Raw genomic sequence first — 387,385 nt, forward strand, 5'->3', positions numbered from 1 at the left:
CGTTAGAAGTTAACGGCAAGCAAAAAGCCCTGATGCAAATGCACCAAGGCCTCCTGAAATAAACGATTTAATCGTCGGTTACTATCTGAAATTATGACGCTTTCTCTTCGCCTTCGAAGGTGATCTTGATTGACTTGGTCAAAAGATCTGCGTAACTGTAAGAGACACGCTCGAACGCATTCTCACTTTGGTCAAGATCGACCACAAAAATAGCCGGATAGGTTTCCTTCAAGGTCCCCCGCCGCCGCGTCACTTTCTTGCGTCCAGCTTGTGCAACGACCGTTAAGTTCTCACCGATTTTCCCATCGAGCTTCCGTTTGATGCTTGCTAGTGTGATTGGCATGCACTTCACCTCTTAAATAGAATTCTAACACGAAAGCAAGAAATTTGCAATTATACCACGCACTCTTATTAATCGCAAGCAATAATAAACGCGTAGCAAATGCGTCACGTCAGGCGTCAGCGCGCACGCCGAGCCCTTCTCCTCGCAACGCCGTATCCAGCCGGGCAAAGTCGGCAATTGCCAACTGTTCGGCGCGCGTTTCCGGCGCAATGTTTGCGGCTGCTAGTGCTGTGCGAATCGCTGGCTTGTTTTCCTTACCAAATAACGCAACAAGGTTGTTCCAAAGCGTTTTCCGTCGGGATGCAAAGGCGCCGCGTACCAAGCGATCGAAACTGTCTGGGTTTGTGACGTCTGCTAATGGCTCGGATCGTTGGGTTAACGTCACAATCGCCGAATCGACATTGGGGGCCGGAACAAAGGCATGGCGGCTGACCGTAAAGGCTGTCGTCACATCTGCCACCAACTGCACCGCAATGCTCAAGCTGCCGTAATCTTTTGACCCCGGGGCCGCACTCAGCCGCGCTGCTACTTCTTTTTGCATCATCACAGTCATGCTGTGCAGCGGCAACCGTGCCCGTAGCAGGTGCAACAAAATCGGCGTCGTGATGTAGTACGGCAAATTGGCAACCACCTTCAGGGTATGCTTCCCGTCAAAATGTTCAGCCACCAGCGCGCCTAAATCGGTTTTCAAAACATCTTCATTCACCACTGCGGTATTAGGATAATCAGCTAGCGTTTCGGCCAAAATCGGCAGCAGGCGCTCGTCAATTTCCAACGCCACCACCTGATGGGCGCTTTCGGCAAGAAACTGGGTCAGAGCACCAATGCCTGGTCCGATTTCGATCACATCATCCTGTGACGACAAATTGGCAGCTGCAACAATTTTTTGCAAAATCTGCGGATCGGTCAGAAAGTTCTGGCCTAAGCCTTTGCGCATGCGAAACCCGTGGCGCTTTAAAATGGCATTGGTCACTGCCGGCTGTGCGACTTTTTCATGCATGGTCATCTTGACCTCCATTCACCTGATCCAGTGCCGCAAAAAAGGCAGCCCGACTGATGCGGAACTCAGTCAAGCGGCGTAATAGCTGTTTGCCATTTGTGTAGCCGATGTGCAACAACTCGCCCAGCTGCTCACGCCGCTGCCGCGAGTCTGTGCCGCCGATCAAATGCGCAGCTAACAGGTCCTGCTGGCTGATGATTTGTGGCGCATCCGACACTTCGGTAAATAAATGCTGAAGCGCTGCCCGCAATGCTGCCGGCGTTGCATGTTTGATGCCCAGCGACCCTTTATGTGCCGGGACGCCTTCTGCCCGCGGCAAAAAAGCGTGAGTCACGCCAGGAACGGCCCGGGAAATTGTTTTGCGGATCTTCTCACCGGGGAAATCCGGATCGGTAAGGACAATCACCCCGCGTTTGGCCTGAGCCTGGCGAATGCGCGCCAAAGTGGCGTCATCAATTGCACTGCCGCGAGTTTCAATGGTATCAATATCGCCAAAAGTTTCTTTTAATCTTTTCGTATCATCGCGGCCTTCTACGACCACAATTTGTTTAATGGTTGTCATGCGTCTTCCTTTAATCTGAAAATTCGGTGGGCATTGTCCCAAGTCTGTTGGGCAATCACGACTGAGGTGGTGTCCCGTAATTTTGCCAAAGCTTCAACTACATACCGTGTGTAGCCCGGTTGATTCTGCCGGCCGCGGTACGGTGTCGGCGTCAAGTATGGCGCATCGGTTTCTACCAATAAGCGGTCACTGGGAATGATTTTGGCACTGGCATGCTCTTCCGGCGCATTTTTGAAGCTGACAATGCCGGAATAAGAGATGTACAGGCCCAAATCCAAAAAGCGTCGCGCCCATTCGGCATCACCGGTGAAACTATGCATGATCGCACCAAATTGCTCGACATGCGCTGCTTTTAAAATATCGTAAGTATCTTCAAACGCATCACGGCTATGAATCGACACCGGCATGTGCAGGGAACGAGCCAATTCTAGCTGACGGCGAAAAACGCGGCGTTGGATCTCGCGCGGGGAGGTGTCCCAGTGATAATCCAGCCCGATTTCCCCTAACGCCACCACTTTGGGATCCGCCAACTGCTTTAGCAGCAACGCCTCTTTTGCTGCATCGTAATCCTGACTCGACTCGGGATGCCAGCCGACAATGGCGTATAAGTTGGGATACTCATGGGCTAACTTCAAAGCGCCAGCATTCAACGCCGTGTCGGAGCCAACAATCGCCATCTTTTTCACGCCTAATTGCCGCGCCGCTTCAATGTAGTCAGCTTCCTTGCCGCGATAAGGGGTGTCATTTAAGTGGGTATGCGAATCGAAAATATTCATGCAATCACTGCTTTCTTTCTGCTTCTGCCATTAATGGCGGCAACAAACGGACCACCTGACTCGGCTTCTTAGCGGCAAACAAGTGCTGCAACTGCGCCACTGGTGACTGGGTCAACGCGCGGATCAACTGGGCGATTCGCATTGGCTGCTCCTTAGCGACGGGATTCATCAACATAAACGCCCACTCAACCGGCAATATGCGGCTAACGTCTGCCAGATCCTTAAACGCAATGGGAATCTCAAAGTGAACCACGACCAATCGTCCTTGCTGCACTAAATCGCCTTCCAGATGCGGAATCGCAATATTAGGCAGCCGATCGGCAATCTGGTTCAGCTGCATACCGGATGGAAACGTCTGCTCCCGGGCGATCAGCGCCGCTTTGCCTGCTGGCAGCATCACCTTTTGGGCCACGAGCTCGTGACTGATGACATTAAAAAAATCTTCTTGCGTCGGCGTGTTTAAAAAATAAACCAACGGGGTTGTGCTAAATTCAGCCAAGCTTTTCACCTATCTTTTCATAAACTCGTTATGGTTAGAGTATAGCACGCCGCTTGCTGTCCCTCATGATCGGTTCCGCTTTTGGTTAAAGCTTCTATTATTCACCCATTTTCTTTGAGTTTCATGAAAATCCCCGCGAAAAATGTCTATTGTTGTCATTTTGTTCTATACTGATTTTGTACTGAACATTTAAGGATTACCTAGGAGGTATTTTTACATGTCTGTTAAACTTACTGCTGGTCAGTTAGCACATTTGAAGCAATTGTCCAATGATGACAATGTGATCTCAGCATTGGCCATCGACCAACGCGGTTCCCTGAAGAAGATGCTTGCAGCCGCTGCCAACAAGCCGGCTGATGAAACCACCATCGTTGATTTCAAAAAGGCTGTTTCTGAAGAATTAACCAAATACGCCAGTGCCATTCTGCTTGATCCAGAATATGGCTTACCGGCTGCCAAGGTGCGCGATCCTAAGTCCGGTCTATTACTTTCTTATGAAAAGACTGGTTACGATGCCACCGAACCTGGCCGCTTCCCTGATTTGATCGACAACCAGAGTGCATTGCGCATTAAGAATGAAGGCGGCGACGCGGTTAAGTTCTTGCTGTACATTGATCCGGATGAACCAGACTCAATCAACGATCGCAAGTACGCCTTTGTTGAACGTGTCGGTGCCGAAGCTAAGGCCAACGACCTGCCGTTGTTCCTTGAATTGGTTTCTTACGATGGTAAGACCAACGAAACCGGCACCGCTGCATGGGCCAAGGCTAAGCCAGAAAAGGTTATCAAGATCACCAAGGAATTCAGCAAGCCGCAATACAACGTTTCCGTTTTGAAGCTTGAAGTTCCGGTTGACCAGAAGTTTGTTGAAGGCTATACCGACGAAGGTGTGACCCCGGTTTACAGCAAAGAAGAAGCTGCTAAGTACTACAAGGCACAATCCGATGCAACGGATCTGCCATTCATCTTCTTGTCTGCCGGTGTTTCCAACGAATTGTTCCTTGAAGAACTCAAATTCGCCAAGGAAGCAGGTTCAACCTTTAACGGTGTCCTTTGCGGCCGGGCAACCTGGAAGCCAGGTGTTAAGCCATTTGCTGCTGAAGGCGAAGCTGCCGGCAAGAAGTGGCTGGAAACCGAAGGCAAAGCTAACATCGATCGTTTGAACAAGGTTTTGGCTGAAACCGCCACCCCTTGGACCAACAAGGTTGAAGGTTAGTTCTGATAAATAAGTAAATAGGAGAACTGGCCGAACCAAACAGGCCAGTTCTTTTTTATTTGGTGAATGCGTGCTGATCAATAGCGCCATGCATAAATCCGCGCCAACCATTGCAGCCAATCGACACAGTGGTAGACTGGTAATGAATGCGGTTTCTTATACTAGGAGGTAATATGGTTTGATCACAATTGAAAATAATCAATTCAAAGCAGGCATTGCCGAGCGCGGTGCCGAGTTGCAGTCATTAGTCAACAAAAGTGACAATCACGAGTACATCTGGAATGGTGATAAAACATTTTGGAATCGCCATGCCCCGATTCTTTTCCCTGCGATTGGTAAATCGAATGAGGATCAGTATCGCCTAGGAGCCAAAACATTCCCGATGAGCCAACATGGCTTTGCCCGGGATTACGATTTTGACGTTAGCGATAAAAGTGATTCAGCGGTGACGTTCACGCAACATCAAAACGCCGAGACGTTGAAAAAGTTCCCGTTTAAATATACGTTAACCGTGACCTACATGTTGACTAAAGACGGACTCAGTATTCATTACACCGTGACCAATGACGACAAGAATTCAATGCCGTTTGCGCTAGGCTTCCATCCGGCATTCAATGTGGCGTTAAAGGCTGATGGCAGCTTTGATGATTATGATCTCACGGTTGAACCGCTGAATAGTCCCTTGCAGCGGTTTGGTATCGGGCCGGTGCCATTTCGTAATGGCGACGTTGAGGACATCCCCAGCGCAGAAGGCAATAAACTGCCATTGACGCACGAGTTGCTAGATGGGGGCTTGGTCATCCTCGCCAACAGTGAGATCATGAAAGCGACCCTATCATCTCCGCACCACGATCACAGCGTCACGCTTGATATCAATGACTTCCCTTACCTCACCATTTGGAGTCCTGAACATAAAAAGACACCATTCATTGCCGTTGAGCCATTTGACGGTCTGCCTGACCAAGCCGGCGAACCATCCGACTGGTACACCAAGCTTGGTAACACCACCTTGTCAGCAGGTGCCAATAAGCATCTGGCGTTGAAGATTGCTTTGCATTAAGCGGGTGCCTTCTCTGAAACTGAGTCTCAGCCTCATTCAGAAAATAATTAGGCTAAAATTTCCATGCCGTGCCAAACTCCGCAATCTCCGGCCAGCTGGGGCTGGAACGTGGTGGGCACGACTTTGAGCCTCAGCAAAACCGGCTGAGGCTCAAAGCTCGGCCTTGTACTACGCTGGGAAGACCGCCCAGCTAGTACAATTTCACCACTGAGCCCCATCTGGCCTACGATTGCTCCGCCTTGGCACTAAATTTCAAGGCTCCTAACAAATTATCTATATTAACGAAAAAAAGTGAACCCATTTTCAAAATTAAAGTGGATTCACTTTTATTTTGCAGTCGAAAATTATTTCCAAACTTTTTTCTTTGTGGGATTTCGATTTTTCTACCGACCCACATTCTCCGAAAATCAGCCAAATAACTCGAACACGCACATCATTGCGGTAAAATAAAAGCATATTGGCGAAAGGGATGATTCCAGATGCACATTGCACTTATTGACGATCAAGCAGCGACCCGCGAGGCAACCGTTAAATTGATTCAACAACTGGCTCAGCCGTCGCAGCCGTTGCAAGTGGCGGCTTATGCAAGTGCGGAACAGTTCCTTTTCGCCGAACAGACGCCGGATCTTCTTCTGCTGGACATCAAGCTCGGATCGGGGATGGACGGCATGACGCTTGCTAAAAAAATCCGCCAACACGATCCCGACACCGCCATCGCTTTTGTCAGTAACTACGACGAATTCGTTTTTGACGGCTATGATGTCAACGCCATTGACTACATCATCAAACCGCTCACCAAAGAGAAGCTGCAGCATCTGATCAACAAAACTGCGGCTCGGACACAGCCTAAGTTGTTGCCATTGCAAACGTCCACCGGCCTCACTCGTGTGCCGCTTTACGACATTAGCGCCATCGAAGTGACCGACCATCGGCTGCAGGTCCATACCCAGAAAACAACGTACACCGTGAGTGGTCAATTAAAAGACTTATTGCCGCGCTTAGATGACAACTTCATTCAAATCTACCGGTCCATCGTCATCAACCTTAACTTTTTATCCCAGCTCGATCACCACACCGTTGTAATGGCGGACGGGACGACTTATCCCGTTTCCCGACAACAGGCACCGGTGGTTAAGCAAGCCTTTTTCAAACATTTCCGGGGGCTGACAGATGACAGTGAATGATTGGATTGGCCTCATCGCGTTTTTGTTACTGACAGTGGGCTGTTGCTGGCAGTTATGGTGGATCTTTCGCCGCCAGCAAAATTGGCCCGTCCGCTGGTTGAATCTCGCCATCGTCGCGGTTGCACTTGGCAGCTGGTGGCTTTGGCCGCAACCGATCGTGCGCATCTTACTTTTCGTCGGCACGGTTCTGGCAGGCAGCTTGGAATTTGTCTTGATTCGCCAGTTTCTCAGCGATCAGGACGCGGTGTTTGCGCGCAGCCTGGATAAAATGATGGCTCAGTACTCGCAGGAAGTGCAGGAGCTGTACGCGAACATGCGCGGCTGGCGGCACGATTATCATGACCACCTGCAGGCTTTAAAAGCTTACCTAGACAACCAAGACACGACCGGCGCGCGCCAATATTTGGATGAACTGGAAGATAAACTGGACGCCGTTGATCCGCTCGTCCACTCCGGCAATGCCATGCTCGACGCCATCGTTAACGCGAAACTCACATTAGCCGAACGCCTACAGATTCCGGTTAACGAAAAAGCGATCGTAGGGAACACGCCGCTTATCAAAGATGTGGACTTGGTGGTCATTTTAGTCAACTTGCTGGACAACGCCATTGAAGCCATCAGTGAACAACCGGCTGATGAAAAGCGACAGCTGCGACTTTATATCGGCATTGTGAAGCAACAATTTTACATCTCTGTCACCAATACCCGTCCGGCTGACCAGGTGATTGACTATCAATATGCCTCCACCAAAAGTGACAAACGCGGCCTTGGGATTCGGCGGGTAAATAAACTCGTCGCTAAGTACGACGGGATGATCAACCGCCAGTATGAGGATGAGGTATTCGTCACTGAAATTGCGATTCCCATTCACGCAGTCAAACCGACCACTCACGCATAATTTGCGTCAGCGGGTCGGTTTTTTGGTAGGTTAAGATCAACGAGGTGAGTGGGATGAAAAAATATAGCTTATGGAACAACCTGTGCTGGTACATCAAGTATCTGCGTAAAGACAAGCCTTCCTTAGCCTGGACAGCAAGCGGTCTGGCCATTGATAAGGCCGCGGCCGCTTTGTTGGGCGTTTTTACGCCGGCACTGTTGGTCGGGGCAATTACCGGGCACGCGACGTTAGGCCAATTTGCTTGGCTGGCAACTTTAACCGGACTGGGACTCGCCCTGACCAGTGAAATCGAGTACCTGTTGCTGACCCATGACAGCGTCGCGAGTTCCGCCTTACGAACCGCTATCGAACTGGATTTTCATCAAAAGCAATGGGATCTCGACTACGACCAGATCAGCAGTGGCGAGCTTCAGGGGCTAGCCCACACTGCGTTCAAGAAAGGGCTGAGCAACACATATGCCGGCGCCGAAGCTATCTATCTGTATGGCCGCGGTACGCTAGTAGACCTCACAACGCTGATCGTATTCCTAGCGACGTTGTCATTTGCGGTTCCGTGGGTCTTTGCACTGGTTCTGGTCAGTGCCGCCATCAGTTATGCCGGCATGAGTTGGTACCGCCACTGGTATCTGCAAAACAATGTCAAGTGGAACAAGTTAGGCCGTCAGGAAGATTACATCACCCGCAATGCCTACGCTTTGGACAACGGCAAAGACATTCGCATGTTTGGCATGGCGAACTGGTACCAACGCCACCTTGATCGCTTAATTCATTTACAAGATGCCTGGCAGCGGCGTAACTCGCTGCGTCGCTTTCTAGGAGAACAAATCGGTCAACTTGCCGGTTTGTTACGCGACGCCATTGTCAATGGCACCTTGATTGTGGCAATCATGCGCGGCAGTCTTTCCATCGCCCAGTTCACTTTAATGTTTGGGATGACTAATAGTTTCATCACCTTATTGGATCAACTTTTAGACGACTTCGGCAAGTTGCAAAATGCCAGCCTCGACTTACAGGAACTCCGTGATTTTATGAAACTGCAACCGCAAACGCCAATCCGCACGCTCACGGAGGCAGAGCAGAAGCAGTTAGCAAAACGTCCTGTCACCATCACCTTTTCACATGTGACTTATCAATATCCGGGAGCCAAAAGTGCCAGTCTTAAAGACGTCAGCTTCACACTTCAGGCCGAACAGAAATTGGCGATCGTCGGCATTAACGGCGCAGGCAAATCAACGCTCGCCCGCCTCATGATGGGCTTGTTGCATCCGACAAGCGGCACCATCACCATCAACGGGCTAAACGCTAACCTTCTACCGCTAGCAGAACGTTTTGCTTTATTCGCCCCTGTCTTTCAGGAAACCATTATTCTTGCCCAGAGTTTAGCCAACAACGTCGCAATGACCGAGCATCCCGATTTGAACCGGGTCACAACCGCATTAGCCGAGGCCGGCTTGGGAACCTTCGTCAAAACGCTACCGCAAACAACTGCCACGCCGATGACCCGTTACACCAGAGATGACGGCGTTGAATTATCCGGCGGCCAGGCGCAGAAGCTCATGCTGGCAAGGGCACTGTATAAAGATGCGCCCGTCCTGATTTTGGACGAACCAACTGCCGCACTGGATGCGATTGCCGAAAATGAGATTTACCAAGACTATGCGCAACTAGCGGCCGGTAAAACTTCTCTGTTCATCTCCCATCGATTAGCATCAACCCGCTTTTGTGACAGCATCCTGTTTATGGATCATGGCCAGGTACTCGAATCTGGGACTCATGAGCAGCTCATGGCAAAGGGCGGCCGTTATGCCCAAATGTATCAAATCCAAAGTAAGTACTATCAACCGGATACAAAGGAGGTCGCAGTCAATGACAACTTCTAAAGATTCAGAAAAAACCATGCCAAAACAAACTGTTCATCGGGCCTTGCGGGTGGTTCACGTGATTCAAAGTCTCGATCCACTTGCGATTCCGGTCGAATTTGTCCGTGCATTGACGACTGTCGGCATTCCTTACCTCAACATCGCTTTCCTTGGCTTGGTGCTTAATCAGTTACAACAACGTGCAACGCTCCAGCAGATGGCGCTCCTTGTCGGTCTGTTCCTTGCCACCCGGTACCTGCTTCAGTTATCGAGTCAATGGTTTGCTAAATTAGCCGAAGATCATGAAAGCGGCGTAAACAGGCGGCTCACCCGCGCAACAACCGAGAAATTATTGACGGTGAGTTATACCACCCTTCAGGATCCAGATATGCGTAAACAGTATGCTGGTGCTCAAGCCGGGCAAACTTTTAATGGCGGTATGACAGCGCTCATGAAAAATGGCATGCAAGATTTCTTTTCACTAATCATTGCGATTGGCTTCGCTATTGCCACTTTGATCAGTCTGGCACGGGCAACTAACCACGCAACAACATGGCTGAACGACTTGCGCTATCCACTATTGATTTTGGCGCTACTCATCTTCCCGATTGTCGTTGGCAGCTGGAGTATTCACCGCAGTAATCAGATTCAACAAGAACTGATCAGAAAAATTATCCCAAGCAATCGCCGATTTACGTACTTTTACCACTTCACGGAAAATATGGATAATCATGAAGTGATTCGCCTTTATCAAGCAAGCCACTTAGTCATGAACAATGAACGCAATGACAACAACGAATTCTTTGGCCAACTCAGCCACGGTTATTGGCAAATGGCCAAGTTCGGTCACTGGCCTAACCTAGCCATTGCGTTGTCGGTCATTGGCTTGTACATCCTGGTTGGCGTCAAAGCGTTGATGGGTGTCATCGCCATTGGCAGCGTGATGATCGCCGTTGGGTACTTTCAGCAACTGATGACCGCTGCCTATCAATTTCTACAGCAAGTCGGCATGTACATCAACATGGTCGATTACCTTCAATTTTACGCTGACTTTCTCGCCTTGCCGGATCACAATAAATCAGGCACACTTCCAGTTGAAAAGCGCAACGACAACGAATTTGCCATCCAATTTCACGATGTTAGTTTCAAGTATCCCGGCAGCGACCAGTGGGCCTTGCGTCATGTCAGCCTAACCCTGAACATCGGTGAACGGCTCGCATTGGTCGGCCGCAACGGCAGCGGCAAGACGACGTTGATCAAACTGCTCGTGCGCCTGTTTAAACCCACTGAAGGCACCATCACGTTAAACGACATTGACATCCAGAAATACGACGAAGACGAGTACCGCAGTCTGTTAGGCGTCGTTTTCCAGGACTTCCGCCTTTTTGCTTACAGCATTGCGGAAAATGTGGCCGCCACGACAGATCCAGATCGGGCGCGCGTTTGGGAAGCCTTGAAGGTTGCGGATGTCGCCGATCGCGTCAAGAGGATGCCGAAAACTATCGACACGCCGATCACCACAGCCTTAAGCGATGATGGTGTGACCGTTTCCGGCGGCGAAGCGCAGAAAATCGCCATCGCCCGCGCTTGGTACAAAGATGCGCCGATCATGATTCTGGATGAGCCCACGGCAGCGCTTGACCCGATTTCCGAATATGAAATCTACCAGCGCTTTGACGAACTCATCGAAGGCAAAACCGCCATCTATGTCTCACACCGGATGAGCTCCACCCCCTTCTCACAACGCATCGTGGTCCTTGATCACGGTCAAATCGTCCAAGACGGCACCCACGCCAGCCTCATGGCGCATCCGGGCATTTACCGGGACCTATTCAACGCCCAGGCACAGTATTACACGGAAGACCGCATCAAAGCGGCTCGGAAAAAGGTCGCGGCTACCACGACAGCGGTGGCGGATTAGCGGTTTACGTTTGGCATTACTTTTTCTGCCACTGAAAAAAGAGGCGAGTGAGCTTCCCAGTTACTCGCCTCTTTTGATATGCACCTTTCGAATTAGACCTTAATATCGGTATTAAAACTACAAAGAGCGTGTAAAGTTTACTTGACATTTCGCAAAAATGCTAATATGATCACCATGTAAAGTAGGCTTTACAAAAACGGGGTGATATTTCTGAAAAACCGAATTGAAGCACTGCGAAACCAGCATCAATTAACTCAGCAAGACCTAGCTGATCTTTTAGACGTATCACGCCAAACCGTCAGTTCCTTGGAAAACGGCAGATACAATCCTTCATTGGGACTTGCGTTTAAAATTTCGCGCGTTTTTGACTTACCTATTGAACGTATCTTCTCAGATGAACGCACTGACCGACAGTAATCTTCCGTAGACTGCCACTCATCCCACTTATTTCCCTGTTAAAAGAGGCGACTTTATTATGAAAAAAATCGTAAACGCAGTTCCCAAAAGTGGTTGGCTTGCTTGGCTAGGCGCTTTCGCATTTGCAATATTGTATCGTTACGTCAAAACGTCTGTTCCGGAAAATATTGGCAAAATTATTTTGGTTTTAATAGCACTATTGGTTAGTTACGCCATGTTCGCGACTCAACGCCAATCTGAACAGCGAAAACTACAGAGATTTCAGCAAGGTTCGCCTTCAGACAAACGGCTTGCAAATGAAATGACTGACGAACGAAATCAAATGGTCATTGGAAAAGCAGCGGTCATTGCGACCAAATTGCTGGTGTATTTGAACATAGCTGGCTTGTTTGTTCTGGCTGGTCTGAACGCCTCCTCCACTGCCATGTTTGCTTTGGCTGCGTATACCTTTATGATTCCAATCCTCAACCTGTTGATTCAAGCACATTTGAACCGCGTGCTATAGCCGTTAGCAAAGCATGCAAAAAGGACACCGGCAAAAAACTTGCCGCGTGCCCTTTTTAAATTATCTTGTTTAACCAACCAAGCTGCCGTTTTGTAGATTCTCGGAAACTTCAAGTAAGGTAATCTTCTTACCATCCAAGCTTTCGGCTGATAGCAACATACCCTCGGAAATCTCGCCCTTCATTTTCCGCGGCTTGAGGTTCACCACCGCCATGACTTTCTTGCCCTTCAACTTCTCGTAATCAGGGTAGAATTCACGAATGCCTGACAAGATCTGGCGTGTCCCTTTATCGCCGGCATCGAGTGTGAACTTCAGCAACTTGTCCGCACCCTTGACCGGTTCGACATCGAGGATTTCTGCAACTCGGATTTCACTCTTATCGAATTGTTTGAACTCGATTTCCGACTTGCGGCTCTTTTCATCGACTGCTGCCTTCGCCGTGCCTGGGGTCATTTGGCTCTTGATATAGGCAACTTCTTCTTCGGCATCAAGCCGTGGGAAGATCGGTGTACCTTGTTCAACCACTTTGGCGCCAGCAGGCAGTGCACCCCACTTGACGATTTTATGATCATCGTTTTCGTGATCTAAGCCCAATTGGCCAAAAATCTGCAGTGGTGCATGGGTCATGACCGGCTGAATCAATAAGGCAATCAACCGCAAGCTTTCGGCCAGGTGTGCCATGACGGAATCAAGTTGATCCTTTTTAGCCGGATCCTTGGCCAATTTCCACGGTTCGGTTTCATCGATGTACTTGTTGGCGCGGGAAACGATCTTCCAGACCTGATCCAACGCATCCGAGAAGCGCAGTTCGTCCATCAGCTTGTGATACTCGGTCAAAGCCGCTTCGGCCACATCGCCAAGCTCTTTGTCGAATGGCGTCACATCCGGCTTGAAGGTTGGCAAAATGCCATCTTCATACTTATTGATCATCGCAATGGTGCGATTCAGCAAGTTGCCAAGGTCATTGGCCAAATCATAGTTGATGCGGTCAATGAAGTCTTCAGGCGTGAACAAGCCATCATTGCCAAACGGAATCGCCCGCATCAGGTAATACCGCAAAGCATCCAGACCGTACCGTTCCACGATCATATCCGGATAAACGGCATTGCCTTTTGACTTGCTCATTTTCCCGTCGCGCATGACCAGCCAGCCATGGGCGTAAATTTTCTTCGGCAATGGCAGACCCAAGGCCATCAAAATGATCGGCCAGTAAATGATGTGGAAGCGAACGATTTCCTTACCGATCAGCTGCACATTGGCCGGCCAATACTTGTCAAACAAGGCGTGGTCGTTGCTACCATAGCCAAGTGCCGTGATATAGTTCAGCAAGGCATCGACCCAAACGTAAACCACATGCTTCGGATCAGACGGAATCTGAACGCCCCAGTTGAAGCTCGTACGGCTCATCGCCAGATCTTCAAGCCCCGGTTTAATGAAGTTGTTGATCATTTCCGTTTTACGCGAAGCCGGTTGCACAAAATCAGGATGCTCGTCACAATACTTCAACAGGCGATCCGTGTATTTGCTCATTTTGAAGAAGTAGCTCGGCTCATGAACCAGCTGAACCTCATGACCGGATGGTGCCTTCCCGCCGAGAACATTGCCATCTTTATCCCGATAGACTTCTGACAATTGCGATTCGGTGAAATATTCCTCGTCTTCAACCGAGTACCAGCCCGTATATTCGCCAAGGTAAACGTCGCCCTGCTTGATGAGCCGTTCGACAATTGCCTGAACCGCCTCAACGTGCGCTTTATCCGTCGTCCGAATGAATTTGTCATTGGTGATCTCAAGGGTCTTCCACAACTGTTTGATCTGCGCCGCCATGCCATCGACATAAGCTTGCGGTGTCACACCCAGCTTATCGGCTTTTTGCTCAATCTTGAGGCCATGCTCATCCGTCCCGGTGAGGAAGAAAACATCATAACCCATCAATCGCTTATAACGCGCCAAAACGTCCGCCGCAATCGTGGTATAGGCATTGCCGATATGTAGTTTGCCAGATGGATAATAAATCGGTGTCGTCACATAAAAAGTTGGTTTGCTTGCCATGCAAGGTGCCTCCCGTACTTTAATTCAGAATGAGTCCAGTATAACAGAGTATGAGCAGACTTGCTCAAAAATGGCGAATAAGTGGCTGTCTCACAACCACCATCAATCATTCGCCGCCAGCCAATGATCCAGCACATCAATAAATTCATCGTGTTGATCCAGCAGCGCCAAATGCCGGCTGTTCGCAAACAGATGCCACTTTGCCCCCGGAATGTGATCCACCACGGTTTTTGCAATCAACGGTGTGCAAAGATCGTCCGTGCCGCTGGTGACCAAGACCGGAACGTGAATTTTGTGAAGCTGATCAGTGACATCAAAATCGCTAATCGTCCCGTTTTCGGTAAATTCATTCGGCCCTTCCGCAATCAGGCTGGCCCGCTTGCCGTTGGTTGGGCGCCGCAGCGGTTCAGGCGAGTTCTCGTCAGGATCATCCCAGCAATACTTTTCCATGTAGCGGTCATTGGCCGCCAGATACTTGACGTTGTTAAAATCCCCGGTCCGTTCAGCTTCGGCAATCGCTTCCCGGTCTTCATAACTCAGATACTTGATCAGCCGATGCTGCTCCTGCACCCACAGCTTAATCGAAGCCGGCGACCCGTCAATCATGACACTCTTAATGCCTTGCGGGTCAAAGCTTGTCAGATAGTATATCTCTAACATGCCGCCCCATGACTGCCCCAACATATGAATCTCGTCCAAGTGCAAATATTTGCGCAACGCAATGAGTTCTTCAGCCCATGTTTCTTTGACGTAAACTGCCGGATCCTCTGGTAGCGATGACTTACCGCAACCGACTTGATCATACATAATCAGTTGTCTTCCGGTCGCAGCGTAGTCGTCCATGAGTTCAAAATAATTATGCGAAGAACCGGGCCCGCCATGAATTAACAACAACGGCGCCTTATCCGCACTGGGTTCACCCACAATCCGATAATACGTTTTGTACTCATGAAATGGCATGTAGCCTTCTTTAATCTTCATAGCAATCCGCCTTTCGAAACAACGATGCACCAAAGTCAGCGATTAAAAACTGCTGAACTTTTTTGGTGAAAACAATGTGTTTACCGTGATTGTACTACACCAGTACCAGACTGTCAGACCGAATTCGGCGCTGCCACACAAAATCTAAAACAAATCCAGTTGCCGCGGCGCCAATCCGGGAAAATCCAATCCCAGCATGTCAATGAATGCCTGCGCATTTGCGGCAGCATCATGTCCGCCATTATTGTTGAAAATAACGGTGACGTTTTTACTTTTGAGATGGTGCACAATGGTGGCAAACTGTTGCAATTCTGCTTGGCTATAGCGATAATTCGTCCGTTCTGTGGTTTTGGCGCCGCTCTGGCCCCAAGCCTGATTACGGCCATGCAGGCGCAAAATCGTTAAGTCGGGATTCGTGGCAATTGGCACCAGCGGAACGGAACCGCTTGTTGTCTGAGCTTCATCCACAACGACATGAATATCGCCTGCCGCCTGCAATAACCCAATCGTGGCATCACGATAGGCCGGCAGATACCAGCTGGCATGCCGGAATTCAACCGCAACCGGTAAATCCGGCAGCCACTGATTGAGATTTTGCAGATACCGGACGTTTTCCGCCGTCACGCCAAAATAAGGCGGAAACTGGCACAACACCGCCTGCAGCTGATGTGCGGCAACCAGCGGCGCGACCATGTCATTAAACCGCGAAAATTCCGCAACCAAATCCTGTGTGGCTTCGTGCTTGGTCATGAGCTTGCTGGCCTTCACAATAAACTGAAAGCTCGCCGGCACCTGCGCCTGCCACCGCCGAATTTGATCCACAGTTTTCAACCCGTAGAAGGTCGTGTCCAACTCAATCACCGGAAAATACTGTGCATAATCCGCAAAGGTACTGCGCTTGCCATTTGCTGCAATGCTAGGATGATCGGCCACACTGGTTAAGCCGACGTTAATCATGGCGCTCACCGTCCGTGATCTGAAATTTCTGTAGCACATCACCGGTAAAATACGATGCATAATCATGCTTCTCGCCATTCAAAGCGTATCGCAACAGCGGCTGCAGATCCGGTACCAATCCCGGATTATCCGCCAGCAACCACTCCTTGGAAAAGGTCGCCAGAATCCCTTCACGAGTCGCTTGCGGCATCTGAAGCCGATCGGACGTTTTCCCGAGAAAAGCATAGAGCTCACCGCGAAGATCGCCATCGACATGCCAAAAAACACGCCCCACACTGCGCAATTCGTGCGCCGGGATGATAATGTGGCTCTCTTCCTGCAATTCACGCGCCGCACAGACAGCCGGCGTCTCGTCAGGCAGAAACTTACCACCGAGCGTATTCCACATGCCACGATAAGGCGGATTCGTGCGGTTAATCAACAGCCAGCCAGTGGGTGTCTCAACCGTCACCAATGTATATTTCTTGACCATGTGCATCCCCTTTTCAAAAACAAGCCAATTAAAACGCTTGAAGCAAAAAGGCGCCAGGTCGGCGTCTTTTAAAAGACTTCGGTATTGCTACCGTAGTTGATTATTTCATTTTTTCGAGTGTGTCCTTGATGATGCCTGCCGAATGGACGTACTTCGCCCGCTCGTCATCGGTCAATTTCAATTCCGGTGTGTTGACGACACCGAGCTTGCCGATGGTTGCCGGATGGCCGATCGCAATGCCGAATTCGGGATCGTAATTGGCGCATGGGAAAATCCGCTTGGCATCGCTGATGATCGCCTGGGTCATTTCGGTTGCGATGGTTGCAATGCCATAACTGGTATAGTGCTTCGCATTGTAAATCTTCCAACCGCCAGCCCGCGCTGCATCAGCCAGCTGATCGTAATCCACTTTGGCGTACTCTGCGATCGGTTCATTATTGACCCGAACCGTTGACCACGCCGTGAACTGAGACTCACCGTGTTCGCCCATGTTATAGCCACGAACATCCGCAACATTCACATGCAGCGTCTCGGCAACCGCGCGCCGCATCCGATAAGTATCCAACGATGTGCCAGTGCCGATAATCTGGGACTTCGGCAAATCAAGCAAGTACTGCCAGTAGCTGGTCACCGCATCGCAGGGATTCGTAATATCCAGCAAGACGCCATGGAAGCCAGACGCCTTCAGCTTCGGCGCGACATCATCCAACGCCGCCTTGGACGTTTTAGTCTCGCCGATCCGATCACCATTTGAAATCGCGCCGATATTGCCGACTGCCGAAATCACCACATCAGCGTCTTTCAACGCATCATAGTCGTTGACCACAATGTCGGTATACGTCGGCAACCCGCCTAACGCATCCTTCAAGTCATAACTTTCGCCTTCAGCCAATTCGGCTTTCTGGTCAATTAACACCAGTTTATCTGCAATACCTTTGCTGACCAAATTGAATGCCGTCGTCACACCGACATGGCCAATACCAATGATACCAATCGTTCTTGCCATATTAAAAATCTCCTTTCATCATAACGCGTTCGCAGTCGCAGAAATCTACGTGTAAGGACCTTGAAGCCTCAATGGCCACTTACACTCCGATTTCTAAGCGCTCCTGCTCACGCTCACTCACTCTTTTGGACCACGTAATAGATGTCGCTCAACACGCTGGTCTGGGATTGCCCACAACAATAACATTAACAAGTCCAGTATGATCGTTAATGGTGGCCAAAGCAAAGCCAAAATCATCGCGATAAATGCCATGACAATCGAACCGACCGCTTTCCAGTCATGCTGATGACCGTATAGCTTCACCAACTCCGAGGTCGGGCCGTTGACATGTCGCAGCGTGACGACCAAAAGAAGGTAACTGACATTCGACATGAACACAACAAAGCCATAAATCAGCTCCGGTCCGAATGCATCCACATGCCCTTCACCGACCCAGCTGGTGGCAAACGGAAACATCGAAATGGCCAGCATAAAAAACGAATTCGCCCACATCACGCGCCAGTCGATCCGATTCACCAACTGGAACAAATGGTGGTGATTGTTCCAATAAACAATCAGCGTCAGAAATGAAACTAAATAAATCCCAAACCTTCCTCTTAATGCCCAAAGCGACGCCAGTGAGCCACTGTGAGGTGGATTTAATTCCAACACCAAGATCGTTAAAATAATCGCGATGACCGCATCGGTAAATGCCTCCAAGCGTCCTTTACTCACCGTCAAATCCCCTTTTCGTCATGATTGTCCGTGACTAGACGTGCAACTTGGCAAAAACGTCAACCGCATCTCCCAGAACCATCTGCGCCCCTTCCGGCAAAGCAATCCGTTCGCGGTTGACGGCCACAATCGTTGCATCCGGTTGTGCATAGCCAATTAACCCGGCAAATGGATACACGACAAAACTTGTTCCCACAACGATCAGCAAGTCCGCCTGGGCAATGGCATTAATCGCCGCACTCACCGTATCCGGATTAATCGGCTCACCGTATAAGACAATATCCGGCCGTAAGATACCACCGTCTGCCGCATGTACGTCATTTTTCAAATACGTCCGATAGTCAAATTGCTTGCGACAGATTTGACAGTAAATCCGATAAAGATTGCCATGGAACTCAACCACATGCTTGGCGCCAGCTTTGCGATCGAGTCCGTCAACATTTTGTGTGACAATCGTGCCTTTTTGGTTGGTAATCGCCGCCATTTTTTCATGAATGACATTCGGCTTGGCATCGGGATAATACATGTTCTCGACGACAAATTTATGAAAGTCCTCGTGATGGGCCTGCAGATTATCAATCGATAACGCATACTCTGGGTCAACCTTGTCGGCATATAAGCCGCCTTTTGATCGATAATCCGGAATTCCCGAAGCTGTCGAAACGCCTGCGCCGGTCATAAACGTGACCCGTTTTGCTTGATCAATCGCGGTTTGCAAATCAAACATCGTTTCCATCTCCTAACACGCTGAACAGCGCAACATCCTTAACGAAAAATTCACCTCACACCAGGCAAAACGTTTAGCTTGCCCGCCAGTCACCAATCAGTGACACGGCCACTGTCGCGCTGGCTGATTCGTAACAAGTTGATCACCCCGCGCGTAAAAGGTGTAATATTATTTATAAGAAACATTGTAGAAAGGGGTCTTAATACCATGAAGTCCTTTCGGTGGTCGCACTTTTTTAGTTATTTGTTTATGATCCTAGTCCTCATTTTCTTCCTCTTCGTCTTCTACCAGGTTGTGATGCTTGGTATTCAGTCCGTGACTAACGGCTTCTTCATTAATTTTGGCCGGCATTAACGGATGGTAAAATCGAGACCATACTTCGTCAGAACGCTGTCTAGCGGCTGTTGATACAGCTGTTGGAAAGCTTCTGGCGTTGTTTCTTTTTCAGGCAGTGGCAGCACAAACGCATTTTGGTCATCGCTGCGCCCCATTGCGACATAGGCAGGTTGTTTCGTGTCCCGATCGCGGTAGCTGCTGTGTTTGATGAAGTAAACCTGATCTAGTGTGAGCCGCAGTTGTCGCTTCGACAAAACCGGCGACACCGTGGCAAATTCATGGTCATTGGTCGGCTGGTAGCCTAACTTCTCAATTTGGGCATCGAAACGCTCAAACAGGTGCACAATCGCCCGGCGCAAGCCAAATGGTGTGACAAGTTTCTGTTCGTCTAGTAATCCGAACAGTTCTTGGGCATACGGCAACGCTTGTGGATACGCGCTTGCCAGCTCATCGGGTAGCTGCCCGTCCAAAAAGCCTAAAAGATCCAGCAACGACAGAATACGGTAAATCACCAGCTGATCATCAGCTTCGGCTGGCACATTCTGCTTGAAGCCTGCCAACACCTGCGCAACCACCTTGTCTGTCAGCAAGCCATGTTCCCGCTGCCAAGCAACCACCAGCATATGCACCGCAGCGTTATACAAGGCTGTACTGGTGGCATAAAGCTGGTCATCCACTTGCGGATCACCGCTCAATAAATGAAATTGCAACTGAGGATACCCTTTCATCTGAAACAATAAGTGAAGGAGTTCGTGACTTAACGTGTACGCCACATTCGTTGTATCGGTCACAACCACCTCTAGCGTACCATCTTTTTTCAGGCGCTGATGGCTTTGATCATGGGTCAGCACGTCGCTTGCTTCACCGTTAATCGCCACTTCCAGTGGGTGATCGTAGTGATTTTTAACTTCATCAAGTAATGCCTGGACATCTTTTTGCATGTTTATTCAAAGCTCCTTGTTATGGCTCAATTCGATCTGCTTGATCTGCTTGTGGCAATAAAAATATTTTTAATCCGAAATTGGCTTTCGTAATTTCAATCTACTATCATAAAGGTAGCGATAAAAGGGAGGAAATTCAAATGAAACTATCCGTTCCGCTTGTCAATGGGATGCTGGCTGATCGTTATGGCAAGTATGCCACTGGCGCCGATGTCAAAAATGGCTATCCGATCACGAGCTTTCCATTTACCATTGAAGATGCTCCGGAAGGCACTGTCAGTTTCGCACTTTGGCTCCTCGACTATGACGCGGTTCCAGTCGGCGGACTGCCGTGGATTCACTGGAATGCGGCAAACATTCCTGCCAATGTCACGTCGATCCCGGTTGGCGCGAGTCACAGCGATCAGATTCCAATGGTTGAAGGCAAAAATGCTTCTGCAGGCCACTTGGTTGGTAACACTGATCCATTTACCCAGCAGGGCTATGTAGGGCCACAGCCGCCAGACAAGAATCATGATTATACGTTGATGATTTTTGCTTTAGACACCAAGTTACCACTGCAACCCGGCTTCTGGTTGAATGAAGCCCGCCATGCGATGAAAGGTCATGTTTTGGCCAAAGCCGAAATTGACTTGCCGTCACGGGTTTAATTGCAACATTAAGACAGATACCAAAAGAGACTGGGTCATAATTTTGTGCGAACGTTCATAGGTTAGTAAATCCCGAACCATCAAAAAATTTAGGGCAATAAGTTCCTTGTTGTGCCAAACTCCGCAATCTCCGGCGGGCTCGGGGGCTGGCGACCGCGAAGCTAGAGTGGTGGGCACGACTTTGAGCCTCTGCAAACCCGGCTGAGTCTCAAAGCTCGGCCTTGTACTACGCTGGGAAGACCGCCCAGCTAGTACAATTTCACCACTGAGCCCCATCTGGCCTACGATTGCTCCGCTTTGGCACTCAGAGCTTAAATAACTCTAGCGCATTACCCTAGGGAAACAAAAAGCGAACATACACTCCAATTATTGAAGGATATGTTCGCTTTTTATTATAGCTATGAATTATGATTCAGCCTCTTAACGAGTGAATACTAGCAAATTACGCCATTTTCACCCGCCGTCACCAGTATTCATCCACAACGCACCGGCGCCGACTGCCGCCAGCAGACCGATGCCGATGATGCCGACTAACGCAAATTTGAAAATGGCAAAGCCGCCGAGTGCAAAGAGTGCCAGGCTGATAAATGGATGGCGCAAACTCGCACCTAACAGTTTAATTACTAAGAACAAGATAATGATCACCGCGACAATGGCACCAATTGTGATGGCGCCTGTCAACGTGTGGCTGCTTTGGCCAGTTTGATCACTGACCAAGATATTAGGCAACATGAGGCCACCTCGTTTCTAACTTACCAAGTTGCGGTTATTAAAACTGACTCCGAATCCACTGGGCAATACCGTTAAAGAAACTAACGATGCCATCCCAGATTTTCTGCAGGAAATTCCGGTTTTCTTCAGTGTTTAGGCTTTTATTGAGCTTATCAAACAGCCCTTTTGCCGAATTTTGAATTGAATTGGCTAATTTGCTTGCCTGTGCCTTGAAATCGGTATTCTTTAAGGAACCGGCTTTTTGCACATTCACCAGCAAGTTAATAATCAATTGACGTTGGTTATTGTTGATGATGGTCGTTAAATTATTCTGCTTAAGCTGGCTGTCCACAATATTGCCGATTTGGTTCTGGGACAAAGTTTGCTGGCCATTGTTACTTTGGGTCGCCATTTGCTGCTTGGCACCGGCAACGGCATTATTGAGCTGCTTGTCCGAATAGCCGTCTTTGTCTTTGTTGGCTTGGGTAATCGAACTAAGCGTGTTGACTTCCTGCTGGGCAGCGTTGATTTGCTGATTGTTGAGGTTGTCACCGTTTTGGGCAAACGCTGCGTAGACCCCGGCTAACGCACCGGAACCGTCGATTTTGACGGCACTGGTGATGTACAGATTGGCGTTGCTGACACCAGCTGTTAACGCGGCATTGCGATATTGGTCAGCCGTAATGGTCGTAATGTTATTTGTACCGTTATACGGCACAATAGTGACATTGATCCCGCCATTATTGGTTTTTTGCACCAACGCACTCGACCAAACGCCGGAATTCTCGGTGAACGAGCTGCCCGAAGGATTGAGATACTTCACTAAGGTTGCGCCATTGACCGTTAGTTGACTGGCGTTGGAAACACCCGCGGCATTTTGCAGCGTGCTGAGCGTCCCACTTTTTTGATCGCTTGTCAGTGAGGCGCCAAGCGTGGCCACCGGTTGCGACCAGGTATCCGCCCGCACCACACGCGGCGCGGTTGTTAGTAATGCCAAAGCGGCTGCCGCCAACCCCAGCCATTTGATCAATTTTTTCATAGCTCAAAACCATCCTTTAGATTGGTACTTTCATTATCGCTGTTTGGACGCATTCCGTTAGCAAATCAGCATGCTTTTTAAGCAATGATTAACTAATGCTCCCGCTGCGCCACGGCCCGGCTGTTGAGGTGACCATAAAGCGCACCTTCACGTAGCCCAAACTGGGAAAAGGTCAGCCGATCGGAATCAAGATACCGGATCATGGAAATCACCGGCACCAAGCCGCCCACAATAATGTCCGCCCGATACTTCGCTAATCCTGGAATGGCTTCCCGGGTCGCCAGATCAGAACTCAGAATCTCTTTAAAAATATTGTTCGCTTGCTGGGTTGGCATCCGATAACCATGAATCGCTTCGAAATCCGCAAGTTTTTCTTTGCGGCGTTCGATTTTGGCTAATGTCCGGTTACTCCCACCCAGTGCCACAATTGGCAGATTCTGGGCTCGCCGCAGCCACCAAACGCTATTGAAAGTTTGGTGAATGAACGTACTCAGGGAAAAATACTCCGCTGCCGAAATAACATCCGGGCTCAAAAAGCGTTCGGACAAATTGACCGACCCGAATGGAATCGATACCAGATGCTGAAGCTTACGATTCTGCACCAAAACCAGTTCAGTCGATGCGCCGCCAGTATCCATGATTAAGGCGTTTTGAATCGGCAGCGTATTGACCACCCCTAAAAAGTCATACTCGGCTTCACGCATGCCGGGAATCACGCTAATCGTCAAGCCAGCCTCGTTTTTGACCCGCTTAAGAAAGGCCTTTTGGTTCTTGGCTTGGCGAACCGCTGCCGTGGCAACGGCTTTTAAGGAAATATCTTCATACTTATCCAGTTCGGCTTTGAACCCTTGTAACGCCTTCAATGTTCGGTCCATGGCTGCTGGCTGAAGGGTTCGCGACGTCCCCATATCTTCAGACAAGCGCACCATTTCCTTGAGTCGCTTGACCGGTTTCACGACTTCCTGATCAATCGACCAGATCGTCATCCGGGCAGAATTACTGCCAAGGTCAATTACTGCGAAGTGATGCGTCATGCATCATCATCCTCCTTTGGTGCCGTCATGGGAATAAATGCGTGCGTTGCGTGCAAATCCTCAGGTGCCTGATCAATTTCTTCACGCCGCAATGCTTCACCCATGGCGACTGCATGTTTAATGAAATAAGCCTGTGCATTAAGCTTGGTCACGCCGCGCAATTGCACGCGGGTCCAAGTGCTATCCGGCTGGAGAACGCGGGTTTTAACATTATCGTCCCACATAATCCCGAAGATCTTGATGATGCGCTCGCGAATATCGTCTTGTAGAATCGGGAAAAGCAGCTCCACGCGTCGACTTAAATTGCGATTCATCAAATCAGCTGAGGAAAGATAGACGTTTTCCTGACCATCGGCGTAAAAGTAATAAATTCGGCTGTGTTCCAGCAACTGACCGACAATCGAATGAACGGTGATGTTATCCGAAACGCCGGGAATCCCGACTTTCAAGTTGCAAATGCCGCGAACCAGTAGATGGATTTCGACCCCGCCATGCGAGGCTTCATAAAGCTTCTCGATCATGGCAGTGTCGGACAGCGAATTCATCTTCATCTGAATTAAGGCTTTGCGACCGGCTTTGGCCGCGGCGATTTCTTCGTCGATCCGATCCATCAAATAATCGCGAATGCCAAGCGGCGCGATGACCAGCTTGTGGAAATACGGTGGCTCCGAAAAGCCGGACAGCATGTTGAAAATGTTCGAAGCATCTTCACCAATTTCGTTGTTGCAGGTGAACAATCCCATATCGGTGTAAAGTCGGGCGGTGACGTCGTTGTAATTCCCGGTCGCCATGTGCATGTAACGTTTGATCCCTTCTTCTTCGCGCCGAACAACAAGCGCCAACTTACAATGGGTTTTGAGGCCAACCAAACCATAAATGACGTGGCAGCCAGCATGTTCAAGTTCTTGCGCCCAATGCACGTTGTTTTCTTCGTCGAATCGAGCTTTCAATTCGACTAAGACAGTGACCTGCTTACCATTTTCAGCGGCCTGCTTCAGGTAACGGATAATCGGCGATTTGCTCGACACGCGATACAGGGTCATTTTCACCGCTAAGACTTGCGGATCCTGGGCAGCTTCACGGATAAAATCAATGACTGGCTGAAAACTGTCATAGGGATGTTGCATGAACACATCGCGTTCCTTGATGACGTCAAAGATCGATTCGCGCTCAAACGCCGGATCCATATAAGGCGTGAATGGTTTAAACAAAAGCTCTTTATGGCCGTGAACCTGCTTCACAAGCTTGCTGAGAAAATTCAGATCGATCGGCCCATGAATTTCGTAAATGTCTTCGTCTTTGACATTCATCGCCTTGGTCAGCCGCTTCCGCAGGTGTTTGCCCATGCCTGCCTCAATTTCCAGGCGCATGACCTTGCCGCGCTGACGTTTTTTAAGTTGTGACTGAATCTCTTTCATCAGGTCGGAAGCATCTTCTTCAGCCACGTCCATATCCATATCGCGGGTCACGCGGAACGTTGCCGTTTCCTTGATATCGGCGCCGACGAACAACTCACCGACGAACATCCGGATGACTTCTTCAAGTAAAATAAACACGTTGTCACCGCCGGGCAGCCGCAAAACGCGCGGGAACACATCCGGCACCTGAACCATGGCAAATGAACGCGACTTATCATCTTCGCTATCTTCTGGCCGAACCAGGCGAATCGCCAAGTTCAGGCTGTTGTTGCCCAGAAACGGGAACGGCCGAGTCGGGTCGACTCCCATCGGCGTCAGAACCGGATAAAGTTCATAGTGAAAATAGTCTGACACAAAATCCCGCTGCTTCTGATTCAAATCGCTAGGATGCAGTAACTGAATATCCACTGCCGCCAATTTTGGCGTCAACGATCGCACCAATGTGTTGTATTGCTTTTCCACCATGGCGTGCGCCGTCTTGGAAATCGCATCAAGTTGTTCCTGCGGTTTCATGCCGGCTGCATCCGGTTTGTCATAATTAACCGTCACCATTTTCTTTAACGAAGCAACCCGAATGTTGAAGAACTCGTCCAGATTACTTTGGGTGATGCCCAGAAAACGGACGCGTTCCAGAAGCGGATTATTTTTATCCCGGGCTTCTTCTAATACCCGGTCATTAAACGCAAGCCAACTTAGCTCGCGGTTATTAAAATAGCGTGGTTTGGAAAAATCAAGCTTCTTCATAGCGTGTTTCGTCCTTTCAACTCAAGCCCTACTCCGAAAACCTCCGAGAAAAATTTTCCTTTTCGTGCCAACGTCCACCGTTCCAGCTCGATATCATCATTTGCTTTAGCCGACAACAAGACTTTGTTTGGCTTCACTGAGACGCGCAGTTGTTGAATTTTCTGTTGGCGGGAGGCATCGAGGCTGTCGGCCACGCGTAAAATGGCGGATAGTTTGGCGACAACTAAGCGGTTTTCGGTTGACATCATCGGAAAATTCTTCAAGTCTGACTGTGGCGTCACCGAGCTGTGGAAGCGGGTAATCGTTGCTACCATGGTCACTTCCAACTCGTTCAAGCCCATAATTTCCGAAGCCATAATAATGTAGTTCGAGTGAGCATAATGCTTGTGGGTTTCAATGTAGCTGCCAATATCGCTGACAGTTGCCGCCACTTCCAGCAACAGGCGTTCACGTTTGCCCATCCCATGCAGTTTCTTGAGCCGATCAAAAAGTTGCAAAGCAAACGTGCGCGTTGCCTCCATGTGTTTGTCGTCGACCTGATAACGTTTGGCTAAATTATTAGCGCTGATGACAATTTCTTCATCAGGATCGAAGCCGAGTTTTTTAAACCCGCCAGCGTGCGCCGCGTGGACTTCGAGGCCATCAATCGCTTTGAGATCCGAAATCCAGATTGATTGGCTATTCAGTGTTTCGATCAGACGATATACAAGCAAAACCGTTGGCAACACCAGCGATGTTTGACTTGAGGTCAGATCATAAGTATCGGCAAGGTACTGGTCGGACGCTTTCGTCACTTCATCGTAAAGCATGTCAAAGCCTGGCCGATCGGTTTCGACCTGCCGTTTGCCTTCTGGAATCAAATTTTGAAAAATCGACAAACTGCTGCCCATCAAAATCATGTTGGTATACTCAACCCCTTGCGGCAGCAAACGCATGAAATCCAGTAAGCGGCTGTCGATGTAATCGCGCATGACTTCAACATAGTTCGTCACCGAACGCTGAACATCGCTCATAATCTCATACACCCGCATCGGCCCTAGCGACAAGTTTCGGGAAAAGCCAAAGGTCCCTTGGCAAAAGGTCGTCAGCTCCACCGAACCGGAGCTGATATCGATCAACACCGTTCCTTTTTGGGTGATCGAGGCAAACTGTGGAAATTTAACCATAATGGCCTGCGTACGGAAAAAGGCCTCTTCCGACAATGAAGTTGTCCGGATCAGCCAACCGGTGCGGGTATAAAGTTGGTCCCGAACAAACTCGGCATTGTCCGCCTCAGCCCAGCTAGTACTGGCGTAAACGTTAACCGTCGTCACGCCATAGTCCTTAAAAATCTGATTAATGGCATCAAACGCCTGCACAATGGTATCAACGGTTTCAGGGAGGATTTCGTGTTCAGCATAAAAATCATCCCCGATGGCAACTGGATATTTACCGCGTTCAATTGTTTTAAGTGTCCTTAAATTCGTGATGCTAAAAACGATGGATTGTGCACCGATCATCGCGAATCCCTGTATATTATTTGCCATGTCCGTTCCGTCCATTCTTTTTAAATTCACCAAAACCGAACCGTTCATCCTAATGCCATCATAGCACGGCATATTTTGGTTGCATGAGTTTTTAGCCAAGCCTTATTTATCTGCTCAGCCACTCCAATTCAAGTTTACCAAATATTTAGCCGATACTTCGCCGAATTTGGCGTAGATTCACAACTTCTTCCAATTATTTCGCTATCATATGGAGGCTAGGCCAATGTGACCCAGTATGACCACGGTTTATATAAAAATATGCGATTGTCGCCATCTTTTTGCGCAATCGCCAATATTTTTGTGATAATCTTAGACCATCATGAAACGACGCTGAAGGAAGTCTCACTTTTGACGCTGATCAACCTTCGTCACTCTGGAAAAGGCGATATCGGCTGTACTTTTTCCTTATAAAAAGAGACTGACTGCATCGTCCACATTTAACTTTACATAAAGGGAGTCTCTCATGAAGAATCACCTTGATGACATCACCAAACTTATGGCGCTTGAACCTACCGCTGATAGTTATGCCGTTCAACGTCGCCAAACTGCTCATCGCATTGCCATTGCCGACACATGGCAAGTTCAAGCCGGTGAAAATATTCTGGAAATCGGTTGCGGCCAAGGCGACTTGAGTGCGGTTTTGGCCGATAGCGTCGGTCCCAGCGGCCACGTTACCGGTATCGATATTGCCTCGCGCGATTATGGAGCACCATTGACATTGGGACAGGCTTGGGATCACTTGTTGAATGGTCCGCTCGCCAGTCGGTTAACGGTGCATTTTAATACGGATCTTACGAATAGTCTCGGCACGCTGGCGGATCAGCATTTTGACCGGATCGTTATGGCTCATAGCCTTTGGTATTTTGAATCGGCCAATGCTTTGGCGCTGCTGTTAAACAATTTGCGTGCGATTGGTGATTTTGTGGATGTTGCCGAATGGTCGCTTCAGCCCACGGCGCTTAATCAAATCGGTCACTTGCAGGCGGCGATGGTTCAGGGACTACTTTATGCGATTGCCCCCAGTGATGTCGCCAATATTCGCACGTTGATCACGCCTGACACTTTGATCCAAATAGCCCACGATCACACTTGGACTTATACCGCCGGCCGCCTCCTCGAAGATCCGGATTTAGATGATGCCCGGTGGGAAATCGCGACTACCAATGCCTTGCTGACAGAGCTGAAGTTAAGTACCAATTTGCGTGATCGCGTCAAGCCACAGCTGGAAGCAATGCACCACAATGGGACCGCTACCCTGCCAACTTTTACTGGCCGCATCACATTTTAATTGCCAAGAAAGTCGATGACGAACGATGATCGAATTTAAACCGGCAACTGCCGCCGACTTGCCAAAAATAGTCGCGATTTACAACGAAACCATTCCGACGCATCGTGCAACCGCGGATTTACAGCCACAAACCGTCGCCCAAAAATCCGCGTGGTTCGCCGCGCACAATGCCCATTTTCCGGCGTGGGTGATCCAAAACCACCACGAGACGGTCGGCTGGCTTTCGTTGATCACGAAGCCCCTGCCCACGGCCTGACCACCGTTATTGCCCGCATCTTCGGCCACAACCAAGCAAGCCGCCACTTATTTCAAAAATTTGGCTACGAACACTGGGGTCACTTACCGGCGATCGCAACCTTGCCAGAAGGCCACGCGGATCTAGAGGTTTATGGTAAGCATTTTGGGATATAGGCCCGTATATAGAAACAGACAAATGAGTTTCCGCCACAGTATTTGCGAAACTCATTTGTCTGTTTTTTTGTAACCTTGAATAGCGGCAACTCACTCTTGCTCACCGGCAAGGGTGTCTTCCTGTTGCCTGATACGCCGCATGGTGCGGACGTATGAGCTGACCAGCACTAACACGCTGCCGAACCATGCCAAGGGATTGGCGGCGGATGCGCCGGCAAAACCGAATGGGACGACCAGGAAAATTGCCGCAAACGCCCGCATGCCGAGTTCAAAGAAGCCGGCAACAGTTGGTACCAGCGTCTGGCCTAAACCTTGCAACAAATTGCGAATCGTGAACAGAATCGCCAATAACCAATACATGCTGGCGTTGTAATGGAAGTATGTCTGGGCTAACGCCGTGACCGCTGGCTGATTCGGGCCAAGGAACAAGTTAACGAGCGGTTTACTGAAAATAATAATCAAGGCCCCTAAAACCAGCGATAAGCCAACGTTAACAACCAGCGTTTGGTAAACGCCGCGGCGGATGCGGCCATAGGCTTTTGCACCCAGGTTCTGGGCTGCAAACGTGGCCATGGCCACTCCGAAAGAAGCGGAAGGCAACGTTGCCAGCTGATCAATCCGTCCAGCCGCCGTGTACGCTGCGACCGCGTTGGTGCCAAGTGTGTTGAGCATGACCTGTAAAATCACTGCCCCAATAGCAATGATGGACATTTGAAAGCCCATCGGCAGGCCCACTTTTAGATGGCGCAAAATGTCCTGCCAATCGATTCGTAAGTCCCGACGCCGGATCACCAATAGCGGAATTCGCATGCGGATATATACCCAGCACAGCAATGCCGCGATCACTTGCGCACTGACAGTTGCGTAACCGGCACCGGCAACCCCGGAATGAAAACCAAGGATGAACCAGAAGTCCAACGCAATATTGATGATGGTCGCAATAATCAGGAAGATCAGCGGTGTGCGCGAATCACCTAATGCCCGTAACATATTGCTCAGCAAATTAAACACCATTGACGCAATGATGCCAAAGTAAATGACCCGTACGAAGGCAATCGAATCGTCCATGATGTCCGGCGGCGTCTGCATCACCGCAAGTAACGGCCGGGTCATAGTGACCGCGCCGACCGTCAGAATCAGGGAAATACCAAGCGTAATCCAGACACTCGTTCCAAAACTCCGGCGCACCCGCCGATAATCGTGAGCACCATAAGCTTGCGCCGTTAAGATCGACAATCCTGCCGTTGTGCCTTGGGCAAAGCCGATAATTAAAAAAACAATACTAGATGTTGCACCGACAGCTGCCAAAGCATCTTTGCCAATCGTCCGGCCAACAATCAGCGCATCCATAAAACTGTAAAGTTGTTGAAAAAGATTCCCGATTAACAGTGGGATCGTAAACAGCACGATGAGTTTTAATGGTTTGCCAATTGTTAAATTGCGCATATCTAACCTCCAAAATTTGTAATGTTTATGTGACTGCGGGTGGGGAAAGGCAAAGCTTCTTTCTTTCTCCCATAACGCGCTCACCGGCGCAGGAGCCTGCGTGTAAGGACCTTGGTCGCAATGGCCAAGACCAGGCCATCACGCCCAAGGCCACTTACACTCCGATTCCTAAAAGCGCCAGCTCACGCTCAACTTTCCATAACGCGTTCGCCAGCCCAGAAACCTGCACATAAGGACCTCGAGCCTAAATGGCCAAAGACCAGCCATTTAGGCTCGAGGCCACTTATGCTCCGTTTTCTAACCGGGCTGGCTCACGCTCACTCTTTTAAAATCCAATTTCACCACCATAGCACAAAAAACCAGGCAGCTGAATAACTGTCTGGTAAATGAAACATATTTGCAATCAAACGTCGGCACCGCCACCACCGGAGCTGCCGCCGCCCCAGCTTGAGCCGCCTCCGGATCCGCCGCCAAAGCCACCGCCGAAACCGCCTCCGCCGCCTCTCCGGCCTGCGGAGAGCAAGGCGTCAATGATCAGCCATAGCCAGAAACCGCTATCGCCATCACGGCGGCGGCCACCGCGGCCACCACCGCCACGGCCGCCGAAGATAACCGCAACGACGACAACCGCCAGGAAGATTAAAATAATTTTTCCTAAAAGACTACCGCCCTGGTTACGACCCGAACTGCGGTACTGATTCATGGTGTCATCTGACACTGTGTTCTGGTCTTTAGGAAATTTGTATTTCTTATCAATCACAGTCGCAACGGCATTAAACACCTTGCGCAACGCTCGGTTTAAATCCGCCTTGTTGTGTGACTTAATCGATTTCAGATTGCTGTCTAGAATCTGTCCGGCCAAAGCATCCGGCAAATCGCCTTCAAGACCATAACCCACTTCGATTCGCAGATTTTGTTTGCCGTTATTGTCGGCGTACAGAATCAGGACGCCATTATCGGTGCCTTTTTTACCAATGCCCCACTTTTGAAATAAATCCGGAGCATAGTCTGACAACGGATCGCCGTGGGTGGACTTCAAAGCAGCGACCGCAATTTGCGGCTGCTGCTTGGTTCCTTGATAGTAGCGATTCTTTTGGTCGACTAATTGCTTGGTAGCATCGTCAAGGTATTGATCCTGATCCAGGTAGTAATGGTCAGTCGGTCGTGCCGGCAGATCCTCGGCCGCTGCCACCGGATGGGCTGCACCGGCAAACAGCAGCAAGCCCGTCAGCGCGGCGAATAACCACGCTAAATGCCTGCGCATGGCGCCACCTACTTCCCGGAGCTGGAGCTATTACTTGAAAAATCAACGCTTGGTACTGTCTGGGCTGACGGGGTGGCTTTAAAGGTATCCTTCTTGCCCAAGCCCATCATACTGGCAAAAATGTTCTTCGGGAACGTCACAACGCTTTGATTGTAATCACGCACTTGGTCAATATAGCGCTTGCGTTCAACCGCAATCCGATTTTCACTGCCTTCAAGCTGCGTCATCAATGTGTTCACCTGATTGCTGCTTTGCAAACTCGGATAGTTTTCCTTGATGACGTTAATCAAGGTACCCACACTCTTATTCAACTGATCATCGGCTTTAGCCTTGCCAGTCGTTGTGTTCGCGTTCGCATAGGACTTGCGGGCTTCGGCAATTTCACCAAAAACCTTTTGTTCCTGACCCATCTGGCCTTTAACGGCATTGACCAGGTTAGGTACCAAATCAGCCCGGCGCTGCATGACGTTTTCAACCTGGCTCCATTGTGCTTCGACTGCCTGATTCTGCTTCGCTAATGAGTTATAGGTGCCAATGCCAAAAATCAGGCAGATCGCCACAATCACGCCGAGCACAATGCTTGTAACTGCAACTGGACTTAGTCGTTTCGTTTTCATCATCAATTCTCCTCTGGGACGCACCTCGGCAGCAAAAATCGTTGCTAGGCCAATTCGCGTCCGTAATCAAGTTTTTCACTTCCTTTTTATTTTACCATGCCGGTACCAATCAGCATCCGGCTAAAGACGGATCTGATTATTTGAAGTAGTTGAACCCGATGGCATCGCGAACTTCCTGCAGGGTTTGATTGGCGACCACATTGGCTTTTGCCGAACCCTGTTTGAGCATTTCCGCAACCGCACCCATATCTTCCGCATAATGGGCCCGCCGCGTACGAATCGGTTCAAGCACAGCATCCATAACATCGATCAGGTAACGTTTGATTTTGACATCCCCTAAGCCGCCGTGTTGATACTGCTCCTTCAACTTGGCTACCTGCGCCTTATCCGGATCAAAAATGTCCAGATAAGTAAACACGACATTGCCTTCAACTTTGCCGGGATCCTCCACATGAATGTGGTTAGGATCGGTATACATCGACATGATCTTCTTCTTAACGGTATCGGCATCATCCGCCAAATAAATACCGTTATTGAGACTCTTACTCATTTTCGCATTACCGTCAATACCAGGAAGACGCCCTAAACCTTTTGGCGGAAAATAGCCTTCTGGTTCGACTAACACCTCTTTGTGATAAGTACGGTTAAACGTACGCACAATTTCGCGGGTCTGTTCCAGCATCGGTTCCTGGTCATCCCCGACCGGAACGGTTGTCGCCTTGAACGCCGTGATATCGGCTGCCTGACTGACCGGATAAATGAAAAAGCCGGCCGGAACACTGTCACCGAATGCCTTTTGTTTAATTTCTGCCTTCACGGTCGGATTGCGTTCCAAACGATTGACGGTCACCAAGTCGAGATAGTAAGCGGTCAACTCAAACAGTGCTGGAATCTGGCTCTGGACCAAGATCGTTGTTTTTTCTGGATCAATCCCGACAGCCAGATAATCCAACGCGACTTCCAGCAGCGAATGCCGGATCTTCTCCGGATCATTCGCGTTGTCGGTCAATGCCTGTGTATCCGCAATCATCACAAAAGTCTCGTAATCGCCTGAGTTCTGCAATTCAACCCGATTCTTCAATGAGCCAATGTAATGGCCAATGTGTAAACGTCCAGTTGGCCGATCACCAGTTAAAATCACTTTTTTTGCCATGTCAGCTACCTCCTTCAATTAAAAAAGACGTCCTATGTCATTGCAACATAGGACGCCTGCGCGCGGTACCACCTAATTTGTCCGAATTTCGAACCACTCTTGGCTTAAGGCGCACCCACCGAACATAACCCAAACGACCCAACTTCACCTATCCCGGCCACCGGCTTCACAGCACCACCGACTCTCTTGAGACCGCTTGGATAGACTACTCATCACTTGGGTGAATATGAGTTTAGGTTAGCCAACTCGGGTAACGATGTCAATAGTAAGAGCGTGAACTGGCGCGCTTAGAAGTCGGAGTATAAGTGGCCTTAAGCGTGATGGCCCGGGCTTGGCCATTGCGATTAAGGTCCTTATACTCCGACTTCTGCGCCAGAGAACGCGTTTGCGCAAGAGCGTGATCTGGTGCCATGCAACTCAACTAACTTAAAACAAATACTGCAAATCACTCTGTGCACTCGGATAAGCATAGATCTGATTAAGCTCGGCTGGCTTTTTACCTGCGTCAATGGCTGCGGCGAAAGTATTGATCAGGTCTTCTGCCAAACTGGCAAGGACGACCGCACCAGCGAGTTTGCCGGTTGTTTTGTCGACAATCGTCCACACCTGCGCGTCCGGATCCTGCAGACGGTGATACGTGTACCATTGAGTGATATCGTTATGGACCACCTTGTAGCGATCAGGCGCAGCTTCTGCGTCTTCCAGTGCCACGCCGACTTTGGCAAGCTCGGTAGGTCCAAAGACAATCGTTGGGATCGCAGGATAATGAATCGGCTCCTGATCGCCCAGAATCTGGCTGGCCACATAGCGTCCTTCAAATCCAGCAACTGGTGTCAGTTTCGGTTGCGGCTTCAAATTCACATCGCCGAGCGCGTAGATATTTGGAACGACCGTGCACAAATGATCATCCACCGGAATCCCGCGGGTGTCCGCCTTAATCCCGGCATTAGCAAGACCGAGGTCAGCAACGTTGGCAATGCGCCCCATGGCCGTAATCGCCATATCGACATTCATGTCAAAATCATCCGCATGCAGATGCGTCATCGTGCCGAGCGGACTGATTTTCGTGAGTTCAACATTAGGGTGAAAATGAATGCCGGACTTAATCAACAGCTGCTTCAACGCTTCGGTGGCGACTTTTGGGAAAGCCCGCAGTAAGCGATCAGAGTGCCCGATGATATGCACTTCCGCACCGGCAGCGGCCGCAATATTGGCGAGCTCGACACTGACGTACCCGGCACCGATAAACGCGATGCTGGTCGGCAGCTCATCTAAATCCAGAAAATCGCGGCTTGTTTTCAACAAATTGGCACCGGGAATATCCGGAAAGCGCGGCGTGTGGCCCGTCGCGATGACAATATGTTCACCTGTGACATTTTGCGAACCGACTTTAACGGCGTGTTCACCGAGCAACTGTGCCCGGCCATATAATGTTTTAATGCCGGTGCGGGTTAAGCCGTTCAAGGTCCCAGCCGGAATGCCACTCGTATAACCACGCTTAAACGCCATCAAGGACGGCCAATCAATTTTAGCCGTTCCGCTAATCCCAAAACCGTTCATCCGCAAGGCGGCATTTTTCACTTCGACACCGCTATACAGCATCTTTTTCGGATCACAGCCGTAGTTGGGGCAGGTGCCGCCCCACAGATCGCCTTCAATGACCAATACCTTCTGTTGCGCCGCGAGACCATAAGCAGCAGCTAAGCCACCGGGGCCGCCACCGATCACAATCGTGTCATAATCATATGCCATCACGATCACTCCGTTTCTGTATTTTGATCAACAAATGCACTTGCCAGATAAGCAACCACACTATGAGTATTAACCACAAACGTGCCATGGTCACTATTCACCTGCAACGTTTCATGTGCGTCTAACAGCGGCAATGCTTCCGCCAGCGTCAAGTTGCCGCCCACCGCATGCCGCGCTGACTCGGTGACCGCAAACGGCGCCAGCTGACTTAAGGTCACCTGCAACCCTTGATTGGCCTGTGCGCCCTTGAAAAGATCAGCCACAAAATCATTCGCCGGCCGGGTCGCAATCGCTTCCGGTGTGTCAACCTGCAAAAGCTTTCCACTGTGCATCACGCCGATCCGATCGCCTAGCTTCATTGCCTCCGCCATGTCATGCGTGACAAAAATCACAGTTGTTTTCATAGCACGATGCAGTTGCAGCAACATATCCTGCAGTTGGGTTCGCGAAATCGGATCAAGGGCGGAAAAAGGCTCATCCATCAACACGACTTTAGGCCGTGATGCCAACGCACGTAAAATGCCGATCCGCTGCTGCTGGCCGCCTGAAAGTTCACTAGGCATGCGATCACGGTATTCGGCCGGCGGTAAATCAACCATTGTCAACATCTCATCGGTTGCCTGGCGAATCTTTTGGCGCGACCAGCCTTTCATCTCCGGAATCACGGCAATGTTTTGCGCAACGGTCATGGTTGGAAATAACGCAATTTGTTGCAACACATAGCCTAGATTCCACCGCAAATCGCGAACCTGATAATCCGTGAGTGGTTTACCGGCAAATTTAATGGTGCCGCTTGTCGGCTCAACTAGGCGATTGATCATTTTCAAAGTGGTCGTTTTGCCGCTGCCGGATGTCCCAACTAAAACAAAAAGTTCGCCTTGCTCCACATTCAGGCTCAAGTCATCAACCACCGGCTTGCCATCATAGGCTTTGGTCACATTTTCCAAGCTAATCAGTGCCATCAGCGCACCTCCTTTAGCAGACCATGCCGGACAAGGTAGCGATGCGCCACCGTTGCCGCTTTCTCGCGGCGGACACTGACCGCATAGTTCATATCCTGCATCTGCTTTTCGGTGATGTGATTCGCCAACTTATTTAACGCCGTGACCAAATGCGGATGGTGCTTGGCAAAACTGCTGCGCATGAGCGGCGCGCCGCGATAAATCGGGAACAAACCTCTGTCATCCTTCAAAGCGACAAGGTGATACTGGCGCAACTGGGCATCGGTCGTGTAGCCGTCAGTTAGATTAATCTGCCCGCGATCCAGTGCCTGGTACCGCAACGACGGATCCATTGAATTAACCTTGAACTGCAAGCCATATTTCTGCTTAATGCCTTTATACCCATCCTGGCGATCAATGAATTCCAAGTCGAAGCCAGCGCGAATCGACGGGGCAATTTTGGCCAAATCACTAATTGTCTTCAACTGGTAGCGCTTGGCGAAACTGGCTTTGACAACCAGCGCGTAAGTATTGTTGTACGCCATGGGTTTCAGATAACGCAGTCCTTGCTTCGCCAGTAGTTGCTGGGCCAGCGGATAGTTGTTTTTGCCTGCCGCCACTTGTTTCTGTTGGGCGGCAGTTGGCTTCGTCAAGCTTTCCAGCACGGTTCCGGAAAACTCAGGGTATATGTTGATCTTATCGGTTCGCAGCGCATTGTACAAGAAGCTCGTCTGGCCAAAATTCGGTTTCAGCGTCACCTTCACATCAGGGTCGGCTTTTTGGATTAATTCCTTATACATGCTAATTAAAATGTCCGGCTCACTGCCTAATTTACCGGCAATCGTGATCGTTTCTTTAGGTGCCGTCGCCCAGTTATAAACCTGGGTGCCAGCAAAGCCCAGTAATACAATACCAACCACGCTGACACTCAGCTTCCAATTGACTTTTTGCAGTAAATTCAGTAGCCACGAAAAGACAATCGCCAACAACGCCGCCGCCAGCGCACCCATCAAGGTCAATGAAGCATCGTTGCGATCAATGCCCAGCAGGATAAACGGCCCCAGTCCGCCGGCGCCAATCAACGCTGCCAAGGTGGCGGTGCCGATAATCAAAACCATCGCGGTGCGCACGCCGGATAAAATGACCGGCAACGCAATCGGCAACTCGACTTTGAACAATTTGCGCAGGCGACTCATCCCAAATGCATCGGCTGCTTCTTCATACGACGGATCGATATCCTGCAGTCCGATATAAGTATTTTGAAAAATCGGCAGCAGTGCGTAAACGACCAACGCAATGATCGCCGGTACCGTGCCGATACCGACGAATGGAATCAACAACCCTAACAAGGCTAATGAAGGAATTGTTTGCAAAACGCCGGTTACCTGAAGTAAAACTGCCGCTACTTTGGGATGCGTCTGTACCCAAACAGCGAGCGGAATGGCAATGATGACTGCCAAAACAAGCGCAATCAGCGATATTTCAATATGTTGTCCTAAGGCATTGAGCAATTCAACGTGGCGCTCGGAAACCGTCCGCCATAAATCAGCCATGTCAAACCTCCATTTACTTTAATTATTCATAAGTGTACCACCTTGATTTCCGATGCAACAACAAGCGTTATGTCGCATTACTTTACTTTTCAGGCCGCTGGGCTTAAGATTGTTGACACTATTTTAAACACGAGAGGAGCGCCGCTATTATGGAGAATGCAACCAAAGCAGAAGAACAAGCACGCGTCACGGCGGTTATCGAGAAGCTGAAGGCAAGGTTAGCGGCTATTCATGAGCAAATCGAAGCGGCGCACCGCGAAACCAGCCGCATTGAACGGGCTTACGGTGAAAACACGAAAGTCAACGTCACCGAAGTCGATGACCAAATGGAAACCAACGCCGCTGTTCAGCAGCAAAAAGTCATGGTCGCGCGGGCCGTTGAAAACGAAACGATCCTCAAACACGAAGGTGATCGCCTGACGCTACTGGCGGACAATCCTTATTTTGGCCGTATTGACATCGATGAAGATGGTGAGCCAGATACCCTTTATATCGGGACGGCGACGTTCATTGATGAAAATGGCGATTTTCTGGTGTATGACTGGCGCGCGCCGATTAGTTCCATTTACTACAATGGCACGCTGGGTGATGTCACCTATGAGACGCCGGCCGGAGAACAACACGCGGTTTTGAAAAATAAGCGCCAATTCCAAATTGAACATGGTCATATCAAAACCATGTTTGATACCAACGAAACCGTCGGCGATGAAATTCTGCAGTCGGTTCTTGGCGATCAATCCGACGAATACATGAAAAACATCGTCGCGACGATTCAGCGGGAACAAAACGACATTATCCGTGACACGTCCAGTGATTTGCTGGTGGTGCAAGGGGTCGCCGGTTCCGGTAAAACTAGCGCCGTGCTTCAGCGTGTTGCCTACTTGCTGTACCACAGCCGCAGCGATCTAGATGCCGATCAGATGGTGCTCTTTTCGCCAAATAGACTTTTTGCCAATTACATTTCCCAAGTGTTGCCAAGCCTTGGTGAAAAGAACATGCGGCAGGCCACGTTATTTGAATTTTTGGCCAACCGCTTCACTGGCCTCCACGTAGAAACCCTGTTCGAACGCTATGAACACGACGCGGCAGGTTTGCCAAAAGCTGCCGAAACCATTCGCCGGTTCAAAGAAGCCCCAAGTTACTTGGAAGCCATCTATGACTTTGCCAAAAACCCGGACCGCACGCCGCATTTCATCGATGTTGAGTTTAATGGTGAAACCTTCTTTTCCGCCGCTAATATCGCCAAGATCTATCAATCGCAACCAGCGCTGATGCAGCCAGTCGACAAGTTTACGGCCACTAAAAACGCCTTGATCAAACGCTTGAATGCCCGCATTCATATGGAAGCCAAGCAGGATTGGGCGCAATTGCAGGTTTCGGATTTATCGCAAAGTGAATTGGAAACCCTGACCGCCGATCATGAATTTGCGACGGGTGAAGACGAGCAGCAATTCGTGTCGGAAGCCATTGTCTCCAAGGCGTTTGCCCCGATTTACGATGCGCTTTACAATGATCACTTCTATGATGTGTTCCAGGATTACCAACACTTCATGGCCCAGGTCGATGCGCCGGTCAGTGACTCGATTTGGCAGACCATGATCACGGCCTTTTCCAATGGGATTGAATCGCATCACTTGCGTCTGGAGGATGCCGCGCCACTGCTGTATCTGCGCGATCTGAGTACGGGCAGCGGCCAAAACAGCCTGATTCAGTATGTCTTTGTCGATGAAATGCAGGATTTCAGTATGGCGCAATTGCTGTATCTGAAGCACGCGTTCCCTAAAGCAAAGTTGACGTTGCTCGGGGATGCCAAGCAGGACGTCTTTACCAGCAACTACCAGCCTAGTGACTTCATTCATGAAATCAAAGATGTTTTTGCGGGGTACAAAATTCGGCTCATTACGTTAAACAAGAGCTATCGTTCGACCCAGCCGATTACGAATTTTGCCAAAGCCTTGTTGCCTGAACACGACCATATCCAAGCCTTCAATCGCGCTGGTGACAAGCCGGAAGTTCTAACGGTTCCGCGCGCGGATGGGGCCGCGGCCTTGTCCAAGTTGGTCACGCGGCTGTTGACGGCTGATGGCACGGTGGCGATTTTAACTAAAGACGCCCAGACTGCGGATCAACTTTACGCGACGCTCAAGCTCGACACCCCGGTCACGTTATTGTCCGCGAACGATCACAGCCTCAAAAGTGGTTGTGTCATTCTGCCAGTTTACCTGGCCAAGGGCCTTGAATTCGATGCGGTCGTGGGTTGGGATGTCTCCGCGTCAACCTACCAAAATGAAGCCGATCGCGATATCCTCTATACCCTGTGCTCCCGCGCGTTGCACCATTTGGATCTGGTCGCACTGGACGAGCCTAGTCCATTGATCACGGCGTTGCCGACTGATCTCTATCGGCACGCTGGCGATGCTTCGGAGGCAAGGGTTTAGTTGTTTCGATTGTCCAGGGACGGGCTCAGAGTTTTATGCCGTGCCAAACTCCGTAATCTCCGGCCAGGAAGGGGCTGGCGACCGCGAAGCTAGAGGGGTGGACACAGCTGAGCCCCATCTGGCCTACGATTGCTCCGCTTTGGCACTAACGTCTTATTTCACCAACTCTGTAATATTCAGAAAAATCGGCACTAACGATGACTGATCCTGATCGTTAGCGCCGATTTGATTTTGCAGCTAGTATTATGCTAGCTTATTAATAGAAATTTTTAATCAACTTTCTAAATAAAAGTCCCGGAGGCAACGTCTTGTTCAATCTGCTTCGAACCTTCATGGCGGTTTATGAAACCCGCAGTTTCTCATTGGCCGCCGAGCAACTATTTTCCAGTCAGCCGACTGTTTCGCATCATATTCACCAGTTGGAACATGAGCTGAATGTTTCCCTTTTTGAGCGGAACAAACGCAGTGCCACCATTCCGACAGCGGCTGCCGATATCCTCTATGAATTTAGCAGCAACATGCTCGCTGACTGGGATAAAGCCAAGCAAGCGATGCAAAACACCGCTGCAACTGCTTCGGTCGAACTGAATATCGGCATTTCGCAAAGTGTCGCCGTTGTCCTGTTCCCGAGTTTGGCACGCGGTTTGAAAACAGCCTTCCCTTTTCTGGAATTCAATGTTGCCGTTTTGAATTCGCTCCAAGTGGTGAAGCAGATGGAGGCGCGGCGGCTTGATCTGGGATTTATCGAACAACCGTTAACGCTAAAAGGTGCGGTTAGAACCACGCTTTGTGCCGATCAATTGGTGGTGGCAGGCTGGCCTACCGGTACTTGGCTCACGCGCGAGGAAGGCTCCGGCATGCGCTACTACACAACTGCCTATCTACAAGAAGCCGGCGTCACACCAGATCACCTCATGACCGTGAATAACAACAGCATGCTCCGAGCGCTGGTGCAAAACAAGGTCGGTCAGGCGTTGCTGTCGGATCGGATCGTCCCCCAAGAAGTGCCGCAGCAAACCATCGGCGCAAAGTTTCGCCGGCATTTTTACCTGTTGCAAAATCCCGATGTTCACTGGCCGCACAAGCAAGCCATGCTGGATACAATCCAGCATTTAGCCAACAAGGTCGACTAAATTACCGCCATCGCCATCAGCTAATTAATCAGTCGTATCACGCGGCGCTTGCTGAGTCTGCCAGGCGGCGCGAATATTTAAGTGCAAAAAGCGCAGGTAATGACCCGTGACAAATACCAGCATCAACGTCGCAACCAGCCATTCGCTCCACTGCACCACGCTTAACAGGTTATGGGCAACACCGGTTTTTGCGAAAATGCCGATGAAACGCGTTAACGCCGTTGCGGAAATGACCAGCGGAAACGTAAACGCCGCAAAGCTTGGGTAAAACGACAACCGCGTGTACTGGCGGATGCTGAACAGCGTGCCAAAATATAAGCCCTGGGCGAAGACCAACATGCCGAGCGCAAACCAGAAATTAGGCTGATTAAAGCTGGCGAGATAACCGGTCAAACACAGTGAGGCCGGTGCCGCCATGATGGTCAGCAGTGGCTGGGTTGCCTCTGGTAATGGCACCACCCGCACGCGATGCACGACTACGGGAAACAACGCGGCATACAGGACAAATGCGATCCAGAAAAGCGGTTGCCCCAAAGCAGGCACAAATTGGGCACTGGTCACCGGAATAACGCCTAATCCGACAAACGTGACGAACCAACTCGGGTAAATCATGTGCCAGGCTTTTTGCTGCGTGAGCAAGTGCCGAGACAGGAAGAATGCCATCAGACCGAAGTGAATGAGCACCGCCATCACCCACACAACAGTCGCCACTTGGATAGGCATCCCCCAAGCGGTAAAGTAGGTGCACAAAATCATGAGCGTCATCGAAAATGTCGGCGACACCGAGGCGATGATCGGATCCTGTAAACTTTTGGCAGCATGAAGCGGGGTCAGGCAAAGCTTCAGTAAAATCACCGCAAACAGCAAAAGCGCCACAATGCCGGTGACATCCCCTGCTAGTTGCCATCCGGCTAATTTATATAAGTTCCCTAACGATGCTAGGCCCAGCGTCAAGCCGGCCATTGGTAACGGGACTTTTTTCAAAAATGTTGTCATGTCAGCCTCCTTCGCATGCCATTGAGTCTAACAAGAATGACTGGTGGAAGCTAAATGAATCTATTGCATCGTTAATATTCAGAAACTGAATAAGACTTAAAAAACGTTGACAGTCAGCCGCAAAGCCGACCGTCAACGTTTTTCAGTCCGCACACGATCTAAACTAACAGGATCGTGGCATTATTAAGCATGTGTAACCCAATCGAATAACGCATGTCGCGGGTTCGCAGATAAGTCCATGCCAAGACGCCACCAAGCGCGGCGTAAATGAAGAGGTTGTAATCAATCCGTGACCCGACAACGTGGGCAAAGCCGAACGTAAAGGCGCTGACTAGAATGCTAACCCATTGCCACTTGCGCTGTCGTAATGAGCCAAAACTGTTCATCAATAAGCCGCGAAAAAGGTACTCTTCAACAATTGGACCGCCGACCACGGCCAATAATTTAATGCCCCAAGGATAAGTTTTCACCAGATGAAGTAAATTGCTCTGATTCGCTGCTTGCGGGGTATGTAACAAATGCATCAGTAGCGAATTCGTTAGTTGAATGACGAAGAGCAAGCCGATTCCCTGCCAAATGACAGCAGCCGGATGCTTCACTGTCAAGGGACCTTGCTGCCGATACCACCGGCGATAGACCAGCATTAACAGCCCGATCAATACCCCAAACGAAATGACAAACGCGCCAATCGCGCCATAAGCACCCCAAGCCGCTTCCCCACGAACCAGTGCCAACTCAGCAAACGAGTATAAGATAAACCCAATGCCGACGCCTAATACCTGTAAAAAAGAATGGAATATTTTCAAAGTTAACGTCCTTTCAAGGGAGAGTCGTTACTGTTTCATCATACCAATAATTTCTCGAGCACCAAAATCTTGGGCTTTCGTTGGTCACGCAGATCGTGATAAGGTTCGTTCGCGTTCCACCCTTTTAACTGCAGAAAAAAAGCCCAACAGATCAACTGACCTGTCAGGCAACGTCATTTGCAGCCGTCTATCGGGCTTGAACCGACGACCTCATCCTTACCATGGATGCGCTCTACCGACTGAGCTAAGACGGCAAATGTTTCGGTTGTTTAAAAACAACTGCCTAATTAATGTACACTAAATCTCCAGCACTCGCAAGCTTTTTTTGGAAAAAGTCGCCTGGATGTCGACTAAGAATGGGCTGACTGCGCTATTGGATCCTGAAAGAAATATCAATGAGAATGGAAAGTCTGATACTAGTACCTAAAAGCAGGAAAGCGCTTTTGTTGCAGTCGGGAATCAGGTAATCTCCATATTGAAATTAAACAAACGGAGGTCCACCGATATGGAGAGAAAAATTGTTGCTGTGACGGCTTGCGCAGCGGGAATCGCCCATACTTATATGGCTGCGGAGTCGCTTGAAAAAGCAGCTAGGAAAATGGGATATGAGATCAAGGTCGAGACGAATGGAGCGATTGGTGCCGAAAACGTCTTGACCACTAAGGATATTGAACAGGTCGATGTGGTCATTGTCGCATCGGATATCAAGATTGACCCAATCCGATTTACCGGCAAGCGGCTTCTGGTCACAAAGTCGAAACAGGCAATCGAGGATTCGGAAGGATTAATCAATCAGGCGTTTTCAGAGGCAAAGGTTTTTGGAAAGAAAGGTGCGAAAATTGGCCGGATCCAAGTAGGTAGCGATAAAGAGAAAGTCAATTTTTTTACCCACATTATGAGCGGCATTTCTTACATGGTACCCATGGTTATCGCCGCGGGGTTGATTTTGACAATTGCCAATTTATACGCCTTTCAAAAAGATGACTTAGGTCGAATCGTCAAGTGGGGTTTTGATAATAAAACTCAGATGGGCTTCCTAATGGAGAAGCTGTTCTACGTGGGTCAAGTTGGCTTTAAGTTGATGATCCCGTTGTTTGCGGGCTTTGTTGCGAACTCGATTGCAGACAAACCCGCGATTGCGCCGGCCATAATCGGAGCTTATCTCGTTAATGACCCCGAGTTTCTTAACACCAAAGCAGGTGGCGGTTTTATCGGTGCGATCATTGTCGCCTTTATCGTTGGTTACATGGTTAAGGGCTTGAAGAAAATCAAATGGCCAAAATTGCTTGTTCCAATTGTGCCAATCATGATCATTCCATTCATTGCAACGGCAGTGATTACATTGATTGTCCTTTACATCATTGGTAGTCCGATCGCCATTGGCATGGATGAGATGTATAAAGGCTTGACGAACCTGAATAACAACTATGCAGGCGCTCCGATTTTGATTGGTGCCATTTGCGGCGCAATGATCGGTTTTGATCTGGGTGGTCCGATCAATAAAACGGCCTTGGTTTTTGGTACCGCAATTTTTACAGATACATTAACCAAATACGGTATTGATGGTGCAAACTTTGTGCCCGGAACAGCGACTCAGGCCGCCATTTCCGTTGCGCCATTGGGAGTTTGGTTAGCAACCATCCTCTTCAAAAATAAATTCTCTAAAGATGAGAAAGTGGCTGCCAGTGCCGCTTTTGGCATGGGAATTGTCGGCGTTACGGAAGGTGCCATTCCATTCGTTGCGGCGGACCCGGTCAGAATGATTTTCTCTAACGTGGTCGGATCAGCTGTTGCTGGCGGTTTAGTAGCGGCAACCGGGTGCAAGTTTTACGGGGGAATCGGTTCGCCCTTAGGAACATTTATTGGTTATATTGAACAACCACTACCTTTTATTACATGGATTTTATGTGTCAGTGCGGGCATCTTGACCGTAGCGCTATTGATCGGTTTTACTCGCAAACAAACCGGACAAGTGATCGTTGTTGATCAGGACAAGCAAGACTAATCGGATGAACTCATTAAACGAAAAGGCAGGTAGAGATTATGAATCGAGAAGTATTTAATCGCAGCCATATTTTATTTGACGAATCGGCAGCGACGCAAGAACAGGCTTTCAAAAGCCTTGCAAAGTTTGCCTATGCTTCAGGCTTTATATCCGATGAGGCTGCCTATTTTGAAGGCTTGAAAGCACGGGAGCAGGAAGCAACAACCGGGTTTAAAGACCATATCGCAATCCCCATTGCAAAAGCAGCATCAATAAGAAGCCCGGCTTATTTCTGATCAAGTTCAAGCATGCGATTCCCTGGCAGGCCTTGGATCAGAAACCAGTTAAGGTCGCGCTTGGTTTGACCATTCCGGAAGATGTGGCAACCGAACACTTGAAGTTGTTGAGTTTGATTGCCAGAAAAATGATCGACCAAAATTTCAGAGCAGGACTTTTACAACAAGACGATCCGGAACAGTTGACGGCGATCATTGATCAAATCGAGTTTAGGGGTTAATTCAAAAAGTGAAAAGAAAAGTTCATGTTATCCATCATACACATTGGGATTTTGAATGGTATTTCACCACCAACGAATCCTTTGTTCAACTGGCTTATCATCTGGATGAAGTCATGCAGGCATTGGAGAATCAGCAAATTGATTACTATCTGCTAGATGGGCAGATGAGCATCTTGGACGATTATTTAACCAGTTTTCCAACCCAAAAAGCGCGTTTAACGGCATTAGTCAAAAACGGAAAACTCGCGATTGGCCCTTGGTATACACAAACCGATGAATTGATCGTTCGCGGTGAATCAATTGTCAGAAACCTGAATCTAGGTATGACTTTAGCGGAGTCGTTGGGAGGTTATATGAATATCGGCTATTTGCCAGATTCTTTTGGGCAAAGTAAGGATATGCCCAAAATTTATAATGGCGTTGGTATTCAGCAAGCAGTTTTCTGGCGTGGGGTACCCAGCGATGTCACGACTAAACGTGAATTTCATTGGCAAGCGGAAGATGGCTCGTCTGTTTTAGCGGCAAATATCAAAGACGGTTATTTTGTGGGAGTCGGCTTGATTTACTCAGACGATGCGCCTGCACTCATAAACACGATTGCTAATGGTGCCACTGGAGATGATCTGGTTTTACCCGTGGGCGGTGATCAACGATATGTTGACTTTAATCTACGTGAACGAATTGGCTTATACCAGCAAGCACTTCCGGATACCGAGTTGAAAGAAAGCCATTATGCAGCTTTTTTTGAGGCGATTAAAGACAATAAATTGCCAACGGTCACAGGTGAATTTACTGCTAGCACGGTTTCTAAAATCCATCGCTCGATTTACTCTTCCCGTTATGATCATAAGTATTTGAATGACAAAGTCGAGCGCCGCATGATTTACCAAGCGGAGCCCTTAATGGTGATGGCTGAAAAATGCGGGATCCCTTATAAAAAGGACTTGTTAGATCGGATTTGGAAACTATTGAATAAAAATCATGCCCACGATTCTGCTGGCGGATGCAATAGCGATAAAACGAATCAAATCATTACAGAACGCTTTAACGAGGCGGATCAGCTCTCCTATTCGTTAGTTGATTACCTGACTAGGAAGATTTCCGAGTCGCGTTTGCAGGCAGTCGATGGTGAACTGGTGATTTTCAACACATTACCATGGAAAACTAAAAAAGTAATCAAATGCGCTATTTCGACACCGTTTGCGGCGATTTCGCTTGAAAAAGACGGCATCACAATTCCTTTTGAGCCTAGCCATACGCGAAAGGAATCCAATGCCTCGATTCGCCGGGAAACAAAAACGGACTCCCCCACTAGTGTTTATTTTGTCCATGAAGGCTTAGTCGAGGTGGAACTGCCGCCGCTGAGTTTCGCGACGTATCAGGTCGTTGAGCGACACCAGGCATCGGCAGTGGCATCGCCAACCCAAGCTGTCTGTGCTTCAATTGCGAACGACGACTATCAAGTGACACTTGAAGCCGGCGAGTTGACTTTGATGGATCGCAAGGAAAAAACAAGCTATAAGCACTTTCTGGCGTTTGAAGACAGCGGAGATGAAGGCGACACCTACGATTATTCGCCGCCGTACGCAGATCATCGGTATCGTTTGAATTTATCCGATGCAATTTGTAAGACAACCAAGAATCAGTTAATGGAAAAGTTCATTTTTACCGGTACATGGCAGGTTGCGAAAAATCTTCAGGAGCGTGAAGCCCAAAAAAGAACTCAAAAGTTGCCGTATCAATTAACGATTGCGCTACTGAAAGGAAGCCATCAGATCCAATTTCACTTGGAAGTCGATAATCGTGCCTGTGACCATCGTATGCGAGTACTCATCAACACGCCAAATTAGAATGCGTTTTCTTATACAGACACCCCTTTCGGTACGATCGAGCGGCCTGTGGAGGATCCCCATATCAATGATTGGCAAGCGCAAGGATGGCGGGAAGAGCCAACCGCGATCTTCCCGATGCTGACGTATGTTAACAGTCATGGTCCGGGCTCTAGCTGGACAGTAATCAGTAAAGGGATGAAAGAGTATCAATTGATCGGCGATAAATTTCAAACGATCGCATTGACGTTATTCCGTTCGGTGGGTTATCTTGGGCGCCCGGATTTGCTGAGACGTCCAGGCGTCGCTTCAGGGAATGAATTCAAAGCCATCCCCACGCCAGATAGCCAGTTACAAGAAAAAATGCATTTCAAATTCGCGCTTCAATTAGACCATGACTTTAAGCCGGCGCAGTTGGCCAAAGATTACCTCGATTATGCGATTAGCAACCCCTATTATCAGATCCAAGAAATGAATCGCTTTACGACCACGCTTAAATATTTTGTGTCGAATCCTTTACCCCACAAAGTGACCGTCCCAGAAAGCATTACTCTTGACAGTGATACTCTTGTTCTCAGTGCATTAGTCAAAAGCACGGATGAGCCGGGTTTTGATATTCGGGTCTATAATCCGGACTGCCACCAAGAAGTTAATGGCGGAAATATTAAGGGCGTCTGTGGACTGCGTTATACCTTTGTAGATTTAAGAGGTCATGCTGTTTCTGTGACAAGGGAAAATGATACGATTCCTCTAGGAACCTTTAAACCGGGTGAAATAAAGACGATTCATATCGTTGATTGAGGGGAAAACGAATGCAAGAAGATATCTTTATTTTAATAGAGTCCTGTCGGTTGAATTTTACCTCTGTTGAGCAGGTGATCGCAGACTACCATTTAAGTAAGCAGCCGACGATGACTATTGATAAATTATCTGAGCATCTAGCCGTATCAAAATCTTCGATCACAAGATTTTGCAAGAAAATCGGCCTGGCAAATTACAAAGAATTGGTTTTTCTATACAAGCTTTCTTTAAACAATGACAGCACTAATTTGTCGGTATCATCAAAGATAACGGCAGCTTACCATTCACTTGCAACCCGCAGTGATAGCAATTACTCGCAAGCGGTCATTGATGCTTTCTGTGAACGACTCCATCAGCATAAAATTATTCATTTTTTTGGCAAAGGCTTCAATTCTTATGCGGCTGCTGATTTTCAGTTTAAGTTTTCCCGAGTCGGCAAGTATATCCGTGTGATCGCCGATGAGAACTCGCTTCTGATGTCGGCGAACTTCGCCAACGAAGATGAATTGATCGTTGTTGCCAGTTTACGAGGCGATGACGAGGATTTGCTGGAAGCGATGAAGATTGCTAAACAAAAGAACATTTCGGTCTTATTGATCACGTCTAATCGATATTCGCATCTGATACCGCATTCAGATGTAACGTTGCTCGCTGCCAGCCTTACCAAAGAAGAAGCCTTAGGCAATATCTCACCCCAAATTCCGATCCTCATTCAGCTGGATATGGTTTACGAAAGATATATTCACTTATATGCAGATTCCCTTTCTCAGTGGCTGGTATCGGAACAAATCTTGCACAAGTAAGCGGAGGAAACATGAAGAATTTTCCAGATAACTTTTTGTGGGGTGCTGCAATGTCGGCACCGCAAACAGAAGGTCAAAGTTCAAATTTCGGCAAAACTGCCACGATCTGGGACCATTGGTTTCAAACAGCACCGGAAAAATTTTACCACCATCAAGGGCCTGAAATTACATCTGATGTGTATGACCATTACTTAGAAGACTGTGAGAACATGCAAGCGATTGGCTTAAACTCACTTAGAACATCTATTTCCTGGGCGCGTTTATTGCCGGATGGGAAGACCGTCAATCCAGAAGCCGTGACCTTTTATCGGCGATACTTTTCAGCGATGCGCGATCATGGGATTGAACCAATCATCAATCTTTTCCATTTTGATACACCGATGTGGTTAATGACCCGCGGCGGATGGGAAAATCAGGAATCCATTGACGCCTTTGCTTTTTACGCACGGACGGCATTTGAATTGTTCGGCGATCTTGTCAATAAATGGACAACATTCAATGAGCCGCTTGTCCATGTTGAGTGTGGATATCTTTATCAATATCATTATCCGGCTGTAGTTGATTTCAAACGAGCCGTTCAAGTTGGTTATCATACTTTGCTGGCGCATAAGGCTGCGGTCAAAGCGTTTAAAGAAGTGACCCAGACAGGTGAAATCGGGATTATTTTGAACATCTCACCCACGTATCCCAAAAGTGACACGGAAGCAGATGTGTTGGCTGCCAGGTACTCGGATCTATTGAATACTCGCAGCTTTTTAGATCCTGCTGTTTTAGGCACCATTCCTGATGAGTTGCTGACACTATTAAAAGAAAACGAACTCATGCCGGCGACAAGGCCTGAAGACCACGCGCTGATTAAGGGCAATATTGTGGACTTCATCGGCTTAAATTATTACCAACCGCGTCGAGTTCAAGCTCCGGAAAAATCCAAAACTCCTGCGCAAATGCCAGACGATTTCTATCAGCCGTATGATTGGCCCGGTAAAAAGATCAATCCTCATCGCGGTTGGGAAATCTATGGCTCTGCGTCAACTGGTGTTGAAGAATAAATTTATCATTTGAGGCGGTTCTCCATTTGGGGAGCCGTCTTTGTCATGTTATGCCGTGATTTGGTAGATTCGTTTGAAGAAGTTCAGCTGATTCTTGAAGCCAAAACAGGATCGTTTGAGTGACTTGATGAGGCGGTTAACCCCTTCGATCGGACCGTTGGAATAAGGGCTGGTGACAGCGGCGAGAACAGCGACTTTGTGTCGCTTAAGCGTCGCGATCGTCATGTCCATTGCCGTACCGTTTGGCTCGTAAGTAGCTAACAGGTTTGCCAGTTCCGCGGGATGTTTCTTCACCATCAAAGCATCATGAAGCGCTAAGTAGGTCTCGTAGGTTTGCTTGAGCTTGGGCTCAGTATCAAGTGCGATATCGATGGCCTCCTGTTGCGTGACGTCTTCATTCAAACCAAACAGGAACTGTTTGTGTTTAGCGTCAGGCGCAGTTTGATGAAAAAGCCGCCAGTTTGTCTTCATGATCTTATAAGGACGGCTGTGCTTGTCATCAAGCTGTTTGAGCGCTTGGACGCGTACCTGATCAAGGGCACGAGCCGCAAGTTGAATGATATGGAACCGATCAATGACGACTTGGGCCTTGGGGAAAACCTCATGAATAATCGTCTGATAAGCTGCATTCATGTCCATGGTGACCGTCTGGACCCGAGTGCGTTCAGCGAGTGAATAATGAGCGATGAAGAAGTTTTTAATCGTGCGGTTGAATCGGTCACCAAGCAAGGCAATCAGACGATTTGAATCGGCATCAAGACAGATAAACGACATCATGCCATGAGTGGAACGGAACTCATCAAAGCAGAGTCGCGTGGGTAGCCGGCGAGCCGGTCGGAGTTTGAGATTTTGGTCAATGATCCGTTGAACCGAGGAGGCTGAGATTCCGATAATACGGGCGATGGTTTTGACCGGCAACCGTTCATGCGCTAACTTCATGATTCGTTCTGTCATGTGAGCGGCGATCGTGTGGTTGGGTTGCACGAGTGGCGTCTTGGCACTGACTGTGTGGTAACAGTTATGACAGCGCCATCGTTGCTTGTGCAAGTCAATGACTGTCGGCATTTCAACCCCGTTGGGGACGCGCACGTGGGCCGTGTAAAACCCGTTAGGGTGCAAGGCCTCAAAGCCACACAGTGGGCACCGGGTTAACCGGTAAGTCAGCTCGGCATCAATCACATGATACTGGCGGCGACGTACCCCGTTGCCGCGATATTCATGACGAACAAAGGCTACTTTGATATTATGGTCTGGTATTCCAAGGACGGACAGTGTAGGATCGTATTGGGACATTTACTCATAACCTCGCTTGCTTTTGGTTTCGACGCTAACAAGCATAGCATGGACACTGAGTAGGTGTCTTTTTGCGTTATCCAAAAAGGGCCTATACGTTCAGTGTTGATTATTTCTCAACACCAGAAAGTGTAGACCCAAATCTATCCAGAAGCCCTTTATGATGTCGCGATGATGATGAAAAACGACTACCACAACAAACCTTGGTATGTCAGTGAAAATGGCATGGGCGTGGCAGAGGAAGAAGCTTTCATGAATGCCAATGGCGAAATCGAAGACGATTATCGCATCGCTTTTATGAAAGAACATCTGAGTTATCTACATCAGGGTATCCGCGAAGGTAGCAGTTGTTTTGGCTATCATGCCTGGACGTTTGTTGACTGCTGGTCGTGGTTGAACGGTTACAAAAATCGTTATGGCTTTTATCGACTGGACTTGGCAACGCGTATACGGTCAGTAAAGAAGAGTGGCCGATGGATGAAGCAGGTCAGTGAAAACAATGGATTTTAGGTGATGAGAAATGAGTCTTGCCGTATTTGATATTGGCGGAACAACCGTAAAGTATGGTACTTGGGAGCAACAACACTTAAGCGCGGTCGCCGCTTTTCCAACACCAGCCACATTTAACGAATTATTAGATAATATGGCGGCTATCATGGATGGCGCCAAGCGTGAGTTCACAGGAATTGCCATCAGTGCACCGGGAGCAGTTGACCAAGACCGGCGCAAAATACTCGGCATCAGTGCCGTACCGTACATCCATCAACGACCGATCTTTAATGAACTCGAACAACATTTTAACTTGCCCGTGACGATCGAAAACGACGCTAACTGTGCTGGGATTGCTGAAGTAGAACTAGGCGTCGGCAAAGCCGCACAAAATATTGCCTTCGTGGTCTTAGGCACAGGCGTAGGCGGCGCCCTATTTGTTAATCGCGAATTATACAAGGGGAGTCATCTGTTTGGCGGCGAACTCGGTCTGTTGAAAAGTCAAAGCGCACAAATCTTCAGTCAAAAAGGTACCTTAGTCAAAACTGCAAATGCTTATTCCGAGCAAACCAATGATTGTATTGACGGAAAAGCACTTTACACATTAGCAGCGAATGGTGACACACTCGCAGAAGTACTGCTAGACGAAATGTATCAGATCATGGCGAAGAATCTCTACAATGTACAAGTCATGTTTGATCCGGAATTGATCGTTCTAGGCGGCGGCATTTCCCAGCGCCCAGCGTTAGCAGATGAGCTTTCAAAACGATTATTTGAGCAACTAAAAAAAGAAGGCGTTGAAGAGATCATGCCTTCTGTCAAATGTTGCTATTTTCATAATGATGCCAACCTAATCGGAGCGGCATTGAACTTCCAGAAACATCGTCAGGTTCGTTTCGAAGCCAAGCAATCTTAGGGGGACTAATTACCCTAAAGTCATCTGAAACACATTGAGGCCATTGGGACACATCCCCGTGGTCTCTTTTTGGATCTCAGTTTTACACATATTAACAAGACATCAATGCATCAACAATCTAAATCATCTTGCAAAACCCATGGCGTTTCCAAGTGCAGACAACGACTCGAACTTCCCACAGTGGAAACTAATTACCACCCCGATACACTCACCTCAAACCGTAATCACGCGGTCAAGTTGATCTTTAATTTCACGACGCAGATTATGGGTCACCATGATCAACGTGGTTTTCGGCAGTGATACCAGCAGCTTTTCAATGGAAAGCCCAGCTTTGGCGTCTAGTGCTGCGGTGCCTTCATCGCTGATGATGAGCCGGCTTTGTCTGATCAGTCCCCGCGCCAAGGCAATGCGCTGTTTCTGCCCGCCTGACAAATCACCGCCATTATGTTCCAGCACCGTATCTAACCCTTGCGCTTGCTGCTTCATAAATTCAGTCAATTGCGCTCCTTCGATGGCCTGTTGTAGCACGCTGTCATCCACTTGTCGTCCCAGGGTTAAATTAAACCGCAGCGTGTCGTTAAAAATGTACGGAGCCTGCTCGATGTAAGTAATCTGATCCCGTAAAGAACGCGGATCAAGCTGCCGGTAATCGTGCCCATCCCAGGTGATCTCACCGCGATAATCGGCCAACACATCGCTAATAAGTCGCAACAAGGTCGTTTTCCCGCGCCCAGATGGCCCGACAAGCGCCACTTTTTGATTGGCCTGCAACGTCATGTTTAGCTTGTTGATGACTGGTTCTTTTTTATGCGGGTATGTAAAGGTCACATTTTGCAGCTTGATTGCGTCGGTCAACGGTGTTACAGGTACTTTCGCCTTTTGTGGAGCCGGCGCTGCCTTGGCAAACTTATCGAAAATTGGGGCAACCGACTTGACGGTGGTCAGAGCAAAGCTCATTAACGTCAAGCCGCTAAATGTCGTTCCCGCGACAGAATGAATCGTCACCACCGCGCCAACCGGAATGATGTGATTGTAAGCAAGTAACCCGGCCTGAATCAGTAAAAATAGCTGGCTCCCCAAGTTAACCAAATTGATCAAAAACTGAGTGGCCATATTGAACTGAATGTAACCGACCTGCGCATGGCCCGCGTCATCCGAAGCCTGCTGCACCCGCTCCACCATGACGTGACGCCGATTAGCCATGAAGAGCGTATTGAACCCTTCGAGGATGTCGGTCAATCGATTGGTTGACTTCTCGTTTTCCTGACTCCATGTTGCCGCGGCGGCGCTTAGCTTTTTGCGATAAATCATCGGTACCGTGATTAAGAGCGCGGCGCAAACCAGTGTCGTGATAAACAGCGAAGCATGATACGTTAACAAAACGAAAATACTGAGAACCACCTGCCAACTGGCCTGAATGAGATACGCGACATTGCGTAGCCCCTGCGTGTTAATGGTGTTGACATCATTGGTCATCCACGAAGTATAAACCGCGTCAGATCGAGAATGGTACTGTTCAAACGGCATCGTCGCAATGCTCCTGGTGATCTCCGTGCGAATGTCATTGTTCAACCGGCGTTGGAGCGAGATCTGATAAATGTTGACCAACGTCTGCACGACCAATTGCAAAATCGTCGCTACGACCATCACGATTGCCGCAGTCACGAACGCATTGACCTTAAATTGCGTCAATGCCGTAATCATGTTCCCGGTAAAAACCGATACCGCCGTCATTGCAGCAATCATGACGCCATACATTAAGATAAACAAACCAAACCGCCATTTTAGTCGGAAAAGATACTGTCGAAAAGTCACTGAAAAGGCCTCTTTTCACAAAGGGGCACTATCCGTCTATGTCAAAAATGCAAATTGGCACGCCGAGCAGTGCCGTAATCAACTCATCGGAATATTAGAATAAGCAAATAATAGCATCGAATTCTCATAATAACAATCGCTGCTCATTATTTCCGTGTGTTAGTGTGTTTTTCCATTTGCCTCACGTGGAACTTCAGAAAGATGGACCAATTTTAAAAAATGTTGGGTTTTTAGATACATATCATGGTTCGACTGTTGTGGATTTGACATGGACGTAACCATGCCTTTGTATATTTTTGGTCGACTCAACCATGCGACGTGGAGCAGCTTGTGTTTGTTTTTATACCAAAGAATCCCGATGTTTGGGGATTTTAGGTGCATATCCTGCTTTCATGCTTTAGTTTATATGTAAAAATCTCACCTTGACCTATACCTGAACGAGGTACATAATGCCATTATTGTCGTTCAACAACGATCGTTATTAAGGTTTAGGTTCCCTTTTGTCAGTACTAGCAGCTAATTAGGTGGTTTCACCATAATTCCGAGTTTAAGTCTGCATTCCCCCTCTCTTACATACAATGAAAGCCATCTTATAAGCCTAATCGTTTCAACTAGCATTTCACTGTTGTTAATTGTTTTGGTATTCATTCAGCAACTACATAGCATTCGGGGATGGGCAACACGGCTAAAAATGGAACTAGTACATGTGTGCAATGGTGACCAGTTACAGTGGCATTTCTTGTCATTGTACCGTTCATGGTGATATTCAGATCATGTTACCAAAGGAGGAAAATCTGTTGAGAAAATATCAAGTCACTGGCTTTATCATTTTAGTGGTGAACATCCTTTTACTTGGGTTGGATCTACTTAATGGCAGTAATAAACTGTTTGCTCTGTTATCTGCTCTTTTTTCTCTGTCAACCGTTGTTTGGTTCATTTATTACAACAAAAAAGCCAGAGAGTTCAGTAATAAATAGGTGTGTATGCGTGCTTTTTCGTAAAAAGGCCGGTCAATGTTCGTTTGGAATGGTGGATCTTTTGGCTGAAATGGAAAAGGACTAAGAACTTAAAATAACAAAAAAACTCCTTCAAATATAATTCTTCATTATGTTTGAGGGAGTTTTTATATGCTGTGGCATGAAGGTCGATTTTCTTAGTCCTTTGCACCCACGTTTTTGTCTCTTGTTAACTTATCATTTGCTTGTTCACACTACTCGGACCTGCAAGGATCCTTTGTCGCCAACGCCGGAAATTCACGTTGGCCTCATCGGAATAATCAAGCTAGCTTTTGCTCTAAGCCTGCTACTTTCCTAGCGATAATGAAAGCCTTTTTGTTCGTGTGCAATGCTCTAAGAGTTCACTCTCATTGAAGTCCTTTTTTTACAAAAAATATAATCAATAATTGAAGGCCAATTAGCAATAAGCTTAAAAGTAAGGGCTTCAAGATCCTATGTGTCTTATAAATCAACAATCCGCAAAAAATCAAAAAGGCAACAATATAAGCAATTGGAACACCGTTGCCCAAAAAAGGAATTTTAATTGCACTTATAGCGGGCTGAACACTAGAAATCATCATAAATATAAGGAAAATACGCTGAAAGTCATACTTGAAATCCTCATCTTCGAAGAACTTAACACCTAAAAAGCCGAACGCGGATACCAGAAGAGTCGAGACTATTATACCTGCTATAAAGATGAACAAGACTAGGATTGTGATATCCAATCGCATTGTGTTATTAGTTGCAACCTGATGTATCATTGAAGCAAACTCTTTCGGATCATTTATTCTGTACGCAACAGCAAACATCGCTACTTGTAACAGTGATAGGGCAAGAATCATAGTTGTTATCACGTTTTTTTCAGATTTCAGCATCAGACGCATCTCCTTTTTATGGGGGATCTTCTTATCAGTTAGCAGATTAACGTATCCAGTAACCACCTCTTCGGCTATTATTGTTGAACGAGCACACAAATATTAGCTTATTCGATTTCTTGACAGTTTTACGCTAGAGAGTAACGACCTTTGATCTAAGGCCGGGAACGGCTGATCAAATCGATACAAAAGGTCGGCCCACAATAAGTTGAAATAAAGTTGTCTGTGTCTTTTCTCGTACTTCCAACGAGTATTGAGAGTCGGCCGTTTTAAAATCGAAAAATCAAGTCCAGATGATTTAGCTGTGCTTACGATGTCTTCACTCTCAAACTTTATGTCTATGTTATATAAGATGAAATGAAAGTTGCCCAGCAATGCACCTTGGACCGCAGTTAGCTTACCTCGCCAACTTAACTACCGCAATTATTTTGGTCAGTTCTTTGCCATTCGCCAGTAATAAAGTTCGATTACCATTGATGTGACTACCTCTTTGCTCATCGCTCGCCACGCCACTCAGCCTTAAATTCCGCCAAAAAATCTTCCATCACCCGCTGCCGATGCTCAGCAAGTTGCTTGGCAGCTGGGGTATTCAATTGATCTTTTAGCTTCAGCAACTTTTCATAAAAATGATCGATAACCGTACTATCCTTGTCTCGATAATTGCTTGGCGTTAAGTCAGTTCGCGGTGCCAGTTCCGGATCATACATGCGACCACCATGTGCGCCACCGTACATAAAGGCGCGGCCGATGCCGATTGCCCCAATAGCATCTAATCGGTCCGCGTCCTGTACCAGCTGACCTTCCAGGGACAAAGGCTGGTGCTTACCTAAATTGGCTTTAAAGGACATGTGGTCAATAATTTCAATAACCGCTTCAATCTGTTCGTCCGTCAAACCGGCCGCAGATAGAGCATGACGCGCCGCTGATTTTGCCGCGGCGACATCGTTAACCAGTTTGTCGTCATAAGTGTCATGCATCGTTGCTGCCGCGACAACGACGGCCGAATCAACGCTTGGAGTTTCGGCGACTATCCGCTTTGCCATCGCGATCACCCGCTCAATATGGTCGAATCCGTGACCACTGTGATCCTGTGTGGAAACGGAGCGCGCATAGGCTGTCAACGCCTGCCAATCAATCATGTAACGTACCTTCCAATCTTTCAAATGTGATTACCTGAACTAATTAACCGATAAGCTACCCTATTTGTTGCATGGCTTAACCTCGAGAGTTCATACTTAAAGTATAAAGAGGTTATGTAAAAGGGGGAACTTTAAAATGAAAAAGCATTGTTTGTCGGCGAGTCAATCGGTTAACCAATTCCATCGACTTTTCTCACCGGTGTCATCTTCGGACATCCCGTTGAATCAGCAAAATCTGCTATTCTGGATGGCCACGGATCTGACACCAAAAACGCCGACGAGTCTTGCCAAAGAGATGCATGTCACCAAAGCTGCCATCACCAAAGCCAGCGGGCCGTTGCTTGACCGCGAGTTGCTTGACAAGCAGCCTGACCCGGACGACTACCGCAGCTTCAAACTCGTCCTCAGCGAAGCGGGACAAGCCGCTGTCGAGGATCTGGGGCCCGAATACATGGGAAATCTCGAGCGCCTGTACAACGAATTGGGTGAAAAGAAATACCTTAAACTCATCAAACTGCTCAGCCAGGCCACCGGCGTCGCAGTCGAAGAATAAGCCAATCGGTCATGTTCGGCAATCCGCCTTACGCAGTGCTTGCGTGAGGCCTTTTTCGTATTTTCTCAACTGCGTTACAATAAACCCATAGTGACATATCACTCAACATTAAACAGTTTACTAATTCCGGCAAAGGAGTTCGATTCGATGGCAATTCCAGATCATATCAGTGTTCGCGGTGCTTATGTCAATAATTTGAAACACCTTAACGTGGATATCCCCTTAAACAAACTCGTGGCGATTACCGGTCGTTCAGGCTCCGGTAAAAGTTCGCTGGCGATGGGCGTTTTGTACGCGGAAGGCATGCGGCGGTATATGAGTGCCTTGTCGACTTATACGCGCCGACGGTTAGGGCAGACGAGTCCGGCGGCGGCTGATTCGGTCAAGCATATTCCCAGTGCGATCGCCCTCAGACAGCGGCCGGTTGTGCCTGGCATTCGCTCAACCGTTGGCACCGCCACGGAAGCCTTAAATGTGATCCGCCTGATGTTTTCTCGTCTCGGCTCACCGGTTTGTCCAAATGGTCACCGCGTTCCGCCGACACTTGATATTGCCAAGGCCATGGATCTGCCAAATGACGGCGAAAGCGGGATGGGCATGATCACCTGTCCGACTTGCGGGGTTCACTTTATGGCCTTTGCGGCAGAGGATTTTGCCTTCAATTCGACTGGCGCATGCCCAACCTGTGGCGGCACGGGTCAAGCGCGGACGCTGGCGGCCAATCGACTCATCCCCGACCAAACGCTAACCATTCGCCAAGGCGCCGTTGCCTCATGGCGGCTGCCCGGACGCAACTTCATGCCTTACGTAGCCCAGGCAATCGGCATTGACATCGATACCCCTTTCCAGGATCTGCCCAAAGACCAACAGGAACAGGTTTGGCATGGTCAACGAAAAAAATACGCCATCAACATCCCCAGCAAAACCGGCAGAGTTTTCCACATGGACCACGCACAATACGAAAATGCCTTCAATGCGGTCGAAGACTCTTTAGCCACCACCAAGAATGAACGCGCGATCCAGCGTCTGAATCGGTTCTATGAGTTCGGCGTTTGCCCGACTTGTCATGGCAGCCGGTTTGCGCCGAAACTGTTGTCACAACTTTTGGTTGATCAAAATATCGCGCAAGTCAGCGACATGACCCTGACGCAGCTTTCCGCTTTTATCCCGAAAATCTACCAGTGGCTGCCGGAAAATATGCAGGCATTGGCGCACGACATCATTAAAGAATTGACGCAGTTGCTTAAGCCGATCATGGATTTGGGCTTGAGCTACCTGACCTTAAGCCGGGCTGCTGCATCGTTGTCCACCGGTGAATTGCAGCGCATCCAGCTCAGTCGAACGCTACGCACCGAAACAACCGGCGTCCTGTACGTCCTCGACGAACCTTCTATCGGATTGCATGCCGCCAATGTTGCCGGTTTATTGGAAGTGATGCACGGCTTGGTTGATCAAGGCAACTCGCTGGTGGTCGTGGATCACAACACGGCGATCATCAACGCCGCCGATCAAATTGTCGAAATCGGCCCGGGTGCCGGTGTTGATGGGGGCCGCATTCTCGATCAGGGAGATCCCGCCACCGTTAGCCGCAATCCGCATTCGTTAATTGCCCCATTTTTAACCGGCAAAACCAAGCTCATCGTCCGCCCGCAAGCTGGTGCCGAAGCAGTTGGCAAGGCCAAGCAATTGCAGCTGACTGTGACGGATCGCTTCAACCTGCACAACTTGCATGTCGCCTTCCCGATTAATTGCTTCTCTGTTGTATCTGGCTTCTCCGGCGCTGGCAAGTCGACACTCATTTTCGACGCGTTAGTCCCGGCATTGTCAGCAACGAAAGATCAGCCGGGCCCGACTTTTGTCCGCGATCTCAAAAGCGGCGGCATTCGGCATGTGGTCGCCATTGACGCGACGCCGGTTGGCAAAAATGTGCGTTCAACTGTTGCCACTTATACTGACATTCTCGATCACCTGCGCCATCTGTTCGCCGCTTTGCCAGACGCCAAAGCCAAGCATTATACCAGCAGTCACTTCTCCTATAACGTCAAGGCAGGTGCTTGCCCGACTTGTGGCGGTACCGGTGTGATCAATCTGGACATTCAGTATTTGCCGGATATGCAACAAACTTGCCCTACCTGTCATGGTCGTCGCTATAATCCCGAAGTGTTGAAAATCAAATGGCACGACCGCAGCATTGCCGACCTGCTGGATCTCGACGTGGATACCGCACTCAACGTTTTCAAGGACGAATCGGCAATTGCCCATACCTTGCAAACACTCCACGACATGGGACTTGGCTATCTGCATTTAGGCGAAAGCACACCAACGCTATCCGGTGGTGAGGCCCAACGACTCAAGCTGGTTGCACACATGGGCCGTTCCCAAAAAGACACGCTATTCGTCTTCGATGAACCTTCCGTTGGGCTGCATCCCCTTGATGTTCAAACATTAGTGGCAGTTTTCCAGCGCCTTTTAAAAACCGGCGCAACCGTCATTGCCATTGAACACGACCTAGATGTTATTGCCAACGCCGATTACGTCTTGGACTTAGGACCAAAAGGCGGCGCTGAAGGCGGCCAAGTCATGGCAGCCGGCACGCCACAAGCCATCGCCCGTCAAGGCCACGGCGAAACCGCCAAATACTTAGCGGCACATCTGGCGGCTTTTCAGGTTAAATGAGAACAAACAAAAACGGCTCCGGAGATCATCTCTAGAGCCGTTTTTTTATATCCAGCGCGAAACGATTGCGCCTTATGCGTTCAAAATATCATCAATTTGCTGAACCTCTTCGGCCGTGAATGTCAGATGCTCCGTCGCTTTGAGGTTATCTTCCAAATGCTCAACCGATGTCGTGCCGATGATAACGCTGGTGACGACCGGATCACGCAAAAGCCATGCCAACGCCATCTGGGACAATGTCTGGCCACGTCCTTGGGCAATTTTGTTCAAGTCATTGAGCTTCTTAACCACGGCATCCTTACCTTTTGCAAAAGTGCCTTTGTTGGTGCGATGGATCTGGAAGCTATCCGGAATGCCATTCAGATACCGATCGGACAACAACCCTTCTGACAATGGGCCATACGCAATCAACCCGGCGCCATTCGCCTTAAGGGCATCTGTCAGGCCGGAAGTTTCTGCCTCGCGATTGAACATGTTGTAACTGAACTGGTTCAAGACAAACGGGGTATGCAGGTCTTTAAACATCGCAATGGCCTCTTTGGTCTGCTCCGTATCATAATTGGAAATGCCGATATACAAAGCCTTGCCATCCCGTACGGTTTGATCAAGCGCATTGACGGTCTCTTCCAACGCCACCGTGTCATCAAAACGATGTGCATAATAAATGTCGACATAATCCAGACGCAACCGTTTGAGGGAATCATTCAGTCCTTGAATGACGGCTTTGCGTGAAGTGCCGATGCCATATGGGCCTGGGTGGATTTCATAGCCGACCTTCGTGCTAATCACCAATTCATCACGATAATCCTTCAAATCAGTTGCCAGAATCTGTCCCAACAGCGTTTCGCTCGAACCGTATCCCGGATCAACATCGCCGTTACCATAATGATTGGCCACATCAAAATGAAAAACACCATGATCAAACGCATCCAGAATCACCGAACGCCGCGAATTAAACGGATCCAGATTACCATAATGCTGCCACAATCCTAAAGAAATTGCCGGCAACATCAACCCTGTCTTACCGGCATGACGAACCGGCATCTTCGCATAACGATCTGTTGCTGCATGATACATGAACAAAGCCCCCTTAGTTGTCAGTGAGCGTGAGCCAGCCCGGTTAGAAACCGGAGTGTAAGTGGCCTTGGGCGTGATGGTCGGGCTTTGACCATTGCGACCAAGGTCCTTACACGCAGGTTTCTGGGCTGGCGAACGCGTTATAGTGAGCGTAAGCCGACTTCTGCGCCGGCGAACGCGCTAATGGCAGACAGTTACAAAATAAAAACGTTACAACATTTACCATCTCTATCGTGGCAAACGTTCAACAAACAAGCAACTGGAAACCCTGTTTTCTCCATAAAAATTTATTTTTCAAAAAAATCCGTCAAAAAGTGCGCCACGCCGTCATCGACATTGGTATCAGTCACATATCGGGCAACACGCTTGACTTCGGGCACGGCATTGCCCATGGCCACACTCACACCAGCGGCCTGCAACATTCCTAAATCATTAAGGCCGTCGCCAAAAGCAATCGTGTGGTCCGGCCCAATGCCGGTCTTTTCCTGTAGTTCGCGCACAGCATTGGCTTTGTCGACATGCTTGGGAATTAATTCCAAGTTAGTATGCTCAGAAGCCGAGACATGCAAAACATCACGCGCCTCCAAGGCCGTTTTTCCGGCATCCAAAGCTTTCGTATCATTGGGGCCAAAAATAATGCCATTCGTAATCACCGCGGCGTGGTTCAACAGTTCCTTTATCGATGGCACACCGACCACCTTAATTTCAACCGATTTAGGCGCAAACTTGCGGGCGGCTGCTTCGATGGCAGGTGGCAGTGTTCCGGTGAAATAAACGGTATCATCGCTAAAGTACAAGGCGTTAAGATTCAAATCGGCACTGACTTCTTCAACTGCCGTCAATGCGTCTTCACCAAGTGTGTGATGCACCCGCTCACCGGAAAAATCATACACAGCGCCATTAGAAGCGATAATGCTGGCATCCGGCTGAAACTGTTTGGCGACAACTTCCGCCAGCGCATGCATGCGCCCGGTCGCAACATAAAAAGCTGCGCCCGCCGCCACCGCATTTCCCAATGCCTGAGCTGTGTTTGCTGTGACATCATGATGATTGGCCGTTAACGTCCCGTCAATATCACTTACGATTAAGTATTTGGCCATAATCGATCCTTTCTTTTGAGTGAGCGTGAACCGGCGCGCTTAGGAGTCGAAGTGTAAGCGGCCTTGGGCGTGATGGTCGGGCTTTGACCATTGCGACCAAGGTCCTTACACGCAGGCTCCTGCGCCGGTGAACGCGTTATAGTGAACAAACCCTTATATGAAATCGGCCATAGAAACATCACAAGTTTCTATGACCGATTCTCTTTAACACTCATCAATACAATCATTTCAAATACGTTTCCGATAACCGCTTAAACCAAACGCTTATCGCAATCGCTGCTTAAAGTCCCTGCGGCAGCTTATCAATCTGCGCAGCATACCATTCTTGCCATGGTGTTTCCGGAGCGCCTTGTGCATTGTACTTAACCTTAACCTGCTTCAGAAGATCCAGCAGATTACCTGACCGATGCGTCAACAAGCCGCTCGTCAATTCCTCCCGCGTTAAAGTACGGTTGTCGAGGAGATAATGGTTAATATCGGCCAAATCTCCTTGCTTATCAAGCTGGGAGAAAACGTCTAACCCCGCTCCAAAGAACCGGTTAAGGTAAAATTTTGCAAAAGTTTCCCGTGCGGTCTGTTGTGCCGCTTCATTCAATTGATCGATCGTTGTGTTGCTAGCTGCCATGACTAAATTCGTCCTTTCTATTTTATTCCATTATAACCACTTTTAGGCCGTTTTTGAAAAGCCCTCTGCCGGCAACGTCGCCGTTTTCAAAAAATAAAGAAATATTTTTAGGATTTTGAAACTTTCCGCCTTTAGTACCTTGATATTGGAGAACGAATGTTATAATATGCCACTTATGTTGGGAATTTTTGAAAGGCTGGAGGCATTATGGAAAAAGAAAAATTACATCTCGGGGACGCTGTGGTTTGTCAGGTTAAGGAAGACATGGAAGCGCCTTTTACCGGGAAAATCGAGAAAGTTTACGAAAACTCTGCATTGCTCACCATTACTGACTATGCAGAACAAGACCGACAGAATGCTTCAGAGCTGAATTTTAAGATTGTAACAAATTTCCACGCCATGACCAAAAACCTTGGCGGCGGCACTGTCTTGGCATTCCCCCCAGAATCAGCCGAGGATCAGAAAAAATAATCATCCGATAACGATCAGCCAAGCATGACTTACTAACGCTGTGGCCATGCCGGTTGTTATTGTTTACTTAGTCGCATCCCAATAGAACAAACTACCCCCGGCAGCCCGCAAACTAGGCTATCCGGGGTTTTTAGTAGCTAAAACTTAACTTAGGTGTTTAAACGACTTGTAGCTATCTTGACTGCCAAGGCATTTTCGTTGTCAAGATGGCGAATTTGGGTACAATAAGTGGCGCGGTTCACACATTATCATTAAAAGGCGGCAATCCATATGCAAATCAAAGATCAGCCCATCCACGAAAGTCTATTAATCGGCACGTTGCTTACCGGCGCTGCTGGTAGCTTTGATGCGTTTACCTACTTGCTGCACGGTGAAGTCTTCGCTGGCTTGCAAACCGGGAATGTTATCCTATTAGGTGTGCATCTTAGTCAGGCACAATGGTATACGGCGATTCGTTATATCGTACCGATTCTGGCCTTCATGTTCGGCACGATGGCGGCACGGGCCATTCAACTGCAAGCCGATAAACGTCAACATCCCTTGAGTGAACAACGCTGGATCGTTCAGTACGAAATTGGGTTAATTTTGCTTGTCAGTCTGCTGGGTCGCTGGCTGCCTGACTTAGTCGCCAGCGCCATGGTCTCGCTCATTGCTGCCGCCCAACTTCAGGAGTTCCGCCGGTTACGCGGGGGCCCGTTTACTTCATTAATGATGACCGGCAATCTCCGGACAGCTGCTCAGAATCTCTATGATGGCTTCATTCGCGGCCAGCAAAAAAGCCGCGAATCCGCAGCTGTGATCGGTACCATTATCCTGAGTTTTGCGGCTGGCGCTGGTATCACCAGCATCCTCACCCACTATATCGGCACCTATGCTTTGGCCGGCGCGGCACTATGCCTAATCGCCATTGACGGCATTTTCTGGCAAGACCAGATTAAACTGCATTAAGCGCTGGCTTCCCCAGCCACTTTCTGCCCCTGATGCAGGAAGCCTAAGTCATTAAAATCGGTGACCCGAAAACGCTCATTAGTCCACGATAATTTGGTCACACTGGCATTGTCGAGCATTTCCCGTCCATCAATGTTGTAGTGGATGTAATTCAACCACATCAACGCAGCGGTTCCGTGGGTCACCACCAAAACGCGCTGCCAATCTTTTGTCTCGGCTTCCACGGCAATTGCGCGCAAAGTCCGATTGAGCCGTTCCTGAACCATGCGATTCGTCTCGGCAGTATTCGGATGCTGATCCATATTAGCCGCAAACGCCGCATCAGCCGTTTGCGCCAAAGTGATTTCGCGATTGGCCAAGGCTTTGTGAAAATTGGCAACACCCATGGTCGCTAATGAAAAATCATTCGCCAGCTGCCCTTCAAACTTGCCATAATTTTCTTCACGTAAGCCCATCAGCGTTGTGACCGGCAACGGTTCATCTAGCCCGCTTAAAATAAAATGCGCCGTGTCGATTGCGCGGGTCAAATCACTCGCAAATGCCGCATCAAATCGAATGCCTGCTGTCTTAAACCCTAATCCCAATGCTTTGGCATCCGCAATGCCTTTGGCGGTTAAGGCAGAATCAACCATTCCCTGAACCCGTTTTTGAACATTAAATTCGGTTTGCCCGTGACGGACAAGATAAAGCGTTGTCATGATAATAATCCCCTAATTCCATTTCTCTTGCTGACTTGTCCCTAAGCCAGTTTCAGGTAATCCGCTAAATAATCCGCAACGCCATCGTGTTCGTTATCACTTGGCGTATGCGCGTCCGCCGCTGCAAGAATGGCTGGGCGCGCATTTTTCATGGCCACCCCATGACCAGCAAATTGCAGCATATCCAAATCATTCATATCGTCGCCAAACGCAATGATATGCGACTGATCAATGCCGTAACATCCCGCCACATAAGCCAATGCCCGGGATTTACTCGTATTGCGGCTGGTGACTTCCAATGCCGTGTACTCCCCGCTCCAGGCGCCCCAGGTCTTGGCCGCCAGATGCGGATACAACGCCGCAACCTGCGCGGCAACCGGTTTAAAGATCTTGGCTTCCATAAACATGGTGACCGAAATCGGCGCCTGCCGCAACCCCTGCTCATCCAACAACGCATCAGGATGCAGGCGATCCGGTAAAAACGGGATGTTGGCGTATGGCCGATCCGCCACCAACAAGCGCTTGCCTTCTGCCACCATGACCTTAAACGCAAACTCTTGCTTCAACTGGCGCAAAGACAAGGCAACCGGAATCGGAATTGTGACTTCCTTTTCATACTGCCAGTGGCGGTGCGGCATGTGAATCAAGGCACCGTTAAAATTGATCATCGGCCTTTGCAGCTTCAAAGCATCATAAAATTGTTCGGAAATCGCATCCGGGCGGCCAGTGGCAATGACCACCAAATGACCTGCTGCCTGCGCCGCCTGCAAAACAGCGATCGTGCCAGCGCTCAACTGGCCATCAGCGTTCAAGGTCGTACCATCCAAATCCAGTGCGATAAGATAACGATTCATGCAGCAGCCTCTTTTCAATCTTTTTTCGAAAATGATCAAGGATAGCCATCTGCAACCCGTTCCCCTACAATAGGTAGTTAGAAAGCGAGGACAAGATGGCTGAATCAATTGTACTTTATACAGACGGCGGCAATCGCAACACCGGCAATCACGCAGGTGGCTCAGTCCGTCCCACCGATAAAAGCGCGTGGGCGGCGTTACTGATCTATGGGAAGCATGAGAAAATGCTCTCTGAAGGCGATTACGGCCGAACCAATAATTATATGGAAATTATGGCGGTGATTCAAGGATTAAAAGCGATCAAGCGCACCGATATTCCGGTCGACGTTTACTCCGATTCCGCATACGTGATCAACACCATGCAACAGCGCTGGTGGGTCAAGTGGCAGCAAAACGGCTGGCGCAATCACGGCAAGCCGGTTAAAAACGCGGAGCTATGGCAGGCACTGCTGCATCAAATCAATCGCTTCGATCACGTGACATTTCATAAAGTGAAGGGCCATGCGACCAATCATAACAACAATCGCGTTGATGAGGCATTAAACCAAACCATGGATCGGCTCGATGATCGCTCCTGACTATTTTACCCTTGATGGCCTAAAAAAGCTTCTCCATAGGTCTCCGCTAAGAATCCGTTAATCACCTGCTGCATCTTTTGGACAGAAGGTGATTTTTTAATGGTCGGATTAATCACCAAACATAACGTCCGGGAAAATGGTTCAGAAAACGGATAAACATTAACATCCCCCACCAACTTCTGCAAGGCCAGTTTGGGTAAAATGCCAAGCCCCAAGCCCGACTCAACCATTGATAAAATACTTTGGTCATCAATTGAGTAGTTGATGGTGTTTGTCGACACATGATAACGGTCCAAAGCGCGCTTGGTATCGCGGTCGTAGTCGATTTGTTGAAGAATAAAGTTCCGCTTTTCGACATCCGCCTGCGTCACTGTTTTACCATTCTTGGGTTTGAAGCTTTTCGGCGTGATACAGTAAATCGGATCTTTCAACAACGGCTCCACGACCACCCCCGGGCCAACCGGCAGTGATGAAAATCCCAGATCAGCCGTCCCCAATCGAACGGCATCCACAATGCGATTGAAGGTCCCTTGAACCACGCTGATTTCAATGTGCGGATACCGCTTTTTAAACCGCTGAATAATCGTGGGCAGCCAATTCGTGGACACCGACGAAAACGCGCCGATGCGAATGCGCCCGGTATTGACGCCATTGATGTTATCGGCAACCTGTGACAGTTGCTCCTCAAGATTTTGAATACTTTGAATAATCGGCAACACCTGCGCACCGTCTTCGGTTAGGGTCACGCCGGTGCGATTGCGAATCAGCAGCGGAAAGCCTAGCTCGCTTTCCAGTTGGCTGATGCTGTGGCTGACCGCACTCGGTGTGACATTTAATTCCGCCGCCGCTTGCGCCAGTGTGCCGCGTTCAACGACCTTGCTAAAAACCTCATACGAAAAATTACCCGTGATATTTTTTCTTCCCTTTCACCGCGAAGCTGAAGTGACAGCGCTTGTCACTTCAGCAAGACAAATCCCGTCACATCAATCGCCAAGCGTGTTCGTTCTTTTTAGCATGAACAATATTCAACTTAACCTGAAATAGTTGAGCTTTACTCAATCATACGAGCCGTTTTACACTAGTGTCAATAAGAAAGCGTTGATCGGATTTTTGAACCAGCGCGACGAAGGTATCGCGCCGCTTCTTGCATCGATACCAAAGGGGGATTTTCATCATGAAATTCGCAAAACGTACACAAAAAACCGGTAAATCAGGCTTAGAGGATCTGTTCGCGGCTTCCGGCCCGAATGTGATTTCCTTTGCCGGCGGTTATCCGGATCGCAGCCTGTTCCCGACTCAGCAGCTCAACCGCGCTTTTAAGCACAGTTTTACCAGCGGCGATACCGAATTGCTGCAATACGCCAGCACTCAAGGCTACCTGCCATTACAGGAAAAGATTGCGGCGCGGCTGCGAGCCACCGGTATGCGGACACGTGCTGCCGATATCATGATGACGCAAGGTGCCCAGCAAGGCATCGATCTGGTCGCGCGGTTAATGCTTGATCCTGGCGACGGTCTGGTGGTTGAAGCGCCAACCTACTTAGGCGCCTTGGCTGCGTTTAATGCTTATCAGCCAACTTATTACGAAGTGCCGATGCAGGACGATGGCATTGACATCAACGCTTTGCAACGAGTCTTGATGAGCCGTTCCGTCAAGTTCATCTACACGGTACCGGATTTTCAAAATCCAACCGGCATCGTGATGTCGCTTGCCAAGCGGAAGGCCATGATTCGCCTTGCCAATCAATACGACGTAATGATCCTCGAAGACAATCCTTACCGTGATCTTCGCTATGATGGCAAGCCACTGCCTACCATCAAATCAATGGATACAGAAGGCCGCGTCATCTATCTCGGCAGCTTCAGCAAGATCCTCTCACCTAGCTTGCGAATGGGCTGGTTAGTTGCTGCACCGGAACTTTTGAAAGAGCTGATCGCATTAAAAGGCGGCAGCGACCTGGAATCCAGCAACCTGACCATGCACGGCATCAATGATTACATGGAAGAAAACGATCTGGATGCGCACATCAAGCAGATTCAGGATCGCTACCGGGAGAAGAAGGATGCGATGGTCGCCGCCATGACCCGCTACATGCCGGCTGAAGCCCACTTCAACAATCCTGACGGTGGCTTCTTCCTATGGCTCACCATGCCGGCTGGTTTTGACATGGGTGCCTTCATGAAGCAGCATCTATTGCCGGAAAACAACATCTCCTATGTGCCATCGGCCAATCTATATGCGACCTCCGCGCAAGTCAACGGCGCCCGGCTCAACTTCACCGGCCCGACCTTAGATCAAATTGACACCGGTATCAAGGCATTAGGCGATGCTTTGAAAATGGCATTGCACCAGCCTACTTTGGTTGCCGAGCGGGCTTAGTTCCCTGACGAATCGTGTTGCTTAGGCGGTAAACTTTACAAAATGACAAAGTAACCATCACATTTTCGTCATACTTTGCCAGTAGTATTGGCACCATAGAAATGAGCCACCCACTCATTCCTAAACCCCAACCTAATTTTCATTTTTCTCCTCCAAAGAAAAAGATGATTGGCCCCCATCCGATCATCACCCCAAAAAAGGCTCGCTGCGTTTTGGCAGCGAGCCTTTTGTTGTGGACCGATAACTTTTCGAAAATAATCAACGTGATGCTTAAACTAACCGATCAACGCCAAAGCTTGATGGATCATCTTTCTTGTCATCCTGCTTTTCATCGGCCTCAGCTGGCTTTTCAGTCTTGGCTTCGTCAGTTGACTTGACGTCTTTTTTAGCATCCTTCTTGTCGTCGTCCGTTTCTTCAGGCTTCTTAGGTGCGGCCTGTTCACGGATTTTGGCTTCGATTTCCTTAGAAATTTCCGGATGTTCATCCAGATAATGGGAGGCGTTCACAAGTCCTTGGCCTAAACGCTCTTTGCCGTAGTTATACCAGGATCCTGACTTGGTGATGACATCAAACTTACTGTCTTTTTCCGTCACTAAGTTGATCATGTCGGTGTTGTGCTCAATCCCATGGCCAAATGACATCGTGGTTTCAACCGTCTTAAATGGTGGTGCCACCTTGTTTTTGGTAACCTTCAGCTTGCTGGCAAAACCGATCACATCTTTGCCATCTTTGACTTGCTGGCCTTTTTTAACCTCAATACGAACCGAGGCATAGAACTTCAAAGCGCGTCCACCCGGTGTGACTTCCGGATTGCCAAACATCACGCCGACTTTTTCCCGCAACTGATTGATAAAGATGACCAATGTATTGGTATTGTTAATCGACCCGGCCATTTTACGCAGTGCTTGCGACATTAACCGCGCTTGTAAGCCGACATGACTGTCACCAATGGCGCCTTCGATTTCAGCCTTGGGAACCAAAGCGGCAACTGAATCAATCACGACAATTTCCACGGCGGCAGATTCGATCAGCATTTCGGCAATTTCCAATCCCTGTTCGCCCGAGTTTGGCTGGGATAACAGAAGGTCGTCAATGTTAACCCCCAATTCAGCCGCATACTTTGGATCCATCGCGTTTTCGGCATCAATATAAGCTGCCTTGCCGCCGGACTTTTGCAACTCTGCGATCGTCTGCAGTGCAATCGTGGTTTTCCCGGTACTTTCAGGACCATAGATTTCCACAATCCGGCCGCGTGGCAACCCGCCGACACCAAGCGCCAGGTCCAGTGAAAGAATGCCGGTCGAAACAACATCAACCTTCAGTTCCGGCCGATCACCCATTTTCATCACGGCGCCTTCACCAAACGCCTTCTTGATTTTCTGCAGCGCCTTTTCTAATTCGGTTTCGCGATCTGTGGTATCAGATTTTGTATTTGCATTCTTTGTGGTCGTTTTCTTCGCCATACTTGTCTCCTTAATTACGCGTCTATAACGCTTAAAATACACTAGTTACATTATCGAACATGCGTTTGTTTTTTGCAAGCTTTTCGTTCAACAAAACGGATTTTTCTGCGTGCCAAATTGGTTTCCCTTCTATTTTACCTGAAGCAACCGGGCGATTGGGAAAAATCTGCTGTTATTGATGGGCTGAAAAGCGTTTGCTGGGGCAGGAGTCTGCGTGTAAGGGCCTCAAGACACAAATGGCCAAAGCCTGGCCATTTGAGTTTAGCGGCCACGAGTTCTCTGCTGCGTCTCGGAAACGCGCTCACCGGCGCAGAAACCTGCGTGTAAGGACCTTGGGCGCAATGGCAAAAACCGCCATCACGCCCAAGGCCACTTACACTCCGGTTTCTGAACGCGCCAGTTCGCGCTCTGTTGAAAACATGCTATGATGGTTCGGTCAGTGATGGCAATCATACACACAAGGTGGAGAAAAATAATGATGTTCATGGGTTCCTTTGTCAACGGCTTAACCATTATCGGCGGCGGTCTGCTTGGGCTGGTTTTGCACAATATTAGCGACAACGCCAAGGACACGATTACCAAAAGTCTGGGACTTGGCACGTTTGCGCTAGGCATTCAGATGGCGTTGCAGACCAAGAGCTTCATTGTCATCATCATTAGCCTGTTTCTTGGTGGCCTGCTGGGTGAGTGGCTGCATATTGAAGACGGCATGAATCATCTTGGTCTCAAGTTGCAGGAGCGCTTTGCAAAAGGCAACAGTCACTTTGCAGAAGGTTTCGTCACTGCTACTTTAATCGCCGTCATCGGTGCCATGAGTATTCTCGGTGCGATTCAGGCCGGCGTGTCCGGTGATAACGCAACACTTTACACAAAAGCGGTCATGGACGGTTTCATGGCCATCATGATGACCGCTTCACTTGGCATCGGCGTTATGTTTTCCGCTATCCCCGTGGTCTTGTATCAAGGTACGATCACGCTGTTAGCCAGTTTCTTAGTCCAGTTCATCCCCAAAACCTTGTTGGCGACGTCCTTGCGCGAAATCGGCGCAATTGGCGGTTTGATGATTCTAGGAATTGGTTTGAACCTCATGGACATCACCAAGATTCGAATCTCCAATCTTTTACCGGGATTACTCGTTCTCCTGGCGATTCTAACAGGTCAGTATTTTTTATAAATTAGGTATCTAAAAAGCAGGCCGCGCCTTGACCTGCTTTTTAATAGTCTGTTACCTATTACTATTTTTGCGGCTCCGATCAGAAATTAGGAATCAATCCTTGCCGGCCGCTTTGAAAACGCCGATAAACCACTTTACAATGCCAATCACGGATTTTGGTCAAAATGCGCGAATTCGCATCGTGATACCAATAGCGCAGATCGTCTTTAATGTACAAACGATTCAACCATGCATGATCATGCCGCAAGAATGTGAAGCTCTCAAGTAAATCCTGCTCGCGCCAGACATCTGGCAACAGAAACTGGCTTCGCGTAAAGCGTTTTAACTGCCTTCCCGAATAATAAACCCGTTCAATCCGGCCGATGAAAAATGCGGTATGCCCTTTACCGACGTATGGCGCCATTGGTGCGACAATCAGTCCACCGCGCAGCCGCTCAAACCAGTCAGTTTGCGGACTTACCTTAATTGCATGCGTAACATCTTTGGGTAACCGGAAGTCCAAAACCAACCCATCCGGACGGCGAACCCGTACAACGATATGTTGCTTCTTCATGTTACCACCCCACTTACCTTGGCCCCTAAGGCGACTTGTACTGCTGAAAAAAGTTTAACACGAAATGTTCGGATTTGCATAAAGAACGTTTGTTTCGTTAATTAACCCTCCGCCAAACTAACCAACCTCGGCGACGCAAGCGGTGAATTCAAATGTGAACACAATCACCACAAAGATATAATAGAATATTGCATTTGCCTTCACATTTCATTCACACCCTGTCTGTAGTATAAGAAACATAGAAATGAGCTACCCACTCATTCCTAAAACCCCAACCCAACTTTTTCATTTTTACTCCTCCAAAGTAGAAATCGTCGATCGTCCCCCAAACGATCAGACACCCCCAGCAGGCCGCCCACCCAGCGGTCTGCTTTTTTGGTGTGAGCGTGAGCTGGCGCGGTTAGAAGCCGGAGTGTAAGTGGCCTCGAAACCAAATGGCTGGGTTTTGGCCATTTGGTTTCGAGGTCCTTACATGTAGGCTTCTGCGCCAGCGAACGCGTTATAGAAAGCGGAAATAAATTGGCTCTTTGCCTCCAATAGAACGATCTTCAGCCAAGGCTGGCGAACGCGTTATAGAACACGAAAGCCCTCCCCTCACATTTGCCTCAAATAGAACATCCTCTAACGCAAAAAAAGCCCCCACACCGGGAGACTTCTCACGCCTACAAACATACCCTAGCGTTTAAACAACGCATACAAAGCATCCGGCGTCCGTGCCGCCTGAAACGCCTTGACAAAATCCTCATGCGTCAGCAACTTTGCCGTATTCGACAAATACTTCAAATGACCACCGCTGTCATGTTCCGGAATCAAAAACGAAATCACAGCTGTCACCGGTTTACCATCAAACGTCTTCCAATCAACCGGCTGTGCCAAATGCAACACCAGCATTGCTGATTGCTTAATCGTGGCATCCTGTGCATGCGGAATGGCGATACCTTTTTCCATGCCTGTCGAACCTTCTTCTTCGCGGGCAACATACTTTTTAAAAATCGCATCGGCATCCGTGGCAAGGCCATTTTTAACCGCCATGTCCGCCAAGTAGTGTAAGACATCGTCACGCGTTTTAGCAGGCACATCAACTTCGATGTTTTCCTTACTCAAAATGTCACTCGGGTCAAAGGTTTCGTTGGCCTGATCATCGACCGGTGCCGGCTGGTTGCGCACCGGGTCAACCTTCACTGGTGCCGCGGTCGCATCGTCTGCAGCTCCTTCCGCTGCCACAGCCGCTTCAACCACGCCGGTTTTCACGCCGCGTTTTCTAGCAGAGCGCCCGGCAATCATGGCTAAAAGAACGCCTGATGCAGCCGCACCAACCAAAATCCATGCGACCCAGAGAAACGGTTTGTTCACCAGTGGCAAAACGATGAACCCACCATGGGGTGCCGGCACTTGAATGCGCGACATGTATGTCAGCACTGCCGCAATCGCTGAGCCAACCATAAAGGCAGGAATGTTCATCAGTGGATTTTTGGCTGCGAACGGGATCGCGCCTTCGGTAATATGTGTCGACCCTAGCAAAGCATTGACGTAACCGGCACTGCGCTCGTCACGATTGTAAGCTTTAGGATTCAGCAAAACCGAAATCGTGGTCGCCAGTGGCGGCGCAATGCAGGCGGCTGACACACCGGCCATGAAAAAGTAATTACCTTGTGCGAGTAATGCGGTACCTGTCAGATACGCAGCTTTGTTAATCGGACCACCAAAGTCGGCAGCACACATGACGCCAACCACAACGCCTAAAATAATCGGGCTGGACCTTTCAAGTCCTTTTAACCACGCCATCAAGCCGAGATTCATCGCCTTCATGGGCGTGTTGATCAGATACATAATCGAACCGGCAATGAAAACCCCTAATACCGGATAAAGGAAAATCGCTTTTAAGCCACGAAATTCCTTGTCAGGCATAAAGGCAAACGCTTTTTGTAACATTAGAATAACCAGTCCGGCCATGTAGCCACCGACAATTGCGCCTAGGAATCCGGACCCGTTGCCGCCGTTGTAAGCGATCATCCCGACTGCCATGCCCACAATTAAGCCGGATCGCTTCGCCACGGCTTCACCGATGTATGCTGCTAAGACCGGCACCATCAAGCCCATCGCTGCACTGCCGACCGCATTGAGCATGGCCGCGAATTGGTTGTATTCGGCATTCTTCGGGTCAGCCGAGTAAATCCCCCAGAAAAATGAAACAGCGATCAACACCCCGCCGGCAACCACTAGCGGCAGCATGTGCGAAACCCCGTTCATTAAACTGGTATAAATCTTGTTGCCAATGCCGGCAGTGCTGGTTTCAACGTTTTCATCGGCACTAGCCTTGGCTGTCCCGCCTTTTGGCATATAAACCGGCGTACTGTCACTTAAAGCTTCCTTGATGAGTTTGTCCGGCTCGCGGATACCCGCTGCCACCGGAACATTGACCAGCGGCTTACCGGCAAACCGATCGGCGTCCACATCAATGTCCGAAGCGATGACAACCCCTTTGGCCCCTGAGATCTCAGCCTGCGTCAATGGGTCATCCACACCGGTCTGGCCGTGCGTTTCCACTTTGATCGTTAGGCCCATCTTTTTGGCGGCCTGTTCCAACGCTTCTTGCGCCATATAAGTATGCGCGATGCCGGTCGCACAGCCGGTTGCCGCAATCAAATCATATTTTGCCATTATCTAACCCTCCAATTGCTTGATCTCAATTTGCGTCAGTAATTCATCTGTCCGGGTAAAATCCGTGATCCATGCGCGCCGGGCCGTGTCACTGCCGGCCGCAATCGCTAATTTCAATGTGGCGGCCAAATCTTGCTTTTGATACAACCCGGCTAAAAAGGTGCCGAGCATGGTGTCACCTGCGCCTGCCGTGTTGAGCACGTCAATTTTAGGGGCGTTGCCAACCAGCGTAACTTCATGATTCATGAACAACGCTCCCTCAGCGCCCAGTGAAACCAGAACATTCTGCGCCCCGGCGTCCAGTGCCCGATGCCCTAAAGCCACCATGGTCGCCAGATCAGCCGCGCCGGATTGATCAAACCAGCTCATCAACTCCGCATCATTTGGCTTCACTAACAGTGGCCGATACGCCAAGGCTTCGACGGCTTCAGGATAAGCACTATCGATGATCAACTGAAAACCTCGCTCCTGACTCAAGGCGCCCAGCTTCAACAAAAAACTCGGCTCAATGCCCTGCGCAAAACTACCCGAGACGCAGAGCCAATCTTCAGCACCCAGCGTGGTCAGTTGTTGATATAATTGTTTTAATGTTGCTGGGCTAATTTCGGGGCCGGGATTGACCAGTTTGTATTCCGTGTTGTCACTCACGACCCGCGTAAACACATTAATCCGGGTAAACCCGGCATCTTTATAAAAATGATTGCGAATGCCCTGCTGCGTCAAAAAGTCGGCAATATAATCCAGTGTAAAGCCACCGCCCACGCCAAGCGCGACATTATCTACTCCGCGCCGCTTCAAGATACAGCTGACATTGACGCCTTTCCCATTCGCCTGAATATCATAGCTATCTGTCCGATTCACCGTATTGGGGGCCATTGTCTGAGTTTTAATAAAAAGATCAATTGCCGGATTTAACGTCAGCGTATAAATCAAATTAACCGCTCCTTCATGTCATTCGTTTTTGCTTATTTCTATGTTAACCGCTTTCATGCGAAAAGAGTTTTCTGCTTTCAGCGATTTTGGTACCGGATCGAAAATGTTTTTCAGGAGGTTGTTTATGGCCACACTTAGTCCAACAGAAGCATATCTTTGGGATTACATCGAAAACCACCAGCAGACAGTCGTCAACGCCTCGATCACACAGTTAAGCGCCGCTGCCAACGTGTCGCCTGCCACCATTGTCCGAACCATGAAGAAAAAAGGCTTCAACGGCTACACCGAATTTCGGCATAACTTGTTGAAACGCATTGGGGATGCTGAACCTTTTGGGATTCTTGATCAGGTCGATGATCAGATTAAAAAAGTGATCATGCAAAATCAAATTGAGGTTCATAACACCCTCGACAACTTAAAAGTTTCCGTCATTGAAGATTCGGTGCAATTGCTCGCCAAAGCCGAGATCGTCCTGGTACTCGCCCGCGGCTTGTCAGAATCGATCGCTTCTGAGATCACGCTAAAACTTCAGCTGCTTGGCAAGTATGCCGAATTTTTCAGTGATCCCAACATTATTCAAACCATTGCCGGACAGATCAGTCCAAAAGCAGTCGCCCTCACGATTACTTTGAACGGTGAAACGCCTGAACTCGTCGCCGCCGCCAAAACGCTGGCAGCACGCGACATCCCGCAAATCATTTTGACGACCAACGCCGAAGCGCCCATTGTCCAATATGCTGATGAATTATTTGTGGGCTATAAATCAAAGGCCGCCTATTTCGACAAATATGAAGTGGCTTCGCGTTTGCCATTGCAAGTGATGAGTCGGATTTTACTAGATAGTTATGTGGTGCGGAAGCGGAAGCAGGCGCGTTGATCACGTTCTGTTGTTTTTAAAGACTGAACATTCAACATACTAAAAATTCAGTCGAGCTACTTTTTATACCAGACATGCAGCTATTTTTAAATAACATAAGTTTGTTAACCAACAAGTCTCAACCAATTGCAAAAATTGTCTTGTTCAATTGGTAATATATGCTATGCTAGTTGCTAAATCAGGTTGTAACGCAAAAATGTGTCAGACCTAATACCATTCAGGAGAAACAAAATTGGACTCGAAAGTACATTACAAACGCTACAAAAGCGGTAAGTTCTGGATAACCGCACTGATCTCAGTCTCGTTTGGCATCATCGGCAGCTTAGCCGTTCCACAGCTTTGCGAAGCCGTTCCCGTTTACGCAACTTCAATAACAGATGTTTCAATTAAGGTTGGACCTAATGAGTTTTCCCAGTATTTTAAACTCAGCGGTTCAGCCTCTTTTTATCCCAAAGATTCAAAGACGCAAGTGCAACTCACGCCTAACTTACCCGATCGAACAGGGAGTGTTGCCTTAAACACCAAGATCGATATGAGCCAGAGTTTCACACTCAAGGGCCGGTTGTATCTGGGCGATGACCCAGACGGTGCTGATGGGGTGGCTTTTCGATTCGCCGATACGAAACCCGGTGTGCTTGGTGATGCCGGAAATGCTTTTGGCTTAGGCGGGCTAAAAAACGCTTTTGGGGTTAAATTCGATGTGTATTATAACGGCGTTCGGACAGAGGGAGCTTTGCCAGATGTTTATCGCGCCAACCAAATGAACGTTATCTACACTGACGACGCAAAAGGTAACCAAGTAGCTGGCGTTGACGGTGGCGAAGGCGTGAGTCACGCTAAAATTCAGGGCGCAAACGGCCAGTACTCCGAGTTGATCGTCAATTACGATGGTGACAACCGGATCATGACCGTCACCGGAAGCGGTGCAACGATCAAATTCAATGCGGCACCCTATATCAAAAACGATCAACTGTCAATGTTCATCTCCGGGTCAACCGGCGGCAAAATGAATCAACATGCGTTCGACTTTGAATCGTTTAGCTTTACCCCGGGATTAGACACGGTGAAAGAAAACTTGAAAAACAATCTGACCCCCACGATCACCGCACCTAAAAACGCTATTAATCAAGATCCCACATTGACGAATGCGCAACGCAAGCAATTGTGCGATGCGATTGATCAGGCGCTTCAGAACGGAAAATCCGCGATTGACCAAGCAACTAAAACCGGTGATGCCATTGCGGCTTTCGATACAGCAAAAGCCAAAATTGACGACATTCACAAATCCGGTCCGCCACTGGCCGATCAAAAGGCGACACAAAAGCAGGCGTTAAAAGCAAAACGCGATCAGATTGCCGATGTGAGTTATAAAGATTATGCCTTAACGATGGCTGAAACGAAGCAACAAACGCTCGCTGCTGATCAGGCCTTGGCAGATGCAACGGCGGCGGTTGATGCGGCCAGTGATGCAAACGGCATTAGTCAGGCTGCCGAAAACGGCTTGAAAAAGATTGCTGCGGCCTACCAACCAGGCGTGCCTTTAGCTGACCAAAAAGCCGCCCAAAAGAACGCACTCGCCAATGCAGCAACCAGTGCTAAGCAAACCATTCAAAAAGACCCGACTTTGACAACTGCACAGAGGAAAAAGCAATTCGGCCTCGTTGACAATGCCGTGACAGATGGGGAAACCGCCATTGATGCAGCCAATACTGCTGATAAAATCAACAAGGTTCTTGCAGCTGGTAAAATCAGCGTCAATCAAGTGCATCAACCCGGAGTTCCCTTAGCTGACCAAAAAGCCGCAAAGAAGCAAGCATTGAAAACCAAGCGTGATGAAATTGCCGACACTAGCACCAAAGATCTGACACTAACAATGCAAGAAACGAACGATCAAATTGCCCAAGCCGACAAGGCACTATCAGGGGCTAATGCAGCCATTGATGCAGCAGCCGAGGCAGATATCGTCAATCAAGCGGCAGCAGACGGGCTACAAAAGATTACCGACGCTTATCAACCGGGAGCTTCTTTAGCTGACCAAAAAGCGGCACAGAAAAAGGCATTGAAAGCCGAACGCGACCGAATTGCGGACGTGAGTTATAGGGATTATGCGCTAACGCTTGCTGAAACGAAGCAACAAACCAGCATTGCCGATCAGGCGCTAGCCAATGCCAGTGCGGCCGTTGATGCAGCAGCAAGCGCAGATGCGATCAACAAAGCGGCCGCAAGTGGTTTGAAGCAAATCGCCGCTGCCTATCAACCCGGAGTTCCCTTAGCTGACCAAAAAGTTGCGAAAAAGCAAGCCTTGGCAAATACAGCTGACAAAGCTAAGCAATTCATTCAAAGTGATCGAACTTTGACAACTGCTGAAAAGAAGATCCAACTTGCTAGCGTTGATACAGTGTTAAAAGATGGCGAAGCTGCCATTGATACAGCCATTACTGCTGACAAAATCAACAAAGCTGAAGCAACTAGTGCGTCTGCCATTTTAAATGTTCATCAACGCGGAACCGACCTCGCCGATCAAAAGGCCGCTCAGAAACAAGCATTGAAAACCGAGCGCGATAAGATTGCGGACATCAGTTTTAAAGATTTGACGTTAACGATGGCTGAAACCACTCACCAAACGGATACGGCCGATCAGGCGTTAGCAGCTGCCGAAACGGCCATTGATGCTGCCACTGATGCGGATGGCATCGTGCAAGCAGCCGATGATGGCCTACAAAAAATCACGGCCGCCTACCAACCCGGCATCCCGTTAGCTGATCAAAGAGCCGCACAGAAAAAAATGCTGGCAACCGAAGCCGCCAACGCTAAGCAAACGATTCAAGCCGATCCGACTTTGACAACCGCAGAAAAGCAAACGCAACTTGCGAGCGTTGATACCGCTTTGACAGATGGCGAAGCGAGCATTGACGCTGTTGGCAATGCCGACAAGATCAACAAAGCTGCGGCAGCCGCCAAAGACAAGATCAACAAGATCCCGCAATCCGGGGTCGCCGTTGCCGATCAAAAAGCAGCGCAGAAAAAGGCGTTGCAAGCCAAGCACGATAAAATCACTGATGTCATTAATCAGGATCTGACACTGACAAGTGAGGCCCAGAAGCACCAGATTAGCCAAGCTGATCAGGCTTTTTCTGATGCCACGGCGGCTATCGATACGGCTGCCGATGCAGATACCATCAACCAAGCTACCGAAGATGGTTTAAAAGCAATTGCTGCGACTTATCACCCGGGAACGCCATTAGCTGACCAAAAAGTTGCGCAGAAACAAGCACTTAAAGCTGAACGCGATCGAATCGCCGAGGTCAGCAACAAGGACCTCTCACTAACCATGACTGAAACGAATCACCAAATCGGTATCGCCGATCAAGCATTGACCGATGCCAGTACAATCGTTGATGCCGCGGCGAGTGCAGACGCAATCAACCAAGCAACCGCAGACGGCCTCAAAAAAATTGCCGCCGCATATCAACCCGGCGTTCCGTTAACCGACCAAAAAGCCGCGCAAAAAAAGGCCTTGGCAAATGATGCCGCCAATATTAAGCAAGCCATTCAAGACGATCCAACGTTGACAACCACGCAAAAGGCCCAGCAAGTCGCCAACGTTGACACCGCCTTGGCTGATAGTGAAACTGCGGTTGATACAGCGAAAACAGCTGATGCCATCAACAAGGCCGTGGCCGCTGGCAAAACGTCTATCAGCAACGCGCACCAACTCGGCATCGCCATCGCCGATCAAAAAGCTGCGCAGAAGCAGGCGTTGACTTCCAAACACGCTGAAATCACTGATGTTATCAACAAAGATCTCACGTTAACGAACAAAGAAATGAAGCGGCAAATAAGCCAAGCTGATCAGATGCTAACGGATGCCAAAGCAGCAATTGATGCTGCTGCCGATGCAGATGCCATTAACCAAGCGGCTGATAACGGGCTCAAAAAGATCACTTCAACTCATCAATCAGGCACACCGCTGGCTGATCAAAAAGTCGCGCAAAAGAAAGTGTAGGCCGATGCAGCCGATAAGACCAAACAAAGCCTTCAAGGTGATCCGACCTTGACAACGGCGCAAAAGCAACAACAACTTACTAGCCTCGACGCTGCCCTAGCTACTGGCGAAGCCAACATTGACGCAGCAACTAGCGCTGACGCCATCAACACAGCTGCAGCGGCGGGTCAGGCCAACATCACCAACGCCCACCAATCCGGAGCTGCCATTGCCGCTCAGCAAGCCCGCCAAAAACAGGCCGTACAAGCCAAACAAGCTGCCGTGATCGATCGCATCATCCATTACCCAACATTGCCGGCCACGGAAAAGAAAACTCAGACTGCGCTTGTTGATCAGGCTCTTTTAACTGGTAAACAAGCCATTGATGCGGCGGTGACCGCTGATGCGATTCAGCAAGCCGCCACCGTCAGTCAAGACAACATCGACAAAGCCCATCAATCCGGAATGGCAATCGATGATCAGAAGGCGGCGCAAAAGGCCCAGCTCACTGCGCAATCCAAGCAAGTTGAACAAGCCATCAAAGATACGCCTACTTTGACCACTGCCGAAAAATCTACCCAACTTGACGCAGTCGCCAAAGCCTTGACGACCGGGCTGAACAATATCGATGCTGCTTCCACCGCCGACCAGATCAACGCCGCGACCGCGACTGGCAAAACCAACATCGCAGCAGCGTATCAAGTCGGCCTTCCTTTGAATACCCAAAAAGGCAACAAAAAGAAACAGCTTAACAACGCCGTCACCCAAGCCGAGCAAACCATCCAAGGTGACGTGACTTTGACGTCCGCTGAAAAGCAACACCAGCTCGATAAGGTTGCCCGTACCTTCAAAACGGTTAGCGATGCAATCGATAACGCTAAGACCGCGGATGCTATCAATGCGGCGTTTGATGCCGGTAAAGTCGATATTGGAAAAGTCCACCAACTCGGCACACCTTTAGCTGATCAAAAAGATGCCCAAAAACAGGCACTGGCCAATGAGCTCGCTAAGATTCAGCAAAATATTCAAGCCGACCCAACCTTAACCACTACCGACAAGCAGCAGCAAAGCGATCATGCAGAGGCAGCCAAAACGGCAGCTGCAAATGCCATTAACAATGCCAAGTCAGCCGACACCATCAACGCCGCGTTTGACGCTGGCAAAGCCAACCTGGCCACTGCTCACCAACCCGGCGCCGCAATTGCCGCTCAGCAAGCAGCCAAAAAGCAGGCACTGAATCAGGAACTCGCCAAGATCAAGCAAGCTATTCAGCACGACGCGTCCTTGACTACTGCCGAAAAGCAGCAGCAAGCCGCCGCAGCTGATAACGCAGGTCAAACGGCGGCAACAACGCTCGATACTGCCAAAACAGCTGACGCAATCAGTGCCGCGTTCAACGCTGGCCAAGCCGCCATTAAAAAGACGTATCACCCGGGCAAAGCTATGGCTGATCAGAAAACAGCGCAAAAGCAGGCGTTAGATAACGTAACCGCTAAAATCATCCAAGCGATCCAAGGCGACGCCACATTAACGACTGCCCAAAAACAACGACAAGTCGATGCCGCGACCAAGGCAGCACAAACAACGGTCGCAGCCATTGACACGGCGAAATCCGCTGATGATATCAAGGCAGCGCTCGTCGCAGGCCAAGTCACCGTCGCCAACGTTCATCAACCCGGCAGTCCTATCGCAGCGCAACAGACTACTCGGAAACAAGCGCTTGACCATGAAGCCGCCACCACCCATCAAGCCATTCAGCATGATGCCACACTAACGGCTGCTGAAAAGAACCGGCAATTCGCTGCAGTTACCACGGCCAATAAAACTGCCCAAGTCGCCATTGATGCTGCCAAAACCGCTGACGACATTAACGCCGCGTTTAACACTGGCAAGACAGCCATTCACCAAGCGCATCAAGCCGGCAAACCTATCGCTGACCAGAAAACCACCCGCAAGCACTCACTAGCCAGTGAGGTTCTTAAAGTTACCCAAACCATTCAAAGCGACCCAACCTTAACGGCGACCGAGAAAAGCCAGCAAGCCAATGCCGCTGCCAAAGCCGGAGAAACGGCCAAAACGACCGTTGAGGCGGCCAAAACTGCTGATGACATCAATACCGCATTTGCTGCTGGCAAAATGGCCATCGCCAAGACTCATCAACCTGGCACCGCCATCGCCGATCAACAAGCCGCGCAAATTCAAGCGCTGGCTCAGGCAGCCGCCAAAACTGCGCAGCCCATTCAAGCAGATCCTACTTTGACAACTGCCGAAAAACAGCAGCAAGCCACCGCAGTCACCAATGCTCAGAAAACGGCGCAAACCGCCATCATGGCGGCTAAAACTGCCGATGCGATCAATGCAGCAACCGCTGCCGGCCGCATCGCCATCAACAATAATTATCAAGTCGCCACCGCGATTGTTCAGCAGCAAATCACCCAGATCCAGGCAGTCGCTGATAAAGCTAAAACTGTCAAACAAGCCATTCAGGTGGACGCAACCCTCACAGCTGCGGAAAAACGCCAGCAAATAACTGCAGTCAACCAGATTGAAAAAACAACTCAGACCGCTATCAAGGCAGCGACTACCGCTGATGCAATCAACGCTGCCGCTGCAACCGGAACAACTGCCGCAGCCAACGCCCATCAAAACGGGCCATCCCTTGCCGACCAAAAAACCGCTCAAAAGAAGGCCATTAGCTCCGTATTTGCTAAAGTCAAAAAGACTATCCAAGCTGATCCAACGCTAACCACACCGGAGAAACAACAGCAACTCATGGCTATCACCAAAGCAGAAGCAACTGCTCTTGCCAACATCGATATGGCCACATCGGCAGATACCATCAACGCCGCGTTTGATGCCGGCAAGGTTGCGATCACCAATAGTTACCAGACTGGTACCCCGCTCGCCGATCAGAAAACGGCCATGAAGCGATTGCTGGTTTCAAAAGTGGACCGCACCAAGCGAAGCATCAAAAACGCCCCCACGTTAACGATAGCGGACAAGCGGCAACAAACCGCGGCCGTTGACAATATTGATCACACCATCCAGGCCATTCTCACCACTGCTGCTACAGCTGATGCCGTGCACACAGCAACTACTGCAGGTATGACCAACTGCACCAACGCCTATCAAGCCGGCCTCTCTATTACCGATCAAAAAGTACAACGTAAGCGAGAGCTAAACGCTGTGACTGCTAAAGCCGTTCAGACCATTCAAACCGACGTCACCTTAACCGCAAAGGAGAAAAAAGCACAAGCCGACGACGTTCATAAGGTTAATCAAATAGCCGTAGTGGCCGTCAATGCGGCAATGAAAGCCGACGCCATCAACGCCGCGTTTGCGATCGGTAAAATTGGCATTAACAGTGTGCACCGAGTTGGCCAGTCGTTGGAAATCCAAAAGACGCACCAAAAGCAAGCAGTAGCAAATGCCGCGAATAACGCTGAACAAACCATTCAAAGCGATCCAACGCTCACGGCTGCAGATAAAACGCAACAAATTGCGGCTGTTGGCGAGGCAGCGACACTTGCTGCAAATGCGATCGACAAGGCCTCCTCCGCCGACACGATCAAAATTGCAGCCACTAACGGCATCATCGCCATTAACAATGTCCACCAAGCCGGCACATCGATCGCTGAGCAAAAAGCGATCCAACAACCGGCGCCTGATGTGGCAACGATTGCCACAGACAATCAGGTCGTTGACGATAACACTACGCAAATGGTCATAGAGAAGTCAGAACAGCCTAGTACTGTTGATCAAACCGTCCAACAAGCTGAAGTCGCTATCGACGTAACACCGACAGCCGATGCCACCAACAAAGCACTAGCAGTCAGCGAAGCGACACCGGATCAGCCGCATCAGCCAATTGCGTCCTCAACTCCCCAAAAAGCTGCTGAAGAAAAGGTAACACAGTCCGAACACGATCAAGTCACTGAACGGATCACAGGTGATATGGTTTTGGTCCGCGAGTCCCAAGATTCTGCCAAAATCACGCTCACTAATCAGCAGCCATCAGACAAGGTCTTAGCTGATAAACAACGCGAACTTATAGAAATAGCTGATATTGAAACCGAGGATGAACAGGAGCAACTCGAATACGATCCGTTGTTAGCAGGGGTACAAAAGGATACAGAAGAATCCCAAACAATTCGCGAACAGCCAGACCAGGAAACGGACATCACAAAAAGCACCGAGCGCCATGAAACCGAGATTGTCACCCGCAATACGCCTACTATTCCGAAACCTGAGCAGCTCCCTGTCCAGGAAACACCAAAAGTCATTAACCTCGCCAAACGAGCAAACCAAGTCGCTTCTTTACCACAGACTGGTGACAACAAGGCCCATGGGTTAGCGGTTTTAGGTGCGCTAATCTTAGGCATTGCTGGCCTGACAACCTCCGGCAAAAAGCGCAAACGTATGTGAGGTCAAACTATTGTAATCGTATAGGTCGGTATCTTCACCCAAACAAGCCCTCAATCGGAACTGGCAACAGTTCGCGATTGAGGGCTTGTTTGTTTGCAATATTCATCCTATTCATAGCAGATGCCGTGATCCTTCTTGGTGTTACCGTTGTCGGGGCCTTAATCCCCACTGTCGTCTCTGCCAACGTACCGTTTGTTTTCAAAACCGGCAAAGTCGTTTTGAAGGCGCAACCCGTTCTTAATCAAATCATGCCGTCGCTGGTTCCGGTGGCGTTGGTTGCGTTAAGTTACTGGCTGCTTGGCAAGAAAAAGATGAATTCAACACGCCTCATTGTTCTGGTGTTGATTCTCGGCATTGTTTTAGGTGCTTTTGGGATTATCGGTAAAGCTTAAATTCTCGAATATTAGCCGAAAATCATCAAATTTATAAAAACGATTCTACGCATTTTGCACGATTAGCCAAAATTCGTAGAATCGTTTTTATGTGTCAATGTCAAGCTTTCTAACAATGAACGCTCTTGTTTTTATAGTTAACTAATAATATGATGAGTTTTTGAAATAATTAGGCTGCTGTATTATTAACAATTGTACCTTTGATTAACCGAAGATACCAATTCGTTTCTGTATAGTACTATTTTAGATCGTTTATGATGCAAATTACTTTACCCAAAAGAACTAAACATGCCTAGATTGCAATAATAAAGTTACCACCTAGAAAGAGGCTTGCTCACTGCTTGAACTGGGGTTTGCCAACGGAGACATTTTCTAGGTTTGTTATTGATAAGCGCTGTGGCTTGTTGAATATCGGTCTCTGAAACCTGATCAAAGTGTGTTCCCTTCGGGAAATAGTAGCGAAGTTCTCGATTGAACCGTTCATTTGTGCCCCGTTCATTCGGGTGATAGGCGTGGCAAAAGTAAACCGGTATCCGATAGCGCTTTGTAAGCGCCTGATCGCAGGAAAACTCTTTACCGTGATCAACCGTCACTGATCGAACCGGACCCGGAAAGTCCACCATCAGTCTTGCAAATCCCTTGAGAACAGCATTTTGTGATAAGTTTTCAAGCTTAGTTGTCGCCATTAAACGTGTCACCCGATCGACAATGGTCAAAACAGCAGCCTTTGACCCGCGACCACCGCGAACTGTATCCATCTCTAAATGTCCTTTTTCGGTTCGCCGATTAGCTGACTCACTGCGAATCTCAATTGAGGTGCCTACTGCTTGGTTATAGCGCGACCGAAGGTCTTGTCTTCTTTTATGACGTTTACCGTGATCAAAGAGTTGGCTTGGCTGAAAATCGACTTGTCTTTGATAAATCCAGTGGTAAATCGTGTGTGGCGCACAGTGAACGGCATAACCGACCATTTCAGGGGACCAACCCAGGTTTAGCTTCTCAGTTACCATCCGCTTCAACTTAGGCGTTAAAATCGAGTGCCGACCACAACGATGCCGACAAGTATCGGCATGATCCTGAGCTATAATGGCGCAGTAATCACCTTCAGGGCAACGGTGAAGCTCATGCCTAATAGAAATACGAGAGCGGCCTAAGGTCGCGGCGATGTATTGAATCGTGTGGTGTTGCATCAGTTCTATCTGAGATCGTTCAATTAAGGTTATAATGGCCATGGGACCTGTCCTTCTCTCTAGATGGTATGTTATGCAAACACCATTTTAGCAAGAACGGACAGGTCTTTTTTCACATTTTCTGGGTGGTAACTTTAATTATGCAATCTAGGCATGATACTCTTCTTGTTAGAAAGTGAATAGATGAACATTGTCCCTCGCTTTAAACAAGGAGAAGAAAAATGGAAAGAAAAGTACACTATAAAAGCTACAAGAGCGGCAAGTTTTGGGTTGCCGCCCTCATTTCAGTGTCGCTCGGAACGGTTGGGGTTATCACCATTCCACAGATTTTTGAGGCCGTACCGGTCTATGCGGATGCCAGCCTGACTGACGTCACTGCCACGGTTGACCATAATGACTTCTTAAATTATTTCAAATTGGGCGGACCTACAACACCGGGCAAACAGCCAGCAATTCCCTATCCAGCCGGGCAACAAGGTTATCAGGTTCAGCTTACCGCTGATGCCCAAGGACAAGCGGGAAACGTTGCCTTAAAAACAAAAATCGATATGACGCAAAGTTTCACGCTTACGGGTCGGCTTTATCTTGGCAAAAACGCTAGCGGTGGCGATGGCGTTGCTTTTGGCTTTGCCGATGCCAATCCTGGTGATATCGGTCAACCAGGTAATGCGTTCGGTATTGGCGGATTGCCGAGAGCGTTTGGGGTTAAATTCGACGAATATTACAACGGCGGTGGCGACGAATATGCTGCAGCAGATTTGGACCCAGGTGACTACCCTCAAATGCGAGTGGTTCATACGGGTCCAGGTGACAATCCAACACAGGTCGTGGGAGTCAAAGGTGCAAAAGGAGTGTTCTACAACAACATCCCCGCGCCAAATGGACAACATGTAGACCTGGTGATCACCTATGATGGCCAAACTAAACAGATGACCGTGAAGTATGGCACCGTGGGAATTACTTTCGATGCAGGCCCGTATATTAAAAACGAACAATTAGCCATGTTTCTCACTGGCTCAACTGGTGGCGTCACTAACCAGCATTTGTTCGATTTTCTAAAGTTCACATACACCCCAGGACTAAAAGCAGTTCAAGCCGATCTTAAAAATAGATTGCTCACTGAAGCAAACACTCAAAAAGCAGCAGTTAACGCTGATCCAACGTTAACAACTGGCGATCGTAAGATTCAAACAGACAAAATTGATGTTGCTCTCAAAACAGGACAAGATGCGATCGACACCGCGGCCACAACACCTGATGCGATTACGGCATTCGATAACAATAAGCCCGAAATTATCAAGGTACACACGCCGGGTCAACCGCTAGCAGATCGAAAAGCGGACAGAAAGACAAAATTGCAGGCTGAGCACGACAAAATCGTAGCTGACATCAACAAAGATCCAACTTTGACCTCCGCGGAAAAGACTCAGCAAATCACTAATGCTGATACAGCACTAACTAAAGCTAATTTAGCAGTCGATGCTGCGACCGATGCAGATCATGTAGACTCAGCATTTTCGAATGGAAAAACTTCGATTGATGCCGCCCATCAGCCCGGTGCCACGCTTGATGCCCAACGAGCTGCTAAAAAGGCAGCATTAGATACCGAGGCAGCGACAGTAAAAAAAGCCATTCAAGACGACGCCACCCTAACCTCAGCCGAAAAGAAAACACAGTCAGACGCCGTTGATAAAGCCTTAACCGATGCCAAATCCGCCATCGACAATGCCACAACAGCTGACACGATCAACGCCGCTGCGGATACTGGTTTAGCCAATATTAGAAATGCCCACCAATCGGGTCCGTCCTTGGCTGACCAACGCGCCACCCAAAAGCAGGCGTTAAAAGATAAGCACGATCAGGTTGTCAATGATATTAATCTGGATCCAACATTGACGGCCGTCGAGAAGAAAACGCAAATCACTAATGCGGATCAGGCACTCACCGATGGCAATGCTGCCATTGACACTGCCGCCACAGCTGATGCGATCAACCAGGCAGCGACCGTTAGCCAAGCAAACATCGACAATGCGCATAAAGTCGGAAAACCGCTCGAGGATCAGAAAAACGCGCAGAGGCAACGGCTGACCAATGAAGCCACTGCGGTTAAGAAAAAGATTCAGGATGATGTCACGTTGACAACAGCGGAAAAGACCCAACAAACCGCTAACGTTGATAAAGCACTGACAGACGGTTTAGACGCCGTCAACGCCGCAACCACCGCTGACGGCATCATTGCAGCCGGAGATGACGGCATTACTGCCATTGATAAGGTCTATCAAACCGGCACACCCCTTGATGACCAAAAAACCGCCAAGAAAACGGCGATTGATAACGCGGCCGCCATTGCCAAGAAAGCCATTCAAGACGACCCAACTTTAACAACGGCTGAAAAGCAACAACAACTGGCCGTGGTAGATAAGGCGGTCACAGACGGCAAAAAGGCTATCGACGCCGCTACCAATGCGGATGACGTCAACAAAGCTGCCGATACGGCGATCACCACGATCAATCAGGCCCATCAACCAGGAAAATCAATCGCCGACCAAAAAGAAGCCCAAAAACCGCCATCGACAATGCCGCAACTGCTGCCAAAAAAAGCCATTCAAGACGACCCAACCCTAACGAAGGCTGAAAAGAAGCAGCAAACTGACGCCGTTGATAACGCTGCCGACGCCGGCAAGAAGGCTGTCGATGCCGCTACCAACGCGGATGATATCAACAATGCAGCTAACACCGCCATCACCGCCATCAGTAAAATCCATCAGCCGGGAAAGCCCCTTGCTGACCAAAAGGACGCCAAGAAAACAGAACTTGACAATGAAGCTGCCAAAATCAAAACCGCGATTCAAGGTGACCCGACTTTGACCACCGATGAAAAGAACAAGCAACTAGATGCAGTTGACAAGGCCCTTGACGCCGGTAAGAAAGCCATTGACGCCGCAGCTAACGCCGATGACATCAACACGGCTACTGATGCTGCTAAAACCAACATTGACAATGCCCATCAACCTGGCACTTCGATTGACGACCAGAAAAAGGCACAGAAAGAAGCACTCGAAAAGGAAGCCCAGACCGTCAAAGGGGCCATTCAAAATGACCCGACTTTGACGACGGCCGAAAAGCAACAGCAGACCGATAACGTCGATAAAGCGCTAAAAGACGCCGAAGCTGCCATTGATAAAGCCACGACCGCTGACGAAATCAACACCGCCACGGCCACTGGCAAAACCAACATCGACAACGCCCACAAGCCTGGCACCTCGCTTGACGACCAAAAGGCTGATCAAAAGAAGAAACTCGAGGACGAAGCTGCTGCAGTCAAAAAAGCGATTCAGGATGACCCAACGCTAACGACTGCCGAAAAACAACAGCAGACAGCGAACGTTGACAAGGCGTTAAAGGATGCCGAAGATGCGATTGACGCCGCAACAAACGCGGATGGCGTCAATCAGGCATTTTCTGATGGTAAGCCAAGATTGACGCGGCACACCAACCTGGCAAAACGCTCGACGATCAAAAAGCGACCCAAAAGAAGGCTCTCGAAGACGAAGCCGCCACAGTCAAAAAAGCCATTCAAGATGACCCAACACTGACAACGGTAGAGAAACAACAGCAAACAGCCAATGTTGACAAAGCGTTACAAGATGCTAAAAACGCGATTGACGCCGCAACAAATGCTGATGGCGTCAACCAGGCATTTTCTGATGGTAAAGCCAAGATCGACGCGGCGCACCAACCCGGCAAAACGCTCGATGATCAAAAAGCTGCCCAAAAGAAGGCTCTCGAAGACGAAGCTGCCGCCGTTAAAAAGGCCATTCAAGACGACCCAACGCTGACAACCACCGAGAAGCAGCAACAAACTGCCGATGTCGATAAAGCGTTGAAAGATGGAACAGCGGCCATTACCAATGCCACGAATGCTGACGAAATCAATCAAGCCTTCGACACCGGCAAAACCAACATCGACAACGCCCACCAGCCGGGCACCGCAGTCGATGATCAAAAAGCTAATCAAAAGAAGGCACTGGATGATATTGCTGCCAACGTCAAAAAAGCCATTCAAGACGACCCAACTTTGACGACGGCTGAGAAGCAGCAACAAACCGCCAACGTTGACAAAGCACTCAAAGATGCTAAAGACGCGATTGATGCGGCCAAAGATGCCGACAGCATCAACCAGGCATTTTCTGACGGCAAGACAAACATCGAAAAAGCCCATCAGCCTGGGCAAACACTTGATGACCAAAAAAATAATCAAAAGAAAGCCCTTGATGACAAAGCTATCAAGATTAAGCAAGCCATTCAAGGCGACCCAACCCTGACGACTGCTGAGAAAAACCAGCAAATTGCCGAGGTCGATAAAGCGGTCAAGGATGGCAAAGACGCGATTGACGCCGGGACCAACGCTGACGAGATCAACAAGGCATTCACGGATGCCAAGAATAACGTTGACCAAGCCCACAAACCTGGCACGGCTGTCGATGATCAAAAGGATGCCCAGAAGAAGTTACTCGATGAAGAAGCGGCCAAAGTTAAACAAGACATCAAGGACGATCCAACCTTAACCACTGCCGAAAAGCAGCAGCAAAGTGAAAACGTTGACAAGGTGCGCAAAGATGGCCAAGCTGCCATTGATGCCGCGACCAATGCCGACGACATCAACAAAGCGTTTGAAACCGGCAAAGTGAACATCGATAACGCCCATCAACCGGGTAAAACGCTCGATGAGCAAAAAGCCGCTCAGAAAAAGTCACTTGATGAAGAAGCGGCCAAAGTTAAGCAGGACATCCAAAATGACCCAACCCTGACGACAACCGAAAAGCAACAACAAGCCGAAAACGTTGACAAGGCGCGCAAAGACGGCCAGGCCGCGATTGACGCTGCCACGACCCCGGATGAAGTCAATCAGGCTTTTGAAACTGGCAAAGTGAACATTGACAACGCTCACCAGCCGGGCACGTCCCTTGACGATCAAAAGGCTGCACAGAAGAAGTCACTGGCCGATGAAGCCACGAAGGTTAAGCAAGCGATCCAAGACGACCCGACGCTGACAACTGCCGAAAAGCAGCAGCAGAGCGAAAACGTTGACAAAGCCTTCCTGGACGGCCAAAAAGCAATCGATCAAGCGCAAGATGCCGACAGCGTCAACACGGCATTTGCAACCGGCAAAGCTAACATTGACGCCCAGCACCAACCTGGTAAATCTCTAGCCGATCAACGCTTGACTGCCACTACCGAAATTGACAAAGAAACGGCTAAAGTCAAGCAGCAGATCGACAACGACCCTCTGCTGACTGATGCTGAAAAAGCCGATCAAAAGGCTAAGGTGGATCACGAAGCAGCTCTGGCTAAGGAAGCCCTAGCAAAAGCTATGGATGCTGACGCCTTAAATGCCGCGCTTGCTGACGGCATCAAGAAAATTGACGCCCAGTACGTGCCGGGCACAGCCAAAACGCCAACTCCTGATCAAGGACCAAAACCGCTGACCGTCGATCCGCAACCGACGACAACGCGGCCACTATCAACCACGCAAACGCCAACCTCCCCATTGCCGCGAACCGGTGACAAACCAGCAACCGGCTTAGCTGCCCTGGGTGCCTTCATCCTAAGCATGTTCGGCTTCGCGCTGACCGGTAAAAAACGCAAACGTTCTTAAAGTAAAAATCAATCTGGATGATGTAATTAGAAAGTAGCGCCCGCAATTCCTCCATGAGTAAAACATCAAGTCCCGCGATCGAGAAGTCCGAAAAGACACTCGCTCGCGGGGCTTGTTTTATTGATTATAAAGAAGTTACCTAAGACATGTTGTTTGTTATTCGAGAAAGGGAGGCTTTGAGACATATGAGATACGCTTAACATATTGGCCTTTGTGCTGGATGGATGCAAATTTCCGCGTTGTATCATAACCTTGAACAAACTTTAAAGTGTATGAAAGTTTTTGCCCATTTTTCGAGTAAATTTCAATGTTCCGATAAGTTCGTGTCCTCAAGGGAACTTTGGCATAGCTTGTTTCTTCGCTGATAAAAGGATTGACGCGGTCAGTCAATTCGTTGTGGATTGAGAGCAACGCTACCACACTTACAATGACAAGTACACTAACGCCTACTAATATCTTTTTTCCTCGAGTCATTGCTTGTTTACCTCCTTGTTCTGTAAATCTCCATCAAGAATTTGAATGACGTAATCACACTTTTGCCAAACTTCCTGCGAATGAGTCGCGATTATGATAGTAGCTTCTGGCCCAAAGCTATTGAATAAGACACGAAGTACAATATCGGTGTTTTCTGGGTCAAGAGAGCCGGTCGGTTCATCAGCTAAAATTACATCTGGCTTTTTAAGAAGTGCCCGAGCAAGCGCAATCCGTTGCTGTTCGCCGCCGCTCAGCGTAAACACTCTTTGATTAAGAGGTAGATTTTCCAATTCTACTTGAGCCAAAGCTTGTTTCATAGCTGACCTAGAGCCACTTTTGTTTAATCTTCGATTTGCAAAACCAATTTTCAAATTGGCCTCAACCGTGCCATTCTCTATTAAGCCGAAGTTCTGAAAGATAAAGCCTAAGTGATCACGCCACATCTTTTGCACATTTGCTTTCGAAACTGCGAGTCCATTCAACTCCACCAATCCTGAAGAAGGTTCCTCAAGGCCACCCAGTATATTTAACAAGGTCGTCTTGCCCGAACCACTTTTTCCAATAATCGCATAGCTTTTCCCGTTTTCAAACTGATAACTAACTTTATTTAGAATCATTTTTTCCCCAAAACTTTTGGATATTTTCCTAGCGTTAATCATATCAAAGCCACCTAATTTCCATGATTAAGAGTATCCACCAAGCCTGATTCAGCTCGAGATGCCGTGAATAGAATAATCAAAATTTCAAACATGAGGTAGAAGAATCCATAAGGCAAGATATTAATCGCACTCTTAACTGTTAGCACTCCAACTATAAGCAGGGCATCAAGCAAACCGTTTAATACCATAAATCGCATTAAAATTGATTGATTAGATAATCCAAACACCTTTCGGATTGCCATTCTTTGGCGTTGATCTTTTAAGAAAGTAACGCTCATAAAAGATACAGCGAATAAAAGCTGAAGTAAAGAAAGTGATGTGATTGCAACCAAAATGAATATCTGACGAACCATAAATGTGTTGAAATCAGATAGGCGAGTCTTGGCATTGGTAATGCCCGTAATATTGCTTTCCAGACCGAGTTTTTTAATGTCACTCTTTAATGGTTTTAGTTCGGAGAATTGAACCATCCCCTGTGTCATCGTTGCCCAATAAAAATTGTCGGAGAATACTTTTTTGTCTATAATCACAACAATAGCATTTCTCGAAACTGAATCTTCAATCGCCTTGCCAACAGTGTAATTAAATAAGCTTTGATTATTCTTAGTCTTGACCACCGTAAATTCGGTAACTCTAGGAACATCAAAAGAATTTGGCAGTCTCCGCTGAAACACAATTAGCTTATTCAACTTTTTTAAAAAGTTATTTGTTTGATCTACGCGGTTACTCGGAATTAAAACCATTAGTCTCCCTTGTTGAGGCGCAGAGTATGAAATTTGCGTACCATCATAAGCAAGAATAGGGTTATATTTCAAGTAAGTTCCATTTACAAACATAACATTTCCGCTCATTGGTTCATCATCTCTAACATTTGGATGAAATTCCTGGAAATTCCTAGATATGATCACATTTGAATCATCATCAATCATCTGGTGAGATTTCCTGCTTATAAAATTCATTTGATTGTCATTTGTTTCATTGATTTGACCAAACTGGACTGTATAACCGCTGTGTCTAGTAATCCAATGATTCATTGTCTTGCTATCTTGCGAGTACCTCAAAAAATTGTTGTATAAGGATACCCCGTTAATGGATACAAGTATTACTAGCGAGATTTTAATCATGTATCCAAAAATCATGAAAGAGCGCGACTGTCTAGATCCTTTGATGGAGGTATATATATCTATTAACCAAAGAGTTGCATAAGACAGAACATCCAGTACGAAAAAGCCAGAAACCAAAATCAACAGCAAAATTAAAATATATAATGCGAACAATTTTAAACCAAGAAACGTTAGCGATGAAGCTCCTACGGCAAAGATAATAATCACAGCCGCAGCCTCTGAACTAACAAATACAGGTAATCCAGCCCACCAATCATGTTTAATGATTCTACTCTTAGTCATGCCATTAACTTCCATTATGGCATAGGATTTAAAACGGTATATTTTTTCCAATAACATGATAATGAACATCATACTAATGATTCCAATGGCAACTAACAAAAAATTGGCCGAAACCATATCCGCTACCGAAGCATTAATCAACGATGGGCTATAGATATGAGCTGGTAAACCGGCATCAGAAAATGCAGTTGCAAGGGTCTTTAGCTGTTTCCCCTTCGCATCGGTGTAATACATGCCATTAACATCTTCAAGCTGAAGTGATCGTTGATTTAAAAGTCCAACATTCATACCCTTTTTAATTGAATATTGCCTTTTGTTCTTAGGGTTAAAGTCATACACAATTTTGTTTTGATGTTCATTGATGGTATTCAGCCGTGCCTTAATCAAAACAAGATCTTTTTCTGTTGCTTTTTTCTTCAGCAATTCAAAAACAGAATTCTTGCTCCGTTTACCATCCCAACTCTCTACAGATATTGCGCTTGTTGTGTTTGGAATTGTGTTATTGTCGTATGCCTTGATTGTTTCCAAGAACAAAAGTGCCACCACCACTGTCGTCATTGCAAATAATAAACTCTTGATAACTCGTAACATACAAGCCACCACCCTAACTATGAATAAAAACCCACAGCGCAAGATTGACGTTGTGGGTCATAGGTCTTTAATCATCCGGACAACCGATTTTTCCATGTGAAATATGCACCATTATCAGGAACTATTTAACGTTATAGAAACTTTGGTTTCCGAAATATGACTTTTGAGCAGACGCGCGCGCCTCTGTACCCGGAGAAATCCAACCACTTGATGCGCTGTATGCTCCCTTAACAGCTGCACTGTGTGTCCTGCTATTATGGGAATAATACGACCAAACGTAGGTCGAACCAACGCCGTAGTTCCAAGTCCCACCTTGCACATCAACTGTATAAGCAAGAACTGGAACTGCGGAAACTCCTATAGTCGCAGCAGCAAGGGCACTGACAATAACTGACTTTATCCTCATGACCATATCCTCCTCAAGATTTAAGTTGAGTGACAATAATTCAACAAATACTGGGTATCTTCAAATTAACATTTTGCGACCTTTCTGCTCGCATATTCGAAAATCGAAGTGTACATTTAAGAAAACGAACAGAGCTCCGCAAAAATGGGGTCGTGCTTTTAATTCACTTCAACCACAGTCATGATGAGCTACCCTTTTGAAGACTCCAGATATACTAACGTCATCACCATAAAGCTGTTTAGAGCTATCCCTCCTCCCGTTTATGCAGAAATCATATGACGCCCCTTTAAAAAAACAATTTTTTTGACACTTTGATTGCATATATGAAATTTTGGAAGGGTGAACCCCCGTGACATATACATTCTCGAATTTCGGATTTTTACTCGCGGCTATGCGTAAGCGGCGACGACTAAGAATGACAGACATTGCGGACAATACAAGTTTGAGTACAATCTCAAGATTTGAACGAGGCAACCAGAATATTTCTCTGAGCCTTGCAAGAGAATTGTTTGAACGTGTACACGCCTCACTGCCTGAAACCGCCGCTCTTGTGGATAACTCAACCCCAGTTTCTGACATGTGGCGGAGATTGAATGAGGCTGCACTCACCGAAGACGTACTTATGCTTGAAAAAGAAATCACAGCGTTCGAAACAATGCATGACACGGTCAGTTCAATGATTGTCATCGTTCTCAAAACTTATCGAAGTATGTTCAATCATGAAGATCTGGATTGGGGTCATTCGATTTCCCCTGTTATTCGATATCTGCTCGGCAATGGTCGCTGGTTCCTGTTCGAATTCCAACTATTTGCTGCTTCAATTTATTTGGCCAGCCCTAAAGACAGCAAGCGCTGTTTGATTAGAGCTATTCATGAAATTGGATACACTAATTCCAATATCTTTCAAGAGCCATTTACCACTGGTCTGTTTTATGCAGCAGTATCGGCAATTGAAAAAAGTGACTTATCCTCTGCTAACGTTTTGCTAGGCAACTTACGCGGCCTTGCTCCCACAACAGACACAATTTTTCTTAAGTATCGCATCAGAATGGTTGAAGCAGCATTGAGGTACTCGCTTCGTGACGATCCTCGTGAATACAGAAATATTGTGGATATGCTTACATTTCTGCACACAATTGGCGCTGATAATTACTGCGAGGCCGACCAGCGTTGGTTAAAAAGAATGGGCATTGAGATTGACTTGAATCTTGATTAGATAACCCGCAAAAATTCTTTGAACGCTCGAATGAATAATAATTATTTGCATTTAAGAGCATATAAAAGTTAAAAGCGTTGTGAATAGACTCGTAAAAATGGCCATTTACCCATTTACCTCCGCTAATTTTCTCGCCATCACATTCTTCAGTTGCTCTAGCGCCGTCATCACGACATCCGCATTCTCACCCAAAGCTTCCCGCAAAAAAGCATCATTCTGTTGAAAGTACGCACGAATATGCGCCGCATCATGTTGCGCCTTAGGGGTTAGCTGAATCGCTTTATACCGGGCGTCCTCTTTTGATGGCGTTCGAACAATCAGCGCTTTACGTTCCATAAGCTGTAACAGTGCCGTGGCCGATGACTTTTGAATATTGAATTCCCGCTCAACATCGGTTTGGTAAAGACTGCGGTGCGAATCGTTGCGTGCCAAAAAATCGATGATGCTCATCTGTACCTGCGTCAATCCCATTTGCTTGGCCTCGCGATCTGCATATCGTTGCAGATCGTTATTCAGTTTCTTGACCAAGATACCTATCGAATCAGTCATTATATCCTCCATTATCTGAATTACTGCTGGTCCAAAACCAGCCATCTGCTTAAATAACTTGCTTTCAGAAAAATAAGTCGCTATAGTAGCATATAGTTCTATATAGAACTATACACAACGGAGGTTTTTATGACAAGAAAAGTATCAGCTAAATTGTATCTCTCGATTCTCGCCACTGGCCTCATGGCGTTTTGCGGTGTCCTCATCGAAACCGCCATGAATGTCACCTTCCCGACTTTAATGAAACAATTTCAGGTCAATACAGGCACGATTCAATGGCTAACCACTGGGTATTTGTTAGTCGTGTCAATCATCGTCCCTATTTCCGGATTCTTAAAACGCCGCTTCACCACCATGCAGCTTTTCTTAACCGCAACGGCTTTTTTCATCCTCGGCTTAGCCATTTGTAGTGTTGCAAATGATTTTGCGCTTTTACTGATTGGTCGGCTGATTCAAGGCTGCGGCACCGGGATTGCCTTACCTCTAATGTTCAATATTATTCTGGAACAGGCACCGCTGGATAAAATCGGGTTTTTGATGGGTATTGGCACGTTGGTAACGGCTATTGCGCCAGCACTCGGGCCGACTTATGGCGGGGTTTTGGTGGATCTAAATTGGCATCTCATCTTTATTTTCCTGTTAGTCGTCATGGTGATTGCCTTGTTTCTCGGGCTGTTTTCGATTACGCAAGTCACCAAGCCCGTACACGTTCATCTAGACGTTATCGCATGGCTCTTGATCGCGATCTTTTTTGCTGGCGCCATTTTAGGCCTTAATCGCATCGAAAACGCGCCCGGCCAAGCTGCAATTTACGGTGTGGTTGCCATCTTGGGGCTCGTTGGCTATGCATGGCGGTCACTGCATGTCAAAGAGCCTTTAATCAATCTGCGTTTGTTGAAAAACTGGTCATTTGACTGGCATGTTGTCACCTTCCTTATCATTCAGATCATTAACGTCGGCTTTGCCTTTGTCTTGCCGAACTATCTGCAACTCGTCAACCATACGAGTTCATTTACGGCAGGCTTGCTACTGCTACCCGGTGCGGCATTAGGCGCTTGCATGGCACCGATGAGCGGCAATTTGTATGACAATCTAGGCCCCGGCAAGCCGATTTTTATTGGCTTAGCCTTACAACTGGTCGGTATTCTGTTGTTACTGGCCACCGCCTTAACCGCAACGCCGGTCATCTTGATGTTAGGTTATGCAGCGGTAATGCTAGGCACTGGCTTTGCCATGGGGAACATCATGACAAGCGGCCAAGCCCAGCTAACCCAAACGGAAACAACCGATGGCAATGCAATTTTCAATACCATGCAGCAATTTGCCGGTGCCTTGGGAACCGCGTGTGTATCTTTGATTGTTGCCTTGGCGCAAGTGCCTAAGACCACGGCACACACAACTGCGGTTGGAGCGTTACACGCCTTTTGGTTCTTATTAATCCTGGCGATCATCGGTGATCTTGCGATTGCGATCGGCTTAAAAACCAGACATGCCCAAAACCAGGCCGCAAGTCACGATGCTTAATCGTCATATCGGCTAATCTCGAAACCTAAAAAGGCTGAGATGAAAAGTCTCCCTGTTGAAACTGAACAGGTGTGACTTTTTATCTCAGCTTTTTCTTTTGCTATCATTTGCTGATGCTTAGTTGCACAAATGCCGGCTTTAAGCTTCTGTTTTACCCGCCTTCACATCTTCCATCCGCAGCCCGAGTTGTTCGGCAATGCGACTGCCGTATTCAGGGTCGGCTTGGTAAAAATTATGCGCGGCCAGGATGCGGACTTCCAGACTGGTCACTTGCTTGAGGTTGGTGACAATCGTGGTGACTAGGCGGGTGCGCTCGTCTTCACTCATGAACCGATAAAGGCGGCCGGCTGCTGAGAAGTTATCCTCGTCGTAAGGCTTATAGTTGCCGATGTTGCCATTGACAGCATCTTGATGGATTCGGGCGCTGTGGTCTTCTTCAGGACCGCCGTGTGCATTAGGCTCGTAGTTAACCGACCGATCCTGCTTGGCAGCCATGAAACCATCACGCGCATAATTGTGCACCGGGTTCAACGGCCGATTGACCGGCAACTGCTCGTAATTGGCCCCGAGTCGATAGCGCTCCGCATCCTTGTAACCAAAGAGCCGTCCTTGCAGCAGCTTATCCGGAGATGCTTCAATCCCCGGAACAAAGTTAGCTGGCGAAAAGGCCGCTTCTTCGACATCAGTAAAATAGTTTTCCGGATTTTCATTCAGGGTAAATTCGCCAACTTCAATCAGCGGATAATCGTGGTGAGAAACCACTTTGGTGACATCGAAAATGTCGTACTTATAATCCAATCCCTCCTGATACGGCAAAATCTGGACATAGACTGTCCACTTTGGGAAGTTCCCTGTTTCAATGGCACTAAACAAGTCATTTTGCAGATAATCAGTATCGGTCCCGGCTATTTTGACAGCTACTTCATCCGTCATATTCTGGACGCCTTGTTGGCTGATGAAGTGATACTTAACCCAGTAAGCCTCGCCTTGTGCGTTGACCCACTTAAAGGTGTGACTGCCATAACCGTTCATGGTGCGATAGCTCGCGGGATTGCCACGGTCGCCCATCAGATAAGTCACTTGATGGGTGCTTTCCGGTGAATGCGCCCAGAAATCCCACTGCATGTTGTTATCGCGCCGATGCGTGCGCGGATCCCGCTTTTGCGAATGAATAAAATCAGGAAACTTCAACGGATCATTGACGAAAAAGACCGGCGTGTTGTTGCCGACGATGTCATAATTACCGGCTTGCGTGTAAAACTTCAGCGCAAACCCGCGAACATCGCGAATCGTGTCGGGATACCCGCTTTCACCAGCAACCTGCGAGAACCGCAATAAAATCGGCGTTTCTTTGCCAACGCCATTAAACAGATCCGCCTTTGTGTACGCCTTCATGTCATGCGTCAACTTGAACACACCTTTGGCACCTGCGCCTTTCGCATGCACAACACGTTCCGGAATACGTTCCCGGTTAAAATGTGCCAATTTCTCCAGCAATTGATAATCCTGCAACAACACCGGCCCACGTTCGCCAGCGGTCAAACTATGATTATTATCCGCCCACGCCTGACCTTCGCCTGTGGTTAGTTTATCTGTCATTAAAAATCCCTCCTGAGCGTGAACCGGCGCGGTTAGAAGTCGAAGTGTAAGTGGCCTTGAGCGTGATGGCCCGGTCTTGGCCATTGCGATCAAGGTCCTTACACGCAGACTTCTGCGCCGGTGAACGCGTTAATGTGTGAGCGTGAACCGGCGCGGTTAGAAACCGGCTAGACGCTATTATTCAGTTATTAGATTGTGCACAACCATTGTTATTCAATGATAAGGATTATTCAAGCAATCGGCTCGCATGGCAGGTATTTTAACGCGCCTTTAAACCAACACCTCAACGCCCGCTTTTTCCAAACTCGTCGCCAGTGGTTGATCCGGTCGTGCGTCCGAGACGACGGCTTCCAGCTCATCTTCATGGCACAGGCGGTAATAACTTTTCACATTGTATTTTGAGTGATCGCACAGCAGGATCGTTTTTTCCGCATGTTGCATCATGGCACGCTTAACGCTGGACTGCTCCTGACTGGACATGAAGACGCCATCGTTGGTTAAGCCGACACAGGACATAAAGAACAGGTTCGCCCGAAAATTATTGAGAAACCCGATTGCATCATCCCCGATAATCGAACCCGCGCCGTTGCGCAATCGGCCACCAGTGACAAAGGTCTTGATGCTCGGCAACCCATCAAGTTCAACCGCAATCCGCAACCCATTGGTAATCACGATGACATGGTTCAGCTTAGCAAGGAATGGTGCCAGAAAAGACGCCGTTGAACTTGAATCAATGAAAATAGCCTGATTATCCCCGAGAAACACGCTCGCCGTGGCGGCAATTTGATGCTTCTCCGGCGCCCGCTCCTGGCCTCGGAACAGATACGGCAATTCCAGATTGTCTGCTTTCACCAATTCAACATAACCAAAACTGCGATGCACCTTATCCAATCGCTCTAAAGTCATTAAATCCCGGCGTAATGTGGAATTGCTGACAAATAAGGTTTTCTCCAAATCAGTCGTGCTGACCACTTTTTTATGCTCTAGAATCGTCATGATCCGATTGAGTCTTTCATTTTTAAACACAATATCGTCCCCCTATTCACCCTTAATCAGTTTAAAGGGCCGAGAAAGCGGTTGCAAGAAATGACGCTTTGTGGCGAATTATGAAGCTTCTTCGACGCGTTTCCCGCGCTTTAGCCAGAATGTTCGCCAAGTGCCACTACGACAGCGTTTTCAACTATAATGACGGTAATCAATCATGGAAGGAAGTTATTCAAAATGGAAATGATGTTTCAGGCGGAACGTGACGATCTTGCCCATACAGTCAAAGTCATGTTCGATCGCAAAGATACCAACGTCGCAGGCGGCAACATGTCGGTCAAGGTTTTTGACGAACAGGAACATCCCTACATCCTCATGACCCCGACGTTTATGTCCGAAACCTACTACTCCGAACTACATCCGGCGCAGATTCTGGTCATCGATGCCGAGACCGGACAAAAAATCGATGGTGTCGGCGACGTGACGCGCGAAGTCAACATGCACGAGAAAGCCTACAACGCACATCCGGGCATTCGTTGCGTCTATCACTCGCACGCAGAAGAGTCCATGTTCTGGGCCACTGCCGGACTTGATATGCCCAACGTCACCGAAGCCACCCGCGAGCTAGGCCGCATCCGCGTGCTGCCATTTGCCCCGGCAACGTCCATGGAACTCGCCAACACCGTCTACACGGCTTTAAAAGAAATCGGCGACAAGGCAATGGAAAATGTCTTCCTATTAGACAGCCACGGCATCCTCATCACCAGCACCGACCTTCACATTGCGGCGCGCATCATGGAAACCTTGGAATGGAACGCCCGCATCGCCTATCAGCAAGCCATCTTCATCAAATTGGGCTTACTCGACGACTACCACTCATGCGGCCAAAATTATCAAAAACCCTACAAAGAAGTCCCACCCATCGCCGTCCCCGGCATCCCAATCAAAGCCAAGCAAGTTCCACTACCCAAAAATCCCCAACGCCCAGCCAGCGAAATGCAGCCAGGCGAAGTCGCACCAACCAGCACCGTCAAATAGGATATGATTCAGATCCACGGTCGCTTTATCCCGGTTGTGTCAAAAGACAACTAGGATGAAGCGGCTTTTTTAATTCAGCGGTGACAACTCAATAATGCCAAGCCGTAAAAAGACCGAACACTCCCAGTTGGAAATGTTCGGCTATTTTTGGTTATCAAAAGTTTCATTTAATAATTCAATATGCTGGAAAGGCCTACCAGTGCCAAGGCGTAGCGATCGGAGGCCAGAGGAAGCTCAGCTGTGGAAACAACACAGCGACGTTTTTTGTCGCTGATGTTGTTAGGCGACTTTGAGACAGCGATTTTCTGGCTCAAAGCGCCGTCACAGCGTTCCAGCCCCCTCTGGCCGGAGATCGCGAAGTTTGGCACGACAACCAATCCACAGCCTACACTTTTAGTCTCACTATGCAATGACACCCTTTTTCAAAATCAAATTCCCGTACAGCGCCTGCTCACCAGTTTGCACAATGGCAAAGCACTGCTTGGAATGATCGTAAAAATCAAACCGCTCCAGCGACTTCAGGTGAAAGCCCGGAAACGCCTTGGCGAGCTCGGCGCGATAGTCGTGCCAGACCGGCGGCTCACCTTCCGGGACGTTCTTGTCACCCGGCACAACCGCTTGCACCACCGCCTGATAATCCGCGTACGGATCCAGCGGCATCAGCGTCAGAATGCCTTGCAACAACGTCGGAATCGTCAGCCCATCAGCCCGAATCACCCGCGCATTATTCGTTCGCGCCGGATAATTAGCATCCGCCAACAAAATCTCGTCGCCATGCCCCATCTCCATCAGCGCCTCAACCAGCGCCGGTGACAACTGTTTTGGAATATGCTTCAGCATCACTTCACCCTCTCACGCATGCTTCGTTTCCCAATAATGTTCGATATCTTCCAACGTCCGCCCCTTAGTCTCCAAGACGTTCCGGTGAATATAAACCACCGCCAGCGCCGACAACGCCGCAAAAATGTAAAAGACGTTAATGCCCATCGCTTCCAGCATCATCGGGAAAATCAACGACAGTAGGCCATTAAACAGATACTGCGTAAACGTAATGACGCCCATCCCCAACGCCCGCGCTTTTAGTGGAAGAATCTCCGGCACATATGACCAAAAGACCGGTCCTAATCCAAACTCGAAAGCAAAGACATACACGAAGATCGCAATGATCGCAATCGTGGCATCGTTAGACCACAGACATAGCACAATAGCAGGCGGCACTTGACCGGCGAGACTGATTTCCAGTAACTTTTTCCGCCCCAACCGATCAATAAACGGCAGCGACATCAAGGTTGAAATCACCAAGGCGCTACCGACTGCGAAATCGGCGATGATACTGGCATTGGCCATCCCTAAGTTGTGGAAAATCTCGGGTGCATAATACACCGCGGCGTTGATACCGGTAAACACCTGGAAAAAGGTCAAGGTAAACAGCAACAACATCGCCGGTCTAAAGGCGCCAAACAGCTCACGCATCCCGGCTTCTTGGGACTTCAAACTGTCTTGAATGTCCTGAATTTCCGATTCGACTTCATCGTCAGTGGCGCGCACCCGTTTTAAAACCTTACGCGCCTTGTCAACTTTCTGATCACGAATCAACCAACGCGGACTTTGCGGCGATAACATCATGCCAATCGCAAAAACCGCTGCTGGCACTGCCCCGAGACCCAGCGTCCACCGCCAACTATCAGTCGGCAGGTTATAGGCACCAACAGCATAAGCCGCCAGAATCCCGACATTGACACTCAATTGGTAAAGCGACGACATTAACCCGCGAATATGCGCTGGCGCCAATTCAGAAAGATAGATCAGGCCATACATATTGGCGATCCCCGCCGCAACCCCGAGGACAAAGCGGGCAATCATCAACATCACCGTATCCGTTGATAACGCGCTGAAAATACTGCCGGCGATAAAAATGATCCCGCCGAGGACTAAAACATTACGTCGTTCAATTTTCTTTTCCATCGCGGTAAAAACAACGATAGACGGCAACGCGCCGAACAGCAGAAACGAAACAACTAGGCCTTTTTCTGCTGAATTTAAGCCGAATGCGGTGGTAATCGATGGCAAGGCCAGCGAAATGGCGCCTGAATCGTAGCCATATAACAGCCCGGCAAAACCGCCCAGAATGGCAAACAGGTACACAATCGGTTTCGTTGCCGGTTTGGTGACAGGTTGCTTCGATGTCGTCCCCATATCACTTCGCCTCCATTTTTGGTGGTAACTCAGCCGCTACTGCCTTGCCTCGTTCGACAATCTGTTGAAACACCTTGAAGTGCGCGTCAAGATCCGCACTGCCTTCCGGCTGGATCGTCGCAACGGTGTATGACCGCTTCATGGTTGCGGACACGTCTTCCGGCGCTAATTTTTTCAGCACCAGCAGCTGCGACACAATGTTCCCAGTCACACTGGCTTCGATCGGCCCAGCGCTGACCGGCATTTGGGTCAGATCCGCCGTTAGCTGCACTAACAACTGATTCTGGATCCCGCCGCCGAACATATGAATCTTCGTCAGCGGTTTTTCCGCAGCCTGTTCCAAGTTGAAAAGGGTTTGCCGATACGTCATGGCTAGACTTTCCAAAACGGTACGCATCAGCTGACCGCGACTTTGCGGCAACGGCTGACCGGTTTGGTGCAGGAAGGCTTCAATCTTTTCTTCCATCCGACTCGGACCGGTGAACAACGGATGATTCGGGTCAATGTAGCTGTGCAGGGATTCAGCCGCCTGCGCTTCTGCGGTCATTTTGCCAAAATCAACCATCTCGCCTTGATCGACCATTCCCGTTGTAACTCCTGCACGATCCACAAGCCGGTCACGTTTTGTAATAGGCGATTGCTACCGTCAAAGCAGCCCTCATTGGTCAAGCCGGCATCGGCTGCCGCCAGCGACACGATCGGCTTGACGGTTTTGCGGCCGATGATGGACCAGGTACCGCAACTGATAAACGCGGTTTGTTGCCAATCTTCCGACGTCAGCGGCAGCGCCAACACCGCCGCGGCGGTATCATGCCCGACACCATTGATGACCTGCATATCATCATTTAGCTGCAACTCCGCCTGAATCTCCGGCCGCAATGGTCCCAGCACGGCGCCGCCTGTCACCAGCTGACCAAACCAGCTCCGCGGAATGCCTAGCTTGTGCAAAACCGCTTCATCCCAGTCACGATTGGCAACATCAAGCAAACCACTTGTGCTGGCAATCGTAAAATCGGTCTGTTTGACCCCGGTGAAGAAATACCCAATCAGATTCGGCATCATCAACACATCCGCGCCTTCCGTCAGCAAAAATGGATAACGGGTCACATCGGCAAAAAGCTGCACATTGGTGTTGATCATGGCCGCCTGATTACCGGTTTCCAGAAACAGCTTGCACGGACTCATGCGCTGATAAAATGCCTTTTTGACGGCGTCGGTTCGCGAATCTCGGTAACTGTGCGGGGCAAATAACAGCTCACCGCGTTGACTCAGGATGCCATAATCAACGCCCCAAGTATCAATACTCATGCCGTCGATCCGCCCAAGATCCCGCCGCGCAATGGCCAGGCCATACTTGATTTCCTGGAAAATTTTCAGATAATCCCAGTACAGATGGCCATTCACCGCCACTGGCTGGTTGGAAAAGCGAAACTGCTCTTTTAAGTGAATTTGGTCACCATCAAACTGGCCGGAAATCAAGCGACCGGAACTCGCGCCCAGATCGACGGCAATTAAATTTGTTATTGCCATGGTTATCACTCATTTCCCAGCTATTTGTATAACGGACCAAAGTTCTTGCAGGCATTGAAGTCTGCCGCTTCGAGATTCTCCGTTCCTAGTGACGACCATGCCCGCGGCCGAAAAATGTCGGCTTCAGGAACATTGTGCATATTCACCGGAATCCGCAAAATCGAAGCTAAGGTAATCAAATCAGCACCGATATGCCCATAGCTAATGGCCCCGTGGTTGGCTCCCCAGTTGTCCATCACGTCATAAACCGACTTAAAGGCACCATGACCGGTTAAAATCGGTACAAAGAACGTTGATGGCCAACCCGGATCGGTCCGCTTGTTAATGATGTCGAAAACATTTTCCGGTAAATCAACGGCATAGCCTTCTGCCACTTGTAATTCCGGACCCACACCCTTGACCAGATTCAGGCGGGCCATGGTGACTGGCATGCCCTTTTCACCGCCGCGGGTGACATAGTTAGATGAAAAGCCACTGCCACGGAAGTAGCCAATGTTCGCTGGAATCCAGCGAGTGTGGTCAAGATTGGCCTGCGCTTCTTCTTCGCTCAAGTCATAGAACGGCTTGATCGCCGGCTGGCCGTCAATTGTCTCCTGACCGGTTGCATCAAGCGTTTGGGCACCGGAGTTAGAAAGATGCAAGAATCCATTCTTGGCTAATCCTTCAAGTTTGGTGCCAGTGACACGCTCAACGGCTTCAGGGCTCCAGTACGTCCGCACATCGGCAAAAATCTGCGGCGTATTGGTCAACAGGTAGTTGAACAACATGGATGTCGCATTCAACGAATCGTTTTCGGTCGCAAAAACATGCGGCTGATGAATGCCATTCCAGTCATACTGGGAATTCATGAAGGCTTCCATGTAGTCGCCATTAGGAAAATGATCCGTCCACTGCCGTTGCCCTTGGAAGCCGGCCGCAATCACGTTGTGCCCTTCTGCTTCTTCCTTGAAGCCCATGTCGGCAAGTTTCTTATTGCCATCCATGAGGTCACGAGCAATCATGGTCATTTTTACACAGGCAACAAGTTGCTCATGTTTTTGTTCGTCAGTAAATTTGTTCGGATCGTCTTCGTTGTAAATGTCTGGGCCAATCGGGGTATTCTTTTCGGCCCAGGCCAAGGCCTTTTCGAATTCTTCCTTATCATAAATGCCTTCGTCCCAGCGGCGAACAATTTCCGTCATGTCCACATATTCGTTACGCATGCCTAAGTATTCCTGGAAGAAATCAGGGTCAACGGTCGAGCCGGCAATTCCCATCGCAACACTACCGATCGACAGGTAACTCTTGTTGCGCATGATGCCGGTCGCCAGCGCACCTTTGGCAAACCGAATCAGTTTGGTTTTGACATCGTCAGGAATGCTGGTATCGTCGGCGTCTTGCACATCATGACCATAAATGCCGAACGCCGGAATCCCTTTCTGAGCATGCGCCGCTAACACGGCCGCCAGATAAACGGCGCCGGGACGCTCGGTACCATTGAAGCCCCAAATCGCGTGCGGCAGGTCCGGTGACATATCCATCGTTTCGCTGCCGTAGCACCAGCATGGGGTCACCGTAATCGTGCCACAAACTCCGGCGCGATCGAATTTTTCTTTCGACATTGCGGCTTCTTTAACGCCGCCAATGGTCGTGTCGGAAATCACCGTCTGCACCGGCGAGCCATCCGGATATTTAAGCGTCGCCGCCAAAAGATCCGCCACCGAATGCGCCATCTTCATCGTCTGATCTTCCAATGATTCACGAATGCCACGCCGCCGACCATCAATCGTCGGACGAATACCAATCTTCGGGAATGTCATGTTTGTCATTTGTTTTGCCTCCACATGTGCTGCTTGTCTAGTTACCATCTCGTTAATTTCATCAGCTGACTACGGCTTTTATGATAAGCGCTTTCATTCCACGCGCCAAGGGTTGGCAAAATGATTGAAACTTCGTCAAAAAAAGCGCCAATTTTCGTCATAGTTCATCAAGCTTGTGAACTTTTCTTCGCTAGGGTGGGTATACCAAAAGAAAATGGTTGGGGGGGTGACTCAATCAGAAGCGTGCTGCTGGGGTGTTCATGCTTGTAAAACTGATGGCACTTCACTGTATCTTATACAGGCGATTTCTTGATGTGAATTTGCTGATAGTATCAGGAATGTTTGTAGCACTTCAAAATAAATTATTTAATATAAATTCTTCTGAGTGTTAGTAGGATGCTAGTTAAGCAACACTTACCAGCAGGAAAATATACGTGAAGAATAAACCAATTCTTTTTTAGTGGTATCATAACTGTTGTTAACATTGCAGATACAGATGGTCGCCAACGTCGAAGCTATATTGTCAAAGGTGGTAGACATATTGAAACATCAAAAGAACGCTCAAATAAACGAAGATATGCTAAACAAGCTATACGATTTTGTCCTCGATCCCGATATCAAAGACCGTGAGCGAAAAATCGGGCTCATGGCAAAAGCCGATATAGAAAAAGGTAGATACAACGTCGCGGTTCTTCATCAGACGCTCGTTAGTTTACAGAGAGAGTCAATGCGTTTTGGTCTATCACGTGATGCAGGTAAATTTTATGATGATTTTGAAGTTCTCTATGATCAAAACCTGCCTTTTGGTACCAATCGCGGAGCATTAGGGACGTTGAGCAGTTATCTGGATTCGTGAGAGTGTAACAGGCAGTTGTGTTGCTTGCTACTGATGAGTTTGGTGCCTTCCGCACGCCACTAAATGAAAGCAAAAAGCGCTAATGCGTTGGAAAACAAACAATTATGAGAGACTGTGATAACCCGTGACGATTCAAAGAGATCCTTTGATCAAAAGAATCGCTTATATGGCACTGATGTACTTCGTGTCGCCGCTCCCGCAGTGCTTTTTATTGCTGATGGCTGATGGCAAAAGCACCTTGGCTTTAGTTGAACTTACGAACGCTTTTGTTTTCGCAGAGGCAGTCGTTATTTTCGCTGCGTATAGATTCGTCCGAAAAAACACAGGTACTGGCATTCTGCAAAAAGCCAGTCTTCACGACCTTAAATATATTTTCGGTGGCTATGCAGTTGTCCTGATGAGTAATTCCGTTTCCTAGATTGCATAATTAAAGTTACCACCCAGAAAATGTGAAAAAAGACCTGTCCGTTCTTGCTAAAATGGTGTTTGCATAACATACCATCTAGAGAGAAGGACAGGTCCCATGGCCATTATAACCTTAATTGAACGATCTCAGATAGAACTGATGCAACACCACACGATTCAATACATCGCCGCGACCTTAGGCCGCTCTCGTATTTCTATTAGGCATGAGCTTCACCGTTGCCCTGAAGGTGATTACTGCGCCATTATAGCTCAGGATCATGCCGATACTTGTCGGCATCGTTGTGGTCGGCACTCGATTTTAACGCCTAAGTTGAAGCGGATGGTAACTGAGAAGCTAAACCTGGGTTGGTCCCCTGAAATGGTCGGTTATGCCGTTCACTGTGCGCCACACACGATTTACCACTGGATTTATCAAAGACAAGTCGATTTTCAGCCAAGCCAACTCTTTGATCACGGTAAACGTCATAAAAGAAGACAAGACCTTCGGTCGCGCTATAACCAAGCAGTAGGCACCTCAATTGAGATTCGCAGTGAGTCAGCTAATCGGCGAACCGAAAAAGGACATTTAGAGATGGATACAGTTCGCGGTGGTCGCGGGTCAAAGGCTGCTGTTTTGACCATTGTCGATCGAGTGACACGTTTAATGGCGACAACTAAGCTTGAAAACTTATCACAAAATGCTGTTCTCAAGGGATTTGCAAGACTGATGGTGGACTTTCCGGGTCCGGTTCGATCAGTGACGGTTGATCACGGTAAAGAGTTTTCCTGCGATCAGGCGCTTACAAAGCGCTATCGGATACCGGTTTACTTTTGCCACGCCTATCACCCGAATGAACGGGGCACAAATGAACGGTTCAATCGAGAACTTCGCTACTATTTCCCGAAGGGAACACAGTTTGATCAGGTTTCAGAGACCGATATTCAACAAGCCACAGCGCTTATCAATAACAAACCTAGAAAATGTCTCCGTTGGCAAACCCCAGTTCAAGCAGTGAGCAAGCCTCTTTCTAGGTGGTAACTTTATTATTGCAATCTAGGGTTTTTACTTATCTAAACCACATAACAGGCAATCAAACGCAAACACCAAATAACCAAATCATCGTAAGATCCTTGTTCGACCATCACCAGCTGATGGTTAGTCTGTTTATCATTAGCATGGTGATCGTAACGCCAATCGTCGAAGAGTTGGTTTTTCGAGGAATGGTGTTTAGCCTATTTTTCAATTCAAATCAAGCTTGGATTAAAATCATGCTAAGTGCCCTTTTGTTCTCATCCGGGCATGAAAGCAACACAATTTTTGGATTCTTGATGTACGCCTTCACAGGAATCGTACTTGGATTTGTCTATTGGAAAAGTGGTAAGTTGCAAAACTCGATTGCGCTGCATGCCGTCATAAATATGGTTGCAGTGCTAGCCATATTTTTCCTTTAAGAGACACTTAAGAGACACTAAAACTAGGCTGAACTTCAAACTGGCCTTTAAATCCTTGCATTGAGTCTGTTAAACAATTTTGTTAATTGTGACGCTCGCAACGTGCTAATCTTTAAGCCAGAGTCAAACAAAGAGGCGCATGAATTTTCAAAACGGAAAATTCATGCGCCTCTTTGTTTGACAGCCCCATTGTCCGGCAATGTTCCAACCCACTAATCAAAACTCAAATGAACCTCAATCCCCATCTCTCGCAACCAATGGCGATCGGCCACACAATAGTTGTCGGCGCCGATGGTATGTAGAAAGGTGAGCATCTCCACAATATGCTGATACTCGTGCGGTTCGTTGCGGAGTGAATACCGCAATGCTGCCTCTATCATCCTGATGCGATATTTGAGGAAAATCGTGTCGGCGGTGGCAACCAGTCCGCGCAAGTTACCTAACAAGATGTTTGCCGTTGGTACGTCATGCTTTTCAATGGCTGCAACTGCCGCGTAGAACAGGCCGCTGGTGAATGGTTCCAGAAAAATATGGGCATGGGCGTGTTCGATTTCATGAATGGCTCTGATCAGACAATGCCTGCTATCTTCCGGATTGGCTAAGTAAATTGAAGCCGCAAACAGTTGGAACTCCAACAAAAACCAGCGGCCATTGCCAAGCAAATAGTGAATTACCGGCGCAATTGCGTGACCGCGATCCAACTTTTCGTGTTTGAACATGCTGCGATAAGTTTTGAGACCAGTGACAATCATTGCATTGATAGTGTCTGGCTTTCCTTCAAACGCATCAATTGTCTTGTCTAATTCACGCGTGTCTTCGGTAAGCGCAGCCTCAGCTAATGTTTGCCACATCTCGGGAATTTCGGTTGAGCCATCCACGAGTTCGGCAGTTTCCGGCAATGAAGCATGAACGCGCCGGAACAAGTCGCTGGCAAGCTCAATCGAAATCGTCTGACTGCCTCGTTCAAATCGCGAAATCGTGCTCAAACTGGTGCTGCCGGCAATGTCCGCCATCCGCAGCTGTCGCCGTTTGCGCATAGATGCCAGCAACAACCCAAAATTTGCAAATGTATCTGTCACGGCATTCACCTCTTCAGATTTTCATATATGCAAGTGAAGCTCCAAAAAAATTGTCATCGTCAATGTCCCATCGTATGCTTTTAGCATCGCGGACGTGTTGATGATAAGTGAAAATTTACCCGTTTCACAATAAACGTACGCTTCAATGAAGAAATTTGCGAGCAGAAAGACCGCGACAAGTGAATCTAAAACCTAGGCAAATGGCACTCGGACAAGATCTCATCAAAATGTTCGGCCGAGCGTTGTTTGCTTCTAACGAGGTGTTTATACATTGGCGTTTTTATGGCTGCGTTTACCGAAGAAACGAGTTGCTTTAGCCGGTGTCATTGCTTTATCGATCTGTGGGTTACAAATGGTTCAACTGCTAAAACCGATCCCGGTCGGCAGCTCTCCCTATACCCGTTGGCTGTCGATTGACCCTTTCAGTTTTTTACCAGTTATCTTTTTTATTTTGCTGCCTTTGATCGCCAGCATCCCCGCCGGAGCCTTGTTAAAAACGATGTTGATTCTGTCTTATTTGCAAAGGTTAAATTGCAATCCTCATTGCAAAAGGTCATGTGGTCCTATATCGGCATTGCCTTTTTAACCGGTTTTGCCATCATTGCATTGGCATTGTTGCTTAATTTTGCGTTCTACTTTACCGTTTTACCCAACATAAAACCAGACAACCTGTTGAACAGTAACATCCTGTTAATTAACCAAAACACGATATTGGTCAGTCTTTACTATGCCCACCCATTATTGCACGCTGCCATTTCCATCCTTTTTGCAAGCACTTGGGCGGGTCTGTTTTCTGTCTTTGTGACGGTGACGGCGATTTGGATCAAAAATGCCTTTGTTGTCATGAGCCTAGGACTGGTTGCGCAAATTGTTGTGCTGATGCTCAATAGCTTCATCAAATTACCTAATTCTGTCAGTTATTCACCAGCTGACTTTCTCCATGAAATGTCACCCACGGCCAATGTCAATCTCGCGGTCACTGGCATCGTCACTTTGCTGATGCTGATCTATTGCATTGTCTTTTCCCAAATCGGGGTGAAGCATCTTGTACCGTAATGTCATCCGTCAACAGAATCTACTCACGCATGCATTTCTCAAAATTTATGTCGTCTGTGCGGTGATCACGCTCATCATCAGTTTAATCGGCGGCAACAGCTTAAAACAAGAACTCATGTCACCGGAAAATCTGATCGTAATTATTTTCCCTCGCTACTTAATCTTTTGCGGACTGATTCCGACTTACCTGCTCGCATTACTTGCCACCACTCAGATTCGTTCGCAAGATATTCTGATTTATCAATCGCGAAAAGTGGTCGTTCTTCAAGTACTTTATCGGCTTTGCTTAATCACCATCATCATGGCTGGCGTTTGGACTGTTGGCACCTTTTTGACAATTACCATCAACCACCACTTTTATTTTTTAGCGGCAACCTGGTTCACAATTTTGGTACGCGCAGTTTGTTTGTGGACAGCGTGTTTTTTACTGGGAATGATTGCGATCACACTCACCTTTGCCGCCAAAAGCAAGCTAATCGCATTTCTCATTAGCTTTTCCATCAGCGCGTTATCTTTTTACCTTGCCACCGCCCATATACCTTCTTTGCTCTTCGACTTTGGCAGTGCAGATACAAACATCATCTTGATTGGCAAAGAAACCGTCATGTTAGGCGCTATTTTAGTGTTCGTTGCGATTATGACGCAGATTATCGGGAGGAGGGATCTATAGTGTGGCGACTGTTCCAAAATCACTTTCTCTTTTACTGGCACATCATTCGGATTCGTTTGCTTTTCTGGCTAATCTTTATGAACCTCGCCATCATCATTCTCACTTTCCAAATCGCTGGCAATCCCCACACATCCGTCATCAACCTGTTTTTTGATGGTACCAGTTACGCCATGGTTGAAACCCATCATGTTGTCTTGCCGATCTTGTGGTTTGTTTATTTCTTTGCCCCGCTTTTAATTTCGCTCAACAGCTTCAAACAGCTGTGGCAGGCACGCACGATGCACCTGCGTGGATTACAAATACCTCCGCGGCAGTTTGCCAATGTCAATTTGCTATTGCTGGGTTTCATCACAACGATCTATTGTGCGTCGACAATGACCTCAACGTTCCTAGCCTCAATCGCCACATCGCGAGCGGGGCTTTCCACCACTCCAGGGACCTTCAGCGAACTTCTTTGCCTTACTTGGCTAGGCGTTTTCACGCTCCTGTTGATTCAAACCATTGGCAATCGATTCAATCCGCCACTTGCCTTGATCGTTCCTGCCACCATCTTAATCGCGACAGCCTATACAGAAAATCGGTTTAACCCATTCAGTTTCTTGATGCTCAGCCGACTCCCAACCACAGGAACTTGGAACGCTATCCTAATTTGGCTCGGCATCGCCATCGCAATGACGCTGGGTTACGTCATCATTGACCGCAACATCAAAGTTAGCTTGAGGAGGACTTCATGACATTTATCGAATTACATCAGGTAGCTAAAGTCATCAAGCGTCGGCAACTCTTGCACCAAGTCAATGCCAAAATTGACCGCGGCAACATCGCAACACTTGAAGGCATCAACGGCTCTGGAAAAACGTTGATTTTAAAAGCGTTGCTGGGGCTCATCGCCGTCACTGGCAATGTAACAGTCGCCGGTAAAATCGTGCGGACGCAAGATGCTTACCCGATCAAAGCCGGTATTTTAATCGAAAACCCAAGCTTGATCGAGGACTTTACAGCAGCTAAAAATCTGGAACTGCTGGCTAGACTGGACCCTAATATCCAGTCATCGCAAATTCAGGAACTGTTGACTTATTTTGACCTCACAAGATTTCCCAAGCAAAAAGTTCGCAAGTTTTCTCTAGGCATGAAGCAGAAGCTGGGCATTGCAGAGGCGTTTTTAGGCGGCTATCCACTGATCGTCTTGGACGAGCCCACCAATGCGTTAGATCATGACGCTATCGGCAAGTTGGTCCAACTCATTCAAGATTATCATGCCAAAGGCGCCACTTTCATCATCGCCTCGCACGACCACGATTTTGTGGAGGAGGTGGCGACGCAAAAGCTATTGGTGAAGGAAGGGACGATCAGTGATGCGCACTAAACATAAACTTTGGCTGATTATTTTTCTGATCCTAATCATAGTGATGTCGATCGGTATTTTCCGTTACCACGAAGTCAATGCAAACCCCAAGTCACTCGGCGTCACCAAAGAAGTCTTCATTCAACAAAATCAACTCATTCATGCCAAGAATGTCGACTTCATGATTCGCAGCGCCCATGTCTCAAGAAGCAAAGACCAAATCTTGGTACCGGTTGAACTGACAATCAAACAAACCGGCCCGGCCGATTATGGGTATAAGAAAAATAACCCCAATTTTTTGGAAAACATGTGGCTGAACATCCCCTATAGCATCAGCACTGCAACGGCTGATGTCACGGATAAAGACAACCAGCGCATTCACAAAACCAAGCACCTTTTAGCTGCTAAGCAACCCATCACGCTGCATTTCATGACAACGCAAGCAAATTATGCGTTACGCAATCAGAAGATGAGATTCAGTTTTTTAGTGCCGGTGTCGAATCATTATGTGAAATATTCGCTGTTGCTAGAATAATTTGAGCTTACTTCTGCGAATCGATTCTCATACTATCCAACAATCCTCATCGCAATACACAAAAAGCCCCGATCGCTCGGGACTTTCTTTGTTTATTCAACCTTTACGCGTTACCTCAGACCGCCGCTCCCGTTCCTGCCACGGCAGTCGGTTTCGCTGTGGCCGATTACGGATCGCGGCCAACATGTCTGCCTGACGCTGGCGATCATCTTGAGCGTCACGGTTTTCCAACGTGGCCCATTCTTCTGCAGTTAACAGCGCAACGTTTTGCGGCAGGTTTTCCTTGAAGAACTGGCGGATATCGGCCTCGGGGTGATCAAACATCAAGGAGTAGCTGCCGCCTTTTTTAGACCAAAAGGTGACCATGGTACCTTGCTTGATGGTTTCAGTGATAACCCGATCATAGCGCCGGTAGTCACTTGCATGCGCGACCGAGCCATACGTGATCACTTTGGTTTTGCCTAACCCTTGGCAATACAGCCCGACGCTGGCCACCAGAATCGCCAGAATCACGAGACGGAGGTTGCTGATGGTGTTTGCCGACCAGAACAACGCAATGATTAATAGTGCTGCAACGATGGCGACCACGACTTTAAGCCAAGAGGACTTGGTTTTGATTTGCAGCTGTCGTTGCTGCTGCCACTCGAGATAAAGCAATCCGCCTAACAAGAGTGCCGTTGCTGTTACATCTGTCATCTCACTTGCCCCCTAGCTTTCAATCCGCGACTTTTACCATTCGGCAATTGTGCCGTCATAGTTCTTCCAAGATGGGTTGTTCCATACCAAGCCTTCCTGGGCAACTTCTTTAATCTTGTCTTCGTCCATATCAATACCGAGACCCGGGCCTTTTGGTAGTTGAACATAACTGTCTTTGTATTGGAAAATTTCTTTATTTTTCACAAAGTCGAGCAGGTCAAAGCCTTGATTGTAGTGAATGCCCAGGCTTTGTTCCTGAATAAACACATTTGGCGTGCAGGCGTCAACTTGCAGGGTTGCTGCGAGTGATACCGGTCCATACGGTGCATGCGGGGCAACGCCCATGTCAAAGGCTTCAGCCATAGCCGCAATTTTGCGGGTTTCCAAAATACCGCCACACAGCGCTACATCCGGCTGCACGATATCAATGGCCCCTTGACGGAATAAATTCTTGAAGTCCCAGCGCGTGTAAAGCCGTTCGCCGGTTGCCAGCGGAATGGAAACCTCGCGAGCAATGTCATCAAATGAATCCCAGTTTTCCGGTAACACGACTTCTTCCAGAAACATCGGATGATATGGTTCCAGCGCATGCGCCAGTACTTTTGCCATTGGCCGGTGAACCCGTCCGTGGAAGTCAATGCCGATTTCCAGCTTGTCGCCGACCTGATCACGGATGGAAGCAACGCGATCAACAACGGCCTGCACCTTGTTGTAGGAATCAATATAGTGCAGTTCTGAGGTGGCATTCATTTTAATCGCGGTGAAGCCTTTGTCGACCCGCGCTTGCGCCTGTTCGGCAACATCGGACGGGCGATCGCCGCCGATCCAGGAGTACACCCGAATGCGATCACGCGCTGCCCCGCCAAGTAGTTCGTACACCGGTAGATTAAGCGCTTTGCCTTTGATATCCCAAAGCGCCATCTCCAGACCGGAAATAATGGTGCCGTTAATCGGACCGCCGCGGAAGAAGGAGCGGTGCATCTCCTGCCACAGCCGTTCAATCTCGAACGGATCGCGGCCGATTAACTTTTTCCCCATTTCATAGGCGCCAGCGACAACGGTTTCCGTTTTGGTCCCGGAGATCATTTCACCCCAGCCCGTAATGCCTTCATCGGTTGACAATTTAACAAAAATCCATCGTGGCTTAACTTTGTAAACTTTAATATCTGAAAGTTTCAATTCAAAAATGCTCCCTTCAAAACAGTTTCAACGACGTTAACGATTAAGCTTGGGCACTTTTCTGGTTCTGGGCATCCATCGCCGCATTGACATGTTTGATCCCGTCAAAGAAGTACCAGACACCGGCGAAAATAATTAATAATACCGGAATCGAAATCAACGGATGCCAAGTGAAAGCGAAGTAAACCGCAAAGCTTTGAATCATCGAAGTAGCCGCAAATGATGAAATATACAGCGAGTTGGCACCAAGTTTAATGCCGACTGATTTGGCAATTTCCGTCAAAACCGGCGCTGTCGAAGTCCCGCACCACAGAAGCGAAGCGGTGACGACCAAGCCGATGATGATGTTCTTCAGCAAATTGCCGTTTGTCAGTGCCACAACCAAGGCCACCCGGAATGGCACAACCGCCAAATCAGCAAATGGCAAGACTTGGTTGCCCGGTAAGACCAATGCCATCAAAATCGTCAATGGAATGATGATCAAAGCGGTCGTGATAACATCGGCATTCCCGACAACCACGGCGGCGTCCAAGCCGATAAACAGCTTGCGGCCTTTGAACCGTTTTTCTGACCATTTTTGTGCGGAGTCGGAAATTGGCATTAAGCCTTCCATGAACAGTGACGTCATTTTAGGAATCAGGACCAAAACCGCCGCCATTGACACACCTAATTGCATAATCTTCATAAGGTTATAACCGGCGAAAAAGCCAATAGCCATCCCGATTAACAGCCCCATGATCATCGAATCACCGAAGAAGCCTAAATACTTCTGGGCATCGCGAATGGAGAACTTGTTGCGCCGCATAAACGGAATGCGATCCAGCAACCAATTCAACGGCCAAGCAATCACCAATGACGACAGCGCCGAGACAGTTGGCAAGGATACCCCAGGCATGCCGAAAAATTTTTCGGTCATCGGCTGTGACCAGTCGGCCAGCTTGAAGGTGACCAGCGCCATAACAATCGATGAACCTACGCCAAGTGCGATGTTCTTCGTGACGAAGTAAACCATGACGCCGACAATGGCCATGTGGTGATAGTTCCAAATATCCACGTCAAGCGTATGCGTGCGCTTGATAATCAAAAGCACAATGTTGACGGCCAAAATAGCAAAAATCAGAATCGCGATAATCGGTGATGCCCAAGTCACAGCGGCAATGGAGCCCCAGCCGACATCAAGTGCGATCAGATGGGCACCGGTTCGCTCAACCATGGCTTTGGCAGCCGGTCCGACATTGGTAGTCATGAAGTCCAGAATCAATTTGATCCCGGCAAAACCAATTCCCAACGTCAGCCCGGATTTAAACGCTTTGTCGATGCGCAGGCCAAAAATCATGCCGATAATCGTGATGATAACTGGCAGTAACACCGTTGGACCGGCGGCAATCAACCAGTTAAAGACGTCCATTACGATATTCATAAAACGTTTTCCCTCCAATTCCGTCAGGGGAGCCTGACCTTGTTGACGCACCTGCTTACTTGTCTTTAACCGTCTCGTAAATTTTGTTGAGAGTCTCTTGCGCCCCAACGCCGGTTAACAATGGCAGACCATGAATATATGGAACCCCGTGTGTTTGCCCTTCAAACTGGCCAGTCGTTACCAGCAAATCGTAGTTTTCGACTTTGCCGGGAACTTCCATTAACTTCGTCTGGGTCGTCTCAACATCGACCCCTTTTTCTGCCAAAAAACTCTTAATCTTCGACGCAACCACAGTTGACGTCGCGATACCATTACCACATGCAACTAAAATATGAGCAGCCATAATTTCCGTACCTCCATTTTTATTCAAACGTTTTCGCCAACAATTGATACAACCCATCCACATCCGCTGCATCCGCAATGGCGTGGCGTAACTGATCGTCTTGAATGACATCGACGATTTTCTGCAGCATCTCGACTTGGCCATGCGGTTCACCAATGGCCATCATAATGATGACATCCACGTCCAAGACGTTGTTGACATCCCCCATATCGTGAAACTTAACCGGATGCGCCAAGGTGGCGACCGAAATGGTGGTCTTTTTCACCAGCTGATAATTTGCATGGGGAATCGCTACGGTCGGTCGCGGTGATGGCAGGCCGGTCGGATACGTGGCTTCCCGATCAAGAATCGCCTGTTTATACCCTTCCTTGACGTAGCCTTGCGCAAACAAGTTGTCGGCAATCTGGCTCAACGCGTCCAGATTGTCCTTTGCCTCCAAGTGAGGCAGTAATAATTTTTTATCAATGACTAAATCAACCGCCACAGATCCAAGCCCCTTTCTATAGTGCGTATTTGATATCGACAAAGGCCTGCATAGAAGCCGCCAACCCGTCCACATTCCGGTTAGCCAAATCTTCAGCGTTGAACATTTTGGAACCGATGCCCAAGTAACTGGTCCCATGCGTCAACAGGTCTTTGGCATTTGCCAGCGACACGCCGCCAACTGCCATTAATGGCAACTTGCCGAGTGGGGCCTGAATCTCTTTAAAGAAGTCTGACCCGACCGTGGTTGCCGGGAAAATTTTGACAATGTCGGCGCCTTTTTCAAACATGTCGTGCACTTCAGTCGGCGTCATCGCTGCCGGCACCGTGATGACGTCATGCGCCTTAGCATAAGCGAAAATGTCGTCCGTGAATTCGATCGGACTCAGCATGAACTTGGCACCTTTGGCAATCGCTGCCTTTGCTTCGTCCAGCGTCGTGACGGTTCCGGTCCCGATGTGGATACGATCGCCATATTGGGCATTGCCATTCTCAATAATGTCGAGCGCATGTGGCGTATTCATCGTGACTTCAACACCGAACTGATTTTCAAAACCGGCCATGGCCTGCATGATCGCATCGGCCTGCTCCGGCGTGTAACCGCGCATAATCACGGTAAAAGTTGGATATTCAGATAATTCCATGGTGCCCTCCTTGTATTTCGTAACGTGTTGCTTAATTTTTTATTTCAGGTTTGCACCTGATTTGCTTTCGTAATGTTGCAAGATTTCGTAAGCCTGTTGGCCACTTTTGGCAGCGAACAACTGCTTCAAAGTGGTGGTGTCGGCAATGATCTCCGCTAGTTCCTGAATCGCTTGCAGATGCTGATCAGTGTCTTTAACGGCAATCGGCACGATCATGCGAATGTGAAACCCGTTTGGATAAATCACCGGCTGTTTCAGAATATAAAAGGCAAAGCCATTGTTGAGCACCCCGTTTTCCGGAACTGTGTGGGGAATGGCAACCTCCGTTCCAATGAAGCTGTAATTATCCGCAGCTGCTGTCTCGTCGATCAACGTTTGGCGAAACGGATCGGTCACATAATCCAACCGTTCCAACGGTTCAATTGCCTGCTGTAAGGCGTTTTGCCAATCGCGGCTTTGACCGATCTGAATCAGATTCGGCGCCGTCAACGCTGACAAGCGCGGCTGGTGAACTTCCGGGAGTTCCTCAACCCCTTGATCGGCTAAAAACCGGCGCAAGGCATGATCCAGCCCCGCGGAATCCGTAATTTTGGCGTGTTTGCGCACAATCGCCGTCAATGCCGAAATGCCTGTTTGGATATTTTTCACGCCAATATCATTCAACACGCGGTACCGCAATTGAACTTGCTCATCTTCGCTTAACAACGGGTGAATGATATATTGCCGCGCTGACGTTTTTAACGGTACCGTGGTGAAAACCAGATCGTAGTCACCGGAAAAGTGTTCGAATTCACGCGCCGAGGTGGCGGATAAAAAGCTGATTTCCGGAAATAACCGGCGCAGATTCTGAATCATCAGTTTGGAAACGATCAGGCCGTTGGTACAAACCACTGCTGCGCGTTCCTTACTGACGTGTAAGTCGGCTGACTTTTCCAATTCACCGTCGAAATAAAAGGCAATGAGGTTGCGCTCATCTTCGGGAATGGTTTTATCCGTCAGCTTCTCGAGCGGTTCGATAATCGCGTCAATGGTGTCGACCATAAACCGATGACGGGGATCGGCGGCCATCACCTGCCCGATGCCGATGTCGCGCAGATGCAAGCCATAGCGAACACGGAAGATCGCCGGTCGCAAGTGGGCGAGGAGCCGTTTCACAAAGTCATCCTGATCCGCCACTTTGATGAACGTCTGTTGTTCAAATTTGGCAACCATGGTACGAATCGCCGCAACCAACGCTTGATCGGCGACCCCAACATCCCCGCGAATCGTGTTGGCCGATAACAGCAGAATCACCAACCACTCCGCATCCGAATCACTCGTTAGCCACGACTGCGGAATCAGCGGTTTTAGCTGTGAAAACTCCTGCGTATCGCTGATCTGATGCTCAAAGTAGGGTGTATCTTTGGCGCGATGCGATAGATTGCGCGTCACGTTCATCAGCACCGCCAGCATTAAAAAGCTAAACGATTCATCGGAGTACGTGACATTCCGGACATTTTCGATTTTGTGAATAAAATGAATGACTTGCTCTGTGGGCACCTTGCCTAACTGCTCGATTGAGCTGCGACCATCGTCATACGTCAACAGCTGGGTGACCAGATAATTCAACAGGTTACGCATCACCTGTTCGGAACCGGCGATAAAATAGCCTGCCTGCCGCGTGTACTTCAGCGTCAATTGGCGCTCGTCGAGGAATCGGGCAACTGCTTTTAAATCAGCTGACGTGGTTGTCCGACTCACGCCGCTGAAATCATAGATGTGCACCAGTGATAACAACTCGTCGCTGACCAGTAAATACAGGCAAATGAGCAAGATGCGCTCGTCTTCTTCGCGATATACATAAGGTTGCGGCGCTTCGGTTGCCTGGACATTGAAAAAGTCAGCTACTTCGCTCGGGGTGACAAACTCACCTCGCGGGGTCCGGGTAATTTTGGGCAGCTGATGATCCACCAGTTCCTGATTGATTTGGGCCAAAGCGTAAGCAAGTTGGCGCCGCGTAATTTTAAATTGTTTTTCCAAATCACCACTTTTCAAATTAGGATGCCGAATAATTTCTGAAAGGATTTGCAGATTGCGTTTCTTCACTCAACCCTCACCTCCAGGTCCAATATCAATTGTACGGGACAAACTGCCCGTATGACGGCGCTTTCATTCCGGCTTTTGTCCACCCCATTCGGATCCGGAATGTTCAAGGTGAACTTATGTCTGCCTCAAGCGCGTGGTTATGGGTTTTTGCTTGGGTGGAAAAAATACTGAAGATCTAACGTAATGTGTCCCTTGCCGTGCCAAACTCCGCAATCTCCGGCGGGGACTGGGCTGGAACGTGGTGGGCACGACTTAGAGCCTCTGCAAAACCGGCAGAGTCTCTAAGCTCGGCCTTGTACTACGCCGGGAAGACCGCCCGGCTAGTACAATCTCACCACTGAGCCCGCCCCCGCCTCCGATTGCTCCGCCTTGGCACTTACTCATTTAAAAAAGGTTGACTGACTACCCTCTGAGACAACAAAAGACGAGTGAATTTTCTGTAGATCGGAAAATTCACTCGTCTTATTAAGCTAATGTGAAGGTTACGCCAATCTCAGCAATAACTCGACACCGTTAAAAATGTAATCTTGGATACAACTGTCTGCGCATTCACCTATCCATCTGAATCTGGTTAACAGCATCAAAGGTAGGATCAATCGCACCGTTAAAGTCATCTCTTATGAAGACGCTGTTGACTTCAAAAGCATTGGTTGCTTGGTTAATTTGACGGTAAAGCAATTGATATTGTATCGGTGATATCCGTGGCGCTATCTTTTTCAAGTGGCGATATGCCGCTACCTTAATCTCATTTAATGGATAACCCTTTGTTTCTAGAATCGCGGTTTTCGTCCAGCGATAGGTTGTCTTGCGAATGTGACTGAAATCCGGCTCATCATAAGTCCGGCCATCGCGATCAACGGCATAGACAAACATGCCGCCTAAATTTTCACGCGAAAACGTTGCAACCGTATGCATGTTCGAGCGTAAAAAATGATTGGGATCGGTGTCATACCAGCGATTATGATCGCCCTCTTCCGGAAAGCTTAATCCAGCCAGCAACCGAGCTTGCGGAAAGCCAGCCGCCGTATAAGTTTGGCGCATTTTCTCGGTTCGATTTGGCCCACTGCCATATTGTTGATACCCGAGCTTGGAAAAGTAGCCCATGACATTTTCAAACGGGGCAAGGTAACTGCCATTGGTATCATAAATCAATAAGGTGCCATTTCCCCGCTTTGGGGCCTAGATACTGTCCCATTGTCTGAATAATACGATCTGACAACGCAACTTTTTCGGCATCTGGGTACTGTTCCATATCAATATCGATGCCGTCCAGTCCCCATTGACCGGACAATTCATAGATCAATGTCTGCACATATTCATCAATCTCGCTTGCGGTTGGATTTTTGCCATATTGCTGAATTAAGCCATCGACCATAAGACCATAATCCAAAGCACGAACCAGTTTTGCGCCCCGGCGATGCATTTCCGGTGCATAGACGGTTTTTAACTTATCGAAAAATGGTTGCGCCTTGGCCTCTTGACCGGCTGGAACGTAGCTGAACACGTTGATAATATCAATCCCGTATGGCAAGTCCAGCATACTTTGCGGATTCGGATCCAAAATTGTTGTATTAACCCCGTGCATGGCTTGGTCCCGCCACGCGCGATAATAAACCATAAACGTCTTTTGCGGCGTTTCCGCTGACGCACTCACTGACTGCGGCTTCATCATCAGACTTAAAAAGATCCCGCTGGCGATGATCAGCCAGCTTACCCACCGTATCTTAAAACCCTTTTTCATTGTCATGACCCTCCCAATCAAGCAAAATCAGCTGTCTGCCTTCTCACCCAACCGCTCGTACAACGCCACGATTTCCTCAGCCAAGTCGCGAAACGTAATGGCAGTCATGACGTGATCTTGGCCGTGAACCATCAAAAGTGACACAGCTTGATGCTGCCCGTTTGCTTCCGCGGTCAACATGCTGGTCTGAGCTTGATGTGCATCGGCTAAGAAGTGATCGGCTTCTTTGAGTTTGGCTTTTGCCTGTTTAAAGTCGCCAACTTTTGCTGCTCGAATGGCTTCAAATGCGGCATTCTTCGCATTGCCGCCAGCCATAATGAGCTGCATCACGACCAGTTGTTGTTGTTCGTCCATGAGCCTCGTCCCCCCTTAAGCCTTTAAATCAAGCGCGGTCTGTAAAACCCGGTCGCCTTTCATCAAGCCGTAATCGGACATATTGATAACAGCGACCGGTATCGACAAGGCTGCTTTAAAGTCGCCTTCCAAATAGCGTACCTGGGGACCGAGCAGTAAAACGTCAGGATGCTCGGCTGCCAACTTGTCTTTTGCATCTGCTGCCTAAGCTGCAAAGATTTTGACGTTAGCCTTGATTTGTTCAGCAGCATCCATCATTTTTCTAACCAACATACTGGTCGACATTCCTGCCGCACAAACCAGCATGATTGTTTTCGGATTTTCAGCCATAATGAAGTTCCTCTTTTCTATTGGGTCGATTTTTCAACGCGCGCTGGTTGGGAATCGGCGTCCGGCACATAACCGGTCGCCGCAACTTGGTGGAACCAGTAACCGGATTTCTTCAGCGACTTCGTTTGATTGCGCAAATTGTTGCGGATCAGGCCGTATCGATTTTTATAGGCATTCAGCCACGACCAGCAATCAATGCCAGTCCAGACAAAGTACCCATGGCAATTGGCGCCGGCTTCAATCGCCTGATGCAGGAAGCGCAGGTGATCGGTCATAAATTGAATCCGGTAATCGTCCTGCACCACCTCGTCTTGCAAAAAGCGCTCCTCGTCAGCAACGCCGATGCCATTTTCCGCCACAAACCAGTCGATATTGCCGTAACGTTTTTTGATGGTCATCGCAATGTCATATAGCGCGTCGGGATAAATTTCCCAGCCTTTGTCGAGATTCATTTTGCGTCCGGGCATATCGTATTCGTCAAAATAAATGTCCGGCAACCACGGTTGCAGACTGTCAGGTGCCACGTCCGGCGTCTGCACGCGATAAGGATGGTAATAATTCACGCCTAATACATCAATGTGATTGGCTGCAATGATCGCTAATTCTTCAGGCGTTGACGCCCACAAAACGTGATCCTGTCTCAGTCGTTCGACCAGCGCTTCCGGGAAACGCCCATGAATGGCCGGTTCCAAGTACAGATCATTCGCCCACAGCTCCGCGAATCGCGCCGCTGCCCGATCACCATCAGACTGGGAGGCCGGATAAACCGGTGTCAAATTGATGATGGTGCCGATGGTCGCATCCGGATGCTGGTTGACCTCACGAAATGCCGCCACCGCCTTGGCACTAGCCAAATTGAGGTTATACGCAACCTGAACTGCCGCCTTACCGTCAACCAGATTGGGATAGTGAAATTGATATAAGTACTGCCCGTCCACAATCACCTTGGGCTCATTAAACGTAAACCAGTGCGTCACTTGATCCCCGTAAAGTTCAAAACACCGCCGCGCAAATTTCACATACAGATCGACAACGTGTTTGGACTGCCAGCCGCCATAACGCTGCTGCAAGGCAATAGGCAGATCGAAATGATGCAGGTTCACATACGGCGTGATCCCCAGCGCATGCATCGCGTCAAACACGCGTCGATAATAATCCGCCCCTGCCGGATCCACCGTGGCCGCTTCAAGATCATCAATCAAGCGTGTCCATTGAATCGAAATCCGCAGCGCCTGAACCCCCGCCTGCTTCAACAGTTTCAGATCCTGTTCATAATCGTTGTAAAAGTTTGACGCCACATCAGGACCGACATTGTGATAAAAATCCTGTGGCCGCGTATGGTAATGATAATCAAAGATATTTTCATGCTTTTTGTGAAAGGTGCCCTCTGCTTGGGGACCGCTTGTGGCCGCACCCCAGGTAAAATCAGCTGCAAATTGGATGGCCATCACTTCCTTTCTAAGCGGCTCAAACCGGCTTGACTTTGTTGAAAATGAACCGCCGCGCCATACAGATTGGGATCGGCTTGAAACTTGGCAATCCGAATAACCGGCCGCACCGGTGCCAGTTCGGTTTGCGCCATGACCGCATCCAGCGCCGCTTCCAAATCGGCCAATAAATGTGGATTTTGGGAAATCCCGCCACCAATGACGAAACAGTCTGGATCAAAACTATATTGCAAATTGAAAATGGTCGTGGCCAGAACATGGAACATGCGCTGAACGGCTTTTTTGGCTTCCTGACCACCTTTGTGTGCCTGCTCATATAGCGTTTTGCCATCCAGGTGAGTACCGTGGCGCCGATTGTAACGTGCCACCGTGTTAACCAGCGTGCCAAGATGGCTGACGGAATCGTCATCGCCGTGCCACATATAGCCAAATTCGCCACCCATCATATGGCGGCCCCGATGCAGCTGACCATTAAGAATCACCGCCCCGCCAACGCCGGTTCCAAGCACCAGAAAAATCGCATCGCGCACATCAACAGCCGCACCCGCTTGCACTTCAGCCAGCGCCGTGCAGTTCGCATCATTTTCGATTGTGACCGGCAGCTCCAAGCGGTTGGTTAACTCGGTCACGATCGGAAAATGATGAATATAAGGCACCGCACTGGCACCCCGAATGATGCCCGCCGTTTGATCAACAACGCCGGGACTACTGATCGCCACGCCAGTCACCTCGGTCGTCTGCCGCAACGCCGTCACCTGTTGTTGCAGGCACTGATAAAAGGCTGCCAACGTTTTCGGCGTTGCAACCTTGTTTTGCTGAAAAAGGCCGGTTTCGGCAGCATAGCCACCAAACTTAATCGTAGTGCCGCCAATATCGATCACCGCTAAACTCATCGCAATCCTTCCTGTTCCTGTTGCTGAATCACATCAAGTGCCAACTGGCAAAAGGTCATATTCGCCCATGAAAACCACGTGCGGGTATATTGCAGCGGATCATCCTTTTGAACGCCTTCGTGACATTGACCGGTTCCGCCGGTTGTCGCCACCAGCAACAACAATTTCGCCATTTTATCCGCGGCGGTCGTTGCGACCAAGCCTTCCATTGCCACCGCAATCGGCCAGACATATTCTGGCGGCGTGTGCTCGCTACCGATACCGGTCAACATTTTTCCCTCAGAGTAATAAGGATTCTGCGGGCTGAGGATAAATGCCTTTGTGGCCAGATAAAGTGGGTCATCCGCGGCGATGGCGCCTAAAAACGGCAGACTCAACAAGCTTGGGACATTGGCATCATCCATCAGGCGGACGTGCCCAAGGCCATCGACTTCATAGGCCAAGCCTTGTTCCCCACTCGGCAACATTTGAATCGCGTATGTCATGACGCCTTGCTCAATCGCTGCCACCAACGTCTGTGTCCGCTTGGCCAGTAACCGCTCATCAACCGGCATCAATGGCAATAAGTGGGTCAAAACCGTTTTGGCTAACAGGTTGGCCGGAATATGAAAACCATATTCACACCGATTATCACTGGGTCGAAAACCGTCCCAGATCAAGCCGGTCTCGCCAATTGGATTGCCTAATCCGTTGTTGGGAAGCGTATCGTTTTCATCCGTGTCCGACCGCCGAAAGAAATATGGCGACCGCTCATGATGCTGCTCCTGTTCAAAAATCGTCAGAATCAGCGTGAACGTGGCCCAAAAGTCGATGTCAAAAATGCTGGCATCCCCGGTTTCGGCGTAAAGATTCACCGCCAACAGCAATGGCGCACACAGAGTATCGATTTCAAATTTTCGTTCCCAAACTTGCGGCGACATCGGCCGATCGCTTTCGTCATCTGCCCGCCAATGCGCGCCACTAGCCGTTTCATTAAGGGCGTTCGCGTAAGGATCAAGCCGCACAAAAGCCAGTTCACGACGCAGCACCCCTTCAAGTATCGGCTTCAAGTCAGGAATGTCCTTGATGAGTTGCACATATGGCAACACCTGAAACGTCGCATCCCGCAACCACATTGCCGGAATATCACCAGTCGCGACAAAATACGTACCATCAGGCTGACGGCGGGTCGCTTTAACCAGCGCGTCGGGTAATAATGTCCGAAACATTGTCTGGGTCGCTGTATCCGGCAGTGGATGGGCTTCAGCATATTCCGTTAAGGCTGCTGCCAACGCTGACTTTTCTTCCATATTATGCGTGCTCCTTTTCTGCCACTGCTGGCGATTGGCGCGGATAGATGCCATAAGTCCGAATCTCACCCGGCTTAAAGGCAGGCAGTTTGAATACCGTCATATCCGTTGCGACTGTTTGCCGAACCTCATTATTGAGATTTAACAAGCGAACACTGGCGGGTTGGGCAAAATGAAGCGTCGTTGCTTCCGTGTCAGTTTGATCGTTTGGATTGTACAGCCGGACGAGATACCCGGTCCCATCCGCAGTGGCGCTCACGCTGGACACGACCAATCCCGAACCGCTTAGCTCAATCGCAGAGTGATGTTGCAATGGCGTTTGATTTGCGTTAATCGGGAAGTATTGCAACGGGGTGGTAAAGCGATCAATTGTCTGGTTTTGGTAACCCAGACTGCCAATCGCCAGTGCCTGCACCCGGCGCTGTAATTCAACCGGATCAAAGGTGGCATCCAAACAAATACCGCCGCGCATGTGCCGTGTTCCCAACAGCTGACTGTCAGGAGTCGGCACATACCGAGTCTGTAAGCCAGACGCATCCCCCGGCCGGCGCTTCAAATCTGGCCGACCGAGGTAACCGACACCACGAAACATCGTCACTGCTAACTGATCAAACTGCTCGCCGACAATTTGCCACTCTTTTTCACCTAAACCAAGGAATGTCCAACTGGTCTTTTGATCGTGACTGTTGGCAAAATGAATCAGTGGCCGCAGCGCAGTGGGCTCCTCGTGATAACCGATGGCTTGCCAGTCCTTCAGATGCGGATCGATGACCGGACGCGCTGCCACGCCAAAGGGAGTATCGGCATAGCTATCTTTTGCCTTGATTGGCGTCTTAAGCACCAGCCGCAGTCGGTGATCGCGCACCGTATTCTCGACCGTCAAATCAAATCGGATCACGGGATCATCAGCGGCCAGTTGCAACACCAGCGTATATGGCATCACAACGTCAGCCTTTTGCACCTTGCGATCGGCCAACTTGCCTGGTAACTGCCAGCTCCCCCGGAAAATCAGGTCACTTACCAACTTACCCTGATGGCCGGTCACCTCGGCCTGCGCAAGCGACAAGTCAAGCAGCCAGTCCTGATCAGGCGGCGAGTAATCGTACGTATCGCCCGCGTCGCCGCCATCCTCGAAGTGAAGCGGATCGACAAAGGTTTGCCGCGTGCGGTGATCCGTCAACAAGAGCTTGCCACCTTCAAAAGTCAGCGTGTAAACACCGTTGCTAATCGTGGTGCTTTTGGTTCGCAACGGCATCGCTTGGTGCGCCGGCTCAAGCGTCAAGCCCACCCAATCCAGCGCATCAATGACTACTGGCACCACAATGGTCGTGCGATAATAGATGTCCGGCGTCTCTTGAGCGGGATCACCACGCAAAACGGCATTATCGACTTGTTCTTGCTTCAACACCTCAAACGCCACCGGTTCGCCGGTTTCATCTTTCAGGTTAAAATGTGGTTCGCGCGTTGCCACCGTGATCTGGCCGGTTTGGTGAACTGGTTGAATCGTCGGGTTCCAAAAGAAAACGTTCAACGAATCCGGGGCATTGCTGGCCAACTTGCGTAATATATAGTCACGAAGCGATTCCGCCAACTGTAAGGCATCGGTGCCGCGCTGGGCGATGTCGCGATTCGTCTCATCCGAATTACAGCCTCCGGAAGAATCATGCGCCTGACCGCGGGCAATGCTTTTCCAAATGGTTTCAACGATGCCGGACTGGGCTTCAATGCCCTGGTGTGTCGCCACGGCCATCAGCGGTTCAACAACATCGACCATCAGATGTTCGAGCCGATCATACAGTGCCTTCAAGTCAGCGCGTGACGAATAAATACCGCGATGAATTTTCGAGGCAGACGGATCCACAAACTCGCCTTGGTAAGTTGGTAAGTCCGGCGTTGTCGCCAAGTCTTTGAAAAAATCCGGATAATTGTCTTCCACCAAGTCAAATTCATCTTGTTGCGCATTGGCGATTTGCAGCCGATCCTTCAAATTGAAATCAACCGCGCGCTGATCACCGCCCACCGGCAAAACCAAATCATGCGCCTGCGTATCGGTGGCAATGCGGTGAAGTAAACTCGCCACATCGTCATTTTCAATCAGCTCAACGCCGGCGTAATAACCATTTTTAATATTTGCGGCCAACACTTTGGAGCCGTCATTGGCGGTCCAGTAAAAGTAACGCGCGTTCTTCTCATGCGGCATCCCCCGCCAAAAGACGGTCGAGCTGATGTCAAAGCCGTGATAAATCTTCGGCATGTCCTGCCCATGCCCGAACGAATCTGGCAGATAGCCGACTTTCATAACACCGCCTAAATCAGCAGCCAGTTTGTGGCCAAGTTGCAGGTTCCGCACAATGGATTCGCCACTGGTGCCCATCTCGTCAATTTGCGTATACCACGGCCCGACGAACAGCCGCCGCGCCTGAATAAATTTGCGCATCTGATCGCGTTGTTCGGGATTGGTCTGCAAATAATCATCGACAATTGCCATCTGACCATCCAGTAAATACGCATCCAGTTGATTCGTCTCAAGCGCCTGCAACACTTCCGCCATATGGTACGCAAACTGAACCCGGGCTTGCTGACGCGTGAAGTACCATTCAAAATCCCAATGTGTATGGGCAATCACGTGAACTTTTTGCATTAATCAAATTCTTCTTTCTGTCTTCATGCCGTGTCTACCAACTATGCCGTGGCCAGTCGCCGTTCACTGCGTTGATTCATAATGACAAACGGTGCGTAGAGGAAAACATCGATGACAACCAAGACGGCCGTCAAAATCACCGGACTCATATGCAACCCACCAAGGATCCAGGTGCTGACAAAAATCGGCTCATTGCCCGAATTTAAGACGACAAGCGGTACCACCCAGCCAATCGAAGTCACCACATACGCCACAATCGCGTTAAACAGCGGTACGAAAATCCACGGAATGAACATGATCGGATTCAAGACAATCGGCAAGCCAAAGATAACCGGTTCGTTGATGCCAAAGCACCCCGGCACTAAGGCCAATTTAGCCACTTCCCGTTCTTTCTCACCTTTTTTGGTAAAAATCAGCATGGCGATGATGAGGCCAAATGTTGCCCCTGAACCGCCGATCATCGCGTAAACGTTGGTCATCGTGTTAGGTGCAATCGAGATGCCGGCAAAACTTTTGGTTTCCGCAAACTTAGCCACATTCTGCAGGAATAACGGCAGCCAGAACGCGGAAACGATCCCCCAAACAATGTTGAAACCGTGCAACCCAAGGAACCACAGAATCTGTTCTAATAAAATGACAACAATAATAGCTGGTAATCCGGTACCGACAGTCAGTAACGGCTTAATGATGACCGTTGAAATCAGCTGAATTAAACTGGTGTAGCCCATGGCCTGAAGACCGATCCGCGCCAGTCCGAACAACAGCAACACTTCGGTCATCGGAATTAAGGCAAAAAACGAGTCAAATACATTTTGTGGGACACTCCCTGGCATCCTAATGGTGAACTTGGACCGGCTGAAGGAAGCAAACAGCGCAACGGCTAACATCCCGACAATCAAGCCGGTAAACATCCCTTCATAACTGAACAGCGACGCCGCAAACCCTTCAATCACTTTTGCCTTAGGGTCGGCAAAGTTAACATTGTTCGGCACCATGACAAAATAGGCGGAAAAGGCCAACAAGGTGGCAATAATGACATTCATACCTTTGTTCTCATCACGCCGCTTTAACTCAACCGCGTAGGAATAGGCGCTTGAAACCACCACAATCAAGCCAACAATGCCAAGCGTGGCGACGCCGAGATAACCAAAAAGTTGACTCAGACTCGCCAACCAACCCCAATTTAAATGTTGCGACTTAATCAACGCATCCAGTTGCATCTTGATCAGGTTCGAAAACGATCCAATCACCGTAAATGGAATCGTCCGAACAAAAGCATTCTTAACAGCTTGGAGAATCGTGTTGTTCTGCACCCACATCGATGCCTTCAGCAACGGCTCCTGAAGCTTATCCACATTGAACTTCATCATGCATCACCCCTAAGTAGTTTTGAAAAGAAAACGTTTTCCAGCATCGTCAGTTTACCGGTTTCCCTAATTTTTGTAAATCCTTATTTATATTTTGTATATACAAATTATGTGATGCTGCCGGATAACACTGGCTTAATCTTGATCAACTTGAAAATATGGCTTATCAAATCATTCGCTTATGTTATAATCGCTTAACAAGTAAGCCATTGAGGTGACGGTGTTGTATCTTTATTCGGAAATTTATTCAGACATTAAAAAAGACATTTTAACGAACCACTATCGCGCCGGTAAGCCGCTGCCCACACAAAAAAAGCTGGCGGAAACTTACCACACCAGCCGTTTAACCATTAAAAAAGCGCTAAAACTCTTACAAGATGAAGGCCTGATTTACAGTCAGCAAGGATCAGGTAGTTTTGTGCGCGCCCGAGCAACTGAAGACGACAAGGAACTGCTACCGCTCGATGCGCCAATTGGAGCGACCTATTCCCACCGCGATCAAAACATCTCCAGCAAACTGCTGTATTTTGATGCGCGCTTGCCCAATGAAACCGAGCAAAAAAATCTTGCCATTAAAAGTAATGAACCCGTCTATGACATCAAACGGGTTCGCCTCATCAATGACCGCTATTACAGCCTTGAACACACGATCATGCCCACTAGCATCGCGCCGTTAGACAAGGACATTCTAAAGGGTTCCATTTACGATTACGTCGGCAACCGTGGCATTCAGCTAACCGACGCCCGCCGCATTTTATACGCAACCGGAGCCGACGCCGAAACCGCCGACGCCCTTGATATCAAAAAAGGCAGCCCGGTACTCGTCATTGAACAAACAGCATACGACCAAAAAGGCCACGCATTCGAATACTCGGTTTCGCGGTTCATTCATGATCACTCCCGGTTTGTTTTGAATATTCATCGAAAATTGCCGGATTTTTTGGGGTGATACTGTTGTTTGAGATTACAAGTTGTCGGATCGGCGTCCCCTCATGACGCCACTTCAAAGAAGCCAAAAACAATCTGAGCCATAATTCGGTAATAACGCTCATATACTAGTAAATTCCGAATGATAAAAAAGCTTAGGCAATTAGTTCCAAGCCGTTCCAAACCCAGCTGGCCTACGATTGCTCCGCTTTGGCACTATCATCTTAATAATCCTAGCCAATTTTTCTAGGAAAACTAAAAACGGACGTACTCCATTTGTTAGAGAGTATGTCCGCTTCTGTATCGTGGCCGTGAATTATGACCGCGCTTTTTTTAATTTATCCACTTTATTTTAAAATTCTAAGCCTTTAACGGCTGCTTCAACATCCCATCAGTTGGCTTGCCGCATGATTGGTAGCTGTCCAGCAAGCCCAACTTCATGAAAACGGTTTGTTGATACGCAATCTTCGCGTTCCATTCAACGGTCTCCAAGATTTCGGTGGCGTGGTGCAAGTCTTCAGAGGTAATCAGGACGCCATGACTATTTAGCAAGAAAATATGCTCTTTTGCCACGTCCCCAACCTCTTTGAGTCCATTGTAGACGGTATCGGCAAGTTCCTTGGAGCAGGCCGGCGCGTATGGCAGCACGCGGATCGGCCCGACTTCTCCGGTGACCTCGGTAACGTTCGGCATGTCCAATCCAGCCGTTGCCCAGAACATCGACTCTTCGGCGTGTGAATGATACACGCAGCGGATTTTGTCATTAGCCCGATAAGCTTCTTCATGCATATTGATTTCGCGGGTTAAGCGACCAACGCCATCAATTTGCTGGCCGGTTTCAAGATCTACCACCAAAATCTGAGTCGGTTGAAGCTTTGCGTACCAAGCTTCTGACATCATTGTTGGCGTCATGATCAGATAATCTTTGCCTGCTTTAATATGAATTGAACCATAGTCAAAATCCTTGTCAGCGGTAATCCGGACACTAATATTACCGCCAGCTACATTGGTGTTCTTGCGGACAAACATCTCCCGCGCAACTGCTGCTAAATCCTTCCGTTCTTCTTCAAAAACATATTGTTCCGTCATTTTGTATTTCCTCCGTTATTTGCACGTTGCGCCAGCAAAACTTTGCGACGCTGTGCCAACCGTTTTTCCCGTTTTCGATCATAATCACCAAACAGGATTGGATTGACTTTTCTGTACAGAATCAAAGTAATGAGGCCCATCAAGAGACATAACACGGTATTGCCGCCTAACAAGGCAATTGAGACGCCAAGAGTATCGATGAAAACCAGTAACGAAGCCCAGGTTTTACTCATGCTTATCATCCTTATTCTTCTCGTGACTGGTTTGACTGAAATCCAAACCGCTAAGATCATTTAAATCAACATCGTCTACTTCATTATTTTGCGACGATGACGTTTTCTTGCTTTCGTTAGAAGCTTTGGCATCGCTGAAGTCCAAGCCGCTCAAGTCATTCAAATCAACGTCATCGGCAGTGTCATTCGTATCTGACGCGGCTGGCGCGGCCGCTGCAGTAGCAGGGGCCAAGGTGCCATAACGTTGACTAGGCAATTTGATTTTATTTTGATCGCGGTACAACCAGATGAAACCGAGCGTCCACAGAATTGCCAATGCGATCGCCCACCATTTGCCATTAAAGGCTTGGGCAAAGAAGAGCCGGAAATCAGGTCCTTCAAAAGTCGACCATGACAACTGCTGTCCAGCTTGAACCTTGACCGTTCCGGTTGTCTTCGCCAGATTAGTGATGACCGGGGCAAAATAGGTGGCGCCATACAGGAAAATCGGTGTTGTAATGATGCCCAGCGTAATCATGCGTAACAGATTCGCCCCTGTCAGTAACAGCGCCGCATTGACAAAGGATAGATTGATGATGCCGGCAAATGGTAACACTGTGTTATGCGGTAAGATCATGGCGAAAATCAACATAATCGGTACCAAGATAATCACGGTAACCCATAACTCATTACGCCCGGCAAGAATCGGCCAATCAAGCCCGATATAAACTTCACGGCCTTTAAAGTGTTTTTGCATAAAGCCGCTCATCGCATCGGCAATGGGTTGCAACGCCGTCATGAAAAGTTTGGAAATCATTGGAAACAGCGTCATGGCTGTCGCCGCTTTAACCGCTAAGTTGAGTGAGCCGGAAATGGAATACCCTGCACCAAAGCCAAGCAGCACCCCGATCAATGCACCCATCACGGTGTTGTCACCCCAGACGCCGATTCTCTTCTGCAAAGCATCAGCATCAAACGGCTTGTTCATGATCGGAATAAAATCAAGCAATTTATTCAGCGGCTGTAAGATCACCGCAAACAGCGTGATGAAATGTGGCACCGTGACTCCCGGCATCCCTGTCAGATCCTCGATATGCCGATGCCACATGTCGCCGGCTTTCAATTCAAATACGATCTGAATCCCGGCAACCAAGAAACCAAAGAAGGCATTATGCGTAAAGTACAATACAACAACGTAAGTGAAAATTTTGTTCCAGACATTCCACATATCAACGTTTAACGTTTTGGTCCAGTTAAAGGTCAACATGACAAAATTAATGGCTAATAATAACGGGAAAAACAGAAAAGCTGATTTATACGACCATGTGATTGCCGCTACGCCTGTCCACCCTGCATCAATCGCATTAAGACTCAGGTGGAATAGCTTAGACATGGATTTGGCGGCTGGTGAAATGGCATCCATCATGTAGTTCACAACCAAGGTCATCCCGGAAAAGGCAACCCCTAATGTCAACGCAGCCACAATCGATTTTTTGAACTTCAACCCAGCAACCAATCCCAGAATCAGCATGATTAAGGGAACAAACACCGGTCCCCCGAGATTCAGGATATAATTAACGACGTCTTTTAGAATCGTCACGATTTTTACCTCCTCACAACTTAACAACCCGCGATGCAGGTAACTGTTTCACTTAAAAGGCCAAAACCTGCTGCATCGGTGCGCGTGACATAAGACGTCACTTGCCGGCATTCTGCATATTCTTCAAAGCCTGAATGATTTGTTTGTACGACTTTTCCGGATTCATATTCATAAAGATCGGCATGCCATTAACCACCGCAATATGGTTTTCTTTAGCTAAGTCCTCTAATTGCTGATTCGGCTTGGCGATCCAAACGTAAACGTCATAGTTGTGCAATACTTCAGGTAACTGCTTAAAATCGGTTGCATCCACCGACACACCTTTGACATTATGCGATTCAAAGAAATCCTTGATTCGACTGGCCGTAGCCTCACTTGATGCAACGCCTGATCCACATGCAACAACAATCTTTGCCATAATAATTACGCTCCTTTTTTTAAATTATTTTCCTGCGCGCATTTTAGAATCAAGTTAGCCACTGTCTCAAAATTTTTTGGACAATAAAAAACATCAAGAACAGATATCCTGTATCATTGAAGTTCCTACACAAACAATGGAAGAGGATATTGTCTTGATGCAGAAACAGGATAGCACACACCGCCAAAAAGGTCAGCACTTAACATCACTCGAGCGCGGAAAAGTGGCCGGATTCCGCCAAGCTGGGAAGTCCAATCGTTGGATTGCTGCTGAAATTGGCGTCTGCCCGCAGACCATTAATAATGAAATCAAGCGAGGTACAGTAGATCAGGTCAAGAAGAGTAATGGCAAGCGCGTCTACCATCGACAATACCTGCCAGAGGCTGCTCAGGTACGTTACGAGACTGCACGCTTGAGCTGTCATCGTCCTGACAAGTTCGCCAGCGTACAGGTCTTCTTAGCCTGGTACGTACAGCGAGCTAAGCAGGACAAATGGTCGCCGGATGCTTCAATCGGCTATGCCAAGCGACACAAGCTGTTTACTCCTGAAGAGCTTGTTTGTGCCTCGACTTTGTACCAGTACATTGACGACCAACGCCTAGAGATTCGAAATATCGACCTGTTGGAGAAGACTAAGCGGAAGACCTCTCACCAGCACCACACCAAGGCTAAGCGCCTGGCTGGCCGCAGTATCGAGGAACGGCCTAAGGTCGTTGAACGACGCAGGCAGTTCGGTCACTGGGAGATGGATACCATTGTCGGTAAACGCAATGGCAAGGAGAGCGTCATCTTGACTCTGATTGAGCGCAAGACCCGTTGCCAACTTCTCCGCTTGATCGAAGGACGAGATGCAGACTCTGTGAGCTATGCATTGCGTGGAATCAAGCGCGAATGGGGAGCTTGCATCAAGACCATCACAGCCGACAACGGACCCGAGTTCACCGCCTTAAATACTGCTTTTGCTGGGACGGAAACTGAGATCTTCTACGCCCATCCTTACACGTCCTGCGACCGTGGCACCAACGAGGCACATAACCGGATGATCCGCCAGGACTTCCCTAAGGGCATGTCCCTAGATGACATTAGCCCTAGTCAAGTGCAGGCCACGCAAGACCGCTTGAATCAGTTGCCTCGCAAACAACAGGGCTACTGCACACCCCAGCAAAACTTTGAGGCCGAAGCTCGGCGCGTTCGCCGCATGGCCCAGTAGTCTCTCTAGCGCCACAACTTCTATTTGATAACGGCCTGTTCTGGGATTGTCCTCAACGACTGGCTAACTTGTTCTTGCAATTTACGAATTATTTTCCTGCGACTTGTGCTTTAAACATGTTAACAAAAAACTCGTACATTGCTTCCGGATCATTGATCGCCTTGAACTTGGCGACAAATTTTCCGTTCTGTAACAAATCCATGAAGATCTGTAAAAGTCCGACTTGCTGGCTTGAATCCGTGATACCTAGAAAGAACATCGCGGTCGCATCTTCCGGCTTGTTATAGCCCATCTGTAAAACCCGCACCGGCTGGGCATTTTTGACAATCGCCATAAATGGTCGGTTGACGTTGACAGGATCGGCATGTGGCAACATCACGGATATTTCCGGAAAAACAATGCCGGTCGGAAAAGCGTCCTCTCGCCGGTTCAGTGCCGCCTCATACGTATCCTTAACGTACCCAGCGGCCTGAATCTTTTTTGCCACATCCCTGAACAATCTTTTGCGATCAGCAGCATCCTCATTCAAAAAAATCAAGTCTTTGTGAATCATTGTGCTATAATCCATAACTAGCTCCCCTCAATATGAAAAGTTGAATCAATTGTTTTGAACCTTCTTGAATCTTTCCCCTCATCACATTATTAATGCTAAATCGCTTACAGGCCTATGTCTACGGTATTTAACAAGGTTCATTGAGGTTGAGAATCGTTCACGAAACTCAGCCAAACTGGTCCAAAATGATTCAACAAAAATCAATTGAGGGAAGCGTTTACCATGTCACAAAGTCCAGCTAAATTTGAGCGGTTAAACGAAATTATTCAAATTTTGCGTGATACGCCGCAAATTAGCATTGCTGATCTCAGCAAGCAAATGTTCACCAGCAAATCAACACTGCGCCGCGATCTGATCGAGCTTGAAAGAAGCAACATCATTCGCCGGCAGTATGGGATGATTCAGCTGCTGCAAGGCAATAACCTTGAATTTACGTATGAAAAAAGACGCAACGAAAACGCGCGTCTTAAACGATTGATTAGTCGGCAGATTGCTGCCAGAATCCCCAGCAATGCCGCTTTTTTCATTGATGGCAGTTCAACCTTTTTCAGTCTGCCCGAGTTACTCCATGAACAAGTCGGGCTGCATGTCATCACCAACAACGTCAACATGGGCCTCCAATTCAATTCGCTGAACAATGTCGAAACCATCATTGCTGGCGGCAAAATGGTGCCACGAACGGCTACAACACTTGGCTCGACCACTGTTCGCGAAATTCAAAGTTTTCACCCTGATTTTGCCCTGCTATCAACCAGTTCAATTGATGCTGACGGCATTTACGTCGCCGATCCGGAACAGGCAGCAGTCAAAGAAGCCATGATTGATGCTGCTAAGTGTGTGATTTTTGGCATCGATTCAACCAAATTCGACCAAAGTGATTACATCCGCATTACCAACATGGATCAAATCAACGAAATCGTCACCGACAAGCAGCCGTCTTCAGCCTATCAACCTTTGTTTGAAAACTACCATATTCAGCTCACGTATCCGCATCAAAATTATTAGAAAAGCACAAAAAGCACCTCGTTGCAGCGAACGAGGTGCTTTTCTTAAATTCATGGGAGGTATCGCAAACAAACTTGTTGGTTCAGACTTTGAGTGTCACCTTGCTGATCAAGGTATCACCATGGAGGAATTCCGGATTTGGTGTTAGGTCAAAACGTTTGGCTAACTGTTCCAGATTTTCATCCGTGATTTCGTTGATGATGCGGCCGCCTTGCGCCTGAATGGCGGTGTAGATGGTTGCCGCTTTTTCAACGGTTTCGATCAGGCCATAGGTTTCGTCGATAGAGTCGCCAGCACCGAAGATGCCGTGCTGCGGCCACATCACGAGGCGGAATTTGGCCATTTTATCAGCCGTGGCCTGCCCGATTTCATTGGTTCCCGGGGTCATGTATGGCAAGACGCCAATGCCTTCGGGGAACACAACGATGGATTCGGCTTGCATCTTCCACAGAATGCGGGAGAACAGTTTCTCTTCTAGCGGCAGGGTAAAGGACATGGCAACAAGATTGGTTGGGTGGCAGTGCATGACGATGCGCTGGTTAGGATCAACCTTGAGGCGCTGAATATGGGTCATTAAATGTGCCGGGAACTCACTGGTTGGTTGCCCGCCGTCGTTGAAACCCCACAACAGATTAACGCTGTGACCATCTTGGGCGATCTGAACGAGTCCGGTATCACGTGCCGGAAAGTCCTTCACGTTCTTGAAGTAGCGCCCGGTTCCGGTGACCAGAAAATACTGACCGGCAAGTTTGCTGGCATCAAACTTGATCGGAATGTTGCGCTTGACCTCGTGAACATCACCATAAGGAGCAATTTCAGCTTCGGTCAGCCGATAGCTGACGTTACCGCCATTGCGTTCGTCCCAGCCGTGTTGGTAAAGATTCCAAGTCACTTTACGCATCTGCGTCACATAAGGGGATTCTGTAAAACTTTGGGTATATTCCGGATTCAGAAATTGTTTCTTGTTATCCATTAGAGGTATTCCTTTCAGAATCTGCTGAATTAGTGAACCAACTTGGTGTCACGCTTGAACTGAACGTCCTTTTCATACTGATGAATGTTGTTCATCCAGTCGAAGCCAACCGGGGTGTTGTGATCCTGGCAGAACTTGTCCCAAACAGCACCGAATGGGAAGGACTTCAATTCTTCGGTTTCAATCAAACGAGTAGTGAAGTCAGCGTTCAATTCGCTCTTCTTCAACTGGTCGATCGGTGCCAACATTGCCTGCAGCAAGCTCTTTTGCGTTGCGCGAGCGCCGACAACCCAAGCAGCAACCCGGTTGATCGTTGCGTCAAAGAAGTAAAGGCCGATGTGGGTGCGATCAAGATAACCGTCACGAACCAAGGAACGGGTGATCCGAATCAAAGCATCGTCCATGATGACAACGTGGTCAGAGTCCCAACGAACCGGACGAGAAACGTGCATGAACAAACCTTTGCCGAATGGGAAGAATGCACTGAACTTGTCAGATACATCTTCTGTTGGGTGGAAGTGTCCGGCGTCAATAGTCCAGAGTTTGTTGCGGCTGATCGCGTAGTTTTGATAGAACTCGTGTGAACCGGTGGTGTAGGATTCAATCCCGGTACCAAACAGCTTACCTTCGAAGGATTCAATCGTATTCTTTTCCGGAAGTGGATCCTTGATGATTTCGTCCAAAGCCTTCAACAAGCGCAGACGAGGGGTCTTCTTGTCAATTGGGTTGTCTTTGAAGCCATCTGGGAACCAGAAGTTGTTGACAACCTGGCTGCCTAATTTTTCACCGATGTAGTTGGAAATTTCCCGGCTGATCTTCCCGTGACGGATCCAGAAATCGCGAACCTTTGGATCCGGTGATGAAACGGTCATGTTGTCTTTAACCATTGGGTGGGAGAAGAAGGTGCCGTTAAAGTCAAGGCCGATGCCTTCTTGCTTTGCCCAATCAATCCAATAATCGAAGTCTTCAGGCTCCAAAGTATCCAAGTCACGCTTCTTGTCGGTAACGGCATAGATAGCGTGCAGCTGAACCCGGTGCTTGCCTGGGATCAGGCTCAAAGCTTCGTGTAAGTCGCCGGACAGTTCATCCGGGGTGCGGGCGATGCCAGGATAGTTACCGGAAACTCCGATGCCACCTGTCAATGCCTGGTTCGGGAACAAGAAACCATGAATATCATCGCCCTGCCAGCAATGGACTGACAAAGGTACCTTTTCCAATTCCTTCATAGCGGCGTCTGTGTCGACACCGATTTCTGCGTAACGTTGCTTGGCAACTTCATATGCCTTATCGACTTCTTCTGGTTTAACCATGTGATAAACGCTCCTTTTTTGAAAATAATTTGAAACTACTTGTTACCAAAATGAAAAACCGAGTTAATCCAAGTGGAAAACTTCATGCAGATCAACGGCTACCGGACTGTTATCCGGATTGGTCTTCATGAGTGGCTTCATGTAGGCCCACCACTTTTTGCAAATATCGGTGTTGGCAATCTGGTTGTACTTGTCAACATCCGGTACTTCCAGATAAGCAAACAATTCACCGTTTGCTTTGTTCAGGTAGATGGAATAGTTGGTGGCGCCGTATTCCTTGAGTGCTGCCTTCATTTCCGGCCACAACTCATGGTGCCGCTTTTCGTATTCATCGTACTTGTCAGGATAGACATACATGACTTGGCCAATGCGTGCCATGATCAAACCGCCTCCTTAGATTTTGCAGCTGCCTTGGTCGGCTTTGCTGTCTTCATAAATGCTTTGTACTTCGTCAACACATCAGGATAGGCTGTCGCATTCGGTTGATAAGTCTTCAAGTCGAAGGATTCCCTGATTAACTTGCGACCTGCGACCACGTCCTTAACCGCACCGGTTGTAATCATTTAAACTAGCAAGTTACCGATCGCGGTTGCTTCACTAGGGCCAGCGACCACTTTGATGCCGGCAAGATCAGCTGTCAGTTGATTCATCAACGTGACGTTTGAGCCACCGCCGACAATGTTAAGAGTGTCGATCGGATCAGCAATGATAGTGCTGAGTTTCTGAATCTCGTTGGCATAGTACAATGCCAGGTTTTCATAAACCGCCCGGGTGAGTTCGCCCGGAGTTTCAAGTTTGGCTTGACCGGTCTCCGCAACATATTGCTGCAGTTCTTTGATCATGCTCTTCGGGTTCTCAAAACGCTTGTCGTTGACATCAATGAAGACCCGGAATGGTGCGACTTTATCAGCCATTTCTGCCAATTCATTGAAGCTGTATTGATCCTTGAGTTCGCGCTTGATGCATTGCACGATCCACAAGCCCATGATGTTCTTCAAGAACCGGTACGTCCCATAGGCGCCCCATTCGTTGGTGTAATTTTCTTTGAAGGCATCCTGACCGTTTTCCGGGGTGTTTAGTTCCGCCCCGAGTAAGGACCAAGTACCGGAACTCAAGAATGCCCAGTGATCACCAAGACCTGGCGTACCAACGACGGCACTGGCGGTGTCATGGGCGGCAACCGTAATAACAGCCGTGTCTGGAATGTCATACTTCATGTGCCACTTATGACTGATCTTGCCCAGCGGCGTGCCGGATTCGACCAATTCAGGGAACTGATCTTGCGCGACGTTGACTTCTTTGAGCAAATCCTTGTCGAACAGGCCTTGGCGCAAATTGAGCATCTGCGTGGTTGACGCATTCGTGACTTCAGTGACCGCATTACCGGTTAACACGTACCCGATATAATCCGGAATCATCAAAATCTTATCGGCTTTAGCCAGATCGTCACGTTCTTCGGTGTACAGCTGATAAAGCGTGTTGAAGTTCTGGAACTGAATGCCGGTTTTTTCGTAAATATACGACTTCGGCAACTCTGACGTGAGCTTACTGATGGCAGTGTTGGTGCGCATATCCCGATAGCTCACCGGATCGTGCATTTTCTTGCCATCAGCGCCAACCAAGACGTAATCGACGGCCCAGGTATCAATGCCCATGTCAATCAACTTATAACCCATCTTTTTAACTTTTTCCAAGCCAGTGAAGATTTCATCGATAATGTGATCAATTTGCCACCGGTCGTGACCGTCTTCACAATGATGAAAATCGTCTGCCGCGGTGACGCCTTGAAAATCTTATCGATCGTCTCTTGAAGTGAAAAGAAACGAATACCCACCGATTCCGGCATTAACGAGGACATCAACTGTTGCTGAATATGGCTTTTCGCGACCTCATCGTTGGCAACAATCACCAAGTTGACGCCAAGGTTGGAAATCCACAATCGCCCTTGCCCATGAATCAACCGCTCATCCAGACGTACTGCTTTAATATTTGGTTCCGTCATTTTAAAAGCCCCCTACCAATATAGTTGCCAATCTTTATAAAACCTGATCAATGCTTCCATGTAGAAATAGTCGCCCCACAGATTGCCTTCATCCACGCCATGACCGGAATGCCAGGAATAGACCCCGTGAAGCAATAGCGGTTCGGCGGTTTGGCCATCCACCGGCGTCGCATAATGTTGAATCAGCGATTTCAGCTGGGCATGCATGGCCGCGCGATAAACCGGCTTATCCGGATCCGCTTCCGGCAAATATTTCAGCATCTCATGCAACCCGCACACCGCGATCGCTGCTGAAGATGAATCACGACTCTGATCACTGCCTTCTTGGAAGATCAGATCCCAATACGGCACGTCATCTTGCGGCAACCGATTCAGGAAAAAGTTGGTCACGGCTTTGAAACTGTCAAAAGCGGTCGCATCATGCGTGTCATAGTAATGCAAGGCCGTCCCGTAGATCGCCCATGCCTGCCCGCGCGCCCAGTCGGAATCGTCGGCGTACCCTTGCTTTGTCGCCCCACGCAATGGTTTGCCGGTATCGTCAAAGAAATAAGTATGAAAAGTGGAGCCATCCGGACGAAACACCGTCTTCAATGCCGTTTGATAATGCTGATCGGCAATTTGCCGATACTTAGCATCCCCAGTCACCGACGTTGCCCAATACAACAGCGGAATGTTCAGCAACGCGTCAATAATGAGCCGGTTTTCATCTTTAGCGCCTTTTGCACCCCAAGCTTGGATAAAGCCGCCTTTTTCATGGAAGCGGGTTAACAATTGATCCGCCGCTTTGATCCCGGTGTCTTTCGCCAGCTGGCTGTTCGTTAGTCGATACGCGCTAACCACTGACGGCGAATACAGAAAGCCTAAATCGTGATGATCAACGGAAATCTTGCGGTCAATCCGATCAGCAAAACTGGCGACATTCTTTTCGGCCAGGGCACGATACTTTTGCTCGCCCGTGTATTCATAAGCTAGCCACAGCATCCCCGTCCAAAAGCCATCGGTCCATTCCGTGTTTTTCATCGGTGCATAGTGATTGTTGACCGTTGACGGCTCGGGAAAATTCTCGCCGAACACCTTGATGTTTAAATCAAGATGCGCAACGGCATTATCCAACGCTGTAGTCACCATGCGCTTGCCGACAATCCCGGCGTTGAAAAATCGCTGGGCACTCGTTAAATTTTCAATTTTCAATGTTTGCCTCCTTGGTGCTTTGTTACGAATCGTTTGGAATCGATAGGTATGTATACTTTTTGGAAATAATGTTTCCATCTTGTGACATTCTAGGCAAAAAGGCTTTCTAAAAAATCCAATTGTTGCACTTGTGCCCCGTCATATAGGGAAACTTAACTATTTTCATAAAGCCGTTAAAAACAAAGGACATTGTTGAACTGCTCATTTATTTCTTTATAATAAACGTCCTTTCTTTTTATTTTCAAAAAGACTATAACATGCAAGCGCTTTAATGTAAATCATTTACGAACAATTTTCCCCAAATTAACGGCTTCCAAAACCAATAAGCGCTTGTAAACGCTATTTTTATAGGGATTTACAAGCGACAAATATAAACATTCATAATCACTTTTAAGTCAGTTATCGATGTTCGCCCTTTAGACATCTGATGAGGCCAGAAAAAAACGCCAACGCAAAACCCTCAAAGTCAGGTTGCAACTTTGAGGGTTTTGCGTTGACGCTATTTGGATTATTCAACTTGTCAGCTTTTCACTTTAGCTAATAATCAGCCGCGGTGCGCATCCAGAATCTCCGGACCATGCGTAGTGCCGACTACCACGGTTTTAACGAGATCGAGGAACAAACCATGTTCAACCACGCCCACCTGCTTGTTAAGCCATTCCGCCAACAAATGCGGATGCTCGATCCGGCCAAGATGCAGGTCGATAATGTAGTTCTTTGAATCCGTCAACGCCTTGGTGCCATCGTCATTTAGGCGATACACCGGCTTCAGTCCTTCATCCTTTAGCCGTTGCAACAACTTGCCGCTGCCGAACGGAATGACTTCAAGCGGCAACGGGAACTTGCCCAGCGTATCCACCAACTTAGACTCGTCCACAATCCAAATATTCCGCGCAGAATTAATCGCCACAATCTTTTCGATCAAATGTGCGCGTCCGCCGCCTTTAATGCCTTGAAAATGCTTATCCACTTCATCGGCGCCGTCAATCGTTAAATCGATTTGCGCAACTTCATCCAGATCCTTCATAGGAATGCCGAGCGACTCAGCTTGCTTGCGTGTCCGCACGCTGGTCGCAACGCCGGTCAGATTCAGGTGCTCTTCTTTGACCCGCTGCGCAATCGCTTCAACCAGGTAATATACTGTTGAACCGGTGCCCAAGCCAATCGTCATGCCATCTTCAACAAACTCAGCTGCCTTTTGAGCAGCCTCCTGCTTCAACTTGTTCTGATCCATGGCCAACCATCCTTTTCGCTTAATAACTCTATTATATCTGATTCCCCGGAAGATGAGCGGGTTGTCACAAGACTTGTCGGCAAATTGACAAGTTGTTTTCTGATTATCACGGGACCTTTTTCCTATAACAGTCTATCAATTTCCAAAAATGAAACAAAATATTTTAAAAAGTCTCGTGGTTTTGTTAACTTATCATGTAAGCGCCAGCATATCAGCGATTGCGGGTTACACCTTTACACAATTTCACCTGAGCTAAGCCGAACCAAAACTGGACAAACCCTTTTCACCATTGTATATTTCTATATAATAAACTTCGCAAAACTTCGTTTGGAGGCCTTCCATTGGAACAAGTAAAACCAAAACAACAAAAACCGTATGGCACGGTGCTTATCAAAGCCAAAGACATCTTAGACTATCTTATGAAAGCCGATGATCCGCCGTCACTGGCAGACATGAGTGCGGCGTTAAGTTCGTCGAAGCCCACGATTTTGAAAATTCTCAACACGCTTGACATGATTGGCTTCGTTCGCCGCGATGAAAGCACCAAACGCTATTACCTCGGTACCGAACTGATCCCGTATGCGCAAAAAGCGCTCGACAGTTTTGATATTGCCAAAGTCGCTCGCCCTTTCCTTGAGAATCTGCGCGACGAAACCAACGAGACCATTAATCTCGGCATTGTGCGCAATGACAAAATCGTCTTGGTTGAAAAACTTGAGAGTCCTAACAGCATCAAGCTGGAATCCCTCATCGGTGGCACCATGAACATGTACTCCTCCGCGATGGGCAAGGCACTGCTGGCCAACTATTCGCGCAAACATTTAGATGACTACCTCGAAACGCATAAACTCAAACCGCTAACCCCCAACACGATCACCAGCTTGCCGAAACTCCGTCAAAATCTGAAAACTATTCAGGAAATGGGCGTGTCCATCGACAACGAGGAGAATCAGCCGGAAGTCCTTTGCCTCGGCGCCTCGATCATGAAAGCCGGTCGCATTTATGGTGCTTTCAGCATCAGCTCACCTAAATATCGGGTTAACAAAGAACGCCAATCCAATTTCATTCGATTGTTGCTGAATACGCAGCATGCAATTGAACAAACGCTTTAAATTTCAGCTAAGAACTTTAAAGATGCAAAAATGGCAGCCGCCTTGCTTATCACCATAAGCAAAGCGACTGCCATTTTTCATGCCGAATATTCTGGATCGCCACTATTTTGCGAACGCCTCTTTACCCCAAGCCTCCAACTCAGTAAGCGCCGGAAAAGTCGAACTATCCTGATCCTTCACCAAGTGCGTGAGGTTCAGCCACGTCACTTTACGCGGCATGATGTCAAATTGCTGCGGTGCTGCCGTCTTCTTAAGCTCAAGCTTTTCGCTGCTGCCATCGGAAAATTCGACGGTAACTTCCTGCCAATAACTATCATGCGGATAATCAGCCCGCAAAATCAGCACAAGGCGATTCACCAAAACTTCCCGGCCAAAGTCCAATGTCAATTCAGCGTCAGGGCACTCGGCAATTCCCCGCGACTGAAACGGATAACTGCCATGCTTTTCGTTAGCAATCACCCCATCAATGACATTCTTGGCATAAAATACGAGTTCATCCCGCGTCTCCGCATTGGCGGATGCATGGGGATAGGCACCGCTTGCTTCATGCTGGTCATGGGTGTTCAGCGCCAAATTGCGTGAAACAGTTAGCTCATCTTCATTAGCCACCCGCACCCAGGCATAGTGATTGGTTCCTAAAAATGCTCCATCCGGATATGGCCATTCCTTCTGCAAGTTAAACGGAATCCGAAAATCCCACGTGGTTTGTTTCAGATACACCAGCGATGGTGCCACACTCGCATCCAATTGCACCCACACATAAGCGGGCGCGTCACTGACTCGAACCTGATAGTAATCGCCCAACGCATACTGCTTGTGATAAGCCAAATAGGTTCTCGCCTCACTCGTCGCGGTTTTAAGCGTTTGATCTTCATGTCTTAATTGCAAGGTTATTTCAGTCATCATGCGCCTCCTCAAAGTCATTAACTGCTAACTCGGTAGCCGAATGTTAAGCCCGGCAAACCGTGTCCTTTTGCCATCTTGAAATTTCTAATTAAGAAAGACCGTTTTTAACAAAAGACAACTGTATCGTATGGCAAGTAAATACATACTGTCAAACGTTGGCTGAAATTTCATAATAGCGCTTGCATTTTTGACTAGTAATGCTATATTGGACTTGTGCAAAATAATAAACATTGTTTCTTTAAAAGAAATGGAGGCTTTTTCATTGTCATTCAATATGGTCACGCGTTACGCGCATAGCCCTGAAGACATTAAACATTACGATACCGATAAGCTGCGTGAGGAATTCTTGATGCCAAAGATCTTTGCGCCTGGCGATATTTTACTCACCTATACTTACAACGATCGGATGATTTTTGGCGGGGTAACCCCAACTGATCAGCCACTGGAAATTGCGCTATCAAAAGAATTAGGCGTTGATTTCTTCTTACAGCGTCGCGAACTGGGCCTTATCAACATTGGCGGCGAAGGTAGTATCACGATTGACGGAACAGAAGAGCCGATGACGACTCACGACGGTTACTATGTGGGCATGGGCACCAAGCATGTTATTTTCAAATCAAATGATCCGGCGAACCCAGCTAAGTTCTATGTCGTTTCGACGCCGGCACACAAAACCTATCCGAATAAAAAGTTACCGTTTGCCGACGCTTTAGCAAAACCGATGGGCGATCAGGCGCATATGAATAAGCGCACGATCTACAAATACATTGACGCTTCACAGATGGACACCTGCCAGTTGCAGATGGGCTACACTGTCCTCGAACCCGGCTCTTCCTGGAACACGATGCCGGCACATACCCATGCACGGCGGATGGAAACTTATATGTATTTTGAATTCGCCGAACCCGATACCCGCGTCTTCCACTTCCTGGGCGAGCCTGATGAAACCCGGCACATCGCACTATTTAACGAACAAGCAGTGGTCAACCCAAGCTGGTCCATTCATTGCGGCGTCGGCACCACCAACTATGCCTTCATCTGGGCAATGTGCGGTGAAAACCAAACCTACGATGATATGGATCAGGTACCAATGTCTGAATTACGTTAAAATTCAAACCCCAAATTGCAAGAACAAGTTAGCCGGGGTGTTGAGACACTCCCAAGAACAGCCTGTTATCTTATGAGTGGTTCATTGTTTAGCTTACGTGTTGTGCTGAACGCCGAGTCCGGCGCACTTCGGTCTCAAAACACTCCTGGGGGCCACGGTAGTCTAGCTTTCTCCGGGGAAGCCCGTTAAGACGGTCTTGGGTAGCCAGCACCTGGCTGGGACTAACATCATCCAGCGACTCGCCTTTTGGGTAGTCACGTCTAATCATGCGATTGTGGGCCTCGTTGGAGCCGCGATCGCATGAGGTGTATGAATGCGCGTAGAAGATGTCTGTATCTGTGTCCTCAAAGGCCTTATCCAGAGTCGAGAACTCCGGGCCATTGTCTGCGGTAATCGTGCGCAGACAGTCACCCCACTCAAGCTTGATTTCTCGTAACGCAAACTCCACAGAGTCCGAGTCTCGGCCGTCGATCAGTCGGAGAAGTTGGCAACGAGTCTTCCGCTCAATCAGGCTAAGGATGACGCTCTCACGGCCATTGCGTTTCCCGACAACGGTATCCATCTCCCAATGTCCGAACTGCTTGCGGCGTTCGACAGCCTTAGGACGCTCCTCAATACTGCGGCCGGCTAGGCGCTTATGCTTAGTGCTCTTGTGTTGCTTGGTCCGCCGATTTGCCTTCTCCACGAGATCGATGTTCCGAATTTCTAAGCGTTGATCATCGATGTAGCGATATAAAGTGGTTGTGCACACCATCTCCTCAGGGGTGAATAGCTTGGCTCGCCGTGCGGCGCCAACGGCTGCATCAGGCGACCAGTGTTCAGTCTTGGCCTGATTAACGTACCAGGCCAGGAAGTGGCTTGTAGCGGCGAATTTATCCGGCCTATGACAATTCAGACGTGCGGTCTCATAGCGCGTCTGAGCAGCTTCAGGACTATATTCCGTATGATAGATCAGTTTGCCATTAATGCGCTTAGCCTGCTTGACAGTCCCTCGGTCAATCTCATTATTGATGGTTTGATGGCAGACGCCAATTTTGGCAGCAATTTCGCGTTTGGAGGTGCCGGTGGCGTAAAGTTCTGCAATTCTACCGCGTTCCATTTGAGACAAATGATGACCTGGTTGACGACGTGTGATATCCTGTTCATGCATCAGGACAATACCTCTTTCATTGTTTGTGTTGGAACTTCAATGATACAGGATATCTGTTCTTGATGTTTTTTATTGTCCCAAATTTGTAATAAAAGTGGCTAACTTGATTTTAAAACGCGCGATTTGTTTTTATTGTTCTAATTTCGGTGACTGTTTTATTGGCGGTCGTGCTCACGTATGTCTGGCCTTTCATCCAGATGGGCATTTCCGGATTAGGTGGCGTTATCAATAAGACTGGCAACTTTGGACTGTTCCTCTATGGCTCGTTGGAACGTTTACTAATCCCAACCGGCTTGCATCATTTAATTTATACACCATTCCCTAGATTGCATAATTAAAGTTACCACCCAGAAAATGTGAAAAAAGACCTGTCCGTTCTTGCTAAAATGGTGTTTGCATAACATACCATCTAGAGAGAAGGACAGGTCCCATGGCCATTATAACCTTAATTGAACGATCTCAGATAGAACTGATGCAACACCACACGATTCAATACATCGCCGCGACCTTAGGCCGCTCTCGTATTTCTATTAGGCATGAGCTTCACCGTTGCCCTGAAGGTGATTACTGCGCCATTATAGCTCAGGATCATGCCGATACTTGTCGGCATCGTTGTGGTCGGCACTCGATTTTAACGCCTAAGTTGAAGCGGATGGTAACTGAGAAGCTAAACCTGGGTTGGTCCCCTGAAATGGTCGGTTATGCCGTTCACTGTGCGCCACACACGATTTACCACTGGATTTATCAAAGACAAGTCGATTTTCAGCCAAGCCAACTCTTTGATCACGGTAAACGTCATAAAAGAAGACAAGACCTTCGGTCGCGCTATAACCAAGCAGTAGGCACCTCAATTGAGATTCGCAGTGAGTCAGCTAATCGGCGAACCGAAAAAGGACATTTAGAGATGGATACAGTTCGCGGTGGTCGCGGGTCAAAGGCTGCTGTTTTGACCATTGTCGATCGGGTGACACGTTTAATGGCGACAACTAAGCTTGAAAACTTATCACAAAATGCTGTTCTCAAGGGATTTGCAAGACTGATGGTGGACTTTCCGGGTCCGGTTCGATCAGTGACGGTTGATCACGGTAAAGAGTTTTCCTGCGATCAGGCGCTTACAAAGCGCTATCGGATACCGGTTTACTTTTGCCACGCCTATCACCCGAATGAACGGGGCACAAATGAACGGTTCAATCGAGAACTTCGCTACTATTTCCCGAAGGGAACACACTTTGATCAGGTTTCAGAGACCGATATTCAACAAGCCACAGCGCTTATCAATAACAAACCTAGAAAATGTCTCCGTTGGCAAACCCCAGTTCAAGCAGTGAGCAAGCCTCTTTCTAGGTGGTAACTTTATTATTGCAATCTAGGATTCTTATATACCTCACTTGGTGGCGTTCAAGAAATCGGTGGACATATTTTTGAAGGAGCAAGAAATATTTATTATGCCGAAATGGCGGATCCGAGCATTCACTTGCTGTCCCGTTCCGTTATATGGGACGCTCGGGGGATCTCAAAAATGTTTGGTTTGATTGGTGCATGTTTAGCAATGTATCAGATGGCTAAACCAGAAAATAAGAATAAAGTAAAAGCCGCGCGTTTTAAAATCAAGTTAGCCACTTTTATTACAAATTTGGGACAATAAAAAACATCAAGAACAGATATCCTGTATCATTGAAGTTCCAACACAAACAATGAAAGAGGTATTGTCCTGATGCATGAACAGGATATCACACGTCGTCAACCAGGTCATCATTTGTCTCAAATGGAACGCGGTAGAATTGCAGAACTTTACGCCACCGGCACCTCCAAACGCGAAATTGCTGCCAAAATTGGCGTCTGCCATCAAACCATCAATAATGAGATTGACCGAGGGACTGTCAAGCAGGCTAAGCGCATTAATGGCAAACTGATCTATCATACGGAATATAGTCCTGAAGCTGCTCAGACGCGCTATGAGACCGCACGTCTGAATTGTCATAGGCCGGATAAATTCGCCGCTACAAGCCACTTCCTGGCCTGGTACGTTAATCAGGCCAAGACTGAACACTGGTCGCCTGATGCAGCCGTTGGCGCCGCACGGCGAGCCAAGCTATTCACCCCTGAGGAGATGGTGTGCACAACCACTTTATATCGCTACATCGATGATCAACGCTTAGAAATTCGGAACATCGATCTCGTGGAGAAGGCAAATCGGCGGACCAAGCAACACAAGAGCACTAAGCATAAGCGCCTAGCCGGCCGCAGTATTGAGGAGCGTCCTAAGGCTGTCGAACGCCGCAAGCAGTTCGGACATTGGGAGATGGATACCGTTGTCGGGAAACGCAATGGCCGTGAGAGCGTCATCCTTAGCCTGATTGAGCGGAAGACTCGTTGCCAACTTCTCCGACTGATCGACGGCCGAGACTCGGACTCTGTGGAGTTTGCGTTACGAGAAATCAAGCTTGAGTGGGGTGACTGTCTGCGCACGATTACCGCAGACAATGGCCCGGAGTTCTCGACTCTGGATAAGGCCTTTGAGGACACAGATACAGACATCTTCTACGCGCATTCATACACCTCATGCGATCGCGGCTCCAACGAGGCCCACAATCGCATGATTAGACGTGACTACCCAAAAGGCGAGTCGCTGGATGATGTTAGTCCCAGCCAGGTGCTGGCTACCCAAGACCGTCTTAACGGGCTTCCCCGGAGAAAGCTAGACTACCGTGGCCCCCAGGAGTGTTTTGAGACCGAAGTGCGCCGGACTCGGCGTTCAGCACAACACGTAAGCTAAACAATGAACCACTCATAAGATAACAGGCTGTTCTTGGGAGTGTCTCAACACCCCGGCTAACTTGTTCTTGCAATTTGGGAATAAAAACAAATCGACTCCCACCGTATATTTGAAACGCACTGCGGAACTCTGTATCGACAAACCTGCTATGGATGTAACCCACGGTGATACCAAGTATGATGCCTAGGAAAACACCCATATCTAAAATTTGAACACCGAGTACTGATGCTTGACCTGTTCCTTGAAGATTTTCTGCCTTAGAAAGAATACCGCGTAATTCCATAAATTTGTTCATCGCATTGATGAAAACAAGGAACGTCAATAAAGCGGTAAAACCAGCTTCAGCTTTCTTTTTCTTTGCCAAGCCAACTGCCAACCCCACACAGAAAATCACCCCAAGGTTCGTCAGAATTGATACCAACGAACCTGATAGAATTAGCCCAAATCCTTTGGTCACCGGATTATTCATAAAGGGTGCAATTTCGAGCAGTTTCTGATTCGTGAAGATATTACCGATTGCTATCAAAATACCAGCAATCGGTAATATCAATACAGGAACAAACATCGCTTTCGAAAATCGGGCTCTGCGTCAACTGGTGTTGAAGAATAAATTTATCATTTGAGGCGGTTCTCCATTTGGGGAGCCGTCTTTGTCATGTTATGCCGTGATTTGGTAGATTCGTTTGAAGAAGTTCAGCTGATTCTTGAAGCCAAAACAGGATCGTTTGAGTGACTTGATGAGGCGGTTAACCCCTTCGATCGGACCGTTGGAATAAGGGCTGGTGACAGCGGCGAGAACAGCGACTTTGTGTCGCTTAAGCGTCGCGATCGTCATGTCCATTGCCGTACCGTTTGGCTCGTAAGTAGCTAACAGGTTTGCCAGTTCCGCGGGATGTTTCTTCACCATCAAAGCATCATGAAGCGCTAAGTAGGTCTCGTAGGTTTGCTTGAGCTTGGGCTCAGTATCAAGTGCGATATCGATGGCCTCCTGTTGCGTGACGTCTTCATTCAAACCAAACAGGAACTGTTTGTGTTTAGCGTCAGGCGCAGTTTGATGAAAAAGCCGCCAGTTTGTCTTCATGATCTTATAAGGACGGCTGTGCTTGTCATCAAGCTGTTTGAGCGCTTGGACGCGTACCTGATCAAGGGCACGAGCCGCAAGTTGAATGATATGGAACCGATCAATGACGACTTGGGCCTTGGGGAAAACCTCATGAATAATCGTCTGATAAGCTGCATTCATGTCCATGGTGACCGTCTGGACCCGAGTGCGTTCAGCGAGTGAATAATGAGCGATGAAGAAGTTTTTAATCGTGCGGTTGAATCGGTCACCAAGCAAGGCAATCAGACGATTTGAATCGGCATCAAGACAGATAAACGACATCATGCCATGAGTGGAACGGAACTCATCAAAGCAGAGTCGCGTGGGTAGCCGGCGAGCCGGTCGGAGTTTGAGATTTTGGTCAATGATCCGTTGAACCGAGGAGGCTGAGATTCCGATAATACGGGCGATGGTTTTGACCGGCAACCGTTCATGCGCTAACTTCATGATTCGTTCTGTCATGTGAGCGGCGATCGTGTGGTTGGGTTGCACGAGTGGCGTCTTGGCACTGACTGTGTGGTAACAGTTATGACAGCGCCATCGTTGCTTGTGCAAGTCAATGACTGTCGGCATTTCAACCCCGTTGGGGACGCGCACGTGGGCCGTGTAAAACCCATTAGGGTGCAAGGCCTCAAAGCCACACAGTGGGCACCGGGTTAACCGGTAAGTCAGCTCGGCATCAATCACATGATACTGGCAGCGACGTACCCCGTTGCCGCGATATTCATGACGAACAAAGGCTACTTTGATATTATGGTCTGGTATTCCAAGGACGGACAGTGTAGGATCGTATTGGGACATTTACTCATAACCTCGCTTGCTTTTGGTTTCGACGCTAACAAGCATAGCATGGACACTGAGTAGGTGTCTTTTTGCGTTATCCAAAAAGGGCCTATACGTTCAGTGTTGATTATTTCTCAACACCAGAAAGTGTAGACCCTAAAGACCTTTATGGGTTTTTCTGTCCACTAATATGTTCAACTTAAATTTTACAATCTATCTTTAGTATTCGCCCCAATATTTAGACATTGTTTGTTTACCAACGCCAGGGTTGAAACTATTAGTTGGATCATTTTTCTTATAGTGCTTGATTAAGGCCGGTGCTGCCAAATATAGATGCCCAACATTGTGTTCGGCTGGATAAACAGCGTGACGCTCATCCAAAATTTTAAGCATTTCTTTTTTAAGTTCATGCGCATCGACGCCAGGTTTTAGAATATAATCCTGGTGCATAACGTGATCAAGTAAGTGACCATAATAAATTTTGTGTTCTATTTTGTCTTCAATCTCTTTAGGCAAATGCTCGAACCACTTATAATCATTACTTGCCAACGCGATATCTAGTGGCAAAATGTCAATACTATCCTGTTTTAATTCTTGATATCGAATCGCAACCCCAGCTGTTACATAGCGGTGAGTTGCCGCTTTACTGGTCTCATTGGCATCGGCTTCAAAGTAGTCGCCACTGGCTTTGTCAAAATAAGATTTGAGATACTCTCGCGCTTCTTCAATACCATTACCAGCCATTTTCAATTGTAGGTAATGGTCGTACTTTTCGTAATAATCATCTAACCGCTTTGGCATTTGATTAGGAAATAAATTACTTAATGTTTGAAGCAAACGATCTGGGAAATAAGGTTTGAAAAACGGAATGTGCTTCAAAAAGCGTTCGCCCCATGCTTTTAGCGCAAACATTTGGGGCAAATGACCCGTACCAATTTTTTCAATCACAATTAGTGAGTCTTTACCATATTTCTTGGCCAATTTATAAGCATTTTTATGCATATATTCACCAGAAACAGGCAATTCTTTGAATGTCGTCATAATATGGCGACGAATATCTTCCAACTCATCGGGATTATTCGTTCCAATGTAAAACATTTGTGTTTTTTTATCCATTGGGAATGTATCTAAGCGGACAGCCAATGCCGCAACGTGACCGGACGATCCAGATACTTCATACAATTCTTTAGGATTTGCATTGTATCGAATAGGCTTATCAGATTCAACGTCACGCACAACCTGTTCATGATGGAACATTGAAGCATGATGTTCAGTAGCTGGTACTTGATTCAAATCAAAATTGCGGTTCTGCAAATTAGTAATAATCTCTTCGGGCGTTTTGCCCAAATCAATGCCTAAATGGTTAACTAAGTGCATTTCGTCATGTTCATCGATCCAAACATACAATGATAGCTCTGTATAAGCTGGACCTCTTCTGATCAAAGCACCACCAGAATTGTTGTTAATACCACCAATGACCGATGCACCCAAATTAGATGAGCCAATGACTGAATGTGGTTCACGTTTAAGTGGTCGCAATTCATTTTCTAAGTGAAACAGTGTCGTACCGGGGAATGCTAGTACTTGTTCCCCATTATTGATTAACTGTAAATCTTTAATTTTCATGCCGTTCACAACAACTGCAGAACGGTCATAACCTGGGGCTGGTACGGATCCCTCAGTCAAACTAGTGTTGGCTGCTTGCATAATAATGATAATATTGTTATCATGCAAAACATTAAGCACACGCCACATTGCCATTAAAGTGGTTGGAAATACGACTGCAACTGCATCGCCCTTACCTGAGCGGTACCCTTTCCTAAAACGTAAAGATTTTGCTTTGTTAGTAATAACATTTTTTTTACCAACAACATTGACTAGTTCTTCGACTAAGTCCATATTAACTTCTCCCCTCTATAACGTTTGTAAAAAACGTTTTAATCATTACGCTTTCAATGATACGCTTTTTTTGATGCGTATCTGGATTGAAGTCAATATTTGAGACAGATTTTAAGAGACATTCAGAACCGCGTTTACCTTCCACAGCTCAAATAAATCATTAATTGCGATTAATAACTTATTTGAACCCTGGAAAGCATTAAGTCAGGCGGCCATTTGGCTCGTAAGTGTTGCAATTTCAACTTGTAAGGGGGTCTGGTAGCCCAGTGAACTATGAATTCTCTTCCTATTGTAAAAAGCATGCACATATTCAAAAAGGACGGCAGCGGCAGTTTCATAATCTTCAAAGACCGGCACTGGATAAACACATTCCTTTTTGAGGGAAGCGTGAAAGGATTCCATTGGCGCATTATCATACGGACAACCCTTACGGCTGTATGAGTGGCGGATATGTAGCTCAGTTAAACGTTGATTGTAATCATCGCTGGTATACTGTGATCCTAAATCCGTATGGATAATCAGGTCCCCAGTAATGGTTCGATTTTTAACCGCGCTTTCAAGGGTCTTTAAGACTAAATCAGTATCCATCTTTTTTGAGAAGCTGTCCAAGATCTATGATTTTTGATATACTTCTATGTAAAAAGCGAGTTTAAGCTATGAAAAATTATCCCAGCAATATTACTCGGCAACAATTTGAATTAATTCGACCAGCTTTAGAAAATTTTCGTAAGCGAACTAAACCTCGAAAATATGACCTCTACGATGTCTTCTGTGCGGTCCTATATGTCTTGAAAACCGGTTGCCAATGGCGTCAAGTCCCCGGTGATTTCCCAGAATGGCGGTCAGTTTACAACTAATACAAAATTTGGTCAACTAAAGCTGAGCCTACGGCTGATTCTTTATTGGAACAAGTTTTAAAAAAATTGTCATTGCTCGGCGAACTTACCAAGGACGTTCAGCTTTAACTTCCTTTATTATCGTTGACGCTCAGAGCGTCAAAAACACCGCTACTGCTGAAAACAAAGGTTACGACGCTGGTAAGAAAATCTCGGGGATTAAGCGCCATCTGGCAGTTGATATCAATGGCTTTCCGCAGGCCATTCACATGACGCGAGCGAACGTCTCTGATCGAGACGGGGCCGGTGCAATGATCGCTTTACATGCCATGCATTTACGCCAGGTTCAAAATGTCTTAGTTGATGGTGGTTATTCAGGCGTTAATTTTCAGCTCGATGTAGCCAGTAATTTAAACGCAACCGTGCAGGTTGCGAAGCGCAATGAGTTGCATCGATTCGAAGTCATGCCCCAACGTTGGGTAGTCGAACGATCTTTTAGTTGGCTAGAGAATTGTCGGCGACTTTGGAAAAACTGTGAACGTGCCCTTAACAGCAGTCTTCAAATGGTTGTATTTGCCTTCCTGAAGATAGTTCTTAAAAGATACTAGACAGGTTCTAAGAGATTTTAGACAGCTTCTTATAAAATTGCGCAACTCGAATATTCTTCTGGTAAACCGTCAATCTCAGTTTGGAATATGTCGCTTGTAACTTAGCCATCAAAGCTGTACCAACGCCACGTCCACGGTGTTTTTCATCAACAAAAAAAGCCGGCGATGAAGTCTTGTTGCAAGCCACAAAAAGCAATCACCGTTGCTCCTTCGCGCACAACCCACAATGTTGATTGCTGAATTAAAGGGCGCACCAGAGGAGCATTACTTTTCCAATATTCAGCGTGAATAAACTGGTGGGCCTGTAAATTCCCCTGCCACCATAACCGCATAATTTGATCCAATTGTTCGCGACTGGGCGCGCTTATTTATTCAATCGTGTATGGTGCCATACCGTCCCTCTTTTCTAATATCAAACTCTTGTTCTTTCTATCAATCATCATACTGGTTCAACTGGCAAAAATCAGCTTGAACTCGTCACTTGATTTTACCGAATCCTAACTTTCTTAAACAAAGATACTTTTCTTTTTCTCCGCGCATTTTAGAATCAAGTTAGCCACTGTCTCAAAATTTTTTGGACAATAAAAAACATCAAGAACAGATATCCTGTATCATTGAAGTTCCTACACAAACAATGGAAGAGGATATTGTCTTGATGCAGAAACAGGATAGCACACACCGCCAAAAAGGTCAGCACTTAACATCACTCGAGCGCGGAAAAGTGGCCGGATTCCGCCAAGCTGGGAAGTCCAATCGTTGGATTGCTGCTGAAATTGGCGTCTGCCCGCAGACCATTAATAATGAAATCAAGCGAGGTACAGTAGATCAGGTCAAGAAGAGTAATGGCAAGCGCGTCTACCATCGACAATACCTGCCAGAGGCTGCTCAGGCACGTTACGAGACTGCACGCTTGAGCTGTCATCGTCCTGACAAGTTCGCCAGCGTACAGGTCTTCTTAGCCTGGTACGTACAGCGAGCTAAGCAGGACAAATGGTCGCCGGATGCTTCAATCGGCTATGCCAAGCGACACAAGCTGTTTACTCCTGAAGAGCTTGTTTGTGCCTCGACTTTGTACCAGTACATTGACGACCAACGCCTAGAGATTCGAAATATCGACCTGTTGGAGAAGACTAAGCGGAAGACCTCTCACCAGCACCACACCAAGGCTAAGCGCCTGGCTGGCCGCAGTATCGAGGAACGGCCTAAGGTCGTTGAACGACGCAGGCAGTTCGGTCACTGGGAGATGGATACCATTGTCGGTAAACGCAATGGCAAGGAGAGCGTCATCTTGACTCTGATTGAGCGCAAGACCCGTTGCCAACTTCTCCGCTTGATCGAAGGACGAGATGCAGACTCTGTGAGCTATGCATTGCGTGGAATCAAGCGCGAATGGGGAGCTTGCATCAAGACCATCACAGCCGACAACGGACCCGAGTTCACCGCCTTAAATACTGCTTTTGCTGGGACGGAAACTGAGATCTTCTACGCCCATCCTTACACGTCCTGCGACCGTGGCACCAACGAGGCACATAACCGGATGATTCGCCAGGACTTCCCTAAGGGCATGTCCCTAGATGACATTAGCCCTAGTCAAGTGCAGGCCACGCAAGACCGCTTGAATCAGTTGCCTCGCAAACAACAGGGCTACTGCACACCCCAGCAAAACTTTGAGGCCGAAGCTCGGCGCGTTCGCCGCATGGCCCAGTAGTCTCTCTAGCGCCACAACTTCTATTTGATAACGGCCTGTTCTGGGATTGTCCTCAACGACTGGCTAACTTGTTCTTGCAATTTACGTTTTCTTTTTCTCAATGTACTGCGCCGTATAACTGGATATTATCATCAATTTCCGCGAAATTTTTTAGGCCATTTTTTGGGCATGATCTACATTTTGTAGATTGCATGCTTCAATCGGTAGGCGTATATTCGTACTTTGGAACATAGATTAGCTTTAAGGAGGCTTGCATGACAACCAAACATCAGATTTTACATCGGGAAATTGTTTTAGATGCTGCAAGAACGATGGTCGCCCAAGACGGTATTCGGGACTTGACCTTTCAGACGCTGGCCAAGGAACTGAATATCTGTTCTCAGTCGCTATATAACTACTTTCCGAATCTACCGGCAGTCATTGAAGCGTTGGGGACCGAATTTATGCATAACCTTTACCAAGAGTTGATAGAGAACGTCAGCGGTATCTCAGGCAAAGAGGCGATCCGTGCTTTTGCAGAAGTCGCTCATCGCTATTTTGAACGTCAACAGTCGTTAGATGAAATTATTTATTTTGTCCATCAATTCCCAGAAAGCAGTCCATTTGTGCAAGGCACCGGCGATGTTATTAACTTGCTGAAGCGTCTGATTGTGCACACGGAGCTGAAGCAAATGGCAAAAGAAAGTTTTGTCCAGGATTTCATTAGTAGTGTGCTTGGTTTTACCGTTTTGGAAGTCATGGGATTTTTACCTGACAATAAAGCCAGCCGCGACACATCTTTTGAATCTCTGCTGGACATGTATCTAAACGAAATAAAGGAGTAAAGTGCTTATGATCAAAGATGAATTTAAGTTCATCGGCAAAAATAAATTGATCTTAGTTTCGGTGCTTGTCATCATTTTAATTCCTTTTCTTTACAGCATTTTCTTCTTAAAGTCTGTTTGGGACCCTTATGGTGATACCCAGAATCTACCCGTAGCCGTGGTGAACTTAGATCAGCCGGTTACTTACCAAGGTAAAAAACTTAACGTTGGTGAGCAGACGGTCAATAAACTCAAGAATAACAAAAAGCTTGGCTGGCATTTTGTTTCTAAAGCCCAAGCTGATAAGGGAATGAAAGCCAACAAGTATTACACGGTCATTACCCTACCTAAAGATTTTTCGAAAAATGCTGCCACCATTCTGGACGAGCATCCCCGAAAAATGGATCTTAAATATCAAACTAATGATTCGCTAAATTACATCGGCCAAGTCATCTCAGGAATCGGTCTGAATGCCTTAAACAGCGAGATTCGGGCAAATGTGACCAATGCTTACGCCAGTGCGGTTTTTGATCAAATCAAAACCATTGGCAAAGGCATGAAAAATGCCGCTGATGCCGCCACGCAAATCGACGAAGGTCAAGTCAAGCTTGACGATGGGATTGATCAGTATACCGTTGCCGTTTCACAGGTAAATGACGGGATTCAGACCATGAAAGTTAAAGTCTCGCCGATGTCTTCACAGATTCCCCAACTCGCAAGCGGCGCCAATCAAGTTGCAAGCGGCTTGCAAACACTCAATGGCAGCACCACCCAATTAGCTAGTGGTGTGGGTCAATTAGCCAATGGGTCAAACCAGGTAACCAATGGCTTGGGAACCTTACAATCCAAAACCGGAACCCTTAGCTCCGGCGTCGGTCAGTTAGCATCCGGATCCAACCAAGTGACGAGTGGATTGGGAACCTTGCAGTCGAAAACCGGAACCCTTAGCTCCGGCGTCGGTCAGTTAGCATCCGGATCCAACCAAGTGACGAGTGGATTGGGAACCTTGCAGTCGAAAACCGGAACCCTTAGCTCTGGTGTCGGTCAGTTAGCAACCGGCTCTAATCAGGTAACGAATGGACTGGGAACCCTGCAAACCGAATCAGGCCAACTGGCTAACGGGATCACCCAGCTCCAGACTGGTTCGGCAAGCTTAACAACAGGGGTAAAGAACTATACAGACGGTGTGACATCGCTCTCTAAAGGAATTGATCAGCTTGCAGGTAGCACCGGCTCTTTAGCAACAGACACTAACTCGTTGGCAACCGGTTCATCGGATTTAACCAACGGTCTTCAACAATTGAGTGGCTCTGTCGATAGCCAAAATAAGCAAGCAGTCGAATCAGCAGCCAAGCTTCAAGAAAGCCTCACAAAGTATGAAGCCACCTTAAAAGCCAAAACCAATCAAGATCCGGATTTGGTTGCCGGTTTTGAACAACTCGAGACAAATATCAATGCTTTAATGACTCAGACCGAAAGCAGTGGCACGTCGCTGTCGACGACTCTTAATCAGAAACTGATTCCTGGCTCAAAAAAGGTTTCAGATGGTCTGACGACACTTAACCAGCGGGTTCCGACATTAACAGCTGCTATTACTGGTCTTCAAAACGGTGCTACGAAAATCATCTCTAACAATGATCAACTTGTGACCGGGACGAATAGCTTGAACAGTGGCATCAACCAGCTAGCAACAAAAGCACCTTCACTGGTTGATGGCGTCAGTCAACTCTATTCCGGCTCTGGCAAAGTTTCTGGCGGCTTAAGCACCTTAAACGGTCAAATCCCAACGCTCACCAATGGCGTCAGCCAACTCTATTCCGGCTCTGGACAGGTTTCTGGCGGCTTAAATACCTTAAACGGTCAAATCCCAACGCTCACCAATGGCGTCAGCCAACTCTACTCCGGTTCTAGCCAGGTTTCTGGCGGGCTAACCAGCTTGAACGGTCAAATCCCGACGCTCACAAACGGGGTCAGTCAACTCTATTCCGGCTCCAGTCAAGTCTCTGGTGGCTTAAGTACCCTGAACGGTCAAGTACCGACCCTCACGAACGGAGTCAGCCAGCTGGCCAATGGTGCCGGTCAGGTTGCCAATGGCGTTGGTCAATTGAATGCCAATGTTCCAACGCTTGTATCCGGTGTCAATCAACTCGCGGATGGCACTAGCCAAATCACCGCCCAGAGTGGCACCCTTAAATCCGGTTCCACTCAGCTTAAAAATGGCGATAAAAAGTTTGCCAAAACGCTCTCTAGCAGTGCCAAAAAAGTCAACGGCATCACCGTCACCAGTGATACCAAGAAAATGTTTGCCGCACCAACCAAGATGTCGCATAAACATTATTCATATGTTCCTAATTATGGACATGCCCTTGCACCATACGTCTTGAGTCTTGCCCTCTACGTCGGTGCCTTGGTCTTTAACTTTGCTTATCCAATCCGTAAAGTTTCTAAAGCCGATGGCACTGCGACCCAGTGGTTCTTCAGCAAAATCACCATTGGCGCAGTTGTCGCCGTTGCAACCGCCATTGTTGAAGCAACACTGATTATGGCAGTCGGTCTGAACGTCGATCATGTCGGGCAATTTTATCTCACTGCGATTCTTTTCTCGCTAACCTCGATGTATCTCATTATGTTCCTTTCAATGGCATTTGATAATCCTGGCCGATTTCTTGCGATGGTCGGGTTAATGTTACAACTGGGCGGCTCTGGCGGGACCTTCCCAATGGAGCTTACCAACCAGTTTTATAACATCATTCACCCATTCTTACCGATGTCGTATTCGATTATGAACTTCCGGAATGCGATTACGAGTGGCATTGCGTCCAACACGGTTACCTTGGGTTACATCGTCATCATCGCCTTCGCACTTGGCTCATTGTTGTTGCTCTGGATCACGATGATCTTGCTACAACGCTATCACAAAATGGGCATTTCACAGCTTGATGACAATCAAAAGCTTCAGGCAGTTGAAAAATAAGTTAACGTTGTCGACCTCTTATCACGAATAGGCGCCTTGATTGCGAGACCTTAACATCCCGCGATCAAGGCGCCTATTTATTTACGGTTCTTATTTGTCGTTCTCCCGTCGTGTCGTCAAGGCTTTCCGCCGCTGCTCAATGCGTTCTTCACGTCGACGGTCATAGTCGCCAAATAAGATTGGATTCACTTTAACATACAAAATAATGGTCATAATGCCCATCAGGAGACACAACATCATATTGCCACCTAACAAAGCGATGGCGACACCGATCGTATCGATGAATACCAAAAAGGAGGCCATGATTTTACTCATCCGAATCATCCTTCTTCTTTTCATGACTGGTTTGACTAAAGTCTAATCCGCTCAGATCATTCAAATCAATATCATCCGCTGATTCATCCTGCTTTTTAGCCGGTGTCTTTTTGGCTTCATTAGAACCTGTCTAGTATCTTTTAAGAACTATCTTCAGGAAGGCAAATAGAACCATTTGAAGACTGCTGTTAAGGGCACGTTCACAGTTTTTCCAAAGTCGCCGACATTTGTCTAGCCAACGCCATGAACGTTCAACGATCCATCGTTGCGGTAACACCGTGAACATATGCAACTCGTTGCGTTTAGCTACCGTCGTCTTAGCATTCAAAATGAGCTTCACCTGATCCGCAAAGTCATTGCCAGTGTAGCCACCATCAACCATGACATGCTGAACCAGCTCTAAATTTTGGCTAGCCAAACTAAACATAGCCAATGCACCTGAACGATCTGATACATTAGCTCGTGTCACGAGAATGGCTTGTGGTAAACCATTAATATCAACCGCCATATGACGCTTAATCCCTGAAATCTTTTTGCCGCCATCGTAGCCACTATTTTTCGTTAAATCAGTGGTTTTAACACTTTGAGCATCAACAATCACAAACGACGTTCGGGCCGATCGGCCCTGTGCAAAGCGATAGGAAGCAACAGTTTTTTTAAAAGCCTTTCTAATAGCGAATCAGCTGTCGGGTCTGGTTTATCTCGCCACATATTGTAATAGCGGTAGACAGTGTGCCATTCCGGGAAATAGTGCGGTAATTCACGCCATTGACACCCTGTAGTAAGCGAGTAAAGGATGGCATTGAATACGTCATAAAGATCATAACGACGCGGTCTTGTATGCTTACGGAAGTTTTCTAAATCAGGTTGTATTAACGCAAATTGCGCTCGAGAAATATTGCTTGGATAATCTGGCATGACAAACTCCTCAGTCGGTTTTCCACAATTCTACCAGATTCAGCAGATACTAGACAGGTTCTTAGACTTCTTGTCTAACAATTGTAGGGCACTTCATATTCCTCAAAGCGGTGATCGAATTGATGACAATTTAGCAACGCCTATGAACCAAATGCTATCCAGAATTCATACGTTAACAACTAATGAAGCTATACGCAATAGCAACAGTGGTAAGAACAGAGCGTATGATGAACAGAATGTCCAGTATGTGATGTGGCTAACCGAGGAAGATGACCGTGTTTGTGATATTTGTGAACCACTTGATAGACAAACATTTGCCTATGGACAAGCACCGATTCCAGTCACGGATACTCATCCAAGGTGTCGTTGCCAGCTGGTAGCCTGTGATGAAGATGGGAATCTGCTGTCTGGTGAACTTGATAGGGTATTTAAGGAACAAAAAAAGCCCACTTAGTTTAAAACTAAGTGGGTCAGGAATATTAGTAATTGGCTTCGCTCACAACAAAGTCGAGGGGTGCTAACTAAGTTAGCATCTGTAATTTAGTATAAGAACCTTAAATGAAGCTTAAAAACTAATTCTTTGATTTACCGACAAAGAAAGAAACTACAGCAACAACAATTACTGCTCCAATAATTGAAGGAATAATTGCCATTCCGGCTAATTGAGGGCCCCAAGATCCGAGTATAGCTTCTCCAATAGAGGAACCAACTAATCCGGCAACAATGTTAGCAATCCACCCCATTGATTTTCCTTTGCTAGTAATTGCTCCAGCAATAGCACCAATGATGGCACCAATAATTAAAACCCATAACCAATGCATAAAACATCATCCTTTCTTATTTTTCGAAGGATGTTTTTTAGATTCGTTATAGTTTTGAATTTCTTTAAAAATGGCTAATAAAAGTTGAAATATAGAAATGATAATTGATATTTTTGACCAAAATCCAAGTCTTTTCATATGAAATCCTCCATTATCTAAATTGCATCCTTCTAAATCTAATTATAGGCAATTGAATATTTGCATACAAGTTATTCGATTGTGCCATTCTTTTTAAAATAGGAATTTTTGATTTGCCTTTTTCTCAATTACAGGCGTTAAAGAATAATTGATTTAGTTATTGCACTTACAAACAATTTAGTCTACGGACTTAAAAAGGAGTTTTGATGACCTAGATTGCATAATTAAAGTTACCACCCAGAAAATGTGAAAAAAGACCTGTCCGTTCTTGCTAAAATGGTGTTTGCATAACATACCATCTAGAGAGAAGGACAGGTCCCATGGCCATTATAACCTTAATTGAACGATCTCAGATAGAACTGATGCAACACCACACGATTCAATACATCGCCGCGACCTTAGGCCGCTCTCGTATTTCTATTAGGCATGAGCTTCACCGTTGCCCTGAAGGTGATTACTGCGCCATTATAGCTCAGGATCATGCCGATACTTGTCGGCATCGTTGTGGTCGGCACTCGATTTTAACGCCTAAGTTGAAGCGGATGGTAACTGAGAAGCTAAACCTGGGTTGGTCCCCTGAAATGGTCGGTTATGCCGTTCACTGTGCGCCACACACGATTTACCACTGGATTTATCAAAGACAAGTCGATTTTCAGCCAAGCCAACTCTTTGATCACGGTAAACGTCATAAAAGAAGACAAGACCTTCGGTCGCGCTATAACCAAGCAGTAGGCACCTCAATTGAGATTCGCAGTGAGTCAGCTAATCGGCGAACCGAAAAAGGACATTTAGAGATGGATACAGTTCGCGGTGGTCGCGGGTCAAAGACTGCTGTTTTGACCATTGTCGATCGGGTGACACGTTTAATGGCGACAACTAAGCTTGAAAACTTATCACAAAATGCTGTTCTCAAGGGATTTGCAAGACTGATGGTGGACTTTCCGGGTCCGGTTCGATCAGTGACGGTTGATCACGGTAAAGAGTTTTCCTGCGATCAGGCGCTTACAAAGCGCTATCGGATACCGGTTTACTTTTGCCACGCCTATCACCCGAATGAACGGGGCACAAATGAACGGTTCAATCGAGAACTTCGCTACTATTTCCCGAAGGGAACACAGTTTGATCAGGTTTCAGAGACCGATATTCAACAAGCCACAGCGCTTATCAATAACAAACCTAGAAAATGTCTCCGTTGGCAAACCCCAGTTCAAGCAGTGAGCAAGCCTCTTTCTAGGTGGTAACTTTATTATTGCAATCTAGGCTAGCACACCCATGCAATTAAAGTTTGATTGGTTGGATCAGTACGAACCGATATACCTTTTTTGGAGTGGGATAATTCTGGCGGCGGTGTTAATTGTTTTATTGCTTATCACACTTTTTTGGCCACGGTCACAGTCGTTATATCTTCATCAAAAGTCTGATGGTCAAGTTACCATCAGTAAGAAAGCTATTGAGCATTTTGCTCTTTCAGCACTTCAACATGAACCCTTTATTGGTAACCCCAAGGTATCAGCTAAGTTATCACGAAAAAGGATCACACTTAAAATATCGGGTGATCTACTAAATTCAGTCAATGCCAAGAAACAGACTGCAAATTTTCTCAATCAATTAAAAAAAGATTTGCGTATTTGTCTTGGAATTTCTGAACAGAAAAAAATAAAAATCCGACTCGTTGATTTCAATGAGTCGGACGCTAATGTGCATCAATCTCGAGTTGTCTAGGAGGTGATAACGTGACCGAACTCATTAAAGCCTATTTTTGGCCACTAATTGGTGGAATTATAGGATTGCTCTTAGCGGTCCTTATCATCACTTTTGGATTTTTCAAGACGCTTTTTGTTTTGATTTTTATGGCAATCGGGATTACCGCGGGTTATTATATTCAAAAAACTGGTATCTTAACAAATGTTTTTAAATAACTGTTTGAATTATAAGGAGGAAAAATTATGCAGAATGGAACGCCAAGTGAAAAAACAACAACTAACGAAAAGCCTGGTGTTAAAGGCAATTTAACATTTGATGATAAGGTTATTCAAAAAATCATTGGTATCGCACTTTCTGAAGTAGATGGCTTATTAACCGTAGATGGCGGCTTTTTCGCAAATGTTGCTGAAAAACTAGTTAATACTTCCGATGTCACATCAGGAATTGATGTAGAGGTTGGAAAAAAGCAGGTTGCAGTGGATCTCGACATTGTTGCTGAATACGGCATTGATATTTCTAAACTGTATGACAAGATCAAAAATGTTATCGTTCGGGAAGTAAAGAATATGACCGAATTAGAAGTAATTGAAGTAAATGTGAATGTTGTTGATGTCAAGACAAAGGAGCAACATGAAAAAGATTCGACTTCTCTGCAAGATCGCGTGAGCGATGCCGTCAGTAAGGGCGCAAAGAAATCGAAGGAAACATTAAGTGACAGCGTTGATAAAGTAACGTCTGACAATAAATCTAGTCGTGTTAACTAAGGGAGTGAGTAAATATGGGGCTTATTTGGTCATTAATCGTCGGGGCAATCATTGGTGCCATTGCTGGCGCAATCACTAACCGTGGTGCTGCTATGGGCTGGATTGCAAACATCGTAGCTGGTTTGATTGGTGCATGGATTGGCCAAGGGCTCCTTGGCACTTGGGGCCCTTCATTAGCTGGCATGGCATTGATACCATCGATCATCGGGGCAATTATTTTAGTTCTGATTGTTTCATTAGTTTTTGGTCGAACCAGTAAAAAGTAAGGGCGAATTTTATGGACGTCTTGAAAAGTGTATTTAAGTTTATGATTGCTTCTACGCTCATTGTAGGTGGTGTTCTCATCGGTGGCACCGTCTTGGCTGCTAAGAAGGTAAATGGCATTGGTGATACGTTGCAACAAAAATTACATGGATAATTAGCCAAATTATCTATATTAGTTATCTTAGAACGTAAATAATTTGACAATTGAAGGTCAGTTAATCAATATTTCAATTGTTATGATAACCTTTTATAAATATAGATGGTAATTTCTTTGATAATTAATAAAAGCAGGCACTTTTTTACGGCTCTGCGTCAACTGGTGTTGAAGAATAAATTTATCATTTGAGGCGGTTCTCCATTTGGGGAGCCGTCTTTGTCATGTTATGCCGTGATTTGGTAGATTCGTTTGAAGAAGTTCAGCTGATTCTTGAAGCCAAAACAGGATCGTTTGAGTGACTTGATGAGGCGGTTAACCCCTTCGATCGGACCGTTGGAATAAGGGCTGGTGACGGCGGCGAGAACAGCGACTTTGTGTCGCTTAAGCGTCGCGATCGTCATGTCCATTGCCGTACCGTTTGGCTCGTAAGTAGCTAACAGGTTTGCCAGTTCCGCGGGATGTTTCTTCACCATCAAAGCATCATGAAGCGCTAAGTAGGTCTCGTAGGTTTGCTTGAGCTTGGGCTCAGTATCAAGTGCGATATCGATGGCCTCCTGTTGCGTGACGTCTTCATTCAAACCAAACAGGAACTGTTTGTGTTTAGCGTCAGGCGCGGTTTGATGAAAAAGCCGCCAGTTTGTCTTCATGATCTTATAAGGACGGCTGTGCTTGTCATCAAGCTGTTTGAGCGCTTGGACGCGTACCTGATCAAAAGCACGAGCCGCAAGTTGAATGATATGGAACCGATCAATGACGACTTGGGCCTTGGGGAAAACCTCATGAATAATCGTCTGATAAGCTGCATTCATGTCCATGGTGACCGTCTGGACCCGAGTGCGTTCAGCGAGTGAATAATGAGCGATGAAGAAGTTTTTAATCGTGCGGTTGAATCGGTCACCAAGCAAGGCAATCAGACGATGTGAATCGGCATCAAGACAGATAAACGACATCATGCCATGAGTGGAACGGAACTCATCAAAGCAGAGTCGCGTGGGTAGCCGGCGAGCCGGTCGGAGTTTGAGATTTTGGTCAATGATCCGTTGAACCGAGGAGGCTGAGATTCCGATAATACGGGCGATGGTTTTGACTGGCAACCGTTCATGCGCTAACTTCATGATTCGTTCTGTCATGTGAGCGGCGATCGTGTGGTTGGGTTGCACGAGTGGCGTCTTGGCACTGACTGTGTGGTAACAGTTATGACAGCGCCATCGTTGCTTGTGCAAGTCAATGACTGTCGGCATTTCAACCCCGTTGAGGACGCGCACGTGGGCCGTGTAAAACCCGTTAGGGTGCAAGGCCTTAAAGCCACGCAGTGGGCACCGGGTTAACCGGTAAGTCAGCTCGGCATCAATCACATGATACTGGCGGCGACGTACCCCGTTGCCGCGATATTCATGACGAACAAAGGCTACTTTGATATTATGGTCTGGTATTCCAAGGACGGACAGTGTAGGATCGTGTCGGGACATTTACTCATAACCTCGCTTGCTTTTGGTTTCGACGCTAACAAGCATAGCATGCACACTGAGTAGGTGTCTTTTTGCGTTATCCAAAAAGGGCCTATACGTTCAGTGTTGATTATTTCTCAACACCAGAAAGTGTAGACCCATTGTTTTTGCGCCTGCGTTACCATGTTCACTTCATTCACGTGGCGGGAACGATCGCCATCCGGATCGATTTCCTGATAAAAGGCAATGTCCGGATTTTGCGCCTGCGTGGTTTTAATGACACCATTGATACTTTTTCGCACCGCTTGTTGACTATAAGCCCGCGAATATTTGCCGCCGTCCATGAAAAAACTATAACTCGGCGGATAAGAGCCGTACCCGATGTTATAGGTCATGGCCGTATACGTCTGGCCTGGCTTGAATTGGGCATCTTGCTGATTTTTGACTTTCAACGCCTGATTATCCGGCAGCCGGTAATAAGTCGTGAAAAGATAAATCAGGTAACCGCCTGCGACCAGCACGACGGCGCCAACGACAATGGCAATCCATTTCAATAAGCGTTTCACCAATATTCCCCCATTAAGTTTAAGTTTGGTTTCAATCATTATAACAGTTGTCTTTTCACCAGAGACCGGTACGATTAAGTATGTGTACACGCCTGCCATTTTCGCAAGCGGGATGCACAACTTTACATAACCTAGAATTGAAAGGAACCTGTTATGTCAGCCGAAATCGAGCGCATTTTAGCCGCTTTTGATCAATTCGATACCATCATCATTCACCGCCACATCAACCCTGATCCAGACGCGATCGGTTCACAAACCGGACTAGCGTTGCTGTTGCGGGCAGCTTATCCGCAAAAGACAGTCTACACTGCCGGCCCGGCCGCGCCCGACTTAGCTTGGATCGGGCCGCAGCAAGATGTGCCAGCAGCTGCTTATAAGGACGCACTGGTGGTGGTGATTGATACCGCCAATCGCTCGCGCATCGCCGGGACGTATTTTGGCCAAAGCGCCATGCTGATTAAAATCGATCACCATCTGAATGAAGACCAACTCGGCGCCATCAGTTGGGTCGACACCAACGCGTCAAGTGCTTCGGAAATGGTTTGGGAGCTGGTGCAACACAGCAAGCGCCTGACGCTCAATCAACCGGCTGCGGCGGCGCTTTACGCGGGGATGATCGGTGACACCGGTCGCTTCCTCTACGACTTAACCACGGCCCGCACGCATCTGGCAGCTGCCGACTTGCTTGCGACCGGCATTGACGCACCGGCGATCGGCCGCCGCGAAGACCAGTTTCCGGAAAAAGTCGGGCGACTCATCGGCTGGGCGCTGGAACATGTTAAAATTACGGCAAACGGTGCCGGATCACTGCTCATCACGCAAAAAGTGTTGCAGCAATTCGGCTTAGCTTACGGCGAAGAACAGCGCGCAGTCGGTAATATCGGCAAACTCGCTAGCATCGACCGCTGGGTGGTGTTCACAGAACGGCAGGATGGCAAATATCGCGTCGAACTGCGGGGCAAAACCAAGGAAATCAATACCTTAGCCGTGCGCCATGGCGGCGGTGGGCATCCCTTAGCAAGCGGCGCCGTGGCAGATGACCTTGCTGAAGTACAGGCAATTACGCAAGAGTTAGCGCAACAATAACTTTCATGGGAGACGAGAAAACTCTAAAAGTACTCGTTAACAAAAAGAATAAGGCATTTCTTATCGAGTTGATGAAGCAACCGGTTGTTGAAGCAAATGTCTTTAAAACATTCCAGCTCGTGTTTGAGACTAACCCGCTTGATAAGTGAAAGAAGGCTTTAAGGTCCGAAACTAGATCGGATTTTAAAGCCTTCTTCACTTATTACTTGCATACTGCGACTGGTGCTAATCGCAAGTCGCCGTTTCTACCTCAGTCTTCATCCTTCTTAGCCACAATGATAAAGCGATCTTCAAAAGTAGTAATATCACCAACGCTTGCAATAATGTCCTGTAATTGATGAAGTTTCGGCATGGCTCGGTTAACGTCAAAGTTAGGAAACTCCCAAGGAATGACCGTCGCATAGTACACAATGGCACCAACATCCGTAAAGCGCATTTTAACAAAAGAAGCATCTGCCTTTAGAATCTGGAAGCCGCTGTTCTGTAATTGCGTTATAACCTGTAACAGATTGTTGTCAGGGAACGCGGGAGCGTACTTCTCATTCAAGAATCGCGATAACGAGTAATTATTAGTTGCCCCCACTTGTTGTGAAATGAAAATACCGCCAGGACGTAAGACACGCGCAATTGCAGCAATTGGCAATCCACCATGACTATTCGTCACCACTTCGAAATGACCACTAGGCACCTGCGCCATTTGACCTTCCGGATCGGCATACAGTGTTATCCCTTGTGGTACCTGTGTCCGCTTCAACAAATCAATATTCGGCTGCCAGCCTTCTGTGACCGAAGTCTTTTTAACGGGATGATTAAATGAGCTCATCAGTTCCCCGCCGCCAGTGTCCATGTCCAGCCATTCATCAGCCGGTTGTAAATATTGCCTCACCAAATCTCGATAATTCCATGGCAAAGTAGCAGTCTCACAGCGACCCTTTAAGTGGCTAAAATCCCAGCCATGCATCGCTTGGTGACTTTCTTCAATCCAAGCCTCTTCATTTTGACTCATTGTCTTTTTACCCCATCGCTTTCAGCCGATTCGATTGCATTACCAAACTTCTCCGCAAAAGGCGTTATATATGACTCCGCCAATTCACGATTAACAATAACTTGCCACCATTCCGGCGGTATCACATCGCGTCCGCTGGCAGCCATTAATGAAGCCGCGATGGTCGCAATTGTGTCTGTGTCATGGCCTAAAGCAGCAGCGCTCATGATCCCATTTTTCAAATCACGAGCATTGGCCGCCACCCAGACTGCTGCCTCCAGTGTATCAACGACATAACCGCTTGATTTAATCGCTGACACAGGCAGCTTCTTAAAGTTGGCCGCGAACAACCGGTGATAAACCGGTATTTCTGCTTGTTCTGCTGTCGGCAACGCTTCAAACGACAGGTTCACTGCTGCCAGCGCTTGCGATAGTGTTTTTCCATGCAGTAATTGCCACAATATTTCCAGATAAATGATGCTGCCAAGCACGGCTTGTGGATGCCGATGTGTCAGTTGGGTGTATGTGCGATACTTTTTAGCCCGCTGATTGAATGCCGGCTCATCATATAACGCAATCGCCAAGGGAGCCAATCGCATCAAGGCACCATTGCCGTTTGCAAATTCAGAGGGATCGCCACACGTTGTCGGTTCAGCCTGCTCAATGACATAAGTGCGAATCGCTTTGGCACAGGTATTGCCAATATCAAACAGCTGCCCGGTTGGCGTATAAGCGCCGCGCTCCATGTACGCCACAAACTTATCCATAAGATCCGCGTAACTGCCGTCTTGAGTCAGATTGTCAATGAGTGCAAGCGTAAAAGCCGTATCATCCGACCACGTACCAGCCGCTTGCTCCCAGAATCCGCCACCGATCATCTCAGCTTCTACGGTATAAGACTTACGCTCCTTAAATTCATATGGCACGCCAAAAGCATCGCCAACAACAGCTGCCTGAAGCACTCGCATGATGCGATCCGGTAACATTCGCACACCTCCCCGTTGATGACTTAAGTTTATCATTTCATAAGGTTCATTTGGTGACTAATCGCCACTGGTCACTTTAATACCAACAATTCCGATGACCAATAAAGCGATAAAAAGCCAAGTTGCTGGCTGCAGCTGATCTTTAAACAAAACCACACCAACAATGATCGAACCAACCGCACCGACCCCGGTCCAGACCGGATATGCCAGACTTAACGGAAGATGCTTGACCGCCAACGCAAGAAAGCCAAAGCTTAAAATCATCCCTGCCAACGTAGCTAACGTAAAACCTAATCGTGAAAAACCGTGCGACAACTTCATAAACGTTGCCCAAACGACTTCAAAACCGCCTGCTAAAACTAAATAAAACCACTGCATGTTCTTTTCCTCCTGTGATTAAATGCCAGTCATCAACCATCACAGCCAAACAAAAAAGGGTGACAGTACCCGCAACCGCTACATTGACCTAATGCGGTTGCGATACTGTCACCCGGTAGTGACTAGTTATTTAAATTGCTGTTGTTAGTTATCTTTTCACATATTTACGGTGATGTCAAATTAGACAAGTAAAAGATATGTGTCAATTTGGGCAACTGCTGATTAACGCTTTTTACGACGCTTTTTACTTTTCCGCTTGCCCCGTTTATAGTCAGATAGCGAGATAGCTCTGCCTTTTGGTTTTGGCTTGGGTAAAATTGTGCCCCGCGCGCAAACATCGCAAGCAGTTCATCACCATGCTCTCTTTCGATCTTGTCATTGAAAATTAAATACAAAAGTAGATGCATCCATCTGGCAATGAGTGCCTGCGATTTCTCTAACGGCTGTGTATGAATGGTGTTGGTGATGTAGTCAAGAAAATGTTCCGGTTCCCACGTCTGTATGGTTTCTAAATATTGGGCATAAAGCGAATCACCCATCTGGACAACCGCATCAATGACCACTGATTGAGGATAAGCATCACGCAGATCCTGACTGTCTTCGGCTGCCCATGCCAATCTTATGTACTTAAGCAATTGATCGTGAACACTTGTTGCAGTGGCCAATGCCATTGCTGATCACCAATTTTGTCGACGTGTGGTTCGATACGATAGAATTAGTCAGGCTGATAACGCTCGTCTTGCGACTGATCAGCTATCTCGTCTTCTTCTATGAACGCAGCATCTGCGTCCTGTTCATCGTCTGACTCATTAAGCTCGTCAATTCCGAGGGCAGCATCAATACGATCGGTAAGACCAGTCTTGATGGGATCCATCACTTGCCAAATGTCAAATTCCCGTAAGTGAAGCGCATTAATCGCCGACAGCCAATCCAAAAAAGTTTCGATAATCCGCAAAGTATTTAGTAGCGTCATTATCTCATCAAAGTCATCTGTTTTCTCGTTAGCAAAACGCTCTAGGGATCGACGAATGTCTCCGATGGTCCACTCAGCCGGTTTTAAGCCAGAAATTTCAGCCATATCACTAAGGTACACCTGGATGACACTTGGTGCATTATCATCGAAACCCAGTGCTGAATCTGAATCCCGATACAATTTGCTGTTTTCGAATCTTGGCCAGTACTGTTTGAATTTCGCCATAACTTGAGGTGAAATCGGCTTATCGGACATGATATTTTCCCCTTTCAATGACACTACATAAACTCTGGCATTCCCAGCGCTTGCGCATCATATAGTTCCAACACCAGATTAACATTTCCCGATCATTAATTCTGTCCATCCAAGTACAAATCCTGCTCGAATCGCGACATTCATTGACTGAACATGTGAAAACTGTGTGCCATAGACGGGCAAAATATCCGGCCGCCGACTCTGAATAGTAGCGGTCAGCTGTTTAACCAATTGGACGGCAATGCCACGATGTCGATATTGCGGATCAAGAATTTCGACACTGATCTCCCAGCAGGCACCCCCGTTCTGGCTCGCACCGGCTTATGGCTTTTAATTCGCCATCAACATGATAAGCAACGCCCAATTGATCCGGGTAAAGGCGATCATAGTCGAACGCCATTGTGATTGCCTTGTTTGCTCGATAAGCGGGAATTTCATCCGCTTCAATCAGATGTATCTCCGGCATGAGATTTGACACAAACCGCTGACTCGGCACGAAAAAGGGGGCCATATTGCTCACCCTCAGACCAAAACTGCTTAATATCGTTGCTAATTTAGTTAAATTAGCCATCGACAAAAACCACGCGCCATCCTCTTCGCCAAACGCCCGCTTCAAAGCTATTAAGGCTTCTGGATTTGTCACACGCACCAACAAGCGGTTGTCCCGAATCACAATGTCCCCTTCATCGCGTGCCCAAAAACGTGCCGCGGGCTGGGGCGGTTTTGCCATAAAAAGGTTACGTGAACCTTTCAGTTCTGCCATCGACAATTGAAAATCAAGTCCTAACTGGGTGGTGATCAATGACATACTATGTCCTCACTAATAAATTCTACCCTTCCCGAATCATCATCAATTCGCGAATCGTGCCAAATCTGGTCACATCTTCCAGCACCGTATCGTTTTTCTTAAAACCAAACTGCAGGTAAAACTTCTGCGCCGCAAGATTATTGTTCAGCACCCGCACATAATTGTTTTCATAGGTTTGGCTAAGTCGTTTCAACGCATGCTCAATCAGCTGACTGCCGACGTGCTGCCGCTGGAATTGCGGTAAAACATACAACGAATATAATTCACCCCAGCCTGCATAATCTGCCATGCGCGCACGACCAAAGCTGCAAACGCCGACAATCTCTTCGGATCCAGTGATTGCCAAAAAAGTGTTCTGCCACCGTTTTTCAGGATGCCGCGATAATGGTGTGAGTTGCTTTAAAAAATCTGCTGGAATCAGATGGCGATAAGCCGACTGCCAAGTGTCGTAATAAACCCGGCTGACGGCAGTAAAATCGGTGTTGGGCGTTGCTTTAACAATGCGAATGCTCACCATGCCTAGTCACCTTCTTTTTCCAGTTGATTATGTCGTAAGATCCAATCTGCCGCAGCGGCTAAATCTGCACATTCAACCCATGTACCGCTAACATCAGCTCGGCCTGCAGCTCCGCGACCGGTTGCAACATGGATGCCCACAATGCCGGCACGACTAGCACACTGCATATCAGCCCGATAGCTGTCTCCAACAATCACAGCTTCCTCATTGGAAAAATGATACTTTAAGTGAGCCTGAGTCACGAGTCCGGTTTTCGGTTTGCGGCAATCACAGTTGGCATTTTCAGCGTGCGGACAGATAAAGGCATCCGAGCATCCCAGTTCAAGGAGCGAGCGCCGCAATTCCCCCTCGTCCAGCTCACCGGCCGCAATCCGCGTTTGATTGGTCAAGGCAAAAACCTGAAGTCCCGCTGCACGCAAAGAATGAATGCCTTCCACACTGCCTGCATATGGCACAAATTCGGCTATAGGCGTAAAGTGTCCATCCCCGCCAATCGTCCCGTCACGATCAACGAAAACAATATTTTTCGGCATTAAGTAGCGCCCCTTCATAAATAAAAACACCGAATAAGAAGCGAAAGATCGGCCTGTTAACCCTGCAAATACAACCCCCGGAACGTATCCACATCCGCATCTGTCAACTGCAAGCCCTGCCGCAAGTAATGGTCAAAACTGCCAAACTTCGTATCAATCACCTGAAAATAGTGCGCCAGATACGCAGCATCCACCTTCAGCGCCACCGCAATGGTCTGCAGTTGCGCTGCGGGAACGCCTTGCTTTTTCAAATCAGCCAGAATCACCTGATTCGCAGTCTTGCGCTCTTGATTGGTCAATAAATAATCCGCCATGATCGTTTCATTGGAAACTGCCAACAACTTCAGGATGATCGCGGCGCCAACGCCGGTGCGGTCCTTTCCCGCAAAACAGTGAAAAGCAGTGGGCTCTGGTGCCGCCAGCAAGTCGTGGATAAACGCGTGGTAGCCCGCCTGCGCCGAGTCGCTCATCGCCAGCTGTTCATAAGTCGCCAGCATGTTTTCGCGCACATCGCCTTGTTCGGTTATCATATGACCCAAGCTGGCGTCGTTGGTAGTGGCATCTTTCAAAATGTCTAACACAGTGTAGGCGGCATCTGGCAGGGTCGTGTCAGGAAACTGCGTGCGTTCGTCTGCACTGCGCATGTCAATAATATGCCGAATGCCCACTGTCGCGGTTAGATAATGTTTCTGAGCATCATCCAGTTCAAAAAGCTGCCCAGAACGATACAACAACCCCTTTTTGACCATCTGCTTATTCTTGTTGCGATAACCGCCAAGTTCGCGAAAATTTGTGATTTTTTCCAAGTCCACATCCCCTTGTGCCAAAAACGTCACTGCCTTGAATCAGGATTTCTTGCTGCATTGCGATCGCCTTTTTCAAAATAAGATGACCGGCATCACGCCTGATCCTGCTGCTGTTCAGTCGATGACCCAACCGCTGGCAAGTTCAAGTTGCGCCAATTCACTTGCTCATAATCTTCCATAAATTGTGCTATATACTGACCGGCATGTAAGTCCAAAAGCCGCCGACCGTCTTCAGAAAGATAAACCAGCAACGATTGCTGATTAGAAAAGCTGCCGATCAAATCCGACGCATAAAGCTTGGCAAGCGCATGATTCAGATCCTCCGGCAAGGCATTCATCATCACCTGCTGCCGCCTGCCTAAATGGATAAGCTGATAGAAAATCATAGCCTGCGATTCTTCGGAAAAGGTCGCGTAACTATCATCAATTTGAAACGTTGTCCCATGATGGTGCCCGTATTTAATCAGTGACAGCACAAAGAAATCCTGATAATCAAACTTTAGCCAAGTCGCCGTTTTTAAAAATTCTGTCAGCTCTTCAGTCAGCTGTGCTTGTGAACGCAAGAAAAATGTCGGCACTTTTTGAAACCCGCTGAAAGCACGGTGGTTACTGATTCGGATGGCCAAATACTGGCTCATAGGACGACCAAGAATCACATAGATTGACTGACTTTTCCGTGCACAATAGAAGCTGATGATACAGTCTTCAGCGTCTAAAGCACCAGCAATGGCCGCTTTGACTTGCAATTCGCGTTTTTCATTCATCCGATTCACCTCGATCCGCCTTCAACATCAGGGTTTGCTACTAATTTAACACAATGAAGCGCGTGTTATACCGCATTTTACTTGCCACCTCCGAAAAAGTTGGAGTCCATTGGCACAAGATTGGCATCTCATTAAAGCTCAACGATTTGCCATAAGGTTCCTTTTGTTGTACTTTAATCGCGGGAGTACTTCCATGGATTTTGTTCGCTCTAAAACCGAATCCATAGAAGTGCTCTTTGTTGTCTCGAGCCAAAACAAACGCGGCGACAGTAAAAACTGCTCGATGCAACGACTCGACCACATTCAATTTTTAAGAATGGAGCGATTATTTTGGAAAAAGATCTAGCGCCGATCACCCTTATCTCTGCCGGCCAGTCCAACATGGATGGGCGGGTACCCGTGACGGAACTACCCGCCGACATTCAGCTGCCGCTGGCGGATTGCCACTATTGCAGCAACTACACCCCTGATCACGATAAAGGCGTCTTTCAGCCCAGTTTGAAAACCAGCGATTTATCTCAGGATCGCTGGGGCTTCGACTTGGTGACCTACCACAACATTTTGCAGCGGACGCCTTATCAAGGTCTATACGTCATCAAATGTTCCGAAGGCGGGACATCGATCGACCCAACCGGTGATGGTGATCGCCACTGGACCACGCATTTTGACGAACTCGCTTCGCCTGATGACTCTTTGCTGCTGGCATTCACCCACCTCATCAAACAGTGTCTCGCGGCGAGTCAGCAACACCTCGACATCAAGGCCATGCTGTGGCATCAAGGTGAAGCCGACCGCGGATCCTATTCGCAAGCTGCCGCCGATCACTACTATGACAATCTCAAAGCTGTCTTCACTTACTGCCGCCAGTTAGTCGGCAACGCTACCTTACCCATCATCTGCGGCACCGTCAGCCATCACTCCGAACAATACGACCCGCAAGTCGAAAAGAGCATGAGCCAACTAGCATCGGAAGACCCTAACATCCACATGATCGACATGCAAAACGGCACTTTGCTGGACGCCTATCATTTTGACGCCAAAAGCGCCGAGTTCTTTGGTAACCAAGTCTTCAACTGTTTAATTGACCAGAAGATCATCGAGGGCAAAAAGTTAGATCTGCCCGCAGTTAAGATTTATTGACTTCCGAATATTTACTTACAGAAAAAGCCTCCCATACCGGAGACTTTTTTGATGATGTCAAAATGTTGTTGAGTACTAATCGTCAAACCGGATACACAACATGAAACGATTCGAGAACGATTCGCGCTGTCGCTGGGTCAAAGGGTTTACCTGCTTCCACATACTCGCCTTTAAAAAATGCTTCGTGAACCTGTCGCCAATAGGCTAAACTGCGATCTCCCTCACCTTCACGAAACGCATGGTCGGCCGTCACCGCTAAAAATGGCTGGACTTCGACAGCATCCGTGTAAGTCACGCAAACAGGTTCGTTGGATGCATTTAAAATCACATCATACGCGCCTGTTTGTGGCAATGGTTCATCGACAGCATATACATCTCGTGCACTTGCTGTTGCCATCTTTTTGCCAGCAAGCACGAGTGCTTCCAATTTATCTGCTTCAGCGCCAAACTGATACGCGCTTTGTAACGGTGTGGATCTCGACAGACCCAACGCCTGCTTTGCCTGGGTGAAATAGGTTTCTGGTGTCATTATTTTGCTCCTTACTTAGATGGTTCAATCGAACGAATACCTGCCGATTTTGGTCAATATATCTCGAAGATTTGAAGAAACAGCCGCCTTCAAAAATATATCTCCTAGAAATGGCCAAAATGAAGAGATATATTTTTAAGTGGGGTAAGCATTGTGATTCTTTTCACTTCCAATGCCCACGCTCACTTGTGATACGGACTACCAATATTAATCATAAAAGCGCGGTAGATCTGCTCCATCAACACCAAGCGCATCAGCTGGTGCGGCATGGTTAATTTCCCGAAGCTTAAGGTGTCGTTGGCGCGCTTCATGACGGCCGGTGACAGGCCAAGCGAGCCGCCGATCACAAAGGTAATATCCGAGTGGCCATATGTACCGAGATCGGCAATTTCTTTCGCGAAAACCTCGGAGGCGCGCTGTTTGCCTTCAATCGCTAGGGCAATCACCCATTCCTTATCCTTGATTTTGGCCAAAATACGTTTACCTTCTTTGTCCTTAACCTCCGCCATTTCGGCTTCGGAAAGATTCTCCGGTGCTTTTTCATCCGCCACTTCAACAATTTTGACTTTGGCGAACTTGTCCATCCGTTTTAAATACTCCGCGATACCTTCACGAAAATACTTTTCTTTCAACTTACCGACACCAATGATTTTAATATTCACGTTACTTGCCGCTCCCGTCATCATGCTCACGCCACAATCTTGTCTTAATTCAAGTATACCAGACGTTCTGTTGGGTTTAGCTATTGTCATCGTTCGGTTTTTAGCGCAAAATGTACAGGTTGAGTTTTTTTCAAATGAGGTAAATTGATGATTGTTATTCGGCGTCTGATCAGAGATCGGGTCCTGCAGATCACCGGCTTGTTGGTCGTCATAAGTCTATTCATAGGCCGGCCTAAAATAAGCGACATAAGTTTTGCCACATTATGGTCCATCCTTGCCATGATGACGGTGATTCAAATCTTCGAACACCTACATATTCTTGATTACTGGGCATATCGGTTAACGTCCCGGGCGAACAACACGCGCCAGTTAACGTGGTGGTTTATTTTCCTTGCCATTTTTGCCAGTATGTTTCTTTCCAACGATGTCACAGTTTTAACGCTGATACCGTTATATCTGCGCGTGGCCAAGAAATATCAGCTGCCGGAAATTCTCCCAGTAACCTTGATCGGAATGGCTGCTAACTTTGGTAGCGCCTTCACCCCGTTCGGTAACACCCACAATATTTTCCTGATGCATCAATTCCAGATTAATCTAAAAGAATTTTTCAGCTGGTCAATCCCGTTGCTGGCCTGCAGTTTCCTGGTATTGGTGTTGCTTAGCCTGTTTTTGCGCAACGTCCCGGTACCCAACGTGCCCACCGAACATATTCATATCCAGATACGGCCAACGATTTTTGCCGTCATCGTTGCGTGCGTCGTTTTCGCCGGGGTGATTGGCCTCGTCCCAGCTTGGGTCGGCGCGGTATTAGCAATTCTCCTTTCAGTCGCCCTTGATCCAAAAGATATGAAAGATGTGGATTATGCGGTCGTTTTGACCTTCGCCGGTTTTTTCGTGATTGTCAGCGTGGTCGGACAGATTCCATGGGTCACCCATTTTATTGCCAGTCTTGAAAATTCAGAGGATTCAGTTTACTTAAGTGGGGTTCTGACCAGTCAGGTTATTTCCAACGTTCCGTCCACCGTTCTGTTGGCCCGATTTACCGGCTATGTTGAAGCGTTGTTTTATGGTTCCAACATTGGCGGCGTGGGCACTTTGGTCGGTTCGATGGCTAACTTGCTGGTTTTCAAACAATATTTGGTTTATGGCAGTCGCCCACACGCGCGTTTCTTTGTCGGGTTCACCGTGTTCAATTTAGTCGCGCTGGTCATTTTGGGATGTGCCGGCTATTGGTTAACCGTCCGCTAATCGTCGTATAATGAAAAGCAAACGGAGGTGGCGCGATTGAAATTCACCATCACAGATGTGGCGCAAAAAGCCGGTGTGTCCAAGGCAACGATTTCCCGCTATTTGAATGGACGGTTTGAACATATGTCGGACGCCACCAAGGCACACATTGCTGCGGTGATTGCGGAGCTCAACTATACCCCCAGCCGCCAAGCCAGTTCGCTGAAAACCCACCGCAGTCATTTAATCGGTGTGGTGGTAGCCGATATTTCCAACATTTATTCGACTTTACTCATCAGTGGCATCAACAAAGTCACGCAGCAGTCGATGGATCAGATCCTGATCAATGACGCGGCCAATGACCTGAAACGCGAAGAAAAAGCGTTGAAAATGTTACTGAATATGAATGTTGACGGGATTATCATGCAGCCGTTAAGCGCCGTGGCCCATCATTATGACCTGATTCGTGACAGTCAGACGCCTATGGTTCTGGTTGACCGATTAACTCGACCGCTCGCATGGCCAACTGTCACTGCCGACGACTACCGCTCGACCACTAAACTGGCACAAGCCATCCGCAACAGTCATTACCGGGATATCCTGATCCTCATCAATCCGATCGCCCAAATTTCCACGCGTCAATCGCGTTACCAAGCCTTTTTGGACACGTTTAAAAATACGACGACCACAGTAACCTTATTGGAAACCGAAAACGATAGCGTCGCACCGCTGGCCACCTGGCTCGAAGCGCATCCCCAGTCGCATCCGCTGGTTTTTGCCGCAAACGGCCGGTTGTTAATGGCAACGCTGCGTTGGCTGCATGCAAAAGGCCTGCACATCCCTCAAGATATTGCCATCAGCGGCTATGATGACTGGGATTGGGCCGAGTTGGTCACGCCGGGCATCTCCGCGGTGTCGCAACACCCCGACGTCATCGGCACAACGGCAGCTCAATTACTGGCGCAACAAATCGCCGGTGAACCGGTTGCGGTCCAGCGTCTGGAAATTCCCGCGGATGTGCGCATTCGCTCATCCTTCTGATTCCGAAAATTGATCCCAAAGCAAATCGCTTCTAGAGATGAATAAAATCTCTAGGAGCGATTTTTGCGTTCTTAAGCCGTGCTACCTCGGCCGCACATTTTAATCAAAACAAAACGGGCGTTTTACTTGACCGTGATTGTAAGCGCTTGTATAGTAACGATGTGCTCTTTAAGGAAACCGGTTTCCCATTCGAATCAAGTTAACTTTTTGTTCGACGTAACACGCTTCCCCTTAGCGCAGAGGGGCGGCTCGCGCTCACTTTTAGGAGGTTGTAATCATGCCAGCACCAATCGTTGCCAATCTTTTATTGCTCGCTTCTGAATGGCAGGCAGGCCAATCACAGGCTGACCTCGTGTCAGAGTTGGTCAACTTAGGCTTTTCGACCATTGAAGTCAGACGGGAATATTTTCGCGATATTTCCCGGGAACTGCCGCAAGTGGCTGAACTTGCCAAGGATCACCAGCTGACGCTTTTCTACAGTGTTCCAGACGAAATTTTCGTTGCTGAGGGTCAGGTCAACCCAAAGCTTCAAGGTTACTTGGATGAGGCAAAAGCCATGGGCGTGACCAAGATCAAGTGGAACATTGGCGCTTTTGCCGAGTTTTCCGGTGATTTGGCCAGCGCCTTGCTTCCGCTGACCCAGCAAGGGATCGAAATCAATATTGAAAATGATCAAACCACCACAAGCGGTCGCCTGCAGCCGGTTTTGACGTTTCTTCAGGCGGTCGCGGCGGCGAATATTCCGATCGGCTATGTTTACGATTTAGGCAACTGGCCGTTCGTCGGCGAGGATCCGTTGAAGGCCGCGACCGCACTTCGGCAATATACGCGGTACATCCACGTGAAAGACGACCTAACCGGTGGCGAAAAGCCAGTCATCGTTCCGTTAGATCAAGGCGATCTGCCGTGGCGCGATATTTTGGCGATCTTGCCAGACACAGTGCCCATCGCCTTGGAATATCCGACCGCACATCACGGCATTATCTTGGAAGGCAAAAAACTGCTGCAAGATGAGCAAGCTAGGGGGTCACGTACATGAATAACCAACGTTTGCAAATTGATCCGGAACAATTCGCCTTGAATTTTATCAAGTCTTTGAATATTCAGATGTCACCGGAAAAAGTGGATATTGAGGCAGCCAGTAAAGAAGCTTTAGCTGCGTATTTGTCGGCATTTTATCTCGCTGAGCGATTTAACTCGACTGAGAACAAGTTCTTTGAGGATCCTGATCAAAGCGGCATCCGTTCTAGTTACCAACGCATTTTAAGCGAGTTGAACAAGTATTAAGGGGGCGCTTCACATGGGGAGTCTAATAACCGGTATTTTACTTGTTTTGACTTTCGTTTTATTCATTACGTTTGCGATGCGGGGTGGCAACTTGACGGTCGGGTTCTTCGTCATGGCGATTGTGTGGACCATCATCGGACTGATACCGCTCAACGTCGCGATTAAAGAAATTTTCACCGATCCCGTGCTGAATTACGGCAAAACCGCTTTGTATATCATTCTCGGTTCCTGGTTTGGCCGTGTGCTGGTGGATACCGGCATTGCCGGGTCGATCAGCCGGCGCACCCAAAGCGTCGGCAGCAAGGCACCGGTGATTGCCACCATTTTAATTGCCATTATCACCGCCTTGATCTTCTCAAGTGCCTATGGCGTGGGCTCGGCGATTGCAGTCGGAGTCATTCTTTTCCCGATTATGTTTTCAATGGGTGTCCCCAAAAATATTGCGGTCTCGATTTTCACGTTGTCGATCGGCGCCGCCATGTATATTAATCCAGTTTTGTTTAACCAATTCACCGTTTTCTTCAAAGGCGTTGTCTGGGGTGATCATTATCTGCGGTTCGGCTTTGTCGCCATGGCTGTTCAGATGCTGGTTGTCATCGCCATGATCCTTTTCTATGCCCGTAAAATCAGGAACGGCAAGCCTTTCGTTGTCGAGTCAGAGACACCGGAAACCAGCGTGCCACCTGACGTGAATCCGATCACGTATCTGTTGCCGGTGTTGCCCGTGGCCATGAGCATTTTCTTCAAATGGGATGCGATTCCGGCATTGTTGCTGGCCACGCTCCTGGCGTTTGCAATGACCGGCAATATGAAGTCTTACGTGCATTTTGTCCAGATGATGAACACCACGACCAAAACGGCCATTGGCGATATTGCCGGCTTGCTGATCATGTTGCTGGTCTTGACCATGTTTCAAAGCGCGGCAGTCCACACCATGGGCCAGTTCACCGCAGTTTTCAAACACATCATCCCTGATAGCCGCTTGTTGATGGTGTTCATCATGATCGTCATCGCACCACTGTCCTACTTCCGCGGCCCGTTGATGCTTTATGGAGCAGGCGCGGCAACTGCGGCGATTTTTACCGCCACCGGCTTATTCCCGCCTTACTTCTTATACGGGTTGCTCGTTGTCCCGACCATGATGGCGGTGTCGGCCGACATCACCCAGTCCTGGAATCTCTGGTCGGTTGAATATGCCAAGCTTGATACCAAAACGTTTCTGTTAACCGGATTGCCTTGGGCTTGGATTGCCACCATTTTGAATTTATTGGCGGCTTATGTGTTGTTGTAACACTTCACTATCACGCGTTTGCTACCCGAAAAATCGGGCTAGCTCGCGCACACATTAACGCGCTCGCCAGCGCAGAAGCCTGCGTGTAAGGACCTTGGTCGCAATGGCCTAAGCCCAGGCCATCACGCCCAAGGCCACTTACACTCCGGCTTCTAACCGCGCTGGCTCACGCTCACTTTCTAGGAGGAGATCATCAATGTCTGAATTTCTTACCATCGGGGAACCAATTGCACCTTTCGCTTCGCAGGATACGGATCAATCGCTTAAGGATGCCTTGAACTTCCGGAAGTATCTGGCAGGAGCCGAGGTCAATGTGGCTGTCGGGGTTTCACGTCTAGGTCACTCCGCGCAATATATCACGCGGCTAGGCGAAGATCCGTTTGGCGATTTCATCAAGGACCAGTTGCGTGAAAATCATGTCCAAACCGATTATATTGATAGTACGCCTGATTATTGGACCGCGTTCCAGCTTAAAAATAAGGTTTCAACCGGCGATCCGGATATTTTCTATTTCCGGCGGGGTTCTGCGGCTGCCCACTTCGATGCCAAAACGCTCGACCGCATTGATTTTTCTGAGGTGAAATTCGCCCATCTTTCCGGTATTTTCCCAGCAATTTCGGAACAGGCACTGGCTGCTTTTCGCCACTTGATTGACCTGCTGCACGAACACAATATTCGGACGACCTTCGACCCGAACTTGCGCCCGCAGTTATGGTCCAGCCCGCAAAAAATGGCGGCAACACTCAATGAGCTGGCAAAAGAAGCCGAGATTATTTTGCCCGGCGACAACGAAGGGGAACTTTTGGTAGGCTCGCGTGATCCGGAAACGATTGTTGATTTTTATCTTAATCAAAGCGAACGCACGCAAACGGTGGTCGTCAAAGTCGGTCCTAAAGGCGCGTATGTTAAAAATAAGGGTGAAGCAGGTTATTGGGTGAAAGGCTTTAAGGTGGCGCAGGTCGTTGATACGGTTGGTGCCGGTGACGGTTTTGCCTTGGGGCTGATTACCGCCTTGATGGAAGGCAAGTCCCAACGTGATGCAGTCGTCCGCGCAAACGCAATTGGCGCTTTTGCGGTTCAGGCGCCTGGCGATAATGATGGTTATCCGACACCTGAGCAACTACAAGCATTTTTGGACAAAAACCTGGCTGTGACAGGAGATGAGTTTTAATGAAATTACAGGTGGCCATTGATCGGGTACCACTAGCCTATGCGGTTGCATTAGCGCAACAATTGGATGGCAAAGTAGCGATTATCGAAATGGGCACCAGCCTGGTGAAGGATGAGGGGCTCGCCGGTTTTCGCGCAATGCGGGCGGCGATTCGTTCATCACAGTTGCTCATTGATCTAAAAACGATTGACGAGGGTGGTTACGAATTCAAACAAGGGTTTGCAGCTGGTGCCGACATTTTAACCGTGATGGGTGCTGCGTCACTGGCGACTTTACAAACAACAGCAGCGGCAACGGATGCAGCGAAGAAAGAAATGATGATCGACTTGATGGAGGTCGATGCGACCAAACAGCAAGCCATCAGCATTTTCCCAAATGCAATTTATGCACTGCACCACAGCACTGACCGCCAAGATCACCTGGACCCGACCGCAACGGTGGCCGATTTTCATGCCGCCTTTCCGCAACTCAAGCGACTGGCGATTGCCGGCGGGATTGATTTAGCAGGGGCGACGGGGCTGGCCGCACAAGGATTAACCGAAATCGCGATTGTCGGAAGCGCCATCACCAAGGCAGCCGATCCAGTCGCAACGGCACAACAATTTATGGAGGCAATCAACGCATGAAAGTCATTCCGGATATTATGACAGAAATCAACCAAGTCATGGCACTCGTCGATGAAGATCAATTAGACGCGGCCATGCCATACTTGACCAAGGACAAACGCATCTTCGTCATCGGCGCCGGTCGCAGCGGTTTTCAGGCAAAAGGCTTTGCCATGCGCCTCATGCACATTGGCTACACCGACTATGTGATGGGCGAAACCATTACCCCATCCATTCAAAAAGGCGATACCTGGGTGGCAGTTTCCGGCTCGGGCACCACAAAAAGCATCGTTGCCGATACTGAAGCAGCCAAGAAACTTGGCCTCAACATTGTGGCCTTTACCAGTGCGGTTGACTCGCCACTGGCCAAGCTCGCCGATGCGGTCGTGATCGTTCCCGGTGCAACCAAAACCGGCGCCGGCGTCAAATCAATCCAGCTGCTCTCGACTTTGTTCGACCAAACCGTCCACATCACCTTGGATGCCCTCACGTTGAAATTAGCTAACCGTGATGACACCAGTAATGCCGACGCTTTGCACGAACACGTTAATGTTGAATAAATCATGATTGTTCTAGATTTCAAGCTTTGTTTTTCCTAGCTTTCTAAAAAGTGCCCTTAAATTGCGCGGTTTGTTTGCCAATTTGAGGGTCTTTTTGGGCTTGTGAATCCCGCAATGGCAATTATGTATCCGTTTTCATTGCTTTTCTTACGGAACGTGCTAGAATTAAGCTTTGCTAAAGAGATTACGTATTTTTAAACAAAACTTTTGTAACTGGACAGCTGTTGTTCGATGATACTTGGTTTTCATGATCATGTGTCTTGGACGCGGCGACTGCCAGTTGAATTTTTTATCGTGCACATTAACGCGTTCCCCGGCGCAGAAGTCGGCTCACGTTCAGGAGGAATTTATTTATGAAGCGCAGGACGTTGTTTTCGATCATCGTCGTCACGCTAGTCGCAGGTTGTTTCACGCTTTTTTATGGCGTGCACAGCACCTGGACCGACACCCAATCAGCACACGCCGTTCAAGCGGCTACCAATCAAGTCGATACTTTATTCAAAGACTCATCGCATCAACTGCCTGCCGCGCAACTTAGTCAGGAAAAAATTGACGCTGCCGAAGCTAGTTTACAAGCAGCACGCCGCAAACTCACGGAGCCAGATCAGGCTAACCAGCTCGCCAGCGCCCAGGCGGACGTAGACGCCGCCAAGCAAATGTTAACTGTCAAAAACGCAGTGGCGCAAAAACCAACCAAATTGACTGAGTTGAAGACATTGACAAGCGAATCGCAGCAAGCGCTAGCCAAACTGGCCAAACAAAAGCCAACGTTCGTTCAGACTTATCAAAAACAGGTTGCCCAGCTGTCCGATCAAGAAGCGGCCGTGGCTAAAGTTGCCAGCTTATTTACTGACGCTGATTTTAAAGAACCCAAATCCGGCCTGAGTACCAGCGAGATTCAAGCCGCCTTGGCAGCACTCAAACATATTGATAACCAACAACTGACCGATCAGATGCTGCCGGCGATCGCCACCGCGCAGCAAGCGGCTTCGGATGACACTTCAAGTGCTGAAGCAAGTGTTTCGTCCTCGACTGTGCCAAGTTCCTCAGCAAGTGGCTCCGAGTCATCTACCACGAACAGTCAGTCAATATCTTCCGGTTCAAGTACCAGCAATGAATCTAATCAAAGCCAGCAGGAGTCCAGCAACTCATCGTCGGCAAGTTCTGCTAGTTCTTCGAGTTCGCAAGGTTAAAGTGTTCCAAAAGAAAGAGGCTACGCGTAAAATAGCGTGCGACCTCTTTCTTTTTGCTTTGCGTTTGGAATTGCTGAATCTCTTAAACTATTAAGCATAATGAAAGATAAGAAGAATACCCACAACAAACAAAACAACTTCGATAATTATGGAAAACCTAACAATCATATCAGCATCATGATTGTTTTTGTCTATCATAATCTTCTTTTGAAAGGATAGATCTCCTTTTATCAATTCATCTAAGGTTAGTCCCAATTCATCACTAATCATGATGAGCTGTTTTATGTTGGGATATTTGCGGCCAGATTCCCAGATTGCAACTTGAGTCACCGTCGTATGAACTGATTTCGCTAACTGATATCTGCTTAAGGCCATTGCTTCACGTTTTTGTTTAATTGAGTTCCCCAAAGACATATCATTTCCACCTTTCGCAGGTATGATTCGCATTATCTTCGGCATATGTTACCAAGATTTTGGTCAAAAAGCAGAGGACTATGCATTATGGCGATGTTTTTTGATCTCTGAAGCTATAACGCGTCTTTCTATGAACTACCTTAATTTAGTGAACTACATATGTATACCAGATGTGGTAATAGTGTACAGGTCCAAAAGTTTTCCAGTCAACACTTTTTTGAAACGTTTGTTATAGAATAACAGCGACAATCAAAAAATCTTTTCCGACATTTGGAAAAGATTTTAAGAATTCCGGTTCAAATGTACATACTTCATCGCCGCCATAAACTGATATATCAGATCTTTGAGCTTTGTCGTCTCAAGATCACTTAGGATATCTAGCTATGCCTGTTCACTTTAGGGGGAGGCTTTTTATAACTTCCAGTTTTAAGCAAAATTGTCCCAACTTTAGCGTCCTCTGGTAGGCCAACTCAATATGCATGGCTGTTTGTTGATTTTTCTGTCTTACGCCGCCAACGCACCCACCAGTTGCGTCAGATAATCAATAAAACTCAAGTAATCCGCAATCGCCACATTCTCATTCGGCCCGTGCGCTGCCGAGTTGGCATTGCCGATGCCGCAGAAATAATCGGGGCGTGATTGATGTCGTAAAAATACTTCATCGGACCGCTACCTGGCGAGTTTAATTCGACTTGAACCTCGTCATCCCCATAAGTCGCCTTGGCCAGCGCCACCGCTTCTTGCACGCGCGGGTCGTCCGGATCGGTTCGGAAAGGCGGTTCACCGAGAAAATCCGATACAATGACGTCATCATAACCGCCGGCTGTCAGTGCCGCTTTGATTAAGCGCACGGTCTCGGCTGGCGTTTGGTCCGGAACCAGCCGCAAATCGATTTTGGACAGTGCTGTATGCGGCAGAATCGTTTTGCCGATCCCCGGGCCTTCATACCCGCTCGAAAAACCGTTGATCGTCATACTCGGCCGATTATACAAAGCTTCTTTAATATCGTCAGCTGGCACGATCGCCGGACGTGTGATGCCATAGTTCTTGGCAAAAGCCGCATAATCAAAGACTGCACTGTCGATCAGTTGCTTTTGGGTGGTGGTCAAGGGTTTCACGGCATCGAGAAAATGGGGGATCGTGATCTCGTCTTTGGCATTCTTCAAGGTCGCCAGCGCCTGCACCAAGCGCCATGCCGGATTTTCGGTGATTGCACCTAAGCTGGAGTGAAGATCAAAATCAGCCGTCTTGACACTGAGCTGAAACGCCACGCCGCCTTTGACGCCGAGAGAAATCTGAAACTTGCCTTGCTCATTGCGGCCGCCGGATTCCCACAAACAAAAGTCCGCCGCCAACAAATCAGCATATTGCTTCAACAAGTCTTCCAAGTGCGGACTGCCTTGTTCTTCCCCACCTTCAACAAGAAACTTAATCGTACAAGGCAAGCCACCTTGCGCTTGTAACCGTTGGATGGCAGCCAACCGCGCGGCTAATTCGCCTTTGTCGTCATTAATCCCGCGAGCATACAGGTGGGTGTTCGTCATTTTTAATTGGAATGGATCACTTTTCCATAAATCTAAGGGTTCCGCTGGTTGGACGTCATAGTGATTATAGAAAAGTAACGTCGGCGCATCCGCGGATTGACCCTGGAAAACCGCGTAAACTGCTGGATTGGCTGCATTTGTGGTTAAAAGCCGACTAGTGGTCGCGCCAAATTTGGTAAATTGTTCCTTTAAAAAGGCACCTGTTTCGGCAATTTCATTGTCAGTTGCTAACGAAACCGAACGCAGCTGTAAATACTGAGATAAAAATGCTTGCATAGGAACTGTCATTTTCGAGCCTGCTTTCTTATAACCTTATTTGAAATACGCATAGCGATATTCGGCTGGTTGCAACATGCTGTAGTGCAAGCCGCCGACTTTGGTGTTGATCAGGCGACTATTGGCACTTTGAAAGACCGGAATGTAGCCCGCCACGTCAATCACGCGGGCATTAGCGGCAAGTTCTTGCTGATAGCGGGCGGTGGCGCTTTGACCAGTGGTGGTGTTGACTTTTTTCATCAACGCAGTGAACTGCTCATCGCTAAACTTCGAACAGTTCGAAATGTTGTCTGCCGTTGCCGTGTTCAGATAATCTGACGGATCCTGAATCGTTGAGTTCCAACTCATCAAGACCGCGTCAAACTTGCCGTCAAGCGATCGCTGGATCCGCGTCATTTTTGGCAGGCTGCTGACTGTGACCTTCAGCTGTGGCAGCACCTTGGTTAGCTGACTCTGGATGTATTCGCCGACTTGCTTGTCAGTATCGACATCGGAAGTGAGAATCGAAAAACTGATGCTATCGGTGTTGAGCTCCTTCAACGCCGTCTTAAGATATGCTTTGGCTTTGGTTGGCGAATATGTCAGCGGCGTCTTGGCATCTTCAGTAAAGTCTTTTCCGGTCGTCGGATTGGTTTTAAGGCCCTTAGGTACAAATGCCTTGGCCGGCTGGGAGCCATCCTGCAGAACTTTACTTGTGAGCGCCTGCCGATCGAGTGCGGCTGAAATGGCACGGCGCAAGTTGACGTTATTAAGCTGCGGATTCTTGGTATTGAGTTGCAGGTAGTTCATATTGGCAGCCGGTGTTTTCGTCAAGGCCGGGTTTTGCGCTTCTTTTTGAATCAAGTTGCCGGATAGCGGCGCATTATCTAGCTTGCCTGTCGCAAAAAGGTTATCGACCGTGCTGGAATCTTTCAAAACGTTGACGTGAACGTGATTGATCTTGACGGTTTTAGCTGCGTAGAAGTTCGGATCTTTCACATAGTCCCAGCTATCACTAGTGGTGCTGAAATTTTTAATTTTATACGCGCCGTTCGTCTCAATTTTGTCGGCGCTTGAACCGAATTTCTTGCCATAACGCTTGACCGCTGCTTCATTGGTCGGGTAATAACCGGTCATCTGACTGGAAAAATAGGGGGTTGGCTGACTGAGTTGGATTTTGAGCACATATTTGCTTGGGGCGGAAACGCCAAGGGTATCGGGTGACTTTTTACCGTCGACGATATCCTGATAATTGGCAATGGCATCATATTGGTACGCGAATTCGGTTTTGGTTTTCGGATCCACAATCCGCTTGAGTGAGTAAACAAAATCCTTGGCCGTTACCGGAGTGCCGTCACTCCATTTGACATCTTTGCGTAACGTAAGGGTGTAGGTTTTCCCATTGTCAGTTGGTTTCACAACCTTGGTGGCCATGGCCGGAATGATTTTGCCGGATTTGTCGTGGTCATACAACGGCGTCATGATTTGCTGCAGGATGGCGCCGCTGGTCGCATCAACTGCGTGGGCCGGATCAAGGGAACTGGCTTCGTTGCTGACGGCAACGTTTAGGGTACGTTGGTTGGTTGCTGCTTTGGTTGATTGGCCGCATGCGGCTAGAAGTAGGGTTAGGGTGATGCAGGTTAGTCCCAGGGAGTTATACTTTTTCATTTTGTGCCACCTCGTGGAAGTATTTTGGGTTGGCGCGCTTGGCGTTGGAGGGGGGAGTTCTCCGATGCTGTTGCACGCCATAACGCGCTCGCAGTCGCAGAAATCTACGTGTAAGGACCTTGAAGCCCAAATGGCCAAAGCCCAGCCATTTGGGCTTCAAGGCCACTTACACTCCGGCTCCTAAGCGCGCCAGTTCACGCTCAGCGTTCCATAACGCGCTCGCCAGCCCAGAAACCTGCGTGTAAGGACCTTGAAGCCTAAATGGCCAAAGCCCAGCCATTTAGGCTTCAAGGCCACTTACACTCCGGTTTCTAACCGGGCTGGCTCGCGCTCACACAAAAAAACCGTCCATAACAAACATTCTTGTTAAGGACGGTTTCCCGCGGTGCCACCTTAGTTTGATCATGAGACTGCGCCTAGGGTTTTTGCCCTTGGCAGTTGATGATCACGCTTAGCCCGGGGCCAACACCCCGGCGACAACTGACGTATGCCAACACGTTTCCCCGTACTCGATGATCTTTCGGGGGAACCCTCAGTGGTCCATTTACTGACTTGCGTTCGGCCGGGCTCTCAGCAACGCCGGCTCTCTGTGCGTGCACCATCAGCTTGATCTCCACTTCAAAGGTTTACATGAACGGTTTATTTGATTGACACCAACGTTAACCGACTGCTCGGTTATTTGTCAAGCATCTCGTCATTAAATAACCAAACAGGCAAAAATAATCTTAATCGGCGCTCATTGTTGCTGTTATCGTCACCGCGGCGTCTTTTCGGTTTGGCAGGGGTTGCATTCATTTAGTAAACCCCTTATATTACGAATATATTAATGTGTAACAAAAAAGATTCAATTCGTGACCTGTTTGCAATGGTCCTGTTAAGTCCAGCCCGTACCATTAGGTTATTGGAGGTGGGATCAATGAAACAGAAACATATTTTCCAAATCCTGGTCGGCACCTTGATCGCTGGGTACCTGACCGTTTTCTACGGGATGCGGAGCACGATCGATACCTCATTTGCGCAACACGCGGTTCAAGCGGCAACGCAACAAACCAATCAACTATACACATCCGCAAAGCGAACTTTCCCAGCTAAACATTTGTCTAGAGCCTCGGTAACTTCAACTCAGGAAAAGTTGAAGCAACTGGCCAACAATGTTGATGATCGCAAGCAAAAGAAAACGATTCTGAAAGATAAACAAGACGCTGATGCAGCCAGTTACATGTTAACGATTGAAGAAACCACGAAGGCTCAGAGCAGCAATCTGGCTCAACTTGCCGAAGATGGTTTGCAGGCCAATAAGGCTTATAAGGCCATTGCGTCGACTAAGCCTGAATTTGCCGCTGATTACCAACAATCAGTCAGCCAACTTTACAGAAAGTCGCTGGCAATTTCCCAGATTCAGAAACTCTATAAGGATCAAAACCTGCAGCATCCCAAGTCCGATCTCAGCAGCAGTGTCGATTTAGCCGTTAACGCTGTTGAAAATGTCGAGAACCAGGACTTTGCCAAAAATGTTTTACCACTGGTCCAAGTTGCCCGTAAGTCACAGGAAAGCAGCGACTCAAACGTTGCGATGGGTAACACGACATCAAGCGGTCAAAGCACGCAAAAGCAAGACGCGACTGCCAACAGTTCAGAACCGGCTAGTGGCGTTGGCAAAAAGGATAACTCATCTAGTCAGGCACCGACCAGCAGCGCCAGTCAGTCAAATCAGACCAGTCAGTCCTCCTCCACTGCGACAAGTAGCAGTTCTTCAAGCAAGTCAGACAATCAGACGCAACCGTCATCTGACCCGACTGCTTCAAGTAGTTTAGAGCCAATGACAACGGTTCTCAGTGGCGGCCTTTACAAGACTTACGATGACGCTGTTGCAGCCATCAAAGTTCAAGGCAAGTCCGTTGATGATATGACGGTGAAATCCGTGACGATGAGTGATGGTTCTTATCAGTGGACATGGGGCCCAACTGGTGACAGTGGAAGCAGCAGCAACAAAACAAAGCTCTTCCTCAAGCACCAGCAGCTCTGCACCGACCACAGGTTCTGACGATGCTCAATCATCTAGCCAAGACAATTAACTTTGATGCAATCTACTAAAAAACTCACTCACATCCGCAGTCATTAACGGGTTTGAGTGGGTTTTTTAATTTTAAGCGCTAATCATATCTTACTAAGTTCTTTTTAGATCACTCTCAAGCCCGAGCTTCTGCCCGAACCGGATCGACCAAAGCCTGACGATGCAAGCCATTCCGAGCACGCAGCGCGTACAAAATGGTCACCGTATCAACGACTTCCTGCAGCATCGCGCCAATAATCGTCGGGATAACCCCGAAACTGGCGATGACCATCAACCCGGTACAAATCGCAATCCCGATGAGCACGGACTGTTTGGCGATCACCATAGTTTCCTTGGCAATCAAGGTTGCCGCAGCGACCTTAGCCAAATCGTCACGTAACACAACGGCATCGGCTGATTCACTGGCCGCCGTTGCGCCGTGTGCCCCCATGGCAATCCCAACATCGGCAATCGCCAATGAAGGCGCATCGTTAACACCATCGCCAACCATGACAACTGGCCGGCCATTTTTTGGCAACTTGTCCAAAACTTCAATTTTTTGTTGTGGCAACTGTTCTGCATAAACCTGGTCGATACCGACTTCTTCAGCAACTTTATCAGCAATCGACTGCTGGTCACCGGAAATCATGATCAAGTTAGCATCATTCAGTTCGTGCAGCTTGGACATCGTTTCTTTTGCTTCTGGCCGAATCTGATCGGAGAAGGTAATGGCACCGGCATATTTACCGTCAACGTTGACATAAACCGCCGTCGTATTGATGGTATCCGTTGTCCCGGCAAACTCTGCTTTACCGACTTTAACCTTATGACCATCAACCGTCGCATTGACCCCGAAACTGGTAGCTTCGGAAACATCGGTCGCTGGCAGACGATCCGCAACCGGCACAGCATCGGTCAGGGACCGGGCCAAAATGTGGGTTGACTGGCCTTCTGCACTAGCCGCCAAGTTCAACAATTCATCTTGTGAGAAACCTGCTTGTGGCAAGATCGCCGCCACTTTTAAAATACCGCGCGTCACCGTACCGGTTTTATCAAACGCAAACGTCCGAGCATCGCTTAGCTTTTCAAGTGTGGTACCTGACTTGACGATAATCCCGTTACGACTGTTGCGGCTCATGCCGGAAACCATCGCAATCGGTGCCGCCAAAATCAGCGGACATGGGGAAGCAACAACGAGCACTTGGGCAAACCGAACCGGATCGCCTGACAAGTACCAACCCAGACCGGCAATCACATAAGCAATCAAAGTGAACGGTACCGCATAGCGATCGGCCATCCGGACAAAATGCGCCGGCCGTGCTTCTGATTCCTTAACTAATTTGATAATCCCTTGATACTGACTATCTTCGGCACGCTGGGTAACTTTAACGGTTAACGCAGCATCACCGTTAATTGTCCCGGACATGATATCAGTACCTGCGTTTTTGGCAACTGGTTTAGACTCACCGGTTAAACTGGCTTCATCGACCAAACTCTCGCCTGCCAAAACCGTACCATCGACTGGAACAACTTCCCGCGGCTTAACCAAAATCGTTTCACCGACTTGGACCGCATCAACATCAACGTCTTCAACGTGACCATCAACCATGCGATGAGCCGTTGTCGGTGCATTTTCCAACAACTGTTTCAATTCGCTGCTGGCTTTTGTCGCAGCAAAATCTTCCAACGCATCGCCACCGGTTAACATGAGCAACACAATCATCGATGCCCAGTACTGACCGACTGCCAACGTTGCGACGACCGCCGTAATGGCTAATAAGTCCACCCCAAAGTTACCGGAACGAATTGTTTTCACCATGCCCCCGAACATAATCAAGGCGATAATCGACCCCATCACCGTGATTAGCCCCTGAGCAATCAATGGCTGTTTTAATACGAACGCAAAGACCAGCGCAACGGCACTTACAGCGAGCACCATCATTAACTGCCAGTTCTTCTTCATTGTTGCCACTCCCTTTTCCTAAGTGCCTTAATTATAACCATTACAATCTGAAAAAGCAATCCTTTTTAGAACGAATATAATCTGGCTTGGAAAATGTTTTTCACGCAACGCCCAATTCAGCTTGGGCTAACTTACTGGGAAAGATCCCGTTAACACCGCGCCCTTTTGCCGCTTTAACGGTAATGATGTACCCGGTTTATTTTTTTGCATCCCTAATATTTACCCTCCATTATACGCCTTTGCAGGTAAAAGATTCGCGGATTGAAGCTTATTTGTGCGTCAATTTCACATGGGATTGGGAATGGTTCGAAAGAATCCGCTGCCAAGATGGTCTCTGAATCTTATACGTGATACTTCTGCTTTAACGCGCTCCCCGGCTCACGCTCACACGAAAAAAAGATTCCCACCGGTTTCCCGATGAGAATCTTTGTCATGACTTGTGTTGCTAGGCAAACAGATCCGAATTAGTCAATCGTGATCTGATGGTTGCCTTCCTGATCACCTGTCAACTTAGGCAGATCAATCGTCAAGACACCATCAGTGACTTTAGCGCTGATCTTGCCCTCATCAACATTTGGCAACCGATAGCTGCGGCTCATCCGACCATAGCTGCGTTCAGACATCAGCATGTTGCCTTCGTTGTCTGAATGATCGGCTTGCTCTTCATGCTTAACCGCAACACTCAGAATGCCATGATCGTAACTCAGATTAATGTTTGGCTTCTCGATACCGGGAACATCTACCTTCACAACATATGACTTGTCATTTTCCTGAATGTCCGTTTTCAGCAGGCGACTGCTATCACCGCCACGACTCGGCGTGAAGCTGTCAAAAATATGCCGCCCTAAATCATTGAAGAATGGATCATCCAACCAATCATTGCGCCGCATAAGATCATTAGCCATCATCGAAAACTTCCTTTCTTAGTAAAGGTGAGCGTGAGCAGGGGCGCTGAGAAATCGGAGTGTAAGTGGCTTCAGACGTAAATGGCTGAACTTTGGCCATTTACGTCTGAAGTCCTTACACGGAGATTTCTGCGACTGCGAACGCGTTATGGACATTGACGTCATTACTGTTCCCTTAGAACACCTAAAGTATAACACAAAAATTAGCTCTCGTCATGTCCGAGTGCTAATTTTGCTCTTCTAACTTTTTGTCAACTCACAGTTTCTGTCCCCGAAACTGGCAATAGCGATCCGCTATTTAGCAAATCTTGCCGCCCAGGGATTTCATTTCTTCACGCCGCTTGTCATCGGATTGCGGTTTTGCCGTCACGTGGTTCAGTGTCACCGCGCCGTCTAAAATGCCGCTATCATCGCGCAAAGCTAACGAAGCATTCTTGAAATCAAGCGTTAGCCCGCTGCCGAAATAATCTGTCTCCGGATCGCCGGTCGTTAAGTTAAAACCGGCGTCGTTTTCTAGCGGCAGTGCATAATCCTGATCGTCCGTATCCGTCACGACAATTTGGTACTTATTGCCAATGGCACAGGAACCGCCTAATTTGGAATACTTACTCGAACCATCATCCAATGCCAGGAACAAATGTTGATCCTTGGCAACATGGTTGTTCAAATAAGTCACCGCAGCTGGTTTGATCGTGATCTTCATGTTGGACCATCCTTTCAAATACATTGTGCACAACTTATTTACCATCTTTATGGTATCCAGGTTGTCCCCAGAAGTCAAATTCCGAGTTTTTCGCAATCAACAACAGGTTGTCCACACGGGTTATCCACATGTGCGTAACTTGACACCCAAAATATAGTATGAAGAACTGGAATTGACACCAAATAGACGATTCGAAAAATTCAAGTAAAAAATTTTCCGAAAGCAGTCATCCACAGTTTTTAATCGTTCGATTTCACAAACTTCAGCGCACCAATCCCGCTCCCACGGCTGGGAACAAACGTTTTGTCACAAGCCAAAAAAGTTTATCCACAAGTTATCCCCAGATCGGTGGCCAACTTAATCACACCCGAAAATCTTAGTTATGAACAGTATCCACAGAGTTATCCACAGGTCAATGAGCACTTTTACCAAAAAGTTACCCACTCTTGACAAAACTTTTTCTTGAACTTTTCCACAGGTTATTCGCTAAACTTTCGTTAAAATTTTGGGAAACCGCTTCCGACTAACTACGCGATTGAATCGAAAAAATTCCCGATCAAGAACCGAACATTCTCGATCGGGGATCTTCTAATTTAATTCTTTAAATCGCTGGTCGTCTGAGTCAGTTTAAATGAAACGGTTTGTTGCTGACCTTCGCGATACACAGTGAGCTTAATCGTATCGCCAACCTTGTGCTTATACAGTTGTGTGTGTAACTCAGCTGTGTTGGTAACATTGACACCATCCAGTGCGGTAATGACATCATACTTCTTCATCCCCGCCGTCTTGGCGCTGCTGCCACTGGTAAAGCCGGCAACCACGACGCCACCGGTGATGCTAGATGGCAATTTCAGGACTGACTTTTGCTGTGTGGCAGAAACGGTGGATAAGTCGCGAACCTCAACGCCAAGCGCTGGCCGAACGACTTTGCCGTTTTGTACAAGCTGGTTGATGATCGAAACCACTTCGTCACTTGGAATTGCGAAGCCCATGCCTTCGATTGTGGCACTGTCAGAACTGCTGCTGGAACTGCCGGATAGCTTCATCGAGTTAATCCCGACGACCTGCCCGGCTAAGTTAATCAGCGGGCCACCGGAATTTCCTGGGTTAATCGCGGCATCAGTCTGAATAACCGTTGCCTGGCCAGTTGTATTGCCGTTGCTGTCCGTGACATCAATCGTTCGGCTCTTGGCACTGACAATCCCCTGGGTCACGCTGGTCGCGTATTGTGAACCCAGCGGCGAGCCAATCGCTAAGACAGTCTGCGCAGCTGCAATCTTACTTGAATCGCCAAAACTTGCGACGGTGGTGACCTTGCTGCCATCAATTGTCAGAACTGCTAAATCAGAGGTCGAATCGGTTCCGACTAAGCTAGCCGTCAACTTGGTGCCATCGCTTAAAATGACTTCAAGTTTATCCGAACCGCTAACCACGTGATTATTCGTGACAATATAGGCTTTGCCGTCTTTCTTTTGGTAAATCACACCAGAACCTTCGCTGGCTTCTTCAAGGCTTGAAGAGCTGTTACTCGAACTGCTGCTACTTTGTTGGTTACCTTGACCAAAAATACCTTCAAGGCCGCCAAAAGTGTCAAGGCCATCGCTGTTACTTTCGGCTTTTTGCATATTCACAACGGAAACAACGGCACCTTTGACTTTAGCAAAAGCCTGCTCCGATGCACTGCTTTGGTTGACTGAGACATTAGAGATTTTTGTCGTCCCAGCCTTGCCGGAAGTATCGGTCACGCCAAGACTGGCATTGTGGTTCATCGCCCAGTAGGCGGTCCCGCCACCAACACCGCCACCGATCAAAGCAGCAACCACCGCCACAATCGCAATCAGTTTCCAGCCGCTATTCTTCGGCTTCTTCGACCCCCGTTGCGGTTGCTGATCTTGTGGTGTCTCTTGAAAATTATGACTTCCATTATCCATAACTTGATCCTCCTTGTGGGCAATTCTAACTCACCCTGTTTACAATCATTATTGTAAGTGGCAATTTTGACAAAATTATGAACAACATAGGGCTTTTTTTAATGAGCGTGAGCCGGCGCGCTTAGAAACCGGAGTGTAAGTGGCCTCGGGCGTGATGGCCCGAACTTAGGCCATTGCGACCGACGTCCTTACACGCAGGTTTCTGCGCCGGCGAACGCGTTATGGCACACATAACACACGTCAAAAAGAAAAAAAGCGGCCAACCCGCAATCTTTTTATGCACAAGTCGTCTGCTTTTTCCTACCAACTGCTATCCGAAACAGTGCACCAATCATCTCACACAACAAACAATGGATCGGCAATGGCCGGATCAGTATCATAAAGATGAAAATCGTGATCGACCGCGAGCCCTTGTTGTGCCAATAACGAGGCAACGGTTAAATGAGCCAGCGGTTTATTATTATTATGCGGCGATAGATGCCCAAGATAAATCCGCTTGGTGCGCAAGCCAATCACATCCATCAGCGCATCGGCACCGTCCTCATTGGACAAATGCCCTTGATCGCTCAAAATTCGTTGCTTCAACGGCCATGGATAGGGACCGGTCCGCAACATTTCAAGGTCATGATTGCACTCCATCACATAAGCATCGGCATTACGAATTGTCCCGGCTACTCGATCCGACACATAACCGGTGTCAGTCAGGATCGTGAAGGTTTTGCCATCATGATGAAATTGATAAAACTGTGGCGCTGCAGCATCATGCGAAACGCCAAAGCTTTCAACATCCAGATCGCCTAAAGTCAGCGTTGCGCCCATATCAAAAAGCCGCAACTGATCTTCTGGAATCTTACCGACACTTTTTGGTAGCGCCGCAAACGTCTTGGCATTGGCGTACACACTAATTTGCGGATAACGTCGCGCCAAAACGCCGACACCGCGCACATGATCGCTATGTTCGTGCGTGATGAAAACACTGTCCACATCGGTCAGATCCCGCCCGATGCTTTGCATGAGCTTTTCAATTTTCTTACCGGACAAGCCGGCATCAACCAACACCTTGTGACCAGGCGTTTCAATATAGGTTGCGTTACCGGAACTGCTGCTGGCAAGGACACTGACACGCATCCCAAAATCTTCGCCCGCGATCAACATCTCCCAACTTTACCATTCGGCCGACTGTCCATTTTGGCAACCAGCCGTTATCGCTTTACATTCTAACACTAATTGTCACTGCGATTCTTCATAACCGTTCGCGTAATCGCATTGACACGTTTAACCGTCACATTTCCGGTTGCCCGATTTTTAACGCCAATGTACCAGGCGGGCACATAAACCGTGCTGCCTTTTGCGTCAAGTAGGTAACTATAGGCTAATTTAGTCGAAACAATCGCCGAATTGTTTGGAATGTCATTGTCCCGATACAGGGCAATCACGGCGTCCTGCTCACTCATTAAATTCAAGCGATCCCGTAACACGCTCAACTTGGACAGGTAGGTCTGTGTGTAGCTTACCAGGCGATTATCGTTAACATGTAAAGTGACCGCTGCACGCCGATCATAAATTAACCCGGCTTTAGGATGCTGAGCAAAGACGATTCGCTCATCGTTAGAAAGCGCCGGCGCATATTCGTACTCTTTGCCGTGATAGACGTTGTTTTTAACAAACGTGGCCAGCTGCTGTTGTTCCTGGTTTTTCTTCAAGGTAATCGGTTCATCCAAGCTTGCCTGCAGCTCTTGATAGTCACCTTCGCTAATCGTCACCTGCTGCTTCACAAGCAGACTCCGCGCCGCTGACAAGGCGGTGTTAGCTTGGCTGGCAAGGTAATCGCCTTGAGGTGTCTTTTTGCTCAAATGCGGCAACTTAATCTGATCGCGGGTAATGTCAGTAATCGTCGCCAGATCGACTTGCTGCACCTGAAAATAGCTGATGCCCAGAAAAATATTCAAGCCAACGAAGACAACCAGAAAGATCCATTCAATTCGTCGAAAATCCACAGTACTCGCCTCCTAAGCTGAGCGTGAACCAGCCCGGTTAGAAACCGGAGTGTAGGGCTCCAGTCACTGCGACGCCCCCGAATCACTCGAACTGCCGGCTGTCGCATCATTGCTTGGGGTTGCCGTTTGGCTGCTAGCAGCACTGGCAGAAGATGCGCTGCTATGATTCAACCAACTTTGATAGTCGCGATACTCACCTTTCATCTCGACATAATAAGTCGGCTGCAGATCAACCACCTGCTGATCATTACTGCTGCCGATCCACTGATAGCCAATCAGAATATCCGTAATCTGACTCGCCCGGTAACCTGCCGCCACCAACTGATCCACGATAGTAGCAGTTGCCGGCAAGGTTTGCGCCGGCTGGTTCGTTGGAATCGGCACCGTCAAATTGGTATTGGAAAAATTAATCTCCTCGGACGTTTGGGTGTACCGAACTCTCACGTCGCCTTTTTGATCGGCATTAAAAATCGGGAACCCTTGCGCATACGTTTTATAAATGACAGAACCGCGACTCGCATCATACTGGAAATACCGCATGCTGGACAGATTCGTCATCTGCAAGGCACTAAGCCCTTTGAATGTTGCATGGAAGAAATTAGCTAGGCCATTATTGGGAAAGGCTGCCGCATAATTTTCAAACTCAATGGCCCCGGTCGTCGAATCAGCGGTCATCCGGCGGGTCGATCCGGCCGTATACAGCGTACTATCACCAATTTCACGGGCATCCACATTGCTGGCTGTCTTAGACGGCATCAACAAGGAAACATAATAATTGGCACTTTGTTGATCCATCAAATACGCATACGGCTGCAACTTAATCGGCTGGGTGAAAAAGGCAACCTCATTACCGCTCAACCGTTTTTCTTCAATTGGGAAAGCCTTGGTGGAGCGCTTTTTAACAAGATTTTCTAACTGCCCTGTCGTCACATTCGTTAGCTTCGCTTCATAAACCGTGCGCGTTGCGTCATTAATGAACGTCAGACGATTAGCACCGGTCTCCAGATTCAACAGGATGCGATTAAAATGAAAGTCTGATGACTTGAGGTTTGGCTGTTTGTTGAAATACCACTGTTCAAACTGCTTAAAGCTCATCACATCTTGGTAAATCAGCTGTAAACTGTCGTCCTGCTGCAAATAATTGTCATAGTTAGTCGAAGAAACCTTGCCAATCGTTTTGATTTTCGTCATGTGCCAATCAGCCATAGTTTGGCGTACCTGGCGACTCATATTGGCATTGGCTTCCATCAGCAACTGCTTCTGCCCGCCATGCGTGTAGTAAACCTGATTCGGCAGATAAATAGTGCCTTCCAGTTTTTTAACGTTCGGATCGTTCTCAGTCGTCACCTGCACATTCGATGTGTTCCGCCGCTCCTGCCGTGAAGGGTTCCGCCAAATTAGCGACGTGAAGACGAAGCTCAAGATGACCATGGCAATCAGGCTAACCCGCAAAATCCAATTACTAAGCTTCATCCCAGTCATCCCCTCCGTCTGTGATCGGTTCGTAAGGCAATGAAATATAGAAGGTACTGCCGCGACCCTCTTGGGAATCAACCCAGATGCGGCCATGCAAGGCTTCAACAACTTCCTTGGAAATCGCCAAACCTAAGCCGGTACCGCCTTGTTTGCGTGAGCGCGCCTTGTCGACCCGATAGAAGCGGTCGAAAATTTTGCCCAGATCCTGGCGCGGAATACCCAGACCCTGGTCGCTGATGGACAAAATCACGTGGTCATGCGTCTGGAACAGCCGAGCCGTGATCACACCGCCATCCGGACTGTACTTAATCGCGTTATTCATAATGTTATCGATCACTTGCATGAACTTATCGGTATCAATTTCAACCCAAAGATCTTCATTGGTAATTTCCCGTTTAATCGAATAGCGTTTCTTATGGCCATCAGGCTGCGGCAACGGCTGGGCAGTTCGCGCCTCACCAGTGTGTTCGTTGTCGGTCTTGAGCATCATGTCAAAGCGATCCAGTACATAATTGAAGAATTCGTTGAGATTAACGGTCTCCAGATTAAATTTACTGGTGCCGGAATCCAGTCGGGACAGGCTCAGCAAGTCGTTAATCATCCGAATCATGCGATCTGTTTCCTCTTGGGTCACGTTCAGAAAACGCGGTGCCAACTTCGGATCTTTCCAGGCCCCATCACTCAGAGCTTCAATGTAACTGCGTACCGACGTCAGCGGCGTCCGCAACTCGTGCGAGACATTCGAGACAAATTCCTTCCGATCGCGATCAATCTTTTGCTGCTCGGTAACATCATGCAAAACCGCAACTAAGCCGGAAATAAAGCCAGTTTCGCGTTGAATCAGGCTAAAATCCACCCGCAAAATCAGGTCATGATCCATTTTTTCTGAAAAATCGAGTAACAACTCGGTTTGGTGTTCCAGTAAATCACGTAAGGTGTAATCCTTGGCAATATTGAGCAGTTTCAAAATCGAGACGCCGATGACATCCTCATTTTTGGTGTTGAGGAAGTTTAAGGCCGTCTGGTTGATGATAATGACGTTACCACGGCGATCCGTCGCAATCACGCCATCGGTCATATGCGCCAGCACACTGTCCAAGCGCCGGCGCTCCGCCTCAGATGCTTCCTGGGCTTCTTCAACCCGGACACTCAGATTATTGACCGCAACTGCCAACTGACCGAGTTCATCCTGCCCATAAATCCGTACTTGCCCGGAATAGTCACCGCGGGCCATGCGAATCGCCTGCTTCTTCATTTCGTCGATCGGCCGGGTAATCGCCCGGCTAATGACAATCGAAAGCAGTGTACCCAGTAAACCGGCAACCAAACTGGAGATCAGGAAAATGCCGACAATCTTATTGATGCTGTCATAGGCCTGTTCCATGGATGCCGAAATCGCAATCGCGCCGATGACCGAGTTGTTGTCACCGGTGGCATTCGGATTCTTAATTGGAATCACTTTGTAATAAGTCGAACCGGTTCGATCGCGATACTCATAACCTTCATACTGTTGGCCTGAGTACAGCGTATTTTTAATGTTGGAATTAGCCGACTTCTGGCCTACATTGGTCTGGGCATTAATGTCACTGTCGCCGCGAATCGTCCCTTTTGAATCCACCACTTGTAAATCAGCTGAGTTGGCAATATCTGCTTGGCTCAGCGTGCTTTTGATATCATCATTGGCATTATCCGTATCAGTGCGCAACAAATCCGCGGCCAGTTTATCCTGAATATAGCTGTCCACGTTCACGCTTGTTTTAAACTGATCGATGTTTTGTTGCTCCAGGGTCTTCACAAAATAGGCCCCGATCATTTCCAGCGTCACGACCAGCAAAAGAATAAAGACGATCGCGATTTTAAAATGAATCGACTGAAAGAAGCGAATCTTTTTATTCAACAGTGCTGTTCCTAATTATTCAGCATCCGGATTCCGCAAATAATAGCCAACGCCGCGCCGGGTCACCAGCCATTCCGGATGGGACGGATTATCCTCGATTTTTTCGCGCAACCGCCGAACGGTCACGTCAACTGTCCGGACATCACCAAAATAATCGTAACCCCAGACGGTTTGCAGTAAATGTTCCCGGGTCATGACCTGACCCAAATGGCGCGCTAAATAGTGCAGCAATTCAAACTCGCGGTGCGTCAGTTCGATATTTTCGCCACGTTTCGAAACCGCATAGGCATCCGGATGAATCGTCAGATCGCCGACTTGCAGTTCACGATTGGCCTCATCCTCTTCGTTATTGGCGGCACTTGATGCTGAGGTTCGCCGCAAATTGGCTTTCACGCGCGCAACCAGCTCACGGTTGGAAAATGGTTTGGTGACATAATCATCCGCACCAAGTTCCAGTCCCAAGACCTTATCAATTTCGGAATCTTTTGCAGTCAGCATAATAATCGGTGTGTCATGTTCTTTACGAATTTGTCGGGCGACTTCAAGCCCATCGATTTTCGGTAACATCAGGTCAAGTAAAATCAAATCGGGTGATTCTGATTCAACTTTCTTTAAGGCTTCTTCGCCATCATAAGCGGTTACGACATCGTAACCTTCTTTATCCAAATTAAACTTGACGATATCTGAGATCGGCTTCTCATCGTCAACGACCAAGATTTTTTTCGCCATCATCGGCCCTCCTTGGTTTAATATACTCTTCTATAGTATAACGGTTTTGTAAGACGAGTGCGACCCGCCTGCTGTGAGGCAGCGGCAACTCGCGTCAAAGCCGCTTCTGTCGCTTGTTTTGCCCTATTTTTAAATTTCGCAAAAGTTGACGTCTGCCCCTTGTTTCGGGCGGTATGCGCCGCCTCACGCTCACCATAACGCGTTCCCTCGGCGCAGAAGTCTGCGTGTAAGGACCTTGGTCGCAATGGCCTAAGCCCGGACCATCACGCCCAAGGCCACTTACACTCCGGTTTCTAACCAGGCTGGCTCACGCTCACTTTCTTTAACGCGTTCCCCAGCGCAGAAGTCTGCGTGTAAGGACCTTGGTCGCAATGGCCTAAGCCCGGGCCATCACGCCCAAGGCCGCTTACACTCCGACTTCTAACCGCGCCGGCTCACGCTCACTTTCTTTAGGAGGTTCCCTATGTTCTTCTATCACAACGATCTAAAACTCTACTATCACAAAAGCGGGCACGGGCCGGCGATTGTTCTATTGCATGGCAATGGTGAGGATCACACGATTTTTAGCGACTTGATCACTTACCTTGCGCCGCATTATACCGTGATTGCGCTTGATAGTCGTGACCACGGCCAGAGCGCCCGCACGGATCAGCTTAGTTATGATGCCATGACCGAAGATGTCGCCGCGTTGATCAGCGAGTTGGCGCTGCAACGGCCGATCATTCTTGGGTTTTCGGATGGCGGCATTGTCGCGTTGCTGTTGGCGATTCGCCATCCGAAGTTAGTGGGTGCCTTGATTGTAGCCGGTGCCAACCTGACGCCTCAAGGGTTGCGGTGGTATTCCCGGATTCTTTTTCGGATTGCTGCCGGGCACCGACCTTCGCCTAAGCTTGCCATGATGCTTCACGAACCGCAAATTACGCCAGCTATGCTGCACACCATCACCGTGCCGACGCTGGTGCTGGCCGGCAGTCGCGACCTGATTGCCCGCAAAGAGACTTTCACGATTGCGACGCATATTCAAAATGCCGAATTGCACATTCTTCCAGGTGAAACCCACAACTCCTACATTCGCGATAATACCAAGCTTTGGCACCTCATTTCCCCGTTCCTGGCTGGGCTCGGGCAACTGACTAAAAATGAATTAATTTTGCATATTTAACATTTTCCTTGCATATTCATTTAAATGAGTATATATTCATTCCATAATCATTAGCGAGGAGTGAGTCATATGCGGGGAATCAAACATTGGGCAGTTGCCATCATTGCACTTTTAGCCATGCTCATTGGCTTCACCGTTCAGCAACCGACACCAACCGTAGCTGCCGGCGATGATCTGGCAGCGATCCAAAAGCGCGGCTATCTGATCGTTGGCCTGTCTGCCGATTATGCCCCCTTGGAGTTCCATGCGACATTGAATGGGGCCGATACCATTGTCGGCGCGGATATTTCCATGTCCAAACAGATCGCCAAGGATATGGGCGTGAAACTGCAAATCAAAGAAATGAACTTCACCGCCCTGATTGGTGCGCTGAAAACCGGCAAAATCGATTTGATTGTCTCCGGTATGTCCAAAACGCCGGAACGGGAAAAAGAAGTTAGTTTCTCGCAACCATACCTATACGAAACTCAGGTTATGGTGATTCGCAAAGCCGACAAAGCCAAGTACAAATCAATCGCCGACTTTTCCGGCAAACGGGTTGGCGCGCAGAAACAAACCACGCAGGAGCAATTAGCCAAAACCCAACTGCCTGGTGCAAAGGTCACAAGTCTCGACAAGGCCAATGACGTCATCGCCCAGATTTCTTACAACAAACTGGACGCCGGCGTCATGGCAAGCACCATTGCCGATTCATATGTGGCCCGTACGCCGAGCCTAATGATGTTGGATCCGCATTTTGCCACTGACAAAGCGCCGACTGCTATTGCGGTTAACAAGCAGTCGCCGGCACTCCTTGCGCAGGTCAACAAGACCATCAGCAAGGTCAAAGGTACCAAGTATAAGCAGTATTTGCAGGCGGCTTACAAACTGCAGGATCAGAACCAGGGTTTTTGGGCTAAATACGGAAACTACTTCATCCGCGGCGCGATTTATACCTTGATTTTCGCGGCGTTAACCGTCTTCTTCGGCACCATCATCGGTACCTTGCTGGCGTTGATAAAGCTTAGCCGCAACTGGCTCGCCAAAGCCGTTGCCAATGTTTACATTGAATTCATTCGGGGCACGCCATTACTGGTCCAAGCGTTCATTGTTTTCTTCGGCACCCAGATTCTCGGTCTTGACCTCAGCGCCTTCATTGCCGGTGCCATCGCCATGGCCATCAACTCCGGCGCGTATGTTGCCGAGATCATCCGGGGCGGGATCAACTCTGTCCCGGTTGGCCAAACCGAAGCGGCCCGTTCGCTGGGGCTGCACCAACGCCAGGCGATGCGCTACGTGATTTTGCCGCAAGCCATGAAGAACATCTGGCCCGCCCTCGGGAACGAATTTGTCACCGATATCAAGGAAAGTTCAGTGCTGTCCGTCATCGGCGCAACCGAATTAATGTTTGAAGGCACGGTCGTTCAAGGCGCTTCGTTCAAGCCGTTCCTACCGCTGGTGGTCGTCGCCATCTTCTACTTCATCATGACCTTCACCTTGTCGCGTTTGTTACGTTTAATCGAAAAACGGTTTAACTAAAATAAAAAAGGAGATATTCACACATGACAGAAAAAATTGTATTAGCTTACTCAGGCGGTCTTGACACATCCGTTGCGATTCCTTGGTTGATGGATAAAGGATACGAGGTCATCGCCGTGGTTTTAAACGTCGGCCAGCCGGATGCCGATTTTGACGCGATTCAGCAAAAGGCGCTTAAAGTCGGGGCGATTGATTCAATCGTCGTTGATGCACAAGACGAATTTGCCGATCACTATGTCGCGCCGGTCATCAAGGCTAATGCATTATATGAAGGTGACTATCCCCTTGTCTCAGCGTTATCCCGTCCGCTGATCATCGAGCATCTAGTTAAAATTGCCCACCAGCAAAACGCCACGGCCATCGCCCACGGTTCAACCGGCAAAGGCAATGATCAGGTCCGTTTTGAAGCGGCAATTCACGCCTTGGATCCCGATATGAAAATCGAAGCACCGATTCGCGATTTTCACTGGTCACGCGAAGAAGAAATCGACTACGCAAAAGAGCACAACGTTCCGGTACCGATCGGCAAAGCATCCCCCTATTCCATTGATGCCAATCTCTGGGGTCGCGCCAATGAAGCCGGTATTCTCGAGAATCCTTGGAATCAGGCGCCTGATGATGCTTGGGGCATGACCGTCGCTCCAGAAGAAGCCCCTGACGAACCAACTTTTCTTGATCTGACCTTCGAACAGGGTGTGCCGGTCGCCTTAAATGACGAGCACATGCCGCTGGCCGCTATGATCAAAAAACTTAATCAAATTGCCGGCGCAAACGGCATCGGTCGGATTGACAAAATCGAAAACCGGCTTGTGGGCATCAAGTCCCGCGAAGTTTACGAAGCCCCGGCCGCTGCCGTCATCATGGCCGCCCACCACGACTTAGAAAACCTGACGCTTGAACGCGATGTGCAACACTTCAAGCCAACGATCGAAAACAAACTCACGAACATGATTTACGAAGCCCAATGGATTTCACCTTTGTTCGACGCCTTAATGGCCTTCATCGATCAGACGCAAGCGGTTGTCAACGGAACGGTCAAAATGAAACTCTACAAAGGCAATGCTGTCGCTGTTGCCCGCAAGTCCGCACATAACTCACTCTATGACGAAGATCTGGCCACCTACACCAGCGCCGACTCCTTCGATCAGGAAGCAGCAGCCGGCTTCATCAAACTCTGGACTTTGCCGACCACCGTTTTCGAGCAGGTCAACCACGTTCACTCCGAGGAAAAGCAACATGACTGATAAGCTATGGGGCGGGCGTTTCACCGAAAAAGCCGCGCACTGGGTCGATGCTTTCGGCGCCTCCATCGGTTTTGACCAACAAATGGCCAAAGAAGATCTGGAAGGTTCCTTGGCCCACGTCAAAATGTTAGGGAAAACCGGCATCATCCCGCAAACCGATGCAGACAAAATTACTGCCGGCCTGCACCATCTGAAAAAAGAACTGGCCGCCGGGAAGTTGCATTTTACCGTGGAAAATGAAGACATCCACCTCAATATGGAGGCTTTGCTCACAGCCGAAATCGGCCCGGTTGCCGGCAAGCTGCACACGGCACGTTCACGCAATGACCAGGTTGCCACCGATTTGCACCTCTGGCTCAAGCATCGCCTGCCGGAAATCAAAGAAGCCTTGACCAATTTACAAACGGTTTTGGTCGGTCAAGCCAAAGTCCACGCCGCCACGATCATGCCCGGCTACACCCACATGCAGCACGCTCAGCCGATCACCTATGGCCATTATTTGTTGGCGTATTTCGAAATGTTCCAGCGTGACTGGGAACGTTTTGACTTTACCCAAAAGCACACCGACATTTTGCCATTAGGTGCGGCCGCGCTCGCTGGCACCACCTTTCTGATTGATCGCACGTTGGTCGCCAAGGAACTTGGCTTTGATCAGCTGTACCACAACAGTCTGGACGCCGTATCCGACCGGGACTTCGCGCTTGAATTCCTCAGCAACAGTGCCATTTTGATGCAACATCTAAGTAGGATGGCCGAAGAACTGATCTTGTGGTCCACATTTGAGTTTAACTACATCGAACTCGGCGATGATTTTTCCACTGGCAGTTCGATTATGCCGCAAAAGAAAAACCCGGACTTTGCCGAACTTATTCGCGGCAAAACCGGGCGGGTGTATGGTGCTCTAATGGGACTGCTCACCACTATGAAGGCGATCCCACTGGCCTATAACAAGGACATGCAGGAAGACAAGGAGCCGATTTTTGACACCTACAACACCATTCTCGGTTCGCTGCATATTTTCACCGGCATGCTAAGCGATCTCACCGTGCACGAAAAGCGCATGGCCGAAGCCACCACGCATGACTTCAGCAACGCGACCGAACTCGCCGACTATCTGGCCACAAAAGGCGTTCCTTTCCGCCAGGCACATGCCATCGTCGGCGAACTCGTGCTAAAAGGCATCAAATCCGGCACCGCCCTGCAGGAAATGCCACTAAGCGAGCTCCAGCAGGCCGCACCGCAAATCGAAAACGACGTCTACGCCGAGCTCACCTCCAAAGCCGCCGTCAATCGCCGCACGTCACTAGGCGGCACCGCCGTCAGCAACGTCTTGAAAGAGGTGGCCCGGGATGAAAAAATCATTGCGGCACATGAGGAGGAGCAAGCGGCGCAATGAGTTGTCACATGACTTTTATTTTTAAATAAGCACGATACAGCGGGCTCAGGCAATTAACTCTCTGCCGCGCCAAACTCCGCAATCTCCGGCGGGGACTGGGCTGGAACGTGGTGGGCACGACTTTGAGCCTCTGCAAAACCGGCAGAGTCTCAAAGCTCGGCCTTGTACTACGCCGGGAAGACCGCCCGGCTAGTACAATCTCACCACTGAGCCCGTCCCCGCCTACGATTGCTCCGCTTTGGCACTAAAATCTTAAGACTTCTGACGAATTGTCCATGACGAAACAAATGGCGAGCAAAAAATTCCTCCATTGGAATTGATGTTCGCCATTTTCTTATGGTTGTGGATTAGGTCACATCCTCATTTTTATACTGTTGCCGCAAGTTATGACTAAAAGCCTTTGCTTCAATCACTCAGTTCATGCTTCTCCAACACAAACGTCGACCAAGGTTTAACCAAATCCAAAAAGCCGAGGTCGTCCGCACAGATGCGGCCGATCCGATTCCGCTGGCCGTCATCCTTAAATGGAGCCAAAACGATTTGCAGCTCGCCTTTGTACCGGCCATAAGCCGAATTCACCACCAGGATATCCCCGCGCTCGAATGCTTGATCGTTGTCATGAGCGGAGATGTCTACCGCACTGTACGTGATGCGCGGCTGGGTATCCCGCAGCAGATAGGCTGAAGCATCCCCGCGATAAAGATGCGGCGCAGCAAAGGCAATTTTCCCCTCAGTTGGCGTCATGCTAGCCAGCATATCGGCATGCAGCACCGGATACGGCGTCAAAAAGTTTGCGGCGACTGCTTTAAGTTCCGCCTCACTGGCAAAGGCGTTGCCGATGATCACATCGTCAATTTGACCCGTCAACACCAAATGGCTGGTTTGACCGGCAATATCCCGATGCCGATCACTTTCCATCGTCGGCAGGCCGTCATGAATCGGCCACGGCCCGATTTTTCCGTCAGCCGAGGACACAAATGCCGCTGTGTGCAGCCCGTAATGGCGGTATTGCTGCGAATATTCGGTGAAAATGGCATCGCTCAATCCGGTGAAGGCTTGCGGATAAAAGTTATGGCAGCCGATTAGGTTTTCGCGATCGGGATCATAGGACATGATACTCGCCAGATAATTGGTCCCCCGGCTCATATTCAGTTCGATTTTTAAGCCATAAGGATTGTGCGTCATCCGTGCTTCTTCTGCCCCAGTGAAGCCTTCATCCAGCCGCAGTCCCCAAACATGGAGGTTATCGAAAAAATTTAGATCATCATAACTGATCTTCAGTTCCTTGAACAATGCCGGATTGATATCCACGATCGTCTTAAACCCAAGCTGGTTAGCATAATCAATCGTTTGGCTAAACTTCGCCAACAAATCCTCCCCGTCTTCGCCCAAAAGCTGCAAGAGCGAGGTGAATAGACGACTATAACCATAATGATGGGCCAGATCGAGATAAGCTTTGTTCGCCTCGAAACTGCTTTGATCCGGATAAAGCGAGATGCCTAATCGTCTCATTTCACAAAAATCCCTTCTTAGCTAAAATATTGTGCAGCCATTTGGCGCGACATCTTTTTAAAGCGATGCTTACGTTGCCAGTTTAATAAAAACCCGGCTGTGCGATTATTAGCTTTGCCTTTAGCGGTTTTACCCTCAATTGTTTCAGTATAGTGCAGCATTGTCTTGTGATCACCGAGATCGCGTAATTGATAATCCACCTGATAATGATCGCGATCGGTGTCAAGCTCATACGCGTAACGCTGATTGGCGATGGCATGTGTGATCGTCAGCTTCCCGGTCATGCCATTGGCCCACTTTTTCTGGTACGTGAAGCCATCCAGACTGCCTGGCAGAACTTCATGGCCGGTGTGCGTCTTGATATCCGCCTGCACGGACCGAATCAGCTGGCCGTACATGAACGACGCCGGCACTTTGAACATCATTTGAATTTCCAATTAAAAATCACCTCTCTGAGCACCGTGACGTGTCTGTTAAATCAATCATCAATTTGCGCGGGTTTGATACGGTTGGCGGCTTTGACAAATGGCACGTAGATTAAGAAGCCGACCACCATGTTAACCAGCTGCAAGACTACTGACCGCCAGTCCATGGTTGCCACTAAAGCATTTATAAATGGCGGCAAGGACCAAACAATTTGCGCTTTAATTGGTGAGACGAGCCCATTGACAACAGCACCATAAGCGATTGAGACCATCACGACCGGCGCCAAAATGAACGGAATGAAGTAAATCGGATCAAGCACGATTGGCATCCCGAACATGACCGGCTCGTTAACGTTAAAGAAGCCCGGCGCAATGGACAACTTAGCCACTGCCCGCTGATCGTCACGTTTTGAAAACATCAGGATGGCGATTAACAGCAGCAATGTTGAACCGGCGCCACCAATCCAAGCATACAGATCAAAGGAGTTACGGGTCTATAAATATGGTAGATCTTGCCCTTTTGAGAATGCGTTGATGTTGGCAATTTGAGCCGTCAACCAGATACTATCAAGCACCGGCCCCAACACATTGGTACCGTGAATCCCGAAGAACCAGAAAACCTGAACCAAAATGGTCATCAGTAACACGGCACCATAGCCTTGGCTCAAGCCCAACAACGGTTCCTGCAAGACTTTAGCAATAAATTCGATCACCGTGGTACCAAACTGGGTGAACAGATAGTTGATGATACCAACGGCGTAAAGCGCAACTGCGGCAGGTACAATACCGGTGAAAGCATTGGCGACAGCCGGGGAAACCGAATCCGGCATTTTAATCGTGATGTGCTTTTTCATCAACCAGATATAAATCGTTGCCGCAATGGCGCCCATCAGCATGACGGTGAAGAAACCGTATGCGCCAAAGAATTTACCAAAGTTGAAGAAGCCCCACATGCTGACATCTTTACCGGAAACAACGGCGCCAGCATCGGTCAGAGTTTTAACAGCCCCTTTTGCCAAGCCGGCTTTCAACGTCAGGGTAAAGTTTTGCGGCAAGCTCATAATGAACGTGCCCAGCGTCACGATCCCTGCCGTCACCGGTTCGACCTTATATTGAACCGCCAGTTGGTAACCAAACGTAAACGAGAAAATCAACCCGAGAATTGCCAACGTTCCTGTCCAAACAACCGCGTTAATCCCGATCAGCCACTGCATCGAATTAACGAATCCGGTCCAGCCGAATTGCGTCGGAATATCCCGAATCAATGCATTCAACACAGTAGAAATCGCTCCAGCCATCATCGCCGGCATGATGGCAATAAAAGCATCACGCAAAGCGACAAGCCAGCGAATCGACCCGATCCGCGCCGCGATTGGAACAACATGTTTATTGAGCCAATTGATAAGCTTATTCATTATTTACACCCCTCAAATTTTTTGAGCGTGAGCCAGTCCCGGCCCTACCGCTCCAAATCGATATTTGTCGTGTGGTAATACAGCGTCAGACCCTGATAAACAAAATAAGTTCGTGAAAAGTTGAAAACTTTGCCGCTTGCCAAATAGTTAATCCCATCAAGACAAAGATGATTGGTTTCTACCGGCAACCCCATCAAGTCAGCATAGTCAGCGGGCAGTGGCAATGTTTGAATGTAGTTCTCGGTCGTACTGCCGACCATGTGATACGTGTTGCGCAAGTATGCGAAGATCGATCCTTGCGCAACTTCGGCCGAAAGATGCGGCACAATCGCTTGCGGGAAATACGATTCTTCCAAGTCATACAGCTGCTTCTTTAAGTACCGCAGTCGCACGACTTGGTAAACCGGATCGCCGCGGGTGACATTACCGCGCTGAGCCAACGCAGCCGTTGCGGGAATCAGCGCAAACTTAACGACTTTAGATGTCAGCGGGCCACCTTTTACCATGGCCGTCTGATCAAAACCGATTGACATATTAAGCACCGCGTCCGACTGCGCCGAATGATCAATGACGTAATAGCCGCTGCCCTGAACCCGGCGCACCAGTCCGTGGGCAAACACCACGTCCAATGCTTTACGGATTGTGTTGCGACTGGCTTGATAACGATCCATCAACACCTGCTCGGTTGGCAGCTTGACCGGATACTGTCCTGCCAGAATATCTTGAATCAGTTGCTCTGCAATATCGTGATACATCGACAACCTCCCCCAATTTCAAATTCTGAAAACGCTTGTAAAATTTGTACCTACGAATTATAATAGCACAAGAAACAGAAAACGGTTACATTTTTTAAAAAAGGAGTCCGAAAAATGACAGAGAAAAAGATTATGTTGATCTGCGCCGCCGGTATGTCAACAAGTATGCTGGTTGCACGCATGCAAAAAGCCGCCGAAAAAGACGGCATCACCGTTAATATTTTTGCCACTTCGGCTTCCGATGCCGACAACAAACTTGCGGCAGAGAAGCCAGACGTTTTAATGCTCGGCCCACAAGTTCGCTACCTTGAAGGCCAGTTCAAGAAAGATTTAGACATCCCCGTCAGTGTCATTAATATGCAGGACTATGGCTTAATGAACGGCGAAAAGGTATTGAAGGCCTCGTTAAAGGCGATTGATGACGGCAAAGGAGCAGCCTCATGAGCGAAGAAGATCAGAGCCTCGAAACCGTCATGGGCTTGATTATCAATGGCGGGAATGCAAAAAGTTCAGCTTTTGAAGCCATTCACGCAGCTAAGGATGGCGATTTCAAACTGGCTGATGAGAAACTTAAAGAAGCCGATCATTTCTTAACCCAAGCCCACAATGTCCAAAGCAGCATGCTGACGGCGGAAGCGCAAGGCGACCACGCCAAGGTCACCTTATTGATGGTGCATAGTCAGGATCACTTGATGAACGCCATCACCTTTCGCGATCTAGCCGGCGAAATGGTGGCACTTTATAAGCGATTAAGTGCCCAAGAAGCCAAATAAATAAACCCTTGCCAGTCATGTGAACCGGCAAAGGCGTATTTGTGGCGAAAAATGCGACTCCTTATGCTGCAATGACGCTTTCTTTGTTCAGCCTCCCTCTACACTACAGACACACTTAAAACCCAAAAAGACCAACAAAAAAAGCGACTTGACTAAGCCGCCTCTTTTGTTGGTCTTTAACTTATGGCTGTTGTCGCAGCGCTTGCCATTCCTCGCGCAAGATGCCGTACTTAATCGAATCCCAGTAGCGATCCTGGTAATACCGAACTTGGCGCACGCGGGCTTCTTGCTTCATCCCCACTGCCTTGGCCAAACCGATCATCCGCTCGTTCCCGGACCAAGTCGTGATGCCCAGATGCGGCAAGTCAATTAGGCCGAAGATCCGATCAATCCACTGATCCAGCGCCTGCTTGCCAATGCCTTTACCCCAGTAGCTCTCATCGTAAATCACGATGCCCAAGTCCAGCCACCGTTGCAAATCCCCGTCTTCATAATGCGCGGAGACGTCGCCGATTAAGATACCATCATCCCAAATGCCGTTAACAAAAGGATTAGCAACCCATTGATAGCCGGTCTGATTGGCCTGATCATCCTGCATTTCTTTCAGTGTGGGAATTTCGTCATTAAAGTAAGGCCCATTCCACTTGTGCCATTCTGCATTGGGATCGGAAAAGGCAACCTTCCACAATGTCTCAAGATCTTCCGTTTGAAAATGTTTTAACGTTACTGTCATGTTCGGGTACGCTCTCTTTCTTCATTTGATTACAGGATTTGAGGAGCTTTAAGTAAAAGGTCTCATTATGTTTCCTAAACGCGGTTACTGGCCACTGATTCACCAATTTCTAAACGCTCCTGCTTGCATTTTATGTTTGTCTAAAACATACCACAATTATTACCCAGGAAATAATCCAAGTCGCAACTATGTTAACCTAAATCATAGCATGACTCCGCACTGGTTTGTTGGAGTAGACTCAATTTTCGGGAGGGATTTTTTTGGCAGACTATATTAAGCAGGTTCGCGCAAAAGTCGGGCATATGCCGCTGATTATGGCGGGGACGATTGGCATTTTAACGGATGACGCTGGCCGCGTTTTACTTCAGCAACGCAGCGATTTTACCGGTGAATGGGGGCTCATCAGCGGCACGATTGAATATGGGGAAACGCCGGCGCAGACAATGGTTCGTGAGTTCAAAGAAGAAACTAACTTAACGGTCACGGTTGTCTCCTTGCTCGGCGTCAATGATAATCTGACCCTCACCTATCCAAACGGCGATGTCGCCCAGTGGCTATGCCCAGTGTTTCTCGTGAAACAATTAGGCGGCGAACTGAATAGCGATAATGATGAGACCGAGGCACTAAAGTTCTTCGATCCCGCAGCTGCTCCACGTTTGTTTAACCAGCAACACCGTGAGGCCCTCGCCCATTTCATCGCTGGGGAAAGAGGGTATTTCGACTAATGCATCAACTCGTCATTCTTCGCGGCAATTCAGGCAGTGGCAAAACAACCACGGCTAAAGTCTTGCGCGAACACCTCACTGAAACACTTCTGATCTCCCAGGATGTCATCCGCCGCGACATGTTAGCGGAAAAAGATAAACCTGACAGTCCGAATATTGCCTTAATTGAACTCATCGCCCGCTTCGGCCTGCAACATGAAAAAGTGGTCATCGTTGAAGGCATACTGAATGCGGCACGTTACGGCCAGATGTTGCAAGGATTAATTGCCGCAGCTGATCGTAGTTTTAGCTACTACTATGATCTGTCATTTGAAGAAACCCTTCATCGTCATGCCGGACGCGCCAAAGCTAACGAGTTTGGCGCCGATAGCATGCGCCGCTGGTTCCAGCCGCATGATTTTTTGGGTGTTCCGGGCGAGCAGACGATTCCTGCAAGTTGGTCACAGGATGACGTGGTTGGGCATATTTTGGCTGATCTCAATAGTTGAAAGTGTTTGAGGCCACTTACGCTCCGGTTTCTAACTGGCTACGCTCACGCTCTGGGCAAATTATTACTGCTTTTATCAAGATCGGATTAGAATGATCTGGTAGGGATACTTTCAGTTTCGTCATTCACTAAAACTAGGAGAGTGGTTTTTAATGACAAGTTATCCACGGCGTGATCCTGTAACAGATCAGCTATTGACACCAGAAAATTCAGCTTTGATTTTGATTGACTATCAGCCAACGCAGGTCGAATCTATCGGCTCTATGAACCACCATGCGCTTATTCAGAACGTGGTGATGACCGCTAAATTGGCTAAAATTTATCAAGTCCCGATTGTGCTTTCGACAGTTAATGTCAAAAGTGGCCGGAATAAGGACACGATTCCTGATCTGAAAAAAGTTCTCGGCGACCAACCAAGCATTGACCGAACTTCAATTAATGCCTGGCAGGATCAGAATTTTGTTGAAGCAGTCAAAGCTACCGGACGGAAAAAGCTCGTCATGGCCGCATTATGGACCGAAGCCTGTCTCACCTTCCCGACGCTTGATGCGTTAGCGGAAGGCTTCCAGGTTTATCCGGTCGTCGATGCCGTTGGCGGTACCTCAAAGATTGCCCACGAAACGGCCCTGCGACGGGTTGAACAGGCAGGCGCGCAGCTGATTACCAATGCGCAGTTAGCTTGCGAGTGGCAGCGTGACTGGAACCGGACCGATACTGTGCCGGATTTCGTTAAAATTTTGCTCGAAAACGGTGACTTCATCAACTTAGGCGCTTAATCCTTTTTAAACGATACGGTTAACGTCAACAACAGTTGATGTCTTTTAAAATCGAATATCAATGTCCTTAGGGGCAATGGCGTGCTTAGCCATTGCCCCTAAGATTTTCAAGAGCGTGAACTGGCGCGTTTAGAAGTCGGAGTATAAGTGGCCTTAGGCGTGATGGCCCGGTTTTGGCCATTGCGCCTAAGGTCCTTATACGCAGACTTCTGCGCCAGAGAACGCGTTTGGGGGAATTTATATGCAGCGTTTTGCAACTGGATCCAAACGTTGGTGGCTACTGATAGCATTAGGCTTTTTCGCTTTTATGACAAATCTTGATGGCTCGATCGTCAATATTGCGATTCCGATTATGGCGAAGAACCTGGACGTTTCGGCGAGCCGCATGGAGTGGACGGTCTCTCTATACCTGATCGTTCTAAGTGCCCTACTGCTGCCATTTGGTAAACTTGGCGACCGGATTGGCAAACGCCGAATTTTCAAGTGGGGCACCGGTACCTTCGTGGTTGGGTCATTGATGGCTGGCATTAATCTTGGCTTTAATTTTCTGATGGTGGGCCGCATGGTTCAAGCCATTGGTGGGGCGATGACCTTGGCAAACACTTATGGGATTGTGATATCGACGTTTGCACTAGCTGAACGCGGCCGTGCTATGGGCGTTGTCAGCACGTTTGTGGCGCTTGGTGGCGTGGCCGGTCCTAGTCTTGGCGGTCTCATTTTGGCGCATTTTAGCTGGCCGATGATTTTTCTGATCAATGTACCGATCGGCGTGGTCGCATTGGGCATCTCACTGTGGTCAATGGATAACGGGGAACCGCAACCTGGCACGTATGACAAGTGGGGGATGCTGCTGCAGGCCACGGCCATCGCCAGCGGTTTCTGGGGACTGAATTTGGCTCAGCAAAGCGGCTTCGGCGATCCAGTTGTGCTTGCTACCTTCGCTTTGGCCATCATCAGTCTGGCGGCATTCCTGATCTTTGAAAATCATCAAGAGACGCCGTTGTTGCCAATGAGTATTTTTCGAGTCCGCATTTTCACTTTAGGGGTCCTGACCGTCTTCTTCATTTTCATGGTTCAGTTTTTCAGCACCGTTTTAATGCCCTTCTACCTTGAAGATGCGCGCGGTTTAACGCCAGGCGCTGCTGGCACCTTGCTGTCACTCTATCCATTGATGATGGTCTTCTTTGCACCATTCGGCGGCTGGTTGGCCGATAAGTGGCAGGTACCGGCTGTTGCATTGCTGGGCAGCCTGCTCATTGCGGCCGGCAGCATTGTCGGTGCATTTTTAAAATTGGATGCGCCACTCATGGTTTATATCATCAGCACCCTTTTGATCGGCATCGGGAGTGGGCTCTTCCAATCTCCCATCGGCGACGTGGTCATGTCAGTGGTGCCAAAAGATCAGCTGGGCATCGCCGGCAGTTTCAACGCGCTTGCCCGTAACCTTGGCATGGTCAGCGGTACCGCAGTGGCAACAACGGTTTTGTTTGGAACAATGAGCCAGCTTGCCGGCAGTCGGGTCACCACTTATCCGACGAACCATCCGGAATACTTTATCACCGGCCTTCAGATCGCCATGCTGGTTGCTGCAGGACTGGCATTGTTGGGTGCCATTGCTATTGGGTTGACGATCAAGCCGTGGCAAGTGCATGAGAAGAATTGATTGTTGAGTTTTTACAACGCGTTTGTCTCCAATTTCTAACCGCGCCAGTTCACGCTCTTTCGGAAAAGTGCTAGCATTAGACTGCTAGTCACTTTTCGAGGAGGACATGACACATGGAGAAGCATCATTCGACCACCTTGCTTACATGGGGCATTCTTTTGGTGGGGGCTAATTTGCGCCTGCCGATTACCATGATTCCACCGCTGTTGCCGACGATTGAGCATACGCTTGGGTTACCGGCTTCTATGGCTGGTTTATTAACGACGATTCCGCTGCTGATGTTTGCCTTGGCATCGCCTGTTATCGCCAAAATGGGAAATCGCCGCGGTAACGAGTGGAGTTTGCTGATTGCGCTCGTGATCTTATTACTCGGCAGTTTGTTGCGGATTATTCCCAGTTTGATCGCCTTAATCGTTGGCACATTGCTGATCGGCTTTGGGATCTCTGGTGGAAATGTCTTATTACCGGCGATTATCAAAGATCAGTTTCCGCAGTCAATCGGCGCTAAAACCAGCTTGTATACCGTGACTATGGGATTGGTCGCTTCACTGGGGACCGGCTTGGCTGGCCTCTTGAACCAGCAATTTCATATGAAGCTGACCATGGCGGCTTTTTCACTCGTTGGCGTGGCCGGTTTGGTGATTTGGACATTGGCGTTGCGCACCTTGCCACCCGTCAAAACCTGGCAAGGCAGTGCCCGCAAAAACGTGGCCGTCTCTCATTCGCTGTTGGCTTGGTGGATTGCGTTATTTTTCGGCCTACAGAGCTTTCTCTATTACTCCCTCCTGACCTGGTTGCCGAGTCTGTGGCAGGCTGCCGGCTTCTCGCAACTAACCGCGGGTAATCTGGCTACGATTTTTCAGTTGAGCGGCATGCCGGCGACATTATCCATTCCATTTATTGCCGAACGGCGCCACGGCCTTGCGTACAGCGTCTGGGGCATCATGCTGGGCTTTGCACTAGGCGCCTTGGGCATTCTTATTCCCGGTGCCAACTTCGGCTTAAACGTGATTTTCTCCCTGCTGATGGGCGTTGCGTCCGGGGCAGCATTTGCTATCTGCATCGTCTTCTTCCAAAAGAAAACGGCCGATGCATACGAAACTGCCAGTTTATCCGGCTTCGCCCAAAGCTTGGGATACTTATTCGCGGCAGTTGGTCCGATGCTTTATGGCTTTATTCAGACACTCACCGGATCATGGAATCTACTTTTGTGGGTCACAGTGATCTTAACCCTGATCATGTTTGCGGTTGGGCTGGTCATCAACGCAACTCCCAGCATTTTCAGTGCATCGGATCGAAAATAGCGTTTGCACATTAAGCTTACTTTTTCTAAACTGGCATTATGTTAGGCTCACACCATAACGCGTTCGCACCGCAGAAGTCTACGTGTAAGGACCTTGGTCGCAATGGTCAAAGACCGACCATCACGCCCAAGGCCACTTACACTCCGACTTCTACCCGCGGTGGCTCACGCTCACTCAAAATAAGGAGATTACCAAATGGCACTTACAACAACGATCGGAAAAAGCAATGTCGTTACCGGCAAACTCGGGTTGGGCACCAATAAGGTTGGCGGACATAATCTTTTCCCCAACTTACACGATGAAGACGGGCTAGCCGTTGTGAAAACAGCGTTGGATCATGGCATCGACATGCTTGATACTGCTTATATGTATGGCCTTGGCCAATCTGAAACCTTGATTGGTCAGGCGATTCAAGGCTATGACCGTGCAAAAATTGTTCTGGCGACCAAAGCGGCACAAGACCCCCACCAGGATCTCAAACCCAATAACGATCCCAAGTTTTTGACCCGAGCGATTGATGACGCGTTGCTACGCCTGAAAACCGACTACCTCGATATTTTCTATATTCATTTTCCTGATGAAAAAACCGACAAAGCCGAAGCGGTCAATGCCGTCGCCAATGCCCGCAAAGCCGGGAAAGTTCGCGCTATTGGGATTTCCAATTTTTCACTCGATCAAATCAAAGAAGCGAATCAGGATCAGCAAGTCGATGTTGTAGAAGACAACTATAGCCTCGTGCATCGTGACGCTGAAACGAAGCTGTTCCCTTACCTCCGGGAACAGCACATCAGTTTCGTTCCTTACTTCCCGCTTGCCTCTGGCTTATTAACCGGCAAGTATGGTCCGGATGACGCCGAAAAATTCAGCGGCCGTTTTTCTGCTTCCCAGTTCAAGACGATTCTGGCCGCCTTACGCGAAGTTGACGGCATCGCGGACGCGCATCAGGCAACCATTGCCCAAATCATGCTTGCCTGGTATATGAAGAATCCAGATATTGCCGTGGTCATTCCTGGCGCCCGCCTGCCAGAACAGGCGGCCAGCAACGCCGAGGCTTTGAAAGTTCAACTGCGCGATCCGGAATATGGTTCTATTAATGAACTGTTTAAAGAATTTCGGCCTAAGTAACGTTAGCGGTCATGACGGATGTCAATGCCGCGCTACAAAATATCAAGAATGCAAAAAGGCAGCTTGCCACTCCGATTTCCGGAAATGGCGAGCTGCCTTTTCTTGACGTCTCCTGATAGAAAACACAATTTATTTTTTGCGGGTAAACGCCCGTTTCACGACTTGCCAGAAAGTCAGTGACTTGACGATCCGATCGGCAGGAATGTGCTCACGAATGGCGCGCAAGACCTTCTTGGCATCTTTCGCCGCAAACGTATACGTCCCGTTCTTCTTGGTTTTAATGGCAAAACGAGGAATCCATTTGCCCCTGAAGATGACAGATGCAATGACCCAGTTAACTTCATCCCAAGGAATTTGATAAAAGTCATGCACATTTTTTTCGTTGAAAAATTCGAAGCCCTTATCGCCGATCATGATCTTGCCATAGACCGGCATTCCCATAAAGGCAGTGCCTTCCATCACTAATTCTGATTTGGTGTTGATTGATTGAACCATTTTTTGCCATCCTTTTAGACTGATCTTGTGTGCTGTGGGAGTGTGGTTAAGAGCTCTGTGTAAGAGGCTAAAGCTTAAAGCTTACGCGGTGCCCGAAACGCCACAAACGCGTTCGCGTGGCCAGAAACCTGCGTGTAAGGACCTCAGGCTTCTAACCGCGCCAGCTCCCGCTCTTCCATAAACGCGTTCGCGTGGCCAGAAACCTGCACATAAGGACCTTGGTCGCAATGGCCAAAGACCGGCCATCACGCCCAAGGCCACTTATGCTCCGGTTTCTAACCGGCCACGCTCACGCTCTTCCATTATAAATCAAAAGCCCAGACTTTGTGTCTGAGCTTTTGGGCGTTTTGTTCGATTTTGGTAATTTGTCTTACATCAAACCGATGACGTGGAAGACAACCCCGACAACGAACAGGCCAAGGATAATGACGATTGGAGAAACCTTCTTCTTCAGTAACCACATGCAGAATAAGGTTAGCAACAAGCCCATTAGGCCTGGAATCAACTGATCCAAGTTATCTTGTAACGTTGTCACTTTATTCTTTGTTAGTGACAGTCCTTGAGATTGCAATTCCAAAGCCTTTTGGATGCCGGCTTTACCGCTTGGCAATGAACTCCAGTCAATGTAGGCACCCTTTTGGTTCGGAACATCAGAAACAACTGGCGTGAACTTGACGGAAACCCATCGATTGACCAGTGATCCCAGAATGAACATACCTAGGATTGTGGCACCCTTTGTAACTTCCTGTAGCAAACCACCGGAAAGGTCTTCGGTAATCTTGCTCCCGGCTTTGTAACCAAATTCCTGAGTGTACCATAGGAACGCCATACGGATCGCATTCCAAAGTACGAAGTAAAGGATTGGTCCCATTAAGTTGCCGGCCATCGCCAGTGATGCGGCTAACGCACCAATAATTGGCTTAACCGTGAACCAGAACACTGGATCGCCGACACCAGCCAGCGGACCCATCATCCCGACTTTGACACCCTGAATGGCTTTGTCATCAATCGGGGCGCCATTGGCACGTTCTTCTTCCAGTGCCATCGTAACACCCAGAATCGGTGATGCCAGATATGGGTGAGTGTTAAAGAATTCTAGATGCCGTTTTAAAGCAGCTGCGCGGTCTTCTTTGGTGTGATACAAACGTTTCAGCGCAGGGATTAAGGTGTAAGCCCAGCCACCGTTCTGCATACGTTCGTAGTTCCAAGAACCTTGAAGGAAGGTTGACCGCCACCAAACCTTAATTCGGTCGCTTTTTGTGATATGAACTTCTTCAGCCATGTTTGTCAACCTCCTTCTCAATAATTGTCAATAATGTCGCCGACAGGATCGCCAGCACCACTATTATTTGAGCTGCCGCCGTTACCTGAACCGCCGCCTTGCTTGGACAGTGCCAAGTAAATCAGTGCTAAGGAAATACCAATAGCACCAAGGCCGATTAAGGTAATTTCTTTGACAGTCGCCAGAACAAAACCAATAGCAAAGAATGGCCATACTTCGCGGGTCGCCATCATGTTAATAACCATGGCATACCCAACGGCAACAACCATGCCCCCGCCAATGCCAAGACCTTTAGTGAGCCAATCAGGCATTTGTTCAAGCAATGCCCGCACTGGGCCAGCACCAACGGCAAGGATCAAGCCGGCTGGAATGGCAATCCGCAAGCCCTGCATGCAGATCGCAACCCATTGCCAGAAATCAATTTTACGGAAACTACCTTCTTCAGCAGCGCGGTCCATGATATGAACAATCGCGGTTGCCAAGGTACGAACCAAAGTGGTCAGCAACAAACCGGCAACGGCCAGCGGAACCGCAATCGCAATCGCTGAGCTAATGCCTTTAGTACCCTGACCGCCAAGAACAAGAATAATAGCTGATGCAACTGATGCCAATGCAGCATCGGGTGCGACGGCCGCGCCAATGTTGGCCCAGCCTAAGGCGATCATCTGCAACTGCCCGCCAAGCATCAAGCAAGGGGTCAAGTCACCGGTCACAAGTCCGATCAACGTGCATGCAATAACTGGCTGATGGAAGTGGAATTCATCCAAAATACCTTCCATACCAGCAAGGAATGACACGATGAGGACCAGGATGATTTGAATAAAATTCAAAGTCATAAGTCTTCTTCCTCCATTTCAAAAATTACTTCTGCGCATTCAGTTCGTCTTGAGCTTTCTTCAAAATCGCGTTCATATCATCCGGATGATCGGATGGCACTTTACGAACGTCGAATTTGACGCCATGTTTGGCCAGTTCGTGGAAGGTGTCGATATCCTTCTGGTCAAAGGCCAGCACTTTATTAGGCTGAACCTTACCGACTGAATGTGACATTGACCCGATATTAAGCTCCTTAATCGGAACACCGCCCTCAATGGCGCGTAATGCGTCTTCAGGGGTTTCAAATAATAGCAATGCGCGTTCACCGCCAAAATGCTTATCATCTTTGGCCAACTTAATCATCTGATCAATCGGAACAACATGTGCCTTGACGCCAGATGGTGCCGCTTCCTTAATCAGGTTCTTCCGCAGCTCATCTTTTGCCACTGTGTCAGAGACAACAATAATCCGCGTCGGGTTCGTGGTCTTAGTCCAAGTGGTTGCAACCTGACCATGTAACAAACGTGAATCAACCCGGGCCAGAACATACTGGAATGATCCCGGTTGACCAGCATTGGCTGTACTTGGTGCGGCAGCTTGAGCAGCTGGCTTCTTCACCTTGTCCAGTGATTCTGGCTTAATCTTGATACCGTCACGTCCGGCTTCAAGTAAATGTGCGGCAATGTCTTGTGCAGAATCCATTGACAGCCGCGAGCCATAAGCCTCAATCAACATCGGCAAATTCAGTCCGGTCACAATCGCCCATTTATCCTTGTGTTCCTCATAAATCGTGTTCGCTTGGTTAAATGGTGATCCGCCCCACAAATCGATCAAAAACAAAACTTCATCGTCTGGGTCGAACTTAGCGATCGCATCTTCGAGGTGCTTGTGCAAGTCATCCGGGCCTTCATCGGGCATGAAGGTCACGGCTTCGACTTTTTCTTGCTCACCGAAGATCATTTGACCGGATTGCTTGATGCCAGCAGCGAATTGGCCATGACTAGCAAGAATGATTCCGACCATTATTACGCCTCCTAAAAATTTGTGGTTGCCTCGAAAATAATATCTGCAAAAAACAAAAATAATCAAAAATACAAGGCTTCCCAATAAGTTTAGTATGACTTCCTCCACGCCGCTATGCAAGCATTTTCACTTAAAATGAAATTAAAAAAAGAAGCGCATACATTCAGTACGCACTTCTAATTGGTATCTATCAAAATTGGTATATCGGTCGATACCAATTAATTTAAAGCCTGCCTAGGCCTTTTCTGACTGGCTTTCGGAATCGGTAAAGACAGGGTCGGCGATGCGCGTGCCCACTAATAAAAGCACTAATAATAACACCGCTGACAGCGCCGCCATGAGCATCCAGCTTGCCGCAGCGCTCACAACATTTGCCAATGTGAAGAAAACCACTTGACCGACCGGCATACCTAAAAGGGCCACTAGGTTAACGACTCCTGCCGTTGTCCCCATCTGCTGCTCAGGAACGAGCCGCATCATCACCGTCGACACCCGCGGGTTGATTTTTCCCATGAGATAGGATGTCACAAAGCTGAATCCCATGACGGCAGCAAGCGAACGGAAAAGAAAGAAACCCCAAATTGCAAGAACAAGTTAGCCGGGGTGTTGAGACACTCCCAAGAACAGCCTGTTATCTTATGAGTGGTTCATTGTTTAGCTTACGTGTTGTGCTGAACGCCGAGTCCGGCGCACTTCGGTCTCAAAACACTCCTGGGGGCCACGGTAGTCTAGCTTTCTCCGGGGAAGCCCGTTAAGACGGTCTTGGGTAGCCAGCACCTGGCTGGGACTAACATCATCCAGCGACTCGCCTTTTGGGTAGTCACGTCTAATCATGCGATTGTGGGCCTCGTTGGAGCCGCGATCGCATGAGGTGTATGAATGCGCGTAGAAGATGTCTGTATCTGTGTCCTCAAAGGCCTTATCCAGAGTCGAGAACTCCGGGCCATTGTCTGCGGTAATCGTGCGCAGACAGTCACCCCACTCAAGCTTGATTTCTCGTAACGCAAACTCCACAGAGTCCGAGTCTCGGCCGTCGATCAGTCGGAGAAGTTGGCAACGAGTCTTCCGCTCAATCAGGCTAAGGATGACGCTCTCACGGCCATTGCGTTTCCCGACAACGGTATCCATCTCCCAATGTCCGAACTGCTTGCGGCGTTCGACAGCCTTAGGACGCTCCTCAATACTGCGGCCGGCTAGGCGCTTATGCTTAGTGCTCTTGTGTTGCTTGGTCCGCCGATTTGCCTTCTCCACGAGATCGATGTTCCGAATTTCTAAGCGTTGATCATCGATGTAGCGATATAAAGTGGTTGTGCACACCATCTCCTCAGGGGTGAATAGCTTGGCTCGCCGTGCGGCGCCAACGGCTGCATCAGGCGACCAGTGTTCAGTCTTGGCCTGATTAACGTACCAGGCCAGGAAGTGGCTTGTAGCGGCGAATTTATCCGGCCTATGACAATTCAGACGTGCGGTCTCATAGCGCGTCTGAGCAGCTTCAGGACTATATTCCGTATGATAGATCAGTTTGCCATTAATGCGCTTAGCCTGCTTGACAGTCCCTCGGTCAATCTCATTATTGATGGTTTGATGGCAGACGCCAATTTTGGCAGCAATTTCGCGTTTGGAGGTGCCGGTGGCGTAAAGTTCTGCAATTCTACCGCGTTCCATTTGAGACAAATGATGACCTGGTTGACGACGTGTGATATCCTGTTCATGCATCAGGACAATACCTCTTTCATTGTTTGTGTTGGAACTTCAATGATACAGGATATCTGTTCTTGATGTTTTTTATTGTCCCAAATTTGTAATAAAAGTGGCTAACTTGATTTTAAAACGCGCGAAAAGAAAGAAACTAAAACTAAGCCCAATCATCGCCGCTGTCAAAAGACTCAGCAGTTTGAACGTACTGAGCCGTTGCAAGCCATCCTGGGCAAACAGTGCGCCTAGAATAAGCCCTACCGAGAAGACAATATTCAGCAAAGCCACCGTGGTGCCAAAGTCACGCAGCCACATGCCCGGTTGCTGGACAAGCGACACCGACATTAAGCCGTCAACCGATGACCCTAGTGTATTGACAAACATTGCGAAAACAATGACTGCCAAAAGAAAACGGTTGGTTGCCAGAAACTTGAGCACATTGCCAATATTTTTGAGAATCGGCTGATGCGCATGCGTCACGACTGGTGGTTCAGCTTGTTTTAGGCGACTCTTTTCCCGGGTTATAACCCAAGCTGCGAGTAAAAACGTAACAGCATTAAGCCTGCCAAACAGCGCATAATTGTGGTTGAGCAAGACAATCAGGCTTGCACCGACTGCCTGAAAAACCATTTGAACCGTCGTACCGGTCGCGCTTTGAAAACTGATGGCCATGTTCAGTTCTTTAGCGGGAATTAACCGATGCAACAGTGGCAGTACCAAACCATTCCCATATTGTCCCAGGGTATCAGAAAGTATGTTGATGCCCAGCAACAGCAAAAACAATGGCAAGCTGGCAGGCAGCAGGATCATCCCTGCCAACCCTAGGAAAAGTAACGTTTGGCCAATACGCGTAGCCACCATATGACTGGTTTTGGCCTGGGTTCGATAGGCCAGACTGCCAGTCACTAGCGACAGCATCGTCGGCAAAGTGGTTGCCATCGCTGCCAATGTGACGGCCAGACTTTTAAACGGCATCGTGGCCGCGTAAATGATAAACACGATGTTATACAGGCTATCGCCAATCCCGCTTAACAAACTGGCATTTAAAATGGCGCGATAACCCCGATTATTGAAATATTCATGCATGTTGCTACCTCCCTGCAGCCAAGCATGTCATTTTCGATTCGTACTTGGTTTGTACTTTGAGTGTAAGCAGGCTACACTCAAGGCGAGGTGAAATTCCACTATGGTAGAAAAAATCAATCCCACTGACGGCGCCGTCTTCCGCCAACTTCGGCGCAACCACCATCTGACCTTGGCACAGGTAGCCGATGCGCATAATTCCATTGCTTTCATTAGTAAGTTCGAACAAGGTCGCTCCAATATCAGCTTTGCCCGCCTGAGTCATTTGCTCTTTCGCATCAACATTTCGGTGGAAGAATTCGTCTTCATTCGCGATCTCCAGGCAGGCGCTGTCCCACCCTCGGCTCACACGCGGTTTGTTTACAACACTTTAGTTCACCGCGACTTTGAAGAGGTTATCGCCTATCAGGATCGCTTTAACGTTGAAAATCCCACGCTAGCCGACTATCAATATTTGTTGAAACAGGAAAAGGCTTGGCAAAAACGGTACGAGCACGATCACAACCGCCAAACCCAATTTGAACTCATCAGCATTCAGATCTTTCGCCTAACCATGATTGATCGCGTCAAGCCGCCTGACCAGCCATCACCATTCAAAAATGTGACCGACGCCATGGCCCAATTGCAGGAACGCGCCAAGCCACTGGTCAGCTATCTCTACTCGGTTGAAACTTGGAATTACTTTGAGCTTTATTGGTTCCGCCATCTCATGGTCGCCTTACCTGCTGAAACCATTCAAAACTTGTTGCCAATAGCGATGAAGCGTTCGGAAAAATATCGCGCCTTCAATCAAATCGGCAATCTCCGGATTCAGACGCTCTTCTCCGCCTTCACCGTGTTCATCAACACACGCCACTTAACCGACGCCAAAAAAGTCCTCACCACCGCCGAAAAAATTTTGCATGACACAAACGACCTCTCAAACTCGGCCCTCCTCTTATTTTTACGCGGCTGGTACCAAGCCGTCATTGGTCAAACCACAGCCGGATACGAGTTATGCCAACAAGCCATCAGTTTGGAGCATATCCTGGACCAGCCGACGCAAGAACGGTGGTTGCGTTACTTATTGAAGGTTGTCCGAATCAATATCAAGGATCCACAAGGTGGCGCGTACTTTCTTTGACTGCGAACCTATTATCGTGTCAAAAAAACAGTCTTCCTTCTTAACTCATGGCGTTTCACGTGGAACACACCAAAAAACGGACCCACAATCAACTTATTTTCGCTGATCGCGAGTCCGTTACAAACTGCTACTATCCGAATTTTCAAAAAAGGCAAAGTCAGGCTTCTTTACCGCAACGCTTTGCCTCAGCCAACGCCTCCAAAGCCGGCAGCCAACTTGCCGTCCAGTCCGGTGCCGCAACCTCATTCAACAACGCCTTCAGTTGGGCAAGCTCTTGCCAACCGCGCGCTGCCTTGCTTTTATCCGGTGAATAAATCATCACCAGACGTTTTGTGCAGGCAATCTGAAACTCAACCCCCATGTCACCCACTGTGGCCTGCCGAATTAACGCAAGCGTTTCCTGCGCGTTGTCCAGTTGCCCTGCCGCAATATACCGAAGAGAAGCGGTTAAAAACGCGCGATTGGCCAGATTCAAATGATCCTGTGGTGTGTTGGGTGTTTGCACTTGGTTCGCAATGGCCTTGATCAGTCCTTCCAAATCCTTCATCGCGATGATGCCGGTTAATTGAAGCGCGATCAGCCGCAACAACAGCGACCACGCCGTTGTATGCATCAACAACGACCACGCCTGTTTACGTTCACGGGCCAACACGGAAAAGCGTTCCGGTGCATGGTTATGCAGCGTCAAATGCAACAGCAACCGTTGATTGGTATTCGCCAGCGGCAACTGGCGTAAGATACCTGCCAACGCCTGAACATCTGCCTGCTGTGCCGCCACCAGATAACGATGCAAAAACGGTAATGGTGCATCCGAGCGTGAAGGCGTGAACGCATCCCAGTCCAGATTCAATCGATCCAGCAATAGGAAAAAGCGATCGGCGGCCAACTGTGAGGTGCCATTTTCAAATTTTGAAAGGCTTGATACCGAAACAATGTCGCCAGCGGCTTCTCTTAACGTCAGCCACCGTTCTTTACGCAGTCGTTTGAATTGTTCACCGATCGTCATTTTGCCTGCGCCTCCTCCTTCAGGAATCGTCGCCAACTTTTAGTCAACAACTGGGCAAAAAACGGCGAGTCCAATAACGCCAGCGTTGCCAGTAAGTTTTTAACCGCAGTTTTAGCCGCCCGATGCTGGCCGCGATGATAGGTCAGCAGGTGCTCTTGATAGCGCAACATGATCCGCGCATAGAGATCATCGGCCGGAATGGGTAAGTTCTTGGCGACGTTAAGCAGCCGCACAGCATCCGTAAACTCCCGACGATGAATCAGCAAGGCGATGCTATTCGTCAAAATCGCCCACAGATACTGGTTCCGGGTTGGATGGCCCTTCACATCCGGCCAGTCCAAAACCAGCTCCATGACCAAACTCATCAGTTGCTCATGGTCGTATATCACCAAGGTGGCGGCGAAAAGATCAAGTTCGTACAATCCCCAGTACCGAATCCGTTTCAAATACTTGATAACGTCGGCTTTCATCTGCGCTGTTGTCTGAAAACTCGGGTCCGTAAACCCATTGTGGGCCAGAATATTAATTTGATTCAGTCGATAAAAAATCAGCCCGGTTTGTCGCCACAAGCGATACTGCTTTTGCGCTAACACCTGCAACGCTGACTTACCGGAAACCGTGGCCCGATTAACCTGTTGGAAAAAATTCTCCGGATTCAATGCCCGATAGCCTTGTTGCATCAATTCAACATCTTGATCAAAGCGCGTTAACAGTTTTAAAACAACGGCTGCACTGAGCTGAGTCTCCCCCCGTTCAAAGCGTGACAAAGTAGCGGCCGTCGTAATCCCCGCCGCAATTTCTTCCAATGAGTCATTTTCTTCAAGACGCAACGCCCGTAAATAGGCCCCGACTTTGACAGGCTCCTCCGGCATCAGCACCCGCCCCTTTTTATGAGAAGTTTATTAGACAAATTTAACACGTTTTGTCATTTTTTCAAAATCGAAATATTTTTCTTTGCTTTACATTTGTTAATCTATATGTTCTGATTTTTAATTTGTGCCTATTTTTAAACTTGTTAACCATTAACGCTAATTGTTACAATGGGCGCGTATTCATGTAGCCCAATTTTTATAGCATTCAAAAGTCTAAAGAAGGACAGACAATTGGGGAAAATAATATCCATTGGCGGTTCATTGCTGAAGCGCGCACTTCTTCTCGCAGGCATCATGCTGCTTGATGTCTTAACTGAATTCCATGATTTTTTTACAATCAGCAAATTGCAGCAAGACCAATATGAAGTTCTAGTGATTGAACTATTATTAAAAGGGGCATTCATTTGGTTTCTTCATTGGCTATATTTCCGGCAATTGAAACGTTTTAATCCAAATGGCTATGGCCTAAAGCCACTTTCGAGAAAGAACATGCTTATACTTCTCATTGGGGTTGTGTCTCTTTTTGGGTTGCTGTGTGTTGAATCTCTCACGCCTTTCAACGCGGACAATGCCACGAATCAGGTGCTTGTTAACAAATTCATTTGAACTGCGCCATTATTAGCCAGTGTTGACGCTGTATTAGCGGCACCGATTATTGAAGAATTTATATTACGCGGAATTTTCTTTAACTATTTTGTCAACAAGAACACTATTATGAGCAAAATTTTCGTTGTCTTAGTCTCAGGCTTTGTGTTTGGGTTGCTTCAGGAACCTCATTTCACCGTCAATCTTTTAGTTTACTGCACCATGGGATGGCTATTTGGTTCCGTTTACGCGCTTACTGGGGATTTACGCTATAGCATCGCACTGCACATCCTTAATAACGTCTTAGCCTTTGTTTCTATGTTTTGACAGCGGTTCAAAAATGCTTCTCGTAAGTATGCCTGCTAATATAAACTTCTTCCACCATAACGTGTTCACTGCCGCAGAAGTCTGTGTGTATGGACCTCAGGCGCAATAGCCAAAAAACGGCCATTACGCCTATGCCACTTACACACCGCCTTCTAACCGCGCCAATTCACGCTCACATCCAATTGACATCCACCTCCCATTCCGCTACACTTGATTTTGACATTTAAATACACCACCAAGAAATAGAGGTTGCGGTGGGCAACGAAAACTGGGGAGTGCCGGATCATGTTGAACCAGTCGTAAGTGCCGCCGCCGAAATGTCGGGCCGTGTTCGGACGATCCGCATTGGGCCATGAGCGCATAACTCATGGACTGTCGAAGCAGGTTGCTTCGGGGCGCTATGATTCTGGTTTATGACTAAAATCGATGGAATCGACCTTTATTGCTTGTTCAATAAAGGTCGATTTTTTGGTTCCAGCTCTATTTCCCACTACAAGAAGGGAGAATGTCATTTTATGAAAAAACACTGGGTTGCACGTTTGGGTGTGCTGGGGCTCGTATTGATTCTGCTGCTTGGCGGTTTTGCTGCTAAGCCAGTCAATGCTGCGAGCGACGACAACACATTCAAAGTCGGTATGGAAGCCGGCTATGCACCGTTCAATTGGACACAGAACACAGATGCCAATAACGCGGTCAAGATTCAAGGCAGTCATGAATACGCCAATGGTTACGATGTTCAGATTGCGCGGAAAGTCGCTAAGGCACTGCACAAGAAAGTCGTTGTGGTCAAAACCTCTTGGGATGGCCTGCCGCCTGCTTTAACTTCCGGAAAAATCGATGCCATTATCGCCGGGATGTCACCAACACCGGATCGGCGCAAAACGATTGATTTTACCAATCCGTACTACATTTCCAATCTGACCATGGTCGTCCGTAAAGACAGCAAATATGCAAAAGCCAAGAGTATTGCTGATTTTAAAGGTGCTAAAGTGACAGCGCAGCTCAGTACGTATCACTATCAGGCCATTAACCAAATCAAAGGAGTCGTCAAGGAACCGGCCATGAACGACTTCCCAGCGATGCGGGTGGCCTTGGAGTCTGGCACCATTGACGGCTACGTTTCCGAAGTTCCTGAAGGGATCACGGCAGAACGCGCCAACCCGAACCTGATGTATATCCATTTTGCCAAGGGTCAGGGATTTAAAACCGATGCCAGCGACACCAACCTAGCAATCGGGTTGCGGAAAAACGATCCCAATAAAGCTAAAATCAATGAACTGCTCGCTACGATTTCCAAAAAAGAGCGGGCACGCCTGATGAATGAGGCGGTCGATAATCAGCCTTCGACCGAAAAGAGCGGCAACTGGTTCATGGCCATTATGAAACAGTATGGGCCGATGCTCTTGCGTGGTACCGGTATGACGTTGTTACTGGCCTTGGTCGGCACCCTTGTTGGCTTCATCATCGGCCTGTTAGTCGGGATTATTCGCACCACGCCAAAACCCAAGAAGTTGGGACAGCGCGGTTTGCGGGCAGTTATCAATTGGCTGCTTTCCTTGTATATCGAAGTCTTCCGTGGCACGCCAATGATTGTTCAGGCAGCGGTCTTGTATTATGGCGCCGCCCAAGCCTGGCACCTGAACATGGATCGCACTACCGCAGCGCTTTTGATTGTTTCAATTAACACTGGCGCCTACATTTCCGAAATTATCCGTGGCGGGATTATTTCCGTTGATGAAGGACAGTTCGAAGCAGCCAGTGCGCTGGGCATGACGCATCTACAAACCATGATGAAAGTTATCCTGCCGCAAGCGGTTCGTAATTCCCTGCCAGCGGTCACGAATGAGTTCATTGTGAACATTAAGGATACGTCCGTGCTGTCGGTTATCTCGGTTTCCGAACTGTTCTTCAGCGGCGAAACCATTGCCGGACAAAGCTTCCAGTTCTTCCACACCTATCTGATCGTCAGCGGCATCTATCTCATCATGACCTTCACCATCAGCCGCCTCTTCCGGCTCATCGAAAAACATCTCGACGGACCCAAAGACTACAACGTGATGAACAATCAAATGCAGGTTGAAACACCGAAAATTGGCACCGCAAAAGAGGGGGACTAGCTCATGGCAAGCGAACCATTAATCCAAGTTAAGAATCTCAAAAAGAGTTTTGGGAACCACGAAGTCCTGACTGACATCAATTTCAACGTCCAAGCCGGTGAAGTTGTTTCAATCATCGGTCGCAGCGGCTCCGGCAAGTCGACCCTGTTGCGCAACATCAACCTGTTGGAAACCCCAACTGGCGGCGATATTCTTTTTCATGGCAAAAGCATTCTAGGGGAAGACGTAAAGTTGAGCACCTATCGCGCCAAAGTCGGCATGGTGTTCCAGAGCTTCAATTTGTTCAACAACATGACCGTCTTGCAAAACGTAATGGTGCCGCAGCAAACCGTCTTAAAACGTGACGCTGCTGCCGCCAAAACCCACGCGTTGGAACTATTGAAACAAGTCGGCATGGATCCCTTCATTGCCGCCAAACCGGATCAGCTCTCCGGCGGGCAGGAACAGCGGGTCGCCATTGCCCGCGCCGAAGCAATGGATCCGGAAGTGCTCCTGTTTGATGAGCCAACCAGTGCGCTGGATCCGGAAATGGTCGATGATGTCCTGAACACGATGACGGCCCTAGCCCACACTGGCCTGACCATGATCATCGTCACCCACGAAATGGCCTTCGCTCGCGATGTTTCCGATCGCGTCGTCTTCATGAACAACGGCATCATTGCCGAGTCCGGCACGCCGGATCAAATCTTCGGCAATCCGCAACAAACAGCGACAAAGGAATTCCTGAAGCGTTACTTGAACCGGGTTTAACTGAATTAGCCTCATAAACAGATAAAAATGAAGCCGGATCATAATTCACGGCCACAATACAAAAGCGGGCATACTCAACAATAACTGGAGTATGTCCGCTTTTAGTTTTCCTAGGAAATTGGTTTGAATTATTAAAACGTCAGTGCCAAAGCGTAGCAATCGGAGGCCAGATGGGGCTCAGTGGTGAAATCATTGTTGGCGGTTTACCGCCTACAATGAGGCCGATCTTTGAGACTCAGCCGGTTTTGCTGAGGCTCAAAGTCGTGCCCACCACGTTCCAGCCCCATTTGGCCGGAGATTGCGGAGTTTGGCACGACAATCTATTATTTTGTCTTCCGCTTCTTTTCCCGATGTTCGCGCCATGTGTCCAGACTCACCACGATGAAGAACAGGAAAAAGCCGCCGACCCCGGACTCTGCCGTTAGCAAAAGGTAGCGCAAGGCAAGGTAGCCTTTTCCAGCGGTGACGTCTTGATAGCCGACATAGCCAAACGTCATTAGCACCGCTAAGCCCAGTACCAGCACGGTGTAAATAAGGGTTCGTTTTAAAATCCGTTTGAATGTCGTCATGGACGCGCCTGCTTTCTTTTGGTTAATTAACGATTATCTTTCAAAATGGTTTCGGCTTGCTTTTGCAGCGTGGTTAGCACGGTCTTAGGCTCGGCCTTTTTGGAAACGGTCTGGTCAACGGCATCCAGCAAGTTGTTACGGTAAGTGTTATAGCCGATGAATGGTGTTGATGAGAATGCATCATCATAAGCATCGACTGCGGCCTGGTAGTTCGGGTTGGCTTTTAGGTAGGCTTGATAGTCGCTTGACTTCGTGGCGGTCGACACAACCGGTACGTACCCGCTGGCTTTGGCCCACTGCGTCTGAATCTTGGTGCTCATCAGAAACTTCATGAATTTAACCGCGCCTTTGATTTGATCCGCCGAGGCACCTTTGAAAACTGAAATACCATTGTTACCCAGAACCGAACTGGATTTGCCATCAAAACTCGGCATCACCGCGGTTCCCCAATGCATGCTCTTAGGTGCCGTTGACGCGATCTGCTGAATCGTGGCGCTAGAGCCGAAGCCGGCAAAAATTTTACCTTGAACAAATGGCACATTAAAGTAATTATCCAGTCCTGCTGTGACAGCCGTCTTATCCTGCAGCATGCTGGTGATCGCCGTCATCGCTTTGATGCTAGCTGGCGTATCGATTTTCGCCTTCTACCGCGGCGTAATCAGGCGATTGCCGACATCATACGCTAATGTCTCAAATTCAAAATCATAACTCTTATTAAACGCGACACCTGTGATGCCATCACCCTTAAGCTGTTGCCCGATTTTGGCAAGTTCTTCCCAAGTCTTCGGTACAGTCAGATGATATTTTTCTAGGATATCCTTGTTGTAAAACATGAGCCGCGTCCCGGTGGCAAACGGAATCTGATAATAATCACCGTGATACTTCAGGTTCGTGGCAATGCCGGGATAAATCGACTTCAGCTCCGCGGCGGAAAACTGGGATTTTACCTGCTTATCAATGTTGACCAGCATCCCGTCATGGACATATTCCGGAATAATCGTATCCGTTACCTGCCCAATCGTCGGTAAGGTTTTGGACTTCGCCGATGCCAGGTACTTCTTCTGCAAGTTGTCATACGAACCCTGCGATGTTGCAACGACCTTGTATTGCTTTTGACTACTGTTAAACGTCTTGATATACCCTTCCAACGCCTTGTTGTAATTCCCGGTCATCCGGTGCCAAAAGGTAATCGTCACCGGACCCTTGGAAGTTTTCTGCGCCGAACTGCCACTACTGCATGCGGTCAGCAACAAGACCATCAATGCAGTCGCAACACCAAGTAACCAACGTCTCTTCATCACATGTACCCCCATTATTGTCGTAAACGCATCGTGTCGTTGTGGACAAGACCCGCAAACCGCCGATCCCATCCGGCTGTCAGTACATCTCCTTAAAACTATGTACAGTATACCAATACTTACCGCAAGCGGTATCTTTTGCCAAAAAAAAAGAAACGCGCATTTTAGAATCAAGTTAGCCACTGTCTCAAAATTTTTTGGACAATAAAAAACATCAAGAACAGATATCCTGTATCATTGAAGTTCCTACACAAACAATGGAAGAGGATATTGTCTTGATGCAGAAACAGGATAGCACACACCGCCAAAAAGGTCAGCACTTAACATCACTCGAGCGCGGAAAAGTGGCCGGATTCCGCCAAGCTGGGAAGTCCAATCGTTGGATTGCTGCTGAAATTGGCGTCTGCCCGCAGACCATTAATAATGAAATCAAGCGAGGTACAGTAGATCAGGTCAAGAAGAGTAATGGCAAGCGCGTCTACCATCGACAATACCTGCCAGAGGCTGCTCAGGCACGTTACGAGACTGCACGCTTGAGCTGCCATCGTCCTGACAAGTTCGCCAGCGTACAGGTCTTCTTAGCCTGGTACGTACAGCGAGCTAAGCAGGACAAATGGTCGCCGGATGCTTCGATCGGCTATGCCAAGCGACACAAGCTGTTTACTCCTGAAGAGCTTGTTTGTGCCTCGACTTTGTACCAGTACATTGACGACCAACGCCTAGAGATTCGAAATATCGACCTGTTGGAGAAGACTAAGCGGAAGACCTCTCACCAGCACCACACCAAGGCTAAGCGCCTGGCTGGCCGCAGTATCGAGGAACGGCCTAAGGTCGTTGAACGACGCAGGCAGTTCGGTCACTGGGAGATGGATACCATTGTCGGTAAACGCAATGGCAAGGAGAGCGTCATCTTGACTCTGATTGAGCGCAAGACCCGTTGCCAACTTCTCCGCTTGATCGAAGGACGAGATGCAGACTCTGTGAGCTATGCATTGCGTGGAATCAAGCGCGAATGGGGAGCTTGCATCAAGACCATCACAGCCGACAACGGACCCGAGTTCACCGCCTTAAATACTGCTTTTGCTGGGACGGAAACTGAGATCTTCTACGCCCATCCTTACACGTCCTGCGACCGTGGCACCAACGAGGCACATAACCGGATGATCCGCCAGGACTTCCCTAAGGGCATGTCCCTAGATGACATTAGCCCTAGTCAAGTGCAGGCCACGCAAGACCGCTTGAATCAGTTGCCTCGCAAACAACAGGGCTACTGCACACCCCAGCAAAACTTTGAGGCCGAAGCTCGGCGCGTTCACCGCATGGCCCAGTAGTCTCTCTAGCGCCACAACTTCTATTTGATAACGGCCTGTTCTGGGATTGTCCTCAACGACTGGCTAACTTGTTCTTGCAATTTACGAAAAAAAAGAAAGCCGATTTTGCTTTCTTTTTGCATTTTACTGCGGTATTAAGCTTGTTCTTCCGTTAATTTAAGATAGAAATTCGCCAATGTCATACTGCGATACGGGATGACCCAGATGGAAGCCAGCCCCATAGTAATCAACTCTAACAGCCACCAGCCCAGAAAACTCAGCAATAACACAAAGTAATCCCACTTATGGCCAAACATCAACTCTCGGCTGCGGGTCACGGCTTCGGTATAGCCAATCGGTTGGCCGCTATCGATCGCATCCCGATAAATCCATTGCGCCTGTGAATACGCCATCGCCTTAACAATCCCCGGGACAATCAGCAAGAACATCCACAGGAAAATCCAGAGCCATTGCAACAGACCAATCAACAAGCTGCCCAGAAAATATTCGCCCCGTTCAAAAATCTTGAACATCTGCATCCAACTAAACTGATGATCCGACCGGCCGCGAAGACCATCGATCATCGCAAACATGACGCCAATCATCAGTAACACACCCAACAGGCTCAAAAAAATAACAATTGACTGCCACATCTGCCAGTATTCATTCACCCGCCCGCCTGTGACCGTGAATATATCTCCCCGCAACAGAGTATGCCATTCCCCGCGATGTACTTCATGTACGGAAGGAAACGGCACAAGCGTTGCGAATGCCATCAACAGTAACGCCGGTAAACTAATGCGCAGATAATAGCTAAAGTTGGGATTCAATTCCGCCTTGGCTTGATTCTTTAGTGATGTCCGGTCCACAGACAACTCCCCCTTAACTGTGATTGCCTCATACAGTTGCTGGGAATATCATAACAGAAAAGCCCGTTTTGTTACACAAACTTGAGCGGGACCTTCGGATTGAGTCGTGGCTTCCCGCGCAAAAGTGTAAACTCATCGCCACTTACGGTTAACTCGGTTTTCGAATCAAAAAACCCAGCCGCATAGCTTTTGATTAAAACCGGTCCTACTGGGGAATCAAGGTGCGCATCAAATACATCCGGCACATTACGGCGTGGCAATATCAGGAGACTGAATTTAGCTTGGGATGCATCATGATACTGTCGCGAATAAGGCCCGATGCCATCATTTAAATCCAAAACCAACACCCGATCTGCGTGTAAAAGCGGCGCCAGTCGGGCTGCTGCCTGTGCAGATATATTAAGCTCCATATTTCACCCCCACAAGTACAATAATCCTTGTCGCCCACATTATGGAACGGATTGCCACAGGATACAACCAGCTTGTAAAAGTTTAACGAAATGCCTAAAATTGGTGTAATGAACCACGATGCTATTCTGTCAGTTAAGACGAGGTGTGCCAATGAATATCTATTCGGCTTTAAAGTTTATCCAGATCGATCATGCACAAGTCAATCACCTGCAGGTTGTCGTCACCGACCAAAGCGGCAAGCCTGATGCCGGCATGACCGATTTATTAATCGACTGCCTCAACAAGATCGATATTTTCGTTGATCTCAGCACCACCGACCGCGTCAGTGATGTCATTGACGATCTCAACTTACTCACGCCGCTGCCATATGATGTTCTCGAAGAATACCAAAAGATTCTCGAGCAGCCCATCAACGGCATCAACGTTGCGATGAAAAAGCAGTTGATCGAATTCATTTATGCGCTGACTGTTTGAACCAACGGCGCCAACTGCTTCTGCTGTTTCATTTTAACAAGCTCGCCTCTCTGCCAGCAATCTTTGCTGTCGCAGATAGGTGGGCTTTTTTAGTGTGAGCGTGAGCCAGCCCGGTTAGAAATCGGAGTGTAAGTGGCCTCAGGCGTGATGGCCCGACCTTGGCCATTGCGCCTGAGGTCCTTACACGCAGGTTTCTGGGCTGGCGAACGCGTTATGGTGAGCGTGAGCCGGCGCGCTTAGAAGTCGGAGTGTAAGCGGCCTTGGGCGTGATGGCCCGGGCTTAGGCCATTGCGAACAAGGTCCTTACACGCAGGTTTCTGGGCTGGCGAACGCGTTATGGTGAGCGTGAGCCGGCGCGCTTAGAAGTCGGAGTGTAAGCGGCCTTGGGCGTGATGGCCCGGGCTTAGGCCATTGCGAACAAGGTCCTTACACGCAGGCTTCTGCGCTGGCGAACGCGTTTGGGTGAGCGACAGCCATTTCAAAACGCAAGCACCACTTCAATCGAACCCGTGTGGCAAAAGCAACGTAATAAGTTCATTTTTATGACAACAACAGTTTCGCTTGTCGCCATTTTCTGCTATCCTGACGAAAACGGAGGCGAAAAAATGAACGAAACGGGATATTCTTTGCCAGCTAACATCAAATTTGTCTGGCGCGCCGATATATTCATCTGGTCTTTCAACTTTTTTGTTGTTGGCTTACTTTTGCTCATCGCCAGTCATTTTTGGCATTGGCCTTCATGGCTAGGTCTTGGCGTCATTGGGTTAACGGTGCTGCAATATATTATCCGACGGGTCCTCGTGTCTTATCGCTATCGATTTTTGCGCTACAACATCACCCCGACCGCAGTTTTCCTTCAAAAAGGGTTCTTCTTCCGTAAAAATGAAGCGATCCCGATTGCTCGCATTCAAAATGTGACGTTGGAACAGGGACCGCTTCTCCGGTGGCAACAATTGCAACAGGTCAACATCGAAACCGCCAGCACGGCCCATGTCATTGACGGGGTAACGGCATCCGTTGCCAATCAGTTGCGGACCCAGATTTTGAAGCTGGCACAGGAGGCGCGCGATGAATGAACAACCGCACCGCCTTGCGCCTGTCGCGTTACTGATACTATGGGTCAAAAATGTCGTCGCTTTATGGCCAATATTTGTCGGTGGCTTATTTTCGATGTTCGGTTCCAAAATGAGTTTTAAAGAACTGCTGTTTTGGCTAGCCTTGATTCTTGGGAGCGTCACCTTAATGCTCGGATGGTCAATCCTGCGTTATTTGCGTTTCACCTATTTAGTAGCACCTGATGGCTTAACCATTCAAAGCGGGGTCTTCATCCGCAAGACCAACCATATTCCGTACGACCGGATTCAAACCGTCCAGCGCCAGCAATGGTTTTTCCTGAAGCCACTTGGGCTGGAACAGGTCTCCATCGAAACAGCCGGAAAAGAAACTAGAAAAGCGGAAGGCCAACTGGCAGCTGTGCCGACCGCCGTTGCCGATACGATCAATCGTTATCGCCAAGGAATTGGGCCGGAATCGGCAACATCCACTACTACAAAGACGACTGATGCGGATGCCGATGCCGCCACCCGGACCCGCGTCGTCAACACGGAACCGGTTCCGGACGCTGCCTATAAAATTAATTCCCACGACCTTAATCAATATGCGCTCACATCGCTTGGTTTCATCCCCATCATCACCGGGATCCTTTGGGTGTTGGACAAGGCTCAGGAATACCTACCTGATAGCTGGTACCAGCAAGCTGAACACGCCATCACGGGTTTAGCCATTTACCTTTTGATCGGCTTAAGCATCATCGTTTTAGTGCTGGGATTTGCTGTTTCTTATTTGAATATCTTGCAAAAATATTATCGCTTCACGCTTGATCGCACGGGAAACGAACTGCGCACCAGCCGCGGCTTTTTCCAAACCAACACAGTCAGTGCCCGTCTCTCGCGCGTGCAGGCAGTCCGGTTTAAACAAAGCATTCTCCGCCAATGGTTTCATCTCACCACCGTTCAGGCGTTGCTGGCTTCAGGTGCAGCTGATGACGAGCAAAATAACGATCTGGTTTTGATGCCGGTGATCCGGCAGCGCTCGGCCATGACGGACATGCGCAAGTTCATCAGCTGGTTGCCGACAACAATACCGGAACTGCAACCGATTCCGGTGCGAAACCGCTGGTACTATGTGCGGAATATGCCGCTGGGGAATCTCGCTTTTATTGTCGCACCGATTATTTTAGCCAGCGTTTTGTGGCTACACGTCAGCTGGTGGGTCTGGTTGCTGCCGATTGGCGGGCTATGGTTGCTCATCATGGCACTCCAAGGCCAATATGCCGCAACAAACGCTGCTATTGCCATTGCGCCGCCAGATCAACTCGTCATCCAAGTCGGCGAAGTCTGGACCCGCCAGCGCTACTATGTCCGGAAAAAAGACATCCAGGCGATGAGCTTAGCGCAATCCATCTGGATGAAACCGTGCGGCGTTGCGCACTTGAACATTCATGTGCGAAAAGGCAATAGCGATCAAACGATTACGTCCCGCTACATGAAGGCTGACTTAGCCAAGGAAATTTTAAGTTGGTATCAACCACTGCCATAGTCTAGGTAGATGAAGTTAGGAGTTTGCCATGCTACTGAATAAAATTCAATATACGCCGCCACTTCAGGCAACATCCTATCCATTCAACCTCCCTTGGCAAGCGCATTTCCGTGAACTAAAGCTGACCCAGCCGGTGACCATTTTGACCGGTGATAACGGCAGCGGCAAATCAACGTTGCTAAACGCGATCGCCGCCAACTACAACGCTATCTTGATGAGCGGCGCGTCCCTCGAAGATGATCCTGAATACGACAATAGCCGGGCATTGGCGCACCAGCTCAAGTTAACGTGGACTTATCGCACCAAGTCCGGCTTTTTATTCCGCGCCGACGATTTTATTTCATTCATTCGCGCCACCCGCGGCCGCATCAAATATGCCCAGGCTCAGCTTGAACACTTAGCGCCCAAAAGTCTGGAACGTCTGCCCTATCTGAATACACTCGCAGAAGTCCATCACCTATATAAAGTCGATTTGGACACTCTATCACACGGTCAGGCCTTTCTCGCCTTATTCCGCGCCCGCTTACACGCGAACGCCCTATATTTGCTAGACGAACCCGAATCACCATTGACCCCGGAAAATCAATTGAGTTTGCTAGCTTTGATTCATGAAGCGGTCACTAATGGCGCACAATTCATCATCAGCACCCACTCCCCTATTTTAATGGCCTACCCTGATGCGCAGCTACTGGCCTTGGGTGACACGCTTGCACCCATTCAATACGACCAGATTGAGCACATCACTTTCCTCCGCAGCTTCTTAGATGACCCGCAGCGATTCGTTTATCATCTTTTGCACGATTGAATCATTGTCATTAACGGCGAAAATGTTTTAAGGTGGCACTAGGGCATTGTCTGGCATTGGAAAAGTCCGGAGTTTATCGCCCCTTTTGCACCGATGACTGCCGGAAATGCCTGTGAGAGGAGAGATGTCTGCATGCTTACATCAGCTTGGACCAAGCAATTACCGTTAAATCATATCACCTCGATCACCCCGGTTGGTGGAGGCGATGTCAATAAAGCTTATCGGGTTGATACCTCCGAGAAGCCTTACTTTCTGCTCGTTCAACCTGGCTACCCCGCCAGCTTCTATGCCGGGGAAATCGCCGGCTTAAAAGCCTTTGAAGCTGCCCAGGTGTTAGCACCGCGCGTGATCGCCAACGGCAGCATCGAAGGCGATGGCTACCTATTATTGAGCTTCTTGACCAGTGGCCACGGCTCGCAACGTGAACTGGGGCGGCTTGTCGCCCACCTGCATCAGCATCACGAACCCGCCGGCCGCTTCGGCTTCGACTATCCATACGCCGGCACGAGCGTATCATTTTCCAATGATTGGACCGATTCGTGGGCGGACTTGTTCATTCACCAACGTCTCGACAAACTGGCCGCTCACATACTGAAAAAGGGCCTGTGGCAGGCCGACGATCAAGCAACGTTTGACCAAGTTCGCACCATTATCAGCAAGACCCTCAGCCAGCATCATAGCGAAGCATCTTTACTCCATGGTGACTTATGGGGTGGCAATTACATGTTCACGGCAGACGGGCAGCCAGCACTCATTGACCCCGCCGCAGTTTACGGCGACCGCGAACTTGATATCGGCGTGACCACCGTCTTTGGCGGGTTCAACCAAGAGTTCTACGCCGGTTACCAAGAAACCTACCCACTCGAACCCGGCTATCCATTTCGACTCGACTTCTACCGGTTGTATTACTTAATGGTGCATCTCGACAAATTCGGCATGGCCTATGCTGGCAGCGTGGCAGCAGTCATGGACCGCATTCTCGACCATGGCGTGCCGGAAAAACAAGAACAAAACGATTAGCATGCCAACATGAAAGGGAAAACATTTTGACTAAGCACCATTATTTCCCGGGAAATTCTCAAAAATTGCCAAACAAAAACGGTTCAGAAGAGACAAGCTTGTCTCACTGAACCGTTTTTGTCGTGTCACCGGCAAAGCGTTGCCATAACACTAAATTCTAAGCATTCAAGACCTTATTCAAGAAGTTCTTGGTTCGCTCTTCTTTTGGATGCTCAAAGATATCTTCAGGCTTGCCTTGTTCAAGGATGGTGCCGTTATCAAAGAAGACCACCCGATCGGCAACTTCTTTAGCGAAGCCCATTTCGTGGGTCACAATCACCATGGTCATTCCTTGCTTTGCAAGCCGCCGCATAACGCCCAGTACGTCACCGACCATTTCCGGATCCAACGCACTGGTTGGTTCGTCAAACAACATGATATCCGGATGCATGGCCAACGCCCGCGCAATCGCGACACGCTGCTGCTGCCCGCCGGAAAGCTGCGCCGGCATCGCATCAGCCTTGTCTGTCAGCCCAACCACTTCAAGCATTTCCTTGGCCTGCTTGACAGCTTCGTCTTTGCTGGCAATGCCCAGTTCGGTCGGTGCCAAGGTGATGTTGCCCATCACGGACATGTTCGGGAAAAGATTGAAATGCTGGAACACCATGCCGATCTTTTCACGCACTTTGTTGATATCAGTGCCTTTATGGGCAATATCTTCGCCGTCGACAAGGATCTCGCCGCTTGTGACGGTTTCCAAACCATTAATCATGCGCAAGACGGTACTTTTACCGGCACCGGAAGCGCCGATCATGACGACGACTTCATTGTTGGCGACATTCAGGTTGACGCCTTTAACCACATCGTTGTCGCCGAAGCTCTTGTGGACATTTTTCATTTCTACTCGATACTGACTCATGCTTTCACCTTCTTCTGAACCCAGTTACTTAGCCAGGTTAATAGCGTAATAATAATTAAGTAAATCAGTGCTACCATGGTCCAGATCTTAAAGCCTTCCATATTCCGGGCAATGATGATCTTCCCGGTTTGGGTCAGCTCTAACAGACCGATGATCGACAGGATAGAGGTATCCTTCAAGGTAATAATAAACTGGTTGATGAAACTTGGAATCATGATCTTAATGCCCTGTGGCAAGATAACCTTGCGCATGGCTTTCCCAAATGGTAGCCCTAAGCTGCGCGCGGCTTCCATTTGCCCGGGATCAACCGCCTGGATACCGCCTTTAACGAAGGCCGCTGTGTAGGCTCCTTCATTAAGCGTCAACGTCACGATGCCGGCGATGAATGCCGGGACTTTTGACCCGATCAGACTCGGTACCCCGGTGTAGATGAACAAGGCCAGGACCATCAGTGGTAGGCCACGGAAAATGTAAATAAACGTTGTTGCTGTGCCTTGGCATAACTTATTCGGAATAACCCCTAGAAGTCCGACCAGAATCCCGACCAATGTTGCAAAGAAGATCGCGACAATCGTCAGTACCATGGTCTCACGCAAGCCGCCCATCAAGGTTGACCAGTTGGCCTTCAACAACCCGATGAACGAGCGGTCAGTCGTCTGACTGTTACCGGCAGCGGTTTTTTGTGACTTTGCACTGCCGTTGCCCAAGTAACGTTCGATGATCTTATCGTATTGACCATTGGCCCGCAGTTTCTTAAGACCCGCATTGAACTTATTCATCAATGCCTGATTGTTTTTAGAAGTCGCAAAACCATAAGCACCTTCACGCGCCGGTTTACCGACAATCTTTAGCGCCATGCCATTATTAATGCCATATTGCATGACCGGCTGATCTTCAAAACAGGCCGCCGAGTTACCGGTCGTCACATCTTGATACATGTTATTGGAGTCATCAAAAGTAACTGTTGAAAAGCCGTACTTGTGCTTGACGCTGTTAGCATAATCCGCCGAGTCCGTACCGGTTTTGATAGCAACCCGCTTGCCGCGTAAATCCTTCAATGACTTGATCGTACTTTTCTTCGCCACGGCCATCACAACGCCGGACTTATAATACGGGTCGCTCATCAGAAACTTCTGTTTTCGTTCTGGTGTGATTGACATACCGGCAATCACGCCATCAATTTGCTTGGCTTCAAGTGCCTGAACCGCTGCGTTGAATCCCAACGGCTTGACCTCGACCTTGAAACCTTCTTCCTTGGCAATTGCCCTGATGAGATCAAGGTCAATCCCCACATACTTATTATCCTGGTTCGCAAACTCAAACGGTGCAAAGGTCACATCCGTCCCTATCGTATACGTCTTCTGTGCTGCCGCCACCGTCTTGCCGGGGAGTAATGCCCCAAGCATTAAAGGCAAGGCGATCAGCAAACTTAGCAGCCACTTTCGCTTCAACCTAAACACCACGCTTTCTAATGATTACAAGCCCATTAGGCCGTTATTGCATGCGCCAGTTGATGATCAACTGGTTGTGCGCTAAGCCCGCGTCTTGTCTGATCGACACGGGTGAGACAACCACGTCTTCGTTCAAGTACGCGGCTAAGCGCGACTCATCTCCTCGCATTTTGGTCGATTTTAAATCTACTGTTTATGCTAGCGGAATGGAATAGCGACTGTCCAGCGTTGATGTTAGCTTTTCTGACATTTGTCACATTATTTTACGCAAGTGGACTAGACCTTCATGCGCCGTTGGACCCAGTTACTGAGCCAGGTCAGGAGTGTGATAATAATCAAGTAAATGAGCGCGACCATGGTCCAGATTTTGAAGCCTTCCATGTTACGCGCAATGATGATTTTCCCGGTTTGAGTTAGCTCCAGGATACCGATAATCGAGAGAATCGAGGTGTCTTTTAACGTGATAATGAACTGATTAATGAAACTCGGTACCATAATTCTAATTCCTTGCGGCAGAATCACTTTCCGCATGGCTTTGCCAAACGGAAGTCCTAAACTACGCGCCGCTTCCATTTGACCAGCATCGACTGCCTGGATGCCGCCCTTCACGAAGGCCGCTGTGTACGCACCCTCATTCAGCGTCAGCGTAATAATCCCGGCGACAAATGCCGGAATCTTAGAACCAATCAAGCTTGGTACGCCAGTGTAAATGAACAACGCCAACACCAGCAGTGGCAAGCCACGGAAAATATAAATAAACGTCGTGGCAACTCCCCGGGCGAAGCGATTCGGTAAAACGCCCAGAAGTCCGACCAGAATCCCGACAATCGTTGCAAAGATGATGGCCACTAGGGTCACGACCATCGTTTCCCGCAGCCCATTCATTAAGGTTCCCCAGTTTTCCCGTAACAGGCCAAGAAAACTGCGATCCGTATCTTGGGTTTTGGCGCTGGTTTTCTTTTGGGCTGCTTGTGTTCCGTTGCCTAAGTATTTCGCGACAATTTTGGCATAGGTGCCGTCAGCCTTCACTTTTTTCAGTCCGGCATTGAACCGCTGATCCAACTGGTCGCTGCGCCCTTTTTGCGTGGCAAAGCCATAATAGCTCGCCTTGCTTTCGGGACCGGCAAGCTTCAGCTTCAGGCCGGTTGCAATGGCATATTGCAGCACCGGCTTATCATCAAAACAAGCTACCGAGTTTCCCGTAATCACGTCCTGGTACATATTATTGGAATCATCGAACGTCACGGTATGAAAACCATACTTGTCTTTTAGGCTCATCGCAAAATCTGCCGCCGCTGTCCCAGTCTTTAAAGCCACCCGCTTGCCCCGCAGATCCTTAAGACTTTTGACGCCGCTATTTTTGGCAACGGCCATCGCCACCGCGGTTTTGTAATAAGGATCGCTCATGGCAAACTTCTGCTTGCGCTCCGGCGTAATCTGCATGCCGGCGATGACCCCGTCAATCTGGTGAGCTTCAAGCGCCTGCACCGCGGCATTAAATCCCAGCGGCTTAATGTCCACTTTGAAGCCTTCTGCCTTGGCCACTGCTTGCATGAGATCAATATCGATCCCGACGTAGCGGTTGTTCTTGTCTGCAAACTCAAACGGTGCATAGGTGACATCCGTGCCGATCACATATGTTTTTTTCGCCGCCTGCGTTGATACCGGCATGGTCAAGCCAATCGCCAATATCAACGCTGCTACCCCGGCGACGCACCACTTCCAAACCCGTCTCATAAAAACACCATCTTTCTCATTCAATTCCTAGTGCAACGCTAAACCATTCAATGTGAAGCAGCCATCACAAGCTGTGGGCAATTCAGTTCGCATCGGCAACATTCACAGGTAACAATTCTACCGATTTTATGAGAGCTTGTCTACGCGCGCAGAACGCAAGATTGTTTTATACTTAGAGAAACTAAAAAGAAAATGGGATGAAATGATGTTTAGCTACTTAATTGACTACGATCTTAAACTCGCACTGCCACGCCCGGAAATTGACGGCCCACTTTTATTTGAACAGATCGAAACCAGCCGTGAGACCTTATCAGCCTATCTGACTTGGGTGGACGCGACGCTCACCGCTGACGATGAGATTAACTTTTTAACAACCGAGCTGAAGTCCTTCGGCGAGCAAAAGTCATTAACCTTGGTCATTCATCAAGCCGACGCTCCCGTTGGTCTGATCACCCTAAACACCATTGACCAACTCGTCCACCATAAAGCCGATATCGGTTACTGGTTAACCACACCGGCACGCGGTAAAGGCGTCATGCACAAATCCGTCAAGGCCATGGCAGACATCACCTTCCACGACTATCACCTGAACAAACTGATTATCAACGCCACCGTCACCAATGACGCCAGCAACCATGTCGCCGAAAAAGCCGGTTTCCATCTGGACGGCATCCTGCGCCAAGAAGATCCGAATCCTCGTGGTGGGTTCTTCGACGTGAATACATACTCGTTGCTACGCTCAGAATGGTCATAATGTTTCACGAGAAACATTTTTGTGGTCAGGTTGGTTTTCTTTAAAAAAGGTTGAGCCACAATTCCGTCAGAACGTTAACAGTCTAATGAACTCCGAAAAACACAGAAAAGGTTTAGGCAATAAGTTCCGAGTCGTGCCAAACTCCGCAATCTCCGGCCAGATGGTGCTGGAACGCTGTGACGGCGCTTTGAGCCAGAAAATCGCTGTCTCAAAGTCGCCTAACAACATCAGCGACAGAACCGGTCGCTGTGTTGTTTGCACGGCTGAGCACCATCCGGCCTACGATTGCTCCGCTTTGGCACTGGCATCTCAGTGTTCCTAACGAATTACTCCTAGGAAAGCAAAAAGCAAACGCACTCACAACCATTGGGGCGCGTTCGCTTTTATATCGTCGCTATGAATTATGACTCAACCACTCTTTAACACGTGTCAACCGCAATTAAGTCAATGAACGATTAACCGTAAAAGCACCGGCGTAATGAAGCCTTCGATAATTGCCGCAAAAGCAATCACTGGCACCACGATGGCGACATACTGTACCGCAATGGCCTTGGCATCCAGCGGCGACTTTTCATAGTGGGGATTGGCAAAAAATCGTTTGATCGATTGGCGTAACGCCTTGTTGACTTGCGCCGCCAGCGCCACAGCGACGATCATCGCGCTCATCTCAAAGATCCCATGTGGCAAAATGCCTAGCACAAACGCACCGAAAGCACCGCTGATGCCAAGTTTGGCCGCATAGATACCAAGAACCAGACCGACCGAAGCACACGTAACCACATACGAAATCCAGTATAAGAATGGAATTGGGATCATGCCCACTAGCATCATGGTGAACGTGACCCGCTCGTTGTTCAGCAGAATCGCCCAGAAAGCGTGCCAATTATCAGTCGCTCCAGGGAACTTAGCGGACAACCCGGTCATGAGGCCGCGGACAAAATGCGGATTCGATTTCATGACGATATAACTTAACAGGCCCACCAAGATCGTCATCACGATGAAAATCAGCCAACCGATTAATAGATAATGTCCAATCACATTCAGGTGATACTTCAGTCGTTCTTTCATTTGCTTGCCCCCACTCATTGGATGGTTACCGGCTATGGTCACAGTATACCGCAAGCAAAAATGTGTCGCTATTGAGAAGATTCTAGCGACAAAATGGCGCCCGCAGTATATCTGCTCGTCAACCGCGTACCAATCGGTGCCCGGTCTGCAACCGATATATTCATATTTTTTTATGACACGGCAGGAAACTTGCTGTTTGGTGCTTTTTCCTGAATAATGGCGGCATGGAGGAGATCACGATGGAAATCAATGAAGCGCAATCAATCTTTTCGGCAGCGCAGCAACAAGTCGCGACCATTGTGGTTGGCAAGCCAATGCCGATCAAGCTGGCCTTTACGGCTTTATTAGCCAACGGCCACGTCTTATTTGAAGATATTCCCGGCGTCGGCAAGACTACCTTAGTACAGGCGATCGCCAAAACGCTGGCAATGCCTTTTTCCCGGATTCAATTCACGCCGGATATGTTGCCTAGCGATGTTCTCGGAACGTCCATTTTCAACCGCGCTACGAATGCATTTGAATTTCAGCGCGGTCCGATTTTTACCAGCATCTTGCTGGCTGACGAAATCAATCGCGCTACCCCACGCACTCAGGCGGCTTTATTGGAAGCGATGGGTGAACGCCGCGTCACCACCGACGGGCACACTTACTCATTGTCGCCTGATTTCTTTGTCATGGCCACGGAAAACCCGACTGACTATGCGGGAACCTATCCCTTGCCTGAAGCGCAACTGGATCGGTTTATGTTGCGACTGTCGCTTGGCTATCCCGATGCCACTGCTGAAAAAAGTTTACTTCTAAGCCCGGACCGGCAAATCATGATTGCCGCCTTGAAACCACGACTTGATCCCGCCACTTTAGCAGCGAGCAAAAAGCTTGTCACAACCATCACCGTGACCGATGCGATTGCCAATTATGTTCTTGCACTTGTCGAAGCGACCCGGACAGACCAACGGATTCGTTTAGGCATTAGCCCACGTGGCGGCATTGCGCTGGTAAGTGCCGCGAAAGCCTTCGCTATGCTCAACGGCCGCAGTTACGTGACCCCTGAAGATATTCAGACATTAACAATCCCTGTCTTTGGGCACCGCTTGATCATGAAAGATCCAACTTCTTCGTCAACTGAGATTCTAACTGACATTCTGCAACGCATCGCCGCACCAGTCCGGGGGTGATACCACATGCATTGGCGCAATTTTTATATAAATAGTGCACTTGTCGTCTTGCTCAGCCTGCTCGTCGGTTTCGGAATGACGTTTAGCTCACCGACCAGCTGGTTTGTGAGTGAATTTGCCTTGATGCTCCTCCTGCTGCTCGCACTGCCACTGCTTTGGCCGATGCGTGGACATCTGCGCTTCACGCCTAATCAGACAACAATGATCGCCGAGCGCCCGACCATGCGCCACTTGACGCTAACAAAAGGCAGATGGCTGCCCAACTTATTTTTACTAGATGCTGCCAAAACCAGCACCTGGCATCTGCCGGTTGGTCAACGCACCGCCAAAGTTACCTTGCAGTTGCCACGTGGCGTCTATGATCAGCTACCCTTCACCGTGACTGTCACCGACTTTTTCGGCTGGTTCCGCAAAACCCTCCCCATGCAACTCACAACCCCGATAACAGTTGGTCCGGTTCGCCAGCCCGAGACTGCTGCCAAAATTGCCACGGATTTTTCACAAAAAATGGCGGCATCTGACGCTGGTCTACCCAGCGACCGGATTAAAAATTTCCGCGAATATTTCCCGGGTGATAATATCCAACAAATCGCATGGAAAATTAGCGCTCACGCAGATTCATTGATTGTTAATGATGATGAGTATGAAGGCCAAACCGCTTGGACGCTGTTGCTGGTAGTAACGCCTTCGCTGCCACTTGAATCGGCCTTGAGCCTTTTTGCGAGTTTGCTGGATACCGGCATTTTCAGTGGTGACGGCTACTTGCTGGATCAGCGGCTAACCCGTATCCCCCGCGGCCAACAAGATGCGCTACTAGCGGGCTTCCATCCTGAAGGCGTCGCTAATCCCGCGGCTTTACCCGACTTGGCATCGCCACAACATCATCGAGCTTATCTAGTGCTAGCAACAGATTCAGCTACAGCAAAGCCATTTTTGCAGGCGCTCTCTCCAGCTGCCGTTACTTTGCTTTCCTTGTCAGGAGGTGGCGAGAATGCCTAAGTGGTTGCAGCGACTCATCATGGTTTTATTGACATGGTGGCTCTTATTTCTTTTTTTGCAGCCATTTGCCGATATCAATCCGATCGGCCACCCGCACGCACTGGTGGTTTATGTCATCGGCATTAGCCTCATCCTTTATGTCGCCACGTTCTGGCCGCGATGGTGGCCTTTGTGGGGTGTCATGACAGTAGCTGCCATGATTGGCGGGCTTTGGGCCATTGTGCCGCTAAAACAGCCATTTGACCTCTCCTGGTTCACCACCTATCTACAGACTTTTTCCGCGGCGACCTCAAAGTTTTTACGTGTCGGTGGTGTCGACGTACCGACTGTGCTTAGCATGACGCTGATTATTACTTTAGTAGCATTTCTCCTGCTTTTGACAGTTGTCGTCCGGTTTTATCCCGGCGCCATTGCGATTGTGCTCAGCTATTTACTAGCCGTTCATATTTTTAACGGCAATGATCTCACGGCACAATTCATTCAACTCGCGGTACTCACTGGCTTGATGGCGATGCTGCATCTGTATGGCAATCATTGGTGGCCGCTTTTAATTGGCTGCACACTTATCAGCGGGGTCACGCTCGGCTTGGCATGGCTGTCTTCAGCAACCCACTTGAATGAACAATTAGCCAACATGTCCGTTCCATTTCGTGACCGTTTAAATCAGCGGGGATTCTACGCAGGCATTCAAACTTACGTCAACGGCCCCGGCCGAACCGGCTATACGGAAAACAGTCGCGTGTTAGGCGGTCCGGTTTATGACGATCCCACGCCCGTTTTTACGGCTACTAGCGCCGATGCCAGTTACTATCGCGTGGCGGTTGATGCTGCATACACCGGCACCGGTTGGCAACCTGGCGTCGATCAAAGTCAGACCGTGCCGCTGGATGGCGCCATCATGCGCGATCCAAATGCTTCGGTTGACTATGGTCCTGCCCAAAGTACAACCTTGACCTTCAACGGCAGCAAATCATTTTTACCGCTTCCTTATGGGCAACTGACGTTCACAGGCGGTCAACCCGATCCCACGACCGACTTCCTGCTCAATGCTGCCACCCGCCGCGTCAGCACGACAAATCAAGCTTCTTTTCAACGCTTAGACATTCAGGTGCAGGCAAAACAAATCACGGCCGCACAATTAACCGCTGCAACCAGCAGTCGCCAGCAAGTTGGCAGCCGCTACCTGCAATTACCATCAACTCTGCCGAAACGTGTGAAGCAACTGGCCGAAAAAATCACGGCCAAGGCCTCGACACCTTATGAAAAAGTGCTCGCGATTCAAAACTATCTCAAATCCCACCCTCGCTTCACTTACTCCAAAACCGATGCGCAGCGGACACCACCCGGTCACGATTATGTCGATTACTTTCTTTTTGATTCCCCAATCGGCTACTGTGATAATTTCTCCTCGGCAATGGTCGTGCTATGTCGCAGCATCGGCTTGCCTGCTCGATGGGCCAAAGGATTTGATACCGGAACTTTTATTGGCGGATCAGGCCAACACAAACAATATGTAATCCGCAACAGCAACGCTCACTCATGGCCCGAGGTTTACTTCACCAATTTAGGTTGGCTGCCATTCGAACCGACCCCCGGCTTTAATGATCCCGCAACGCCAGAAGAAAATATGTCTTCTTCATCCGCTAACAACAGCGTCGCTAATAGCATGCCGTCATCATCAAGTGTGGCTTCGTCCACCTCTGTATCACGTACACCATCCACTGGTTCAGCATCCTCCGCGAAAACGCCTTCTCGCCCGTCTCTCAGCAACGTCTCTTGGGTCGGTATTTTGCTCCTTATCGTCATTTTGTTACTGATCGCACTTTCATTCTGGCAACTCCCAGCGCTTGTCGCCTGGCTCATTGGCATTGGACTTACGGCAACCAACTTCCCGCGCCGCTATCGGCTATTGCTTTGGAGCTTGCGGCGAATTCAGCATCGTCCTGTCAGCCAAACTTTAACAGCATATGCCACACTCATTGATACACGCCTAGGCAAACAGACCAATATGTCCGCCCTAACCCAAGCTTACGAACAAATGATCTTCGGCAAAATGACAGTAAATCCGGAGAATTTAGCCTCCCTTCTAGGAGCGCTCCGTCGGCAACTCATCGCTTACACGCAGAAAAAGTTTCACGTGAAACGTCATTAACCTCATGAATCATTTTATGTGTTCCACGTGAAACTGATCAAAACATGTCAACCCCGTAAAATTTTGCGCAAAACAATCACGTCTTCTGTTTCGCCGCTAGCTACTGATTCCTTGGTTTTGTTTCTAAGCTGTTTCCAGATAGTTTATTTTACATGTTTCTACCCGAATTTAAGCACCAACGCTTCCCGATTTGTGAAATAAGTTATGCATTGCTTAAGCGCTTCCTTAACGTTACACCGATTTTCACGTGAAACAAAACACGAACGATTAATCCAACTTTCATGGTCCCCCCTTTTTCGACAAGCACACCTTGCGCTAACCCCTGATGTATCAACCTTGCAGCGAAAAAACTTGCACTTACTAATAAAAAGCGCGTATGATAATATAAACAGTTTTGAATATCCTTTAAAAAGCTGTTCTGACCCCGCTACTATTTTTAGTAGTCGTGCCACTTCGACTGGACGCTGCAGTCAGCTCGTAACGTACTCAGAAGAAAGGGGGGAGCCGCTGATCGTTAGCGGCGAACACTTATGAAAGTTATGATCGTTCTTGAAAACATCGTGATGGATGGCGTTAAACGCGCTTCAACGGTTTTAGGTAATGATCTCGTTAAACAGTATGACGTCAGTTTCTACACATTGGCGGATGCACCTGCCTATTTTGACTTGGACGCGCCTTTGATTATTGCCCGGCGCCCAACTGATCCTAAGTTGCTGAACTTTTTTGGCAGTGACCCTTATACCCATTACCAGGAACAAATCGAGGATCTCATCGCCACGATTCGCGACCAGCATTTCCAAACTGTCATCTTGCCTGCAGGTTTGACCACTAGTTTTGCACCGCTGATTAAACGGGCTTTGCCGGATGTGAATCTGATTGGCTGGATGCACAACAACTATGCTACTTACATGGAAGATTACTACGTCCAGATGCAAGCCGAGTTTGAAGGTGGTCTTCAAGCTGTCGACACACTGGTGACCTTGACCGAAAGCGATTTGAACTCATACAAACGCTTCAATCCGCGAACCGTTAAAATCTACAATCCCCTCACCTTAGTGCCAACTGGTGAGGCGGACCTCGATGCCCACCGGATTGCGTTCACCGGCCGCATCGCCATCGCCCACAAAGGTATCGACTTCCTGTTGGAGGCCGCCGCATCTTTACCTGACGATTGGAAAATCGCCATTGCCGGTGGCGGTACCGATGAAGACATGAAAAACTTTTATGATCTGATCGATTACTTCCATGTGAGCGATAAACTCATTTATCAGGGACCGTTAAAGGACCAAGCGCTTCGAGATCACTATCGCGCCGCCTCCATTTTCGTTTCAACCTCACGTTGGGAAGGCATGCCGCTTGTTATTGGTGAAGCCATGGCCTCTGGACTTCCGGTCGTTGCCATGGAAAACACCGGCTCACGTGAGTACCTCGGCAACAATCAATACGGGCTGCTCACCAAAGCCCAGGATGTTCCTGACTTTGTTGCCAATCTCAAAAAAATGATGGCACAACCAGAGCTGCGTCAGCACTACGCTCATCAAAGCCTAGAACGTGCCAGTCATTTTAGCCCGGAAAACATTGTGTCGCAATGGATGCCAATTATTGAACACCAGCCAACCAGAACCAAGGTTGCCGGCTAATACTTGCCAGAAATTGCCTATGACGACATAAAAAAGACGCTTGCGGTAAAAATACCGTATGCGTCTTTTTGATTTGTCCGGTAACTAACCGCGACCACTTGTGTACCGTGTTCCACGTGAAACGCCAACTCACACACATAAGGTTCCCCCAGAACCGTCCACCTCAGCGCTTCTCCCCAGCAGCCTCCTTCTGAACCGGCTCTTCTTTGGTCATCACAGACGGTGAAAAGAGATGGGCAATCAACGTATCAGGTAACTGATGCTGCCGTCTAAGCAGTTCCGGAATCGCCACATGTTTTTCAAGACTGGTTTTGACAAGTTTTGTGGTGGCTTCATAGCCTAAGTATGGGCTTAAAATCGTGGCACTAATCGCGGAATGCTCAACATTTGCAGCACACTGCTGTTGGTTGACTGTTAAGCCAGTCACACAGTTGGTGGTTAGCGTATCGATGCCGCGCGCCAAGTACCGCTCTCCCTGCAACAAATCGCGGAAAATAATCGGTTCAAAGGCATTCAATTCCAGTTGTCCTGCCTCGGCAGCCATGCTGATCGTTAAGTCCTGTCCAATGACCTGAAAAGCGATTTGATTGACCACTTCAGGAATCACCGGATTAACCTTCCCTGGCATAATCGAGGAGCCCGCCTGTTTGGCTGGCAGATGGAGCTCGTTCAACCCAGCCTGGGGACCACTGCTCAATAAGCGCAAATCGTTGGCAAACTTCGACAAATCAGTCGCTAAACCTTTCATCGCACCGGAAAAAGCAACCAAAACATCGCAATTCTGCGTTGCATCAACCAAGTCATCCGCTTGCTCAAGGTTTAAATCAATCAAACGATTGACTTGCCGAACAATGTGTTCCCGATAATACGGCGAAGCATTTAACCCGGTACCTATTGCAGTCCCACCTAAGTTGACAACCCGCAAATCATCAGCTGCTCGTGTCAACCGCACCTGATCGCGCTGAAACAAATGCGCAAATGCCTGGAAAGTATGGCCAAATGTTGTCGGAACCGCATCTTGCAACTGGGTACGCCCGACTTTGACAACATCAGCAAATTCATCAGCTTTAGCCAGCAGTGATTTCACTAAAAATGTCAACGCCTGCTGCAACGGCGGCAATGCTTGCAAAGCCGCCATTTTCCCGGCTGTCGGATCAGTGTCATTCGTCGACTGGCACTTATTGACGTCATCATTAGGATGCACCCGGTCGGTCGTGTGACGGCTCGCCAGATTGGCAATGACCTCGTTCACATTCATATTCACCGATGTCCCTGCACTCCCCTGAATAGCCGGGGCAACCAACGCATCGTTGTGTTCCCCCATCAATAGACTATTGCACGCCGCAGCAATCGCCTTGGCTTTCGATGCCGTCAGCGTCCCAGCTGCCGCATTGACTTGAGCCGCGGCCTTTTTAATGATAATCAAGCTCTTGAAAAGTAACGGATCAGTCCGTTCATGACTAATCGGAAAATTCGCCAGTGCGCGGGTGGTGTGGATCCCGTACAAGACATCCTCGTCTACTGCCAACTTGCCAATACAATCTTCCTCGATACGCATTGTGAACTCCCTTTCATATACCAATATTTACGTTATCAGTATATGCGTGTCACAACGCGCGTCAACGTTTAGTGTCAGGTAGTCTGACAAAGGCGGTAAAAAGTATACCAATGTTTTAAAAATTGCCATAAATTTCATGGTCAAACATCGGACACAGGCAATCTTCCCCCATCATTCCACTGACCGATCATTCGATGTGCCTGACACGCATTGGCAAACTTAGTCAACCGCTGGCGAAATAGCTTTGGCTGACTACGTTTAATTTGAATGGTGCCACAGCGGACACGTTGATATAATGCCGGACATGATTGAAAATAAGCCCACGCACCAGGCCGCCTCTTAAGAGCACGAACGATGCTAGTATCGATTTTAAAACTATTGGGATCCATATTTGGCAACATAGCATACCCGGCTGGCGTCATCCGCCCCAAATGGATCATGCGCCGACATCGCTCTTTATTTAGCTCCGACCAAATACTCCCAGTTTGTCTAGGAACAAATCTTTGTGAAGCCGGTTGATCCGGAGCCAATTTTTTGTATGTACTATCAATCCATCCAAAACACATAGCTTCTTCAACAGCATCAACATACCAAAAAGTGCCATCCGGTTTGGGCACACCACGTTTAACATCCACCCAACATTCAGTCGCGTCTTGATAATGAGTTGCTAGCCATTTTCTAAACTGCTGACGATTAGTAACGGTTAAATGATTAACAATCTTTTTTACCAACTTTTCTGCTTCCCATACTGATTTTTGACCAGTGTTAATAACAAAAATTCTACGCGCATTTTAGAATCAAGTTAGCCACTGTCTCAAAATTTTTTGGACAATAAAAAACATCAAGAACAGATATCCTGTATCATTGAAGTTCCTACACAAACAATGGAAGAGGATATTGTCTTGATGCAGAAACAGGATAGCACACACCGCCAAAAAGGTCAGCACTTAACATCACTCGAGCGCGGAAAAGTGGCCGGATTCCGCCAAGCTGGGAAGTCCAATCGTTGGATTGCTGCTGAAATTGGCGTCTGCCCGCAGACCATTAATAATGAAATCAAGCGAGGTACAGTAGATCAGGTCAAGAAGAGTAATGGCAAGCGCGTCTACCATCGACAATACCTGCCAGAGGCTGCTCAGGCACGTTACGAGACTGCACGCTTGAGCTGCCATCGTCCTGACAAGTTCGCCAGCGTACAGGTCTTCTTAGCCTGGTACGTACAGCGAGCTAAGCAGGACAAATGGTCGCCGGATGCTTCAATCGGCTATGCCAAGCGACACAAGCTGTTTACTCCTGAAGAGCTTGTTTGTGCCTCGACTTTGTACCAGTACATTGACGACCAACGCCTAGAGATTCGAAATATCGACCTGTTGGAGAAGACTAAGCGGAAGACCTCTCACCAGCACCACACCAAGGCTAAGCGCCTGGCTGGCCGCAGTATCGAGGAACGGCCTAAGGTCGTTGAACGACGCAGGCAGTTCGGTCACTGGGAGATGGATACCATTGTCGGTAAACGCAATGGCAAGGAGAGCGTCATCTTGACTCTGATTGAGCGCAAGACCCGTTGCCAACTTCTCCGCTTGATCGAAGGACGAGATGCAGACTCTGTGAGCTATGCATTGCGTGGAATCAAGCGCGAATGGGGAGCTTGCATCAAGACCATCACAGCCGACAACGGACCCGAGTTCACCGCCTTAAATACTGCTTTTGCTGGGACGGAAACTGAGATCTTCTACGCCCATCCTTACACGTCCTGCGACCGTGGCACCAACGAGGCACATAACCGGATGATCCGCCAGGACTTCCCTAAGGGCATGTCCCTAGATGACATTAGCCCTAGTCAAGTGCAGGCCACGCAAGACCGCTTGAATCAGTTGCCTCGCAAACAACAGGGCTACTGCACACCCCAGCAAAACTTTGAGGCCGAAGCTCGGCGCGTTCGCCGCATGGCCCAGTAGTCTCTCTAGCGCCACAACTTCTATTTGATAACGGCCTGTTCTGGGATTGTCCTCAACGACTGGCTAACTTGTTCTTGCAATTTACGAACAAAAATTCTACGTAAATAAGACAACTTTACGTAGAATCCGGATTTGATTAAGCGTCAACAGTCAATGACCGCGATGCTTCTCCAAACGTTTGGTCTGTTTCTTCAAATGAACTTCACGAGCATGCTGATCTTTTAGCCGCTTTCGTTGTTGCTTTTTCAACCGCAAGTTCTGTTTGTGCTCTAACTTCAAAAGTGTTGATGCTCGGCCTTTTCTGGAGTCCCGAACCTCTTTTCGTGCTTGCCTACTGCGCCTCTTCGGGTTCATCGTCAGTGGCACTTCAGAAAGAACGCTTTCTTGGGCCGCTACCCAGTGCAAGCTGCCCCATCGTTGTTGAATCAAACACAACAACTCATTCGCTGTCGGAGCCTGCGTACCAAATGTAACCTTGGCAACACGATACGTGTCACCCACTACTTGTTCGAATAGCCCCCGATAAAAGGGCTGTTCAAAATAAACTGTTAGCTTGCCTTGATTCGTCAAACTAACACCTCCTTTAAGTTTTTCACGCAATCCGGACATCCAAGGAGGAAGGATACTGACGACCTAAGCCGCGTCTGGACTACCAACCAGACCGTGTTTTTAATAACGCAGTGTTATTGTCTGACTTTGATGGGGTTGTGTCAAATAGAGGTTTTTGTCGTTCACGCTAAAGTGTCGACCGCAAGCGATATTGTCTTAAGTAAGCAGTTAGCCAAAGTGTCACAAAAACTGTAACCTCTTAGAAGATACATCTAGGAGGAATCACATGAAGAAGGTTGTCTTAACAATGAAAGAAGAAGAACGTTACCGAGTCATCAAAGCAGTGGTCAATGGTAAGACCTCCGTGCAACGCGCAGCCGTTAAGCTCAAGCGCTCCGAACGAACCATCTACCGACTGATCAAGCTTTACAAGCAACAAGGCAAAGACGGCTTTATCCATGGTAATACCGGCCGTGAGCCTGCCAACAAACGCAACGCGCAACTCGAACGCCAGATCATTCATCTGTACACCAACAAGTATGCCGGTTTCAACATCGCTCATTTCCACGAGTTCTTAACCACTGCCGAACAAATCGCCATCTCCGAATCCTCACTCCGGCTCTTATTCAGACACCACCACATCCTTTCACCCAAAGCCCACAAGGCCACGAAACGTCGGGTCAAGCGTGAGTTAAAAGAGAAAGAAAAGAAGGCCAAGCTCCTATCCAAACGTGATGAAGCCACCTTGTCAGCCATCGAGGTCGTTGAAAACATCAAAGCCCATCCAGAACGTCCTCGGAAACATTATTCTGGTGAACAGGTACAAATGGATGCTTCCTGGGAGTATTGGTTTGGTACTCAAAAAACCACCTTACACGCAGCCATTGATGATCAGTCCGGGAACGTTGTCGGCGGCTACTTTGCCAAACAAGAAACACTCAGCGGCTATTATCATGTGTTTGCCCAAGTCCTTCGCGATTATGGCGCTCCAGCAGAATTCCTAACGGATCGGCGCACCGTGTTTAACAGCAACAAAAAAGAGGGCTCACCTTCGACCGAGAACCCTCTTACACGTTTCGGTTATGCCTGCCAGACACTTGGAACAGAACTTTCGGCCACCAGTATTCCGCAAGCCAAAGGCCGTATAGAACGTCTTCTGGAGACTTTTCAAGATCGGCTCACAAGTGAACTGCGGTTGCATAACATCACCACAATCGCAGATGCCAATCGGTTTTTGGTCGGCTTTATCAAGCGTTACAATGACCGCTTCGCATCTACCATCAAAAGTAGCATGTCGGTGTTTGAGAAGCAACTAACACCCAAGGAAATTGACAATATTTTGATCATTGCCAATGAACGCAGCATCGGCCACGGACATTGTGTTCGCTTTGATAACAAACGCTATCTGCCACACCGGAATGGCGAATTGGTTTACTTACCACCGCATACAAAGGTCTTAGTCATCAAAAGCTTCACGGGCAGACTTTATATGACCACTGATGATGACCAGGTGTACGATCTTTTCTGTGTGCCAAAAGAACAGTTCATGTCAGCCAAATTCGATCTTACGCCAGCTGCGGCACCAACTCCTAAACGAACCAAGAAAATCCCGGCAATTACGCATCCGTGGCGCCGCACCAACTATCGCGATTACCTTGATTCTCTTGGCATTAACAGGACAAGGGTTAAACAGTTGGTCGCCGAACGATATCCATACAAGAATTCACAAGCGATTCAAGTCTAATCAGGATCATCTCGCGTCCAGTTTTCGGACGCATGTTTTGTGGAATTTACTGTCAAAGTCGAAAATCGCTTGACATAGAGGTTTTTGTCGTTCACGCTAAAGGTCCGTTAGCACCAATTTAATTCGCCGATGCTACCGGATTTTTCGTTTACCTAGCGATCACAATACCAAAAGACGAGGACGGCGCAACATTTAGCTGACGTTTCTATGGCACTTAATGTCTAATAACGATATTAGTGAAAATGCGCGATCACTCAACCACCCTCTCCTCTTTCGCCATAATTATCATTAGGCGCGATGAATCGAATACACTACTAATTTGGGAACTTCTCAAGCCGATGAAGTTTCTCATCATCAATTTTCTTATCACCATGTTTGAAGTCATAACCCATATGCCGGTAAAACTCCACACCAGTAATTGAAGCCGGAATTTCAACACGGCTAGCCCGTTTGAAATATTCATCTTCTTCAAGCGTCTCAATAATCAAACGACCAACGCCCTGTCCTTGATATTCTGGAAGCACAAAGATATCGAAAAGACTAAATTCATCCTGGCTTCCCCAGTACGAACCAATTGCACCAGTGCCGATGATTTTATTGTGATCACAGAATACATAGAAATGAGTCTGTTCAGCCTTCTCGATAAAGAAATCACTCCCCATTTTCTGAATATCCTTTTCAATATAATCAGAGGAGTAATCTTTACTATTCGATTCTCTCAATACTCGAGCGACAAGCTTCGCTACTACCTGAGCATCAGCTGTTTCAAAACGTCTTACCTGAATATTCATAAACTCACCTCCAAAAGCAAACAAAACACGGACCTATGTAGCATTTGAGCAAGCCCCTTGCCGAATACCTTTTAACAACTCATCATACACAAATTATGCTCAAATAACCACGGTAAAATTTACTATTTAATCACAAAACTAAAAACACCTAGCAACCAAGTCACTACACTCTATTTAACAATCGCTGCTCTGGCGCCTAATGACTAGTCACCATATTAGTAAAAACCCGTGACATAATCACCCGATTATCCTCGCTTTTAGGAAGCTGCTTGGAAGGGTTCCGCCAGTGGTAGTGATCCAACGATTTCACCCGAATTCGACGGGCTTCCGGATATCGACGATGTAACGAGGCCAACTGATGCGCCCACACTCTTTTTCCTGTATGTAAGTTAATCAACGCATAACCCTCACCGCTTACACCAGACTTCAGGAAGTCGTAGTTGTCATCTTCCTTCGCCTTCACAATCATCACCTGACCATGCCACCCAGCGGCTTGAACATGGTAAAGCAGCGTGTTGGCATTAGTCGTTGTCTGTAACTTTTTAGGAATTCGCTCAATCAAAAAGGGGCCAACACCCGACTTAACGATTTCCATAGTACCAGGCAACTTAATCAAAAAGCCCTCGGCATCTGCACCGGGATCGCGTTTGTTTTTAGGACCTTGGTGACGAAGACTAACAAAAATCATAAGCACAAGCGCCAATACCCTGACCACCCAGAATAGCGTTATCAACCAGTAGCAAACGTTGTCAAAACAGCGTCGTTACTGGTTTTTATTTTAACCAGATTGTCATTGGTTATCATTGATTATCAATAAAAGAAAACCACGAGAAAACCACGGAATTCATTTCTGCTTGGCAGGCGGTGGCCGTCCATTATGGGCGGCTATTTTTTTGCTTTCAGAAAATTCTATCGTCTGCTATACTATGGTGCGTTACATAATTTTGGAGGCGAACAATATGATTAAGGAATTTCGGGACTTTATTATGCGAGGCAATGTTCTTGACTTAGCCGTTGGTGTTATTATCGGGGGCGCTTTTACTTCTGTGGTAACCTCACTGACTAAGAACTTAATAAATCCAATTATTTCAATGTTTGCAGGAAAGACTGATTTAAGTGGTATGTATTTTACTCTCTTTAACGCAAAGTTTAAGTATGGCAACTTTTTGAACGATGTTATTAACTTCCTTATAGTTGCATTTGTTGTATTTCTCATCGTGAAAGCCGTCAATCGAATTATGCCCGCAAAGAAGAGCGATGTTCCCACAGTATCAAAAGAAGAGCTTCTGCTTACACAGATACGTGACTTGCTTCAAAATAGCAAATGATTGCGTACTTGATCCTAAGCTACTAAGGCTGATTCTTTTACATTCTAATGGTTGTGTGTATATAATTAAATTGCGCAGGAGATATTCAATTTAATTGAAGGAGGAATTATCATGCATTTTCTTTGGGCTTTAATTGTTGGTGCTATTATTGGTGCAATTGCTGGTGCTATCACTAGCAAGGGCAAATCGATGGGCTGGTTTGCTAACATCATTGCAGGATTAGTGGGTTCTGCAATTGGTGAGGGACTTTTAGGCCATTGGGGGCCACAACTGGCAGGAATGGCTTTGATTCCTTCAATTATCGGCGCAATTATTGTTGTTGCCGTAGTCTCCTTCTTTGTTGGCAGATCAAAAGACTGATAGGGGGACATCTTTATGGACGCTTTAAAAGCTGCATTTAAGTTTATGGTTGCTAGTACTCTCATCGTTGGCGGTGTTTTAGTTGCAGGTACAGTCTTCGCAGCTAAGGGCATTGATAATGCTGGAGATAAACTACAAGAAAAGCTACATGACTAACACAAAATAGCCACTTCGCTATGAGGTGGCTATTTTTGTGTTCAAAACACCAATCGTTTGTTAAAATGATGCGACGCCACGTATACGGATTTGAGAGGTGCTTTAGATGAATCATTATGCTGTCTTTAACTTTATTGTTGGTATTTTGTTTCTGGTTTTGGGCTTTGTTGAGTATACGCTGGGAAAAACCGTCAGGAAACCAGCGAGGTATCACTAATAAGTCTGGAGTGTGGACTGGATCAATATTCATGCTATTGGGAGTTGCAACCATTTTAATCACTTTATTGACTAAGTGACTATTTGTCACCTGGTTCCCATAAGCAGGTAGAAATTTTTGACTTGGATAACAAGGCACGAAATTCGGACTCTGTTAGCTATTTAGATATTATCGAAACAGTCATTGAACTACGGAGGGAGTCGCGAACCACGACCCCCTTTTTACATGATTATCGCAGTTCGCGACAACCATTCCTCAAGTTACTCTTGTTCAGCGTGCATCAGAATGCGTCTCTCAGCACACAAAAAACCGGGCATCTCTGCCCGCCAATTGAAAACGACAAGTCATGTAATCAGTTTCCCAAGCAGAACGATCTGCTAAACAAGAAACTGGCTATTTTTATGACCAAAGAGGTTAGTGTAATGATGATACTGTACTGCCTGGATTTCAGCGAGGCAAAAAGTAACCTGGTCTATAAAATGCGCCACCGGTTAGCTATGCCGTGCGTCGGTTAAAACGGATCTACCCGCTTATCGCCTAGGACTATCTTAATTATATCATAATCTTTTGGTTATCGATACTATACATCCGCTGCAAACAGTCCTCTTAACTGCTGGATCATGCTAACCACTGAATACGGTGGCTCTTGACTTGCTGTGGTAACTGCTCCACGATTCTGATACCAGAATTCGGTCAACATGGCCACAGCAATATCAAATTGTGAGTACGCTTGTAACGCATCAATCGCAGCTGTGCTGTCAACGGCATTGTGAACATAGTCTTGTGCCGCTGTCAGGTAGTTGTTGATCAAACTATCGTCAGTATCAGTCTGCACACGCAGGCTATTTTTAATGTCATCAGTAGTGACAGTCATGTGCTCATCTCCTATATAAAAATAGGGGCGTACCCTGAGGCACACCCCCACTAAATTATGCTCTTAGGCCTTTACCGGTGTGATGTCAACAATTCGAGCAGCGTCTGGATCAACCACTTCGTAATCGTTGCGGATGACAACCGCCAGTCCCTGAGAATAGCTATCGAAGCGTTCCCACTGGGTGTTGACTTCGTTCTTTTGGGCTAAGAAGATTGCTTGAGCAAAGTCCCCGATGATGATCCGATAGGTGCCCACCTTATCAGTCGGCAATACTTTGTTAGCAATCACGATCACTGGGGCCCCAAACAGTTGCTTGCCTGATGGTGCCGTGATTGAAGGTTGTAACAAGTAACGGCCTTCGCTGTCTTTCAGTGTATCAAGGTAGTTGAAAGCATCCTGATTGACGATAACAGACAAGGACAGTGCTGGATCTAACTCAACATTGAAGGTTTGCTTGATGTCATCGAGACCAGTACCCGTGATGTGCTTGAAGTTATCGTTGGTGCCCGTCTTGCCAGTCAGAACGCTGATAATGTTGCTATTGTCCGTGTTTTGTACCAGCTTCTTGAGTTGATTCTTAACCTCGGCAACAATATCAACTTCACTGTCTTCTACCAGTTCATTAGACAGATAGATCTTGCCAGCACGGGTAGCAACCTTATAGTCAACACCACGGAATAGGGTTGCATCGATCTCTGGCACGTCTGCGAGTTCTTCCTTGGTGGCTAAGACACCATTGTTAGTTAGGGCAATTGGGTAGGTGCCGACTGGGGTACCAACCTGCTTCACAGTGACATATTTAGCCAGGTCATAATCGGATTCCTTTAGATTCCAGACGTCTTCGATGACTTCTTTAGGAACGACTGTACCAGCAGTGGTTGTCGTTAAGCCGTCACGTTGTTCGCCCATGCTACGGATGTAATCCTCATACGCGCGGGACTCGGTATGTTCTTCTTTATCAATAATAGTTTTTTCGGTCATGGTTTTATCTCCTTTTTCTGGTTGTTCAGTATTAGTTTTCAGCCGCGCATTTTAGAATCAAGTTAGCCACTGTCTCAAAATTTTTTGGACAATAAAAAACATCAAGAACAGATATCCTGTATCATTGAAGTTCCTACCCAAACAATGGAAGAGGATATTGTCTTGATGCAGAAACAGGATAGCACACACCGCCAAAAAGGTCAGCACTTAACATCACTCGAGCGCGGAAAAGTGGCCGGATTCCGCCAAGCTGGGAAGTCCAATCGTTGGATTGCTGCTGAAATTGGCGTCTGCCCGCAGACCATTAATAATGAAATCAAGCGAGGTACAGTAGATCAGGTCAAGAAGAGTAATGGCAAGCGCGTCTACCATCGACAATACCTGCCAGAGGCTGCTCAGGCACGTTACGAGACTGCACGCTTGAGCTGCCATCGTCCTGACAAGTTCGCCAGCGTACAGGTCTTCTTAGCCTGGTACGTACAGCGAGCTAAGCAGGACAAATGGTCGCCGGATGCTTCAATCGGCTATGCCAAGCGACACAAGCTGTTTACTCCTGAAGAGCTTGTTTGTGCCTCGACTTTGTACCAGTACATTGACGACCAACGCCTAGAGATTCGAAATATCGACCTGTTGGAGAAGACTAAGCGGAAGACCTCTCACCAGCACCACACCAAGGCTAAGCGCCTGGCTGGCCGCAGTATCGAGGAACGGCCTAAGGTCGTTGAACGACGCAGGCAGTTCGGTCACTGGGAGATGGATACCATTGTCGGTAAACGCAATGGCAAGGAGAGCGTCATCTTGACTCTGATTGAGCGCAAGACCCGTTGCCAACTTCTCCGCTTGATCGAAGGACGAGATGCAGACTCTGTGAGCTATGCATTGCGTGGAATCAAGCGCGAATGGGGAGCTTGCATCAAGACCATCACAGCCGACAACGGACCCGAGTTCACCGCCTTAAATACTGCTTTTGCTGGGACGGAAACTGAGATCTTCTACGCCCATCCTTACACGTCCTGCGACCGTGGCACCAACGAGGCACATAACCGGATGATCCGCCAGGACTTCCCTAAGGGCATGTCCCTAGATGACATTAGCCCTAGTCAAGTGCAGGCCACGCAAGACCGCTTGAATCAGTTGCCTCGCAAACAACAGGGCTACTGCACACCCCAGCAAAACTTTGAGGCCGAAGCTCGGCGCGTTCGCCGCATGGCCCAGTAGTCTCTCTAGCGCCACAACTTCTATTTGATAACGGCCTGTTCTGGGATTGTCCTCAACGACTGGCTAACTTGTTCTTGCAATTTACGATTCTTTGTCGTAACGAGTTGGCATGTAAAAATTCCTTCCTTTTGAGAGATGATTTATTCATTATACCCTCTCTTAAAAGTTGTCTCAGGAATCAGCTTACATCCAAGATGGATATTTGAATTTTCCAAATCGAATCGAACAACAAAAAATCTTTGATTTCTTTCAAAAACTAGATAATCTGATAACTGTAAACCAGCGTAAGTTAGCTAAGCTTAAGGAACTTAAACAGGGCTATTTGCAGAAATTGTTCCCCGAAAATGGCAGCAAGTTCCCGCAATTAAGATTTTCAGGGTTTGCTGACGATTGGGAGGAGCGTAAGTTAAAAGACGTTTTAGACATATCTAAAACCAAAAATAAAGCTCAGCAGTATGGAAAGGTCGATGTTCTGTCTGTATCTCGAGAAGTTGGAACTGTTAATCAAATAAAATATCAAGGTCGATCGTTTGCTGGATCTGATCTTTCCAATTACAAGGTAGTCCAAGGCGGTGAATTAATATATACCAAAAGTCCACTTAAAGGCGCTCCCTACGGAATCTTTCAGGTCGCGACTATAAAAGGAATTCTATCCCCTTTATATGCTGTGTATACGTCTACAGATAAAGCTTATACACCATTTATAGCGATGGCGTTGAAAAACGATAATATCGCTACACACTACCTAACTCCATTAGTCACAAAAGGCGCAAAAAATACTATTAATGTGACTGATGAAGGAGCATTAGAAGGAAAAATACAATTCCCAAGTATTTTGGAACAAAAACAAATTTTTATATTTTTCAAACAACTAGACGATACTATAGCTCTTCATCAGCGTAAGCTTGAAAAACTTCAGGAACTCAAAAAAGGATATCTACAAAAGATGTTTTGCTGATCCTAAATTTGATCTAATTTAGGATCCTACGAAGCCCCATACCTTAATTTTTATTGTGCTTGGTCAATACTCAATTCCCCTGTATAATGGACCAAGCAAGAAGTTTTAAGGGCGGTGGCTGTCTTTTTCCTTGTGAGGTGAGGCCCATGGGAACATGGAATAATCTTCAGGAAGGTTTCACAGTCAATGAGCGTCTTCCAGACACTCTCGTTGATGTTGCTGTTTGGCACGTTTTTAATCGCGCTACTCAGCTATATCGACAAGCACCACAAATAAAAAAGCCGCCCTGCGTAACTTTGGTAGGTTACAGGGCGAACTAGTGTCGTTTTAATATCTGCCACCGCCTTTGAAGCGGCTTGCATGGGAAGTCCTGTTTTCGGCGGGGCTTCCTTTTCTGTTTCCATTATAGCATGTCCTTTAAAAACTGGCTAACGTTTCATGCTTCGATCAGGTTTGGAATTGGATTGTTTAATTTCTGGATTCTGTTCAGCAGATGTTTGCAGTTGCTTTTGCATTCAATCACTAATTTCTTGGTGCACAGCAGTTAACTGATTTTTAAATTGCGCTTTTTGTTAAGGATTAGTTGCTAACTGGAATTGTTGTTGTAATCCTTGACAGGACTGATTCAATGCCTTGTCTGACTGCTGTGTTAGTCCATGGTCGGGGGCTTGTAGTGCTTCTTGTAAACCTAATTGTTTGGTTAAGCCATCGCTAAGCTCAATCACCTTACTGCTCGCTTGCTGGATTTCACTTAAAACACTATGGATCACGGTCTCATCTTTTCTCGCTTTCGTTTATCAACAGCACTAACTTCAATGGAATTTTTCTCATCTGTATTCCCATAGTACGTATTCTAATATGGACCGCGCGTTTTAAAATCAAGTTAGCCACTTTTATTACAAATTTGGGACAATAAAAAACATCAAGAACAGATATCCTGTATCATTGAAGTTCCAACACAAACAATGAAAGAGGTATTGTCCTGATGCATGAACAGGATATCACACGTCGTCAACCAGGTCATCATTTGTCTCAAATGGAACGCGGTAGAATTGCAGAACTTTACGCCACCGGCACCTCCAAACGCGAAATTGCTGCCAAAATTGGCGTCTGCCATCAAACCATCAATAATGAGATTGACCGAGGGACTGTCAAGCAGGCTAAGCGCATTAATGGCAAACTGATCTATCATACGGAATATAGTCCTGAAGCTGCTCAGACGCGCTATGAGACCGCACGTCTGAATTGTCATAGGCCGGATAAATTCGCCGCTACAAGCCACTTCCTGGCCTGGTATGTTAATCAGGCCAAGACTGAAGACTGAACACTGGTCACCTGATGCAGCCGTTGGCGCCGCACGGCGAGCCAAGCTATTCACCCCTGAGGAGATGGTGTGCACAACCACTTTATATCGCTACATCGATGATCAACGCTTAGAAATTCGGAACATCGATCTCGTGGAGAAGGCAAATCGGCGGACCAAGCAACACAAGAGCACTAAGCATAAGCGCCTAGCCGGCCGCAGTATTGAGAAGCGTCCTAAGGCTGTCGAACGCCGCAAGCAGTTCGGACATTGGGAGATGGATACCGTTGTCGGGAAACGCAATGGCCGTGAGAGCGTCATCCTTAGCCTGATTGAGCGGAAGACTCGTTGCCAACTTCTCCGACTGATCGAAGGCCGAGACTCGGACTCTGTGGGGTTTGCGTTACGAGAAATCAAGCTTGAGTGGGGTGACTGTCTGCGCACGATTACCGCAGACAATGGCCCGGAGTTCTCGACTCTGAATAAGGCCTTTGAGGACACAGATACAGACATCTTCTACGCGCATTCATACACCTCATGCGATCGCGGCTCCAACGAGGCCCACAATCGCATGATTAGACGTGACTACCCAAAAGGCGAGTCGCTGGATGATGTTAGTCCCAGCCAGGTGCTGGCTACCCAAGACCGTCTTAACGGGCTTCCCCGGAGAAAGCTAGACTACCGTAGCCCCCAGGAGTGTTTTGAGACCGAAGTGCGCCGGACTCGGCGTTCAGCACAACACGTAAGCTAAACAATGAACAACTCATAAGATAACAGGCTGTTCTTGGGAGTGTCTCAACACCCCGGCTGACTTGTTCTTGCAATTTGGGAAAAAGAAGTTTACGGTTATTATGTAAACTAAAATAAAATAGCCGCTTTTGTACGCTGCTTGAGCCTACACGGATCGTCACACCAAACGCGAGATGACATTAGTCCGCTCTTCTTTTTTCTACTCAAATTTAAGCAACGCCTAAAGCGACACAAAGTACCATTAATCATACAAGGAGGACTCGTTGTGAAACCTGCAAAAACTAAGTTTAGTGATGTCCCTGATGGCAGTATTCATCAATATGATCAGATTTTGAAATATTTTAATGATCAACCAGCCGATCAAACGAAACCGCGTGGTAATCGGATCACATTTGTCACAACTGGCATTATCGGTTTTGATGGCGGTCAAACAACGATGCTGCATCTAGGTACGCTGCTGGCCAACGCCGGTTACGATGTCTACTATTTAAGCTATGTCCCACAAAGCCAAGACGAAATGATTCAGAATGCTGAATTTAATTATCCCGGTTACAAAGGAACCTGTCTGCCAATGGGCGAACTTGAGTCCCATCGTTCCGATATTTGGGTCGCCACGTTATGGGAATCCGTTTATGTGATCAAGAACAAACCGGGGTACAAAATGTATTTTGTTCAAGATTACGAACCGTATTTCTATCCATATGGCGATCGCTATCAGATGGCGCGACGAACTTACAGTCTAGGCCTGCACATGGTATCGCTTGGTCCATGGTGTGCCCACATGATCACCATGCATTGCAAGGTTCACAGTCCTATTGATGTGATTAACTTTCCTGTCGATGTCGCACGATATCCATTCAAGGAACGCGACATGGGACCTTATGAACAAAAAAAACAAATCAAGCTTGCTGTCTATACCAAGTGGAGCAGCCCGCGGCGCGCACCCATCAACATTCAGATTGTCCTCGAAAATTGCCGCCAGTTACTGCGCGCCAAAGGAATCGATCTCAAAATTCAATACTTCGGTACCGACCGCAGCAAACGCTTCATCAATGGTGAAAACCTTGGTAAGCTGACTCCCCCGGAATTAAATCGACTTTACCAAAGTGCTGATTTCGGGATCGCGCCATCTATGACCAATTTTTCGCTTGTCCCTTATGAAATGATGAGCACTGGCCTGCCACTCATTGATTTTAAGGAAGGCACAGGAAGCTACTTCTTAAAAGACGGGACCTATTTTGCCAGTCATCTTGATGAACGAGATCTGGCCAAAACGCTTGCAAATGCTTGTGCCAACCCTGACACGATCAGCAACCAAGTCCAAAATGGTCAAGCCTTTCTTAAAACGATCGGCTGGGATCGAACTGAAAAAGACATGCTGGCGACCATTGCAAACCTGTGGATGTAAGCTGATTCCTGAGACAACTTTTAAGAGAGGGTATAATGAATAAATCATCTCTCAAAAGGAAGGAATTTTTACATGCCAACTCGTTACGACAAAGAATTCAAACAAAACATTATCAACCTATATAAGCAAGGCGAATCAGCTGCCCAACTGGCCAGAGAATATGGCATTGGCTATTCAACAGTTCATAAGTGGATCCAGGGCCAGGCCAAAACTCAATCCGGTAAATCGCCAGACGAAATCAAAGCGATGGAAAAGCGACTGGCTTCGCTGTCTGAGGAGAACGAAATCCTAAAAAAAAGCCCTAGGCTTTCTTGCGCAGAAGTAACCAATATCTTTGATTACATTCACCAAGAAAGCCATCACCACCAGGTAACCAAGATGTGCCGAATCCTCGGTGTTTCCAGAGCTCAGTATTATCGTTATCGATCCCCCAAACCTTCAAAACGCCGGGCCGAAGATGCGGGCTTGAAACAACGGATTCTGCGGATCTTTGCGGAATTTAAGCAGCGATACGGTGTTATGAAGATCCACCATGAATTGAATCTGGAACTTCAACCACTGCAGCTTCGGTGCAGTCCACGACGGATTTCCCGGCTCATGAAGGAACTGGATATCCACTCCGTTACCGTCAATAAGTGGAAAGCGGCTTCGGCTTCCAAAACCAAGGTTGAACAGCGTCCCAACTTGCTTAAGCAGGATTTCTCGACCACTGGTTTAAATCAAAAATGGACCGCTGATATGACCTATATTCAAACGAAGCGTAATGGCTGGTGTTACTTATCAACCATCATGGACCTGCACTCACGACGGATTATCGGCTATTCGTTCTCAAAAAAGATGGATACTGATTTAGTCTTAAAGACCCTTGAAAGCGCGGTTAAAAATCGAACCATTACTGGGGACCTGATTATCCATACGGATTTAGGATCACAGTATACCAGCGATGATTACAATCAACGTTTAACTGAGCTACATATCCGCCACTCATACAGCCGTAAGGGTTGTCCGTATGATAATGCGCCAATGGAATCCTTTCACGCTTCCCTCAAAAAGGAATGTGTTTATCCAGTGCCGGTCTTTGAAGATTATGAAACTGCCGCTGCCGTCCTTTTTGAATATGTGCATGCTTTCTACAATAGGAAGAGAATTCATAGTTCACTGGGCTACCAGACCCCCTTACAAGTTGAAATTGCAACACTTACGAGCCAAATGGCCGCCTGACTTAATGCTTTCCAGGGTTCAAATAAGTTATTAATCGCAATTAATGATTTATTTGAGCTGTGGAAGGTAAACGCGGTTCTGAATGTCTCTTAAAATCTGTCTCAAATATTGACTTCAATCCAATATGAGTTCATGATTGTGTCAGGACAACTTTTGGCCTTTGTTTTTAATGCTATTTTGGGCACAACTTTGGGACACATTCCCGGCATTTGGCGTTGGATGCTCGTATTGGCGACCATACCGGCCATCATTTTATGGATAGGCATGAGCTTTGTGCCTGAGTCACCTCGATGGTTAGCAGCAAATGGTAAATTGGATCAAGCGTTAAAAGTATTGCGTGAAATCAGAACAGAAGCACAGGCTAAAGATGAAATGGAAAAAATCAAAATTTCATTGAAATCAGCGCAGGAAGTTGGAAATGCTTCGATTAAGGATTTAAAGATTTCCTGGATTCGGCGCTTGGTCTTAATCGGCATTGGGTTAGGCATCATGCAACAAATTGTCGGGATTAATGTCATGATGTATTACGGCACGACGATTTTGCAAACAACTGGTTTCGGACAAAATGCGGCATTAATTGCGAATATTTTAAATGGTGTGACGTCTGTCGTTGCAACCATTGTGACTATGCATTTGATGAGCAAGTTTAAACGACGACAAATGCTTTTAACTGGTATCAGTGGAACATTGTTTTCGCTGGTCGGCATTACGTTAACTAGCCATTTTCTAAATGGCAGTCCTTTGTTACCTTATGCGACAATTCTGTTGACCATCATTTATTTAGCCTTTTTCCAAGGAGCCGTAGGGCCGCTAACTTGGTTATTATTGTCAGAGATTTACCCAGCCCGTCTTCGTGGATTGGGCATGGGCTTTGCGACCTTCTTCTTGTGGATCAGTAACTTCTTTGTCGGTTATTTCTTCCCAGTTATGTTGGCAGGACTGGGCATGTCGAATACCTTCCTAGTTTTCGTTGGCGCCAATATTCTCTCATTGATCTTTGCTTGGAAATTTGCTCCGGAAACCGCAGGCAGATCTTTGGAAGAAATTGAACTGGATAATAAAGGCTCTGCGTCAACTGGTGTTGAAGAATAAATTTATCATTTGAGGCGGTTCTCCATTTGGGGAGCCGTCTTTGTCATGTTATGCCGTGATTTGGTAGATTCGTTTGAAGAAGTTCAGCTGATTCTTGAAGCCAAAACAGGATCGTTTGAGTGACTTGATGAGGCAGTTAACGCCTTCGATCGGACCGTTGGAATAAGGGCTGGTGACAGCGGCGAGAACAGCGACTTTGTGTCGCTTAAGCGTCGCGATCGTCATGTCCATTGCCGTATCGTTTGGCTCGTAAGTAGCTAACAGGTTTGCCAGTTCCGCGGGATGTTTCTTCACCATCAAAGCATCATGAAGCGCTAAGTAGGTCTCGTAGGTTTGCTTGAGCTTGGGCTCAGTATCAAGTGCGATATCGATGGCCTCCTGTTGCGTGACGTCTTCATTCAAACCAAACAGGAACTGTTTGTGTTTAGCGTCAGGCGCAGTTTGATGAAAAAGCCGCCAGTTTGTCTTCATGATCTTATAAGGACGGCTGTGCTTGTCATCAAGCTGTTTGAGCGCTTGGACGCGTACCTGATCAAGGGCACGAGCCGCAAGTTGAATGATATGGAACCGATCAATGACGACTTGGGCCTTGGGGAAAACCTCATGAATAATCGTCTGATAAGCTGCATTCATGTCCATGGTGACCGTCTGGACCCGAGTGCGTTCAGCGAGTGAATAATGAGCGATGAAGAAGTTTTTAATCGTGCGGTTGAATCGGTCACCAAGCAAGGCAATCAGACGATGTGAATCGGCATCAAGACAGATAAACGACATCATGCCATGAGTGGAACGGAACTCATCAAAGCAGAGTCGCGTGGGTAGCCGGCGAGCCGGTCGGAGTTTGAGATTTTGGTCAATGATCCGTTGAACCGAGGAGGCTGAGATTCCGATAATACGGGCGATGGTTTTGACTGGCAACCGTTCATGCGCTAACTTCATGATTCGTTCTGTCATGTGAGCGGCGATCGTGTGGTTGGGTTGCACGAGTGGCGTCTTGGCACTGACTGTGTGGTAACAGTTATGACAGCGCCATCGTTGCTTGTGCAAGTCAATGACTGTCGGCATTTCAACCCCGTTGAGGACGCGCACGTGGGCCGTGTAAAACCCGTTAGGGTGCAAGGCCTCAAAGCCACACAGTGGGCACCGGGTTAACCGGTAAGTCAGCTCGGCATCAATCACATGATACGGGGTCAATGGAACATCCATACGAAAAGTAGCGGTAGGATCCCGAACAAAAAATCAGAAACGTTGATTTAACAGCGTTTCTGATTTTTTATATTGGCTTTATTTAAAAAGAGCTCTGGAACATTCGTACGAAAAGTAGCGGTAGACTTTAAAAACCGAACAATCTTATTTTTCGTCTGCTTCATCCAATGGTCTTAAATGACCATTTTCTAACGCTTCATTATATTGGAACGTGTACTTACCGACAAAGTTAATGTGTTCAAACATCAGTGGCGATAATTTGCCGATCATGTCGTCAGAACAATCAAACCCTTCTGATTGCATCTGCGTCACAATCTTTTCCAGGTAAACGGTATTCCAATAAATAATGGCATTCGTGACTAAACTGAGAGCGTTTAGTTGTTCTTCCATACCATCAAAATACGTTTGATAAAGCTTCCCTTTCCGACCATAAAAGATGTTTCGACAAAGCGCGTGCCGAGCTTCACCTTTATTTAGCTGTTCCAAAATTTGACGCGCATAAATCTCATCTGAAAGATAGCGTAATTGATGTTTCGTTTTATAGACTTTGCCGTATTCAGTAATCGCTTTACCCAAAGCGGTTGGGTGGCCTTCACGTTGCAAGGCCTGAGTTAATTCTGTCGCATTGACCTTACCAGACTTTAACGAACCGGCCACGCGTAAAATATCCTCCCAATGTTCTTCAATCAACCTTAAATTAATGCGGTTTTGAGACACCCCATTTAAGACTTGATAATCAGCGGTCGAATCAATCCGCCATAGCTTGGTTCCCTGACTATTAGCAATTCGGGGACTGAACTGAAAACCTAATAGGCCAAATAAGCCAAAGACTAAATCGCTATAACCGGCGGTGTCGGTCATAATCTGAGTGGGTTCCAAACTGCTGCCTTGATTTAAAAAGCCTTCTAATAGGTAGAGAGAATCTCGTAAGGTCCCTGCAACCACCATGCCATGAAAGCCGATATATTGATCAGAAACAAAATTGTAAAAAGTAATCCCGCGACCGCGGCCAAAGTATTTTGGATTGCTACGAGAATATAAAGACCTTTGGGGGGTAACGTAACGAATGCCATCGGCCGAAGCCATTTGACCGTCGCCCCAGATGAGCGCACTTTTTAATTTTTTATGCGCGTTAATAATGCGGCGATTGGCGGCGGCAAGGGTATCAATTCGCAAGTATTGATGGTCCACGTACATTAACCGATCGTATTTTAGACTATTTGAACTGTTTTTAGCCACTGGCGAAAGGCCAATGTTACAAGCCTCAGCTAATAAAACCGCTAAAATACTAATATCAACGTGTTTCATCTTCGTCCCACTTTCACTAACGTGACTAAAACATTGTGTTAACTGTAACTGTTGGTTAACCTCCAAGAGAATATCCGATAAATCAATTTTGGGAATTAAATGCCGAACCCGACTTTTAAAGGCCGCTTCGTCCTTTTGTTCACGGACTTTGCGTAATTTGGCCACAATAATTTTTTCTTGGCCGTCAACCTCTTTGACCTGGGCCATTTCTGAATCAGCCCAATTTTTTAGGGCCTCGGCATAGGATAAAGCTAAATCCTGTTTCACCGCTTCAACGGCTGCTTGACCAGTCTGCGGTAAATCAAGTTGTTGAATCAAAACGGCCTTTTGTTGACGCCAAGTAGACTTATCAATTAAGCAGGCCATGGGATCAAGATAGCGATTACTTTGCCGGACGTAAATATCATGACGCTTAAGACCATGAACCAGAATCTCGATGCCGGCAATCAACACACACTGATTGGTTACTTGGGGGTTCTCACGAATATAATAACGCCATTTTTTCGGTAGTTTTTCGACGATCTGTTCAAACATCCGATAGGTAACCGGGCGCGGAAACCGTTGGCGAATAAACTCCCAAACCATCAGACAATCTTGGCCATTGGTAGTCCCTTCAAAAACAATAGTGGCTAAAATATCCGGAATGAATTTCCGGAATTTTCGATAAGCATTTAACAGTTCTTCAATGGCAATTGGTTCTCGCTCATTACGCACTAACTGATTAACCTGGGTAACGGCTGACTCAATTATTTCAGGTGGATAAGTTGCTAAAACTTTGTTTCTGAGATCTTGACTGCTGATCGTTTCGTCCATCAATAACCTGACAATCTGGGAGAGCGTTAAAGCTGCATGATCAAAATCTTTAATGGTTCGCAGCCGTTCCTTGGCCTCTTTATTTTTGGCCCGTTTAAAAAGCGCCTCGTAGAAGCGTGAAAGAGCTAGTAATTGTTCATCCATCGCTCGTTTGCGATACTCGGAAACAAAAGCGACCAATAACGCCGTTTGTCTTTTGACGGACATCCGTTTAATCAGACTGGCCTTGGCTTTAAAAGCATAGTTGGCCAGATTCTTTAACTTTCCTGCTGGAATTGCGCCTAATTGCCAATCCTCAGTTTTAAATTGTTGAAACTGTTTTAATCGAGTAAAGCCACGGTTAATTTCTTTGCGGCTTTCATCCATCAAAGGATTTCTTAAGAGATCCATTTTAATGGTGGCCCCATAGATGGGTTCCCCAACGGCAGTTAACAGATTTAAAAGTCGGTCCGTTTCTTCCGCTGAAGGGACGGCCACTAATTGACTATCCAAAAGGTCGGCGGCAACCTCCGTGACCCCATTAACAAAGCGTTCAAAGGTGGTCACCCCTGGTAAGAGAATTTTTTCATCCAAACATTTTTTTAGCAGCATATCAAAAAGTAGTTTTTCGGTTTCGTTTGTAAAACGCGCTCGCTCAAGCAGCCAGTCGTTCAGGCTCGCTTTGACCGCGGGATCAGTAAAGGCTTGATAATGATATTTTCGCTTAATCAGCGCCATATGTTGGCTAATGGTCATTTTTCGCGTGTAGCCTGCTAATGCCCGACCATCAATAGTTAACTGTTTAGCTAAATAATCAATTACCTCAGCTGGGACTTGTTGTAGATTAGTTGGAAAAGTTCCTAAAAATCTAACTGAGCTCAATTGAACGGCAAAGCCTAATTTAGTCGTTGCGGAACGCATTTCATCAATTAACGCGCGATCAAAATCAGTTAATTGAAAATACAGCCGCAGTTGATCGGCAGAAGAGATGCCCTCAAAAGTTCCGAAGCTTTGTTGGTGATGCGGGTTAGTCGGCATATTATTCTCCAATGTTTTTAAAAAACTATAGTTTTTGGAAAGGTTTCGCTATACTTTGATTAGGTTGATTTAACCGGGTTTTGAGTTTTCAAAAACTCATTATCAAAAAGTTTATAATAAACCATTGCCAAAAGATAGCTAAATTTACCCTGGCTATCAAAAAACTAAGGAGTCACTCATGATTATTGGATATGCACGGGTTTCAAAAGATGATCAGAATCTCAATCGCCAAATTGATCAATTAATGGCTTATGGTGCCGAAAAAATCATTCAAGAAAAGTTTACCGGGACCCGGCAAAGAAGACCGGGAATTACCCAGCTTCTCCAAACCATTCGGGCTCATGATGTCGTGGTCGTTGAAAGTATTTCCCGCTTGGGCCGCAATACGTTGGACATTTTAAATCTGATTCAATTACTGCACCAAAAACAAATTAAGTTTGTTTCTTTAAAGGAGCAGATGGACACCGAGACCCCAACTGGTCGAGCCATGCTGCAAATGATGAGTGTGATTGCGGAACTGGAGCGGAATTTATTAGCTGATCGGGTTAAAGAAGGGATTGCGGCCAGTCGTCGGCGTGGCGTGACAGTTGGCCGACCACGAATCGCCCAAGAAAAGTTGGATATTGCCATTCGGATGTATCAAAGTGGTGACTATTCAGTTAAAGAAATTTTGGCCACCAACCAAATTTCCTCAGGAACTTTTTACCGCGAAGTGAATCGGTTAAAACTAAAAAAGCTTAAAAGAAAAGATGACCCATCTGCTTCTCACAACTGACTTCTAAATATTATGGATTCCAAAAAAGATTTACGACCTTTAGTTTTAACAAAGTTGACAAGCCATTGGAGTAGCTCTTATACTATACATAGATGATCGTCTATGTAATGGAAGGAGAAAAAATGGATTATCAAAATTACGTTCAAATGCTAAAAGCAATGGCTGACCCGAACCGCCTAAAAATCATTGATCTGCTTTCATGTGGATCACTTTGTGCTTGTGATATCCTCCAGCATTTTGATTTTTCTCAACCCACTTTGTCTCATCATATGAAGGTTTTGCAAAATGCAGGTATTGTGTTTGCGGTAAAGGATGGGAAATGGCACCACTATTCCCTACAAAAAAGGTTTGTCCAAGAGTTTAAACAGAATACCGACCAACTGTTAGCCGCTGATGAGCACTGCCTTTGCCAACGGTCTGATTGTGAAAAAGATGTTGCCAATTAAGTTTTTTTAAGCAATACATAGACGCGTGTCTATGTAAGGAGCTGAAAAATGATGGAAAAGTATTCGCCACAAGAGATTAATTTAACCAAGTACCTATTTTTTACCGGCAAGGGTGGGGTTGGCAAAACCACGGTTGCCAGTGCCACTGCAATTAGCTTAGCTGATGCTGGTCACCGAGTTATGATCGTTTCCACTGATCCAGCTAGTAACTTGCAGGACGTTTTTAAAGTTAGTTTAACCAATCAGCCAAAGCCGATTCCAAACATTTCCGGTTTGTTTGCTGCCAACTTTGATCCGGTCATTGCTGCGAACGAGTATCGCGAGCAGGTTATTCAACCTTATCGAGGCATGTTGCCCAAAGAAGCCATTCAGAATATGGCTGAACAATTATCAGGCTCGTGTACGGTTGAAATTGCTGCATTTAATGAATTTGCCAACTTTCTAACTAGTTCCAAGATTAATCAGCAATTTGACTATATTATTTTTGATACCGCGCCGACCGGCCATACCTTAAGAATGCTGCAATTGCCTTCTGCTTGGAGTAATTACCTGGATAAGAATGATCGTGGTGCATCCTGTCTCGGCCAACTAGCTGGCTTAAATGATAAGAAAGCTATGTATCAAAAAGCGGTTGAAACTTTAGGCAATCCTCAAGCGACGACTTTGTTTTTAGTTACCCGACCACAAAAAGGCGCCCTTCTGGAGGCACAACGCGCTTCACATGAGTTGGCAGCCTTAAACATTAAGAACCAGCAACTAATCATTAACGGTATCTTAAATCAGCCAACCGACGCAGTTTCTCAGACTATTTTTAAACAACAGCAAGCTGATTTGCAGAATATGCCAGTCACTTTAGACCAGCTACCCAAGTTAGCAATCCCATTGCGAGCATACAACGTATTGGGATTAGCTAATTTACGACTACTATTGAAAGACCAGCAGCCGCAAATCACTGAGGAACCGGTTACTGCTAGTCACTTTCCTGATCTGGATGTTGTCGTGAAGAATTTAGTGCAGTCAAATAAAAAAATTATCTTCACCATGGGCAAAGGTGGCGTTGGTAAAACAACCGTTGCCGTTCAAATTGCCCAAAAGATAGCTGCTCAACACAAAACCGTGCACTTGGCTACCACTGACCCAGCTGATCATTTGAAATACTTCAAAATCACAAGTCCGCTGATCAAGGTGAGCCATATTGATGAGAAAAAGTCTTTAAAAGAATATCAAAACGAAGTTCTCACTACTGCTAAAAAGACCATGAAGTCTAATGATGTTGATTATGTCGCTGAAGATTTGCGTTCACCATGTACTCAAGAAATTGCTGTCTTCCGAGCTTTTGCTGAGTTAGTCGCCCAAAATGATAGTGACGTCGTTGTGGTTGATACGGCTCCGACTGGTCATACACTCTTACTGTTAAACTCGACCCAAAGCTATGCTCAAGAAGTTGCCCATACCTCCGGCAGCGTCCCACAAGCAGTCGTTAATCTGTTACCAAGACTACAAGATCCTAAGCAAACTGAAATTATTATGGTAACGCTACCAGAAGCCACGCCGGTTTATGAATCAATGCGGTTAGATGACGATTTGAAGCGAGCCAGTCTAGCTCATACTTGGTGGGTGGTCAACCAAAGTATGTTGGCAACTCAAACCACTGATCCATGTTTGTTGGCTCGAGTGCAAAGCGAAGTTAAATGGATTGATCAGGTAAAAGAGCTTTCGAATAATCATTTTGCTGTTATGCAATGGCAACCAAATTACGAAAAAACGCTTTTAACGGTTTAATTAATTAAAGGAAAAAAATAATTAATCAGTTTAGGAGGTATCATGCAAGTCTTTTTTGCCGTTGGAATTTTCTTACTCACATTATTATTCGTTATCTGGCAACCTAGAGGATTATCAATTGGATGGACAGCCGTTGGTGGTGCAATTTTAGCATTATTGTTTGGCGTGGTGAGTTTTAAAGATGTTGGAACAGTTACCGGAATTGTCTGGAATGCCACCTTATCTTTCGTGGCTATTATTCTGATTTCACTCATTTTAGATCAAATCGGATTTTTTGAATGGGCCGCCTTACACATGGCTCGCTGGGCAAACGGTCACGGTATTCGCATGTTTATTTTGGTGACCACCTTAGGCGCCGTCGTTGCTGCCCTTTTTGCTAATGATGGGGCTGCTCTGATTCTTACCCCCATTGTTTTAGCAATGGTTCGTGCCTTACACTTTGATGAAAAGCAAGTTTTCCCTTTTATTATTGCCAGTGGCTTTATTGCCGATACCACTTCTTTACCAATGATTGTTAGTAACTTGGTAAATATTGTCTCTGCAGACTTTTTTGGAATTTCCTTTTCAGCGTATGCGTTAAGAATGTGGATTCCTGATCTATTTTCGCTGTTAGGTAGTATTGGTATCCTGTATCTTTACTTTCGAAAAGCATTGCCACGAAAATTTGATGCCACTCAGGTTGCGGAACCCAGTTCTGCACTAAAAGATCAGCGACTTTTCAAGTTTTCATGGGTCGTCTTAATCCTCCTATTGATTGGTTACTTTAGTAGCGGTTTCTTAGGAATCCCCGTCTCCTTTATCGCACTGAGTATTGCGGCTATTTTTCTGATAGTTGGTCAAAGAAGTTCCCATGTTAATGCGATGACAGCGATTAAAGGAGCTCCTTGGAACATTGTCTTTTTCTCAATCGGTATGTATGTCGTAGTCTACGGCCTTCAGAACGTTGGTCTAACAACATTATTATCAGGTGTCATTACCGAAATCGCAAAAGGTGGTCGGTTTGCTGCCACAATGGGCATGGGCTACTTAGCAGCACTTTTATCGTCATTAATGAATAACATGCCGACCGTCATGATTAATGCACTATCAATCAAAGGCGCTGACGTTTCAGGGATCATCCATCATACGTTAGTGTACGCAAACATAATCGGCTCAGATTTGGGACCTAAGATTACCCCAATTGGCTCTTTGGCTACATTAGTCTGGCTACATGTGTTAGCTCAAAAGGGAGTTAAAATTAAATGGGGGACTTATTTTAAAATTGGAATTGTAACCACGATCCCAGTGTTGTTTATTACCCTATGTGGCCTCTGGTTATCATTATCGATTTTTGGTTAGAAAATATAAATCACAATTACTTTGGAGATGAATAGAATGAAAAAAATAGAGCTTTTTGAACCAGCAATGTGTTGTTCAACCGGTGTTTGTGGTCCCAGCGTTGATAAGGAATTGATTCAAACAACGGCCATTCAGCGGTATGTCAGTGTGAATGCACAGGGGCAGGCCATGTTCATTCGTCGTAATTTAGCCCAGAACCCCGATGCCTTTGTTCGAAATCCGATTGTTGCCCAAGAACTAAAACGTCAGGGTATAAATGCTTTACCAATTACGTTAGTGGATGGTCAGTTGGTAAAAACCGGTGAATACCCAACCATTAACGAGTTTAGCAGTTACTTAGACATGGATTTAGTAGCTGCTTTGGTTCACTAATAGTTTAGATGGAGGATTAATGATGACACAAATTTATTTTCTATGTACTGGAAATGCTTGTCGAAGTCAAATGGCTGAAGGATTCGCTAAAAAAATTTTAGGCAATGATTGGCGCGTTGCCAGTGCGGGAGTCGAGGTGCATGGCTTGAATCCATTGGCTGTTAAAGTTATGGCTGAAAAAGGAATAGATATTTCCCAGCAAACATCAAAGTTAATTGATCCCGATTATTTGCTTCACAGTGACCTAGTTGTCACCTTATGTGGAGACGCTCGTGATCGCTGTCCAGTCACCCCACCAACGGTCAAGAAAAAGCATTGGCCACTTCCAGACCCGGCTTTAGCAGCTGGATCCGAACAGGATAGAATAGTAGTTTTTCGGAAGGTCAGAGATCAAATTGAGCAGCAGATTATTGACTTAGCAAAAGTCGGTAACCTCTGAGGAATCAGTAGGTCCGTAACCAATACGAATTTTAAAATAGCGGTAGAAAACCGTATATTCAGATAACAAACATTCTGAGTGTTCGGCTTCCTACCGCTACTTTTCGTATGGATGTTCCATTAACCCCATTAACGCCGCCAAATCGTCCTACTCTAACGGACCGATAGAGGGCATCAACCGTAAGATCAATGAGCTCAAACGTGCTTGTTATGGCTTCTCCAATCAGGCCAATATGTTCACACGCGTCTACCAGCTGATTGCCTAGATTATCTACCACAATAACGTCACGATGGTAGGCTTATTTGTTATGCCTTCAAGTACGATATTCAGACAACACACCAGATTAAACGCCGCAACTAATAAAACAACAAAAAAGATCTCCCACACGAGGAGATCTCCAAAGGATAGAAACTATCCTTCAACACCATTTGACAAACTTCCGAAATAGAAAAACTAGGCGCTGTATGTGCCACGCGCCTAGTTTTTGGGTTACTTCTGTTCAATTATTGAGGACGCGCTAACAGCAAAGTTCGTCATTTGGAGGAAATGCTGATCGATTCGACTATCATTTTATCGAGAAATGATGATGACTCATTTACTGCTTGTTCTCAAGTTCTTTGATCCGCTTAAACATGCGAATCATGTAGCGTGTTTCATCAATGAGCAACATGGTTGTCATCAACGTATCTTGACCATGAACCATGATAAAGGTGACATCCATTTCAGCACCGCCAGCTTCTTGACTTAGAAGCTGGGTCTGTTGGTTGTGGGCTTCATTGATATCCTGTTGGGCCTTCTCAACCAATTCGTTTGCCTTATCGAAATCGCCTGCTTCAGCGGCATCAAGTGCATGCACAGCGGCCGTTCGAGCATCGCCTGCATACGCCACAAGTGCAAAACCAACCATTGAAATTTCTTCTTTAGTAGCCATCATTTTCCCTCCGATTCAATCCTTGCTGTCTAAATAGCCAAAAACTTTTTAATCCGGAATGATGTGGGTCTCACTCACAGACTTAAACCACTCGGCACTTTGTTTGATATAACGATTTTGTGTTGGAAAATCAACGAAGAACAGACCATATCGTTTACTGTAACCGTTTGTCCAAGAAAACTGATCTTGAAGTGACCAGATGAAGTAACCTTTGACATTTGCGCCATCATGGATAGCATCAGCCATTGCGGACAGATATTTCTTTACATAATCAATCCGTTTTGGATCTTCAATCACGGTGTCAGGGGTCGCATTTTCTGGCAAGCTTTCTTTAAGACCAATACCATTTTCTGTCACGTAGGTCACTGGCACCAACGGATAGTCATTATGAATCCGCATCAGTATGTCATACATTCCTCGTGGATAAATCGACCAATCCCAATCTGTCGTCTCAATGCCATCTGGGAGTTTTTCCTCGCCAACGCCTTGCAGCCGCGCGACCGAAGAGCCTTTGGTGCCGTCGCCATTATGAATGGTCTCTGATTTGCCATGATAGGCACGCAACCACTTGCTGAAATAATTATTGACCCCAACAAAGTCTAACTGATGGGCCGCTTCATCAATAGCCTTCATTTCCTGCGGTGTCGATTGAAACATCGGTTGATGATTGGCATCCAGAATTTCCTTCACGAGCGCCAAAGTTTCTTGGTGATATTCGCCAGCTAATGTGCCATCCAGATACAATCGATTTTCCAAAGCGTCCTGCAACTCGGCGGCATGGTGATCCACAGCGCTATCACTGTAGGGATAAACAGTTTGCAACGCATGAACAATTCCAATTTGGCCACCTAATTGCATTGACTTATATAGATTAACGATACGGGCATGCGCCACCATTTGATTGTGTTCAGCTTGGAACGTCTTATCAAAACGTCCAGACTCGGCAGGCGGGAATGTCCCGCTTGTATATTGTTGAACGGCCATTGAGGTCGGTTCATTAATGGTGATCCAATACTTCACTTCGGAAAATTCTTCAAAGCAAAACTTCGCATAAGCCACAAAGTCGTCCAACATCTCTTGACTCAACCAATCACCGGCTTCGTGCAAGCGTTCGGGCGTATCAAAATGATGTAGCGTAACAAACGGTTCGATATGATGGGCGGCACAATCAGCGAAGAGCTTGTGGTAAAAAGCAACCCCGCGTGGCTCAACTTCCCCGGCACCATCCGGAAAAATTCGCGACCAGGCAATTGACACCCGAATCACTTGATGGCCGTATTTTTCCGCTAATGCCAAATCTTCATCATAACGATGATAAAAATCCGCTGCCGGGTCGGGCTTGAACCGCCCCTGTTTATCCAGAAAATCGTCCCAAAGCACGCGACCTTTACCGTCTTCCTTGGTGGCTCCTTCGACTTGATAGGCGGCGGTTGCCCCGCCCATTACAAAATCTTGAGGTAGCTGTTTACTCATTGCTTAATAACCTCCTGTTAAGTGTCTCAAAGATTGGATTCAACAAAATCAAGTGCCTTGTCACCATTGTTGGTTAATTCAATGTATTGCCGACCAGTTGTTGTGACCAGCTTGACGCCATACTTATCGGTGATCTTTTTTAAATTACCTTTCATGCTTTCCATTTGCGGTGCAAGGATGACCATGTTCATATCTTTGATCAAATCCATATCCTGTCCATAAGCGCGGGCGGCGGCCGAGAGCTTTAAACCGCGTTCCTTAGACAGTTTGTTTAGCGCGTTGGCAAGAATACCGCTTGTTCCACCACCAGCACACAACACTAAAACATTAACTTCATTTTGTTTGAAATAGGCTTCGCCGTGGGCAGATGGGGCTGTTTCAGGCAACACATGGGTCGCATCGTCGTCTGTGGCAGTCGCAACAGTCAAACCAGTCGGGATAGAAGGTGACACTGTGTCACTCGCCTGAACAGCCATGCCGTCGTCTTCAATGACCTCTTCCTTAGCTTTTTCTTCAGCTAAGAGTGTGCTGTCATAAACGCGAATGAATGGGAAGTATATCGCAACGTCCAGAACCAACGTCAGTAGAACAAAGGCGAAAGCCAACGGGGCAAACCCAGTCGAAATCAAAATCCCAATCGGTCCCGGAACTGTCCATGGCATGGTGTACATCATACTGTTCATGCCAAGTACACTCACAAAGAATTTGAATAAGCAAACGTTCACGATCGGGGTTGCTAAGAACGGAATGAAGAAAATGGGATTCATGATAATCGGCATTCCAAACAAAACAGGTTCATTGACCCCGAAAGTGCATGGCACAAAGGAAACCTTACCAACGGCTTTTAATTGCGCTGATCGGGCCGCAAACAGCATGATGAAAGGTACCACCAATGTTGCTCCGGTTCCACCAAAATTCATGACGTAGTCCATCGTGTTCATGGCCAAAACGTGCGAGACATGTTGCCCTGCCTGATATTGCTGCAAGTTAGCTGCTGTATTCGCAATCATAATCGGGACAACAGCCGGCTGAACAATTGATGGGCCTTGGACACCACAGAACCAGAAGAAAGCCATCGCGCCAGCAATCAGGGCTAAGCCTAGATAAGAATCGCTGGCTTGGAAAAGCGGCGAAAGTACTTGAATGATCCAGCGTGGCAATACAGTACCCGTTGCCGCTTTGAAGCCAACACCGAAAAGCCAGAAGGCTGTCACAGAAAGGCCCATCGGGATAAGGTCTTTAAATGACTGGGCGATATTACCGGGTACCTGCGCTGGTAATTTAATCGTGACATTGTTCTTAATACAGACGTAGTAAATATTTGGCACGATCAACCCAACGATATAAGCGCAGATCAATCCCTGAGTCCCCATGTAAGTCAGGTCAACACCGGTTTTAAGCGGCAAGATCGACAAAATGACAAAAGAAATTTCAGACGCCACAATGACGGCCACTGGATTAATTTGATTTGTTTTCGGTAATTCAAGGTTCTTGCTGTCAGTCAAGTTTTTACCAGTCGTTCCCGCCACAAACAGTGCCAGCAAGCCCATGGAATAGTTATAAGCAACCATCAACGTATTCGTTACGTTGTCTGGCCAGTAAAACCCCCAAGCGTTCGGAACATAAGCAACCATCATAAAGATACTTGAGAAGATGATGATCGGCATACATGCGATAAAGCCATCACGAATCGCGGAAATATATTTGTTAGCAGCGATGGCTTCAAAAATTGGTTTTAATTTATCAAAAACCTTATTCATGAGTCTTTTCCTCCTGAGCGCTTGGAAGCCAAAGCATAAGCGTGCTTGAAGCAAACTGGCCCAATCTTTGGTAGATTGCTTCAAAGCCCTTATGTGTAGGCTTCTACGACTGCGAGCGCGTTATAATGAATCGTTTTGTGAATGATTCTGGGCTGGTGCTTCGTTTATCAATCGCTGAATGTGGATGATGAAGTAAAGTCGTTCGTCCTCACTCATACTGCGATAGAGTTGATCCTTAATTTCATCGAAAATTTCTGAGGCAATCTTGTAAGACTGCGGATAGTTTTGCTTAAGTTCAGTGGCAACCTCAGGGACAATGGTAACGGCATCTGTATCAACACGCTGCAGTCGGTCGATGAGATACTGGAGATGAATCATAAATCGGTCATAGTAGTTGCCATTTGAATGAGAGCGAGTAATGTGATGACGCTTCAACACTTCTTGTACAAGTTGACTAAGTGAGGCTTCATTGCTTTTACCAAAAACCTGCTCGCCATCGTCTTCGCCGGAAGCGTTGATAAAGTGCAACGCCAGATTTTTTATTTCCGACTGTGGAAACTGAACGCCAAGGTTCGTGGCAATGATTTGCAGTGCCTGTTTAGCCACCGCATATTCGGCCGGATATTGAATATGAAAATCTGGTACCATTGTTTCTTGATAAGTCCCTGCCTGATAGCGTTTATATGCCTCGTAAATATGATCACTCAAGGTAATGTAGATATAATCAAGCACTTTCAGTCGATATTGTTTCTGGGCAACATCAATAATTTCATAGGTAGTCGTCACCACGTCAATCGGAATATTTTTTAAGAGAAAGTACAAATTTTGTCGGGAAGTCTCGTTCGCTAGATAAAAGATCTTCTCTATCTGCTTTGTCGGAATAACATCTCCTCGCCTCTTCTGAAAAGCGATGCCACGTCCCCTTACAACGGCTTGGCCGCGGTTGTCTAGATCAACCAAGGCCACGTTGTTGTTAAAAATCTGAGCTATTTTTGGCAAGTTGTCATCACCTCCCAGTGCAAAGAAAAACCCACAAATCACGCGCTGCGATCAGCACTGCGATTTGTGGTCTCGCCTAATTAAATAGTCACAATCCACATTGAATATTCCTATCAACAAACAAATTGTACCATATCTGAACAGAATGTAAACGTTTTATTTTATTTTTTGTAGCATCTTTAGTTTGCTGTTCTTTTTTCTTTTTCAACAGTGTCCATCCAGCAAGCCATCGTCAGTTTTTTAGGACAATTATCTGTGTTGCCTTTTGTTCTTTAATGATCAGTGCTAGTCATGTCTCTACAAACGAATCACTTTATTTGACGCCTCCGTTAATTTGACGATAATGATCAAAACGAGCTTCAAGGAGGCAATTACGTCGAACTTAGATTTAACCATCGTTGTGCCAACTTACAATTTAGGTCATTATCTGCCTGAGACATTAAAAAGTATCCAGCAACAAACAATTGATTTTGAACTTTGGCTCATCGACGATGCCTCTACTGATGGTACCGCTCAGACAGTGGCTGATTTTGTTAAAGGTATCCCTAATTTTCACGCGACCGGTTTTAATGACCATCGTGGCATCGGTGCTGCGCGAAACTTTGGCATTGATCATGCCACTGGTCAAGCTGTGGCGTTTGTCGACGGTGACGATTTAATCGCGCCGACCTTTGCCGAAACGTTATCACACGGGTTCACATCGGGTGTTGTGGCCACTGCGGTTGGTTATGATTGGTGGCATCGCAGCCGCGGCGGGCCCAATCGCTTTCAATTGTTGTCACAGCGTGAAATGTTTGATCAAGTCTCACGCCACGGCTCCGAAGTGGGCGGTTATATTTGGAACAAGGCTTTCTCTCGTGATGCTTTAACTGCCGGTAATATTCGCTATGATGAACAATTACGCATTGCTGAGGACTATTACTTCACGGCGGATTTTGTCGCGCATACGCCTGGCAAATATGCTTATAATCCAACCATTTTGTACACGAAGGTTAATCGCCCGAATAGCACGATGCACAATTTTTCTTGGGCTGATCGCCGTCAGGAAGACCAGATTTTTGAGCGGATCCATCGTATGCGCCAGCTCATCCAATAGCAGGTCAGATGATCCTAAGCAAAATACGCGCGGCTGATGAAAACGTTCATCGGCCACGCGTTTTTTTATTCAAGATATCTCATTTGCAGCACAACCTCCATTTCCATCTCATTTACAGAATTTTGATCGGTTTTTTAACTTTTTAAAATAACTAATGATACACATAAGTTTAAAGTTGACAGAATGTCACGAGGTACGGTATAACTATTTCTGGAAACGCTTTCATTGTGTACAATATTGTTTCACAGGGGGTAGTTATTTGTGACAAGTGATCAGAAGTACATTCTGGCGATTGATGAGGGTACCACGAGTACACGGACCATCATCATCGATCACAATGGTCAAAAAGTTGTTGATGCACAGCGGGAATTTCCGCATCCGGGATGGGTCGAGCATAATGCCAATGAAATTTGGAATGCCGCTTTGTCGACCATCGCGACGGCGTTTATTGAATCACAGATTCAGCCACGCCAAATTGTCGGAATCGGGATTACCAATCAACGGGAAACCACGGTTGTATGGGACAAACAGACCGGGTTGCCAATCTACAACGCCATCGTCTGGCAGTCGCGGCAAACTAGCGAGATCGCTGACAAACTTAAGGCAGATGGCCACAGCGATATGATTCATGATTCAACCGGTTTGCTAATTGATTCGTATTTCTCAGCGACTAAGATTCGCTGGATTTTGGATCATGTGCCGGGCGCTACGCGTGATAACTGGCCGATCCCGATAAATCGTGTAGGCTAATTCGAGTGTCACGCCTAATGTGGCATCTCGCAACGTCGCAATCAAAGTTTGGGCTTCATCCTCATCTTCGACATAAGTTTGTGGCAAGCTTCTTTTTGACATTAGTACCCGTCGATGGCACTAATCCTTGGCCCATCACCGGAAAATGTGCCGCACTGTTGATTTCGTTGAAGGTCATCCAGTACTTAACCTTTGAAGCATAACGCGTTAAGATGGTCCGCGCGAAAGTTTCGTAGAATTCAATCAAATACCGGTTCTTCCAGCCACCATACCGTTTGGCCAAGTTCAATGGCAATTCATAATGTGAGATTGTAATCACTGGTTCAATATTATTGGCCAAGCATTCGTCAATCACATCATCATAAAACTTTAATCCGGCTTCGTTAGGTTGCGTTTCATCACCATTTGGAAAAATTCGTGACCATGCAATTGAGAAACGGTAACACTTGAAACCCATTTCGGCAAACAGTGCAATATCTTCTTTGTAATGATGATAGAAATCAATACCTTCATGGTTTGGATAGGTGTACTTATCTGTATCGATCGTCCAGTCAAAATCTGATTGACTAACGATTTTAAATCGGTCTTTGCCACCTGGTAACGCATCCGCAATCGATAAGCCACGCCCACCTTGCACTATCTATGGGTTGTTACGTGATAGTTACCAATTGAAAGAGGTCAGTGCACCTAAGGGATATCAATTAGCAGATACGGTAATCGTAACTTCTACAAATTTTGATTAAAAAGAGGCCGTTATTAAAATTATCGATAAGATTGAGAAAACCTCAGTTTCAGGGACGAAGACTTGGAGAGATAACAACAATCAAGATGGAATCCGTCCAAGTTCAATCACGGTAAACTTATTGGCCAATGGTCAACAAGTTGCAAGCAAGAAAGTTAGTGCCAGTGATAACTGGCAGTACAGTTTCGACAACTTAGCTGCTTATGCTAATGGTCAGAAGATTACCTACACAGTTACGGAAGATGCAGTTGCGGGGTACACCAGTACTGTTGATGGTTACAATATTACTAATACCCATAATCCGACAACGCCTAAGAAGCCCCAGGTTCCTAATAACCCGACAACGCCTAAGGAACCTCAAGTTCCTAATAATGGGAATAAGGTAACACCAAAGGATTTCACTCAAGGTAAAATGTACGATAAAACAAGTAGATTACCTCAAACAGGTGATGGATCATCAATGGGTATGATGTTAATTGGACTAGTGACGTTATTGCTAAGCTTAGGTTTAGTAGTTATAAGTAGATTTACTATTTGATCATGATTGAATGATCGTAAGCACTCCACAACGAACCGGGTTGAATCTTAACCATTGATGGTATCTCAGATCCCTGGGTTCAAACAAAAATAGCGGGCGACCAACGCAGTTTTCTGCGTTAGTCGCCCGCTTTGGTTTCTCTATTAAACACGACACGTGGCCTGAATTTCTGGAGCCCCCGGTAAATAAGCCTCAATATCTGGCGTGTTACGTTGCGTGTAAACCGTTAGTAATGGTTAAAAATACTTAAAGACGTCCAGTTTATTTAATTTTTCCATTTGTACAATACCAAACCAGATCGTATTAGCCTTTGCGCCTGCCGTTGGTTTTGTGAACAGACTTATTCTTTCGCACCAGCGTGGTAGAGTGGATCTGTTGCTCATCGTGGTTATTGTGTAAAGGTAGATCACAATGCTCAAAGATCTGGTAAACCCGGTCCTTTAGATTAAGGGCATTGTTAATCACATTGTGTAATAATTTTAACGGTGATTTCTTGATTGTTTCCTCGATTAACTAGTCGGCTTTGTGTTTCTAGGGCGTTAGCTTTTCACAACCGGGGTCTTAAAAAGATCATTCAAGGCTTCAGACATTGTTGGATGAGTATAGATCATGTCGCGTAATCTTTCGTAAGGTAATTTGGCCTTCATTGCCAATGCAATTAGATTGATGGTTTCATGAGCCTCAGCGGCATACAATGTTGCCCCTAAAATAAGGTGTGTTTTTTGATCAACGATTACCTTATAAAGCCCGCGTTGATCCTCCAAGACACGGGCCTTTGGAATCGCCTTGACTGATAGCTTGAAGGTTTGTAAAGCATAACCTGCACTCTTAGCTTGACGTTCATTTAAGCCGACGTTAGCCAGTGGTGGATTTAGGAACGAAGCAGTCGGTATCACCATTCGATCGGCCGTTGAGCGATCCCCCTTATCAAACAATTGATCTACAATAATACGAAAATCATCCAATGAGACATAAGTGAACATAGGACCGCCATTAACGTCGCCCAAAGCCCAAACGTTTTGTACTGTGGTCCTTAAATGATCATCGACCTGAATAGCACCACGACTGGTTAAAGCAATATCGGTATTTTCTAGCCCTAAACTATTTATATTAGGCCGTCGACCGACTGCAACCAATACCGCATCAAATCCCGCAGTGTTACTTTGATCACCTTGTTGATAATATAATGTAACCTTCTCACCATTATCTTTTACTTGAGTTAGTTGAGTCTCCGGTTTAATCTCGATCCCTGCGTCAGTCAGATCTGCTACGACCTCGGTCGCAATATCAGGATCTTCGCGCTCTAACAATCTGGTATGTTGGTCGAAAATCGTTACATGCGTACCAAAGGAATTAAACATTCCAGCAAATTCAAGGCCAATATAACCGCCACCAATAATTGCTAGTCGTTTCGGTTGTTTCTCCAATTCCATAGCTTCTTTAGACGTAAAAATCCGCTGACCGAATTCTAACCCTGGGATTGATGGCCAATTTGGAACCGCTCCAGTATTAATGAAGATGCGTTCACCTCTCACCTTCTTAGTTGTTCCATCACTCATTACGACTGCCAAAACATAATTGTCGATAAAACGTGCTGACCCATCCCAAATTGTTGCTAGTGGCTCATCAGCCACCATGTGATAGTTTTTGTCTCGCAACTGTCTAGTCATCTCACCACGCTTATTAACTGCCGTAGTAAAGTCTAAGCCACGTTGACCATTTAAAATTAAATTTTTAGATGGTAGGCAGCCAACATTGATGCAAGTCCCTCCATACATTTGTTTTGACCGTTCGATCAGAAGCACGGTCTCATCATGCTGCGCCAAGTACTTAGCTAATGTCTTACCCGCCTTACCAAATCCAATAATAATATTTTTAAATTTATCCATTGTTTTACCCGCCTTTTACTAGTCATTTGTTATTGCACTTATTATAAGTAAGTAAAGCGTCAAAAGCAAGTTATATGCTCAACTACCTATTTATCTGACTTGACTTTATAGTCATCATTTCACCATCTTATTTGTCTTTTACCACAGTTTTCCCTCTAGTAGCTGATTTTATGACCTTCTTTACTTTTATAATCGTACTGTCTGGTAGGGTTTGCGCCCGCTCTTGGACCGCCCTACTGGACGCTTGTTATTTCCCATTGCAGCAGTATTATTAGCCTTGCTTGCTGACCTTGCTAGTGTTGTAGCTTTCCTTTGCTGTCAAGAGCGGTTTTATTGCTCTTGGTTGATTTTTAATTTCCCTGTATAATGGATTGAGCAAGAAGTTTTAAGGGCGGTGGCTGTCTTTTCCCTTGTGAGGTGAGGCCCATGGGAACATGGAATAATCTTCAGGAAGGTTTCACAGTCAATGAGCGTCTTCCAGACACTCTCGTTGATGTTGCTGTTTGGCACGTTTTTAATCGCGCTACTCAGCTATATCGACAAGCACCACAAATAAAAAAGCCGCCCTGCGTAACTTTTGTCGGTTACAGGGCGACAATGTAGTTTTGTAATCTAGGCCACCGCCTTTGAAGCGGCTTGCACGGGAAGTCCTGTTCTAGCGGGGCTTCCTTTTTCTGTCTACATTATAGCATGACTATAATGGACTTTCGACTATTTTTAATCAACTTTCTGCCAGTTTTTAGGGAACGCACGTTTGCATTCTGTGCTACAATACAGGTAAAAGCTAACGGAAGTGATGAAATTGTTTACTGATGATGAACCGCATGGCGTGTTCTTCTTAATTGATAACAAGTCCTTTTATGCTAGTTGCGAGGCCGTTGCCCGGGGACTTAACCCCTTAAAAGTCCCATTAGTGGTCCTTAGTGAAGCTGAAAATACCAATGGTGGACTCATTTTAGCCACGTCACCCGAAGCTAAGCGCTTATTTCATCTTAAAGCCAACGTCTCCCGTAAACGTGACTTACCCAATGACCCCAGGTTGTGGGTCGTGCCACCGCGCATGAACCTTTATATTCAACGTAATTTGCAGATCAATCAGATCTTTCATCAATTTACTACTGAAAAAGAGGTTTGGCCGTATTCAATTGATGAAAGCATTCTTGATATGACCCATACTTGGCGGCTGTTTGGCAATTCCGTTCGCGAAGTGGCACGCTTGATTCAAAAGACAGTTCGGCAAAAGCTAGGCTTGTATACCACCGTGGGAATTGGTGACAATCCGGTGCAAGCTAAATTAGCCTTAGAACCTGTCTAGTATCTTTTAAGAACTATCTTCAGGAAGGCCAATACAACCATTTGAAGACTGCTGTTAAGGGCACGTTCACAGTTTTTCCAAAGTCGCCGACATTTGTCTAGCCAACGCCATGAACGTTCAACGATCCATCGTTGCGGTAACACCGTGAACATATGCAACTCGTTGCGTTTAGCTACCGTCGTCTTAGCATTCAAAATGAGCTTCACCTGATCCGCAAAGTCATTGCCAGTGTAGCCACCATCAACCATGACATGCTGAACCAGCTCTAAATTTTGGCTAGCCAAACTAAACATAGCCAATGCACCTGAACGATCTGATACATTAGCTCGTGTCACGAGAATGGCTTGTGGTAAACCATTAATATCAACCGCCATATGACGCTTAATCCCTGAAATCTTTTTGCCGCCATCGTAGCCACTATTTTTCGTTAAATCAGTGGTTTTAACACTTTGAGCATCAACAATCACAAACGACGTTCGGGCCGATCGGCCCTGTGCAAAGCGATAGGAAGCAACAGTTTTTTTAAAAGCCTTTCTAATAGCGAATCAGCTGTCGGGTCTGGTTTATCTCGCCACATATTGTAATAGCGGTAGACAGTGTGCCATTCCGGGAAATAGTGCGGTAATTCACGCCATTGACACCCTGTAGTAAGCGAGTAAAGGATGGCATTGAATACGTCATAAAGATCATAACGACGCGGTCTTGTATGCTTACGGAAGTTTTCTAAATCAGGTTGTATTAACGCAAATTGCGCTCGAGAAATATTGCTTGGATAATCTGGCATGACAAACTCCTCAGTCGGTTTTCCACAATTCTATCAGATTCAGCAGATACTAGACAGGTTCTAAGATGCAAATGGCAAGCGCTGAATGATCATTGGTTCTTTCATATTAAGTGCGATTTTCTTATGGCTGTGGGCTTTTTTTATCTGGACTGCTTGTTCATTGATCCACCGGGTGCAGTCAGCGTGATGTTCACCCCGAAAATAAATCTTCCCCGTGCTAAAGCCGATGACGGCAAATTTACGTTTTTCGCAAACAGCCGCCATTTTCTCTAAGGTTTGGTCAGAAATACTGTCCTCAGAGTTTAGCAAGCGACGTACAGTCCGATCATTGATCTTGGCTTGTTTGGCAAATTCTGGATTGCTAAGCTTGTTCCTGTCGATATAGACTTGGACTAGTTTACGAACCACTTCACGATTCAATTCGATCACTCTCCATTCAGTTGAAATGAGCCGTTATTGTAGTTAATAGTTACCCCTGATTGCGTATTGAAGACCCAGACATTAGCTTGAAACTGTGATGGATTGTTAATCGACTGCACCAAAACGTGTGTGCCACGCGGTACCAGTTCTTGGCCAACGTACACGGGAATAACCTGATAAGCGACCGCATCGTCTTGGTGTGAGCTAAGATAATTGCGCGTCAGAGTTTCTGTGTAAGCCATACCACCGGGATTTCGTTGGTCATTGGTACCAACATTTTGAGCACGAGTGCCAAGAATCACATTATGAGTCTGCATATCGCCACCTAGCGACCACGCTAACAGGTGGCTTTTATTATACAGATAACCTCGATAACCGTTAAGTTGGACCATTCGGTTATTGTTGCTGCGGCCAAACCATTGTTGCAGGTTTTTGTTATACACGCCATCAGCGTACTCACCGGCAACCTTCGTGGTTTTAGGAAAGGCTGGTCGCTTGCGTACAGAGCTTGCGTGACTGTGCATTATACTGTAGGTCACAATGGCAGAAACACTTTGCGTTCTTCCTAGATCATCCAAGCCTTCAAAGTAAGTTTGAGCGCGTGTGGTTTTCGCTTTCTGGGCGGCAGCTACTGTTTGCTTAAAACCATTTACGAAGATTGGAACGTTTTGATTAAGCGTTGTGTAGTTTTGCGGGTACTTTGTCAGATCAAATGGCAAGTTGGCAAGATCACTGTTTGTCTGCGCAGTCTCAGTAGTGCTCGTTGATGTAGCAGAGGAAGCAGCGGATTTGGTTGTACTTGATTGACTTGTGTTCGATCCTTGAACGGCTGAACAACCACTGATACTAATTGCTAATACTGTACTGAGGGCTAAAAACCATTTTGTTGTTAATTTCATATTGAAGTCCTTTCTGATTCGTCGTGGTGGCCTTGCTGAGCAAATAACGCCCGGTAAGGCTTAGTTTGCGTAGGGGCGGCGGGCCCTAGGCCGACCCGCACGCCCCGGCAACGTCTTGTCGTTTCAGGGTAGGTAACTGGCAAGTTCAGTTTGTACCTAAACCCGATTGGTTGCCAGTTGTCTGCTATCGTGCAAATCATGCAAGACTTATGCATAAAGCTTGTGGCGTGCCGCCACGCGGGCAAGCCCGCAGGAACCTTTCTACTGCCGGTTTTTGCCTTGCTTTGATTCCGCATTCAACCAGCAACAAAGCTGCTAAGGAACAAGTTCCTAAGCAGCTCTAGCAGAAAAAACAAGGGCCGGGCAAAATTTTGTTCCGCAAAGAACACTCCACAAATTTTTGCCACTTTCGCTACGCTCACCCTTGCGTTTTCTGCCGTAGCTGGTGTGCCTGTTACATCAAAGGCGGCTTCAAAAACCGCCGGTAGAAAGGGTGTCAGCAATGGAGAAATTACCATTTTACCTGCCAATGATTGAAGACGATGAGGAGAGTGTTTTTGACAGTTGGCCAAATGGACAAAGAACACACGATAAATTGAGTGAGGGGTTACGTCCTTACATTCAAGAAATTGCTGTTAAAAGTCAAACGACCAGTCAAATTGAGAGAGACCGTTACGGCAACCAACGCCTAGCCTTTTATGCCAACGGGTGCGATACACCTTATTAAGTTACCGAAGACTTACTACTTACGCCTAATCAAACTCACGATGAAAAGAAGCTGTTAGTGACAGCACTGATGCTAGGCGATAGCAAGCTGACGGCGGTTGTATCTGACCAGTTACTAGCTCAACTTTCACCGAAGACCCGCGTATTTGCAAAATATCAGCTCATCAACCAACCAGCACAACAGTTTATGGACGAACACATCAGCATTCAGGTTATCAAATAGGAGGCTACCATGATTGATATTAGAAATACCTACAAACCTAATGTTCTGGAAGCTTGGATAAAGGAAACGAGAGAAGCCGGCAACTACGTGAGTGCTGAACTTGTCCAGTTGCACGACGACCCACAACTAGGTAATGCTCTTGTGCTAGGCTTTCGCTTTGCTAAAACACCACGAGCACTTGCTGATGAAGACATAGCGTTTAGCTTCAGTCACGAAACAACCGGCCCAGTCTTCTGGCGGTTGGTCGGTGTGGCGGAAGCGTACGCTAATGATTTTAATGAAGAACTAGCTTTTGCATAAAGGAGCGTAAGCAATGAAAAAAGGAAAACTGTATCAGGTCAGCATTGACGAAATCGAATATCAACCGCACTTTATTATGGTTTACGCCAGTGAAGACGCTAAGGACAAAGACCTACAGCGGCTCGCAACAAACTTTATTTTGAGTCAAAATCCAGAATTGCCAGAAAGTGCATTAGTCGATAGTGTCATTGTTGAACCAGGTGACCCGAACGAGAAACCAGACGTTGTGGCCGAGGGACTGCATGTCCCAACGCCTGCGTGGGGTGTCAAAATGGGCTTACTGTACGCGCAAGCTGTTCACCATGCTACCTACGATGACGATGAGTTTGATGAGGTGGCTTACGTTCGGGGCGAAACAAAGGCGAAACGATTTGAAACCGAGGCCGCCGCAAAAGAATTTGCTAAATGGCTCAACCCGAATTGTGAAGCTGTTCCACTGGAAGAAGGTGACGACCATGATTGACCAACAACAAGCACAAGTCGCATGGAGTGAAGTCATTGAGGAACTGGACAGCGATACCTTTAATCGCTTGCGTCACGCGTTAGAACTCGTTGATGCTTATATTCGGCAAGGAACAGAAATCGAAAGAGGTCTTTAACCGTGAAAACTGCCTACGACGAAGTTGTGAAACAGCCATGTGACAAACTCGCCCAGACCATGCAGGACATGACTTATTGTTACAACGAGACTGTGGTACCTAAGAAACACTACAAGAAACTTCTGACGAAGCAACTTGAAGAGGTCGTGGCTGACAGCGTGGCTGTGAATATGGTCAATGCCTACTACAAAACACTTGCTGAATTCAACAAAGGTAATCGAGAGTGGTTCGTACTTGCTATGTTGTGCATTGAATTAGGAGTTAAGCCTGACAAAGACAGTGCGCAGGAATTAAGCGCCCTGCAGATGATTTCTAGCAACATTACTGGTAACCAAGCACCGCTACTCAATCCAGACATCAAGAATGCCTTTGAAGGTGCTATCAAGGCTTAAAGAGTGCAAGCACAATCTAGTCAGATTGCGCTTTTTCTGTTATAATGAGAATACAAACAGGGAGTACCCCGTGAGAGTGCTCCCCTAGCAGAGCCGTTTAAGACGGCGGCAACTATTGGGCTAAATAACCGTCAACCTGCCAAAGTTGAGACGGTTATTTTTTTTGCTGATTTTTAATCAGCTCAACAACTAACGCTAACAGGGCTACGACAAACGTGCCGAACCCTAGCATAAGCTGTAAAGCGTCCGAAATGGGCACAAGGCTTCTCCTTTCGTTGGTATCGTGGTACATTGGTTTTTACACCATAAGCACTACCTCCAATCTACGGAAGTCGCCACCGCCTTTAACTTTTCTGCTATGTTTAGTATAGCATATAATTGGCTTTGTTCCTAGAGGCGCAAGGCATACAGCAGTCTTGCTACCGCAAAAAAAGCCTCTTCGGCCAAGGCCGAGAAGCGTGGGGCGCCTGCCCCGCCCACGCGCTTCGGGCATCTGCCTGCCGCGAGGATTCAATCCGACCTTGGCAACATGATGCAACGGAACGGCAAACCCAGCCGTTCTCGTTGCCAGCTCGACTGAAACCCAGCAGGTAGGGCATTACATACTTTGTTCTAGTCCTGCTGCACGTTGCTTTTTATGCTGCTGGGGTTTAACCGGCTGAGTTTGATGATATTTCTGTTCATCTTCTTTGTCTACAGCGTTGTAGCCATACTGCTTAATGAGATAGGCGCACTGCTGTGGATCGTTAGCTTCAAAGTAGCCCACAACTTTATCTGGTTGTTTGCGATCAACTAGCGAGAATTGATCTTGGCCGTTGGCAATTAGTTTGGCAGTTTTTCCATCCTGACGACGATAGGTCTTTTCTAACTGCTGATTGATCGGTTCTTGGTGCTGAGCCAACTTGGCTAGCTCATTCCAATCTTTAGCAATTTTAGTCACCGGCAAAATGCCATTGTCAGCCTGGTAACGTGTGTTGTAGTAAGAAGATTTTGCTGCTAAATGTTTGCGGTCATGATCCTCAATACCAGGATTTAGTTTCTTCGTAATGGCGTCCCAATCAGGCTCGTTATCACTGGTGCGGTTAGCTTTGATGAATTTTGCCGCGGTTAGTAAAGCCTCATCTGAATTAAAGTTAGTTTTTCCAGGGTTGGGATCGATCAGCACGCTGCCTTTGGCAATGGCTTGTGGTAGCGGAAAAGATTGCTGGTAGTTCGTTGAAAGATTGGTTGTTGCTTTAACTGCTGCTGCCAACTCACGCCAGTCAATGCCCGCTTGATCTGCAGCTTGTTTCAAGCCTTGGTAAGTTGTCTGAGTGATCGCATTATCCTGTGGAAAGAGCGGCTTAAAGGTAGTTACCTCAGCCTCGGTATTAGCTAAGATGGAGTCTTGTAGCTTGTCATAAAGCTGATGACCAGCTGGGTCATTGTCGGAGCCAACATAAATAGTGGCTGGTAATTGCCCTTTTGTTTTATACATATTGACCGCCATATTCACGACACTTTCAACTTTGGTACCATCAACTGAGGCAATCATGCAATTCGTTAGCTCTGGGTGTTGTGTCCAGTAACTCAACGCGTCAATTGGTGACTCAAAGACATACAGGTCTTGAGGTTTCCCCAAACTAAAATTGAAACCAAAATCAGATTGCGAGTTTGCGGCGATCTTTTTTTGCGTGCCACGTTTACCGTATTGTTTAAAATCAATTTCAGTGCCTTGAATACTTGCGCCAACGGCCTTGCCATTTCGCGCCCATTGAAAGATCAGATTGTTTTGTGAGTCCTGAAAAATGAGTCCCTTTTGGTACAGGCGGTCAACTAGATGAGGATTAATCCCTCTGGCGATGGTGAGGTAATCCCGCGCACGATCAAAGCTATCAGCTCGTTTCAAGTAGTTATGATAGGCTGCTTTAGGCGCGTTCTGAATCTTTGTTTCACCGTAGTGACCAGCATTAAGAAGCTTGACAGCTTGATAAAAGCCTTTCTGGTCTAAAAAGGTGGTGGCGAATTCAATCGCACCACCACCTAAATTCTGGGAGTTCCATTTCCATAGATTCTTTTTTGCATCAATAACTAAGGAGTCGTGATCGACACCGCGGTAGTAATCGCGGGAATCCTCCTTGAGATCAATGCCAGCGCTACGCGCAATCTCAACTAAGGACAATTTACGCGCACGATCAATTTCAGATTGCGTCAAACGCTCGCGCTTACCGCTATTGAGGTTTGTTGTTTGTTCCGGAGCATCGTTAAGCGTTGCTTCTGCGGTCTGTGCTTGATCAAAACCTAATGCTTGCGCCGCCTGATCAGATAGCTCGATCGTATGCACACTGGCCTCATTAATCTCTTTGAGGGCTTGTGCCATCACTTTAGGATCTTTCGCCCAAGTGGCCACATATCCTAATGAATAGTCACCAGTGTCGATGCCAATGTTTTGCATGGCAATGTAAGCAACAGATTCGGCTTGCGCTTCTTTCCAAGCGCGTGGTCGATCAGCAAATGCCTGACCAATGCCATGTAACTGACTGTGGCCGTACTCATGGAACAAAGTTTTGAGTTTCATAGCCGCGTCTGTTTCTTGTGGACTAATCACAATTTCTTGTGTGGACGGCCGAAAGAAACCACGAACACCCGGTTCATCAATGGGTGCTTCACTGACCTTAACGTGACCTTCGGTATTGATGGCATCAACGACAGTGTGATATAAACGATCCACATTTTGGTGATCACCTAACCGCTCTTTAATAAAATCTGTTGCGGATAGTAAAGCTTTGCCGTTGGTTTGACTGACATCGAATACTGAGCCGTAGCGATAACCAACAATTGCTCGTTCAGCGGTCGTTTTGTATTTGACCTGTTCCTCTGGCGTGAGCTTCTTAACGATTGGCATGGTGATCTTGATGGCGTGTTCACCCTTACGAATGTGGCGACCTAATTTGTCCCACTGCTTAAATCCGGCTACCCGCGTTGCATTAGGATGCTGCATATTAATCAGGAGCACATTACGAACAGAGTAGCCATGGAAGGCGGCGTTTTGCCGAAGGTATTGCTTAAACTTTTGAGTATCAGCAAGTGCGCTTAATTGTTCTGTGGCTCGCTGCGCCATCTCATGTTCCCAGGCTTTGATCTCAGCTTTAGTCCTCGCCATCTTCACCATCCTCCTCCCATGTGACGTTCTCTTCCGCACCAGGAACCGGTTTGATGATCGGCTCCAAAGCGTATAACGCTCGATACTGATTGTCGGCAACCTGCTGCCAAGCAACCCGTCTCATTTTGGTGGACGTTGGTTGCAAGCTAATAGTTGGATACTCATCTAATCTATCAATGACAGGCAGCTCACTACCGAGCACTTGCATTTCATCTGCATAAATAGCTGGCATCATTATTTTCCTTTCTATATAGAAGACAAACAAAAAACGCCCTAGTAAAAGCGCGTCTGCTGTTCCTGTTTCTTCTTGTCTTGTTCACGTTCTCGATCCTGATCAGATTGGCGTTTTTGATATTCGCGTTTGGCTAACCGCTGTGCCTTGATATCGGCGTTGAAAATCTTCTGTAGGCCGTTCAAGTGATTGGCTACTGATGGTTGATGATGTGTTTGAGAAACAGCTTCTTGTTCGGTACGGTAAGCTGATATATCTTTTAAAATACTGTTACCCATCCGGGCATACAGTTCATGTAATTTGTTATCGGTGTAGTCTTGCGCACGGTTAGCTTCTTTTGTGCCACTGCCATACAAGGCTTCACGAAAACGTGTTTCTTGTGCGAGTAGTTGTTTAAATTCACCCAACTCCTCAGGCTTACAACGCATCAAATAGTTTCGTGACAAGGCATCTAACTGATCGCGATAGGGCTTCATGGCATTGTTGTTGTACTTCCAAAGACGGCGATCACGGGGCAAGCTTTTGACAAGCTCTTGATACCTAACGGCAAAGTCTAGGCTGCTCTGATGACGCCAAACAGAACGCTGATCGGGTTGCAGTCGTTGACGAATGAGGTCACTGATCCGTGCAAGTGAACGATCGCGATCAACCATTTCGTTAGCAAAGGCAGCTTTGAAATGGTTCAAGATCTTCTTGGGTACATAACCTTTGCGCTGCCATTCTTGATAGGTCTCACCGTGCCTACCTTCAACCGTAACTCGTTTCCATTCACGGGTAGGTTGTGGCTCCACAATAGCAACGTGGATATGAATGTTGTCTGTGTTGCGGTGAATTGCAGCAGACCAAATAGCTGAATGTGCCATACCCATTTTGCTGGTAAAGTCGTTCATGGCGACCCGGGTAGCGTCACGCAACTTGGCTTCATCTAACAATTTGGTCTTCGGATTGTAGACATTGTTTTCAGCTAGGAAGTCATTTCGGAAACTGAAGACGGACTGCCACATGACTGACTGATGTTTTTGTGCCACGGTGAATTGTTTTTTTAACTGAACGCGTTGTGTTGATGTTAGATGATCGTATTGATCAGTGAAGATGCCGGAAGACTTTTTCGGATTCTCCATGTAGTGGTTGTAGCCGTCAACTGACAGAATGTTTTGTTGGTCAAAGTGATCAATCCGAATCGCCTCGTCTCGATCAATGTAGTTGATGTAGCTACCAAATTTTTTGGCATGGGCTGCGACAAAATCAGTCACATTGACAATGCCCGGTGATACTCGACTAGGCATCAGCACCACCACCTCGATGGTGTACTTGAGTCGTTTGGTGACGAATGTACTCGGTCTTAATTTGGTCACTGACAATCTTACGAGCAACCGTTGTTGGCTTCATTGTGTCATCGGGAATGGGCAAATTGTCCCAGCCGTTTTGAACGACAACACCGTCAAACAGTTTCAGTAAGACCAGCAAGTTTCGGTCGATAAAGTTAATCTTTCTTTCAAGCGGGGCAAGTGCGTTCTGAACACTCTCGCTGATGTTAGAGGCACGCTCGTTAGCTTGGTCAAGTTGATTATTAAGCCGGTGCTCATCATCCAACAGTGACTTAATCGCTGCACTAAGGGTCTCAATTTGATGAGTCGTCATATAAGTTTTTAGTTCTTCATCTGAGGCTAACGCATCATCACTTGAGTCAACAAAAAATGTTTTCCTGGTTCGCAAAGTAATTCCTCCTAACGAAGTTGTTGAAGTTGTCGCAGTTAATGAAGCTGTTCGATCTCTTTACTAAGGTCTCGAAAAGCAGCCGTGTTTTGTTCAATGATGATTGCCATCTGTTTGGTTAGCTCGCGCAAATCTGACACATCACCGCTGAGTAAGTGACCGGTTGCATCATGATGAATAAGTTTGCGAAGATAGGCTTCTCGAGACAGATGAGCACGTTTAGCAGCGGATTCAATACCCGCCAAATCTTGCTCAGATAAATCTCTTACTTTTAATTCTGCCATTCTTTTTTCCTCCTTTGGGTCTGTACTAGAATTTCGGACAGAAACATAAGAGAATTGATTTATCCGAAAGGAGTCCTCAAAATGACCTATTCACGCAATCGCTACGACCAAGATTTTAAGAAAAATGCGGTACGTTTGAGTTTTAACTCTTCCAAACCAGTTAAAATCATTGCCTCCGAACTTGGTGTTCCTGAAAGTGCCCTGTATCGTTGGCGGAAGCTATATACCGAAGATGGAAAGCAAACGCCGCTTGCTTCTTTAGAAGCTGAGAACCGTGCCTTAAAACGTGAAAATGCCGAATTAGCATTGGAGCGTGATATGTTAAAAAAAGCCGCTGCCTACTTTGCCAGTCGCCAGAAGTAACCCCCAGCGATAAGTATGCTTTTATGTTGAGGGAAACCTCTGTTTCTGTGGTAAGGTGGGCGCGTTTGTTAGACGTATCAACGAGTGGTTATTATGCTTGGCGGAGAGCTTTGCCAAAGCGAAACGCCAAAGAAGGGCAATATCGTCAACGAATCAAACACTTTTTTGATCAAGGACAGGGCACTTACGGGCCCAAACGCATCTGCGGTTTATTGCGTAAAAATGGTAATAAAGCTTCCTATCACCGAGTTGCCCGTCTGATGGCTGATGCCGGTCTGTATTCAACGCTACGTTGTCGTCATCCGAAGAGTTTGACCGATAGCCGCCTTGCTCGTCAAGGTGATTATCCCAATCTAGTGAAACACCAATCTTTTAAGCCGTTTGAAGCCTTATCAAGTGACATTACACAGACGACAACATCAGAAGGAAAAGCTTACATTTGCCAAATAAGGGATTTGAACAGCAACCTAGTGTTAGCTCATCAAATATCCAATCATATGGACACGGATTTAGTCTTAGCGACACTTAAACAAGCCCACCAAAGGTGGGCTTTGCCAGAAACGTGTATTTTTCATAGTGACCGTGGTAGCCAATACACGGCCAAAGCAGTGACAAAGTTGGTCAACCAATATCATTGGCAACGTAGCTTCTCAGCATTGGGAAAACCGGGTGATAACGCTTGGAGCGAAAGCTTCTTTGCCATCATGAAGAAAGAGCTCATTTATCAGATACAATTTAAAGATATCAATGATCTGAGAGCGCAAGTCTTCGCTTACATCGAGACCTTTTACAACCGCGTAAGGGTACAAGCACGCTTAGACTATCTTGCACCAGTAGCATGGCTTTCCTTGTATGACCAAGCTTCACAAAAAGTCGCTTAGCAAACTGTCCGAAAAAGTGTTGACTTCCCTTTAAAAATATGACACTAACGAAAACGTCACTGATTTGATAGCCACGCTTCCAAAATATTTGACTTGTTGACCCTTAGATTGTACTTAGCAAGTTCCGGATTTTGATTTAGTTCCCGTTTCTTTTCAGCTACCAACTGATCCAACTTTGCGATTGCCTGATCGCTCAAGGTCATCATGACTCGACGTGTTTCGTTTTGTTTATCCATCTCAAGACCTCCTTCACGGTGAAGATGAATTGTCATCTGGAAATCCGTTACACTGCAAAATTGCATCATGTTACCGGACGATTTTTGGTAAACAGTTGCGACTACTCTGGTCAAAACGTGATCGTTATTCACCAGGAAAACGATCAGAAAAATCTAAGTTGCGAACCAACCAACCTCAAAAATGGCCCGATCGAAACAAGCGTATTTTTAGGGTGATCTGACACGTCCCTAAATAAAGAAAGAGCATAAGGTAAAACTGACCCCAAAAGTGGGGTAAACCGCAGTGCGGTTTGATTTATGGCGGGGTCAGAGTTTAATGCTAACGTGGAGCGATCCTTGATTTACTCCACGTGAAAAAATTGCGAACGTGTAGTAAAACGCGTTTTACTACACGTGGATTATGCCTGTCGTGACAAGGAATAGCGCCGTCTACGTGTAGTAAATGACGTTTTACTCCACCTGAGCAAGAATATTCGCTTTTTGGTCATAAACGAGCACTTTTTGGTGTTGCAACGTTCACAACTCACTAGTGACTTGACGACAACACGAAGTACACACTACGAGTTGCACTAACTGCAAGCGCACATGTGCACTCAATGATGAGTGTAATGTTGATAGTGCTTCTCGTAACTTTGAAGATTGTTCTGGGCCACCTTAATGGCACTTTGCGTGTCGCTGATGTCCTGTTTCTTGTCTTGTATATTCGTCTCGGTTTGCGTCATGCGTTGTTCAGTTGCTTGCTTTTGTTTGCCGACTTGCAAGTTGGCGGTGTCTTTTTGACGATCTAAACTAGTCTTCAAAATTTGCAGATCATGATTGTATTGGACCAGCTTCTTTTCTAAGGAGGCGACTCGGTCGGTCGTGTTACTACGTAAAATCTTGAGGTAGTCTTTAAGATAAACGCCTTCTGTTAGGGACATCACCTTGGCTGGATGGCGAAGGTCTAGGAGAACGAAATCAATGGCACTCGTGACCCCTGACAGGTCTTTTTTCGAACCTAGTTTGACAAACAAGCGGCCATTGTTGATCGCACTTTTCTTAAGCTTGACCACGTAATAATCATCGGCAATCTGTTTCAATTGGGTATGGAAGTCACTGCCGCTATGTGTCCTTTTAGTCACGACGACAGTCGTTAAAGGTGCCAGTGGGTCGATGGTGTTCTTGGTAACATAGAAGTACATGGCGGCGTTTTGCTTGTCCGTATCGACCCCAGCAAATTGAAATTGGTTGTTGCCTTGATCGAAGGTCTGACCAAGGCTGATTTGTTTGTTGTCGGTTTGACGAGGCCATAAAACGATCGCAAAAATGAGCAAAGAAAAAGCTGCTAGGAGAATGCCAAGCAGTTTGACGTAGCGAAGACTGTACTTGTTTTTGTCTTGAAAGTGAATACCTTGATTCATCATTTTAATGTTCACCTGCCTTGCCACCAGCCAGCACTTTGTCGATTTGCTGCTCTTGATGACCGGTGTACTGCGTCACCACTTTGCCCTTTTTATAATGAACTAGGGTCGGTACTTTCGTGATGCCTAACGCTGCTGCCGCTTCTCTGTTTTGCTCATTAGCAACGCTGGCAAACTTGAGTTGTCCGGTCACTGACCGCCAGAAGTAAGTGCGATAAACTTGTTGGCACACTGGACACGTAGGACTGTAGTAGAGAATATATTGATCCTTCTTTTGTGCATTGATAGTGATCGGTGTTGCCACATTGATCATTGCCTTTGGTGCGTATACATAGAACGCTGATAGAGAAGCCGTAGCGATGACAATACCTATCACCGTATTGATGAGGAAATGTCTAAACGGATGCTTCACGGTGTCACCCCCGATAGTGCGCGGTTAGAATCAAAGGCAGCTAATTTGTAGTCATTGCCAACCTTCCTGACCGTGCCTTGAAAAACCATCGTGGTTTTCTTATTTGTGTTGGTCTTGTTGTTACCAAGTTCATAACGTGCCATTAACAAGTAGTCGTCACCCTGTGGGGTGACATAAACGCGCAGATCGTTAATCGTTGATTCTTGAAACCCATTTGCGCTAATGGGTGTATCACGATCAGGCATGAAACTTTGGATCGCCTCACCCGTTAGGTAAAGTTTCATGGCTTCATACTGACCCATTGTGGTGGCCGTTTTAGGCGAGTACATGCCTTGCAACAGACCATTCATCATTGCTGTGATCTTCTGTGTTGTGTCTGTTAGATTGTCTGATTGAGATGATGTCGTAGTCGATTTTTTACTAGCGTTATCAGCTTGATTTGACGCACGATCGGCCTGGTTAGAAAGCTTGAGCGCCTCTAATTGCGTCTCTAATGATCTCTTTTTAGACGCCATGGTACGGAGTTCTTGTTTCTGCTGACTGATATTTTTGTTGGCTGTATTGGCTGACGTCCAGCCATAGGCACCGGCACCAAGTGCGATGATCATCATGACACTGACCAGTATTGTTTTACGATTCATGTTTACCTCCTTGTTCTATGGTCTGACTGCAAAGTCTGGTTCATAGTCTTTATAGGGACGAATGTGACAGACGTCATTGGGTTCAGGTTCCTCGATCACTTGACCATCACCAGCGTAAAAAGCAATATGATGTGACGCGCCATGAGCGCCATAAAAGATCATATCGCCTGGCTGTAATTCACTCATGACAGGTTTGCCGCCGTTGAATAGCATCGTACCTTTGCTTTCCAGTGACACCGTGTATTGTGGGTAAGATTTATGCGTGACCTGCATTAAGACGTAACCAACAAAGCCAGAACAGTCCATGCCAGTCGCTGGGGATTTGCCACCCCAGACATAGGGAACGCCAAGATATTTCTTCGCTTCGGTAATGATGGCACTACCGTTACCCACACTTCCAGCGCCAGAGTTGCACGTCGTTGCCAATGTGGCACTGGCATCTGCTCCAAATTCAAGCATTGTTTTTTTGACAGATGGTACCCAGCTGGCATTTAGTCCCGTGGGATCGTTAGCCGCACCCACAGGACAGTAGACCGAACCAAGCTTCTCAACCGTTGATAACTGTCGCTCGACAACCAGGTTATGCAAGGTGGCCGCCGTTGCGTCGATGCCTGCTTCAATAGTCGGATATGAAATGATGGTGCTACCTGACATCTGGCCTGACGGATTGTTTTGATTACGCACGGCCGAACTTTTTCCCCACCCACTTTCGTGTCCCATGATGGACGCAAAAAGAGCAGGCGAAACGCCTGCCTTGTTTGCTGCTTTGATAGTGTAGTCAGCTTCATCTTTGAGCACGCCACTCGTAAAATATTTGGCCCATGCTTGCTGATAGGTGTCTTTGTTGAAATTACCCGTGGCCGAAATACTACCGGTAATATCGCAGTCGCTACCGCCACCTTTCTTATCGTTCAACCCAGCAAACATGGCTGCAATGAGGACCATGAACAAAACAAAAAGCAGTACGAAACTGCTTAAGCTTCCAAAGATCAAACGCAACAACCAACGTTTGCTAAGAGTTTTCACATCAGGCACCACCCTTGAAGATGGCAAGTTCTTGCTTCGTCACCTGGAAGTGCATATGCAGTTTTTCAGATCCTAGGAGGAACATGGCTTCACCTTTATCAAACTTAGGAATCTGTAAAAACTCGCTAGGTGACAGAATATCACCTAACAACTGGCGCAAAATACGTGGGTTCTTTTCTGTTCCAATGGTTGTCGCATCATGCTTCAAAACAATCTTGTATTGGCATAAGGTATAAATCTGCCTGAGCGCATTAATGGCGCTGACTGTGTCTCGGTCTTGCGCATTATCACCGCTAGGAAACATTCGCTCCAACCGCTGTGTTGCTAAGCAAATGGCGCCAAAGGCTTTACGATCTTCTGACATGATTCGGACAAACAGATCGGCCACATAAGCCTTTTTGGTGTTCAACAAAGTGTGACATTCATCAACGACCAATAAGAAGTGGTGAATATCCTCAAGCGATCGCTCACCGTCATCAAACGCCTTCTTTTCAATCCGTCCTTGTTTCATACAAACGTTGTAACTTGAGATCAGCGCATTATAAATCTGCAAGTCCTGTACTTCTTCTGGGTAAGAATCTGCAAGCGCTGAAAGGTCATAGGAAACCACCAACTCCCCGTCATAATCAGGCAAGGTAGAATGCACATCAAACAATTCGCCATAAGTCTTCCGCAAATTGTTAAGGGTGACATAGATATGATCTAGCAGTTTCTTTTCCATATCGTCTGTGCGGTTTTGGCGTTTTTGATCAACAAAGTCAATGAGTTGACTGAGCGTGGGATAATCATTGGCGTCTCGTTCCGTAATAAAAGGCTTCTGAGTTAAGCCAATGCTGTCCCCCAGAATCCCTAGTTGACGATACAAGCCGTCGCATTGGGTTGCGAAGTATTGTGCTTCCTGACCGCTGGCATCGTGATTAAACAAGCGATATTTCACACTCAAGTCCTTGAGATGAGCTTTGTAACTGCCAACTGGGTCAACTTCGTTGCTATCACCCACGGTCACACTTGGATAAACCTGCAGCAGATTGATTGTGCCGTAACGACCATCTAAACTAACGACCTTCCCGCCTAGAGCGTGCACCGTGTCTCTAAACTCACCGGATCGATCAAAGATACGTACTAGATCACTCCTAATCGCACGCTCCCAAATAATCTTTTTGAGCTGCGTTGATTTACCTGATCCCAGGTCACCACTCAAAAACAGATTGTAGTAAGTTCGCTGCTTGTCGACTAAAAACTGATCCCAATAGACGGTGCCGCCAGTCTGTGTGTAGCCAAAATAAGACCCAAACGGGTCATTTAAAGAAGTCTGATTATGCGCAAAACTTAAACCTAAAACTTCTCCGCTCAACGGAATTCCTTCGCGTGCATTCTTCAAGTACCGCTGTTCACCAGCAGGTAGAAACATCGCCTGATACTCTTCCATGCCTTCACCGAGAAAAACGGAAGCTTTGAAGCTCATTTTGCGAATCTGCTTCACGACTTCATTTACTTTACGTTCCAATTGATCACGAGTTGCCGCATAACAATACACTCGAATGTAGGTTTGCCTGATGACCTCACCGTCTTTACGTAGTGCTAAGCTCAATGATCGCAGCGGATCAATTTCATTTTGAATCTCATCGGCATCGGCAATATTCTTCGCATGATCTAATTGCACCGTCAGTTCTGTAATAGCTTCCGCAATGTTGTCAACGAAGTCCGCCTTGGTATTGTTGACCGTATCTACCGTTGTTGTCACGCCGGGGATCTCAGTAATACCTGTGAGCCAAAAGTCGCTGAACTCCTCCGGAATATCAAAAATATGGATCGTCGTCATATAGTGATCACCCATATTCAGATAAAGTTCGTTTCGCGTATCAATACCGCCTGCAGGCTGTGTTTTGAAAACAAAGTGCTGATCTAAATCAAGCTTCTTCAGTTTCACTAACACTCACCTCCGGATTATTCATCATCTGTAACATCTTCTCCTTTTCAGCAAGCCCAGCACGCTCAAAGGTATAAAGCGTTGATGCATGCCTAGCTAATTCGAGATTTTTTTCTAGCTCCGGCACACTGTCGCCAAAGAACCAGATCCAACTGCTTAGCTTGCGATAGGTTTTTTCTAGCTGCTTAAGAACAGCTAGATCGTGTTGCAACAGCTCAAGATAAATGGGATTACGGGTCTGCTCAATTTTCCGCCGGAAATAAGTCTGTTGCCGTTGGTTGGTCTCTGGAAAATTCATGTATAGTTCCTTGATCGAACCAGGGTATTGTTGATGTAACCCCCAAAGCTCACTCTCAATTTGATCAGCGTCTTGAACGGACAGTTCAAATAAGTCAAAGCTTTTGGGCTTGAATACGTCCGCATAAAACATGAGACCATTGTGAGCCAGCTTAATGTAGCCAGAATTAGTGATACCAACAACTGGATAAATACGACCAACACCATCCTTGCGTTCCTTTTTCTTGGCTGCCTCTTTTTGGCGTTTACGTGCTTCAACAGCGTCAAACTTTGTTGCCACGATGCTCACCTCGCTTGAATAGTAGTTGTCTAATTGGATCGTCAATTGCATGGTAAATGACCCGCTTGCGCAGTAACAACTGTTTCATAACCTGCAAGTTGTTCTTTTGTGGTACACCGGATTGGATTCGTAACGCTGCAGTTAGCACAAACATTAAAATCAACCCAAACAATGCGACAGCCATGGGTGTTGTCACTATTAACACAACAAAAGTGACCCCGGAAACAGCACCTGCAATGAAGACATCGCGTATGGTCAGGAGTTTGTTGTATTGTCCTTTGACAATGAGACGGCGCGAATAAATCACCTTATGAGCCATTTAAGTCACCTCCTAAAGGTTGGCTGTTCATTATGATTTTGATACGAGTTCTTTGCACTTTGGATTACTTTGCGTGTATTGCTTGGAATGGCAGCACCGCGATTATAGGAACGCTGTGCCAGCCGAACGGTTTGCGAATGCTTGGCAAGTGCCGGAACGACTCTGCCGCCCCACATCTGACCTAGCGTCCGTGTCTCAGCCGGAATCTGCTGTGGCGCTGAGCCAGTATCAACGGCTTGCGTTCCAGATTCTACTTGCGTACCACTATCTGGACTAGTATTCCCTATTGATGCTCGGTTTCCCGCCTGACTACCAACGTTGCTGGTCGCTGATTGGCCCTGGGTGTTAGTCCCAGTCGCAAAGTTTGATCCTTTAGGAGCCGGTTGCCCCATCGTACGTTGTGCTGTTTTAGGTTTTGAAAGCTCGCCTTGATCTCCTTGCATTGGTTCACTACCACTCAGTGAAGCCATGTCTGGCCCAGCTGCTGCTGGTGCCTCACTGCCTGGTTCTGTGCCACTCAACGAAGCCATATCTGGACCGGCAGCTGCCGGCATCTCACTTGCCGGTTCAGTGCTACTGAGCGAAGCCATATCTGGCCCCGTGGTTGCTGGTGCCTCACTGGCTGCCTCTGTACCGCTCAACGAAGCCATATCTGGACCGGCAACGCTCGATGAGGTTGGATTAGCGTCTGTGCCACTTTGTTTGCCAAGCGCTGGATCTGTTGTCGCTGGTGTTTCCAGATCAGGTGTGGCTGCGTCTTGTTTGGCTGCTTCTGCACCAATGCCATCAATGGATGGTTTACTACCGCTAGAACGATTACTCTTATTGCTCCTAAACGCATTTGCAAAACCAGCACCATATCCCGCCGCACGAGCAGCGCCATGCACCGTTGCGTGTGCCGCATTGCTGAAACCCCGTGCCATACCACGACCTAGGCCACCAGCGGCACGAAGACCCATCGCACCACCAACAAGGGTTGCCCCAATACCACGTGCACCGCCATCCATGCCAAACAAACTTGTCACAATGTTTGGACCATTAATCAAAAACATGGCTCCAGCAATAATTCCGAAACACTGTGCTACTGGGCTTTGTTGATTTGATGGATTCGCAAGGGCACTTGTCCAGAAGGTGAATAGTTGTAACATGACCGAGGTTAAAAACAACACAATGAAGGTATCGCGCAGCTTTTGTATCAAGGCTAAATTACGTTTGCCTGAATCAATATCAGACAAGGCCATGCCTTGCGCCAGCATGGTAATAAAACCGATTTCCATAATGGATACGAAAACCTTGATAATGACCAAGATGATCGCAATGGTAAACGCAAATAACTCGAAAAACGTCAGATACGGATGAAAAGAGTAACGGTAGTAAGCAATATCGTGGAAGAATGCCTTCATATCGCGTAATTGGTACTTACCGTCACCGCCCATTGTCAGCTGATGCGACATGATTTCATTCCCAGTCGCATTTAGTTTGGAACCAGCATGATTCAATAGCGTATTCCCAGTATCCAGTGTTTCATTAATATCTAGGTTATTGACGTCGTCAATTGTTTTGATGCTCGTGCTTGGATTGGGCGATAGGATTTCCAACCATTATTGTTGACCCGCATTAAATCAGTCATATTGTTGGAGACGATTGAGACCGCCGGACGTGCTTTTTGTAGTGATGTTCCGACGCCAGCAACGACCAATCCAGACAGGGTTGACGTCAAGGTACCAAGGCCAATGAAGATAAACAACGCCACCATGAGATTGTTGATCTTCTGGTGAAAGTCAGTCTTGGTACGATGAATCATCATGAAACCGACCCAGGCAATACCCAACGTACAAAGAATCCAAAAGATGGGCTGATACGCGGCAACAAAGCCACTGACATCTTTTGAGTTCCAAAAGTCGATGAGTTTAAACGCTTGACTGTACATACTGGTCAAGCCATCAGCCAAATTCGCTAACATACGAATGATTTGCCAGCCAATCCAGCGTAGGCCATCGTTGATCCATGTTGCTTTGTGCAACACTGGCTGAAACTTTTCCAAATATTCAATGGTACTCAAGCATTGTCACCTTCTTTCTTCTTGAATGCATCGAGTTTTTGATAAGCAAAGTCCAGTTGCGCAGCAAAGCTTTTCATGGCTCGCCGAGCATTTAGCCAATGAGTCATCGCTTCAACAGAATCCAGCGACTGATATTCAGCGTAGTCATCTTGTGTGAGCAGCTCCTGAACGCCCTTTTCAATCATCTGTAGTTGCGATTGGCTAAACAAAGCCGATAACGGCGTTGTTTGTTGATCAATCTCTGTGGTGATTTGTTTTTTAGGATCTTGAGGTTCCTGAAACTGCTGCTTTTGTTGATTACTGCCTTGGTTTGGCTTCGAATCATGCGTTGGCTTCTGTGAACCCGCAGCTGGCGTTTCTTCGGTCTTTTGTTCCAGATTTTCATCAGTTGCTGCTGGTTCAGACGCACTTTGTTCTACCTGCGGCTCATCGTTTTCGGCATTGAGTGAATGACCATTCACTTTAACTGTGATTTCAGGATCATCATTTTCATTCTGCGGTTCAATCGTTGTCACGGTAATATCCAGCAACAGTTTTTTGAGATCAATGTCGTTATGTGCTGGCTTCTTATCGCCATACAACTCGGCAAAGGTTGCCTGGTGATTAAACCGTGTCAGATATTCAAACGAAAATGGTAACTCAGTGCCCTCATCCGGGTTGGCATGAATCGGCCAAGCTGTAATTGAACGATTCTCAAGATCAGACCGTTGCTTGCTGCGAATTAGCACCACTTCGCCTTTCCTGAGTCGAAGCAACTCATCAGGCATCATGAGTCTTCTAGTTTCTTGCGACTCACCAAACGACTTGTCCGTGTCCATTGGTGCCCCGTGACGCGATGGTGCAATCACCGTTGTTTGTCCAATTTGCTTGGAGAAGTATTCTGCATCATCGTAGTTATCAGCCAAAATGTCATACTTGTTGCCACAGGCACCCATGATTTCGGCAGCGCCTTCCCTGCCATAATTGGCCTCCAACTGTGCAATTGACTGCAAAATCAGGTAATAGACCAGACCACGTCCACGACCAACGTTGAGGTAATGTGGTAGTCCTTCAATACGTGGCAAGTTACCCAGTTCCTCATACAGATTAATCACCCGCCGCTTGAGCTTTGAGTCAGCTGCGAGCGTCGCCATCTTAGCCAACACATAGCCCACCTGCGATAGAAAGGTCGCAACTAGTGAGTAGTTCGAGTTGTCGTAATCTGGGTAGATGATAAAGAAAGCCACTGGTTTATCACCAGTGGCTAAGTCGGCAATATTAAAGTCGTTTGTGGCCGTTAAGCGGCCAATATTACTAAAAGCGTAGTTCTTAATGCCTGCCATCGTACCAGTAAAGATACCGCTACGGGTAATCCCTTGCGAAAATTGAATTGTGCCATACTGCAATTTGGCTGGATCACCAGAGGGCAACTTGGAGAAGAACTTGTCCAGTTTGGTCATGCCATTCTCATCTGGATTAGCCCCTAGTTCACTCAACATAGTGGTGACAGTATACATCGTGATTTTCTCAGGTGTGTGTTGATCAAAGCAGACCTTACATACCGCTAGAATCAAGGCGTTTAGCAGTGAAATAGACGACTGTTCCCACATCGGTTCCTTTGCATTCGGATTGTGGAAAATACTGTAAGAAAAGGTATTGCACAACATCTGCGCATTATCAAAGTCTCCAGCAGCGTACGCTTGTTTCACTAGCTCAAGTGGGTTATAGGCAATCGAGTAAGTCGGATCAACTAGGTTTAAAGCCGCAACTCGATAACCACGTGCCTCAAATTCTGCTTTGGTGCTACGAAGCATTTCGCCTTTAACATCGGTGATAATAACAGAGTCATGGACGGATGCTCGCATAATAAAATCCAACACTGGCAAGGAAAATAGTGTGGTCTTCCCACCACCTGGCCCAGCCACAGCAACTGTATTGGTGCCACTAGTATCCACTAGATCAACGCCATGATGCTGGTCGGCACCGCGATACTGCTGCACAACAGTCTTCAATTCATATTTGTCCATTTGATCCTTTTTAATATGGAGCTGAGGTACCCCTGACTTACCGACATATGGATAGTCATTTAATGGAATGGCGATACTTGCGGCCGCCACCTCTGCTACCCGTGCAAAGCGTCCGGTGCCTTTTTGTCCAGTATTAATGGACTGAAAGGCTTTGCGCCAACGATAGGTGCGTATGAGTACATAAATGACCAGCGCCACTAGGCCAACCAAGTACAACAGCACTACCAGCAGATAGGTGAAATCAGGCCATAAAAAGTTAGCCGGATGTAGTACCGTTGCGACAATTGTTTGTAAACTAGGTGCCTGTTTCATCAGTTTTAGGAACATTGACGGAATATGTGTCAACCAATTAAGAATCAGTAGACCACCTATCAACCACAGACCTGCCATCGCGATTAGAAATCGTTTGTTGCCAAGTGCTTCACGCCACTGCCTTTTTTCGTGGTTCATGCTGACCTCCTTTCTGCTACGACCTGTTATTCATGACGACTCGCCATCCATTCCACTAATCGCCAATACACCCTTCTAAGTCTTTGATAAGCGATTTTGAGCACATAGAGTGCTAATGCCACGATGATCGTTATGACAATTAACATCAGTGGATGCTCTTTAATCCCATATATGTCTTGTTCGAGAACATGTGCGTAGGCCGCCAAAACGAGCAGTCCAATCATGATGCCCCATCGAGGGAATATGACGCGCAAGCTTTGCACAAAAAAGACCGCACATACTAGCGCAGCTGCTGTAAGAACAAATTGATATAACTGGGATTGCGTCAGTAAAGCAGCGGGCAGTGCATGATACAGTAACACCAGTGCCAACAGGCTTACAATTAGCCCAAGCGCACGCTCACTGTGCTGCCGCAACGTGATTGGCTTCATTTGGTCGGCTGAAACACCCGTCTCATAGATAATCGTTGCTGTTTTACACCACTCTCCTGCAACCGATATGCCAATCACCTGATAACCGGCCGAGATCAGGTATCGGGTGGTTTCATTAACACGTTCATCGAGGCCATCGCTGGTAAAACTGGAAATTGTTTTTATCGCTCGCATTTTTCCTCCTAGTTGAAGCCTCCTGGTAATACATTGCTGTAGTTCGATGAATCTATGGGCGTGTCATTTGCCGCCTTTGGTGGGTTAGTTAGCTGATCATCAACCACTGGCGCGGCCTCTTTGACGATTTTGACGAAACTGGTGGCCATAATGAAGTATCTGGTCGTTGATTGCCCTGGTGCCTCACTGAACACACTGGCGTCAAAGCGACCAGTGATCAAAACACGATCACCCAGCTTAACGTTCTTAACAAAGTCTGCGGCAGTTTCGTTATAAAGTTTAAAGGGAACATTGACCTTCTTAGTACGATCTTGATGATCTCGAATACATTCCAAATAGGCAGAAGCAGTTAGGAAATCCTGATTTTGACGGTGTTTCACATCGGTTATGACGGTTCCTGATAATTGAACACTATTGATGTCTTCCATGATGTCCTCCTATTCCACTGTGACCACAATGGTCTGTTGCGTCTGTTGTCCATTCTGATCAGTTGCCGTGTAAATCAGCGTATAACGACCTGCCTTTTGCGTATTAACCTCACCCTCATAGGAAATTGTTACTGGGCCGTTAGTTGACGTTGCACTCACACCGGCCATGGGATCAAAGTGATCCCCCAGTTTAATGGTCTGATCTTGTAACCCTTTGAAAACTGGCTTTTCAGCAATCACATTAATGACACGATCCTGGGTCGTCACATGGCCCCACTTATCAACATACGAGTACGTAACCGACTTTTGTCCTGGTGTTTTGGTATCGCATGTTGTCACCGTGAAATCACTAGGAGTCGCACTATATGGATCACTAACGGAGACCCCTTTGCGTAAATCCGGCGTTGATCCTTGTTGAACCGTCAACGCATCAAGTCCTGAGAAACTGGCATCTTTGGCATAAACCGTAATGTTAATGGTCTTGGTTGTTTGTCCACCATCATGATCTGACACGCTATAGGTCAGTTGAGACGTCCCTAACTTAGTTGTATCAACGTTGCCTGTAACCTTAACATCCTTCGTCAAATCACCATCTTGCACATCACTTGCCGTGACATTGGCCATGGGATCAAATGAGGTTCCCACTTCGACTGTTTGATCATTCGCACTGATAACTGGCAAATCATTGGCTACCGTGATCACGCGCTTCGCGCTGGTCGTTTGACCGGCACTGTCGGTTACCGAATAGGTCAGGGTGTACGTTCCCTCTTTGCTTAGATCAACATTGCCCGTCACCTTAATGGCCTTAGTAAGATCGCCATCCTCTTTATCCGAAGCCGTAATGCCATTTAGCACATCAAAAGTACCATTATGTGACAGCGAAACCGTTTGATCCTCCGGAACATTTAAAACAGGGGCAGTGTTTTGATCCGGTTGAACAGGATTAACTGGATTTACGGGATTAACCGGGTCAACTGGGTTATCTGGGTTGTCCGGGTTGACTGGTGTAATTGGATTGACAGGTTTGTCTGGGTCAACCGGCTCTATGGGATTAACTGGTGTCGGCGTTTTGCCATCATCGTTAGTTTTACTTTGATCAGTTTGTGACGTGTTTGTTGTGTCATTGGTCAGCGGCTTTACGCTAGCCGTATCATCGCTATTGTCATTTAAAGCCTTTGGTGGTTCAACCGCCGCCGTAGCCGCTGCCAGTGATGCTTTTGCTGCTGGCGTATCTAAGGTTTTCGCAATAGCCGCAATTGGATCACTATCCAAGACACTGTTGGTGGCCGATTTGAAGGCATGATCCTCATTTGAAGTTGAGGTACTACTCTCTCCTAGGGCCTGGTCAATAATATCGTTGACTGTATTCTTGCCCTTCTCCTTCTTAGCTTGGATACCTTTGGATGCTTTAGGCTTCTGCATCTTTTTCTGGTAAGACGAGGTGTGAGCAGCCTGTTGATTACTATGTGCTTGTGTGGCAGCCCAAAGGCCACCAGCTCCTAATAGCGCAACGGCTGTTGCTGTGATGATGATATGACGTTTCTTATTATTCGTTTGTTGATTCTTCATAGGGACTCTTCCCTCCTAATGATTTTCTGAGTGCCAACCAGTTGTGCTGATCTTTGAGTGCTTGTTTCCGATCTGTTTCAGAGAGTTTTGGATTATTTGCGTCCGCTTTAGCCTTCTCATAGGCAGCCTGATAGGTCTTACCAACTTCAAGCACTTTGTCGGCATCTTTATTGTTCATGGATTTCGCAAGCGTCGCTGCTTGATCCAACTTTCCTTCATGAATCAACGCGAGAAAGATCAGCTGTTGCAGCTGTTGACTCTTAATTTCTGAATTGATGGTTAAAGCATTCTCTGGTTGATTCTGGTAAATATAGCTGATAGCCAGTTTTACCTTTCTAACTGCCGTTAGATCTGCATCTTGGCTTACCGAAATGACCGTTGAGAACTTCTTCTGCATATAGGCCAAATCAAAACGGCCATTATTTGATGGGTACTTTTGAACAAACGCAGCTAGCGATTTTTCATCATTATCCTTGACTAACCTAGCTTCAATATCACGATGCTTACTGGGATAGAGCTTGGCGGCTTGAACGTAAGAAGCATTCTGAATGAGTGTTTGATAGCTTGGAACTGGCTTTGGTCTCATCAAGAAGAGCATAAAAATAGCAACGACTAGAATCGTTGCTGCTGCTAGCACAAAGCGCTTTATAATTTGTGCAGATAACCTTATTTTTGGCTGCTTCAATTGTGGAAATTGCCACATTGGTTTCTTTCTTGCCTGCCGCCGTAACGGGACTGGCTTTGATTTTTGCGGTTTTTGCTTTGCAGCAGCTGGCGCTGAGCTTTCCGCTTTACGTACTGCTTCTTCCTCTTTGGAGACAATTGGTTTGAGATGATGAGCCTTTTCTTGACGAGCAACTACTGGCAAGGTTTCTTGGACTGCTTTTGGCTGTTCCTCAATCGTTAGTTCCTGTCTAACTCGGTCGGAAAATGCTTTAAATGCTTCAGGCGATTGATCACTCAAGACGGTTTGGTAGGCATGATCTAGAATCAAGAGAAGGTTATGCAGCCAGCCTTGTCCTGTGCCAATTGAAAGATTATCTTCATACTCAATGCCGTCCTGACCAATAATTTTGAAGTTCACATCTTCCTTGAAGTGATGTTGAATCGCATAATCGTCAGCCGCACTAATCATCTTTTCGGCTTCGGATAAAGACAGTTGTCTCTTTTTCTTTAGAAATTGACGCAACTTTCTTGAACATTCAAATTTAGCGTACACGGCCTTCTCCTTTCTTTTAGAGTGAGGCTTATTCAGACCGAATTAACCTGCCAAGCCTTGTAACCAAGCAACTGCGGCAGAAGCGAAAATAACTACAATCAGCCCAATAGCAACATTGGTCATACCATCACGCGCCTCGCGGATTTTCTGTTGATCCTTGGTCATGTGAGCAATACCCATTAAGCCAAACTTGACTGCCGCATAGCCGCCGGCAATGGCAATAATAAAACCTAAAATAGCGCTCAATAAAGCGATGACTTTTCCTTGCATATTAATGTCCTTCTTTCATATTGAGATTCTTGAGTGCCTGTAGAATCAGTTTTCGATGGCTCTCAATCTCATCAGTCATTCTTTGGTAAAGCCAGTCTTCATATGCGAGATTTTGTTGTTTCAAAATCTCCGTTAGCATTTGTTTCTGATTGTTCATTTGTGCCTTACTAATTGCCATAACGACATCTCCTTATTTTTAATGCGACTCAACAAATCGCTGAAAACCGTTTTGCGGGCGAACATAAGCCACGATCACGCGCTCTTTGCTTGGTAACACCCGCACGATCTCACCAATACAAGTTGTATCTGGCAGAATAGGCCAACCAGTCTCGATGCTTAGCACCGCATGACGCAACTTCAACATCAATGCCTTCTCCTTTTGGGGGGGGAATCTGATTTCAAGAAGACCATTGTGCCGCTTAGCTTCCTTGATGTCTTTTGTTTGAAGAACCAAATTGAACATATGATCACCTCTTATATCAAGTTTTTGGGGACGGACTTAATGCGTTCTCCGCTAATCACTAGACTGCCGTCTTTTTTTAATTCAGCTGACACCACCTTTAGAACCAAAACATTTTTCAGCTGGTTAGGCGGCTTAATATTGCCAATCACCACCGTCATACCAGGCTTAATTGGATAATCAGCATGATCCTTAACCCATGAAGCTCGGACTCGATAAGAAAGAGCATCATGATCTTTCGAAATCAACTTCAAATTGCGATCATGTAACCAAATACCTACAGGTTCAGCCATGTTCAGTCTCCTTTCTTTAACGCAAAAAACACCTGCAATTAGCTGGCATTTGGCGTTCATTATTTTGGCATTAGCCAAGGCCGCTTCGTGGAATCGAACCACGTTTCCCAGTAGCGGCATTTGTTGTCCAGTGACACACCATTAAATTGCGTAGCAGAGCACAACTTTGGTAAAATGGAGGTACGTTAATACCTAATAAAAAGCGCGCCCTAGGGCGCGCTTTTTGCTTGTTGAAGATGCTTTTCAAGAGCTTCCTGTCGTTCCTCTTCACGAGAACACAATCCGCTAATCCGAATAGTTGCAAGCTCACACAAAAAGATAAAGCCTAGTAATATCCAGAAACTGCATTTGAGAATCAGCCACAACACCTTAATCTCTCCTCACTTTTCAATTTTTGAATTGTAGGACGGTAAAAAGCCTGAATCATAAAGTCTTTTCTCAGTAGCAATCAACCGGCGCACCAATGTTGAGGGGCGTTCCTTAGTAACCTGACAAAGTGCTTTAAGCTGCTGCTTCTCTTCTGGCGTTAAGGTGATTTGGTAACGTTGATTATTTTTGTTGACGGTCATTTTTCCTCCATTCAAAAAGTGCCATCACTTTTCTTGTGTGAACCAAGAAAGTGATGGCACTTTTTTGCTGTTAATTAGTGCATTTTATAGTCGAGCAAAAGGCTTATCAGTAGCAATAAGCTACAAATAAATGATGCAGCTTGCAGTGAAATTGAATCCTTCATAATCAGCATTCCCACAATGATCAGAATAATTTGGATCACCGCAACAATGATCATAAAAGTTCGATTGTACCGCCCCAATCGCGTGGTGACTTTCTGCTTACGGGTTAACCAAATGATGATCAATACTAAAACAATCGTTAGTAAATTCCAAACTGTTGTAAGCATTGTGCACGCCTCCTTTTGATCATATTAAAGCCATTTGTGCCTTTACAGCAACGAAAAAGTCCCGACTGCATTAGGTAACAGTCAGGACTCTGTGGAGATGGTAAACGTTTGACACCCACATCCGGCTAAAAGTAACCCTGACACTAAAATGATTCCACCCGTTTTTACCATCATTTTCATTTGTTTCAGCCTCCTATTTGGCCTCTTCTTATGCGTGGTTATAGCAAATTGCTATCAATGACAAGGACTCTTGGCGCTACTTCCTGTTGTAAGGTTTGCTTTTCTTTTTCAATTAAAGCATCACGAAAGTCTGCTAAGTCATGCGCTTCAAGCGTTATATCGGCTGCACGCGTCAGAGAAACTTCATGAGGATTTAATTCATCAAAAGCGTTGTCAATTTCCCCTTTGTAAATTACAATGGCTTCTTCTGGGCTATTAGCTGAAATCAATGCATAATAATCATGATCTTCAGTTCTAAACTCATAGAATCGCATGATGATTGCCTCCTATTCGCCATTCCTTAACTGGATGTTGTTGGCGATACGCCCATTCCTGCTCTGGTAATTCCGGTTTAAGCTCCTCAGTTTCTCCTGGTCTTAAAGCCGTCATGTAATACCCATGATCAACAAAAGTATAACGCACGCCCTTTTCCAAATGTGGTAGAGTCTTCCCCACACCATTAACAAAAGGGACTTTTGTCTGTTTAAGCACACAAACTCACCGCCTTCACACTTGATCCTAATACCCCATGTCGTACGACGATTCGTTGATCGGTCTTGCTTTCTGCTAAGATCTCAATCCATTCACGTTGTCGTACCGGATCGTGGTCATATAACCGTCGCGCCCGATCATAAGTTGCGTAATCAATACTCGTCAGCCGATGTTGTTGCATAAACACAAGTAACTGGTCCCTAGATTGCATAATTAAAGTTACCACCCAGAAAATGTGAAAAAAGACCTGTCCGTTCTTGCTAAAATGGTGTTTGCATAACATACCATCTAGAGAGAAGGACAGGTCCCATGGCCATTATAACCTTAATTGAACGATCTCAGATAGAACTGATGCAACACCACACGATTCAATACATCGCCGCGACCTTAGGCCGCTCTCGTATTTCTATTAGGCATGAGCTTCACCGTTGCCCTGAAGGTGATTACTGCGCCATTATAGCTCAGGATCATGCCGATACTTGTCGGCATCGTTGTGGTCGGCACTCGATTTTAACGCCTAAGTTGAAGCGGATGGTAACTGAGAAGCTAAACCTGGGTTGGTCCCCTGAAATGGTCGGTTATGCCGTTCACTGTGCGCCACACACGATTTACCACTGGATTTATCAAAGACAAGTCGATTTTCAGCCAAGCCAACTCTTTGATCACGGTAAACGTCATAAAAGAAGACAAGACCTTCGGTCGCGCTATAACCAAGCAGTAGGCACCTCAATTGAGATTCGCAGTGAGTCAGCTAATCGGCGAACCGAAAAAGGACATTTAGAGATGGATACAGTTCGCGGTGGTCGCGGGTCAAAGGCTGCTGTTTTGACCATTGTCGATCGGGTGACACGTTTAATGGCGACAACTAAGCTTGAAAACTTATCACAAAATGCTGTTCTCAAGGGATTTGCAAGACTGATGGTGGACTTTCCGGGTCCGGTTCGATCAGTGATGGTTGATCACGGTAAAGAGTTTTCCTGCGATCAGGCGCTTACAAAGCGCTATCGGATACCGGTTTACTTTTGCCACGCCTATCACCCGAATGAACGGGGCACAAATGAACGGTTCAATCGAGAACTTCGCTACTATTTCCCGAAGGGAACACACTTTGATCAGGTTTCAGAGACCGATATTCAACAAGCCACAGCGCTTATCAATAACAAACCTAGAAAATGTCTCCGTTGGCAAACCCCAGTTCAAGCAGTGAGCAAGCCTCTTTCTAGGTGGTAACTTTATTATTGCAATCTAGGCAATGACAACAATCGCAACACAGTATGAAGTGGCGATCAAGGATATGCTCTTTTGGTTTATTATTTTGCTGGCCATTAATTTCATCAGCGAAGCTTTGTCTTTAGCTGTTTTCAGATCAATCACAGCGGCATCTTATGGCCCTCAGAGATTCATTTTTGCGATTGCCACGACGAGCATTTCGATGATGCTGGAAGTTTTAATGATTTTCGGACTTAAGTTGGTGTTTTTCCGGAGCCAAATGTATCTGGAATCGTTAAAACTTCCGGTACTGCTGGCTTTAACGTCAATTCCGCTTGTCTCGATAGGCGTTCTATTCAGCTTTTTAATGGCGAACATCAATACTTCCGTTCATTCACCTTATTTTGTATTAATGATTGCAGTAGGCGTTTTGTACATGAACCTTTGTGGTCTATATTTATACGGAAGTTTGACGAAACACTTACGACAAATCAATCAGATTACATTACAAAACAAGTAGCTTTCTTTTGAAAGAAAATATCTCACTGAATTGAAAAAGTCACAAGATCAGCTTGCGGCAATGCGTCATGATTTGAAAAATCAATATATCGTATTGCTTGGGCTATTGGAGAAGAAGCGTGTTGGAGACGCAAAAAGATATCTTTCAAAGTCTACAGATAGGCTGAATATGCAACAAAAGTTTTATACACGCGATGTTGTTCTAAATTATTTATTAAACGACAAGCGAGACCTTGCTGACAAGGCGGGGATTAGGTTTGACATCAAGGTGTTGCTTGCCGAACAAATAAATGTCGATAACGATGTTTTGGCTATTTTGATTGGCAATCTGCTTGATAATGCTCTTGAGGCGTCTAGGAGATTAGGAGACAGCCGTTCTGCAAAAATCTCACTGGTTATTAAGCAGTTTGACAATAAATTGCTAACGTAAATTGCAAGAACAAGTTAGCCAGTCGTTGAGGACAATCCCAGAACAGGCCGTTATCAAATAGAAGTTGTGGCGCTAGAGAGACTACTGGGCCATGCGGCGAACGCGCCGAGCTTCGGCCTCAAAGTTTTGCTGGGGTGTGCAGTAGCCCTGTTGTTTGCGAGGCAACTGATTCAAGCGGTCTTGCGTGGCCTGCACTTGACTAGGGCTAATGTCATCTAGGGACATGCCCTTAGGGAAGTCCTGGCGAATCATCCGGTTATGTGCCTCGTTGGTGCCACGGTCGCAGGACGTGTAAGGATGGGCGTAGAAGATCTCAGTTTCCGTCCCAGCAAAAGCAGTATTTAAGGCGGTGAACTCGGGTCCGTTGTCGGCTGTGATGGTCTTGATGCAAGCTCCCCATTCGCGCTTGATTCCACGCAATGCATAGCTCACAGAGTCTGCATCTCGTCCTTCGATCAAGCGGAGAAGTTGGCAACGGGTCTTGCGCTCAATCAGAGTCAAGATGACGCTCTCCTTGCCATTGCGTTTACCGACAATGGTATCCATCTCCCAGTGACCGAACTGCCTGCGTCGTTCAACGACCTTAGGCCGTTCCTCGATACTGCGGCCAGCCAGGCGCTTAGCCTTGGTGTGGTGCTGGTGAGAGGTCTTCCGCTTAGTCTTCTCCAACAGGTCGATATTTCGAATCTCTAGGCGTTGGTCGTCAATGTACTGGTACAAAGTCGAGGCACAAACAAGCTCTTCAGGAGTAAACAGCTTGTGTCGCTTGGCATAGCCGATTGAAGCATCCGGCGACCATTTGTCCTGCTTAGCTCGCTGTACGTACCAGGCTAAGAAGACCTGTACGCTGGCGAACTTGTCAGGACGATGGCAGCTCAAGCGTGCAGTCTCGTAACGTGCCTGAGCAGCCTCTGGCAGGTATTGTCGATGGTAGACGCGCTTGCCATTACTCTTCTTGACCTGATCTACTGTACCTCGCTTGATTTCATTATTAATGGTCTGCGGGCAGACGCCAATTTCAGCAGCAATCCAACGATTGGACTTCCCAGCTTGGCGGAATCCGGCCACTTTTCCGCGCTCGAGTGATGTTAAGTGCTGACCTTTTTGGCGGTGTGTGCTATCCTGTTTCTGCATCAAGACAATATCCTCTTCCATTGTTTGTGTAGGAACTTCAATGATACAGGATATCTGTTCTTGATGTTTTTTATTGTCCAAAAAATTTTGAGACAGTGGCTAACTTGATTCTAAAATGCGCGTACGACAAAGAATTCAAACAAAACATTATCAACCTATATAAGCAAGGCGAATCAGCTGCCCAAATGGCCAGAGAATATGGCATTGGCTATTCAACAGTTCATAAGTGGATCCAGGGCCAGGCCAAAACTCAATCCGGTAAATCGCCAGACGAAATCAAAGCGATGGAAAAGCGACTGGCTTCGCTGTCTGAGGAGAACGAAATCCTAAAAAAAGCCCTAGGCTTTCTTGCGCAGAAGTAACCAATATCTTTGATTACATTCACCAAGAAAGCCATCACCACCAGGTAACCAAGATGTGCCGAATCCTCGGTGTTTCCAGAGCTCAGTATTATCGTTATCGATCCCCCAAACCTTCAAAACGCCGGGCCGAAGATGCGGGCTTGAAACAACGGATTCTGCGGATCTTTGCGGAATTTAAGCAGCGATACGGTGTTATGAAGATCCACCATGAATTGAATCTGGAACTTCAACCACTGCAGCTTCGGTGCAGTCCACGACGGATTTCCCGGCTCATGAAGGAACTGGATATCCACTCCGTTACCGTCAATAAGTGGAAAGCGGCTTCGGCTTCCAAAACCAAGGTTGAACAGCGTCCCAACTTGCTTAAGCAGGATTTCTCGACCACTGGTTTAAATCAAAAATGGACCGCTGATATGACCTATATTCAAACGAAGCGTAATGGCTAGTGTTACTTATCAACCATCATGGACCTGCACTCACGACGGATTATCGGCTATTCGTTCTCAAAAAAGATGGATACTGATTTAGTCTTAAAGACCCTTGAAAGCGCGGTTAAAAATCGAACCATTACTGGGGACCTGATTATCCATACGGATTTAGGATCACAGTATACCAGCGATGATTACAATCAACGTTTAACTGAGCTACATATCCGCCACTCATACAGCCGTAAGGGTTGTCCGTATGATAATGCGCCAATGGAATCCTTTCACGCTTCCCTCAAAAAGGAATGTGTTTATCCAGTGCCGGTCTTTGAAGATTATGAAACTGCCGCTGCCGTCCTTTTTGAATATGTGCATGCTTTTTACAATAGGAAGAGAATTCATAGTTCACTGGGCTACCAGACCCCCTTACAAGTTGAAATTGCAACACTTACGAGCCAAATGGCCGCCTGATTTAATGCTTTCCAGGGTTCAAATAAGTTATTAATCGCGATTAATGATTTATTTGAGCTGTGGAAGGTAAACGCGGTTCTGAATGTCTCTTAAAATCTGTCTCAAATATTGACTTCAATCCACGTTGACCATCGATCCAAATATAATCAATCTTTGGGGCGATCAATTGAACAGCGTCCCATGATGATTAATCAACGTAAGCGCATCGGCGATTTTGAACTAGATACAGTCGTTGGTCCTCGTGGGCATAGTAAGGAAGTTTTATTAACTTTAATCGATCGCAAATCACGGTTCCCTTGGGCATACCGGTTAAAAGATCGGACGACAGCGACTGTTAATGAAGCACTAACTAAGTTCCTAACCACTTTTAATGGTCCGGTGCACAGCTTTACTGTGGACCGTGGCACTGAGTTTAGTGGGCTAGTATCACTTGAATCACAATATGGTATTAAGACCTATTATTGCCATGCTTATACTCCAGCTGAACGTGGTAGTAATGAACGCTTTAATCGGAATTTACGTTATTTTTATCCTAAAGGGACTCGTTTTGAGCACATTAGTGCTCAAGATTTAACGACGACGTTACTCCAAATTAACCAGCGACCGCTTAAAATACTCGACTGGCAAACACCGTATCAGGTTATGCTGATAAATTTGTCCAAAAATTCGGATTAAATTTGCAATCTACCCTACGAACAACTCGTAGTCCATCAGTTTAATTTTTTTTAGTTGTTGTGCGCCGGCGGATCACGTGAATAATCAACGTCACAATAATCGCTCCCACTACCAGCAACCCAAACAAGGTGGCTGGAATCTCAATATCAATCGCTGGAATTGAAATAAAGAGCTTCACAGCAATCAAGGCAATTAAGATGTAGGCCATTGGTTCCAACTCCGGAATCTTCTGCATGAGGCGCATAATAACTTCGGCGACTCCCCGCATGGCCAGAATCCCAATCAGTCCCCCGATTAGCACAATGACTGGATTAGACGAAATAGCTAACGCTGCTAAGACTGAATCCACCGAGAAAATAATATCCATCATTTCAATTTGAAGCACGACGGCCCAAAACAAGGGCAACCATCGATGTTTCTTTTCTGAAGCTAACTTACGGGTATGCTTGACTCGCGTCCGGGTAAAGAATTGAAAGACCAAGTACAATAGGTATAATGCACCAATGACTTTAATTTCCCAGAAATGAATCAAATACGTTCCCAATCCAATGATAACAAACCGGAAAAAGTAAGCCCCCCAAATACCATAAAACAATGACTTTTCCTGCTGTTCACGAGTAGGTAGTGACTGCGTTTGCGCGGCTAGAACCACGGCATTATCAACTGACAAAAGGCACTCAATTAAGACCAATGAAAAGATAATCAGCCAATCGTCGCCTGAGGTAATCACGGTTTCCCAATTATGGAGATCAAAGAACGGTCCGTACAATTGACCCAAAAAGTGTAACAATGCTTGCTTCAGCTCCTTCAGATATTAATTTTTGCTGGATTTAATGTACCATATTCCCCATTAACTTGCGATTGATTCTACTAATTTTCCGTAAGTCAGACGTGAGGCGACTGGTAACATTTCACACCATTTTTCTCAAGTTATTAAAAAAGTTACCAAAACGCTACGCTTCTGTTACCTGTTCGCAACTAAGCCGCGTTACCATGAGGACATTAAAAAGAGGGAAAGGGATTTTATGGGTCTACACTTTCTGGTGTTGAGAAATAATCAACACTGAACGTATAGGCCCTTTTTGGATAACGCAAAAAGACACCTACTCAGTGTCCATGCTATGCTTGTTAGCGTCGAAACCAAAAGCAAGCGAGGTTATGAGTAAATGTCCCAATACGATCCTACACTGTCCGCCCTTGGAATACCAGACCATAATATCAAAGTAGCCTTTGTTCGTCATGAATATCGCGGCAACGGGGTACGTCGCCGCCAGTATCATGTGATTGATGCCGAGCTGACTTACCGGTTAACCCGGTGCCCACTGTGTGGCTTTGAGGCCTTGCACCCTAACGGGTTTTACACGGCCCACGTGCGCGTCCTCAACGGGGTTGAAATGCCGACAGTCATTGACTTGCACAAGCAACGATGGCGCTGTCATAACTGTTACCACACAGTCAGTGCCAAGACGCCACTCGTGCAACCCAACCACACGATCGCCGCTCACATGACAGAACGAATCATGAAGTTAGCGCATGAACGGTTGCCAGTCAAAACCATCGCCCGTATTATCGGAATCTCAGCCTCCTCGGTTCAACGGATCATTGACCAAAATCTCAAACTCCGACCGGCTCGCCGGCTACCCACGCGACTCTGCTTTGATGAGTTCCGTTCCACTCATGGCATGATGTCGTTTATCTGTCTTGATGCCGATTCACATCGTCTGATTGCCTTGCTTGGTGACCGATTCAACCGCACGATTAAAAACTTCTTCATCGCTCATTATTCACTCGCTGAACGCACTCGGGTCCAGACGGTCACCATGGACATGAATGCAGCTTATCAGACGATTATTCATGAGGTTTTCCCCAAGGCCCAAGTCGTCATTGATCGGTTCCATATCATTCAACTTGCGGCTCGTGCCCTTGATCAGGTACGCGTCCAAGCGCTCAAACAGCTTGATGACAAGCACAGCCGTCCTTATAAGATCATGAAGACAAACTGGCGGCTTTTTCATCAAACTGCGCCTGACGCTAAACACAAACAGTTCCTGTTTGGTTTGAATGAAGACGTCACGCAACAGGAGGCCATCGATATCGCACTTGATACTGAGCCCAAGCTCAAGCAAACCTACGAGACCTACTTAGCGCTTCATGATGCTTTGATGGTGAAGAAACATCCCGCGGAACTGGCAAACCTGTTAGCTACTTACGAGCCAAACGGTACGGCAATGGACATGACGATCGCGACGCTTAAGCGACACAAAGTCGCTGTTCTCGCCGCTGTCACCAGCCCTTATTCCAACGGTCCGATCGAAGGGGTTAACCGCCTCATCAAGTCACTCAAACGATCCTGTTTTGGCTTCAAGAATCAGCTGAACTTCTTCAAACGAATCTACCAAATCACGGCATAACATGACAAAGACGGCTCCCCAAATGGAGAACCGCCTCAAATGATAAATTTATTCTTCAACACCAGTTGACGTAGAGCCGAATTTGAAGGACTTATGGTACATCTCCATGCTCCACCAATACATCTTGATGGCAACTATAAAAAATTGACAATATTGTAAGTTAGTTCACTATACATCATCCGGACTGTAATGGGAACTAGCAGTTGATATAGTTCTTCATTTGCGAGCGTTTTGATACAACTCAAATGCCCATTCAGCTCCACGTACAATGTTAGGCTGCCATTAAAAGATAATTGATCATTATCATAAGATAATACTCAAGTCATTCCAGTGGTGAAAATACTATCGACTGATTTTTTGCTATTGAACTTACTTGTTGTAGTAATCGTTGAGCGCTAGAATATATGAACCTGAACCGAAGCCGCCCATTGGAACTGAACCGGCATAGTCTTGGTTAGTGTAATCTAGTAATTCTGGAATTAGGTAATAATTGTTCTGAGCTTGGCTGGTCATCCAGTCAATCAACGTTTTGGATTCTGAACGATCGCCCATTTTAGCCAATGCGCCGGCAATTCGTAAATCAATAAAACCCCATTCACGCGAATCATACAAATCACCGTCTTGATCACGCATAAATCCTGGGGTGCTGCCAGTTTTGATTCGCAGATATTTGTTGTAACTGGCAATCATTCCTTGAGCTAACGATGAATTCGAGGGAACCAAGCCCTGATTGATGGCCTCAACCGTTGAACCATCATTTTCATGTTGACTATCACCTTTGCGTTCTATCGATGAAGCAATAATTTGTTGGCCATCTTCTGTGGTAATCAGGTTCTTCAAAATGCTGGTTTTCAGCTTGGCTGCAGCTTGGCTATACTTTTGATAGGAATCGTTAAAACCAAGTTTTTGCGCCATATCGGCAGCTGATTGTAGACCTGACCAAGCCGTAATGTCAGTGAAAGCAAATTGTTGTCTGGCTGGAGCATTTTTCAAAACAGAATATGGCGTCCAATGTTCTTCCCAAATTGAAGAATCTGGCTGAATTAAACCATTTTGCTTATTGGCCAATTCGATCAGCAAATCAGCATCTTGAGTTGTGATCTTATACCAATTAGTACTTTTAATATTTTCTTGAATGATTGGCTCTTGCTTAGCCTTTTCTTTGGTCAATTCGGCTTGCTTAACCTTAAGCCAGTTGCTAGCAGTTTGCTGCTGAGCATTTGCATTGACTAAAGCCGACTTGGCAGTCTTGACCTGGTCCTTAGCTGTAGTTAGCTGTTGCTGGGCTTGGGCAATCACTTGGTTTTGCTTGTTGAGTTCTTTAGTTAACTCTGCTTGTTTAGCAGTTAACCAAGCCTGAGCTTTTTGTTTGTCCTGGGCAGTTTTTGCGTGTCGTAAAGTTTGTTTGGCAGCTTTAACAATTCCTTGTTTGCGTTTGATCCAACCCTTTGCTGTATTAATCGTTGTTTTGGTCGTCTGCTTAACTTGCTCTTCTTTAGCTTTGGCAGTCTGATAGGTGTTCTTAGCGGTTACAGTGGTCTGTTTAGCTGTCGTCAATCCTTGATTTGCACTATCAACAATTTGTTGTTTGCGGCTAATCCATTGTTGAGCTGTCAGCACCTGTTGATTGTTCAAAAGGAAACTATAGTCATGCGTCTGATTAATATAATCATCTAAAACCCATAGGACTAAGCCCCAACCGTCAAATTCAATGTTCGGACCATTGTCATTATAATCAGAGTCCTCGCTGCCATCACCAAAATAGCGACAGACTGACAAAAGATAGTTTGAACTCAATTTAGTGTTCAGTCCATAAATTGGAGCTGAAGTATTATTACTTTCAATATAATTTTTCTGGAAGTAATTCGTCCCATCGCTGTTTTGCTTCGTCTTAGCATTCAAGAAAAAGTTCAAGGCTTCCTTGGCTTCTTGGTAATGCCCCGAGTCAATTAAGGCTTTAATCGAGTAAGAACCATCGCGAACCCAAGCAATGCTCCATTCGCCTGGAATTAAACTGGCTAGAACCTGACCATAACCTTCGCTCTTTTCTCTAACCTGCGACATTTTCAAGACAGCAGTTGACTGGCGATAAGTCTGAGTTTCTTGCGAGTTTAGTCCTTTAGGCATCCGTTCTTTAGCGTGCCAATTTTGCCACCAATTTTCTTCCTGCTGCAAAATTGCGGCCGGCGATCCCTGCAAAGATGTTTGAGCATTACTATCGACCGTTTGACTTAATTGATTTTCATTACCGTCTTCTCGCAGACCAATTTCAACCCCAAACCATTGACTCTGACCAGCTGAAATTTGAATATTTTTGTTCTCAAACCCATTGACTAGGTCATCACCCTTGCTCTGAATAGAATTATTCAAGTTACTGTTGCTCTGCAAATAGTTGACTGGTGTCTGATTTTGGTTACCAGTTTGATAGAGCTGATTTTGTGAATTCAGGTTCTTATAAATCGCAAAGCTGCCAGTTTGAGCGTTGAATTCTTTAATATAGTTGTTAGACGAATTATAGCTTGTCTCTTCGTCCTTTGTCGCGTAGTCTGTACCAAGATGCAAGTTCTGCTGTGAAAATAATGAAACATTTCGAGTCGGACCATTATTAGTCACCTTGACCAACATATACATGATTGAGGAACTGCCATCATCCGTGCCGGAAAATGGTGTGAAGTAATAGCTGTCAAAAGTAAGCTGATCATGGTGTTGGACCGAATGAATGATATTAGTGCCATTAATATATTCTGCTTGATCAACTGCAAGATTATTCAACCAAACAGTTTTGTTATTGTTAACTTGGTAGCCAAAATAGGCGTCATAAAGATAGTTAGGTGTTGTACTACCATCTTTTTCATGTGAAAAAATGTGGTGTTGGAGACGAATCAGCTTCGCATCTTTTTTTGAATAAATGCCAGCACAAATTCCATTTGAAGTTGTCAATTGATCCCATGAGTTGTGCCCAGTATAACTAGAGTTGGTATCTGCTAATACCTTTCCACCGCCAAATAAAAACGTAAGACAAAAACTCGTCAAAAATACTTTAAACATAAATTTTACGCTGCGCAAATTCATGTTTTCCCCCCCCTTATTTAAAATATTAGGATTAATGACAATGTTTGTGTGAAAATGAAAAAAAAGTGGTACCATTCTTCTACTAAAGCTATAGCATATTGATGCCTAGATTGCAATAATAAAGTTACCACCTAGAAAGAGGCTTGCTCACTGCTTGAACTGGGGTTTGCCAACGGAGACATTTTCTGGGTTTGTTATTGATAAGCGCTGTGGCTCGTTGAATATTGGCCTCTGAAACCTGATCAAACTGTGTTCCCTTCGGGAAATAGTAGTGAAGTTCTCGATTGAACCGTTCATTTGTGCCCCGTTCATTCGGGTGATAGGCGTGGCAAAAGTAAACCGGTATCCGATAGCGCTTTGTAAGCGCCTGATCGCAGGAAAACTCTTTACCGTGATCAACCGTCACTGATCGAACCGGACCCGGAAAGTCCACCATCAGTCTTGCAAATCCCTTGAGAACAGCATTTTGTGATAAGTTTTCAAGCTTAGTTGTCGCCATTAAACGTGTCACCCGATCGACAATGGTCAAAACAGCAGCCTTTGACCCGCGACCACCGCGAACTGTATCCATCTCTAAATGTCCTTTTTCGGTTCGCCGATTAGCTGACTCACTGCGAATCTCAATTGAGGTGCCTACTGCTTGGTTATAGCGCGACCGAAGGTCTTGTCTTCTTTTATGACGTTTACCGTGATCAAAGAGTTGGCTTGGCTGAAAATCGACTTGTCTTTGATAAATCCAGTGGTAAATCGTGTGTGGCGCACAGTGAACGGCATAACCGACCATTTCAGGGGACCAACCCAGGTTTAGCTTCTCAGTTACCATCCGCTTCAACTTAGGCGTTAAAATCGAGTGCCGACCACAACGATGCCGACAAGTATCGGCATGATCCTGAGCTATAATGGCGCAGTAATCACCTTCAGGGCAACGGTGAAGCTCATGCCTAATAGAAATACGAGAGCGGCCTAAGGTCGCGGCGATGTATTGAATCGTGTGGTGTTGCATCAGTTCTATCTGAGATCGTTCAATTAAGGTTATAATGGCCATGGGACCTGTCCTTCTCTCTAGATGGTATGTTATGCAAACACCATTTTAGCAAGAACGGACAGGTCTTTTTTCACATTTTCTGGGTGGTAACTTTAATTATGCAATCTAGGATTTTTCCTCCCTAAATCATTCAAGGTATATGATTTTCTGCATATATGCCAACAGTACTTCTAAAAATGCTAATTCATGTTGGTGGTATAATCATTTCAATTGACCAAGATCTAAAAGTGTAAACCATTCGGAAGTATAAACGTCAATATTTTCCCGTAGATGTCTAATTGAAATGTGCCTTACACTTTTATAGCAAACTATGCCCTCAAGTAAGAAATCAAAAATATTAATGCAGTGCCAAAGTCTCGAAAAATTAAAATTAGCGCTTTCGCTACAAAGGTAAGTTCCGGCAATCCGCTATTCATTTTTCTTCTTATCTGTTGTGTATAATAGGATGCACCAAAGTTAAAAAAAGCAAAAAAGAAGAAGAAAATTGTATCAATTAGGTAGATAACTGGAGCACTTGAAAAATTGGTCGTTATCGCACCTAATGAGAATACAACGATGAAAAAGTACCAGACAATAACAATGTTGTAAATATGATTAAAGAGATGATTTGACTCATCTGTGGTAAATCTTTGCATTTGCTTCCTAGCTTCTAAATAACTTTCACTTGTATATTTTTCTTCTCGCAGCAATGCACTTTTTTGTTTTCCCCTACTAATTGAAACAATTGCAGACGATAGTAGCCAGATAAAAACCATGCCAATGAAAGGCATATAGACATCCATATATTGTAATTCCTTTCTCCAGCCATTTTCTATACATGAGCTAAAGACACGGTGGCATCCCGCTGCCATTCGGCCTGTTCACAATTAAATATTGGGTACATTAAACAAAAGAACTTCCATTTTGTTGAGTGGGACTTTAGATGCCTCTTAATCTCATACTGACATCAGGTAATACTTGCTTAACGGTATACTAAAGCTTGCAAAAAATCCATACGGCACTTATCACATTTTATGCGTAGTTAAGCCGTGTTAAGCGATCTCACCATTTCGCAAAAGAAACGTTTGTTTTTTCTTGAATCAAGCTATCTAAGATAATAGCCCAAAATCCCTAGATTGCAATTAGTGTGACAACGAGATTGATGAAGGGTTCGACACTAGACGGAGCAACATACGAGGTTACCGCAACAATCGCCGCCAAACCTGCCAATGTCATCATCCAGATAAGTGATCACCTTTCGGAAACCGACCAACTTGCAAAAAAGAAGCTCAAAAGAAACACGTAGATTAGAAAACTGCACATCCTAATAACAGCATCGATCATAACTTACTCCTCATTTGCATGATGATTTTTTCCCTTGCGATGTTGCGAAATTTCCTACTGACGGGGACTTCCACGGATGTTGAAGTTTCAGACAAAATGATATAGCCAGCGCCAATTTCTTTAATAAACTTAGTGTTGATAACATAGGACGTATGCACTTGAACAAAGTTATCATTTAACTTTCCCAGCAGCTCCGACGTCGACATAATCACCTGATATTGCTGTTTCTTGTCATGAATGATAACATTACGTCTCTGCTTTTCAAAACAGATAATATCAGAAAGTTTTAAACGATATGTCTTCTTCCTGTGTGAAAACGAGAAATACTCATCATCCAATTCCAAATATTTAACTACTTTTCTAAGGACGGGAAAGATCTTCTCTTTAGTTATAGGCTTGAGAATATAGTCGAAGGTTTGCACTTGGAAAACATCTTCCATATATTCCACATAATTGGTGAGAAAGACAATTGGGACATTTAAGTCTTGTTCTCTGATAGCCTTAGCAATATCGATTCCTGAAGAGGTCGGCAATTCAATATCTAAAATAAAAAAGTCATAACGCTGTTTTTGCAGTGATGAAATTAACGCGTCAGCACTAAAGAATACCGCAACATCAAATAGCGCTGAATCGAATACTCTCAGCGTTTCTTCGATGTTCCCCGTTATTTCAGGCGCGTCGTCACAAACTGCAACCTTAATCATTTTTCCACCGCCAAGTATATGTCTATGCGAAACCTTTACTGAGCCCGACTTATTTTGCTCATGTCATCCCGTACCGGATTTTTTCAGTATAGCAAGCCAGGATTTCGACCGCAATCTTTCTGGTTTTATAGTATTGCTCGCGAGAAAATAAACAATCCCTTCAAGAACGCTAACCACTGTGTTTATTCAGAGAAACTACATTGGTTCCACGTGAAACACCTTTTGGCCATAAAAATAGACCGATCACAGCCTTCATCGCCGTGAATCGATCCATTTTTATACTATGCAATGTCATTTTTGCGACGCGTCAGGCAACTCCGTTTTCTTGTTCGTGATATCAATAAACTGCGCTTCGCCGACGACAGAATCAACGGCTTTTTGTAGCCGCCGCATTGCTGCACTGGCGATTGGTAAGTCGACAAAATCCTTGGTTGCATTGTCCAGCTCGACTTCATCAGCTACGGAATCTTTAAGCGGCCGCGGGTTACTTTCGTCTAAAGCGCGAATGACGACTGGCTTAAGTGGGCCCATTTGTAATAAGTCCAAGGTCGTGGCGTAGTCAATGCCATACGCATCGGCAAGATCCAGCGTTTCGCGAATCCCTGCTTCTGCCGCCATGATCGCGACATTCGTGATCAGTTTAAGCTTGGCGCCATTACCTTGCTCACCAACATATTTAACGGTGCCGAACGTTTTCAGGACCGGAAGCACCGCGTCAACCGCTTGCTTGTCTCCAGCCGCGATCAGTACCAGGCCAGCTTCACGGGCATATTTCACGCCGCCAATCATTGGCACGTCAAGGAGTTTGGTGTTTGCCGGCATGACCGCCTGAATGGCCGTAATCTTACGCGGATCCAGCGTGGACGTCACGATAAGCGTGCTGCCGGGCTGCAGATAATGAACAATTCCGGGCTGCTCAGGGGTACCGATATGCAACGCTGGCACATCATCGGACATGACCGACGTGATCACGACTTTCGACGCGGTTACCGCGTCTTCCAACGATTTTGCCGCCGTCACGTGCTCTCCTGTCAAAGCTGCCATCTTGGCGGGAACTTTATCCCAGATCACCACGTCATAACCGGCTTTTGCCAGATGCGGTACCATGTGACTCCCCATATCGCCGACACCAATAAATGTTATTTTCATGTTTTTTCTTCCTTCCCGTTACAAAAACATGCCGCACTGAAAACAGCATATAAAAAACACGGTCGTTTCTGACTAATTCAGACACTAAAAAAGTTTTTATCAACTGCTTGCGATCAAAATCAGCATCAATCCGTTCGCACGCCTTAACCTAGCATGATCACAAAATGATTTCAATAACAAAGCTCGCGGTGTTCTTGACGCTCATCTCCGAACGCACCTGTTATTGATGCATCCAAAAGTCATTCCGGTGCCGTGCCTGCAACGCGCGTCAAGCTGACCGTCAAGACATTATCGGCAGTCGTGTTGTAATCAGCCAGAATACCCTTCACAATCCCTTTAGAAGGGCCATGGGTTCGCGTGGTCTCCTCGTAATTTTGAATCCACGTGCTGACAGCATCAAAGCCAAACTCAAAGCCTTCAAAAACCTGCATGTACGCCGAGGAACGCGGATTGGTGGTCACAATCGTAATCTTGGTCACACGTCCATTGGCGATCTGCATCGTCAGCTTAATCAAGCCATCATCAAAAAACTTAACGGTGCCGTCTTTAGCCGTTGCCGGCAACCGATAATCAGCCAGACGCATATTGGCATTGTAAACACGCTGAACATATGCATAACTACCCAGATCTTCGTGCATTTTCTCACGGCCTTTCTGTCATCGCGTCACCCCAGCCTTCGCATTGGAGTGGCTGTTTTGCGTTACCTATAGTGTACAATTTAATGACAAAAAGAAGAATCAAACAGCTCGGCCAGTCTTATATTGGCGGAAATCTTCTCTCAATCCGCATCAAACTTCCGGGCACAAAAGTCAGATGTTGCGTTTTTTCACGATAAAAAGGTTCGTCAATCCTAACGATTAATCGACCTTGCCATGCGTTGGATCGTATGCCGTTCCCCGAGAATGGCCTTGCTGACGGCGTACAGATTGTCAACTGGCGACTCAAACCCCCACGCGGAATCACCAACATGTTGCATGTCCACGCCGCAGATTTTATTGCGAATAGCCATCTCCTGAAGCACACGGCTGCCGCTGCCTTCCTGACTCGTCCCGATCGCACTCATGACCAGTCCGCCAGCGCGATGAACCACCTGCACCACCGCCTTCAAAGCAGCCTCATAAAATCCCGGAATCGATCCAACGGCCGGCGCCAAAATAACATCAGTACCTGCATCGATAAATCTTTTCGCGGTTTCCTCGCTCATCAGCGGTTCATCGACGCCCGAGGCATGCATTTTTCCGGCGATGATTAAGCCGCTGAAGTACGTTTTGGCCAAAGCAATACTGTGGGCGATTTCCGCATTCGTGACGCCGGTGCCCGGATTACCAGTCAAAACCATAAACTGGAAGCCCATCTCCTCGGCCTTCTTGATAACCGCCTCGCTGGCCGTACAACCGGGCAAAATGGAAATTTGATTCTCCATCATATTTGGATGGTCACCAATCGGCTCAACATTGATGCCAATTGGCCGCCCAACCAGCTTCTGCAGCCGCACAATGCTCGCCTTACCATCATGCTTAGGCGCGCTATATAAATCGCGTTCACCGGGATAAAGTCCGAAGATTTTCGGATTGTACACATCGAGCCGATTGCAAAGAATCATATCCGCCCCAAACGCCGCAGCGATCTCGGCAGTGGTAATACTATCCAAATTCTCCTGCGTCACAATATTTTCGCTAACAATAATACGCCCTTCACTCGCTTTAATACTTTCCTTAAGCTCCTGTCCGTTAAATTGCATCACTTCACTGGTACTGGCACTCAAAAGTCGTTTAACCATTTTCGATGACCTCATGTTTAATGATTCCAGATTGATGTACATGTTTTCCTTACTAAGCATTATACTTCGGCTGCAGGAGGTATAATAACCGGCAAAATTTACAAAAAACCATTTTGAAATTTTTAACACCTTAGGTTGGGATGTAAGGTTAACGCTTCCCATTACGAAAAATTAGGTGTGATCATGTACAATACAAGTAATGCATCAATTCATATAAACTTAAAGACTATCGATATTGTTGCTATTGTTCTAAAGAGGCTGGGTGAAAGTGGATGAAATTTACAATCTCAATAAATGATTGGCTTTATCTTAAGGGAAAACTTGATAACGTTCTAAAAAAATGCCTACGGTCTCAATAGAGAGTGATCAGGTTACAATATCGCTGTGCTCAAAGGATGATTTTGACGATTTGGTTAATGCCTATGGCGGGATTATTCAAGATTCCATGGTTGATGAAGAGTTTGCCAGTGATGATACTATTCGTCTCGAAAGAATCTGGGATAAACACTTTGTGCGTCGAAATTAGATTCAGTATTACTTTTTATGCCCTTTTCCATTGCTCTTTAACGCCAACATGACAAATAGCCGCTCTTTCTCCAGAGTGACACCTCCGTCTGCTCCAACCATTTCTCAGGCTGGTTCAGATACTTGTGAGTATTAGACACAGTAGCAAAAACTAATTGATCTAGTTTGTTGGTATTGACACCAAGCGCCATATACTTTTGGAGCTGAACCACACACCATGCTTCAAGGCTGCCATTGTTTTGCTGTCCATTGAGATAGTACGCCGTCCTTTACGTGTCTTTGGCACCTGAACGATCTAGCGGCCTTTCATTTCTTATGTTAGCGTTTTATTGATTCTGATAGTGCTATCCATGAAATTAATATCCTGCCACGTCAGTGCTAAACACTTGCAGCGCCACAGACCGCCAAACGACAGTACCCTGAACAGGATATATTTTTCCGGCTCTTTATCACGATAAATGTAACCGAAAAAAAGAGTCAGTTCATGCTTATCCCCAAAATTTGGGATGCATACTCCGCTTTATCCTGACGCTTTGGCATCGTTACACGTTTAACAGGGTTGTCAGCAATATACTGCTGCTTTACCACGTATTCTAAGGTACTGCTCTCATAATTGAACCAACGTTTATAATTCCGGCTTGCCTCTTTTGCCCACAGATTCACGGCCCTTTACAGCATAGCAGTGTTCAGCATAGGCAAGCATTCACTGGAAACAGTTATCAACGCTCTGCCTGCTATTTTCATGCTTGATGCTAACTAACGTTTTATCATTGATAACCGTTATTTAGCAGCCGCACCACTAAGCGCAACGGAAACCAAAGCATTGTTAAATGCCGCTAATACTCGATATTATAGTCTGCTTCAAAGTGCTTTGACCAAACTGAAAGGAAGCTTGCCATGACTCACGATGAACCATCTTCTAACGATGCCAGCCCACTCATCCCCTTTGCCGGCTTTTCTAGTCGTCAACTCACAACCGGCTTTATTAAACGGCTCTTGTCGCGATGGTATTGGCTCGATAACCACGCCAATGACCTCACCGATCGTGACAAGGCGGCGCTAACAAAACTATACGAACTACTTAGTGTATTGCCAGAGAATGACGTCAGCGCACTGGCAGCGAGGTTCTATCATGCTAAGCCAATCACGGCTACTCAGATGGCGCACGAGCAGGGATGCTCGCTCAACACCTTTCTCAACAGCGAAGCCCGTATCCTCGTTAAAATGGCCGCAGCGAGTCAGCAAGCAAGGCCAGTAAAATCTGAGCGGACTGGCGAAATAGGCATTTCAAAATAACCCGTGACGACACTTCTAACATCCTAAAGAGTCTTGCAATTCGGACATATCGGACACCCTAAAAGCAGTAGGCATGTTTACTCACCAGCCATTTCAAGTTAAGGTTTGCATGTAATAAAGTTTATTCACGTTCATGGGGGTGTGACGCCATTCCGCAAGTAAAAAGGGTCGTTTATATACATGGGAACTCTATTGCTGAATTCCAGCCGGACAAAATTGTCCACATTGGTGATCTGTTCTTAGTGAACGGTCAATCAAAAACTAAGGTTCTGGGGATGCCGATGCTTCCAGCAGGTCACTCACCCGCATTTCTCATGGCAGGCAAAATAAGCAGCGGTGACACGTTAACGCCTATCCAGAGATTTCGGAGGCCATAAAGCAAGCACTAAGGCTGAACAAAACTGAACATTATCGGGGTGTGAGGTTTAGCATCGCCAGCCGCTAGAATGCCTGTAGCATGAGCATCTAGCGGCTATTTTTATGCTGCTAAAGGGATTGCCAATGTTCACCGTAGAACCTTACAAAACCTAACATCAAAAACTTCAGAACTTGACATAACTTGACATCGCAGAGCCTGACTAAACCTGACCCAACAACCTCACAAAACCTCAGTCGAAAACCCTAAATAACCCTAAAAATTAATTGCAGATTTTGCACACCGGACAAAACTGCCAACGTGGCAGCATTGCATTGCTGAGGTTGCTACGCATTCACCTCACGCGATATCTGCATGAGCACAGCTCACCTATCTGTATAAAATCTGCATAAAAATAGCCACCCTTTTCAGAGTGGCATCCCCGCCCGCAAGCAGATTAATATTTGGTGGTTGTCTTTACATTTTTTGTGTTATCAAGAAACACTGGTATAACAATGTTCACAAGTATTTTTGTGGTTGTCTCGGTGGTTGTCTTTGGTTGTCTAAGTGGTTGTTTTTCGATGTTTTGAGAGCAGCTCTCTCAGCCTCGAAAGTAACGAAAAACCGCGACCCACAAGCGTTTATCTGTGCTTGTGAATCGCGGTTAAAATCCTAAAATGGGTGGTCAGGGGATCGAACCCTGGACCCACGGATTAAGAGTCCGTTGCTCTGCCAGCTGAGCTAACCACCCATTGACTTATGTCTGTCGCGCTTCACGACTTAAATATAATATCATGTACCCCTTACTGGCGCAAGTGTTTTACAAACTTTTTTGAAGGAAAATTGATTTTGATACGTTGTAGAGCCAAATGCTGACCTAAATACGCGTTACTAACTGCACTTCATTAGGCTTACGGACAACAGACAGCAATATGTAAGTTTCCATATTCACTATGAACAGTACCACTTAAATGTCCGTACTTTTATAAATAGAACTCTGCAAGGCTGTGTTGGTCGTTCTCAGAACTTTTAAAGATATGCCTAGACCGGATATCGCTCACGTTTCAGCCCAAATTTTTGAAGAACTCCGGGAAAAAGGAACAAACAATTCATGGCGAACAAATAGCCCCATTTTGTCTGATTCTCTAACGGCTATTAGTTGCACTAAGATTCACCATTTTGCTGAAGGAATATTGCTCAGGAGTTACTGCACACTTAACACGCTAGGTTGCATTTTCCAGAACATCACAACGGTTGAATGGATTGTTAGTATTGAATTTTTGGCTGCGTCAACACTATAAAATTCAACCGACACTCTGAACTGAGCACCTACATCACGTTCTTTTTTATCTCACCCTTCCGCTAAATGCCAGGGAGTCGTTATGTCAATCAAAAAGGCATCGATTCAAGAGAGACAAGGTCATCCCCTGAAACCGATGCATTTATTCGTGTCACGTTAATCTATAGGCTTTCAATTCTAAAAAAGGTTGAAAATTGATCTGATTAGCCAGTTTCCAAAAATTAACGAGTTGTTGACAACTCAAAGTCAGTTTTTGTTTTGTAAAGCGCTTTGTACTGCATTTCATAAACCCTAAGAAGTTCAGCAACCAAAGCTGTCTTTCGAGGTGAAAATTGCTCACTGGGCACTTCAGGCAGACACCAACAATTATTGTTGGAAAAATCGGCCATTATGGTGGCTCCGCGAGAAACAGCTTCAGGAGTCTCTATTGATTTCACACCGGAAGACATTAAGTCTGCTTTAAGTTGACTCCATAATGGGTCCTTTGTGCCGGGGCCAATCACTTTAATTCTCTTTATTGGATGAGTTGTCAAGCTCTCTACCGCATGCTTCAGTTCGAACGTTAACCCAAGGAAGAGACCAAATACCAAATCATCAATATCTGTTTGGTTGGTGAGTCCGTACCAAAGGCCTTTCGTCACAGTTGATTTGATCGGGCTCCCACTACCGCTGAAATGTGGAATGATGAAGTTAATGCTGTCAAAATTAATGCTCCCAGCCAGATAGCGTTTATAAACAGAGTCAGACAACCTTAAAAAATCTTTCCCTGTTAAGTTATTGGCTTTTTGAAACCATTCAATGATTGATCCAGCTGACGGCAGAGCAGTAAAAACCGTATACAGATTTGGGTTCATATAAATACCATACGCAACCCGTTTCTTTTCCTGATCTGCTCTCATTTCTAGCTTATCAGAAAGCATCAGAATCCCTTCCGTTGTGCCAGTGGAATCTAATAATTCTCCGATTTTTTGACCGCTAGACACGGATCCCACCATATGATCATGTCCTGCTATCGTAACCATTACTGCCTCGGATAATCCAAGGTTGACGGCGACCTTTTTAGTAATATGTGCCATCTTAGTTCCAGATGGATATGGTCGAGGGAATTCTACGTTTTCGATGCCAAAAATTCTTTTTACTCGGTGAGACCAACGCTTATGCATGATGTCAAATACCATTGTCCTACTTGCAATCGAAAACTCCGTGTTCATAGTTCCAGTCAAGTGATAAACTAACAAATCAGGAATGCACAACCAAGTGTATTTACGCTGAGGATCAACAACATTTTCCAATAACCATTTAATTTTACTGGCAGAGTAATGTGCATGCGCTGGTAATCCAGTTATTGTATAGATTGTTTTTTTCTCTTCAGACGTAAGCTTATCAATGATTGTCTGGGAACGATTATCATACCAAGCAAGCATTGGAGACGCGATGTGTCCTGCTTCATCAACAAGAACGCCAGATTCGCCTACGCTTGCGATTGAAATCAATCTAATCGTATCGGTATAGTTTTTAACGATATCCTTCAATGCACAGTCTAGACGTCTCCACAACTTGTTAATGTCAAAATTGATAAATTCACCAGTTTCTCGCTTCGGTGTTTCAAATTTAATCTGTTTTATTGGTCGGATAGGCGTTTCGTCATTCCACAATGAGACTTTAGTATTCGTTGTACCAACATCAATTGTTAGATTTGCCAAGTTCATCCACTCCAAATACTGACTTTTTTGTCACTCGATACAGCCACCAAATAATCAAACCAATTGCTGGAATTAAACCGAGTGCAATCGGATTTAATTCAAAGATTTTGACCAACCAGTACCGCAATGGATTGCCACCATCTAGAAAGCTGGTAACCGAGGTGCTTTTTGCACCTGCATAATTAACATTCTGAGCCATTTTGGTGATGGTTCCCGCCAAAGCTGATGAAATGTACAAATCTGCAATCAAACAAGGAATGCCAATAATGATTGATCGGAAAACATCTCCTTTGGTAGCCAAAACAATCATGGACGCAAATACTGCTAAATTCGCTAAATCTGCTAAGGGCATTGTGCCGTTTCCCGGCAGCATAAATGCCAAGCCAACAGCAATTGGGGTTAAAATCAAACCGGTAGAAATAACAGCTGGATTTCCAATTGCTACTGCAATATCTAATCCAATATATAGTTCACCACTATTCTTCACATGCTTATTCAGCCAATCCTTAACTGCCTCGGAAATCGGAAGTAGACCTTCCATCAGAATTCGTACCATTCTTGGAAGAATAAACATGACAGCTCCCAAGTTGACCCCGATTTGCAAAATTCCACGAATGTCATATCCGGCTAGGATACCCAATAAAATTCCTAAAATTGTCCCAATCATCATAGGTTCTCCCATGATGCCAAAACGTTTTTGTATTGTTTCGGGATTAATATGGATCTTATTAAGTCCCGGAATGTGGTCAATGATCCAGTTCCCTAATAAACCGATCGGCCAGAAGGTAATTGAAGAAACCGTCGGTAAAGAGATCCCCTCTAAACCAAAATATTTTTCGCCTAGTGGCGCGGCCCAATCAGCTAATTTAAAGACGATCACAGTAATAACGCCTGCAGACAAAATACCCAACCCAAAATTACCAGTGATGTAATAAACAAGTGTTCCTGCTAATGCAAAATGCCAGTAATTCCAAAGGTCTACATCTACCGTTTTAGTCCACTTCATTCCCAACATAACGATGTTGATTACGATAGTCATAATGATGACAAATGGTGCGATCGGTAACCCCCAAGTTATTGCGGATAATGCAGGCCAGCCTAAATCTGCATGTGGTAAACTCAAGCCGATATGCTTGACCATGACCTTCGCTGCTGGCCCAACATTATCGGATAAAATAGTCATAACGGCATTGATACCTACAAACCCGATACCAACCGTTAAAGCTGAACGCAAGGCCTTCGTCCATTTAACCCGAAAACATAAGGCTAATATGAATAGGAATAACGGAAGCATTGCGGTTGCACCCATGCCCAGAACATATTGAACAATACTGTTTAATTGATCAGCTAAATTCGACATGCTTCTTTCTCCTATTCTTCGATTTGCTTTTTAATTTCCTCTAAGACCTTTTCTCCTCCGATACCCGTGATGAGGGGAAGCGCCTTGATAACCGGTATTTCTGTCTTATACGGAACATTTGTAGTCGCAACGATTAGGTCGGCATCATGCAAATCGTATTCTGGCAGTGAAGCTACATTTGTTTGGGTATAATTAGCATCTAACCCGTGGTTCTGTAAGAACTCCATCGTCTTCTCTGCCACAACTGTCGATGTCGCGATCCCTGTAGCACAGACAAACAAAATATTCTTTTTCTTCCCTGAATTACTCATTTTAATTCCCCCAAAATAGCTTTCTTAACGAATTTTGCAACTCTTGCATCAGAAGCAGTCTTAAATTCATTTAACATTTCTTGATCTTGAACAACTGTCATGATTCGTTTGAGAATATTGAGCTGTTTATTCGATTGCCCCAATGACAATAGAAAGATGATTGAAACCTCAACCTTGTCATTTTCTGAACCCATGACCATCATCATAATCGGGGTTGAAAGAATACCAACAGATACCGCATTCGTTTTGACGAATTGCGCGTCAGTATGCGGAATTGCAACGCCGATGGGTTCTGTTGGTAACCCTGTCGGAAATTTTTCTTCGCGATCTTTTACTGCTTGCAGGTAAGCCGTAGTTACTAAATTTTTAGCCAAAAGGTTTGCTGAAAGTTGATCAATAACTTCCGGAAAAGTAACCGCTTTCAAAAAATGCTTTACAAACGAGGGATCGAATATGATCTCTTGTGAAACGTTCTCTGTCATTCTTGCGCCTCCTTATCGAACCGGTGTCGGTGATTTACCATTCATAACCTGGATTTTGTGATAAACGACATCCTCAATTGCTTTTTCAGCGTCCAATGAAACATTAACTAGATCAAAGCGTTCTGGATCTGCTTGATAATCTTTGCCAGCAGATTCAATAAATGCTCGACGAAGATCACTTGCAACATTAATTTTAATTACACCATTATCAACCATTTGAGCAATTTGATCGTCTGGGATGCCTGATGCCCCATGTAGCACTAAGGGTACCGGACAAATCGCTTTAATCTTCTTTAGCAATGGAAAATCGATATTAGGATCAAGATTTAGGCCATGGACATTTCCAACTGCAACAGCCAGTAAATTAACACCCGTTCTAGTGACAAAGTCCACGACTTGGTCTGGATTTGTCTTATTATGGCCTTCAGTAACATCATCATCTTCCTTACCAGCAATTGCCCCCAATTCAGCTTCTACGGGGATACCATACCCCTTGGCAAATTGAACTGCCTCATAGGTATGTTTAATATTTTCATCGTAAGCATATTTTGCATTATCGGTCATAACCGATGTGAACCCAGCCCGAGCTGCTTGGCGCACGGAATCAAATGTTTTCCCATGATCAAGATGGAGTGCAATTGGTGTATCCATATCTTTAGCACAACGTGTTACCATGTCAGCAATAAACCCATATCCCGAAACTGGAATGTTGGTTGGTGCAATTTGAATGAATGCCGGAATTTTGCTCTTTTCAACCGCTCTTAAAATTCCAACAGTCGTTTCCAAATTTGTTGTGTTAAAAGCACCAGCCACAACGTGTTGTCCTTTAATAATATCAATAAGATCAAATCCATTTACCAATGGCATAATTTACAAACTCCTTCTAGCGTCTTTGCAACGTAGTAGTTAGAAAGTACTTGTTCCCTTTTAGCCAAACAGAACCATATTCAACCGTCTCATTTTCTGACATAAATACAGTTTGTTGCATTTTCAAGGTTGGTGTAGAAGCGGGTAACCCTAAGATTTCGCCTCGCTCCGTTCCAATATTTAGTGCCTCATATGTGCTACGTGCAAAACTAATTTGTCTTCCTGCAAGTTCCTCAATTTTTGCAAACAAGCTGATGTTATTAAAGTTTACCTTTTCAATACCTGGACAAAGTTTAATATTGATCCGATTTTCAATTAGCATTAGCTTGTCATCCGCAACCGATCTTAATCGTTCCAAATACAGATACTCACTGCCGACTGGAATCTTAAGAGTGTCTGCAATCTTTTGGTTTGCCGGCAATAATTCTTGTTTAATCACCTGAGTTGTATAATTCAAATGCTGTTTATCAAGTGACTCCGCGAACGACATTAATTGGTCGTTCAAGGAATATTCTACGTTTGGGTTGCTGACAAATGTTCCTTTTCCGTGTACCTTTTTAACCAATCCTTCTTTCAGCAAAACTTCAATTGCCTTTCGAACCGTTCCTCGGCTGACTTTCAAATTCAGACACATCTTTTGCTCTGAATCTAACCTGTCACCATCCTGTAAGCTTCTACCGTAGACCATGTCTCGCAAGTTATTGGCTATTTGCTCATAGACAGGAATCATTGAAGACTTATCAATTGAGATCTTCATATCTCCACCATCCTTTTTCTAATCTATGAGTATCATAGTACAACTGTGTAACACAGGGTACCTCTGTGTACAAGATTAATATAAGGTCATATCACTCTATATGCAAGCGTTTACTATTTATAATGATTAAAAACTTGCTCTATAATTCATGAAAAAGTAGACACGTACAGTAATTTGTGTACAATTAAGCTAAACAATGATAACGAAAGTTCTTACATGTCTTAAAACCATTTACATTACCAAAAATAATATATTCTTATAATTGGTGCAGATGATTGATCAAAATTCCAATCATATTAAAAATTCTTTACAGACATCACCAGCCGCAAAAAAGCTAGCCCTCTTTTGGATCATATATTGGCGCTCAAGCCCTTTTTTAGCTTTCCCATATGGCACAAGAACTAGTTTGACATCCACATTCGAAGACCCACTTGCTCAGGCCAAAAATAAAAAGCAGTACACCTCATGATTGAAGTGTGCTGCCTTTTAGCATGAATTATCTAGGTAAAAACTAAACGTCGCTATCGTTTTTTGCCTTTTTAAAACAAAACATGAATCGACTGATTACTATTAATCAACTTAATCGCCTTGCCCAGCATTGGCCCGACGGAAACTTGGGCGAGTCCTTCGAATTGGTGCTTGGGGTCGAGCTGGATGGTGTCGGTGATGACGACCTTTTTCAAGCCTAGGTGTTTGATTCGGTAAACCGCGCCGCGTGAGAAGACACCGTGGGTTGCGGCGGCGTAAATGTCGAGGGCGCCGGCTTCGCTTAAAGCCTTGTAGGAGTCAACGATCCGATCACCGGTATCGATCAGGTCATCAATGATGATGGCGTACATGCCTTCAACGTTACCGATGACGCCGATATGATCCTGATCGCGCTTGTCCACGATGGCGATGGGCGTATGTAACTCTTCCGCCAACGCCCGGGCCTGTTTGGTGCCGCTGTGATCTGGAGCAATGACCACAACATTGTCGCCGAGATTCAGCTTCTTGAAGTAGTCTCCGATCAACCGGTGGGCCTTGAGATGGTCAACCGGAATATCAAAGAACCCTTGAATCTGGTCGGCATGCAATTCGACTGCCACAATGCGATCGACGCCATCCATTTCCAACATGTTAGCGACTAATTTGGCAGTGATCGGTTCCCGTGATCGCGCTTTTCGATCAGCACGCGCGTACCCATAATATGAAATGACCACGTTAATATGGTGTGCACTGGCGCGGCGCAAAGCGTCAACCATGATCATGAGCTCCATGAAGTTCTCATTAACCGGATCAGAGACTGACTGGATCACATAAACATCAGCACCACGAACACTTTCCGGCAATTCGATCTGAATCTCACCATCGGCAAAGTGATTAACGCTCGCGGGCGACAGCGGTAATCCGACTTCTTCCGCAATCTTTTCAGCTAATGGACGATTACCATTGAGACTGAACAACTTTAATTCGTGCATCGATTTCTCCCTTGTTCATATTTAACGGTCTGCACCGTCATTATACGAGAAAAAACAAGAAATTGCGACTGGTTATCTAATGAGTTAAAGTGATAGCAGAACATTTGCAGATTCATAAGCAAGGCTTCAGCCAACCTTAGCTTTAGCATTTGCCATGCTTTGATCCAACTGCAAGACTTGGAAATGGAGGGCTCTTTATCATGAAACAAAGCCATTTGATCGGCCTTGCAACCCCGTTGTTATTGTCAGCGGGCACCTTAGCAACTGCTGAGCGTTTTTATCAATATGCATTTCGCCGAATTAATTATATTCCGGACGCACGCAGCTCCATGCAAAAATACGCTCCGTTATATTACAGTCACGTCCATTGGGTTGAAAGTCAGCGCCATATCGAAGCCTGGCACATGACCGCCCCGGACAACCAGCGCCTCGAAGCGCTCTGGTTACCACATCCCGGCAGTAAAAAGGCCGTCATTATCGGCCATGGGTACAAGGGCACCGGTATCACCATGAGTAATTTTGCCCACATGTTTTATGATTTAGGCTTCAACGTCTTGTTGCCGGATGATCGCGGCCATGGCGAGTCAGATGGCGAATACATCAGTTTTGGCTGGTTGGATCGCCTTGACTACCTGGGCTGGCTGCAGCGCATTCTCGACCGTCTGGGCAATGACGCGAAGTTACTGCTGTTTGGCACCAGCATGGGCGGCGCAACGGTATCGTTAGTCGCCAGTGAACCAAGTCTGCCTAAGCAAGTCAAAGCCGTGATTGAAGATTGCGGCTACACGGATGTCGAAACAGAGTTAGCGTACTTGCTCAAAAAGCAGTTCCACTTACCACCGATGCCATTGGTTCCGTTGGCAAGCTTTATCAATTACCGACGACTAGGCTATCCCCTACGCGTTGTAAATGTTCGCCAGGCGTTGACGCACAATCGGCTGCCATTATTCGTCATTCATGGCGCTAATGATGTTTACGTACCAACTGAAATGGGCCGCCAGAATTACGCTGCCTCAGCTGGCCCCAAGGCGTTGTGGATCGTTCCCGGCGCCGCCCATGCGGAAAGCTACTGGGTCAATCCGGCGGCGTATCAGGCGCACGTCAAGCGGTTCCTGGATATTTTCTTTTAAACCGGTTACTAATCGGATCAGCAAAAAACGCTTGGATGTCACAACGCATCCAAGCGTTTTTTCATGGTGATTGATCAAATATCGTCTAGCTCAACATGTTCCGCGGCCCGGCACTCAATCAAATTCGTCTTCATCGACTTCGTCATGCTGCTTGCTGAGGTCGTCAAATGTCCGTAGCATTGCCAGATTTGTTTCAATGCTTTCCGGCCATTCCCAGTGCTGGACATTGAAGACGTGCTTGAGGTGCGGCCCGGCACTGGCAGGCCATAGCTTGGTCGTGTAGGTGACTTTATTGGCGTCGAAGACTTGCAACAAGGCCTGACTTTGTAAGTAAAAGCTATCATTTTGGCCGCCAATGAGCATGAATGGCGGCAAATCCAAACCTTTAACCACCTGCGAGAAATTCAAATGTTCCGCTAATGCCTGATCACCGCCGCTGAGCTTATCCAGATAAAACGATGCCATCTCACTCATGTCACCGGCCGCTTCCGGCAGTTTACTTGGCTCAGCCACGGGGCAGACCAAAGCCACCATGGTGAAGTTAAAATTAACCCGGCTAACACCGAAGAGTTCTTGCAGCTCCTCGCTTTGCTGAATGCAGGCAACTAAGGACGCTAGATGGCCGCCTGCCGAGTCACCGGTCAAGAGGACATGGTCAAGGTCAAACCCGCGCTGAGGGCCATAATGCGACAACCAGCGCAGACTCGAAAAGATGTCTTGAACCTGGCCGCGAACATCAACATCCGGCAATAGGCGATAACCCATTCCCATCACGGCATAACCCTGACTCGCCAAGTAGCGACAATAGTTTTGGTTCAGATTCCGATCGCCATAAAACCAGCCGCCGCCATGCACATCAATCACAGTTGGCAATGTCGCATTCCGCCGTTTCGCCGGATAATACAGATTCAGCGTCTGCTGGGGATCAGCCGAATTCTCATACCGATATTCCGTCTCCCAGTGAACATTTTCGGGAACGCGCTCATCAGCATACCGCGCCTTGTCCCGCGCACCGGTTTGTGCCCAGACTGCTTGAATCTTCGCCAACATTGCATCTTCATCAGCCATACAAGATTGCCTCCTATTTCTTTTCGTCACCATCGCATTAAAAAGGTTATTCCCATATTAACGCAAAAAGGCTGTCAGTGACGCACCTGACAACCTAATCGTTTATTTTCATTGTAATTTTTAACGGTCCTTCGACTTAACACTGGCTTCGACTTCATCAATCAAAGCAGCATCTTTCAAGCCGGTGACCGCTTTAATCACGTCAACCAGCGGCTGATCTTTTAGCATTGCCTGAAGTTTAACCGCTTCAGCATCGTTTGGTTCAACGTAATGGAACATCATGCCGACAGTATCCATCAAAATGCTGTAATCCAAGCCGCGTTCTTTTAATTCACGAATCGGCCGGATGAAGCGTTCGTTGTAACCCAACTTGCGAATCGGCGTGCGGGCAACCCGGGAAATATCATCGGAAATGTAGGGATTCTGGAACCGTTGCAGCACCCGATTTTGATAAGTTTCGAGTTCCTTTTCGTTAAAGTTCTTGAACTCAGCGAGCAACAATGACCGGGTTTCGGCCAGTGCGCCTTTTGCCTGATTGAAGACTTTTGGATCCTTGATCGCTTCGCCAATGGTGGTGTAGCCCAGATACTTGCCGGTGTAAGCTGTCGTGGCGTGACCGGTGTTGACCGAGAAGAGTTTCCGTTCGATGTAAGGTTCCAGATCTGGAACATAATCAACGGTCTTCAGCTTCAGATCCTTGTTCTTCATCTGGCTTTCGTCAACAACCCATTCTTTGAAGTCTTCAACGCTAACCGCCAGCGGATCGTCATGCTTTTGCTGTGGCACAATACGGTCAACAGCCGCATTCGGGAAGCCAATATACGTATCGGTAAAGGTTTTGCCGGCGTCATCGAGATGTTCATATACGCTCTTTTTAAGGGCCTGAGAACCGCCGATCATGTTTTCACATGCAATCACATCTAGTGGTTGGTGATTGTTGGCTGCGGCACGCGCCTGCAGTCCTTGCGCAATCAGTGGCGCAATGATTGGCAGAATCTTCGGGCCAATGGCAGTGGTCACCAAATCTGCCTGAGCAATTGCCTTCACAACTGCCTCAGGATCCTTGGCATTGTTCAAGCCATCAACATTGTCCACGTGAATCTTTTTCTCGCCTGGGGCCGCCAGCGTGATCGTATATTCACCACGCTGATTTAACGCGTTGATAATCGTCTCGTTAACATCGACAAAATTGATCTTGAAGCCATTCGCGGCAAGTGTTTCCCCGATGAACCCGCGACCAATATTACCTGCACCAAAATGTACTGCTTCCATCATAATTTATTCAACTTCCTTCAGTAAATTGACGATTTCTTCCGGCGTTTGCGCGTCGGCTAATTTCTGGACATTCTCCACATCACTGCAATACAGCGCAATCTGCGACAAGAGCTTGAGATGTTCACCGTTCAATCCGGCAATGCCGAACACCACGGTAACCAAATTCTCATCAGCCGGATCTTCTGACCAATCAACACCCCACGGATATTGAACAACCGAGATCCCGGTTTTTTTAATATATTTCATACCTGCTTCCGTACCATGGGGAATCGCAATAAAGTTGCCCATATATACCGAAACGTCACGATTACGATCAATCATTGAATCAATATAAGCCGGTTCAACATTGCCATTGTCGACCAGGAGTTGGCCGGCCTGACGAATGGCTTCGCCCCTGGTCTTTGCTTCCTGACCAAGCTTGATCGTGTTTACGTCGAGTCCTTTCATCATGTCACCTTCGATCAATTTTTTGGATTTCGTGCATAAAGACTTCAGTCATTACTTGATATAACTGGCTATAGTTGCCTTTTTCAAAAAGCCGTAAGTCAGCTGGTGAGGCGACTAGCTTGGCGCTAACCGCACTCAAAAGCGTTAATGTTTCCTGTGAAACAGGATTCGGAGTTAGCAGTAACAAAACGCGCTGCAACTGGATTGTCCCCATGTCCATCGCCGGTAGTGGCAACGAGCTGGTGAGATCAAAGACGCCGATATACGGAGTGGTGACTCCTTGGCTGCTGGTGTGAATCATCGCCAGTCCAGTATCCGGAATACCGACAGGGGCCAACTCCAGCCGCTTTAACAAAGCTTCTTTAACCACCGGTGCTTCGGCAACAATGGTCGGTAACCGGCTGAGTATCGCGTCAATCGTAGCCGCAATCGTTGTGACTGGCGCCGTCATGTCAGTTACGGCAAAGTGTTGCAATAAACCATCTGCCGCCATCACCATCGTTTTCAGACTTTCAAATGCCGTGACTGTCTGATCAAGCGATGGTTGGTTCGCCGGTCGCACCTGTTTAGGCGTGGCCTTTTGAACCAATCGGCGAATTTCGGCCATTTCTTCGCGCCCCAAGATCGGCGTGATCACCAGATATTGGTGTTTGAAACCCGGTAACGGCATGGTTGCCAAAACCAAATCGTAATGTTCGAGTTGCTGCTTGGGTAAGTCACTGACCTGAATGATTTTGATCTTGCGAATTTCGGGCACCTGGACCCGCAGTTTTCCAGCGATCAAACTGCCGGTTCCGGGACCATCACTTGTGATCAGCAACACCGCAACCGGTGCATCGGTTCGCGTATGATCCAAGACCGAGGCGAAGTACAAAACCAGATAGCCTAACGCATTGCCGGTAAAGGCGCCGCGCCCGAAAACGTCATCGGCCGCTTGTTGGACAGCCTGATAAAGTTCCGGATAGTCATCACGCAAATGGGCAAGCACCGGATTCGTCATCGTGAATCCTGGCAACCAATTGCCGCCGGTTGTCCGCTGAACATGGGCAAGTAGCGAGGAATAAAGTTGCGTATTTCCGGAAAATTTCCCGGGAAATTTTCGCGCCACTTCGCGAATTAATTCTTGGACTTCCAGGTTGATGGTCAAATCGAATGGATCAACCTGTTCACCAGCCAAGCCGCCACGAATGTTACTAAGTTCAACTGCTAAAAACTGGTAGTCGCCGACGCGAACTTTTTCCCGGATGGTGGGATCCATTTCGGCTAGAAACTGGAGTGCCAGTTGTTGATCCTGAAACAGCCGTTCCTGGTCAAAATGGGGTTGGGCCTTCGCATGATGTTCTTCGCGCAACCGATGCGTGTTAACGGCAACGGTGAGTAACACTGCTTTGCGTTGATTGTCACTCAGGTCGGCTAGCGCTTTGATTCGGGATAATGCCGTATTGGCAGCTAGCAGTTCTTCTTGCGGTAACCGTTTGATGAAGTAATCCGTCACCGGATCAAAGGTTTGCCGCGGATCATTTAAGAAACGAAAGAACACATACGGATTAATCTCGGCATTCAAGACGCCGACAAGCACCCGCCGAATATCGCCTTCCTGCCCTTCAATCCAAATGCCGGCAGCTTTTTGGCGATTCAACTTGAGATGATATTCATTGAGTGCCGGTTCCAGAATATCAAGGTCTTGTTTAATGGTGGTCACGCTGACATCCACATCGGTTGCTAAGGCCGTCATGGTTTTGGGTGCGCCCGCATTCAGCATCATTAAGATCAAGGCACTCTGACGCTGACTGGGATCGAACGTCAGGTTTTGTTGTTGCTGGGCCAACGTCTCCGACAATTTTGCCAGATCCGTTGTCGCGCCTGTTAACCGGTAGGAACTGCCATCACCTTTGTCGAGCCGTAAGTTCAAGGCGGTAATATCATGCTCCAGTTGCGAAAGTTCACGGTAAATGGTCCGGCGGCTGACACCCAGCTGTCGTTGCAGCTCATCACGGCTCACACCGGCGGGCTGACTCATCATCAGTTTGATCATTTCCTGTTCACGATTCGTTAGTAACATGTTTTTCGCCCCAGACGGCCGCAACTCGACCTCGCTTATTTCATTTTATCAATAAGTTTATCATAGTTCGTTGCGTTCAATAGACCGTCGACGGTATAGACTTGGACGTTGGCAAACTGTAATTTAACGCGGCGTGCCGTTTCCTTTGAAGCGATAATCAACACGTTGTCTTTGTCCTCAATCTCGCCGATCGCAACATTGCGTACCTTGACATCCTTGTTGAGTTTCCGCAACTCGGAGCGGAAGGTTGCTTGGGCCATCGTTGCGGAGCCGATGTTTTGATCATGATGCAGGAAGTCAACTTCCGTAATCTTGTCAAAATCAATCTCGTTCAATTCGTCTTCCGGTGTTTCCTGTTGCGCTTTCGGCGCTTCTGCGGTAGCCGTTTCATCCGTACCGCCAACCGCTTCTGCTTTCAGACTGGCAATGATTTCATCGTACTTCGGACTATTCAGGAAGTTTTCAACCGCAACGTGAGCAGCACCCGGCGTCTGTTTCTTGGCACGATCCGCCAGTTCGTCTTGGGTCACAACCAACAGTCCCGGCTTATCTTGCAAATTACTGATTGCTGTGTTGGTAACTGAAAGATCCAACCCAGCCTTCTTGACTTTATCACGCAGAATCGAAGCACCCATTGCGCTTGAACCCATGCCGGCATCGCAAGCAAAGATGATTTGTTTGATGCCCTTAGCCTGATTCATCACGTCTTTGGCAGCCTCGACATTTTGTCCTTTGGCTTCAGCCTTCATGGACTTCATCTTGGCTTCGCTTTCAGCTAATTCATCGCCGGTCGTGCTCTTATCACGACGTAGGATGACTGCTGAGATAAGGAAGGAAACAGTTGTGGCTCCGGCAACGCCGATGAGCAAGCCAAGATAGTTCCAAATATTAACAGGCGACATAGCGAATAAGGATATGATTGAACCAGGTGAAGGTGAACTCTTCAAACCTACATTAAAGATGGAGAACAATGTGGTTCCGGTAACACCACCAGCCATGACTGACAGGAATAACGCTGGCTTCATCAAGACATATGGGAAGTAAATTTCGTGAATACCACCGAAGAAATGAATAATGATCGCCGATGGCGCAGATCCTTTAGCAGTCCCTTTACCAAATAATGCAAAGGCTAGCAAAACCCCAAGCCCTGGGCCCGGATCTGGTTCGAGCAAGAACAAGATTGACTTACCATGGGCAGCGGCCGCTTGAATGCCAAGTGGCGTTAAAATGCCTTGGTTAATCGCATTATTTAGGAACAAGATCTTCGCTGGCTCAATGAAAATATTCGCTAACCAAATCAATCCGTGGCTGATGATCCAGTCAACACCGGCAGCCATAACATTAGTTAAACCAGAAATAATGGGGCCAATTAGAAGAAAACCAACAATAGCTAGCAACATGCCGATAATACCAGCACTGAAATTGTTAACCAGCATTTCAAAGCCTTGTCTGATTTTGTCTTGAACTCTATCGTCCCATTTTTTAATGCACCAACCTGCCAGTGGGCCCATCACCATCGCACCAATGAACATTGGCACATTGGTTCCGACAATAACCCCCATTGTTGCGATCATGCCAACAACGCCCCCACGATGCCCATGCACCATGGAACCGCCAGAATAAGCAATTAATAGTGGTAGCAAATAGGTGACCATTGGGCTGATCATTTTTGCAAGCTGTGGATTAGCCCACCAACCACCTTTAACAAAGATGGTTGTAATGAGGCCCCAAGCAATAAAGGCACCGATGTTTGGCAACACCATGCCGGAAAGCTTGGTCCCGAATGATTGCATACCGGCCTTCAGATTGAATTTCTTCTTCTCCGTTACCGGCGTGTTTGCTGATTTAGCTTCCAAAGCAAACACACTCCTTTCCCTTGTTTACGGAGATTATTGTAACCGCTTTATGTAATCGCTGACAAAAGCTACTTTGGCACAGTTGGCTGTGCCAAATATTCACCCCAAGCCTTTTCCAACATTTATCTGGCAAAACAGCGAAAAATAGACGATAACAGTATTAGCTAACTGTTTCACGGGTTATCTTAAAAGGCGCAGATTGCTCGGAGACAGCAACATTTAATGACGATGTCAGCTTCAAAAACCCGCTTTTCTTCCTTGATACAAATTTTGACGAATGCACAGAAGCTTTCTTAGAAAATTCAAATTTAGGTATAGACCATTGTTGACACGGTTACTTTTTGATGCTATATTGGACTAGACCAGATAAGGGGGATATCAATTATGGATGTTAAAGTTTTTGATAACGACACAGAAGCAGGTAAATACGCATTTGAACTGATTAAGCAAGGGATGGACAACGGCGCCAAGGTGCTTGGTTTGGCTACCGGCAGCACCCCTGTCACCATGTATCAGGCAATGGTGAACAGTGATGTTGATTTCAGCAACATGACATCGATCAACTTGGATGAATATGTTGGCATGTCACCGGATAACGATCAAAGTTATCGCTACTTCATGCAGAGCCACCTTTTTGACAAGAAGCCGTTTAAGGAAACCTTCGTGCCAAACGGCCTTGCCAAGGATCCTGAAGAAGAAACCAAGCGTTACAACAAAGTCATTGCCGATCACCCAATCGACATTCAGGTTTTGGGGATTGGCCGCAACGGTCACATTGGCTTCAACGAACCTGGTTCACCGTTTGACGCAGAAACACGGAAGGTTCCGTTAACCCAAAACACCATTGACGCCAATGCTCGCTTCTTTGAAAATAAGGACGATGTACCGCGTTACGCTTATTCCATGGGTATCGGTTCCATCATGAAGAGCAAGAAGATCTTGCTTCTGGCCTTTGGTGAAAACAAAGCCGACGCCGTTCAAAAGATGATCGAAGGCCCGGTTACCAACGACGTGCCTGCATCTATTTTGCAGAAGCATCCGGATGTTGTTGTCATCTTGGACAAGGCGGCTGCAAGTAAGTTGAGCAAGAAATAGAACGTTGTTAAAACGAACTACTAAAAGCGGGCTAATTGGCCTGCTTTTTTTTAATGTGAGCGTGAGTCAGCGCGCTTAGAAGCAAGCAAACGCGTTATGGCATAAGCCCGTTCACACTCTGCAAGCGCTTCTATTTTTACTATGGATTCATGGTAAAATGAAGCCATCACAAACTCGGATATCGGAGGAAATTATGTATAAAGCCGTTGTATTTTTCGATTTAGATCAAACCCTGCTCAACGATGAAAAGCAAGTGCCTCCTGAAAACGTAAAGGCGCTTAAAGCATTGGAGGCCAATGATGTGCTGCCGGTCATTGCTACTGGCCGCAGCTACTATGAACTAGCCGATATTATGACCGCTACTGGCATTCGGAGCGCGATTACGGCAAACGGCGGGGATGTCTTCCTTAATGGCGAGCATATTTTTCAAAGCGTCATCGGTGAACCTCAGCTGGTGCGGTTTCTCAATGCAACCGCGACTCAGGATATTCAGGTGGCCATGTACTCCAGCGAGGCCTCTGCTTTAACCGGCTATGATCAACTCACCACTGATAATTACGCACAAGTGCACCAAACCCCGCCGCCGATCAATCCTAAGTATTATCAGGAAGCAGTCTTGTCGCTGTTGCTCATCTTTTTGCCTTGGAATCAGACTGGCGATCAGTTAGGTAAGCAGTTCATTCAGGACTTCCCCGAATTGACCTTCTATCGCAATTCCCACTTCTCCTTTGATGTCGTCAATCATGGCATCTCAAAAGGCAGTGGCATGTCGTTTCTGTTGAACCAGCCAGCTTTGCGTGGGGTGCCTACCTATGCGTTTGGCGATGGCTACAACGACATTCCGCTCCTGCAAGCCGCCGATACCGGCATCGCCATGGGAAACGCCTATCCCAAAGTCGCCGCAATTGCCGATTACCAAACCGATGACTACCGCAAAAATGGCATTCCCAACGCGCTTGCTCACTTCAACCTGATTTAATTGATTCGCATACCAAACTCGGGACTCAAAAAGCATTGCGATTATTAAAAATTTGATAGCGACATTGTTACCCCTTTACAAACACGCGTTCTCATCATTTTCTCCAAAATTCATGGCCGAAAATTATTTAATTTTTGCGGCCAAAACGTTGTCACATCAACGTTTTCAGCGACCCTTATAACGTGTTCGCCACGCAAAGTCAAGACCGCAGTTGTGCGAATTTTCTGCTATACTCAAGGCATGTTGCACGTTATTTGGGCGTGATCGTGTCACTGATCAGTAACGTTGCGGCATCGCAAAATCTGCTGATGGAGGGGTCTCGTTATGTTAGAACAATCGACAATGCATCCTGTAGTTTGGATCAACAAACATACTTATATCAGTATCGTTAAAAATGCGGACTATAATTTAGAAGTCTGGGAGATTACCGCCGAAAATCGGCAGCATCGGATGGCGCGGATGAACTACAAATATCATCGTGATAATTTCGCCGGGTTCATCTATCGACTCTTTCCGCAGATTGATCTCATCCAAATTCACAATATTCAAAAGAAGATCAATCCGTATTTCGATTTAGAAGTCTAGAGGTGTTCACATGGATAGTCTGGTCGTTCAATTACTAATCATGGTCGTTGTCGCCTTCATCATCACGTTGGCGGTGATCGTAACCGAATGGCGCACCAAAACATTCAAGACATGGCAAATCAGTGTCCAATCCGTTGTCGCCATCCTGCTATTAGCTATTGGTATTAGCTTGTTGACGGTTCGCTAGTCCTCCATTTGATGTGGCTGCCATCTGGAAGAAGCTTTTGACGTTCTGCTAACCTTTTGCACCCGTCATAACGCCCGCTGACCGTCAAATGTTTCGTTTTCTAGATAGCGAACCGCAATATGATCAAAAGGTCGATAACCACAAGTTGGCTCAGCCAGTGAACATTTAAAAATCAGTCCCAACGAATTTTTGTTGGGGCTGATTTTTTATGGCGAGCAAGCACACTTTAAAAAACAAGCGATATTTGCGGTAAAGTTTAAATTTATATGCTAGAATTAAGCAAAATTCTCAGAGAGGCCGGCGCAGAATAAGCGCCCTTCGTCATGTTTATTGGCTCAAAACTAAAAGCACTGCGGGAATTAAACGGCTATACCCGCAAAGATCTTAGCGTCCAAATCGGGGTAACCGAACAAGCCGTCTGGCAATACGAAACCGAAAATGTTATGCCCAAAATCGAGATCCTTAATGCCCTTCAACAGATTTTTAACGTTGACATGGCCTTTTTAGTGAACGGTAATGCACCGAAACATGTTGTGCATGAAGCAAAGATCGCGTTCCGGACGACAGATCGTTCAAGTCGGAAAAAGACAAAGCTAGAAGCCCGCTATTTAGATTTTGCAGACGGCTTAACTAGCTACTTTGAAAAGTTCGTCAGCGTCAGGCCCGCCGGATTCGATAAACTTCAACAAATGGTACAAACAAAGCTGTCTGGAACGAACAACCTGACAAAGATTCGTGAAGTTGCTAAAATAGCCCGACAGTTTCTAGCCTTCAGGATAATCATGACTTAATGGCAAAACTTGAACAAGTCGGTATCTATATAGTTGAGAAAGACCTCGGTGTCCATATCGACGCCTATTCAACCATAACCGATAACGGACATGCATGGATTGTACTAGGCTCCATTAAGAAGTCAGCCGTTCGCCGCAATTTTGATCTCGCCCACGAATTAGGTCATTTGCCTCTTCATGGTGCCATTGACTTTGACGAACTAACAGCGGCTGAATATAAGCAAATCGAACATGAAGCTCACACTTTTGCAGCAGAATTCCTTTTACCCATTGAGGATTTCACTGCGGACTTCAAAAAACTTTATCGACGTTCAAATCCTGATTATTATCTTGATTTAAAACGTAAATATCTGGTCTCGATTGTCGCCATGGCGATGCACGCATACGCACTAGGACTTATGAGTTATCAAGAACAACGCTATTTCTTTGGTCAACGTTCAAAAAAGGGTTACAAAATCATGGAACCATTAGATGATCAACTGGTGCCAGTCCGTCCAGGGAAAATTCGTGCTCTTATAACGCTCCTATTTAATCAGCAAGTGCTGACGCTTCGAGATCTTTCGCGTCATCTTCATGTCAGACCGACGTTCATTGCCCAGCTCTTCGCATTGGAACCCGACTTCTTCACAAAGTATCAACCGCAGCACAGCTACGCTAATATGCAGAACGTCATTTCATTTCCTCGTCGTTTTACGAAAAACTAAATTGATTAAAACGATATTGGCGCCTGATGGAGATCCCCATCCATTCCCTTTCACTGACACAAGTATTAACTAAGGAGTCGCACTATGCCTAAGCACCTACGCCAATTTTTATTGACTTACAACGCTGACCTCCGTATGCGTCCTTTAACTTACTGCTTTCTAAATACATGCTTATTCGCTCTTTACTTTATTGCGTTCATGAGCATACTCATCTCTTACGAAGCACTTTGGTCAATCTCTATCGTCATATTCATCTGTTTATTGAATTTCCTCATAAACATCATTTCAGTCGTCTCTCAGGCAAATAACGCTGCTTTATCCAGTCTCTTTAAAACCAGACGGCGCTGGCTGATTCAATTTATCGGCACTGCTTTAGTGTCTGTTGCGTTGTTCTCTTTGGGGCTTCTGACTAAACTCTGATTCATTTCGCTGTTTATACCGTTAACAGTATAGTTTCAAAGACATTTTGCCTTGCTTTTTATAATTTCTTGAAGGATATCTTTATTTGGTACAACTTTGGTCTCGATCTTTTGAGACCATTTTTTTGTTTCAGTTTCAACCAGCCTAGCCGTTTCACGTGAAACTTTTTAACAAAATTCAAAGGCCCGAAAAATAAGCCGCTTGTTATCTCAAGTTAACAATTCACCTAATTCCCTAGCCTGCTTCATTTGATGCATGACAATATCTGCACCGAGTCACCCTTCCAACCTTAAACTGTCATTTATTTTACAAAGTTCGTTTCTTAATCGGAAAACCAACAAAATTCGGCGAAATCTATGATTCGTAAATTGCAAGAACAAGTTAGCCAGTCGTTGAGGACAATCCCAGAACAGGCCGTTATCAAATAGAAGTTGTGGCGCTAGAGAGACTACTGGGCCATGCGGCGAACGCGCCGAGCTTCGGCCTCAAAGTTTTGCTGGGGTGTGCAGTAGCCCTGTTGTTTGCGAGGCAACTGATTCAAGCGGTCTTGCGTGGCCTGCACTTGACTAGGGCTAATGTCATCTAGGGACATGCCCTTAGGGAAGTCCTGGCGGATCATCCGGTTATGTGCCTCGTTGGTGCCACGGTCGCAGGACGTGTAAGGATGGGCGTAGAAGATCTCAGTTTCCGTCCCAGCAAAAGCAGTATTTAAGGCGGTGAACTCGGGTCCGTTGTCGGCTGTGATGGTCTTGATGCAAGCTCCCCATTCGCGCTTGATTCCACGCAATGCATAGCTCACAGAGTCTGCATCTCGTCCTTCGATCAAGCGGAGAAGTTGGCAACGGGTCTTGCGCTCAATCAGAGTCAAGATGACGCTCTCCTTGCCATTGCGTTTACCGACAATGGTATCCATCTCCCAGTGACCGAACTGCCTGCGTCGTTCAACGACCTTAGGCCGTTCCTCGATACTGCGGCCAGCCAGGCGCTTAGCCTTGGTGTGGTGCTGGTGAGAGGTCTTCCGCTTAGTCTTCTCCAACAGGTCGATATTTCGAATCTCTAGGCGTTGGTCGTCAATGTACTGGTACAAAGTCGAGGCACAAACAAGCTCTTCAGGAGTAAACAGCTTGTGTCGCTTGGCATAGCCGATTGAAGCATCCGGCGACCATTTGTCCTGCTTAGCTCGCTGTACGTACCAGGCTAAGAAGACCTGTACGCTGGCGAACTTGTCAGGACGATGACAGCTCAAGCGTGCAGTCTCGTAACGTACCTGAGCAGCCTCTGGCAGGTATTGTCGATGGTAGACGCGCTTGCCATTACTCTTCTTGACCTGATCTACTGTACCTCGCTTGATTTCATTATTAATGGTCTGCGGGCAGACGCCAATTTCAGCAGCAATCCAACGATTGGACTTCCCAGCTTGGCGGAATCCGGCCACTTTTCCGCGCTCGAGTGATGTTAAGTGCTGACCTTTTTGGCGGTGTGTGCTATCCTGTTTCTGCATCAAGACAATATCCTCTTCCATTGTTTGTGTAGGAACTTCAATGATACAGGATATCTGTTCTTGATGTTTTTTATTGTCCAAAAAATTTTGAGACAGTGGCTAACTTGATTCTAAAATGCGCGACCTGAATATTTTTGAAAATGTCCTGATTTCGTTAAGCTATGGCGGACACCGGCGATCAGAGGTCCGTGGCAAAATCTCCGAGTTGCTTGAATCAGTCGGCCTCACCGGTATGGAAAACAAATTGCCGCGTAACTTATCCGGTGGCCAGCAACAGCGGGTGGCGATTGCCCGCGCCTTGGCAAATTCGCCGCAATTTCTGATTGCTGACGAACCCACGGGCGCTTTGGACAGCCACACATCCGCAGACATTATGCAACTTTTCAAAGAATTACACCGAAAAGGCGGCACGATTATCATGGTTACGCATGATGAACACGTCGCCGAGCAAAGCGATCGGATGATTAAAATCCTGGACGGCCAGATCATCAGTGATATGGAGGTGGCCCATGCGACTAAGTGAACTCATCAGAATCTCCTTCCGCGCACTGGCGGCTAACAAACGCCGCAGCTTCTTAACGATGATCGGAATTGTTATTGGGATTGCGTCCGTTGTTACGATTCTTTCGCTAGGTAACGGGATTAAGGCCGCGACCGTGAAGAACCTGCAAGCCGACACCCAGGGCCAGCAAACTGCCGAGATCACCTTCAATCCCACCAGCAGCAGCGAAACCGATGCCGGCTTTAAAGAAAGTGACATCACGCTGGCGAAGCAAACGGCGCCGGATAAAATCAAAAAGGTCGTCATTAAACATGACAAAGAACGGCTGCAAGTCAACGGTCAGCTGGCAAATGCCGATACGATGATGTCCGTGACTTTGGTCAATAAGGCAAAATCTAACATTCAGATGAATGCCGGTCATGGGTTTAGCCAAGAATCGTTACAGACAGACGGCGAGGATGCGTTAATTTCCAAAAAGCTCGCCAAAAAGGTTTTCCATGGCAATACCGCAGCATTAAACTCCTCCTTGGAACTTGGAACCAAAAACTACAACATTATCGGCGTTTTCAGCCCGCCCAAAACCCCGTATTCCGCGCTGGACGTTGATGTCTTAGTGCCGGAAAAAGCCTATCGTGCGGGCCAGCTTTCTCAGGAAGGCCGAAAACTGGCGATCACGTATAAAACCGGCAGCGATGTTAGTAAGTTGACCAACAATGTTGTTCGCCAGCTGAAAAAATCCGGCAGCGAACGACGCAGCGGCGAGTATTCGTACTTTGATTACGGCGAATTGCTGAAAGGCATTGGCAATGTCATCAGTGCCTTAACGCTATTTGTAAGTGCCATTGCCGGCATCTCCCTTCTGATTGCAGGTGTTGGCGTCATGAACATGATGTATATTTCCGCTTCGGAACGGTCGCAGGAAATCGGCATCCGAATGGCAGTCGGCGCCACTCCCGCCGAAATCATGAAACAATTTCTTTTAGAATCGGTCATGCTGACACTGACAGGCGGCGTGGTCGGATTGATTGTGGGTGCATTAACCGCCTGGATAGTCGCGATGTTCCTACCATTCAAGCCGGTCGTCACGTTGGGCTCCGTCATCGGCACCTTTGCCATTTCAAGCATTGTCGGCATTGTGTTTGGCTTATTGCCGGCAAAGAGTGCGGCTAATAAGAACTTGATTGATATTTTGAAGTCATAATGTTTCGTTCAACCTATAAGGCTGAGCCATAATTCCGTAAGATCATTAAGAACCTGTCTAGTATCTGCTGAATCTGGTAGAATTGTGGAAAACCGACTGAGGCGTTTGTCATGCCAGATTATCCAAGCAATATTTCTCGAGCGCAATTTGCGTTAATACAACCTGATTTAGAAAACTTCCGCAAGCATACAAGACCGCGTCGTTATGATCTTTATGACGTATTCAATGCCATCCTTTACTCGCTTACTACAGGGTGTCAATGGCGTGAATTACCGCACGATTTCCCGGAATGGCACACTGTCTACCGCTATTACGATATGTGGCGAGATAAACCAGACCCGACAGCTGATTCGCTATTAGAAAGGCTTTTAAAAAAACTGTTGCTTCCTATCGCTTTGCACAGGGCCGATCGGCCCGAACGTCGTTTGTGATTGTTGATGCTCAAAGTGTTAAAACCACTGATTTAACGAAAAATAGTGGCTACGATGGCGGCAAAAAGATTTCAGGGATTAAGCGTCATATGGCGGTTGATATTAATGGTTTACCACAAGCCATTCTCGTGACACGAGCTAATGTATCAGATCGTTCAGGTGCATTGGCTATGTTTAGTTTGGCTAGCCAAAATTTAGAGCTGGTTCAGCATGTCATGGTTGATGGTGGCTACACTGGCAATGACTTTGCGGATCAGGTGAAGCTCATTTTGAATGCTAAGACGACGGTAGCTAAACGCAACGAGTTGCATATGTTCACGGTGTTACCGCAACGATGGATCGTTGAACGTTCATGGAGTTGGCTAGACAAATGTCGGCGACTTTGGAAAAACTGTGAACGTGCCCTTAACAGCAGTCTTCAAATGGTTGTATTGGCCTTCCTGAAGATAGTTCTTAAAAGATACTAGACAGGTTCTAACAGTTTAAGGAATTCCGAACGATACAGAAAAGGTTTAGGTAACTGGTTCCAGGCCGCGCCAAACTCCGCAATCTCCGGCCAGCTGGGGCTTGCGACGCGAAGCTAGAGCGGAGGGCACGACTTAGAGCCTCTGCAAAACCGGCAGAGTCTCTAAGCTCGGCCTTGATGTAGGCGGGGCAAAAAGCGCCCCACCAACATCAATTTCACAGCTGAGCCCCATCTGGCCTACGATTGCTCCGCCTTGGCACTCATATCTTAAATAGTCTCACCGAATTACCCCATAGAAACAAAGGATGAACATACTCTCGCATCGATACGACAAGAGTAAGTTCATCTTTTTTAGCGTGGCTATGAATTATGGCTCATTCTCTTTTGCTACCTCAAAAAAGCCGCAGCATCCGGTCACTGTGACCAAATACTGCGACTTCGTTTTTAAAACAACCCTAGCTTCCCGATGCGCTGGGCTGCTTCTTCTAAACGCTGCGGACTGGTGAGTAAGCCAATTCGCACGTAACCTTCTCCATGGTCGCCAAAGCCGTTACCGGCAGCTACGGCCACGTCTGCCCGCTCCAAAAGTAGTTCGGTGAAGGACTCGCTGGTGTAACCGGCCGGCACGGGCATCCAGGCGTAAAACGTGCCGGGAGACTTTTTCCCATGCCACCCAATGGCCTCTGTCGCCGAAAACCACGCATCGCGGCGTTGTTGATATAAGTCAATCAGTTTGGGCACCGATGTCTGATCACCAAGCAGTGCTTCGATACCTGCTTCCTGAATCGCAGAAAAACCGAGACAAATAGATGATCCTGAATCAGATTAATGGCCTCGATCATATCAGCATTGCCTGCTGCAAAGGCCAAGCGCCAGCCGGCCATGTTATAAGTTTTCGAGAGTGTGTAAAGCTCAATACCCACCTCTTTTGCACCGGGACTTTGCAAGAAACTTACCGGCCGCTGACCATCAAAGCCGAGCGCGCCATAAGCAAAATCACTGACAATGCCGATGTGATGCGCCTTGGCAAAAGCGACGGTTTGATCATAAAACGCCGGAGTTGCCACCGCAGTCGTAGGATTATTCGGATAGTTCAGATAAAGCAGCTTAGCAGCATCGGCCACCGCTGGATCGATGGCTGCATAATCAGGAAGCCAGTCATGGTCCGCGGTCAGCGTCATCAGGGCTAGTTTCACGCGCGCCAACGTGACGCCTGACAGATAGTCCGGGTATCCCGGATCCGGCAGCAAAATTGTCTCACCGGGGTTCATCAAGGCAAGCGGCAGTTCCACCAAGCCGATTTTTGAGCCGCCCAAAACCGCAATTTCCTTTTCCGGATCCAACTGAACGCCATATTCACGTTCGTAAAACTCGGCCGCAGCCTGCTTGAAGCTTGGTAAGCCGCGGAAAAGTGAATACTTATGATTCCCTGGCTTAGCCACCGCCTGTTGCGCTGCCCGCACAATATTGTCGGGTGTCGGCTGATCCGGATTCCCCTGGCCTAAATTGATCACGTCATGACCCGCCGCAATCCGTGCATTGACATGTTTGACGAGGCTGGCAAAAAACTGCTTAGGCAGCGCTTGAAGCACCGCTGATTCTGAAAATGTCACTGGTCTGATTCCCCTTTTTAATGAGTTTGCATGGTTAGTGTGCCTGGCTTGCTTAATACAGTTCCAGCCGCCGATCCGTAAAGACCGGGATTTGTTGACGCGCGGCCGCAATCTGATCTAGATCGATGGTCACAACGCCGACTTGCGGCTGATCGTCCAGTTGCAACAGACGCTTGCCGAACGGATCAATCACCTGGCTTTGCCCGCCAAAATCGTTACCGGGATCTTGCCCAACCCGATTCACCGCCACCACAAAGGCCTGATTTTCGATGGCGCGAGTGGTCAATAACGCCGCGAACTGTGGCAAGCGCGGCGTCGGCCATTCAGCCGGCAGGAAAAACAGCTGCGTGCCATCACTGGCCATGCGGCGGAACCACTCCGGGAACCGCAAGTCATAGCAAATCGCCACACTGGCTGGCACCGCAAGCGTAAAGTGGTCAGCCTTGGATCCGGCAGTAATGAACTTTTCTTCATTCATCAGGCGAAAAAGATGCGCCTTCGCATACGACGCGAGCAAGTGGCCCTGGGCGTCCAGCGTCAAACTGCGATTGAAAAAATGATCATTTTCTGCCGTGGCGACCGAGCCACCCACAATCGTCAGATGATAGTGGCGCGCAAGATCGCTTAAAAAAGTCTGCGTCCGCAAGCCATCCGGATCGGCAAGCGTCTCCAGATGCTCAAGGTCATAACCGGTATTCCACATCTCCGGTAACACCACAACATCCGCTTTTTTTCGGGCTGCTTCGGCCACCGCATCGGCCACTGTTTGATAATTTTGCTCGGGTTGCCCAAAAGCAATGTCGATTTGCGCTAAAGCAAGTGTTAACTGAGTCATCTCAATCCCTCTTTTTTGATCGCGTCCACCTTTGACTCAGAAGGCGGGCACGATGGATCCTTTGAATTCCTTGGCAATATAATCCTTAATGGTTTTGCTCTGATAGTATTTCTTGATTTGCTTGATGACTTTATCATTTTGATGCTTGGTTTGTACAACAAAGTAGTTTGGATAAGGATTGTTCTTGGTTTTCTCATGATAAATCGCGTCTTGATTGATCGTGAGTCCGGAATCAAAAGCAAAATTCGTGTTGATGGCGGCTGCCGTCACGTCTTGTAAGTGCGTTGGCAATTGCGAAGCTTCCAGTTCTTCAATTTTTAGGCCCAGCGGATTCTCGACAACATCTGCTTTCGTCGCCTTTTGGCTAATGCCGGCTTTAAGCTTAATCACGCCAGCGGCTTCAAAAAGCTGCAGCGCCCGCAACTCGTTTGACGGATCGTTCGGCACCGCGATCGAATCACCCTTTTTGAGTGCTTTCAAGTCCTTAATTTTTTTGGAATAAACGCCCATTGGAAACGCCACGGTTTTGAAAACCTGTGTAATCTTGAAATTCTTGGATTTAATCTGTTCTTTCAAAAACGGCAACGTCTGGTAACTATTCGCGCCCAAATCACCATCGTTTAAGGCCACATTTGGACTGTTGTAGTCGGTGAATTGCTTTAATTTGATCGTTAAGCCATCTTTTTTAGCCAGTTTTGCGACCTGCTTCATGATTAATTCGTGCGGTCCGGCAGTAACACCGACCGTGATCGTTTTGTCTGACAGCTGATTCGCCGATGCCTTGCTGCTGGCGCTACTGCTGCCACAGGCGGTTAAAACGACCAAAAGGCTTAACGCGAGAACTGCTGCCCAGCTTAACTTCAACCATTTTTTCATGTAAGAATCCTCCTGTTATGGGTTGTTTGACTGATAAAATGATGATTTGCATGAAGGGAGCTGACTGTCGTAAGGCGCTTCCTGGCGCAAGAGCCAAGACTAACGCGTTCGCCAGCCCAGAAAAAAGGCCCTGCCGAATCAATTTAATGATTCAGCAGGGCCGACAATGTCGGGGTACCACCCTGGTTCGTTACTGTGTAACCTTAACGATGCCTGTTGACATCGAGACCGTCTAACGCAGGCCTAGTGCGTACCCGACTTGTCGCCGGATCCATTCCGCGGTCATTTTCACCAGACGCCTGCATCGATTTCCACCACCCATCGACTCGCTTAAGCTGCGTTTCTGACTACTCTCCGCTTCATGACGTTTCATCATTTTATCAGTTATTTTTAAAGTTGAAAGCAGTTTATCTGCATCTGGGTTAAATGTCAACTGGTTTGTTTCGCAAGTTGTCCACGGGAACACGCCGCCGTTTATGCCAACTTTTTTCTGAAAACTGAATCTTTTTTATTTTTTGGTTGACTTCGCTTATCACAGCGCGTATGTTAACAATTATCACATAAGATGAGATTTACATGAGAGGAGTTTTGTCGATGGAGCTGGAATTTGATTTACGCCCTGGAGCCAATCGGTTTGTCAGTGAGGCCGGCGCGCTCGCTTATTTGGATACTATTTTGAAAGATTTCACCAAACCGGTCGTCATTACCGGCGAAAAGAGTTTTGCGGCGTTTGAAAAAGCCTATCCGGGCACACTGGACTTACCGGTTTGTCACTATGACGGATCGGCCAGTGACGAAAATGGCCATGCTTTGGCCGAAGCCATCGGTCAGGCGGATGCTGTCTTGGGAATCGGAGCCGGCCGCTTGATCGACACGGCTAAGGTCGCCGCCGAAACGTTGGGTGCCGAACTGATTAGCATTCCGACGCTGGCCTCCAACTGTGCGCCGTTCACACCGTTAGCCGCGATCTACCACGCACAGGGACATACGTTTAGTTACGTTGAGTATTTTAAAAAGTCGGCTTATATCACGTTGGTTGACTATAACTTACTACTCAGCACGCCGCATGATTTCTTCGTTGCCGGGATTGGTGATACGCTGGCGAAGTGGTACGAAATGGACGGCATCACCCGCAACAAGGTTGACCAGCTGAATGCTTATGGTCAGCTAAGCCGTGCGTCTGCCAAAACCATTCAGGCAATTCTCTTCAAAAATGCCGAGCAAGCCTTAGCCGATTTGGATGCCGGTCGGGACACACCTGCCTTCGAAGCCGTTGCCGACACAATCATCGGCCTAGCCGGAGAAGTTGGCGGCTTCGGCGGCGTTGATGGCCGAGCAGCGGGCGCCCACGCCGTTCATAACGGCCTGTCCTACCTGCCGGAAACCCACGCGATTCTCCACGGCTCAAAAGTGGCTTACGGCATTTTGGTGCAACTCGCCACAACCGGGGATGACGATGAAATTCGCAGCCTGATGCCTTTTTATGAAAAAATCGGTCTGCCATTAAACCTCGAGGATCTGCACGTCACCGAAAATATTGGTCCGAAGATGCAGCAAGTAGCTGAATTTGCTGCCAAACCCGAGGAAACCTTTATTTTAATCGACAAGGATCTAACGCCGCAGCAGATTGTATCCGCTATGAAAAAAGTGGAACAAGTTACTAGCGAAGCTGCTGCTTAACGAACTGGTTAGGAAAAGAATACGCCGCTACCCAACTTTATCGAGTTGAGTAACGGCGTATTTTGTCGAACTCATGCCGATTTTCCGCCGCGTGATTTTGTCTGTGCTTCAGGCAGTTTGGCGATCAACCGAATCAAAAACGGGCGGATGGCTTTGAAAATAACCTCCGCGACCACAAATCCCACCGCCAGTGCCATCGCAATCAAAATAACATTATAGATCTGCTGCGCGGCACTGGCGGCTTTTCCCATGGTAAAACTGCGGGCACCCAGATAGGCGATCCCACCTGGCACCAGCGACACGAGGCTAGGTATGTAAATCGTATTCACCGGCACCCGATGGCGAATGGCAAAATAATTCCCTAACAACCCGATGATCACCGTTGCGGTAAAATTCGGCAGCACCAGACTGTGATCCTGCAAACTGATCAGCCAGTAAGCACACCAGGAAACACCGCCGGTAATGCCAGCCGGCAACAGCGCGCGCTTGGGAATATTGGTGATGACGCCAAAACCGATGCTCGATAAGATGCTGATAATAAATTCAACGAGTAACCGCACGTTAACGCCCTCCTAGCACTTGGGTCAAGACAATCGCAATCACGACACCGGACCCGATTGCGCCGGCGACAAAAATGGCATCCACGGTACGGACAATGCCGCTGATAATCTGCCGAGATAGAATTTCACGAATCGCGTTGGTAATCGCTACCCCTGGCACTAACGGCATCAGGGCACTGATAATAATATTACCGGCATTATCGCCCCAGCCAATATTCATGAGCAACTCCGCCAAAATCGCCACCACAAACGCCCCGGTCGCCTCTTTGAAATAAGGCGTTGTGGTGCGCCGACCGACAAATTCCGCCCCGAGATAACCAAAGATCCCGACAAAAAATGCCCAGGCCAGATCACCGTTCGTTGCTTTAAACAATAGCATCGGCGCCACCGAGACCCAGCCAGCACCAAGAATGCGCGCCCACCAGGGAAAATTGATGACCTCCCGATCAATCCGCGCCACATCACGTTTCAAAGCGTCAAACGTAATTTTGTGCGCAACGAACTCCCGCGAAAGCTGATTCAGCTCATCGACCTTTTGCAGGTTGAACCCACCTAACGAGGACTTGATCAACCGCGTCCGGCTCTCATTTTCCAGACTGACAAACACCGCGGTGATCGTGGCATAACAGGCAACCCGTGCCCCGGCAGCATGCCCGATATATTCAACCGTCGTCTCGATGCGCGAAGTCTCCGCACCAGCATTAAGCAAAATCTCACCGACCTTGCCGCAAACTTCTAAAATTTCTTCTGTATCCGGTTGGCTCATGCGTCTTGCTCCTTATCGCGTTGCGTTTTGCTAATTGTCGGCTTTTTTACCGCCAGTGGCAAGCAACCCGCCATAAAATAGTCATTTAAAAACAGCATATCGTGTTTAACGCAAATTTTCATCAGTTATCGCGCTTAACCAATGAAAAAAAGCGCCCGCCGCAGCAGACACTTTTTCGGCCGTACGCTTATTGCATACATCAAAATTCACATTAAGGTGTATTAACCCCAAAGAAAATAATAAATAACGATCCATAAACCAATAAAATCATGGCACCGCCAATCAGTGTTGCCAGCAAACTTTTGAGCAACACGGAAAACTTGCTCTTCCATAGAATCGCAATCAGGGTCAATGCCAACATGCCAAAGATAAGCAATAGCAAAAAGATCAGTAGCAGCTGCGGCCAAAGAATATCCATTCGGTATACCTCATGCTAATGTATCAGCCATTGATCGTGGTTGATCATCGCTGACCGCTTTTAGAATATCAATATTTTTGCTTCAACACAAAGTCTATGCTTCAATCGCATGTTGGCGGATACCACTTATGCCAGGACAAAAAACAGAAAAATCAAGACCAGCGCAAGCAAGTAGCAACCCTGCACCACAAGCGCTCCCATCGTCCATCCCCGCATGGCTGCCAAGTCAGGTACTTTTTTCATCGTTGTCCATAAATAGATGGCCGGCAGAATGCCAAACACCGGTACCACAAACGCCAAAAACAACAGAAAAATGAACCACAACGACTGGATCAGGTTTTGCTTCATAAGTTAAAACTCCTTTATTGAGGGAGGGACGGTTTTATCTAAGGTCAGTTTTGAAGCAGCTACGGGTTAATGGTTCTTATCATAATATAAATTTATTTATTTGAACAGTTTCAATCCATCAATTTCTTTACTCAATACCATCACGCGCATTCGCCGATTCCTAGCGACCTCGGTTCACGCTCATATCAAAAAAGCCAGCGAACCTTTATTCAGGCCCTCTGGCTTCACTGCTTATTGCGCTACTTTACTAATACGTCCCTGTTCGATATAAACCGACAAAATGGCCACATCGGCAGGATTAACCCCGCTAATTCGGCTGGCTTGGGCGATGGTTGCTGGTTGGATTTTAACCAGTTTCTGCCGCGCTTCCGTTGCTAAACCATTGATCGCATCGTAATCAATGCGTGTCGGAATCTTTTTCCCTTCAAGCCGCTTCAACTTGGCAACGCTGGCTTCTTCCTTGGCAATGTAGCCGGCATACTTAATTTGAATTTCGACTTGTTCGATCACCCGATGATCCAGTTCCGGATTATCAGGTAAAAATTGCGCCATGGTTTGATAATCAATTTCCGGCCGCTTCAGAAAATCGCTGGCGAGAACGCCATCTTTCAAGGACGCAAGTTGGTGGGCTTCAAGCCACGGGTTGACGTCCTTGGGCTTCAACCGCGTTGTCTCCAGTCGCTTCAATTCCGTCGTGATGGCCTGCCGTTTCGCCAAAAAGTCTGCGTACCGCTTATCACTAATTAAACCAAGCTCGTGACCCATTGGCGTGAGTCGCAAGTCAGCATTGTCGTGGCGCAACAACAGACGATACTCCGCGCGACTGGTCAGCAAGCGATAAGGTTCGTTCGTGCCTTTGGTGACCAGATCGTCAATCATGACGCCAATGTAAGCGTCGGACCGCTTCAAGGTGAACGGTCCTTTACCTTGAGCGCGGCGGGCCGCGTTGATGCCAGCCACGATTCCCTGGCCGGCCGCTTCTTCATAACCACTGGTACCATTCATCTGGCCGGCGGTGTAAAGGTTCTCAACGATTTTGGTCTCCAACGTCGCCTTCAACTGCCACGGCTCAATCACATCATACTCAATCGCATACCCTGGCCGCATAAGCTCGGCCTTTTCCAAGCCCTCCACACTGTGCAGCATTTTCAACTGAATTTCTTCCGGCATGGACGTGGAAAAGTCGCCGACATAATACTCGGAAGTGTCGCGGCCTTCAGGTTCCAAGAACAATTGATGCCGAGGCTTGTCCGCAAAGCGCACGATTTTATCTTCAATAGATGGGCAGTAACGCGGGCCAACGCCTTTAATGACGCCGGAAAACATCGGTGCGCGATCCAGATTTTCGCGGATGATTTGGTGGGTCGTTGCGTTGGTGTACGTCATCCAGCAGCTTAACTGATCTTTGAGATAGACTGAGTCGGGCGTGGTAAAGCTAAAATGATTCGGTGTCGTGTCGCCCGGTTGTTCTTCGGTTTTGCTGAAGTCAATCGTGTTGCCGTTGACCCGTGGCGGCGTGCCGGTTTTAAAGCGGCGTAATTTAAAGCCTAGATGTTCCAGGTTCTCTGACAACTTGATGCTTGGCAGACTGTTGTTAGGGCCGGAACTGTACATCAGCTCACCGATGATAATCTTGCCGCGGGAGCTAGTGCCAGCCGTGAGCACAACGCTTTTGGCCCGATAAATCGCACCGGTTGCGGCCACGATGCCAACTGCTTTGCCGTCTTCGACCAATACCTCAGTTGCCAAACCTTGGCGTAAATCCAGGTTAGGCGTGTCTTCGATGACGTGCTTCATGCTGCGATGATAGGCAGCTTTATCCGCCTGCGCCCGCAATGCCCGCACAGCTGGACCCTTACCGGTGTTGAGCATCCGCATCTGAATATAGGTGCGGTCGATATTCTTGCCCATTTCACCGCCCAGTGCATCGATTTCGCGAACCACGATTCCCTTAGCCGGACCGCCGAGACTCGGATTACATGGCATGAACGCCAACATTTCCAGGCTAATCGTCAGCAACAATGTTTTTTGACCCATGCGCGCCGCAGCTAAGGCAGCTTCACAACCGGCATGGCCTGCGCCGACAACCACCACATCATACTTGCCGGCTTCAAACTTCTTTACTTCTGGCATCTGTTTTCCTCCACGAATCTGTTTCTCATCACATTAAAGGTTACTTACCTAAGCAAAATTGACTGAATAACTGGGTAATCAATTCATCCGGGGCACTTTCACCGGTAATCTCCCCAAGTTTGTCCCACGCTGCGGTCATATCAATTTGCACCAAATCGATCGGCATCCCGGCATCGATACCGGCAATGACCGCGTCCAGACTTTTGCTAGCCTGGCGCAGTAAGCCGATTTGCCGAGCATTCGAGACCATAACGGTACCCTGACTGTTTTCAATGCCGCCAAAGAAGAGTTTGGCGATCCGTTCATCAAGTTCGTCCATCCCATCACTGGTAGGAATGGCGGTTTTGATGACCTCATTGGGCTTTACTAATTGGTACAGCACATCTGTGTCGAGTTGCTTTGGTAAGTCTTGTTTATTCAGGACAATCATGCGTTTTTTGTCCGCGGTCGCCGCAATCAATTCGCGATCTTCGGCAGTCAGCGGTTGACTTTGGTCTAATACCAGTAAAATCAGATCCGCCTGCGTGATGGCTTGCCGCGAACGTTCGACGCCGATTTTTTCGACTTTATCGGTGGTGTCATGAATGCCGGCAGTGTCGACCAACTTCAACGGAACACCGCGCACATTAACGTATTCCTCCAGCACATCCCGCGTGGTACCGGCAACATCGGTCACGATGGCCTTGTCCTCATGCAACATATGATTCAGCAACGAACTTTTACCCACATTCGGGCGACCGGCAATCGCTGTTGCAAGGCCTTCGCGTAGCACTTTTCCTTGGCTGGCTGTTGTCAGCAGCTGTTCGATGGCTTTTTTGACGGTTTGCGCTTTTTCAAGCAGCATTTTGGTCGTCATTTCGTCTGTATCATATTCGGGATAATCGATATTGACCTCGACCTGGGCTAACACTTCGAGGATCTCCTGCCGCAGCCGTTTAATTAATGTGTGCAGATTCCCATCGAGCTGATTAACGGCGACCTGCATGGCACGATCCGTTTTTGCCCGGATCAGATCCATGACTGACTCGGCTTCAGTGAGATCAATCCGGCCATTTAAAAAGGCCCGTTTGGTAAATTCGCCTGGCTCGGCCATGCGGGCACCTTCGCCAAGTAACAATTGCAAAATGCGATTCGTCGCAACAATCCCGCCGTGACAATTGATTTCAACCACGTCTTCGCGAGTAAACGTCTTTGGCGCCAACATCACACTCACCATCACTTCATCAATCAAGTCGCCAGTTTCCGGATCGACAATGTGGCCATAGTGAATCGTATGACTTTTGACCTGCGTGAGATCTTTGCCTTTGAAGACTTTGTTGGCAGTTGTGACGGCGGTTTCGCCGCTGAGCCGGACAATGCTGATCGCACCTTCGCCAGGCGGTGTCGAAATCGCTGCGATGGTGTCGTAAGCAGTGATAGATGTAGACATAACGGAAGACTCTCCTTTTTTGATGGTTTGTGAGTTGGCTAGGTTTGGGATGGTTTGGAGGCATTGGTTGAAGCTATGGGTGGGTCGTTTTTTCCGCGGCTCTCCATAAAGCGCTCCTGCTCGCGCTCACTTCACAAAAAAAGCGCCGAATCCAATCTCCGCCCTTGTTTGGGAGAGACTGGATAAAGCACTTTGACTACTTCATCGTTATTAAACTGTGACCATCATACTTAAATCAACGCTGCTTGTCAAAAGTTAGTTACGGTCGTTTTGGTGTGACCACGACGTAGCGGCGGGGGTCGACGCCTTCAGAATGGGTGTCGACGTATTGATTGTCGGCTAGGGTCGTGTGAATGGCCTTGCGTTCGAATGATGGCATTGGATCTAAGTAGATCGCCTTGCCGGTTGCCAGAACCTCACGCGCGGTGCGTTCGGCTAAACGTGTAACGGTGGCTTGGCGGCGTTCGCGATAATCGCCAACATCCAACATAATCGTCCATTTGCTTTTGGCATAATGGTTGAATTCGGTCTGAGCTAAGTATTGAATGGCATTGATGATCTTGCCGTGTTTGCCGATTAACAGCCCTTCCTCATCGGTTTTGAGTTGGAAGGTAACCGTGTTGCCCTGACGTTCGCTGGTGACTTGCGTTTTGATTCCCATGCCGGTGGTGATATCTTCCAGATAGCTTTGCACCATCGCCAGCGCTGTTTGATTGTCGCGCTTTTTAGTGGTGATATCGTTAAACGCACTGGCAATTTTCTTGCCGGCAGTGTCGGTTAATGCCACTGCAAGCTTGCCCGGCCTCGATTTGCCTGCAGGATCATGGTCGGTTTTCGGATCAGGCGCTGGATCGGCTGGTGGCTCCAATGGTTTTAGATTGACAATGGCCGGTTTACGCATGAAGCCCAGGAAGCCGTTCTTGTTTTCCTGAACGACTTGAACGCTGACCGCATCACGTGGTAAGCCAAGTTGCTTCAGCCCGGTTTCGATGGCTTTTTGAATCGTACTGCCTTGAAAGGTTGGCATCTTGCTTCCTCCCGTTGTTATTTACGCCGTTTGGTCGCTTTCTTATACGCCTTTTTGAGTGCCCGTTCTTTTTCCTTTTCCGCCCGCGCTTTTTCTTCACGCTCGCGCCGAATCTTGAATGGGTTTTGAATCAGTAACTGCTGAACCATTGAAAAGGCGTTGGTAACAACCCAGTAAATGGCCAGCGCACTTGGTAAGGTTACTGAGAAAACAAAAATCATCAGCGGCGAAATGATCATCATAATCCAACTGCTTGCGTTGCGGGTTGGCTGAGCCATCATGGATAAAATGCTGGTGCCTAACGTAAATAAAGTAGCCAGAATCTGCATCACCCACCATGGATCGGGTTTGGACAGGTTCATCCATAGGAACGTTCCGGATTGCAGCGATGTTGTTCGCAGAATCGCTTGATACAGCGCAATCAGAAATGGCATCTGAATCACGATTGGCAAACAGCCCATCACTGGATTGACGCCTGCAGAAGCATAAAGTTTCTGGGTTTCGTCACGCAGCTTGGTCTGGGTTTCCGTGTCCTTAGAACTGTATTTTTGTTGCAGCTCTTTCATCTGCGGAGCGAGTTCCTGTTGCTTGGCCATACTCTTGATGGACAGGTAGCTCAACGGGAAAATCAAAATCCGGATGATCAGGGTGAAGGCGATAATCCCGACACCGGGGTTGCCGCCAAACAGATTTGCCAGCCAGATAACAAATTGGCCGGCCGTGTAAACCACATAACGATCCCAGAATCCGGTACTATGTTCTGACACTGGCGCCGTGCCACAGGCGGTCAGAATGAAAACCAGACTCAGCATGCTCACAATGACAAGCAGGCGTTTGATTTGACGATTTTTCACAAATAATCCTTTTCTTAACCTAAGCATGGTCAGATGACCTCGATATCTTCGTTCAGGATGCCCGCCAAGCGCATGACATGAATCAGGTTCTTCTTGGTCTCAGCCATATCAAGCTGGTTAGCGGACTTACGCGCAATGACCAGAAAATCGGTCTGCGGATCAATGTCGGGTTTTAACTCAAGCAAGCTTTGGCGAATATAGCGTTTAATCTGATTTCGCATCACGGCGGTGTGGCCGACTTTTTTGCCTACAGAGATCCCCACCCGAAAATGGGGTTGATCACGTTTCATGTGATAGATCACAAAATTGCGGTTGGCAACCGAATCGCCGTGGTCAAACACATTTTGAAATTCAGCTTCTTTTTTGATCCGATACGACTTGCGCAATGATGCTCCCTCACAATCTGGTTCTAAGTATACAAGACGATTTGATGTTTTCCTATATGTATCAGCAGGTGACTGCCGATTTTATATGATAAATGGGAAATTAGGCGATGAACAAAATGAACGGCAACGACCAACAATCGGGTCATTGCCGTTCATTGGATGGCTGGTGGGGTTTGGTTTCGGGGGGCGTTGCAGTTAAGATCGGCGGCTCCCTTAATTGGGAATGGCCGAGGCTCTCCGAAACGCGCTCACAGGCCCAGAAGCCTGCGTGTAAGGACCTTGGTCGCAATGGCAAAGACCGCCATCACGGTTCGCTGGCCGAGAACTCTCCGAAACGCGCTCAGTGGCTTAGGCGGATAATACTTTACGTCCTTTAGCGCGACGGCGTGCTAAAACTTTGCGGCCGTTCTTTGTGCTCATTCGCTTCATGAAACCATGAACACGTTCGCGGTGACGTTTCTTTGGTTGGAAAGTACGTTTGGTTGTCATTGACGACACCTCCTATAAAACCCGATTTATCTTTTTAAGATGACTTGCATTATCAGACATCATCCGAGTTTACACGAGGACGCAAGCTGCGTCAAGGTTTTTTCGCTGACATGGTGGATCTTTTTTGGGCTTTTTGCTGATCTGACAGTTACGCACTGTTGCTGGTCGGCCTGTGGATAACTTGTGTATCGCAAAAATCGGTTTTAATTGTTATGCACAAATGGCGCACAGCTAATTCGCAGAATCACATGGGTGTTGATATAGTTATCCACAGGCTGTCAGAATCCTGTTCATATCTTGTGAAACACTTACTGCTACAAGGTTTAGGTTCCACAGACAACATGTGCATAACTGCATTTTTCTCGTTAATTCGGTGCGGGTGTCTTCAGGGCTGGGGATAATTTGTTCGCACCTTGTTTATTTCGCGAATTTTTGTTTGTGGAAAACTGTGGTTTCTGTGGAAAACTCAGTGCCGCAATGCTAAACTTATTTTTGCAGAACATTTTTCGACCTAATCAAAACCAGCCATTATATTCACTCGTTAGCCGAACTTAATCCTGTCTATCTTGATCGGCCTGTGTTTAAGTCGGCAATTTTAGGTTAAACCACATTTAGCGTTTGCTGATCCACCTGTTGACAACTATAGAGGTTGCCGTGGTTTTTTTATGCGCTGATGTGATGTTCGCGTATCATCACATGTTGGTCATCGGCGGCTTTTTTGGATGCTGATGACAACCGCTATTTAGAGACTTGTGGTCTGAAGTCAAGGGAGTGATTCAAATTATCTAGACTTGTTTCATTTTTCAGAGGGTATACTTCCCCCAGCCCAGGGATTTAGTAATTTCTCTAGGTGAATCTAAAGCCCTAACTTGACGCTTGGCGCGCTAGACCGCTTTGGCTGGTTTATACAACTCGTGGTTTTTAAGTAATGCATAGATCACGCGTACCAGCTTTCTTGCAGTCATGACACAAGCACGTCGGTGTTGATATTTTGGCACCTCCCGGTATTTCTTGTCGTAAAATCTGGCAAATGTGGGATCATGCGCTCTTACCGAGTTGGCAGCTTCAATTAGGTAATAGCGTAAGTACTGATCGCCGTTATGCGTGCGCGGCGTTAGTTGCCGCTCACCGTTTCCGGATTGACTTCTGCGCCAAACCAGTCCGGCATAGCTTGCCAAACTAGCTTCACTCGGAAACCGTTCAATCTGACCAATTTCAGCCAGTAGTCCAGCCGAGTAGACTGGGCCAACGCCTGGAATACTTTGCGTTGACTGTGAGCCATCAATGACGGCACACAGGTCGGTGATGCTCTTGTCTAGGGCTTTTAGTTGCTTTTGTAACATCCGGATCTGGTTGATGTAAATCGCCATGACCTGGTCAACAGAATCGGCAACCGTCTTGCTCAAGCGATAAGAGCTACGGATGGCTTTTTGTAAGGCCTTAGCGATCGCCTCTGGGTCACCAAAGCGACCGTGGGACAATTGGTTAAGATCTTGAGTAAGCGTCTGTAAGGGCATCTGAGCGATTTCGTCCAGTGTGTACTTTTCACCGCTAAGCACCGTCATCATCGTGTTTCCGAACACAGAAGTCGGTAGCTCAGCTTCCAGTGTGTTCAATCGGAAGTACAGATTGTTGAGGAAGTGGTTTTTGCCATCTGTAATTTGTTTGACGACGTGATACCGTTCGCGGGTGAGCCGCTGTAAGGCAATGTGTTTCTCGTCGCGGGTCACTGGCACTTGATACCGGCCAATGCGCAGAAAGTCTGCGATGTGGAAGGCATCAATGGTATCAGTCTTGTCGTCATCGAACAATTGGCTGTAACGATGAGTCATCTTGGGGTTCAACGTGACGACAGTGGCATCCAACGCACTGAGCGCTGAGCTTTGTTCAAAGTAAAGTGTGGGGTGGATGTTGTACACCGAGGTGGCTTCCATGCCAATCACGATCTTTAGTGAATCATCTTGGCGTTTAGCCCATTCCAGGATTAATTTCTCAATTTGGCCGGCCCCGTCAGGGGTATTCGTGGTCTTGTCCTGGAAAATAACCTTCTTGGCAGAATCCAAGCCACAGTAATCAAGCTTTGCTTTTGAAACATCAATACCAACATTCAAGTTCATCGAATTGGACCTCCTTTCTGTTCTGATTTATGGATAGGCTTGGGCGCTGCGCGATATTCCCTAATTATGAACCTACAGTACTTCCTCGCAGTATGAGCAGTCTGTCTGAGGATCAGTAGCTGCTCGGTGAAACGCGAGTCACCGAACTGATCTCCAGCCCCCGCAGCTTGTGGTTTGTGCTTGTTCGATTCATCTGGGCGGCAGTCTCGGGGTGAAGTCTAGCAATAGCTAGCAACAGGAGGGAAAAGCCTATACCAGTTGGACCCAAATCCAATGAACAACTAGAGAATATCACGCAACATCCAAGTACGGAGCTATCCAAGAACTTGGTTGTAATTTAAATATACGAGGAGGGGCGCTT

General features: G+C 47.4%; 343 protein-coding genes, 2 tRNA genes, 44 pseudogenes, 1 riboswitch and 1 other annotated feature. Of the genes and pseudogenes, 157 read left to right on the forward strand and 232 right to left on the reverse strand.

Annotated features, from left to right (window positions below; genetic code table 11):
• Positions 1–91: 91 nt before the first annotated feature.
• The 5 genes from LBCZ_RS12240 to LBCZ_RS12260 all read right to left on the reverse strand — a co-directional run bounded on the left by LBCZ_RS12240 (position 92) and on the right by LBCZ_RS12260 (position 3,180).
• Positions 92–343 (reverse strand): Veg family protein, encoded by a 252-nt coding sequence (locus LBCZ_RS12240; protein ID WP_010490958.1) that lies wholly within the window; start codon positions 341–343, stop codon positions 92–94.
• 109 nt (positions 344–452) lie between these two features.
• Complete coding sequence (gene rsmA / locus LBCZ_RS12245) at positions 453–1,349, reverse strand: 16S rRNA (adenine(1518)-N(6)/adenine(1519)-N(6))-dimethyltransferase RsmA (protein WP_025012796.1); 897 nt, start codon at positions 1,347–1,349, stop codon at positions 453–455.
• Entirely contained in the window at positions 1,336–1,905 is a 570-nt protein-coding gene (gene rnmV, locus LBCZ_RS12250; RefSeq protein WP_025012797.1) for a ribonuclease M5, read from the reverse strand. Before rnmV ends, rsmA begins: the two co-directional genes overlap by 14 nt.
• A complete protein-coding gene (locus LBCZ_RS12255; protein ID WP_025012798.1) occupies positions 1,902–2,681 on the reverse strand; it encodes a TatD family hydrolase in 780 nt (259 codons plus the stop codon). Before LBCZ_RS12255 ends, rnmV begins: the two co-directional genes overlap by 4 nt.
• A 4-nt stretch (positions 2,682–2,685) precedes the next feature.
• Entirely contained in the window at positions 2,686–3,180 is a 495-nt protein-coding gene (locus LBCZ_RS12260) for a PTS sugar transporter subunit IIA (RefSeq protein WP_025012799.1), read from the reverse strand.
• A 217-nt stretch (positions 3,181–3,397) separates the two neighbouring features.
• On the opposite strand from LBCZ_RS12260, the gene LBCZ_RS12265 reads away from it, so the two are divergent.
• From LBCZ_RS12265 to LBCZ_RS12300, 8 genes are all read left to right on the forward strand, one after another.
• On the forward strand, positions 3,398–4,396 hold the full coding sequence (locus tag LBCZ_RS12265; RefSeq protein ID WP_025012800.1) for a tagatose 1,6-diphosphate aldolase: 999 nt from the start codon (positions 3,398–3,400) through the stop codon (positions 4,394–4,396).
• A gap of 178 nt (positions 4,397–4,574) precedes the next feature.
• Positions 4,575–5,456 (forward strand): aldose 1-epimerase family protein, encoded by an 882-nt coding sequence (locus tag LBCZ_RS12270; RefSeq protein ID WP_039639921.1) that lies wholly within the window; start codon positions 4,575–4,577, stop codon positions 5,454–5,456.
• Between the two features lie 479 nt (positions 5,457–5,935).
• Positions 5,936–6,640, forward strand: a complete 705-nt coding sequence (locus tag LBCZ_RS12275) for a LytR/AlgR family response regulator transcription factor (protein WP_025012801.1) — start codon at positions 5,936–5,938, stop codon at positions 6,638–6,640.
• Positions 6,627–7,538, forward strand: a complete 912-nt coding sequence (locus tag LBCZ_RS12280) for a sensor histidine kinase (protein WP_025012802.1) — start codon at positions 6,627–6,629, stop codon at positions 7,536–7,538. The genes LBCZ_RS12275 and LBCZ_RS12280 overlap by 14 nt, the downstream gene beginning before the upstream one ends.
• A 53-nt stretch (positions 7,539–7,591) precedes the next feature.
• Entirely contained in the window at positions 7,592–9,418 is a 1,827-nt protein-coding gene (locus tag LBCZ_RS12285; protein ID WP_039639918.1) for an ABC transporter ATP-binding protein, read from the forward strand.
• The gene (locus tag LBCZ_RS12290; RefSeq protein ID WP_025012803.1) at positions 9,405–11,318 is read left to right on the forward strand and encodes an ABC transporter ATP-binding protein; all 1,914 of its coding nucleotides are present in this window, start codon (positions 9,405–9,407) and stop codon (positions 11,316–11,318) included. Before LBCZ_RS12285 ends, LBCZ_RS12290 begins: the two co-directional genes overlap by 14 nt.
• Before the next feature lie 210 nt (positions 11,319–11,528).
• Positions 11,529–11,735 (forward strand): helix-turn-helix transcriptional regulator, encoded by a 207-nt coding sequence (locus LBCZ_RS15080; RefSeq protein ID WP_025012804.1) that lies wholly within the window; start codon positions 11,529–11,531, stop codon positions 11,733–11,735.
• A 58-nt stretch (positions 11,736–11,793) separates the two neighbouring features.
• Positions 11,794–12,240, forward strand: coding sequence for a hypothetical protein (locus LBCZ_RS12300; protein ID WP_025012805.1), 447 nt, complete (start codon positions 11,794–11,796; stop codon positions 12,238–12,240).
• Positions 12,241–12,309: 69 nt separating this feature from the next.
• Here LBCZ_RS12300 and metG read toward each other — a convergent pair whose 3' ends face one another.
• From metG to LBCZ_RS12345, 8 genes are all read right to left on the reverse strand, one after another.
• Positions 12,310–14,292, reverse strand: a complete 1,983-nt coding sequence (gene metG / locus LBCZ_RS12305) for a methionine--tRNA ligase (RefSeq protein ID WP_025012806.1) — start codon at positions 14,290–14,292, stop codon at positions 12,310–12,312.
• A gap of 102 nt (positions 14,293–14,394) precedes the next feature.
• Entirely contained in the window at positions 14,395–15,273 is an 879-nt protein-coding gene (gene pepI / locus LBCZ_RS12310; RefSeq protein ID WP_025012807.1) for a proline iminopeptidase, read from the reverse strand.
• A gap of 144 nt (positions 15,274–15,417) precedes the next feature.
• Positions 15,418–16,230 (reverse strand): DUF72 domain-containing protein, encoded by an 813-nt coding sequence (locus tag LBCZ_RS12315; protein ID WP_025012827.1) that lies wholly within the window; start codon positions 16,228–16,230, stop codon positions 15,418–15,420.
• Entirely contained in the window at positions 16,223–16,702 is a 480-nt protein-coding gene (locus LBCZ_RS12320; RefSeq protein WP_039639915.1) for an NUDIX hydrolase, read from the reverse strand. Before LBCZ_RS12320 ends, LBCZ_RS12315 begins: the two co-directional genes overlap by 8 nt.
• Positions 16,703–16,802: 100 nt before the next feature.
• Positions 16,803–17,708 (reverse strand): lactate/malate family dehydrogenase, encoded by a 906-nt coding sequence (locus LBCZ_RS12325; RefSeq protein WP_025012808.1) that lies wholly within the window; start codon positions 17,706–17,708, stop codon positions 16,803–16,805.
• 117 nt (positions 17,709–17,825) lie between these two features.
• The gene (locus tag LBCZ_RS12330) at positions 17,826–18,422 is read right to left on the reverse strand and encodes a TMEM175 family protein (protein ID WP_025012809.1); all 597 of its coding nucleotides are present in this window, start codon (positions 18,420–18,422) and stop codon (positions 17,826–17,828) included.
• A gap of 34 nt (positions 18,423–18,456) precedes the next feature.
• Positions 18,457–19,149, reverse strand: a complete 693-nt coding sequence (locus LBCZ_RS12335) for an NAD-dependent protein deacylase (protein WP_025012810.1) — start codon at positions 19,147–19,149, stop codon at positions 18,457–18,459.
• Positions 19,150–19,499: 350 nt separating this feature from the next.
• On the reverse strand, positions 19,500–20,426 hold the full coding sequence (locus LBCZ_RS12345) for a hypothetical protein (RefSeq protein ID WP_025012811.1): 927 nt from the start codon (positions 20,424–20,426) through the stop codon (positions 19,500–19,502).
• A 140-nt stretch (positions 20,427–20,566) separates the two neighbouring features.
• Between LBCZ_RS12345 and LBCZ_RS12350 the strand changes: the two genes are divergently transcribed.
• Positions 20,567–21,076 (forward strand): YbhB/YbcL family Raf kinase inhibitor-like protein, encoded by a 510-nt coding sequence (locus tag LBCZ_RS12350; protein WP_010490934.1) that lies wholly within the window; start codon positions 20,567–20,569, stop codon positions 21,074–21,076.
• Between the two features lie 453 nt (positions 21,077–21,529).
• On the opposite strand, the gene LBCZ_RS12355 is transcribed toward LBCZ_RS12350, so the two are convergent.
• The 5 genes from LBCZ_RS12355 to LBCZ_RS12375 form a co-directional block, all read right to left on the reverse strand.
• A complete protein-coding gene (locus LBCZ_RS12355; protein ID WP_025012812.1) occupies positions 21,530–21,808 on the reverse strand; it encodes a hypothetical protein in 279 nt (92 codons plus the stop codon).
• Positions 21,809–21,845: 37 nt separating this feature from the next.
• Positions 21,846–22,826: a DUF1002 domain-containing protein gene (locus LBCZ_RS12360; RefSeq protein ID WP_025012813.1), complete on the reverse strand. Its 981-nt coding sequence runs from the start codon at positions 22,824–22,826 to the stop codon at positions 21,846–21,848.
• A 92-nt stretch (positions 22,827–22,918) separates the two neighbouring features.
• A complete protein-coding gene (gene ppx, locus LBCZ_RS12365; protein WP_025012814.1) occupies positions 22,919–23,860 on the reverse strand; it encodes an exopolyphosphatase in 942 nt (313 codons plus the stop codon).
• On the reverse strand, positions 23,857–26,022 hold the full coding sequence (locus LBCZ_RS12370; protein WP_025012815.1) for an RNA degradosome polyphosphate kinase: 2,166 nt from the start codon (positions 26,020–26,022) through the stop codon (positions 23,857–23,859). Before LBCZ_RS12370 ends, ppx begins: the two co-directional genes overlap by 4 nt.
• Positions 26,019–27,548: a Ppx/GppA phosphatase family protein gene (locus tag LBCZ_RS12375; protein ID WP_025012816.1), complete on the reverse strand. Its 1,530-nt coding sequence runs from the start codon at positions 27,546–27,548 to the stop codon at positions 26,019–26,021. The genes LBCZ_RS12370 and LBCZ_RS12375 overlap by 4 nt, the downstream gene beginning before the upstream one ends.
• Positions 27,549–27,773: 225 nt before the next feature.
• Between LBCZ_RS12375 and LBCZ_RS12380 the strand changes: the two genes are divergently transcribed.
• The 3 genes and pseudogenes from LBCZ_RS12380 to LBCZ_RS12390 all read left to right on the forward strand — a co-directional run bounded on the left by LBCZ_RS12380 (position 27,774) and on the right by LBCZ_RS12390 (position 29,247).
• Positions 27,774–27,959 carry a hypothetical protein gene (locus tag LBCZ_RS12380; RefSeq protein WP_039639913.1) on the forward strand — a complete coding sequence of 62 codons (186 nt, stop codon included), beginning with the start codon at positions 27,774–27,776 and terminating at the stop codon, positions 27,957–27,959.
• Between the two features lie 52 nt (positions 27,960–28,011).
• Positions 28,012–28,836 (forward strand): class I SAM-dependent methyltransferase, encoded by an 825-nt coding sequence (locus tag LBCZ_RS12385; RefSeq protein ID WP_025012817.1) that lies wholly within the window; start codon positions 28,012–28,014, stop codon positions 28,834–28,836.
• 25 nt (positions 28,837–28,861) lie between these two features.
• Positions 28,862–29,247: pseudogene (locus tag LBCZ_RS12390) on the forward strand (N-acetyltransferase family protein).
• A 90-nt stretch (positions 29,248–29,337) separates the two neighbouring features.
• On the opposite strand, the gene LBCZ_RS12395 reads toward LBCZ_RS12390, so the two are convergent.
• The 7 genes from LBCZ_RS12395 to LBCZ_RS12425 form a co-directional block, all read right to left on the reverse strand.
• A complete protein-coding gene (locus LBCZ_RS12395) occupies positions 29,338–30,693 on the reverse strand; it encodes an MATE family efflux transporter (RefSeq protein ID WP_039639910.1) in 1,356 nt (451 codons plus the stop codon).
• A 403-nt stretch (positions 30,694–31,096) separates the two neighbouring features.
• A complete protein-coding gene (locus LBCZ_RS12400; RefSeq protein ID WP_025012818.1) occupies positions 31,097–31,957 on the reverse strand; it encodes a TPM domain-containing protein in 861 nt (286 codons plus the stop codon).
• An 8-nt stretch (positions 31,958–31,965) separates the two neighbouring features.
• Positions 31,966–32,574, reverse strand: a complete 609-nt coding sequence (locus LBCZ_RS12405; protein WP_010490914.1) for a LemA family protein — start codon at positions 32,572–32,574, stop codon at positions 31,966–31,968.
• 136 nt (positions 32,575–32,710) lie between these two features.
• Entirely contained in the window at positions 32,711–33,727 is a 1,017-nt protein-coding gene (gene trpS, locus LBCZ_RS12410; protein WP_025012819.1) for a tryptophan--tRNA ligase, read from the reverse strand.
• A gap of 426 nt (positions 33,728–34,153) precedes the next feature.
• Positions 34,154–35,479: a dihydrolipoyl dehydrogenase family protein gene (locus tag LBCZ_RS12415; RefSeq protein ID WP_025012820.1), complete on the reverse strand. Its 1,326-nt coding sequence runs from the start codon at positions 35,477–35,479 to the stop codon at positions 34,154–34,156.
• 5 nt (positions 35,480–35,484) lie between these two features.
• A complete protein-coding gene (locus tag LBCZ_RS12420; protein ID WP_039639908.1) occupies positions 35,485–36,441 on the reverse strand; it encodes an ABC transporter ATP-binding protein in 957 nt (318 codons plus the stop codon).
• On the reverse strand, positions 36,441–37,973 hold the full coding sequence (locus LBCZ_RS12425) for an ABC transporter permease/substrate-binding protein (protein ID WP_025012821.1): 1,533 nt from the start codon (positions 37,971–37,973) through the stop codon (positions 36,441–36,443). The genes LBCZ_RS12420 and LBCZ_RS12425 overlap by 1 nt, the downstream gene beginning before the upstream one ends.
• 149 nt (positions 37,974–38,122) lie before the next feature.
• Between LBCZ_RS12425 and helD the strand changes: the two genes are divergently transcribed.
• Complete coding sequence (gene helD, locus LBCZ_RS12430; protein ID WP_039639906.1) at positions 38,123–40,411, forward strand: RNA polymerase recycling motor HelD; 2,289 nt, start codon at positions 38,123–38,125, stop codon at positions 40,409–40,411.
• Between the two features lie 308 nt (positions 40,412–40,719).
• The gene (locus LBCZ_RS12435; RefSeq protein WP_025012822.1) at positions 40,720–41,544 is read left to right on the forward strand and encodes a LysR family transcriptional regulator; all 825 of its coding nucleotides are present in this window, start codon (positions 40,720–40,722) and stop codon (positions 41,542–41,544) included.
• A gap of 24 nt (positions 41,545–41,568) precedes the next feature.
• Here the strand turns inward: LBCZ_RS12435 and LBCZ_RS12440 are convergent, their stop codons facing one another.
• The 3 genes from LBCZ_RS12440 to LBCZ_RS12450 all read right to left on the reverse strand — a co-directional run bounded on the left by LBCZ_RS12440 (position 41,569) and on the right by LBCZ_RS12450 (position 43,600).
• The gene (locus LBCZ_RS12440; protein ID WP_025012823.1) at positions 41,569–42,540 is read right to left on the reverse strand and encodes a TDT family transporter; all 972 of its coding nucleotides are present in this window, start codon (positions 42,538–42,540) and stop codon (positions 41,569–41,571) included.
• A gap of 158 nt (positions 42,541–42,698) precedes the next feature.
• A complete protein-coding gene (locus LBCZ_RS12445; RefSeq protein WP_025012824.1) occupies positions 42,699–43,346 on the reverse strand; it encodes a CPBP family intramembrane glutamic endopeptidase in 648 nt (215 codons plus the stop codon).
• 181 nt (positions 43,347–43,527) lie between these two features.
• Positions 43,528–43,600, reverse strand: a tRNA-Thr gene (locus LBCZ_RS12450).
• 251 nt (positions 43,601–43,851) lie between these two features.
• On the opposite strand from LBCZ_RS12450, the gene LBCZ_RS12455 reads away from it, so the two are divergent.
• The 5 genes and pseudogenes from LBCZ_RS12455 to LBCZ_RS12475 form a co-directional block, all read left to right on the forward strand.
• Positions 43,852–45,351, forward strand: coding sequence for a PTS fructose transporter subunit IIC (locus LBCZ_RS12455; protein WP_025012825.1), 1,500 nt, complete (start codon positions 43,852–43,854; stop codon positions 45,349–45,351).
• Between the two features lie 38 nt (positions 45,352–45,389).
• Positions 45,390–45,847 (forward strand): annotated as a pseudogene (locus LBCZ_RS12460) (PTS sugar transporter subunit IIA).
• A gap of 8 nt (positions 45,848–45,855) precedes the next feature.
• Positions 45,856–48,477 (forward strand): annotated as a pseudogene (locus LBCZ_RS12465) (glycoside hydrolase family 38 N-terminal domain-containing protein).
• A gap of 11 nt (positions 48,478–48,488) precedes the next feature.
• A complete protein-coding gene (locus LBCZ_RS12470) occupies positions 48,489–49,280 on the forward strand; it encodes a MurR/RpiR family transcriptional regulator (RefSeq protein WP_025012826.1) in 792 nt (263 codons plus the stop codon).
• 11 nt (positions 49,281–49,291) lie between these two features.
• Positions 49,292–50,308, forward strand: a pseudogene (locus LBCZ_RS12475) (glycoside hydrolase family 1 protein); the annotation flags it as partial.
• A 69-nt stretch (positions 50,309–50,377) separates the two neighbouring features.
• Here the strand turns inward: LBCZ_RS12475 and LBCZ_RS12480 are convergent.
• Positions 50,378–51,622 (reverse strand): ISL3 family transposase, encoded by a 1,245-nt coding sequence (locus tag LBCZ_RS12480; RefSeq protein ID WP_041084734.1) that lies wholly within the window; start codon positions 51,620–51,622, stop codon positions 50,378–50,380.
• A gap of 138 nt (positions 51,623–51,760) precedes the next feature.
• Between LBCZ_RS12480 and LBCZ_RS12485 the strand changes: the two are divergent.
• Positions 51,761–52,132: pseudogene (locus LBCZ_RS12485) on the forward strand (family 1 glycosylhydrolase); the annotation flags it as partial.
• 10 nt (positions 52,133–52,142) lie between these two features.
• On the forward strand, positions 52,143–53,027 hold the full coding sequence (locus LBCZ_RS12490; RefSeq protein WP_025013117.1) for an ROK family protein: 885 nt from the start codon (positions 52,143–52,145) through the stop codon (positions 53,025–53,027).
• Between the two features lie 213 nt (positions 53,028–53,240).
• Here LBCZ_RS12490 and LBCZ_RS12495 read toward each other — a convergent pair whose 3' ends face one another.
• From LBCZ_RS12495 to LBCZ_RS12510, 3 genes are all read right to left on the reverse strand, one after another.
• Entirely contained in the window at positions 53,241–54,842 is a 1,602-nt protein-coding gene (locus LBCZ_RS12495; RefSeq protein WP_025013118.1) for an ABC transporter ATP-binding protein, read from the reverse strand.
• A gap of 1,363 nt (positions 54,843–56,205) precedes the next feature.
• The gene (locus LBCZ_RS16425) at positions 56,206–56,715 is read right to left on the reverse strand and encodes a hypothetical protein (protein ID WP_025013120.1); all 510 of its coding nucleotides are present in this window, start codon (positions 56,713–56,715) and stop codon (positions 56,206–56,208) included.
• A 494-nt stretch (positions 56,716–57,209) separates the two neighbouring features.
• Positions 57,210–57,854 carry an HD domain-containing protein gene (locus LBCZ_RS12510; protein WP_039639900.1) on the reverse strand — a complete coding sequence of 215 codons (645 nt, stop codon included), beginning with the start codon at positions 57,852–57,854 and terminating at the stop codon, positions 57,210–57,212.
• A 136-nt stretch (positions 57,855–57,990) separates the two neighbouring features.
• On the opposite strand from LBCZ_RS12510, the gene LBCZ_RS12515 reads away from it, so the two are divergent.
• Together LBCZ_RS12515 and LBCZ_RS12520 are read left to right on the forward strand one after the other, a co-directional pair.
• Positions 57,991–58,407: a MarR family transcriptional regulator gene (locus tag LBCZ_RS12515; protein WP_025013121.1), complete on the forward strand. Its 417-nt coding sequence runs from the start codon at positions 57,991–57,993 to the stop codon at positions 58,405–58,407.
• 147 nt (positions 58,408–58,554) lie between these two features.
• Positions 58,555–61,083 (forward strand): excinuclease ABC subunit UvrA, encoded by a 2,529-nt coding sequence (locus LBCZ_RS12520; protein ID WP_025013122.1) that lies wholly within the window; start codon positions 58,555–58,557, stop codon positions 61,081–61,083.
• A 72-nt stretch (positions 61,084–61,155) separates the two neighbouring features.
• Here the strand turns inward: LBCZ_RS12520 and LBCZ_RS12525 are convergent, their stop codons facing one another.
• The 3 genes from LBCZ_RS12525 to LBCZ_RS12535 form a co-directional block, all read right to left on the reverse strand.
• Complete coding sequence (locus LBCZ_RS12525; protein ID WP_025013123.1) at positions 61,156–62,160, reverse strand: aldo/keto reductase; 1,005 nt, start codon at positions 62,158–62,160, stop codon at positions 61,156–61,158.
• Positions 62,161–62,447: 287 nt separating this feature from the next.
• Positions 62,448–63,260 carry a Cof-type HAD-IIB family hydrolase gene (locus LBCZ_RS12530; protein WP_025013124.1) on the reverse strand — a complete coding sequence of 271 codons (813 nt, stop codon included), beginning with the start codon at positions 63,258–63,260 and terminating at the stop codon, positions 62,448–62,450.
• 280 nt (positions 63,261–63,540) lie between these two features.
• Positions 63,541–63,885, reverse strand: a complete 345-nt coding sequence (locus tag LBCZ_RS12535; protein WP_025013125.1) for a hypothetical protein — start codon at positions 63,883–63,885, stop codon at positions 63,541–63,543.
• Positions 63,886–64,092: 207 nt separating this feature from the next.
• Here LBCZ_RS12535 and LBCZ_RS12540 point away from each other — a divergent pair, with 207 nt between their 5' ends.
• Positions 64,093–64,356: a hypothetical protein gene (locus LBCZ_RS12540; RefSeq protein WP_025013126.1), complete on the forward strand. Its 264-nt coding sequence runs from the start codon at positions 64,093–64,095 to the stop codon at positions 64,354–64,356.
• A 270-nt stretch (positions 64,357–64,626) separates the two neighbouring features.
• Positions 64,627–65,304 (forward strand): YoaK family protein, encoded by a 678-nt coding sequence (locus tag LBCZ_RS12545; protein ID WP_039639897.1) that lies wholly within the window; start codon positions 64,627–64,629, stop codon positions 65,302–65,304.
• Here the strand turns inward: LBCZ_RS12545 and LBCZ_RS12550 are convergent.
• Positions 65,301–66,002 carry a histidine phosphatase family protein gene (locus LBCZ_RS12550; protein ID WP_025013127.1) on the reverse strand — a complete coding sequence of 234 codons (702 nt, stop codon included), beginning with the start codon at positions 66,000–66,002 and terminating at the stop codon, positions 65,301–65,303. The two genes, LBCZ_RS12545 and LBCZ_RS12550, sit on opposite strands and share 4 nt — an antisense overlap.
• Before the next feature lie 41 nt (positions 66,003–66,043).
• The gene (locus tag LBCZ_RS12555) at positions 66,044–66,856 is read right to left on the reverse strand and encodes a Cof-type HAD-IIB family hydrolase (protein WP_025013128.1); all 813 of its coding nucleotides are present in this window, start codon (positions 66,854–66,856) and stop codon (positions 66,044–66,046) included.
• Between the two features lie 95 nt (positions 66,857–66,951).
• Between LBCZ_RS12555 and LBCZ_RS12560 the strand changes: the two genes are divergently transcribed.
• A complete protein-coding gene (locus LBCZ_RS12560) occupies positions 66,952–67,434 on the forward strand; it encodes a ribonuclease H family protein (RefSeq protein WP_025013129.1) in 483 nt (160 codons plus the stop codon).
• 5 nt (positions 67,435–67,439) lie between these two features.
• Here the strand turns inward: LBCZ_RS12560 and LBCZ_RS12565 are convergent, their stop codons facing one another.
• Positions 67,440–68,291, reverse strand: a complete 852-nt coding sequence (locus tag LBCZ_RS12565; protein WP_191995919.1) for a LysR family transcriptional regulator — start codon at positions 68,289–68,291, stop codon at positions 67,440–67,442.
• On the opposite strand from LBCZ_RS12565, the gene LBCZ_RS16430 reads away from it, so the two are divergent.
• Together LBCZ_RS16430 and LBCZ_RS12570 are read left to right on the forward strand one after the other, a co-directional pair.
• A complete protein-coding gene (locus LBCZ_RS16430) occupies positions 68,185–68,478 on the forward strand; it encodes a hypothetical protein (RefSeq protein ID WP_191995915.1) in 294 nt (97 codons plus the stop codon). The two genes, LBCZ_RS12565 and LBCZ_RS16430, sit on opposite strands and share 107 nt — an antisense overlap.
• Before the next feature lie 130 nt (positions 68,479–68,608).
• Entirely contained in the window at positions 68,609–69,814 is a 1,206-nt protein-coding gene (locus tag LBCZ_RS12570) for an aminotransferase-like domain-containing protein (protein WP_025013131.1), read from the forward strand.
• A gap of 270 nt (positions 69,815–70,084) precedes the next feature.
• Here the strand turns inward: LBCZ_RS12570 and recA are convergent, their stop codons facing one another.
• Positions 70,085–71,278, reverse strand: coding sequence for a recombinase RecA (gene recA, locus LBCZ_RS12575; protein ID WP_025013132.1), 1,194 nt, complete (start codon positions 71,276–71,278; stop codon positions 70,085–70,087).
• A gap of 475 nt (positions 71,279–71,753) precedes the next feature.
• Here recA and LBCZ_RS12580 point away from each other — a divergent pair, with 475 nt between their 5' ends.
• On the forward strand, positions 71,754–72,452 hold the full coding sequence (locus LBCZ_RS12580) for a DUF554 domain-containing protein (protein WP_025013133.1): 699 nt from the start codon (positions 71,754–71,756) through the stop codon (positions 72,450–72,452).
• A gap of 79 nt (positions 72,453–72,531) precedes the next feature.
• Here LBCZ_RS12580 and LBCZ_RS12585 read toward each other — a convergent pair whose 3' ends face one another.
• From LBCZ_RS12585 to pfkB, 3 genes are all read right to left on the reverse strand, one after another.
• On the reverse strand, positions 72,532–73,005 hold the full coding sequence (locus LBCZ_RS12585; RefSeq protein WP_010490873.1) for a DUF7679 family protein: 474 nt from the start codon (positions 73,003–73,005) through the stop codon (positions 72,532–72,534).
• Positions 73,006–73,680: 675 nt separating this feature from the next.
• Positions 73,681–75,666: a fructose-specific PTS transporter subunit EIIC gene (locus LBCZ_RS12590; protein ID WP_025013134.1), complete on the reverse strand. Its 1,986-nt coding sequence runs from the start codon at positions 75,664–75,666 to the stop codon at positions 73,681–73,683.
• Between the two features lie 3 nt (positions 75,667–75,669).
• The gene (pfkB, locus tag LBCZ_RS12595) at positions 75,670–76,599 is read right to left on the reverse strand and encodes a 1-phosphofructokinase (RefSeq protein WP_025013135.1); all 930 of its coding nucleotides are present in this window, start codon (positions 76,597–76,599) and stop codon (positions 75,670–75,672) included.
• Between the two features lie 124 nt (positions 76,600–76,723).
• Here pfkB and LBCZ_RS12600 point away from each other — a divergent pair, with 124 nt between their 5' ends.
• From LBCZ_RS12600 to LBCZ_RS12615, 4 genes and pseudogenes are all read left to right on the forward strand, one after another.
• Positions 76,724–77,476, forward strand: coding sequence for a MurR/RpiR family transcriptional regulator (locus tag LBCZ_RS12600; protein WP_025013136.1), 753 nt, complete (start codon positions 76,724–76,726; stop codon positions 77,474–77,476).
• A 232-nt stretch (positions 77,477–77,708) separates the two neighbouring features.
• A complete protein-coding gene (locus LBCZ_RS12605) occupies positions 77,709–81,482 on the forward strand; it encodes a lectin-like domain-containing protein (RefSeq protein WP_039639894.1) in 3,774 nt (1,257 codons plus the stop codon).
• A gap of 48 nt (positions 81,483–81,530) precedes the next feature.
• On the forward strand, positions 81,531–85,886 hold the full coding sequence (locus LBCZ_RS12610; RefSeq protein ID WP_039639892.1) for a DUF1542 domain-containing protein: 4,356 nt from the start codon (positions 81,531–81,533) through the stop codon (positions 85,884–85,886).
• A gap of 113 nt (positions 85,887–85,999) precedes the next feature.
• A pseudogene (locus tag LBCZ_RS12615) lies at positions 86,000–86,278 on the forward strand (PTS system mannose/fructose/sorbose family transporter subunit IID); the annotation flags it as partial.
• Positions 86,279–86,589: 311 nt separating this feature from the next.
• On the opposite strand, the gene LBCZ_RS12620 reads toward LBCZ_RS12615, so the two are convergent.
• Positions 86,590–87,510 carry an IS30 family transposase gene (locus LBCZ_RS12620; RefSeq protein WP_107750408.1) on the reverse strand — a complete coding sequence of 307 codons (921 nt, stop codon included), beginning with the start codon at positions 87,508–87,510 and terminating at the stop codon, positions 86,590–86,592.
• Positions 87,511–87,689: 179 nt separating this feature from the next.
• Between LBCZ_RS12620 and LBCZ_RS16435 the strand changes: the two genes are divergently transcribed.
• Positions 87,690–91,064 (forward strand): DUF1542 domain-containing protein, encoded by a 3,375-nt coding sequence (locus tag LBCZ_RS16435; protein WP_052253386.1) that lies wholly within the window; start codon positions 87,690–87,692, stop codon positions 91,062–91,064.
• Complete coding sequence (locus LBCZ_RS16440) at positions 91,043–93,127, forward strand: DUF1542 domain-containing protein (protein ID WP_228767551.1); 2,085 nt, start codon at positions 91,043–91,045, stop codon at positions 93,125–93,127. Before LBCZ_RS16435 ends, LBCZ_RS16440 begins: the two co-directional genes overlap by 22 nt.
• 156 nt (positions 93,128–93,283) lie before the next feature.
• Here the strand turns inward: LBCZ_RS16440 and LBCZ_RS12630 are convergent, their stop codons facing one another.
• The 4 genes from LBCZ_RS12630 to LBCZ_RS12645 form a co-directional block, all read right to left on the reverse strand.
• The gene (locus LBCZ_RS12630; RefSeq protein ID WP_025013463.1) at positions 93,284–93,601 is read right to left on the reverse strand and encodes a YxeA family protein; all 318 of its coding nucleotides are present in this window, start codon (positions 93,599–93,601) and stop codon (positions 93,284–93,286) included.
• Entirely contained in the window at positions 93,598–94,260 is a 663-nt protein-coding gene (locus tag LBCZ_RS12635; protein ID WP_025013462.1) for an ATP-binding cassette domain-containing protein, read from the reverse strand. Before LBCZ_RS12635 ends, LBCZ_RS12630 begins: the two co-directional genes overlap by 4 nt.
• An 11-nt stretch (positions 94,261–94,271) precedes the next feature.
• Positions 94,272–96,257 (reverse strand): hypothetical protein, encoded by a 1,986-nt coding sequence (locus LBCZ_RS12640; RefSeq protein WP_025013461.1) that lies wholly within the window; start codon positions 96,255–96,257, stop codon positions 94,272–94,274.
• A gap of 121 nt (positions 96,258–96,378) precedes the next feature.
• Positions 96,379–96,669 carry a lactococcin 972 family bacteriocin gene (locus LBCZ_RS12645; protein WP_025013460.1) on the reverse strand — a complete coding sequence of 97 codons (291 nt, stop codon included), beginning with the start codon at positions 96,667–96,669 and terminating at the stop codon, positions 96,379–96,381.
• Positions 96,670–97,078: 409 nt separating this feature from the next.
• On the opposite strand from LBCZ_RS12645, the gene LBCZ_RS12650 reads away from it, so the two are divergent.
• Entirely contained in the window at positions 97,079–97,879 is an 801-nt protein-coding gene (locus LBCZ_RS12650) for an Rgg family transcriptional regulator (protein WP_129334703.1), read from the forward strand.
• A gap of 105 nt (positions 97,880–97,984) precedes the next feature.
• Here the strand turns inward: LBCZ_RS12650 and LBCZ_RS12655 are convergent, their stop codons facing one another.
• Entirely contained in the window at positions 97,985–98,428 is a 444-nt protein-coding gene (locus tag LBCZ_RS12655; RefSeq protein ID WP_025013458.1) for a MarR family winged helix-turn-helix transcriptional regulator, read from the reverse strand.
• Positions 98,429–98,557: 129 nt separating this feature from the next.
• On the opposite strand from LBCZ_RS12655, the gene LBCZ_RS12660 reads away from it, so the two are divergent.
• A complete protein-coding gene (locus LBCZ_RS12660) occupies positions 98,558–99,952 on the forward strand; it encodes an MFS transporter (protein ID WP_025013457.1) in 1,395 nt (464 codons plus the stop codon).
• A 138-nt stretch (positions 99,953–100,090) separates the two neighbouring features.
• Here LBCZ_RS12660 and LBCZ_RS12665 read toward each other — a convergent pair whose 3' ends face one another.
• Both LBCZ_RS12665 and LBCZ_RS12670 read right to left on the reverse strand, forming a co-directional pair.
• Entirely contained in the window at positions 100,091–101,551 is a 1,461-nt protein-coding gene (locus tag LBCZ_RS12665; protein ID WP_025013456.1) for a catalase, read from the reverse strand.
• A 270-nt stretch (positions 101,552–101,821) separates the two neighbouring features.
• On the reverse strand, positions 101,822–102,577 hold the full coding sequence (locus LBCZ_RS12670; protein WP_025013455.1) for a DeoR/GlpR family DNA-binding transcription regulator: 756 nt from the start codon (positions 102,575–102,577) through the stop codon (positions 101,822–101,824).
• Positions 102,578–102,772: 195 nt separating this feature from the next.
• On the opposite strand from LBCZ_RS12670, the gene LBCZ_RS12675 reads away from it, so the two are divergent.
• Complete coding sequence (locus LBCZ_RS12675; RefSeq protein WP_025013454.1) at positions 102,773–103,573, forward strand: class II aldolase/adducin family protein; 801 nt, start codon at positions 102,773–102,775, stop codon at positions 103,571–103,573.
• A gap of 402 nt (positions 103,574–103,975) precedes the next feature.
• On the opposite strand, the gene LBCZ_RS12685 is transcribed toward LBCZ_RS12675, so the two are convergent.
• Genes LBCZ_RS12685 through LBCZ_RS12700 form a run of 5 tightly spaced genes read right to left on the reverse strand, consistent with a single transcriptional unit; the run spans position 103,976 to position 109,107 of the window.
• The gene (locus tag LBCZ_RS12685; RefSeq protein WP_025013453.1) at positions 103,976–104,413 is read right to left on the reverse strand and encodes an RbsD/FucU family protein; all 438 of its coding nucleotides are present in this window, start codon (positions 104,411–104,413) and stop codon (positions 103,976–103,978) included.
• 12 nt (positions 104,414–104,425) lie between these two features.
• Positions 104,426–105,769 (reverse strand): sugar porter family MFS transporter, encoded by a 1,344-nt coding sequence (locus tag LBCZ_RS12690; protein ID WP_025013464.1) that lies wholly within the window; start codon positions 105,767–105,769, stop codon positions 104,426–104,428.
• 1 nt (position 105,770) lies between these two features.
• Positions 105,771–106,352: an FGGY-family carbohydrate kinase gene (locus LBCZ_RS16445; RefSeq protein WP_225421695.1), complete on the reverse strand. Its 582-nt coding sequence runs from the start codon at positions 106,350–106,352 to the stop codon at positions 105,771–105,773.
• Positions 106,313–107,299, reverse strand: a complete 987-nt coding sequence (locus tag LBCZ_RS16450; protein WP_225421696.1) for a rhamnulokinase — start codon at positions 107,297–107,299, stop codon at positions 106,313–106,315. Before LBCZ_RS16450 ends, LBCZ_RS16445 begins: the two co-directional genes overlap by 40 nt.
• A 20-nt stretch (positions 107,300–107,319) precedes the next feature.
• Positions 107,320–109,107 carry an L-fucose isomerase gene (locus tag LBCZ_RS12700; protein WP_025013452.1) on the reverse strand — a complete coding sequence of 596 codons (1,788 nt, stop codon included), beginning with the start codon at positions 109,105–109,107 and terminating at the stop codon, positions 107,320–107,322.
• Between the two features lie 568 nt (positions 109,108–109,675).
• Here LBCZ_RS12700 and LBCZ_RS12705 point away from each other — a divergent pair.
• The 4 genes from LBCZ_RS12705 to LBCZ_RS16455 all read left to right on the forward strand — a co-directional run bounded on the left by LBCZ_RS12705 (position 109,676) and on the right by LBCZ_RS16455 (position 111,811).
• Positions 109,676–109,954 carry a hypothetical protein gene (locus LBCZ_RS12705; protein WP_052253396.1) on the forward strand — a complete coding sequence of 93 codons (279 nt, stop codon included), beginning with the start codon at positions 109,676–109,678 and terminating at the stop codon, positions 109,952–109,954.
• Positions 109,955–110,078: 124 nt separating this feature from the next.
• On the forward strand, positions 110,079–110,372 hold the full coding sequence (locus tag LBCZ_RS12710; RefSeq protein ID WP_191978683.1) for a hypothetical protein: 294 nt from the start codon (positions 110,079–110,081) through the stop codon (positions 110,370–110,372).
• Between the two features lie 105 nt (positions 110,373–110,477).
• Positions 110,478–111,398 carry an IS30 family transposase gene (locus LBCZ_RS12715; protein WP_003574021.1) on the forward strand — a complete coding sequence of 307 codons (921 nt, stop codon included), beginning with the start codon at positions 110,478–110,480 and terminating at the stop codon, positions 111,396–111,398.
• Positions 111,399–111,511: 113 nt separating this feature from the next.
• Positions 111,512–111,811 (forward strand): CPBP family intramembrane glutamic endopeptidase, encoded by a 300-nt coding sequence (locus LBCZ_RS16455; RefSeq protein ID WP_225421694.1) that lies wholly within the window; start codon positions 111,512–111,514, stop codon positions 111,809–111,811.
• Positions 111,812–112,023: 212 nt separating this feature from the next.
• On the opposite strand, the gene LBCZ_RS12725 is transcribed toward LBCZ_RS16455, so the two are convergent.
• On the reverse strand, positions 112,024–112,890 hold the full coding sequence (locus tag LBCZ_RS12725) for a helix-turn-helix domain-containing protein (RefSeq protein ID WP_025013336.1): 867 nt from the start codon (positions 112,888–112,890) through the stop codon (positions 112,024–112,026).
• A 271-nt stretch (positions 112,891–113,161) separates the two neighbouring features.
• Here LBCZ_RS12725 and LBCZ_RS12730 point away from each other — a divergent pair.
• The 5 genes and pseudogenes from LBCZ_RS12730 (at position 113,162) to LBCZ_RS12750 (ending at position 116,496) form a co-directional block, all read left to right on the forward strand.
• Positions 113,162–113,946 (forward strand): annotated as a pseudogene (locus LBCZ_RS12730) (hypothetical protein).
• Positions 113,936–114,616, forward strand: coding sequence for a hypothetical protein (locus LBCZ_RS12735; RefSeq protein ID WP_025013335.1), 681 nt, complete (start codon positions 113,936–113,938; stop codon positions 114,614–114,616). The pseudogene LBCZ_RS12730 and the gene LBCZ_RS12735 overlap by 11 nt, the downstream one beginning before the upstream one ends.
• Positions 114,616–115,350, forward strand: a complete 735-nt coding sequence (locus LBCZ_RS12740) for an LPXTG cell wall anchor domain-containing protein (RefSeq protein WP_080769625.1) — start codon at positions 114,616–114,618, stop codon at positions 115,348–115,350. The genes LBCZ_RS12735 and LBCZ_RS12740 overlap by 1 nt, the downstream gene beginning before the upstream one ends.
• Entirely contained in the window at positions 115,347–115,982 is a 636-nt protein-coding gene (locus tag LBCZ_RS12745; protein WP_025013333.1) for an ATP-binding cassette domain-containing protein, read from the forward strand. The genes LBCZ_RS12740 and LBCZ_RS12745 overlap by 4 nt, the downstream gene beginning before the upstream one ends.
• Positions 115,972–116,496 (forward strand): hypothetical protein, encoded by a 525-nt coding sequence (locus LBCZ_RS12750; RefSeq protein WP_025013332.1) that lies wholly within the window; start codon positions 115,972–115,974, stop codon positions 116,494–116,496. The genes LBCZ_RS12745 and LBCZ_RS12750 overlap by 11 nt, the downstream gene beginning before the upstream one ends.
• A 96-nt stretch (positions 116,497–116,592) precedes the next feature.
• Here the strand turns inward: LBCZ_RS12750 and LBCZ_RS12755 are convergent, their stop codons facing one another.
• The 16 genes and pseudogenes from LBCZ_RS12755 to LBCZ_RS12825 form a co-directional block, all read right to left on the reverse strand.
• Positions 116,593–117,192 carry a hypothetical protein gene (locus tag LBCZ_RS12755; RefSeq protein WP_025013331.1) on the reverse strand — a complete coding sequence of 200 codons (600 nt, stop codon included), beginning with the start codon at positions 117,190–117,192 and terminating at the stop codon, positions 116,593–116,595.
• 33 nt (positions 117,193–117,225) lie between these two features.
• The gene (gene dgoD, locus LBCZ_RS12760; protein WP_025013330.1) at positions 117,226–118,371 is read right to left on the reverse strand and encodes a galactonate dehydratase; all 1,146 of its coding nucleotides are present in this window, start codon (positions 118,369–118,371) and stop codon (positions 117,226–117,228) included.
• Positions 118,372–118,414: 43 nt separating this feature from the next.
• Complete coding sequence (locus tag LBCZ_RS12765; RefSeq protein ID WP_039639887.1) at positions 118,415–119,791, reverse strand: PTS galactitol transporter subunit IIC; 1,377 nt, start codon at positions 119,789–119,791, stop codon at positions 118,415–118,417.
• Between the two features lie 55 nt (positions 119,792–119,846).
• Positions 119,847–120,134, reverse strand: coding sequence for a PTS sugar transporter subunit IIB (locus LBCZ_RS12770; protein ID WP_010490817.1), 288 nt, complete (start codon positions 120,132–120,134; stop codon positions 119,847–119,849).
• 19 nt (positions 120,135–120,153) lie between these two features.
• Positions 120,154–120,618 carry a PTS sugar transporter subunit IIA gene (locus tag LBCZ_RS12775; protein WP_025013329.1) on the reverse strand — a complete coding sequence of 155 codons (465 nt, stop codon included), beginning with the start codon at positions 120,616–120,618 and terminating at the stop codon, positions 120,154–120,156.
• A gap of 16 nt (positions 120,619–120,634) precedes the next feature.
• A complete protein-coding gene (locus LBCZ_RS12780) occupies positions 120,635–121,261 on the reverse strand; it encodes a bifunctional 4-hydroxy-2-oxoglutarate aldolase/2-dehydro-3-deoxy-phosphogluconate aldolase (protein ID WP_025013328.1) in 627 nt (208 codons plus the stop codon).
• Positions 121,262–121,300: 39 nt separating this feature from the next.
• Complete coding sequence (locus LBCZ_RS12785; protein ID WP_025013327.1) at positions 121,301–123,346, reverse strand: BglG family transcription antiterminator; 2,046 nt, start codon at positions 123,344–123,346, stop codon at positions 121,301–121,303.
• Between the two features lie 549 nt (positions 123,347–123,895).
• Positions 123,896–124,498, reverse strand: coding sequence for an EndoS/ChiA family endoglycosidase (locus LBCZ_RS15125; RefSeq protein WP_052253383.1), 603 nt, complete (start codon positions 124,496–124,498; stop codon positions 123,896–123,898).
• Positions 124,488–125,087: an EndoS/ChiA family endoglycosidase gene (locus LBCZ_RS15130; protein WP_052253382.1), complete on the reverse strand. Its 600-nt coding sequence runs from the start codon at positions 125,085–125,087 to the stop codon at positions 124,488–124,490. The genes LBCZ_RS15125 and LBCZ_RS15130 overlap by 11 nt, the downstream gene beginning before the upstream one ends.
• 27 nt (positions 125,088–125,114) lie before the next feature.
• The gene (locus LBCZ_RS12795; protein ID WP_025013326.1) at positions 125,115–125,441 is read right to left on the reverse strand and encodes a PTS lactose/cellobiose transporter subunit IIA; all 327 of its coding nucleotides are present in this window, start codon (positions 125,439–125,441) and stop codon (positions 125,115–125,117) included.
• Between the two features lie 15 nt (positions 125,442–125,456).
• A pseudogene (locus tag LBCZ_RS12800) lies at positions 125,457–125,771 on the reverse strand (PTS sugar transporter subunit IIB).
• Between the two features lie 17 nt (positions 125,772–125,788).
• A complete protein-coding gene (locus tag LBCZ_RS12805; protein ID WP_025013325.1) occupies positions 125,789–127,219 on the reverse strand; it encodes a glycoside hydrolase family 1 protein in 1,431 nt (476 codons plus the stop codon).
• Positions 127,219–128,112: an ROK family protein gene (locus LBCZ_RS12810; RefSeq protein ID WP_025013324.1), complete on the reverse strand. Its 894-nt coding sequence runs from the start codon at positions 128,110–128,112 to the stop codon at positions 127,219–127,221. Before LBCZ_RS12810 ends, LBCZ_RS12805 begins: the two co-directional genes overlap by 1 nt.
• Complete coding sequence (locus LBCZ_RS12815; protein WP_025013323.1) at positions 128,109–129,401, reverse strand: glycoside hydrolase family 125 protein; 1,293 nt, start codon at positions 129,399–129,401, stop codon at positions 128,109–128,111. Before LBCZ_RS12815 ends, LBCZ_RS12810 begins: the two co-directional genes overlap by 4 nt.
• 1 nt (position 129,402) lies before the next feature.
• Complete coding sequence (locus LBCZ_RS12820) at positions 129,403–132,042, reverse strand: glycoside hydrolase family 38 N-terminal domain-containing protein (protein ID WP_039639883.1); 2,640 nt, start codon at positions 132,040–132,042, stop codon at positions 129,403–129,405.
• 41 nt (positions 132,043–132,083) lie between these two features.
• A complete protein-coding gene (locus tag LBCZ_RS12825) occupies positions 132,084–133,409 on the reverse strand; it encodes a PTS sugar transporter subunit IIC (protein WP_025013322.1) in 1,326 nt (441 codons plus the stop codon).
• A gap of 223 nt (positions 133,410–133,632) precedes the next feature.
• On the opposite strand from LBCZ_RS12825, the gene LBCZ_RS12830 reads away from it, so the two are divergent.
• Positions 133,633–134,358 (forward strand): GntR family transcriptional regulator, encoded by a 726-nt coding sequence (locus LBCZ_RS12830; protein ID WP_039639881.1) that lies wholly within the window; start codon positions 133,633–133,635, stop codon positions 134,356–134,358.
• Between the two features lie 338 nt (positions 134,359–134,696).
• Here LBCZ_RS12830 and LBCZ_RS12835 read toward each other — a convergent pair whose 3' ends face one another.
• The 4 genes from LBCZ_RS12835 to LBCZ_RS12850 all read right to left on the reverse strand — a co-directional run bounded on the left by LBCZ_RS12835 (position 134,697) and on the right by LBCZ_RS12850 (position 137,655).
• Positions 134,697–135,425: a class II aldolase/adducin family protein gene (locus tag LBCZ_RS12835; RefSeq protein ID WP_025013321.1), complete on the reverse strand. Its 729-nt coding sequence runs from the start codon at positions 135,423–135,425 to the stop codon at positions 134,697–134,699.
• Positions 135,422–135,658 carry a hypothetical protein gene (locus LBCZ_RS12840; RefSeq protein WP_039639879.1) on the reverse strand — a complete coding sequence of 79 codons (237 nt, stop codon included), beginning with the start codon at positions 135,656–135,658 and terminating at the stop codon, positions 135,422–135,424. The genes LBCZ_RS12835 and LBCZ_RS12840 overlap by 4 nt, the downstream gene beginning before the upstream one ends.
• Positions 135,651–137,237 carry a PTS galactitol transporter subunit IIC gene (locus LBCZ_RS12845; RefSeq protein WP_039639877.1) on the reverse strand — a complete coding sequence of 529 codons (1,587 nt, stop codon included), beginning with the start codon at positions 137,235–137,237 and terminating at the stop codon, positions 135,651–135,653. The genes LBCZ_RS12840 and LBCZ_RS12845 overlap by 8 nt, the downstream gene beginning before the upstream one ends.
• Positions 137,238–137,334: 97 nt before the next feature.
• Positions 137,335–137,655 carry a PTS sugar transporter subunit IIB gene (locus LBCZ_RS12850; RefSeq protein ID WP_025013320.1) on the reverse strand — a complete coding sequence of 107 codons (321 nt, stop codon included), beginning with the start codon at positions 137,653–137,655 and terminating at the stop codon, positions 137,335–137,337.
• Positions 137,656–137,812: 157 nt separating this feature from the next.
• On the opposite strand from LBCZ_RS12850, the gene LBCZ_RS12855 reads away from it, so the two are divergent.
• Positions 137,813–138,865, forward strand: coding sequence for an IS30 family transposase (locus LBCZ_RS12855; RefSeq protein ID WP_039639785.1), 1,053 nt, complete (start codon positions 137,813–137,815; stop codon positions 138,863–138,865).
• An 88-nt stretch (positions 138,866–138,953) separates the two neighbouring features.
• Here the strand turns inward: LBCZ_RS12855 and LBCZ_RS12860 are convergent, their stop codons facing one another.
• Positions 138,954–139,433, reverse strand: coding sequence for a PTS sugar transporter subunit IIA (locus LBCZ_RS12860; protein ID WP_025013736.1), 480 nt, complete (start codon positions 139,431–139,433; stop codon positions 138,954–138,956).
• Positions 139,434–139,640: 207 nt separating this feature from the next.
• Between LBCZ_RS12860 and LBCZ_RS12865 the strand changes: the two genes are divergently transcribed.
• Positions 139,641–140,423 carry a DeoR/GlpR family DNA-binding transcription regulator gene (locus LBCZ_RS12865; RefSeq protein ID WP_025013737.1) on the forward strand — a complete coding sequence of 261 codons (783 nt, stop codon included), beginning with the start codon at positions 139,641–139,643 and terminating at the stop codon, positions 140,421–140,423.
• Between the two features lie 82 nt (positions 140,424–140,505).
• Here the strand turns inward: LBCZ_RS12865 and rhaD are convergent, their stop codons facing one another.
• From rhaD to rpiA, 7 genes and pseudogenes are all read right to left on the reverse strand, one after another.
• The gene (rhaD, locus tag LBCZ_RS12870) at positions 140,506–141,396 is read right to left on the reverse strand and encodes a rhamnulose-1-phosphate aldolase (RefSeq protein ID WP_025013738.1); all 891 of its coding nucleotides are present in this window, start codon (positions 141,394–141,396) and stop codon (positions 140,506–140,508) included.
• Between the two features lie 29 nt (positions 141,397–141,425).
• Positions 141,426–142,706 (reverse strand): L-rhamnose isomerase, encoded by a 1,281-nt coding sequence (locus tag LBCZ_RS12875; RefSeq protein WP_025013739.1) that lies wholly within the window; start codon positions 142,704–142,706, stop codon positions 141,426–141,428.
• Between the two features lie 63 nt (positions 142,707–142,769).
• On the reverse strand, positions 142,770–143,084 hold the full coding sequence (rhaM, locus tag LBCZ_RS12880) for an L-rhamnose mutarotase (RefSeq protein WP_025013740.1): 315 nt from the start codon (positions 143,082–143,084) through the stop codon (positions 142,770–142,772).
• 2 nt (positions 143,085–143,086) lie between these two features.
• Positions 143,087–144,457, reverse strand: a pseudogene (gene rhaB, locus LBCZ_RS12885) (rhamnulokinase); the annotation flags it as partial.
• Positions 144,448–144,708 (reverse strand): annotated as a pseudogene (locus tag LBCZ_RS12890) (PTS sugar transporter subunit IIB); the annotation flags it as partial. The pseudogenes LBCZ_RS12890 and rhaB, both read right to left, overlap by 10 nt.
• 12 nt (positions 144,709–144,720) lie before the next feature.
• Positions 144,721–145,899 (reverse strand): glycoside hydrolase family 88 protein, encoded by a 1,179-nt coding sequence (locus LBCZ_RS12895; RefSeq protein ID WP_025013742.1) that lies wholly within the window; start codon positions 145,897–145,899, stop codon positions 144,721–144,723.
• A 544-nt stretch (positions 145,900–146,443) separates the two neighbouring features.
• Positions 146,444–147,133, reverse strand: a complete 690-nt coding sequence (gene rpiA, locus LBCZ_RS12900; protein ID WP_025013743.1) for a ribose-5-phosphate isomerase RpiA — start codon at positions 147,131–147,133, stop codon at positions 146,444–146,446.
• A gap of 341 nt (positions 147,134–147,474) precedes the next feature.
• On the opposite strand from rpiA, the gene LBCZ_RS12905 reads away from it, so the two are divergent.
• Positions 147,475–148,245: an IclR family transcriptional regulator gene (locus LBCZ_RS12905; RefSeq protein ID WP_025013744.1), complete on the forward strand. Its 771-nt coding sequence runs from the start codon at positions 147,475–147,477 to the stop codon at positions 148,243–148,245.
• A 102-nt stretch (positions 148,246–148,347) separates the two neighbouring features.
• Here the strand turns inward: LBCZ_RS12905 and LBCZ_RS12910 are convergent, their stop codons facing one another.
• A complete protein-coding gene (locus tag LBCZ_RS12910; protein ID WP_025013745.1) occupies positions 148,348–149,148 on the reverse strand; it encodes a hypothetical protein in 801 nt (266 codons plus the stop codon).
• 265 nt (positions 149,149–149,413) lie between these two features.
• Between LBCZ_RS12910 and kduI the strand changes: the two genes are divergently transcribed.
• Positions 149,414–150,259: a 5-dehydro-4-deoxy-D-glucuronate isomerase gene (gene kduI, locus LBCZ_RS12915; protein WP_025013746.1), complete on the forward strand. Its 846-nt coding sequence runs from the start codon at positions 149,414–149,416 to the stop codon at positions 150,257–150,259.
• 88 nt (positions 150,260–150,347) lie between these two features.
• Here kduI and LBCZ_RS12920 read toward each other — a convergent pair whose 3' ends face one another.
• A complete protein-coding gene (locus tag LBCZ_RS12920) occupies positions 150,348–151,409 on the reverse strand; it encodes an IS30 family transposase (protein WP_039638870.1) in 1,062 nt (353 codons plus the stop codon).
• A gap of 116 nt (positions 151,410–151,525) precedes the next feature.
• Between LBCZ_RS12920 and LBCZ_RS15135 the strand changes: the two are divergent.
• The 4 genes and pseudogenes from LBCZ_RS15135 to LBCZ_RS12930 all read left to right on the forward strand — a co-directional run.
• Positions 151,526–151,729 (forward strand): annotated as a pseudogene (locus tag LBCZ_RS15135) (PTS transporter subunit EIIC); the annotation flags it as partial.
• A 110-nt stretch (positions 151,730–151,839) separates the two neighbouring features.
• Positions 151,840–152,760, forward strand: coding sequence for an IS30 family transposase (locus LBCZ_RS12925; protein ID WP_107750408.1), 921 nt, complete (start codon positions 151,840–151,842; stop codon positions 152,758–152,760).
• Positions 152,761–152,781: 21 nt separating this feature from the next.
• Positions 152,782–153,045, forward strand: a pseudogene (locus LBCZ_RS15140) (PTS transporter subunit EIIC); the annotation flags it as partial.
• Positions 153,046–153,123: 78 nt separating this feature from the next.
• A complete protein-coding gene (locus tag LBCZ_RS12930) occupies positions 153,124–154,185 on the forward strand; it encodes an IS30 family transposase (RefSeq protein ID WP_039638870.1) in 1,062 nt (353 codons plus the stop codon).
• A 79-nt stretch (positions 154,186–154,264) separates the two neighbouring features.
• On the opposite strand, the pseudogene LBCZ_RS15145 reads toward LBCZ_RS12930, so the two are convergent.
• The 4 genes and pseudogenes from LBCZ_RS15145 to LBCZ_RS15150 form a co-directional block, all read right to left on the reverse strand.
• Positions 154,265–154,750: pseudogene (locus LBCZ_RS15145) on the reverse strand (PTS transporter subunit EIIC); the annotation flags it as partial.
• Positions 154,751–154,843: 93 nt separating this feature from the next.
• Entirely contained in the window at positions 154,844–156,088 is a 1,245-nt protein-coding gene (locus tag LBCZ_RS12935; RefSeq protein WP_039639874.1) for an ISL3 family transposase, read from the reverse strand.
• Positions 156,089–156,289: 201 nt separating this feature from the next.
• Positions 156,290–157,969 carry a D-lactate dehydrogenase gene (gene dld, locus LBCZ_RS12940; protein WP_003603298.1) on the reverse strand — a complete coding sequence of 560 codons (1,680 nt, stop codon included), beginning with the start codon at positions 157,967–157,969 and terminating at the stop codon, positions 156,290–156,292.
• Between the two features lie 204 nt (positions 157,970–158,173).
• Entirely contained in the window at positions 158,174–158,578 is a 405-nt protein-coding gene (locus tag LBCZ_RS15150) for an integrase core domain-containing protein (protein WP_244879991.1), read from the reverse strand.
• Between the two features lie 47 nt (positions 158,579–158,625).
• Between LBCZ_RS15150 and LBCZ_RS15155 the strand changes: the two are divergent.
• Positions 158,626–159,413 (forward strand): annotated as a pseudogene (locus tag LBCZ_RS15155) (IS5 family transposase).
• Positions 159,414–159,438: 25 nt separating this feature from the next.
• Here LBCZ_RS15155 and LBCZ_RS12955 read toward each other — a convergent pair.
• Positions 159,439–159,745: pseudogene (locus LBCZ_RS12955) on the reverse strand (GNAT family N-acetyltransferase); the annotation flags it as partial.
• Positions 159,746–160,068: 323 nt separating this feature from the next.
• On the opposite strand from LBCZ_RS12955, the gene LBCZ_RS12960 reads away from it, so the two are divergent.
• The 3 genes from LBCZ_RS12960 (at position 160,069) to LBCZ_RS12970 (ending at position 164,898) form a co-directional block, all read left to right on the forward strand.
• A complete protein-coding gene (locus LBCZ_RS12960) occupies positions 160,069–161,121 on the forward strand; it encodes an IS30 family transposase (RefSeq protein WP_010620018.1) in 1,053 nt (350 codons plus the stop codon).
• Positions 161,122–161,375: 254 nt separating this feature from the next.
• A complete protein-coding gene (locus LBCZ_RS12965) occupies positions 161,376–161,945 on the forward strand; it encodes a TetR/AcrR family transcriptional regulator (RefSeq protein ID WP_003662080.1) in 570 nt (189 codons plus the stop codon).
• 7 nt (positions 161,946–161,952) lie between these two features.
• Positions 161,953–164,898, forward strand: coding sequence for a YhgE/Pip domain-containing protein (locus tag LBCZ_RS12970; RefSeq protein ID WP_039639870.1), 2,946 nt, complete (start codon positions 161,953–161,955; stop codon positions 164,896–164,898).
• A gap of 90 nt (positions 164,899–164,988) precedes the next feature.
• Here the strand turns inward: LBCZ_RS12970 and LBCZ_RS12975 are convergent, their stop codons facing one another.
• Positions 164,989–165,213 (reverse strand): hypothetical protein, encoded by a 225-nt coding sequence (locus LBCZ_RS12975; protein WP_025013972.1) that lies wholly within the window; start codon positions 165,211–165,213, stop codon positions 164,989–164,991.
• Between the two features lie 130 nt (positions 165,214–165,343).
• A protein-coding gene (locus tag LBCZ_RS15160) for an IS5 family transposase (protein ID WP_144340550.1) occupies positions 165,344–166,131 on the reverse strand; the annotation gives its coding sequence in 2 pieces (ribosomal slippage) (positions 165,344–165,864 and positions 165,864–166,131; 789 coding nt in all).
• On the opposite strand from LBCZ_RS15160, the gene LBCZ_RS12985 reads away from it, so the two are divergent.
• Complete coding sequence (locus LBCZ_RS12985; protein ID WP_225423330.1) at positions 166,130–166,585, forward strand: minor capsid protein; 456 nt, start codon at positions 166,130–166,132, stop codon at positions 166,583–166,585. The genes LBCZ_RS15160 and LBCZ_RS12985 overlap by 2 nt on opposite strands.
• Positions 166,586–166,703: 118 nt before the next feature.
• Here the strand turns inward: LBCZ_RS12985 and LBCZ_RS12990 are convergent, their stop codons facing one another.
• Positions 166,704–166,952, reverse strand: a complete 249-nt coding sequence (locus tag LBCZ_RS12990; RefSeq protein ID WP_003606447.1) for a GlsB/YeaQ/YmgE family stress response membrane protein — start codon at positions 166,950–166,952, stop codon at positions 166,704–166,706.
• Positions 166,953–166,958: 6 nt separating this feature from the next.
• Positions 166,959–167,090 carry a hypothetical protein gene (locus LBCZ_RS16590; protein ID WP_263853177.1) on the reverse strand — a complete coding sequence of 44 codons (132 nt, stop codon included), beginning with the start codon at positions 167,088–167,090 and terminating at the stop codon, positions 166,959–166,961.
• A gap of 320 nt (positions 167,091–167,410) precedes the next feature.
• On the opposite strand from LBCZ_RS16590, the gene LBCZ_RS12995 reads away from it, so the two are divergent.
• The 6 genes and pseudogenes from LBCZ_RS12995 to LBCZ_RS16170 all read left to right on the forward strand — a co-directional run bounded on the left by LBCZ_RS12995 (position 167,411) and on the right by LBCZ_RS16170 (position 169,976).
• The gene (locus tag LBCZ_RS12995; protein ID WP_144340551.1) at positions 167,411–168,331 is read left to right on the forward strand and encodes an IS30 family transposase; all 921 of its coding nucleotides are present in this window, start codon (positions 167,411–167,413) and stop codon (positions 168,329–168,331) included.
• Positions 168,332–168,353: 22 nt separating this feature from the next.
• Positions 168,354–168,812, forward strand: a pseudogene (gene amaP / locus LBCZ_RS13000) (alkaline shock response membrane anchor protein AmaP); the annotation flags it as partial.
• 11 nt (positions 168,813–168,823) lie between these two features.
• The gene (locus LBCZ_RS13005; protein ID WP_025014030.1) at positions 168,824–169,009 is read left to right on the forward strand and encodes a DUF2273 domain-containing protein; all 186 of its coding nucleotides are present in this window, start codon (positions 168,824–168,826) and stop codon (positions 169,007–169,009) included.
• Positions 169,010–169,036: 27 nt separating this feature from the next.
• Positions 169,037–169,558 carry an Asp23/Gls24 family envelope stress response protein gene (locus LBCZ_RS13010; protein WP_025014031.1) on the forward strand — a complete coding sequence of 174 codons (522 nt, stop codon included), beginning with the start codon at positions 169,037–169,039 and terminating at the stop codon, positions 169,556–169,558.
• Between the two features lie 14 nt (positions 169,559–169,572).
• On the forward strand, positions 169,573–169,824 hold the full coding sequence (locus LBCZ_RS13015) for a GlsB/YeaQ/YmgE family stress response membrane protein (protein ID WP_016378630.1): 252 nt from the start codon (positions 169,573–169,575) through the stop codon (positions 169,822–169,824).
• An 11-nt stretch (positions 169,825–169,835) separates the two neighbouring features.
• A complete protein-coding gene (locus LBCZ_RS16170) occupies positions 169,836–169,976 on the forward strand; it encodes a hypothetical protein (protein ID WP_107750403.1) in 141 nt (46 codons plus the stop codon).
• A 227-nt stretch (positions 169,977–170,203) separates the two neighbouring features.
• Here the strand turns inward: LBCZ_RS16170 and LBCZ_RS13020 are convergent, their stop codons facing one another.
• Entirely contained in the window at positions 170,204–171,448 is a 1,245-nt protein-coding gene (locus LBCZ_RS13020; RefSeq protein ID WP_041084820.1) for an ISL3 family transposase, read from the reverse strand.
• A gap of 137 nt (positions 171,449–171,585) precedes the next feature.
• Positions 171,586–171,993: pseudogene (locus LBCZ_RS13025) on the reverse strand (hydrolase); the annotation flags it as partial.
• 153 nt (positions 171,994–172,146) lie between these two features.
• Between LBCZ_RS13025 and LBCZ_RS13030 the strand changes: the two are divergent.
• Positions 172,147–173,079 carry a DHH family phosphoesterase gene (locus LBCZ_RS13030; protein WP_039639862.1) on the forward strand — a complete coding sequence of 311 codons (933 nt, stop codon included), beginning with the start codon at positions 172,147–172,149 and terminating at the stop codon, positions 173,077–173,079.
• 250 nt (positions 173,080–173,329) lie between these two features.
• Here the strand turns inward: LBCZ_RS13030 and LBCZ_RS13035 are convergent, their stop codons facing one another.
• From LBCZ_RS13035 to LBCZ_RS13080, 10 genes and pseudogenes are all read right to left on the reverse strand, one after another.
• Positions 173,330–174,085 (reverse strand): hypothetical protein, encoded by a 756-nt coding sequence (locus tag LBCZ_RS13035; RefSeq protein ID WP_032958887.1) that lies wholly within the window; start codon positions 174,083–174,085, stop codon positions 173,330–173,332.
• Positions 174,082–175,050, reverse strand: a complete 969-nt coding sequence (locus tag LBCZ_RS13040; protein WP_025013412.1) for an ADP-ribosylglycohydrolase family protein — start codon at positions 175,048–175,050, stop codon at positions 174,082–174,084. Before LBCZ_RS13040 ends, LBCZ_RS13035 begins: the two co-directional genes overlap by 4 nt.
• A gap of 57 nt (positions 175,051–175,107) precedes the next feature.
• The gene (locus LBCZ_RS13045; protein WP_025013411.1) at positions 175,108–175,428 is read right to left on the reverse strand and encodes a DMT family transporter; all 321 of its coding nucleotides are present in this window, start codon (positions 175,426–175,428) and stop codon (positions 175,108–175,110) included.
• Positions 175,429–175,592: 164 nt separating this feature from the next.
• Positions 175,593–176,099 carry a hypothetical protein gene (locus LBCZ_RS13050; RefSeq protein ID WP_025013410.1) on the reverse strand — a complete coding sequence of 169 codons (507 nt, stop codon included), beginning with the start codon at positions 176,097–176,099 and terminating at the stop codon, positions 175,593–175,595.
• 44 nt (positions 176,100–176,143) lie between these two features.
• Positions 176,144–176,656, reverse strand: a complete 513-nt coding sequence (locus tag LBCZ_RS13055) for a hypothetical protein (RefSeq protein WP_025013409.1) — start codon at positions 176,654–176,656, stop codon at positions 176,144–176,146.
• Between the two features lie 78 nt (positions 176,657–176,734).
• Positions 176,735–177,464: pseudogene (locus LBCZ_RS13060) on the reverse strand (GNAT family N-acetyltransferase).
• Between the two features lie 22 nt (positions 177,465–177,486).
• Positions 177,487–177,981, reverse strand: coding sequence for a GNAT family N-acetyltransferase (locus tag LBCZ_RS13065; protein ID WP_025013408.1), 495 nt, complete (start codon positions 177,979–177,981; stop codon positions 177,487–177,489).
• Between the two features lie 2 nt (positions 177,982–177,983).
• Positions 177,984–178,514 (reverse strand): D-glycero-alpha-D-manno-heptose-1,7-bisphosphate 7-phosphatase, encoded by a 531-nt coding sequence (locus LBCZ_RS13070; RefSeq protein WP_025013407.1) that lies wholly within the window; start codon positions 178,512–178,514, stop codon positions 177,984–177,986.
• Between the two features lie 56 nt (positions 178,515–178,570).
• Positions 178,571–179,326, reverse strand: coding sequence for a tyrosine-protein phosphatase (locus LBCZ_RS13075; protein WP_025013406.1), 756 nt, complete (start codon positions 179,324–179,326; stop codon positions 178,571–178,573).
• 86 nt (positions 179,327–179,412) lie between these two features.
• Complete coding sequence (locus LBCZ_RS13080; RefSeq protein ID WP_025013405.1) at positions 179,413–180,084, reverse strand: hypothetical protein; 672 nt, start codon at positions 180,082–180,084, stop codon at positions 179,413–179,415.
• Between the two features lie 330 nt (positions 180,085–180,414).
• On the opposite strand from LBCZ_RS13080, the gene LBCZ_RS13085 reads away from it, so the two are divergent.
• A complete protein-coding gene (locus tag LBCZ_RS13085) occupies positions 180,415–181,224 on the forward strand; it encodes a sialate O-acetylesterase (protein WP_025013404.1) in 810 nt (269 codons plus the stop codon).
• An 82-nt stretch (positions 181,225–181,306) separates the two neighbouring features.
• On the opposite strand, the gene LBCZ_RS13090 is transcribed toward LBCZ_RS13085, so the two are convergent.
• Both LBCZ_RS13090 and rlmH read right to left on the reverse strand, forming a co-directional pair.
• Complete coding sequence (locus LBCZ_RS13090; RefSeq protein ID WP_025013403.1) at positions 181,307–181,753, reverse strand: ASCH domain-containing protein; 447 nt, start codon at positions 181,751–181,753, stop codon at positions 181,307–181,309.
• 182 nt (positions 181,754–181,935) lie between these two features.
• Positions 181,936–182,415 carry a 23S rRNA (pseudouridine(1915)-N(3))-methyltransferase RlmH gene (gene rlmH / locus LBCZ_RS13095; protein WP_025013402.1) on the reverse strand — a complete coding sequence of 160 codons (480 nt, stop codon included), beginning with the start codon at positions 182,413–182,415 and terminating at the stop codon, positions 181,936–181,938.
• Positions 182,416–182,562: 147 nt separating this feature from the next.
• On the opposite strand from rlmH, the gene LBCZ_RS13100 reads away from it, so the two are divergent.
• The 9 genes from LBCZ_RS13100 to LBCZ_RS13140 all read left to right on the forward strand — a co-directional run bounded on the left by LBCZ_RS13100 (position 182,563) and on the right by LBCZ_RS13140 (position 190,790).
• Positions 182,563–183,663, forward strand: a complete 1,101-nt coding sequence (locus LBCZ_RS13100) for an SLC13 family permease (protein ID WP_025013401.1) — start codon at positions 182,563–182,565, stop codon at positions 183,661–183,663.
• Between the two features lie 36 nt (positions 183,664–183,699).
• A complete protein-coding gene (locus LBCZ_RS13105) occupies positions 183,700–184,683 on the forward strand; it encodes a LacI family DNA-binding transcriptional regulator (protein ID WP_025013400.1) in 984 nt (327 codons plus the stop codon).
• Positions 184,684–184,960: 277 nt separating this feature from the next.
• Positions 184,961–185,722: a sugar phosphate isomerase/epimerase family protein gene (locus LBCZ_RS13110; protein WP_025013399.1), complete on the forward strand. Its 762-nt coding sequence runs from the start codon at positions 184,961–184,963 to the stop codon at positions 185,720–185,722.
• Complete coding sequence (locus tag LBCZ_RS13115; protein ID WP_025013398.1) at positions 185,719–185,970, forward strand: hypothetical protein; 252 nt, start codon at positions 185,719–185,721, stop codon at positions 185,968–185,970. The genes LBCZ_RS13110 and LBCZ_RS13115 overlap by 4 nt, the downstream gene beginning before the upstream one ends.
• 13 nt (positions 185,971–185,983) lie before the next feature.
• A complete protein-coding gene (locus LBCZ_RS13120; protein WP_039639859.1) occupies positions 185,984–187,261 on the forward strand; it encodes a hypothetical protein in 1,278 nt (425 codons plus the stop codon).
• A gap of 196 nt (positions 187,262–187,457) precedes the next feature.
• Complete coding sequence (locus LBCZ_RS13125) at positions 187,458–188,432, forward strand: sugar kinase (RefSeq protein WP_025013397.1); 975 nt, start codon at positions 187,458–187,460, stop codon at positions 188,430–188,432.
• On the forward strand, positions 188,432–189,058 hold the full coding sequence (locus LBCZ_RS13130) for an orotidine 5'-phosphate decarboxylase / HUMPS family protein (protein WP_025013396.1): 627 nt from the start codon (positions 188,432–188,434) through the stop codon (positions 189,056–189,058). The genes LBCZ_RS13125 and LBCZ_RS13130 overlap by 1 nt, the downstream gene beginning before the upstream one ends.
• Positions 189,055–189,597 carry a 6-phospho-3-hexuloisomerase gene (gene hxlB / locus LBCZ_RS13135; RefSeq protein ID WP_025013395.1) on the forward strand — a complete coding sequence of 181 codons (543 nt, stop codon included), beginning with the start codon at positions 189,055–189,057 and terminating at the stop codon, positions 189,595–189,597. Before LBCZ_RS13130 ends, hxlB begins: the two co-directional genes overlap by 4 nt.
• 353 nt (positions 189,598–189,950) lie before the next feature.
• Positions 189,951–190,790: a hypothetical protein gene (locus LBCZ_RS13140; protein ID WP_025013394.1), complete on the forward strand. Its 840-nt coding sequence runs from the start codon at positions 189,951–189,953 to the stop codon at positions 190,788–190,790.
• Between the two features lie 90 nt (positions 190,791–190,880).
• On the opposite strand, the gene LBCZ_RS13145 is transcribed toward LBCZ_RS13140, so the two are convergent.
• From LBCZ_RS13145 to LBCZ_RS13155, 3 genes and pseudogenes are all read right to left on the reverse strand, one after another.
• Positions 190,881–191,204 (reverse strand): helix-turn-helix domain-containing protein, encoded by a 324-nt coding sequence (locus tag LBCZ_RS13145; protein ID WP_025013393.1) that lies wholly within the window; start codon positions 191,202–191,204, stop codon positions 190,881–190,883.
• A 504-nt stretch (positions 191,205–191,708) separates the two neighbouring features.
• A pseudogene (locus LBCZ_RS13150) lies at positions 191,709–193,036 on the reverse strand (M20 family metallopeptidase).
• Between the two features lie 24 nt (positions 193,037–193,060).
• Positions 193,061–194,671: a peptide ABC transporter substrate-binding protein gene (locus tag LBCZ_RS13155; RefSeq protein ID WP_025013392.1), complete on the reverse strand. Its 1,611-nt coding sequence runs from the start codon at positions 194,669–194,671 to the stop codon at positions 193,061–193,063.
• 916 nt (positions 194,672–195,587) lie between these two features.
• On the opposite strand from LBCZ_RS13155, the pseudogene LBCZ_RS13160 reads away from it, so the two are divergent.
• Positions 195,588–196,746 (forward strand): annotated as a pseudogene (locus tag LBCZ_RS13160) (FliK family flagellar hook-length control protein).
• A 114-nt stretch (positions 196,747–196,860) separates the two neighbouring features.
• On the opposite strand, the gene LBCZ_RS13165 reads toward LBCZ_RS13160, so the two are convergent.
• The 9 genes from LBCZ_RS13165 to yycF all read right to left on the reverse strand — a co-directional run bounded on the left by LBCZ_RS13165 (position 196,861) and on the right by yycF (position 208,325).
• Positions 196,861–198,687, reverse strand: a complete 1,827-nt coding sequence (locus LBCZ_RS13165) for a heavy metal translocating P-type ATPase (protein WP_010490529.1) — start codon at positions 198,685–198,687, stop codon at positions 196,861–196,863.
• 464 nt (positions 198,688–199,151) lie between these two features.
• A complete protein-coding gene (locus LBCZ_RS13170) occupies positions 199,152–199,592 on the reverse strand; it encodes an Hsp20/alpha crystallin family protein (protein WP_039640062.1) in 441 nt (146 codons plus the stop codon).
• Positions 199,593–199,890: 298 nt separating this feature from the next.
• Positions 199,891–200,295 (reverse strand): iron-sulfur cluster biosynthesis family protein, encoded by a 405-nt coding sequence (locus LBCZ_RS13175; RefSeq protein WP_010490526.1) that lies wholly within the window; start codon positions 200,293–200,295, stop codon positions 199,891–199,893.
• Between the two features lie 593 nt (positions 200,296–200,888).
• Positions 200,889–202,226: a S1C family serine protease gene (locus tag LBCZ_RS13180; RefSeq protein WP_025013142.1), complete on the reverse strand. Its 1,338-nt coding sequence runs from the start codon at positions 202,224–202,226 to the stop codon at positions 200,889–200,891.
• Between the two features lie 336 nt (positions 202,227–202,562).
• Positions 202,563–203,381 (reverse strand): MBL fold metallo-hydrolase, encoded by an 819-nt coding sequence (locus tag LBCZ_RS13185; RefSeq protein WP_039639856.1) that lies wholly within the window; start codon positions 203,379–203,381, stop codon positions 202,563–202,565.
• Positions 203,382–203,449: 68 nt separating this feature from the next.
• Positions 203,450–204,223 carry a two-component system regulatory protein YycI gene (locus LBCZ_RS13190; RefSeq protein WP_025013143.1) on the reverse strand — a complete coding sequence of 258 codons (774 nt, stop codon included), beginning with the start codon at positions 204,221–204,223 and terminating at the stop codon, positions 203,450–203,452.
• A gap of 63 nt (positions 204,224–204,286) precedes the next feature.
• Positions 204,287–205,696 (reverse strand): YycH family regulatory protein, encoded by a 1,410-nt coding sequence (locus tag LBCZ_RS13195; RefSeq protein WP_025013144.1) that lies wholly within the window; start codon positions 205,694–205,696, stop codon positions 204,287–204,289.
• On the reverse strand, positions 205,686–207,596 hold the full coding sequence (walK, locus tag LBCZ_RS13200; protein ID WP_025013145.1) for a cell wall metabolism sensor histidine kinase WalK: 1,911 nt from the start codon (positions 207,594–207,596) through the stop codon (positions 205,686–205,688). The genes LBCZ_RS13195 and walK overlap by 11 nt, the downstream gene beginning before the upstream one ends.
• A 15-nt stretch (positions 207,597–207,611) precedes the next feature.
• Positions 207,612–208,325 carry a response regulator YycF gene (gene yycF / locus LBCZ_RS13205; protein ID WP_039639854.1) on the reverse strand — a complete coding sequence of 238 codons (714 nt, stop codon included), beginning with the start codon at positions 208,323–208,325 and terminating at the stop codon, positions 207,612–207,614.
• A 463-nt stretch (positions 208,326–208,788) separates the two neighbouring features.
• On the opposite strand from yycF, the gene LBCZ_RS13210 reads away from it, so the two are divergent.
• From LBCZ_RS13210 to argH, 4 genes are all read left to right on the forward strand, one after another.
• Entirely contained in the window at positions 208,789–209,487 is a 699-nt protein-coding gene (locus LBCZ_RS13210) for an alpha/beta fold hydrolase (RefSeq protein ID WP_025013146.1), read from the forward strand.
• 69 nt (positions 209,488–209,556) lie between these two features.
• Positions 209,557–211,005, forward strand: coding sequence for an ABC transporter substrate-binding protein/permease (locus LBCZ_RS13215; RefSeq protein ID WP_039639852.1), 1,449 nt, complete (start codon positions 209,557–209,559; stop codon positions 211,003–211,005).
• Positions 211,006–211,028: 23 nt separating this feature from the next.
• Positions 211,029–212,249, forward strand: coding sequence for an argininosuccinate synthase (locus LBCZ_RS13220; protein WP_010490507.1), 1,221 nt, complete (start codon positions 211,029–211,031; stop codon positions 212,247–212,249).
• Positions 212,242–213,645: an argininosuccinate lyase gene (argH, locus tag LBCZ_RS13225; protein WP_039639850.1), complete on the forward strand. Its 1,404-nt coding sequence runs from the start codon at positions 212,242–212,244 to the stop codon at positions 213,643–213,645. Before LBCZ_RS13220 ends, argH begins: the two co-directional genes overlap by 8 nt.
• A gap of 405 nt (positions 213,646–214,050) precedes the next feature.
• Here argH and LBCZ_RS13230 read toward each other — a convergent pair whose 3' ends face one another.
• From LBCZ_RS13230 to LBCZ_RS13245, 4 genes and pseudogenes are all read right to left on the reverse strand, one after another.
• Positions 214,051–215,157, reverse strand: a complete 1,107-nt coding sequence (locus LBCZ_RS13230; RefSeq protein WP_025013147.1) for a DUF871 domain-containing protein — start codon at positions 215,155–215,157, stop codon at positions 214,051–214,053.
• A 17-nt stretch (positions 215,158–215,174) separates the two neighbouring features.
• The gene (locus tag LBCZ_RS13235) at positions 215,175–215,594 is read right to left on the reverse strand and encodes a DUF3284 domain-containing protein (protein WP_025013148.1); all 420 of its coding nucleotides are present in this window, start codon (positions 215,592–215,594) and stop codon (positions 215,175–215,177) included.
• Positions 215,595–215,635: 41 nt separating this feature from the next.
• A pseudogene (locus LBCZ_RS13240) lies at positions 215,636–216,997 on the reverse strand (PTS sugar transporter subunit IIC).
• A 44-nt stretch (positions 216,998–217,041) separates the two neighbouring features.
• A complete protein-coding gene (locus tag LBCZ_RS13245; RefSeq protein WP_025013149.1) occupies positions 217,042–217,752 on the reverse strand; it encodes a GntR family transcriptional regulator in 711 nt (236 codons plus the stop codon).
• 114 nt (positions 217,753–217,866) lie between these two features.
• Here LBCZ_RS13245 and LBCZ_RS13250 point away from each other — a divergent pair, with 114 nt between their 5' ends.
• Together LBCZ_RS13250 and LBCZ_RS13255 are read left to right on the forward strand one after the other, a co-directional pair.
• On the forward strand, positions 217,867–218,196 hold the full coding sequence (locus LBCZ_RS13250; protein WP_025013150.1) for a PTS sugar transporter subunit IIB: 330 nt from the start codon (positions 217,867–217,869) through the stop codon (positions 218,194–218,196).
• Positions 218,193–218,525, forward strand: a complete 333-nt coding sequence (locus tag LBCZ_RS13255) for a PTS lactose/cellobiose transporter subunit IIA (protein WP_025013151.1) — start codon at positions 218,193–218,195, stop codon at positions 218,523–218,525. Before LBCZ_RS13250 ends, LBCZ_RS13255 begins: the two co-directional genes overlap by 4 nt.
• 181 nt (positions 218,526–218,706) lie before the next feature.
• Here LBCZ_RS13255 and LBCZ_RS13260 read toward each other — a convergent pair whose 3' ends face one another.
• The gene (locus LBCZ_RS13260; protein ID WP_025013152.1) at positions 218,707–219,258 is read right to left on the reverse strand and encodes a GNAT family N-acetyltransferase; all 552 of its coding nucleotides are present in this window, start codon (positions 219,256–219,258) and stop codon (positions 218,707–218,709) included.
• 260 nt (positions 219,259–219,518) lie between these two features.
• Here LBCZ_RS13260 and LBCZ_RS13265 point away from each other — a divergent pair, with 260 nt between their 5' ends.
• The 6 genes from LBCZ_RS13265 to LBCZ_RS13290 all read left to right on the forward strand — a co-directional run bounded on the left by LBCZ_RS13265 (position 219,519) and on the right by LBCZ_RS13290 (position 225,338).
• Positions 219,519–219,983, forward strand: coding sequence for an NUDIX hydrolase (locus LBCZ_RS13265; RefSeq protein WP_025013153.1), 465 nt, complete (start codon positions 219,519–219,521; stop codon positions 219,981–219,983).
• Positions 219,983–220,471, forward strand: coding sequence for a kinase (locus LBCZ_RS13270; RefSeq protein WP_025013154.1), 489 nt, complete (start codon positions 219,983–219,985; stop codon positions 220,469–220,471). Before LBCZ_RS13265 ends, LBCZ_RS13270 begins: the two co-directional genes overlap by 1 nt.
• Positions 220,472–220,622: 151 nt before the next feature.
• Entirely contained in the window at positions 220,623–221,246 is a 624-nt protein-coding gene (locus LBCZ_RS13275; RefSeq protein ID WP_025013155.1) for a hydrolase, read from the forward strand.
• Between the two features lie 241 nt (positions 221,247–221,487).
• Entirely contained in the window at positions 221,488–222,909 is a 1,422-nt protein-coding gene (locus LBCZ_RS13280) for an MFS transporter (protein WP_039639847.1), read from the forward strand.
• A gap of 113 nt (positions 222,910–223,022) precedes the next feature.
• A complete protein-coding gene (locus LBCZ_RS13285) occupies positions 223,023–224,213 on the forward strand; it encodes an MFS transporter (protein ID WP_025013156.1) in 1,191 nt (396 codons plus the stop codon).
• A 195-nt stretch (positions 224,214–224,408) separates the two neighbouring features.
• Complete coding sequence (locus LBCZ_RS13290; protein ID WP_025013157.1) at positions 224,409–225,338, forward strand: aldo/keto reductase; 930 nt, start codon at positions 224,409–224,411, stop codon at positions 225,336–225,338.
• A 129-nt stretch (positions 225,339–225,467) separates the two neighbouring features.
• Here the strand turns inward: LBCZ_RS13290 and LBCZ_RS13295 are convergent, their stop codons facing one another.
• From LBCZ_RS13295 to LBCZ_RS13325, 7 genes and pseudogenes are all read right to left on the reverse strand, one after another.
• Complete coding sequence (locus tag LBCZ_RS13295) at positions 225,468–225,833, reverse strand: DUF956 family protein (RefSeq protein ID WP_010490477.1); 366 nt, start codon at positions 225,831–225,833, stop codon at positions 225,468–225,470.
• A gap of 370 nt (positions 225,834–226,203) precedes the next feature.
• The gene (locus LBCZ_RS13300) at positions 226,204–227,115 is read right to left on the reverse strand and encodes a PTS system mannose/fructose/sorbose family transporter subunit IID (protein ID WP_010490474.1); all 912 of its coding nucleotides are present in this window, start codon (positions 227,113–227,115) and stop codon (positions 226,204–226,206) included.
• A gap of 17 nt (positions 227,116–227,132) precedes the next feature.
• Positions 227,133–227,951 (reverse strand): PTS mannose/fructose/sorbose transporter subunit IIC, encoded by an 819-nt coding sequence (locus LBCZ_RS13305; protein ID WP_025013158.1) that lies wholly within the window; start codon positions 227,949–227,951, stop codon positions 227,133–227,135.
• Positions 227,952–227,976: 25 nt separating this feature from the next.
• Positions 227,977–228,954, reverse strand: coding sequence for a mannose/fructose/sorbose PTS transporter subunit IIA (locus LBCZ_RS13310; protein ID WP_025013159.1), 978 nt, complete (start codon positions 228,952–228,954; stop codon positions 227,977–227,979).
• Between the two features lie 234 nt (positions 228,955–229,188).
• Positions 229,189–229,527 (reverse strand): annotated as a pseudogene (locus LBCZ_RS13315) (MFS transporter); the annotation flags it as partial.
• A gap of 81 nt (positions 229,528–229,608) precedes the next feature.
• Complete coding sequence (locus LBCZ_RS13320; RefSeq protein ID WP_039638870.1) at positions 229,609–230,670, reverse strand: IS30 family transposase; 1,062 nt, start codon at positions 230,668–230,670, stop codon at positions 229,609–229,611.
• A gap of 123 nt (positions 230,671–230,793) precedes the next feature.
• Positions 230,794–231,735 (reverse strand): annotated as a pseudogene (locus LBCZ_RS13325) (MFS transporter); the annotation flags it as partial.
• A gap of 100 nt (positions 231,736–231,835) precedes the next feature.
• On the opposite strand from LBCZ_RS13325, the gene LBCZ_RS13330 reads away from it, so the two are divergent.
• A complete protein-coding gene (locus LBCZ_RS13330; RefSeq protein WP_025013776.1) occupies positions 231,836–232,855 on the forward strand; it encodes a helix-turn-helix domain-containing protein in 1,020 nt (339 codons plus the stop codon).
• Positions 232,856–233,012: 157 nt separating this feature from the next.
• On the opposite strand, the gene LBCZ_RS13335 is transcribed toward LBCZ_RS13330, so the two are convergent.
• Positions 233,013–233,861: a helix-turn-helix domain-containing protein gene (locus LBCZ_RS13335; protein WP_025013775.1), complete on the reverse strand. Its 849-nt coding sequence runs from the start codon at positions 233,859–233,861 to the stop codon at positions 233,013–233,015.
• Positions 233,858–234,733 carry a helix-turn-helix domain-containing protein gene (locus tag LBCZ_RS13340; RefSeq protein ID WP_025013774.1) on the reverse strand — a complete coding sequence of 292 codons (876 nt, stop codon included), beginning with the start codon at positions 234,731–234,733 and terminating at the stop codon, positions 233,858–233,860. The genes LBCZ_RS13335 and LBCZ_RS13340 overlap by 4 nt, the downstream gene beginning before the upstream one ends.
• A gap of 231 nt (positions 234,734–234,964) precedes the next feature.
• Here LBCZ_RS13340 and LBCZ_RS13345 point away from each other — a divergent pair, with 231 nt between their 5' ends.
• The 4 genes and pseudogenes from LBCZ_RS13345 (at position 234,965) to LBCZ_RS13355 (ending at position 238,512) form a co-directional block, all read left to right on the forward strand.
• Positions 234,965–235,339: a hypothetical protein gene (locus tag LBCZ_RS13345; RefSeq protein WP_025013773.1), complete on the forward strand. Its 375-nt coding sequence runs from the start codon at positions 234,965–234,967 to the stop codon at positions 235,337–235,339.
• 21 nt (positions 235,340–235,360) lie between these two features.
• Positions 235,361–235,645: pseudogene (locus LBCZ_RS16760) on the forward strand (lysostaphin resistance A-like protein); the annotation flags it as partial.
• 235 nt (positions 235,646–235,880) lie between these two features.
• Positions 235,881–236,054, forward strand: a riboswitch (Lysine riboswitch).
• 106 nt (positions 236,055–236,160) lie between these two features.
• Entirely contained in the window at positions 236,161–237,762 is a 1,602-nt protein-coding gene (locus LBCZ_RS13350; protein WP_039639843.1) for an ABC transporter permease subunit, read from the forward strand.
• Positions 237,763–237,765: 3 nt separating this feature from the next.
• On the forward strand, positions 237,766–238,512 hold the full coding sequence (locus LBCZ_RS13355) for an amino acid ABC transporter ATP-binding protein (RefSeq protein ID WP_010490455.1): 747 nt from the start codon (positions 237,766–237,768) through the stop codon (positions 238,510–238,512).
• 323 nt (positions 238,513–238,835) lie between these two features.
• On the opposite strand, the gene LBCZ_RS13360 is transcribed toward LBCZ_RS13355, so the two are convergent.
• Complete coding sequence (locus tag LBCZ_RS13360) at positions 238,836–239,081, reverse strand: hypothetical protein (protein WP_025013772.1); 246 nt, start codon at positions 239,079–239,081, stop codon at positions 238,836–238,838.
• Between the two features lie 26 nt (positions 239,082–239,107).
• Positions 239,108–240,379, reverse strand: a pseudogene (locus LBCZ_RS13365) (ABC transporter substrate-binding protein).
• 278 nt (positions 240,380–240,657) lie between these two features.
• Here LBCZ_RS13365 and LBCZ_RS13370 point away from each other — a divergent pair.
• Positions 240,658–241,710: an IS30 family transposase gene (locus LBCZ_RS13370; protein WP_039639841.1), complete on the forward strand. Its 1,053-nt coding sequence runs from the start codon at positions 240,658–240,660 to the stop codon at positions 241,708–241,710.
• A 134-nt stretch (positions 241,711–241,844) separates the two neighbouring features.
• On the opposite strand, the gene LBCZ_RS13375 is transcribed toward LBCZ_RS13370, so the two are convergent.
• Both LBCZ_RS13375 and LBCZ_RS13380 read right to left on the reverse strand, forming a co-directional pair.
• Positions 241,845–242,558 (reverse strand): DUF975 family protein, encoded by a 714-nt coding sequence (locus tag LBCZ_RS13375; protein ID WP_025014021.1) that lies wholly within the window; start codon positions 242,556–242,558, stop codon positions 241,845–241,847.
• A 71-nt stretch (positions 242,559–242,629) separates the two neighbouring features.
• Positions 242,630–242,968, reverse strand: coding sequence for an iron-sulfur cluster biosynthesis family protein (locus LBCZ_RS13380; protein ID WP_025014022.1), 339 nt, complete (start codon positions 242,966–242,968; stop codon positions 242,630–242,632).
• Between the two features lie 151 nt (positions 242,969–243,119).
• Here LBCZ_RS13380 and LBCZ_RS13385 point away from each other — a divergent pair, with 151 nt between their 5' ends.
• The 5 genes from LBCZ_RS13385 (at position 243,120) to LBCZ_RS13405 (ending at position 247,866) form a co-directional block, all read left to right on the forward strand.
• Positions 243,120–243,443, forward strand: coding sequence for a hypothetical protein (locus LBCZ_RS13385; RefSeq protein WP_025014023.1), 324 nt, complete (start codon positions 243,120–243,122; stop codon positions 243,441–243,443).
• A 605-nt stretch (positions 243,444–244,048) separates the two neighbouring features.
• The gene (locus LBCZ_RS13390; protein ID WP_039639839.1) at positions 244,049–244,519 is read left to right on the forward strand and encodes a PH domain-containing protein; all 471 of its coding nucleotides are present in this window, start codon (positions 244,049–244,051) and stop codon (positions 244,517–244,519) included.
• On the forward strand, positions 244,512–246,041 hold the full coding sequence (locus LBCZ_RS13395; RefSeq protein WP_025013566.1) for a PH domain-containing protein: 1,530 nt from the start codon (positions 244,512–244,514) through the stop codon (positions 246,039–246,041). Before LBCZ_RS13390 ends, LBCZ_RS13395 begins: the two co-directional genes overlap by 8 nt.
• 28 nt (positions 246,042–246,069) lie before the next feature.
• Positions 246,070–246,846, forward strand: a complete 777-nt coding sequence (locus LBCZ_RS13400; protein ID WP_039639837.1) for an AAA family ATPase — start codon at positions 246,070–246,072, stop codon at positions 246,844–246,846.
• A 132-nt stretch (positions 246,847–246,978) separates the two neighbouring features.
• Positions 246,979–247,866, forward strand: coding sequence for a fructosamine kinase family protein (locus LBCZ_RS13405; protein ID WP_025013567.1), 888 nt, complete (start codon positions 246,979–246,981; stop codon positions 247,864–247,866).
• A gap of 157 nt (positions 247,867–248,023) precedes the next feature.
• Here the strand turns inward: LBCZ_RS13405 and LBCZ_RS13410 are convergent, their stop codons facing one another.
• The 3 genes from LBCZ_RS13410 to LBCZ_RS13420 form a co-directional block, all read right to left on the reverse strand.
• On the reverse strand, positions 248,024–248,764 hold the full coding sequence (locus LBCZ_RS13410) for an amino acid ABC transporter ATP-binding protein (protein WP_010490433.1): 741 nt from the start codon (positions 248,762–248,764) through the stop codon (positions 248,024–248,026).
• Positions 248,761–250,215 carry an amino acid ABC transporter substrate-binding protein/permease gene (locus tag LBCZ_RS13415; protein ID WP_032958965.1) on the reverse strand — a complete coding sequence of 485 codons (1,455 nt, stop codon included), beginning with the start codon at positions 250,213–250,215 and terminating at the stop codon, positions 248,761–248,763. The genes LBCZ_RS13410 and LBCZ_RS13415 overlap by 4 nt, the downstream gene beginning before the upstream one ends.
• Before the next feature lie 276 nt (positions 250,216–250,491).
• Positions 250,492–251,952: an amino acid ABC transporter substrate-binding protein/permease gene (locus tag LBCZ_RS13420; protein WP_025013569.1), complete on the reverse strand. Its 1,461-nt coding sequence runs from the start codon at positions 251,950–251,952 to the stop codon at positions 250,492–250,494.
• Between the two features lie 205 nt (positions 251,953–252,157).
• On the opposite strand from LBCZ_RS13420, the gene LBCZ_RS13425 reads away from it, so the two are divergent.
• Positions 252,158–252,706 (forward strand): GNAT family N-acetyltransferase, encoded by a 549-nt coding sequence (locus LBCZ_RS13425; protein ID WP_025013570.1) that lies wholly within the window; start codon positions 252,158–252,160, stop codon positions 252,704–252,706.
• 66 nt (positions 252,707–252,772) lie between these two features.
• Here the strand turns inward: LBCZ_RS13425 and LBCZ_RS15800 are convergent, their stop codons facing one another.
• A complete protein-coding gene (locus LBCZ_RS15800; RefSeq protein WP_039639834.1) occupies positions 252,773–252,967 on the reverse strand; it encodes a hypothetical protein in 195 nt (64 codons plus the stop codon).
• Positions 252,968–253,150: 183 nt separating this feature from the next.
• Positions 253,151–253,774 carry a stage II sporulation protein M gene (locus LBCZ_RS13435; protein WP_025013571.1) on the reverse strand — a complete coding sequence of 208 codons (624 nt, stop codon included), beginning with the start codon at positions 253,772–253,774 and terminating at the stop codon, positions 253,151–253,153.
• 239 nt (positions 253,775–254,013) lie between these two features.
• On the opposite strand from LBCZ_RS13435, the gene LBCZ_RS13440 reads away from it, so the two are divergent.
• From LBCZ_RS13440 to LBCZ_RS13455, 4 genes are all read left to right on the forward strand, one after another.
• Complete coding sequence (locus LBCZ_RS13440) at positions 254,014–254,949, forward strand: AAA family ATPase (protein ID WP_039639832.1); 936 nt, start codon at positions 254,014–254,016, stop codon at positions 254,947–254,949.
• 6 nt (positions 254,950–254,955) lie between these two features.
• Positions 254,956–255,948, forward strand: coding sequence for a DUF58 domain-containing protein (locus LBCZ_RS13445; protein ID WP_039639830.1), 993 nt, complete (start codon positions 254,956–254,958; stop codon positions 255,946–255,948).
• Positions 255,941–258,100, forward strand: a complete 2,160-nt coding sequence (locus tag LBCZ_RS13450; protein WP_025013572.1) for a transglutaminase TgpA family protein — start codon at positions 255,941–255,943, stop codon at positions 258,098–258,100. Before LBCZ_RS13445 ends, LBCZ_RS13450 begins: the two co-directional genes overlap by 8 nt.
• Positions 258,101–258,630: 530 nt before the next feature.
• Positions 258,631–259,740 carry a glycosyltransferase family 4 protein gene (locus LBCZ_RS13455; RefSeq protein WP_025013573.1) on the forward strand — a complete coding sequence of 370 codons (1,110 nt, stop codon included), beginning with the start codon at positions 258,631–258,633 and terminating at the stop codon, positions 259,738–259,740.
• Between the two features lie 163 nt (positions 259,741–259,903).
• On the opposite strand, the gene LBCZ_RS13460 is transcribed toward LBCZ_RS13455, so the two are convergent.
• Both LBCZ_RS13460 and LBCZ_RS13465 read right to left on the reverse strand, forming a co-directional pair.
• Positions 259,904–261,298, reverse strand: a complete 1,395-nt coding sequence (locus tag LBCZ_RS13460) for an aspartate ammonia-lyase (protein WP_039639828.1) — start codon at positions 261,296–261,298, stop codon at positions 259,904–259,906.
• A 140-nt stretch (positions 261,299–261,438) separates the two neighbouring features.
• Positions 261,439–262,029 carry a YdeI/OmpD-associated family protein gene (locus tag LBCZ_RS13465; RefSeq protein ID WP_025013574.1) on the reverse strand — a complete coding sequence of 197 codons (591 nt, stop codon included), beginning with the start codon at positions 262,027–262,029 and terminating at the stop codon, positions 261,439–261,441.
• 174 nt (positions 262,030–262,203) lie between these two features.
• Between LBCZ_RS13465 and LBCZ_RS13470 the strand changes: the two genes are divergently transcribed.
• Entirely contained in the window at positions 262,204–263,256 is a 1,053-nt protein-coding gene (locus LBCZ_RS13470) for an IS30 family transposase (protein WP_010620018.1), read from the forward strand.
• A 150-nt stretch (positions 263,257–263,406) separates the two neighbouring features.
• On the opposite strand, the gene LBCZ_RS13475 is transcribed toward LBCZ_RS13470, so the two are convergent.
• Positions 263,407–263,826: a YjdF family protein gene (locus LBCZ_RS13475; RefSeq protein ID WP_025014061.1), complete on the reverse strand. Its 420-nt coding sequence runs from the start codon at positions 263,824–263,826 to the stop codon at positions 263,407–263,409.
• A gap of 265 nt (positions 263,827–264,091) precedes the next feature.
• On the opposite strand from LBCZ_RS13475, the gene LBCZ_RS13480 reads away from it, so the two are divergent.
• Positions 264,092–265,549 carry an ISNCY family transposase gene (locus LBCZ_RS13480; RefSeq protein ID WP_039639827.1) on the forward strand — a complete coding sequence of 486 codons (1,458 nt, stop codon included), beginning with the start codon at positions 264,092–264,094 and terminating at the stop codon, positions 265,547–265,549.
• Positions 265,550–265,863: 314 nt separating this feature from the next.
• On the opposite strand, the gene LBCZ_RS13485 is transcribed toward LBCZ_RS13480, so the two are convergent.
• Together LBCZ_RS13485 and LBCZ_RS13490 are read right to left on the reverse strand one after the other, a co-directional pair.
• Complete coding sequence (locus LBCZ_RS13485) at positions 265,864–266,340, reverse strand: GNAT family N-acetyltransferase (RefSeq protein ID WP_032959206.1); 477 nt, start codon at positions 266,338–266,340, stop codon at positions 265,864–265,866.
• Positions 266,341–266,536: 196 nt separating this feature from the next.
• Positions 266,537–267,028, reverse strand: coding sequence for a hypothetical protein (locus tag LBCZ_RS13490; protein ID WP_107750397.1), 492 nt, complete (start codon positions 267,026–267,028; stop codon positions 266,537–266,539).
• Between the two features lie 271 nt (positions 267,029–267,299).
• On the opposite strand from LBCZ_RS13490, the gene mscL reads away from it, so the two are divergent.
• From mscL to LBCZ_RS16180, 3 genes are all read left to right on the forward strand, one after another.
• Positions 267,300–267,668, forward strand: coding sequence for a large-conductance mechanosensitive channel protein MscL (gene mscL / locus LBCZ_RS13495; RefSeq protein WP_003577148.1), 369 nt, complete (start codon positions 267,300–267,302; stop codon positions 267,666–267,668).
• A gap of 111 nt (positions 267,669–267,779) precedes the next feature.
• A complete protein-coding gene (locus tag LBCZ_RS13500; RefSeq protein ID WP_003568375.1) occupies positions 267,780–268,028 on the forward strand; it encodes a GlsB/YeaQ/YmgE family stress response membrane protein in 249 nt (82 codons plus the stop codon).
• 15 nt (positions 268,029–268,043) lie between these two features.
• On the forward strand, positions 268,044–268,184 hold the full coding sequence (locus tag LBCZ_RS16180) for a hypothetical protein (RefSeq protein ID WP_003568371.1): 141 nt from the start codon (positions 268,044–268,046) through the stop codon (positions 268,182–268,184).
• A 797-nt stretch (positions 268,185–268,981) separates the two neighbouring features.
• Here the strand turns inward: LBCZ_RS16180 and LBCZ_RS13510 are convergent.
• Positions 268,982–269,275, reverse strand: a complete 294-nt coding sequence (locus LBCZ_RS13510) for a head-tail connector protein (protein ID WP_025013947.1) — start codon at positions 269,273–269,275, stop codon at positions 268,982–268,984.
• A gap of 63 nt (positions 269,276–269,338) precedes the next feature.
• Positions 269,339–270,298 (reverse strand): annotated as a pseudogene (locus LBCZ_RS13515) (phage major capsid protein); the annotation flags it as partial.
• Between the two features lie 123 nt (positions 270,299–270,421).
• Between LBCZ_RS13515 and LBCZ_RS13520 the strand changes: the two are divergent.
• The 3 genes and pseudogenes from LBCZ_RS13520 (at position 270,422) to LBCZ_RS16645 (ending at position 272,708) form a co-directional block, all read left to right on the forward strand.
• Positions 270,422–271,474 (forward strand): IS30 family transposase, encoded by a 1,053-nt coding sequence (locus LBCZ_RS13520; RefSeq protein WP_010620018.1) that lies wholly within the window; start codon positions 270,422–270,424, stop codon positions 271,472–271,474.
• Positions 271,475–271,691: 217 nt separating this feature from the next.
• Positions 271,692–272,432: pseudogene (locus tag LBCZ_RS13525) on the forward strand (restriction endonuclease subunit S); the annotation flags it as partial.
• Positions 272,433–272,645: 213 nt separating this feature from the next.
• Entirely contained in the window at positions 272,646–272,708 is a 63-nt protein-coding gene (locus LBCZ_RS16645) for a putative holin-like toxin (protein WP_222843308.1), read from the forward strand.
• Between the two features lie 152 nt (positions 272,709–272,860).
• On the opposite strand, the pseudogene LBCZ_RS16460 reads toward LBCZ_RS16645, so the two are convergent.
• Positions 272,861–273,214, reverse strand: a pseudogene (locus LBCZ_RS16460) (LtrC-like protein); the annotation flags it as partial.
• 203 nt (positions 273,215–273,417) lie between these two features.
• On the opposite strand from LBCZ_RS16460, the pseudogene LBCZ_RS13535 reads away from it, so the two are divergent.
• The 4 genes and pseudogenes from LBCZ_RS13535 to LBCZ_RS13550 form a co-directional block, all read left to right on the forward strand.
• Positions 273,418–274,486, forward strand: a pseudogene (locus LBCZ_RS13535) (IS30 family transposase).
• A 264-nt stretch (positions 274,487–274,750) separates the two neighbouring features.
• Positions 274,751–275,893 (forward strand): glycosyltransferase, encoded by a 1,143-nt coding sequence (locus LBCZ_RS13540; RefSeq protein ID WP_032959341.1) that lies wholly within the window; start codon positions 274,751–274,753, stop codon positions 275,891–275,893.
• A 72-nt stretch (positions 275,894–275,965) separates the two neighbouring features.
• Complete coding sequence (locus tag LBCZ_RS15820) at positions 275,966–277,114, forward strand: IS3 family transposase (protein ID WP_144340552.1); 1,149 nt, start codon at positions 275,966–275,968, stop codon at positions 277,112–277,114.
• 120 nt (positions 277,115–277,234) lie between these two features.
• Positions 277,235–278,206: pseudogene (locus tag LBCZ_RS13550) on the forward strand (sugar porter family MFS transporter); the annotation flags it as partial.
• A gap of 48 nt (positions 278,207–278,254) precedes the next feature.
• On the opposite strand, the pseudogene LBCZ_RS13555 reads toward LBCZ_RS13550, so the two are convergent.
• A pseudogene (locus LBCZ_RS13555) lies at positions 278,255–279,391 on the reverse strand (ISL3 family transposase); the annotation flags it as partial.
• A 165-nt stretch (positions 279,392–279,556) separates the two neighbouring features.
• A complete protein-coding gene (locus tag LBCZ_RS13560) occupies positions 279,557–282,550 on the reverse strand; it encodes a Tn3 family transposase (RefSeq protein WP_032958944.1) in 2,994 nt (997 codons plus the stop codon).
• Between the two features lie 178 nt (positions 282,551–282,728).
• Here LBCZ_RS13560 and LBCZ_RS13565 point away from each other — a divergent pair, with 178 nt between their 5' ends.
• The 7 genes and pseudogenes from LBCZ_RS13565 to LBCZ_RS15240 form a co-directional block, all read left to right on the forward strand.
• Entirely contained in the window at positions 282,729–283,325 is a 597-nt protein-coding gene (locus tag LBCZ_RS13565) for a recombinase family protein (protein ID WP_003582117.1), read from the forward strand.
• 122 nt (positions 283,326–283,447) lie between these two features.
• On the forward strand, positions 283,448–283,771 hold the full coding sequence (locus tag LBCZ_RS13570; RefSeq protein ID WP_025013530.1) for an ArsR/SmtB family transcription factor: 324 nt from the start codon (positions 283,448–283,450) through the stop codon (positions 283,769–283,771).
• A gap of 51 nt (positions 283,772–283,822) precedes the next feature.
• Positions 283,823–285,553 (forward strand): arsenical pump-driving ATPase, encoded by a 1,731-nt coding sequence (gene arsA, locus LBCZ_RS13575; protein WP_041084913.1) that lies wholly within the window; start codon positions 283,823–283,825, stop codon positions 285,551–285,553.
• A gap of 42 nt (positions 285,554–285,595) precedes the next feature.
• Positions 285,596–286,891: an arsenic transporter gene (locus LBCZ_RS13580; RefSeq protein ID WP_025013531.1), complete on the forward strand. Its 1,296-nt coding sequence runs from the start codon at positions 285,596–285,598 to the stop codon at positions 286,889–286,891.
• A 36-nt stretch (positions 286,892–286,927) separates the two neighbouring features.
• The gene (gene arsD / locus LBCZ_RS13585; protein WP_025013532.1) at positions 286,928–287,263 is read left to right on the forward strand and encodes an arsenite efflux transporter metallochaperone ArsD; all 336 of its coding nucleotides are present in this window, start codon (positions 286,928–286,930) and stop codon (positions 287,261–287,263) included.
• A 22-nt stretch (positions 287,264–287,285) separates the two neighbouring features.
• On the forward strand, positions 287,286–287,702 hold the full coding sequence (gene arsC / locus LBCZ_RS13590; RefSeq protein WP_004563097.1) for an arsenate reductase (thioredoxin): 417 nt from the start codon (positions 287,286–287,288) through the stop codon (positions 287,700–287,702).
• Positions 287,703–287,829: 127 nt separating this feature from the next.
• Positions 287,830–287,967: pseudogene (locus LBCZ_RS15240) on the forward strand (transposase); the annotation flags it as partial.
• Between the two features lie 330 nt (positions 287,968–288,297).
• Here the strand turns inward: LBCZ_RS15240 and LBCZ_RS13595 are convergent.
• The 4 genes from LBCZ_RS13595 to lacT form a co-directional block, all read right to left on the reverse strand.
• Complete coding sequence (locus tag LBCZ_RS13595; protein WP_003589792.1) at positions 288,298–288,633, reverse strand: PTS lactose/cellobiose transporter subunit IIA; 336 nt, start codon at positions 288,631–288,633, stop codon at positions 288,298–288,300.
• A 48-nt stretch (positions 288,634–288,681) separates the two neighbouring features.
• Complete coding sequence (lacG, locus tag LBCZ_RS13600; RefSeq protein WP_003589794.1) at positions 288,682–290,106, reverse strand: 6-phospho-beta-galactosidase; 1,425 nt, start codon at positions 290,104–290,106, stop codon at positions 288,682–288,684.
• A gap of 26 nt (positions 290,107–290,132) precedes the next feature.
• A complete protein-coding gene (locus tag LBCZ_RS13605; RefSeq protein WP_003606259.1) occupies positions 290,133–291,866 on the reverse strand; it encodes a lactose-specific PTS transporter subunit EIIC in 1,734 nt (577 codons plus the stop codon).
• A 120-nt stretch (positions 291,867–291,986) separates the two neighbouring features.
• On the reverse strand, positions 291,987–292,865 hold the full coding sequence (lacT, locus tag LBCZ_RS13610; protein WP_016363857.1) for a transcription antiterminator LacT: 879 nt from the start codon (positions 292,863–292,865) through the stop codon (positions 291,987–291,989).
• Between the two features lie 343 nt (positions 292,866–293,208).
• On the opposite strand from lacT, the gene LBCZ_RS13615 reads away from it, so the two are divergent.
• Entirely contained in the window at positions 293,209–293,961 is a 753-nt protein-coding gene (locus tag LBCZ_RS13615; RefSeq protein ID WP_025013533.1) for a glycosyltransferase family 2 protein, read from the forward strand.
• A 261-nt stretch (positions 293,962–294,222) separates the two neighbouring features.
• Positions 294,223–294,669 (forward strand): annotated as a pseudogene (locus tag LBCZ_RS13620) (FGGY family carbohydrate kinase); the annotation flags it as partial.
• Here LBCZ_RS13620 and LBCZ_RS15250 read toward each other — a convergent pair.
• A pseudogene (locus LBCZ_RS15250) lies at positions 294,661–294,804 on the reverse strand (glycoside hydrolase family 36 N-terminal domain-containing protein); the annotation flags it as partial. The pseudogenes LBCZ_RS13620 and LBCZ_RS15250 overlap by 9 nt on opposite strands.
• A pseudogene (locus LBCZ_RS13625) lies at positions 294,797–295,339 on the reverse strand (family 1 glycosylhydrolase); the annotation flags it as partial. The pseudogenes LBCZ_RS15250 and LBCZ_RS13625, both read right to left, overlap by 8 nt.
• Positions 295,340–295,499: 160 nt before the next feature.
• Here LBCZ_RS13625 and LBCZ_RS16235 point away from each other — a divergent pair.
• Positions 295,500–295,991, forward strand: a pseudogene (locus LBCZ_RS16235) (Cna B-type domain-containing protein); the annotation flags it as partial.
• Between the two features lie 303 nt (positions 295,992–296,294).
• Here LBCZ_RS16235 and LBCZ_RS16765 read toward each other — a convergent pair.
• Both LBCZ_RS16765 and LBCZ_RS13635 read right to left on the reverse strand, forming a co-directional pair.
• Positions 296,295–296,501: an IS66 family transposase gene (locus tag LBCZ_RS16765; RefSeq protein ID WP_367810816.1), complete on the reverse strand. Its 207-nt coding sequence runs from the start codon at positions 296,499–296,501 to the stop codon at positions 296,295–296,297.
• A 29-nt stretch (positions 296,502–296,530) separates the two neighbouring features.
• Complete coding sequence (locus tag LBCZ_RS13635; RefSeq protein WP_025013536.1) at positions 296,531–297,880, reverse strand: FAD-dependent oxidoreductase; 1,350 nt, start codon at positions 297,878–297,880, stop codon at positions 296,531–296,533.
• Positions 297,881–298,373: 493 nt separating this feature from the next.
• Here LBCZ_RS13635 and LBCZ_RS16650 point away from each other — a divergent pair, with 493 nt between their 5' ends.
• Positions 298,374–298,436, forward strand: a complete 63-nt coding sequence (locus LBCZ_RS16650) for a putative holin-like toxin (RefSeq protein ID WP_222843308.1) — start codon at positions 298,374–298,376, stop codon at positions 298,434–298,436.
• Positions 298,437–298,676: 240 nt separating this feature from the next.
• A pseudogene (locus tag LBCZ_RS13640) lies at positions 298,677–299,186 on the forward strand (Y-family DNA polymerase); the annotation flags it as partial.
• Between the two features lie 5 nt (positions 299,187–299,191).
• Here LBCZ_RS13640 and LBCZ_RS15260 read toward each other — a convergent pair.
• From LBCZ_RS15260 to LBCZ_RS13655, 3 genes are all read right to left on the reverse strand, one after another.
• Positions 299,192–299,979, reverse strand: a protein-coding gene (locus LBCZ_RS15260) for an IS5 family transposase (RefSeq protein WP_144340554.1) whose coding sequence is annotated in 2 segments (ribosomal slippage) — positions 299,192–299,712 and positions 299,712–299,979 — 789 coding nt in all. Because the reading frame shifts where the segments join, the coding sequence is not laid out codon by codon here.
• Positions 299,980–300,039: 60 nt separating this feature from the next.
• Positions 300,040–300,399 carry a PH domain-containing protein gene (locus LBCZ_RS13650; protein ID WP_014566853.1) on the reverse strand — a complete coding sequence of 120 codons (360 nt, stop codon included), beginning with the start codon at positions 300,397–300,399 and terminating at the stop codon, positions 300,040–300,042.
• A 5-nt stretch (positions 300,400–300,404) separates the two neighbouring features.
• Positions 300,405–301,298 carry a DNA/RNA non-specific endonuclease gene (locus LBCZ_RS13655; protein WP_025013804.1) on the reverse strand — a complete coding sequence of 298 codons (894 nt, stop codon included), beginning with the start codon at positions 301,296–301,298 and terminating at the stop codon, positions 300,405–300,407.
• A gap of 502 nt (positions 301,299–301,800) precedes the next feature.
• Between LBCZ_RS13655 and LBCZ_RS13665 the strand changes: the two are divergent.
• From LBCZ_RS13665 to LBCZ_RS13680, 5 genes and pseudogenes are all read left to right on the forward strand, one after another.
• Positions 301,801–302,247, forward strand: a pseudogene (locus tag LBCZ_RS13665) (hypothetical protein).
• 9 nt (positions 302,248–302,256) lie between these two features.
• Positions 302,257–302,547, forward strand: a complete 291-nt coding sequence (locus tag LBCZ_RS13670; protein ID WP_003582058.1) for a hypothetical protein — start codon at positions 302,257–302,259, stop codon at positions 302,545–302,547.
• 13 nt (positions 302,548–302,560) lie between these two features.
• Positions 302,561–303,010: a hypothetical protein gene (locus tag LBCZ_RS13675; protein WP_025013805.1), complete on the forward strand. Its 450-nt coding sequence runs from the start codon at positions 302,561–302,563 to the stop codon at positions 303,008–303,010.
• Complete coding sequence (locus LBCZ_RS16185) at positions 303,003–303,146, forward strand: hypothetical protein (RefSeq protein ID WP_003582061.1); 144 nt, start codon at positions 303,003–303,005, stop codon at positions 303,144–303,146. Before LBCZ_RS13675 ends, LBCZ_RS16185 begins: the two co-directional genes overlap by 8 nt.
• Before the next feature lie 2 nt (positions 303,147–303,148).
• Positions 303,149–303,538, forward strand: coding sequence for a hypothetical protein (locus tag LBCZ_RS13680; protein WP_025013806.1), 390 nt, complete (start codon positions 303,149–303,151; stop codon positions 303,536–303,538).
• 154 nt (positions 303,539–303,692) lie between these two features.
• On the opposite strand, the gene LBCZ_RS16600 is transcribed toward LBCZ_RS13680, so the two are convergent.
• From LBCZ_RS16600 to LBCZ_RS13710, 7 genes and pseudogenes are all read right to left on the reverse strand, one after another.
• Entirely contained in the window at positions 303,693–303,830 is a 138-nt protein-coding gene (locus tag LBCZ_RS16600) for a putative holin-like toxin (RefSeq protein ID WP_080769633.1), read from the reverse strand.
• A gap of 98 nt (positions 303,831–303,928) precedes the next feature.
• Positions 303,929–304,137, reverse strand: a pseudogene (locus LBCZ_RS16655) (hypothetical protein).
• Positions 304,137–306,680 (reverse strand): ArdC-like ssDNA-binding domain-containing protein, encoded by a 2,544-nt coding sequence (locus tag LBCZ_RS13690; RefSeq protein WP_039639813.1) that lies wholly within the window; start codon positions 306,678–306,680, stop codon positions 304,137–304,139. Before LBCZ_RS13690 ends, LBCZ_RS16655 begins: the two are co-directional and overlap by 1 nt.
• On the reverse strand, positions 306,667–306,912 hold the full coding sequence (locus tag LBCZ_RS13695) for a hypothetical protein (RefSeq protein ID WP_016383854.1): 246 nt from the start codon (positions 306,910–306,912) through the stop codon (positions 306,667–306,669). The genes LBCZ_RS13690 and LBCZ_RS13695 overlap by 14 nt, the downstream gene beginning before the upstream one ends.
• Before the next feature lie 41 nt (positions 306,913–306,953).
• Entirely contained in the window at positions 306,954–308,198 is a 1,245-nt protein-coding gene (gene mobP2, locus LBCZ_RS13700) for a MobP2 family relaxase (protein WP_025013808.1), read from the reverse strand.
• Entirely contained in the window at positions 308,191–308,628 is a 438-nt protein-coding gene (locus LBCZ_RS13705) for a hypothetical protein (protein WP_003589992.1), read from the reverse strand. Before LBCZ_RS13705 ends, mobP2 begins: the two co-directional genes overlap by 8 nt.
• 38 nt (positions 308,629–308,666) lie before the next feature.
• Complete coding sequence (locus LBCZ_RS13710; protein ID WP_003589991.1) at positions 308,667–308,912, reverse strand: hypothetical protein; 246 nt, start codon at positions 308,910–308,912, stop codon at positions 308,667–308,669.
• A gap of 81 nt (positions 308,913–308,993) precedes the next feature.
• Here LBCZ_RS13710 and LBCZ_RS13720 point away from each other — a divergent pair.
• Positions 308,994–310,156, forward strand: a protein-coding gene (locus LBCZ_RS13720; protein ID WP_144340555.1) for an IS3-like element ISL1 family transposase whose coding sequence is annotated in 2 segments (ribosomal slippage) — positions 308,994–309,234 and positions 309,234–310,156 — 1,164 coding nt in all. Because the reading frame shifts where the segments join, the coding sequence is not laid out codon by codon here.
• A gap of 56 nt (positions 310,157–310,212) precedes the next feature.
• On the opposite strand, the gene LBCZ_RS13725 is transcribed toward LBCZ_RS13720, so the two are convergent.
• The 23 genes and pseudogenes from LBCZ_RS13725 to LBCZ_RS15280 form a co-directional block, all read right to left on the reverse strand.
• Entirely contained in the window at positions 310,213–310,392 is a 180-nt protein-coding gene (locus tag LBCZ_RS13725) for a hypothetical protein (RefSeq protein ID WP_025013621.1), read from the reverse strand.
• A 593-nt stretch (positions 310,393–310,985) separates the two neighbouring features.
• Positions 310,986–311,807 carry a hypothetical protein gene (locus LBCZ_RS13730; RefSeq protein ID WP_025013620.1) on the reverse strand — a complete coding sequence of 274 codons (822 nt, stop codon included), beginning with the start codon at positions 311,805–311,807 and terminating at the stop codon, positions 310,986–310,988.
• Positions 311,797–312,204 carry a thioredoxin family protein gene (locus LBCZ_RS13735; protein ID WP_025013619.1) on the reverse strand — a complete coding sequence of 136 codons (408 nt, stop codon included), beginning with the start codon at positions 312,202–312,204 and terminating at the stop codon, positions 311,797–311,799. Before LBCZ_RS13735 ends, LBCZ_RS13730 begins: the two co-directional genes overlap by 11 nt.
• On the reverse strand, positions 312,201–312,845 hold the full coding sequence (locus tag LBCZ_RS13740; RefSeq protein WP_025013618.1) for a coiled-coil domain-containing protein: 645 nt from the start codon (positions 312,843–312,845) through the stop codon (positions 312,201–312,203). The genes LBCZ_RS13735 and LBCZ_RS13740 overlap by 4 nt, the downstream gene beginning before the upstream one ends.
• Positions 312,846–312,860: 15 nt before the next feature.
• Positions 312,861–313,871: a C40 family peptidase gene (locus LBCZ_RS13745; RefSeq protein WP_025013617.1), complete on the reverse strand. Its 1,011-nt coding sequence runs from the start codon at positions 313,869–313,871 to the stop codon at positions 312,861–312,863.
• Position 313,872: 1 nt separating this feature from the next.
• Positions 313,873–315,801, reverse strand: coding sequence for a type IV secretory pathway, VirB4 protein (locus tag LBCZ_RS13750; protein WP_025013616.1), 1,929 nt, complete (start codon positions 315,799–315,801; stop codon positions 313,873–313,875).
• On the reverse strand, positions 315,782–316,378 hold the full coding sequence (locus LBCZ_RS13755; protein ID WP_025013615.1) for a hypothetical protein: 597 nt from the start codon (positions 316,376–316,378) through the stop codon (positions 315,782–315,784). The genes LBCZ_RS13750 and LBCZ_RS13755 overlap by 20 nt, the downstream gene beginning before the upstream one ends.
• Positions 316,362–316,697: a hypothetical protein gene (locus LBCZ_RS13760; protein WP_003582234.1), complete on the reverse strand. Its 336-nt coding sequence runs from the start codon at positions 316,695–316,697 to the stop codon at positions 316,362–316,364. Before LBCZ_RS13760 ends, LBCZ_RS13755 begins: the two co-directional genes overlap by 17 nt.
• Before the next feature lie 5 nt (positions 316,698–316,702).
• Positions 316,703–318,759, reverse strand: a pseudogene (locus LBCZ_RS13765) (pLS20_p028 family conjugation system transmembrane protein).
• Positions 318,756–321,215, reverse strand: coding sequence for a VirD4-like conjugal transfer protein, CD1115 family (locus LBCZ_RS13770; protein ID WP_039639803.1), 2,460 nt, complete (start codon positions 321,213–321,215; stop codon positions 318,756–318,758). The pseudogene LBCZ_RS13765 and the gene LBCZ_RS13770 overlap by 4 nt, the downstream one beginning before the upstream one ends.
• Before the next feature lie 26 nt (positions 321,216–321,241).
• Positions 321,242–321,820 (reverse strand): hypothetical protein, encoded by a 579-nt coding sequence (locus LBCZ_RS13775; protein ID WP_025013614.1) that lies wholly within the window; start codon positions 321,818–321,820, stop codon positions 321,242–321,244.
• Between the two features lie 8 nt (positions 321,821–321,828).
• Positions 321,829–322,248, reverse strand: coding sequence for a single-stranded DNA-binding protein (locus tag LBCZ_RS13780; RefSeq protein WP_025013613.1), 420 nt, complete (start codon positions 322,246–322,248; stop codon positions 321,829–321,831).
• Between the two features lie 9 nt (positions 322,249–322,257).
• The gene (locus tag LBCZ_RS13785; RefSeq protein WP_025013612.1) at positions 322,258–323,817 is read right to left on the reverse strand and encodes a DUF5011 domain-containing protein; all 1,560 of its coding nucleotides are present in this window, start codon (positions 323,815–323,817) and stop codon (positions 322,258–322,260) included.
• Entirely contained in the window at positions 323,795–325,036 is a 1,242-nt protein-coding gene (locus LBCZ_RS13790) for a hypothetical protein (RefSeq protein WP_025013611.1), read from the reverse strand. Before LBCZ_RS13790 ends, LBCZ_RS13785 begins: the two co-directional genes overlap by 23 nt.
• Before the next feature lie 42 nt (positions 325,037–325,078).
• Positions 325,079–325,306: a hypothetical protein gene (locus LBCZ_RS13795; protein ID WP_003572360.1), complete on the reverse strand. Its 228-nt coding sequence runs from the start codon at positions 325,304–325,306 to the stop codon at positions 325,079–325,081.
• 1 nt (position 325,307) lies between these two features.
• Positions 325,308–325,484, reverse strand: a complete 177-nt coding sequence (locus tag LBCZ_RS16190) for a hypothetical protein (RefSeq protein ID WP_003572358.1) — start codon at positions 325,482–325,484, stop codon at positions 325,308–325,310.
• A gap of 18 nt (positions 325,485–325,502) precedes the next feature.
• Positions 325,503–325,769 (reverse strand): hypothetical protein, encoded by a 267-nt coding sequence (locus LBCZ_RS13800; protein WP_025013610.1) that lies wholly within the window; start codon positions 325,767–325,769, stop codon positions 325,503–325,505.
• Positions 325,770–325,780: 11 nt separating this feature from the next.
• Positions 325,781–326,059 carry a hypothetical protein gene (locus LBCZ_RS13805; RefSeq protein WP_003586951.1) on the reverse strand — a complete coding sequence of 93 codons (279 nt, stop codon included), beginning with the start codon at positions 326,057–326,059 and terminating at the stop codon, positions 325,781–325,783.
• Positions 326,060–326,439: 380 nt separating this feature from the next.
• Positions 326,440–326,628 carry a hypothetical protein gene (locus LBCZ_RS13810; protein ID WP_003592570.1) on the reverse strand — a complete coding sequence of 63 codons (189 nt, stop codon included), beginning with the start codon at positions 326,626–326,628 and terminating at the stop codon, positions 326,440–326,442.
• 74 nt (positions 326,629–326,702) lie between these two features.
• Positions 326,703–326,957 (reverse strand): hypothetical protein, encoded by a 255-nt coding sequence (locus LBCZ_RS13815; protein ID WP_016388575.1) that lies wholly within the window; start codon positions 326,955–326,957, stop codon positions 326,703–326,705.
• A gap of 218 nt (positions 326,958–327,175) precedes the next feature.
• Complete coding sequence (locus LBCZ_RS13820; protein WP_014566855.1) at positions 327,176–327,451, reverse strand: hypothetical protein; 276 nt, start codon at positions 327,449–327,451, stop codon at positions 327,176–327,178.
• Positions 327,438–327,668, reverse strand: coding sequence for a hypothetical protein (locus tag LBCZ_RS13825; protein ID WP_016383248.1), 231 nt, complete (start codon positions 327,666–327,668; stop codon positions 327,438–327,440). The genes LBCZ_RS13820 and LBCZ_RS13825 overlap by 14 nt, the downstream gene beginning before the upstream one ends.
• A complete protein-coding gene (locus LBCZ_RS15280; RefSeq protein WP_080769658.1) occupies positions 327,661–327,879 on the reverse strand; it encodes a hypothetical protein in 219 nt (72 codons plus the stop codon). Before LBCZ_RS15280 ends, LBCZ_RS13825 begins: the two co-directional genes overlap by 8 nt.
• Positions 327,880–327,977: 98 nt before the next feature.
• Here LBCZ_RS15280 and LBCZ_RS13830 point away from each other — a divergent pair, with 98 nt between their 5' ends.
• Genes LBCZ_RS13830 through LBCZ_RS16475 form a run of 3 tightly spaced genes read left to right on the forward strand, consistent with a single transcriptional unit; the run spans position 327,978 to position 329,826 of the window.
• Entirely contained in the window at positions 327,978–328,898 is a 921-nt protein-coding gene (locus LBCZ_RS13830) for an IS30 family transposase (protein WP_144340556.1), read from the forward strand.
• Between the two features lie 22 nt (positions 328,899–328,920).
• Positions 328,921–329,397: a hypothetical protein gene (locus tag LBCZ_RS16470; RefSeq protein WP_225421733.1), complete on the forward strand. Its 477-nt coding sequence runs from the start codon at positions 328,921–328,923 to the stop codon at positions 329,395–329,397.
• Positions 329,398–329,427: 30 nt separating this feature from the next.
• Positions 329,428–329,826, forward strand: coding sequence for a GHKL domain-containing protein (locus LBCZ_RS16475; protein WP_225421732.1), 399 nt, complete (start codon positions 329,428–329,430; stop codon positions 329,824–329,826).
• 81 nt (positions 329,827–329,907) lie between these two features.
• Here the strand turns inward: LBCZ_RS16475 and LBCZ_RS14405 are convergent, their stop codons facing one another.
• Positions 329,908–330,960, reverse strand: a complete 1,053-nt coding sequence (locus tag LBCZ_RS14405) for an IS30 family transposase (protein WP_010620018.1) — start codon at positions 330,958–330,960, stop codon at positions 329,908–329,910.
• Between the two features lie 95 nt (positions 330,961–331,055).
• Between LBCZ_RS14405 and LBCZ_RS16480 the strand changes: the two genes are divergently transcribed.
• From LBCZ_RS16480 to LBCZ_RS13855, 4 genes and pseudogenes are all read left to right on the forward strand, one after another.
• A complete protein-coding gene (locus LBCZ_RS16480; RefSeq protein WP_244879992.1) occupies positions 331,056–331,322 on the forward strand; it encodes a transposase in 267 nt (88 codons plus the stop codon).
• Between the two features lie 140 nt (positions 331,323–331,462).
• Positions 331,463–331,768, forward strand: a complete 306-nt coding sequence (locus LBCZ_RS16485; RefSeq protein ID WP_232900617.1) for an IS3 family transposase — start codon at positions 331,463–331,465, stop codon at positions 331,766–331,768.
• A gap of 12 nt (positions 331,769–331,780) precedes the next feature.
• Positions 331,781–332,218 (forward strand): annotated as a pseudogene (locus LBCZ_RS15850) (IS3 family transposase); the annotation flags it as partial.
• Between the two features lie 120 nt (positions 332,219–332,338).
• A pseudogene (locus LBCZ_RS13855) lies at positions 332,339–332,893 on the forward strand (IS30 family transposase); the annotation flags it as partial.
• A 40-nt stretch (positions 332,894–332,933) separates the two neighbouring features.
• Here LBCZ_RS13855 and LBCZ_RS13860 read toward each other — a convergent pair.
• Positions 332,934–333,683 carry a TerC family protein gene (locus LBCZ_RS13860; protein WP_039639792.1) on the reverse strand — a complete coding sequence of 250 codons (750 nt, stop codon included), beginning with the start codon at positions 333,681–333,683 and terminating at the stop codon, positions 332,934–332,936.
• Positions 333,684–334,059: 376 nt separating this feature from the next.
• Between LBCZ_RS13860 and LBCZ_RS13865 the strand changes: the two genes are divergently transcribed.
• Positions 334,060–335,304: an ISL3 family transposase gene (locus LBCZ_RS13865; protein ID WP_041084700.1), complete on the forward strand. Its 1,245-nt coding sequence runs from the start codon at positions 334,060–334,062 to the stop codon at positions 335,302–335,304.
• A gap of 369 nt (positions 335,305–335,673) precedes the next feature.
• On the opposite strand, the gene LBCZ_RS13870 is transcribed toward LBCZ_RS13865, so the two are convergent.
• From LBCZ_RS13870 to LBCZ_RS13900, 7 genes are all read right to left on the reverse strand, one after another.
• The gene (locus LBCZ_RS13870; RefSeq protein ID WP_025013993.1) at positions 335,674–338,376 is read right to left on the reverse strand and encodes a family 15 glucoamylase; all 2,703 of its coding nucleotides are present in this window, start codon (positions 338,374–338,376) and stop codon (positions 335,674–335,676) included.
• Positions 338,377–338,500: 124 nt separating this feature from the next.
• Positions 338,501–339,421 carry an IS30 family transposase gene (locus LBCZ_RS13875; RefSeq protein WP_144340557.1) on the reverse strand — a complete coding sequence of 307 codons (921 nt, stop codon included), beginning with the start codon at positions 339,419–339,421 and terminating at the stop codon, positions 338,501–338,503.
• Positions 339,422–339,729: 308 nt separating this feature from the next.
• Positions 339,730–340,203 carry a hypothetical protein gene (locus LBCZ_RS13880; RefSeq protein ID WP_025013281.1) on the reverse strand — a complete coding sequence of 158 codons (474 nt, stop codon included), beginning with the start codon at positions 340,201–340,203 and terminating at the stop codon, positions 339,730–339,732.
• Between the two features lie 537 nt (positions 340,204–340,740).
• Positions 340,741–341,448 carry a LytR/AlgR family response regulator transcription factor gene (locus LBCZ_RS13885; protein ID WP_032958835.1) on the reverse strand — a complete coding sequence of 236 codons (708 nt, stop codon included), beginning with the start codon at positions 341,446–341,448 and terminating at the stop codon, positions 340,741–340,743.
• Between the two features lie 291 nt (positions 341,449–341,739).
• Positions 341,740–342,597, reverse strand: coding sequence for an NAD(P)-dependent oxidoreductase (locus LBCZ_RS13890; RefSeq protein ID WP_025013279.1), 858 nt, complete (start codon positions 342,595–342,597; stop codon positions 341,740–341,742).
• A gap of 239 nt (positions 342,598–342,836) precedes the next feature.
• Positions 342,837–343,235, reverse strand: a complete 399-nt coding sequence (locus tag LBCZ_RS13895) for a hypothetical protein (RefSeq protein WP_025013278.1) — start codon at positions 343,233–343,235, stop codon at positions 342,837–342,839.
• Between the two features lie 212 nt (positions 343,236–343,447).
• Positions 343,448–344,377 (reverse strand): DUF7916 family protein, encoded by a 930-nt coding sequence (locus tag LBCZ_RS13900; RefSeq protein ID WP_025013277.1) that lies wholly within the window; start codon positions 344,375–344,377, stop codon positions 343,448–343,450.
• Positions 344,378–345,799: 1,422 nt separating this feature from the next.
• Here LBCZ_RS13900 and LBCZ_RS13905 point away from each other — a divergent pair.
• Positions 345,800–346,198 carry a hypothetical protein gene (locus tag LBCZ_RS13905; RefSeq protein WP_025013276.1) on the forward strand — a complete coding sequence of 133 codons (399 nt, stop codon included), beginning with the start codon at positions 345,800–345,802 and terminating at the stop codon, positions 346,196–346,198.
• 1,033 nt (positions 346,199–347,231) lie between these two features.
• On the opposite strand, the gene LBCZ_RS13910 is transcribed toward LBCZ_RS13905, so the two are convergent.
• The 8 genes from LBCZ_RS13910 to LBCZ_RS13945 form a co-directional block, all read right to left on the reverse strand.
• Positions 347,232–347,304, reverse strand: a tRNA-Lys gene (locus LBCZ_RS13910).
• 770 nt (positions 347,305–348,074) lie between these two features.
• A complete protein-coding gene (locus tag LBCZ_RS13915; RefSeq protein ID WP_025013275.1) occupies positions 348,075–349,556 on the reverse strand; it encodes an FGGY-family carbohydrate kinase in 1,482 nt (493 codons plus the stop codon).
• Positions 349,537–350,916, reverse strand: coding sequence for a PTS galactitol transporter subunit IIC (locus LBCZ_RS13920; RefSeq protein WP_025013274.1), 1,380 nt, complete (start codon positions 350,914–350,916; stop codon positions 349,537–349,539). Before LBCZ_RS13920 ends, LBCZ_RS13915 begins: the two co-directional genes overlap by 20 nt.
• A gap of 11 nt (positions 350,917–350,927) precedes the next feature.
• Positions 350,928–351,227: a PTS sugar transporter subunit IIB gene (locus tag LBCZ_RS13925; protein ID WP_025013273.1), complete on the reverse strand. Its 300-nt coding sequence runs from the start codon at positions 351,225–351,227 to the stop codon at positions 350,928–350,930.
• Entirely contained in the window at positions 351,224–351,709 is a 486-nt protein-coding gene (locus LBCZ_RS13930; RefSeq protein ID WP_025013272.1) for a PTS sugar transporter subunit IIA, read from the reverse strand. The genes LBCZ_RS13925 and LBCZ_RS13930 overlap by 4 nt, the downstream gene beginning before the upstream one ends.
• A 12-nt stretch (positions 351,710–351,721) precedes the next feature.
• Positions 351,722–352,576, reverse strand: coding sequence for a class II aldolase (locus tag LBCZ_RS13935; RefSeq protein ID WP_025013271.1), 855 nt, complete (start codon positions 352,574–352,576; stop codon positions 351,722–351,724).
• Between the two features lie 16 nt (positions 352,577–352,592).
• Positions 352,593–353,333, reverse strand: a complete 741-nt coding sequence (locus tag LBCZ_RS13940; RefSeq protein WP_025013270.1) for a GntR family transcriptional regulator — start codon at positions 353,331–353,333, stop codon at positions 352,593–352,595.
• A gap of 539 nt (positions 353,334–353,872) precedes the next feature.
• On the reverse strand, positions 353,873–354,793 hold the full coding sequence (locus LBCZ_RS13945) for a ribose-phosphate diphosphokinase (RefSeq protein ID WP_025013269.1): 921 nt from the start codon (positions 354,791–354,793) through the stop codon (positions 353,873–353,875).
• 200 nt (positions 354,794–354,993) lie between these two features.
• On the opposite strand from LBCZ_RS13945, the gene LBCZ_RS13950 reads away from it, so the two are divergent.
• Positions 354,994–355,923, forward strand: a complete 930-nt coding sequence (locus tag LBCZ_RS13950; RefSeq protein ID WP_025013268.1) for an alpha/beta hydrolase — start codon at positions 354,994–354,996, stop codon at positions 355,921–355,923.
• A gap of 114 nt (positions 355,924–356,037) precedes the next feature.
• Here the strand turns inward: LBCZ_RS13950 and LBCZ_RS13955 are convergent, their stop codons facing one another.
• The 5 genes from LBCZ_RS13955 to LBCZ_RS13975 all read right to left on the reverse strand — a co-directional run bounded on the left by LBCZ_RS13955 (position 356,038) and on the right by LBCZ_RS13975 (position 362,631).
• Entirely contained in the window at positions 356,038–356,991 is a 954-nt protein-coding gene (locus LBCZ_RS13955; protein WP_025013267.1) for an alpha/beta hydrolase, read from the reverse strand.
• 120 nt (positions 356,992–357,111) lie between these two features.
• Entirely contained in the window at positions 357,112–358,266 is a 1,155-nt protein-coding gene (locus tag LBCZ_RS13960) for a mannitol-1-phosphate 5-dehydrogenase (RefSeq protein WP_025013266.1), read from the reverse strand.
• 3 nt (positions 358,267–358,269) lie between these two features.
• Positions 358,270–358,713 carry a PTS mannitol transporter subunit IIA gene (locus LBCZ_RS13965; RefSeq protein ID WP_025013265.1) on the reverse strand — a complete coding sequence of 148 codons (444 nt, stop codon included), beginning with the start codon at positions 358,711–358,713 and terminating at the stop codon, positions 358,270–358,272.
• 4 nt (positions 358,714–358,717) lie between these two features.
• The gene (locus tag LBCZ_RS13970) at positions 358,718–360,775 is read right to left on the reverse strand and encodes a BglG family transcription antiterminator (RefSeq protein WP_025013264.1); all 2,058 of its coding nucleotides are present in this window, start codon (positions 360,773–360,775) and stop codon (positions 358,718–358,720) included.
• 35 nt (positions 360,776–360,810) lie between these two features.
• On the reverse strand, positions 360,811–362,631 hold the full coding sequence (locus LBCZ_RS13975; RefSeq protein ID WP_039640037.1) for a PTS mannitol transporter subunit IIBC: 1,821 nt from the start codon (positions 362,629–362,631) through the stop codon (positions 360,811–360,813).
• Positions 362,632–363,015: 384 nt separating this feature from the next.
• Here LBCZ_RS13975 and nagB point away from each other — a divergent pair, with 384 nt between their 5' ends.
• From nagB to LBCZ_RS16495, 6 genes are all read left to right on the forward strand, one after another.
• A complete protein-coding gene (gene nagB, locus LBCZ_RS13980) occupies positions 363,016–363,726 on the forward strand; it encodes a glucosamine-6-phosphate deaminase (protein WP_010490369.1) in 711 nt (236 codons plus the stop codon).
• Positions 363,727–363,919: 193 nt separating this feature from the next.
• Complete coding sequence (locus LBCZ_RS13985) at positions 363,920–364,705, forward strand: Cof-type HAD-IIB family hydrolase (RefSeq protein ID WP_025013263.1); 786 nt, start codon at positions 363,920–363,922, stop codon at positions 364,703–364,705.
• A gap of 324 nt (positions 364,706–365,029) precedes the next feature.
• Complete coding sequence (locus LBCZ_RS13990) at positions 365,030–365,290, forward strand: hypothetical protein (protein WP_010490365.1); 261 nt, start codon at positions 365,030–365,032, stop codon at positions 365,288–365,290.
• 10 nt (positions 365,291–365,300) lie between these two features.
• On the forward strand, positions 365,301–365,477 hold the full coding sequence (locus LBCZ_RS16195; protein WP_041084862.1) for a hypothetical protein: 177 nt from the start codon (positions 365,301–365,303) through the stop codon (positions 365,475–365,477).
• Between the two features lie 323 nt (positions 365,478–365,800).
• Positions 365,801–366,268 (forward strand): helix-turn-helix domain-containing protein, encoded by a 468-nt coding sequence (locus LBCZ_RS16490; RefSeq protein WP_225421690.1) that lies wholly within the window; start codon positions 365,801–365,803, stop codon positions 366,266–366,268.
• Positions 366,268–366,972, forward strand: a complete 705-nt coding sequence (locus tag LBCZ_RS16495) for an ImmA/IrrE family metallo-endopeptidase (protein ID WP_225421691.1) — start codon at positions 366,268–366,270, stop codon at positions 366,970–366,972. The genes LBCZ_RS16490 and LBCZ_RS16495 overlap by 1 nt, the downstream gene beginning before the upstream one ends.
• A gap of 868 nt (positions 366,973–367,840) precedes the next feature.
• On the opposite strand, the gene LBCZ_RS14010 is transcribed toward LBCZ_RS16495, so the two are convergent.
• Positions 367,841–368,893: an IS30 family transposase gene (locus LBCZ_RS14010; protein ID WP_039639785.1), complete on the reverse strand. Its 1,053-nt coding sequence runs from the start codon at positions 368,891–368,893 to the stop codon at positions 367,841–367,843.
• A 109-nt stretch (positions 368,894–369,002) separates the two neighbouring features.
• Between LBCZ_RS14010 and LBCZ_RS14015 the strand changes: the two are divergent.
• The 3 genes and pseudogenes from LBCZ_RS14015 to LBCZ_RS15300 form a co-directional block, all read left to right on the forward strand.
• Positions 369,003–369,416: pseudogene (locus LBCZ_RS14015) on the forward strand (ABC transporter ATP-binding protein); the annotation flags it as partial.
• A complete protein-coding gene (locus LBCZ_RS14020; RefSeq protein WP_025014037.1) occupies positions 369,403–370,596 on the forward strand; it encodes an ABC transporter permease in 1,194 nt (397 codons plus the stop codon). The pseudogene LBCZ_RS14015 and the gene LBCZ_RS14020, both read left to right, overlap by 14 nt.
• Positions 370,597–370,706: 110 nt before the next feature.
• Positions 370,707–371,494 (forward strand): IS5 family transposase gene (locus tag LBCZ_RS15300; protein WP_094515910.1). Its coding sequence is split into 2 segments (ribosomal slippage): positions 370,707–370,974 and positions 370,974–371,494, totalling 789 coding nucleotides; the frame shifts between segments, so codons are not numbered across the junction.
• 443 nt (positions 371,495–371,937) lie between these two features.
• Here LBCZ_RS15300 and LBCZ_RS14030 read toward each other — a convergent pair.
• The 3 genes and pseudogenes from LBCZ_RS14030 to LBCZ_RS14040 all read right to left on the reverse strand — a co-directional run bounded on the left by LBCZ_RS14030 (position 371,938) and on the right by LBCZ_RS14040 (position 374,817).
• Positions 371,938–373,106 (reverse strand): annotated as a pseudogene (locus LBCZ_RS14030) (aminotransferase class I/II-fold pyridoxal phosphate-dependent enzyme).
• Positions 373,107–373,158: 52 nt separating this feature from the next.
• Positions 373,159–373,941, reverse strand: a complete 783-nt coding sequence (locus LBCZ_RS14035; protein WP_025013687.1) for a carbon-nitrogen family hydrolase — start codon at positions 373,939–373,941, stop codon at positions 373,159–373,161.
• Positions 373,942–373,977: 36 nt separating this feature from the next.
• Positions 373,978–374,817 carry a MetQ/NlpA family ABC transporter substrate-binding protein gene (locus LBCZ_RS14040; protein ID WP_010490347.1) on the reverse strand — a complete coding sequence of 280 codons (840 nt, stop codon included), beginning with the start codon at positions 374,815–374,817 and terminating at the stop codon, positions 373,978–373,980.
• Between the two features lie 153 nt (positions 374,818–374,970).
• Positions 374,971–375,189 (reverse strand) — a binding site (T-box leader).
• Positions 375,190–375,411: 222 nt separating this feature from the next.
• Between LBCZ_RS14040 and LBCZ_RS14045 the strand changes: the two genes are divergently transcribed.
• The gene (locus LBCZ_RS14045) at positions 375,412–376,497 is read left to right on the forward strand and encodes an iron-containing alcohol dehydrogenase family protein (RefSeq protein ID WP_025013688.1); all 1,086 of its coding nucleotides are present in this window, start codon (positions 375,412–375,414) and stop codon (positions 376,495–376,497) included.
• A 71-nt stretch (positions 376,498–376,568) separates the two neighbouring features.
• On the opposite strand, the gene LBCZ_RS14050 is transcribed toward LBCZ_RS14045, so the two are convergent.
• The 11 genes from LBCZ_RS14050 to LBCZ_RS14100 all read right to left on the reverse strand — a co-directional run bounded on the left by LBCZ_RS14050 (position 376,569) and on the right by LBCZ_RS14100 (position 387,024).
• Positions 376,569–377,057 carry a threonine/serine exporter family protein gene (locus LBCZ_RS14050; RefSeq protein ID WP_010490344.1) on the reverse strand — a complete coding sequence of 163 codons (489 nt, stop codon included), beginning with the start codon at positions 377,055–377,057 and terminating at the stop codon, positions 376,569–376,571.
• Between the two features lies 1 nt (position 377,058).
• On the reverse strand, positions 377,059–377,823 hold the full coding sequence (locus LBCZ_RS14055; protein WP_025013689.1) for a threonine/serine exporter family protein: 765 nt from the start codon (positions 377,821–377,823) through the stop codon (positions 377,059–377,061).
• A gap of 211 nt (positions 377,824–378,034) precedes the next feature.
• The gene (locus LBCZ_RS14060) at positions 378,035–378,241 is read right to left on the reverse strand and encodes a hypothetical protein (protein ID WP_039639783.1); all 207 of its coding nucleotides are present in this window, start codon (positions 378,239–378,241) and stop codon (positions 378,035–378,037) included.
• Positions 378,242–378,367: 126 nt separating this feature from the next.
• Positions 378,368–378,589: a hypothetical protein gene (locus LBCZ_RS14065; protein WP_025013690.1), complete on the reverse strand. Its 222-nt coding sequence runs from the start codon at positions 378,587–378,589 to the stop codon at positions 378,368–378,370.
• A 231-nt stretch (positions 378,590–378,820) separates the two neighbouring features.
• The gene (gene mnmG, locus LBCZ_RS14070; RefSeq protein WP_039639781.1) at positions 378,821–380,722 is read right to left on the reverse strand and encodes a tRNA uridine-5-carboxymethylaminomethyl(34) synthesis enzyme MnmG; all 1,902 of its coding nucleotides are present in this window, start codon (positions 380,720–380,722) and stop codon (positions 378,821–378,823) included.
• A 40-nt stretch (positions 380,723–380,762) separates the two neighbouring features.
• On the reverse strand, positions 380,763–382,151 hold the full coding sequence (mnmE, locus tag LBCZ_RS14075) for a tRNA uridine-5-carboxymethylaminomethyl(34) synthesis GTPase MnmE (protein WP_025013691.1): 1,389 nt from the start codon (positions 382,149–382,151) through the stop codon (positions 380,763–380,765).
• 259 nt (positions 382,152–382,410) lie between these two features.
• Positions 382,411–383,178, reverse strand: a complete 768-nt coding sequence (gene jag, locus LBCZ_RS14080) for an RNA-binding cell elongation regulator Jag/EloR (protein ID WP_025013692.1) — start codon at positions 383,176–383,178, stop codon at positions 382,411–382,413.
• A gap of 17 nt (positions 383,179–383,195) precedes the next feature.
• Positions 383,196–384,032, reverse strand: a complete 837-nt coding sequence (yidC, locus tag LBCZ_RS14085; RefSeq protein WP_025013693.1) for a membrane protein insertase YidC — start codon at positions 384,030–384,032, stop codon at positions 383,196–383,198.
• A gap of 29 nt (positions 384,033–384,061) precedes the next feature.
• Entirely contained in the window at positions 384,062–384,418 is a 357-nt protein-coding gene (rnpA, locus tag LBCZ_RS14090) for a ribonuclease P protein component (RefSeq protein WP_010490327.1), read from the reverse strand.
• 348 nt (positions 384,419–384,766) lie between these two features.
• Positions 384,767–384,907, reverse strand: coding sequence for a 50S ribosomal protein L34 (gene rpmH / locus LBCZ_RS14095; RefSeq protein WP_003568442.1), 141 nt, complete (start codon positions 384,905–384,907; stop codon positions 384,767–384,769).
• An 884-nt stretch (positions 384,908–385,791) separates the two neighbouring features.
• Complete coding sequence (locus LBCZ_RS14100) at positions 385,792–387,024, reverse strand: IS110 family RNA-guided transposase (RefSeq protein ID WP_039639065.1); 1,233 nt, start codon at positions 387,022–387,024, stop codon at positions 385,792–385,794.
• Positions 387,025–387,385 lie beyond the last annotated feature (361 nt).

It is taken from the genome of Lacticaseibacillus casei DSM 20011 = JCM 1134 = ATCC 393, assembly GCF_000829055.1.
GTDB lineage: Bacteria > Bacillota > Bacilli > Lactobacillales > Lactobacillaceae > Lacticaseibacillus > Lacticaseibacillus casei.

What these genes read in the sequence shown, in the direction of transcription:
- LBCZ_RS12815 (WP_025013323.1), bottom strand. Translation starts at nt 129,401, where the DNA reads ATGGAAGAAAAGTCAGCGTTGGCAGCAGCCTTAACGGAATATGCTGAA.
- pepI (WP_025012807.1), bottom strand. Translation starts at nt 15,273, where the DNA reads ATGAAGATTAAAGAAGGCTACATGCCATTTCATGAGTACAAAACGTAT.
- LBCZ_RS13120 (WP_039639859.1), top strand. Translation starts at nt 185,984, where the DNA reads ATGGGGAGTCTAATAACCGGTATTTTACTTGTTTTGACTTTCGTTTTA.
- LBCZ_RS12385 (WP_025012817.1), top strand. Translation starts at nt 28,012, where the DNA reads ATGAAGAATCACCTTGATGACATCACCAAACTTATGGCGCTTGAACCT.
- LBCZ_RS16185 (WP_003582061.1), top strand. Translation starts at nt 303,003, where the DNA reads ATGATTGACCAACAACAAGCACAAGTCGCATGGAGTGAAGTCATTGAG.
- LBCZ_RS13350 (WP_039639843.1), top strand. Translation starts at nt 236,161, where the DNA reads ATGAAAAAACACTGGGTTGCACGTTTGGGTGTGCTGGGGCTCGTATTG.
- LBCZ_RS12985 (WP_225423330.1), top strand. Translation starts at nt 166,130, where the DNA reads ATGACAAACTCCTCAGTCGGTTTTCCACAATTCTACCAGATTCAGCAG.
- LBCZ_RS13100 (WP_025013401.1), top strand. Translation starts at nt 182,563, where the DNA reads ATGATTGTTATTCGGCGTCTGATCAGAGATCGGGTCCTGCAGATCACC.
- LBCZ_RS14010 (WP_039639785.1), bottom strand. Translation starts at nt 368,893, where the DNA reads ATGCAGAAACAGGATAGCACACACCGCCAAAAAGGTCAGCACTTAACA.
- LBCZ_RS12805 (WP_025013325.1), bottom strand. Translation starts at nt 127,219, where the DNA reads ATGGCCATCCAATTTGCAGCTGATTTTACCTGGGGTGCGGCCACAAGC.
- LBCZ_RS13920 (WP_025013274.1), bottom strand. Translation starts at nt 350,916, where the DNA reads ATGTCGAATTTAGCTGATCAATTAAACAGTATTGTTCAATATGTTCTG.
- LBCZ_RS13280 (WP_039639847.1), top strand. Translation starts at nt 221,488, where the DNA reads ATGCAGCGTTTTGCAACTGGATCCAAACGTTGGTGGCTACTGATAGCA.
- yycF (WP_039639854.1), bottom strand. Translation starts at nt 208,325, where the DNA reads ATGGCGAAAAAAATCTTGGTCGTTGACGATGAGAAGCCGATCTCAGAT.
- LBCZ_RS13950 (WP_025013268.1), top strand. Translation starts at nt 354,994, where the DNA reads ATGAAACAAAGCCATTTGATCGGCCTTGCAACCCCGTTGTTATTGTCA.
- LBCZ_RS12665 (WP_025013456.1), bottom strand. Translation starts at nt 101,551, where the DNA reads ATGACAGATAAACTAACCACAGGCGAAGGTCAGGCGTGGGCGGATAAT.
- LBCZ_RS13880 (WP_025013281.1), bottom strand. Translation starts at nt 340,203, where the DNA reads ATGGATGTCTATATGCCTTTCATTGGCATGGTTTTTATCTGGCTACTA.
- LBCZ_RS13565 (WP_003582117.1), top strand. Translation starts at nt 282,729, where the DNA reads ATGATTATTGGATATGCACGGGTTTCAAAAGATGATCAGAATCTCAAT.
- LBCZ_RS12570 (WP_025013131.1), top strand. Translation starts at nt 68,609, where the DNA reads ATGAAATTCGCAAAACGTACACAAAAAACCGGTAAATCAGGCTTAGAG.
- LBCZ_RS13445 (WP_039639830.1), top strand. Translation starts at nt 254,956, where the DNA reads ATGCATTGGCGCAATTTTTATATAAATAGTGCACTTGTCGTCTTGCTC.
- LBCZ_RS13455 (WP_025013573.1), top strand. Translation starts at nt 258,631, where the DNA reads ATGAAAGTTATGATCGTTCTTGAAAACATCGTGATGGATGGCGTTAAA.
- rhaM (WP_025013740.1), bottom strand. Translation starts at nt 143,084, where the DNA reads ATGGCACGCATTGGCCAAGTCATGTATGTCTATCCTGACAAGTACGAT.
- LBCZ_RS12765 (WP_039639887.1), bottom strand. Translation starts at nt 119,791, where the DNA reads ATGAATATCGTAATGGACGTCTTTAACTGGTTGATTGCCGCCGGTCCA.
- LBCZ_RS12325 (WP_025012808.1), bottom strand. Translation starts at nt 17,708, where the DNA reads ATGGCAAGAACGATTGGTATCATTGGTATTGGCCATGTCGGTGTGACG.
- LBCZ_RS13140 (WP_025013394.1), top strand. Translation starts at nt 189,951, where the DNA reads ATGAAGCGCAGGACGTTGTTTTCGATCATCGTCGTCACGCTAGTCGCA.
- LBCZ_RS16495 (WP_225421691.1), top strand. Translation starts at nt 366,268, where the DNA reads ATGGCAAAACTTGAACAAGTCGGTATCTATATAGTTGAGAAAGACCTC.
- LBCZ_RS14055 (WP_025013689.1), bottom strand. Translation starts at nt 377,823, where the DNA reads ATGAGCCAACCGGATACAGAAGAAATTTTAGAAGTTTGCGGCAAGGTC.
- LBCZ_RS12415 (WP_025012820.1), bottom strand. Translation starts at nt 35,479, where the DNA reads ATGGCATATGATTATGACACGATTGTGATCGGTGGCGGCCCCGGTGGC.
- LBCZ_RS13145 (WP_025013393.1), bottom strand. Translation starts at nt 191,204, where the DNA reads ATGTCTTTGGGGAACTCAATTAAACAAAAACGTGAAGCAATGGCCTTA.
- LBCZ_RS13130 (WP_025013396.1), top strand. Translation starts at nt 188,432, where the DNA reads ATGAAATTACAGGTGGCCATTGATCGGGTACCACTAGCCTATGCGGTT.
- rnmV (WP_025012797.1), bottom strand. Translation starts at nt 1,905, where the DNA reads ATGACAACCATTAAACAAATTGTGGTCGTAGAAGGCCGCGATGATACG.
- LBCZ_RS13905 (WP_025013276.1), top strand. Translation starts at nt 345,800, where the DNA reads ATGACTCACGATGAACCATCTTCTAACGATGCCAGCCCACTCATCCCC.
- LBCZ_RS13395 (WP_025013566.1), top strand. Translation starts at nt 244,512, where the DNA reads ATGAATGAACAACCGCACCGCCTTGCGCCTGTCGCGTTACTGATACTA.
- rpiA (WP_025013743.1), bottom strand. Translation starts at nt 147,133, where the DNA reads ATGGATCAGAACAAGTTGAAGCAGGAGGCTGCTCAAAAGGCAGCTGAG.
- LBCZ_RS12705 (WP_052253396.1), top strand. Translation starts at nt 109,676, where the DNA reads ATGCTAAACAAGCTATACGATTTTGTCCTCGATCCCGATATCAAAGAC.
- LBCZ_RS12585 (WP_010490873.1), bottom strand. Translation starts at nt 73,005, where the DNA reads ATGAAGAAGCAACATATCGTTGTACGGGTTCGCCGTCCGGATGGGTTG.
- LBCZ_RS12690 (WP_025013464.1), bottom strand. Translation starts at nt 105,769, where the DNA reads ATGGGGACGACATCGAAGCAACCTGTCACCAAACCGGCAACGAAACCG.
- LBCZ_RS12530 (WP_025013124.1), bottom strand. Translation starts at nt 63,260, where the DNA reads ATGGCCAAATACTTAATCGTAAGTGATATTGACGGGACGTTAACGGCC.
- LBCZ_RS12490 (WP_025013117.1), top strand. Translation starts at nt 52,143, where the DNA reads ATGAGTCTTGCCGTATTTGATATTGGCGGAACAACCGTAAAGTATGGT.
- LBCZ_RS13270 (WP_025013154.1), top strand. Translation starts at nt 219,983, where the DNA reads ATGCATCAACTCGTCATTCTTCGCGGCAATTCAGGCAGTGGCAAAACA.
- LBCZ_RS12375 (WP_025012816.1), bottom strand. Translation starts at nt 27,548, where the DNA reads ATGGCAAATAATATACAGGGATTCGCGATGATCGGTGCACAATCCATC.
- LBCZ_RS13110 (WP_025013399.1), top strand. Translation starts at nt 184,961, where the DNA reads ATGCCAGCACCAATCGTTGCCAATCTTTTATTGCTCGCTTCTGAATGG.
- hxlB (WP_025013395.1), top strand. Translation starts at nt 189,055, where the DNA reads ATGAAAGTCATTCCGGATATTATGACAGAAATCAACCAAGTCATGGCA.
- LBCZ_RS13485 (WP_032959206.1), bottom strand. Translation starts at nt 266,340, where the DNA reads ATGAATATTCAGGTAAGACGTTTTGAAACAGCTGATGCTCAGGTAGTA.
- LBCZ_RS14040 (WP_010490347.1), bottom strand. Translation starts at nt 374,817, where the DNA reads ATGAAAAAATGGTTGAAGTTAAGCTGGGCAGCAGTTCTCGCGTTAAGC.
- LBCZ_RS16490 (WP_225421690.1), top strand. Translation starts at nt 365,801, where the DNA reads ATGTTTATTGGCTCAAAACTAAAAGCACTGCGGGAATTAAACGGCTAT.
- LBCZ_RS12635 (WP_025013462.1), bottom strand. Translation starts at nt 94,260, where the DNA reads ATGATTAACGCTAGGAAAATATCCAAAAGTTTTGGGGAAAAAATGATT.
- argH (WP_039639850.1), top strand. Translation starts at nt 212,242, where the DNA reads ATGACTGATAAGCTATGGGGCGGGCGTTTCACCGAAAAAGCCGCGCAC.
- LBCZ_RS13935 (WP_025013271.1), bottom strand. Translation starts at nt 352,576, where the DNA reads ATGCCATTGGTAAATGGATTTGATCTTATTGATATTATTAAAGGACAA.
- LBCZ_RS14405 (WP_010620018.1), bottom strand. Translation starts at nt 330,960, where the DNA reads ATGCAGAAACAGGATAGCACACACCGCCAAAAAGGTCAGCACTTAACA.
- LBCZ_RS15280 (WP_080769658.1), bottom strand. Translation starts at nt 327,879, where the DNA reads ATGCAATCTAGGGACCAGTTACTTGTGTTTATGCAACAACATCGGCTG.
- LBCZ_RS13785 (WP_025013612.1), bottom strand. Translation starts at nt 323,817, where the DNA reads ATGAAGAATCAACAAACGAATAATAAGAAACGTCATATCATCATCACA.
- LBCZ_RS13010 (WP_025014031.1), top strand. Translation starts at nt 169,037, where the DNA reads ATGCAGAATGGAACGCCAAGTGAAAAAACAACAACTAACGAAAAGCCT.
- LBCZ_RS13330 (WP_025013776.1), top strand. Translation starts at nt 231,836, where the DNA reads ATGGTAGAAAAAATCAATCCCACTGACGGCGCCGTCTTCCGCCAACTT.
- LBCZ_RS12875 (WP_025013739.1), bottom strand. Translation starts at nt 142,706, where the DNA reads ATGGTTAAACCAGAAGAAGTCGATAAGGCATATGAAGTTGCCAAGCAA.
- LBCZ_RS12470 (WP_025012826.1), top strand. Translation starts at nt 48,489, where the DNA reads ATGCAAGAAGATATCTTTATTTTAATAGAGTCCTGTCGGTTGAATTTT.
- LBCZ_RS12320 (WP_039639915.1), bottom strand. Translation starts at nt 16,702, where the DNA reads ATGGTCAAGAAATATACATTGGTGACGGTTGAGACACCCACTGGCTGG.
- LBCZ_RS13040 (WP_025013412.1), bottom strand. Translation starts at nt 175,050, where the DNA reads ATGTTACCGGATCGCATCATGCGAGTGCTTCAGGCAGCTGTTGTTGGC.
- LBCZ_RS12620 (WP_107750408.1), bottom strand. Translation starts at nt 87,510, where the DNA reads ATGGCCATTATAACCTTAATTGAACGATCTCAGATAGAACTGATGCAA.
- LBCZ_RS12405 (WP_010490914.1), bottom strand. Translation starts at nt 32,574, where the DNA reads ATGAAAACGAAACGACTAAGTCCAGTTGCAGTTACAAGCATTGTGCTC.
- LBCZ_RS12420 (WP_039639908.1), bottom strand. Translation starts at nt 36,441, where the DNA reads ATGGCACTGATTAGCTTGGAAAATGTGACCAAAGCCTATGATGGCAAG.
- LBCZ_RS12970 (WP_039639870.1), top strand. Translation starts at nt 161,953, where the DNA reads ATGATCAAAGATGAATTTAAGTTCATCGGCAAAAATAAATTGATCTTA.
- LBCZ_RS12640 (WP_025013461.1), bottom strand. Translation starts at nt 96,257, where the DNA reads ATGTTACGAGTTATCAAGAGTTTATTATTTGCAATGACGACAGTGGTG.
- LBCZ_RS12850 (WP_025013320.1), bottom strand. Translation starts at nt 137,655, where the DNA reads ATGGCAAAGATTGTTGTTGCATGTGGATCAGGCGTTGCATCAAGTGAG.
- LBCZ_RS12400 (WP_025012818.1), bottom strand. Translation starts at nt 31,957, where the DNA reads ATGCGCAGGCATTTAGCGTGGTTATTCGCCGCGCTGACGGGCTTGCTG.
- LBCZ_RS12770 (WP_010490817.1), bottom strand. Translation starts at nt 120,134, where the DNA reads ATGGCTGCTCATATTTTAGTTGCATGTGGTAATGGTATCGCGACGTCA.
- LBCZ_RS16590 (WP_263853177.1), bottom strand. Translation starts at nt 167,090, where the DNA reads ATGAAAAGACTTGGATTTTGGTCAAAAATATCAATTATCATTTCTATA.
- LBCZ_RS13020 (WP_041084820.1), bottom strand. Translation starts at nt 171,448, where the DNA reads ATGTCCCGACACGATCCTACACTGTCCGTCCTTGGAATACCAGACCAT.
- LBCZ_RS13930 (WP_025013272.1), bottom strand. Translation starts at nt 351,709, where the DNA reads ATGACAGAGAACGTTTCACAAGAGATCATATTCGATCCCTCGTTTGTA.
- LBCZ_RS13045 (WP_025013411.1), bottom strand. Translation starts at nt 175,428, where the DNA reads ATGCAGTGGTTTTATTTAGTTTTAGCAGGCGGTTTTGAAGTCGTTTGG.
- LBCZ_RS12645 (WP_025013460.1), bottom strand. Translation starts at nt 96,669, where the DNA reads ATGGTCATGAGGATAAAGTCAGTTATTGTCAGTGCCCTTGCTGCTGCG.
- arsC (WP_004563097.1), top strand. Translation starts at nt 287,286, where the DNA reads ATGACACAAATTTATTTTCTATGTACTGGAAATGCTTGTCGAAGTCAA.
- recA (WP_025013132.1), bottom strand. Translation starts at nt 71,278, where the DNA reads ATGGCGAAGAAAACGACCACAAAGAATGCAAATACAAAATCTGATACC.
- LBCZ_RS12480 (WP_041084734.1), bottom strand. Translation starts at nt 51,622, where the DNA reads ATGTCCCAATACGATCCTACACTGTCCGTCCTTGGAATACCAGACCAT.
- mscL (WP_003577148.1), top strand. Translation starts at nt 267,300, where the DNA reads ATGATTAAGGAATTTCGGGACTTTATTATGCGAGGCAATGTTCTTGAC.
- LBCZ_RS12315 (WP_025012827.1), bottom strand. Translation starts at nt 16,230, where the DNA reads ATGATTAACGTCGGCTTAACCAGTGTGGCCGATCATCCTAGCATTGCA.
- LBCZ_RS14065 (WP_025013690.1), bottom strand. Translation starts at nt 378,589, where the DNA reads ATGAAGCAAAACCTGATCCAGTCGTTGTGGTTCATTTTTCTGTTGTTT.
- LBCZ_RS12600 (WP_025013136.1), top strand. Translation starts at nt 76,724, where the DNA reads ATGGCCACACTTAGTCCAACAGAAGCATATCTTTGGGATTACATCGAA.
- LBCZ_RS13370 (WP_039639841.1), top strand. Translation starts at nt 240,658, where the DNA reads ATGCAGAAACAGGATAGCACACACCGCCAAAAAGGTCAGCACTTAACA.
- LBCZ_RS13390 (WP_039639839.1), top strand. Translation starts at nt 244,049, where the DNA reads ATGAACGAAACGGGATATTCTTTGCCAGCTAACATCAAATTTGTCTGG.
- LBCZ_RS13055 (WP_025013409.1), bottom strand. Translation starts at nt 176,656, where the DNA reads ATGTCCGATAAGCCGATTTCACCTCAAGTTATGGCGAAATTCAAACAG.
- LBCZ_RS16470 (WP_225421733.1), top strand. Translation starts at nt 328,921, where the DNA reads ATGACAACAATCGCAACACAGTATGAAGTGGCGATCAAGGATATGCTC.
- LBCZ_RS13490 (WP_107750397.1), bottom strand. Translation starts at nt 267,028, where the DNA reads ATGATTTTTGTTAGTCTTCGTCACCAAGGTCCTAAAAACAAACGCGAT.
- LBCZ_RS12655 (WP_025013458.1), bottom strand. Translation starts at nt 98,428, where the DNA reads ATGACTGATTCGATAGGTATCTTGGTCAAGAAACTGAATAACGATCTG.
- LBCZ_RS13255 (WP_025013151.1), top strand. Translation starts at nt 218,193, where the DNA reads ATGAGCGAAGAAGATCAGAGCCTCGAAACCGTCATGGGCTTGATTATC.
- LBCZ_RS13775 (WP_025013614.1), bottom strand. Translation starts at nt 321,820, where the DNA reads ATGCGAGCGATAAAAACAATTTCCAGTTTTACCAGCGATGGCCTCGAT.
- LBCZ_RS12995 (WP_144340551.1), top strand. Translation starts at nt 167,411, where the DNA reads ATGGCCATTATAACCTTAATTGAACGATCTCAGATAGAACTGATGCAA.
- LBCZ_RS13305 (WP_025013158.1), bottom strand. Translation starts at nt 227,951, where the DNA reads ATGACTTTGAATTTTATTCAAATCATCCTGGTCCTCATCGTGTCATTC.
- LBCZ_RS13695 (WP_016383854.1), bottom strand. Translation starts at nt 306,912, where the DNA reads ATGCCAGCTATTTATGCAGATGAAATGCAAGTGCTCGGTAGTGAGCTG.
- LBCZ_RS13510 (WP_025013947.1), bottom strand. Translation starts at nt 269,275, where the DNA reads ATGACTGTCACTACTGATGACATTAAAAATAGCCTGCGTGTGCAGACT.
- LBCZ_RS12835 (WP_025013321.1), bottom strand. Translation starts at nt 135,425, where the DNA reads ATGACGGAACAATATGTTTTTGAAGAAGAACGGAAGGATTTAGCAGCA.
- LBCZ_RS12650 (WP_129334703.1), top strand. Translation starts at nt 97,079, where the DNA reads ATGACAGACATTGCGGACAATACAAGTTTGAGTACAATCTCAAGATTT.
- LBCZ_RS13050 (WP_025013410.1), bottom strand. Translation starts at nt 176,099, where the DNA reads ATGGCATTGGCCACTGCAACAAGTGTTCACGATCAATTGCTTAAGTAC.
- LBCZ_RS13760 (WP_003582234.1), bottom strand. Translation starts at nt 316,697, where the DNA reads ATGGCTCATAAGGTGATTTATTCGCGCCGTCTCATTGTCAAAGGACAA.
- LBCZ_RS12455 (WP_025012825.1), top strand. Translation starts at nt 43,852, where the DNA reads ATGGAGAGAAAAATTGTTGCTGTGACGGCTTGCGCAGCGGGAATCGCC.
- LBCZ_RS15820 (WP_144340552.1), top strand. Translation starts at nt 275,966, where the DNA reads ATGCCAACTCGTTACGACAAAGAATTCAAACAAAACATTATCAACCTA.
- LBCZ_RS14100 (WP_039639065.1), bottom strand. Translation starts at nt 387,024, where the DNA reads ATGAACTTGAATGTTGGTATTGATGTTTCAAAAGCAAAGCTTGATTAC.
- LBCZ_RS12355 (WP_025012812.1), bottom strand. Translation starts at nt 21,808, where the DNA reads ATGTTGCCTAATATCTTGGTCAGTGATCAAACTGGCCAAAGCAGCCAC.
- LBCZ_RS12335 (WP_025012810.1), bottom strand. Translation starts at nt 19,149, where the DNA reads ATGTTTGATTTGCAAACCGCGATTGATCAAGCAAAACGGGTCACGTTT.
- LBCZ_RS13955 (WP_025013267.1), bottom strand. Translation starts at nt 356,991, where the DNA reads ATGGCTGATGAAGATGCAATGTTGGCGAAGATTCAAGCAGTCTGGGCA.
- LBCZ_RS12795 (WP_025013326.1), bottom strand. Translation starts at nt 125,441, where the DNA reads ATGGACGAACAACAACAACTGGTCGTGATGCAGCTCATTATGGCTGGC.
- LBCZ_RS13275 (WP_025013155.1), top strand. Translation starts at nt 220,623, where the DNA reads ATGACAAGTTATCCACGGCGTGATCCTGTAACAGATCAGCTATTGACA.
- LBCZ_RS13115 (WP_025013398.1), top strand. Translation starts at nt 185,719, where the DNA reads ATGAATAACCAACGTTTGCAAATTGATCCGGAACAATTCGCCTTGAAT.
- LBCZ_RS13320 (WP_039638870.1), bottom strand. Translation starts at nt 230,670, where the DNA reads ATGCATGAACAGGATATCACACGTCGTCAACCAGGTCATCATTTGTCT.
- LBCZ_RS13830 (WP_144340556.1), top strand. Translation starts at nt 327,978, where the DNA reads ATGGCCATTATAACCTTAATTGAACGATCTCAGATAGAACTGATGCAA.
- LBCZ_RS14060 (WP_039639783.1), bottom strand. Translation starts at nt 378,241, where the DNA reads ATGGATATTCTTTGGCCGCAGCTGCTACTGATCTTTTTGCTATTGCTT.
- LBCZ_RS13940 (WP_025013270.1), bottom strand. Translation starts at nt 353,333, where the DNA reads ATGAAGATCTCAATTGATAAGTCTTCAATGATTCCTGTCTATGAGCAA.
- LBCZ_RS13500 (WP_003568375.1), top strand. Translation starts at nt 267,780, where the DNA reads ATGCATTTTCTTTGGGCTTTAATTGTTGGTGCTATTATTGGTGCAATT.
- LBCZ_RS13605 (WP_003606259.1), bottom strand. Translation starts at nt 291,866, where the DNA reads ATGAATAAGGTTTTTGATAAATTAAAACCAATTTTTGAAGCCATCGCT.
- LBCZ_RS13865 (WP_041084700.1), top strand. Translation starts at nt 334,060, where the DNA reads ATGTCCCAATACGATCCTACACTGTCCGCCCTTGGAATACCAGACCAT.
- LBCZ_RS12555 (WP_025013128.1), bottom strand. Translation starts at nt 66,856, where the DNA reads ATGAATCGTTATCTTATCGCACTGGATTTGGATGGTACGACCTTGAAC.
- LBCZ_RS13945 (WP_025013269.1), bottom strand. Translation starts at nt 354,793, where the DNA reads ATGCACGAATTAAAGTTGTTCAGTCTCAATGGTAATCGTCCATTAGCT.
- LBCZ_RS14045 (WP_025013688.1), top strand. Translation starts at nt 375,412, where the DNA reads ATGGAGCTGGAATTTGATTTACGCCCTGGAGCCAATCGGTTTGTCAGT.
- LBCZ_RS13895 (WP_025013278.1), bottom strand. Translation starts at nt 343,235, where the DNA reads ATGCACGAAGATCTGGGTAGTTATGCATATGTTCAGCGTGTTTACAAT.
- LBCZ_RS12520 (WP_025013122.1), top strand. Translation starts at nt 58,555, where the DNA reads ATGGCAATTCCAGATCATATCAGTGTTCGCGGTGCTTATGTCAATAAT.
- LBCZ_RS14035 (WP_025013687.1), bottom strand. Translation starts at nt 373,941, where the DNA reads ATGACTCAGTTAACACTTGCTTTAGCGCAAATCGACATTGCTTTTGGG.
- LBCZ_RS13170 (WP_039640062.1), bottom strand. Translation starts at nt 199,592, where the DNA reads ATGGCTAATGATCTTATGCGGCGCAATGATTGGTTGGATGATCCATTC.
- LBCZ_RS13165 (WP_010490529.1), bottom strand. Translation starts at nt 198,687, where the DNA reads ATGAAGAAGAACTGGCAGTTAATGATGGTGCTCGCTGTAAGTGCCGTT.
- LBCZ_RS13285 (WP_025013156.1), top strand. Translation starts at nt 223,023, where the DNA reads ATGGAGAAGCATCATTCGACCACCTTGCTTACATGGGGCATTCTTTTG.
- LBCZ_RS13215 (WP_039639852.1), top strand. Translation starts at nt 209,557, where the DNA reads ATGCGGGGAATCAAACATTGGGCAGTTGCCATCATTGCACTTTTAGCC.
- trpS (WP_025012819.1), bottom strand. Translation starts at nt 33,727, where the DNA reads ATGGCAAAAAAAGTGATTTTAACTGGTGATCGGCCAACTGGACGTTTA.
- LBCZ_RS13380 (WP_025014022.1), bottom strand. Translation starts at nt 242,968, where the DNA reads ATGGAGCTTAATATATCTGCACAGGCAGCAGCCCGACTGGCGCCGCTT.
- LBCZ_RS16450 (WP_225421696.1), bottom strand. Translation starts at nt 107,299, where the DNA reads ATGGCAATAACAAATTTAATTGCCGTCGATCTGGGCGCGAGTTCCGGT.
- LBCZ_RS13405 (WP_025013567.1), top strand. Translation starts at nt 246,979, where the DNA reads ATGCTTACATCAGCTTGGACCAAGCAATTACCGTTAAATCATATCACC.
- LBCZ_RS12685 (WP_025013453.1), bottom strand. Translation starts at nt 104,413, where the DNA reads ATGCTGAAGCATATTCCAAAACAGTTGTCACCGGCGCTGGTTGAGGCG.
- rhaD (WP_025013738.1), bottom strand. Translation starts at nt 141,396, where the DNA reads ATGGATAACAAGAAACAATTTCTGAATCCGGAATATACCCAAAGTTTT.
- LBCZ_RS13520 (WP_010620018.1), top strand. Translation starts at nt 270,422, where the DNA reads ATGCAGAAACAGGATAGCACACACCGCCAAAAAGGTCAGCACTTAACA.
- LBCZ_RS13355 (WP_010490455.1), top strand. Translation starts at nt 237,766, where the DNA reads ATGGCAAGCGAACCATTAATCCAAGTTAAGAATCTCAAAAAGAGTTTT.
- LBCZ_RS12300 (WP_025012805.1), top strand. Translation starts at nt 11,794, where the DNA reads ATGAAAAAAATCGTAAACGCAGTTCCCAAAAGTGGTTGGCTTGCTTGG.
- LBCZ_RS16445 (WP_225421695.1), bottom strand. Translation starts at nt 106,352, where the DNA reads ATGGTCGATCAAGGCGAGATGGTTGATTTTGGCAAAATGACCGCAGAA.
- LBCZ_RS13560 (WP_032958944.1), bottom strand. Translation starts at nt 282,550, where the DNA reads ATGCCGACTAACCCGCATCACCAACAAAGCTTCGGAACTTTTGAGGGC.
- LBCZ_RS12545 (WP_039639897.1), top strand. Translation starts at nt 64,627, where the DNA reads ATGCAAATCAAAGATCAGCCCATCCACGAAAGTCTATTAATCGGCACG.
- rpmH (WP_003568442.1), bottom strand. Translation starts at nt 384,907, where the DNA reads ATGACAACCAAACGTACTTTCCAACCAAAGAAACGTCACCGCGAACGT.
- LBCZ_RS13435 (WP_025013571.1), bottom strand. Translation starts at nt 253,774, where the DNA reads ATGAAAGAACGACTGAAGTATCACCTGAATGTGATTGGACATTATCTA.
- LBCZ_RS12285 (WP_039639918.1), top strand. Translation starts at nt 7,592, where the DNA reads ATGAAAAAATATAGCTTATGGAACAACCTGTGCTGGTACATCAAGTAT.
- LBCZ_RS13960 (WP_025013266.1), bottom strand. Translation starts at nt 358,266, where the DNA reads ATGATGGAAGCAGTACATTTTGGTGCAGGTAATATTGGTCGCGGGTTC.
- LBCZ_RS13015 (WP_016378630.1), top strand. Translation starts at nt 169,573, where the DNA reads ATGGGGCTTATTTGGTCATTAATCGTCGGGGCAATCATTGGTGCCATT.
- LBCZ_RS12560 (WP_025013129.1), top strand. Translation starts at nt 66,952, where the DNA reads ATGGCTGAATCAATTGTACTTTATACAGACGGCGGCAATCGCAACACC.
- dld (WP_003603298.1), bottom strand. Translation starts at nt 157,969, where the DNA reads ATGGACTTAGTCGAAGAACTAGTCAATGTTGTTGGTAAAAAAAATGTT.
- LBCZ_RS12930 (WP_039638870.1), top strand. Translation starts at nt 153,124, where the DNA reads ATGCATGAACAGGATATCACACGTCGTCAACCAGGTCATCATTTGTCT.
- LBCZ_RS16435 (WP_052253386.1), top strand. Translation starts at nt 87,690, where the DNA reads ATGGAAAGAAAAGTACACTATAAAAGCTACAAGAGCGGCAAGTTTTGG.
- LBCZ_RS12280 (WP_025012802.1), top strand. Translation starts at nt 6,627, where the DNA reads ATGACAGTGAATGATTGGATTGGCCTCATCGCGTTTTTGTTACTGACA.
- LBCZ_RS13815 (WP_016388575.1), bottom strand. Translation starts at nt 326,957, where the DNA reads ATGCTTACAACAGTTTGGAATTTACTAACGATTGTTTTAGTATTGATC.
- LBCZ_RS12860 (WP_025013736.1), bottom strand. Translation starts at nt 139,433, where the DNA reads ATGGATTATAGCACAATGATTCACAAAGACTTGATTTTTTTGAATGAG.
- LBCZ_RS13770 (WP_039639803.1), bottom strand. Translation starts at nt 321,215, where the DNA reads ATGAACCACGAAAAAAGGCAGTGGCGTGAAGCACTTGGCAACAAACGA.
- LBCZ_RS13440 (WP_039639832.1), top strand. Translation starts at nt 254,014, where the DNA reads ATGGAAATCAATGAAGCGCAATCAATCTTTTCGGCAGCGCAGCAACAA.
- LBCZ_RS12810 (WP_025013324.1), bottom strand. Translation starts at nt 128,112, where the DNA reads ATGAGTTTAGCGGTGATCGATATTGGCGGCACTACGATTAAGTTTGGT.
- LBCZ_RS13780 (WP_025013613.1), bottom strand. Translation starts at nt 322,248, where the DNA reads ATGGAAGACATCAATAGTGTTCAATTATCAGGAACCGTCATAACCGAT.
- LBCZ_RS12920 (WP_039638870.1), bottom strand. Translation starts at nt 151,409, where the DNA reads ATGCATGAACAGGATATCACACGTCGTCAACCAGGTCATCATTTGTCT.
- LBCZ_RS12755 (WP_025013331.1), bottom strand. Translation starts at nt 117,192, where the DNA reads ATGACAGATGTAACAGCAACGGCACTCTTGTTAGGCGGATTGCTTTAT.
- LBCZ_RS13310 (WP_025013159.1), bottom strand. Translation starts at nt 228,954, where the DNA reads ATGGTCGGAATCATTCTTGCTAGTCATGGCCAATTCGCTGCTGGCATC.
- LBCZ_RS13210 (WP_025013146.1), top strand. Translation starts at nt 208,789, where the DNA reads ATGTTCTTCTATCACAACGATCTAAAACTCTACTATCACAAAAGCGGG.
- LBCZ_RS12360 (WP_025012813.1), bottom strand. Translation starts at nt 22,826, where the DNA reads ATGAAAAAATTGATCAAATGGCTGGGGTTGGCGGCAGCCGCTTTGGCA.
- LBCZ_RS13885 (WP_032958835.1), bottom strand. Translation starts at nt 341,448, where the DNA reads ATGATTAAGGTTGCAGTTTGTGACGACGCGCCTGAAATAACGGGGAAC.
- LBCZ_RS12350 (WP_010490934.1), top strand. Translation starts at nt 20,567, where the DNA reads ATGAAACTATCCGTTCCGCTTGTCAATGGGATGCTGGCTGATCGTTAT.
- LBCZ_RS13635 (WP_025013536.1), bottom strand. Translation starts at nt 297,880, where the DNA reads ATGGATAAATTTAAAAATATTATTATTGGATTTGGTAAGGCGGGTAAG.
- LBCZ_RS12515 (WP_025013121.1), top strand. Translation starts at nt 57,991, where the DNA reads ATGAAAAAGCATTGTTTGTCGGCGAGTCAATCGGTTAACCAATTCCAT.
- LBCZ_RS12240 (WP_010490958.1), bottom strand. Translation starts at nt 343, where the DNA reads ATGCCAATCACACTAGCAAGCATCAAACGGAAGCTCGATGGGAAAATC.
- LBCZ_RS13800 (WP_025013610.1), bottom strand. Translation starts at nt 325,769, where the DNA reads ATGTTCAATTTGGTTCTTCAAACAAAAGACATCAAGGAAGCTAAGCGG.
- LBCZ_RS13300 (WP_010490474.1), bottom strand. Translation starts at nt 227,115, where the DNA reads ATGGCTGAAGAAGTTCATATCACAAAAAGCGACCGAATTAAGGTTTGG.
- LBCZ_RS12265 (WP_025012800.1), top strand. Translation starts at nt 3,398, where the DNA reads ATGTCTGTTAAACTTACTGCTGGTCAGTTAGCACATTTGAAGCAATTG.
- LBCZ_RS13890 (WP_025013279.1), bottom strand. Translation starts at nt 342,597, where the DNA reads ATGAAAATAACATTTATTGGTGTCGGCGATATGGGGAGTCACATGGTA.
- LBCZ_RS13595 (WP_003589792.1), bottom strand. Translation starts at nt 288,633, where the DNA reads ATGGCTACTAAAGAAGAAATTTCAATGGTTGGTTTTGCACTTGTGGCG.
- LBCZ_RS12975 (WP_025013972.1), bottom strand. Translation starts at nt 165,213, where the DNA reads ATGAGTAAAATCATGGCCTCCTTTTTGGTATTCATCGATACGATCGGT.
- LBCZ_RS13900 (WP_025013277.1), bottom strand. Translation starts at nt 344,377, where the DNA reads ATGGTTAAACGACTTTTGAGTGCCAGTACCAGTGAAGTGATGCAATTT.
- LBCZ_RS13420 (WP_025013569.1), bottom strand. Translation starts at nt 251,952, where the DNA reads ATGAGACGGGTTTGGAAGTGGTGCGTCGCCGGGGTAGCAGCGTTGATA.
- ppx (WP_025012814.1), bottom strand. Translation starts at nt 23,860, where the DNA reads ATGACGCATCACTTCGCAGTAATTGACCTTGGCAGTAATTCTGCCCGG.
- LBCZ_RS12925 (WP_107750408.1), top strand. Translation starts at nt 151,840, where the DNA reads ATGGCCATTATAACCTTAATTGAACGATCTCAGATAGAACTGATGCAA.
- LBCZ_RS16600 (WP_080769633.1), bottom strand. Translation starts at nt 303,830, where the DNA reads ATGTACCACGATACCAACGAAAGGAGAAGCCTTGTGCCCATTTCGGAC.
- LBCZ_RS12780 (WP_025013328.1), bottom strand. Translation starts at nt 121,261, where the DNA reads ATGGAATTATCTGAATATCCAACTTTTACCGTGATTATGCGCGGTTAC.
- LBCZ_RS13155 (WP_025013392.1), bottom strand. Translation starts at nt 194,671, where the DNA reads ATGAAAAAGTATAACTCCCTGGGACTAACCTGCATCACCCTAACCCTA.
- LBCZ_RS13925 (WP_025013273.1), bottom strand. Translation starts at nt 351,227, where the DNA reads ATGAGTAATTCAGGGAAGAAAAAGAATATTTTGTTTGTCTGTGCTACA.
- LBCZ_RS12960 (WP_010620018.1), top strand. Translation starts at nt 160,069, where the DNA reads ATGCAGAAACAGGATAGCACACACCGCCAAAAAGGTCAGCACTTAACA.
- LBCZ_RS13340 (WP_025013774.1), bottom strand. Translation starts at nt 234,733, where the DNA reads ATGCCGGAGGAGCCTGTCAAAGTCGGGGCCTATTTACGGGCGTTGCGT.
- LBCZ_RS13480 (WP_039639827.1), top strand. Translation starts at nt 264,092, where the DNA reads ATGAAGAAGGTTGTCTTAACAATGAAAGAAGAAGAACGTTACCGAGTC.
- LBCZ_RS16170 (WP_107750403.1), top strand. Translation starts at nt 169,836, where the DNA reads ATGGACGTCTTGAAAAGTGTATTTAAGTTTATGATTGCTTCTACGCTC.
- LBCZ_RS12840 (WP_039639879.1), bottom strand. Translation starts at nt 135,658, where the DNA reads ATGAGTAAAACCTGGGCTTCGTTACTGGTTTTCATCGATACTCTTGGC.
- LBCZ_RS16195 (WP_041084862.1), top strand. Translation starts at nt 365,301, where the DNA reads ATGGATAGTCTGGTCGTTCAATTACTAATCATGGTCGTTGTCGCCTTC.
- LBCZ_RS13125 (WP_025013397.1), top strand. Translation starts at nt 187,458, where the DNA reads ATGTCTGAATTTCTTACCATCGGGGAACCAATTGCACCTTTCGCTTCG.
- LBCZ_RS13260 (WP_025013152.1), bottom strand. Translation starts at nt 219,258, where the DNA reads ATGACAGTAACGTTAAAACATTTTCAAACGGAAGATCTTGAGACATTG.
- LBCZ_RS13655 (WP_025013804.1), bottom strand. Translation starts at nt 301,298, where the DNA reads ATGAAATTAACAACAAAATGGTTTTTAGCCCTCAGTACAGTATTAGCA.
- LBCZ_RS13805 (WP_003586951.1), bottom strand. Translation starts at nt 326,059, where the DNA reads ATGGCTGAACCTGTAGGTATTTGGTTACATGATCGCAATTTGAAGTTG.
- LBCZ_RS13030 (WP_039639862.1), top strand. Translation starts at nt 172,147, where the DNA reads ATGTCAGCCGAAATCGAGCGCATTTTAGCCGCTTTTGATCAATTCGAT.
- LBCZ_RS12990 (WP_003606447.1), bottom strand. Translation starts at nt 166,952, where the DNA reads ATGCATTGGTTATGGGTTTTAATTATTGGTGCCATCATTGGTGCTATT.
- LBCZ_RS13580 (WP_025013531.1), top strand. Translation starts at nt 285,596, where the DNA reads ATGCAAGTCTTTTTTGCCGTTGGAATTTTCTTACTCACATTATTATTC.
- LBCZ_RS13185 (WP_039639856.1), bottom strand. Translation starts at nt 203,381, where the DNA reads ATGTTGATCGCGGGCGAAGATTTTGGGATGCGTGTCAGTGTCCTTGCC.
- LBCZ_RS15130 (WP_052253382.1), bottom strand. Translation starts at nt 125,087, where the DNA reads ATGAAAAAGGGTTTTAAGATACGGTGGGTAAGCTGGCTGATCATCGCC.
- LBCZ_RS13875 (WP_144340557.1), bottom strand. Translation starts at nt 339,421, where the DNA reads ATGGCCATTATAACCTTAATTGAACGATCTCAGATAGAACTGATGCAA.
- LBCZ_RS13175 (WP_010490526.1), bottom strand. Translation starts at nt 200,295, where the DNA reads ATGAAGATCACGATCAAACCAGCTGCGGTGACTTATTTGAACAACCAT.
- LBCZ_RS13295 (WP_010490477.1), bottom strand. Translation starts at nt 225,833, where the DNA reads ATGGTTCAATCAATCAACACCAAATCAGAATTAGTGATGGAAGGCACT.
- LBCZ_RS12825 (WP_025013322.1), bottom strand. Translation starts at nt 133,409, where the DNA reads ATGAAGTTCAATGTGGATAAGCTTCAGGAGCCGTTGCTGAAGGCATCG.
- LBCZ_RS12630 (WP_025013463.1), bottom strand. Translation starts at nt 93,601, where the DNA reads ATGACTCGAGGAAAAAAGATATTAGTAGGCGTTAGTGTACTTGTCATT.
- LBCZ_RS12910 (WP_025013745.1), bottom strand. Translation starts at nt 149,148, where the DNA reads ATGACTGAAATAACCTTGCAATTAAGACATGAAGATCAAACGCTTAAA.
- LBCZ_RS13460 (WP_039639828.1), bottom strand. Translation starts at nt 261,298, where the DNA reads ATGCGTATCGAGGAAGATTGTATTGGCAAGTTGGCAGTAGACGAGGAT.
- LBCZ_RS13245 (WP_025013149.1), bottom strand. Translation starts at nt 217,752, where the DNA reads ATGTATCACGATATTGCAGAGCAACTGATTCAAGATATTCTGGCAGGA.
- LBCZ_RS13335 (WP_025013775.1), bottom strand. Translation starts at nt 233,861, where the DNA reads ATGACGATCGGTGAACAATTCAAACGACTGCGTAAAGAACGGTGGCTG.
- LBCZ_RS13090 (WP_025013403.1), bottom strand. Translation starts at nt 181,753, where the DNA reads ATGACACCAGAAACCTATTTCACCCAGGCAAAGCAGGCGTTGGGTCTG.
- LBCZ_RS12275 (WP_025012801.1), top strand. Translation starts at nt 5,936, where the DNA reads ATGCACATTGCACTTATTGACGATCAAGCAGCGACCCGCGAGGCAACC.
- LBCZ_RS12510 (WP_039639900.1), bottom strand. Translation starts at nt 57,854, where the DNA reads ATGATTGATTGGCAGGCGTTGACAGCCTATGCGCGCTCCGTTTCCACA.
- LBCZ_RS13725 (WP_025013621.1), bottom strand. Translation starts at nt 310,392, where the DNA reads ATGGATAAACAAAACGAAACACGTCGAGTCATGATGACCTTGAGCGAT.
- LBCZ_RS13820 (WP_014566855.1), bottom strand. Translation starts at nt 327,451, where the DNA reads ATGCGATTCTATGAGTTTAGAACTGAAGATCATGATTATTATGCATTG.
- lacG (WP_003589794.1), bottom strand. Translation starts at nt 290,106, where the DNA reads ATGAGTAAACAGCTACCTCAAGATTTTGTAATGGGCGGGGCAACCGCC.
- LBCZ_RS12855 (WP_039639785.1), top strand. Translation starts at nt 137,813, where the DNA reads ATGCAGAAACAGGATAGCACACACCGCCAAAAAGGTCAGCACTTAACA.
- LBCZ_RS13810 (WP_003592570.1), bottom strand. Translation starts at nt 326,628, where the DNA reads ATGACCGTCAACAAAAATAATCAACGTTACCAAATCACCTTAACGCCA.
- LBCZ_RS13870 (WP_025013993.1), bottom strand. Translation starts at nt 338,376, where the DNA reads ATGAATTTGCGCAGCGTAAAATTTATGTTTAAAGTATTTTTGACGAGT.
- LBCZ_RS16455 (WP_225421694.1), top strand. Translation starts at nt 111,512, where the DNA reads ATGGTTAGTCTGTTTATCATTAGCATGGTGATCGTAACGCCAATCGTC.
- LBCZ_RS13065 (WP_025013408.1), bottom strand. Translation starts at nt 177,981, where the DNA reads ATGGTGAGCATTCGCATTGTTAAAGCAACGCCCAACACCGATTTTACT.
- LBCZ_RS12660 (WP_025013457.1), top strand. Translation starts at nt 98,558, where the DNA reads ATGACAAGAAAAGTATCAGCTAAATTGTATCTCTCGATTCTCGCCACT.
- LBCZ_RS13290 (WP_025013157.1), top strand. Translation starts at nt 224,409, where the DNA reads ATGGCACTTACAACAACGATCGGAAAAAGCAATGTCGTTACCGGCAAA.
- nagB (WP_010490369.1), top strand. Translation starts at nt 363,016, where the DNA reads ATGGATGTTAAAGTTTTTGATAACGACACAGAAGCAGGTAAATACGCA.
- LBCZ_RS12820 (WP_039639883.1), bottom strand. Translation starts at nt 132,042, where the DNA reads ATGCAAAAAGTTCACGTGATTGCCCATACACATTGGGATTTTGAATGG.
- helD (WP_039639906.1), top strand. Translation starts at nt 38,123, where the DNA reads ATGGAGAATGCAACCAAAGCAGAAGAACAAGCACGCGTCACGGCGGTT.
- LBCZ_RS12370 (WP_025012815.1), bottom strand. Translation starts at nt 26,022, where the DNA reads ATGAAGAAGCTTGATTTTTCCAAACCACGCTATTTTAATAACCGCGAG.
- LBCZ_RS13220 (WP_010490507.1), top strand. Translation starts at nt 211,029, where the DNA reads ATGACAGAAAAAATTGTATTAGCTTACTCAGGCGGTCTTGACACATCC.
- LBCZ_RS12425 (WP_025012821.1), bottom strand. Translation starts at nt 37,973, where the DNA reads ATGGCTGATTTATGGCGGACGGTTTCCGAGCGCCACGTTGAATTGCTC.
- LBCZ_RS13570 (WP_025013530.1), top strand. Translation starts at nt 283,448, where the DNA reads ATGGATTATCAAAATTACGTTCAAATGCTAAAAGCAATGGCTGACCCG.
- LBCZ_RS13080 (WP_025013405.1), bottom strand. Translation starts at nt 180,084, where the DNA reads ATGAATGAAAAACGCGAATTGCAAGTCAAAGCGGCCATTGCTGGTGCT.
- LBCZ_RS13740 (WP_025013618.1), bottom strand. Translation starts at nt 312,845, where the DNA reads ATGAATCGTAAAACAATACTGGTCAGTGTCATGATGATCATCGCACTT.
- mnmE (WP_025013691.1), bottom strand. Translation starts at nt 382,151, where the DNA reads ATGTCTACATCTATCACTGCTTACGACACCATCGCAGCGATTTCGACA.
- LBCZ_RS16425 (WP_025013120.1), bottom strand. Translation starts at nt 56,715, where the DNA reads ATGCTGAAATCTGAAAAAAACGTGATAACAACTATGATTCTTGCCCTA.
- LBCZ_RS13070 (WP_025013407.1), bottom strand. Translation starts at nt 178,514, where the DNA reads ATGCCGAAAAATATTGTTTTCGTTGATCGTGACGGGACGATTGGCGGG.
- LBCZ_RS12395 (WP_039639910.1), bottom strand. Translation starts at nt 30,693, where the DNA reads ATGCGCAATTTAACAATTGGCAAACCATTAAAACTCATCGTGCTGTTT.
- LBCZ_RS13795 (WP_003572360.1), bottom strand. Translation starts at nt 325,306, where the DNA reads ATGCAAGGAAAAGTCATCGCTTTATTGAGCGCTATTTTAGGTTTTATT.
- LBCZ_RS12965 (WP_003662080.1), top strand. Translation starts at nt 161,376, where the DNA reads ATGACAACCAAACATCAGATTTTACATCGGGAAATTGTTTTAGATGCT.
- LBCZ_RS12700 (WP_025013452.1), bottom strand. Translation starts at nt 109,107, where the DNA reads ATGACAAACATGACATTCCCGAAGATTGGTATTCGTCCGACGATTGAT.
- LBCZ_RS12255 (WP_025012798.1), bottom strand. Translation starts at nt 2,681, where the DNA reads ATGAATATTTTCGATTCGCATACCCACTTAAATGACACCCCTTATCGC.
- LBCZ_RS13385 (WP_025014023.1), top strand. Translation starts at nt 243,120, where the DNA reads ATGAATATCTATTCGGCTTTAAAGTTTATCCAGATCGATCATGCACAA.
- LBCZ_RS12525 (WP_025013123.1), bottom strand. Translation starts at nt 62,160, where the DNA reads ATGTATCATGCAGCAACAGATCGTTATGCGAAGATGCCGGTTCGTCAT.
- LBCZ_RS13690 (WP_039639813.1), bottom strand. Translation starts at nt 306,680, where the DNA reads ATGGCGAGGACTAAAGCTGAGATCAAAGCCTGGGAACATGAGATGGCG.
- LBCZ_RS13985 (WP_025013263.1), top strand. Translation starts at nt 363,920, where the DNA reads ATGTATAAAGCCGTTGTATTTTTCGATTTAGATCAAACCCTGCTCAAC.
- LBCZ_RS13615 (WP_025013533.1), top strand. Translation starts at nt 293,209, where the DNA reads ATGATCAAAACGAGCTTCAAGGAGGCAATTACGTCGAACTTAGATTTA.
- LBCZ_RS12675 (WP_025013454.1), top strand. Translation starts at nt 102,773, where the DNA reads ATGGAAATGATGTTTCAGGCGGAACGTGACGATCTTGCCCATACAGTC.
- jag (WP_025013692.1), bottom strand. Translation starts at nt 383,178, where the DNA reads ATGCCAACCTTTCAAGGCAGTACGATTCAAAAAGCCATCGAAACCGGG.
- LBCZ_RS16180 (WP_003568371.1), top strand. Translation starts at nt 268,044, where the DNA reads ATGGACGCTTTAAAAGCTGCATTTAAGTTTATGGTTGCTAGTACTCTC.
- LBCZ_RS12750 (WP_025013332.1), top strand. Translation starts at nt 115,972, where the DNA reads ATGCGCACTAAACATAAACTTTGGCTGATTATTTTTCTGATCCTAATC.
- LBCZ_RS13180 (WP_025013142.1), bottom strand. Translation starts at nt 202,226, where the DNA reads ATGGATAATGGAAGTCATAATTTTCAAGAGACACCACAAGATCAGCAA.
- LBCZ_RS13670 (WP_003582058.1), top strand. Translation starts at nt 302,257, where the DNA reads ATGATTGATATTAGAAATACCTACAAACCTAATGTTCTGGAAGCTTGG.
- LBCZ_RS13675 (WP_025013805.1), top strand. Translation starts at nt 302,561, where the DNA reads ATGAAAAAAGGAAAACTGTATCAGGTCAGCATTGACGAAATCGAATAT.
- LBCZ_RS13425 (WP_025013570.1), top strand. Translation starts at nt 252,158, where the DNA reads ATGTTTAGCTACTTAATTGACTACGATCTTAAACTCGCACTGCCACGC.
- LBCZ_RS12865 (WP_025013737.1), top strand. Translation starts at nt 139,641, where the DNA reads ATGTCACAAAGTCCAGCTAAATTTGAGCGGTTAAACGAAATTATTCAA.
- LBCZ_RS13965 (WP_025013265.1), bottom strand. Translation starts at nt 358,713, where the DNA reads ATGAAAGGACTCGACGTAAACACGATCAAGCTTGGTCAGGAAGCAAAG.
- LBCZ_RS13470 (WP_010620018.1), top strand. Translation starts at nt 262,204, where the DNA reads ATGCAGAAACAGGATAGCACACACCGCCAAAAAGGTCAGCACTTAACA.
- LBCZ_RS13360 (WP_025013772.1), bottom strand. Translation starts at nt 239,081, where the DNA reads ATGACGACATTCAAACGGATTTTAAAACGAACCCTTATTTACACCGTG.
- LBCZ_RS16190 (WP_003572358.1), bottom strand. Translation starts at nt 325,484, where the DNA reads ATGGCAATTAGTAAGGCACAAATGAACAATCAGAAACAAATGCTAACG.
- LBCZ_RS12540 (WP_025013126.1), top strand. Translation starts at nt 64,093, where the DNA reads ATGGAAAAAGAAAAATTACATCTCGGGGACGCTGTGGTTTGTCAGGTT.
- LBCZ_RS13195 (WP_025013144.1), bottom strand. Translation starts at nt 205,696, where the DNA reads ATGAAGCTTAGTAATTGGATTTTGCGGGTTAGCCTGATTGCCATGGTC.
- mnmG (WP_039639781.1), bottom strand. Translation starts at nt 380,722, where the DNA reads ATGCCAGAAGTAAAGAAGTTTGAAGCCGGCAAGTATGATGTGGTGGTT.
- LBCZ_RS12290 (WP_025012803.1), top strand. Translation starts at nt 9,405, where the DNA reads ATGACAACTTCTAAAGATTCAGAAAAAACCATGCCAAAACAAACTGTT.
- LBCZ_RS12550 (WP_025013127.1), bottom strand. Translation starts at nt 66,002, where the DNA reads ATGACAACGCTTTATCTTGTCCGTCACGGGCAAACCGAATTTAATGTT.
- LBCZ_RS13450 (WP_025013572.1), top strand. Translation starts at nt 255,941, where the DNA reads ATGCCTAAGTGGTTGCAGCGACTCATCATGGTTTTATTGACATGGTGG.
- LBCZ_RS14020 (WP_025014037.1), top strand. Translation starts at nt 369,403, where the DNA reads ATGCGACTAAGTGAACTCATCAGAATCTCCTTCCGCGCACTGGCGGCT.
- LBCZ_RS12715 (WP_003574021.1), top strand. Translation starts at nt 110,478, where the DNA reads ATGGCCATTATAACCTTAATTGAACGATCTCAGATAGAACTGATGCAA.
- metG (WP_025012806.1), bottom strand. Translation starts at nt 14,292, where the DNA reads ATGGCAAGCAAACCAACTTTTTATGTGACGACACCGATTTATTATCCA.
- LBCZ_RS13410 (WP_010490433.1), bottom strand. Translation starts at nt 248,764, where the DNA reads ATGAGTCAGTATCGAGTAGAAATGAAAAATGTCCACAAGAGCTTCGGC.
- LBCZ_RS12590 (WP_025013134.1), bottom strand. Translation starts at nt 75,666, where the DNA reads ATGGCAAAATATGATTTGATTGCGGCAACCGGCTGTGCGACCGGCATC.
- LBCZ_RS13400 (WP_039639837.1), top strand. Translation starts at nt 246,070, where the DNA reads ATGCTACTGAATAAAATTCAATATACGCCGCCACTTCAGGCAACATCC.
- rsmA (WP_025012796.1), bottom strand. Translation starts at nt 1,349, where the DNA reads ATGACCATGCATGAAAAAGTCGCACAGCCGGCAGTGACCAATGCCATT.
- LBCZ_RS12345 (WP_025012811.1), bottom strand. Translation starts at nt 20,426, where the DNA reads ATGCAAAAAGATGTCCAGGCATTACTTGATGAAGTTAAAAATCACTAC.
- LBCZ_RS13250 (WP_025013150.1), top strand. Translation starts at nt 217,867, where the DNA reads ATGACAGAGAAAAAGATTATGTTGATCTGCGCCGCCGGTATGTCAACA.
- LBCZ_RS12935 (WP_039639874.1), bottom strand. Translation starts at nt 156,088, where the DNA reads ATGTCCCAATACGATCCTACACTGTCCGTCCTTGGAATACCAGACCAT.
- arsA (WP_041084913.1), top strand. Translation starts at nt 283,823, where the DNA reads ATGGAAAAGTATTCGCCACAAGAGATTAATTTAACCAAGTACCTATTT.
- LBCZ_RS13710 (WP_003589991.1), bottom strand. Translation starts at nt 308,912, where the DNA reads ATGGCAGAATTAAAAGTAAGAGATTTATCTGAGCAAGATTTGGCGGGT.
- mobP2 (WP_025013808.1), bottom strand. Translation starts at nt 308,198, where the DNA reads ATGCCTAGTCGAGTATCACCGGGCATTGTCAATGTGACTGATTTTGTC.
- LBCZ_RS12535 (WP_025013125.1), bottom strand. Translation starts at nt 63,885, where the DNA reads ATGGCAGCTAGCAACACAACGATCGATCAATTGAATGAAGCGGCACAA.
- arsD (WP_025013532.1), top strand. Translation starts at nt 286,928, where the DNA reads ATGAAAAAAATAGAGCTTTTTGAACCAGCAATGTGTTGTTCAACCGGT.
- LBCZ_RS12580 (WP_025013133.1), top strand. Translation starts at nt 71,754, where the DNA reads ATGATGTTCATGGGTTCCTTTGTCAACGGCTTAACCATTATCGGCGGC.
- LBCZ_RS13035 (WP_032958887.1), bottom strand. Translation starts at nt 174,085, where the DNA reads ATGAGTCAAAATGAAGAGGCTTGGATTGAAGAAAGTCACCAAGCGATG.
- LBCZ_RS13970 (WP_025013264.1), bottom strand. Translation starts at nt 360,775, where the DNA reads ATGTTACTAACGAATCGTGAACAGGAAATGATCAAACTGATGATGAGT.
- LBCZ_RS13990 (WP_010490365.1), top strand. Translation starts at nt 365,030, where the DNA reads ATGTTAGAACAATCGACAATGCATCCTGTAGTTTGGATCAACAAACAT.
- LBCZ_RS13230 (WP_025013147.1), bottom strand. Translation starts at nt 215,157, where the DNA reads ATGAGACGATTAGGCATCTCGCTTTATCCGGATCAAAGCAGTTTCGAG.
- LBCZ_RS12440 (WP_025012823.1), bottom strand. Translation starts at nt 42,540, where the DNA reads ATGACAACATTTTTGAAAAAAGTCCCGTTACCAATGGCCGGCTTGACG.
- LBCZ_RS12745 (WP_025013333.1), top strand. Translation starts at nt 115,347, where the DNA reads ATGACATTTATCGAATTACATCAGGTAGCTAAAGTCATCAAGCGTCGG.